This is a genomic window from Serratia sp. 4542, from assembly GCF_016805595.1.
GTDB lineage: Bacteria > Pseudomonadota > Gammaproteobacteria > Enterobacterales > Enterobacteriaceae > Serratia > Serratia nevei.
This window is the reverse complement of the sequence record NZ_RXKV01000011.1, coordinates 1-334,802: the sequence shown is the minus strand read 5'-3', so window position 1 is coordinate 334,802 and position 334,802 is coordinate 1. Positions and strand designations below refer to the sequence as shown.

Genomic DNA, 334,802 nt, shown 5'->3' with positions numbered 1-334,802 from the left:
CACTTCCTCCCCCCCTAGCACCGCCCCCGCCCTTTCCCTACAATAAGGGATCTGTTGAGGCATAACGCAAGGAAAGACGGTGTCGAAAGCCAATCCCAATGCCACTATCGTGGATATCGCCCGCCGCGCCAGGGTGACCAATATCACCGTTTCCCGCGCCTTCAATAAGCCCGAGCTGGTCAAGCCGGAAACCCGCGAGCGCATTCACGCCATCGCCAAAGAGCTGAACTATGTGCCCAACGCGTTCGCGCAGGGGCTGAAAAGCAGCAGCAGCCAGATTATCGGCATCGTCACCAGCAGCATGTACAACCCGTTCTATTCCGGCCTGATCAAGACCGTGTCGCGCATTGCGCGCCAGCAGGGCTACCAGATCATGCTGTTCGACACCGACGGCAGCGAAGAGGCGGAAATGCGCGCCATTCAGGCGCTGTTCGGCTACAAGGCGCGCGGCATCCTGCTGTCGGCGGTGCGCGACGACAAGCGCTACCGCCCCGCCTATCTCGAGCTGGCCGAGGTGTACGGCGTGCCACTGATCCTGATCGACCGCGATCTTTACGATCAGCAGCTGAGCGGCGTGTTCCTCGATAACCGCGAGATTGGCGTTTTGGCCGGCCGTTATCTGGCGGAGCAGCCGGAGCAGAAGCTTTTGATCATCGGCGGCCCGGCGGATTCGGAGATCACCTTAACGCGCACCGCCGGCATCGTCGCGGCGCTGCAGGGCAGCGGGCGTGAGATTCATATCATCAACGGCGACTACGATTTCACCTCGCAAGAGAGCGAGGTGCGCGCCTATCTGGCGCAGCCGGAGAACCGCCCGGATTACATCATCGGCCTGAACGGCATCATCACGCTGGGCGCCATCGCCATCTGCCACGAGATGGGGCTTTATGAGCAGGTGAAGTTCTTTTCGATAGACGAGCCGCCGCGCGCCGGCGCTTACGGCCTGCATATTCCGGGGGTGTATCACGATACGCAAAAACTGGGGGAGATCGCCGCGGAGCTGCTGTTCAGCGCCATTAACAGCCCGCGCGGCGAGTTGCCGGTGCGCAGGGAATTCTTCACCGGCTCGCTGTTGAATCGCTGACGGGCGCTATTGCCCGTAGTAGGCGTGTTTGCCGTGCTTGCGCAGGAAATGTTTGTCCAATAGCTCCGGCTGCATCGGGGCGATGGCCGGCGCCAGCTGGCGCGTCGCCATCGCCATGATCGCCACCTCTTCCAGCACCACCGCGTTGTGCACCGCGTCCGCCGCATCCTTGCCCCAGGCAAACGGGCCGTGGGAATAGACCAGCACTCCCGGCACCTGCTGCGGATCGCGCCCCGCCTGATTGAAGGTTTCGATAATCACCTTGCCGGTTTCCCCCTCGTAGTCGCCGGCGATCTCCGCCTCGCTCATCGGCCGGGTGCAGGGAATGTCGCCGTAAAAGTAGTCGGCGTGGGTGGTGCCCAGCGCCGGGATCGGCTGCCCGGCCTGCGCCCAGATGGTGGCGTTGCGGCTGTGGGTGTGCACCACGCCGCCGATATCGGCGAAGGCGCGGTACAGCGCCAGGTGGGTGGCGGTGTCGGACGAGGGTTTGCGGTGCCCTTGGCGCACCTTGCCCTCCAGATCCACCACCACCAAATCCTCCAGCGTCATCGCCTCGTAGGCGATGCCCGAAGGCTTGATCACCACCAGCCCGCGCTCGCGGTCGATCGCCGAGACGTTGCCCCAGGTAAAGGTCACCAGCCCGTATGCCGGCAGGCTGAGGTTGGCGGCCAGCACCTGCCGCTTGAGTTCGTTCAGCATGCGATGCCTCCCTCATTCATCTGTTGTTCGATCCAGGCCTTGGCCTGGGCGATACGTTGCTTATCCTGCCCGTCTTCGCGCGCCCACATCTCCAGCAGATAGGGGCCGCGATAGCCGAGCGCATTGAGCACGGAAAAAGCGTGAGCAAAATCCACGCAGCCCTCGCCGAACGGCACGTCGCGGAACTGCCCGGCGCTGCCCGGCCCCACCGCCACGGTGTCTTTGAGGTGTACGGCGGTGATGCTGCCGATGCCCAGCGCCAGCTCGGCGGCGACGTCGTTGCCCCAGGCGCTGAGGTTGCCGAGATCGGGATACACCGTGAACCACGGGCTGTTGACGTGGCGGGCGATGTCGCGCCATTTGCTGATGCTGTTGATGAACGGCGTGTCCATCACCTCCACCGACAGCATCACCTGCGCCCTGGCGGCCTGCGCCGCCGCCCACTGCATGCCCTCGATAAAGCGCTCGCGGCTGTGGCGATCGGCGGGTTCGTAATAGACGTCGTAACCCGCCAGCTGGATGTTGCGGATGCCGAGATCCGTCGCCAATTCCAGCGCCTTGCTCATCAGCCCCCGCGCCCGCTCGCGGGTGGCGGCGTCATGGCTACCGAACGGATCGCGCCGGTGCGCCGACAGGCACAGGCTCGGCACCGTCACCCCGCTGTCGAGCCGCGCCTGGATAAACGCCAGCCGCTGGCGGCGATCCCAGTCCAGCCGCTGCTGGCGCGCCGGCTGTTCGTCGATCGACATCTCCACGAACTCAAAGCCCAGCTCGGCGGCGGTGGCCAGCCGCTGCGGCCAGCTCAGTTCAGCGGGCAGCGCCTTTTCATACAGCCCCAGACAGGCGGCGTTAGTCGTTTGCATCAGTCACCTCACTCAAAGCCTGAGCGACCGCCAGATAGCGCGCCTGCTGGGCGCGCAGGCGCCGGTGGGCGGCGGTCGCGGGATAATAACAACGCAGCTTGGGCGGCGCGGCGGCGATCGCTTCGGCGAACCCGGCGTACTCCCCGGCGCCGACGGCGGCACACAGGGCGGCGGCGCGGCAGCCGCTTTGGCGCGTTTCCACCACCTCAAGCGGCAGGTTGCCGGCGTCGGCGTACATCTGCATCCAGACCTCGGACTGCGTCGGCCCGCCGGTCATGCGCACCCGCTCGATGCGCGGGTTCAGCTGCACCATGCGCTCCTGGTGGATCAGGTGCGAGAACACGATGCCCTGGTAGATCGCCTGCACCACGTCCGCCATCTCGTGGTGGGCGCTCAGGCCGATCAGCCCGCCCGGCGTGTTGCCACCGAGGTTGGAACCGTACAGATAAGGCAGGAACAGCAGCCCGCTGGGCTGCTCGCGGCGCTCGGCCACCCAGGCGTTGAACTGGGCATAGCGCTGCCGGTCGTCGGCGCAGAACTGGCGCAGGAACCAGGCCAAATTGCCGGCCGAGGTCGGGCTGCCTTCGTGCACGAAATAGCGGCCGTCGATGCAGTAGCGCCCCCAGGCGTAGGGGTAATCGGCGGGCATGATGCGCTCGGTCACGCAGGTGGCGATCGACCAGGTGCCCGCCACCGCGCTGAGCGTGCGATCGTCGGCCACGCCGGAGCTGAGCGCTGCGCCCACCACGTCGAACAGGCCGCCGTACACCGCGGTGCCTGCGCGCAGGCCGCATTGCGCCGCCGCCGTGGCCGTCACCCGCCCGGCCAGCTGCGCCGAGCCGATCACCGGCGCGGTTTTCTCCTGCGCCTCTTCGATGCCGAAGGCCGCCATCAGCGCCGGATCGTAAACGCCGCTGTGCTGGTTAAACAGGTTGCTGCCGGAGATGTTGGTCACCTCGGCCGCCGCCTCGCCGGTGAGGCGAAAGCGCAGGTAGTCGTGCGCCATCAGGATGCGATCGACGGCGGCGTACTGCGCCGGTTGCTGCTGCTTCAGCCAGCGCAGCAGCAGCGCCGGGTGGCTGGGCCACAGCGGCTGCAGGCTGCGCGGGTAGGTCTGCGCGTCCACCCCGGCGCGGCGCAGCTCAGCCGCCGTGGCCGCCGCGCGGTTGTCCGAAGAGAGGATGCCGTTGCCGACCGGTTTGCCGTGGCGATCGATGGCGTACAGCCCTTTGCCGTGCGCCGAGAAGCTGACCCCGCGCACCTGCCCGGCCTCCAGCCCCGCCGCGTGCAGCGTCTGGCGGATCGCCGCGCAAACGTCATCCCACAGCGCGTCCATATTGCGTTCGCTGAAGCCCGGCTGGGCGGCAATCGCCGCGCCGTCGCGCTCGGCGATTGCCAGCTCTTCGCCGCTTGCCCGGTACAGCCCGGCCTTGATCACCGTGCCGCCGACGTCTATGCCAAGAAAGACTGCCATCGCGCCCCCTATTTGCGCCGCACGGAGCTGAGGTAGATGGCGGCCAGGATGATGCCGCCCTTCACCACGTTCTGGATATATGGCGACACGTTCATCAGATTGAGGCCGTTGTTGAGCACCCCGAGCATCATCGCCCCCACCAGCGTGCCGACGATGGCGCCGCGCCCGCCGGAGATCGCCGCCCCGCCCAGCACCACCGCGGCGATGGCGTCCAGCTCGAAGCCTTCGCCGGCGTTGGGCTGCCCGCTCATCAGGCGCGAGGTCAGCACCAGCCCGGCCAACGCGGCGGTCAGGCCGCTAATCACGTACACCAGCATCTTGTAGCGCGGCACGCGGATGCCGCTCAGGCGCGCCGCCTCTTCGTTGCCGCCCATCGCATAGACGTAGCGGCCGAACGGCAGCTGATTGAGCATCAGCCAGGCCAGCACATACACGCCGAGCATGATCAGGATCGGCACCTGGATGCCCAGCACCGTGCCGCGGCCGAAGAACGAGAAGACGTCGGGCAGGCCGGAGATTGGGTAGCCGCCGGTATAGAGCAGCGCCAGGCCGCGGGCGATGCCCATCGACGCCAGGGTGACGATGATCGGCGGCATGCGCAGATAGGCGATGCAGGCGCCGTTGGCCAGGCCGAACAGCGCGCCGACCGCCAGCGCCGCTACCATCGCCAGCGGAATGGGCACCGCCGCCAGCATCAGCCCGGCGGCGACCGAACCGGCCAGCGCCATCACCGGCCCCACCGAGAGATCGATGCCGCCGGTCAGGATGGCGCAGGTCATGCCCACCGCGATGATGGCGTTGATCGACACCTGGCGCGCCACGTTGGTCAGGTTGTTGACGCTGAGGAAGCTGTCGTTCAGCAGGCTCATCAATACGAACAGGACAGCGAAGCCGATAAACGGCAAGACCGCCGGATGATGCAGCAGTTTTTCCCAGCGCTTGCCGAGGCTGGGGCCGGCGGCGCGGCGCGCCACGGCGGGTTGTTCAATTCCGATCATAAGGCACTCCCGGTCGCGTGAAGCATAATGTGGTTGGATTCGATGTCGTCGCCGGTCAGCTCGGCGACGATGTGGCCGCCGCGAAACACCAGCACGCGGTCACACACGCCGATGATCTCCGGCAGTTCGGAGGAAATCATGATGATGGAGATGCCCTGCTGGGTCAGTTGCTGCATCAGCTGGTAGATCTCGGCCTTGGCGCCCACGTCGATGCCGCGCGTCGGCTCGTCGAAGATCAGGATGTTGCAGTCGTTGTTGAGCCAGCGGGCGATCACCACCTTCTGCTGGTTGCCGCCGCTCAGGGTGCTGACGGCGGTCTCGGCGTCCGGGGTTTTCACCCCCACGGCGCGGATCAGCCGCTGCACCACGTCGCGATCCTTACGGGCGCTGACGAAGATCTTGCCGCGCCGGTGGTGCCGGTTGAGGGTGATGTTCTGCGCCACCGAGAACGGCAGCACCAGGCCCTCGGTTTTGCGGCTCTCCGGCAGCAGGCCGATCCCCTGTGCCAGCGCCTGCGCCGGGGAGCGCAGCGCCGCCGGTTGGCCGCCGAGGCTGACGCGTTTGCGGTGGCAGCGGCTGGCGCCGATCAGCGCCGAGACGGTCTCGGTGCGCCCGGAGCCCACCAGCCCGGCGAAGCCGAGGATCTCGCCCTTGTGCAGGTGGAAGCGGTCGGTCGCGCCGTGCTTCTCGCGCTGGATCTCCGCTTCCAGCAGCACCGTGGCGGTATCGACCGGGTGCTGTTTCACCGGGAAGGCGTTCTCGATTTTGCGCCCAACCATCAGCCGCACCAGCTCTTCCACGTTGGTGTCGCCGGTAGCCAGCGTTTCGATGTAGGCGCCGTCGCGCAGCACGGTAATGCGATCGCAGATGGTGAAGATCTCGTCCAGGTGGTGCGAGATAAACACCATGCCCACGCCCAGTAGCCGCAGATCGTTCATCACGCTGAACAGGTGCTCGGCCTCGCCCGGCGTCAGCGTGGCAGTCGGTTCGTCCAGCACCAGCACCCGCGCCTCCAGCGACAGCGCCTTGGCGATCTCAACGAACTGCTGCTGCGCTACGCTCAGCTGCTCCACCGGGCAATCGAGATCGATAGCCACCGTCAGCCGCTTGAAGATCGCCTCGGCCTTGCGCCGCATCGCCCGGCGATCCAGCAGGCCCCAGCGGTTCCTGATCTCCCGGTTGAGGAAGATGTTGTCGATGGCGCTCATATAGGGAATCAACGAGAATTCCTGAAAAATAATGCCGACCCCGGCCTCGATCGCCTGACGATAGTTGTTAAAGCGGCGCTGCTCGCCGTCGATAAAAATATCGCCCTCGTCAGGCTGATAGATGCCGCACATGATTTTCACCAGCGTCGATTTGCCGGCGCCGTTTTCGCCCAACAGGGCGTGCACTTCGCCGCGCTGAATGGCCAGATCGATGCCGTCCAGCGCCTTCACGCCGGGAAAGCTTTTCTTTATTCGCTTCAGTTCCAGTAAAGGTGTCACCGCATTACCCTCCGCGCCGAACGCCCCGCCGCAGCGGGGCGAACCCGGCCGCTGTTACCAGCTAAAGCCGGCCGCATTGCTGCGGTCGATCAGCTTCACTTTGACCGGCACGGTTTTCGGCACCGTGGCGCCCCAGTAGCGGGCCAGCGCAATGCCGAGCGCGATGCGCAGCTGGTCGCGCGGGAACTGCGCCGAGGTGGCGATGAACGGCGAGTTCGGCTTGAGGATCTCTTTGATGGCTTCCGGCTGACCGTCGACGCTCACCAGCTTGACCTTGGCGCCGTTGCTTTCGATCGCCGCCAGGGCGCCGAGCGCGCCGACGTCGTTGACGCTGAAGATGCCCGCCAGATCCGGCGCCGACTGCAGCATGTTTTCGGTCACGGTCAGCGCGGTGTCGCGCTCCTGCTTGCCGTTTTGCTTGGTGACGATCTTGATGTCGGGGTATTTCTTCATCGCCGCTTCAAAGCCGCGCACGCGCTCCAGGATCGGCACCACCGGGATGCCGTCGAGGATCGCCACCTTGCCTTTGCCGCCCAGCGCTTTCGCCAGGTACTCGCCCGCCTGGAAGCCGGCGTCGTAGTTTTCCGAGCCGACGAACGAATCCAGCGGCCCTTCCGCCTGGGCGTCGATCGCCACCACCACCGCGCCGGCCTTATGGGCGGAGATCACCGCCGACTGCACCCCCACCGAATCGGTCGGGTTGATCAGCAGGATATTCACCTTCTTCTGCAGCATGTCTTCCACGTCGCCGATCTGTTTGGCGACGTCATGGCGCGCATCGGCCACGTACACCTTGGCGCCGATATCCGCCGCCGCCTGATCCAGCGCCTGCTTCATGGTGACGAAGTAGTCGTTGTTCATTTCCTGGAACGACATACCGATAGTGATTTGCTTGGCCAGCGCCCCATGGCTGGCCGCCAACATTCCACCGGCGACGATAAAAGGCAGGGTCTTTTTGAATAATGAAAACATAGCCAATTCTCCTGTAGGGAAGCTTCTTGTTGTGGTTATCAGAGCAACAGCATGTCTTTACGTTTGGCCGACCGGCCGGCCCCTCATTGCGAGCGGGCCGGCGGTCGTGACTGCAACAGCGGTACAGCGGGAGGGTCAGGGAACCAGGATCACCTTGATGGAGTCGGTCGAGTCCGCCAGGGCGAAGGCTTCGTCCCAGTCGTTCAATGAATAGCTGTGGGTAATCACGCCATTGGAAGTCACCAGCCCGCGCTCGAACAGATCGATGGCGATTTCGTAGCTGTAGGGCGCCAGGTGCGCGCCGCGGATGTCCAGCTCTTTGCGATCGCCGATGATGGACCAGTCGACGGTGGTTTCCTTGCCGAACACGCTGAACTCCACGAAGCGGCCCAGCTTTCGGATCATCTGCAGCCCCTGGGTGACGCCGATCGGCGCGCCGGTGGCCTCGATGTAAACGTCGCAGCCGTAGCCGCCGGTCAGCGATTTGACGATCTGGTCGGCGTCTTCCTTCAGCGGGTTGATCACCACGTCGGCGCCAAATTCTTTCGCCAGCGCCAGCCGCTCGTCGATGGCGTCGATCACGATCAGTTTCTTCGGCGTCTTCAGGCGCGCCACCTGCACCATGCACAGCCCGAGCGGCCCGGCGCCGGCCAGCACCACCACGTCGTCCAGCTGGATGTCGCCGCGCGCCACGGTGTGGATGGCGCAGGCCATCGGTTCAATCAATACCGCGTCTTCATGGCTCAGGCTTTCCGGGATCTTGTGCACGATGGCGTTCTCGGAAAAGCGCATGTACTCCGCCATGCCGCCCTCCGCCACGTCTTTTTGAAAGCCGTAAATGTTATGCGTCTCACACATCCAGTAGCTGCCGGATTTGCAGTAGCGGCACTCCCAGCACGGCACGATCTGCTCGGCGATCACCCGCTCGCCGAGCCGATATTTGCCTTCCGCGCCCTCGCCCAGCGCGGCGATGCGGCCGTAGAACTCGTGGCCCGGCACCACCGGAGGTTTAACCCACGGGTTCTCCCCCCAAAACATCTGTGCGCCGTTCTTGCACTTGCAGTCGCCGGCGCAGATGCCGCAGCCTTCCACCTTGATCACCAGCTCGCGCGCCTTCGGCAGCGGCGTGGGCACCTGTTCGAAACGATAGTCCTGCGGGCCGTGGCAAACGACCGCACGCATTTTTTCCGGCAACTGGCTCATCTCTTCCTCCAATACACTCGTTAAACGCTTGAATTTTCTTAATGTTGACGTTGTCATTTTTATCCAACAAAAAACAACAAACGTTATAAAGTGATAAATTTCAATTGATTAATCATCAAACACCCAGGAAAACTCAAAATGACAACGTGAACATAGAGCGACATATAACCAAAGCTGCAAAAATAATTATTTGAGCAAAATCACATATCGTTAACATTGCGGCTAAAAATGCTACAAATGCGGATCGCGATCCCATTTACGGGATCGGCGATCCAGGGGGATCCGCTAAATCAGCAGGCGCACGCGATCGTAGATCTGGCGATCTTCCGGCCGCGACGATCGCGCCTGCTGGCGCAGGGTGCGCACCAGCGTGTCGATAAACGCATGGGCGGCGGCGCTCAGAATGCTGTTACGCCGGGTGACGATATTCAGCTGCGCCGGCTGGCAGCTCTCCCGCAGCGCCAGCGGCTGCACGCGGGAGGCGAACTGCGGCAGCGCGACGATCGGCCGCGGGCACCAGGTGCACATCTCGGCGGACTCCACCAGCGCCTGCAGCATGCCGAACGAATGCGCCTGGATAATGCGCTGGCGCGGCAGGCGCGCGCCGTGGCGGTGAAACACCTCGTCGAGCAGCGCATCGAAACTTTCCGGGGTATAGCTCATCACCCAATCCTGCTCCAGCAGCTGATGCAGCGAGGTACTGTGCGCCAGCGGGTGGCCGCGCCGCACCATGTACGCCGTTTCATACTCCAGCAGCGGCTCGCAGTGGAACTCCTGCGGCGCCGACGACGCCGGCAGCGGCGTAATGGCAAAGTCCATCGTGCCCTCGCGCAGCTGCGACTGGGCGTTGGCCATCAGGCTTTCCGACAGTTCCAGCCGCACCGCCGGCACCTTGCTGCGAAACGCCATCACCGCCGGCGGCAGCACCGTCAGCATCAACCAGGGGGTGATCGCCGCCTTGACCAGATCCGCCGCCCGCCCGCGCAGCGCCGCCATTTCTCCCTGCGCCTGCTCCAGCTGATTCAACACCAGCCGGGCGTGCGCCAGCAGGGTTTTGCCGTAGGGGGTAAAGCCCAGCCCGGTCGGGGTGCGGATCAGCAGCGGCAGCGCCTGTTCCTGCTCCAGTTCGCGCAGCGCGCGGGTCACCGCCGCCTGCGACAGCCCCAGATGCCGCGCCGCCGCGCGAATGCTGCCGCTGTCGGCGCTGGCCACCAGCGCCTGCAGTTGGTGCAGTTTCATGTTCACCTCCTGACAATCATTGGTTGTCAGCATAACCGAACGGCGGCTACCCGGCAAAAACGGAGTTTGCTAGTCTCGATGCCTATCCCTCTGCCCCGTTCCGTGCCCGTTGGTCGGGACTCTTTTGCCGGAGACCGTGATGAACCCTTCACTCGTACTGCCTGAGATCGCCGCCGTTCATGATGAGATGGTCGCGCTTCGCCGCCACATTCACGCCCACCCGGAGCTGGGCTTTCAGGAGTTCGCCACCTCGGATCTGGTGGCGCAGCGGTTGGCGGAATGGGGTTACCGCGTCACGCGTGGCGTAGGACAAACCGGCGTTGTCGCCACACTGCAGCGCGGGCCAGGAAAATCGCTCGGCATCCGCGCCGACATGGACGCCCTGCCGATTGCCGAAACGACCGGTTTGCCGCACGCCAGCACCCATTCCGGGGTGATGCACGCCTGCGGCCACGACGGGCACACCGCCATGCTGCTGGCGGCGGCGCGCTATCTGGCGCGGCAGCCGAACTTCAGCGGCACGCTGCACCTGATCTTTCAGCCGGCGGAAGAAGGCGGCGGCGGCGCCAAAGTGATGATTGAAGACGGCCTGTTTGAGCGCTTCCCCTGCGACGCGGTGTTCGCCATGCACAACGTGCCCGGCTTCCCCACCGGCCACCTGGGCTTCGCCAGCGGCTCCTTCATGTGCTCGGCCGATACGGTACACATTACCCTGCACGGCCACGGCGGCCACGGCGCGGTGCCGCAGAGCACCGTCGATCCGGTGGTGGCCTGCGCGGCCATCGTCATGAGCCTGCAAACCATCGTGGCGCGCAATATCGATCCGCAGGAAACGGCGATCGTCACCGTGGGGGCGATGCAGGCCGGCCAGGCCGCCAACGTGATCCCGGCGACCGCCACTCTGACGCTCAGCGTGCGCGCGCTGACGGCGGCGGTGCGTGAGCGGCTGGAGCAGCGCATCACCGAGCTGGTCACGGCGCAGGCCGCCAGCTTCGGCGCCCGCGCGGAGATCGACTATCAGCACGGCTACCCGGTGCTGGTGAACCATCCGGCAGAAACCGAGCTGGCGCGCGCGGTGGCGCTGGAATGGGCCGGAGAGAGCCAGGTTATCCCCACGCTGCGGCCGTTCACCGCCAGCGAAGATTTCGCCTTTATGCTGGAGAAGTGCCCGGGCAGCTACATCTCGATCGGCAACGGCCCCACCACGCCGGGCAATTCTCTGCACAACCCCGGTTATGACTTCAACGACGACAGTCTGTCGCTGGGTGCCACCTACTGGGTCAAATTGGTCGAGCGCTTTTTGGCTCGCCCTGCGGTTTAATCGCCAACGCTGAGGAAATGACATGAAAACCATCAAAGGGCTGTTGTTGTTGCTGCCGCTGGCCGCGAGCTTTCCCGCGCTGAGCGGTGAATTCAGCGGCAAAGTGATCAAGCTGGGCATCGATCCCACCTTTCCACCGCTGGAATATAAAACCCCGCAGGGCAAGCTGACCGGCTTCGGCGTCGATATCGCCCAGGCGCTGTGCGACCAGATGCAGGCCAAATGCGTGTGGGTAGAAAGCAGCTGGGACGGCATGATCCCCGGCCTGCAGGCGAAGAAGTTCGACGCCATCGCCTCGTCGATGACCATCACGCCGCAGCGCCGGCAGCAGATCGCCTTCTCCAGCAAAGTCTCGAACGCCCCGGCGCGGCTGGTGGCGCATAAGGGCAGCAACCTGCAGCCTACCGTCGCCGCCCTGAAGGGCAAATCGGTCGGCGTGCAGCAAGGCTCCAGCCAGGAGGCCTACGCCAACGCGCTGTGGCGCCCGGCCGGCGTCAACGTGGTGGCTTACCAAAGCCAACAGGAAGTGAACGAAGACCTGGCCAACGGCCGGCTGGATGCGTCGCTGCTGGCCAGCGTCAGCGCCAGCGAGTTCTTCAAAACGCCCGGCGGCAAAGATTTCGCCTTTATCGGCGCCGAGCTGACCGACAGCAAATACTTCGGCGTCGGCGACGGCATCGGGGTGCGCAAAGACGATACCGCGCTGCTGAACGCCTTCAACGGCGCGCTGCAGGCGATCCGCGCCAACGGCACGTACAAGAAAATCAACGACAGGTATTTCGACTTCGACATGTACGGCGCGGAGCAGTAACCAGCGTTCCCCGGCGGTCACCTGCAGATCCTGCAGGACGGGGAGGCGCCTTCGGCCGCCGGGGAACGCCCCAACGGAAACGGCAGTGTCGGCAAGAACGGAAAATCAGGCGGGATAAGGATGCGGGCCAGGCAGGACGCCCGGCCCGCTAAAGCGGGTTACTTCACTTCGCCCATCGCTTTCAGCTTTTTGGACAGCTCGCGGCGTTCTTTGGACAGATCGGCATTTTTGATGATGTAGTCATCAACGCGATCTTCGTAGTCGCTGCGCATATTGGCGATGATGCCCTGAATGTCTTCAATGCTCATGCCGGGCTTGATGTACTCACTCAGGTTGTCGAGCAGCAGCACGCGCTTCTGGTTATCACGAATTTTCTTTTCGTTGTCGACGATCTCGCGTTGCAGTTTGTTTTTGCGGCGGAACATACGCACAAACTCCAGCACGTCCTGGAAACTCGGCTTATTTGCATTATCCATCTTTATACCCTTGCTTTAGTAATACACAGATTCATTTGCTTACGGCCACATGGCACCAAGATACAGGTTTGTGGCGGTCCGGCACAACAGTGATTGCCTTATCTTACCCACTTTGCCCCGGCGGCCAAAACCCAAAGCGCCGCCTTCATGATCTGACCCCTTATTCGCGCCCGGCGGCGGTGCAGACCTGGAGCAGATCCCCCAGCTCTTCCAGCTGCTGCGCCAGCTCCATGCTGAGCCAGACATAGCCGTAAATCGGCGCTTCGCCGTGCTGGCCGAGGCTGACCTCTTGCATCAGCGTTTTCAGCTCGCCGGCGATCTCCGCCAGCTGCCCCGCCGCCGCCTGCCGCTGCGCCTGGGGCCCTTCACGCATCAGCACCGCCAGCGATTCCAGCGAGCTCAGCGTCAGCAGCTGGGTGCTGCGCAGCGTGCGGGCGTTCAACATGATGAAGTGCGTTTCGCGCGAGGCCCAGTAGGCGTCGGCCATCAGCTCCAGCGTGCACACCAGATTGCGGCTGAGGGTTTGCACCGCCTCGAACACCGCTTTGGGGATGCGGGTTTCCTTGCTGGCGGGCACGATCAGGCTGCGCAGCCTCACCACCTGATTCAACAGATCCTTGAGCTGCGGCTCCAGCCGCGGCCGCTCAATGACGTTCGGCGAAAAATACGCGCCGTAGAGGCGGGCGGCGGTTTGCAGGCAGTCCGCCATCTGCATACGCCACAGAATATAGGCGCGCTGTGGGTAGATGCTGGTGAACAACAGCGCCAGCAGCGAGCCGAAGATCACGTCGCCGCTGCGCCACAGCGCGGTATGCATGTCGCCGGCGCCCGCGCCGCACACCACCGCCAGCGTGATCCCCACCAGCAGCGCCATATACGGCCGTTTGCCCAGCGTCAGGTAACCGCAGACGAACATCACCACACCGCACCAGACCAGCATCAGCGGCAGCGAATAGAGTTCCAGATACAGGGCGATCAGGCCGGACGCGGCGCCGAACACCGTGCCGGCAATGCGTTGCAGCGCCCGCTGCAGCACGTTGCCCCAAAACGAGATCGGCCCCATCACCACCACCAGGGTGATCAGCGGCCAGGTGCCTTCGGGCACCGCCAGCAAGCGGATCAGCAGAAAGGTCAGGATAAACGCCAGCCCGATGCGCACGCCGTGGACGATGCGATAGTGGCGGTAGGTCAGCAATTCAAGGGAAGAGATTTTTCGATCGAGGCGCACGATGCCTCCGATAAAGACCAGCCAGGCCGCTATTTTAGCGGAGGAAGCCCGGCAAGGAAAAGGCGAATGAGGCGTCCCCCATTCGCGGTCAGGCTCAGGCGGCGTACTTGTCGACCAGCGCGCGCAGAACGGCGGCGGTTTCGACATCCATCACGCCGTCATACTTCTGCTGGCGGAAGTGCAGCTGGAACGCCCGCACCAGCTGGCGATAGCCTTCTGCGGTATTGGCCGCCGAGGTGTCATAGCCGTATTGGGTGAACAGCTTCAGCAGCTCGGCCTGCGCCGGCAGCCCCTGACGGCAGTATTCCTGCTGGCGCTGCTGCTTGGTCGCCTCGTCATACCAGGCGCCGACGCCGGCCTGATACAGCTGCTGCCACGGGAACTGCGGGCCCGGATCGCTCTTGCGGCCCGGCGCGATGTCGGAGTGCGCCACCACGTTCACCGGCGAGATGTCCGGGTAACGCTGCAGGATGTTCTGTGCCAGCTGGGTGACCGCCTCGATCTGCTGCGGGTTAAACGGCGGGAAGGTGATGTTTTCACCGTCGCCGCTCGCCAGGTTGACGATCTCGATGCCGATCGAGGTGTCGTTGATATTGCTACGGGTACCCCACTGGCTGGTACCGGCATGCCAGGCGCGCTCGTTCTCGTCCACCAGGTTGAAAATGCGCACGCCGCTAAAGCCGGCGGCCTGATAGGTGGCCTCGGTCGGATCCGGCACCAGATAGTGCGCGCTGACCGATTTTCCGGTCAACGACTTCACCGAGTCGGCAAAGTTTTGCGCCGTGTAGTGCAGCACCAGAAAGCGCACGCGGTGGCCGAAGCTGGCGACCGATCGGTAGCTATTGTAATCAATCTTGTACATCGTAAAGTCCCTCTCTCGTTTGATTTCACTGAGCGGCCTCTCATCATGACAGGCCGCTCCGCACAGGTGAACCTTTGGTTCACCCTTTTTGTTTTAGCTAATTGCTAAATTATGCGCAAGCGTTTTTTAGCAAAACCGTTATTTACCTTTTTGCTAAAGAGTGCGATCATCGAACAATGGAAACTAAAGAAATCAGGCGCAACAATCTGCGCGAATTGATGGCCCGCTACGCCCGGCAAGGCGTCAACCAGAATGAGTTCGCCACGCTGGTTGAGTCTTCCGCGCCGACGCTGAGCCAAATCATCGGGGAAAAATCCTCCCGCAATCTTGGCGACAATCTGGCCAGGCGGATCGAGGCCAGGCTGAATTTGCCCAAGGGCTGGTTCGACGTGTTTCACGAAAAGCAGCTGGTGCGCCCGTTTGACAACGTGGCGGCGGAGTCGGACTTCCAGCCCGCCCGTTTGAAACCGGTGGTATGGGAAGATACCGAACAGGACAAGGAAGAGTTTGTGGAGATCCCGCTGCTGGATATTGATTTTTCCGCCGGCGACGGCTGCTACGAAATCGTCGATCGCGAGGAGTTTTCGCTGATCTTCCGCCGTTACTACCTGCACAAGATGGGGGTGGCGGTCAACGCCGCGCGTATTATTCGCATCTCCGGCTCCAGCATGGAGCCGCGCCTGCAGGACGGCGACGTGGTCGGCATCAACACCGACGACACGCGCATCCGGGAAGGCAAGACCTACGCCATCCGCCACGGCAATTTGCTGCGGGTGAAGGTGCTGATCGAGCAGCCGGACGGCGGCGTCATCATCCGCTCCCTCAACCGGGAAGAGTACCAGGACGAGCACCTCAGCTATCAGCAGCGCAAAGAGCAACTGGTGGTGCTCGGCCGCGTCTTCTGGTCCTCTTCGTCCTGGTAGCGGAACAACCTCGGGCGCCCGCTGCGCCCGGCGGTTATTTGAAGTCCACCACCATCTGCTGCTGGATAGACAGCCCGCGGGTCGACTGTACGCAGCCGGCGATGTAGTCGGTGAAGCGAGGCGGCTTCGGCATGCCCAGCTTGAGGATCTTCTCGTTGCTGAAACGCACGTTGAGCATGGCGAACGATCCGTACAGGCGCATCGCTTTCAGCATCAGCCGCTCGTTGCACGGGCCGAAAATGTCTTTCAGCTGGCGGCGCATTTTCACCAGCGCGTCATACGTCACCTGCGCATACTCATCGCCCACCGGCGCTTTTTCCAGCGCGGCCGCCATGGCGTTGTCAATTTCGGCAAAGCTGACGCTGCTCTCCACGCCGGCGGAGATGTGATACACGTCGTTCTCCAGCGTTTCGCTGTTCATCAGCATCACCAGCGCATCCGCGCAGTAGTCCGCCGGGATCACGTCGATATTGTCCTGCAGCGAGCACATGAATTTGCGCAGCATCAGCGCCATGCCGAACACCCAGAAAATGCTGCTGGAAGGCTGGCAGCCCAGGCGGGTGTGCCCCACCACGATCGACGGACGAGCGATGGTCAGCGGCATTTGCGGGCAGCGTTGGCGCATCAGCTGTTCGATGGTGGATTTGGAACGCGTATATTCCACCAGGTGCTCGGCGTCTTCCTCAAACTCGCCGCTCTCCGCCACCAGCGAACCCGGCTCCGGCGAACAAGACATGGCGGTACCGACGTGCAGGAAACGTTTTAATCCCGGCACCTGCGCCATTCTTTCGGCAAAGGCCAGAGTGCCTTCTACGTTTACCTTCCAAATGAGCGGGTTATTACCAAATGAAGCAACGGCTGCACAGTTAATAACGTGCGTGACATTGTTAATACGTGCGTCAGTTAAAAAGTCGGCCGGCTCGGAAAGGTCGCCCAACAATATATTTTCTATCGTAATTTTAGACAGCAGGTTCGCATCGATATTAAACTTTTCCATATTCGCGCGAATACGGGCCAGCCCTTGCTGCGCATCATCGGCGCGCACCAGTAAAAGATAATTAATAGACTGATTTTCAATCAATAATTTTTCAAGAACTGCACCACCGAGAAAGCCGGTAGCGCCGGTCAACAGCAGCGTTTTCATAATTGTCACCCACATTGGCATTGAATGTGGAAGATTGTATCTGCGGATAATTAAACAAATATTAAATAGAATTACGGCGCCCCTACTCAATTTTCTTAATATTATCTTAAGGAATCTTTTGAAACATCCATCATGGATTTCGTAACAAAAGAGTCGGGCACGCATTGCGATTAATCCCTACTGTTTAAATACCATTGATGTAGCCCCTGATTTAATTTAACGGTCAATGTTATTTCTCTTCTCGTCCGTGGAGGACTTATGACCTATAACCAAAAAGCCTGGTTGGGGGTTTTGCTGCTGTGCACCCTGTTTTGGGTGGCGGTCATCGGCGGCGCCTGTTCGCTGTATAACCGGGCGGATCGCCTCAATGCACACCAGCCGCAGAGCGAGTTCGCCGCGCGCCACAGCCTGGCCCCCTGCTCGCAGCAAGGCGCTCAGGCGTCCACCGCCCCCCGGAATGGGTAGGGACAAGACCCGCTAACGATCCTATTATGCCCTAAGGTTAACAGGGAGATAACGATGGCTCGAAAGCTGGATAGCTTACCGCAGGCACAACGCGAAAAAATAGAAACCGATTTGCTGGCCATCAGCGTGATCTACAACGAGCGCTACGGCATCGCCTCGACCCAGGCGGAAACGGAACAACAGATCCCCGACCACCTGCTCCCCTACTTTCATCAACGGCTGGATTATTATCGCCGTGCGTAATTGCGCGCATTTCGCTAACCGCCGCTTGGCATCGCTCCCCACGCCGTTACAATAGGGGCATCTTGTATCCGCCACTGAAGAGACGCGATTTTGAGCAGCAAGGCAACGGCCACATTTTATATTCACGATTACGAAACCTTCGGCAAAAGCCCGTCGCTGGATCGCCCGGCGCAGTTCGCCGGCGTGCGCACCGATATGGATTTCAACATTATCGAAGAGCCGCTGGTCATCTACTGCGCCCCGGCCGACGACTACCTGCCGGAACCCGAGGCGGTGATGATCACCGGCATCACGCCGCAGGTGGCGCGCGCCAAAGGCGTTAACGAGGCCGAGTTCACCCGCCAAATCCATCAGGCCTTCAGCGTGGCCGGCACCTGCATTCTCGGTTACAACAACATCCGCTTCGATGACGAAGTGAGCCGCAATATCTTCTATCGCAATTTCTACGATCCCTATGCCTACAGCTGGCAAAACGGCAACTCGCGCTGGGATCTGCTGGATGTGATGCGCGCCTGCTATGCCCTGCGCCCCGACGGCATCGTCTGGCCGGAAAACGAAGACGGCTTCCCCAGCTTCCGCCTCGAACACCTGACGCGCGCCAACGGCGTCGAGCACACGCAGGCTCACGACGCGATGTCGGACGTTTACGCCACCATCGCGATGGCCAAACTGGTCAAGCAGGCGCAGCCCCGGCTGTTCGATTTCCTGCTGCAGCACCGCAACAAGCACAAGCTGAACGCCCTGATCGACGTCGCCGAAATGACGCCGCTGGTGCATGTCTCCGGTATGTTCGGCGCAGCGCGCGGCAACACCAGCTGGGTGTCGCCGTTGGCCTGGCACCCGGACAACAAGAACGCGGTGATCATGTGCGATCTCGCCGGCGATATGACGCCGCTGCTGACGCTGAGCGCCGAGCAGCTGCGTGAACGCCTGTATACCCGCCGCGACGACCTGGCGCCGGATCAGGCGCCGGTGCCGATCAAGCTGGTGCACATCAACAAATGCCCGGTGCTGGCGCCGGCCAAAACCCTGCTGCCGGAGAACGCCGAGCGGCTGGGCATCGATCGCCAGGCCTGCCTGCAGAACCTGCAGCTGCTGAAACAGCACCCGGAAGTGCGCGAGAAAGTGGTGGCGCTGTTCGCCGAAGCCGAGCCGTTCAAAGGCTCCGACGACGTCGACGCCCGGTTGTACGACGGTTTCTTCAGCGACGCCGACAAGGCGGCAATGAGGATTATTCAGCAGACCAAGCCGCAAAACCTGCCGGCGTTGGATCTGGCCTTCAGCGACGGCCGCATGAAAGAGCTGCTGTTCCGCTTCCGCGCGCGCAACTACCCGAATACGCTGGACGATGCCGAGCAGCGCCGCTGGCTGCAGCACCGCCAGGAAGCGTTGAGCGCGGAGCGCGTGCAGAGTTACCTGCTGCAGCTCGAATCGCTGTATAACCTGCACGAAGGCGACAAAGAGAAAACCGCCCTGCTGAAAGCGCTGTTCGATTACGGCAAAGAGTTGGTAGGGTAAAACCCGCTGCAAGCAGAAAAGGAAAAGGCCGCGAATGCGGCCTTGAGGTTTTGACAAACCTGATGGCGTTGCCGGGCTTACCGTCGGCAACCGGTCAAAATAAGGAAAATCAATTCATTGATTTTCGGCTGATAACCACAAGAGAGGAAAAACCCCGTTTTTTCCTCTCTTGTCAGCACAATAAAAAGGCCGCGAATGCGGCCTTTTTGATGGCAGAGGAGACGGCTCGCGCTTAGGCGGCGTCTTCGCTCGCTTGCGGCACCGGCAAACGGAAGCTGCGGGTGACGAAGGCCAGGTAGATCAGGCCGATAGCCGCCCAGACCAGGCCCAGCGTCATCGAGCTGGCTTCCAGGTTGACCCACAGCGCGCCGACGGTCAGTGCGCCCATCACCGGCAGGATCAGGTAGTTGAACGTGTCCTTCACGGTGCGGTTCATCTTGTCGCGGATATAGAACTGCGAGATCACCGACAGGTTGACGAAGGTGAAGGCCACCAGCGCACCGAAGTTGATCAGCGCGGTCGCGGTCACCAGGTCAAACGATACCGCGGACAGCGCGATGGCGCCCACCAGCAGCACGTTCAGCGCCGGGGTACGCCACTTCGGATGCACATAGCCGAAGAAGCGAGTCGGGAACACGCCGTCGCGGCCCATCACGTACATCAGACGCGAAACGCCCGCATGTGCCGCCATGCCAGACGCCAATACCGTCACGCAGGAGAACACCAGGATCACCGACTGGAAGAACTTGCCCGCCACGTACAGCATGATTTCAGGCTGCGACGCGTCAGGATCCTTGAAGCGCGAGATGTCCGGGAAGTACAGCTGCACGAAGTAAGACACCACGATAAAGATAATGCCGCCGATCAGCGCCGTCAGGAAGATGGCTTTCGGGATCACTTTCTCTGCGTCTTTGGTCTCTTCAGACAGCGAGCTGATGCCGTCGAAGCCCAGGAACGAGAAGCACAGGATGGTCGCGCCGGTAATCATCGGCACCACGTGGGCGTTATCGGACCAGAACGGACGGCTGCTGACCAGCGTACCGGCGCCTTCGCCATGGTAAATGCCGTTGATCACCAGGCCGAGGAACACGATCATGATCGCCACCTGCACCACCACGATGATGGAGTTCAGGTTAGCCACCAGCTTGATGCCGCGCAGGTTGAAAATCGTCATCAAGCCGACCAGCACCGCCACGAAGATCCAGGACGGGACGCCCGGGAAAATCGCTTCCAGGTAAATCTTGGCCAGCAAGATGTTGATCATCGGCATGAACAGGTAGTCCAGCAGCGATGACCAGCCCACCATAAAGCCGACGTGCGGGCTGATGGCTTTCTGGGCGTAAGTGTAGGCAGAACCGGCGGAAGGGAACTTCTTCACCAGCTTGCCGTAGCTCAGGGCGGTAAACAGGATCGCCAGCAGAGCGAAGGCGTACGCAGTCGCGACGTGACCATCGGTCAGGCCGGATACGATGCCGAAGGTATCGAAGATGGTCATTGGCTGCAGATAAGCCAGGCCCATCATCACTACCGGAACCAAAGTCAGGGTTTTGCGCAGCTGGGTGCGCTGAGCCGGAGCGGCGTTGAGGGTATTATCGGACATTGTTCAGCCCCCCCTTACCTTGAGCCTTGCGGATGGCGGACACGCCAAGACTTAAGGTTGCGGGGAAACTTCGCAACGAGCGACTTAATTCTAAAAGAAGGGGATTGTAAGCTGGATAACGGGTCGAGGAAACCTCGGCTGCTCCATAGTCGCTGCGGCCACAGCGGAAACCGGCGGGCACCGGTGCTAAAGTGAAAAATTGCCCCATCTTTCTAATCCTCATGAGTCACGACCATAAAGTTTTGTTTGATCGTGCACGAAACTATTTATCTATCCGGATCGGTGTCCGGCCTCGCTTGGTGTATGAAACGCTACGTTGGTAAAACTTAATGCAAAAAAAATAACCGACGCGTTAAAACGTCGGCTATCTGCATTTGAGATATTTTGCACCAGAATGCCTCCGGATGACAAGATCCGGAAGCCCTCAAATACAAATTCTTTTTGTCGATCGAACGGAAAACCAGCCCGGCAGGCGAATTAATCCGCTACCAGCAGGCCGGTCGCCCGCACATACCTCTTACTTTATACGCCCATTCAGGCATTTTTCAACATCCAGTCGATCTCGGTTTCCGTCACCCGCCGTTCAAACTGCAGCAGTTCGTCCGTCTTGCAGGCGTGATAAACCTGGGTAAAACGCTCGCCCAGATAATGGGTCAGCGCGTGCTGGTGTTCGAACTCGTACAATGCGTCGCTCTGGCGGATCGGCAACGGCAGCCCCTCCTGCTCCAGGCCGTTGCCGGTCACCGGCTCTGGCAGCGGCAGCGCGTTGTCCAGCCCGTACAGCATGCCGGCCAGGATCGCCGCCATCACCAGATAGGGATTGGCGTCGGCACCGGCCACGCGGTACTCCACCCGGTGGTTCTCCGGTTCGCCGCAGGGAATGCGCAGCGCCACGGTGCGGTTGTTGTGGCCCCAGGCGGCCTGGATCGGCACATACATCCCCGGCTGGAAGCGCCGGAAGGCGTTGACGTTCGGCGCCAGCAGCGCCATCGACGCCGGCATCAGGGTGATCATCCCGGCCAGCGCCTGTTTCAATAGCGGTGAATCCTCGCCTTCGGCGTCGGCGAACAGGTTGTTGCCCGCCCCGTCCTGCATACTGACATGCACGTGCATGCCGCTGCCGGCGTAATCCTCATAGGGTTTGGCCATAAAGGTGGCGTGCATGTCGTGGTTCTCGGCCACCAGCCGCACCAGCCGCTTCAGCGCCAGCGCGTGGTCGCAGGCCAGCAAGATATCGTCGGTATGACGCAGGTTGACCTCGAACTGCCCCGGCGACGCCTCCGCCACTGCGCCGTCCGCCGGCAGCCCCTGCAGCTTCGCCAGCGCGTCGATGTCGTTCAGCACCTCGGCGAAATGGTTCAGGTTATCGACGGAATACACCTGGCTTTGGGTGTTGCGCTCCTGGGTACCGGGCGCGCACGGCGGCTGCAGATCGCCCTCCGCGTCGCGCTGCCGATCGATGAGATAAAACTCCAGCTCTACCGCTGCCACCGGGAACAAGCCGCGCTGCCGCAGCGCCTGCCACACGCGGTTCAGCACATTGCGGGGTTCAACGTCAAAGGGAGTGCCATCTTCATCCAGCATGGTCAGCAGCACCTGGCCGATATGCTCCGGATCGGCGGCCGACGGCGTCAGCGAGCCGGGCACCGGCAGGCATACGCGGTCCGGTTCGCCGAGCTCCTGCCCAAGACCGGTTTCCTCCACCACGTTGCCGAGAATGTCCATGGCGAACACCGACGCGGGGAAATAGCTGCCTTTTTCCAGTTTTTTCAACCCTGATACGGGTATGCGTTTGCCGCGGAAGGAACCATTGAGATCGGTGAGAAGGATATCGACATACTGCGTGGCGGGATGGCGTTCCAAATAATGAGCAACCTCATTTTGGAACGCGCTACTTCGCCTCTCTTCATGATGCTGTGCAAAATGTTCAACTGCTGCGCTATTGGTTTGCATACGTCACCCGCCATTATGCTCTTAAGGCGCGTTGGCGCCCGTCCGCCGTTCGATTCAACACATGATTGGATTTCTCGCCAGGCCGCGCCGCTGCTGGGCGCTCAAAATAACATCCACAATATGAAACATAGCCTTAACAGAATAGGTTTGCAAATGTTACAATCCTGTTTGATTATTCGCCACCGGCTGCTAAATTGATAAAATATTGACCGAAAAGGCCTTGCCGTTCTTTTTACGTCAACTATTTCGTCCAACGCACCGAGAGTGAACATGGGCAATATATTTTCCAAACCTGCCCTAACTACCGATATCATGCAGCATCGTTATCGCCCAGACAGGCGCCCGATAGCGATATTCATGTCTGCCTGTCGCCCCTACCAGAAGGAAGTACCGCTATGAGCGAAGCCAGCTTGGCACCGGGCAAACGCCTGTCGCAAATCCGTCAGCAATTGGGTTTGTCGCAGCGCCGGGTCGCCGAACTGTCCGGGTTAACCCACAGTGCGATCAGCACCATCGAACAGGACAAAGTCAGCCCGGCCATCAGCACGCTGCAAAAGCTGCTGAAGGTGTATGGGCTGTCGCTGTCCGAATTCTTTGCCGAACCGGAAGCCGCCGACGAACCGCGCGTGGTGATCGACGCCGAGGACCTGATTGAGATCGGCAGCCAGGGGGTATCGATGAAGCTGGTGCACAACGGCAGCCCGACGCGCAACCTGGCGATGATGCTGGAAACCTACCAGCCCGGCACCACCACCGGCGAAAAGATCAAGCACCAGGGCGAAGAGATCGGCACCCTGCTGGAAGGCGAGATCGTGCTGACCATCAACGGCCAGAGCTACTGCCTGACCGCCGGCCAGAGTTACGCCATCAACACCGGCATCCCGCACAGCTTCAGCAATACCTCGGCGCGCATCTGCCGCATCGTCAGCGCACACACCCCCACCACCTTCTGACGCTTCTCGCACCGGCGCAGCCTGACGCGGGTTGCGCCCCTGCCCGCCAACGCGTTTTTCACCGCCGTTATACCATTTTGTTGGTTGCCAACGGCGCAATCTGTGTTACAACAGAGCAGAACAGCCATCTAAACATCTAAACGGCCTTATTGCTCTATGCCAACCGCAACGCCTTCACGCCTCGAGATGCGCAATATCTCGATCGCCTTCGCCGGCTTCAACGCGCTGCAGGACGTGGACTTCACGCTGCAGGGCGGTTCAATCCACGCGCTGGTCGGCGCCAACGGCGCGGGCAAGTCGACGCTGATGGCGATCCTCTCCGGCGCCCACGATCATTATCGCGGCGAGATCCTGATCGACGGCCAGGCGGTGGCGATCCACTCCCCGCTGCAGGCGCGCCGCCACGGTATTCACGTGGTGCAGCAAGAGGTCGACGTCGCGCTGATCCCCACGCTGTCGGTGGCGGAAAACATCATGCTGGACTGGCTGAACGAGCCGGGCCACTGGCTGAACTGGGCGGAGCTGCACCGCCGCGCCGCGCAGTTGCTGCAGCAATGGGCGCTGCCGCTCAACCCGCGCAGGCGGCTGGCGGACTGCACGCTGGCGGAAAAACAGCAGGTACTGCTGGCGCGTGCGCTGTCGCACCGCTGCCGTTTTCTGGTGCTCGACGAACCGACCGCGCCGCTCGATCGCGCCGAGAGCGAGCGCCTGTTTAACGTGGTGCGCCGCCTGCAATCCGAAGGCATCGGCATCGTGTTTATTTCCCACCGCATCCACGAACTGAGTGACATTTGCGATCGGCTGACGGTGCTGCGCGACGGCCGGCGCGTCAGTGAAGACCCCATGCGCGGGCTGAGCGGCGAGCAGATCGTCGAGAAGATGCTCGGCCATCGGCTGGACGACATTTTCCCGCCGCCGCGCCCACCGCACGCCGAGCGCACGCTGCTGCAGGTGCAAGGCTTGCGCGATCGCCACAAGCTGCGCGACGTTTCGCTGCGGCTGCATGAGGGCGAAATTCTCGGCATCGCCGGGCTGGCCGGAGCCGGCAAAACCGAGCTGTGCAAAGCGCTGTTCGGCGCCAGCGCCGTGCAGCTCGAGCGCGGCGAACTGCGCGGGCAACCCTGGGCGCCACGCGCGCCGCACCTCTCGGTCGAACAAGGATTGGCGCTGGTGCCGGAAGAGCGCCGCAAAGAAGGCATCTTCATCGATGAGGCGATCCCGATGAACCTGAGCGTCAGCGCCGACGACAGCTTCTCACGCTGGAGCCTGTTCAGCCGGCGGCAAGAGCTGCGCTGGGCGCGCGAGATCATGCAGCGCCTGAACATTCGCGCCTCGGGCCCGCAACAGCGGCTGGCGCGCCTGTCCGGCGGCAATCAACAAAAAGTGGCGATCGGCAAATGGCTGCGCGGCAACGCCGAGGTGCTGATCTTCGATGAACCGACCAAGGGCGTGGACATCAAGGCCAAGCAAGAGCTGTTTGGCCTGATCGACGGCCTGGCGCGCGCCGGCAAAGGCGTGATTTACGCCTCCGGCGAGTTCGCCGAGCTGGTTGGCCTGTGCGATCGCATCTGCGTGCTGTGGGACGGCCGCATCGTGGCGGAGTTGAACGCCGCCGACATCGACGAAGAAACCTTATTGCTCTATTCCACCGGAGGAACCCCTGCGTGAGTAAAGAATTAGCCCTGCGGCCTGCGCTGCCCTGGCGCCAACAGCTGTTCGATTTCCTCTACAAATGGGGCATGTTGCTGACCGTGGCGGCGCTGATCGCCCTGTTCGGCCTGGCGTCGGACAACTTTCTCGATGCCAACAACATCATCAATATCCTGCGTTCGATCGCCATCGTGACGGTGATCGCCATCGGCGTCTCTATCTCGCTGTCGGTCGGCGGTTTCGATCTGTCGGTCGGCTCAACCGCCTCGTTGGCCAACGCGCTGGTGATTTCGCTGTTCGTCTGGCACGGATTCGGCACCACCGGCGCCATCGTGGTAACGCTGCTGCTGTGCACGCTGGTCGGCCTGTTCAACGCCCTGCTGATCGTGGTGTTCAGAATTCCCGATATGCTGGCGACGCTGGCCAGCCTGTTCGTGATCCAGGGCGTGGCGATGACCTACAGCTACGGCGGATCCATCACCCAAAACATGGTGCTGCCGAATGGTGACATGGCGGAAGGCCTGATCCCGGAGGTGTTTTCCGCCCTCGGCCAGGTGCCGGTGATCGTGCTGATCATGCTGGCGGTCACCGTCGCGGTGCAGCTGTTCCTGTCGTTGACCAAGCATGGCCGCCGCATGTATGCCATCGGCGGCAACCCCGAAGCGGCACGTCTGTCGGGCATCCGCACCGTGCGTTACAGGGTTGCCGCTTACGTCATTTCCTCTTGGCTGGCGGCGCTTGGCGGCATCTTGCTGGCGTCACGTATCGGCTCTTCGCAGGTCAACGCCGGCGGCGGTTATCTGATGGACGCGGTGGCGGCGGCCTATATCGGCTTCTCGCTGGCCGGGGCCGGTAAACCCAATGCGCTCGGCACCCTGATCGGCGCGGTGATCCTCGGCGTGCTGCAAAACGGCCTGGTGATGCTGTCGGTGCCCTACTACGCCATGGACATTATCAAAGGCCTGGTGCTGGCGTTGGCGCTGGCCATCACCTACATCCAGAAGCGCTGATCCTCCCCGGCGCACGCCCGCTGCGCCGCTTTTCCCTTTAATTCATCCGGTTACCCTTTCCCGTCAGCAGAACAAGCATACAAATGATATGAATTATCATTAGCGTTTACATTCAGTAAAAAATCCTTACAATACCCTCACGCAACGCTGACGAAGCGAAGTATTTCTCAGCGAACGATGAATAATTTCATTAGAAATTCAATTGGTTAATTACTTTCACTTCAATCCAGGAAAGGTTTACCTCATGGAAACGCCACGTTACAGCAAGCTCGCCGCTCTGGTCGTCGCCTCACTCAGCGCCACCGCCGCGCTGGCCGCGCCGCAGGATGACACCCAGGACACCATGGTCGTCACCGCCTCCGGCTTCCAGCAAAAAATTCAGGACTCCGCCGCTTCCATCTCGGTGATCCCACGCCAGCAAATTGAAGACAAGGCCTATCGCGACGTGACCGACGCGCTGAAAGACGTGCCGGGCGTGGTGGTCACCGGCGGCGCCAGCAGCAGTGACATCAGCATCCGCGGCATGTCCTCCAAGTACACGCTGATCCTGGTGGACGGCAAGCGCGTTGACACCCGCGGTACCCGTCCGAACAGCGACAACGCCGGCATCGAACAGGGCTGGCTGCCGCCGATGGAAGCCATCGAGCGTATCGAAGTGGTGCGCGGGCCGATGTCTTCGCTGTACGGTTCCGACGCCATGGGCGGCGTGATCAACGTCATCACCCGCAAGACCTCCCGCACCGAGTGGAAAGGCTCGCTGCACGGCGACGCCACCCTTCAGGAAAACCGCGATTCCGGCGATCTGTTCCAGACCAACGCCTACGCCTCCGGCCCGCTGATTGAAGGCCTGCTCGGCGTGCGGGTCAACGGCTTGCTGTCGCGCCGCGCCGAAGATAAAATCGCCAACGGTTACAACGAACAGCGCATGCGCAGCGGCACCGCGGTGTTCACCCTGACGCCGGACGAGAAAAACGAATTCGACTTCGAAATCGGCCGCTCGCTGCAGGATCGCAACAGCACACCGGGCAAATCGGTGGTGGCAGAGCGTTGCAGCAAAGGCAAGTGCAAACCTACCTCTCGCAGCGAAGATCTCTACACGCGCACCAACTACTCGCTGACCCACAACGGTTATTACGACTTCGGCAACTCCACCAGCTACGTTCAGCGGGAAGAGACCAATAACCCGGGTCGCAAGATGAAGATGTATAACACCATCTTCAACACCCAGAACCAGTTCGAGCTGGGTTCCCATATGCTGAACCTCGGCGGCCAATACCGCTATGAGAAATTGGGCGACAGCGGCAACCAGCTGAGCTCGGCGAAAGACGTCAACCAGCTGACGCGCTGGAGCTGGGCGCTGTTCGCCGAAGACGAATGGGCGCTGACCAACGACTTCAGCCTGACCAGCGGCATCCGTATGGACCGCGATCAGAACTTCGGCAGCCACTGGTCGCCGCGCATGTACGGCGTCTGGCACCTGACCGAGCAGTGGACGATGAAAGGCGGCGTCTCCGCCGGCTACCGTTCGCCGGATCTGCGCCAATCCTCCGCCAGCTGGGGCCAGGTCACCGGCGGCGGCGTGCGTAACGGCATCATCGTCGGCAACCCGGATCTGCAGCCGGAGAAGAGCCTGAGCGAAGAGATCGGCCTGATGTGGGATAGCCTGAAAGGCGTCAACGCCGGCGTGACGGTCTTCAACACCGACTTCAAGAACAAGATCACCGAAGTACGCCGCTGCGAAGACACGCCGGACTGCAAGATCGGCAACGATGTCTATGACTTTATCAGCGATCGCGTCAACGTCGACAAAGCCAATATGCGCGGCGTAGAGGCCACCTTCGGCTGGCAGATCAACAAAGACTGGAAGTGGAACACCAACTACACCTACACCGCTTCCGAACAGAAGAGCGGCGACTTCCAGGGTAAGGCGCTCAACCAGATGCCGAAGCACATGCTCAACACCGTGCTGGACTGGCAGGCCACGCAGGACCTCAGCCTGTGGTCGCGCGTCAACTTCCGCAGCCGCACCTCTGACTACCTGAGCCGCACGTCGATGGAGACCAGCACCCCATCCTACACCTTTGTCGATGCGGGCCTGAGTTATCAGGCGGCGAAGAACCTGCAGCTGACCGGCGGGGTTTACAACATCCTCGACAAAACCGTGGATTACGACCACTACCGCACCACGCTGGACGGCCGCCGTTACACCGTCGGCATGACCTACAACTTCTGATGCCCCTGGGCGCGCGCTGCGCGCCCTTTTCATTCCATCACCGTGAGGAAGCCCCATGAGATTACGCCGCTCCCCCCTGATGATCGCCCTGCTGGCCGCGATGGCGCTGGCGGGTTGCCACAGCAAAACCGACGCGCCGGTGGCGCCGGCCACCGTCAACGTCCAGCACCTGAACGGCAGCACCGAGGTGAAAAAGCACCCGCAGCGCATCGTGGTGCTGGATTACGCCTCGCTTGAAGCGCTGCAGCTGTTGGGCGTCGAGCCGCTGGCGCTGCCCGGCAACCGCAAGAACTTGCCGGATAATCTGAAGCGTTATCAGGATGACAAATACCTCAATGCCGGCACCCTGTTCGAGCCGGATATGGCCGTGCTGCGCGCCGCCAAGCCGGATCTGATCCTGATCGCCGGCCGGGCGTCCAAAGCCTATGACGAGCTGAACGCGCTGGCGCCGACGCTGAACATGTCCGTCGATCCGCAGGATCAGCTGGGCAGCCTGAAACAGCGCACGCTGCAGCTGGGCGAGCTGTTCGATAAGCGGCAGCAGGCGCAGGCGGCGGTCGATAAGCTGGATGCGCAGATCGCGGCGGTCAAACCACAGGCCGCTCAGGCCGGGCGCGGGCTGGTGGTGCTGTTCTCCGGCGGCAAGATCAGCGCCTACGCCCCCAAGAGCCGTTTCAGCTTCGTCTATGACGCCCTCGGCTTCTCGTCTGCGCTGCAGTCCGACGAAAAAGACGTGCGCGGCAACAAGCTGACGCCTGAGCAGGTGGCCAAACTGAATCCGGACTGGCTGTTCGTTATCGACAGAGACGCCGCGACCGGACGGCCGAACGCGGTGGCACCGCAGAAAATCCTTACCGGTACCGCGCTGAAGAAAACCACGGCGGTGAAAAAAGGCCAGGTGGTTTACCTGCCGGCGGCCGAGGTGTATCTGTCCGGCGGCATCGTCACCGCCCAGCACGTCGTCGAACGCGTGAGCGAGGCGCTGAACCACACTGCGCGATAAAGAAAGCCCGGCGATGCCGGGCTTTTTCTTGGGTTAAATCGTCGGCTGGTTTACCAGGCCGTCTATCAGCACCTGCGGCGTGCCCTGCGAGCAGCGTTCGATGCGCCCGCGCACGCCGTAGACCCGTGCCAGGCTCTGCGGCGTAATCACCTGCTCCGGCGCACCGTCGGCGATCAGATCGCCATCCTGCAGCATCAGCACGTGGTCGCCGTGGCGCAGCGCGATGTTGATGTCATGCACTACCACCACCGTCACGATATTGCGCTTGCGGGTTTCGCGGCGCACCAAATCCATCACGTGGAACTGATAGTTGAGATCGAGCGCGCTCAGCGGCTCATCCAGCAGCAGCAGCGAGGGCTGACGGATCAGCGACTGCGCCAATCCCACCAGCTGTTTCTGGCCGCCGGACAGTTGATCGAGGTAGCTCAGCGCCAGGTGCGCGATGCCCAACTGCTCCAGCAGGGCCATCACTTCCGCTTCGCTGCCGGCGTTGCTGCGGCCGCCCGAGGCGCGCTGCGCCACGATGATCGACTCCAGCACGTGCAGATGCACCCCGGCGGGCAGCGACTGCGGCAGATAGACCACTTTCTCCGCCCGACGGGCGAACGGCATCTGCATCAGATCGCCGTCGTCCAGCCACAGCTTGCCCTGCGCCGGGTTCAGCCCGGCCAGCGAGCGCAGCAGCGTCGATTTGCCGCTGCCGTTCGGCCCCAGCAGCACGGTGATTTGCCCCCGTGGCAGCATCGGCACCGAGAGATCGTCGATCACCGGGCGCTTCGGGTAGCCCGCCGAGAAGTTTTCTATTCGTAAGCCCTGGATCATACGTTCCCCCGGTGGCGCAGAATAATGCTCAGGAAGAACGGCACCCCGACCAGCGACGTGACGATGCCCACCGGAATGATCACCCCGGGCACCAGATTTTTCGACGCCACCGAGGCCATCGACAGCACCAGCGCGCCAATCAGCGCGCTGGCCGGCAGATAGAAGCGGTGATCTTCGCCGAAGATCATGCGGGCGATGTGCGGCGCCACCAGGCCGATAAAGCCGATCGGCCCGACGAAGGCCACCGCCAGCGCCGAGAGAATGCTGATGCGCAGCAGCGTGGCCAGCCGCAGACGGCGCACATCGATACCGAAGCTCACCGCCCGATCTTCACCCAGACGCAGCGCGGTCAGTTTCCACGAGCTCATCATCGACAGCGGCAGCAGCACGGCGAATACGCCGAACAGGATGCCCAGCTTGTCCCACGAGGCGCGCGCCAGGCTGCCCATGGTCCAGAATACCAGCCCCTGCAGCGTGTCCTCGCTGGCGATGAACTGCATCATCGATACCAGCGCGTTGAAGGTAAACACCAGCGCGATGCCGAACAGCACCACGCCGGAGGTGGCGACCCGCGTCCAGCGCGTGATGCCGTCGAGCATCAGCGCGGCGAACAGCGCAAAGATAAAGGCGTTGGCGGAGATGAACCACTGATCGGGAATACCCGGAATGCCGATGCCGAGCACGATCGCCAGCGCGGCGCCAAAGGCCGCGGCGGAAGACACGCCGAGGGTAAAGGGGCTGGCCAGCGGGTTATTCAGGATGGTCTGCATTTCCGCCCCGGCCAGGCCGAGCGCAAAGCCCACCACCACCGCCATCAGCGCGTAAGGCAAGCGGATGTCCCAGACGATGACCCGCGTGCCGGCATCGGCCGCGGCGGGATCGAGCAACGTTTGCCATAAGGACGACAGCGACAGCCCGGACGGCCCCATGGTGAAATCCAGCAGCAGCGAGCCCAGGATTGCCAGTGCCAACGCGCCCATCATCAACAGGCGATGGCGAAGAATATGCTGATAACGCCCCATCACGCCGGCGTCGGGTTGCCCCTTGGCTTCAGTCATGGGATCGGTGGATACGCTCATTAGTTAGGATACCTGTTACAACCATCATGACAGCGGCGCGAAAGCGTCCGCCGTAAACCGGAAAGCGCGCGGCGACAGCCTGCGCGCAGCCGTTAACAATAAAGCAAACGATAATACTTATCAATCATATCAATAGGTGAAAACGGCGTTATGAAAATGTAATAAATTGTTTTCTATCGCCATTTTTCATCCCCTCGCCTTTACCCCGCCAACGGCCATTAGGTTCATTATTCTGAAAGTTATTCCTGATCCGACCAGACTCTGACAAATAACGAAAAAACCACTTAGAATCCAAAAGCACAGCACCGCGCGTGCAAAAAACCTTCAGGCCGCCGCAAGAGCGGCCTTTATTAACGAGGCTGTAATGAGAAGTCCATCTCCGGCGGTAACGCCCAAACGCCCGGCGCTGCTGAACTGGCTGTTGTACAGCCCGCTGCACGCCGACGACGAGCCGTTTCAACGCCAGCTGCGGCTCACGCTGACGCCCTCTCCCCTCACCCCCTGGCTGAATGCCGTGGGGCCGGCGGCGCTGTTGGTGGGGTACGCCTGGCTGAACCAGCGGCTGGTCGGCATCGGCTTGCTGCTGCTGCTGTTGCTGTTAACCGCCGGACGCGCCGGGTTGGCGCGGCGGCGCCAACCCGCCTGGCCGGACGCCATGCTGGTGACGGTGTTGCTGTGGATGCTGCTGGTCGGCGCCAGCGCCGCGCTGGCGATGCTGTCAGGCCGCTTCGTTTTAATCCTGTTCGCCGGGCTGACGATCACCGCCCTGGCCTGCTGGCTGATGCAGCGCCACGCCGCCGCGCCGCGCTTCGCACTGCTTGAGGTGATCGCGCTGACGCTGCCCTACCTGCTGGCGGCGCCGTTGTCGCGCGTGCAAAACCTGTTTGTCCTGGCGGACCTCGCGCCGCTGTGGCTGGTGCTGGCCCATGGCATGATCGCTCGCTACCACCGCCAACGGGTACAGCACGTCACGCTGGCTTGGGAGAAGCAGCAGGCGTCGCACCGCGATCGCCTGACCGGCTTCCTCAACCGAGCGGGCGGCGAGGTGGTGATGCGCAGCATCTGCCGCCCCGCAGCGGCGCAGACGATCTCCCACCTGTTCATTCTTGAGTTCGGTCCGCTGGCTGCGCTCTACCAAAGCCACGGCGTCCAGATTGGCGATGACGTGCTGCGCACCGTCGGCGAGCGCCTCAAGACGCTGATCCGCCCCAGCGACTACGTCTGCCGCTATACCGGCGGCCTGTTTTTGATACTGGTGCATGATCTGCCCTACGGCGCGGAAAGCGAGTTCCTCGCGCGTATCGTGCCGCCGCTGGAGGCGCCCTACGATTTTGGCGCGTTCGGCGAGGTGAACATGCAGCTCAACGCCGGCATTTTGGCGCTGACGCAGGATTATGCGACGGTGGAAGATTTGATGAGCTCGGCGCAGCAGGCGCTGGCGGAAGCCAAAGGCGGGAAAAAGTAAAACCACACGCGGCGGGAACCCCCGCCGCGTCTCACTCTCCGAAAATTACTTCACGTCCATCTTCGGGAATTCCATTTCGCTGTACTTCACGACGCGGGTGCCGCGCGACAGCTTGTAACCAAACCAGATCAGCAGGAACAGCGGAATGCCGATGTAGGTCGCGGTCACGCCGTACCAGTCGATCTTGTCTTGCAGGAAGGCCTGGTAGTTCTGGCCCAGGGTAATGATCAGGCACAGCACGAAGGCGAAGATCGGCCCCAGCGGGAAGAACCCGGAACGGTACGGCAAGTCGTTCAGATCGCGCCCCTGCAGCATGTAACCGCGACGGAAGCGATAGTGGCTGATAGCGATGCCCAACCAGGCGATGAAACCGGTCATACCCGAGGTATTCAGCAGCCACAGGTAAACCGACTGGTTGCCGAACATCGACGTCAGGAAGCACAGCCCGGCCACCACGCAGGTCGCGTACAGCGCGTTGCGCGGCACGCCGCCTTTCGACAGCTTGGCGAAGATGCGCGGCGCCTTGCCTTCCGACGCCAGGGTGAACAGCATGCGGGTAGAGGCGTACATGCCCGAGTTACCGGCCGACAGCACCGCCGTCAGGATCACCGCGTTCATCACCGCCGCCGCCGACAGCAGGCCGGCATGCTGGAACACCAGGGTGAACGGGCTGACGCTGATGTCCTTCACGTCGTTGCGCAGCAGGCTCGGATCGGTATACGGAATAATCAGGCTGATGATCAGAATGGCGAAGATATAGAACAGCAGGATACGCCAGAACACCTGACGCACCGCGCGCGGGATGTTTTTACCCGGGTTTTCCGATTCACCGGCCGCGATACCGATGAGCTCGGTGCCCTGGAACGAGAAGCCGACGATCATGGCCACGCCGATCATCGCCGAGAAGCCACCGGCGAACGGCGCGTCCCCTATCGTCCAGTTCTGCCAGCCGGCGTGCTCGCCGCCCTTCAGAATGCCGACGATCATCAGCACGCCGACGGCGATGAAGATAATCACGGTGCTGACCTTGATCAGCGCGAACCAGTATTCCGCCTCGCCGAACCCTTTCACCGAAATGTAGTTCAGCAGGAACATCAGGCCGAGGAACAGCGCGCTCCAGATCCAGCCGGGGGTGTCCGGGAACCAGTAGCTCATCACCAACTGCGAGGCCACCAGGTCAACGGCGATGGTCACCGCCCAGTTGTACCAGTAGTTCCAGCCCAGCGCGAAGCCGAAGCCTTCTTCCACGTATTTGGCGCCGTAAGTGGAGAATGAACCGGAGACCGGCATAAAGGCCGCCAGCTCGCCCAGGCTGGTCATCAGGAAGTACACCATCAAACCGATCAGCGCGTAAGACAACAGCGCCCCGCCGGGGCCTGCCTGAGAAACCGTGGCCCCCGAGGCGACGAACAGGCCGGTGCCGATGGAGCCGCCGATGGCGATCATGGTCAAATGCCGGGCTTTCAGCTCGCGGCGCAATCCGGGTGCTTGCTGCCCCGATGTTTTTATATCCTGCTGAGCCATTCGTACCCTATCTGCTCTTTGAAAAATGAGGGCGGATTGTAACAAATACCCGCCGGTGAACTAGCAACATTGCACTGATATAAGATAGCTTCATAATTCAGAGGCAATTATTAGCCGCGGCCCTTATGGCCTTACTTACTCTCATTAATGTGAGCGCGCGCAGGTTTTTATGCTTTTTCCGGCCTGCGCGGCAGCAGAGGGCGTGACGCGCTGCCGATTACAGCGCGCAATAGCTGAGAAAACGCTGTAATGCGTTGGAAATGTGCTTTTGCCGATGGCGGATCAGGTACAGGGTGCGCCGCAGCGGCGGCAGCGGTACCGGCAGTTCTACCAGCGCGCCGCTGGCCAGCTGTTCCGCCACCACCCGCCGCGACAGGCAGCTGATGCCGATGCCGTGCCGCACCGCGTGCTTGATAGCCTCCGAGTTGCCGAGCTCCATCACCAGCTGGAAGTGCGGCAGGTGCGCCAACAGCAGATGATCCAGCACCTCGCGGGTGCCCGAACCGCGCTCGCGCAAGATCCACGGCGCATTGGCCAACGCCTCGAGCGTCGGCGGTTGACGGGTCAGCGGGTTGTCCGGCGCAGCGAACACCACCAGCTCGTCCTCCAGCCACGGCTGCGTCACCAGCTCCGGCATATGGCAAGGCCCTTCGATCAGCCCCAGATCGACGCGGAAATCTGCCACCGCCACGATCACGTCCTGGCTGTTGCCGACGTTCAGCTCCAGCGGCGTGGCCGGAAAGTCCCGGCGGTAACGGGCGATCATCTCCGGCAGCATGTAGTTGCCGATGGTGCTGCTGGCGGCGATGCGCAGCGCCCCGCCGTCATGGCGAAACAGCTGCTCGATTTCCCCCGCCTGCTCCAGCAGCGCCAGCGCCTTGGGATACAGCAACCGGCCGTGCTCGTTGATCACCAGCCGTTTGCCGACGCGATCGAACAGCTGCACGCCCAGTTGCCCCTCCAGATCCGCCAGCGCCGCGCTGACCGCCGACTGCGACAGCGCCAGCACCACCGAGGCCTGAGTGGTCGAACCGCTTTTCAGCACTTCGGTGAAGACTTCCAGTTGACGCAACGTGATATGCATAGCCGTCCCGGTAGTGAAAAAGGGTTCTGCCAGAGAACCACAAAATGATGTCAACATGATGTGGGTAGCCCGGCGAGGCTACCCGGTTTACGGCCAATTCGGCGCGTTACTTGCCCAAGGCGACCAGCTGCACCGCCGCGGCCAGCACCGCCTCGCGCGGCGTGCCGGCTTCGTCCCGCTGTATTAATTGCAGCATCGCCACCAGGCGATCGCGATCGACCACCTTGTTTTCTTCAATCAACCGCCGCACCGCGCGCCCCACTTCCTGGTCTATCTGCTCTCTGCGTTGATCGTCGGTATCCATCGCCTGCTCCTGTTCAGTTGGAAAGTTGACGGCGGCTCGCCGCTCCTCCTCACCCTAGCCGCAATGCGGCTTTATGCCAATGCCTGACGCCATACCACTTATTCAGATAGGTTATAAATATATAATCAATTTCTCTTTTATTCAGCCCAAACGTACTCTTAGCAGCAAGAAACAGACTGAAGGACTGACTTTTATGGCGACTGATACCACTCACACTTATCCCGAGCGACGCTTTCCGCTGTTCGGCCTGCCGCGCCTGGTGCCGGGGCTGGCGCTCACCGGCGCGCTCACCGCGCTGGCCGTCTGGGCCGGCGACATTCCCTGGGTGGCGGAGCTGGGCCTGGGGGCGCTGACGCTGGCGATCCTGTTCGGCATTCTGGTGGGCAACACGCTGTATCCCCGCTGGCAAACCGTTTGTCACGGCGGCGTACAGCTGGCCAAACAACGCCTGCTGCGTCTGGGCATTATCCTTTACGGCTTCCGCCTGACCTTTCAGCAAATCGCCGACGTGGGCGCCAGCGGCATCATCATCGATGCGCTGACCCTGACCACCACCTTCCTGCTGGCCTGCTGGCTCGGCAAGAAAGTGTTTGGCATCGACAGCCAGACCGCGATGCTGATCGGCGCCGGCAGCAGCATTTGCGGCGCGGCGGCGGTGATGGCCACCGAGCCGGTGCTGAAGGCCGACTCCAGCAAAGTGGCGGTGGCGGTCTCGACCGTGGTGGTGTTCGGCACCCTGGCGATCTTCGCCTACCCATGGCTGTATCAGCTGAATGAACACTTCCAGTGGCTGCCGTTCAGCCAGGAAACCTTCGGCATCTACGCCGGCTCCACCATCCACGAAGTGGCTCAGGTGGTTGCGGCCGGGCACGCCATTGGGCCGGACGCCGAAAATGCGGCGGTGATCGCCAAGATGATCCGCGTGATGATGCTGGCGCCGTTCCTGCTGCTGCTGTCGGGCTACATCAGCCGCGGCAGCGCAGGCAAGGCGGAAAAATCCGCCATCACCATTCCGTGGTTTGCCGTGCTGTTTATCGCCGTCGCCGGGCTGAACTCCTTCAACCTGCTGCCGGCCACGCTGGTGCACCATCTGATCACCGCCGACACTTGGATGCTGGCGATGGCGATGGCGGCGTTGGGGCTGACCACCCACATCAGCGCCGTGCGCCAGGCCGGGATGAAACCGATTCTGTTGGCCACGCTGCTGTTCGTCTGGCTGCTGGTCGGCGGCGGCGCGATAAACCAGCTGGTGCAACACTGGCTCTAATCATCCCCTTCAGCGGCCCGCTTCGGCGGGCCGCCGCTTTTCATCATTCAATCCGCCCGCCATCAATGCCATAATGTCACCGATAACACAGGAGAATGAAGATGAAGTTTGTCGGTGCACATGTCAGCGCGTCAGGCGGCGTGGATCAGGCGGTTATCCGCGCGCACGAATTGGAGGCGACCGCGTTCGCCCTGTTCACCAAAAATCAGCGTCAATGGAAGGCCGCGCCGCTGGCCGCCGACGTGATCGATAAGTTCAAGAGCGCCTGCGCGCAGTACGGCTTCGGGCCGGGGCAAATCCTGCCGCACGACAGCTACCTGATCAACCTGGGCCACCCGGTGGCCGAGGCGTTGGAAAAATCGCGCGAGGCGTTTATCGACGAGTTGCAGCGCTGCGAACAGCTGGGGCTGACGCTGCTGAACTTCCACCCGGGCAGCCACCTGCTGCAAATCGATGAAGACAAGTGCCTGGCGCGCATCGCCGAATCGATCAACATCGCGCTGGACAAAACCGCCGGCGTGACGGCGGTGATCGAAAACACCGCCGGCCAGGGCAGCAACCTGGGCTTCAAATTCGAACATCTGGCGGCGATCATCGACGGCGTGGAAGACAAGAGCCGCGTCGGCGTTTGCATCGACACCTGCCACGCCTTCGCCGCCGGATACGATCTGCGTACCGAAGAAGAGTGCGAGCGCACTTTTAAGCAGCTTGGCGACATCGTCGGTTTCAACTACCTGCGCGGCATGCACCTGAACGATGCCAAGAGCGAGTTCAACAGCCGCGTCGACCGCCACCACAGCCTGGGAGAGGGCAACATCGGCAAAACGGTGTTCAGCTACATCATGCGCGATCCGCGTTTCGACAATATCCCGCTGATTCTGGAAACGGTAAATCCGGATATCTGGGCGGAAGAGATCGCCTGGCTGAAGGCGCAGCAGTAACCCACCTCTGGCCGCTCGCCTAGGCGCGAGCGGTTTCCCCCACCGCGTGCTCCGCCGCCAACATGGCGCTGAACTGGCGCAGCGTCTCTTCATCCAGGCCCGCAGCCCTGAACACGGCGGCGGTAAAGCTGACCGGTGCCGATCCCGGTGCCGTAATGACACGGTCATCCACGACGGCGGCGGCGCTCGCAACGAAATGGCTCTGCCCGGTGTAGCCCTCAGCATGGCGCGTCAAAAACCCGGCATCGTTGGAAGTATGCGCCCTGCCGTTCAACAGGCCGGCCCGCGCCAACGCCAACGTTCCACCGCAAATGCCCGCCAGGGTTGCGCCGCGTTGAAACTGCTCGTTGAGCAACGCGCTGATATCCGGTGCCCGTTCGGTTTCCCATAGAGTGCCACCGACCACCACCAGCACCTCGGGGCGCCAATCCGCCAATTCGGCCACGCCTTTTTCAACCTCTACCGTCAGCCCGCCCTGTGAGCGAAACTTTCCGACCTGCGGCGCAAAAAACGCTACCTCCAGCCCATAAAACGGGCCGCCAACGCCGGCAATCAGCGCGTATTCCCAATCGGCGAAACCGGATGCCAGTACGATCGCCACTTTTTTAGCCACGAATGAATCTCCTTGAGTCATTCCTTGTTCGCATGAACAAAGTCGCGCTGTCAGCTTAGAAAGCGTTGTGGCTTTTGGCCAGGGATAAATCGTGCTAACTGCCTCAACCACAAACAAAAACGCGCAACCCAGGGCTGCGCGTTTTGGCGATACCGACGTCAGTTACGCCGCGGCGGCGACCGACGTTTCAGCACGCTTCAGCAGGGCATAAGCCACGCCCGCCAGCAGGGTACCGGCGGCGATCGCCACCAGATACAGCAGCACCGGCGTGATTGCACCCGGGATCAGCAGCACGAACAGCCCGCCGTGCGGCGCCATCAGTTTGGCACCGAACGCCATCGACAGCGCACCGGTCAGCGCACCGCCGGCGATGCAGCAAGGCAGCACGCGCATCGGATCGCGGGCGGCGAACGGGATCGCCCCTTCAGAGATAAAGCACAGGCCCAGCACCAGCGCCGCTTTGCCGCCTTCCCGTTCGGATTTCTCGAACTTGTGGCGCGCCAGCAGCGTCGCCAGCCCCATCGCCAGCGGAGGCACCATGCCGGCGGCCATGATCGCCGCCATTGGCGCATACACCGAGGAGCTGAGCAGCGCCACGCCAAAGGCGTAGGCCGCTTTGTTCACCGGGCCGCCCATGTCGGTACACATCATCGCGCCGAGAATCGCCCCCAGCAGCACCGCGTTGGCGGTGCCCAGCGACTGCAGCCAATGGGTCAGGCCTTCCATGATTTTCGCCACCGGCGTGCCGACTACGTAAATCATGATGAGGCCGGTGATCAGGCTGGCGACCAGCGGAATGATCAGGATTGGCTTCAGCGCTTCCATACTTTGCGGCAGGCGCAGCTTGCTGCTGATCGCCTTGGCGACGTAACCCGCCAGGAAACCGGCGATGATGCCGCCGAGGAACCCGGCGCCGGTGCTCACGGCCAGCATGCCGCCGATCAGGCCCGGCGTCAGGCCCGGGCGATCCGCGATGGAGAAGGCGATGAAACCGGCCAATACCGGCACCATCAGCGCAAAGGCGGAGCCGCCGCCGATCTGCATCAGCGCCGCCGCCAATGTGCCTTTGACTTCAAACGCCTTGATGCCGAACACGAACGACAGCGCGATACACAGACCGCCGGCCACCACCATCGGCAGCATGTAGGACACGCCGGTCAGCAGGTGGCGATACGGGCCGTTGCCCTCTTTCTTTTTACCCGCCGGCGCCGCACTGCCGCGCTGCTGCGGCTGGAACACCTCGGCCTCGGCCAGCGCCTTGTCCAGTTCCTGGGCGGTTTTCTTCAGCGCCAGGCCGGTGGAAGTGCGGTACATCGGCTTACCGGCAAACTTATCCAGATCCACCTCGATATCCGCCGCGACGATCACCAGATCCGCCGCCGCCACTTCTTCCGGGGTGATGGCGTTGCCTGCGCCGACGGAGCCGCGCGTTTCCACCTTCACCCACCAGCCGCGTTTCTTCGCTTCGCTTTCAATGGCTTCGGCCGCCATAAAGGTGTGCGCCACGCCGGTTGGGCAAGCGGTGATCGCCACGATGCGTTTTTGCCCATCGGCTTTCACCGGCGCCGCCTGCGGTGCCTGATAGGTTTCAGCTTCGGCCTTGGCGCGCGCCAGAAAAGCCTCCGGCTCACGCACCGCCTGCTCTACGTCGCCCACATACACCAATTTGCCGTTCAGCCCGGCGTCAGCAGGGGCAGACTGCCCCGCCACCGCCACCAGTTCGGCGTCCTGCAGCGACTCGACCAGCGTCAGGCCGGTTTTGGCCGCGGCAGCCTCCAGCATGCGTTTCGCCAGGTGGCCTCGGGCCTGCCCCAGCGAACTGTCTACCATCAGCAGCGTTTTCATTCTGCCTCCTGCTATTGATTGAAAGGTTTCAGATCGACGCGCGCCATCATCGCGGCCAACTGGGGACGATCGGTCACGCCGACGTTGCTCTGGCTGACCGCCAGCGCCGCTACCGCCGTGGCCAGACGCAGGGTATGTTCACTGGATTCGCGCATCAGCAGGCCGTAAATCAGGCCCCCTACCATCGAATCGCCGGCGCCCACGGTGCTGACCACCTCACAGGACGGCGGTTTGGCGATCCAGGCGCCGGACGCGTTAACCCACAGCGCGCCTTCCGCGCCGAGGGAGATCACCACGTGGGCGATGCCCTGTTCGCGCAGCGCATGCGCGGCCTCGACCACGTCCGCCAGCGTCGGCAGCGGGCGGCCGGCCCAGATTTCCAGCTCGCGGCGGTTCGGCTTCACCAGCCACGGCGAGGCCTTCAGCCCGGCGACCAGCGCTTCGCGGCTGCTGTCGAAAATGATGCACGGGCACTTGGCGCGCAGCTGGGTCATCCAGTCGGTAAAGGCATCGGGATCGACGCCGGCCGGCAGGCTGCCGCTCACCGCCACCATGTCGAACTGGCCCAGCCAGCTCAGCGAGTCGCTGACGAAGCGATCCCAATCCTGCGGCGTCACTTCAAAACCGGAGAAGTTGAAGTCGGTCACTTCACCGTCTTTTTCCGTCAGCTTGACGTTGATGCGGGTGCGGCCCGGCACCACCTGGAAGCGGTTGGCGATCCCCAGATCGCTGAACAGCAGCTGGAAACCGTCCTGATTGTCTTTGCCCAGGAAACCGCCGACGGTGACGTCGATGCCCAAATCCTTCAACACTTTGGCGACGTTGATACCCTTACCGGCGGCGTGCAGGCCGGCGGTTTTTACCCGGTTGACTTCCCCGCGCTCGATCTGCGGGCAGAAACCCACCAGATCGTACGCCGGGTTCAAGGTGATCGTTGCTACTCTTCTGCTCATGCTGCGCCCTCGCCCAGTCCTTCATTAATCGCTTCGCCGATCGCCTTCAGCGCGGCTTCAGCATCTTCTCCATTGGCGGTAAAGCGCAGGTGATGCCCTTTCTTCACGCCCAGCGCCACCACCTTCATCAGGCTGCGCCCGTTGGCCGGCTTACCGCTGCCGTCCAGGTTGGTGACGGTGATGTCACTGTTGAAACTTTTGATCACGTTGACCAGCGCCGTGCCCGGCCGTGCGTGCAGGCCGTGCTCGTTGCGGATCACAAACTCGGCGCTCAGCACGCTGCTCTCCTCGGCCACTTCGCTGGTCAGCAGCGCCAGCACCCCGGCGGCATCCGCCTTCAGCAGGCGTTCAGCTTTGTTGGCCAGCAGCAGGTCGCTGAGGTAGTTGAGCACCGCCAGCGGCTGCGCATCGGCGACCGACACCGTCAGCAGCAGCGCCACCGGCTCGCCGTCTTCCACGAAAGCGTGCGCCGGACGGCTGACGGTGGCCGCGCTGGCCAGGTTGCCTTCGACGCTGTCGCTCAGCCAGATGCCCTGCCCCAGGTTCAGCGGCTTGCGGGTGATAGCATCGCTGACGAACTGCGCGTTGACCGCGCCGGCCTTTTGCAGCCGGCCGGCGTTCAGCGCCTGCAGCGTCATCAGGCTGTCGGCCGCGACGTCGAGCGCAATCAGCGAAACGTCAAACTGGAATTCGGCGCTCTGCTGTTCGCCCATCAGCAGGCTGCGCAGCTCTTCCGCGGAGGTGGTTTTCGCCAGCCGCTCCGCCACGCTGTCATCGCTCAGCACGTGCGTGAGCTGGCGCAGCAGCGCCAAATGCTCGTCGGAGCGGGCGGCGATGCCGATCGCCACATAGGCGGTCTGGCCTTCGCCCCAGGCGATGCCCTGCGGGAACTGGAATACCTGCACACCGGTTTTCAGCACCAGATCGCGGGTATCGGTGGTGCCGTGCGGAATGGCGATGCCGTTGCCCAGATAGGTGGACGTCTGCAGTTCGCGCTGCAGCATGCCGTCCACGTAACCGGCGCTGACGCAGCCCGCTTCGGTCAGGGCGGCGGCCACCTGGCGGATGGCCTCCTGCTTACCGTCGGCAGCGGCGCCCAGATGAATGTCTTGCGGTGACAACTGGAACATGATTCTCCTCTCCTGCTGAATTGAATCGTTTCAGCTTCATTGAGAAAAAGGAGCGTTACCCGCTCGCCACAAGCGGCCGGATAACGCTGAAACGTTTCAAGGAGTGTGTAAGCAGCGCAAGGTGAAAGCAAGCTTTCTCCCTTTTGCCATTGCAGATTTTTGAGCTTACGCACACTTTCGCCGGCGCATTGGTCAGCGCCGGGGCAAAATGACATACTGTGCTGAAACTTTGCTGACGGAGAAAAGCATGAACGTAGTGACGGGCGTCGGGGTGATCATCGTCAACCCGCAGGGCGAGATTTTGTTGGGCAAACGCTGCGGCCCGCACGCGCCCTTTTGGTCGATCCCCGGCGGGCATCTGGATACCGGCGAAACCTTCGAGCAGTGCGCCCAGCGCGAAATCGCCGAAGAGACCGGGTTGCTCATCGCTCCGCCGCGCTTCGTTGGCGTCAGCAACAATCTGCAAACCTGGCGCGCCGAAGGCAAACACACGGTGTCCATCTGCCTGCAAGTGGAACATCCCGGCGGCAGCGCCGAGTTGAAAGAACCCGAAAAGTGCGCCGAGTGGCGCTGGTGCGCGCCGGACGCCCTGCCGGAACCGCATTTCGAAGCCAGCCGCACCGCCATCCGCCTGTGGCTGAGCGGCCAGGCCTATGTGCCCACGGCCTGACCCATCGCGAGCGCGTGTTGCGCTCGCCTCCCCTGCCGCACTGCCCACCGCTATATAAATTAGAATATAACGCTATTTTTTGCGATATATGCCCTTTTTTTGACTACGGATAACCCTATGGGGTTAGCCCTCTTCTATTATTACCCCTGCAATCGACGTGGCATTCTGACCTCCGGTCGGCGGCCTTTTGGCAAGATTTTATTTTAAATTCATAATTATAAGCGGGTTTACCATGAGCAAAAAACTGACTGGCTTTGAAAAAAAGCGCCGGTGGGGGTGGCTATGGCTTTTGCTGCTGGGGATTATCCTCGGCGCGGCGCTGTTGGCCGGGACCGCCACCGTCTTCCATAAAACCAGCGATACCGCCTTCTGCGTTTCCTGCCACACCATGCAACAACCGCTGGCCGAATATCAGGGCAGCGTCCACTTCCAAAACACCAAGGGCATCCGCGCCGAGTGCGCCGACTGCCACGTGCCGCACCAGCCGATCGATTACCTGTGGACCAAAATCCGCGCGGTGAAAGACATTTATGGCGAGATGGTCGGCACCATCGATACGCCGGAAAAATACGAAGCGCACAAGCTGGCGATGGCGCAGTCGGTCTGGAAAACGCTGAAAGAGAACGACTCGGCCACCTGCCGCTCCTGCCACAGCTACGACGCCATGGACATCACCGCCCAGCGCCCTGAGGCGCGCCTGCAGCACCCGGTGGCGATCAAACAGGGCGAGACCTGCATCGACTGCCATAAGGGCGTGGCCCACATCCTGCCGGACATGAGCGGCGAAACCCAGGCCGGCGCCGCCGAGCTGGCTAAGGCCGCGGCGCTGACCGCACCGGACGCCGCCACCACCCTCTACACCATCGCCACCGAGCCGTTCTTCCTCGGCGCCAACGACAGCCATAACGCCGGCAACCTGATGCCGTCCACCGAAGTGCAGGTGGTTAAGCAGCAGGGCGACAAGGTGCTGGCCACCGTCAGCGGCTGGCAGCAGGACGGCGTCAGCGAAGTGTTCTACGCCGCGCAGGGCAAACGCATCCTCAGCGTGCTGCTGGGTGAAGACGCGCGCCAACAGCTGAAGACCGCCTCCACCCAGACCGATGCGGAAACCGGCCTGGTCTGGCATCAGGTTTCTCTGCAGGTGTGGCTGCCGCGTAAACAGTTGATCGACGATCAGCAAAAAATCTGGCGCTACGCCGCGGACATGATGTCAGCCAACTGCACCGGTTGCCACGGGCTGACCGCGCTCGATCGCTTCAACGCCAACCAATGGATCGGCGTCATCAAAGGCATGGCGCCGCGCACCTCGCTGACGCAGGAACAGCTGCGCGTGCTGACGCAATACGTACAAAAACACGCCAGCGACATGCCACCTGCCGCACCGGCCAAGCTTTAAGGGAGAAGCGCAATGAGCAACCAACAACCGTTAACAATGAGCCGCCGCCGCTTCCTGACCGGGGCCGCCGCGCTGGCCGCCGCCCCGCTGCTGGCTGGCTTATGGCCCAAAGCGGCGCTGGCGCAGGCCATCAGCGAAGCGCTGCCGCAGTTCATCGTCTTGCGTCAGGCGCAAAAAGGCATTCTGACCGGCGCCCACTGGGGTGCGTTCGAGGCCATCGTGCAGGACGGCAAGATGGTCGGCGTGCAGCCGGTGCAGGACGATCCGTATCCGAATGAGCTGATCACCATGGCGCCTTATCAGGTGCACGCCGAGAACCGCATCAAATACCCGATGGTGCGTAAAAGCTGGCTGGAGGGCGGCCCCGGCAGCCATACCGAGCTGCGCGGCCGCGACGAGTGGGTGCGCGTCAGCTGGGACAAAGCGACCGAGCTGGTGTGCAATGAGATCGTTCGCCTGCAAAAAGATCACGGGCCGCAGTCGATCTACGCCGGTTCCTACGGCTGGAAAAGCGTCGGCATGCTGCACAACAGCCGCACGCTGCTGCAGCGCCTGATGAACCTGACCGGCGGTTTCCTCGGCTACGCCGGCGACTACTCCACCGGCGCGGCGCAGGTGATCATGTCGCACGTGGTCGGTTCGATGGAGGTCTACGAACAGCAGACCGCCTGGCCGAACGTGATCGAGAACAGCGAGCTGGTGATCCTGTGGGGCTGCAACCCGATGGTCACGCTGAAAAACAGCTGGAACGTGCCGGATCACGTCGGCCAGACCGGCTTCGAGGCGCTGAAGAAGAAAGGCACCCGGGTGATCAGCATCGATCCGGTGCACAGCGACAGCGCCAAGTTCGTCAATGCGCAGTGGATCGCCCCGCGTCCTTATACCGACGGCGCCATGCTGATCGGCATCGCCCACACGCTGCTGACCGAGAAGCTGCATAACCCGGACTTCCTGAAAACCTACACCGTCGGCTTCGACAAGTTCCAGGCCTACCTGCTGGGCGAGAGCGACGGCGTGGCGAAAACCGCCGAATGGGCGGCCGACATCAGCGGCGTCGATGCCGACACGCTGCGCGGTCTGGCGCGCGAGATGGCGAAGCATCGCACCATGATCATGGGCGGCTGGGGCATTCAGCGCCAGCACCACGGCGAACAACAGCACTGGCTGCTGGTGACGGTGGCGGCGATGCTCGGCCAGATCGGCCTGCCGGGCGGCGGCTTCGGCTTCAGCTACCACTATTCCTCCGGCGGCAGCCCGACCGCCAAGGGCGGCATCATCGCCGGCATCTCCGCCGGCAACGCGCCGAAGAACTCCCCGGCGCCGATCCCGGTGGCGCGCATCGCCGAATGCCTGAGCAATCCGGGCAAAACCATCGACTTCAACGGTGCCAAGGTCACTTACCCTGAGGTGAAAATGGTGTATGTGGCGGGCGGCAACACCTTCCACCAGCATCAGGACACCAATAACCTGGTCAAAGCCTGGCAGCGGCCGGACACCATCGTGGTCAACGAGCCTTACTGGACCGCTACCGCCAAGCATGCCGACATCGTGCTACCGGCCACCACCAGCTACGAGCGCAACGATCTGGAAATGGGCGGCGACTATTCGCAGCTCTATGTGTTCCCGATGCATCAATGCGTGCCGCCGCAGCACGAGTCGCGCAGCGACTTCGACATCTTCTCGGCGATGGCGGCCAGGCTGGGCGTGCAGGAGGCCTTTACCGAGGGCAAAGACGAAACCCAGTGGCTGAAAGGCATGTACGACGACATGAAGAACCAGGCGCGCGCGGCCCGGGTGGCGCTGCCGCCGTTCGACATGTTCTGGCAATCCAACAACTACGTGCGCTTCCCGGTGCCGGAGGCCAACACGCAGTGGGTGCGCTTCGCCGACTATCGCGACAACCCGCTGTTGAACCCGCTGGGCACGCCGTCGGGCAAGATCGAGATCTACTCCGACGCCATCGCCAAAATGCATTACGAGGATTGCCCCGGCATCCCGACCTGGATGCCGCCGCACGAGTGGTATCGCGGGCCGGAAGCGGCCAAATATCCGCTGTCGCTCAATACCGCGCACCCGACCAACCGGCTGCACTCTCAGCTCGACAACACGCCGCTGCGCGAGAAATACGCGGTAGCGGATCGTGAAGCTATCCTGATCCATCCGCAGGACGCGCAGCCGCGCGGCATCAGCGGCGGCGATCTGGTGCGGGCGTTCAACGATCGTGGCCAGATCCTGGTGGGCGCGGTGGTCAGCGAAGACGTGCGACCGGGCGTGGTGCGCATCAGCGAAGGTGCCTGGTTCGATCCGGCCGATCCGGCGCAACCCGGCTCGCTGTGCAAGAACGGCAACGTCAACTGCCTGACCTTCGACATCGGCTCTTCCAGCCTGGCGCAGGGCAACTGCGGGCAGATGGCGCAGCTGCAGATCGAGAAGTATCGGGGGCCGGTATTGAAAAATACCGCGCACGCGGTGCCACAAGGCGCCTGATTTACCGGCAAGCAAAGGGGCGCGACGCGCCCCTGAGGTTGATGACAAACCTCATGTCATTGCCCGGTTTGCAGAAAGCAGCGGATAACAAACAGGGAAAATCAATGAATTGATTTTCGGCTGATGACCACAAAGGAGGAAAAACCACGTTTTTTCCTCCTTTGTCAACGGTCTGGGGGGCGCGACGCGCCCCTTTTTTCTCGTCGCCGCACGACATATCCGTTTACCCTTCGCCGCAAGGGAGCGGTTTGCGTTTCATTTCAACGGGCGTATGATGCGCGCGACCTTCCTTTTTCGACGAATTATCAACCACCATGCCGACTTCATCCGCAATAACGCGACGCGCGCCCGATCTCACTTCGCTGGCCTTTTTGGCGGTGGCGTTCCTGACCGGTATCGCCGGTGCGTTGCAAACCCCGACGCTGAGCCTGTTTCTGGAAACCGAGGTCAAGGTACGGCCGGCGCTGGTCGGGCTGTTCTTTACCGGCAGCGCGGTGATCGGCATTCTGGTCAGCCAGTTTCTCGCCGGCCGTTCGGATAAACAAGGCGACCGCAAATCGCTGATCTTCCTCTGCTGCATGCTGGGTGCGCTGGGGTTCACGCTGTTCGCCTGGAACCGCGACTATTACCTGCTGCTGATCGTCGGCGTGGTGCTCACCAGCTTCGGCTCCACCGCCAACCCGCAGATGTTTGCGCTGGCACGTGAGCATGCCGACCGTACCGGCCGCGAGGCGGTGATGTTCACCTCCATCATGCGCGCCCAGGTCTCCCTGGCCTGGGTCATTGGCCCGCCGATCGCCTTCGCGCTGGCGCTGGGCTTCGGCTTTAAGGCCATGTATCTGGCGGGCGCGGCGGCCTTTGTGCTGTGCGGCCTGCTGGTGTGGAAACGGCTGCCCTCGATGCCGAAAACCGCGGCGACGAACGCGCCCCTGGCCGCACCGCGGCAGCACCGCCGCGATTCGCTGCTGCTGTTCGTCGCCTGCACCCTGATGTGGACCGCCAACAGCATGTACCTGATCAACATGCCGCTGTACGTGGTGCACGAGCTGCGGCTACCGGAGCGGCTGGCCGGGATATTGATGGGCGCCGCCGCCGGGCTGGAGATCCCGGTCATGCTGCTCGCCGGACTGGCGGCGAAGCGCTGCGGCAAACGCCGCCTGATGCGCGGGGCGGTGGTCGCCGGCGTGCTGTTCTACTGCGGCCTGCTGTTTATCACCGGCAGCTGGCAGCTCATCGCCCTGCAGCTGCTGAATGCGGCGTTTATCGGCGTGCTGGCGGGGATCGGCATGCTCTATTTTCAGGATTTGATGCCCGGCCAGGCCGGCGCGGCCACCACGCTGTTCACCAACACCACCCGGGTGGGCTGGATCATCGCCGGCTCGATCGCCGGCGCGGTGGCGGAAATCTGGAACTACCATGCGGTGTTTTACGCCGCGCTGGCGATGACGGTGGGGGCCACGCTGTTCCTGTGGCGGTTGAAAGACGCTTAGGGCGCGGTGTCCGCTTCCAGCCTGGCGAGATAAATCAGCGCCTGATCGCGGTGATCGTGGCACATGTCGCGGCTCGGCTGCAGGCTGCCGCACACTTTCGGCCGCAGCGGCGAATGAAACAGACCGCAGCGCAGCTGCTCATCCAGGTGAATGCAGCGGGTATTGGCGGGCTTGCCGTTCGGCATGCCGGGGATCGGGCTGGATATTGACGGCGCGATACAGCAGGCGCCGCAGTCGCTGCGACAGTCCATCAGCGCTACTCCTGGTGGGCTGGGGAAAAGAAGCGCGACAATAGCAGCCGCGCGCGGCGGCCGCCAGCAGAATCCCTGCGCCCCGGCGATCTTTACACTCATCACCCTGCGCCGGCGTCATCGTATGGCGAATAAACGCCCAACACACCTTGATTTACAGATAAAAACGCGTGAAACGTGCAATTCCCCCGCTTTACATGCGCCATACACCCATGTACCATTGAGCTAGTACAAAAGAACCTCTTCCATCAGGAGCACGCATGTCTACGGACACCATCCAGAAGCTGGCCCGCCCTTCCGTCCTCGGCGGCGCGATGATCATTGCCGGAACCGCCGTTGGCGCCGGCATGTTTTCCATTCCGATCGTCACTTCCGGTGTCTGGTTCAGCGGCTCCGTCGCGCTGCTGGTGTATACCTGGGCCTGCATGTTGCTTTCCGGCCTGATGATCCTCGAAGCCACGCTGCACTATCCGAGCGGCGCCAGCTTCAACACCATGGTCAAGGATCTGCTGGGTAAAGGCTGGAACGCCGTGAACGGCCTGTCGGTAGCGTTCGTGCTGTACATCCTGACCTACGCCTATATCTCCGCCGGCGGCTCGATTATCGCGCATACGCTGGAGGGCATCGTCGGCGTCGGCCAGACCACCGCCGGCCTGGTGTTCGCGCTGGTCGTGGCGTTTATCGTCTGGCTCTCCACCCGCGCGGTCGATCGCCTGAGCACCATTCTGATCGGCGGTATGGTGATCACCTTCGTGATGTCGGTGGGCGACATGTTCACCCACGTGCAGCCTGCGGTGCTGTTCAACACCGGCGATGATCAGGCCAGCTATCTGCCTTACGCCCTGGCGGCGCTGCCTTACCTGCTGACCTCGTTCGGTTACCACGGCAACATTCCCGGGCTGGTGAAGTACTACCACAAGGACAGCGGCTCCGTGGTGCGCAGCCTGGTGTACGGCACCCTGCTGGCGCTGGCGATCTACATCCTGTGGCAGTATGTGATTCAGGGCAATATCGCGCGCGACGCCTTCAAGCAGGTGATCGCCGAGGGCGGCAATATCGGCAGCCTGCTCAAGCAAATGGGCAACGTCTCCAGCAGCCAGACCGTCAGCCAACTGCTGAACGCCTTCTCCTATATGGCGCTGGCCAGCTCGTTCCTCGGCGTGTCGCTGGGCCTGTTCGATTACCTGGCGGACTTCTGCAAGTTCAAGGACGACGCCGTCGGACGCAGCAAGACCGCGCTGGTGACCTTTGTGCCGCCGACCCTGGCCGCGCTGCTGTTCCCGAACGGTTTCCTGTACGCCATCGGCTTCGCCGGGCTGGCGGCCACCATTTGGGCAGTGATCGTGCCGGCGCTGATGGCGCGCGCCAGCCGCCGCCGCTATCCACAGGCGGGATACCGCGCACCGGGCGGCAACGGCGTGATCCTGTTCGTCATCCTGTTCGGGCTAATCAACGCCGCCGCGCATATTCTGTCGCTGTTCGGTCTGCTGCCGGTCTTCTACTAATCCCCGAAGGGAGAGCATCTGCTCTCCCTTTCCCGCACTGTTTTTACGCCGGGCTATTGCCTGAAATCAGCGGCACGAGTACCTTGTCGCAACTTCTCTAATACTCTTCATTGCGGATGAATTGAAATGGCAAGAGCTAACGAAATTAAGCGCGGCATGGCGATCAGCTACAACGGCAAATTGCTGCTGGTAAAAGATATCGACGTGCAGAGCCCGAGCGCCCGCGGCGCCAGCACCCTGTACAAAATGCGCTTCTCCGACGTGCGCACCGGCCTGAAAGTGGAAGAACGCTTCAAGGGCGACGATATCCTGGACACCATTTCCCTGTCGCGCCGCAAGGTGAACTTCTCCTATATCGACGGCGAAGAATACGTGTTCATGGATGACGAAGACTACACGCCGTACATCTTCAAGAAAGACCAGATCGAAGACGAGCTGCTGTTCATTCCGGAAGGCGGTTTGCCGGGCATGCAGGTGCTGACGCTGGACGGCCAGGTGCTGGCGCTGGAGCTGCCGCAGACCGTGGATATGGAAATCGTCGAGACCGCGCCGGGCATCAAAGGCGCTTCCGCCAGCGCCCGCAACAAACCGGCCACCATGGCGACCGGCCTGGTGATCCACGTGCCGGAATACCTCAGCGCCGGCGACAAGATTCGCATTCATATCGCCGAACGCCGCTACATGAGCCGCGCCGACTAGTCGGCGCCAGCGGGGCCGAGTCTCGGCCCCGTTTCCTTTTCCGCTACGGCAATTCCGGGAAAAAGCGCCGCTTGAGCGCCAGCTCGACGCCGCGCAGCTCCGCCAGCCCTTTCAACCGCCCGATGGCCGAATAGCCCGGATTGGTTTTCTTTTTCAAGTCGTCCAGCATCTGATGCCCATGATCGGGGCGCATCGGGATCGGCCGCCGATCGCCTGCCCGTTGCCGACGCAGCTCTTCGGTCAGGATCGCTTCGATCACCGCCACCATGTCCACATCGCCCTGCAGGTGCGCCCCTTCGTGGAAGCTTTTCGGGTTCTCCTCGCGGCAGGTGGCGCGCAGGTGGGTAAAGTGAATGCGATCGCCGAAGGTCTCAATCATCCGCACCAGATCGTTATCGGCGCGCACGCCGTATGAACCGGTGCATAGGGTGAAGCCGTTATAAATGCTGTCGACGGTCTGCTTCAGCCACTGCATGTCTTCAATCGTGGAGACGATGCGCGGCAGGCCGAGGATCGGCCGCGGCGGATCGTCGGGGTGCACCGCCAGCCGGATGCCGGCCTCTTCCGCCACCGGCACGATGGCACGCAGAAAGACCGCCATGTTTTCGCGCAGCCGCGCCTTGTCGATGCCGTCGTATTCCGCCAACCGGCGGCGGAACTGATCCAGCGTGTAGCCCTCTTCCGCCCCCGGCAGCCCGGCGATGATGTTACCGGTCAGCCGATTTTTTTCTTCCTCGCTCATGGCGGCGAAACGGGCCGCCGCCTGGCTGCGTTCCTGCGGCGTATAGTCGGCTTCGGCGCCGGCGCGCTGCAGGATATGCAGCTCGAACGCGGCGAAGGCTATCTGATCGAAACGCAACGCTTTGGAACCGTCCGGCAGCGGATAGGCCAGATCGGTGCGCGTCCAGTCGAGGATCGGCATGAAGTTGTAGCAGACGGTATCGATGCCGCAGGCCGCCAGGTTGCGCAGCGACTGCTGGTAATTGGCGATATACCGCCGCCAGTCGCCGCTGTGGGTTTTGATCTCCTCATGTACCGGCACGCTCTCCACCACCGACCACACCAGCCCCTTTTCCGCCAACAGCGCCTGCCGCGCGCGGATTTCGTCGATCGGCCAGACTTCACCGTTCGCGATATGATGCAGCGCCGTCACCACCCCGGTCGCCCCGGCCTGACGCACATCGTCCAAAGAAACCGGATCGTTCGGGCCATACCAACGCCATGTTTGTTCCATGTTTTGTCCTTATGCCTGTCTCGCACCGCAATGCTGTTATACCAGTTTAATTTAGATGTCAGTTATCTTTAACTTACTCTTTCGCCCTGCGCTGTCAAAACAGAACCCCTCATTGGTTGATCCACTTCACGATTCTGGCTTATTTTAGACTGACCAATTCCTTTAACTGGCCGACATCCTTACACTGGTCGCAGTTTTTTATCACCGGTGCCACCCTGCCTGCGCGGCGGAAAACTGGTCTGCTAACTTGGCGCAAGTGGCCCGCCAGCTGTCTTACCCGTTTTGGAGATGAGATGAAAACGATCGCCAACACCCCGCTGCCGAGCGCCGTCCGGCAGCCGGACTATGACCGCCGGGCCCTGCGCAGCCGCATCGTGCACCTTGGCTTCGGCGCGTTCCACCGCGCGCATCAGGCGCTGCTGACCGATCGGGTGCTGAACGCCCAAGGCGGCGATTGGGGCATTTGCGAAATCAGTCTTTCCGGCGGCGTGCCGCTGTTTGAGGCGCTGCGGCAACAGGATCATCTGTACAGCGTGCTGGAGAAAGGCGCGGACGGCCATCAGGCCATCGTGGTCGGTGCGGTGCATGAGAGCCTGCATCGCAAGCTGGAAGGCATCGCCGCGGTGCTGGAGAAGCTGGCCGAGCCGCAGGTGGCGATCGTTTCGATGACCATCACCGAAAAAGGCTATTGCATCGAGCCCGGCAGCGGGCGGCTGGATCGACAGCATTCGGGGATCGTCGCCGATCTGGCGTGGCCGCATCAGCCGCAGACCGTGCCGGGCATTTTGGTGGAAGCGCTGCGGCTGCGGCGCGAACGCGGCCTGCCCGCCTTCTCCCTGCTCTCCTGCGACAATATTCCGGAGAACGGCCACGTGCTGCGCCGGGCGGTGCTCGATCTGGCGCAGGCGCGGGATCCGGCACTCGCCGACTGGATCGCCACCGCTGCCACCTTCCCCTGCACCATGGTGGATCGCATCGTGCCGGCCGCCACGCCGGCCACGCTGGATGAGATCGCCGCCGCGCTGGGCGGCGTGCGCGACGAATGCGCCATCGCCTGCGAGCCCTTCATCCAATGGGTGGTGGAAGACAACTTTATCGCCGGACGCCCGGCGTGGGAGCAGGCCGGCGTCCAACTGGTCAGCGATGTACTGCCGTTTGAACACATGAAGCTGCGCATGCTGAACGGCAGCCACTCATTCCTGGCTTACCTCGGTTACCTGGGCGGCTACCGCTATATCAACGAGTGCATGGCGGATGAGCACTACCGCCGCGCCGCCCTGCGGTTGATGCTGGACGAACAGGCCCCGACGCTGAGCGTCACCGGCATCAGTCTGGCCGACTACGCCGCACAGCTTATCGCGCGCTTCAGCAATCCGGCACTGCAACACCTCACCTGGCAGATAGCCATGGACGGTTCGCAGAAGCTGCCGCAACGCCTGCTGGACGCGGTGCGCTGGCATCTGCGGCACGGCGGTGACTATAGCGGGCTGGCGCTGGGCGTGGCGGGCTGGATGCGTTACGTCGGCGGCGTCGATGACGCCGGTCAGCCGATCGACATTCGCGATCCGCTGGCAGACGTGTTGCAACAGACGATCGCCGCCACAACGGACGATCGGCGACGCGTAACGGCGTTGCTGGCGCTGAAATCAGTATTCGGCGAAACGCTGGCGGCGCATGCGGCGTTTACCGAAGCGGTAACGCAAGCCTATTTGTCCCTGCGCGATCGCGGGGCGCGTGAAACGGTGAAGGAGTGGGTGATGCGGTGAGGAGCCTGCAGGGCCGAGAATAACCATGCCGGCGTAACGTTACGCCGGCATGGCGGAACGACTTAACGATAAACGACCGTCATAACAGCAAGTTTTTTCTGTTGGTCTACCCACTTCATTTCGGTTGTGCCTAGATTTAGCGGAAGTTCTTTGCGTGTAGCATCAAAACCTGACAACGCTTGCTGGGCCTGATAACGCTGGCCGTTGCGGTAACATTGCGTATTCGCCTTAGAATCTGCAATATTGACCGTGCAAGGACTTTCAACGATAGAACCGACGAAGCGAATTACCCCGCCGGCCACTCCTGCATGACTCACTGCCGTCCATGAAAACAACATTCCTACGATCAAAAATAACCGAAAGGTATTCATGGCAACCTCATTTTTAGTTAAGCCAATTTAACCATAGAGGATCTTGTTAGGAATAATCGCAAGGAAAGGGACGCAATTTGATCGTTAATCGCGTCATTAACAATGTAAAAACAAGCTACTAACAAAAGTTAACCGCATCTAATACAGGGTTTTATCTAAGAATTTTCTTGATTTTAAAGGTGGCTTTTGCCGGTTGAAAAGCGCAGGGTGACGTGCAAAATTTGCGAGATAGAGCACAAATTAAATTGCGGCCGCTTCACCGACAAGGCAGCGTAACTCATTTATTAAGCAAGTTAATTTTTACGCCAGGAATTATTAATGACCAAAACCAATTTGATTACCGGCTTTCTCGGCAGCGGTAAAACCACCACCATCCGCCATTTGCTGGCTCATAAGCCCGAACAGGAACGCTGGGCGGTATTGGTCAATGAATTCGGCGAAATAGGCATCGACGGCGCGCTGCTGGCGGACAGCGGCGCGGTGCTCAAAGAGATCCCCGGCGGCTGCATGTGCTGCGTCAACGGCCTGCCGATGCAGGTGGGCTTGAATATGCTACTGCAGCAGGCCAAACCGGATCGGCTGCTGATTGAGCCGACCGGGCTCGGACACCCGAAGCAAATCCTGTCGCTGCTGACCCAGGAGAGCTATGCCGGCTGGATCGATCTGCAGGCCACGCTGTGCCTGCTGGATGCCCGCCAGCTCAGCCAACCCCGCTACCGCGACAACGAAAACTTCCGCGATCAGCTGGCCGCGGCCGATGTTATTCTGGCCAGCAAAAGCGATACCTATCAGCCGGAAGACAGGCGGGCGCTGGAAGCCTGGAGGGCGCAAGATCCGCTGCAGCGGCCCTGCTACGCCATAGCGCAAGGCCAAGCGGATGTCGCGCTGTTGTCCCTCCCGCGCACGAATCGTGCAGAATTACCGGACGCGCAGCATCATCATGGTCAGGCGAAAACGCAGGGGCTGGCGGCGCTGCGATTGCCGGAGCACGCCCGCTGGCGGCGAGCGCTGAACGAGGGGCAAGGCTTCACCAGCTGCGGCTGGATTTTTGACGCCGACACCCAGTTCGACACCGTCGGCTTTATGGAGTGGGTACGACTCGCGCCGGTCGAACGCGCTAAAGGCGTGGTGCGCATTCCCGAAGGCACATTGCTGATCAATCGGCAGGGGCAGGATCTCAACATCGAAACCCGCCCGCTCGTGCCGCTCGACAGCCGGATTGAACTGATCCACAGCGAAAATACCGACTGGAACGCCCTGCAATCCGCCTTGTTTAAGATTCGTTTAAGTTAAACCCCGTACCGTTGCCCCCCCGGTTGTCGCAGGGCGGCCGGGTTTTGTTTCATTTTCATTTTTTCAACAGGTTATGTCATGACACGCCGCAATTTACCCTTCATTCTCTTCTTTAACTTACTGGGCGTTGCGCTGTTTCTGTCCTGGTTCCTGCCGGCCAATCACGGCGGCTGGTTTACCCTGGATTCGGCGATTTTTTTCTTCTTTAACCGCCATCTGGCTACCGACCCGGCATTTTTGCATCTGGTCGCCATCACCAATAACCGCGCGTTTGATGTCATTTCGCTGCTCGCCATGGGTCTGCTGTATCTGTACTTCTACCTGAAGCAGGACGCCGCCGGCCGCCGCCGCCTGGTGATCACCGGCGTGGTGATGCTGCTGACCGCCGTGGTGCTGAATCAGCTTGGCCATCTGCTGCCGGTGAAACATCCGAGCCCTACCCTGACCTTCGACAATATCCATCGCGTCAGCGAGCTGACCGGCATCCCGACCAAGGACGCTTCCGGCGACAGCTTCCCCGGCGACCACGGCATGATGCTGATTATTTTTTCCTGCTTTATGCTGCGCTATTTCGGCCGCGGCGCCTTCGCCGTCGCCCTGCTGATTACGCTGGTCTTCTCATTGCCACGCGTGATGATTGGCGCCCACTGGTTTACCGATATCGCCGTCGGTTCGCTGTCCGTGGTGCTGGTTGGCGCCAGTTGGGTGCTGATGACGCCTTGCAGCGACTGGATTGTCGATCGGTTGAATCGCCTGTTGCCTGGCAAGCACCGCCCCGGCCAACCATAACGTGCGGCTATGACTCATACCGGGAGGCCCACGCCTCCCGTGCCCTACCCCCGCGCCGCGCGCAAAATTTCACCGCCGCCCGTTAACGCTTTTGCAACTTGATTTCACGCCAGATTCATACATCGGACAATTGGCGTTTTTTATATGAAGATTTACATTATGTTACATCACAAATTCATATAAAAAAGACGTGAAAAAGGCTCGCAATCCCCTATTTGTTCCGGTAATCTCAGATGCGTTTGTGCCTGGTTTAAGTCGAATCAGTATGGAATCCGATAAAAATGTGCGTTCTCGCACGTTTTCAACGGTAACTGGTTGTCGATGCAACAGGTGCGGACTAGGCTCGTTCCGTTTGGCATTTTTCAGGTAGCGACTTTCGTCGTTAAGGACTTCAAGGGAAAACAACAACAATGGTCAAATCTCAACCGTTTCTGAGATATTTTTTGCGGGTAGTCCCTGCAATTGCCGCGGCGGTTATGCTGTCAGCGTGCAGCTCGACTCAAACTTCGAACTTGAATAACGCACAAACTGAGATGCGTGCAGTTAATGACAAAGACGGTCTTTTACTGCAAGCCTCTCAGGATGAATTCGAAGCGATGGTCCGCAACGTTGACGTCAAGTCAAAGATTATGGATCAGTACGCGGACTGGAAAGGCGTTCGCTACCGCTTAGGCGGTGACACCAAGCGCGGCATCGATTGTTCGGCGTTTGTGCAGCGTACCTTCCGCGAACAGTTCGGCATGGATTTACCGCGCTCTACCTATGAACAGGAAGATCTCGGCAAGAAAATCCAGCGCACCAAGCTGCGCGCCGGCGATTTGGTGCTGTTCCGCGCCGGCTCTACCGGGCGCCATGTCGGCATCTATTTAGGCAACGATCAATTCGTTCACGCCTCCACCAGCAGTGGTGTCATGATTTCCAAGCTGACCGATAACTATTGGGACAAACGTTATCGAGAAGCGCGCCGGGTGCTGACCAGCGGCTGACGGCGCATCGCCTTGAAGATTCCGAATACCAAACGAGCGATAAGCGCCGCCTACGGGCGGCGTTTTTTTTGGCGGTTGAACAGGTGCCCTCGCGCTTGGTCCCTGGCTTATCGTCACCTCTCCCCGCTTAACGCCGCCGCACGCCATTATTTTGATAAACTGTTGGCAGGAAATCGCGCCGTCGAGGAAAAACTCGCCTATTATCGTCAGATGATGGCAACGGCGCCCCGGCGTTATTTAAAACGTTTCCGCTTAGAATAGGCGCATTATATTTCTGTCGGCGACGCCGCGTATTTAAACGGCGCCGCCGGTTGGTACGGGATAAAAAGGCAAAAATGAAAAAAAAGCCGTTGGTACAATCCATTAACTGGCTGTGCGACACCCCTGACGCCCTGTTGCAGAGGACTCGGTTATGGGCTTGAAAAGGGCTTTCGCCCGCAGCGTCTCTCACCGACAGCGCAGCCTGGCTAAAAGCGGCGTCGCCGCTCTGGTATTTTTTACGCTATTCACCGCGGTCACGCTTTCTTTGATCAACCACCAGCGCACGCAATATCAACATAAAGTCGAAGCGCGTACGCAAAAGTTCACGCTGGGTTATATCTCGCATCTGACGGCCGTGATGCAGCAAATGATGCCGCTGTTGGACAAGCCTTGCCTCTCCAGCCAGTCGGACATTACCTACCAGGCGGCCTTTACCAGCGGCGTGCGCACCTTTCTGTTGGTGAAAGACGGCTACGCCTATTGCTCCTCCGCCACCGGCGACATGATGCTGCCGATGAAAAACCTCTATCAGGACATCGACTGGGATCTGCCTTTGGATCTCAAGCTGCAGCAGGGCACGCCGATCGTGCCAAATAAGCCTGCGGTTGCGGTTTGGCTGCGGCATCCCGGCGAGCAGGCCACCGGCATCCTCGCTACGCTGGACATCGATCTGATGCCCTATCTGCTGTTCACCTCGCACGACGAACAGGCGCCGGGCATCGCCATCGTGATGGGCAATCGCGCGCTGACCACTTTCAGCCCGAACCTGATGCCGGTCGATCAACTGCCGAAAGGCAAGGCGGATAACCTGACGCTGCCCAATCTGCCGTTGACCATCATGTTCTACAACGAGAAGCTGACGCCCAACGACATTCGCCTGACGCTGTTGGGCAGCCTGGTGCTGTCATTGATGATCGGCGTACTCTGCTACTACATGCTGCTGCTGCGGCAAAGCCCGGAGCGCGCGCTGCTGCGCGGCATCAAGCGCAACGAGTTCTTTATCGAATACCAGCCGGTGTTCCACACCGACAGCAACAGCATCGGCGGGCTGGAAGCGCTGATTCGCTGGCAGCATCCGATCGAGGGCCGCATCCCGCCCGATGTCTTTATCCCCTACGCCGAAAGCAACGGGCTGATCGTGCCGCTTACCCGCCAGCTGTTCAGGCTGATCGCCGAAGATGCGCCGCAGCTTGCCAAAGCGCTGCCACGGGGAGGTAAAGTCGGCCTCAACATCTCCCCCGCCCACCTTAGCGCACCGTCCTTCCACCAGGACGTGTATGAACTGTTGGCGCAGCTGCCGGGTGATTACTTTACGCTGGTGTTTGAAATCACCGAGCGCGGCATGGTGGAAGAAGAGAGCGCGCTGGCGGAGTTTGACTGGCTGCACAAACAGGGCATCGAGATCGCGGTAGACGATTTTGGCACCGGGCACAGCGCGTTGATCTATCTTGAGCGCTTCACCATGGATTACCTGAAGATCGACCGTGGCTTCGTCAACACCATTGGCCAGGACACGGTCACCGCGCCGGTGCTGGATGCGGTGATCTCGCTGGCGAAAAAGCTGAAAATGCTGACGGTGGCCGAAGGCGTCGAAACCGCCGAGCAGATGCAGTTCCTGCAAGAACACGGCGTCAACTTCATGCAGGGATACTACTTCAGCAAGCCGCTGAGCATCGACAACTTCGTCGCCTACTGCAATGCTCATCAGGTCTTTGATTATCAGGCAAAAAAATAGTTAATCTTTAAGCATCTTTACCCTGCGCCCACCCGAAGAATGTTATGCTGGGCGCAGGTTGTACTTTATTCCACAGCAGGAGCTTACCGTCCGATGTCCGTGCGCATTTTCGCTGCTCTGGTGCTCTCGGCACTGAGCTTCGGTCTGCAGGCCGAAGCCCTCAACGAAAGCTACGCTTTCGCCCTTCTCGGTGAACCGAAATACGCCACCGACTTCAGCCATTTCGACTACGTCAACCCGGCGGCGCCCAAGGGCGGCGACGTACGGCTGGCGGCCATCGGCACCTACGACAACTTCAACCGCTTCGCCACCCGTGGCGTACCCGGTGAACGCACGATGGAGCTGTACGATACGCTGTTCACCAACTCCGACGACGAACCCGGCAGCTATTATCCGCTGATTGCCGAATCGGCCCGTTTCCCGGCCGACATGCGCTGGATGGAGTTGGATATCAACGCGCGCGCCCGCTTCCAAGACGGCAGCCCGATCACCGCCGCCGACGTGGCCTTCACCTTCAATAAATTCATGACCGAAGGCGTGCCGCAGTTTCGCTCCTATTACAAAGGCGTCACGGTCAAGGCCATTTCCCGGCTGACGGTGCGCATCGAGCTGCCTAAAGCCAACCGTGAGCAAATCCTCAGCCTGCTCAGCCTGCGCGTATTGCCGGAAAGCTTCTGGAAAAACCATAAGCTCAACGAACCGCTCAGCACCCCGCCGCTCGCCAGCGGCCCGTATAAAATCGGCGATTACCGCCTCGGCCAGTACATCACCTACCAGCGAGTGCGCGACTACTGGGCCGCCAACCTGCCGGTGAATCGCGGCCGCTATAACTTCGACAGCATTCGCTACGATTATTACCTGGACGATAAAGTGGCGCTGGAAGCCTTCAAGGCCGGGGCTTACGATTTCCGCATCGAGCCGTCGCCCAAAAGCTGGGCCACCCAGTACCAGGGCGGCAACTTCGCGCGCAACTACATCATCAAGCAGGACGAGACCAACCAGGCGGCGCAGAATACCCGCTGGCTGGCGTTCAACCTGCAAAAACCGCTGTTTGCCGATCGCCGGGTACGGGAAGCGATTGGCCTGGCTTTCGACTTCAACTGGATGAACAAGGCGCTGTATTACAACGCTTATCAGCGCGCCGACAGCTATTTCCAAAACACCGCCTACGCCGCCCGTAGCTACCCGGACGCCGCCGAACTGGCCTTGCTGGCACCGCTCAAAGGCCAGATACCGCCGGAGGTGTTTACCAGCATCTACCAGCCGCCCTCCTCCGACGGCAGCGGCAACGATCGGCAAAATCTGCTGAAAGCGACTCAACTACTGAAAGAAGCCGGTTGGGTGGTCAAAAATCAAAAGCTGGTCAACGCCAAAACCGGTCAGCCGTTCACCTTCGAACTGATGCTGCTGAGCGGCAGCAACTTCCAGTACGTATTACCGTTCCGCCACAACCTGCAGCGGTTGGGCATCGAGATGCAAATCCGCGAGGTCGACGCCTCGCAGTACACCCGTCGCATGCGCGAGCGCGATTTCGACATGATGTCGACGGTGTACATGGCGATGCCGTTCCCCAGCGCCGATCTGCAAATCCTGTGGGATTCGCAGTACATCGATTCCAGTTACAACACGGCCGGCGTCAAAGACCCGGCGGTCGACAGCCTGGTGAGACAAATCGCCGCCCATCAAGGCGACGAAAAAGCCCTGCTGCCGCTCGGCCGCGCGCTGGACCGGGTGCTGACCTGGAACAACTACATGCTGCCGATGTGGTACTCCAACCACGATCGCTACGCCTATTGGGACAAATTCTCCACGCCGCCAATCCGCCCGGCCTATGCGATTGGCTTCGACAACTGGTGGTACGACGTCAACAAGGCGGCGCGTTTACCGGCTCAGCGGCAATAAGGAGTCGGAATGGCGGCCTATCTGATACGCAGACTGTTATTGGTGATCCCCACGCTGTGGGCGATCATCACCATCAACTTTTTTATCGTGCAAATTGCGCCCGGCGGTCCGGTCGATCAAGCCATCGCCGCCATTGAGCTGGGGCACGGCAGCGGTTTTGGCAGCGGCGGCGCAGGTGAAGGCCTGGGTCATGCCCGGGCGGGCATCGCGGCTGGCGACGGCCAATACCGCGGTTCGCGCGGCCTGGATCCGGAGGTGATCGCCGAGATCACCCAACGTTACGGCTTCGACAAACCGCTGCACGAACGCTACTTCACCATGCTGTGGAACTATATGCGCTTCGACTTCGGCGACAGCCTGTTTCGCGGCGCTTCGGTGATGCAGCTGATCGGCCAGAGCCTGCCGGTCTCCATCACGCTGGGCCTTTGGAGCACGCTGATCATTTACCTGGTGTCGATCCCGCTCGGCATCCGCAAGGCCGTCCACAACGGCAGCGCCTTCGATACCTGGAGCAGCACGCTGATCATCATCGGCTACGCCATTCCGGCTTTCCTGTTCGCCATCCTGATGATCGTGCTGTTCGCCGGCGGCAGCTACCTCGACTGGTTCCCGCTGCGCGGCCTGGTGTCCAGCAACTTCGACACCCTCTCGTGGCCGGCAAAGATCGCCGACTACCTGTGGCACATCACCCTGCCGGTGCTGGCGACGGTGATCGGCGGCTTCGCCACCCTGACCATGCTGACCAAGAACTCGTTCCTCGACGAGATCCGCAAGCAGTACGTCACCACCGCCCGCGCCAAAGGGCTGGATGAGAAAAAAATCCTCTACCGCCACGTGTTCCGCAACGCCATGCTGCTGGTGATCGCCGGTTTTCCGGCCACCTTTATCAGCATGTTCTTCACCGGCTCGCTGCTGATTGAGGTGATGTTCTCGCTCAACGGCCTGGGGCTGCTGGGCTACGACGCCACGCTGCAGCGCGACTACCCGGTGATGTTCGGCACGCTGTATATCTTCACCCTGATCGGCCTGCTGTTGAATATCCTCAGCGATATCACCTACACCCTGGTCGATCCGCGCATTGACTTCGAGGCCCGCCAATGAGCCGCCTTAGCCCGATCAACCAGGCGCGCTGGGCGCGTTTTCGCCGCAACCGCCGCGGCTACTGGTCGCTGTGGATCTTCTTGGTGCTATTCACCCTGAGCCTGGCCGCCGATCTGATCGCCAATGACAAACCGCTGTTGGTGCGTTATGAAGGCCGGTTGTACCTGCCGTTTATGATTAACTACAGCGAAACCGCCTTCGGCGGCGAGCTGAACACCGAAGCCGACTATCAGGATCCGTTCGTACAGCGGCAGATCGAACGGCACGGCTGGGCGGTTTGGGCGCCGATCCGCTTCAGCTACGACACCATCAACTTCGCCACCGAGGTGCCCTTCCCCTCGCCGCCTTCGCGCCACAACCTGCTGGGCACCGACAGCAACGGCGGCGACGTGCTCGCTCGTGTTCTGTACGGTTTTCGCATCTCGATGCTGTTCGGCCTGGCGTTGACGCTGTTTTCCAGCCTGATCGGCGTGTGCGTCGGCGCGACCCAGGGGTATTACGGCGGGCGTTTCGATCTGTGGGGGCAGCGCTTTATCGAAGTGTGGTCGGGCATGCCGACGCTGTTTCTGATCATTCTGCTGTCGAGCATCGTCCAGCCCAATTTCTGGTGGCTGCTCGGCATCACCATCCTGTTCGGCTGGATGAGCCTGGTGGGGGTAGTGCGCGCCGAATTCCTGCGCACGCGCAATTTTGACTACATCCGCGCCGCGCGCGCCATGGGCGTACCGGATCGGGTGATCATGTCCCGCCATATGCTGCCCAACGCCATGGTGGCGACGCTGACCTTCCTGCCGTTTATCCTGTGCGGCTCGATCACCACCCTGACGTCGCTCGATTTCCTCGGTTTCGGTCTGCCGATAGGCTCGCCGTCGCTCGGCGAATTGCTGCTGCAGGGCAAAAACAATCTGCAGGCGCCGTGGCTCGGCATCACCGCCTTCCTGGTCTTGGCGGTGCTGCTGTCGTTATTAATCTTTATCGGCGAAGCGGTACGCGACGCCTTTGACCCCAGCAAGGCGCATTGATATGGCCACTCCTTTGCTCGCTATTCAGGATCTCAGCATCGCCTTTCGCCAGGGCGACACCGTCACGCCGGTGGTCAACGAACTCTCGCTGCAAATCGCGCCGGCGGAAACGCTGGCGCTGGTGGGGGAATCCGGCTCCGGCAAAAGCGTCACCGCCCTGTCGATACTGCGCCTGCTGCCCGCGCCGCCGGTGGTTTACCCTGCCGGTGATATCCTGTTCAACGGCGACTCGTTGCTGCATGCGCCGGAAGCGGCGCTGCGCAAGGTGCGCGGCAATCAGATCGCGATGATCTTTCAGGAACCGATGGTGTCGCTTAACCCGCTGCACACCATCGAAAAACAGCTCGCGGAAGTGCTGATGCTGCACCGCGGCCTGCGGCGCGAAGCCGCGCGCGCAGAGATCGTCGAATGCCTGGAGCGCGTCGGCATCCGTCAGGCCAAAAGCCGGCTGCAGGATTACCCGCATCAGCTGTCCGGCGGTGAACGCCAGCGGGTGATGATCGCCATGGCGGTGCTGACTCGCCCGAAACTGCTGATCGCCGACGAGCCCACCACCGCGCTCGACGTCACTATCCAGGCGCAGATCCTGACGCTGCTGCAAGAGCTGAAGCAGGAGATGGGCATGGGGCTGTTGTTCATCACCCATAACCTGAATATCGTGCGCCGCCTGGCGGACAACGTGGCGGTGATGCGTCAGGGACGCTGCGTGGAGCAAAACGGCCGTGCGCAACTGTTCAGCCAGCCGCAGCATCCTTACACGCAGCAGCTGCTGGCCGCCGAGGACGTCGGTGAACCGCTGCCGCTGCCTGCCGCGGCCAACGGGCGCCCCGGCGATGAGCGGCCGCTGCTCAGGGTGGAAGATCTGCAGGTACGCTTCCCCATCCGCCGCGGCCTGCTGCGCCGCACGGTGGATTATCACTATGCATTGAAATCATTGAGTTTCGAGCTGCGCGCCGGGGAAAGCGTGGGGCTGGTGGGGGAATCCGGCTCGGGTAAAAGCACCACCGGGCTGGCGCTGCTGCGCCTGTTGGCCTCGCAGGGCGCCATCTGGTTCGACGGCGAACCGCTGCACCCGCTCACGATAAAGCAGATGCTGCCCTACCGCAGCCGGATGCAAATCGTCTTCCAGGATCCCTACTCCGCCCTGAACCCGCGCCTGAACGTGCAGCAAATCATCGCCGAAGGGCTGGAAGTGCACCAGCGGCTTAGCGCAGAGCAGCGGGAACAGCGCGTGATCGAGGTGTTGCAGGAAGTCGGCCTGGATCCGCAGCTGCGCCATCGCTATCCCACCGAGTTTTCCGGCGGGCAGCGCCAGCGTATCGCCATCGCGCGCGCGCTGATCCTGCAGCCGCAGCTGCTGATCCTCGACGAGCCGACCTCTTCGCTGGATAAATCGGTGCAGGCGCAGATCCTGACGCTGCTGAAATCGCTGCAGCAACGCCACCGACTGGCTTATCTGTTCATCAGCCATGACCTGCAGGTGGTGCGTTCGCTATGCCACCAGGTCATCGTGTTGCGACAGGGAGAAGTGGTTGAACAGGGAGACTGCCGGGCGATTTTCGCGGCGCCCGCCGCCGACTATACCCGTCAACTGCTGCAGTTGGCGGATTAGCGGCGAATTCTAGAAGGGGTATTGCGCGCTGAGCGGTTCGGCGATCGCGGCGCCGACGTTTTTCAGGCGGCACATGGTGGCGCTCTCGTCGCTGCGCTGCACGAACAGGCAAGGCTCCCCTTCCCATTCGACGATCGCGCAGTCGACCTGAATCTCCTGCAGCGACAGATTAAGCTGTTGCATTACCTGCCAGGCCTCGGCCCCTTCATGGCTGAGTAACTTCAGCCCTATCAGGTTGTTATCTTCGTCTATTCCGTTAAACGGAATCGGTTCTACCTTCACGCCGGTGAAACCGGATAGCCAACGATAACTTTGCGGCAAGCGATGCACTACCGAAAGTTGGATATTCTCCACATGAAATCCCTAGATTGAAAAGGTGAAACACTTTTACCTGACAGGGTTACTAAGTTATAGCCGCTGACTCCCGACTCTGCCGCGCACAAATGTTATTTAAATGTAAATTTTGCCGCTAGCCATTAACCAGACCCCGTGCTTGCCGATGCCGTGCCATTTTTTGGCGCGCCGTGCGGTGTTATTTCACGGCATTTTGCGACTCAGCTCGCATTTTTGCGTTATATGTAACCCTTTCCCGCAGCGATCTCAACTCTTTTTTCTTGCAATGCGACTACTTTTCCGTCGCCATATTTTTACAATGAAGAAACATTTTCCCCACCACGTTAGCGCAGCCTTCCCTGCTAATGCCTTGATTTACATCAAACCTAATACAAACCCCCCGCCGCGCTCAGCCGGCAGAACGCCGCGCCTCCCGGGGAATATGGGGTGGTGCGGCGGCGGAATTTTTTAACAAAAAACACACAGAGGGGAAAATGGCCAATTGATTAGCTTGCGTATATTTAGCAACAAAATTTCAATTGCCAGTTGCACCCTGAAATGGCAGGGCGCAACCCTATGACGATGCGGGGCGACACGCCCCGCATTGGGAGAACGTCAGGCCGCGCGATCGCGTGGCCGGCTGGCGTAAAGATAAAACAGCACCGCCACGATGCTGCACAGCGCCATTGAGGTAACCATGGGCCACGCGCTTTTACCCGGCGCCATCGACAGGACCGCCCCCACCAGCGCGCCGATGCTGAAGCGCAATGTGCCGGCCAGCGAAGACGCAGTGCCCGCCATATGCGGGAAGTCATCCAGGATCACCGCCATGGCGTTGGAGGAGATCATCGCGATGCACCCCAGATAGACCGCAACGCCGATCACCAGCGCCCAGAAGCCCAGGCCGACGGCGCTCACCGCCACCAGCCACAGCCCCATCGCCAACTGTACCAACAGCCCCAGCTTGAACATCTTGACCGCGCCGAACCGCCGCACGTTGCGGCTGTTGATCAGCGTCGTCAGGAACAGGAAGACGATGTTCAGCGCAAAATAGTAGCCGAAATGCTGCGGCGAAACGTGGTTCAGTTCGATGTAGACGAACGGCCCGGCGCTGAGGAACGAGAACATGCCCGCAAACGAGAAGGCGCTGGCGAGCATGTAGCTGAGCACCCGCTTATGGCGGAACAGCGAACCGAAGTTGCCCAGCGTGGTGCGCAGGTGGAACCGTTGTCGGCGCTCTTTCGGCAGCGTCTCCTTGATGAACAGGGCCACCAGCAGTGAACCGATCAACGCCGCGGCGCCCATGGTCCAAAAGATGGCGTGCCAGCTGAACCACAGCAACAGCGCACCGCCGATCATCGGCGCCAGCAGCGGCGCGATGGTCATCACCAGAATGACGAACGACATCATGCGCGAGAACTCATCCTTGGTGAACATATCGCGCATCAGGGCATTGATCACCACGCTGGCGGCCGCCGCCGCCAGGCCGTGCAGGAAACGCAGCCCGATCAGCTGATCGATCGATTGCGCCATGGCGCAGGCGCAGCCGGCGATGGCGAAGATCAGCGTTCCCCACAGGATCACCGGCTTGCGGCCGAGGCTGTCCGACATCGGCCCATAGAACAGCTGCCCGAAGGCAAAGCCGAGCATATAGGCGCTGAGGGTCATCTGCACGCTGCCGGACTCGACGCCAAACTGGGCGGCGATCACCGGCATACTGGGCAGGTACATGTCGATGGCCAACGGCATCAACATGGACAACAGGCCCAAAATGAAAATCAAACCGAGATGAGAGGTTCGGTTCTGTTGCACGTTCCACGACTCCTTAATCAGCCGCAATCGATGATCGGTTTTCAGTCCTGCAGGTGCGGCGCGCCCACGCTGGCGATCTCTTCTTCGGTCAGTGGGCGGTATTCGCCCGGCGCCAGATCGTCATCCAGCACGATGGCGCCGATGCGCTCACGGTGCAACTCGATCACCCGGTTGCCGACGGCAGCGAACATCCGCTTCACCTGGTGGTAGCGCCCTTCGCTGAGGGTCAGGCGCACTACGCGCTCGTCAACCTGCTCCAGCGTCGCCGGGCGCGTCAGGTCTTTCTCGTTGTGCAGTTGCACCCCTTCGGCGAAACGCTGCGCGGTGTCTTCCGCCAACGGGTGCTCCAGCGTCACCAGATAGGTTTTCTCGCAGTGGTGGCGCGGCGACGTGACGCGGTGCGACCACTGCCCGTCGTCGGTCATCAACACCAGCCCGGTGGTGTCGATATCCAGCCGTCCGGCGGCGTGCAGCTTGTACGCGACCGGTTCATCGAGAAAATACAGCACCGTAGGATGATCGGGATCGTCGGTGGAGCAGACGTAGCCCTGCGGTTTATTGAGCATGAAATAGCGCGGGCCGTTCTGCTGCTGCAGCGGATTACCGTCGAACGCCACTTCTTGCTCCGGGGTCAGTTTGATCGCCCCGCTCTTCACTACCTCACCATCCACGGTGACGCGTTTAGCCCGAAGTTCGCGCGCAACCAGCGCACGGCTGATGCCTAACTGCTGAGATAAAAACTTGTCCAATCGCATGGGATCTGCTTTGCCTGTCGTTGTTATGATCGCATTGATCGTATTGCCAAAATATGACGCCCGCCGTTGCACCGGGTGCAAATGGCAGGTTCAGGGGGGGAATCGCGTGGGGGAACAGCGATTGCTGTCACACGAGTATAGCGGCACAACGCGTTGCCCGACAGAGGTAATTTTCACGCTCCTCGCACCGCGCGCGCGCAGAAGGCATAATAATAGAAATTTTCGGCTGTCCGGGGAGTAGAATGTCACGGTTTCTGTGGGAGCAGCGGTGACAAAGCCGCTTCCCGACGGCCCATCCCAACCCACGGCGTTCATTTATGGCCTTTACCCTACGCCCCTACCAACTGGAAGCGGTCGAAGCCACCATCAATCATTTCCGGCGGCATCCCGAACCGGCGCTGATCGTGCTGCCGACCGGCGCCGGCAAAAGCCTGGTGATCGCCGAGCTGGCGAAGCGCGCCCGCGGGCGGGTGCTGGTGTTGGCGCACGTCAAGGAACTGGTGGCGCAAAACCACGCCAAATACTGCGCCTACGGCCTGGAAGCGGACATCTTCGCCGCCGGCCTGCAGCAGAAAGAGAGCGCCGGCAAGGTGGTGTTCGGCAACGTGCAGTCGGTGGCGCGCAACCTGCCGCTGTTCGACGGCGCCTTTTCGCTGCTGATCGTCGATGAATGCCACCGCATCAGCGACGACGACGACAGCCAGTACCAGCAAATCATCCAGCATTTGCAGAAAACCAACCCGCAGCTGCGGCTGCTGGGGCTGACCGCCACGCCCTATCGCCTGGGCAAGGGCTGGATTTACCAGTATCACTACCACGGCTTCACCCGCGGCGACGGCGCCAGCCTGTTTCGCGACTGCATCTACGAGCTCCCGCTGCGCTATATGATTAAGAACGGCTTCCTGGTACCGCCTGAGCGGCTGGACATGCCGATCGTGCAGTACGATTTCAGCCGGCTGGAAGCCAGAAGCAACGGCCTGTTCAGCGAAGCGGATCTGAACCGCGAACTGAAGCGGCAAAACCGCGTCACGCCGCATATCATCAGCCAGATTGTGGAGTACGCCGAAGACCGCAAAGGGGTGATGATCTTCGCCGCCACCGTCGAGCACGCCCGCGAGATCCACGGCCTGCTGCCAACCGGCGAGGCCGCGCTGGTCAGCGCCGAAACACCGCCCGCCGAGCGCGATGCGCTGATCGAGGCGTTCAAACAGCAGCGGCTGCGCTATCTGGTCAACGTCGCGGTATTGACCACCGGCTTCGACGCGCCGCACGTCGATCTGATCGCGATCCTGCGCCCGACCGAGTCCGTCAGCCTGTATCAGCAGATCGTCGGCCGCGGGCTGCGGCTGGCGCCCGGCAAGGAGGATTGCCTGATCCTCGACTACGCCGGCAACCCGCACGACCTGTTCACGCCGGAGGTCGGCGTCAGCAAGCCGCACGGTGACAGCCAACCGGTGCAGGTGTTCTGCCCGGCCTGCGGCTTCGCCAACCTGTTCTGGGGCAAGTGCACCGAAAACGGCGACATCATCGAGCACTACGGCCGCCGCTGTCAGGGCTGGCTGGAGGACGACGACGGCCACCGCGAGCAGTGCGATTACCGCTTCCGATTCAAGAGCTGCCCGCACTGCGGCGCGGAGAACGACATCGCCGCGCGCCGCTGCCATCAGTGCCAGGAAGTGCTGGTCGATCCCGACGACATGCTGAAAGCGGCGCTGAAGCTGAAAGATGCGCTGGTGCTGCGCTGCGGCGGCATGGAGCTGCAAAGCGGCCGCGACGACAAGGGCGAATGGCTGAAGGCCACCTATTACGACGAGGACGGCACCAGCACCAGCGAGCGCTTCCGTCTGCAGACGCCGGCGCAGCGCAAAGCGTTCGAGATGCTGTTCCTGCGCCCGCATCAGCGCGCGCCGGGCGTGCCGTTCGCCTGGCACACCGCCGCCGACGTGCTGGCGCAACAGCAGGTGCTGCGCCATCCGGATTTCGTGGTGGCGCGCAAACGCGGGCAGTTTTGGCAGGTGCGCGAGAAAGTGTTCGATTATCAAGGCCGTTTCCGCCGCGCCAATCAATTGGCCTGAGCGAACTGCCGCCAACCCGGGCAGGTTTTCGTTGCCCTGCGGGCGGCTTTCCGTTAAAATGCCGCGCGCTTTACCTGGGCCTGCCCAGCGTTAAAGCGGGTTTCCGAACTTGCTACTTGGGTCGCCTGTAGCAGGGTAAATTTTCTTTTAAGAGAAAAAACAATGTTCACTATCAATGTAGAAGTACGTAAAGACCAGGGTAAAGGTGCGAGCCGCCGCCTGCGTGCAGCAAACAAATTCCCAGCTATCGTTTACGGTGGCAAAGAAGCTGCAGTTTCCATCGAATTGGACCATGATTCTGTTAAGAACATGGAAGCTAAACCAGAATTCTACAGCGAAGCAGTAACTCTGGTTATCGACGGTAAAGAAACCAAAGTTAAGGTTCAGGCTGTACAGCGTCACCCGTTCAAGCCAAAACTGGCTCACATCGACTTCGTTCGCGTTTAATCGCTACGTTTTCGAACCTTTCGGGACGCCGAAATAAAGAACGCCGCAATTGCGGCGTTTTTTATTGTCTGCGATTCGGCAAGCTTACTTGCCGCTGCCGGTCCGGCGCTGCAGCTGATCGCGCAGGTTCGGCGGCGTGCCTTTGATGGTCAGCGTGTCGGTGGCCGCATCCCAGAAAATGCGCTCGCCAAGCAGCATGGCGTCGAAGTTCAGGCTGATGCCGCCGCCGCTGCCGGCAAATTTGGTCAGCTGGCGCAGCGTGCCGCGATCCGCCGGGAAGCTCTCTTCCAGCTCATACCCTTGCTCGCTGGAGAACTGCATGAAGTCTTTCTCGCCGACCGGCGACAGCTCCTGCGACAGCGCCTGCAGTTCAATCTCTTCGCCCGCCTGCAGCTGTTCATTGCAATAGCTGTACACCTGCTGGCGCACCGACTGGCGCTCGTTCTTGTCCAGCTGCGCATCGGCGCAATAGTCGTCTACCGCCTGCAGCAGCCCGCGGTTTTGCGCCTTGGTGTCCAACCCTTCGGACGCCGCCAGGAAGTCCATGAAGAAGTCGGCGACCTTGCGGCCCACACGCCCGCGCAGGAAGGTCAGGTAGCGGGTCGATTCCGGGTTGGTTTCCCACTCGGTCAGATCGATGCGCGCAACGATATCGGCGTTGTTGATGTCCAGATAGTGCGTGGTGTTGATATCCAGCTCTTCGTTGACGCGCATGCTGTTACGGCTGTTCAACACCGCGATCAGCAGGTACTCCACCGCCAGATAGCGGTATTGGCCGAACAGTACCACGCCACCTTCGGCGAACGGATACTTCGCCAGTTCGTCGCGCAGGCGGCCGGTCGCCGCGCGGCTGAAGGCCAGAAAGTCTTTATCGTCCTTGCGGCAGGTGCGCAGCGCTTCCGCCAGTTCGCTGCCTTCGTTGAACAGGCCTAAGGCCTTGCTCTTGGCGCTGTAGACGCGATGCAATTCCGCCATCATTTCTTCTACCGCCGCGTTGGCGGGAAGCAAGGAATCGCGCAGCACCACGTCCAGCGTTTGCTCGTCGCGTTTCACCAACTGATGCAGAGCGATCTGGTCGATATCCAGACTCATGGTAAATCCTCCTGTTCTTTAGGCGCGTATTCAAACACTGAAGGCCCCGCCCTGCAATACTAAAAAACTGCGGCAAACCGGAAAGGCGCAGCGAGGGGCCGCCCCGGCGCGGGCGAACGATTTCCCGAATGACAGGAAGTGATAAAAGAGCGGAAAATCACTGTCCTATACGGTAAGATAGAGCACTTTGCAGATTACTAAGCGCAATTTTATGCCACAATCATCCCGTTACAGTGACGAACACGTTGAACAACTGCTCTCAGAGCTGGTCAATGTTCTGGAAAAACACCATACCCCCACCGATCTTTCCCTGATGGTGCTGGGCAACATGGTCACTAATTTGATCAACACCAGCGTTGCCCCCGCGCAGCGGAAAACCCTGGCGAGATCGTTCGCGGAAGCCCTGCAGGCTTCTGTCCGTGAAGATAAAGCGCATTAATATTGACTTATGGTGACAAACCGTCAGCGTTATCGTGAAAAAGTCTCCCAGATGATCAGCTGGGGGCACTGGTTCGCCTTATTCAACATTCTGCTCGCCCTTGGGCTGGGTAGCCGCTACCTGTTTGTCACCGACTGGCCCGCTTCCCTGCTGGGCCGCGTCTATGCTCTGGTCAGCCTGCTGGGGCATTTCAGCTTTATCGTGTTCGCCGGCTATTTGCTGGTGATCTTCCCGCTCACCTTCGTGGTGATGTCGCAGCGGCTGCTGCGATTTATTTCCGCCGCGCTGGCCACCGCCGGGCTCACGCTGTTGCTGGTCGACAGCGAAGTGTTCTCCCATTTCCACCTGCACCTCAATCCGGTGGTGTGGGATCTGGTGGTCAACCCGGACCAAAGCGAGCTTTCGCGCGACTGGCAGCTGATGTTTATCTGCGTGCCGGTGATCTTCCTGGTGGAGATGCTGTTCGGCACCTGGAGCTGGCAAAAGCTGCGCAGCCTGAATCGCCGCCGTTTCGGCAAGCCGCTGGCGGCGCTGTTTATCAGCGCCTTTTTCGCGTCGCACCTGATTTATATCTGGGCCGACGCCAACTTCTATCGCCCGATCACCATGCAGCGAGCCAACCTGCCGCTCTCGTACCCGATGACCGCGCGCAAGTTCCTCGAAAAACACGGCCTGCTCGACCAGCAAGAGTATGAGCGCCGCCTGGTGCAACAAGGCAATCCGGAAGCGGTGGCGGTGGAATATCCGCTCAGCGATCTCAGCTACGGCGATAAAGGCAGCGGCTATAACCTGCTGATGATCGTGGTAGACGGCATTCGCGCCAAAGACGTGGCGCAAGACATGCCGGCGCTGACGCGCTTCGCCCAGGAAAACGTGCGTTTCAGCGATCATTACAGTTCAGGCAACCATGCCGATACCGGGCTGTTCGGCCTGTTCTACGGCATTTCCCCGACCTATCTGGACAGCGTGCTCGCCGGGCGCAAGCCGTCGGCGCTGATCAATGCGCTCAGCGATCAAGGCTACCAGCTGGGGCTGTTCTCCTCCGACGGCTTCAACGCCAGCCTGTACCGTCAGGCCCTGTTGACCGACTTCTCGCTGCCGACGCCGGCGCCGCAAAGCGACGCGCAAACCACGCAGCAATGGCAGCGCTGGCTGACGGATCAGGGCGATAAAGAGCCGTGGTTCTCCTATATCAACTTCAGCGGCGCCGAGCCGGCCGAAGGTGCCAAAACCCCGGCGCCGGCCGACTTTATCCAGCGCTATCGTACCGGCGCGCAAGACGTGGACGCCCAGATAGCCCAGGTGCTGGACACCCTGAAACAGCGCGGCCTGCTGGACAAAACCGTGGTGGTGATCACCGCCGAGCACGGCGTCGAATTCAACGACAGCGGTAAAGGCCAATGGGGGGCCGGCAACGGCTTCAACCAGGCGCAGCTGCAGGTACCGTTGGTGATCCACTGGCCGGGCACCCCGGCCCAGACCATCAGCAAGCTGACCGGCCATAACGACGTGATGCGCACCCTGATGCAACGGTTGCTGCACGTGAAGACCGCGCCGAAAGACTATTCGCAGGGCGAAGATCTGTTCACCGCCCAGCGCCGCAACAACTGGATCGCCACCGGCGATGGCAATCAGCTGGTGATCACCACGCCGACGCAGACGCTGATGCTGGACAACAGCGGCAACTATCGCGTCTACGATCAGAACGGCGATGAAATAAAAGACGAGAAACCGCAGCTTGCTCTGCTGTTGCAGGTGCTGACCGATGTAAAACGCTTTATCGCCAACTAACTGCTTAAAACTAAAGCAATCAAGTAGCGAGGCGCTTGCATTAACATCGGGAATCGGTAGTATGAATTTTCATAGCGTCGGCATGTAGCGCAGCCTGGTAGCGCACCGTCATGGGGTGTCGGGGGTCGGAGGTTCGAATCCTCTCATGCCGACCAAGCTCAAGAAAACCTGCTGTTACAGCAGGTTTTTTTTCGTCTGCACGCTGAGAGGATGAGAATCTCCGAAGGAGGTTTGAGCCGAGCGCAGTGAGACCACGTTGCTTTAGCAACGGCCCGCAGGGCAAGCATCGAAGATGCGCATAATCCTCTCATGCCGACCAAGTTCAAGAAAACCTGCTGTTACAGCAGGTTTTTTTTCGTCTGCCGTTTACGCGGAAAGTTTGACGATCGCCGCAGGAATACCCTGGCGCACCGCCGCACCGGTTACCCAATCCAGCCAGGTGTTCGGCACTTCGCGCGTCGGATCGGCAAAGCCCAAATCGTTAAGGTTGATGCCGGCGGCGATGCGCTCATCCATCGCCAGCGGTTCGCCGTCCAGGTAGTGCTGGCTGGCCCCCATCTCCCGGTGGCCGTAACCGTGTTCCACCGCGATCACGCCTGGCATCACCCCCGCCAGCAAACTGATCTGCGCCTCCCGGCTGCCGCCCGGCGTACTGATGCTCACCCAGTCACCGTGTTGAATGCCGAAACGCACCCCGTCCGCCGGGTTCAGGGCCACCAGGTTCACCGGCTTCACGTCGTGCAAGCGCCGGATCACCGCGGTGGAGCTGCTCATCACATTGGATTTGAAGGACATCAGCCGCAGCGGCCACTGCCGCTCAGGGTAGAGCTCTTCCACCGCACGGCCGTCCGACAAACGCGCCGGGTAACAGGTGGGGCAGCCGCTGAAACGCTCGCCGGTGATCGCATGGCGGTGCTTTGCCACTTCCGCATTCCAGATCTGCAGCGGCTTCTCCCAACGGTTGCCCACGCTGCCGTCGCGGCGGCCGCTGTCATGATCGGCGAAGCGGCCGCCGCGGCTGTAGATAAACGCCACGCGGTCGATTTCATCGGCGCGCAGCGTCTGCGCAAGCTGCGGCAACAAGCGATCGACGCCGCACAGCGCCAGCTCTTCCGCCCTCGCGGCCGGCACCGGCGCCTTGCCGGCAAACGCCACGTTGGCGGCGGCGCGCAGATAATAATCCTCAGCGCGGTTGAGCGGCAGCAGCCCGCCCTGGCCGTCGCCGATAGCGCGATCGCCAAACCCCGGCAGCCCCAGGCGTTTGGCGACGGCGATGCAAAACGCCTCCATGGAAATCGGCTGCCCTTGCGCCGTTTTCGCGGTCGCCGGCGTCACTATCGGCCAGCGCGCGGTAGTGGCCTTGCTGGCGACGCCGCCCCAAGGGGCGCTGAATCCCCAGCTCTCAAAGTTATGGGTATCCGGGATGATATAGTCGGCCAGCGCCGTCGTTTCGTTGATAAACGCATCGATGGCGATAAACAGCGGCAAACGCGCCGGATCTTTCAATCGTTCCTCCGCCACGCCGCGCAACCCGGCGATACCGTACAAGGGGTTGGTCATGTTCGAGATCCAGACTTTCAGCCCGTACGGATACCCCGCCAGCGCCGACGTCAGCAGCTCGGTCAACTGCCCGGCGACGAACGGATACCAGGGCGCCCTGGCCGGCCAGGGTGAAATGCCCGCCGCCACTTTTTCGCGGTATTCGTCGGAGGTTTCATAAGCGGCCTTGCTGCGCGCGATATTCAGCCCCTTCGGTTTTACCAGGCCGGGAAACTCGACCAGGTTATAGCGCGGCCCCTCGGCGAAGCCGTTGAATTTACCGCCGCCGACGAACACTCCACCCTCCAGGCTAAGGTTACCGATCAACACATTGAGCATCATCACCGACCAGGTATTGTAAAACCCGTTTGCCGCCATCATCCCGCCATGGGCGATCACCGCCGCCTTGCGCCCATGGGCGGTAAAAGCCTCGGCCAGCGCCGCGATGCGCGCCACCGGCACGCCGCATTCCCGGCTGTACGCCTCCGGCGACAGTTTATCGGCGGCCTCTTTCAGACACTGGAAACCACTTTTCACCGCCACCTGCGCGCCGTCGTGCAGCGTCACCGTGCGGGTTACCCACAGCTCGGCACGGTCGCACGCCTCGGCCGGCACCAGCTCCCCCGCGCCGTTGACGACCAGCGGCGACGCCGACTCGGCGCCGTTCAGATGAGCAAGCGTCAGATGCTGCCCCGCCAGCGGGTGCTCGCTCTCGGCGATCACCAGATGCGTGGCGTTGGTCCAGCTCTTCTCGCCGGCACGCTGCATGGCGACCTCCGACGGGATGGCGAGATAGCCGGCCTGATAACGCCGGTTGTCGAGGATCCACTGGATCATCGCCATCGCCAGCGCGGAGTCGGTGCCCGGTAATATCGGGATCCAATGGCCATGATCGTCCGCCAGCGTGGTGGTCAGCGGCAACGCCGGCGCCACCACCGCATAGCGAAACTCGCTGCGCAATCTGGCGCTGGCCAGCTGCCGGGCCTGGCGCTTGAACGGGTTGCCGGACTGCGCCGGCGAGGTGCCCATAAACAGCGCGAATTTGACCTGTTCCCAGTCCGGTTTCACATGCGGGTTCTTGTCCAGATCGTTCATCAATGCACCGGAGCCGGCACGGTAGGCCAGCCCACAATAAGCGCCGTGCGCGCCGAAGTTTTTGCTGCCGAAGCTGTTCTGGGCGAAGCGCCGCAGGAAGCTGTCGCGCCCATCGTCACCGGCGTTGGTCACCAGCAGCTGGTTGGCTTTCGGCCCCAGCCCCGGCCGCCGGGCGTCGATCGGCGTTTCCAGATCGCGGATCGCCCGCAGGCCGTCCACATACCCCTCGCCGAACAGATCGCCGCCCTCCACCACTTCAGCGATCAGCTGTTCGAAGCTGATGCGTTGCCACTTGCCCTCGCCGCGCTTGCCGACGCGCTTCATCGGCTCCAGCACGCGCAGCGGGCTGTAAAGCCCCTCCAGCAGCGTGGCGCCGCGCGCGCAGGCGGTGGAACGGGCGTCGAGGCCGCTTTCGCCGCCCAGCTGCGCCAACGCCTCCTGCAACGGCAACGCCGAGTCGACGTGCCGTTCCTGAGACAGCGGATGATAAGGGTTGCCGGCAATGCGCAATACCCGATCGGTCTGTCTGTCCACCCGAACCCGCACGCCGCATTGCGTCCAGCAGCCGAAACACTGGGTCATTGAGATGGCCTGCTGCGGATTGCCTTGCCATTCCGGCATTGCCCGCCCTTCGGGCAGCAGAGAGTTGCCGTTGATGCGATCCAACGTCACCCGCCCTGAGGTGCCGTGAATCAAGCCGTCGATCGCCCGTTTGGCGACCTCACGATAGCTCAGGCCAAAAGCGGACAACCCGCCGAAGGCCAGGCCCACTTTCAACCACTGACGCCGGGTGAGTTTAGCCATGTTGTTTTCTCCGCAATAAAAACGCCTGTGCTTCACGCACCATGATCATTAACGCCAGCCACAGCCCGAAAGTACCGACGATCGCCAGCAAGCCGTCGGTACCCAGCGGCAGGCTATAGAGGGAATAAGACGCGTTGTATTTCGGGATGGTTTGTACCTCGATCAACAGCGTCCAGCGCATCAGCCAGCTCAGCCCCAGCGCGCCGGCCACCAGCAGCGGCGCGCCGCCGCGCGGCAAACGTCGATAGGTGGCCCAGGCGGCACACGCCAGCGCCAGTGCCCACAGCGCGATCCACCCGGCGGCATACTGACGCGCCGTCGCCTGCGTCTGCAGCCAGTGGCGTACCGCCGCACCGGATAGCGTATCGCCGCACACCCACAGCAGGATCGCCCCGCCGAGCAGCAACAGCGTCAGCAGCATCCCGCGCGCCAGCGGCGCTTGCAGGCCGGGCCGTTTGCGCATCGCCAGCAGCAACAGGGCCAAGAGCGCCTGCAGCGCGCTGAGGAACATCACGATCGGAAATCCGTAGCTGAACCAGATGGGGCGGGCGCGCACGACGGAAACCTCACGCCCGGTGTACAACAGCAGGCCGATAGCTACCAGCGCACAAGCGGGCGCTATCCCACGCAGCAGCGCCACCCGCCTGCCCGTCAGCCGCGTAAATTCGACCGCGATAAACCACAGGCCGATCAACAAGGTAAACAGCGGCAAGAACAGCGCCCCCCACGGCATCCACGACCAGGGCGTCGGATAAGCGTAGAAATGCCAGAAACGGGCGGTTTGATGCAGATCGGCGGTCAACGCCAGCGGCGCGGTGATGGCGCACGTCAGCCCGATAAACAGCGCCATGCGCTCCAGATGCGCGGCGTTATCTCCACCGCGCCAGCGCCACACGCAGGCCAGCAACGCGGCGCAGGCGGCGATGCCGATAAAGAAGAAATATTGCACGGCCCACGGCAGCCAGCTCACCGCCTGCGGCTGGCTCAGCACTTCTGCGATCATCAGTTGGCGGCTCATCGTCCCTCCCCCCATAAGGCGACCTGCGCCCGGCCCGGCAGCGGCGTGACGAAGGCGTCATCCAGCCCCAGATAAAAGACGTGGGGCGCGGTTTGATTCTCCGGCTTGAGGACTTTGATCTCGGCCTCATGGCGCCGCAGCAGCTTGCTCAGCGTGCTGTGCGGATCGCGCATGTCGCCGATGATCCGCGCCCCGCCCACGCACGACTCCACGCACGCCGGCAGCAATCCCGCTTCCAGCCGGTGCACGCAGAAGGTGCATTTGTCCGCCGTTTGGGTGGCGTGATTGATAAAGCGGGCATCGTACGGACAGGCCTGCACGCAATAGGCGCACCCCACGCAGCGTTTGTTGTCGACCACCACGATCCCGTCCTCGCGCTGGAAGGTGGCCTGCACCGGGCATACCGGCACGCAGGGCGGGTTGTCACAGTGGTTGCACAGCCTGGGCAGCAGCACGTTGGTCGCCACCGCTTCGCCTTCGAGGCTGACCTGGTACTGGTTTACCGTGGTGCGAAACTCCCCGTGCGGCGTCTGGTTTTCAATGGCGCAGCTCACGGTACAGGCCTGGCACCCGACGCAGCGCCGCAGGTCGATCAGCATCGCATAGCGTCGGCGAACATCCCCCTCGCGCCGCGTCGGCGCCCACGTCAGCCCGGCTTCCGCCATGGGGATCAGCGAGGCCCCCGCCGTCAACACGCCCAGCCGCTGCAAAAACTGCCGTTTACCGAAATCCATGCGCCTCTCCCACACCCTGGGCATCACCCCGATCACGCTATTGATGCCCGTTAGATGAATAAACAATGTCGATGATTTACAGTGTAAAAATGGCATTGGGCTCAGCTCTATTGTGGTTAACCACATACCGAACCTAACGTTGATCTAAAACAAGTGACGGCAGGCAGATTGCCCATCAGGAGGGGCCGTGAGGGTCGTGTTATTACTGCTGCTCAGTCTCGGCTGGGGGATGGCGGCACAGGCGGGCGAGTGGTCGGTCGGCGTGCTGGCGATGCGCGGCGATGCGGCGACCGCGCGTGACTGGCAGCCGCTGATCGACAGGCTCAACGGCAGCGTCGGCGGTGAACGCTTCCGCCTGCGGCCGCTCGATCTGGCGCAGATGCGCGAGGCGGTCAATCGGGGCAGCGTGCAGTTCGTGGTCACCAATCCGGCGCAGTTTGTGCAGCTGAACAGCCACTATCATCTGCGCTGGCTGGCGTCGTTACGCGCCGCCAACGGCGACCGGGCAACGGGCAACATCATCGGCAGCGTGATTCTGGTGCGGCGCGACAGCGGCATTACGACGCCACAGGCGCTGATGGGCAAAACGGTGGGCGCCATCGATCCGCAGGCCTTCGGCGGCTATCTGACCGGTTATAAGGCGCTCAGCGATGCCGGCATACGGCCCGAGCGCGATTTTCACCTGCGCTTTACCGGTTTCCCTGCCGACGCCCTGCTCTATCTGTTGCGCGAACGCGCCATTCAGGCCGCCATCGTCCCCGTTTGCCTGCTGGAGAAAATGGATCAGGAAGGCCTGATCAATCCGGCGGATTTTCGCCCGCTGTTGCAACAGGCCGCGTCGGTTCCCTGCGTTACCAGCACGCCGCTTTACCCCAACTGGTCGTTCGCCGCCCTGCCCGGCCTGGATAACTCACTGGTGGATGCGGTGGCAAGAGCCTTGCTGACCGCACCGCCGCAGTCACCCTTCCTGTGGGGCGCACCGGCCTCGACCAGCGAGGTGGAAGCGCTGCTGCGCGCCGTCAATCAGCACCCGGAACAGCGGCGGCTGTGGCTGGATATCAAAAGCTGGCTGATCCAGCATCAGACGGCCGTCGGCCTGTCGCTGGCGGTGCTGGCGCTGTTGATCGTCAACCACATCTGGATCGCGCTGCTGGTACGCCGGCGCGGGCGGCAGTTGCTCCATGCCGGAGAGCAACTGCGGCGGCAGGAGCAGGCGCTGGAGAACGCCAGGCAGCTGAACGTGCTGGGGGAAATGGCCTCCGGCTTCGCACACGAGCTCAATCAACCGCTGGCGGCTATTCGCCACTATGCGCAAGGATGCCTGATCCAACTGCGCAACACGGACGCCGGGCATCCGTTGCTGGGGCCGCTGGAAAATATCGACCGACAGGCGCAGCGCGGCGGCGAGACGATTCATAACCTGCGCCAGTGGGCACAGCCCACCGCTGAGGCGATAGATCAAACGCGCTGGCAGTCCGCTGCGGTAAGCGAAACCGCCGAGCGGGTGTGGGCGCTGCTGCGCCTGACGCAGCGCTATCCCGACCTGACGTTGTTCAACAACGTGGCGCCTTCGCTGACGCTAACCCTGCCGCCAGCGCTGCTGGAACAGCTGCTGGCGAACCTGCTGCTGAATGCGGCGCAGGCCGGGGCCAATGCCGTCTGGCTTTCCGCCACCCAGAGCGAACGGGCGATCGAGTTGCATCTGCAGGACAACGCGGGCGGCATGACAACGCCCGGGCTGGAACAGGCTTTTCGCCCCTTCAACACCACCAAAGCCGGCGGCATGGGGCTGGGGTTAGCCATTTGTCGACGCCTGGCCCGCTATGGCGGCGGCGAAATCCGCCTGGCTAACCGCCCCGCCCCCGACAGCCGCAATGGGCTGTGCGTAACGCTGCATTTCATATTGAACGATGAGGAAAACCATGTCGCTAATTCATCTGGTGGACGATGACGTCGCCGTCACCGACGCCTGCCATTTTTTGCTGACCAGCCTCGGCCACGACGTGCAGTGCTGGAATGACAGCACCGACTTTTTGGCGCAGGCCGACCTGTTTCAGACCGGGATCGTCTTGCTGGACATGAGGATGCCGAAACTCGATGGGCACCAGGCCTACGCTGAGCTGCGCCGCCTCGGCAGCACGCTGGCGGTGGTGTTCCTGTCCGGCCATGGCGACGTGCCGATGGCGGTGGAGCAGATGAAGTACGGCGCGGTGGACTTCCTGCAAAAACCGATCGCCGCTGAACCGCTGATCGCCGCCCTCGAACGCGCGCACCGGGTTTCGGCCGTAGCCTGGCAACGCCATGAAACTTACGGCCGCTACCGCACGCTCACGCCGAAAGAACGCGACATCGCGCAGCTGGTAGTGCGAGGCATGATGAATCGGGAAATGGCGGAGCGGCTGAATATCGCGCTGCGCACCGTGGAGGTTCACCGGGCGAAAGTGATGGAGAAAATGCAGGCCGCTAGCCTGGCGGAATTGGTGATTCAGCTGCAGGCTCTGCCGCCCACGCCCCGGGAGTGAACGTATAAAGCCCTCATCAAGCTAACGTCCCGTATTCCTCTTCCCATGATTGACACAGCGCAATCCAGGTAATATATTCATTAGAAATATTAATGAATTACGATAAAGTCATCTGTTCTCAACCAACAGGCCATCAGCATTCTTCGCATAACCCAGCGTAGCGCTTTCGCCTTCAGGAACCCCGTGAGGGAAAGGAGAGGCGTTGCCTTGAATAAAGAGAAACGATGGCCATGCGACATGGCTCAAGCATCATTGCGCCACTATCTGGCCGCTTGGTTGACGTTTTAAATAAGTATGGATTATGAATAACAGAAGAACACGGACTAAATAAGGAATAAAAATGCAAGGAAATCTCAAGCTCTATGGCCTTTTTGTTGGCCTGACGGTGACCATTATGATCACCTGCGACACGTTGGTTTATAAGGTCTTTGATATCTATGGTTTTAAAATAACGGCCAGCGGCATTGTATTCTCCCTGTGTTTCTTGATCTCCACATTGCTTACTGAGGTTTACGGCTATAAATTGTCGGTCAGAGCAATATGGATCATGGTCTTCTGTCAAAGCTTATATGTCATAATACTTAATCTCTCAGCCGTTATTCAGCCAGAAAACAACGATATCGCCACGCACTATTATTCTTTGTACCACGAATTCTGGCGAGTCATGATCGGTACCTGGGTGTCCGTTCCGGTCGCTTATTTCGTCAATGGCTTCATTATTTCAAAGATGAAGATTATCTTCTCCGGCAAATACTTCTTTATCCGATATATTGTGGGCTCCATGTCTACGCAGGCCGCCCTGTTGCTGACAGCCTATCCGATCAGTCTTTCAGGAAAATACACCTTCATGGAGTTGGTTAACATCATCAGCACAACCTGGTCTTATAAAGTTGTCGTCTCCATTGTCTTGCTGCCGCTCGCCATCGCCTTAGTCGAGTGGGTGAAGAAGATAGAAAACACCGATCACTATGATTGGGGCACCTCATACAATCCATTTAAGTAATATCAACAGGGTCTAGCATGAAAGTAATTCAGATTAGCGACATACATATTATGCCTAATGAAAGCGCGCTGGCTTCGAAGCATCTTGCTAATTTCGACAGGGCCATTGACTTCATTAATGCCAATGCAGATAAAATCAATGCCGACTTAATCATTGTGACGGGTGACATCTCTCATGATGGCGATATCCCCTCTTATGAGCGCTTCTTTAAGATAATGAACCGCACTTCCTTACCTTTCTATTTTTTCCCAGGCAACCATGACAACAAAAAGAACCTGGACGATGCAGCCCATAAACAGGGCGGCAACTATGATATAAACTCGTTTGAAGATGACGAATGGCGCATGCTCAGCATCGACTCGGTGGTTGATAACGAAGATTTCGGCAGGGTCTCGACGCATGCGCTCGACACGCTTGAAAAAGCCATCGCCGCAAGTGGCAATAAAAAGGTCGCCGTCTTCTTGCATCATCACCCTATTCCTGTAGGCACCCCGATTGTTGATAGCTGTATGTTAAACAATGCTGAGGAGCTATTGAGCCTCTGCCAACGATTAAACGTTAAGTTTATCGGCTCAGGCCATGCGCATACGTTATTCCAAAGAAAGCTGGGGGAAACCTTAATCTCTGTTTCCCCGGCAATTTGTTCGCAATGGAAAAACGGCACAAGCGATGTCAGCAGCATAGACAACTCGGCTTTCAGCGTAATTACGTTCGATGAGCATATTCACGTCGAACCCTGGTTTATTTAATCAACGTCAGTATTGTTTTTTTAGACTTGTCGCTTTTCTTTGCATTTTTCAAAGAGGCAGAGAGTGTTCTGCCTTCTTTTACCCCGGCATAAAAGGCTATTTTCGTCGCATCCAAGGACTCGGTTTTGTCGACAAGATCGCGATCCTTTAGGAAATCCGCCCCTGATATTGATATCGAGTCAACGTCGTTTTTCAACGTCCACATACAGTTTCTTTTTTCTTCATGAATCGACAGTTTGGCCGAGGCGATTTTTATTTTAGACTCGGTCTCGGCGATAAAAGCGATGTCTTTCGGGTTAACGTGCCTGAGAAAATCGCCCTCGATGAGTTGCGCCCAGTTTTTTTTCACGAAAGTATGGGTGCCAAACTCTTTGAAAAGCCAATATCCATCCGCCGTTCGGATCACACTGCGATCTAACGTATAGAGGTAACTGGGAGAGTATATTTTTCTTAGCCTTCTCATTATGTTAAATAAATCCATTTATTTCAGCCTCTTTATCGTTTTCAATAGAACACCGACGATCGCATAATCGCTATAGGACTTCACGCTGCTATCTGAATCTAATGAGATATTTGTAAACAACAAGTCGTCGTCAGAAACAAAAACTCGCCTTAAGCATATTGGGTAATTTTTCAGCTTAACCAGGACGATATCCCCATCACAAAATGGCTCCTTGAGGGAGATCACACAATACGTTCCACGGTCTAATTCAGGCGACAGTGAATTATTCGTTATCTCTGCCACAAACAGCGAATCGTCCGTCATGTCATCGACTTCTGTCGTATAGGTATCTGCCGTTCTGATCGTGTTGGCCAGAAAACGCTCTACATCGCTGTAGCTAATGAGCGGCAGCGATCTCACATTGTGTTTGGCCTCCCCTGTGACGCTTAAATCCTTGTCAGTCAGCTCCCCTACTTTTACGCTGAAAAATTCACCAATGGATGCAAGCGTGGCGATCGTGGGATTCCCCACCCCTTTCCTCAGATTATTGATGGTGGCAATACCTATCCCTGTTTCGCTGCTCAACCGACTGGCATCAATCCCGTGCATGCGCATGAGGTAAGTGAGGTTTTCGCCTATCATTTTCAATGACATACCATTTTCTTCTGATATTTTAATGTTGTTTGGTTGCATTATAATGTTTTAAACCTATACTTTAGCGTCATTAAAGTGAATTAAAAACATTAAACCACTTAAAAGGTGGCCATGACAATAATCCTGGGCGAGCGACGGACGAAAAACACAAAAAACCTATTGTAATAAAATGATTTTATTGCAAATCATCGTTCTTGATGAACGTGACTGGTTTTTATTGAAATGATTCATTTTACTTATAAAAAACTATCTAGGCAGGCTAACTCATATCACGTTCATCAAGCTTCAGAGGCGCTTGACAACGCCCGGGATATCTTCATCGCATTCACGCCATAGCTGCCGCGGGAGAAACCTAAAATACTGATCATTAACCTCGCAGCAATTTAGTGCAAGAAAGCCCACCTGGAGAGCAAACCGCATCCCGGTTTAATTTTAAACGAAATGAGATGAATGCCTTTTTCAGCGCTCATAGAGCGACTATTGCCCAACACTCAGGATTTTTTCTCCGTCAGAACGCGAAGACGCTGCATCAGCGCCCGTAGCGCCGAGTTCTGGCGCATACCTGCGTTGAGCAACATTTGCCAAGAACGGCGACCAGAAAGGTGGCGCCGGGCCTCCAACACCAGGGAGCCCCGGCCCGACGCCACCGCCTTACGTATTGATTTTTAAGGGTGAAAAATGCAGGCTGCGGGAATGATCACGCCCTTTGAAGATTCACGCGCGAAGTGAGCGGGGAAAATGCAGGCCAGTGGCCAGACGTAAGAAAATGATTCTGCGGCAGGCTTAGCCCCCGTAGCGCAAGCAAGAATGAACGCCTCATGCAAAATTGCTTTCCCACTCTTGCCAACCCGCCTTCCTCAGGCCAGAATACTGTACATTAAATCAGTATTTACAGGTGAGTCATGTTTGTAGAATTAGTGTACGACAAGCGCAACGTCGCTGGGCTACCCAACGCCGCCGAGATTATTCGCAACGAGCTGGAAAAACGCGTGCATGCGCTGTTTCCTGAAGCCGAAGTGCGCGTAAAACCGATGCAGGCCAACGGCCTGAACTCCGACGCCAGCAAAAGCGATCGTGAGAAGCTGAACCGAATGTTGGAAGATATGTTCGAAGAAGCGGATCAGTGGCTGGTCACGGATATTTTATAAGCGCTCTCAACCATAATCCCCGACTAATAACCAAACCTGAGCCTAGCGCCAGCAGGCTTTTTATACGAGCAAGGCAGTATGGTTACACCTCGTCTGCTGGTGCCACCGCCTTGCTCCCTCCGGGAAATAAAGACCTTTAAGATTCGCGGCTTACTGATGCGTATGCAATTCTCATATATGCCGCACGCCGACTTTTGCTCGCCTAATTAAATAATTTCGGAGCTTATGATATATCAAAAAACCTAGAGTCTATGCGGTTTACATTCAGAATTTGCCAACTAACCTCATAAGATATCCCATGCTATACTGTCGAGATATCATCAACCCATTGGAATAATTAATGAAAAATCACTTAGAGGTATCTCTTTATGCAACCCGCTAAAAAGTGGTCACAGGAACTTGAGGGGTTACGTGGCCTGGCGTCACTTTGGGTTGTTTTGGGTCATATCTGCATTTTAACCCGCTTCCGTCCCCCCATTCTTTCTGATCCTGCAATCGGTGTAGATCTTTTCATCCTGCTTTCTGGCTACTTAATGGCCAAAAATTATGTTGAGCGTAAGGAACAGGAACCCTGGACCGACGCGTCGACTTTCAAAAAATTTTGGACTCGGCGGTTCTTTCGCATCGCACCGCTTTACTATGTCTTATTGGCTGTGGCAATTGTATTTGGTAGCTACTTCGGTGAGGCCAGAGACATCATTGGCCACTTCTACAGCGAAACGCAAACCAACAGCTCACGCTATAGCGATCATTCATTCTTGAATGTATTTACGCACGTCACCTTTATGTTTGGCTTTCTGCCTGATTACTCCTTCAATACGGTGCTCCCCGACTGGAGCATCGGTTTGGAAATGCAGTTCTATTTACTTTTTCCATTCATCATGTTGACAGTCTTGAAACTGGGATTTGCCCGTGCATGCCTCGCGGTTGTCTTGCTGTGCGGACTCGCCAAATTTTTAGTACCGGACTACTTTGCTGCATTCCCCATGCCCTCCATGATCCTCATAAAGCTGAACTTATTTATTGGGGGTATGCTGATGGCTGAATCAATCCGCAGTAAGAGTGTTCGCTATGTCGTTTTTGCTTTATTAACCGTACTGGGTAGCGCGTATCTGCCAAACGAATTGAATAAATACCATTTGCTCGCTCAAATAGGTCTTATCTTAATGATGGTCACGATGCTTTGGGCCAGGAGTGAAGAGAGCAAGTGGTCGCGCGTGCTGCGCTTGCCGCGCTGGTGCCTGACAAACCGTTTCAGCGTATTTCTGGGAGATGTCTCATACTCAGTCTATTTGCTCCACCTATTGATAGTCCTACCGGTCGTTGCCTATTTGCTCTCAAACACATCATTTGCTGAACTTTCTTCAGTAATGCGGTTCATTGTTGCATCAGGAATCATTCTCCCGCTCACCTATGGTATCGCAACGTTGCTGTACCACTTTGTTGAAAAACCAGGTATCAAACTCGGCAAAATGCTTATTAGCCGCAACCAAACGAAAGCTGTGGCGCTACGGTAATTGCCTATCAACACTCAATCTGATGGCTGCTTATCGGTTAACTTCAGCGCCACCTGAGAAACTCCTTCTCGTGGCGCTTCCAGTAAAAAATCCATAACAAAAAGCCCCAGCATCGCTGCTGGGGCTTCTATCATGGTGCCGGCTACCGGAATCGAACTGGTGACCTACTGATTACAAGTCAGTTGCTCTACCTACTGAGCTAAGCCGGCTGAATTTGGCGGAAGGACAGAGATTCGAACTCTGGGAGCTGTTACACTCGACGGTTTTCAAGACCGTTGCCTTAAACCACTCGGCCATCCTTCCAATGGGCGCTGATATTAGCGATACCGTTATGAAATGTCTATCGTTTTCATGCAAAAAAATGGCACAACCGGTGCAGTTGCCTAAACTTCAGGCCTTAAACGCTTAAAAAATGAAAAGCCCCGCGCAAGCGAGGCTTTTTGTGTCGGCCGAAACGCGATTATTTCGGCTGAGAATCGTAGTCTGAACAGGTTTGATAGCCCTTGTTCATGACATGGCCCGTGTCGTTGTAGCTGACAAAGTACGTTTGCACTTTGCCGTCGCGCGGCGCCACCGCATAGGTGTCGCAAGTGCCCTGCGCATGAACCAGCGTGGCGGTGGTCGACGGCGGACCGGCGATAGCCCGCACCTGCTGCTTGGTCATCCCTACTTTGACATCGCTGACCACCGGCTCATTGACATAACTGGTTGCGCGGTCATAGGCGGTGCAGCCGGCAAGAATGGAAAATACCGCCGCAGTGCCGACGGCCAAAACCAACTTCTTCGTCATAGCTTGTCCTCTTGGAGTGCGTTTGTTGTCCCCTAAGTCTAGAAGTGGAAAGGCTTTTCTACAAATTCCCCTTTGTCGATCGGTGCGCTTTTCCTCACGAGCGGCCATCGCGGGCGCGACGTCAGATTCAAAAACCGAAATCGCTCAGGGCCGGGACATCGTCCGGCCGCCGGCCGAGCGGCCAGTGAAAACGCCGATCCTGTTCGCGGATCGGCATGTCGTTGATGCACGCATGGCGGTTGATCATCAGCCCCTCCTGATTGAACTCCCAGTTTTCGTTGCCGAAGCTGCGATACCAGTTGCCGGAATCGTCGCGCCATTCATAGGCGAAACGCACCGCGATGCGCGCGCCATCAAACGCCCACAGTTCCTTAATTAGCCGATACTCCAGTTCTTTCGCCCATTTGCGTTGTAAAAAACCGACTACCGCTGTGCGGCCTTCGACAAACTCCGCGCGGTTACGCCAATGGGTATCGAGGGAATATACCTGCGATACGCGTTCGGGATCGCGACTGTTCCAGGCATCCTCCGCCAGCCGCACCTTCTCGATGGCGGATTCGCGGGTAAAAGGCGGCAATGGGGGTTTAATGCTCATGTTCATCTCCTGAGTGAAGGTATGTAGACAACTCTGTCTACAACATTACGCTAGCGCATGTAGACAGAATTGTCTACAATCACTCGGAAATAGCCCAGGAGAAAATGATGACCGCCGATCTCAACGCCTTGCCCGCCCGCCAGCGCATCCTGCTGACGGCGCACGATCTGTTTTATCAGGAGGGGATACGCGCCACCGGCATCGATCGCATCATCAAGGAATCTGGCGTAACCAAGGTGACGTTTTACCGCCATTTTCCCAGCAAGAACGACTTGATTACGGCGTTTTTGGCCTATCGCCACCAGCAGTGGCTAGCCTGGTTCAGCACAGCGTTGGCCAGGCATGTGACGCAAACCGGCGGGTTGCTGGCGGCGCTGGCGCCCTGCCTGGCGGAATGGTTCGACGATCCGCGCTTTCGCGGCTGCGCGTTTATCAATACGGCGGTGGAACTTGCCGACCTGCTGCCGGAAAGCCTGCACATCGCCAGCCAGCATAAGCGGCAGATGGCGGACGAGCTGGCACGTCACCTGCCCGCCGGCCCACAGCGGGAACAGCACTCAGCGATGTTGGCGATGCTGATCGACGGCGCCATCGTCAGAGTGCAGATAGAGCGGCAACCGCAGGCCGCGCTGCAGGTGCTGAATGCTACGTTGGACATGTTGGCGCAAGGCGGGTTCGATCAGTAATTGGCCCAAATGCCCGGCGTCACCAGCTCCAGCAGATGAGCGTCGGGATCGCGAAAATAAATGCTCTCCCCGCCGTGTTCCCAGCGCATCCGCCCCTCTATCTCCACGCCGTTGGCCATCAGATGCCGTTCCCAATGCGGCAGTTGGTCTTTCGCTACCGCCAGCCCGATATGCGCCGGCCCCACGCCATCGTGCGCGGGAATAAACCCGGTCGGATAGTGCGCCCCACGCAGCGAGTCGCCCTCGATAAACAGCAACAATACGCTTCGATCGCCGACGTTATAGGCGCGAAACCGTTCGTTGGCAACCATCGCCGGCAGTTGCAGCACCTCTCGATAAAAGGCGTCCGCGCGTTCAATATCGCTGACGTACAGCACCGTTTCGATCACCTTGTCGATCTTGAGTTCCATATCACCTCCGCTCTGTTTGCTGTACTGACAGCGTAGGCCGAGCGAGGGCTAGCCGAAGCGCTTCCCGTGCCGACAACGGATCAATCCGTGCTTTACAGGCAAAAAAAAACGCGGCCCGAAGGCCGCGTGATGACGTTCACACTGAGGTGCTTAGAACTGGTAAACCAGGCCCACGGCAACCACGTTGTCGGTGTTGATACCGGCAGCTTGGGTGAAGTCGTTGTTGTCCAGCAGGTTGATTTTGTAGTCAACATAGGTGGACATGTTTTTGTTGAAGAAGTAGGTCGCGCCCAGGTCGACGAATTTGACCAGATCTTCATCACCGTAGTCCTTGCCGTTACCGGCGCGGCCCAGATCCTTACCTTTGGTCTGGTTATAGCCCACGAACGGACGCAGACCGAAGTCGAACTGGTAGTGCGCGTAGGCTTCGAAGCTCTGCGCCTTGTTGGCGTAACCGAAAGCATCGCTGGTAGAGCTACCGAAGCGCGCCGCGTTGTAAGACTGGGTGAACATCACGGCCAGGTAGGTGTCGTTGGCGTCATATTTCAGGCCACCGGAGTAACCTTCCGCCTTGTCGCCGCGGCCCATAATGTTCTGGTAGCCGCCACCGCCGTTCTGCTCGCTGGTACGACGAGAGTTGAAGAAGGCACCGGCGGCACTGATGCCGTAACCCATGTCATAGCTCATCGACATGCCGTAACCTTCACCGTTTTGGCCCAGGACATCACGGCCGTTGTTGGTCTCTTCAGCGCTGCCGTTCTTACCCTGGTACTGCAGGGCGAAGTTCAGGCCGTCAACCAAACCGAAGAAGCCGTTGTTACGGTAGGTCGCCAGACCGCTGGAGCGCTGGAACATGAACTGGTCAGCGCCGTAGGTCGAGCCGTCGAACTCAGGCTGCAAGTCGGTGTAAGCCGCGACGTCGTACAGCACGCCGGTGTTACGACCATAGTCGAAGGAACCGTAGTCGCCGAATTTCAGACCGGCGAAGCCGTAACGGGTGAAGTTCTTGTTGTCCTGGTTTTCAGCGTGGTTCAGGTTGGCCTGATATTCCCACTGGCCGTAACCGGTCAGCTGATCGCTGATTTGCGTTTCGCCACGTAGGCCAAAACGCATATAAGACTGATCGCCGTCCGCGCCATCATTGCTGGAGAAATAGTGAAGACCGTCGACTTTACCGTACAAATCCAGTTTATTACCGTCTTTGTTGTAGATTTCCGCCGCGCCTGCTGTGCCTGCAACCAGCAGTGCGGGTACCATCAGAGAGAGTACTCGAAGTTTCATCGTTATTATCCTCGTTAATTATGTCGAGCTACGGCCACTGCCCTTTTCGAGCATTATTAGCACGACTGTGCATTACCATTCTGGTAACAAGGGTTATATTAATCCAGAAAGAAAATGATACCAAGTATCCGATAGTGTTTCATTGTAATTAATAAAGGTTTCAAAATGTAAATACGCGCGAACTTTCACAAAACATTACAGACAAACAAAATAAAGCACTTAAAGACAAAGAATAGATTAATTGATAAAAAATCATGTAGTTATACATATCTTTAAGAAAAAAAAGGCAACCATACAATTGAATCGGGCAATAAGCACATTGTGCCAAAACGCTGTCCGCACGCAGCCGCTATAATCACCTCGCTATCATCATTATTTTCATTATTACCTTCATTATCCGAAGATAATTTCAGCATTCCTTTAACCGGCTTCTGGCCGGTTTTTTATTTTCCTCCACACTCTCCTCACAATTTCAGCTCGTACAAATAGCAAGCAAATAAATAACCTCATGATATAGTTTCACTAATTCACTTCCGCACTAATTGCTAATCTTTTCTGTTATTTTAGTCTACAAATTGAGCTTGCTTTTCATTTCGTGCTTTATCCCATCCTTTATTTCTCGCCGCAGGCATAATTAGCCGCGGAGTTTCACTTCTGATAGCCTGAAAAAAAGCTCACCCTCAGCGAGTAAAGTTATGATGCCCTTTCAACCCGACGTGCTGTGGCAGCGGCTGCAAAGCTCCCCCTTCCGCGCCCGTTTCCGTTTAAATGCCAAGGACCAAACCTACCTCGACGACAAGGGATTGCCGCTGATCCTCAGCCATGCCCGCGATTTCATCGACCGTCGCCTGGCCGCCGCCCATCCTAAAAATGACGGTAAGCAAACGCCGATGCGCGGCCACCCGGTGTTTGTCGCCCAACACGCCACCGCCACCTGCTGCCGCGGCTGCCTGGAAAAGTGGCACGGCATACCGCAGGGTATCGCGCTCGACCAACGGCAAAAGGCGTATATAGTCCAGGCGATCGCCCTGTGGCTGGTGCGCAGAGGCGGTGCCAGAGAGGAGCCAAACGCGAATCTTTTCGACCCGGATCGCGGATTGTGATAAAAACTGTCAGTAACTTTCGCCACTCTTTTGACCCAAGATCCTGACGCTTACATGACAGCCACCTTGTGCAATGAACAGCAAACGCCCGGCGTTCCTCAACAGATCGCCACCCGCCTGGCCTTTTTCGTCGCCGGTCTCGGCATGGCCGCCTGGGCGCCGCTGGTGCCCTTCGCCAAAACGCGCATCGGTATCGATGACGGCTCGCTCGGCCTGTTGCTGCTCTGTATCGGTGCCGGTTCCATGCTGGCGATGCCGCTGACCGGTTTCCTGACCGGCAAACTGGGCTGCCGCGCGGTGATCCTGATGGCGGGGCTCGGGTTATGCATCGATCTGCCGCTGCTGGCGCTGATGGATTCCCTCGGCGGCATGGCCGTGGCGCTGCTGCTGTTCGGGGCAGCGATCGGCATGATCGACGTGGCGATGAACGTTCAGGCGGTGATCGTCGAACGCGCCAGCGGCAAGGCGATGATGTCCGGTTTTCACGGTTTCTTCAGCATCGGCGGCATTGCCGGCGCCGGTGGCGTCAGCGCGCTGCTGTGGCTGGGCCTGACGCCGCTGCAATCCACCCTGCTTACCGTACTGGCAGTGGTAGCGCTGCTGGCGCTCGCCAGCCGCCATCTGCTGCGTGAGAGCGATGCCGACGACGGCGGGCCGATGTTCGTTTTGCCGCGCGGCTGGGTGATGTTCATCGGCATCCTGTGCTTTATCATGTTTCTGGCGGAAGGATCGATGCTCGACTGGAGCGCGCTGTTCCTCACCACGCTGCGCGGCGTCGAACATAGCCAGGCCGGCCTGGGCTATGCGCTGTTTTCCATCACCATGACGCTCGGCCGGCTCAATGGCGATCGGGTGGTGAACTCGCTGGGCCGCTACCGGGTGCTGCTGCTGGGCAGCCTGTGCGCCGCACTCGGTCTGAGCCTGGCCATCGCCTTCAATCACGCCACCGTGTCGCTGGTCGGTTTCATGCTGGTCGGCCTGGGCGCCTCGAACGTCGTGCCGATCCTGTTCAGCGCGGCGGGCAACCAGCGCGACATGCCGGCCAATTTGGCGATCGCCTCCGTCACCACCGTCGGCTATGCCGGTATTCTGGCCGGCCCGGCGCTGATCGGCTTTATCGCTCAGTTTTCCAGCCTGACGGTGGCTTTCGCCTGCGTAGCCGCCCTGCTGTTGGCGGTCACCGCCAGCGCCAAGGCCGTCACTCGCTGATTCAGGAATGCGCAGCCACTATGCAAAATAAACAACTGACCATCAGCTCCAGCAACATTACCCGCTGCTTCCTGCTGTTTATCGTGCTGCTGACGATCGGCATTGGCCTGTATGGTTACAACTACACCAACGCCTGGCTGGCGGAAAAGAAGTACACGCTGAACAGCATTGCCGGTTCGCTGCAAAAGCGTATCGATACCTACCGCTATATGACCTACCAGGTCTATGACAAATTCGGCAATGCGCCGGCACAGAACAGCGATCCCGGTTTGCAGGAAACCCGCCTGCGGCCCGACGTCTATTATGTCGAGAAGCCGCACAAGAAAACCGACGCGGTGATCTTCGGCAGCCATGACGAGAACACGCTGGCTATGATCGCCAACATCTCGGACTACCTGGACACTCGCTGGGGTGCCAAGACCGAAAACTACGCCATGTATTACCTCAATGGCCAGGACAACAGCCTCAGTCTGATCACCACCCAGCCGCTCAAAGAGCTGGCTTCGCGCTTTCGAGAGAGCTACCTGACCACCTCGGCGGACGAACGCCGCGCCGAGATGCTGCAACAGGCCAACATGCTCGACGAGCGCGAGAGCTTTTCCGATCTGCGCAAGCAGCGTTTCCAGAACGCCTATTCGTTCTCGATTCGCACCACCTTTAATCAGCCGGGACATCTGGCGACGGTGATCGCCTTCGACTTGCCGATCAACGACATCATTCCGGCCAATCTGGCCCGCGCCAATTTCCTGCTGCTGCCGGACGATGTCGATCTCGACGACAGCGCCATTCCGGCGGAAACGGCTCTCGGTACCCATGCGACGATGAGCGGCGGTTGGGTCGAGTTCAGCGCCGCCCTGCCCAATGCGCCGCTGAAGGTGGTGTATCGCGTTTCGGCCATCAATCTGGCCATCGATCTGCTGCGCAACAACATCTGGCTGATCGCGATCAACCTGCTGCTGCTGGCGCTGTCGATGCTGAGCATCTACTTTATCCGCCGCCAGTACATTCGCCCGAGCGAAAACATGGCGGTGGAGCTGGAAGCCGAGCGCGCGCTGAATCAGGAGATCGTCTCCAGCCTGCCTTCCGGCCTGCTGGTCTACAGCTTCGCCAACAATACGGTGATCGCCAGCAACAAAATCGCCGAACACCTGCTGCCGCACCTCAGCCTGCAAAAAATCGCCCATATGGCCGAACAGCATCACGGGGTGATCCAGGCGACGGTCAACAATGAAGTGTATGAAATCCGTATCTTCCGCAGCCAGCTGTCGCCGGACACCTACCTGTTCCTGATGCACGATCAGGATAAAGAGGTGATGGTGAACAAGCGGCTGCAGCAGGCGCGGCGCGAATATGACAAGAACGTTCAGGCACGCAAGCTGATGCTGCACAACCTGGGCATCGAGCTCAATCAACCGGTACGCCATATGCACGATCTGGTCGATCGTCTGCGTAACCGGCCGGATGAGGAGCAGCAGCAGGCACTGTTGGGCCAGTTAACCGCGGAGTCGGCTTCGGTGCTGGGTTTGATCGATAACATTACCCTGCTGACCCGGTTGGAAACCCAGGACTGGCAGCCTACGCGCGAACCGTTCAACCCGGCGGCGATGGTCGACGAGTTGCTGCTGGAGGCCCTGCCCGCCCTTAACCAGAAGGGGCTGGCGCTGTTCAAGCATTTCCAGCTGGACGTCGAGCAGAACTATATCGGCGACGCCAACGCGCTGCGCAAAGTGATTGCGCTGCTGGTGCATTACGCCATTATCACCACCGCCTGCGGCAAGATTTCGCTGGTTGTCGACCATGAGCCCGAGCACCCGGATCGCCTGATTTTCCAAATCAATGACACCGGCTCCGGCATCTCCAACGAAGAGATCAGCAACCTCAACTATCCCTTCCTCAGCCAGACGCTGGTGGACCGCTTCAACCACGGTTCCGGGCTCACCTTCTTCCTGTGCAACCAGCTGTGCAAAAAACTTAATGGCCAGTTGGACATTCGCAGCAAGGTGGATATCGGCACTCGCTATACCATTCGCGTCGCCATGGAGATGGAGAAAAAAGAGCCGCAGGAGCAGGAAAAGCTGCTCGACGGCGTCACCGCCCTGCTGGACGTCACGTCGGATGAGGTGCGCGGCATCGTGACCCGCCTGCTGCAGGCCTACGGCGCCGACTGTCTCGTCGCCGAAGATCGCGCGGTCAACCGCGATTATGACGTGCTGCTGACCGATAACCCACAACGCGCCGATGACTACACCCTGTTGTTGGCGACCGATGAGCCGGGCTGGCAAGCGCTGGATAAACGCTACATTCGGGTGAACTATAATCTGAACGGCGCATTAATCGACGCCGTGCTGATGCTGATCGAACAGCAAATGGCCGCGCTGGAACAGGAAGAAAGCCCGCTTTCATTGAGCTCAGAAGATATCCAACTCTATGAAAAACAATTGAAATCAAGTGATTACTATGGGCTGTTTGTCGATACAGTACCCGACGATGTCAAAAAACTGTATACTGAGGCGGGCAGCAGTGATTTCAATGCGCTGTCACAAACCGCACACCGCCTGAAAGGCGTGTTTGCCATGTTAAATCTGCTTCCCGGCAAGCAGCTGTGCGAATCGTTAGAACAGCGCATCGCAGAAGGTGATGCGCCCGAGATCGAGAATAACATCAGTCAGATTGATTTTTTCGTCAGCAGACTGCTGAAGCAAGGTAGCCAACAACATGAATAACCTGAACGTAATTATTGCTGATGACCATCCTATCGTACTGTTTGGCATCCGGAAGTCACTTGAGCAAATTGAATGGGTGAATGTCGTTGGGGAGTTCGAAGACTCAACCGCACTGATCAACAATCTGTCCAAGCTGGACGCCAACGTGCTGATCACCGATCTGTCGATGCCGGGTGACAAGTATGGCGACGGCATCACGCTGATTAAATACATCAAGCGCCACTATCCGCAGTTGTCGATCATCGTGCTGACCATGAACAACAACCCGGCGATCCTGAGCGCGGTATTGGATCTGGATATCGAAGGCATCGTGCTGAAACAAGGCGCGCCGACCGATCTGCCGAAGGCGCTGGCCGCCCTGCAGAAAGGCAAGAAATTCACGCCGGAAAGCGTCTCTAAACTGCTGGAGAAGATCAGCGCCAGCGGCTATGGCGACAAGCGCCTGTCGCCGAAAGAGAGCGAAGTGCTGCGCCTGTTCGCCGAAGGTTTCCTGGTGACCGAAATCGCCAAGAAACTCAACCGCAGCATCAAAACCATCAGCAGCCAGAAGAAATCGGCGATGATGAAGCTGGGCGTCGAGAACGACATCGCCCTGCTCAACTACCTCTCCTCCGTCAGCATGACGCCGTTGGACAAAGACTAAAGCCCGCCTCACGGCAGGTTAGCACCAAACAGGCACGGCATTCGCCGTGCCTGTTTGCTTTTCAAGCCTCGCTGCGGCTGTAGCGTACCCGTTGGCTGTAGTAAGCCAGCGTCTGTTCCAGCGTCTCCAGCGTGACCGGTTTCGACAGGCAGTTATCCATACCCGCCTCGAGGCAGCGCTGCTTCTCTTCCGCCAGCGCATTCGCCGTCACGCCGATCACCGGCGCGCTGAACTGCATCTGTCGCAGTTCCTGCGTCAGGCGATAGCCGTCCATGTTCGGCATATTGACGTCGGTCAGCACAATATCGACGTGGTGCTGTTTCAGCACGCCGAGCGCGTCGACGCCGTCGTTGGCAGTCACCACCTGATACCCCAGCGATCCCAGCTGATCGGACAGCAGGCGACGGTTGATCGGATGATCGTCAACCACCAGCAGATGAATATCGCCGTTGTCCGCCGCGCTGGCCTTGGCGGGCACCGGCAGCTGCACCAGCGCCTCTGCCGCGCCGCTGCCGACGCCGAACAACCGGTTGAGCAAGCTCAGCGTTTCTCGCGGCGTGGAGGTACTGTGCATCCAATAACCCGGCCGGGTTTCCAGCGATGGGCCGATATGTTCGGTAGAGAATTGGATCTGAGCCAGCAGCGGCGTGTCCAGCATCAGCGGATGATCGCTGAGCATCACCTCTCCGGCGGCGGTCTCTTGGCCGTCATAGCGCTGGATATCGGCGCCGTAGCCCCCCAGAATCGCCATCAGGTAACTTTCCAGCCGCTGATTGCGGATATCCAGCCACAGCCGACGGCCCTGCCAGGTATCGCTGGCCTGCGGGATGGGGAACTGAGCGTTGAACAGCGGAATGCGGATGCTGAACAAGCTGCCCAGACCCGGTTCGGACTCGACGGCAATATCGCCGTCCATCAAGTTGATCAGTTTCTCACAGATAGCCAACCCCAGGCCGGTTCCCTGGAAATGGCGCTGCACGCCGGTGCCCACCTGGAAGAACGGATCGAACAGGCGCGAAATTTCCTTTTCCGGAATACCGACGCCGGTATCGCGCACGCTGAACTCCAGATAGCTGCCGCGGGTGCAGACCTGCAGCACGATACAGCCGGTATCGGTGAACTTGATGGCGTTGTTCACCAGGTTGGAGAGCACCTGCTGCAGCCGCACCGGATCGCCAAAAATGCGCTCCGGCACGTTCTGTTCGATAAAGCAGTACAGCCCCAGACGTTTCTTCACCACCAGCGGCAAATAGTTACCGGCGATATGGGTGATCACCTCCAGGCAGGAGAACTCGCGCGGTTCTATCTTCAGCTGCTCGGACTCGATTTTGGAGAAATCGAGAATATCGCTGATGATTTTCAGCAGCAGGCCGGAAGAGTTGTTCATCGCATTGACCAGCCGATCGACCCCCTGCGGCAACGCCTTGGTTTGCAGCAAATCGAGGTTGCCGATAATGCCGTACAGCGGCGTGCGCAGCTCATGGCTGACGGTGGCCAGGAACATCGATTTGGACTGGCTGGCCTGTTCCGCCGCCGCCGCCATCTCCTGCAACGACTCTTCCATCTTCACGCGGGCGCTGACGTCCACCAGCACGCAAATCGCTACCTCTTCGTTACGGTAGCGCGAGTGGACAAAGCTGATCTGCAGGTTGTTGTTGTTGCTGGTCATCACATCGACGAAATTCGCCTGCTGTTCACAAATGATGCGCGTAATGCGATCGCGATCTTCGTGGGTCAACAGGTTGATGTAGTTGTGCGCCAGTTCGTTACTCAGGATATTGGTGCCGTCGCTGATGCGCAGGATACAGATGCCCACCGGCGCCGAAGCGACGATCTTGCGGTTGAACTGCTCGTGCTCTTCCAGGCGGAAGGCGTTGTCCTCCGCCGGCAGGAACATTTTACGTTCAAACAGCCACGCCAGCGTGAACAGCACGATGGCCGACAGCAGGTTCAGCAACAGCGCGTTGAGGATTAGCATTTTGAAGCGTTCTACTACGCTTTTCACCGGCAGCGCATAGACGATACTCAGCGAAGAAGGCGGCAGCGCTTTCTTCAGGATCAGATCGCGATAATTGTCGACATAGCCGAAGTAGGCGTGCTCTGCGGGATAGCTGTTGAGCGAAGCGGCATAGCGATCGCCGTCCGCCAGGCGCAGCACCGGCTCGTTGTTCTCATCCAGCAGCGTGACGCCGATCGGCAGGTTGCCGGCGGTAACGAAATCCTCCAGCCGAACGGTCTGTTCGATGCCCAGCAGCGCCTCCAGCTTGTTGCCGATATAAATCGGCGTCAGCACATACAGATAGCCGACGTCCGGCCGCTGCGCGCTAGGGCTGATCCAATACAGGTTGTTGTCTTTGTCCAGATTCTTGGCGTTGCGGTATTTCAGAATGCGCTCGTGCAGCGACTTCAGCACGTTTTCCCGATTGGCGCTCGCGTTGCCGCCGCCGAACTCCGCCATACACAGGCTGTCGCCGCCGATGAAGAACACCCGGTTGAGATCGTAGGCCGCCACGAAGTTCTCTTTCCAATACTGGATCAGGCCGCTCAGCGAATCGAGCGAACTGCGGTAGGTGGTGCTCAGCGTGCAGTTGGACTCCGGGTACAGCGGAAAGAATTGCGGCGGGCTGCCCTTGCCGGGAAACACGCCGCTGAACATGTCCAGGCTGCTGACCGACCCGTTGAGACGGTTCTCCGCCATATACTTGATGTCGCGGATGATGTCGGCGGAATGGCGGATGTAGCCCTGCGCCTGATCGAAGTTAAGGTTGTAATCCTGCCGGATATCCGACTCTTTCTGATGCAGGATATTCAGAATATAAAAGGTGGTGAGCAGCGCTCCCAACGACCACAGCAAAATCGCCAGCACCCGGAACAGATAGCGGGATATCTTCAGCGTAGTTCGAAAAGAGGCTAAGTATTTCAATCGGATACCATACGAAAGTCAGTGGCGGTGCACGCATTCGCCGGCGCGGCAGCCGGCGGCTCGGTGCGCCAATTAAACCATATAACTGAAAAAGGGCCTAGCATCGCTGCCAGGCCCTTCTGTCTCAGTGCATTAGGGTGTCGGCATGCCGACGCCCTCACCTTGCTTTAAACGTTGTCGTCGTCCATCGGCTCAGCCGCGTCGTCGCCATCGTCCAGCGGCGTGGTGTCTTCTTCCACCGCTTCCGCGCCCGGTTCCAGGCTGTCCAGCTCTTCGTCTTCCACCGGCTCGGCCACACGCTGCAGGCCGACGACGTTTTCGTCTTCCGCCGTGCGGATCAGCGTCACGCCCTGGGTGTTACGGCCCACCACGCTGACTTCCGAAACGCGGGTACGCACCAGCGTGCCGGCATCGGTGATCATCATGATCTGGTCGCTGGTTTCCACCTGTACGGCGCCGACCACCTGGCCATTACGCTCGCTCACCTTGATGGAGATAACCCCCTGGGTGGCGCGTGACTTGGTCGGATATTCGGTCACGGCGGTGCGTTTACCGAAGCCGTTTTGCGTCACGGTCAGGATGTCGCCTTCGCCGCGCGGCACGATCAGGGAGATCACGCTGTCGCCTTCGCCGAGGTTGATGCCGCGCACGCCGGTTGCGGTACGGCCCATCGAACGCACCTGCGTTTCCGGGAAGCGTACCACTTTACCGTTGGCGGAGAACAACATCACTTCGTTGCTGCCGTCGGTCAGATCGACACCGATCAGTTCGTCGCCCTCGTTGAGGTTGACGGCGATGATGCCGGCGCTGCGTGGGCGGCTGAACTCGGTCAGCGCAGTTTTCTTCACGGTACCGCTGGCGGTGGCCATGAACACGTGGCGCCCTTCTTCATACTCGCGCACCGGCAGGATGGCGGTGATACGCTCATCGGCTTCCAGCGGCAGCAGGTTGACGATTGGGCGACCGCGCGCGCCACGGCTGGCTTCAGGCAGTTGGTACACCTTCATCCAGTACAGGCGGCCACGGCTGGAGAAGCACAGGATCGTATCGTGGGTGTTGGCCACCAGCAGGCGATCGATAAAGTCTTCTTCTTTAATACGCGCCGCAGATTTGCCTTTGCCGCCGCGGCGTTGAGCTTCATAGTCGGACAGCGGCTGATACTTCACGTAGCCCTGATGAGACAGGGTCACCACCACGTCTTCCTGGTTGATCAGGTCTTCGATGTTGATGTCGGAAGTATTGGCGGTGATCTCGGTGCGGCGGCCGTCGTTGTACAGCTCTTTGACTGCCACCAGCTCTTCGCGGATCACTTCCATCAGGCGCTCTGGGCTTTCCAGAATAAAGATCAGCTCGGCGATAAAGTTGAGCAGTTCTTTATATTCGTCCAGCAGCTTCTCGTGCTCCAGGCCGGTCAGTTTCTGCAGGCGCAGATCCAGAATCGCCTGAGCCTGCTGCTCGGTCAGGTAGTATTTTCCGTCGCGGATGCCGAACTCCGGCTCCAGCCACTCAGGGCGGGCGGCGTCGTCACCGGCGCGCTCCAGCATGGCGCTGACGTTGCCCAGATCCCACGGTTGCGCCACCAGCGCAACTTTCGCTTCGGCCGGGGTCGGCGCACGGCGAATCAGCTCGATGATCGGATCGATGTTGGCCAGCGCGATGGCCAGCGCTTCCAGGATATGGGCGCGGTCGCGGGCCTTGCGCAGTTCGAAGATGGTGCGGCGGGTAACCACTTCGCGGCGGTGACGCACGAAGGCTTCGAGGATGTCTTTCAGGTTCAGCAACTTAGGCTGGCCCTGATGCAGCGCAACCATGTTGATGCCGAAGGTGACCTGCAGTTGCGTCAGCGCATACAGGTTGTTCAGTACCACTTCGCCGACCGCGTCGCGTTTGACTTCGATCACGATGCGCATGCCGTCTTTATCGGACTCGTCGCGCAGCGCGCTGATGCCTTCCACGCGTTTTTCTTTTACCAGCTCGGCGATCTTCTCGATCAGACGCGCCTTGTTCACCTGATACGGGATCTCGTGAACGATGATGGTTTCGCGCCCAGTCTTGGCGTCGGCTTCCACTTCCGCGCGCGCGCGCAGGTAGACTTTGCCGCGCCCGGTGCGGTAGGCCTCTTCAATGCCGCGGCGGCCATTGATGATCGCCGCCGTCGGGAAGTCCGGCCCAGGGATGTGTTCCATCAGCCCTTCGATGCTGATGTTTTCATCGTCGATATAGGCCAGGCAGCCGTTGACGACTTCCGCCAGGTTGTGCGGTGGAATATTGGTGGCCATGCCCACGGCGATACCCGACGAGCCGTTGACCAGCAGGTTCGGGATCTTGGTCGGCATGACGGCCGGGATCTGCTCGGTGCCATCATAGTTAGGCACGAAGTCGACGGTTTCTTTTTCCAGGTCCGCCAACAGTTCGTGAGCAATCTTGGACATGCGCACTTCGGTATAACGCATCGCCGCGGCGGAGTCGCCGTCGACGGAACCGAAGTTACCCTGGCCGTCCACCAGCATGTAGCGCAGTGAAAACGGCTGGGCCATACGCACGATAGTGTCGTAAACCGCGCTGTCACCGTGTGGGTGATATTTACCGATCACGTCCCCGACGACACGGGCCGATTTCTTGTATGGTTTATTCCAGTCGTTACCCAGTACGCTCATCGCGTACAGAACGCGGCGGTGAACCGGCTTCAGTCCATCACGAACATCTGGCAGCGCACGTCCGACAATAACGGACATCGCATAGTCCAGATACGAGTTTTTCAACTCGTCTTCGATGTTTACCGGTGTGATTTCTCTGGCAAGGTCGCTCATGGAGCTGCTATCCCTCTACTAATGATTCATCTGCCCGCTGCCATAGTGGCAAAGGTGTAAAACTATATCACAAAGCACGCTTTACGGGAAAATAACCGCCGCTGTTTCACGGAAATTGTGCAGATAAGTGCGCTAAAAACGCATCGGCGCAGACGATGCCGCGCCGGAACATGTATAATCCGCGCAACGAGAACAAGGAGCCAGACAAGCCCATGAACGCAGAATCATCCAGCCGAGTGCAAAACGTTGACCACCAGGAAATCGCCAAGTTCGAGGCCGTCGCCTCCCGCTGGTGGGATCTGGAAGGCGAGTTCAAACCGCTGCACCGCATCAACCCGCTGCGCCTGAACTACATCATGCAGCGCGCCGACGGCATTTTTGACAAGCAGGTGCTCGACGTGGGCTGCGGCGGCGGCATTCTGGCGGAAAGCATGGCGCGCGAAGGCGCCAAGGTCACCGGCTTGGACATGGGCGCGGAGCCGCTGCAGGTCGCGCGGCTGCACGCGCTGGAAAGCGGCATGAACGTCACTTACGTGCAGGAGACGGTGGAAAGCCACGCTCAGGCCAACCCGCAACGCTATGACGTCGTCACCTGCATGGAGATGCTGGAGCACGTGCCGGATCCGGCCTCGGTGGTGCGCGCCTGCGCCCAGTTGGTGAAACCGGGCGGCCATGTGTTCTTCTCCACCATCAACCGCAACACCAAAGCCTGGCTGATGGCGGTGATCGGCGCGGAGTACGTGCTGAAGATGGTGCCGCAGGGCACCCACGATCATAAGAAGTTCATTCGCCCTTCCGAACTGATCGGCTGGGTCGACGGCACGCCGCTGCGCGAAAAGCACATGATCGGCCTGCATTACAACCCGATCACCGATCATTTCAAGCTTGGACGCAACGTTGACGTGAACTACATGGTGCACACCCAGCACGAAGGCTAAGCGTTGTAAACCGCGCCGGCCCTGCATTACCGGGGGGCGGCGCCGGCGGAGCATTCGGAAAAATACCTAATTTCCGCGACTTCGATCAAAATAGCCGTTGTAAACAGTTTTTTAGAATATTAAATCAGATCAATATGCCGTTTTTTTCTAACGTTTAATAAAGCGCCAAACGATCGGTTTTTTCAGTTTTTCAGTAAAATCTGATCGCGCTTATTGACAAGCTTGTCGCGCCAGTCACGGCGCGCGCTTCGCGCGGCAAGTTACATTTCACCCCCAAGTTATCCACAAATTAGGCCGGTTTTGTTCACTTGCAAACGCCGTTTTTTCTCACTATCTTGTTACCTCACCGACATACAACCCCTATATATAGTGTTTACATACTGAGCAGAGCGACTACACTTCTGCTTAGGGGCACCATACGGACAGGTAAAACACCACATGAACCAAAGTCTGCTTGTAACTAAACGCGATGGCCGTAAAGAGCGCATCAATCTCGACAAAATCCACCGGGTCATCGATTGGGCCGCAGAGGGATTACACAACGTCTCGGTTTCTCAAGTAGAGTTGCGTTCACACATTCAGTTTTATGACGGCATCAAAACCGCCGACATTCATGAAACCATCATCAAAGCCGCAGCCGATCTGATCTCCCGCGATGCGCCGGACTATCAGTACCTGGCCGCTCGCCTGGCGATCTTCCACCTGCGCAAAAAGGCTTATGGCCAGTTCGAGCCGCCGAAGCTGCACGCCCACGTCACTCGCATGGTCGAGATGGGCAAATACGATAAGCATCTGCTGGAAGACTACAGCGCTGAAGAGTTCGAGCAGATGGATTCCTTTATCGATCACTGGCGCGACATGAACTTCTCCTATGCCGCCGTCAAGCAGCTGGAAGGCAAGTATCTGGTGCAGAACCGCGTCAGCGGCGAGATCTACGAAAGCGCCCAGTTCCTGTATATGCTGGTGTCCGCTTGCCTGTTCTCCAACTACCCGCGTGAAACTCGTCTGGATTACGTCAAACGTTTCTACGACGCGATTTCCACCTTCAAGATTTCGCTGCCTACGCCGATCATGTCCGGCGTGCGCACCCCAACCCGCCAGTTCAGCTCCTGCGTACTGATCGAGTGCGGCGACAGCCTGGACTCCATCAACGCCACCTCCAGCGCCATTGTGAAATACGTTTCGCAGCGCGCCGGCATCGGCATCAACGCCGGCCGCATCCGCGCGCTGGGCAGCCCAATCCGTGGCGGTGAAGCCTTCCATACCGGCTGTATTCCGTTCTACAAACACTTCCAGACCGCCGTTAAATCCTGCTCGCAGGGCGGCGTGCGCGGTGGCGCGGCAACGCTGTTCTACCCGATGTGGCACCTGGAAGTGGAAAGCCTGCTGGTGTTGAAAAACAACCGCGGCGTTGAAGGCAACCGCGTGCGTCACATGGACTACGGCGTGCAGCTGAACCGCCTGATGTACCAGCGTCTGATCAAGGGCGAAGACATCACCCTGTTCAGCCCGTCCGACGTGCCGGGGCTGTATGACGCGTTCTTCGCCGATCAGGACGAATTCGAACGCCTGTATACCCAGTACGAGAAAGACGACAGCATTCGCCAGAAGCGCGTGAAAGCGGTTGAGCTGTTCTCGCTGATGATGCAAGAGCGCGCCTCTACCGGCCGCATCTACATCCAGAACGTCGACCACTGCAACACCCACAGCCCGTTCGATCCGCAGATCGCGCCGGTGCGTCAGTCCAACCTGTGCCTGGAAATCGCCCTGCCGACCAAGCCGCTGGAAGACGTCAACGACGAAAACGGCGAGATTGCGCTGTGCACCCTGTCCGCCTTCAACCTGGGCGCGATCGACAGCCTGGACGACCTGGAAGAATTGGCAACCCTGGCGGTGCGCTCGCTCGACGCCCTGCTGGATTATCAGGATTATCCGATCAAGGCCGCACACCGTGGCGCGATGGGCCGCCGCACCTTGGGCATCGGCGTCATCAACTTCGCCTATTACCTGGCGAAGAACGGCGTGCGCTACTCCGACGGCAGCGCCAACAACCTGACGCACAAAACGTTCGAAGCCATTCAGTACTATCTGCTGAAAGCCTCCAACCGTCTGGCTCAGGAACAAGGCGCTTGCCCGTGGTTCAAAGAGACCACTTATTCGCAGGGTATCCTGCCGATCGACACCTACAAGAAAGATTTGGATGCGGTCTGCAACGAGCCGCTGCACTACGACTGGGAAACCCTGCGTAAAGAGATCCAGGAAACCGGCCTGCGCAACTCGACCCTGTCTGCGCTGATGCCGTCGGAAACCTCTTCGCAGATTTCCAACGCCACCAACGGCATCGAGCCGCCGCGCGGCCACATCAGCATCAAGGCGTCGAAAGACGGCATCCTGCGCCAGGTGGTGCCGGAGTATGAGCGTCTGAAAGACAACTACGAGCTGCTGTGGGAAATGCCGAGCAACGACGGCTATCTGCAGCTGGTGGGGCTGATGCAGAAATTCATCGACCAGTCGATTTCGGCCAACACCAACTACGATCCGACCCGCTTCCCGGGCGGCAAGGTGCCGATGAAGCAGCTGTTGAAAGACCTGCTCACCACCTACAAGTTCGGCGTGAAAACGCTGTACTACCAAAACACCCGCGACGGTGCGGAAGACGCCCAGGAAGATTTGCAGCCTGCCAAGGCCGGCGATGACGACTGCGAAAGCGGCGCCTGCAAGATCTAAAGTTTGACCTAGCGGGCCGGAATTTTCCGGCCCCTTCATTTAGCCACGTTACGATGGATTCAGGCTTATGGCTTACACCACTTTTTCTCAGACCAAAAACGACCAGCTGCAAGAGCCGATGTTCTTCGGCCAGTCGGTAAACGTTGCGCGTTTCGACCAGCAAAAGCATGAAATCTTCGAAAAACTGATCGAAAAGCAGCTCTCCTTCTTCTGGCGCCCGGAAGAAGTTGACGTCTCCCGCGATCGCATCGATTACCAGGCGCTGCCGGAGCACGAGAAGCACATCTTCATCAGCAACCTGAAGTATCAGACGCTGCTGGACTCCATCCAGGGCCGCAGCCCGAACGTCGCGCTGCTGCCGCTGATCTCGATCCCTGAGCTGGAAACCTGGGTGGAAACCTGGTCGTTCTCCGAGACTATCCACTCCCGTTCCTACACTCACATCATCCGCAACATCGTCAACGATCCGGCGCTGGTGTTCGACGACATCGTCACCAACGAAGAGATCAAGAAGCGCGCGAAAGACATCTCCGGCTACTACGACGATCTGATCGAGATGACCAGCTACTATCACCTGCTGGGTGAAGGCACCCACCAGGTGAACGGTAAAACCGTCACCGTCAATCTGCGCGCGCTGAAGAAGCAGCTGTACCTGTGCCTGATGAGCGTGAACGCGCTGGAAGCGATCCGCTTCTACGTCAGCTTCGCCTGCTCCTTCGCGTTCGCCGAGCGCGAACTGATGGAAGGCAACGCCAAAATCATCAAGCTGATCGCCCGCGACGAAGCGCTGCACCTGACCGGCACCCAGCACATGCTGAACCTGATGCGTTCCGGCGCCGACGATCCGGAAATGGCAGAGATCGCCGAAGAATGCCAGCAGCAGTGCTACGATCTGTTCGTGCTGGCCGCCCAGCAGGAAAAAGAGTGGGCGGAATACCTGTTCCGCGACGGTTCGATGATCGGCCTGAACAAAGACATCCTGTGCCAATATGTGGAGTACATCACCAATATCCGCATGCAGGCGGTCGGCCTCGGTCTGCCGTTCGAAACCCGCTCCAACCCGATCCCGTGGATCAACGCCTGGTTAGTGTCCGACAACGTACAGGTAGCGCCGCAGGAAGTTGAAGTGAGCTCCTACCTGGTTGGCCAGATCGACTCGGAGATCAACGCCGACGACCTGAGCGACTTCGAACTGTAAGCGATGGCGACGCCAATCGTAACGCTGCGCGCCGCCGGCACGCAGCTCTCCTGCCCCAACAGTGAAAACTGCCTGCTCGACGTGCTGGAACTGCACGACGTGCAGGTGGAGTACCAATGCCGCTCCGGCTATTGCGGCGCCTGCCGCCTGAAGCTGGTGAAAGGCGAAGTGGCCTACCGCCAACAGCCGTTGGCGTTTATCAATGCCGGCGAGATCCTGCCCTGCTGCTGTATGCCGCTGACGGACATCGAGCTGGAAATGTAAAGTCGGGTGCCGGAAACCGCGCCTGGAGACCAGAAGGCGGGGTTGCCCCCGCCCTATGATTACCGCTTCACCTCACACGCCAACCTGATCAGGATAGTGATATTTTCCTGGTAGATTTTCAGCTCGCACAGCGAGTCTCTTATCATCCAGATAAATAACAAAACCGTAATACATACAACGGTTAGCGAATGAAACACATGCCTTAAGCGCATGCTTGCCTCCTTGCTGTGAAGGGGCTACCATACGGGTGTCTAGGCGGTATGTGCAGCCCCATTCTGATTGAGAGTCAGTTTGGGGCTTTCATCTATCCGCCTTGTCACACAATGCCCAAGACGAACAGTCTCAAGCACCCGCCAAAAGAGTAACAGCATTCCCTCGCCGCGAATATCCCCTATAAGATTATGATTAATCAGGGATATATAACCATCCTCAAAGTATTTCGCTTAGCGCCCCTTTCCTGCCGATGCGGAAAAATAACGCGCCGGAGAATCGCCAAAGGCTTTGCGAAACATGGCGATAAAATTACTCGGCGAGGCATACCCCAGCGTTTCCGCGATCTGCAACACCGTTTCACCTTCGGCCAGCTTCGCCAATGCATATGACAACCGAGCCTGCTGGCGCCACTGGGCAAAACTCAGCCCCGTTTCGCCGACCATCAGCCGCCGCAGAGTACGCGGCGACATCGCCCCCCATTCGGCCCAGGCTTCCAGCGAACGCTCGCTCCCCGGCTGCGCCAGCAAGGCCTGCAGAACACCGGCCAGGCGCGGATGGGACGACATCGGCAAATGCAGCGGCTCCGTTGGCGCCAGACATATCTCGTCCCGCATCACCTGCGCCATGCGATCCTGCTCCAGGGTGAGCGCGCTGCGTTTATCCCAGCCTTCTGCTCGCAGAGCCAGCGCCTGCAGCACGGGGCTAATACCGATGACGCAGGGTGCATTCGACAGATCGTTGCAGGCTTCCGGCGCCAGCAGCAAACTCCAGCCGCTCAGCGCGCCGCAGACCTGCACCCGGTGCTGCGTCGCCGGCGGGATCCACCCCGCCCGCTGCGGCGGCAGCACCCAATCGCCGTGCGCCGTGCGTATATGCAGCAAACCGCTTTCGACGCACAGCAGCTGCCCGCGCACATGCTGATGCCAGTCGTATTCGCGCGTGCCCAACCGATACTCCCGGCCTGCCGCATCGCGGCCGCCAAGGGCGATCAGCCAGGGGCCCGCCCGCCATTCGCTGCAGTCAGCGTCGGCGAAGTGAGGGTTATCGTTCATATTGGCCACTTATCACTATTTTTAGTCCAGATACCGTTATATCAACCTTTTCCTGCGCCGACATAATGAAATGCTTCCGGCCGCTCCCGTTTGTGGCCACTGACTCACGAGGGAACATGATGACAACACTCAGCATTGGCATTATCGGCGCCGGGCCCGGCGGCCTGTGTCTGGCTCAGGGACTGCATCGCTTCGGCATCCACGCCACGGTGTTTGAACGTGACACCACGCCGCAAGCGCGCGATCAGGGCTACCGGCTGCGCATCGATCCGACGGGCCAGCAGGCACTGGCCGCCTGTCTGCCGCCGGCGCATTACCGGTTGCTCTGCGCCAGCAGCGCGCAAAACAGCGGCGAGAGCAATCTATGGGATCCGCAGCTTGCCCCGCTCAACGCCCGACGCCCCGAGCACTGGCTGCCCTCCAGCCCGCGGCAGGCGCAGGAACCGAGCGGCGATCTCGGCATTCATCGGCAAACGCTGCGCGAAATCCTGCTCACCGGTCTGCAAGACCGGGTGCGCTTCGGCTATACCCTGTGTGAATTTGCACAAACGCCGCAGGGCGTGGAGCTTCAGTTCGCCAACGGCGAACACGTGCGGGTCGATGTGCTGATCGCCGCCGACGGCGTCAACTCGCTGGTGCGGCGGCGCTGCCTGCCCGAGGCGGGGCCCGAAGACAGCGGCGCGGTCACCCTCTACGGCAAAACGCCGCTCGATGCGGCGACCTGTGCCCAATTGGCCCCCGAATTGCTGCGCGGCGTGTCGGTCGTCTTCGCCGACGGCTTGTCGCTGGTGATTGAACCGATGCGCTTTCAGGCGCCCATGGCGCAGCTGGCAGCCGACTATGCGCCGGACTGCCCCCTCACGCCGGTCGACGACTATCTCTATTGGGCCTGTATCGGAACGGCTGAACGGCTCGGCGGGCCGGCGCGGGCGGAGGGAAGCGCTGCGCTGCAGGCGCGCGTAAGGCATATCTCGCAGGGATGGGCCCCCGCTCTGCAAACGGCGTTAGCGCTGGCGGATCCCCTGTCGCTCAGCGTGCGGGCGGTGCAGGTCACGCAGACGATGCCGGTGTGGCACAGCGAACGTATCGCCTTTCTCGGCGACGCCGTGCACGCCATGAGCCCGGCGGGCGGGCTCGGCGCCAATACCGCGTTGGCGGACGCCGCCAGCCTGGCGATGCATCTGGCGCAGGCCGGCAGCGCCGCGCAGGCGCTCAAAGACTATGGTGCAGATCTGCAAACGCGGGGCGCGGCGGCGATACGCCTTTCACGCCTGGCGTCCGAACGGCTGCAGCAAAACCGTGACGCCGGCGACTCAGCGTCATGACCGTCACTCGATAATTTCCACCACCTCCAGCCAGGCGTTTTTACCGCACGCCTGGCCCCCATTCAGCCAGCGGCGCAGCATATCCAGCGCCAGCATCGCCACCGACTCCTGCCGCAGCCGCAGGCCGTGGCGCGACGCCCGATAACGCACCGTCTGGCCAATCCCGCCGCGCGGCGTATGCAGCGCAATGCTCACCTGCTCGTCGCGCATGGCGCTGACCGCCAACGCCAACGGCGCACCGGTCAATTCCGCCAGCGAACGGGCGCGCGCCAGCGTCGTTTCCAGCGTTTCGATGCAGTGCGCCGGCAGCAGCTCGCCCCCCGCCAGCGGCGCCCCTTCGCTCTGCAGCTGCAGATTGATCAACCCGGCGCTGAACTGCTCGCTCAACGCCAGCTTCAGCCCTTGCTGATTCAGACGCTGCGTCAGCGTCGCCGGTAACCCGGCGGTGCCTTCAAAGATGCAGTTGTCCCCCGCCACCTCGCGCACGCGCCGCCAGGCCTGCTCCATCTCCGCACGCCGGCTTTCAGGCCCGGTCAGCTTCAGCTCGATAATCGGGCTGGATGAGCGGTAGCCCAGCACCACTTCCGGCGGCAGCGGCATGCCATCCAGCTCGGCGGCCAGATCGCTCTCGGAGGTACCGAAGGTGGTCAGGCGCAGGCACAGCGGCGGCGCCGGCAAGGTGAAGCGCTGGCGCAGGCGCGGCACGATCTGCTGTTCGACCATCACTTTGAATTCCGACGGCACGCCGGGGGTGAAGAACATCTGACATTTGTTCAGCTGCAGCGCAAACCCACAGGCGGTACCTACCGGGTTATCCAGCATTTCCGCGTTGGCCGGGATCTGCGCCTGCTTGCGGTTGGAAGGGGCCATCGACCGCCCGCGCTCGGCGAAATAGGCTTCCATGCGCGCCAGCCAGTCGGCCCGTTCGACCAGTTCGACGCCACAGGCTTTCGCGGCGGCCAGCGCGCTGAGATCGTCGCTGGTCGGCCCCAGGCCGCCGTTGACGATCAGCACATCGGCGATATGGCTTCGTTCCTGCAGGATCTCGATCAACGCAGAGAGGCTGTCCCCGACCGTTTCACGCCCGCTCATCGGCACCCCCTGCTGGAACAGGTAGTCCGCCAGCCAGGCGGCGTTGGTATCAATAATTTGCCCGTGCAGCACCTCATCGCCGGTGCTGAGCATCTCCACCCTTAACATTGATCTCTCCCACATTTTTTGGTCATTCCACTATAGAAGCCCGTAAATAACTTTTCACTAGCCGCCTGCGGATAATTTCAGCCATGGGCCCGTTCCTCATGCGCCATGCAGCCCGCCGCAATGTAAACATTACTGTACGTCATGCGTAACGCCGGTTTGACACAAATTAGGGCTTCCACTATCCTGCCATCCTCATAAATCGTTACCTATAATTTTCAAAATCTTTCGGCTGGTAGAGAAAAAACGTGAAGAATCGCACTCTTGGCAGTGTTTTTATCGTGGCGGGCACCACCATTGGCGCCGGGATGCTGGCGATGCCGCTGGCGGCAGCCGGCGTCGGCTTCGGCGTCACGCTGGCCTTACTGATCGGGCTGTGGCTGTTGATGTGTTACACCGCGCTGCTGCTGGTGGAGGTTTACCAGCATGAGCAAGCGGATACCGGTCTGGGCACGCTCGCCAAACGTTATCTCGGCGGCGGCGGCCAGTGGCTGACCAGTTTTAGCATGATGTTCCTGATGTACGCCCTCACCGCCGCCTATATCAGCGGCGCCGGCGAATTGCTCGCCACCAGCATCAGCCAATGGACGTCGCAGGACTTCCCGGTGTCACTCGGCGTGCTGCTGTTCACCTTGGTGGCCGGCGGCGTGGTGTGCATCGGCACCCACTCGGTCGACTTGTTCAACCGCATCCTGTTCAGCGCCAAAGTGGTGTTTCTGGTGGTGATGCTCGGCCTGATGTTGCCGAATATCCACCAGACCAATCTGATGACGCTGCCGCTGGAGCAAGGCCTGGCGCTGTCGGCCATTCCGGTTATTTTCACCTCCTTCGGCTTCCACGGCAGCGTGCCGAGCATCGTCAACTACATGGGCGGCAACATTCGCAAACTGCGTTGGGTGTTTATCATCGGCAGCGCGATCCCGCTGATCGCCTATATTTTCTGGCAGCTGGCGACGCTGGGCAGCATCAGCTCCGACACCTTCGTCGGCATTCTGGCGCAGCAGGCCGGGCTGAACGGCCTGTTGCAGGCGGTGCGCGATGCGGTGGCTTCGCCGCACGTTGAACTGGCGGTGCACCTGTTCGCCGATCTGGCGCTGGCGACCTCGTTCCTCGGCGTGGCGCTCGGGCTGTTCGATTTCCTGGCCGACCTGTTCAAACGGCAAGACAACGTGCGTGGCCGCCTGCAAACCGGCGCCATCACCTTCCTGCCGCCGCTGGCCTTTGCGCTGTTCTACCCGCGCGGCTTCGTGCTGGCGTTGGGATTCGCCGCCATCGCCCTGTCGGTGCTGGCGCTGCTGTTGCCTTCACTGCTGGTGTGGAAAACGCGCCAAAAACATCAGGCGCAGTATCGCGTCTGGGGCGGTACGCCGGCGCTGGCGTTGGTGTTTGTCTGCGGGGTGACGGTCATCGCGATTCAACTGGGCATCGCCAGCGGCATGCTGCCGGCGGTGGGGTAACGCATTCGGGGGCCGTTTGGGCCCCCGAATCTGTTCAAGCGGGTGGATTAAGAATAGCGTCAATCTGCGCCGCAGTGAGCGACAGACCGAAAAAGTCCCGATAAAAACTTCTCGTCTCTTCCCGCATGTCAATGTCGGCAAAACGTGCCGGGTACAGCGTTTTCGCCAACCATAAAAACTGCAGCGCCTCTTCGCTGGTCTCGCGACACCACCAGAACATCCCCTTGGGATTGACCACGACCCGATGCCGCAAAACGGCATCGATGCCCTGCCATTGCGCGGACGTGCGTATCTCTTCGGCATCGCGCCTGTTCATCGCCACGATCACCTGCGGATTGGCGGCCACGATCTGCTCCAACGCCACTTCGCCCGCCCCCTCTTTTTTCAGACCAAACCACGTTTCCGCCACGTTGGCGGCGCCGGCCAGATCCATCCAATCCTGGTTAAGCGACGGTCGCCCTGAGGTGGTCAGCGGATTGCCCATGCTGTGATAAACGCGAATGCGCTGCCCTGGCGGTAAATCCTTCAGTCGCTCGGCGACGCGCGCCACATTACGAGAAAAATAGCGCTCGTAAGCCAACGCTTTTTCCTGTGCATCCGGCCCCAGCGCGGCCCCCGTTTTTAACACTCGCGCGCGCAGAGCCGCCATCGAATTGGCTTTAAACGCCAATACGCGCACCCCAGCCCGTTCGAGTAAATCCAATTGCGGCACTTTCATGCTGTCAGGCACAAACAGCAGCCGAGTGCCAAGCGCGATGATTTGTTCCGGATTCAACGCTTGCCCACTATTCACACTCACCACCGGAACGGCGTCAATGCGCGGCAGGCTTTGGCGAAACAGCGGGATCTGTTTCGCGACATTCGAGGTGCCGACGATGTTATCGCCATAACCCAGCATCGCGATGATGGCGTTTTGCGCGGGCCACGGCGAGGCAATACGCATTTCGCTCGCAGGTGATGCAGCCCACAAATCGCCGTGCAACAACACGCCAACCAACAGTGCCCATGCAGACAACGATGCGATCCTCATAGCGCCCTCAGAAGTCAAACGTGACAGATGCGCGCACTTCACGGCCGTTGCCGAGAAAGGCGCTCGACGAACCGCCATTACCATCCGTGCCCGAGGGGAAAATAGAGGCCCAGTAATGTTCGTTAGTGACGTTATTGACCGCCAGCCGCCAGGTCGCAGGCACGGAATGAATGCGGGTGACGTAGCGGGCCCCCAGGTCCAGCGTGGTGTAACTGTCAGCCCAGGCGCTGTTGGTGTCGTTCGCCGCTCGCTTGCCGGTATAGTGCACGTTGGCGCTATAGACCCATTGCGGCATCGACGGCAGGCTGTACTCCACCAGCATATTGGCCTGCACCTTCGGCACACCGACCACGCGTTTGCCGCGCGTGCTGTCGGAAACCGTCTCTTTCAGTTGCGGATCGAGCAGCGTGACGCCGCCAAACAGGCTCAGCCCGTCACCCACGCGCCCGGCGGCCGTCAGCTCAAGGCCATTGTTCACCTGTTCGCCTTGCTCCTTGTACACCCGGTCTTCGGCGTCAACATAAGCGAACGGCCGCTTGAGGCGGAACAGCGCGGCGCCGAGGTTCATCTCCCCGACGTCGGCTTTCAGGCCAATCTCATATTGCCGACTGCGATAGGGCTTGAGCGTCTGCCCTTCGTTCTTCACGCCTTCCCCCAACGGGGCCGTACCGCCTTGCTCCAGCGAGTCGGCATAGCTGACATAGGCCATCAGCGTCGGGGTGATTTTGTACATCAACGCCGCATTCGGGCTCAAACCCTGCTGATTGTCTTCTTCGATTTTCTTGCCGTCAGCGCTGTAATTCCGTGTTTGCAACCAGCTTTCGCTTAAATAGAGCATCGCCGACCACTGCGGATTGAAGGTCAGCGTATCGCCGAACGTCACGCTCTGCTGGCTGTTCTCGCTGGATTTATAGCGTGCGCCGTTCTTGGGGATTTTTCCGTCGCCCGGCTCATGCAGCGCCGACGGATGGTACATATTGTCGATGCCCAAATCGTAGCGCCGGCTGGCCCCCTTGCCGCTGTAGATAGACCAGACGTAGCCCGTCGTGGCGAGCGCCAACTCATGCCCCACCGAACCGGTATCGACATGGCCGTTCAGCGCCAGCGCGTTGCTCAACACCCGAAATCGCCCCGAGGCGCTGGAGTCGCTCATCGACCGTTTGATATCGCCGCTGCCGTTGAGCAGAGTGCTGGATACCGAACGCATGGCGCGATCCGCCTGTTGCCACCCTATGCCGCCCGTGACTGACCAATCGTCATTGAAGTAATGAACCAGGCGCGTGCTGAGGGTGTCGGTGGTTAAATCGTTGCCCGCCGTCTCGAGCGCCAGGTGTTTATTTTGCGGATTAGGGGCGGAGGGCAACGGAACATTCGGCCCATAGCTGAAGCCGCCGGGGTAGCCCTTTTGCAGGAATTCGTAATGGCTGGCGTCCAGCTGCAGCTGCGTGCCCGGCTTGATATTCCAGTCGAACGCCACGGCCAACAGCCGACGGCGCAAGGTACTGTCGTCAACGCTGCCTTCACCCTCTTCGTTGAGGGCATTAATGCGATAGCCAAACGTATTGTCGTCGTCGAGATGGCCGCCGAGATCGACGTGGCCGCTAAAGGCGCTGCGGCTCTGATACCCGAGCGTCACCTCGCGTAACGGTTGCGGCGTCGGGCGTTTAGCCACAAAGTTGAACTGCCCGGCCGGGCTCGCAGGGCCATACAACGCGCCGGTCAGGCTGTTGAGCACATCCAGCCGTTCCAGCATTTCAACGGGAAAGGCCGTGGTGGAGACAATGTTCAACCCATCCAGGCGGCTATTCGCCACTACGCTGCCCTGCATGCCGCGGCTTTGAGGCCGCCCGACGTCCATGCCGCCGCGAGCCTGCATCTGCGTGCTCGGTGAATATTTCAGCAATTCGGCGACGCTTTTCGCCTGCTGATTTTTGATCATCGGTTGGGTCACGGTGGTAGAAGAATAAGGCGTATCGATCCACGCCCTGGTGCCCAGCGGCCCAAGTTCAATCTCCAGCGTTTTAAAACCGGCGCCGGATGCGCTTTCCGTCGCGGGGGATAACGCGCTGCCGGTGACGGTCAACACCTCGTCACGATCGGCCTGCGCCGCAGCGGTATAAGAAAAGAGTGAGGCAAACAGCGGCATCAGCGCCGCCAGTGGATTTCGGTAAGTCATGACGTCCATATCGTTATATAAGTATTTATATTACGAATTTTACGGCATGTGCCCCCATATGGCGATGCCGATCGTCGAGTCTTTAAATTATTTAATCTTTTGCCATTCAGAGTCCGGATGGATTTCCCGTTGATGGCACAAATAAAAATCCCCCGGCCAATGACCGAGGGATTCGGAAAACGCGATGGGCCACAGCCCGTCAGCCGGCCTTAGAAGCTCAGGCCGACACCGACATAAGGGCCATCGGCCAGCGTATTGTCACGACGTCCGTCTTTGCCTTCCATTTGCATGTAACGGTAGCCCACGTCCACGCTCAGCGGACGGAACTTCCAGCGCAGGCCGCCGCTGGCTTCGTTATAGGCTTTCACGCCGCTGGTGAAGGATTCAGGCGCAAAGTACCCTTCGCCGTGCAGGCTGAAGTAACGGTTAATCTCCCACTCCAGGCCGCCGCCCAGCGCCACCGCCCCGCCGCTCTTCCCGTCTTTCGGGCTGAGGTACAGCGCTTTGGCACCCACGGTCGCCGTCAACGGCCCCAGCGGCACGCCGAAGTTCAGCCCCAGGCTGCCGACGTTGCCGTCGTGGTCGCTGCGCGCCCAGTTGCCGGTCAGGCCCAGGCCTGAAGAGCCGGTGCTCATGCCGACGCCCAGGTTGGTGTAGTGCTGCCCGGCTTCGCCCGACACGCTGATGGCGTTCGCCGCGCCGGTCACAAACAGCAATCCTGCCGCGCACGCGACCCAAGTCTTTTTCATCATCTTTCCCTCTGGTTTGTCATCCGTACCGAATGATCGAATCAACGCATAATAATAACGTCACGAGTCTATACCAAAGCGCAATGAGTATTTAAGGGATAAAAGCGAAAAAATTCTTCAATAATCAAATAAATGTAAATATTTGCAAACAAGATTCTATATTCGTCAAGGCGATGCCAACGATAACCGAGACCTATTTGCCGCCGCGCGCCAATAGGGCTACAACTAGTAGTGGCTTTGACCAAGGTCAGGGGAAGAAGCCCCGCCAAAGGACTATGCTGATGAACGCTTAAACCGCCCGAGTCTTTACTTAACTGCACTACGATAAGGAGCAAGTGATGAGCAAGAAAGGACTGACCACCGCAGCCGGCGCCCCGGTTGTCGATAACAATAACGTGATCACCGCAGGCAAACGCGGCCCGATGCTGTTGCAGGACGTGTGGTTCCTGGAAAAACTGGCCCACTTCGACCGTGAGGTTATCCCCGAGCGCCGCATGCACGCCAAAGGATCCGGTGCCTACGGCACCTTTACCGTTACCCACGACATCACCCGCTATACGCGCGCCAAGATCTTCTCCGAGGTCGGCAAACAGACCGACATGTTTATCCGCTTCTCCACCGTCGCCGGTGAGCGCGGCGCCGCCGACGCCGAGCGCGACATTCGCGGCTTCGCCATGAAGTTCTATACCGAAGAAGGCAACTGGGATTTGGTGGGCAACGATACGCCGGTGTTCTATCTGCGCGATCCGCTGAAGTTCCCCGATCTCAACCACGTGGTGAAACGCGATCCGCATACCAACCTGCGCAACCCCGTCTACAAGTGGGACTTCTTCTCCCACCTGCCGGAATCGCTGCACCAGCTGACCATTGACTTCAGCGATCGCGGCATTCCGAAATCCTACCGTCACATGCACGGTTTCGGCAGCCACACCTTCAGCTTTATCAATGCCGCCAACGAACGTTTCTGGGTGAAATTCCACTTCCGCTGCGAGCAAGGCATTGAAAACCTGATGGATGAAGAAGCAGAAGCGATCATCGCCAAGGATCGCGAAAGCTCACAGCGCGATCTGTTCGACGCGATCAAACGCGGCGACTTCCCGCGCTGGAAGCTGCAAATTCAGATCATGCCGGAACACGAAGCCTCGCAGACGCCATATAACCCGTTCGATCTGACCAAGGTGTGGCCGCACGGCGACTATCCGCTGATCGATGTCGGCTATTTCGAGCTGAACCGCAACCCCGACAACTACTTCTCAGAGGTTGAACAGGTGGCGATGAACCCCGCCAACGTGGTGCCGGGCATCAGTTTCTCACCGGATAAAATGCTGCAGGGCCGTCTGTTCTCCTATGGCGATGCGCACCGTTATCGCCTGGGCGTCAACCACCACCAGATCCCGGTGAACGGCGCCAAATGCCCGTTCCACAACTACCATCGCGACGGCGCGATGCGCGTAGACGGCAACAGCGGCAACGGCGCCACCTACGAACCGAACAGCTTCGGCCTGTTCCAGGAGCAGCCGGACTTCAGCGAGCCGCCGCTGAGCATTGAGGGCGCGGCCGACCACTGGAATCATCGTGAAGACGACGATTACTACAGCCAGCCGCGCGCGCTGTTCAACCTGCTGAGCGCCGAAGAGCACCAGCGCATGTTCACCCGCATCGCCGGCGAACTGTCGCAGGTGCCGGAACACATCCAGCGCCGTCAGGTCGAGCTATTCACCCAGGTGCACCCGGACTACGGCGCCGGCGTCGCCAAGGCGCTGGGGCTGAAATAACCCCCTGCTGCCATCCGCTCAGCCGCCCTGTCGGGCGGCTTTTTTATACCTGAGAGAGACACTGCGCCACCCACTGCTGCAACTGGCGGCGCGAAATCTTGATGCCGCCGTTTTTCAGTTCCTCAGGCAGCGGGAGCAACGCCGCCGGGCGTTGGAAATTGGCCAGCTTATCCTGCGACCAGGCGAGCAACGCCGCCAGCGACAGCGACGGTTCGCCGTCGATCACCGCCACCGGCCGCTGGCCGAACTCGGCGTCCGCCACCGGCACCACAAACACCTGCGTGATCTGCGGATGCGCCGCCAGCACGCGTTCGATATCCTCCGGCTGCACCCCTTCACCGCCGCTGAAAAACAGGTTGTCCAACCGGCCGAGAATACGCAGTTCCCCCTCGGCCATCGCGCCGCGATCGCGGGTCGCAAACCAGCCCTGTTCATCGGCCAGCGGCTGCAGATGCCCATGACGCCAGTAGCCGAGCGCCAGGCTGTCGGCGCGGATCCAGACTTCTTCGTCCACCAGTTTGATCTCGCGGCCGCCGAGCGGCAGGCCAACGCCCGGCCGCGCATCGGCGCGCTTGGCGCACACCGTGGAAGCCAGTTCGGTCAAGCCGTAGCCGCACCAGCAGCGGATCCCCGCCGCCTCCGCCCGTTCGGTCAGCGCCACCGGGATCATTGCGCCGCCGAGCAGCACCTCTTTCAGCGTCGTGTCCGTCAGCGGTTGCGCCAGCAGCCGCCAGAGCTGTGTCGGCACCAGCGAGGCGTGCGTGCAGCCAGCCAATGCCTCGGCCAGCGGATGCATTTCGCGCACTGCCAGCCGCGCACCCGCCGCCAGCCAGCGCCAGACGATGCCCTGGCCGGAGACGTGAAACAGCGGCAGTGACAGCAGCCAGCAATCCTCGCGCTGAAAATCCATCAACCGCAACACCCCGTCGGCGCTGGCCAGATGGTTGGCGTAGCTGTGTGCGGCCGCTTTCGGCATGCCGCTGGAGCCCGAGGTCAGCGTCAGCGTCGCCAGACGCCGCACATCCCACCTCGGCAGGTTCGGCCAGCGCGGCTCGGTCGAGGGCGGCGTCAATCGAATCACCTCTTCCGGCAGCGCCGGCAACGGATCCGGGCCGAAGGCAAAGGTGATGTCTAATTCGGGTAACAGCTGCGTCAGCAGCGGCGTCGGCAAGGCGGGATTGAGCGGCAACAGACGCGCGCCGCATTGCAGCAGCGCCAGATAGACCAACAGCAGCGGATAGCTGTTTTTACCGCACAGCGCCACGCCGCAGCCCGGCTCCACGCCCTGGTGCTGAAAATCCGCCGCCAGCTCATCCACCTGGCCTTGCAACGCCAGCCAACTCAGCGGCTGTTCGCCGAGCAACAGGGCCGTCGCCTGCGGCTGAAGGCGCGCCCAGTGTCGCCACGGCCAATCGCTTAACGGCGCCATAGGCACTCCAGCGCCGAAATATCCAGCAGCGGCAATGCGCTGCCCGGCCAAGGCCGCAGCACCTGCGCCTGCATCAGCCCCAGCGTATCCAGCCCCGGCACGGTGTCCGGCGTCAGCCAGCGGGCGATGCGCGCCAGTTGGGTTAACCCCAGGCTGGACTCGATGCTGGAACTGATCACCGCCGTCAGCCCCGCCGCATGCGCCTGCGCCACCAGCGCCTGGCAGCGCGCCAGGCTGCCGACCAGCGTCGGCTTGATCACGATGGCTGCCACGCCCGGCTCGGCCTGCACCACAAAGTCCGCCTCACGCACGCTCTCATCCCAGGCGATGGCAATGCCGGTCGCCCGGGCGAAATCGCGCGATTCATCACGAGTTTTGCAGGGCTCTTCCAAAAAGGCGATGCGATCGCGCCACGCCGGGTTGACGTATTTGGCGAAACCGTCGGCTTTGGCGCGGGTCCAGCTGCGGTTGGCATCCAGCCGCAGCCGCAGATCCGGCAGCGCCTCCAGCAGCACGTTGACGATCATGCCGTCGCGCACCGCCTCATACAGCCCCACCTTCACTTTCGCGACTTTCTCGCCCGGCAAGGCGCTCAATATCTCGAACAGCTCGTCCGGATCGCCGGTGCACAGCGGCGCCTTGCGAAAATCCGCCTGCGTCGGCAAACGCTGCTCCAGCTCGGCCTGCGCGCAGCTGAGCCCAAAGGCCACCGAGGGCAGCGTGCTGTCATCCGGTTCGTTGCCCGCCAACCAGGCCTGCAGCCAGTCCAACGCGGCCTGTTCGGCCTGCGCCAACGTTTCCTGGCTGAATTCCGGCAGCGGCGCGATCTCGCCCCAGCCTTCACGCTCGCCCTGACGCAGCTGCACCACCCATCCGTCACGCGTTTTCAACCGCTGATTGCGCAGCACCACGCCCGCCTCCATCGGCAGGCTGTAACGGTAAAGCGCCGCACTGCGGTTTACCCCGCTCATTACGGGTTACGCTTGAATTTGCTGAAGTCCGGCTGACGCTTCTCGTTGAACGCGTTGCGCCCTTCTTGCCCTTCGTCGGTCATGTAGAACAGCATGGTGGCGTTGCCCGCCAGCTCCTGCAAACCGGCCTGGCCGTCGCAGTCGGCGTTCAGCGCCGCCTTCAGGCAGCGCAGCGCCATCGGGCTGTTCTGCAGCATTTCTCGGCACCAGCGCACCGTCTCTTTTTCCAGATCGGCCAGCGGCACCACGGTATTGACCAAGCCCATGTCCAACGCGGCAGCGGCATCGTACTGGCGGCACAGGAACCAGATTTCGCGCGCCTTCTTCTGGCCGACGATGCGCGCCATGTAAGACGCACCCCAGCCGCCGTCGAACGAGCCCACTTTCGGGCCGGTCTGGCCGAAGATGGCGTTATCCGCCGCGATGGTCAGATCGCACATCATGTGCAGCACGTGTCCGCCGCCGATCGAATAACCGGCCACCATCGCCACCACCGGTTTTGGGCAGGTGCGGATCTGGCGCTGGAAGTCCAGCACGTTGAGGTGATGCACGCCGCTGTCGTCGCGATAGCCACCGTAGTCGCCGCGCACTTTCTGATCGCCGCCGGAGCAGAAGGCCTTATCGCCGGCTCCGGTCAGAATAATGACGCCGATGCCGTCGTCGTAACGGGCGTTGGCCAGCGCGTCGATCATCTCTTTAACCGTTTGCGGGCGAAACGCATTGCGCACCTGCGGCCGGTTAATGGTGATTTTGGCGATGCCGTCGGCGGACTTGTGATACAGAATGTCTTCGAAATCGCCGGTGCAATCCTGCCAGGCGATGGCGGCATACAGCTGTTCTTCATTCGGATAAAGCATATTCGGTTCCTTTAACCAGGGTTAACGAGAAAGGTCTGCAGCTCGGCGACGAAATCCTGCGGATTGGCCAGATGCGCGTTGTGCCCGGCCTGCGGCACGATGCGCAACGGCAACCCGGCGTCGCGCGCCAGCCGTTGAAATTTGGGGTCGTTCTCACCGCACAGCACCTGCAGCGGCACGCTCAGTTGGCGCAGCTGCGGCGCCAGATAGGGCTGCCGCCCGAGCGACGTGGCTTCGAGCATGTCGGCGATCGCCGGGCCGCTGTTGACCGAGCGCGCGGCGATCAGCGCCTGGCGGTGCACGTGGCTAAGCTCTTTGAACACCGGCTGCTGATACCAGTCCGCCAGGACCTCGGCGATCGGCTCACTGCGAAAACGCGCCGCCCACAGCGCATCCTGTTCGCAGCGCCGACGGCGCTGCTCTTCGTCCTCCAGCCCCGGGTTGCCGCCCTCGACGATCACCCCCTGCAGGCCGGCATGGCGGCCGTGGCAGGCGTGATACATGGCGATGCGCCCGCCGAGCGAGTAGCCCACCAGCCAATAGCGTTCGATATTGCGCAGCTGCAGCGTGGCGGCAATCTGCGCGCTGATGTCGTCGAAGCCGTGGCAGCTCACCGCCACGGAATCGCCGTGGCCGGGCAGATCGATGGCCAGCGACGGCCATTCCGGGCAGCGTGCGGCGATCACCCGCCATTCATTGTTGTTGCCGAGCAAGCCATGCAGCCACACCAGCCACGGGCGGCCCGCTTCGCCCTGTTGCAAAATTCGCGTCGCCAGCATCATTGCACCGCCATCTGTTGCACCAGGTATTGCAGGCTTTCGGCCCCCGCGCTCGGCGGCACCTGCAGTTCGATAAGCGTAGCGCCGCTGCGCCGCCAGCCTTGTTCAACCGCCTGTTGCAGCTGGCTCCAGTTCTCCGGCCGCGCGTAACCCAGCTGGAACATCGCCGCCGCGTGGCTAAACTCGACGTTCTGCGGCATGCAGTAAAAGCGCTGACGATCCTCTTCCGGCGTCGGCAGCAGCGAGAAAATTTGGCCGCCGTTGTTGTTGACGACGATCAACACCGTTGGCGCCGAGCTCTGGCGCAGCAGCGCCAGCGCATTGAGGTCATACAGAGCGGAAAGATCGCCCACCACCGCCAACGTCGGCCTGGCGGTTGCGCGCTGCACGCCGGCGGCGGTGGAGACCAGGCCGTCGATGCCGCTGGCGCCGCGGTTGCTGAATACCGGGTAGGCGACGGGCAATGGCGTTAACGCGTCAATCAGTCGCACCACCAGGCTGTTGCCGAGAAACAGCTGGCCGTTCTCCGGCAGCAGTTCCGGCAGGCGATGCGCCAGCTGCGCTTCGCCAAAGTTATCGTGCAGATGCGTGGATGCCGCCGTCAGCGCCTTATCCGCCAACGCGGCCAGCCCGGCGGCCCACGGCGCGCGCGGCTGTGCCGGGTGCTGCGCCAACCACTGCGCCACGCCGGCGCGCAGTCGCCGCCCCCGGTGCTGGGCCGGATCGAGCCGCCCCGGCAGCTCGTCGATGACCCAATACTCTTCCGGCCGGCACTGCGCCTGCCACTGCAGCAGGCGTTTGCCGGTCAGGCTGCCGCCGAACTGCACCACCAGTTGCGCATCTTGCAGTACGCGCTGCGCCTGCGGGTGAGCGAGCCACAAATCGGCGCAGGGCAGCGGTTGCCCGGTCTGCGACAGCACGTCGCCGATCAGCGGCCAGCCCAGCGTTGCGGCCCATTCGGCCACCTGAGCGCCCTCTTGCGCGCTCATGCGCCCGGCCAGCACCACGCCGCGTTTCTGCCGCCAGAAGAACCAGTCCGGCTGCGGCAATGGCGCCGCACGCGTCTCGCTTTCCTGCAGCCACGGACGATCGCTCTGCCACCAGTCGCCCAGCGCGGCGGACCAATCGGCATAGTGACGTTCGTCGCCGCCGTACAGCGGCTCGGCGAACGGGCAGTTGATATGCAAAGCGCCGTTTTGCAAGCGCGCCATCGCGCTGTCGACGCTGGAGGCCAGCCACGCGGCCGGAATATCCGGCGTAGGACGCGGCAGATCGATCGCCAGCGTCGGGTGGCTGCTGTAGAGGCCGCTTTGACGGATCGCCTGATTGGCGCCGCAGTCGATCAGTTCCGGCGGCCGATCGGCGGTAAGAAACACCAGCCGCTCACCGGTCAGGCCGGCTTCGATCAACGCGGGATAAAGGTTCGCCGCCGCGGTGCCGGACGTGACGATCACCGCCACCGGCTCACGCGCCGCCTTCGCCAGCCCAAGCGCCAGATGGCCGAGCCCGCGCTCATCAAAATGGGTATGACAGATAAACGATCGGTTGGCCGCAGCGGCCAGCGTCAGCGGCGTGGAGCGCGATCCCGGAGCGATACAAACATGCCGTACCCCATGGCGGGCCAGCGCCTCGAGCAGCACAGCCGCCCACCGGCGATTAAAAACACTTGTCGACATAGTTCGCTCACAAGTCAGTTAGCAGAGATCGTCTCCGGCGCAGCCGACGGACGCCGCGCCTGTAGTTACGCTCTGTATTATATGAGGTGTTATTTTCACGGCTTTTGCGCCAGCGCAAGAACGCCGTATATCCCTGGGTGTTTACACCAGATAATTATTTGATTTAGAACAAAAAATAAACAATAAAGACACAAATACTTTACACTTGCGGCGGCGCCGGCTCAATCCGTCCATACAAAAACAAGGGAAATAGAGGCGCTCCGACGACGGCTAGCGGGAAGTATAGGCGGGATAAGGGAAAGCCAGCGGGGAAACAGCGAGATGAACAACACAGTCTGCAGAAAAGCACGAGGCGGCCTGCGCCGCCCCGATGCCGTCATTATTTACGGGCCAGCAGCAGCCCCAGCACCAGCCCAACGGTGGCGCCGATACCTACGCTGTGCCAGGGTTTATCCCGCACGTAGTCGTCGGTGCGATGTACCGCTTCTTTGGCGCGCGCGTAGTAGGATTCACCGGTGTTCGCCCAGCGCGCCTTGACCTCACTCAGCGCCTGCTCGGCGTGCGACTTGATGTCGACGTAAGCCTGATCCGCGCGATCGCCGGTGTATTGCAGCACTTCTTCCAGCGTCTCGGTCAGCATTCTCAGATCGTCATCCAGCGTAGTTTGCTCAGCATCCGTATGTCTTGCCATCGTGAGATCTCCGTGGTTGAAAAATTAAGCGTTCCTACACTATAGACAAGGATCGCCGCCTGCGGCCATCGGACTTTTACCCTAAAACACCAATTGCACCTTGGCGGCCTGGCGCTTATCGCCGGCAAACTCCAGCGCCTGCGCCAGCTGCCCGCTGGCGAACTCCGCCGACAGCAACGGCAGCGGATCGACCACGCCGTCGGCCAGCCACGCCACCGCCAGCGCAAACTCCGCCACGAAGCGGAAGGATCCGAGCAGGTTCAACTCCTTGGCGATCAACAACATCAGCGGGAAATCGGGAAAGCTGCCACCCATGCCCACCTGCACCACGGTGCCTTTGGCGCGGGTGATCTCCAGACAGCGCTGCAGCGACTGCGGATGCCCCGCCACTTCGAAGGCGACGTCGAAATACCCCTTGCCCTGCTGATAATCGCTAACATCGTCGTCCGCGGCATGCAGGCACCGATCGGCCCCCATTTGCCTGGCGATCGCCAGGCAGCGCGGGCTGAGATCGGCACAGACAATCTCGGCGGCGCCCAGCGCTTTCAGCGCCGCCACCAACAGGCAGCCGATCGGGCCGACGCCGGACACGAAGACCTTTTTTCCCGTCACGTCGCCGGGCTGTTTCGCTGCGTGGATCGCCACCGCCAGCGGTTCGGCGAACACCATCACCCTGTCGTCGCGATCGGCGCCGTAAGGGACACACTGCGCGCTATCCACCACTTTGTATTGGGTAAAAGCGCCGTCAACGTGCGGAAAATACATCGCGCTGCCGAAAAAACGCATCTCGACGCATTGATTGCTTTGCTGCGCCAGACAGTATTTGCACTGCCCGCAGGGTTTGCTGGGATTGAGCGCCACCTTCTGCCCGACCGGCAGCCGCGGTGAATCGCTGGCGACCACCTCGCCGATCACCTCATGGCCCAGCACCATCGGCTGACGCACCTGAAAATTGCCGACCTTGCCTTCCTGAAAGTAATGCAGATCCGAGCCGCAGATACCGCCGCGGCTGATTTTCACCAGCGTTCCCTGCCCCCGGTAATCCACTTCTTGCGCGATCACCGCCACGTCTCGTTTGCCATTGACCACGCAGGACTGAGTTTGAATTTTCATCTCAAGACTCCACGAAAAAAAGTTACACCGCCGCCGACATGCCGCCATCGACAAACAGCAGCTGCCCGTTGACGAAAGCGGAGGCGTCGGCGGCCAGGAACACCGCCGCGCCGATCAGCTCCTGCGGATCGCCCCAGCGCGCGGCGGGTGTGCGTTGGGTCAGCCAGGCGGTGAAGGCCGGATCGTCGGCCAGCGTCTGCGTCATCTCGGTTTTGAAATAGCCGGGGGCAATGCCGTTGACCTGAATGTTGTAGCGTGCCAGCTCCACGCACATGCCGCGCGTCAGCATTTTCACCGCCCCCTTGGACGCCGCATAAGGGGTGATGGTGTCCCGCCCCAGCTCGCTTTGCATCGAGCCGATGTTGACTATCTTGCCGCGCCGGCGCGGCACCATGTAACGCGCCACGGTTTGCGACACGATGAAGACCGCCTTCTGGTTGACGGCGATGATGTCGTCCCAGTCTTGCTCCGGAAACTCGGTGAACGGGTGGCGGCGCTGGATGCCGGCGTTGTTGATCAAGACGTCAATCGCGCCGATATCCGCTTCGATACGGTCGATGGCGGCCTGCACCGCCTGGGAATCGGTGACGTCGAACGCCGCCGCATCGGCACGCAGGCCCTCTTCGCGCAGGCGCTCGGCGGCGTGCCGGGCATGTTCTTCGGTGGTGGCGTTGACCAGAATATGTGCGCCTTGCTGCGCCAGGCCGCGCGCCAGCAGAAAACCGATGCCGCGCGAGGCGCCGGTGATCAAGACGATTTTGTTATCCAGTGAAAACAGATTGTTCATGGTGATTCCCGGCCATTAGGCCTCCAATCGGACAGGCCTCTATCTCAGCCGATTGTTACCGGTAAAAACGTGATGGAAATCACTGAAAATCATGTTACGAAACCCTGTTACCCTTAACGTGATCTCACGCAGGCAGCACGCGGGTAAAAATCAGCTATCCGATTGAAAAATGGCTATTTTCAATAGAGGTGCATTCATTGTTATCGCCAAATCGATTTGTTAACATACCGCTATCCGCCCTTGCCGCGCCGCCCGTGAAGGCCACCGAATGAAACACCCCCGCGTTACGCTACAGGACATCGCACAATTGGCCGGCGTGACCAAAATGACCGTCAGCCGCTTCCTGCGCACGCCGGAAAAAGTGGCGGCCGGCACCGCCGAACGCATTGCGCAGGTCATGCGGGAGCTGAACGTCACCGGCGCCGATGCCGCACAGGCCGGCAGAAAACCGCGCCTCGGCGTGCTGATCCCCTCTTTCAACAACCAGATCTTCGCCGATCTGCTGGCCGGCATCGAATCCGTTACCCAAGCACGGGGTTACCAAACGCTGGTGATGAACTACGATTACAGCCCGCAACGGGAAGAAGAGCAGATCGCGCAGCTGTTGAGCTACCCGATCGCCGGGCTGATCCTCACCGATTCTGCGCATACCTTGCGCGCAGAGACCTACCTCGGCGCCGCCAAAATCCCCCTCGCGCAGGTGATGGATCTCGACGCGCCGCCGGGGCGGATTGCGGTGGGGTTCGATAATGAACAGGCGGGGTATGACATGACCGAAGCGCTGCTCGCCAGCGGCAAACGGCATATCGTTTACTTTGGCGCCATGTCGGACGCCCGCGACAATAAACGCTATCGGGGGTACTGCCGCGCCATGGCGGCTCAGGGGCAAACGCCGCGTCAGATCGCGCCGCATCGGGTCTCTTCGGTTTCGATCGGCGCCGACATGCTGGCGATGGCGCGCGAACGCTACCCGCAGCTCGACGGTATCCTGTGCACCAACGACGATCTGGCAGTGGGCGTGTTGCAGGCCTGTCTGCGTCTCGGCGTGCGCGTGCCGCAAGAGGTTGCGTTATCGGGATTTCACGGCCTGGATATTGGCCAGGCGACCACGCCGAGCATCGCCAGCGTGATCACGCCGCGCTTTGACATGGGGAAAACCGCCGCCGAAATGCTGCTGTTGCGGATCGCGGGCGAACCTTGCGCCGAGCGCCACGATCTGCATTACCGCCTCTCACTCGGCGGCACCGTTTGAGCCGGCATTCGGGCCCATCGGCGGCGTAGCGCGGGCTTTTTCGCTGCGCGCCGCCCACCACAGACCGCTATTTTTCATCGCATAGCCGAACAGCAGGCCCACCAGCAGGGAAAGCGTCACCAACGGCCAATCGCCGCCGCCGGCGAAGGTCGCGCAGGCGCCGATAAAGGTGCCGGGCACGAACCCCAGCCACTGCTGTTTAGCCTGAATGCACATCAGGAATGCCACGACGCCGGTCAGCAGATACCCCAGCAAATTCCACTGCGGCGCCAGTTCGCTGCCGTGGATGATCGCCATTGCCCAGAAGACGCCGCTGCAGCAGGTCAACGCGCCGATCACCAGCCCTTTCAACCCACCCTGCGGGCAGGCGAAATACGCCGTGCAGCCGAGAAAACCGGCCCAACCGATCAGCCCCAGGCTGACGGCAACCCAGCCCCACACGCCGGAGAGGATCCCGGTAGTAACGGCAATGGCGAAAAGAACGTTCATAAAGTGACCCGCGGCAAAAAGAAAGCGCGCAGTTTACCCGAAAGCCGGTCATTTCATGTGATTAAAATCACAATATAAATGCAATTAAAGAATAATTAATTAAATAAAAGAGACTTCAATCACAAAACTATTAACGTGGGAACCCAGCACGTACCGTCATCCATGCCAACAACAGGCATACCGTGGTGCTGCTCAGGAACAGCAGATGGGTTGCCTGCTGTAGATCGACACGGTCGACCACGATCCCCAGCAAGATAGGCACCCAGTTGGCGATATAAGCGATAACGTAAAACAGCGAAAGCAAACGTGCATGGCTGGCCGGCGGCGAAATCAGGTTTACCAGGGTCGCGCTGCCAACGAAAATGGCGCCGTAAGCATAGCCGGCCACCACCAGCCCCGCAGCCGCCAGCCACAGTGAATGCCACTGGATCGCCACGGCGAATACCACCGCCGCCAGCACCTGCGCCAGGCAACCGAACAACAGCGAATGGCGGGCGTTAAGGCGGCGGCTCAGGATCTGGCTGATACCGGCGATCAACAGATAAACCGCAATCGCATAGCCAAAGACGCCTCGAGCGTGCAGGCCTAACAGCGTTTCCGCCACGCTGGGGCCGATAGCCAAAATGCTGGCGGCCAGGGCCCAACAGATAAACAGCGCCCCGGCACAGACATAGAATTTACCGCCGGTGGCGCGCAGGCCATCGAGCAGCGAGCTTTTTTCTGTCGCAGCCGGCGCAGCATGGGTCGGCGCCGTAACCACGCCACGCGGCCACGAGAACATCACGCCCAACGCAGCCACGGCGGCAATGACCATGATGAAAACGAACGGCAGCGTCGTGGGATGAAAACCGGTCTGCAAAGCGATGCCGCTGAAGATCGGGCCCAGCGCCAATCCTGTGGTAAAGGACAACGTGGCGATCAGCGCGGCGTTTTTACCGCCGTCTCGTGGCCCAAAACGCACCAACGCGATGTTTGCCGCACCGGTCAATGCCCCGGTGCCCACCCCGGCTAACAGTCGCGCCATGAGCATCATGGCAAAGGTATCAGCCCGCGCGAACAGCAGCGCACCGCTCAACACCACCAGCAATGCCGGCACGATCATGCTGCGCAAATCCTTCACTTTGCCGGACAGATTGCCGACGCCGAACAAAGCGATCAGCACGCCGGCGGCGTAAGCGCCGTAAACAACGGTCAGGCTGACGGAGCTCAGCGCAAGCTGCTGCTGATACAGTGGATACAGCGGCGTCGGCGCACTGCTGTTCAGCAATGCTGACATCAGTGCCAATGCCAGGAACAATAGAATACCCATGCGCGATGCCTGCGCGTTTTTCGGCACCGTGTCCTGGATGGCGGTATTTTCTGACATGCTTTAACTCCCAAAGTCGGCAGGCGGCGGCCTGCCATCGACATCTTTTCTCACCCGGCCTGCCGGGAACGGCGCTTATCATAGCGTTGCGGCAAAGGGCGAAGTATCGTCAAGAATGAATCACCCTGATGCATTCTTGCATCACCGGAGAAATAACCGCCGATGAGCAGGCCGTTAACCGTCTTTCTCTCCCCCCGGGCGGAACAACGCTTTATGATAGAAACCGTTATCGTTCGCCCGCACCGGCCCGTGCCCCACGGCGCCGACAAATCTGCAGAGAGGAAATGGCATGATGAATTGGGACGACGCGCGCTTCTTTTTGGCCGTCGCACGCTGTGGCACGCTACGCAAAGCCGCCAGCCAGCTGCATGTCGATCAGGCGACCGTCGGTCGACGGCTGTCCGCTTTCGAAGATGCGCTCGGCTCCAAGCTGTTTATCCGCACGCCGAAATCCTTCGCCCTCAGCCCGCTGGGGGAGGAAATGCTGGCGGAAGTGATGAAGATGGAAAATGCGGTGCAGGCGATCAACCGTAAAGCCGCCAGCGGTGACGAAAGCCTGAACGGCAACGTGCGCATCGCCACCACCGACACCCTGGCCGAAGCCTTCGTGATGCCGGCGCTGCAAGATCTGCGGGAACGCTACCCCGCCATCACCGTCACGCTGTTAACGGCGCTGAACATCGCCGATATCTCTTACCACGGCGCAGATCTGGCGATCCGCGGCGCCCGCCCCGATGATGATGAGCTGATCATCAAACGCTTAGCCACCATCGAAATGGGTCTGTACGCCTCTCAGCACTACCTGGCGCGGCGCGGCATGCCGGTCAGGGGCGAGCAGCTGCGCGGCCACGATCTGCTGATGTTCCCGCGCGAGCTGGTGCCGCGCCACTGGAACAATTTCTGCGGCGAGGTTCTGCACGAGCCCAACGTCGTGCTGCAATGCAATTCACAGCTGCTGCTGCGCTCCGCCACCCGCAGCGGGCTGGGCATCGGCCTGCTCTCCGCGTTTTTGGCGGACAAAGACCCGGAGCTGGTGCGCCTGCTCCCGGAGAACAAAGACTGGGTGGATATCTGGCTGGTGCTGCATCCCGATTTGCAACGCGCCGCCCGCGTGCGCGCGGTGGTGCAGGCGCTGGAAACGTCGTTTAGCGCCCATTACGGCTGAATGCCGTTTCCCCATAAAAAAAGGTCGCCGAAGCGACCTTTTTACCGTCTGAAGCGTTATCAGAACGTCGGCTGAGCCATCTGCACCAGCGAAATCAGCGGCTGCGGATAGACGCCCAACAGCAGCACCAGCGCGGCTGAGATCAGCACCACGACGCCACCGGCGGTCAACGCCCAGTTGTTCGGGGTATCGCGCTGCAGCGATTCCGGCGCGCTGAGGAACAGGCTGACGGTCACGCGCAGGTAGTAGTACAGGCCGATGGCGCTGCCTACCACGACTGCGCCGGTCAGCCACCACAGGTGTGCGCTGACGCCCATCGCGATCACGAAGAACTTACCGATAAAGCCCAGCGTCATCGGGATACCGGCTAGCGACAGCATCATCACCGTCATCACCGCGGACAAGATTGGCTTGTGCCAGAACAGACCACGGTAAGAGAACAGCGAATCCGCATCCGGGCCGCGGTACGGGCTGGACATCAGGCTGACCACGCCGAAGGCGCCCAGGCTGCTGAACAGGTAACCGGCCAGGTAAACGCCGGCGGTTTCCAGCGACAGCTGATGGGTTTGCACCGCAATCAGCGCCACCAGCAGGTAGCCCAGGTGAGCGATCGACGAGTAGCCCAGCAGACGCTTGATGTTGGTCTGGCTGATGGCCATCAGGTTACCGAACAAGATAGAGCAGAACGCGATGATCGACAGCACCATGCGCAGCGCCTCGTTGTCGGCGGCCGGGGCATACAGGAACAGACGCATCACGACCGCGAAGATCGCGATCTTGCTGGCGGTCGCCAGGAAGGTCGAGACCGGCGCAGGCGCGCCCTGATACACGTCCGGCGTCCACAGTTGGAACGGCACCAGCGACAGCTTGAAGCCCAGACCGACGATCATCATGCCCATACCGGCCAGGATCAGCGGCTGGTGCATCATGTTTTCCTGCAGGCTCTTGCCGAGGCCGGCCAGCGACAGATCGCCGGACTCGGCATACAGCAGCGCCATGCCGAACAGCAGGAACGACGACGCGGCGGCGGACAGCAGCATGTACTTGATGGCGGCTTCCAGCGGGCGCTTCTGGCGGTAGGCGTAGCCCACCAGGCCGAACAGCGGCAGCGAGATCAGCTCGATACCGATGAACAGCGAAGCCAGATGGTTGGCGCTCGCCAGCAGGATGCCCCCCATGGCGGCGATCAGCACCAGCAGGTAGAACTCTTCGCGGTTATCCGGATAGCCGACCAGCCACGGATACGCGAAGGTGCAGGTCGCCAGACTCGCCAGCAGCACCAGCCCGGTGTAGAACATCGAGTAACCGTCAACCCGCAGCAGCGGGGTGACGTCCATTGGGCCTGCCTGACCGACAAAGTACAGCGAAAGCAGCGCCAGGTTGAGACCGATCACGGTCAGGGTGGCGTTGATAAAGTGGTCGCGTCGCCACGCAATGCCTAGCATCACAACCACCACCGTCAATCCGACGATCAACAGCGGCAGCAGTGCGATCAGTTGTTGAGGAGTTATTGTCATGGCGAATTACGGCCTTGTTGTTGAAATTGCTGAAACTGACGAACCAAACCAGTGTTGCACGTTGCTCATCGCCGCGTTGGAAGTATCCAGAATCGGCTGCGGGTAAACCCCCAGCAGAACCAGCAACACCACCAGCAGCAGAATGATGAACAGCTCGCGCGCGGTCATGCCCTGCAGCGGCTGGTCGGATTTAGGCGCACCGTAATAAGCGCGCTGCATCATGATCAGCGAGTAAACCGAAGCGAACACCAGACCGAAGGTAGAAATCACGGTGATCACCGGCACCACCTGGTAGCTGCCGAATAGAATCATGAATTCGCCGACGAAGTTACCGGTACCCGGCATCCCCAGCGTAGCCACGGCGAAGAACAGCGACAGCGCAGGGATGAACTTGATCCGCCCCCACAGGCCGCCCATCTGACGCATGTCGCGGGTATGCAGACGCTCATACAGCTGGCCGCAGATGATAAACATACCGGCGGCGGACAGACCGTGCGCGATCATCTGGATCACCGCGCCCTGGTAAGCCAGCTGGCTGCCGGTGTAGATGGCGATCAGCACGAAGCCCATGTGCGAAACCGAGGTGTAGGCGATAAGACGCTTGATGTCGGTCTGCGCGAACGCCATCCAGGCGCCGTAGAAGATGCCGATCACGCCCAGCCACATGGCGATTGGCGCAAACTCGTGCGAAGCCTCAGGGAACAGCGGCAGGCTGAAACGCAGCAGGCCGTAGGCCGCCGTTTTCAGCAAGATGCCCGCCAGGTCGACGGAACCTGCGGTCGGTGCCTGGCTGTGCGCGTCCGGCAACCAGCCGTGCAGCGGCACCACCGGCATTTTCACCGCGAAGGCGATGAAGAAGCCCAGCATCAACAGATATTGCACGTTGTGGGACATCGGCGTTTGCAGCAGGTCTTCGTAATCGAAGGTCCACACGCCGGTCGCGTTGTAGTGCACGAACACCAGGCCCAGGATCGCAATCAGCATCACCAGACCGCTGGCCTGGGTGTAGATGAAGAACTTGGTCGCCGCGGTGATACGGGTTTTACCGTCCGACGCCTTGTGGCCCCACAGCGCGATCAGGAAGTACATCGGCACCAACATCATTTCCCAGAAGAAGAAGAACAGGAACATGTCGATGGCGAGGAACACGCCGATAACGCCGCCCAGGATCCACAGCAGGTTGAGGTGGAAGAAGCCCTGATACTTCTGGATTTCACGCCAGGAACAGAGGATCGCCAGCACGCCCAGCAGACCGGTCAACACCACCATCAGCAGCGACAAGCCGTCCAGCGCCAGGTGGATGGAGATGCCGAAGCGCGGGATCCACGGCAGCAGGAATTCGCTCTGCCACTGCGGAATGCCTTTCGGCGTGGTCAAGGTATAGCCGCCCTGCATCCACAGCTGCAGAGAGAGCGCCAACGTCAGCCCCATTGCGATCAGCGCTATCCAGCGCGGCACCTTAGTACCGAAGCGCTCAAGCTGCCAGCACAGCAGACCGCCGATAAAGGGGATAAGAATTAGCCAAGGTAATAGCATGGCGTTTTGTGTCCCTTATACGAATAATTTCAAACTTTGTACGTAGCGCCTGCCCGGCGCTACGCCCGAAAAATGCGTCTGTTTAAATTATTCAATTAAACCAAAATCAACAGAGCCAATACGACCACTGCACCCACACCCATAGACGCTATATACCAACGCACCTGACCGTTCTCGCTCACCGTCAGACCGCGGTTCCCCCAGCGGGAGAAGACGGCCGGCAGGTTCATCAGCGAGTTCAGCGGATCGCGCTGCAGCAGCTTCGCAATGCCCAGGTACGGCTTGACGAACACTTTGTCATACAGCCAGTCGAAGCCCCAGGCATGGAACCACCAGGTCGAGAAGAAACGCCCCGGCGCGCTGTTGGCGATGCTGTTGACCAGGCTGCGTTTGCCCAGCCACAGCGCGGCCGCCAGCAGAATGCCAACGATAGCTACCACGCCGGAGGTGATTTCAAGCGTCAGCACGCTGCCGTGCGCCAGCTCGGTCGTATCCGGCAGCACGCCCTGCAACGGCGGCACGATCATCGCGCCGACGAAGGTGGACAGCACCAGCAGAACCAGCAGCGGCAGGTGGTGAGTGATGCCTTTACCGGCATGCGCTTTGATTTTCTCTTCGCCATGGAACACGATGAAAATCATACGGAAGGTGTACAGCGAGGTCATGAACGCGCCGACCAGGCCGGCCACCATCAGGTTGATGTGGCCGTTGGCCATCGCGCCCGCCAGGATCTCGTCCTTACTGAAGAAGCCGGCCGTGACCAGCGGCAACGCTGACAGCGCCGCGCCACCCACCAGGAAGCAGACGTACACCAGCGGGATGCTCTTGCGCAGGCCGCCCATCTTGAAGATGTTTTGCTCGTGGTGGCAAGCCAGGATCACCGAACCGGACGACAGGAACAGCAGCGCCTTGAAGAACGCGTGGGTCATCAGGTGGAAGATCGCCGCGTCCCATGCCTGCACGCCCAGCGCCAGGAACATGTAACCGATCTGGCTCATGGTGGAGTAAGCGAGCACGCGCTTGATGTCGGTCTGCACCAACGCGGCGAAGCCGGCCAGCAGCAGAGTGACCGCACCGACGATGCCCACCAGGTGCAGCACTTCCGGCGCCATCAGGAACAGGCCGTGCGTACGGGCGATCAGATAGACGCCCGCGGTCACCATGGTCGCCGCGTGGATCAGTGCGGAAACCGGGGTTGGGCCCGCCATCGCGTCCGCCAACCAGGTTTGCAACGGCAGCTGCGCCGATTTACCGACCGCGCCGCCCAGCAGCATCAGGGTCGCCCAGGTGATGGCCGTATCGCCCACCGCCAGTTTCTGCGGTGCCAGGATCATCAGCTCGCGGATATTCAGCGTGCCCAGCTCGTTGTAGAGGATGAACAGCGCGAACGCCAGGAACACGTCGCCCACGCGGGTCACGATGAAGGCTTTCATCGCCGCCGCGCCGTTGGCCGGATCTTTGTAGTAGAAGCCGATCAACAGGTAGCTGCACAGGCCCACGCCTTCCCAACCCAGATACATCAGCAGCAGGTTGTCCGCCAGCACCAAGACCACCATGCTGGCGATAAACAGGTTGGTGTAAGCGAAGAAGCGCGAGTAGCCCTCTTCACCGCGCATGTACCAGGAGGCGAACATGTGGATGAAGAAGCCGACGCCGGTGACCACCGACAACATGGTCAGCGACAGGCCGTCCAGCACCAGGGTCACGCCGATATTGAAGTTGCCGACGGCCATCCAGGTCCACAGGCTTTGCTCGAACAGCTGCACGCCGGCGGCTTTCTGGGCGAAGAAATCCATCGCCACATACACCGTGACCAGCGCAGCCAGGCCGATAGAGCCCACGCCGACGGTAGCCGCCGTGTTCTCAGACCAACGACCGCGGGAAAATGCCAGCAGCAGGAACCCGATCAGCGGTAGCAGAATTGTTAAATATAATAGGTTCATCCGCGCATCTCACTGACAGTATCAATATTCAGGGTATGACGACGACGGTAGAGCTGCAGCAGCAGCGCCAGGCCGATACTGGCCTCGGCTGCCGCCAGGCTGATCGCCAGGATGTACATCACCTGACCGTCCGCCTGGCCCCAGTAGCTTCCCGCCACGATAAACGCCAACGCCGCAGCGTTGATCATCACTTCCAGGCTGATCAGCATAAACAGCAGGTTGCGGCGCACCAGCAGCCCGGTCAGCCCGAGCACAAACAGGATAGCCGCCAGGATCAGGCCGTGTTGAAGAGGGATCATGCTTGCTCCTCCGATTTTCTTCTCGCCATTTCGCCACTCGCCGGCGCGTTGCTCAGCACCTCGCCAGGCTTGTGCTCGCGGCCGATATGGAAGGCGACAACCAGACCCGCCAACAGCAGCATTGAGGCCAGCTCAACCGCCAATACGTAAGGCCCGAACAGGCTGATGCCCACCGCCTTCGCGTCGACCATCTCGCCGCTGATACCCTGGTCGGATACGCTGCGAATAGCGACGATCAATACCACCAGCAGCGCCAGCGACAACAGGCCAGGCCCGATCCACACCGTCGGCTTCATCCAGTCGCGCTCTTGCTGCTGCACGTTGCCGAGGTTCAGCATCATCACCACGAACACGAACAGCACCATGATGGCGCCCGCATAGACGATGATTTCCAACGCGGCGGCAAAGTAGGCGCCGAGCGAGAAGAAGACTGCCGAGATCGCCAATAACGAGACGATCAGATACAGCAGCGCATGCACAGGGTTGGTATGGGTGATCACGCGAATCGTCGCGGCCACCGCAATCAAACCTGCCAGGTAAAATGCAATTTCCATGCTTGCTGGCTCCTTAGGGCAACAGACCTTTGACGTCGATCGGTTTGGCTTCGTTTTCGGCTTCGCCTTTGGCTTTGCCGTCAATCGCCATACCGGCCATCCGGTAGAAGTTATATTCCGGATATTTACCCGGCCCCGAGATCAACAGATCTTCTTTTTCGTACACCAGATCCTGACGCTTGTACTCACCCAGTTCAAAATCCGGCGTCAGCTGGATAGCGGTAGTCGGGCAAGCCTCTTCGCACAGGCCACAGAAAATGCAGCGCGAGAAGTTGATGCGGAAGAACTCCGGATACCAACGGCCGTCTTTCTGCTCCGCTTTTTGCAGCGAGATACAGCCGACCGGGCAGGCCACCGCACACAGGTTACAGGCGACGCAGCGCTCTTCGCCGTCCGGATCGCGCGTCAGCACGATGCGGCCACGGTAGCGCGGCGGCAGGTAAACCGGTTCTTCCGGATACATCTGGGTTTCGCGCTTGGCGAAGGCATGCATGCCAATCATCCAAATGCTGCGCACCTGGGTGCCGAAACCAACCACTAACTCTTTCAATGTCATGGTTTATTCACCCCTTATTGAGCGTTGTACAAAATGACCGCGGCGGTTGCCAGCAGGTTCAGCAGCGTCAGCGGCAGGCACACTTTCCAGCCGAAGGACATCACCTGGTCATAACGCGGACGCGGCAGCGCGGCACGGATCAGGATGAACATCATCATGAAGAAGGCCGTTTTCAACGCGAACCAGATGAATGGCGGCAGGAACGGACCCTGCCAGCCGCCGAAGAACAACGTCACAATCAGGGCGGACACGGTGACGATACCGATGTATTCCCCCACGAAGAACAGACCGAACTTCATGCCGGAATATTCGATGTGGTAACCGTCGGCCAGTTCCTGCTCGGCTTCCGGCTGGTCAAACGGGTGACGGTGGCACACCGCCACGCCGGCGATCGCGAAGGTCACGAAGCCGAAGAACTGCGGAATGACGTTCCAGACGTGCGCCTGGGATTCAACGATGGCCTGCATGTTGAACGAATCCGCCTGCATCACCACGCCCATCAGCGACAGGCCGATGAACACTTCGTAGCTCAGGGTTTGCGCGGAGGCGCGCATCGCGCCCAACAGCGAGTATTTGTTGTTGCTCGACCATCCGGCGAACAGCACGGCGTACACCGCCAGGCCGGCCATCATCAGGAAGAACAGAATACCGATGTTGAGATCGGACACCGCCCAGGTCGGGCTGACCGGAACGATGGCAAATGCCAGCAACAGGGAAGTAAAGGCGATCATCGGCGCCAGGGTGAAGATCACCCGGTCGGAGAATCTCGGTACCCAGTCTTCCTTGAAGAACATTTTGATCATGTCGGCGACCAGCTGCAGCGAGCCGCCCCAGCCTACGCGGTTCGGTCCGTAGCGGTTCTGGAACAGGCCGAGCAGACGGCGTTCGCCGAAGCTCATGAATGCCCCGCACGCCACGACCACCAACAGGATCACGACCGCTTTAAGAATGGCGATCAGAATGTCGATCACCTCAGGGGTAAACCAGCTCATCGTGCTGCCTCCCGCAGATTGTCTACCTTAGCACCCACCAAGATCGGCGGGATCCCTGGCAAGCCTAGCGGCAAACCAACCTGGCCCTGGGTCAGGGTTTCACTCAGACGCACCGGCAGACGCAGGGTCTGGCCCGCACAGCTGAACTCCACCAGGCTGCCCGCGTTGACGCCAAGCGTCGCCGCGTCGGCCGGGTTGACCATCACGTAGGCTTCCGGCATGCGCTGCTGGATCACGTGAGAGCGCTGCGACATTTCGTCGCTGCCGAACAGGTGGTAGTAAGGCGCGACACGCCAACCGTCGACCGGATTGAACGCGGCAGGCACGCGATCGAAGTAACCGAGGCTGCCCTCCCCCGCTTCGATCAGGCGCACGCCCGGATCGCCGTGGCGCAGTTTGCCGCCCACTTCGGCCTGGAACTTGTTCCATGCCTGCGGTGAGTTCCAGCCTGGCGCCCAGGCGAACGGGATCTGCTGACGATCGGCCTGCGGGCTGTTGTTCCCTTCCATCGAGAAGGCGAACATGGTGTCTTTATCCTGTGGCTGACGCGGCTCGTGCACGCTGATGTTGGCGCGCATGGCGGTACGGCCGCTGGAGCGGTGCGGCGAACGCGCCAGCTTCTGACCGCGAATGCGGAAAGTCGCGTCCGGCGCAGCGTCGACGATGCCCTGCAGCTGCGGCAACGCGGCAACGCAAGCGGCGATCACGTCATCGAGCTGGGTCCAGTCCACGTGGCGGCTGGTGTAGGTGGAGTGCAGCGAGTGCATCCAGCGCCAGCTTTCCAGCATCACGGTGAACTGATTCTTCTTGGCGTCGTCGTAGTAAGCCGGATCGTATACCTGGAAGAAGCGCTGCGCGCGGCCTTCCTGGTTGATCAGCGTACCGTCGCTCTCGGCGAAGCTGGCCGAGGAGAGGATCAGGTTGGCTTTGTCCATGATCGCAGTGCGCTGGTGGTCGGCGACGATCAGGTTGTTGACCTTGGCCAACGCCGCATCCACCTGCGCCGCCGGCGCATGGCGATAGAGATCGTTTTCCATCACGATGGCGGTGTCGGCTGCGCCGCTCGCCAGCTGTTCCAGCGCCTGATCGAGCGAACCGCCGCCGATCATCGCCAGGCCCATGCTGTTGGCTGCGCCCGCCACGAAGGTGATGCCGACATCGGAACCGCGGCCCTTCAACGCTTTGGCGATGTTGGCCGCCGCTTCGATGATGGCTTCGCTGCCGGCGTTGCTGCCGGTCACGATCAGCGGTTTGCGTGCGCCGGTCAGCGCCTGCACGATGATATCGACTTTCTTGTTCAGGCCTTCAGCCAGATCGTTCACCGCCGGCGCCGCGCTGTCCAGCGCGTGAGCGATGGCGAAGCCGAAGCGCGCCTGCTCGTCCACCGGCGCGCGGTAGTTCCAGGCGGCGATGTCGTCCAGACGGGTGTTGTCGACGTTGGTGGTGAACAGCGGGTACTTGGCGTGCTGACCGATGTTCTGCACCGCCGCGATCTGCCAGTCGGCCACGCGTTGCGCCGCCGCCATCGCGCGGGCTTTACCCTTGACGGCCTGGCGCACGGACAGCGCGATACGCGCACCGGTTTGCGTCAGGTCTTCGCCCAGCACCAGCACTGCGTCGTAATCTTCGATCTCACGCAGCGCCGGCGTATGGACGCCGCCGTTTTTCAGCACGTTCAGCATCAGCGCCAGGCGTGATTGCTCCGCCTGAGCGATACCGGTGTAGTAGTTCTCGGCGCCGACCAGCTCGCGCAGTGCGAAGTTGCTTTCCAGGCTGGCGCGCGGGGAGCCGATGCCGATGGTTTTCTTCGCCTGACGCAGGATGTCCGCCGCGCCCTGCATCGCCTGCTCGGCGTTCAGGGTGATCCAGTCATCGCCGCGCAGCTGCTGCGGTTGACGCGGACGATCTTTCTGGTTGACGTAGCCGTAACCGAAACGACCGCGGTCGCACAGGAAGTAGTGGTTCACGCTGCCGTTGTAACGGTTTTCGATACGGCGCAGCTCGCCATAGCGTTCGCCCGGGCTGGTGTTACAGCCGATGCTGCACTGCTGGCAAATGCTCGGTGCGAACTGCATGTCCCATTTACGGTTGTAGCGTTCGGAGTGCGTTTTGTCGGTGAATACGCCGGTCGGGCACACTTCCACCAGGTTGCCGGAGAACTCGCTTTCCAGCGTGCCGCTTTCCGGGCGACCGAAGTAGACGTTGTCGTGCGCGCCGTACACGCCGAAGTCGGTGCCGTCCGCATAGTCTTTGTAGTAACGCACGCAGCGGTAGCAGGCGATGCAGCGGTTCATCTCGTGCGAGATAAACGGCCCCAGCTCCTGGTTGTTGTGGGTACGCTTGGTGAAGCGGTAGCGGCGGAAGCTGTGGCCGGTCATTACCGTCATATCCTGCAGGTGACAGTTACCGCCTTCTTCACAGACCGGGCAATCGTGCGGGTGGTTGGTCATCAACCACTCGACCACGCTTTCACGGAACTGCTTCGCTTCACCGTCATCGATGGAGATGAAGGTGCCGTCGGATGCCGGGGTCATACAGGACATCACCAAACGGCCGCGCGTATCTTCCGCGTTTTGGTATTGCTTTACCGCACATTGGCGGCAAGCGCCGACGCTTCCCAGCGCCGGATGCCAGCAAAAGTAAGGAATATCAAGGCCGAGGGAAAGACAAGCCTGCAGCAGGTTGTCCGCTCCGTCTACCTCATACTCTTTGCCGTCTACATGAATCGTAGCCATAGTCAGCATGCTTCCAAGTGGCCTGCCTTGCGGCAGGCGTTAATCAAAAATTCTGGCCGTGTTCGGGCGAGTCGGCTTACCAGCGCTGCTTCAGCAGATTGTTCGGCTGAATGCCGCCAATCGCATGGGCGTTGCCGAAGTGCTGCACGGCGATGCCCGCCTCGAACTCTTCACGGAAATATTTAATCGCGCTTTGCAGTGGCTCTACGGCACCTGGCGCGTGGGCGCAGAAGGTTTTGCCCGGGCCGAGGGAACGGCACAGCTGTTCGAGGGTTTCGATATCCCCCGGCTGCCCTTCGCCGTTTTCCAACGCACGCAGGATCTTCACGCTCCACGGCAGGCCGTCGCGGCATGGCGTACACCAGCCGCAGGACTCGCGGGCGAAGAACTCTTCCAGGTTACGCACCAGCGGCACCATGCCGATCTCGTGGTCTACCGCCATCGCCAGCGCAGTGCCGAGACGGCTGCCGGCTTTGCCGATCGCGCCGTATTCCATCGGCAGATCGAGGTGATCGGCGGTCAGGAAGTCGGTCCCCGCACCGCCCGGCTGCCAGGCTTTGAAGCGCAGACCGTCGCGCATGCCGCCGGCGTAGTCTTCCAGGATCTCGCGCGCGGTGGTGCCGAACGGCAACTCCCAGACGCCCGGATTTTTCACCCGGCCGGAGAAGCCCATCAGCTTGGTGCCTTTGTCTTCACTGCCGGAGATGCCGGTGTACCACTCCACGCCGTTCGCCAAAATGGCCGGCACGTTGCACAGCGTTTCGACGTTGTTGACGCAGGTCGGCTTGCCCCATACGCCGGCGCTGGCCGGGAATGGCGGCTTGGAACGCGGGTTGGCGCGGCGGCCTTCCAGCGAGTTGATCAGCGCGGTTTCTTCGCCGCAGATGTAACGGCCGGCGCCGGTGTGCACGATCAGCTCGAAATCGAACCCGGTGCCGAGAATGTTCTTGCCCAGATAGCCGGCTTCGGTGGCTTCCGCGATGGCGCGACGCAGGTGCGCCGCCGCTTCGATGTACTCACCGCGCAGGAAGATGTACCCACGGTAGGCTTTCAGCGCGAACGCGGAGATCAACATGCCTTCCACCAGCAGATGCGGCAGCTGCTCCATCAGCAGGCGGTCTTTATAGGTGCCCGGCTCCATCTCATCGGCGTTACACAGCAGGTAACGGATGTTCATGGATTCGTCCTTCGGCATCAGGCTCCACTTCAAACCGGTGGAGAAGCCCGCGCCGCCGCGGCCCTTCAGCCCGGAGTCTTTCACCAGGCCGACGATCTCGTCCGGGGCCAGGCCTTTGAGGGCCTTTTCTGCGCCGGCATAGCCGTTTTTGCTGCGGTACTCGTCCAGCCACAGCGGCTGCTTGTCATCGCGCAGACGCCAGGTCAGCGGATGCGTTTCGGGAGTGCGTACAATGTGCTTGGTCATTGATACTGCTCCAGTAGCGTCTCGATATCTTCAGGCTTCAGCTGACTGTGAGTGTCGTCATCAATCATCATGGTCGGCCCTTTATCGCAGTTGCCCAGACAGCAGGTCGGCAACAGCGTGAAGCGGCCATCAAAGGTGGTTTGACCCGGCTTGATGTTCAGCTTCTTCTCGATAGCGGCCTGAATGCCCTGGTAACCGGTGATGTGACAAACAACGCTGTCACAATAACGGATCACGTGACGTCCTACTGGCTGACGGAAAATCTGGCTGTAGAACGTGGCCACGCCTTCTACGTCGCTGGCGGGGATGCCCAGCACTTCCGCGATGGCGTAAATCGCACCGTCCGGAACCCAGCCGCGCTGCTTCTGCACAATTTTCAGTGCTTCGATGGAAGCGGCGCGCGGATCCTCGTAATGGTGCTTTTCGTGCTCGATCGCATCACGTTCTTCCGCGCTCAGTACAAATGCATCAACGCCGCTCTGAGGAGCGGCTGCGTTGATGGGCTCGAGCGCATCATTGACTGCGTGATTGTCTTTTTGATCATGCATAGTTAGCGGTCCACATCTGACATTACAAAATCGATACTACCCAGATAGACGATCAGGTCGGAAACCAGGCTGCCACGGATGACCGATGGGATCTGCTGCAGGTGCGCAAAGCTCGGCGTACGTACCCGGGTGCGGTAGCTCATGGTGCTGCCGTCGCTGGTCAGGTAGTAGCTATTGATCCCTTTGGTGGCTTCAATCATCTGGAATGATTCGTTGGCTGGCATCACCGGACCCCAGGAAACCTGCAGGAAGTGGGTGATCAGCGTTTCAATATGCTGCAGCGTGCGCTCTTTCGGCGGCGGCGTGGTCAGCGGGTGATCGGCCTTGAACGGGCCTTCCGGCATGTTGTTCAGGCACTGTTCGAGAATGCGCAGGCTCTGGCGCAGCTCTTCCACCTTTAGCATCACGCGGGTGTAGCAGTCGCTGGTGCCGTCGCCGACCGGCACTTCGAAGTCGAAGTTCTCGTAGCCGGAGTACGGACGCCATTTACGCACGTCGAACTCGACGCCGGTGGCACGCAGGCCGGCGCCGGTCACGCCCCACTCCAGCGCTTCTTTGGCGTTGTAAGACGCTACGCCGATGGAACGGCCTTTCAGGATGCTGTTCTTCAGCGCCGCTTTCACGTAGGAGTCCAGACGCTTAGGCATCCAGTCGAGGAATTCACGCAGCAGGCGATCCCAGCCGCGCGGCAGATCGTGCGCGACGCCGCCGATGCGGAACCAGGCCGGGTGCATACGGAAACCGGTGATCGCTTCCACCAGATCGTAGATCTTCTGACGGTCGGTAAAGGCGAAGAACACCGGGGTCATCGCGCCGACGTCCTGAATGAAGGTGGAGATGTACAGCAGGTGGCTGTTGATGCGGAACAGCTCGGACAGCATCACGCGGATGGTGTCGACGCGCTCAGGCACCTTGATGCCGGCCAGCTTCTCGACCGCCAGCACATAAGGCATTTCGTTCACGCAGCCGCCGAGGTACTCGATACGGTCGGTGTACGGAATGTAGCTGTGCCAGGATTGACGCTCGCCCATCTTCTCGGCGCCGCGGTGGTGATAGCCGATATCCGGTACGCAGTCGACGATCTCTTCGCCGTCCAGCTGCAGAATGATGCGGAACGCACCGTGCGCGGACGGGTGGTTCGGGCCGAGGTTGAGGAACATGAAGTCTTCGTTCTCGGTACCGCGCTTCATGCCCCAGTCTTCCGGCTTGAAAGTCAGCGCTTCCATCTCCAGATCTTCTTTCTGCTTGGTCAGCACGAAAGGATCGAATTCGGTGGCGCGCGCCGGGTAGTCCTTGCGCAGCGGGTGCCCTTCCCAGGTCTGCGGCATCATGATGCGCGACAGGTGCGGGTGGCCGTCGAAGGTGATGCCGAACATTTCCCAGGTTTCGCGCTCGTACCAGTTGGCGTTCGGGAACACCTTGGTCGCCGTCGGCACGTGCAGGTCTTTTTCAGACAGCGCCACCTTCAGCATGATGTCGCGGTTGCGTTCGATGGAAATCAGATGGTAGAAAACGGAGAAATCCGCAGCGGGCAGGCCGTCGCGGTGGGTGCGAAGACGTTCGTCCACGCCATGCAGATCGAACAGCATGACATACGGCTTCGGCTGTTTTCTCAGGAACGTCATTACTTCCAGCAACTGGTCAGGTTTAACCCATACCACGGGCATGCCGGTACGGGTGGCCTGAACAGTAAAGGCTTCCGGCCCAAAACGGTTGCGCAGTTCGCCGATCACCGGGTCGTCAAGGTGATCTCGGGTCTGCCAGGCAGGCAAGGCGTCGTGCGTCGTCAAATCTGTCATAATTTTTTTTCACCACACTAAAGGGTTATTCGCCGCAAGTTTCACTTTTCGCTGTGTTAACCAATAGCGCACTAAGATGGACGTTAAATGAACGTCTTAAATCTCGTCAGGCGTCCGGAGGTTGGTCACCGCGATGCGTTCGCCGTGTTTACGCTCTCTTTCAGACTGCATATTGGCGCGGTAAACGCCCTGATCGCCGACAACCCACGACAGCGGGCGACGTTCTTTGCCGATGGATTCCTGCAGCAGCATCAGCGCTTGCATGTAGGCTTCCGGACGCGGCGGGCAGCCGGGAATGTACACGTCGACCGGCAGGAACTTGTCCACGCCCTGCACCACGGAATAGATGTCGTACATGCCGCCGGAGTTGGCGCAGGCGCCCATCGAGATCACCCACTTAGGCTCCAGCATCTGCTCGTACAGGCGTTGGATGACCGGGGCCATCTTGGTGAAACAGGTACCGGCCACCACCATCAGGTCAGCCTGACGCGGGGAGGCGCGCAGTACTTCCGCACCGAAACGCGCCACGTCGTGAACGGCGGTAAACGACGTCACCATCTCCACGTAACAGCACGAAAGGCCGAAGTTATACGGCCAAATAGAGTTTTTACGCCCCCAGTTCACCATGTCATGCAGCGCATGTTCGAGTTTACCCATGTAAACCGTGCGGTGGACCTGTTGTTCCAGGGGATCGGCGACGATCTCCTGTTTTTGCAGGGGATAACGGTCGTTCTCACCGTTCGGGTCTATGCGGGTGAGCGTATAGTCCATCTTAATGCCTCGCTGTTACTGCGGATGACTGTTGGTGTTAGTGATCGTGCTCGGTTTGCTGCGGCGTTGAGAACGCGCCGGAGTCCAATCCAACGCGCCGATGCGCACCAGATAAACCAGACCGGCCAATAGCACCAAAATGAAAATGGCGGCTTCGATAAAGCCTACCCAACCGCTCTCGCGAACCGAGACCGACCAGGCATACAGGTATAAGGCTTCAACGTCGAAAATAACGAAGAACATGGCCACCAGGTAGAACTTGGCGGACAAGCGCATGCGCGCCGTACCGACCGAGTCGATGCCTGATTCAAACGGGGTGTGTTTGGCGCGCGCCCGGGCTCTCCCGCCCAAGAAGAACGCACCCAGCAGCATTAAGCCGCAAAGCCCGATAGCCACGACGAGAAATACGGCGAGCGCCCAGTGATGAGCGATAACTTCAGTGGTTGTTGACATACTCTATGCTTACTCATCAAAAGTGGCGTCGATCGCGCTGCTCTTGTCACCGGCAGTTAGTGCGCCACATCGATTTAAGGGAAGGATAAATAACCACACAAACAAACTGCTTTTACAGCGAGTTAGGCAGCGTTTTTCTGTGGGCTTTTTACTCCTTTCTATAACCTTTTGTCAACTTTGACAAAAGTATCTACACACTAGTTTACATCCGTATCATTTGATTAACATTTGATGCGCCAGGGGCTGGCTAAATCGTGTCAGTTAATTTTTGTGTAGAAACAGATAGATATAAACCAACGTGCACATTTCAGTTTTACTATACCATTGTCTCAGGAATTCCCTGTTCTTCCACTCACTACCTAGGGGTATTTTTTTGATCCAGGACACGTTTTCAGCATAAATCCTCAAAAAAAGTGTGGCCCTTTAACAATTTTCCTCAAATTAAGCCGCAAAAACGGCCGCTATAAGCTAACAAAATAACCCTGCTATTACCATGCCTTTAACCCATTCAATCTTATTGCTCAAAAAACAAACTCAGCGTCTTAAAGCCGGCCAAACTCTCTTTTCAGTAACGCTTAAAAGTTAATAAAACAGCCAACTCATAACAAAATCGTCATTAAATCCCTATAACAGTAAAAATCGCCAAAAAAAGGGCAAAAAAAACCTCCGCCGAAGCAGAGGTTTTCATCAGATCTAACGCCGCGGCGTTATTCTTCTTCGTCCACCAGGCTGGCGTCATCCTGATCGCCCTGGAGACCGGCTTCCGCGCCGTTGAAGCCATAACCGTCATTGCCGCCCTGCATTGCGCTGAAGATGGCCATCGCCAGCTCATTGCTGCACTGCGCGTTTTTGCACAGCGCATACTGGGTATCCGGCAGCGGCGGCAAACCTTCCACCGCCCCCAGCACCCGCAGATCGGGGCTCATCATCTCGATCGGCCGCGCGGTCACGCCTAGGCCGGCCTTACAGGCCGCCCGCACCGCAGACAGCGTGGAAGCGACATAGGCGATGCGCCAAGGGATACCGGCTTCGTCCAGCTGCTTGATCGCCAGCGCGCGGAACGGGCTTGGCTCATCCATCACCACCAACGGGATCGGTTCGCCCGCCTGATAGTGGTAATCGGCGGCGCAGTACCACAGCGTCGGCGATGTGCGCAGCACGATATGCGGATGTCCGGCCGGATCGGCCGTGGTCACCGCCAGATCGATCTCGCCCTCTTCCAGCAGATCGACCATCGTCGTGCTGCGCTTTACGCGCACGTCAATGGCCAGCTTCGGATAGATGGCGGTCACGCGGTTCAACAGGAAAGGCAGAATGGTATCGGCGGTGTCGTCGGAAGCGCCGATGGTCAGAACACCTTTAATATTGTTGTACATCAGCGAGGTACAGGCTTCGTCGTTAAAGCGCAGGATCTTCCTGGCATAACCGAGAAGCTGAATACCATGCTCAGTCAGGAGTTTGTTACGCCCATGGCGGGCAAACAGTTCTTTGCCGACCAGTTGCTCTAATCGCTGCATTTGTTGACTGACGGCTGATTGAGTACGGCATACGGCAACCGCCGCCGCCGCAAAGGTATTCAAATCAGCAACCGCAACAAAGGTTCTTAGCAGATCGAGGTCGAGATTAAGTATCGGACGATTTGCAGTTGTCATAGTGTATTCTTCACTTTTTTAAATTCTAATTTACGAACTACTACCCTGGTGTGTTTCTCAGACGCCGTTGAAAAGGACGGAGCCTGTTATGACAGTACCCCACTCATAAGTGGAGGGCAAAAAAATTACTTATGATTCGTTACCTCTATCGCTTTTTAAAATGCGATCTATCGATGGTGCTTATAGAACGCGGGGGACTGAATACCGGTGAAAAGGGAAAACCCCCACCGAACCTGAGATTTTACTCATTCATACTGCCTAATTTCCACTCCATTCGTGCTACTGAGAACCCTTATCAACCGGCGTTCAGACTGCATTACAGAGCAAAAAAGATAAATAATTAACGCTACCGACTTCGTGTTACCACTCAATGAATTTAATAAATTCAATCAGTAAGATTTTTGCTTTAAATAATAATCCTATAACCACATAAACAATGCTTAAGGTAAAATATAAAGTAAAGCTAATGTAAATATGTCATTTTTCTTAGTGTGGTGCGCTAACTGACACCCCGCTATCAGACAACTCCGGTATTATCGTTCCTTTACAGTTTATTGAAGCCTATTCTCCCTTTCGGCTTATCAGTTTACTGCTGCCGGCCGCGCTCGCCGGCACGTCGCGTTTATCGAGGCGGGATTTTACAGAACAAAACCCTAGTAAAATTATAGTTCATGAAATTATGAACCACAAAATAACTTTACATTTGCTTATCATAACTAAAATCCCCCGTTACGACATGCATTTGCACCAAAGGCGTGCAAAACCCTTCAAAAGCAACTACGCCAGGAGTACATTGGGCGGGTTGCGGCGTCCCACGGTAGGAGCGCCCCTATCCCAGCAAAAGGCTCAACTTTTTATGTCCCCCATTGAGAAATCCAGCAAACTGGACAACGTCTGCTATGACATTCGCGGCCCGGTGCTTAAAGAAGCTAAACGTCTTGAAGAAGAAGGCAATAAAGTCCTGAAACTGAACATCGGCAACCCTGCCCCGTTCGGTTTCGACGCCCCGGACGAAATCCTGGTCGACGTGATCCGCAATCTGCCCACGGCGCAAGGCTACTCCGATTCCAAAGGCCTCTTCTCGGCGCGTAAAGCGATCATGCAGCACTACCAGGCGCGCAACATGCGTGACGTGACCGTTGAGGATATCTACATTGGCAACGGCGTCTCGGAGCTGATCGTCCAATCCATGCAGGCGCTGCTCAACAGCGGCGACGAAATGCTGGTGCCGGCGCCGGACTACCCGCTGTGGACCGCTGCGGTATCGCTTTCCGGCGGTAAGGCCGTGCACTACCTGTGCGATGAGCAGGCCGGCTGGTTCCCGGATCTGGACGACATCATCAGCAAGATCACCCCGCGCACCCGCGGCATCGTGATCATCAACCCGAACAACCCGACCGGCGCGGTTTACAGCAAAGCGCTGCTGGAACAGATCGTCGAGATCGCCCGTCAACACAACCTGATCATCTTCGCCGACGAGATCTACGACAAGATCCTGTATGACGAAGCCGAGCACCATTCGATCGCCGCGCTGGCGCCGGATCTGCTGACCGTGACCTTCAACGGCCTGTCGAAAACCTACCGCGTGGCGGGCTTCCGCCAGGGCTGGATGGTGCTGAACGGGCCGAAGAAACACGCCAAAGGCTATATCGAAGGGCTGGAGATGCTGGCTTCGATGCGCCTGTGCGCCAACGTGCCGATGCAACACGCCATTCAAACCGCGCTGGGCGGTTATCAGAGCATCAGCGAATTCATTCAGCCTGGCGGCCGCCTGTACGAACAACGCAATCGCACCTGGGAACTGCTCAACGACATCCCGGGCGTCTCTTGCGTGAAGCCACAGGGCGCGCTGTATATGTTCCCGCGCATCGACGCCAAGCGCTTCAACATCCACGACGACCAGAAGCTGGTGCTTGATCTGCTGCTGCAGGAAAAAGTGCTGCTGGTGCAGGGCACCGCGTTCAACTGGCCTTACCCGGATCACGTGCGTATCGTCACCCTGCCGCGCGTAGACGAACTGGAAATGGCGGTCGGCAAGCTGGGCCGCTTCCTGGAAGGTTACCACCAGTAATCGCCTGGGGCGCAGCGCCTTGCTGCGCCCTTCTCTCATTGCCCGGTTGCAAAATTCGCCGTCACTGCTTCACAATGGGGCCCTCACTTGCCGTTAAAGAGAGCACCATGAGCCAGAGCCATTTCTTCGCCCATCTGTCCCGCTTGAAACTGATCAACCGCTGGCCGCTGATGCGCAACGTGCGTACCGAGAACGTCTCCGAACACAGTCTGCAGGTGGCCTTTGTCGCCCACGCGTTGGCGGTGATCAAGAACCGCAAATTCAACGGCAACCTCAACGCCGACCGCGTTGCGCTGCTGGCGATGTACCACGACGCTAGCGAAGTGATCACCGGCGACATGCCGACGCCGATCAAGTACTACAATCCGCAGATCGCCCACGAGTACAAGAAGATCGAAAAGATCGCCCAGCAAAAGCTGCTGGACATGATCCCCGCGGAGCTGCGCAACGATTTCCGCACCATTCTCGATGAGCACTACTACAGCGAAGATGAAAAGCAGGTAGTGAAGCAGGCAGACGCGCTGTGCGCCTACCTGAAATGCCTGGAGGAACTCTCTGCCGGCAACAACGAATTCACCCTGGCCAAGGCGCGGCTGGATAAAACTCTGGAACAGCGCCGCAGCCCGGAAATGGACTACTTCATGGACGTGTTCATTCCCAGCTTCAGCCTGTCATTGGACGAAATCAGCCTCGACAGTTCGCTGTAACCCCGCCGGCGCAGCCTCGCTGCGCCGTTAAAAGCCGTAGAGCCACGGCACCACAATCACGCTGACCGCCATCACCAGCAGAGTGAACGGCACGCCGAGACGCACGAAATCGCCGAACTTGTAATTGCCCGGCCCCAGCACCAACGTGTTGACCGGTGAAGAGACCGGCGTCATAAAGGCGGCGGACGCGGCGATGGCGATAATCATCGCAAACGGGTATGGCGAGACGCCCATTTCGCGCGCGGCGGCGATGGCGATCGGCGCCATCAGCACCGCCGTCGCGGTGTTGGAAATAAACAGGCCGATGGTGGCGCACAAGACGAACAGGCACAGCAGCATCACGCGCGGCCCCGCGCCGCCGGCGACGTCCATCAGCCCGCTGACGATCAGATCCACCCCGCCGGTCTTTTGCAGCGCCTGCGCAAACGGCATCATCCCGACGATCAAAATGATGCTCGGCCAATGGATCGATTTATAGGCGCTCTCCATATCGATACAGCGAAACTTGCCCATCAGCAGGCAGGCGATCAGCGCCGCGATGGGGTTGGGGATTTCGTCGGTCAACATCATTGCCACCATCAGCGCCAGGCAAAACAGCGCGTGCGGCGCCTGCGTGATCGCCGGCGCCACTTCGTCCACCTCGGCCGGCAGGTTGAGCACGATAAAGTCGTGGGTTTTGGCCTGCAGCTGACGGATCGCCTTCCAGTCGCCGATCACCAGCAAAATGTCGCCCAGCTCCAGCGGCTCGTCCACCAGCTTCCCGCCCAGCGTCTCGCCGTGGCGGCGGATGCCCACCACGTTGAGATCGTAGCGGCTGCGGAACGCCGCTTCGCGCAGGCTTTTGCCCAGCAGCGCCGAGTCCGGGATCAGCGACACTTCCGCCATGCCGACGTTGCGCGACTGTTCAGAGAAGTAATCGCCGCGCAACACCATCGGCTCCAGCCGCTGCTCGCCGCAGAATTCGCGCAGATCGACCTGGCTGTCCGACATGTCGATCAAAAGAACGTCGCCCTCGCGCAGCTCGGTGCTGCCAGAGGCGCTGACCATCACCCGCCGGAAGCGTTTCCAGCGCTCGATACCCACCACGTTGGCGCCATAACGCGCACGCAGGTGCAGTTCATCCAGCGAACGCCCGATCAGCGGCGAAGCGCTGCGGACAGCCAGCCGCCGCGCGCGGCCGGTCAACTTGTAGTCGCGGATCAAATCGCGGAAGGTGCGGCGCTGCCAGTCATCCCCGGCCTTGCCCGTTTCACCGCTGCCCAGCCAACGCCGGGCGATCAGCATGTAACCGACGCCCAGCGCCAGCACCACCAGGCCAATGGGCGTCACGCTGAAGAAACCGAAACCATGGATGCCTTCTCGCACCAGCTCGCTGTTGACCACCATGTTGGGCGGCGTGGCCACCAGCGTCATCATGCCGCTGATAAGCCCGGCGAAGCTGAGCGGCATCATCAGCCGCCCCGGCGCGATCTTCATTCTGGCCGTCACGCTGAGCACCACCGGGATAAAGATCGCCACCACGCCGGTCGAGCTCATGAACGCCCCCAGCCCAGCGACCGTCACCATCAGCAGCATCAACATTTTGGTTTCGCTGCTGCCGGCCACTTTCACCAGCCAGTCCCCCACCTGATAGGCCACGCCGGTGCGCACCAGCCCTTCGCCGATCACGAACAGCGCCGCGATCAAAATCACGTTGGGATCGCTGAAACCGACCGTCGCCTCCTGCAGGCTGAGCGTGCCGCTCAGCACGAAGGCGATGATCACCAACAGGGCCACCACGTCCATGCGCAGCTTGTTGGTGGTAAACAGCACGATGGCAATCAGCAGTAAACTCAGCACCCACAGTAATTCGCTGTTCAAAACGGCCTCATCCGGCAAATGTCCAAGGGTCTAAAAAATAGCATAAAAAAAACCCGCCGAAGCGGGGTCTAATCAATTAGGGTGAAGATAATGCCGCTCAGGCCAGCCGGCGAACGATCGCGCCCTGCGCCGTTTTATCGACGGCGATCTGCGCCAGCGAATCCAGCCGCAGGTCGACCTGCTCCAGCTTCGGCGCATCCGCCGGCGCGTTGACCGCAATCACCTGGCAGCCCGCCGCCAGGCCGGAGAGAATGCCGGCCGGCGCGTCTTCAACCACCACGCACTCGTGCGGCGCAAGCCCCAGGCGCTCGGCGCCCAGCAGATAGGCGTCGGGCTGTGGCTTACCGTGTTTAACCTGCTCGGCGGTGATGAACACCTCCGGCTGCGGCAAACCGCCGGCCTGGCGGCGAGCGCCGGCCACCGGCACCGAACCGGAGGTGACGATCGCCCAAGGGATACCGAGCGCGTTCAGGCGCTCCAGCAGCGCAATCGCGCCCGGCAGCGCGCGAACGCCGTCGGTATCCTGCGCTTCGGCCTGCTCCAGCAACTCGAACTCGCGCTGAATTTCCGCTTCGCTTTCGCCCGGCATAAAGTGGCGCAGAGAAGTAATGGCCTGTTTACCGTGAATGAAATCCAGCACCGCTTGCGGGTTGACACCGCGGCGCTCGGCCCAGTGCGTCCAGGCGCGCTCTACCGCCGGCAATGAATCCACCAGGGTGCCATCAAGATCGAACAGAAAACCCTTACACTCCACAGAAAACCTCTTCTTAATCAAGCATTGATGATTTGCGCTATCTCAACGGCGCTCAGGTGATACTGGCGCGGACAGGCCAGCCAGATCGCCAGCATACGCTGGTATTTTTCCCACATTTTGGTCTGGGCGTTGAAACCGTGGCTGCCGGAATCGAAGTGAGTATAACGCCCCTCGGTGCTGACTAGGAAACGCACGTAGCTCAGGTAGCGCGCTTCGGTGGCGGCGTCGAAGCCGAGAAACGCCAGGCGGCGCTCGTCCAGATCCTGCTGCTCTTTCAGGTTGCCCCAGGAAACCTGCAGCGCATGGTGCATCTCCATCACGTTGATGATGGTGCGGCACACCTCTTCGCTCAGTTCGCCGAAGTCGCGATCCAGTTCGCGCATTTGCAACCCGAAGCCGCGTTCGACGATGGTTTGCAACCGGCGATAACGGTCGCCGTTGTCCGGGTCGAGCAGGGTCATCATCTTGTACTGGTTCGACAGGATCAGCCGCTGGGCGTTGGTCATTTCCATCAGGATTTCCTCATTTCTGTGTGATGGCGGGAGCATCGCACAGCGCAAGAACGCAGGAAATCACAACTCGACCGTTCTTTGATTTAAACCGGGGTTATTGGCGCTTTGACGAAAAAGGCCGCATCAACGCGGCCTTTTCTCAGTTACAGATCGTCGAGGAAGGTTTTGTCCAGCTGCTTAAAAGCACGTTTGAGCAGATCGGCCAACGTCTGATAGGTCGGCGTGCCTTCGAGCGGCGCGACCGCCTGCCCGGCTTCCGTCAGCTTGTTGCGCACCTCATGGAACCATTGCAGCAGCGTCGGCGGCAGCGGCGTGACCGAACGGCGCCCCAGCCACCACAGTCCCTGCATCGGCAGGCTGCAGGCGAACAGCGCGGTAGCGATCGCCGGGCCGAGCTGACCGCCAAGTGCGATCTGCCAGGTCAGCGTGAAAATCGCCAACGGCGGCATGAAACGGATAGCGAAACGGGTGGCACGCGCAACGCGGTTCTCCGGAAAGACCGGTGCCAGACGTTTGTCCGACGGCCAGGTTTTCATATAATGCTGCCCGCGCTGGAAGACCTGAAACCAGCTTACGGAACCGGACGGTTTGCTCGTCATTGCGTACCTCAACGTCACGTAAAGAAACTAAAAGCGTGCTGCCAGAGACCATACTAAAAAATTTGAAGCTTTAAATTTATTTTGTGTTTGCACCGGGCTATCGGTATCCTAAGCCGGCCTTGTGGCCGGTAGAAGATGACGCAAATTTTGTCAACTTTTAGCCCTATAAAAATCAAGATTATTTAAACCGCAGAGAAATCATCGGTTTTTCCATCATCCTGTGATTTGTGCACTTCACATGATGTTAATCATAAATGTCATCGGCACTATGCGCTACGCTTGTTGTCTGATTGACGATTAATTCACCACGTGTTTTCGATTTTCTTTTAACAACACGACTATTTAAGTAGGTACTTCCATGTCGAGTAAGCTAGTACTGGTTCTTAACTGCGGCAGTTCTTCTCTGAAATTCGCCATCATCGATGCCGTTAACGGCGACGAATTCCTCTCCGGTTTGGCCGAGTGTTTCCACCTGCCTGAAGCTCGCATCAAGTGGAAAATGGACGGCGCCAAACACGAAGCTGCCCTGGGGGCCGGCGCTGCACACAGCGAAGCGCTGAACTTCATTGTTAATACTATTCTGGCACAAAAACCAGAGCTTTCTGCGCAGCTGACCGCTATCGGCCACCGCATCGTGCACGGCGGCGAGAAGTTTACCGCTTCCGCCGTGATCAACGACGAAGTTCTGCAGGGTATCAAAGATTCCGTGCCGTTTGCACCACTGCACAACCCGGCTCACCTGATCGGCATCGCGGAAGCGCTGAAATCCTTCCCTAACCTGGCCGACAAGAACGTTGCCGTGTTCGACACCGCGTTCCACCAGACCATGCCGGAAGAATCTTACCTGTACGCCCTGCCGTACAGCCTGTACCGCGACCACGGCGTTCGCCGCTACGGCGCACACGGCACCAGCCACTTCTACGTGACTCAGGAAGCCGCGAAGATGCTGAACAAGCCGGTAGAAGAAGTGAACGTGATCACTTGCCACCTGGGCAACGGCGGTTCCGTTACCGCAGTGCGCAACGGCCAGTGCGTTGACACCTCCATGGGTCTGACCCCGCTGGAAGGCCTGGTGATGGGCACCCGCAGCGGTGACATCGATCCGGCTATCATCTTCCACCTGCACGATTCTCTGGGCATGAGCGTTGACCAGATCAACAAGATGCTGACCAAAGAATCCGGCCTGCTGGGCCTGACCGAAGTCACCAGCGACTGCCGTTACGTTGAAGACAACTACGACAGCAAAGCCGACGCCAAACGCGCCATGGACGTGTTCTGCCACCGTCTGGCCAAATACATCGGCGCATACAGCGCCCTGATGGAAGGCCGTCTGGACGCGGTGATCTTCACCGGCGGCATCGGCGAGAACGCCGGCATGGTGCGTGAGCTGACCCTGAACAAACTGGGCCTGCTGGGCTTCGAAATCGACCACGACCGCAACATGGCCGCTCGCTTCGGCAAATCCGGCGCCATCACCAAAGACGGCAGCCGCCTGGCGCTGGTGATCCCGACCAACGAAGAGTTGGTCATCGCGCAGGACGCATCCCGCCTGACCGCGTAATGCTCTCAAAACACCGTCAGCCCAGGCTGACGGTGTTGTTTTAGCCTCATGTTAATCGTGAAGAGGACTATTCTGTGTCACGTACTATTATGTTGATCCCCACCGGCACCAGCGTCGGCCTGACCAGCGTCAGCCTGGGTGTCATCCGCTCCATGGAGCAAAAAGGCGTTCGTCTGAGCGTGTTCAAGCCTATCGCTCAACCGCGCACCGGCGACAACGCGCTCGACCAGACCACCACCATCATCCGCAGCAGCAACTCCACCATTACGGCGGCCGAACCGCTGCGCATGGACTACGTTGAGGGCCTGCTGAGCTCCAACCAGCAAGACGTGCTGATGGAAGAGATCGTGGCGCGCTACCACGAGAACACCAAAGACGCGGAAGTGGTGCTGATCGAAGGCCTGGTGCCGACCCGCAAGCATCAGTTCGCCAACGCGCTGAACTACGAGATCGCCAAAACCCTGAACGCCGAGATCGTCTTCGTGCTGGCGCTGGGCAACGACTCCCCGGCGCAGCTGAAAGAGCGCATCGAACTGGCGCGCACCAGCTTCGGCGGCAGCAAGAACAAAAACATCACCGGCGTAATCATCAACAAGCTGAACGCACCGGTCGACGATCAGGGCCGCACCCGTCCTGACCTGTCCGAAATCTTCGACGACTCCACCAAAGCCAGCATCGCCCACGTCGATCCTGCGCAGCTGTTCGCCAACAGCCCGCTGCCGGTTCTGGGCTGCGTGCCGTGGAGCTTCGATCTGATCGCCACCCGCGCCATCGACATGGCTCGCCACCTGAAGGCCCGCGTGGTCAACGAAGGCGACATCATGACTCGCCGCGTGAAGTCCGTGACCTTCTGTGCGCGCAGCATCCCGCACATGCTGGAACACTTCCGCCCGGGCTCTCTGCTGGTGACCTCCGCAGACCGTCCTGACGTGCTGGTCTCCGCCTGCCTGGCGGCGATGAACGGCGTGGAAATCGGCGCCATCCTGCTGACCGGCGGCTACGCCATCGACGAGCCGATCAAGAAGCTGTGCGAACGCGCCTTCCAGACCGGCCTGCCGGTGTTCATGGTCGACACCAACACCTGGCAGACCTCGCTGAGCCTGCAGAGCTTCAACCTCGAAGTGCCGGCGGACGACCACCAGCGCATCGAGAAAGTGCAGAACTACGTGGCCAGCCACATCAACACCGAGTGGATCGACTCGCTGACCGCCACCTCCGAACGTTCACGCCGTCTGTCTCCACCGGCGTTCCGTTACGAGCTGACCGAGCTGGCGCGTAAAGCCGGCAAACGCATCGTGCTGCCGGAAGGCGACGAGCCGCGCACCGTGAAAGCGGCAGCCATCTGCGCCGAACGCGGCATCGCGGAATGCGTGTTGCTCGGCAACCCGGACGAGATCCAGCGCGTCGCGGCAGCGCAAGGCGTTGAGCTGGGCAAAGGCATCGAAATCGTCGATCCGGTCGCCGTACGTGAAAACTACGTGCCGCGTCTGGTTGAGCTGCGCAAGAGCAAAGGCATGACCGAAGTGGTCGCGCGCGAGCAGCTGGAAGACAACGTGGTGCTCGGCACCCTGATGCTGGAACAAGGCGAAGTCGACGGTCTGGTCTCCGGCGCGGTTCACACCACCGCCAACACCATCCGTCCGCCGTTGCAGCTGATCAAAACCGCGCCGGGCAGCTCGCTGGTGTCCTCCGTGTTCTTCATGCTGCTGCCTGACCAGGTACTGGTCTACGGCGACTGCGCGATCAACCCGGATCCGACCGCCGAGCAGCTGTCTGAGATCGCCATCCAGTCTGCGGATTCCGCCGCGGCCTTCGGCATCGAGCCTCGCGTAGCGATGATCTCCTACTCCACCGGCAACTCCGGTGCGGGCAGCGACGTCGAGAAAGTGCGCGAAGCGACCCGTCTGGCGCAGGAAAAACGCCCGGACCTGATCATCGACGGCCCGCTGCAGTACGACGCCGCCATCATGGCCGACGTTGCCAAGTCCAAGGCGCCGAACTCACCGGTAGCCGGCCAGGCGACCGTGTTCATCTTCCCGGATCTGAACACCGGCAACACCACCTACAAAGCGGTACAGCGTTCCGCTGACCTGGTCTCCATCGGGCCGATGCTGCAAGGCATGCGCAAGCCGGTGAACGACCTGTCGCGCGGCGCACTGGTTGACGATATCGTCTACACCGTTGCGCTGACGGCGATCCAGTCTTCCCAGGCTGATGCTGCCGCCAAGGCCTGATACCCTTCGGGGTAGGTGATAAAAAAACGCCGGTCATTGACCGGCGTTTTTCTTTTTACCCTCTCTAACGCGCCAGCAATTGCCCGGCAGCCTCCAGAATATGCTCGGCGGTCAGGCCGTACTCCTGCTGTAAAAACGCCTGGGTGCCCACCTGGCCGTAACGCTCCTTCACCCCCACGCGCCGCATTGGCGTCGGGCACTCTTCCGCCAGCACCTCCGCCACCGCCGATCCCAGCCCATTATGAATGCTGTGATTTTCACAGGTGACGATGCGCCCGGTTTTGGCCGCATAGGTTTTGATCAGTTCACGGTCGATAGGCTTGAGGGTGAACATATCGATCACCGCCGCGCTGACGCCCTGCTGCGCCAGCATCTGCGCCGCCTTCAGCGCCTCCGCCACCATGATGCCATTGGCAATCAGCGTAATGTCGTCGCCGTCGCGCAGCAGGTTGCCCTTGCCGATGGTAAAGCGCGAGCCCTCCTGGTAGATGCGCGTCGCCTGCTTGCGAATGGTGCGCACCCAGTAGAAGCCGCGCAGATCCATCAGCTGGCGCAGAATATCGGCGAACATGGTGGCGTCGGTTACCTCCAGCACCACCGAATGCGCCAGCCCGCGCACGATGCCCATATCCTCGAACGACATGTGGGTGCCGCCGTTGTGGCAGGCGCTCACCCCGGCGTCGGAGGCGATTACCTTGACGTTGTTGCGCTGATAATCCAGCGACATGAACAGCTGATCGAAACAGCGGCGGCTGGCGAAGGCGGTAAAGGTATGCACGAACGGCACCCGGCCGGTGAGCGACAGCCCGGCGGCGACGCCGATCACGTTGGCCTCCATGATGCCGCAGTTGATCACGTGCTGCGGGTGATCCTTGTGCACGCCATCCATCGCCATCGAGCTCATCAGATCCGCCTCCAGCGCGATGATCGGCGCGCCCGCCTCAATCTGCCGACGCACCGCGCCGGCGTAGACTTTGCGCATTTCGACGGCGTCGTTTTCCAACTGCGTCACTACGTTAAACATGGGCGGCCTCCAGTTCGGCGATGGCTTTTTCGATTTCCTGCTGCACGTCCGGCGTCAGGCGCAGGTGGTGAGAGTTCGACAGGTTTTCCAGATAGGCCACGCCCTGCCCTTTGATGCTGTCGAGCACGATCGCCAGCGGCCGCTGTTCGCCGCCGCGCGCCGGCGCCACCGCCGCCAGCAGCGCCGCGATGTCATCGCCCTTGATGGTCTGCACCTCAAAGCCGAAGGCGCGGAACTTGGCGGCCAGATCGAACGGTTGGATCACCTCGTCCAGCGCGCCGTCCAGCTGTTGCTTGTTGTAATCGATGAACAGCGTCAGGTTGTTCAGATTGTGGTGGGCGATAAACTGGAACGCCTCCCAGCACTGCCCTTCGTTCAGTTCCCCGTCACCGAGGATGCTGAACACCCGATTGCGGCGCCCCGCCAGCCGATGGGACAACGCCATGCCGGCGGCGATCGATACGCCCTGCCCCAGCGAGCCGGTGGTGGCGTCCACGCCGCGCGTGCGCAGCCGGTCCGGGTGGCTCGGCAGACGCGTGCCGTTCTGGTTGAGGGTCTTCAGCTCCGCCAGCGGGAAGTAGCCCTTGATCGCCAGCGTGCTGTACAGCGCCGGGCCGGCGTGCCCTTTCGACAGCACGAAGTCATCGCGCTCCGGCCAGTCCGGATCCGCCGGATCGATGCGCATCACGCTGCCATACAGCACCGCCAGCGTCTCCACCACCGACATGCAGCCGCCGTAGTGGCCGAAGCCCAGCCCGGTCAGCGCTTTCAGCGTTTCCAGGCGGATCGCCCGCGCCAGGGTATGCAGCTCTTCAATTTCCGTTTCGCTCGTTGTGTAGTTCATCAGTCTGCCCTCGTTATTTCTCGACGCGGTCAGCGGCCGGCGCGCCTTTGCGTTTTCCCAGGAAGTTATGCGCCACCAGCAGCGCGAACACGGCGACGATCGCCAGCATGATCATCTCCTTCGACATAAAGCGCGCCATATTGCCCAGCAGGATGCCGATCGCGCCGAAGTCGGCGTCGGAGAAGGTGGTGTTGGCAAAGCCCAGCGCCCCCAGCACCGGTAGCAGCAATACCGGCAGGAAGGTGATCAGCAGCCCGTTGGCGAAGGCGCCCAGCATCGCGCCGCGCCGCCCGCCGGTGGCGTTGCCGAACACCCCGGCGGTAGCGCCAGTGAAGAAGTGCGGCACCACGCCGGGCAGGATCAATACCATCTTCAGCTGCCCCAGCAGGAACAGCCCGGCCAATCCGCCAAGGAAGCTGAACAGGAAGCCGATCAGCACCGCGTTGGGGGCATAGGGATAGACCACCGGGCAATCCAGCGCCGGCCGCGCATTCGGCACCAGCTTTTCCGAGAAGCCGGTGAACGCCGGCACGATTTCCGCCAGAATCAAACGCACGCCCTGCAGGATGATGAACACCCCGGCGGCGAAGGTGATGGCCTGAATGATCGAATACACCAGGTAGTTCTGGCCGCCGCTGAGCTCGCTTTCCACATAGGCCCGCCCGGCGCAGATCGCCAGGATCAGGTAGATGACGATCATGGTCATCGAGATCGAAATGGAGCTGTCGCGCAGGAAGCTGAGGTTTTTCGGCAGGTTCATCTCCTCGGTCGAGCGCGAGTTTTTACCCACCTTCGAGCCGATCCAGCCGGACAGCACGTAGCCCAGGGTGCCGAAGTGGCCGAAGGCGATATCGTCATTGCCGGTGATGCGGCGCATATAGCGCTGGGCGATCGCCGGGAAGAACGCCATCACCAGCCCCAGGGTCAGCGCGCCGGTAAACACCAGCTGCACGCCCTCGAAGCCCGCCACCGTCAGGATGATGCCGATCATGCAGGCCATGTAGAAGGTGTGGTGGCCGGTCAGGAAGATGTATTTCAGCCGGGTGAAGCGCGCCACCACGATATTCGCCACCATGCCGAACGCCATGATCAGCGCGGTGGAGGCGCCGTATTTCTCCAGCGCGATGGAGACAATGGCTTCGTTATTCGGAATGATGCCCTGAATATTGAACGCGTGTTCGAACATGCCGCCCAGCGGATTGAGCGATCCGACCAATACCGTGGCGCCGCCGCCCAAAACGATAAAGCCGAGAATGGTTTTTACCGTGCCTTTTACCACGTCGGAAAACGATTTCTTTTGCGCCAGCAAACCGATCAGCGCAATAAGCCCGACCAATACCGAAGGCACCTTTAATATATCCACCACAAACTTAAGCGTTTCCTGGATAAACATATCCACCTCGCCAATCGTTTTATTCAGATGATTGAGTGGGCTTCGAAGTAAGCGCGCAGCTTGGCTTCCAGCTCATTAATGTCGATGATGTTGCTGATCACCACCAGCTGCTCGGCCGGTACGCTGGCGCTGTCGGCGATGTCTTTCGCCATCACGAACACGTCGGCGGCGCCGGGGGTGGCGGACGACAGATCGGAGTGTTCGACCTCGGCCTCCACGCCCATCTTTTTCAGCACCTTTTTAATGTTCATTTCCACCATAAAACTGCTGCCGAGACCGGAACCGCAAATCGCCATGATTTTCATAATATCCACCTGTTGAATTTAGTGTGTAGGGTAGCGCCGCCGGTCATATTCCCGGCGTTGTTAGCATTAATAGTGTTCCTGGTGATTAAGCATTAATAGCGGGCGATAATATCCTCGATTTGCCGTTTATCTTTGGCGTGAAATAACGCCTCCATGGCCTGATTGTCTGAAAATAATTCCGCCAGTTGCGAAATCAATTCGATGTGGCTGTCGCCGTCGGGCGCCGAAAGCATCACCACCACCTGAACCGGATCGTTATCCGCGGAATGAAAGTTCACCCCCTGATGGATCTTCAACAGCGATAATCCCAACGCGTTGGCGCCCTCTTCGGGCCGGGCGTGCGGCATGGCGATGCCCGGCGCCAGGACAAAGTAAGGCCCGAGCTTCTCCTGCTGATGAAAGATGGCCGTCAGGTAATTCGGCGTGATCACGCCGTCTTGCAGCAGCGGCTGCGCACTCAGCGTTACCGCCTGGCGCCAGTCCTCCACCCGTTCGCACAGCTGTATATGATCGGCGGTCAGCCACTCTTTCAGCACGTTACCCTCCTAAAGGTTGATGGTTTCGGCCGGTGATTAATTCACCGACGACGGTAAAACTTTAATCAACCCCACCCGGCCACACAGTGATGGATATCACAAAGATAGCGCTACCAAAGCGCTATCATGCAGATCTGTGATAGCGCTATCAAAACGCCGCGCCGCGGCATGGCGTTAACCACAATTTTTTCTCGCTCTTTCGGGTAACGGGGTAGAATGTGCCGCATACGGGGATCGTCGAAGCCGCGCCGTCGGCTTCCCACCCTCACCATTTTTATGCGCCGCGCGCGCATTTCAGTCGGGATTAGGCATGTCGATCGGTAAAAAACGACGCAGCACGGGCAGGGTGACGTTGGCTGACGTAGCGCAGCTGGCGGGCGTCGGCACCATGACGGTGTCGCGCGCGCTGCGCACGCCGGAGCAGGTTTCAGACAAACTGCGCGAGAAGATTGAAGCCGCGGTGAGCGAACTGGGGTATCTGCCCAACCTGGCCGCCAGTTCGCTGGCGTCGGCCTCGTCCTACACCATCGCCATGGTGGTGCCCAGCCTGTCCGAATCCGGCTGCGCCGAGATGTTCGCCGGCCTGCAGAAAGTGCTGCAGCCGGCCGGTTATCACATCATGCTGGCGGAGTCGCAGCACCATCTGGAGCGCGAAGAGAAATTGCTGGAGACCCTGCTCTCTTACAACCTGGCGGCGGCGGTGCTGCTCAGCGTCGAGCATTCGCAAAACGCCCGCAACGCGCTGATCGCCGCCAACATTCCGGTGGTGGAGATCGGCGCCGTGCGCGCCGATCCTATCGACATGAGCATCGGCATCGACTACGTGGCGGCCATGTATCAGCTGACGCAAACGGTGATCGCCAGCGGCTACCAGAACATCGGGCTGCTGTGCGCCAACCAGGAACAGTGGATCTTCCAGCAGCACCTGCAGGGCTGGCACAAGGCGCTGCTGCGCAACCATATGTCGCCGCATCGGGTGATCAACGCCGCGCAGCCCGCCAGCTTCAGCACCGGCGCGCAGCAGCTGCCGGAATTCCTGCTGGCCTGGCCGGAGCTGGACGCGCTGGTGTGCGCCTCCGACGAACTGGCCGGCGGCGCGCTGTATGAATGCCAGCGGCGGCGCATCAAGGTGCCGGACAATCTGGCGGTGGTGGGGTTCGGCAACAGCGAGTTCAGCCGGGTCTGCCAGCCGCCGCTGACCACCATGACCATTCCGCATCGCGACATCGGCATTCAGGCCGGCCAGGCGCTGCTGGCGCGCCTGAACGAGCAACCCTGGCAGCCGGCAGGCTCCCTGCCCGCCACGCTGTGCCGCCGCGACAGCTGCTGAATCCGCGCCATAAAAAAAGCCGGTCGATGACCGGCTTTCTCACGCGTTGGCGTCTCAGTGGTTGTCGAGCGGCTTACCGTAATCCTGTTCGTTGTTGCGCGTCAGCCACAGCGACAGCGCCTTCAGCGAATCCGGGGTAAACTCGTCGCAGCGCGCGGTGATCTCTTCCGGCGTCAGCCAGCACACCTCGGCCACTTCTTCTTCCTGCAGCGCGAACGGGCCGTGCGAAACACAGCTGAACAGCGCGCCCCACACCCGGCACTGCTCTTCTTCGAAGTAGAACAGACCGTGTTCGGCGAAAGGCACACCGGCGATGCCCAGCTCTTCTTCCGCCTCGCGGCGCGCCGAATCCAGCACGTTTTCACCGCTTTGCACTACGCCACCCGCCGTTGCGTCCAACCAGCCCGGGTAGAAGTCCTTGATCTCGGTGCGACGCTGCACCAGAATTTTTCCCATCCCATCATGCACCACAATATAGGTAGCACGATGACGCAGCCGCTCCGCCCGCATCTGTTGACGACTGGATTGCGCGATCACCTCGTTTTGCTCGTCGACGATATCAACCCATTCGGTATCTGCAGCCTGACCCTGTTCCGCCATCCTCTAAAACCTTCTATTTTGGCGCGATGCATCCCGCGCGCTGGTTAATCAATGAGTGTTTTTCAAAGATTTTTATTGTGTGTGTATAAATTAGTGCGTTTAGCGTGTTAACGCCACCTCCGCGACGACCTTGCCGTCGTCGAGCGTCAGCACGCTCAAAGTGCCCCGATCCAACATGCCGTAGCTGGCCGGAAAGCCCCCTTTGGGAATGCTGACCGAGCCCGGATTGAAGCAATAGATCTCACCCTGCCGCTCCGCCTGCGGCAGATGCGTATGGCCGTAGGCCAGGACGTCACCGCGGGATAACGGCGGCAGTGCCGAGGGATGATAAAGGTGACCATGGGTCAAAAACAATCGTCTTTTTTGCAGTAAAACCTGTTGCCAGGGCGCCTCGATGGGAAACGTCAGCAGCATCTGATCGACCTCGCTGTCGCAATTGCCGCGAACGGCGATGATCTTGTCGCTATAGCGATTCAATCGTTCGGCAACCTGAGCGGGTTGATACCCGGCCGGCAGCGCGTTGCGCGGGCCGTGATTCAGCAAATCACCCAGAAGAATCAACCAGTCGGCGCCGTTTTGTGCGAACAATTCCAGCACGCGTTCGGTGGCCGGCAGCGATCCGTGAATATCCGAGGCGAACATCAGCTTCATAACCTTGTCCTATAGAGGGAAATAAGCGCCATTTTACCGCGCCGGCGCCGTGCGGCAAACCGCCGCCCGCCCCGGTGGAGAATTGTGATCCAACCGCGCAGATAGCATCGGACGAATCCCACATAGCCTGCTATCCTTAGCTGCTATTGTTGGATCTCTGATATACCTTTGTGCGCGGCGAAGACCGCAGCAACGTGTAATGAATTACAGATCACCTTACCGCAGGAGGCAACATGATTGACCTGTATTACGCGCCTACTCCCAATGGTCACAAGATCACCTTGTTTTTGGAAGAGGTCGGCTTACCCTACCGTATCCATCGCGTAAACATCAGCGCCGGCGAGCAGTACAAACCGGACTTTCTGAGCATTTCTCCCAACAACAAAATCCCGGCGATCGTCGATCAGCAACCGGTGGACGGCGGCGCGCCAATCAGCCTGTTCGAGTCCGGGGAAATCCTGCTGTATCTGGCGGAGAAAACCGGCAAGCTGTTGAGCAAGGGCCTGCGCGAACGCGCCGCCACCCTGCAGTGGCTGTTCTGGCAGGTGGCCGGTTTCGGGCCGATGCTCGGGCAGAATCACCACTTCAACCACTACGCGCCGCAGCCGGTGCCTTACGCCATCGAGCGCTATCAGCTGGAGACCAAGCGGCTGTATGGCGTGCTGGAAGCCGAACTGCAAAAACACCCGTACCTGGGCGGCGACAACTACAGCATCGCCGATATCGCCACCTACCCGTGGGTGGTGTCGCATCCGCGCCAGCGCATCGATCTGGCGGATTACCCGGCGGTGCGCAACTGGTTCGAGCGCATCAGCAACCGCCCGGCGACCGAGCGCGCCTATAAGCTGGCTGAACAGGGCTAACCCCCGCTCCCCGACTCCCCGCCGCCGGGGAGTCACATCGCCCCTGCGTTATAATTTCCCTACTTTCCGTGTATTCTGAACGCCAATAATCAGACCTATGGAGAATCTCTGATGTCTTTCAGTCAACCCGACGCCGTTATTCGCATTAAAAATCTGCGGTTGCGCACGTTCATCGGTATCAAGGAAGAAGAAATCAACAACCGACAGGACGTCCTGATTAACGTGGTGATCCACTACCCGGCGGACAAAGCGCGCAACAGCGAAGACATCGCCGACGCGCTCAATTACCGCACCATCACCAAAGCGATCATCCGCCATGTGGAAGATAACCGTTTCGCGCTGCTGGAAAAATTAACGCAGGATGTGCTCGATATCGTAAAAGAACATGCCTGGGTGACCTATGCTGAAGTGGAGATAGATAAACTTCTGGCCCTGCGCTACGCCGATTCGGTCTCCATGACCATGAGCTACCGCCGGGACTAACTCAGGGAGGTCGACCATGCGGATCCTGATCACCGGCGCAACGGGATTGATAGGCAGCAGCCTGACGGCCAGGCTGCTGGCGCTTTCTCACCACATTACGGTGCTGACGCGAGACGAACGGCGAGCCCGGGCCAGGCTGGGCGACCAGCCGAGCTATTGGCAAACGCTGGACGACCGGCAGTCGCTGGATGACTTCGATGCGGTGATCAATTTGGCCGGCGAACCTATCGCCGACAAGCGCTGGAGCGCACAGCAGAAACAGCGGCTGTGCCATAGCCGCTGGGATCTGACCGAGCGGTTGGCGAAGCTTATCAAGGCCGGCAGCACGCCGCCCGGCGTGCTGATTTCCGGTTCCGCCGTCGGCTACTACGGCGACCAGGGGCAGGCGGTGGTCACCGAAGAGGAGCCGCCGCACGACGAATTCACCCACCAGCTGTGCCAACGCTGGGAAGCGCTGGCGCTGCAGGCGCAGAGCGACGCCACCCGGGTCTGCCTGCTGCGCACCGGCGTGGTGCTGGCGCCACAGGGCGGCGCGCTGGCTAAAATGCTGCCGCCGTTCCGCTTCGGGCTGGGCGGCCCGATCGGCGACGGTCGCCAATACCTGCCGTGGATCCATCTCGAAGACATGGTCAACGCCATTATTTATCTGCTGGATCACGCCACGCTGACCGGCCCGTTCAACATGGTCGCTCCCTACCCGGTGCATAACGAACAGTTCGCCGCCCAATTGGCCAACGTGCTCGATCGCCCGGCGTTTCTGCGGGTGCCGGCGTTCGTCATGCGTTTGTTGATGGGGGAAGCGGCGGTGCTGGTGCTCGGCGGCCAGCGGGCGGTGCCGAAGCGGCTGGAGGAGGCCGGCTTCCACTTCCGCTATCTGGAGCTGGAACAGGCGCTGGATGACGTGATTAATCAGCGGGCCGAAGCCCGCTGATCTGAAGTTACTTCAACGCGCCGGACAGGAACTGCTGCAGGCGCGGGCTTTTGGGGTTGCCGAACAGCTCGGCCGGCGGCCCCTGCTCTTCAATCAACCCTTTGTGCAGGAAAATCACGTGGTTGGAAACGTGGCGCGCAAACTCCATTTCGTGCGTCACCACCACCATGGTTTTCCCCTCCTCCGCCAGCTTCTGCATGATACGCAGCACCTCGCCCACCAGCTCGGGATCCAGCGCCGACGTCGGCTCGTCAAACAGCAGCACTTCCGGCTCCATCGCCAACGCGCGGGCGATAGAAACACGCTGCTGCTGGCCGCCCGACAGGTGCACCGGGTATTTGCCGCGCGCCCGCTCATCGATGCCCACCTTATCCAGATAGCGAACCGCGCGCTCATGCGCTTCGGCCTTGCTCAGCCCCAGCACCTGCACCGGCGCCTCCATCACGTTCTCGAGCACCGTCATGTGGCTCCACAGGTTGAAATGCTGGAACACCATGGTCAGGCGGGTGCGCAGCAGCTGCAGCTGCTTTTTGTCGAACACCTTCAGCTGGCCGTCTTTGTCGCGCACCATGCGAATGTCTTCGTTGTTCAGGCTGATCGAGCCTTCGCTCGGCTTCTCGAGGAAGTTGATGCAGCGCAGAAAGGTGCTTTTGCCGGAGCCGGAGGAGCCGATGATGCTGATCACATCCCCGGCGTTGGCCGCCAGCGAGACGCCCTTCAGCACTTCGTGATCGCCATAGCGTTTGTGCAGTTCGGTGACGGCTAATTTATTCTCAGACATGGTTTTTCTTCCCGTCATTTATCAGTGACTAACGTGTGCCATCCAGCGTTTTTCAGCTTTGCGGAACAGGCTGATTAACACGTAGGAGATGATCAGGTACAGCACCGCCGCGATGCCGAAGGCGTAGAACGGCTGATAGGTCGCGGCGTTGATGTCGCGCGCGATCTTCAGCAGATCCGGCACGGTGGCGGTAAACGCCAGCGCGGTGGAGTGCAGCATCAGGATCACTTCGTTGCTGTAAGCCGGCAGCGCGGTACGCAGCGCCGAAGGTAAAATGATGCAGCGATACATCTTGAAGCGCGAGAAACCGTAGGCGTTGGCGGCCTCGATTTCACCGTGCGGCACCGAGCGGATGGCCCCGGCGAAGATCTCGGTGGTATAGGCGCAGGTGTTGAGCGTCAGCGCCAGGATGGTGCAGTTGAGCCCGCTGCGGAAAAACGCGTTGAGAAACTCGCTGCCGCGCACGATCTCAAGGCTGTACATGCCGGAGTAGAACACCAGCAGCTGCACGTACAGCGGCGTACCGCGAAACACATAGGTGTAGAGCCACACCGGGAAACGCACCCAGCGGATGGAAGAGACGCGCGCCACCGCCATCGGGATCGCCAGCAGCCCGCCCATCACCACCGAGGCGATCAGCAGCCACAGCGTTACCGCCACGCCGGTGAAGCGGTAGCCGTCGCTCCACAGCAGCGACTGCCAATACTGTTGCAGGATCTCAATCATAGCTCGGCCCTCTTGACGCCCAGTGAGTAACGCCGTTCAAGCCACAGCAGCACGCCGTTGGAAACGGTAGTGAAGATCAGGTAAACCACGCCGGCCACGATGGCGAAGAAGAACGGCTGATAGGTGCCTTTCCCCGCCAGCTGCGTGGCTTTCACCACGTCGTTCAGGCCGAGGATCGACACCAGCGCCGTCGCCTTCAGGATCACCTGCCAGTTGTTGCCGATGCCCGGCAAGGCGAAACGCATCATCGCCGGGAACAGAATGCGCCGGAAGATCTGCGCGCCGCTGAAGCCGTAGGCCGTCGCCGCTTCGATCTGTCCTTTCGGCACCGCCAGATAGGCGCCGCGGAAGGTCTCGGTAAAATAAGCGCCGTAGATAAAGCCGAGGGTAATGATGCCGGCGCCGAGCGGATCGATATCGATCTGCGCGAAGCCCAGCAGCGTGGTGATGTTGTTCAGCGCGATCTGCAAACCGTAAAAGATCAGCAGCATCAGCACCAGATCGGGCACGCCGCGGATCAGCGTGGTATAGGCACCGAACAGGCCGGAGATAAAGGGGTTATGAGACAGTTTGCCACCGGCGCCGATCAGACCGATCACCACCGCCAGCACCACGGAACTGAGGGCCAGCTCCAACGTCACCAGAGCCCCCTCGAAAATCAGTTGGGAATAGCCTTGCAGCATCTACTTCACCCTGTGGTCTAGGATCCGAACCATCGGGGCCGGCGCACCGGCCCCGCAGTCACAGCATGGAACGGGAAGCGGATTACCCGCCGTAGACGTCAAAGTCGAAGTACTTTTTCGCGTATTTGTCGTAGGTGCCGTCTTTACGCATCTCGGCGAAGGCTTTGTCCAGCGCCGCTTTCAGCTCGGTATCGGTCTTGCGCAGCCCCATGCCGGTGCCGACGCCGAAGAACTTGTCATCCTTCACCGATTCGCCAGCGAACGCATAGTCTTTGCCCGGCGGCTGTTTCAGGAAGCCGTCGCTGCCCGCCACTTCATCCTGGAAGGCGGCATCGATACGGCCGGAGGCCAGGTCGGCATAAGCCAGATCCTGGTTCTGGTAAGGCACGACGGTCACCCCTTTCGGCTGCCACATGGCGTTGGCGTAGGCTTCCTGGGTGGTGCCCTGCAGCACGCCCACGCTCTTGCCTTTCAGCGCTTCGGCGGTTGGCAGCAGCTTGGAGCCCTTCGGCGCGATCAGACGCGCGTTGGCGGCATACAGCTTGTCGGTAAAGGCGATTTCCTGCTGGCGTTTTTCAGTGATGGACAGCGAAGAGATAATGGCGTCAATCTTCTTCGCCTTGAGGGATGGGATCAGCGCGTCGAAGTCGCTCTCCACGAAGATGCATTGGGTATTGATGCGTTTGCACAGCTCTTTGGCCAAATCGATGTCAAAGCCGACCAGCTCGCCTTTGGCGTTTTTGGATTCAAACGGCGCGTATGTCGGATCGGTGCCAATCTTCAGCGTGGAAGGAATGGCGGCAAAGGCGCTGCTGGCGGCGCTCAAAGCCAGAACTAACGGCAAAATCAAAACCCGCTTTTTCATAAATTACCCTCAAATTGATTTTTTTGATGCCACTACGGGCATTACTTTCCCCACCAAATCAATTTGCAGTAATCGTGCCACATTCGGTGCTACGGGCGGAGGGAACGGCTCCGGCCTTCACAATACTGTTTCCTGGGACGATAACTGCAAAATTAAATCGGCCGGTCGGGGCCGCGCCACTGGCAGCCGCGACAAGGCGGCGCCATGAAACAGTGAGCGTGATGAAGTGGGATCATTATGGTGCATACTCCGCCCCAATTCAGTGCGGTGTTGCACAAATGTACCAATTTAGGGATAAAACTGTTAATTAGCACCCTGCCAGCGGGTGAACAGGTCGGTCGGCAGTTCGATATCAAACTGATCGATCACCCGATTGACGGTCTGATCGATGATGTCTTCCACGCTTGTCGGCTGGTGGTAAAACGCCGGCACCGGCGGCATGATCACCGCCCCCATCTCCGCCGCCTGGGTCATCAACCGCAGGTGCCCCAAATGCAGCGGCGTTTCCCGCACGCACAGCACCAAACGGCGGCGCTCTTTGAGCACCACGTCGGCGGCACGGGTCAGCAGCCCGTCGCTGTAGCTGTTAACGATGCCGGACAGGGTTTTGATCGAGCAGGGCAGGATTGCCATGCCCAGGGTCTTGAAGGAGCCGGAGGAGATGCCGGCGGCGATGTCGCGCGCATCGTGCACCACATCGGCCAGCGCCTGCACTTCACGCAGGCTGTACGGCGTTTCCAGCGCCAGCGTCTGTCTTGCCGCGTTGCTCATCACCAAATGGGTTTCCACCTCTGCGACGTCGCGCAAAACCTGCAACAGGCGCACGCCGTAGACAGCGCCGCTGGCGCCGGAAATGCCGATGATGAGTCGTTTCATGGAAAATGGCCTCTGCCGTAAAAAGTAAGATCAGGCAGACTTTGCCGCAATGGCGAGGGATAAGCAAGTCAGAGGAGCAAGGTGCACCGCCGCAGACGCGGCGATGCACCCTGAGGGATCAACGCAGGCGGTTAGCCTTCGTTGTGCAGTTCCAGATTTTCCGCTTCGGTTTGCACCCGCAGCGCCTTGGCGTCGTCGCTGCGCAGCGACTCCAGGTATTCCAGATAGCTTTGGTCGACGTCTTTGGTCACGTAGATGCCGTTGAACACCGAGCATTCGAACTGGGTAATGTCCGGGTTCTCTTCGCGCACCGCTTCGATCAGATCGTCCAGGTCCTGGAAAATCAGCCCGTCGGCGCCGATGATCTGGCGGATTTCATCCACTTCACGCCCGTGGGCGATCAGTTCGTTGGCGCTCGGCATGTCGATGCCGTAGACGTTCGGGAAGCGCACTTCCGGCGCGGCGGAAGCCAGGTACACGCGCTTGGCGCCCGCTTCGCGCGCCATCTCGACGATCTGTTCCGACGTAGTGCCGCGCACGATGGAATCATCCACCAGCAGCACGTTCTTGTCGCGGAACTCGGCGCGGTTGGCGTTCAGCTTGCGGCGCACCGACTGGCGACGCGCCTGCTGGCCCGGCATGATGAAGGTGCGGCCGACGTAGCGGTTCTTCACGAAGCCCTGGCGGTATGGCTTCTCGAGAATGCGCGCGATCTCCAGCGCGATGTCGCAGGAGGTTTCCGGAATCGGGATCACCACGTCGATGTCCAGATCTTCCCACTCGCGGGCGATCTTCTCACCCAGCTTCTGGCCCATGCGCACGCGGGCGCTGTAGACCGAGATCTTGTCCATAAAGGAGTCCGGGCGCGCGAAATAAACGTATTCGAACAGGCACGGGTTGGTTTTTGGGTTCTCCGCGCACTGGCGGGTGAACAGCTGGCCCTTGGTGGTGATGTACACCGCTTCGCCCGGCGCCACGTCGCGCAGGAACTCAAAGCCCAGGGTATCCAGCGCCACGCTCTCGGAAGCCACCATGTACTCGCTGCGGCCATCCTCCAGCGTGCGCTTGCCGATCACCAGCGGGCGAATGCCGTTCGGGTCGCGGAACGCCAGCAGGCCGTGGCCGATGATCATCGCCACGCAGGCGTAAGCGCCGCGCAGTTGCTGATGCATGGCGGCGACCGCGGTAAAGATGTTGTCGGCCTCCAGCGGGTAGTGCGGGAAGCGGTCCAGCTCGCTGGCCAGCACGTTCAGCAGGATTTCCGAGTCGGAGGTGGTGTTGACATGGCGGCGGCCGCTTTCGAACAGATTTTGGCGCAGCTCATGGGCGTTGGTCAGGTTGCCGTTGTGGGCCAGCGTAATGCCGAACGGCGAGTTGACGTAGAAAGGCTGGGCCTCAGAGGCGCTCGAGCTGCCGGCCGTCGGGTAACGCACATGGCCAATGCCCATGTTGCCCTGCAAGCGTTGCATATGGCGCGCCTCAAACACATCCTTCACCAGGCCGTTGGCTTTACGCAAACGGAACCCGTTGTGGGCGTCAATGGTGACGATGCCTGCGGCATCCTGGCCACGATGCTGAAGCACCGTCAGCGCATCATAAATCGACTGGTTTACCGGCATGAAACCGGCGATACCGACAATACCGCACATGTTGTCTTTTCCTCATCAGCGCTACCGCCCCGGCAATTGGGTCGGCAAGAAACTCGACGTGCTCTGCAGGTAGTCAAAGAACCACCTGATGACGTAACTGAACTGGGGAATGAGCTGCGACTGTTTCCAGTCGGCGCTTTGTGAGAAGCCGGTAAAGGTGTCCAGGAAGAACAGGATCGCCGCGACGATCAACACTCCGCGCAGCGCGCCGAAGCAGATGCCCAACACGCGGTCGGTGCCCGACAACCCGGTTTTCTCTACCAGTGAGCTAATCACATAGTTAACAATAGCCCCTACGATCAAGGTCGCGATGAACAAAATCGCGATCGCGATGCCGTTTCGCACCAGTTCATCTTCAAAACGAGTGAAATAGACCGCAAGGTAAGAATAGAAATGGCTGGCAACAAAAAACGCACATCCCCATGTCACAAGTGACAATGCTTCGCGAACAAACCCTCGGATCAGGCTCACCAGAGCCGAAAATCCAATCACCGCTATAATGACGTAATCAATCCAGACCATGAACTATTCCAATGATGAATCGCCCCTGCATCCAATTCGCGGCGAATTCTAACAGAAAAAGAAAACGTTTGCGTAGGGGATTTCCTACCACGTTACAAATAAAAAGCGGCGATCAAAAAATTCCCAATCGCCGCGCCTACATAGGTGATTTCGCCTGTAAAAGGCGCGGTTTTTCTCGCTTTCTCTCCACCACTCCTTAATTCAGGGGCGCATCGTGCTGCGCCCCGCGGGGTTTAACGGCCGTACGGCTTCACCTGCCCGCTCAGCCCGCTGATCGAGTTCAGCGACGGCAGCGCCGCCTGCAGCTTCTGCTTGGAAGCGTCCGGGCCAACGTAGATGCGGGTGATCTGCCCCTGCACCGGCGTTGATGGCACGGTAAAGGCGCGATAGCCCGAGAGGCGCAGCGAGGCGACAATCTCGTTCGCCTTGGCGGCGTTTTTCAACGCCCCGAGCTGCACGACATAGGCTTGTCCAGCCGGCGCTTTTTCTTCCGCCGGTTTCGGCTGCGGTGCCGGTTCAGGCTTCGGCGTCGGTTCAGGTTTTGGTTCCGGCTTCGGCGCCGGCTTCACTTCCACCGGCTTCGGTTGCGGTGTCGGCTTCGGCTTCACTTCTACCGGTTTGGTTTCTACCGGTTTCGGCTTGGGCTGCGGCACCGGTTGAGGACGCGTTTCGACCGGCGGTGGTGCCACCTGCGTCGGCTGCTGAGCAGTCTGCCGCGCCGCCTGTTGCGCCGCCGCTTCGTTGGCCGCCTGCTGCTCGACCAGCGCGCCCGCCCCTTCCGGCGGCTGTGCCGGCAGCGGCTGCGTCACCGGCGGCAGCACGTCGTTCTCTTCGACATCGCCCGCCTTCGGCACCAACGGAATGGCCGCGAATTCATCCTCGTAATGCTTCTTTTTGCCGTCCAGCAGCCCTGGCAGGATGATTACCCCCAGCGCCACCAGAATCACGGTTCCGACCAGTCGGTTCTGAAATTTACTCGCCACTCACACTCCCCGCATCTCGTCTAACGCCGCCATCACCTGCGCCACGGTGTGGAACGATCCACAGACGATCACAATATCCTGTTTATCAGCATCCTGCATAGCCTGCCGCCAGGCAGTTTCGACATCATTAAAGCGGCGCGGTTCCGTCAGATGTTGCGCCAGCTGTTCGACGCTGGCGCCACGCGGCCCGTCGAGCGGTGCGCAGTACCATTCATCCACCTGCTCGCTGAGGCAGGCCAGCGTGCCAGCGATGTCTTTGTCCGACAGCATGCCCACCACCGCGCGCACCTTGCCGCCGCCGCGCGGCAGTTTGGCCAGGCGCCCGGCCAGATAGCCGGCGGCGTGCGGGTTGTGCGCCACGTCGAGGATCAGCGTCGGCTCCCGCCGCACGATCTGGAAACGCCCCGGCAGCGTCGCCTGTTGCAGCCCGGTGAAGATCGCGCGTTCGTCGATTTCCAGTGGGGAGCAGTTCAGCGCCGCCAGCGCGGTAGCGGCGTTGGCCAGCGGTACGTTCGGCGTCGGCAGATCGGTCAGCAGCGTGTCGCCGCCCTGCCACTGCCAGCGATCGCCCTGCTCGCTGAAGCTCCAGGCTTCGCCGCGGCGATACAGCGGCGCGCCCAGCGTTTCGGCAACCTGACGAATGCTGTCCGGCATGTCGGGTTCGCCCACCACCGCCGGCTTGCCGCTGCGGAAAATGCCGGCCTTCTCGCGGCCGATGCTTTCGCGATCGTTGCCCAGCCAGTCGGTGTGATCGAGCGCGATGCTGGTGATCACCGCCACGCTCGGATCGACGATGTTGGTGGCGTCGAGACGCCCGCCCAGCCCCACTTCCAGGATCACCACGTCGAGCCGCGCCTGTTTGAACAGCTGCAGCGCCGACAGGGTGCCGAATTCGAAATAGGTCAGCGACGTTTCGCCGCGGCCGGCTTCAATGGCGGCGAACGAGCGGCTGTGCTCCGCTTCGCTCAGCTCTTCCCCCTGAATGCGCACGCGTTCGGTATAGCGCACCAGATGCGGCGAACTGTAGACGCCGACGCGCAGGCCGGCGGCCAGCAGAATGGCTTCGAGGGTACGACAGGTGGTGCCTTTGCCGTTGGTGCCGGCAACGGTGAACACCGTGGGAGCGGGGGTCAGTAAATCCAGATGCGCCGCGACGCGCTGTACGCGCTCAAGGCCGAGTTCGATCGCCTGGCTGTGCAGACGTTCCAGATAATAAAGCCACGAGCTCAATGGCGACGTGGCTTGGGGAATTTGGTGGTTTTGCATGAGTCCCATCACTGAACTTGGGTTCATTAATCCATCAGGGCACCACCCTCACCGCGGTAAAGGCGATGCGCTTCGTGACTGCCGCCAGCCTGCAAACCGCAGCGAGATGGGCTGCGGCCGGCAGGGAACGGGCATCAGCCGTCACTTAGCCACAAAGTGGCGGCTGAACCCGGGCGGGATCTGTCTTTGCCTCAGGCGTCGGCCTGCTGCTCCGGCTCAATGACCGGCGCGGCCTCATCGAAATGCGGCTGCGGCTGGTTGGTCAGCTTGGACAGAATGCTCGCCAACGTCTGGCGCATTTCCGGACGGCGAACGATCATGTCGATCGCGCCTTTTTCGATCAGGAACTCGCTGCGCTGGAAGCCCGGCGGCAATTTCTCGCGCACGGTCTGCTCGATGACGCGCGGGCCGGCAAAGCCGATCAGCGCTTTCGGCTCGGCGATGTTGATGTCGCCCAGCATCGCCAGGCTGGCAGAAACGCCGCCCATGGTCGGGTCGGTCAGCACGGAGATGTACGGCAAGCCGCGCTCCTGCATTTTGGCCAACGCCGCGCTGGTTTTCGCCATCTGCATCAGCGACATCAGCGCTTCCTGCATGCGCGCGCCGCCGCTGGCGGAGAAGCACACCAGCGGACAGTTGTCCTCCAGCGCCTGCTCAACCGCACGCACGAAGCGCGCGCCGACCACGGAAGACATCGAGCCGCCGATGAAGGCGAATTCGAAGGAGGCCGCGACGATCGGCATGCCGTACAGCGTGCCCTTCATCACCACCAGCGCGTCTTTCTCGCCGGTCGCTTTCTGTGCGGCGACCAGGCGATCTTTATAGCGCTTGGAATCCTTGAATTTCAGAACGTCTTTCGGCTCCAGATCGCTGCCCAGCTCCACTTCGCTGCCTTCGTCCAGCAGGGTATGCAGACGCGCGCGCGCGCCCATACGCATGTGGTGGTCGCACTTCGGACACACTTCCAGATTACGCTCCAGCTCGGCGCGGTAGAGAACCTGGCCGCAGCTGTCGCATTTGGTCCAGACCCCTTCAGGAATGCTCGCCTTACGGGTTTGTGTGATATTGCTCTTGTTAAGAATTCGTTCAATCCAGCTCATCGATGACCTTTCTGTTTGAACCTGGCACACGCCAGTCCGCTGTTCATGCTTTAACAATCCCCCCGAAAACACCCCAATGAAAAAATGCCCGTTCGCGGCGCGGCAAGCGCGGCGACTGAGGCATCGGCTTCAGGGTTGTTCGCAGGAACAGACCATAATGTCGCTCATTAAACCATATCGGCCCGACGCTGTGGACAAAAAACTGGTCGAACCGACAGGTTAAACAATGTTTTTACTGTTTTTGCTGGCGGGCGGCCGCGCGCTTGTGGCGCCAAATTTCAATCACGCCCGGCAGAATCGAAACGATGATGATCCCGACGATCAGCAGTTTCAGGTTCTCCTGCACCACCGGCAGATCGCCGAACAGGTAGCCAGCATAAGTGAAGAGCAGCACCCAAACCAGTGCGCCAATCACGTTGTAGGCGGCGAAGTGGCGATAGGACATATGCCCCATACCGGCGACGAACGGCGCAAAAGTACGTACGATCGGCACGAATCGCGCCAGAATAATCGTTTTCCCACCGTGTTTCTCATAGAACTGGTGCGTCTTGTCCAGATAGCTGCGGCGGAAAATTTTCGAATTCGGGTTGCTGAACAGCTTCTCGCCGAACAACCGCCCGATAGTGTAGTTCACCGCATCGCCGAGGATCGCCGCCACCACCATCAACGCCACCATGGTGTGCACGTTCAGATCGTTGGTCGGCAACGCCGCCAGCGCACCGGCGACAAACAGCAAAGAATCCCCCGGCAGGAACGGCGTCACCACCAGACCGGTTTCGCAAAACAGGATCAGGAACAGAATAGCGTAGACCCACATGCCGTATTGTGCGACCAGTTCAGCCAGGTGCACATCAATATGCAGAATGAAATCAATAATAAACTTGATGATGTCCATAAATTCTCTCATTGATGCCGGGTGTTTCAGTCACCCGGCAGAAGCACAAGGGAGCGACGCTTTCAGGCGTGCCGGCGTTTAATCGTCGGGCAAAAACAGCGGCCCCATCGGCGGCCGCGGTAGACCAAAGTGGTCAGGGTAATCCACGGCAACCAGATACAGCCCCTCGGCTCGCGCCGTCGCCGCCGCCAGGTTGCGATCCTTCAGCGCCAGCAACTCGGCCATCCAGTTCTCATCCTGATTGCCGCAGCCGATCTCCATCAGGCTGCCGACGATGTTGCGAACCATGTGATGCACGAAGGCATTCGCCTTGATATCTACCACAATATATTCGCCGTAGCGCGTAACCTTAACGTGTTTTACGCAGCGCCACGGGGTGCGCGACTGACATTGCACCGCGCGGAACGAAGTGAAGTCGTTTTCGCCCAGCAGCGCCTGCGCCGCCCGATGCATGCGATCGGCGTCCAGCGGGTGATAAAAATGCGTCACCCCCTGTTGCAGCACCGCCGGCCGGTAGCGATGGTTGAAAATAATATAGCGGTAGCGGCGCGCGGTGGCGCTGAAACGCGCGTGAAAATCGTCGGCAACGGGGCTCACCCAACGCACCGCGATATCCGGCGGCAGATGGGTATTTACCCCCATCGTCCAGGCGGCGTCCTTGCGGCGCGCGGTGGTTTCGAAATGCACCACCTGCCCGGTGGCGTGCACCCCGGCGTCGGTACGCCCGGCGCACAGCACGCTAATCGGCGCATCCGCCACCTTGCTCAACGCCTGCTCCAGGCGTTGCTGCACGCTGGCCACTTCTTGCTGCCGCTGCCAGCCGTAGTACCGGCTGCCGTCATATTCGATGCCCAGCGCAATTCTCAGCGTTGGCTGAACGGGCGAGACCACCTCAGACATCAGTACATCTGCTCCTGCACCAAACGCTCGGCGGTTTCGATAGCCATCAATGCGCCGCCGAAGCGCACATTGTCCGCCACCGTCCAGAACTGCAACAGCTCGGGGATGCCGTAATCGTTACGCAGACAACCGATGCTGAGCGCATCGCTGCCGGAGGCGTCGGTGACCTGAGTCGGGTAATCGTCCTCTTCGCTCAGCTGAATGTCCTCGATCTCTTCGAGCTCGCTGCGCGCCTCTTCGGCGGACAGCGGGCGCAGCGCTTCCAGGTGCACCACCTGCGCGTGGCCGTAAAACACCGGCGACTGAACGCAGCTCACCGAAATCGGCAGCCCTTCATCCTGGAGCACCTTGCGCACCTGATCGACGATTAGGCGTTCTTCGCGCACGCTACCCTGCTCGTCGGCAATCAGCGGCAACAGGTTGAACGCCAGCTGCTTGCCGAAAACGCCTTCCTCGGCCGGAATGCCGTTCAGCAGGCGCGCGCTCTGGCCGGCCAAATCGTCCACCGCCACCTTGCCGCGCGACGATACCGACATCAGCGTGGTGACGTGCAGACGCGACAGCCCCGCCTGTTCGGTCAGCGGCTTGATCGCCGTCAGCAGCTGGCTGACCATGCTGTCGGCCACCGCCACGATATTGCGGTTGCGGTAATCCGCCAGCACCTGCGGGTTAACGCCCGGCACCACCAGCGGCACATCCGGCTCCATGGCGAACAGGCCGCTGGTGTCGATCACCAGGCAGCCCATGTTGCCAGCTTCTTCGGCATAGCGCGCGGACGCTTCGCTGCCGGCGACGAAGAAGGCCAGCTGCGCCTGTGACCAGTCGAACTCTTCGGCGTTTTGCACCAGAAGAGACTTGCCGTTGAAGCGCACATTGGCGCCCGCGCTGCGTTCGCTTGCCAGAGGATAGAGCTCACCCACCGGGAACTGGCGTTCCTGCAACAATTCCAGCAACGCTTCACCTACCGCGCCAGTGGCGCCGAGCAGCGCGATATTCCAGCCGTCAGACATCGGGTTTTCTCCAGAGTATTTCATTCATAAAAGCAGACGGGCAGTGCAATCACCGCCCGATAATCTTTGCCGCTCACTGTAGCGGCGTTGGCTTAAGACAACCTTACGCGCTATGCCACGCTGAAACCCAGCTTGCCGAGCAGCTCGGCGCTGGCGCTGTCATCGCATTGCACGGCCAGCGACGACCACTCGCGGCGTTCCTGATAGTGCTTGCGCAGGCGATCGAATTCGCCCGGTTGTCCGGCGACTTTGCGCAGCGGCGCATCATCGCGGCGCACATCATACACCAAGTGCATCAATCGTTTTAACCGCGCTTCATCCAGCGGCCCGTTGAGGCGGATCTGGCTGAACTCCGGCACCGGCAGCAGCGAGGCCAGCGCCACCTGCTGCGGCTGCCCCAGATGGCGGCTGAACGCTTCGAACACCTGAGTGGTGCCGCGCGCCTTGCCTTCCAGCGTATACCCGGCGATGTGCGCAGTGCCGATATCCACCCGCGCCAGCAGCGGCAAGGAGAGATCCGGCTCCGGTTCCCACACGTCCAGCACCGTGCTCAGCTTTTTGCCCTTTTCCAGCGCCTGCAACAACGCGGCGTTATCCACCACCGGCCCGCGGCAGGCGTTGATCAGAATGCGGTTGTCCGGCAGCGCCGCCAACAGATCGGCGTCCGCCAGATGCAGCGAATGGTATGGGCCGGATTTATTCAGCGGCGTATGGAAGGTCAGCACGTCGGCCTCGGCCACCAGCTTCTCCAGCGGCCAAAACTCCCCGGCGTCGCCGCGATCGGCACGCGGCGGATCGCACAGCAGCGTGCGCACGCCCAGCGCTTTGAGGCGCGCGTCCAGGCGGGAACCGACGTTGCCCACGCCGATGATGCCGACGGTTTTATCCCGCAGATGGAAGCCATCGCGTTCGGCCAGCAGCATCAAGGCAGAGAACACATACTCGACCACCGCAATGGCGTTGCAGCCCGGCGCGGCGGAAAAGCCGATGCCCTGCCGTTGCAGCCAGGCGTCATCGACGTGATCGGTGCCGGCGGTGGCGGTACCGACAAAGCCGATGCGGCTGCCGGCCAGCAACGCTTCATTGACCTTGGTGACCGAACGCACCATCAGCGCATCGGCATCCGCCAGCGCCTCACGCGGGATCGGGCGGCCCGGCACTGCCTGCACGTCGCCCAGGCGGCTGAACAGCTCGGCCGCGTACGGCATATTTTCATCAACCAGAATTTTCACTGCGTTCTCCGACGGTTTACGGCTATTTGTCTGCGAAATAGTGTGCCACTGAATCAGGCACGGCGAAAGCGCTCAGGGGTGGTGCCGGCGATCTGCTGGAACATGACGATAAACGCCGACGCGGAGCTGTAGCCGACGTCCAGCGCCACGTCCTGCACGGTCTTGCCCTGCTCGAGCAGCGACACGGCATGCAGGAAACGCAGGCGCTGGCGCCATTCGCTGAACGACATGCCCAGATCCTGCTGGCAGCGGCGCGACAGCGTGCGCTCGGTGGTGTAGACCCGAGCCGCCCACGCCGCCAGCGAGGTGTTGTCCGCCGGGCAGTGCTCCAGCGCTTCCAGCACCGGCGCCAAAAATTTGTCGTCCGACGACGGCAGATAGGTTTGCTGGCGCGGCGACAGGCGCAGCTGGTCGATCAGCACCTGGCACAGGCGCAAATCCTCTTCCGTTTGCGGAATGTACTGCTTACGCGCATAGAAATCCTCGGCGATGGCGCGGAATATCGGCGTCACGCTCACCAGGCAAGGGTCGGCCGGCATGCCGGCACACAGCGCCGGCGTAATGTCCACCATGCGGCACTGCGCCAGCCGCTGGTTATAGCAGGAGTGTTCGATGCCGGCCGGCGCCCACAGCACGAACTCCGGCGGCGCCAGAAAGCGCTGCCCGCCGATGCGCAGCACCATCACCCCGGCTTTGACCCACATCAACTGGCCCCAGGTGTGGCTGTGCGGCTGGAATTCGGTGCGCGCGTTGAACTCCTCGCAGCGGAACTGCACCGGCTTCGGTGCCGGGATCAGCGACTCGGGGAAATGGCGGATTTCTGGCATGGTTTCGTCCCGTGATTTGTCTTGTTTACGCCGATTTTTGTCTGGATATCGCTATATATGATAAACCGGACACGCGTAGACTAGCCAGCATGTTGGACGTTATTGAGAATAATTATCATGAATATGCTTTTCCCGCTGTTGGCCGTGCTGATTTGGTCGATTAACGCCGTCGTCAGCAAACTCTCCGCCACCGCCATCGATCCGGCGGCCATCTCGCTCTACCGCTGGCTGCTGGCGTTGATTGCCCTGACGCCGTTCGTGCTGCCGGGCGTGCTGCGCAACTGGGCGCAGGTGCGCGCCAACTGGTGGAAATTGATGATCCTCGGTTTGCTGGGCATGGTGCTGTACCAAAGCCTGGCGTATTACGCCGCACACAGCGTCAGCGCGCTGTTTATGGGCATCATCGTATCGCTGATCCCGCTGCTGACCATCCTGATCAGCATCGTACTGCTGCGCATTGCACCAACCGTCGGCGTGCTGCTCGGCAGCATACTCTCCTTCTGCGGCCTGATCTGGCTGGTCAGCGGCGGTCAGCCCGGCGTGCTGCTGCAGCACGGTATCGGCAAGGGGGAATTGATGATGCTGCTCGCCACCGCCTCTTACGCGCTGTATGGCGTGTTGACCAAACGCTGGGCCATCGCGCTGCCGAACTGGCAATCGCTGTATGTGCAGATCCTGTTCGGCGTGCTGTTGCTGCTGCCTAATTTCCTGATGGCGCAGGATGTCGGCTTGAACGGCCATAACCTGCCGCTGGTGCTGTTCGCCGGCATTCCGGCTTCGATCATCGCCCCGTTCCTGTGGATCCAGGGTGTGATGCGCCTGGGCGCCAATACCGCCTCGATCTTTATGAACCTGGCGCCGGTGTTTACCGCCGCTATCGCCGTGCTATTCCTGCATGAGCAACTGCACGGTTACCACCTGATCGGCGGCGGCATCACCCTGCTGGGCGTTATTCTGTCGCAGCGGCTGCGCACGCCGCTGACGCGTAAAGCCAAGGCCCCGGCGGCCGACGTCGAATCCTGCAAAGAACAGGCTTAAGGCAGCAGCCTGAAACGCACCCGCACCAACAGGCCGCCCAGAGCGGCGGAGCTCAGCAGCTCCGGGCGGGTGCCGTGATACGCGGTGATGTCCTTCACCAGCGCCAGCCCCAGGCCGGCGCCCGGCTGATCGCCCACGTTGTCCAGCCGATGAAACGGCTGCAGCGCCAGCGCCTTGTCCTGCAAGGCGATGCCGGGGCCGCTGTCTTCAATCTCCAGCACGCCTTCCCCTGCCGCCTGATCCTGAGTGAGGCGCGCGGTCACCACGCCCTGACGCGGCGTGTATTTCAGCGCGTTGTCCAGCAGGTTGGCGCACAGTTCGGCCAACAGCAGCGGTTCCCCCGCCACCTGGCACGCCGCCTCGCCTTCAAATCCGAGATCGATCTGTTTACTGCGCGCCTGCGGCAAGCGGGAAAAACAGGCGTCGCGCAGCACCTGCGCCAGATTGACCGGCTGCAGCTGGCGCTCGGCCCGGTGCTCGCTGGCCTTCAGGCGTGAGAGATGCAGCAGGCGGTCGGTCAGCGCCACGGTATTATCCAGCGTCGCGCTCATCGCCTGCAGGCTTTCGCGCCACTGCTGCGGCCGGTCGCTGGCCAGCGCTACCCCAACCTGAGTCTTCAACACCGCCAGCGGCGTGCGCAGTTGGTGCGAAGCATCGGCGCTGAAACGCTCCTGGCGCGCCACCATCAGCCGCAGCCGTTCGATATAGCGATTGAACGCCACCAGCAGCGGCTGCATCTCCGACCACGGCAATACCCGCGGCAGGGGCGTCAGCTCGCCCGGATCGCGCCGCAGCATGATGCCGGAGAGCTTGCGCATCGGCTTCAACACCCGCTTGAGCAGCGCGAACGCCAGAATCAGGGTCAACACCACCACCGTGCCCTGGCTCAACAGCGCCGCAATCATCATCTGGCGCGCCAGGTAACGGCGCGACTCCAGGGTTTCCGCCACCAGAATGGTCGCCATGCCGCTCACGCCCGACTCGTTGATCGGTTGAAACAGCGCCGCCACGCGGATCGCCCGGCCGAGGTATTCCGCATCGTAAAAATGCACCAGCGCCGGGTAGAGCGTGGAACGCGGGATATGGGGCGGCAACGGCGGCAAATCGTCATAGCCCGAAATGCTTTTCCCCTGCGGCGAGATCACCTCGTAATAGAGCTGGTCGTTCATGTTGCGCTCGAAGCTGTCGAGCACCACATAGGGCACATCGACCGCCAGCTTGCCGTCGCGCACCACCAGCCGCTCCGCCACGGTGCGCGCCGACGCCAGCAGCGTGCGATCGTAAGCCAGGGTGGCGGCGCTCATGGCGCTGAAATAGTGGGTGTAGATCGAGATGCCGCCCAACGCCACCAGCGGCAGGCCAAAAAACAGCAGCAGTTGATAGAACAACGAACGCGGCGCGTTAAACCACCGCATTGCACCGCTCCAGGCTGTAACCCAGACCGCGCAGCGTGATGATTGCCACGTCGCTGCCCTGCAGCTTTTTCCGCAAACGGTGTACGTAAAGCTCGATGCTCTCCGGATTAGCCTCGTCGGACAGCGTAAACACCTGCTCAAACAGCTGCTGCTTGGCCACCGGGCGGCCGCGGCGGTGCATCAACGCGGTCAACACCGCCAGTTCGCGCGGCGTCAGCGCCAGCGGCTTGCCTTCCAGCAGGAAATAGCCTTCGTCGTGATAGGTCAACGCGCCGTACTGCAACGCCGGCTGCGCGGCGCCGACGCTGCGGCGCAGCAGCGCCCGAATGCGCGCTTCCAGCTCGTCCAGTTCGAACGGCTTGGTGAGGTAATCGTCCGCTCCCAGATTCAGGCCCTTCACCCGATCGGCCACGTCGGTGCGCGCCGTCAGCAGCAGCACCGGCAGCTCCTGCCCGCGCTTGCGCAGGCGCGCCAGCAAATCCAGGCCGTTCAAACGCGGCAGCGCCACATCCAACACTGCCAGCGCATAGCGTTCGTTGAGCAACAGATGATCGGCCGCCACGCCGTCCGGGGCGACGTCGACGGCAAAGCCGGCGCCGGTCAGCGCCTTTTGCAACCAGTGAGACAGCTCGGGGTGATCTTCAACCAATAACAGTCGCATGTTTCCATTCCATTGATTTACCTGAACAACCTGACGCCGATAGCGCGCTTGTTAACAGATCGATAACAGAGAATGGCATGGAAAATAAGGGGATAAAAGAGCGCCGCGCCGCCAGTTTTGGGAGCTGGCACACAATTATGCATATGGAGCGCGATCGCAGGCCGGTATCAGATCAGCGGAATCGGGCTGTCGGCAACGGCAATGTCCAGCACCGGGCGCAGCTTGTCGGCGGTAAACGGTGAAGAAACCAGCACGGAGCGATTGTTGGCGGCAAACACCAGATCGATGCCGGTCACGCAGGCGGTCATCTGGCAGGCATACTTTTCACCGTCGGCATTGACGAAATGCAGCTCAAATACGCCAATATCGGCGCGCAGCCGCTTTAAACGACACTGCCCGGTTTCACCGGTCATCTCTGCATAGACCTCCGGCAGCCGTTTAATCGCGCACACTTTGGCGCTGTCCCTGCCACCAAACAATTTCCCTAACGAAAACATATTACTGCGTCTCTATTCATTTCATTGCTCATGATTCTATCGCGAAAGCAGAACCGCAAACCTGATATTACGCAGGATTTTGGCCGGTTTTGCCCCCTGTTCTTCTCTTCCTTTCTATGGTAGCGCACCCGCTCTCCGCTCGCGACAAGCGACCCCAATCACAGACTGGAAACTTTTCCGACCGCTGAAAGGTAAATGAAAGGTTGTTGTTTTAACAATCCTGCAACCGCACCCGGCGGGATTTCACAACCAGAACAATACCGAGGGCAAGTCACAATGAAAAAAATAATGACCCGTACCTTTACCGCCGCCGCCCTGCTGCTGGCGGCCAATCAGGCCTTTGCCGTGGAAGCGCCCAAACGCACCGAATGCATCGCGCCGGCCAAGCCCGGCGGCGGCTTCGATCTGACCTGCAAGCTGATTCAGGTGTCGCTGCAGGACACCAAGGCCATCGATAAACCGATGCGCGTCACCTATATGCCCGGCGGCGTCGGCGCAGTGGCCTACAACGCCATCGTCGCGCAGCGCCCGGCGGAGTTCGGCACCGTGGTGGCCTTCTCCGGCGGCTCGCTGCTCAATCTGGCCCAGGGCAAGTTCGGCCGCTATAACGTGGACGACGTGAAATGGCTGGCGGCGGTCGGTACCGACTACGGCATGATCGCGGTGCGCGCCGACTCGCCTTACAAAACCCTGAAAGACCTGATGGACGCCTTCCAAAAAGATCCCAACAGCGTGGTGTTCGGCGCCGGCGCCTCCATCGGCAGCCAGGACTGGATGAAAACCGCGCTGCTGGCGCGCGAAGTCGGCGTGGATCCGCGCAAGATGCGCTATGTGGCATTCGAAGGCGGCGGTGAGCCGGTCACCGCGCTGCTCGGCAACCATATCCAGGCGGTCTCCGGTGACCTGAGCGAGATGGTGCCTTATCTGCAGGGCGACAAGATCCGCGTGCTGGCGGTGTATGCCGAGCAACGTCTGCCGGGCCAGCTGGCCGACATTCCCACCGCCAAAGAGCAGGGATACAGCCTGGTGTGGCCGATCATTCGCGGCTTCTACGTCGGGCCGAAAGTCAGCGATGAAGAATATCAGTGGTGGATCGACACCTTCCAGAAAATGATGGCGACCGACGAATTCAAGCAACAGCGCGATCTGCGCGGCCTGTTCGAATTCAACATGACCGGCAAAGAGCTGGACGCCTACGTGAAGAATCAGGTTGCCCAATACCGTGAGCAGGCAAAAGTGTTCGGCCTGGCCAAATAACCGCAGGGGAAAACCATGAGCGATCGTATTTTTGCCGGCTTCTGGCTGCTGCTGTGTATCGGCGGGCTGTTCATCGGCTGGGGCATCCAAAGCGAATACAGCTATGAACCGCTGGGGCCGCGCCCGTTTCCGCTGGCGATCCTCAGCCTGATGGCGCTGTGCGCGGCCCTGCTGTTGCTGCGCCGCCCGCAGGCGGTGGAGTGGCCGCACAACAAGGTGCTGCAGCGGCTGCTGGTGCTGGTGATCACCCTGGTGCTGTATGCCTGGGGTTTTGAATGGCTGGGCTTCCCGCTGGCGACCGCGCTGCTGACGTTCAGCATCGGCCTGCTGTTTCAAGCCAGCCTGCCGGCGGCGGCTATCTCCGGCGTCGTCATGGGTGCAGCGCTGTATTACGCCTTTGACCAACTTCTCGATGTCACACTGCCGCTCGGCGCCTGGCTGAGCTAACGGGAGCGATGATGGATACCTGGATGTATTTGACCCAAGGGTTCGAAGTGGCGCTGGTGCCGCAGAACCTGATTATCGCCCTGATCGGCTGCTTCGTCGGCACCATCGTCGGCCTGCTGCCGGGCCTCGGGCCGATCAACGGCGTGGCGATCCTGCTGCCGCTGGCGTTTGCCCTCAAGCTGCCGGCCGAATCGGCGCTGATCCTGCTGGCGACGGTGTATATCGGCTGCGAGTACGGCGGGCGCATCTCGTCGATTCTGCTTAACGTACCGGGCGACGCGGCGGCGATCATGACCGCGCTGGACGGCTACCCGATGGCGCAGCAGGGGCGCGCCGGCGTGGCGTTGTCCATCTCGGCGGTCAGTTCGTTCGTTGGATCGATGATCGCCATCGGCGGTATCATCCTGTTCGCGCCGCTGCTGGCCCGCTGGTCACTGGCCTTCGGCCCGGCGGAGTATTTCGCTCTGATGGTGTTCGCCATCGCCTGCCTCGGCAGCATGATGAGCCAAAACCCGCTGAAATCGCTGCTGGCGGCGCTGATCGGCCTGGGGCTGGCGACGGTGGGCGTCGACGCCAACACCGGCGTTTACCGCTTTACCTTTGACAGCGTGCACCTCTCCGACGGCGTGCAGTTTATCGTGGTGGTGATCGGCCTGTTCTCGGTCAGCGAAATCCTGCTGATGCTGGAAAGCACCAGCGCCGGGCAAAAGCTGGTGCGTAAAACCGGCCGGTTGCTGTTCAACCGCAAAGAGGCGGCGCAGTGCGCAGGCCCTACCCTGCGCTCGTCGGTGATCGGCTTCTTCGTCGGCATTCTGCCAGGCGCCGGCGCCACTATCGCCAGTGCGCTGACCTACATGACCGAAAAGAAAATCAGCGGCAACAGCGACACCTTCGGCAAGGGCGACATCCGCGGCGTAGCGGCGCCGGAAGCGGCCAACAACGCCTCGGCCTGCGGTTCGTTCATTCCGATGCTGACGCTGGGGGTGCCGGGTTCCGGCACCACGGCGGTGATGATGGGTGCGCTGACGCTGTACAATATCACCCCCGGCCCGGCAATGTTCACCGAACAGCCGGACATCGTCTGGGGACTGATCGCCGCGCTGCTGATCGCCAACGTCATTTTGCTGATCATGAACCTGCCGCTGGTCGGCCTGTTCACCCGCATGCTGACCATCCCGCTGTGGTTCCTGGTGCCGGCGATCGCCGCGGTGTCGGCGGTGGGGGTTTATGCGGTGCACAGCACCACCTTCGACCTGCTGCTGATGGTCGGGTTGGGCGTGTTCGGCTACATCCTGCGCAAAATGCACTTCCCGATGTCGCCGCTGATTCTGGGCTTCGTACTAGGTGAGATGCTGGAGCAGAATCTGCGTCGCGCGCTGTCGATCAGCAACGGCGAGTTCGGCATTCTGTGGAGCAGCAGCATCGCGCAAACGCTGCTGGTGCTGGCGGTTGCGGTACTGGCGCTGCCGCCGCTGCTGCGCCTGATGCGCAAACGCCGCCAACCGGCGGCCGAGGCCAAAGCCGAGTAACGCGAAACGGGCGGGGATCCCCCGCCCGTTGTGTTTAACGGCGTAGGACCGCAATTCCCCTTTCCAACGCCTCGATATCGTCATCGGCGAGCAGGGGCTGAATCACCGCAAAGTCCGCCTCGGACAAGTCATAGAGGCGCAAGGCAAGCAACCGCGCGATGACCTCCGGCGCGAACCGCCAACGGATAAACCGCGCGGGGTTACCGCCGACGATGGCATAAGGCTCAACATCGCCGACCACCACGCTGCCGGCGGCGACGATCGCCCCTTCGCCTATCGATACCCCTGGCATCAACATCGCCCGCATGCCAATCCAGCAACCGTCCCCCAGCCGGGTGTCGCCTTTGGGGCGGTACGCCCGTTTGATGGTTGCCATAAACGGATACAGGCTCAGCCAGTCGATACGATGGGTGTGGTTGCCGCCCATCAGGATCACTGTTTCGGCCGCGATGCACACATAATCGCCGATCAGCAAGCGATCTATGTCACCCAGCGGCTGCCATTGCCGGCTGACCGCGTCGCCGTGCAGATAGCGCACCACCGAGCGCTCGAAGCCGTTATCCCAGCAGTCGCTGTAGTAGCTGTGGGTGCCTTTGATGATGATATTCGGGTTGGTCACCGTCTGATGCAGCAGCTCGGTTTTGGACCAGTGTTTTTCGGACATGGCGTATTCTCTTGTTACGGGAATAAAAGCCACGGAACGGAATGTCTGTGGCCGTGTTGTCGTTCACTCAACACGGCCATTCAAGCGATAAGCGCTCGTTTCAATCTCGGGTTATTCATCTTACGGCCTCTCTTGCGAGGCGTAATGGTAGCCGATCACGCCTCGGCGGTCTTGCTTTTCAGCAGCAGCACCCCGCCCATCACCAGCGCGCTGCCCAGCAGTTGCAGCTGATTCATGCTCTCCCCCAGCAGGAAATAGGCGATCACCGCGGTGAACACCAGTTCCAGCGACAGGATCAGGTTGGCCACCGCCAGCGGCAGCGTTTTCAGGCTGATATTGTACAGCCCGAAGCCCAGCAGCGTCGGCCCGGCGGCCAGCGCCAGCAGCAACAGCCAGCCGCTCCACTGGATGCCCTGTGCGCCGTGCGACAGGAACCACAGAGAGCCGGCCATGCCGTGGAACGCCGCCAGCGGGAACGCCGTCAGCGCCGCGTTGAACACCAGCTGGTACAGCGCCGAAAAACCGAACACGTACAGGATGGTGTTCCACACCGGATAGCCGCGCTCGCTGGCCACCCGCCCGCCGAGGGTATACAGGGTATAACCGATGCCCGACAGCATCCCGACCAGCAGCCCCAGCAGATCGAAGTGGCTGTTCCCCATGCTGTCGCCGTTGCTGACCAGGAAGCAACCGCCCAGGCTGATGGCGATCACCAGCAATTGGCGCAGCGTCAGGCGTTCGCTGTACATCACCCAGCCGAGGAACACGGTAAAGCCCACCGAGCAGTAGGTCAGAATGGTCGCCACCGACGCGCCGTTCAGCGCTACCGACAGCGTCCACAGGCTGTTGAACAGCGCCAGCAGCAGCCCGTAAAGTGCGTAGAACACCACCTGTTCACGGCGCAGGCGCGCCCACTTCGGTTTCACCAGCAACAAAAGCGGCAACAGCACCAGCGCCACCAGCGCCGCGCGCCAGAACGCCAGCACGAAGGTCGGCAGGTGATAGTACTCGGTCAGCGCGCGAATGATGATGGCGGTAAAGGCCAGCAGCATGGCGCTGATAATGGCGATGACGTAACCCTGGTGGCTGCCCTGAAAGAGGCGCGCGCCGGGCAGCGCCGGCCGGGCGGAAACGCCTGACGGTAATGACATGAGATCCTCGGAGAAATGGCGACGTAAATGCTCAGGCGGACAGTGTAACGCGGCCATTTTTTATCACTATAGCCACTTTACGGCGTTGTCATGCAGGCCACTTTTCTGCGCTTGAAGCCCTGTTGACATGGGGTATAGTAAAAATCACTCTCCATAACCGGGCCAATTTCGCATGCATATCCCGTTGGATCGCGAGCAGGACGTTCCGCTCTATTTACAGATCGAAGAAGCGCTGCGGCGCGCCATCCTCACCGGCGTGTTCGTCGATGGTGACAAACTGCCCTCGACGCGCACGCTGGCGGCCGAACTGGCGGTCAGCCGTTTAACGGTGGATAACGCCTACGCCGAACTGGCGGCCAAGGGCTTTTTACATCAGCGGCGCGGCAGCGGCGCCTATGTCGCGCACCCGCAGGCGCAGGCGCGCCCGGCCCGGCCGAGCAGCGATGCTCCATTCCCGCTGGAGAGCTTCACCACCCTCACCTCGCGGCTGGACGGCTACGCCGACGCCCCGCTGCCGGAGGGGCTGATCAACTTCGCCGCCGGCGTCGGCAGCCCTAAGGTGTTTCCGCTGGAGGCGTTTCGCAAAGTGCTGCTGTCGGTGCTCAGCCGCCATGCGGAAGAGGCCTTCAGCTACGGGGAATACTGCGGCTACTACCCGCTGCGCGATACGCTGAGCCGCATTCTCAGCGCGCAGGGCATCCCCACGCAGGCGGAACAGGTGCTAATCACCAACGGCTCGCAGCACGCCATCAGTCTGGTGGTGCAAAGCCTGCTGGCGCCGGGCGATACGGTGATCGTCGAAGAGCCGACCTACGCCGAAGCGCTGGGCCTGCTGCGCCAGCACCGCATCAATATCGTCACCGTACCGGGCGACCGCCACGGCATGCGGGTGGATTTGTTGCCGGAGTTGTTGGAACGCCACCGCCCCAAACTGATCTACACCATCCCCAATTTCCACAACCCGACCGGCCGCTGCCTGAGCGAGGCGCGGCGGCGACGCCTGCTGACTGTCGCCCAACAGGCCGGCGTGGTGATCCTGGAGGACGACTTCGTCGGCGATCTGCGTTATCAGGGCAAACAGCTGCCGTCGCTGCGCGCGCTGGCGCAGCCGGGCGCGGTGATCTACGTCAGCACCTTCTCCAAAATGCTGCTGCCCAGCATGCGCATCGGCTATCTGGTGGCGGACAGCGAACCCTATCAGCGTTTCGCCAGGCTGAAACACGTCGACAGCTTCACCAGTTCCAGCCTGATCCAGCGGGCGCTGGACGCGTTCGTCACCGTCGGCCGTTACGACAAGCAGCTGCGGCGCGCCGGGCGCGTCTACCGCCGCCATCTGGAGGTGATGATTGATGCCTTGCAACGGCGGCTGCCGCCGGGGTGCCGCTTCGAAACGCCGCAGGGGGGCTTATTTATCTGGCTGACGCTGCCGGCGACGGTGACCACCACCGAACTGATGCCGGTCGCCTGGCGGCACGGCGTAACCTTCGCACGCGGCGAATGCTTTTATGCGCAGGAACAGCTGGGCGCGCACGGCCTGCGGCTGAACTTCGCCGCCAACTCGCCGCCGCAGATTGAAGAAGGTATCGCCCGGCTGTGCCGGGCGATTGAGGAGGTGATAACGGAGAAAAACGCCGGTTAGACGGCGGCCCACCACAGCCGCAGCTTCATCCCCCAGTAGCTGGTCCAGCCGGTGGTGCTCTGCACCACCTTGCCCTGCGAGACCACCACGAAGGTCGGCGTCACGCCAATCTGCCACTGCGCCGAGAGCGTACCGGCCGGATCGTTGACCACCGGCAGCGCCAGCCGTTTGCGCGCCAGCCAGTGTTTCACCTGGGTATCGTCGCCCGAGCGCAGCGCGACGGTCAGCACGTTGCCGCCCGCCGCCTGCAAACGGGCGACGTCCGGCGTAGTGAAGCGGCAGACGCCACACCAGCTGGCCCAGAAGTAAACCAGCAGCGGCCGCTCATGGCTGAGCTGCGCCAACGACACGCGCTCGCCGTCCAGCGTGGTCAGCGTCTGAGCATCGAAGGCCGGCGGCGCCTGCGGCGCGTTCAGCCAATCCATCACCGTCACCACCGCCAGCGCGATCAGCGCCAGCAGCAACAACTCGCGCCCCCAACGCTTGAGCTTAGCCATGGTTGGCCTTCGCCAGCTGCTGCTTCACCATCGCTTCCAGCTCTTCATACGACACCGCCCCCGGCAGCATCCGATCGCCGATCAGCGTCGCCGGCGTCCCCTGCACGCCCAGCTGTTCCGCCAGCTCCATATTGGTGCGCAACGTGGTCATGCTCTGTTCGCTGGGCGCCACCGCCTTGACGCCGGTTTTCTCTTGCGCGGCGGCGATGCTGGCGTTGTCGTGGAAGCCCTTTTTCGCCATCAGCCGCTGGTGCAGGGCCCAGAATTGATCCGGGTGCTGTTGCCAGGTGGTGAGCGCCACGCGCGCCGAACTGACCGAGCTTTCGCCCTTGAACGGCAGCAGCTTCACCACCAGCGCCACGTCCGGGTATTGCTTGACGATCTTCTCCAGCATCGGATCAAAACGCTTGCAGTACGGGCAGTTATAGTCGGTAAAGGTCACCAGCGTCAGTTTGGCGTTGGCGGCGCCGAGGCGCGGGCTGGCCGGATCCTGGTACAGCGTTTTGGCGTTCTGCTTGATAGCCTGGCTGATTTGCTGGCCGGCGGTTTGCTGCTGCCAGGCGTCCACCGCCTGCGCCAGAATGTCCGGGTTGGACACCAGCGTTTCGCGGATCATCTCTTTGATACGCGCCTCTTGTGCCGGGGTGAAAGGCTCGGCGGCCCACACCGGGGCGGCGATGATCATCAGTAAAATCAGTAGCTTTTTCATTGTTCGGTTCCTTTGGCATGGGAAAGCGTTTGCAGCACGGCGTCACGGGTCAACAGCGGGGATAACACCTCGCCGTCCGGGCTGCCGGGGCCATAGATTTGGTTGAAAGGCACGGCGACGCTGCCGCGCTTTTGCAGGAAGGCGCTGATGTCGGCCGACGGGCGGCTCCAGTCGCCGCGCAGCGCAACCACGTCGTCGGCGCTCAGCGCGCGCTGTACGTCATCGCGCAGCAGCACATTGAATTTATTGGCTTTACAGGTCACGCACCAGTCTGCGGTCACGTCGACGAACACCCGCTTATGCTGGGCCAGCGCCTCGGTAATCGCTTGCTCGCTCAGCGGTTGCCACTGCACCCGATCCTGCAACGGCTGGCGCCACAGGCCGGCGGTCAGCGATCCGGCCAGCAAGGCCACGCCCGCCAGCACCAACGTGCCCGCCGCCAGCTTGGCCGCCAACCGTGCGCCCTGCTGACGCCACACCGCCAGCAGCAACGCCAGCAGCGCCAACGCCCCCAGCCACAGCGTGGCCTGCACGCCGATATGATTGCTCAGCAGGCTCAGCAGCCACAGCGACGACGCCAGCATCAGCAACCCCATCGCCAGCTTGACGGTATTCATCCAGCGGCCGGGGCGCGGCAAGCGCAGCGCCAGCGATGGCCAGGCGGCGATCAGCAGCCACGGCAGGCTCATGCCGATGCCGAGCGCGATGAACATGCCCCACAGCACCGGCAGCGACGCCGCCAGCGCGAAGGCCACCGCCGTGCCGAGAAACGGCGCCGAGCACGGCGTCGCCAGCAACGTGGCAAACGCGCCCTGCCAGAAATGGCCGCTCAGACCGTGCCCATTATGGGTCGCCAGCGACGTATTCAGATCGGACGAGAGGCGCAGATGGAACAGGCCAAACAGGTTGGCGCTGAACAGCAGCGTCACCAGCACCATAAAACCGATAAACCACGGATTCTGGAACTGAATACCCCAGCCGAGCGCATGGTTGCCGAGCCGCAGCAGCGTCATCAGCAAGGCCAACGCCATAAACGAGGCGACGATACCCAACGACGACGCCAGGAACTGCAAACGCACGCTGCGCCGATCGCGCCGTTCCACCTGCAGGATGGAGCCGAGCTTGATGCCCAGCACCGGCAGTACGCACGGCATCAGGTTGAGGATCAACCCGCCCGCCAGCGCCATCAATACCGCCTGCCATAGCGGGAATGCCGCACCGGCGGGCGCGGCCAGCGGATCGCCAATCGGCAGCGTAATCTGCTGCGCCATGCCGTCGTCGTCGATCACCAGCGTCAGCGTTTTGCCGCGCAGATCCGGCGCCGCATCGCCCCAGCCATCGCTGACCGGCACTCGCGCCAACAGCTGAGCGCCGTCGGTCTCAACCTGCGGCTTGCCGAGATCGGCATCCGCCAGCGTATCGAAGAACAGCGCGGGCTGCTGCCAACCGGCGGCGCGCTCGGCGGCGATCTGCAGCTCGCCGTTGCGGTAACCGGCCTTGACGCCCTCCGCCACCCCGGCGGCGATCGGCACCTGCCCCATCGCCTGCGCGAAGTCGTGGTTAAACTGCGGATCGTTCGGCGTCGTCAGATCCAGGCTGAACGGGTAGTCGGTCAGAATGCAGACGTTACTGCAGGTGGATAGCGTCAGGGTGCCCGCCAGCGGGCCGGATATCTGGCCTGACATCACGATCGGCAGCGTGACCCGATCGTGATAGCCCTGGGTGGAAATGCCGGCCACCTCGAAACGCTGCGGCGTCGGCCAGTGCCAGGTCGCCGGCGGCGGGTTGCCCTGCCAGACGATAGCCGGCGCGATGCCGCCTTCGCCTGGGGAACGCCAGTAGGTTTTCCAGCCCTTTTGCAGCTCGACCGACAGTAGCAGGCGGGTTTCCCCCGGCTGTGACGTGTCGGCACGCAGCCGCACCTTGGCATGATCGTTGGCCGGGTTTTGCAGCCAGCCGCTGTCCGCCGCCTGCAAGGCAGGCAGCCACAACATAAACAGGCAAGCGCAGGCCAGCCTGATAATTTTCAACATGTTAATTCTCCATAAATGATTAATTCACCGCGAAAAACGGGCGATTAACTCATTCATGGAAAACGCATAATCGAAGGTGCACCCTGAGGGTGGGCGGTGAAATGGCGCGAGGGGGAGGAATACGCAGGCGCGCGGCAATGGTCGGCGCCAACAGCGCCAGCAGCAGGCCCAGCCCGAACAGAACGGTTTCGAACATCACCGGCGGTGCGGCCAGCAATGACTTGGCGCTCAGTTCACAGGGCGTCGGCTGCGCTTCGGCGGCGGTGTCACTGGACTGAACGGCGGTGGCGGCCGGGATCCCCAGCGTTTGCTGCAGCGCATGCAGGCCCGCCATGCGCTGGGTCATGCACGTCAGCACCACCAGGCAAGCCAGGCATAAAAACCATTTTGCAATCCGCTGCCGTTTAACCATGCCATCCTCATGTTCGGGTCTGGGGTTATCTTAGCGACGCGGGCGCGATTAGCAACGTTTTGTCGGTAAAGAAATGTCTGAGCGGCGGTATTGATGGCGGCGATTTACAGGTATCATAGCGGGTAAGCCTGCGCTTTTCGCCGGGTACGATGATGATTCTCTCCTCCAGGCATTCTGCGGGGATACACAGCGAAGGACTGGTGATATGCAACCTTTGAGTGGGCCGGGCACCCCAATCGCCGGCGAACGCCCTCCCTCCCCGGGCAAAACGGCGGCCACTGACGATCAACCCCTTTCTCCGGCACAGCGCACGACGCTGGAAAAGCTGATCGTGAAAATCATGACGCTCAGCCCGGCAAAATCGGCGGAGATCTGGGCGACTCTGCGCCACGAGCTCGGCGCCGACAACGGCGGTGAACTGCTGGCGCGCCATTTTCAACCGGCGGAACAGCTGCTGCAAACGCGCCTGACGCAGGCGCAGCAAAACCACGCCGGGCGCCAGCTGTTGCAACAGCTGGCCGAATTGCTGCCGCAGGGCAACAACCGCCAGGCGGTCAGCGACTTTATTCGCCAGCAGTTCGGCCACACGGTACTGAGCCAGCTGAGCCCACCACAGCTGCAGCAGGTGCTGAATCTGTTGCAGACCGGCGGCCTGACCATTCCTCAGCCGCAGCAAACCGCCACCAGCGATCGCCCGCTGCTGCCCGCAGAGCATCAGAGCCTGCAGCAGCAGATCACCAAACTTAGCGCGGCCACCGGTGAAGCGCCGGCTAAAATCTGGCAAACGCTGTTTGATCTGGCGGGCGTGAAAACCAACGATCCGCTGCCGGCGCGCCACTTCCAGCTGTTAAACCAATTCTTGCAAGTGAAGGTGGCCCTCAGCCCGCAGAGCGCGCCGACGCTGAACAATCTGCTGGCGGCGCTCAAGCAGCCGGCGGACGAGCAAGAGCTGCAGCAGATGAACGACTACTGCCAGGCGCGCTTCAACTGCGGTGCCAATGCGCCGCTGACGCATCCGCAAATGAGCGACGCCATTCATCAACTGTTTGCCCGCCGCCTGGAAAAAGCCGGCCAGGCTCAGGCTATCGTCAGCCACCCTGTCGATCCGCAGCCGCTGCTCAACCCGCTGATCGCCGCCCTGCCGCTGCCGCTGCAAAAAGCGCTCAGCAAACCCGCCGTCGCGCTGATCCTGCTGCTGTTGGCGCTGGCCGTCGTGCTGGCTCTGGTGTTTTAACGCCTCAGGCGCAGCCGCAGTCCTCAACAGCCGCCCGATCGCGCAACGATCCCGGCTGTTCGCCGATGGCCAACGGATGGCCGTCGCGCAGCCAGAAGTCCAGCCCGCCGATCAGCTCCTTCACCCGGAATCCCAGCTTCGCCAGCTTGTAAGCGCCCTTGGTGGAACCGTTGCAGCCGATGCCGTCGCAGTAGGTCACATACACTTTTTCGCGATCCAGCTGCGCCGTGCTGGCTTCATCCATCAGACGATGCGGCAAACTGAGCGCACCGGGAATATGCCCGGCGGCGTACATCGCCTCCGCGCGGGTGTCGATCACTATCACCCCCTCCACGCCATTGCGCAGATCCTCCGCCACGTCCCAGGCATCCGCATAGCGGCTCAGTTTGGCCGCCAGGTAGGCCAGGCTCTCTTCCGGCGCCGCCGGAGGAAAAGCCAGCACTAATGATTCTTTCGACATACCATTCACTCCCGTGCATCAAGACAGATGACAATAGTGCCCCATTTTGGTCTTATGATTGATACCCATTTTCCAACCGTGATAAGACCCATTATGCGGCACTCGCTGGTCACGTTGTTTCAGCAATCGCCCCACACCGCCGGCACGCTGCGCGATCGCCTGTGCGGCGCATTACGGCAGGCCATCCACCAAGGGGCATTGAGCGTTGGGCAACGCCTGCCTTCCGGCCGGGTGCTGGCCAGCGATCTGGGCCTCTCGCGGGTGACCGTCGAAGCGGCCTACGGTCAGTTGGAGGCGGAGGGATACCTGCAGCGCCGCGTCGGCCAGGGCACCTTTGTGGCGATTATCATCGCCAAATCACCGCCGCCGGCGACCGCTGCCGGCATACCGCGCCTTTCGCAGCGCGGCCAACAGATCGTACAAACCGGCGGCTGCCGCGATCCGCAGCAGCCACGGGCGTTTGCCGCCGGCTCGCCGGATCTGCGCGCGTTTCCGCTGGCCTTGTGGAAGCAACTGACCGCACAGCGCCTGCGGCTACAGGGAGAAAGCCTGCTGCGCTACGGCGACCCTCAGGGCTATTTGCCGCTACGTGAAGCGATTGCCGCCCACGTCAATCAAACGCGCGGCGTGATCTGCGATGCACGGCAGGTTATCGTGCTGACCAGTTCGCAGCAGGCGCTGCAGCTGATCGCCACGCTGCTGCTGGACAGCGGCGACAGCGTCTGGATGGAAGAACCGGGTTACACCGGGGCAAGAAATGCTTTTATCAGCGCCGGCGCCGCCCTGACGCCGGTCGCGGTGGACGGCGACGGCCTGCGTGCTGACCCCTCCTTGCCTGACCCTCGTTTGATTTATCTGACGCCCTCGCACCAATACCCAACCGGCGCAGCGCTCAGCCTGGCACGCCGGTTGGCGCTGCTGGCGCTGGCGGACAGGCGGCAGGCCTGGATCGTCGAGGACGATTACGACAGCGAGTTTCATTACGACGGCCTGCCGATACCGGCGATGCAGGGCCTGGATCGCCGTGGCCGGGTGCTTTACCTCGGCACCTTCTCCAAATCGCTGTTCCCTTCGCTGCGGTTGGCGTACCTGATCGTCCCGCCCACGCTGGTTGACGCGTTCGTCACCGCGCGCACGGTGTATGACGGCCACAGCGCGCAGCTGATGCAGGCGGTCACCGCCGAATTCATCCATCAGGGGCACTTCGCCGCGCATATTCGCTATATGCGCCAGCTCTACCGCAGCCGGCGCGATGTGTTACTGGCGGAAGTACGCGAAAAACTCGGCCACTTCGCCACGCCAGCTCCCGCCGCCGGCGGCCTGCAGCTCAGCGTCTGGCTGCCGCCCGGCCAGGAGGCGGCGCTCAGCCGACAGGCGCAGCGGCTCGGCATCCTCACGCCCCGGCTGACGGCACAATACCAGACGGCTCAGGCGCAGCGCGACGGCTGGCTGCTGGGCTTTTCGGCCCTGACGCCGGGCGAGATCCGCAGCGCCGTCGAGCGGCTGGCGCAGATCGCCGTGGCTTAGCCCGGCCTCAACGGAATGCGACCGGCTTATTGCTCGGTCAGGCGCATTTCCGCCACCAGCGGCAGGTGGTCGCTCACCGCCGGCCAATGCACGCCGTTCCAGTCGCCGCTGGCGTTCGGTACCGTCAGGCTGTCCAGATGCCAGCGCTGCGCGTTGCCGGTGAAGATGTAATCCACCTTGATCTCGGCGTTTTCCGCCGGCCAGCTGCGGCCATCCTGCCCGTTAGGCATGATGTCGTTCCAATAGCGGCTCAATTCCAGCCAGGTCACGCTGCCCGGCACATCGTTCATGTCGCCGAACAGCAGCTTGATACCGCGCACTTCGATGGTGCGATCGTTCAGCTCCCGCACCTGATCCAGGCGCATTGTCGGGTCTTCCTTGGTATCGAGGTGGGTGTTGAACAGGGTGATCGGCGCCGGGAACTCCGGCACGTCGACCTTGGCGCTGAAGGCAATGCGCTGTTCGCGCTGGCCGGACGGCAGCGGATAGATCACGGCGTCGTGCAGCGGATACCTGGAGAGAAACGCCAGGCCATATTCACCGCCGTCGAAGTCGATCGCCCGGCCGAACACCGCTTGCATGCCGGTCAGCTTCGCCAGCTCCGCCGCCTGATCGACGCGGCCGCTGCGGGCGGTGAGCTTATCCACCTCTTGCAGCGCCACCACGTCGACGTTCATCGCGCGAATCGCCTTGGCGATGGCGGTCATGTCGCTGACCTTGCCGGCGGCGATATTGAAGCTGGCGACGCGGATCTTCGGCGCCTGTTCCAGTTCGTAGGTTTTGTTTTTCAGGCCGCCCAGCGCGCTAGCCACTTCGCGGCTGTTGGCGTTGCTGTTGGCATGTCCGGTGTCGGCAGAGGACCAGGCGCTGGGAGAAAGGCCAAGGGACAGTAAGGTGATAAGCAGAGCGTGAGCGGTGTGCATGAATTCTCCTTGAGGAACAGATAAGTGTTATGCGGGCGCTTCCCGGCCCACAGCTAACACCGATTTTGCCGCAGAAACCTGCGACGATTTCCTAGTTTCACCGCTATTTTTCGTTTCTGCGCGATGCTTCGCATTCTGGCGGTTTACGCATTGCACCGTTGGACAAACGGCTGATTTCGTTTTAAAACCGGTAGATTGCCAACCGCGAGGAGTTCCGATGACCAGCCCGATTGCCGAACAGCTCACCGAACGTTTCTTCCGCTACCTGGCGGTGACCAGCCAGAGCGACGCCGCCGCAACCACCCTGCCCAGCACGCCGGGGCAGCATGAGATGGCGCAGCTGCTGGCGGAAGAGCTGCGCCGGCTCGGCCTGGCCGACGTGCAGATAGACGACCACGCCACCGTCACCGCCCGCAAGCCCGGCACCCAACCCGGCGCGCCGCGCATCGGCTTCATCACCCATATCGACACCGTGGACGTCGGCCTGTCGCCCGAAATTCGCCCGCAGCGCCTGCGCTTCACCGGCGAAGATTTATGCCTGAACACCGAGCAAGATATCTGGCTGCGCACCGCCGAGCACCCGGAGATCCTGCCCTACCGGAACGAAGAGATCCTGTTCAGCGACGGCACCAGCGTACTGGGCGCCGACAACAAGGCGGCGGTCACCGTGGTGATGACGCTGCTGGCCAACCTGACCGCGGCCGATCGCCACGGCGATATCGTGGTGGCGTTCGTGCCGGATGAAGAGATCGGCCTGCGCGGCGCCAAGGCGCTGGATCTGCAGCGTTTCGCCGTCGATTTCGCCTACACCATCGACTGCTGCGAGCTGGGTGAAGTGGTGTACGAGAATTTCAACGCGGCGTCGGCGGAGATCCGCATCGAAGGGGTGACCGCGCACCCGATGTCGGCGAAAAACGTGTTAATCAACCCGATACGCATCGCCAACGACATCATCAACCGATTCGACGTGCAGGATACCCCGGAACACACCGACGGGCGCGAGGGCTATTTCTGGTTCACGGATCTGGCCGCCAATGCCAATCAGGCGACGCTGAAGGTGTCGATTCGCGACTTCGATCGCGCCACCTTCGAGGCGCGCAAAACCCGCCTTGAGGAGACGGTGCGTCAGGTGGCGGCCAACTATCCGCGCGCCAACGTCAGCTGCAGCATCAGCGACATCTACAGCAACATCAGCAACGCCATCGGCGAAGATCGGCGCGCCATCGATCTGATCTTTGGCGCCCTTGCCGCCCACGGCATCCCGCCGAAGGTGATCCCGATGCGCGGCGGCACCGACGGCGCGGCGCTCTCGAGCCGCGGCATCCTGACGCCCAATTACTTCACCGGCGCGCATAACTTCCACTCGCGCTTCGAGTTTTTACCCGTCAGCGCCTTTGTGAAATCCTACCAGGTAACCCGCAGCATTTGCCTGTTGGCCGCCCGGCAGAGCGGTAATCCGGGCTAGCTCAACAGCCAGCCGACCAGCGCGGCCCACGCCAGCAACGGCAGCGAGTAATAGTGGAAGCGCAACCAGATCTTGCGCTCCCCCGCCATGCGCAGCGCAATCAGGTTGGCGAGCGAGCCGACCGCCAACCCGAAGCCGCCGGCATTGACCGCATAGGCCAACTGCGCGCTGGAGGGCACATAGTTGAGCAGCAAAATGGTGGCCGGCACGTTGCTGACGATCTGCGACAGCCCGACGCCCAGCGCATACACCCCGCCGTCGCTCAGCCCGGCGATAGCGGCAAACGCCGGCTGAAGCGGCGGCAGGCGGGTAAACAGGCCAACATCGATAAACATGGCGGCGAACACGAAAATCAGGCTCCAGTCGATCTGCAACAGCACCCGGCGCGCCAGCAACAAAAAGCCGGCGAACACCGCCAGCAGCCCATACAGCGGCAGACCGATATCCAGGCACAGCAGGAAGATCGCATACAGCCCCACGCAGCTCAGCAACAGCGGCCGTTGATAGGGGTAGCCCTCGGTATTCGGCGTTTTCACGATGTCGCGCGCCGGGAAGCTGAACCAGGTCAACGCCAACAGGCTCAGCATCATCGCGGCGCCAAACGGCGCCATCTGGCCGATGAAGCCGAGGAAAGAAAGGCCGGAGCGGCTCCACAGCAGGATATTTTGCGGGTTGCCGATCGGCGTCAGCAGCGAACCGGCGTTCACCGCCAGCGCCTGAAAGATGATCAAACGGCCCACCGGCAGCGCCGATAGCTTTTTCAGCGTGATGGTGAGCGGAATGACGATAAACAGCGCCACGTCGTTGGTCAGAAACGACGACAGCAGCGCGGCGGAAAACACCAGGAACAGCGCCAGCCGCCGTTCGCTATGCAGCCGGTTGATAATCTTGCGGCCAACGACGTCGAAGTAGCCGCTGACCTCGACGCCTTTGGTCAGCAGCATCAGCCCCAACAGGGTAATGAGGGTGCGGCCGTCGATAAACCCGCCCAGCGCCGCCAGCGGCTGCGGATGAAAGGCGAACATCGCCACGCCGGCCAGCAACAGCGCATGCAGGAAACGGTCTTTGACAAAGGGATGGATAAGCCGGGAAATGGCGGTTGCACTCATGGTGGCAGCTTGAAACCTCAGCGAAAAGCATGAGCGAGACGTTAGCTCAGGCGCAGCCGCAACGCCAGCAAAATGCTATTTTACCTTTATCCGCTTTCCATTTGCCGCGCTTTACTTTATTTGTAGCGGCTTTCTCGTTTTCAAAGGACATGTTATGGCTTCCCTGTTCGCCAAAGGGGCGTTGCTCAGCGCCTTATGCGCCCTGCTCGCCGCCTGCGACGATGCCTCCTCCCGCCCGCAAATCGCTATCGACGGCAAGACCATGGGCACCTTCTACAGCGTTAAAGTCAGCGGTGACGTCGCGATCGGCAAGCAAGAACTGCAGCGGCAGATCGACGCGGTGCTCGAACGGGCCAACGACGATATCTCCACCTACCGCGCCGACTCGGTGCTGTCGCAATTTAACCGTAGCGCCAGCCTCGAACCGCAGCCGATCCCGCGCGGCATGGCGGACATCGTGCTGATGGCCCAGCGCATCGGCCGCGATACCGGCGGCGCCATGGACATTACCGTTGGCCCACTGGTGAACCTGTGGGGATTCGGCCCCGACAAGCATCCGGTCAAGGTGCCGGAACAGGCGCAGATCGACGCGGCGAAGCAGCGCATCGGCCTGCAGCACCTGAAGCTTATCAGCGACAATCGCGGGGAGTGGCTGCAAAAAGATCTGCCGGACATGTACGTCGATCTCTCGACGCTGGGCGAAGGCTACGGTGCCGATGAACTGGTGCGCCTGATGAACCGCAACGGCATTACCAACTACCTGGTATCGGTCGGCGGCGCGGTCTCTTCACGCGGCGTCAACGGCCAGGGCAAACCCTGGCGGGTGGCAATCCAAAAGCCAACCGACCGTGAAAACGCGGTGCAGGCGCTGGTGGATCTGCACGGTTACGGCATCAGCACCGCCGGCAGCTACCGCAACTACTTTGAACAAAACGGCCAGCGCTACTCTCATGTCATCGATCCGACCACCGGCAGGCCGATCAACCACCGGCTGGTTTCCGCCACGGTGATCGCCCCCACCGCGCTCGAGGCCGACGGCTGGGATACCGGCCTGATGGTGCTGGGCACGGAGAAAGCGTTGAAACTTGCCGAAGAGAAAGGGCTGGCGGTCTACCTGATCAGCAAAACCGACGACGGCTTTAGCGCCGTGATGACGCCGCAGTTCAAGGCGTTTTTGGTGCAGTGAAATAAAAAAGCCCGGCACGCAATGGCCGGGCTGGTTGCATGCGCCCGCAGGCGCCGCGCCGATCACTTGGTCAGCGCGATGATGCCGAGAGTCAGACCGGCCACTGCCGCCGCGCCGCCGGCGATCGCGCCCGCGGTTTCCCAGTTATCCTGAGTGGTGCCCTTCATGCAGGTGTTGGTGTGCACCAGACGCCCCTGGTCATCGTAGACCGGAACGCAGGGAGAATCAGTGGCGCATCCGGCCAACACGGCCGACAGTAACCCAACCGCAATTAACTTTTTCATACTTCTTGCCTCAATGTTCGATCACTTTAGAAAGCCACGCCGAGCGATAATCACGCTACCTGGCTATTGTATGCCCAACGCGTGTAATGGCGAGGTAATGATGTGTCAGGGGATGTGATTTGGGAAAACTCCGAGCGCTCGCCCGGCGGGCTTTGAACGGTAAAAAGCCCGCGAAAACGCGGGCTTGATGGCGAGATGAAGCTCAGGCGGAATTATTTCGCCAGTTTGCGCATCACCAGGGTGGCGTTGGTGCCGCCGAAGCCGAAGCTGTTGGACATCACCGTGGTCAGCTCGCGCTGAGTCGGCTGAGTCACGATGTTCATGCCGGCCGCCTGCTCATCCAGGGTTTCGATGTTGATGCTCGGCGCGATAAAGCCGTGCTCCAGCATCAGCAGGCTGTAGATCGCTTCCTGCACGCCTGCGGCGCCCAGCGAGTGACCGGTCATCGCCTTGGTGGAGGAGATAGCCGGGGTATTGTCGCCGAACACTTCGCGAATCGCGCCCAGCTCTTTCACGTCGCCTACCGGCGTGGAGGTGCCGTGCACGTTGATGTAGTCGATAGGCGCATCCAGATCCTGCATCGCCATCTTCATGCAGCGTACTGCGCCTTCGCCCGATGGCGCAACCATGTCGGCGCCGTCGGACGTTGCGCCGTAGCCAACGATTTCTGCGTAGATGTGCGCACCGCGCGCCAGCGCGTGCTCCAGTTCTTCAACCACGACCATACCGCCGCCGCCGGCGATGACGAAACCGTCACGATCGGCGTCGTAGGTGCGGGAGGCTTTTTCCGGCGTGTCGTTGTACTTGGTGGACAGCGCGCCCATAGCGTCGAACTCGCAGGCCATTTCCCAGCACAGCTCTTCGCCGCCGCCGGCGAACACGATGTCCTGTTTGCCCAGCTGGATTTGCTCAACCGCGTTACCGATGCAGTGTGCAGAGGTCGCGCAAGCGGAGCTGATGGAGTAGTTTACGCCGTGGATTTTGAACGGCGTCGCCAGGCAGGCGGAAACGCCGGAAGCCATGGCTTTGGTGACCACGTACGGGCCAACCGCTTTCAGGCCGCGCGGGCTGCGCATCGCATCGGCGCCGAACACCTGGAAGCGCGGAGAACCGCCGCCGGAACCGGCGATCAGGCCCACGCGCGGGTTGTTTTGATACTCTTCTTCCTTCAGGCCGGAAGAAGCGATCGCTTCTTGCATCGCCAGGAAGGCATAGATGGAAGCATCGCTCATGAAACGCACCGCCTTGCGGTCGATCAGGCCGGTCGTGTCGAGCTTAACTTGCCCCCATACGTGACTACGCATGCCGGAATCTTTCAGTTCCTGGGAGAAAGTGATCCCAGAACGTCCTTCCTGCAGGCTCGCCAGGACCTCCTGCTGGTTATTACCAATGCTGGAGACAACTCCCAGGCCAGTAATCACTGCACGTTTCATTCAATACCTCTTCCACTATTTACCTACGGGATTTTGCATCGCACTTTAGCGTACAGATGTAAGCCGAACAAGTCCGATCAGCGTTTTTCAGCTTTATTGTTGTCCAGTTTGCGCCAGGGCGCCAGCGCCGTTAGAATTCGCGGCATCCCTTGAATTTCGAGCTATTGACCGTGAACCACGCCCCCATCCAAACCGCAACGCTAACCTGGAACGAACAGGGTACACCTGTTTCGAAACAGTTTGATGACGTCTATTTTTCCAATCAGGATGGGCTGGAAGAAACCCGCTATGTCTTCCTGCACGGCAACCGGCTGCCGCAGCGTTTCGCCACTCACCCGCGCCCGCTGTTGGTGGTGGCGGAAACCGGATTCGGCACCGGGCTCAATTTCCTGACCCTGTGGCAGGCCTTCGCGGGCTTCCGCCAGGCCGAGCCGGACGCCGCACTGCAACGCCTGCACTTTATCAGCTTTGAAAAATTCCCCCTGCAGCAGGCCGATCTGGCGGCGGCGCATGCGCGCTGGCCGGAGCTGGCTCCCTATGCCGACGAGCTGCGCGCCCAATGGCCGCTGCCGCTGCCGGGCTGCCATCGCCTGCTGTTGGCCGAAGGCCGCATTACGCTCGATCTGTGGTTCGGTGACGTCAACGAATTGCTGCCTCAGTTCGACGCCAGCATGAATAACCAGGTCGACGCCTGGTTCCTCGACGGCTTCGCACCGGCCAAAAATCCCGACATGTGGACCGAGCAACTGTTCGCCGCCATGGCGCGTTTCGCCCGGCCGGAAGGCAGCTTCGCCACCTTTACCGCCGCCGGCTTCGTGCGCCGCGGCTTGCAGCAGGCCGGTTTTCAGGTCAACCGTTGCAAAGGCTTCGGCCAAAAACGTGAGATGCTCGCCGGCGGTCTGCCGGCCGATACGCAGCCTACACCCCACCCGGCGCCCTGGTATCGGCGTCCGGCGGCGGACAACACCGCCGACATCGCCCTGATCGGCGGCGGCGTCGCCAGCGCGCTCACCGCGTTGGCCTTATTGCGGCGCGGCGCCAGCGTCACGCTGTACTGCGCCGACGAGCAGGCGGCCGAGGGCGCTTCCGGCAACCGTCAGGGGGCGATTTATCCTCTGTTGAACGGCAGCGGCGACGCGCTGGAGAGTTTCTTCAGCGCCGCGTTTCCCTTCGCCCGTCGTCAATACGACACCCTCTTGCAACAAGGCGTCACCTTTGATCACCAGTGGTGCGGCGTCAGCCAGCTGGCCTACGACGAAAAGAGTGGGGCCAAGATCGCCAATATGCTGAAAACCGACTGGCCGCCGGCGCTGGCGATGGCGGCCGACCGCGAGACGCTCAGTGAACTGTGCGGCGTCGATACCGGCTTTGGCGGCATCACCTACCCGCAGGGCGGCTGGCTCTGCCCGGCCGAGCTGACGCGCGGCGCTATCGCGCTGGCGCAGCGGCAGGGTCTGGTCTGCCGCTACCGGCACGATGCGCAGGCGCTGGCGCGTGAAGAAAACGGCTGGCGTATCGACTTCACCCACGGCGAAAGCCACCGCCATGCGACAGTGATCCTGGCCAACGGGCACCGGTTGGCCGAGCTGGCGCCGACGCAAGCCCTGCCGCTGTACTCGGTGCGCGGGCAGGTGTCGCACATCCCAAGCTCGCCGGCCCTCGGTCAGTTGAAACAGGTCTTGTGCTACGACGGCTACCTGACGCCGGTCAACGCCAACAACGGCCAACACTGCATCGGCGCCAGCTACCAGCGTGGCGACACCGCCACCGACTACCGCGAGCAGGAGCAACAGGAAAACCGCGAGCGCCTGCTGCGCTGCCTGCCTGAGCAGGCCTGGCCGCAGCAGGTGGACGTCAGCGCTCATCAGGCGCGCTGCGGCGTGCGCAGCGCCACCCGCGATCATTTGCCGATGGTCGGCGCGCTGCCGGACTATCAGGCCACGGTGACGCAGTATCAGGATTTGCAGCGGCAGAACCAGCGCGGCGAAACCGTCGCCGATGCGCCGGTCTATCCCGGCCTGTTCGCTATCGGCGGGTTGGGATCGCGCGGGCTGTGCTCGGCGCCGCTGGCGGCGGAAATTCTGGCGGCGCAGCTGTTCGGCGAACCGTTGCCGGGCGATGCGCGCCTGCTGGCGGCGTTGAATCCGAATCGGATGTGGGTACGAAAGCTGCTGAAAGGGCGTGCGGTTTAATTCATAAATGAGGGGCGCGGTGATGCGCCCCGGCATGGCGGTCAGGCGGCAGGCGTGGCGGCCTGATAGAGGTTTTCCCACATGCCGCGCACCAGGATCTGATCCGGCGGCGAGAGTTCCCCGGCGGCGATCGCCTTGTGCAGGCTCTCTTCCACCCGCGCCTTCAGCGCTTCGGCAGTGTGCTCACCCTGCTCTTCCGCTTCGGCCACCGCCAGCGTCAGATGACCGCGCAGGTAGCCACCGGCAAACAGTTCATCATCGCTGGCGTGCTCTACCATGTCATCAATCAGCGCCAAAATGCGCGCTTCGAATTCTGCGATCATCAAATTTCCTCATTAAATAGCGGACTGTGGCGTCAGTTGAGATCTTCCGGGTACGGAAAATGCTCGGCCGCCAACGGTGGCGTATTGTAGAACGATTGCAACGCCTGAATAAAGCGCGCAGGCCGTGTGGGTATTCCCTGCTCCAGCAGCGCCAATACCCGGGCGCGCACCTTGCGCTGGAACGCGATGCGATCCGGCTCGCAGTCGCCGTTCAGGTTGTCGCAGCTGACGTTGAACGGGAAACCGGCCGCCACGCAGAACATCCATTCCAGCGCCTGCGGTTTGATCTCTACCGCTTCGAATTCACTCTGGGTTTGCGCGTCGCGCCCGTCCGGGCAATACCAGTAACCGAAGTCCACCAGCTGGCGGCGCGCTTCGCCGGCGATGCACCAGTGCGAGATTTCGTGCAGGCCGCTGGCGTAGAAGCCATGGGCGAACACGATGCGGTGATACGGCAGTTCGTCGTCGGCCGGCAGATAGATAGGCTCGTCGTCGCCCTTCACCAGGCGGGTGTTGTAATCATCGCTGAAGCACTGATTGAAGATCTCGATCAGCTGTTCATAGTGATAGCGGGTCTGCGTGTCTGACATAAAAACTCTATAACCACAAAAATAAAGAGGCCATTATACCCGATAAGACAGGGCGCGTAAGCAACGCCCCCTCTTCATCTTTAACCGTGCACCAAGGCGGTCAACCACTGCTGAATTTCCGCGCCGTGATTGTCGTACAGCAGCTTGAGGCTCATCACCAGTGAGACGATCACGATCATCGGCCGAATCAGCTTCTGCCCCCGGGTCAGCACCATGTGCGCCCCCAGACGCGCCCCCAGCACCTGCCCCACCAGCATCACCAAACCGATGCTCCACACCACCTTGCCGCCGATGATGAACAGCGCCAACCCGCCGACGTTGGAGGTGAAGTTCAGCACCTTGGCATGCGCCGTGGACTTGGCGAGGTTAAAACCGCACAGCGTCACATAGGCCAACGCGTAGAAAGACCCGGCGCCGGGGCCGAAGAAACCGTCGTAAAACCCGACGCAGCCACCGGCCACCAGCCCAAACGGCAAGGCGCCGAGGCGGCGTTGACGATCTTCCTCACCCAGCCGCGGCATCAGTAAGAAGTAGAGGCCGATGCCGATCACCAGCAGCGGCAACATCTGCCGCAGCAAATCGGCGCGCATATGCTGCACCAGAATGGCGCCGGCGATCGAACCGATCAGCGTCAGAAATATCGTCAGCTTTTGGTCATTGAGGTTCACCGCGCGCCGACGAATAAAGTACAGGCTGGCGGAGAAGGAGCCGCCGACCGACTGCAGCTTGTTGGTGGCCAGCGCCTGCGCCGGGGGAACCCCCACCGCCAGCAGGGCCGGTACCGTCAGCAACCCACCGCCGCCGGCGATGGAGTCGATAAACCCCGCCAGCAGCGCTACCGCAAACAACACCCCGAGCATCTCGGGGCCAATGACAAACCAGTCCATGTGTTATTCCGCTGAGAAATGGTGATCCAGCAATGCCTGACAGGTCGGCGGTAACGGCGGCGGCACGGATTTGCCCGGCTTGGCGTTAGGCTGATGCGGCACGAACCAGCTCGCCAGTTCGGCCCCGCAGCCGTCACCCGGCGGCGGCGTATCCTGCTCCTGGCACTCCAGGCTGCCGGCCGGGCAACGCAGGCGCACGTGCATGTGCGCACGATGGCCGAACCACGGGCGCACCTTGTGCAGCCAGGCGCGATCGGCGCCGGCATCCAGGCACAGGCGCTGCTTGATCGCCGGGTTGACGAAGATGCGCGTCACCTCCGCGTCCTGCGCCGCCAGCTTGATCAGCGACTCAATTTGCGGCTGCCATTGGCTGGCCACCACCTGTTTGCCGTCCCCTGATACCAGGTCGATCGGCTGTGGTTTCAGCAATTGCTGCGCGCTCCAGCGTTGGCGCGGCAGCTGCAGCCAGATGTCGACGTCGAGCCCCGACTGGTGGCTGGCGTGGCCGCTGCTGAAGCGGCCGCCGGCCGGCATCGCCATGTCGCCGATCAGCACCGTGCCCAGCGCTTTCTGGTTCGCCTGGCTGCTGAGGCGCTGAATAAACGCCAGCAGATCCGGGTGGCCGAAATAGCGGCGCTGGTCGGTACGCATCACCTGGTAGTTCGGTGAGTTCAGCGGCAACGGCTGCGCGCCGATGATGCAGCCGTTGGCGAAACCGCCCACCGCCTGCGGCGCGCCGGCCACCGGGTGATCGATTTTCTGCCACGGCGTCAGCGCCATGGCGGAGGCGGAGGCCGTCAGGGCCACCAGGCCCAACATCCAGTTTTTCATGGCGATTACCAGCGAGGCACGTCGGAAACCACATCACCGTTTTGCGCACGCTGACGCAGCAGGTGATCCATCAGCACGATCGCCATCATCGCTTCGGCGATCGGCACGGCGCGGATGCCCACGCACGGATCGTGGCGACCGCGGGTGACCATTTCCACCGCTTCGCCCTGGCGATTGATGGTGCGGCCCGGCACCATGATGCTGGAGGTCGGCTTCAGCGCCAGATGCGCCACCACCGGTTGGCCGCTGCTGATGCCGCCGAGAATGCCGCCGGCATGGTTGCTCTGGAAGCCTTCCGGGGTGATTTCATCGCGGTTTTCGCTGCCGCGTTTGGTCACCACGGCAAACCCGTCGCCGATCTCAACGCCTTTCACCGCGTTGATGCTCATCAGCGCATGCGCCAGATCGGCGTCGAGACGGTCAAATACCGGCTCGCCCAGGCCAACCGGCACGTTTTCTGCGATCACGCTGACCTTGGCGCCGATGGAGTCGCCCTCTTTTTTCAGCGCGCGCATCAGTTCGTCCAGCGCTTCCAGCTTGTCCGGATCCGGGCAGAAGAACGGGTTCTGCTCGACCTGATCCCAGTCTTTCAGCTCGCAGGTCACGTCGCCGATCTGCGCCAGATAGCCGCGTACCTGCACGCCGAACTTCTGCTGCAGGTATTTCTTGGCGATAGCGCCCGCCGCGACGCGCATGGCGGTTTCACGCGCCGAAGAACGGCCGCCGCCGCGATAGTCGCGCAGGCCGTATTTCTGTTCGTAGGTGTAGTCGGCATGCCCGGGACGGAACACGTCTTTGATGGCGCTGTAGTCTTGTGAGCGCTGATCGGTGTTCTCAATGATCAAACCGATGCTGGTGCCGGTGGTCACGCCTTCGAATACGCCGGAGAGAATGCGCACCTGATCCGGTTCGCGGCGCTGGGTGGTGTAACGCGAGGTGCCCGGACGACGGCGGTCCAGATCGTGTTGCAAATCGGCTTCGGTGAGCGGAATGCCGGGCGGCACGCCGTCGACGATACAACCCAGCGCCACCCCGTGAGATTCACCGAAGGTGGTGACGCGGAAAATCTGCCCAATACTGTTTCCTGCCATCACGGCTCCTTACCGTTAGTCTTTTATCGTTATGAGGCCCGCCGTGCGGGCCCTGGAAATGCGGTTTAGCTGCGGTAGAGGCTGAAGTGTTCCTTGCAATCCACCAGCTGCTGTTTGGTCAGCATGAACACGCCGTCGCCGCCGTTTTCGAACTCCAGCCAGGTGAACGGAATGTCCGGATATTGATCCATCAGGTGTACCATGCTGTTACCCACTTCACAAATCAGCACGCCGTCGTCGGTCAGGTAGTCCGGCGCGCAGGCCAGGATGCGGCGCACCAGCTTCAGGCCGTCGCTGCCCGCCGCCAGGCCCAGCTCCGGCTCAAAGCGGAACTCCTGCGGCAGATCGGACATGTCTTCCGCATCGACGTACGGCGGGTTGGTGACGATCAGATCGTATTGGATCGCGGGAACGTCGCGGAACAGATCGGAACGGATCGGGATCACCTGATGTTCGACGCCGTGCGCCTGAATGTTGCGCTCGGTCACCGCCAGCACCTCGCTGGAGATGTCCACCGCGTCCACTTCCGCCTCCGGGAAAGCGTAGCCGCAGGCGATGGCGATACAGCCGCTGCCGGTGCACATGTCGAGGATATGGCGTGGCGGGTGTGGGATCAGCGCGCTGAAGCGATCGTTGATCAGCTCGCCGATCGGCGAACGCGGCACCAGCACGCGCTCGTCGACGTAGAATTCCATGCCGCAGAACCAGGCCTTGTTGGTCAGGTAGGCGACCGGGATGCGCTCGTTGACGCGGCGGATCACGCGCTCAACGATGCGATGGCGCTCGCTGGAGGTCAGACGGGCGGTGTGCATGTCCTCCGGAATATCCAACGGCAGGAACAGGCTTGGCAGCACCAATTGCACCGCTTCGTCCCACGGATTATCGGTTCCGTGACCATAGTAGATATTGGCGGCGTTGAAACGGCTTACCGTCCAGCGCAGCATATCTTGAATGGTGTGCAGTTCGTTCACTGCTTCGTCGACGAAAATTTTGTCCAATTTGCCCTCCGGCAGGCGCTGTGTTTCATGATTTAGCCGCATAGTTTGCCATGAAGCCCGCGACAAATCACGCTTGCCCCTCGCGCTTTTCATTCTGGTCCGAGTTTTGCGTCGACAGCGCTCGTTCACAAGGTAAACTAGCGAAATAAACGATTTCCGGTGAATGAAGCATGAAGAACAAGCCCCCTCTGAGCAAAGACGAACAACAGCTCTTCAGAGAGTCGGTGGCGGGCGCGAAAAAGCTGCGCCAGGACACCATCGTCCACCGCCCGCCGAAACCCAAGGTCAAACAGATTGCCCCGCAGCGGCTGCTGCAGGAGCAGGTCGATGCCAGCTATTATTTTTCAGATGAATACCAGCCGCAGCTGGAAGAGGAAGGCCCGACGCGCTACGTGCGCCCCGGCAGCAGCCCGTATGAGCTGAAGAAGCTGCGACGCGGCGATTATTCGCCGGAGCTGTTTCTCGATTTGCACGGCCTGACCCAGTTGCAGGCCAAGCAGGAGCTGGGGGCGCTGATCGCCGCCTGCAAACGTGAACACGTGCACTGCGCCTGCGTGATGCACGGGCACGGCAAGCACATTCTCAAACAGCAAACGCCGCTGTGGCTGGCGCAGCATCCCGACGTGCTGGCGTTCCACCAGGCGCCGAAGGAATGGGGCGGCAACGCCGCCATCCTGCTGTTGGTGGAACTGGCCGAGTAGACCCGCAGAAACGACTCAGGGCGATGTCAGACATCGCCCTGAGTTTATTCCGCACCGCATCCGCGGCTCACACTTTGGCCATCACCTGCGACGGGCTGACCTGCCATTCAAACTTGCCGTAGCTGCCGTCCGCCGGCAGATCGACGTTGGCAATCGCCGAGGTCGCGAACATCGGAGGGCACTCACTCGGGCACAGTTCGGCCACCAGATAGCCCACCAGAGGCAGGTGCGACACGATCAGCACCGAGCTCACCCCTTGCATCGCCAGCGCTTGCAGGTAGCTGCCGACCTGTTCGGCGTTGCCGCCCGGCGTCAGCTCGGGCAGCACTTCTTCGCCCTCCGGCAGCGTCAAGGCTTCACGCACCGTCGCCAGCGTCTGTTCGGCCCGCAGATAGGGGCTGACCAGCACGCGTTCAATATCCACAGACTTGGTGTTCAACCAGGCCGCCATCTGACGGGACTCGTCGCGGCCGCATAGGGTAAGGGGCCTTACCGCATCGCTGGCTGCCTCGAGCGCCGCCTCTCCGTGACGCATAATCAAAACTTGCATATTGCACCGCTGTTGTTGACAAAGTAACGCTATACAGAAACGCCGTGCGTGCTGTACCGCCGAGTTTTACAACCCAAAGCCAAAGCTTTAAAACGATAACGCGCCGTCTCTTTATGGCGGCCGGGCATTTTGCCTGAAAGTTTACGTAAAGAAAACGCTGTTTTTTACAGCAATCCTCTCCGGGCAAACCTCGATTGCTCACAGAACAAGCAATTCAACGGGTTAAATTTTAACCTTGCCGCCATGAAATTTATTGATGGCGGTCAAGCTAACTTACCGCTGCCTGCGCCTCGCTGTACAGCCTCACCGGCTGACGCTGTTGCAAGGAGTGATGGCGATCACAACGCGGCCCTGTTGCAACTATAGTGCAAATCGGGCCGCCCTGCGTTCAGCTCCCCTGCGGGTAAAAGCGCTCGCCCTGCTGCGCCATGCGCTGCAGGCGTTCGCACGGGGCGAAGTGCTCGCCGTGCTGCTGACGCAGGTAGTCCAGCGTCTTCACCACTTTCTCGGCGCCGAGTTCGTCCATATAGCGGAACGGGCCGCCGAGGAACGGCGGGAAGCCGATGCCAAACACTGCGCCGATGTCGCCGTCGCGCGCGCTGCGGATCACGCCTTCGTCCAGGCAGCGCGCCGCTTCGTTCAGCATCATCATCACGCAGCGTTGAGCGACGGTCGCCGGCAGCATGTGCGCCTTCGGCGTGACGCCGAGCAGCGTATACAATGAGGTATCCGCATGTTTGCGCCGCTGCCGCTGCTGCCCTTCGCTCGGGTAGAGATAGAAGCCGCGGCCGTTCTTGCGCCCTTTGCGCCCGTCTTTCAGCACCGCATCGAACGCAGCCGGCGCGGCGAAGCGCGGCCCCAGCGCCTCGACCAGTACCGGGATGATCTTGGTACCGACGTCGATGCCCACTTCATCCAGCAGGGTGATGGGGCCGACCGGGAAACCGAAGTCCACCAGCGCCTTGTCCAGCGACTCCATCGGCTCGCCTTCCAGCAGGCAGCGCGCCGCTTCGTTGATGTACGGCGCCAGGATGCGGTTGACGTAAAAACCGGCGCTGTCGCCCACCACGATGGCGGTCTTGCCCTGCTTGTGCGCCAGCGCCACGGTGGTGGCGATGGTCTCTTCGCTGGTGCCGGCGTGCGGGATCACTTCCACCAGCGGCATCTTGTCCACCGGGCTGAAGTAGTGCAAGCCGATCACCTGCTGCGGCCGCTGGGCTTTTTCGGCGATGCGGCCGATAGGCAGCGAGGAGGTATTGGAGGCGAACACGGTATGCGGCGCGCAGTTTGCTTCGACCTCGGCCACCATCTGCTGCTTCAGCGCCAAATCTTCAAACACCGCCTCGACCACGACATCCACCTGTTCAAAGCCGGTGTAATCGGTAGAGCCGGAGATCAGCATCATCTGTTTTTGCCGCTCGGCCGGGCGCATGCGCTTGCTGCGCACCCGCTTGCCGAGCACGTCCCAGCTGTATTTCAGCGCGTGATTGATGCCGGTTTCATTGATGTCTTTGATGCGAACCGGCAAACCGCCGCGGGTGGCGGTGACGCAGGCGATGCCGCCGCCCATCAGACCGCCGCCGAGAATGCCGACGCGGTGCAGGGCGCGCGGCTGAGCATTGCCGCCCCGCTCTTTTTTCAGCGCGGTGGAGGCGAAGAACAGGCTGCGCAGCGCCGCCGACTGCGGCGTCATCGCCAGTTCGCCGAAGGCGCGCGCTTCGGCCTCATAACCGCTGGCGCTGCCGTGATCCAGCCCGGTGCGCACCACCTGAATGATGCGTTCCGCCGCCGGGTAGTTGCCGTGGGTTTTCGCCAACGTTTTCTTGCGCACGATGCTGAACAACAGATTTCTGCCCAGCGGGCCGTTGAGCAGGCGATCCTGCCACGGCAGCTCGCGCTGATGTTTCCAGCCCTGTTTCACCCGCTCGATAGCGGTCTGCAACAGAATCGACTGCGGCACGGCGTCGTCAACCAACCCCATGCGCAGCGCCTGGCGGGCACGAATGTGCTTGCCGGTCAAGATCATGTCCAGCGCCTTGGCAGCGCCGACCAGGCGCGGCAGGCGCTGCGTACCGCCGGAGCCCGGCAGCAGGCCCAGCTGCACTTCCGGCAGCCCAAGCGCGGTTTTGTCATCGAGCGAACAGACGCGGCCGTGGCAGGCCAGCGCCAGTTCCAGCCCACCGCCCAGGCAGGCGCCGTGAATGGCCGCCACCACCGGCACCGGGAACGCGGCGATCTGCGCCAGCGTGCTCTGCCCTTTCTTGGCCAGCGTTTCCGCCTCTTTGGCGCTGGTGCAGGCGGCAATCATGGTGATGTCGGCGCCGGCGATAAACGAGTCCGGCTTGCCGGAAACGATCACCAACCCTTCCAGCGCGGTATGCTGTTGCGCCCGGATCAGCACGTCGTTCACCTGTTCGACGAACTCGGCCTTGAGCGTATTCACCTTGTCGCCCGGTACGTCGATGGTGATCACGCCGATGTTGTCGGGGCGAATCGTCAGCTGAAAGGCCGACGGTTTGGCGCGCTGTTCATGCAATGCGTTTTCAAAGCTCATCATTCCACCTCCACGATCATCGCGGCCCCTAACCCGCCGGCGGCGCAGGCGGTGGTCAGGCCCAGCCCGCCGCCGCGACGTTTCAGCTCATGCAGCGTCTGGGTGATCATGCGCGCGCCGGTGGCGGCGAACGGGTGGCCATAGGCGATGGAACCGCCCAGAACGTTGAATTTGTCCATGTCCACTTCGCCGATCGCCTGGCTGCGGCCAAGCTTCTCGCGGGCGAACTCTTCGCTGGCGAACATCTTCAGGTTAGCCAGCGTTTGCGCGGCGAAGGCTTCATGCATGTCGATGAGCGTCAGATCGGCCAGGCCGATACCGGCGCGATCCAGCGCCAGCGGCGTGGCGTAGGAAGGCCCCAGCAGCATGTCTTCCCACACGTCGATGGCGGCGAAGGCAAAGCTGCGCAAATAGCCCAGCGGCTGCAGCCCCAGCTCTTTGGCGCGCGACTCGCTCATCATCAACACCGCCGCCGCGCCGTCGGTCAACGGTGTGCTGTTGGCCGCGGTGACGCTACCGTGCTTGCGATCGAACGCCGGTTTCAGCTTGGCGTAGGACGCCAGGCTGGAATCTTTGCGGATGTTGTTGTCTTCAGAAAGCTGCGCGCGGTAAGGCGGTACGTAGGCGGTCATCACCTCATCGCGCAGCCACCCCTGCTGCCAGGCTTTGGCCGCCAGCTCGTGGGAACGGTGCGCCAGCGCATCCTGCGCCTCGCGGGTGATGCCGTGGCTCTTCGCCATCTGCTCGGCGGTATCGCCCATGCGCAGTCCGGTGGAATACTCCGCCACCGCCGGTGGCACCGGCATCAGATCGCGGAATTTCAGCCGGCTGAACAGTTTGAGACGCTGCGACAGCGTACGCGCCTTGTTGACGTCCACCAGCGTGCGTGCCAGCGCCTTGCTGACGCCGATCGGCAAAACGGAAGAAGAGTCCGCCCCGCCGGCGATGCCGACGCTGATGCTGCCGGCCATGATGCTCTCCGCCACGTTGGCGATCGCCTGGAAGCTGGTGGCACAGGCGCGCGACACGCTGTAGGCGTCGGTATGGACGCTCATGCCGGTGCCCAGCACGATTTCACGCGCGATGTTCGGCGCCTCGGGCATTTGCACCACCTGGCCGAACACCAGCTGTTCGATAAGCTGCGGATCGATACCGCTGCGCGCCAACAGCTCGCTCACCGCCGTTTTCCCTAAATCCACCGCCGGAATGCCGTGATAGGCAGTCGCCTGTTTGGCAAAGGGGGTACGTAGTCCATTCACAATCGCAATGCGGTCACCATGACGGGTCACCAACGGCAGTGCCTTACTCATAAATGCTCCTGAAGAAAATAACGTCAGCGCAATGGGCAGAAAGAGGTCTGACCTGATGAGGTCATTGTTAACCAAACGGTTACATTTGGCAAACCGGCAGAGATCAAAACTGCGAGCAGGCGCACTTTCTATCGGGGGGCGATGTAGGGAAGGCAATCCCCGACGCACGGTAGGCGGCGCCGGGGGTAAAGCGGGGATTAACGCAGGCCGAGCTGGAAGATCAGGGTTTCCGCCTGGCAGGCGAAGGTGAAATCGGCCTCCAACTGCACGCCGCCGTCAACCGGTTTAATGCTACTGCTGATGTCACAAGGGTCGGATTCTACCGCGCGCGCCTTTTCGCTCAGGGCGGCCAGCATGGCTTCCGCATCTTGTTGATTGCTGAACACCTGGCTGTAGGACGCGGTGCAATCGGTGTTATCCATCACGGTGCCGACATCCACGCAGCAACACGCGGCGGTTTCCTGGGCGCTGCATTTATTAATTGCATCTGACATGATTGGTTCTCCTCAAGGGCCTCGGTTATCAGCCCAAATTGCCGTTTTACTCACCGGCACAAAGCCACAAAATTCTGCAGGTATTTTACGCTTCCGCGCCGGCAATCACTAGCACTTACTTTTACTGGGTGTTTTAAGTGATGGAAATCACAAATAAAAATGAGCGCCTGCTAAGGAATGGTAAGAATTTTGTTATTTACTGCTGGCTTTTTGTTAAGCAGATCTCTTTTTTGATATCAGGTTGGAAATATTTCAAAAACAAACTTGCAACATTTTCACAGGTCAGACCTATACTTCAGCCACTGGTCTGATTTGTCTGAACGATAACGGACCCTACAATCCCGCGCTCCTTGTTACTTCGTGTAACAATAGTTTAAATAATAAACACATAATGAGGTTTTGGTCATGAGCCAGAAAAACCTATTGACTAAATCAGCTCTCGCAGCTGCAGTGGCAATTATTTCTTCAAACGTGTCTGCCGCAGGATTCCAGCTGAACGAGTTCTCAGCAGCTGGTTTAGGACGTTCGTATTCTGGCGAAGGCGCCATGGCGGATACGGCGGCCTCCGCGAGCCGCAACCCGGCATTGTTGATGATGTATACCCGCCCGGAACTCTCCATCGGCGCGGTCTTCATCGATCCGGACGTAGACATCACCGGCAAATCCCCTTCTGGCGCCAGCCTGGATGCGAAAAACATCGCGCCAACCGCCTGGGTGCCGAACCTGCATTATGTTCACCCGATTAACGATCAATTCGCCGTAGGCGGATCGGTCACCAGCAACTACGGTCTGGCGACCGAATTCAACGACGGCTACACCGCAGGCGCTTATGGCGGCAAAACCGATCTGGAAACCCTGAACCTGAATCTGAGCGGGGCTTACCGCCTGGATCAACACTTCAGCTTCGGTCTGGGCTTCGACGCCGTATACGCCAGAGCCAAACTGGAACGCTACGCCGGCGAATTGCCGAAGCTGCTTGCCGGCCAAGGCCTGCAAACCGGTCAATTAACGCCTCAGCAAGCCGGGATGATCGCTCAAATCCCTGGCGATACCCAGATTTCTCACCTGAAAGGCGATAAGTGGGGCTTCGGCTGGAATGCCGGCCTGCTGTACGAAGTGGACGAAAACAACCGCTACGGCTTCACCTACCGTTCTGAAGTGAAAATCAAGTTCGACGGCGACTACAAAAGCAGCCTGCCGGCACAGTACAACCCAATTACCCAGGCGCTGGGCGTTGGTTTGCCGTGGGGCACTAGCGGCAGCACCATCCCGGGCTCTCTGGATCTGAACCTGCCGGAAATGTGGGAACTGTCCGGCTACAACAAAGTGGCGCCTCAGTGGGCCATCCACTACAGCCTGGCGTACACCAGCTGGAGCCAGTTCCAGGAGCTGAGAGCCACCGGCAGCAACGGCCAGACCCTGTTCCAGAAGCATGAAGGCTTCCGCGATGCCTACCGCATTGCGCTGGGTACCACCTACTTCTACGACGACAACTGGACCTTCCGCGGCGGCGTCGCCTTCGATGACAGCCCGGTGCCGGCACAGAACCGCTCTATCTCCATTCCGGATCAGGACCGCTTCTGGGTCAGCGCAGGTACCTCTTACGCGTTCAACAAAGACGCGTCGGTCGACGTCGGTGTGTCCTACATGCACGGCCAGAAAGTCACCATCAACGAAGGCCCATACACCTTCAACTCGGTGGGCAAGGCCTGGCTGTACGGTGCCAACTTCAACTACCGTTTCTAATCTCGCTTGAGAAAGAAGCCAAAGCGCCCCTCGGGGCGCTTTTTTTTTGCCCGCCGCTTGCCGCCGGCATAAAAAACCCGCCTGACGGCGGGTTTTCATTGGCGTAACGCCCGTGATTACTGCGAGTCGATCTCGTCCAGTTCGCCCTGAATCGCCTTGGCGTTCGGGTTCTCTTCCGGCTTGAGCGAACCGCCGTTGGCGATGAAATCGTGGCGCTGGAAGTAAGCTTCGCGCACCATGATGTAAGGATCGGAAGAGTTGCGCAGCAGACCATCGGAATCCAACAGCTGGGCGCGGGTTTCGATCCCCTCGACCACCCACTTGCCCGCCGACATCCAGAAGGTCAGGTAGCTCAGCATCGGATACAGCGTATCCGCAAAATCGCCGCCTTCGTCACGCAGCGTGAAGCTGCCGTAGCCCGGCAACATCACGTACGGGCCGTAACCCACATCGTAATGGCCCAGCGTGCTGCCGAAGCGGTTGGGTTCTTCGCGCGCCAGTTTCGGGTTGGCCATGCCGGCCACGTCGATCAGGCCGCCCATCCCGAGCAGGGTATTCAGGAAGAAACGGTTGAAGTGGATCATCCCGCGGTAAGGATCGCCCTTCAGGAAGGCGTTGACCATGCTGGCCGGCTCTTCCAGGTTAGAGGTGAAGTTGCTGATGCCGTTACGCGCCGGCATCGGCACGTAGTCGCGCCAGGCCACCGCGACCGGGCGCAGGATATAAGGATCCAGGACGTTGTAGTTGAAGTCGAACATCGTCCGGTTAAATCCTTCCAAAGGATCGGAACGCCCTTGCGGATCTTTGTCTGGCGCGCTGGCACAGCCCACCAGTAATACCGTTGCGAATGCCACCCCAGTCAGGCGAAAGTTCATATTTTTCTCCATAAAAACACGTTCGGTCTTATTTTTCATTGACCTGCTTGTTTATCTGAACGCTAACCTGCTCTTTACCGCTGAATGTCTGCAGCGAGCTTTCGCCGAACCAGTCTCCCGGCTGCGGCGTGGCCAATCCGTCCTGTGAGAGGCGCACACGCACCTGCACCTGATGCTGTGCCGAGAGTAGACGCTCGGGCATCATGGCGTTGCTGTCATCCAGAGAGAAAGACAGCGGAAAACGGCTCAGCGGCAATTGTTTTACCGCCACCGGCACCGGGCTGACGCCGTCGGTAACCGAGATGACCAGCGTCCCCTGCGTCGGCAGGGCTTTCGCCGCCTGCGGTGACAGCGAAACGGTCACATTCAGTTTAACAGTTTCTCCGCCGGCCTGGGCTTTTGCTTGTGCAATGCTGCGCTTTATCACTTCCGCGCGCGGATCGTTGGCCGGCAGCAGCTGCAGCATCACCTGCCAGGCGCCTATCGCCTGCTTGAAGTCGCCCTGTTCGAAGGCATTGAACGCCAGCAGGCTCAGCACCCGCGGATCGCCGTGATTTTCCGCGATCATGCGCCGCAACAGCTGTGTCGCCTGCTTGTTATCCTCCGGATCGTTGGAGCGCGTCAAGACCTCGGCATAGCCGAGCCGCACTTCCAGACTATTCGGATCCAATTGATAAGCATGGGCAAACGCCTGTGTAGCGGTGGTGGCGTTGTTCAGCGCCATGCCGACCCGCCCCAGCATCATCCAGTCGTTGATGTTGCGATCGTCCTGCTGCAGCGCGGTGCGCAGCCCCAGCCCAAGGCGGGCGATCTCTTCCATGCTCAGCGGTTTGGCGCGCTCATTGGCGACGCGCTCGCGCAATTCCGGCATTTGCGCCTGCACCAGGCGCCAGTCCAGCACCTGCGCCAGCCCGCCGGTTTTCAGATAAAAGCCAACGGTCACCGCCAGCAATAACAGCACGCCCGGCACCAGCGCCCAGCGATTGATCGGCTTCGCCTGCGCCGCCTGCTCGACGGGAATGTCGTTCAACAGGTTCTGTTGCAGCTCTTTCACCAGCTCCGGGCGCTCGGCCACCACGCCTTGCTGCTCATCCTGCTCCAGCTCGCTGAGGCGATCCTGATAAAAAGCCTTGTTCAACGCATCGCGCGTGGCGGCGCTCTGCTTGCCATGGCGCATCGCCGGCACCACCAGCAACGCGGCGGCGCCGGCCAGCAACACGCAAATAATCAGCCAAAAAGCCATTAGGGTTTCTTCCTGTCAGTCTCTTGCAACAGCGCCGCCAGGCGCTGCCGTTCCCGTTCGGAGAATTCATCGTCCACCGCCGCGCCAGGCCGGCGACGGGTGCGCAGGATCACCACCGCCCCGCCGATCAGCACGAACAGCAGCGGGCCGATCCACAAGATCAGCGTCGCCGGCGTTACCGGCGGCTCATAGGTAACGAAGTTACCGTAGCGCGCCACCATGTAATCGATGATCTGCTGCTTGCTTTGCCCCTGCATCATCAGCTCGTACACCTTGGTGCGCATGTCGGCGGCGATAATGGCATTGGAATCGGCAATGCTGTTGTTTTGGCATTTCGGGCAGCGCAGCTGTTCGGTCAACTCGCGATACTGCTGCTCCTGCTCGACGGAGTTGAAGCGATAGGTATCGATCGCCGCGGCGGCGCTCCAGCTCAGCAGCGCGGCGCACAGCAGGACAATCAGCCTCATGCCTCACCCCCGTACTTTTTATACAGCGGCAGCACTTCCTGCTGCCAAACGCGCTCGTTCATGTCGCCGGCGTGGCGGTAACGAATAATCCCCTGGCCGTCGATAAGGAAGGTCTCAGGCGCGCCGTAGACCCCGAGATCCAACCCCAGCATGCCGTCGCCGTCGTACAGGCTGAGGGCATAGGGATTGCCGAGGGAATTCAGCCAGGTCACCGCCTTGGCGCGATCGTCTTTATAGTTCAGGCCAACCACCCGCACGCCGCGCGCCGCCAGCGTATTGAGATACTGGTGTTCCGCGCGGCAGGTCGGGCACCAGGTGGCCCAGACGTTGAGCAAGATCGGCTTGCCGTCGCGCAGTACCGCCTGATCGTAGGTTTTGCCGGGCTGATCCAGCGATTCCAGCCTGAAGGTCGGCACCGGTTTGCCAATCAGCGCCGATTCCAGCATGGTCGGATCTTCGCCGCCGGCGTTACGCGTCAGTTGCACCATCAGCGCCGCCACCAGCAGCAGGAAGAGGACCAACGGGATAAACAGCAGCTTACGATTCATGGTTGCGCCTCCAGCTTGCCTTCGCGCTTGAGTTTTTTGCTCATGCGGTAACGCGGGTCGAGGATGCACAGCAGGCCGCCGATCGCCATAAAGACGCCGCCGAACCAAATCCAGCGCACGAAGGGTTTGTAATACAGGCGTACCGCCCAGGAGCCGTCCTCCAGCTCCTCGCCCAGCGCCGCGTACAGATCGCGGCTGAAACCGCCGTCGATCGCCGCTTCGGTCATCATGCTGCGCGCCACGCTGTAGTAGCGTTTCTCCGCGTGCAGCGTCGCCTCCGGCTTGCCGTTGCGCGTGACGTCGATGATGCCGACGCCGCCGCTGTAGTTCGGGCCGCGAATGTCGTGCACGTCGCGGAACACGAAGTGATAGTTGTGAATATCCACGCTGTCGCCGGCCTTCATCCGCACGTCGCGCTCCACGCTGTAGTTCTGGCTGAAGGCGATGCCGATCACCGTCACCGCCACGCCGAGGTGGCCGAGCACCATGCCCCAGTGGCTGCGGGACAGCTGGCGCAGGCCGCGCCAGAAACCGTGACGGTGGGTAGCACGCTCATGCAGCTCCATCAGCGTCAGGATGATCACCCACAGCGCCATGATCAGGCCCACCACCGTCATGCCGGCGATGCTGTCCTGCAGCAGCCACGGCAGCAGGATTGACAGCACCAGCGTCGCCAACAGCGCCACGCCGAGGCGGCGCCACAGCTTGCTCGGCTCATCGCGGCGCCAGCGCACCAAAGGCCCGATGCCCAACAGCAGCGCCAACGGCGCCATCAGCCAGGTGAACATGGTGTTGAAGAACGGCTCGCCGATCGAGATGCTGCCCAGCCCCAGCTGTTTGTGCACCAACGGCAGCAGCGTGCCCAACAGCACCACCAGCATGGCGGCGATCAGCAGCACGTTGTTGCCCAGCAGGAAGGTCTCGCGCGAGAAGGTCTCGTGCTGCACCCGGCTGCGCACCTGGCCGCCCTTGACCGCGTACAGCAGCAGCGAACCGCCGATCACGATCACCAGGTAGGCGAGGATAAACATGCCGCGCGCCGGATCGGAGGCGAAGGAGTGCACCGAGACCAGCACGCCGGAACGCACCAGAAAGGTGCCCAGCAGGCACAGCGAGAAGGCGGTGATCGCCAGCAACACCGTCCAGGCTTTGAACGTGCCGCGTTTTTCGGTCACCGCCAGCGAATGCATCAGCGCGGTGCCGGCCAACCACGGCATAAAGGAGGCGTTTTCCACCGGATCCCAGAACCACCAGCCGCCCCAGCCCAGCTCATAGTAGGCCCAGGCCGATCCGAGCACGATGCCGAGCGTGAGGAACACCCAGGCCGCGGTGGTCCACGGGCGTGACCAGCGTGCCCAGGCGGTGTCGAGCCGGCCGGCCATCAGCGAGGCGATGGCGAACGCAAAGGCGACCGAGAAGCCGACGTAGCCCATATACAGCAGCGGCGGGTGGAAGATCAGGCCGATATCCTGCAGCAGCGGGTTGAGATCGCTGCCGTCGATCGGGAAATTCGGCAGCGTGCGGGTGAACGGGTTGGAGGTCATGATAATGAACAGCAGGAAACCGGCGGTGATCATCCCCATCACCGACAGCACCCGCGCCACCGCGTCCTGCGGCATCGCCCGGCTGCACAACGCCACCGCCAGCGACCAACAGCTCAGCAGCAGCACCCACAGCAGCAGCGACCCCTCATGCGCCCCCCAGGTGGCGGCGATGCGGTAATACACCGGCAGTTGGGTATTGGAGTTGGTGGCCACGTAGGCGACGGTAAAATCGTTGACCACGAAGGCGTGCACCAGGCACAGGAACGCCAGCGCAATCGCGGCGAACATGCCGTAGCTCAGCGGGCGGGCGACCGCCATCATGCGGCTGTCTTGCCGCGCCGCGCCCCACTGCGGGTAAATGCTCAGCAACAGCGCAATCGCCAGCGCCAGGCACAGCAGAAAACTGCCCAGTTCCGGCATCATGACTTGGCGCCCTCCGCCTGCGGCGCGTTATACGCTTCCGCCGGGCCTTTGTGGTTCTCTTTCATCGCGTCGGCCACTTCCGGCGGCGTGTATTTCTCGTCGTGTTTGGCCAGCACTTCGCGCGCATTGACCACGTTGCCCTCGCCCAGCACGCCCTGCGCCACCACGCCCTGCCCTTCGCGGAACAGGTCCGGCAGAATGCCGGTGTAGGTCACGCCGATCGCGCCGCGCGCGTCGTAAATCTTGAAGCTGACCTGCAGCGTATTGGGATCGCGTTTTACCGAGCCCGGCATCACCATGCCGCCGATGCGCAGCCGCTGGCCGACCTCGGGCTTCTCATGATTTTCGCCCTTGCCCTGCAGGATTTCTCCCGGGGTATAGAACAGATCGATGTTGGAGCGCAGCGCGTACAGCATCAGGGTCGCGGTCAGCGCGATGCCGATCAGCACAACGATCGCCAGATAAAGGCGGCTTTTACGACGTGGATTCACAATGATTTCTCCCGCGGTGCGGCGGATTTTTGTTTTGATTGTTGCGCATGGCGAATGCGCCGCTCGCGCGCCTGACGGCGGCCGATCTCGACGAGCAACTGCCGCCGTTGCCAGACGGTGTGCGCCACCAGCCCCAACAGCGAAATCAGCGTGGCGGCGACCGCCAGCCAAACATAGAAGGCGTAACCGCCCATGGCGAAAAACGCCGACCAAGAATCGAACGCGGCATTCATGACTGACGCTCCTTATTCACCAGCCCGGCGACCCACGGGCGCTGGCGCTCCTGGAACAGGATCAGATTGCGCAGGCGCATCAGCGTCAGCGTGACGAACAGCAGCAGGTAACCGAGGATCGCCCAGCGCAGCGGGGTGCGCATGCTTGGCGCGATAGACTGCTGCATATTGGTCGAGCCCTGATGCAGCGTATTCCACCATTCGACCGAAAAATGGATGATAGGGATATTCACCACGCCCACCAGCACCAGAATCCCGGCGGCGCGGCCCGCCAGACGGCGGTCTTCAAAGGCGTTGTACAGCGCGATGACGCCCATATAAAGGAACAGCAGCACCAGCTCGGAGGTCAGACGCGCATCCCACACCCACCAGGTGCCCCACATCGGCTTGCCCCAGGCGGAGCCGGTCACCAGCGCGATAAAGGTGAACACCGCGCCGATCGGCGCCATCGCCGCCACCACGGTATCGGACATTTTCATCTGCCACACCAGGCCGATAAACGCCGCCACCGCCATCGAGGCGTAGATGCCCATCGACCACATGGCCGCCGGCACGTGAATATAAATGATGCGGAAGCTGTCGCCCTGCTGATAATCCTTCGGCGCGAAACCAAAGCCCCATGCCCAGCCCAGCAGCAGGCAGGCCGCCGCCGCCAGCCCCAGCCAGGGGATAAAGCGGCCGCAGACGTGATACAGCCGTTCAGGCCGCGCCAGTTGATGTAACCATTTCCACATTGTCGTCAGTGCTCACGGTAATTTTTATGCGTCGGCCGCCCCGAGCGATCGAAACGGCGAAAATCTTCTGCGGGGTACGCTCTTGTCGGCCTTGCCCCGTCTGTTCATTCAATACGTTAGCTAGTGCACGCTCACTCGCAGCGCCGCCGCGGTGGCAAACGGTGCCAATGTCACGCTGCCCGCCAGCATCGCGCCGAGTATCGCCAGGTAACCGTCGATCGGCATGCCCATCGAGGCGGCGTCGATCGCGCCGGTGGCGAAGATCAGCACCGGGATATACAGCGGCAGCACCAGCAGGCTGAGCAGCACGCCCCCTTTGCGCAGGCCGACGGTCAGCCCCACGCCGATAGCGCCGATCAGGCTCAGCGTCGGCGTGCCGAGCAGCAGCGTCCCCGCCACCGCCAGCCAGGTCTGCATATCGAGCGACAGCAGCAGCGCCACCAGCGGCGACAGAATCAGCAGCGGTAGACCCGTCACGACCCAGTGAGCACACACTTTGCCCAGCACCGTCATCGGCAGCGGCGTCGGCAGCAGCAACAGCTGCTCCAGCGAGCCGTCGAGGAAGTCGTCGCGAAACAGCCGCTCCAGCGACAGCAGCGAGGCCAGCAGCGCCGCCACCCACACGATGCCCGGCGCAATGCGCGCCAGCAGCTGCGGCTCCGGGCCAATCCCCAACGGAAACAGCGTGATCACAATCAGGAAAAACCACAGCGGGTTGACGATATCCGAACCTTTACGGCAGGCGATCTTCAGTTCGCGGCGCACCAGGGTCAAAAACATCACAGGCTCCCCGCGTCATGTTCCGCCAAACGAACTTTACCTACCGTTTGGCTGACGCCGGCCAAATCCTGATGGGTGGTCAACAATACCATGCCGCCCCGCTGTGCATGTTGTTCAAAAAGGCTAATCAACTCGGCTACGCCCTGTTTGTCGATCGCCGTCAGCGGCTCATCGAGGATCCACAGCGGCACCGCGCTGAGCCACAGCCGCGCCAGCGCCACGCGCCGCTGCTGCCCGGCGGACAGCTGCGCCACCGGCAGATCTTCGTAGCCCACCAGCCCCACCTGCTCCAGGGCGCGCCAGATGGCCGGATGATCGGTTGTGCCGCGCACCGCTTGATAAAACTGCAGATTTTCGAAGGGCGTCAATACGGCTTTGATGCCGGGCTGATGGCCGATAAACAGCAAATCTTGCTGGTAACCCGCACGATCGCGCAGCGTGCTGCGCCCACGCCAGCACACCTCGCCGCCGTCCGGCCGCGCCAGGCCAGCGAGAATGCGCAGCAAACTGGTTTTACCCGCGCCGTTCGGCCCTTCTACCTGAATGATATCGCCCGGCTGAACTGAAAAGCTTAGCTCGCTAAACAGGATGCGCTCATCGCGCACGCAACTCAGACTTTTGGCTTCCAGCATCGGGGAACTCATATTTTTCTTTGGGATAGCGAATCATAGCATAAGCCTTTCCCCGCACGCAGCCCGCGGCGGGCGCGCCGACGGACCAATATGGCGAGCAGGATCAAGAATGCGTGGAAAAAATCGGCGGATTTTAACTCTTGTTACTTTTTTCTGTATTTCGCCGCATTTGGGCCGGGCAACTACGCTTAATAACGTGAACTCACCTTTAATGAGCAGGAGCTACAGCATGAGCGAGCAGCAACGCCAGGATCACGAGCCGGATGAGACGATGCAGGTAGAGAGCGAGGAGCAGGAACAGGGCAAGCGCGAAATCGAAGTCAGGGAAGAGAATCTGCCGTCGCGCGCGGCGGCGGTGCATGAACAGATCCGGATGGAAGGCGAAAAAGAGCTGGAGCGCGACGGGCTGGCGCTGCTGTGGTCGGCGATCGCCGCCGGGCTGTCGATGGGCGCCTCGCTGGCGGCAAAAGGCATTTTCCACGCCCGCCTGCCGGACGATCCCAGCCGCTTTTTCATCGAGAACCTCGGCTATACCTTCGGTTTCATCATTGTCATCATGGCGCGCCAGCAGTTGTTTACCGAAAACACCGTCACGGCGGTATTACCAATCATGCATAAGCCCACGCCGCGCAACCTGCTGATCCTGCTGCGCCTGTGGGGCGTGGTGCTGCTCGGCAACCTGATCGGCACCGGGCTGGCGGCGCTGGCGTTTACCCATATGCCGCTGTTCGACACCGAAACGCGCGGCGCCTTCGTCAGCCTGGGCGAAGAGGTGATGCGCCATACGCCGCGGGAAATGTTCGCCAACGGCATCCTGGCCGGCTGGATCATCGCCACCATGGTGTGGATGTTCCCGGCCGCCGGCGCGGCGAAAATCTGGGTGATCGTGCTGATGACCTACCTGGTGGCGATTTGCGATTTGACCCATATCGTGGTCGGTTCGGTCGAGATCCTGTATCTGGTGTTCAACGGCGCGATTGGCTGGCAAGCATTCATTTACCCGTTCGCTCTGCCGACGCTGGCGGGTAACATCATCGGCGGCACCTTTATCTTTGCGCTGATAAGCCACGCGCAGATCCGCAACGATTTGAGCGCCAAAAACCAGGCCGCGCGTCGGCAAGAGAAAAAGCGGCGCCACGGCGGGGAAAAACCGTGATCGCGGTCGGTTAGCCGAGGAAATTTCGGCGTGAACTGGCGAGGTATTGAGCAAACGCGCCGCTAAGCGCTTATTCTGCGGGTAAAAAAAGGTATAATGCCCCGGCAGCGTCGGTTGCCGGCCCGCAACGTCCCCGTAGTTAAACGGATATAACAAGCCCCTCCTAAGGGCTAGTTACTGGTTCGATTCCAGTCGGGGACACCATTCTTTCTTATCACGCCATTCCCCATCATCTGCACCCGCAATTCCCCTTTTCCCCTGTTCAGGTCCGATTGTCGCCGAGCGTTATAATTGGCATCAATTAAAAAACTTAATATCCGTCGGCGTTGAGATCGTCGCCGCCTGCCCTCTGGCCTGCAACTCACCCTTTTCATCATCGAAATCGAACAGCGTCACGCTATTGGTGAATACATTCGTCACATAGAGATGGTTACCCCCGGCATCGAAAGCGAGCGCACGCGGCTCAATGCCGCCGGCCTCATAGCGCGTCGGCACGCCTGGCAGACCGTCCCTGCCTATTTTTAATACCAGCAGGTGGTTATCGGTGCCGCGATGGGTGGCAATAAGATATCTGCCGCTCGGGCTCAGGATAATGGCCCCACCGCTTTTCGCCTCCGCCGAATCGAGGCCGCCGTTCAGTTTCACTTTCCCTTGCCGCGTCAATCGATTGTCGTTAACGGCAAACGCCTCGATCTCGCCCGCCATTTCGGTGATGACATAGGCATAGTCGCCTGCCGGCGAGAACACCATGTGCCTTGGGCCGGCGCCGGGCGCAAAGGCGACATCGCGCGAAGCATCCGCCTGCAACGGCTGCGCGTTATCCGAACGATAGCGGTAGGCGTGCAGCTTATCGCCGCCGAGGTCCGCCGCGTACAGGTATTGGCCATCGCGGCTAAAGGTGGTGGAGTGCGCATGCCCGCCTTCCTGGCGCCCCTGCACGATGCCGGAGCCGGGCGTAAACGGATAATGCTGTACGCGTTCACCCAGCCTGCCGTCGCTGCCAATCGGCAATACCGTCACTCCCGCGCCGCCTTTGGCGACGGAATAGTTGGCGACCAACAGAAACTTGCCGTCCGGGCTGAGGGTGGCATGCGTCGGCTGCCGACCCGCGCTGCTCACCGTATTCAGCACCCGCAGGCTGCCAGCCTGGTCTATCGCCAAGGCGGTCACCGTTCCCGCGTCCTCCTCATTGGTGGCATAGGCGAAGCGGCCATCGCGGGATGTGACGATCCACGACGGGCTTTTCATTTTAAGGGCATCGAGCAGCGTTAACGTGCCGTCGCCATTAACCGCCAGACGATAGAGCCCTTCACTGGGGCGCGTCGGTTTCTGCACCGTTGGCGCATCCGGAATATGGGTCCAGGTGCCGACTAACGCTATTTGATGCTGTTCCCGATTATTTGCCATCGTATTTCCTGAAAACATGAAGAGCGTTAATGCCAGCGCTAATTGAATTGCCTGCCGGCCTAAACCTTTAACGTTCACTCTGCCAAAGGCAGGCAACGTTAAAGGTAGCATAAAGAGCGCGCGGCGGTGTTTATTAATCGAGCCAGAGGATTTTTCTATACTCATGATGCCTCCTTTCCTCAACACTACGCCACAGGAATAAGTATATCGACATTGATGATCTTACTGTTTAAATGCTCGTGTCTGTATAACTCGATGAAAAAGCTCTCCCTCATTTTGACATTAATAGCCGGCAGATGGGCGTCATAGATACCCTCAAAAAAGGCAATATACTCAGGTAGCTCCCCGATAAAGGGAATGACAATATATTTCCCCATGGGTATATAGAAGTTAAATATGGAATGAAAAACCTCTTGCTCCTTACCGTTGGCATGCGGCCGCCCCCCTTTTCTTTTTTCTACGCTATAAGCCCTCCCATTTTTACTTAGCCATTTATCATTCGTCTGGGTAATGTCACTGGCATCTCTGTACTTCCTGACGGAGTGGAAAATCAATGCCTTGTACTGCTTCAACATGTCGATGTCATCCGGCATGACCGTATGATAAAAATAGGGTTTATTGTCGCTGCCATACGGTGGAATCTGGGTGGAGAAATCCCATCCCCGGCTGTTCCTAAAGCTGTTGGGCGTTTCGCCAAAGAAACGTTTGAATGCCCGCGTGTAGCATTGCTGAGAAGCAAACCCGGATGCCAGGGCAACATCCAATATGTTACCTTGATGCTGTTTGAGCAGGACAGCGGACCGGCTCAGCTTTCTATTCCTGATATAAGTCCCTAACGTAATACCAAAATAATGTTTAAATAACCGCTGTAAATGCCATTTAGAGTAACCCGAGATAATGGAAACCTTCTCAACGGAAAGCCCCTCTATAATATTTTTCTCCATATACTCCAAGACCTGTACAAGAATATCCTTTCTATAATCCATGAGCGCTCCCTGCCTTTATAAAGATTGTGTCCTTTTTATTAAAATCGTTAACCTCTCAAATCAAGTCATTAAGATTAATCCTAAAAAAAATCACCCTGTCAATGCAATTTTTACGGCATAGGAAAAGTCATCATATAAATAACTGAAAATGATCATGTTATATAAATACGCTTGCGAAAAATCCGTGAATAAAAAATGCGCCACGCAAAGTGCATCCATTAAAGATGCATTTGCCCCGCCAGGGTGAATCACACTTTATGTTAATTGTTTTATCTTAAAGTGTTTTTTTACGCTCCACGGGCATGGCCGAATAGGAATTTCATCATCACAAATTAAATCGTGTTTTATTGTTTGGCCGGTTGATAAAACTATTGAGCCGAATACGAAAAAGTATGAACGGTGGCGAAGGAAGATGCGGCGGATAAGCGCAAGATCTTAACCTCGGGCCCGATAATCGCAGATCGTCATTGCGAGTTTCTTTTTTATCTTCTCCCGCACGGTGAAGAATCGACGTTTCAACACACCCTGTTCGATGCCCTATTTTCCCTCCATGTCAATGGGATCGCCACTGGTGCCCCGCTGAACCGCCTCCCCTTCCCTCGTAACAGTGCCGCGTCTGCTTGTGCCACGCTTTATTGACCAAGCGCAGCAAAAAGCCCGGCTCGCAAAGCCGGGCTTTTCATTCACGGGCTGCTCAATCAGCCAGGTTGTCGATCTCTGCGGACCTGTGCTTACGCAACAGATACAGCAGCAAAGACACCCGCCGCTCGGTGCGTTCCGGGGTATCCGGCGGCAGGTTGTAGCGCAGGGTATAGCGCTCGTTGTTCTCGTTGCAAAAATCGATGACGAGCACGGGCGCAGAGGCCCCGGCTACTTTTCGATAATTCAGCGAAATGCACGACAGGTTTTTTTTCATCTCAACTTACCGCGAGGGTGCGGCGAGTTGATTCGGCAATCCGCCCCACGCCAGCGCTCAGCGCGGCGCCCAACAGCAGCACCAACAGCGACCCCCATGCGGCGCGCGACAGCTGTTTAGCCGCTTCATCGGCCGCTTCACGCGCTTTCTGCTCGGCCTCAGCCTTGAGTTTCTCCACTTTCTGCACCGCCTGCTGGTAAGCCTGAGCGTAGTTATCGACGATTTGGCTTGCTTCATCACGGCTCTTGCCGGTGCGCGCCGCAACGATATTCACCAACGCATCCTTATCAGCCGCGCTCAACGTCGGCTCACCGGACTGCTTGACGCGGTCGAACCACTGTTTGAGCTCGGAGGCGGCCCGCGCCGGATCGGCCGCCGCGTCCATGGCCGATTGCTTGCCGTCGGCGGTCGCCCTATCGGCCTTCTGTTCCAACCGAGCCGGATCCAGTTCCGGCTTGCCGGTCTGCTTGAGCGTGGCGTTCAACTGGTTTTCCAGGCTTCCCCAGTCAAGGCTGATGCCTTTTTTATCCAGCTGTTGCTTGAGGCCTTCGCCCACGTTTGGCGCTGCCGCAGCCAGGCCGCTGCCCGCCAGCGAAAGCCCTTTGCCCACCGCGCTACCCGCCAGCCCCACCACGCCACTCGCCAATGAAACCACCAGCCAGGTGGTCAGCAAGGTGGTGATCGCCCAGCTCAGCAGGCCATGCAAGCCGCCGCGATTCGGTGCGGTGCGGCCGGCGACGAACGCGCCTGCGGCCAGCGAGGCCAGCGTTGAAACCAGCAGCCAGATCCCGGTGCCGGTGCCAAAGCCGCTCAGCGGGTTGCCCTTTTGCATCATATCCACGGCCTGGGCACCGACAGCCGTACCCAGCACGCTGAAGATCAGATAAGTCACCAGCGCCACGGCACTCCCGGCCAATATCGAGCCCCATGACACCTGAAACGCAAAGCGATTTGATTCATAGACAGTGGTCATCGTTGTTCCTTATATTTTCTGGACAAGTGATTGCACGCACGGCGGATAACCGCGCAGACAAATCCAGTCTGCCGCGCGGCATCGTCGGCCGTCCCGGTTCATTTGCGCCAGAATGACTAGTGCATTCACACCCTGCGAATACGCACGTTATGCACTAAGCTGCTCAGCGAGTAGCGTAACCCGCGGCCCCCGTCAGAGGCCGCTCCCCCTTCTGTCTAGCGGAGAGCACATGAACCCATCCGTCCTGGCCAGCGAAACCCACCGCGGCCACCTGCAGCAAATCATCTCCGGCTTGTCCGACGGCGTGATCCTGACGGATACCGATCAAACGCTGCTTTGGGCCAACGAAGCCGCGTTGGCCATGCATGGCGTGAGCCACCAGAAAGCCCTGGGGGCCAATGCCGACGAGTACGCGGTGCGGTTTGCCCTGCGCTATCGCAACAACCACCCGCTGGCGCTGGAACAGTACCCGCTGAACCGGGTTGCCGATGGCGAGACCTTCACCGATGTGGTGGTGGAAGTTCGGCAGGTCGACGATCCGGACAGCTTCTGGGTGCACCGCCTGCGGAGCCTGATTATCACCGATGCGCAGGGGCAGCCGGAGCTGCTGGCGCTGATCCTGAGCGACGCGACGGAATGGGCCAGCGCCGAACAGCGCTTTGAAAAAACCTTCAACGCCAATCCAGCGCCGGCGGTCATTTGTCGGCTAAGCGACCTGCGTTACGTCAAGGTCAATCAGGGGTTCCTCGATATGACCGGTTACCAGCGTGAACAGGTCATGGGGCGTTCGGTCTATGAACTCGACGTGTTGGAACAAGCTGAGCACAAAGAGCTGGCGATTCAGCGCCTGGGGGAAGGCGCAACCATTCCGCAAATGGAGGCCGAGCTGAAACTGCCCGGTGGCGGAAGCAAGCTGGTGGTGGTTGCCGGCCAACCGCTGGACATCAATGAAGACGACTGCATGCTGTTCACTTTTACCGATCTCGAACCCCGGCGTCAGGCGGAATCGGCGCTGCGGGAAAGTGAAGAGCGGTTCGCCAAGGCATTTCGCCTGAGCCCGGTGCCGACGTTGTTGTGTACGGCGCACGAGCGGCGCGTGCTGGACGTCAACGAAGCCTTCACCCGCACCACCGAGTACGACGCCGAAGCCTTGATCGGCAAAACGGTCGATGAGATCCAATTTATTGACGATCCCGAGGCGAACCGCCGTTTGTTTGCCGCGCTGGAAAAAAGCGGTAACGTCGAAGGGCTGGACATCCGGGTACGCAAGAAAGGGAGCGAGCCGATCGACTGCGTGGCCTCGGCGGATGCCGTCAGCATTCACAATGCGCCCTGCTACCTGCTGGTGCTCATGGACATTACCGAACGCAAACGCTCGGAGCTGGAGCTGGTGAGCGCCATCGAGGAAGTGATGCAGGACGCTTCCTGGTTCAGCCAAACCTTGATTGAAAAACTGGCCAACGTGAAAAGCATCAACCGGCCCGATCAGACCGGATTTAACGCCAGCGATCTCACGCCGCGCGAGCGCGATGTGCTGGAATTGATTTGCGAGGGGCTGCCGGACAAGAAAATCGCAGCGCGCCTCAATCTGGCGCTCAACACCATTCGCAATCATGTCGCGACGGTCTATTCCAAACTGGGTGTGCATAGCCGCAGCGAAGCCATCGTCTGGGCCAGGGAGCGCGGTCTGTTTACCGGCGGGCCGGCCACCAGGAACGGCAAGTAGCCTGCAAATGCACTATCCGTACCGATGCAAACGCCCCTTATAGGCACAACGTGAAGTGCATAACATGGAGGTGCAAATGCAGGCTTTCGCCCTGTGCGGAAGCCAAACGGATCGAACCTTAGGAGCGCATCATAATGAACAGCGAAAAAGCCAATGGCATGATGGAAAAAGTGGCGGGCAAAGCGCAGGAAATGACGGGCGACGTCACCGGAAACGAACGTTTGCAGGCCGAAGGCGTCACGCGCTATGCAGCGGGCGCGCTGCAAGAAAAATACGGCGACGCCCTGAGCTGCGCCGGCAGCATGATGAAGAAAAACCCCCTCGCCGCATTAGCCCTCATTGCCGGCGCTGGCCTGTTGGCCGGCCTGCTGCTGCGCCGCCGTTGATGCGCGCCGACCAGCACACCGTTTTTCCCTGAATGCCGCGCCCGGAGGGTCACCACCGGGCGCGGTTCCCCAGGTCAAAGAGCAAACGTAGCGAACATGCGGTCTTATCGATTTATTCGCCGGCAATGATGATTAACGGGTACTCCGCGTCGTCACAACGGCGGATTATTATGGTTAAGCCGTTATATCCCTTATTAAATACGGGCCTTTATCATTCAGGTTGTCGCATACCGCCTTTACTCGCCGTTTAACAACCCGCCATTTTATTATATTCGCCCTATTCCCGATTATCATCGCCCTCTCCATCAAAGCGTTCACCGGCTGTTATTTCCGGTTTTTATACGCTCCATCGGTTTACCCTCAACATAGTTAAAACCGCCAGTTTAAAAACCGACTCTATCGGTCAACCTGGGTTTATCCCTCTCTCCATTAGATGTTAACATTGGCGTATTATGCGCACGGAGAAATAGCATGTTCCCCAGTAAAAAACATTCACAGCGGGCCACCCCGCTGACCAGCTATCAATTTTCCCGGTTGCATACTTTCGAATGCGTCGCCCGTCATTTATCTTTTGCGCTGGCGGCGCAAGAATTGTCGATCACCCCCAGCGCCGTAAGCCACCGCATTAATCTGCTCGAAAAGGAGTTGGGCTTCCTGCTATTCCAGCGCTTTCATCGCAGAATTACCCTGACCCCGGAGGGCGAGCGCATGCAATGGGCGCTGGACAGCTCCTTCAACACGCTGAATCAGGAAATTCTGGACATCAAAAATCGCGAGCTGACGGGGACGTTGACCCTCTATTCGCACCCCTCTCTGGTGCAATGCCTGTTGCTGCCGCGCATCGGCGACTTTATCGCCCAGCACCCCACCATTCACCTCAACATTCTGACCGGGCAGGAGATCATCAACCTGGCCAACCGCGGCGTGGACTTGGCGATGTACTTCGGCAAACTGCCCTCGGGGCGGCATCTGGACGAGGCTTTTATGCAGGAATCGATGGTGCCGATCTGCACGCCGCAGTATGCCGCCGCACATAGCCTGTACGATGCGCCGGAAAACCTGGCCCACTGCACGCTGCTGCACGATCGCTACAACTCCGGCGAAGACGAGTGGCAAACCTGGTCGCAACACTTTGCGCTGGGGCTGGATACCGACAGCAAGAGCATGGAGTTCGACCGCTCCGATCTCGCGGTGCTGGCCGCCACGCGGCACCTTGGCGTCGCCATGGGGCGGCTCAATCTGGTGCAGGATTGGATCAAAAGCGGCGAGCTGATCATTCCGTTCACCGACATGACCGTGCCCTGCGAGCACTGCTATTTCACCTCGACCATCTCCGAGCGGCAGTGGCCGAAAATCCTCGCATTTAAGCAGTGGATCATGAAAATCGCCCCTCTGGTCTGATGGCCAGAGGGTTAGCGCTCTATTTTGGGGGAATAAGAAAAATGCAGCGCGCAGGCGTAGAGCCGGCCGGCCTTTGAATAAGAGATATATTTGCGGTTTTTATCCCAGGTAAGCAGGGAATTATTGGCGAAATAATAAACCTCCAATTGCATCCCATTAGCTAACCTCGACCAGCCTCGGTTTCTTATCACGGTAAAATCACCGTTATCGCTGAGCGTGATCAGCGGCACGCCCCAGGCATAGCGGGATATTTGCAGCTGGATAATGAATTGGCTTTCGCAGCTTATTTGGTAGTTCTGTACATCAACATCCATAATTTATATTTTGGGTGCCACTCTTCGGTCAAAATAAATAAGATAAGAACAACTCACCACGATTAATCCCAGCACGATCAGCATGGCTCCCAATACAAACTCAATTTGCAACGGCTCGCCGAGAATAACGCCCCCCGCCAGGATACCGAATACCGGCGTCATAAAGGTGAGAATGCCCAGTGAGGAGGCCTGATAGCGACGCAGCAGCGAAAACCAGATCAGGTAGCTGAAAAACGACACCACCACGGTCTGGAACAGCAGGCTGTACCAGGCCACCGGGCTCAGGGTGAAATGCAGGTTTCCCGTCGCCAGCGCCGGCAACGACAGCAGCACACAGGCGCCCGTCAGCTGGCACAGCAGCGTCTGTTTGGCCGGGCACTCCGCCAGGCGCGTGGTGCGGATCACCAGGGTAGAGGCTCCCCAGGCGATCCCCGCCAGCAGGCCGTAGAGATCGCCTTTCAGCCGTTCGGCTCCGCCGCTTCCCTCAGCCATGCCCGATATGGCCAGCACCACGCCGCCAAAGGCGATGAGCATGCCCAGCCACTGCACCGGCGACAGGCGCTCCTGAGGAAGGAGAAAATGCAGGCCAAGGGCGGAAAACAGCGGCGCGGTGTACAAAAACACCGCCATATGCGAGGCGCTGGTGTAACGCAGCCCTGCGGAGACAAAAAAGAACTCCAGCGCGAACAATGCCCCCACGCTCAAACCGGCGCACAGCGTGGCGCGATCCCAGGTGAAGCGCTCGCCGCGGCCGCGCGCCAGCAGGTAAACCGCCAACGCGGCGAGACCCGAGCGAATGGCGATTTGCAGCACCGCCGACACATCCGGCTCGGCGGCCTTGATTGCCACCTGTTGCATTCCCCAGATGGCGCATAGCATCACCATCGCGGCGGCAGCCCTGCCGTCGATTCCGATTCTCGCATTCATAATAGGGTTCTCGCCACCGTGAGAATAATAACGGGCAACCGTCGCGTTATTCTTTATAAACCACGATTTCCTGATAAAGCTTAATAACCTCACCATCGCTATCGACAGAGTCGGTATATTCCGTTTGCTGCGCCAGATGAATCACCCTCCATCCTTTACGCGCTAATTCAGGGATCGTCAGGCGCCCCACGCCGCGGCAGGTGAACAGGGTGTCATCCGACAGCCTAAGCTTACTAACCTCTGCATAATCATACGCTTGAGAATGACAAACGTGCGACTCCGCCGCCATCGCCGGCAGTGAAAACAGCCCCACTAACAACATTAACAGGTTTCTCATGGCGACCTCCCAATCGCTTATTCATGCCGGCCGATTACGCAGACAAAGGCTGACGTTAATACACCGGTAAAAGGCTCAAATTAATTACCTCTTGCACGGATGAAATTACAGGCTGGCGCCGGTGACTGACAAATGAAAAATATAAACCTTGGCGTTAAATGAATTCATCCGAATCGAGAAACATGAACAGCGGCCCTTTGCACCGCACGGAATGGTCAAAAACCGGCCAATAATTAGCAAGAAAAGTAATTATTTATGTCCCTGTTTATGTTACAAATGCCGCCCGCCGCTAAAACACCAAAAAAAACCGTCAAAATGCGCAAAAACGCAGCGTTCTGCGCAAAACATCGGCATGGCGGCGCTGATGGGGGCGGTCATACATAAAACAGGGATAACACATGGCAATGAAATTGCGCGTATTGACTCAAGCGGTGGCGCTGGGTCTGGCGATCGGCAGCGCGTCGTTCGCCGCTCAGGCGGAAATCACCCTGCTGAAGCAGGATCCACAGGCCGGCGATCCGCTCAGCCGCCTGAACTTCACCGTTGGCGGCAGCATCCGTCCGCAGTTCAACAACATGACGGGCGACGGCGACAAAGGTTCCTACAAGCGTAACGGCTTTGACGGCGGCACCCGCTTCCGTTTCGCGGCGGACTACTACCTGTTCGACGATATCAGCTGGATCAGCTACTACGAGCTGGGCGTAAACATTCCGGCGCTGTTCGACTGGGATCATCACTATGCCGACGGCGCGAGAAACACCAGCCGCCGCATGCTGTACACCGGCCTGAAAAGCAACACCTGGGGCCAGATGACCTTCGGCCAGCAGAACAGCGTTTACTATGATGTGGTTGGCGCCAAGACCGATATCTGGGACTACGACATGTTGGCCCAGGCGCCGGGCAACGGCATCAACGGCGACTACGACGGCTCTTACCGTTCACGCAAGATGCTGAAGTACAAGAACCGCTTCGGCGATGCGGACGTTTATGCGTCGTACCTGTTCAGCGACAGCGACTACCTGCCGGGCAACGGCCTGCGCTATAAGCGCAAAGGCGGCGGCTCACTGGGCGTGGATTACCACATCACGCAGGATCTGACCTGGGGCACCGCCTGGAACTACACCCGCGCCGAAATGCGCAACCCGTCCACCAGCGGCAGCAAGAGCTACGATCAGAACATCGTCGGCACCGCCCTCAGCTGGAAACCGGACAACTGGACCCTCACCTTCGGCGGCGGTTACTACCACGACTTCCTGACCACCAAGAAAGCCGACGTCAACAATTACTTCGCCGGCGATGCGTGGGGTATCGAATACCTGGCCGGTTATACCGTGCCGGTTGGCCAGTACGCGGTGAAATCGGTGATGCCGTACTTTATGGGCGATCGCCTGGAATACGTCACCGGGCGCAACTACCAGCGCATCGACAACGGCCTCGGGGTTACCGTGCAGTTTGACTACGGCTTCCGCGTTGACGTAGAGCACGTGCTGACATCGAGCACCGACAACCTCGGCGATATGACCGTGGTGCGTCTGCGCTACGATTTCTGATTGTTCAGAACGTAAAAAAGGCCGCGCAAGCGGCCTTTTTCGTTTATGGGCGCAGCGTCAGAAACCGCCGCGCGCCGAGCGCCCTACCGCTTCGCCCAGCTGCCATACCGCCATGGCGTAATGGGTGCTGTGGTTATAACGGGTGATGGTGTAGAAGTTCGGCAGGCCGTACCAATACTGGTAGCCGGTGCCGACGTCCAGCCGCAACAGGCTGGCTTCCTGGTTATCCCCGAGCGATCCCTGCGGGCTCAGGCCGGCTTCCGCCAGCGCGGTGACCGAGTAGCGGGTCTTGAAGCCGTTTTCCAACCCCGGCGCCTGGCCGTTGGCCTGAATCGCGACCGGCTCGCCTTTGGACCAACCGTGCGCCTTGAAGTAATTGGCCACGCTGCCAATGGCATCGACCGGATCCCACAGGTTGATATGGCCATCGCCGTTGAAGTCGACCGCATAGCTCTTGAAGGAAGAAGGCATGAACTGCCCATAGCCCATCGCGCCGGCGAAGGAGCCGCGCAGTTCGAGCGGATCGTCGCCTTCGGTGCGCGACATCAGCAGGAAGGTTTCCAGCTCACCGGCGAAGTAATCGGCGCGGCGCGGGTAGTCGAAGGCCAGCGTCGCCAGCGCATCGATAATGCGGGTTTTACCCATTACGCGGCCCCAGCGGGTCTCCACGCCGATAATCCCCACGATGATCTCCGGCGGCACGCCGTACACCTGCCAGGCACGCTGCAGCGCATCCTGATATTGATTCCAGAACACCACGCCGTTTTGCACGTTATCCGGCGTGATGAACTTGTTGCGGTAGCGCAGCCAGGAGCCATTCGGCCCGGTTGGCCCCTGGGTCGACGGCGTCGGCGCCTGCCTGTCCATCAGCCGCAGTACCGAATCCAGGCGCCGTGCCTGCGCCAGCACGTCGTGCAGCTGCTGCCGATCAAAGCCGTGTTCCTGCACCATCTTATCGATAAAGCGCGCGGTATTCGGGTTATTGGCGAAATCACCACCCAGCGGCGCGCCGCTGTGCGCCGGGCTCAGCAAAAAGCCGCCCTTTACCGGGGTGCCCTGCGGCGTAGCGGTGGGACTGGGTTTCGGCGTGCTGCTACAGGCAGCAAGCAAGGTAATCAGCGGTAAAAGCGCAACCAGGTGACGCATCGGATATCCATATAACCATGCAAGAGATAAGTGGGAGTTATGTTAATGCATTGTTCGGCGCGAACAAACTGGATTATGTCGCCAATTACCGCGTCAGGTAGCCAAACGTGCCAAATTGTGACGTTTTGCACGGTGAAAGGACGCCCGGTGCGGCCGCGCGGAATCTCAACCGCGACTAAATGAGAAAAATTATCACCTTGACGCCCCCTTTTACCCCGATAAAATGCCCGGCTGCTTGCCATCCGGCTATCGCCGCAATGATCACAACAATGGACTGTAATGGAATCTCTCGGACAACTCGCCAAAGATCTTTACCGTGGGCGCATCTCGCGCAAACCCTTTGTTTTCTCGCTGGCGATCTTCGCCGTTGGCATCGTGTTGCTGTCGTTTCTGTCGACCTACCTGGATAAAAACCATTTTCGCGCCCATGCGCACGGCGATACCGAGGAATTCGTCTCGGTATTGCTGTACCTGCTGTGCATTATGGTCTGGGCGCTGTTCTGTTTCGGCCTGGTGACGTGGTTTATGGCCAAAACCGCGTTTCGGCTCAACGATATCGGCCTGCCGGGTTGGGCGCTGGCCGTGGCGTGCTATGTTTGCTCGGTGCTCAACAACTACTCCCCCGGCCCGGTGGCGCGCTGGCTGCCGCTGTTCAGCCTGGCCGTCATGATCTGCGCCCTGCTGTTGCCGCCGGGCGGGCTGCGCCGCAAGCCGGACGGCAACGCTGACGACTAACGCAGCTGCACCACCTTGTTCGCTGCCGGTTCGGCCGCCGTCAGCCTGCCGCTGACCTGGCTGATGCCGCCGCCGCTGTTATGGGACACCACGGCGATCGGCAAATGCCGCAGCTGCCGGGTTAACTCCGGCGTGATATAGCCGATGTGGGTGTTCGGTTGCTGTTTCCGCCAGCGGCCGGCCGCCCTGCGGCGGGAGAAATACTGGTTGTATTTGGCCCAGGCGATCAACGTGACGGCATTGAACAACGCCACAATGATATACAGCGAGATCACCTCCAGCAGCGACAGGGCGGACCCCACCCCGTGCTGATCCATCACCGACATCAGGCCTCGGCTGAACAGATAAAGGAAGCCGCACCAGGCAAAAAGCGTCAACAGGCTGTCTACCACGCGCGGCAGCAGGCCGCGTTCGGAATAAATCAGGACGTCCGTCATTCTTTGATCCTCCCAATGCCCCGATCGGGGCTGATCCAGCGCGCACGCCCGCGCCGAGCTTTCAACATCACTTTGGAAAACGCCACCAGCGTGGTCAGCAGGCTGAGCAGCCAATACACCAGCGGATACCAGATGATCCAGAACAGCGAGCGGCCGAAGCCCTTCTCATAGCGCTTCTCCAGCAGCAGGCTGACGGTGAACTGCAGCAGGCACACCACGCCCAGCACCAGGCCGGTAAACGCCGGCGTCAGCAACGAGTGAATGCGAATGCCCTCCGGCAGCGGCACCGCCAGCCCGACCAGGAAAATCAGCACGCTGACCAGGTAAGTGAACGCCCACAACGTAGAGAGGCAATACTCGGCGAACAGCAGCCACATATGCCGGTGCTCCCAGGCCCACAGGTTGCGCAGATTCTTTAAAAACACCTCGGCGCCGCCCTGCGCCCAGCGCAGGCGCTGCTTCCACAGCCCGCGCAGGGTCTCCGGCATCAGGATCCAGCACAGCGCCCGCGGTTCGAAGAAGATAGCCCAGTGCTTGAGCTGCAGCTTCCAGCTGATGTCGATGTCTTCGGTGATCATGTCCTGGCTCCAGTAGCCGACATCGGTAAGCGCTTGCTTACGAAACGCGGCCACCACGCCGGAGATGGTGAACAGGCGGCCATAGACGCGCTGCGTGCGCTTGATAAGGCCGATGATCGACGAAAACTCACCGACCTGGATGCGGCCGATCAGCGTGGAGCGCGTGCGGATGCGCGGGTTGCCGGTCACGGCGCCGACGTGCGGATTGGCCAACAGCGGCGCCACCAAATAGGCCGCCGCATCGCGATCCAGCAGCGCATCGCCGTCGATGCACACCAGAAACTCGCTGCGCGCCGCCGCCGCGCCCGCCTGCAGCGCGATCGCTTTGCCCTGATTTTGCGCCAGATGGATCACCCGCAGGCGGGGGAACTCCAGCGTCAACTGATCCAGCACCTCAGCGGTGTCATCGCTGGAACCGTCGTTGATGGCGATCACTTCGATATTTTCATAGCGCTGCGCCATCGCCGCCGAAATGGTTTCACGCGCGTTCAACCCTTCGTTGAAACAGGGGATCAGCACGCTGATCAACGGGTTGCCCGGCAGCACCGGCGCGGGCATGTCCGGGCTCCAGCGCCAGTGGCGCTCGCGGTGCAGCCAGAAATAGATGCCGCCGGCGATCCAGATACCGGACATGAACAGCGGCCAGAAAAACACGAAGTTGAGCAGCACTTCGCCGGTAAACAGCAGGACGATGCCGAAAGGCACGCTCAACACCAGACACAGGATAAATAAGGCAATTAAACGATCGGTCATGGCAGTGGGAACCAGGCTGAGGACAACACCGGGCGAACGGCATCCAGCTTAGGCCGATCGTCGAGGAAGTTGTCGGGGTAATAACCAAAGCTCTGAGCGCCATTGCGCTGCAGGCGACGCATCCATTCGGCCAGCAGTTGACCGTCATCCAGGCTGATCCGGCGCTCCTTGCGCCAGTCGACGGCCTGCAACTCAAACACCGTTTTATCGAGCGCGCCGGGGTAAGCGGCCACTTTGCCCACCAGTTGATCCAGCCAGCGGCCGCTGTCGGCGCGCGACACGTTTTCCATCAGCGGCATCGCCATCGGCGCCACCCAGTCGTAGGCCTGCAGGAAATCCGCCAGATTCTGGCCGAACCAGGCTTCGCTGGCGGGATCGAGCACCGGCATCGCATAGATGTTGCGCGCGGTTTGCACCTGCGAGCCGCGGATCGCCCGCACCCGCTCGGTCAGCGACTGGGTAAACGCGATCAGCGCCCGGCTCTTGAAGCGCGTCCAGCGCACCATCTGCTGCGGATCCTGGCGTATCGCCGCCACCGAATCGGCGAAGCCGGCCTGGCGGTAGGCCGCAACGGCGTCGGGGCCGGCGTCCTCGAAGTCCGACAGCAGGGCATCGTCGTGGAACAGGATCCCTTTGAAGGTGGCGTGGGCCGCCAGATCCTCGTAGATCTCACTGATGCGCTGGCGCGCCACCGGGCTGAACGGCGACAGGCGGCGGTACTGCTTGTCGTCTACCGACAGCTGCCCGCTTTGCGGATCGAGGCGCTGTACGCGCGGCACGTCAGAGCCCAGTTCGAACGCCAGCACCGGCATCCAGGCATACACGGCCACGCCGGTGCGCGAAGAGAGCTGCCAGGAGACCCGGTTGAACAGGTCGGCCTTCATCGGCAGCCAGCGGTTGGGGAAATAGAGCTCGCGCACGTTGCCGTCGCCTTTTGGATCGGCGAACGCCTGCAGGAAAACGGTATTGATGCGCAGGTCATAGATGCGCTGGATCAGCTTGTCGAGGTTTTTGGCCTGCTGCTGCGGATCGGGATCGTAGAGGTAGTCGAGATCGACGTGCGCCACCCGCATGATCTGCCGGTTCTGTATCTGCGTCAGCTGCTGGGCGAAGCTCGTCAGCGACGGGTTACCGGCCACCAGCATGCGCGGCACGTTTTCAGGCGCGTTGACGTCTCCCAGCCCATTCTCCAGCGTCAGCGCCATGCGGTAACCGTGCTTGCGCGCGATGTCCAGCGCCACGCCGCCGGCCGCGCCGTACGGCCAGACCCACACGCGCGGCGCCTTACCGGTGGCGGCGGTGATGCGCTGGGTGATCAACGCCACGTCCTTCTCGATGCGTTGGCGATATTCCGCCTCGCTTTCGTAGCGGCCCTGTTTGGCGTCGTACAGCCGATTGGCGACCGCCGGTTCGGTATTGCCCTGCGGGTTGGCGATGCCGCCGTAATGCGACGCGTAGGTGTGCGCGCCGATCTCCACCAGCCCGGAGTCCGACACCTCCCGCACCTGCTGCCAGGTGAGGAAGCGATCGCGCGGCGTCATCAGGCCGCCGAAATCGACCGGCTTGCCGGCCGGCGCATCCAGCCAGACGCCGACCGGCGCCAGCACCGCCGGCCAGTTGTAGGCCTTCAGCAGCGGGAAGACCCGGCTGTAGAAGCTGCGGTAGCCGTCGTCGAAGGTCAGCAGTACCGCCTTGTTCGGCAACGCCGGGCCGCCGTTTTGCGCCTGCAGGATCTGCTCGACCGACACCGGTTGGTAGCCGTTTTGCTTCAGCCAGGCGAACTGTTCGTTGAGCGCGCTGGTGCGCACCGACATGTAGCGCTGGTCCGCCGCGCCGTCTTCCACGTCGTGATACGCCAGCACCGCGTAACGGTTGGCCGGCCAAGGGCGTTCCATCGGCCCCACGGGGCGCTCCGCCGGCGGCGTGAAGCGTGGCACGTCCGCCTGGCTGCAGGCGGTGGTCAGCAACGCGGCCAACACGAAAAGCGAGGATCGAATAAGCATGATTATTCCTTTAAAAACGATAATTCAGATCAAACGTCACGCCGATGTTCCGCTCGCGTTTGCCGTCGTACGGATGCTTCTCAAACTGCAGCATCGCGCCGGCGTCCAACACCCCGTTCCAGCTGATGCGCTGGCCGTAACCCAGCTGGGTGATCGGCTTGCGCGCATAGTCCCGCTGCCAATAGCTGCCGGCACCGACCTGGAACTGCTGGCTCCACTCGGTCTGATAATGGCGATACAGGGTGTGATCGAGCGTTAACGACGGCAGCAGCGTGAAGTCGCGCTTCGGGTTGTAATACGGCACGTTCTCCTGGCTGTTGCGGCTGCCGGACAGCGTCAGGTTCATGTCCAGCCGATAGCGGGCGCCGGCGAGCAGCCGTTGCCGCCCTTCCAGGCCGTATTCCAGCCGGTTGTTGCCGTCCGAGAAGTGCGAAGGCGCCACGCTGGCGCGCAGCTCGCGGCTTTCGTTCTGCTGCCAACGCAGCCACAGGTTGCCGCCGTTGGCGCTGATGCCGTTGGTCAACGCACGCAGCGGCGTCTCGGCCGACAGGCGCGCCACCGAACCGCCGAGGCGCCATTGATCATTCAGGTCATACCAGGATGAGAGGCGCAGGCCGAGCTCATTGCCGTGGCCGTAGTTGCGGTTGGCCACCTCGGCCTCCAGCCACAGATCGCGCGAGCGCCACTCGGCGCCGGCGCTGAGATCGCGGTTGATGCCCTTGCCCTCGTCGAACTGGCCGGTGTTGAATCCCCAGCCGGTGAACAGCCGCCAGTTGTCGTCGATCGGCGGTGAATAGAGCGCGGCGTGAATGCCAAAATCGTGGCTGCCGCTGACCGGCCCGTCGGAATCGATGCCCTGATTGCCGCTGATGCGCAGTTCAGACATGTGGTGAATGCGTCGCGAACGTTCAAGCTGCCGAGCGGCGACGCTTTCCGGCGCGCGCTGAATGACATCGTCGGCCAGCAAATCCAGCTGGCGCCACTCCTGCAACTCCTGCGCGACATAGCCCTGCTGGATCTCCAACGGCAGGCTGCGCGGCTCCAGCCCTTCCACCTGCTTGAGCTCATCCTCGGCGCGACGCGGCCAGCCGCGCGCCAAATAAACGCTGGCCAAGGAGATGCGCAGACCCTGATTGCCCGGCGCCGTGCGCGCCAGATGGGTCAGCTGCCGTTCGGCCTCGGCCAGATCGCGTTGATAAACCCGCGACTGCGCCAGCAGCGATTGGCCGACCAGCCAGTCATCGTTGTAGGCCAGCGTCGGCAGCTGGTACAGGCGGGTCGCGTAGGGATAGCGCTGGCTGACGCGCTGCGCCAGCAACGCCGCCTGATCGATGCGTTCGTTCTCCGCCTGCGCGTAAAACAGATCGGTTTCGTCTTCGGCGGTCACCGCCTGCGGTGCGGCGGCGTTCAGGCGGCCGAAAATGGCCTGCGCCTTGTCCGGCTGCTGCAGATAGAGGTAGGCGGACGCCGCCCAGCGCTGGGCATAATCCGGCACCGTGCGCCCTTCCGCCTGCAGGGTTTGATACTCGCTCACCACGTCGGCCATTCGATAACGCGCCAGCAGCGCACCCAGGCGATCGATACGCGCCTGTTGGTAGCTGTCCTGTGCCTCCGGCAGCGGCCGCCACTGCGTCAGCAGTTGGTCATAGCGCGCCAGCGCGCGGTCGGCGATGACGAAACGTTCCTGTTCGCCGCGAGCATCGATAAACGACAGCCGCACCAGTTCGGCGGCCTCATCCGCCTGCAGGCGGCGCTGCTGCGCGGGCGGCAATGCCAGCCCCTGGCTTTCACGCAGCGCCGGATCCGCAACCCGATTTGCCGCCAGCAGCGTCACGTAATAAGCCTGAATTCCGGTGTCGGACGGCGCCAGCGCACGGGCATGGGTGGCGTTTTCCAGCGCCGCCCAGCTGCGGCCGGCGGCCTGGTCCACATAGGCGCGCGTCAGATACCACGTCGCCGGCTCCAGCAGCTTCTCCGCTCTTGCCGCTTCCGTTTGCGCCTGCACATCCTGCCCGGCATCCGCCAGCGTCATCACATAGCCGCGCTGCAAACCGCCGTCGGCGGGAGCGAGCTGCAACGCCGCACGCCACAGGCGCAGCGACGGTTGCCACTGCTTCAGGTTGCGATAGGCGCGGGCCGCCGTCGCCAGACTGGCGCTATCCCGCTGCAGCGCAGCGCCGTCGGCACGCCAAAGCGCGACCACCTCTTCATCGTGGCCGGCCCAGCCGGCCACCTGGATATAATCGGCTCGCTGCTGCAGGCTCAACCCCTCCTGAGCGCGCCGCTGCGATAAATACGCCAGCACCGGCGCGGTATCACCCGACCTGGCCTGACGGATCAGCGCGTCATAGCGTTCATCCGCCAGCGCGGCGGCCGGCAGGGATAAACCGATAAACAGCAATGACGCCGCATATTTGGTGGCATGGCGTTCGGTAAAGCGTAATGAACGCGAGTTAACTTTAGGCACGAGGTATTCCTTTAATCCGTGAGCTGCTGTCCTGGCAAAGTGGAAATGCAAGCAGGCACCCGAAAAATCGGCTAAGGCCGTCGGGTAATAAGCATGGAGTAATGAATATTTCTGTCTGGCGCACGCTTAAATAGAATCGAATGCGCCTTTGCCTAAAAAGAGTATTTTATAAATCTGCCGATGAATACCGCAGCCAGGTGATATCTGAATGAAAATGGAATTTCACAATTGTTAAAAAGTGAAATAATAAAAATTAAAACCATAAAAATCATAAATATACATTTTTATCATGATCAATATTCTTATCTTCATCCCTTCGTGTGAAATTGTATAAAAACCGACGTGATATTTGATTTCAATTCTCATTATCAATCATTAATGGGGATGTTAATCCAAGCACCTAATTAAATAATCTTTCTTTCCGTAAAAAATAATAAGAATATTGCTAACAAGAAAATTAAATTTGCCTGCTAATAATTATTACTTTCAATTTAAATTCCCCCACGGCGACGTTCATGCTGGCTATCTCCCGGGCATGCCGTCACAATAGCGCCTCATTCAGGCTTCAATCAGGGATTGCCATGTACAGCCACTACCCCGCCCATTACACCTTCGATAGCGACAGCGACGCCTGGCAGATCGGTTTCCACGACTTCCCCGAGTGGCAATCGGCCTGCTATAAACGCGAAGACGTCGAGCTGGAAGCGCAGGAAAGCCTGCTGGCCGCCATCGCCGCCGCGATGGACGAAGGGCTGCCCCTGCCTGCTCCTTCCCCGCTGCAAACCGAGGACTTGAGGGTACACCTGCCGGCGCTGGTGGCGCTGAAGATCGAACTGCACAACGCCATGCTGCGCAAAAACACCGGCAAAGCGGAGCTGGCACGCAAGCTGGGATTCAACAGCGGGCAAATGGAGCGGTTGCTGGATCTCGGCTACGCCTCGAAGGTTGAGGCGTTGGAGCAGGCGCTGTATCTGCTGGGCTACGAAGTGCGCGTGACAATAAGCGAAGTTTGCCAATAAGTTAGCGGCAGGTAAGCGAAATATTATCCGATGGGGCTAAATTTTCCCCATTGTGCGCCGATATGATCGTTACCTAATCACTTGTCGCAACAACGAAGGCTAAAAATGGAGTGGAGTCGCCGTCATATTTGGGCCGTTATTCTGCTGTCTTGTCTCGTTTTTTGGGCCATTTTGGTGACCGGCATCAACGCCGTCGCTTGAACGCCTGCCACCGCATTGCAATACCCCGATTTTAAAACCCGCAGCGGCAGGCTACTTCCTGTCGCTTGCCCATAAAAAGCGTTATAAAACAGTCCACGCTGTGCAAAAAACAGCCGAAAATTGTGATCAAAAACACAGTATTGAAATCAGACCAGTATTGAGAGTACATTAGCGCCGATCCTGTCGCGGTTCGGATTTTACCTCACGGAGCATGAGGCGCGACAACCGGACAACCCGTACGTGGGGCCGTTGTTCTTTCGCTTGGAAGAACCCACCCGACAGGCAGGTTGCCCATAAAATACTCAGCACAACAATCGGGATCATTGCTGGCGAGGACTCCAGACAGGAGTTGTTCAGTGAAATATTTTTTGATGGGCGTGTCATTCATGCTGGTTGCCTGGGTTGGCACCTTCATGTTGATGGTTGCCTGACAGCAGCCAGACCAGGAACACAGCCAAAGGGACGCGCAAGCGTCCCTTTGTCGTTTCGGCTTGCGATCATTTGCCCGGCATCATGCGGCGCAGGGTGTCGTCTTTGCGCAGGTAGTGATGATACAGCGCCGCCAGCGCATGTGCGCCAATGATAAAGTAGCCGATGTTTGCCAGCGTCTCATGAACCGTTTTGACCAGCTTGCGCATCACCGGATCCGGCATCACCCACTGCGGCACCGGCCAGCCCAGCAAAGACCACGATTTCCCGCCGTAGGCCAGGGTTAACATGCCCAGCAGCGGCAACATCAGGAAAACCACGTACAGCAGCCAATGGAAGATCTTGGCACCAACCTCCTGCCATTCTTCCAGCGGTGGCGTGGTCGGCGGCGGCGTGTGGAAAGAACGCACCGCCAACCGAATCAGCATCAGGGCAAAGACCGAAGCCCCAAAATTAAAGTGCAGATTTTTGACCATCGGCACCCACGCCTCCGGCACCGAATCTTTCAGCAACATCGCCGCATAGGTGAGGATCACCATCAGCAACGTCAGCCAATGTAAAACGATTTGCGATCGCGCGTAGCGGTTGCTCATACACTCTATCCAAAAAATAAAATTCAGCGTAGATGAGCATAATGGGGAAATGATGAAGAAAACCTTGGGACGGAAAAAATAAGGCCGGGCGAACGCCCGGCCTGACAGCATTATTTGGCGCTGCCGGCCTTGCCCGGCTTCAGCAACCCGTCCGCGCGGAACATCGCCTTGATGCCGCGCACCGCCTGGCGGATACGGTCCTGATTCTCGATCAGCGCGAAGCGCACGTGGGTATCGCCGTAGTCGCCGAAGCCGATGCCCGGCGAGACGCAGACCTTGGCCTCGGCCAGCAGGCGTTTGGCGAACTCCAGCGAACCGAGGTGGGCATAAGGCTCGGGAATTTTCGCCCACACGTACATCGACGCCTTCGGATTTTCCACCATCCAGCCGGCCTCGTGCAGCCCCTTCACCAACACGTTGCGGCGCTGCCGATACTGCTCGGCGATATCGCGCACGCACTGCTGATCGCCTTCCAGCGCGGCGATGGCCGCCACCTGCAGCGGCGTAAAGGTGCCGTAATCGTGATAACTCTTGATGCGCGCCAGCGCGCTGACCAGTTCAGGGTTACCGACCATGAAACCGATGCGCCAGCCGGCCATGTTGTAGCTTTTCGACAGGGTGAAGAACTCCACCGCAATGTCTTTCGCCCCCGGCACCTGCATGATCGACGGCGCTTTCCAGCCGTCATAGACGATATCGGCATAGGCCAGATCGTGGATCACCAGCACGTTGTACTGCTTGGCCAGCGCCACCACTCGCTCGAAGAAATCCAGCTCCACGCACTGTGCGGTCGGGTTGGACGGGAAGCCGAGGATCATCATTTTCGGACGCGGGATGGTTTCCCGAATGGCGCGCTCCAGCTCACCGAAGAAATCCACGCCGTCCACCAGCGGCACCGAACGCACCTGGGCGCCGGCGATCACCGCGCCGTAAATGTGGATCGGGTAGCTGGGGTTCGGCACCAGCACGGTATCGCCGTGATCGAGGGTCGCCAGCATCAGATGCGCCAGCCCCTCTTTCGAACCGATGGTGACGATGGCTTCGCTTTCCGGATCGATATCCACCTGATAACGATCGGCATACCAGCGCGAAATGGCGCGGCGCAGGCGCGGAATGCCGCGCGAGGTAGAGTAACCATGGGTGTCGTCGCGCTGGGCGACGGCGCACAGTTTTTCCACGATGTGCGGCGGCGTCGGGCCGTCGGGGTTACCCATGCTGAAGTCGATAATATCCTCGCCGCGACGGCGTGCGGCCATCTTCAGTTCGGCGGTGATGTTGAATACGTAAGGGGGAAGGCGTTCAATGCGCGTGAAACGGCGCTGTGGACTGTTATCAGCCATAGGGGATTCCTCGATAGACGTTAGCGCCCGGACCGTCCGAGCGACGCAGGCCAGCGAACTGACCGAATATCGAACATAGCGCAGCGCCGACGAGCTTGTCGATACCCGGCGCGATATTTTTATTTGCCGCCCTGAAACTCCGCCGCCAGCAGCCCGAACAGCCAGTCGTCGCACCACTGCCCCGCCAGACGGTAGTTGTCGCGCAGCGTGCCTTCCAGCTGAAAGCCGCACGATTCCAGCAGGCCGCGCGAAGCGAGGTTGCCCGCGGTCACGGTGGCGGTCAGCTTGTGAAAGCCGCAGGCGTTCACCGCAAAATCCAGCACCGCCCGCAGCGACTCCTTGCCATAGCCCTTGCCCTGCCCGGCAGGCAAACTCCCGTATCCCACTTCCGCCTGCCGATACGGCACCCACTGCGGGCGAAAACCGGTAATGCCCACCGCCTCTGCGCTGTGCTTCTCACGCATCACCAGGCACAGCCACTGCTCGCCGTGTTTGTCCCAGGCCGGCAGCCGCTCCTCGAACCGGGCGCGGATCTCCGCTTCGCTGCGCGGATCTGAGATGTAACGGATCACCTCGGGATCTTGGTACAGGCGCAAAAACAGCGGCCAATCCTCGGCGGTTATCGACTGCAAGCTCAGACGTTCAGTGACCAGCTTCATAAAATCTCCGAAAAACGAAAAAGAGTAACTTACGAATGAAAGATATCTCTTTATTTTCCCCGATGGGTTGCCGATAATCATTCACGTTAAAACCACAAAACCATAACGTCTTGCCCGATTCCCTACAACCGCTCGCCGCAGTCACTCATGCGGCACGAGGAGAACACCATGGCCTCTTTAGTCATCGACGATATTCCGCAAACGATCGTTAACGTCAAACGCCAGCTGCGCCAGGCATTGCCGAACTACCGCGACGTGTTTCTGGCGCTGGAAGAGAACATCCGCGGCCAGGTCGAACAGATCCGCCGCGAGCTGGCCGCCGGCCACAATCCGGTGCCGCAGATCGACGCGGAAGATATCCTGCAGCAGCGCGTCAGCGAGCAGCAGATAGCGCTGATCAAACAGCGCGGCGCCTGCGCCATTCGCGGCGTGTTTCCCCGCGCCAAGGCCGAGGGCTGGAACCGGGAAATCGGCGACTACCTTGAGCGCAACAACTTCGTCGAGCGGTTGAAAAACGCCGCCGAAGACAACTATTTCGGCAAGCTGGCCGCCAGCAAACCGCAGATCTACGGCATCTATTGGTCGAAACCGCAGGTCGAGGCGCGGCAGGATGCGCGTATGCATGCGGTGCAGGTGTTCCTCAACAGCCTGTGGGCCACCGAGAGCAACGGCAAACAGCATTTCGATCCGACCCGCGTCGCCACTTACGCCGATCGCACCCGCCGCCGCCCGCCGAACTCCTCGTCGCTGGGCCTGTCGCCGCACGTCGACAGCGGCACCATCGAGCGCTGGCTGGACGAAAACTTCCGCTATGTGTATCGCCACGTTTTCTCCGGCGACTGGCAGCAGTACGATCCCTTCGCCGCCGACGGCCGCACCGAGGTGCGAGAGATAGCCTCCCCGGCGGTCTGCTCGATGTTCCGTACCTTCCAGGGCTGGACGGCGCTGACGCCGCAGCGCACCAACGCCGGCACGCTGAACCTGGTGCCGATCGCCAACGCCATGGCCTATGTGCTGCTGCGCGCACTGCAGGACGACGTCGCCGACGACGATCTGTGCGATGCGGCGCCGGGCCGCGCGCTGTCGATCTCGGAAAAGTGGCATCCCCTTTTATTAAGTGGGATTTCCCCTATTCCCGATCTGGAGCCGGGCGACACGGTCTTTTGGCACTGCGACGTGATCCACGCGGTGGAGAACGAGCATAACGGCGAGTTCGACAGCAACGTGATGTACATCGCCGCCGCGCCGGGCTGCGAGAAAAACGATGCCTATCTGCAGCGCCAGCTGCCGAGCTTTATCGACGGCAGAACGCCGCCGGACTTCGCCCCCGACGATTTCGAGGTGGATTTCGACGGCCGCGCCACCGCCGACCTGCTGACGCCGCTGGGCAAAACGCAGCTCGGCATGGGCTGATCCCCCCGCCCGTGGCGCGCGCCACGGGCCCCTTTCGCTGTGGTATACTGCCGCCATCCGTAGGCCGCAGCGAGAACCCGTCGTGCACCCTTTTTTTGAAATGCTGTTGGCGGTGTTTGATCGCGCCGCGCTGATGTTGATCTGTCTGTTTTTCCTGACCCGCACCCGGCTGTTCCGCCAACTGCTGCAAAAAGAAGACCATACGCCGCTCGAGCTCGGCATCGTCACGGCGATCTTCTCGCTGTTCGCGCTGTTCAGCACCTACTCCGGCATCAACGTCGAAGGATCGCTGGTTAACGTGCGCGTCATCGCCATTATGGCCGGCGGCATCCTGTTCGGCCCCTGGGTGGGGATCGTCACCGGCATCGTCGCCGGGGTGCACCGCTATCTGATCGATATCGGCGGCATCACGTCGGTGCCTTGTCTTATCACCAGCATCATCGCCGGCATCAGCGCCGGCTACATCAACCTCAAGGTGAAAAAAGAGCAGCGCTGGCGCGCCGGCATCGTCGGCGGCATGCTGTGCGAATCCCTCACCATGCTGCTAATCGTGCTGTGGGCCAAGCCGACCGAGCTTGGGTTGGACATCGTGTCGCAGATTGCCCTGCCGATGATCCTCGGCACGGTGTGCATCGGCCTGATCGTGCTGCTGGTGCAGAGCGTCGAGGATGAAAAAGAGGTGATCGCCGCGCGCCAGGCCAAGCTGGCGCTGGATATCGCCCACAAGACGCTGCCCTATTTCCGCAACATCAACAGCGAATCGCTGGCCACCATCTGCGATATCATCCGCCAGGACATCCGCGCCGATGCGGTAGCGATCACCGATACCCATCAGGTGCTGGCCTACGTCGGCGTAGGGCGCGAAGCCTACCCGATCGGCCGCGAAGGGCTGAGCCGCGTCACCCGCGAAAGCATTCGCCACGGCAAGATCATCATCAAGAACAACCTGGAAAACCCGGCGGCGCCGCAGATCCATTCGCAGCTGGTGGTGCCGCTGTGGGAAAAAGGCGAAGTGACCGGCGCGTTGAAAATCTACTACTGCCACGCTCACCAGATCACCAACACGCTGAAGGTGATGGCGGTCGGGCTGTCGCAAATCATCTCCACGCAGATGGAAGTGTCCCGCATCGAGCACCTGCGCCAGATGGCGGACAAGGCCGAAATGCGTGCGCTGCAGAGCAAGATTAACCCGCACTTCCTGTTCAACGCGCTGAACGCCATCTCTTCCTCTATCCGCCTGAATCCGGACACCGCGCGCCAACTGATCATTAACCTGTCGCGCTACCTGCGCTACAACCTGGAGCTGAACGACGAACTGATCGATATCCGCAAGGAGCTGCATCAGATTCAGGACTATATCGCCATCGAACAGGCGCGCTTCGGCGCCAAGCTGACGGTGATTTACGACATCGACGACGACGTCTCGGTGCGCATTCCGAGCCTGCTGATCCAGCCGCTGGTGGAGAACGCCATCGTGCACGGCATCCAGCCCTGCAAGGGTAAAGGGGTGGTGGTGATCGCGGTGAAAGATCAAGGCGATCGGGTGAAGATTTCGGTGAAAGATACCGGCCACGGCATCAATCAGGAAACCATCGATCGGGTGGCGCGCAACGAGATGCCGGGCCACAATATCGGCCTGCTCAACGTGCACCACCGCGTGTCGCTGCTGTACGGTGAAGGGCTGCATATTCGCCGCCTGGAGCCAGGCACCGAAATCGCGTTCTACATCAGCAAAAACGGCGGCAAGCTGCATCAGGAAGCGAGCGCGCCGCCGGTCGGGGAGGCCTCATGAAAGCCATCATCGTGGAAGACGAATTCCTCGCGCAGGAAGAACTCAGCTACCTGATCAAGAAACACAGCAATATCGATATCGTCGCCAGCTTCGAGGACGGCCTCGACGTCCTGAAATACCTGCAAACCCACCAGGTCGACGCCATTTTCCTCGACATCAACATCCCCTCGCTGGACGGCGTGCTGCTGGCGCAAAACATCAGCAAGTTCGCGCATCGCCCATCGATCGTGTTCATCACCGCCTATAAAGAGCACGCGGTGGAAGCGTTCGAGATCGAGGCGTTCGACTACATCCTCAAGCCCTATCACGAGGCGCGCATCGTCACCATGCTGCAAAAGCTGGAGGCGCTGCATCAGCGCCCCGCCGGTGGGGCGGAACCGACCAGCGCGCCGAGCCGCGGCAGCCACAGCATCAACCTGATCAAAGACGAGCGGATCATCGTTACCGACATCAACGACATCTACTACGCCGCCGCCGATGAAAAGGTGACGCGGGTCTATACCCGCCGGGAAGAGTTCGTGATGCCGATGAACATCACCGAGTTTTACGGCCGGCTGCCGGAAGCGCATTTCTTCCGCTGCCACCGCTCTTACTGCGTTAACCTGGCGAAGATCCGCGAGATCGTGCCCTGGTTCAACAATACCTACATTCTGCGGCTGAGCGATCTTGAGTTTGAAGTGCCGGTCAGCCGCAGCAAGGTGAAAGAGTTTCGCCAGCTGATGCGCCTGTAAGCGCTTACCAGCGCGGGCCCGGACGGTAGTAATAGCCGGGCGGCGGCGGTGGCGGCATGCGGTAATGCGGCCGGTCGCGCCAGTCGCGCGGCGGCGGCCCGTAGTAAATCACCCGTGGCGGCGGGCCATAATAGTACCCGCGCGGGCGTTCATACCGGTGGTGATCGGCCCACCAGCGCGGATCGCGCCAGCGATAGCCGTCCCAGTAGTGGCCGCGATTATCGCGATCGCCGATATGCAACGACAGGCCCGGCACGTTCACGCCGATGGACACGTCGGCCTGGCTCGCCAGCGGCAGCGCCAGCAGCGCGGCCAGTAACAACAGCGTTTTTTTCATTTCATGGACTCCTGCAGAGCGGACCTCGTCCGATCGCAGATAACATAGTCCCGCGCGCATCGCCGCTCTATAGGCGCAATGCCGATTTACGCCTTTCAGACGCATCCTTCACAATTTCACCACAATCGTTCACCGGCAGTTAACAATAAATCGTTGATATCTTTGATGTAGATCACGTGCCACCCACGGCATTTCACGCGCTTTTCGGTGCAAAAACGGCAGCTCACGCCGCATAACATGCATTTCATTCCTTCCGCCGTGCAACTCATTCCCGATCCGCCGCCCACCGGGGGGGCCGGCCATATAATAAGCCCATACCGCGGGAACCCAGCTTCACCCCGCAAATTTCAGCCAGCGGCTCACGCCCGGCAACGCACACACAGGAAGGAGACCGGCCATGAACACCAAACCGGCAAATCGCAGCTTAATCGTTCTCGGCACCATCATCTGTCAGATGGGCCTGGGCACCATCTACACCTGGAGCCTGTTCAACCAGCCGCTGGTCGACAAGTTCCATTGGGGACTGGCGGACGTCGCCACCACCTTCTCCATCACCAGCTTCTTCCTGGCCTTCGCCACGCTGTTCGCCGGCAAGCTGCAAGAACGCTTCGGCATCCGCAACCTGACGCTGTGTTCCGGCATCCTGGTCGGCCTGGGCCTTATCGCCAGCGCTCACGTCAGCTCGCTCGACATGATCTACCTGCTGGCCGGCGTGGTGGTGGGCTTTGCGGTCGGTATCGCCTACATCTCCACCCTGTCCAACCTGATTAAGTGGTTCCCGGCCAACAAAGGCCTGATTTCCGGCATCTCCGTCGGCGCCTTCGGCAGCGGCAGCCTGCTGTTCAAATACGTCAACGCCGCCCTGATCGCCGACGTCGGCGTTTCCGGTGCCTTCTTCTACTGGGGCGCCATCGTGATGAGCCTGATCGTCGTTGGTTCCCTGCTGCTGAAAGAGCCGGTGCTGGCGACCAACGCCGCGCAGCAAGGCGCCAACGGTCTGGGCAACGACTTCAGCGTGCGCCAGATGTTGGCCACCAAAGAAGCCTACCTGCTGTTCACCATCTTCTTCGCTGCCTGCATGAGCGGTCTGTACCTCATCGGCATCGTGAAAGACATGGGCGTTCAACTGGCCGGGATGGATTTGGCCACCGCCGCCAACACCGTGTCCGCCGTCGCCATCTTCAACACCGCCGGCCGCATCATCCTGGGTACGCTGTCCGATAAAGTTGGCCGTATGCGCGTCATCAGCTTCACCATGCTGGTTACCGTGCTGGCGATTGTCGCGCTGAGCTTCATGACCCTGAACCACACGCTGTTCTTTATCTGCGTCGGCGCGGTAGCCTTCTGTTTCGGCGGCAACATCACCGTGTTCCCGGCGATTGTCGGCGACTTCTTCGGCCTGAAGAACCACAGCAAAAACTACGGCATCATCTACCAGGGCTTCGGCCTGGGCGCGCTGGCCGGTTCGTTCGTCGCCAAATACTTCGGCGGCTTCCACGCCACCTTCATGGTGATTGGCGTTCTGTCCGCCGCCTCTCTGCTGATTACGCTGTTCATCAAAGCGCCGAAGGCGGTGGAAGCGGAAACGGCAGAAACCACCCAAACGGCGGAGCTGGCGAAAGCCTGATACCCCGCGCAAACGACAAGGGGCGCAACCTGTGGGTTGCGCCCCTTTTTTATTGCCCCGCCCCTGAGCTTACAGGTGCATGCCCAGCGTCTGGCGCAGATGCGCGCCGGCACCCAGCAGGCCCGGCTGGCCGTGCGTTATCATGAACACCGGGATTTCGCGCACATAGTCGCGGAAGCGCCCCTTGTCTTCAAAGGCGGCGCGGAAGCCAGAGGCCTTGAAGAATTCCATAAAGCGCGGCACGATGCCGCCGGCGATGTACACGCCGCCGAAGGTGCCCAGATTCAGCGCCAGGTTGCCACCGAAGCGCCCCATGATCACGCAAAACAGCGACAGCGCGCGGCGGCAGTCGATGCAGCTGTCTGCCAGCGCCCGCTCGGTGATGTCCTTCGGTTCCCATTTCTCCGGCAGGCGGTTGTCCGCCTTGACGATGGCGCGATACAGATTGACCAGGCCCGGCCCGGACAGCACGCGCTCGGCGGAAACATGCCCCACTTCCGCGCGCAGCACCTCCAGAATGATGTCCTCTTCTTCGCTGTTCGGCGCGAAATCGACATGGCCGCCCTCGCCCGGCAGGCTGACCCAACGGCGATCGACGTGCACCAGGTGGGCAACGCCCAGCCCGGTGCCGGCGCCATACACCGCGATCGGTTTGCCCGGCTGCGCATCGCCGCCGCCAAACTGCAGCACGTCGTCCGGCGAGAGCATCGGGATCGCCATCGAGACGGCAGTGAAATCGTTGATCACTTCCAGATGGCTCAGCCCCAGGCTGGCCTTCATTTCTTTGATCGAGAACGCCCAGCTGTGGTTGGTCATCGCCACCCAGTCTTCGGTCACCGGGCAGGCGATCGCGATACAGGCGTCCTGCACCTCGATATCGCACGCTTTCAGGTATTGGCGGATCACCGCCTCCAGGCTGTCGAACTCCAGGCCGGAATAGGTTTTCGCCTGGGTAATCTCACCCGTCGCAACAGTGCACAACGCCAGGCGGGCATTGGTGCCGCCAACATCACCTACGAGGGCATAGGTCATTGATTTCGTCTCCGCAAAATGAAAAATAAAAAGCTGCCCACACTGTAAAATCCTGCTGCAAAAACAACAATCACCCGCCTCGGATCTGCACCCCAATAGCGATCCGGATCACAAAAAACGTTTCAGCTGGCCTGCGGCGCCGCGTTTTGAAACAAATTGCGGCAAAAAACGCCCCCCGGCGACTGTTAACCGTCATCGACGCCGGGCAATATCAATGCGTGCCTGCGCGCCGATAGTCTGGCAAGCTGTGGCCACTGCTCAACCACCCGCTCTCCCTGCCCTGCCGGGAGGCATCGACAAGGGATTATCCATGCTGCATCCGCGCGCCAATGCCATGTTGGCCTTTGCTTTGCCTGCGCTGATTATCGGTTCCGCTTCCAGTCTGGTGCTGCTGTTGGTGATGAACATTGCCGCCGCACTGCAGCAATTACTGTGGGTGACGCTGCCCGGTGCGCTGAGCCTGGACGCCCAGTCGCCCTGGTGGCCGGTCACGATGCTGACGCTGACCGGCGTGGCGGTCGGCCTTATCGTGCGCTATATGCCGGGCCACGCCGGGCCGGACCCGGCGACGGAATCGTTGATCGGCATGCCCCTACCGCTCTCCGCCCTGCCGGGACTGGGGTTAGCGCTGATCGTCGGCCTGGCCGGCGGCGTCAGCCTGGGGCCGGAGAACCCGATCACCGCCATCAATATCGCGCTGGTAGCGGCCGCCGGAGCGCGCCTGCTGCCGAAGGTGCCGCGCATGGACTGGATCATCCTGGCGGCTGCGGGCACCATCGGCGCGATGTTCGGCACGCCGGTCGCCGCCGCGCTGATCTTCTCGCAAACCCTGGCGGGCAATAACGAAACGCCGCTGTGGGATCGGCTGTTCGCCCCGCTGGTTGCCGCCGCCGCCGGCGCGGTCACCACCCAGATGTTCTTCGTGCCCAATTTCGCCCTGCAGCTCGACGCCTACGATGTAACTCGGCTGCCGGACATCTTCAGCGGCGCCATCGTGGCGCTGATCGCCATCGCGCTCGGCATGGTGGCGCTGTGGTGCTTCCCGCACGTTCACCGCCTGTTCCATTCGATGAAAAATCCGGTGTTGATGTTAGGGCTGGGGGGCTTTGTGCTGGGCCTGCTGGCGCTGGTGGGCGGAGAGATTACCCTGTTCAAAGGGCTGGATGAAATGAAGCGCCTCGCGCAAGACGACGGCTATTCGGTGCCGGCGCTGTTGACCATTACCCTGACCAAGCTGGCGGCGCTGGTGATCGCCGCCGCCAGCGGCTTTCGCGGTGGGCGTATCTTCCCGGCGGTGTTCGTCGGCGTGGCGCTGGGGCTGATGCTGCATCAGCACGTTCCCGCAGTGCCGGCGGCGATCACCGTCTCCTGCGCCATCATGGGGCTGGTGCTGGTGGTCACGCGCGACGGCTGGCTCAGCCTGTTCATGGCGGTGGCGGTGGTGCCGGATCTGCACCTGCTGCCGGTGCTGTGCATCGTGATGCTGCCCGCCTGGCTGGCGCTGGCGGGCAAACCGCTGATGCTGGTGAATCGCCGGCAGCCGCCGCACGACGATTAGGCCAACGCGAACGCCGCGGCGGCGCGGGCGTGGATCGCGGTGGTGTCGAACACCGGCACCGACGCATCACGCTCGCTCACCAGCAAACCTATTTCGGTGCAGCCGAAAATAATCCCCTGCGCGCCCTGCTGCTCCAGATCGCTGATGATCCGGCGATACTCGTCGCGCGAGGCGTCGCGAATTTTACCCAGGCACAGTTCGTCATAGATGATGCGGTGTACGATGTCGCGATCGGCGCTGACCGGCGTCACCACGTCGATGCCGTGCAATTCCTGCAGGCGGCCGCGATAGAAGGTCTGCTCCATGGTAAAGCGCGTGCCCAGCAGCCCGACGCGGCGAATGTTTTTTTCCCGCACCTGCAGCGCCGTGGCGTCGGCGATGTGAATCAGCGGCAGGCCGCTGGCCTGCTCGACCGCCTCCGCCACCTTGTGCATGGTGTTGGTGCAGATCACGATAGCTTCGGCGCCGGCGGCGCGCAAAGCCACTGCGGCGGCGGCCAGCAGCCGGCCGGCGCCGTCCCAATCGCCCTGGTGCTGCAAGCGTTCAACCTCCTGAAAATCGACGCTGTAGAGCACGATTTTGGCCGAATGCAGCCCGCCGAGGCGCGCCTTTACCTGCTCGTTGATGGTGCGGTAATAAGGAATGGTGGATTCCCAGCTCATGCCACCCAGCAAGCCCAACACTTTCATCATTCGTTCCTCAGCATTTCCGACGATCCTCTGACCTTACCTGAGAATCGCCGGGCTGACGACGCCTTATTTGGCGCCGGAATTGATCGGCTGGCGCGCTTCGAACCAGCGCTGGCGCAGCGTGTCGTACAGCCAGTTATAGGCCATGGTGTACGGCAGGAAGAACAGGAAGAAACCGATTTCCAGCATAAACGCCTGCGCCCAGGAGATGCTCAGCATCCAGGCGGCGATCGGCACGCCGATCAGGATAAAACCGGCTTCAAAGCCGACGGCGTGCAGCGCACGCACTTTCAGGTTACGCACCACCCGGCTGACCGGCCACAGGCGGTCGAACACCGTGTTGTAAACCATGTTCCACAGCATCGCGACGGTGGAGAGCATCACCGCCAACGCACCGACCTGCACCATTGAGCGGTTCAGCAGCCACGCGCCCAGCGGGGCGCAAACCATCACGGCGATGGCCTCGAAACCGACGGCGTGGACGATACGTTCAATGAGAGACTTGTTTTGCAGTTGCATACATCACCTTTTTTCAACAGTTGTTGCGAAAGCCAGGTGATTATCATCGCTTTTTCGGGTAGGTTAAAAATAGATTCCATCGATAAAGTAGATAGGTTATGCACTATTCTCCGGAAGCGCTGCATGCGTTTGTCGAAGCCGCCGCCCTCGGCTCGTTTTCCGCCGCCGCGCGCAAGCTGCGCAAAAGCCAATCCACCGTCAGCACCGCCATCGCCAATCTGGAGGCCGATCTGGCGCTGACGCTGTTCGATCGCAGCGCGCGCCAACCGGTGCTCACCGCCGCCGGCCGCAAGGTACTGGGGCATGTGCAGGCGATCCTCGCGGCCAGCGAACGGCTCGACGCCCTGAGTATTCAGCTGGCGGGCGAGGTTGAACCGCGCCTGAGCATGGTATTTTCCGATACCTACCAGCCCAAGCATCACGATCGGTTGATGCAGCTGTTCGAACAGCGCTACCCGGAGATTGAGCTGGAATGGATGATCGCCGAAGAAGGCGACGTTATCGATCTGCTGCAAAGCGGCCGCGCGCACTTGGGCATGGTGGAAGTGCAAAAAAGTTATCCGCCGGATATCGCCTTCTCCCGGCTGCCTGAACAGACCGAAATGGGGCTGTTCGTCGCCCATCAGCACCCGCTGGCCCAGGTCGCCGCGCCAACGCCGGAGCAGCTGTCCAGCATCCGCCAGCTGATCCTGAATACCTACACCGGCGCCGAAGCGGCCAGACAGGGTGGCCTGGTCTGGTCGGCGCCCAGCTATCTGCTGTTGCTGGAGATGGCGGAACAGGGGTTCGGTTGGGCGGTACTGCCGCACTGGCTGGTGCAACAATACGGCCACGGCAAACTCACCCAGCTGCGGCCGCGCGGCTGGCCAAAACTGATTTCGGTGGATGCGGTCTGGTCCAAACTGACCCCGCCGGGCCCGGCGGGGTTCTGGATGCTGGATCGCCTGCTGGGCGATACCCTGCCTTAAGCGGCGACGTTGCGTGCCTGAATGGCGCGCGAGACGGTATCGAGCAGTTCCGGCATGTCCATCTTCGGCAGCATCACTTCGATGAAGGCCAGCCGATCGTCGTCCGCTACCTCGCGCAGCGCCTGGCGCAGTCCGTCCGGATCGCTGACCCGCAACGCCTTCACCGGCCGCTCGCCGGCCAGCGCCGGCGGCAGCTGCGTCCAGTTCCAGCGCGCGATGTCGTTATAACGTTGCTCCGGCCCGTGGATCGCACGCTCGATCGTGTAACCCTGATTATTCAGCACGAAGATCACCGGCTTAAGCCCGTCGCGCAGCATCGATCCCAGTTCCTGTACGGTCAGCTGCGCGGCGCCGTCGCCGATCAGCAATATTGCCCGCCGCTGCGGTTCGGCGGTCTGTACGCCGAACGTCGCCGGCAGGGTATAGCCGATCGATCCCCAGAGCGCCTGCACGATCAGGCGGCAGCCACGCGGCAACGTCAACGCCGCCGCGCCGAAACAGGCGGTGCCCTGATCGGCCAGCACGATATCCCCGGGCAGCAGGAAATCCTGTATCTGCCGCCAGAAGGCGTGCTGATCCAGCCCTTCCCCATCGGTTTCCGGCAGCGTCGGGCGGACGATCGGCGGCAACGGCCAGCGTGACGCCAGCGACAGGCTCAGGCGGTGCAGCGCCTGCACCGCCTCGCGCATCGGAATGCGGCTAAAGCGCTGCCGCCCGACCCAGGCTTCGAACGGTTGAATGTCGATGCATTTTTCCACCGGCAAATGATGCGTGAAACCGGCGGTAATGGTGTCGGTCAAACGCACGCCGACGTTGATCACCACATCGGCGTTTTCGATAAGCTGTTTCACCGCCGGATCGCTGGCGCCGCCGCAGTAGGTCCCGACAAACCCGGCTCGGTTCTCATCCAGCACGCCTTTGCCGAGCAGCAGCGTAGCGTGCGGAATGTCGACCGCCTGCAGCCACTCGTCCAGCGCCGCTTCGGCGCCGAAGCGATCGGCCAGGAAGTCCGCCAGCAGCGATACCCGCCGCGCCGGCAGCAGCTTTTCGCGCGCTGCGGCGATAAATGCCTGCAATGCGCTGCGCGATAGTTTGGCCTGACGCAGCATCAGCGGCGCCGGTTTGGCCGACAGCGGCGCTTGTGCGACGTCGCTGGGCAACATCAGGTAAACCGGGCGATGCTCCAGCAAGGCGACGCCGATCAGGCGGTCTATCTCCACGGCGGCGTTGTCGGCGGTCAGGTTAGCCTGCGCGACGGTCACCTCTTTGGCTATCCGCGCGAAGTGGGTAAAGTCGCCATCCCCCAGCGAATGGTGCAGCAAATCACCGGCGCGCTGGGCGCGCTGCGCCGGCGTGCCGACCACGTGGATCACCGGCAGGTATTCGGCGTAGCTGCCAGCCACCCCATTCAACGCGCTCAGCTCCCCCACGCCAAAGGTGGTGAGCAGCGCCGCCGCCGGTTTGCAGCGAGCGTAGCCGTCGGCGGCATAGGCGGCGTTCAGCTCGTTGGCGCAGCCTACCCAGGTGATTTGCGGATGAGCGAGAACGTGATCGAGGAATTGCAGGTTGTAATCCCCCGGCACGCCGAAGAAATGACGGATGCCGATTTGGGCCAGACGATCGAGCAGATAATCGGCCACCGTATAGGTCTGAGTCATGATCATCACCTGTCTGCAGCTGGAGCGATTATCTTAAGTATCGAAGATGCCGTTCAAATTTCGAACAAACGCGCCTGCCTCGATCGGCAACCTGGCGTTACATGCCGGCGCTGTGATCGCTCCCCCGGCAGCGCGGTGTGAAAGCGTATACACTCAAAGCACTTCACCTCCCGCCGACAAGGATAACTATGTCCTACCAAGCCTCCCCTACGCGTTATCAAGATATGGAATACCGGCGCTGCGGCCGCAGCGGGCTGAAGCTGCCCGCCGTCTCGCTCGGGCTGTGGCACAACTTCGGCGACGCCACGCTGTACGACAACGCCCGCGGCCTGATCCGCTGCGCCTTCGATCGCGGCATTACCCATTTCGATTTGGCCAACAACTACGGCCCGCCGCCCGGCGCCGCCGAGGAGAACTTTGGCCGCATACTCAACGCCGATCTGCGGGCCTGGCGCGACGAGCTGATCGTCTCGTCCAAAGCCGGTTATACCATGTGGCCCGGCCCCTACGGCGATTGGGGCTCGAAAAAGTACCTGGTCGCCAGCCTCGATCAGAGCCTGAAGCGCATGGGGCTGGAGTATGTGGATATCTTTTATCACCACCGGCCGGATCCGGACACGCCGCTGGAAGAAACCATGGCGGCGCTGGATCTGCTGGTGCGCCAGGGCAAAGCGCTGTATGTCGGCCTGTCTAACTACCCGGCCGAACGCGCGCGGCAGGCGTTCGACATTCTGCAGCGGCTCGGCACGCCGTGCGTGATCCACCAGCCGAAGTATTCGCTGTTGGAACGCACGCCGGAAGCGGGATTGCTGGATACATTGGCAGAGCATGGCGTCGGGTCGATCGCCTTCTCGCCGCTGGCGGGCGGCCTGCTGACCGACCGCTACCTGCACGGCATCCCGCAAGATTCCCGCGCCGCCAGCGGCAGCCGCTTCCTGCAGCCGGAGCAACTGACCGCCGAACGGCTGGACAAAGTGCGCCGCCTCGATGCGCTGGCGCGGCAACGCGGGCAAAAGCTGTCGCAAATGGCGCTGGCCTGGGTGCTGCGCGGCGATCGCGTCACCTCGGTGCTGATCGGCGCCAGCAAGAATGCGCAGATAGAAGACGCGGTAGGCATGCTGGCCAATCGTCATTTCAGTGAAGAAGAGCTCGTTCAGATCGAACAAATCCTACTGTAATCGCTTACAAATACCGCCGCTCCACCGAGCGGCGATCCCCCAGAAAAATCTCAAATCTCGGCCTGCGGCGCCGTTTTCAGAGTGGCTCTCAGATTCAACCCTATGCGCCGGCGCTATGATGCCGATATTGCAGCAAAAATAACGATAAGGCCGCTTTTTAAACTGATGAACGCGCTTCATAAAGTGATTAACGGCCAGGCCGCGCAAGCGGAAAGGAGAAGTCATGTTTAAACCTCTGCTCTTGGCCGCTATCTTGGCGGCGACGGTGTTGCCCGCCGTACAGCAGGCTCGCGCCGAAGGGCTCAGCATCGATCTGATGCCGGGCGTTTCATTGCGCATCGGCGATCAGGACAATCGCGGCCGTTACTGGGACGGTTACGACTGGCGCGATCGTGACTGGTGGCAAGGCCATCAGGGCCGCTATCTCGGCGACCGCAGCCCGCGTGGCTATTACTGGGACGGCTATCGCTGGCGCGATCGCGACTATTGGCGCAAATACTACTACTCTCGCGATGGCCGTTATTACAAGTGCGACCGCCGTTGCGACAAGCATTACTGGAAGAAAGAGAAAAAACACCATCACGATCACGATCGCGATCGCTGGCGCCGCCACGGCGATGACGACCGCGATTAACGACGACGGGCCGGCACCATGCCGGCCCGCGCTTTTTTTGCCTACAGCACGCTGCCGATCAGCAGATAGCCGTTCAATCCCACCACCACCAGTACGATCAGCTTACCCAGGTTTTGCACCACTGGGCCGTTGACCATCTCCCCCATCAGCGCCCGATTGCCGGTGAAAGCCAGCAGCGGCACCAGCGCCAGCGCAATGCCGAAGCTGAGCAGCACCTGGCTCAGCACCAGAATGCGCGTCGCGTCCATCCCCAGCATGATGACGATAAACGACGGCAGCATGGTCACCGCGCGCCGCAGCCACAGCGGGATATGGAAATGCACGAACCCTTGCATCACCACCTGCCCCGCCAGCGTGCCCACCACGGTAGAGGAGAGGCCGGCGGCCACCAGGCTCAGGCCAAACACGGTGGCAGCGGCTTGCCCGAGCAGCGGTTGCAGCGTCAGGTAAGCCACGTCGAGATCGGCGATGCCGCTGTGGCCGCTGAAATGAAACGCGGCGGCGGCGGTGGCCATCATCGCCAGGTTAACGAAACCGGCAATGGTCATGGCCACGGCGACATCGACTTTGGTGGCGGCATAGCGCTCCGCCTTGTCGTGCTCGCCGCCGATTTGGGTGAGCGAAGAATGCAGGTAGATCACATGCGGCATGATGGTGGCGCCCAATACCCCGGCGGCCAGAAATACCGCATCGCCGTTAGGCAGATCGGGCAGCGCCATGCCCTTCAGCAGCGGCGCGAGCTGCGGCTGGGAGAACGCCAGCTCGACGATATAAGCGGCGGCGACGAACAGCAGCAGGCCGCCAATCACCAGCTCCAGCGGTTTTTGCCCGCGCTTTTGCAGCATCAAGATTAAAAAGGTGGCGATGCCGGTCAGCACTGCGCCCTGCAACAGGGAAACGCCGAGCAGCAGCTTGAAGCCGATCGCCGCGCCGATAAACTCGGCCAGATCGGTCGCCATGGCGATGATCTCCGCCTGTACCCAATAAGCCCACACCGCCGGCCGCGGAAAGCGATCGCGAATATGCTCGGCCAGGTTTTTCCCGGTGGCGATGCCCAGCTTGGCGGACAACAGCTGGATCAGCATCGCCATCACGTTGGCCCAAACCACCACCCACAGCAGGCTGTAGCCGAACGAGGCGCCGGCCTGGATGTTGGTGGCGAAGTTACCGGGATCGATATAGCCGATAGCGGCGATGAAGGCGGGCCCCATCAGCGAGAGTTTGATTTTTCTGGCGGAGCGCCCGGAGGTGGTTTCAACCACGCGACTGTTCAGCATATGTTGAACCCTTACTGAAATTACGTTTATCTCCACTTTATATAAATGATAATAATTATCAAGCGCATTTAGAGCGGTAAAACTTATCTCTGTAATAGCCAACATTAACGGTTTTATCGAAGGGTTCAGCGCGGAGCTTGCCGATTTCCGTGCTTTTCTGATGGGATTTGGGCTGCAATACCCCTGAAAGACAGGTTAGCACAAGAATACGAATTTCCTATTGCTGCTTTAACATCTTGATTTTTTATGCTTTTGCGCAACACTTTAGGAGAACTCCCACTATGATTTTCCATATTTGCAATAGAAGTCTCGTTTTTAAACGTAGCGTTACATAAAATGACAGCCGAAATTCAGCCTGCCTCAAATTTGGAGCAAACATGTCCCATATTGCGCACTTTGCGTTGGCGATAGTGGTGGTGGCGATCCTGGCCCTGTTGGTGTGCCGCGATCGTAAAAGCATCCGCATTCGCTATGTTATTCAACTACTGGTTATCGAAGTACTGCTGGCCTACTTTTTCCTGCATTCGGAAGCGGGTTTGGGCTTCGTAAAAGGATTTGCCGCGCTGTTTGACAAACTGCTCGGATTTGCGGGACAAGGGACTGATTTCGTATTCGGCGGCATGGGCGACAAAGGCCTGGCGTTCTTCTTCCTGAAGGTGCTGTGCCCGATCGTCTTCATTTCGGCGCTGATCGGTATTCTGCAGTACATCAAGGTGCTGCCGTTCATCATCCGTATTATCGGTACCGTGCTGTCGAAAGTGAACGGCATGGGCAAGCTGGAGTCGTTCAACGCCGTCAGCTCGCTGATCCTGGGCCAATCCGAAAACTTCATCGCCTACAAGGATATCCTGGGCAAGATGTCGGAAAAGCGCATGTACACCATGGCGGCGACCGCGATGTCTACGGTGTCCATGTCCATCGTCGGTGCTTACATGACCATGCTGGACGCCAAGTTCGTGGTGGCGGCGCTGGTATTGAACATGTTCAGCACCTTTATCGTGCTGTCGCTGGTCAACCCGTACGACACCAATAAAGAAGAAGAGCTGCACCTCGGCAACCTGCACGAAGGCCAGAGCTTCTTCGAAATGCTGGGTGAGTATATCCTGGCCGGCTTCAAAGTAGCGATTATCGTTGCCGCGATGCTGATCGGCTTCATCGCCCTGATCGCCGCGCTCAACGGTGTGTTCAGCGCCATCTTCGGCCTGAGCTTCCAGGAAATCCTCGGCTACTTCTTCTATCCGTTCGCCTGGATCATGGGGATTCCTAAACACGAAGCCCTGCAGGTTGGCAGCATCATGGCCACCAAGCTGGTTTCCAACGAGTTCGTGGCAATGATGGAGCTGCAGAAAGTGTCTGCCGAACTGTCGCCGCGCAGCCTGGGGATCCTGTCGGTGTTCCTGGTGTCCTTCGCCAACTTCTCCTCCATCGGCATCGTGGCCGGTGCGATCAAGGGCCTGAACGAACACCAGGGCAACGTGGTGTCGCGCTTTGGCCTGAAGCTGGTGTACGGCTCTACGCTGGTCAGCATCCTGTCCGCTTCCATCGCGGGTCTGGTACTGGGCTAAGCCTCGAACCGACTGCGATAACAAGGCGCCTGCGGGCGCCTTTTCTATGCCTGTATCCTGGCCGTCTGCACTGGCGCATGCTGACAGAAAATAAGCATTCGTCGCTCGGCTAAACTTCCCCCAATAATAATGCTTCTGCATAAAATGGAATGGCTATGGCAACAATCTGCGTAGTCAGAACAGGTCGATTTTTGTCCTTACAACAGAACGCTTTTGATACGCCATACGGTGTTGCATTTAGCTGTGCGCACGCCATAAAACAAACAATCAGTTGATAATCAGCGTTAATAGCGTAGTGATCTCCTCCGCAACAGCAGGTGAGGCATTGTAGTAGGAGTCCACACTTTCAACGACGACTATCTTTTTATTGTCATCACTGACTGTCCAGCATGGAATCACTGACCTGGCATCTTCAGAAGAGACGCCACATGAGCTAATTGAAAATATCGAACTGGACATTATGTCAATTTTACTTCTTGATAAATAAGCATCAATGTTTAAATTCCGCACCAATACCTCTGCCGATTGGGGGAAGTGAACATCCATGCCAACCCTGATAACACGTCCATCGACAGAGGGTACGAGCGATATATTAAACTCATTTTCAGAAATCCATATGGGCTGTGTTAAATGACCGATGGTGTCTGACAGATAAAAGTCTTTAAAAATCGTTTTAGCCTCGACATCTACGGTCTCGAAAGAATTCATCTCATTGATTTTAAAATCATTTGTAAACTTAACCACGATATCATACAGATGTTTCTTTTCGTCAACAAAAATCACACCGCCTTCAATGCTACCTAATCCACCAATATTTTTATTTCTGAAAACATTCACACTCGTGAAAAATGCCAATTCATCACTAAAATATGAAAATATTTCAGCAACGTTAAGCAAAATAGAATCATAACTCACGAAGACAAATTTATTCTTACAATCAAGGAAAGGTGGCAATACAATTGATTCATCATCACCACAGTTTTTCACTTCATAGGGTAAATTATACAGCTCATACAATTTTATCAGTTGGTTGAGTTCCGCACGCTCAACCACGCGTACCATTCTTTCTTTTCGGCCAAACTCACCGCTAGAGGCCAGAATAAATTTTTCCCATATCCATTGAGACTGGGCCGCAAATCGACTCAGGCGCAGATTATCTTCATGAACGCTTCGCCATAGACAATGGCTACCCAAAGAGGTCTTGAACTCATCGTAATCCATCTCATCGAGAAAAAAATCAACGGAGATCCCTTTCCTCGCACAGGCTAAGGCCGTCATCACCGCCGTTACCCCGCCACCACCAACAATTGCGATATTTTTATTTTTTTTCATGGATAACCTCATCCAACGATGGTGAAACAATGACAATAGTTTCATCAAGAAAACAATATCAATGTCAACACATACCCATCACCAACATTAATTAGCACATTAACAATCACAAGATTAATCAGAGGATCAAACTATTAGGATTGCTTAAATTCAGGATACACACTCAAACAAATAGCATAAAAAACTATAAATATAGAATTTAACTCTGAAAATAGCGCTTTTTATGATCTTTACCACTGAATAAATTTTTTTCATATAGACTAAATTTCGTTAACAAATAGCGGCCGGAGAAAAATCATCTGACAGCATTAAAAACCAGTAAAAGTGATAATTGCAGCTTTCAAATTCAAACTAACACACATTTTCAAGCATCAATCACCTGAAAAAGGGAGTTTTATCGCGTATTCAAGAAGCATAGGGATTGATTTAAAAAACTATGATTTACATACAGTTATAAAAGGATAGAGAATATGAAATTACGCACCCAGATAACCATGCTGTTAGCAGGAGCCTCTCTAGTCATATCATCTGCATCATACGCCGCAGACGGTACTATAAACTTTACCGGCACGGTGACCGACCAAACCTGCACGGTTGAGGCGGGCAGTGCCAACCAGACAATCCCAATGGGCAATGTCAGCGCCAAAGCGTTTAGAAGCATTGGCGATACAGCGCTACCGACAAAATTCAATATCGCCTTAGTCAGTTGTCCGGACACGGTCAAAAAAGCGTCTATCAAGTTCGATGGTATTTACGCAGATGGCAACACAACTCTGCTGTCGCTCAATAAAGAAACTAACGCCGCTACAGGCATCGGCGTTGCGCTCTATGAGGCCGATGGCACAACGCAAATACCAGTGGCGTCATTCTCTAATGCGCAAAGCGTGCAAAAAGACATCAGGAACGTCTTTACTTATGTCGCAAAATATATGTCTACATCCGGCACGGTTACCGTCGGCCCGGCAAATGCCACGACACAATTCAGCATCTCATATAATTAATAAAGCCCTCTTATCTGGCCGGTAACAACGCCGGCCAGATAATTAAAACACCCACGGGAATAACGATGATTAAAAAAAGAATCTTTTACTTTCTGCTATTATTTTCTTTTAATACTGTCGCCAGCGTAACCTTGGGAGGAACGCGAGTTATTTATGAGGAAAATAAGAAAGAATCGAATATTTCAGTAAGCAATCAAGACAGCAGCTCACCGGTACTCATCCAAACCTGGGCAGAAAATTTCCGTCCCGAGGATAGCAGTGAAGTCCCATTCATTGTTACCCCGCCATTGTTCAGGTTGGAACCGGAACAGGATAATATTATTAGAATCATCCATGCCGGCAAGCTTTTGCCACAGCATGAAGAAACTGTATATTGGCTTAGCGTAAGATCGATACCATCAACGAAAAGAAACAAGGAAAATAAACTACTCATCACCGTACAAAACAGAATAAAAATAATCTACCGGCCCAGCGCCCTGTCAAAAAAAGAGGCAAGTGACGCATACAAAAAAATCAAATTCTCACGAGAAAAAAACATGTTGACTGTGAGTAATCCAACGCCGTTTTATGTCTCATTTTATTCTCTCGTTGTTGGCGGAAAAGAGCTTAAGGAAGCCGACATGGTCGCACCAAAAAGTAAAAAACAATGGGCCATACCAAACGGAATACGCAGCTCTGAAATAAAATGGCAAGCCATTAACGACTATGGAGGCGTAACCCAGGAAATAAAAGCATCGTTATAACAACATGTAAAGGGATGCAAAGATGATTATGCCAAGTATCGCCAACAACAAAAAGTCGGTGCTATTTTTCTGTTTTTTATCCTCACCGGTTGCACTGGCAGAGGACTACTTTGAGCCTTCTGCATTAAACAGAAATTATCAGAAAGTTGCTGACTTATCCCATTTCAACAATCCGAGCGATCAATTGCCTGGTGAGTATTGGGTGGATATCTATTTGAACAACGCTTTTTTTGTTAATCAAAAAGTGGAGTTTTTCCGCGTTGCCGGTGCTTTGCAACCTCGCATCCATCGAAACGATCTTGAAAATTTCGGCATCCAACTTGACACATTGAAAGTAACGACGAGCGAAAACAGCATAGCCGCTCACCCTATCAATGAGATGATTCCGGGTAGCTACGCAAAGTTTGACTTCAATCGCCAAAGATTAGACTTAAACATTCCTCAGGCTTATCTTAAAAATCAGCCGCGGGATTGGGTAAACCCGACGCTTTGGGATGATGGCATAAACGCCTTCCTGATGGATTACAGCTTCAGCGGCACCGAGTCTTGGCAACATGGGAATGCGAAAACGGGTGACAATCAATATTTGAACCTGCGCAGCGGTGCAAACTTCGGTGCCTGGCGATTGAGAAACTACTCCACCTACTCAAGCCAAAACAGCACCAAATGGAAAAGCATCAATTCCTATGCTGAGCGAGGGTTTAGAGACAGCAAAAGCACTTTGACCGTGGGTGATAGTTCAACCTCTGGCGACGTCTTTGACAGCTTTCAATTTCGCGGCCTGAAACTCGCGAGCGACCCCTCAATGATCCCTGACAGCCAACGGGGCTTCGCCCCCACGGTGCGAGGCGTCGCGCAAAGCAATGCCGAAGTCATTGTGAAGCAAAATGGCTACATCATTTATCAAACTCATGTTCCCGCAGGAAGTTTTGAAATAACAGATATTTACCCCACCACTTCCAGCGGTGGGCTGCAAGTAATCATCAAGGAGGCAGATGGTTCAGAACGCAGTTTCTTTCAACCCTTTTCCGCAGTGCCCATCATGCTGCGAGAAGGCATGAAAAAAAATGAATTAACGCTAGGCGAGTACCGCACTGCGCAACACGATAAATCTAAATATAAATTTCTTCAGCAGTCATTAATTTATGGTCTTAGAGACGATAAAACGCTCTATGGGGGCGCAATCATCTCAGAAAAACACCAGGGAATCTCTTCCGGCATCGGCAGCAGCTTGAAAAAGCTCGGATCATTTTCAGCCGATGTCACCCATACTAAAAGCCGGCTCATTACGGGCACTGCCCGTTCGGGGCAACAATATCGGCTCCAGTACGCAAAAAACCTTGAAACCACGGGCACGAACTTCACGCTTGCAGGATATCGATACTCGACATCGGGTTATTTAAACTTTTCTGAATTTAGCGAGATGAATACCAACCTTGAGAAAAAGTGGCTTGCGCGTGACATAAAAAGAAGCAAGCTGGTACTCAATATTAACCAACCCATTCGCGATTTCGGTAGTTTCTACCTCAACGGTTATCAACAGAACTACTGGCATAACAGCAGCGTTGAGAAGAATTTTCTGCTTGGGTTTTCAACCAGTCAGCGTGGCATTAGCTACAATCTTGCTTTGAGTTACAATAGCGGCCCTTATACGGATAAACCCGACAAAATTGCCACACTTAACGTTCAGATCCCGCTGAACAAATGGCAATCGAACAGCTGGGCTAACTATACCGCCAGCAAGAACAGCAAGGGCAAGTTCAATCAGCAATTGGGTCTAAGCGGAACGGCTCTTGAAAATAATCAGCTCAGTTATAACGTCTCGGCCTCACAAAGCAGCACCAGATCCAGCCCCTCCGGCAACGGCTCCGCTTACTATCGCGGCGGGTATGGTGAAGTCGGGGCCGGATACAGCTTTGATCAAAATATTCAGCGGGTTAATTACAGCCTACGCGGCGGCGCCATCGTCCATGGCAACGGCATTACATTATCGCAATCGCTGGGTGATACCGTTGCTTTAGTTAAAGTACCCAATGCCCATAATATTGAAGTGATTAACAGTGTCGGCGTCAAAACTGACTCTCGTGGCTATGCGGTAGTACCTTACATCAGCAGTTATCATAAGAATCGGATTGCCTTAAATCCGCAAAGCTTTGGCGATGACGTTGAAATAGCAAAGAACAGCAAGATTGTCATCCCGACCAAAGGCGCTGTTGTAGCTGCCCACTTTAAATCTAACATCGGCAATAGAATCATCTTAAAGCTGCAACACAATACCGACGCAATCCCATTCGGCGCCGTCGCTACGCTGCAGGGAGAAAACGAAACGACGGGGATCGTAGGAAATGATAATAGCGTTTATATGAGCGGCATGCCTGACTCAGGAACGGTGTTGGTTCATTGGGAGGGGAAGCAACGCTGCCAAGGCAGTTATGCTATTACAGCTAAAGAGTCTGAATCAAAAATAAAAATGCTCAATATGATATGTAAATAGCATTGAATTATCGATAAAAGCACATTGCGTTACATGCAGGATAAAATCGCAGAGTTTTTCCGGCCAATACCGCCATATAACATGGTAAAAATAACGCTATGCACAGTACGAGCAATATCTAATAGGAAAAGTGAATATGCCAACACTATTTAAAACAACAGCTATAGCCAGGATCGCTGGCATCCTGGCCTTATTATTTTCCTTTTCAGCCCAAAGTGAAGGCGATTGCTATGCGATATGGCATCATCCGCTAAAAATCGAGCAATCCGGCATTACCGTCCCGGCAGACGCTAAAGTCGGCGATCTTATCGGTCGTGGGGAATCTTACTTTTCCGTCAGGCTGTTGGCTAATGCCATACAGTTCTCCTTTGGCGAACCCGGCGATCTGGTGTTGCAAGCCTATACCCACTTGAGTGCGACAGCATTACAATACCACGGTATTCCCGTCTATCAGACTGGTTGGCAGGGGGTCGGCATTGCCATGTCGCTCAATGACCAACCGGGGCTTTGGGATATTTATGCGCCGCGTAATACACCCGTGAACTATGTTCTTGGCGGAAACTTCAAATATTATCTGGTCAAGACCGGCGACATACAATCTGGTGCCATGTCTGCACTTTCCCCTTTCTCCTTTAACTATACCTGCTTGAGAGCAACCAACGCCAGACGGCTGGGTGAGACCTATTTTCCTGCCGTCAATATCGCAGTGGAAGGTTGCCGCCTCAGCACGCCGTCGAAACAGGTTTTTCTGGGAAAAATCAACCGGCGGACGCTCTCTGGTATAGGGGCCACGGCGGGAAATACCCCTTTTAACATCGCGATGGAGTGCAATGTCAACACTAAAGTCGATCTGGAGATACGCGGTGACATGGTTAATGGCAATCGTCAGGTATTGGCCGTTATCCCATCAAAAGAGGCGGCCACCGGCGTTGGTCTGCAGATACTGCGTAACGGCATTCCCTTTGAGTTGGGGACGAAAACCGGCATGCTAAACCAGACGCTGGTAGGTATAAACGAAATCCCGCTCAGCGTGCAATATTATCAAACGGAAGAAAAAGTTACGCCGGGAGAAGTCAATGCCGTGGCGCAGTTCACCGTATCCTATCGCTAGTTTTGGTGAGCTGGCGGCATAACTCCGAGCTATCGAAAAGCCAGAGTCATTTTTCCAAGCGTCAGGCAAGCATTAGACGCACGCATAAAGCAAAAAGCCGACCCTAAGGTCGGCTTTTCAAATGGTGGTGGAGCTAGACGGGATCGAACCGTCGACCTCTTGCATGCCATGCAAGCGCTCTCCCAGCTGAGCTATAGCCCCACAAAAGTGGTACGCTTTGACCGGCGTTACGGTATTCCCCAACCTCTCTGATAAGAAGGTTGGTGGAGCTAGACGGGATCGAACCGTCGACCTCTTGCATGCCATGCAAGCGCTCTCCCAGCTGAGCTATAGCCCCGTTCCACAATCACTTTGTGCTGTGAACGGGGCGCATAATATGAAACCCACTCAAAGCTGTCAACGGCTAAATTGAATTCCTGAATCAAGCGTTGAAAAAGCCGCCAAATCAGCATGTTTGGCGCCAAAAAATCATCACTTTGTGCAGAGTTCATCCATTTTGCGCGCTACATCTCAGAATGGCAAAAGACCCTGCATATCACGTTGATTTTTAATTAACGGAATGTTAGTGAAATGCGCTTGAGTCGGACTCCCGAGCGGCATAGACTGCCCGCGCCATAAACTTCATTACTATAAACCGAGTCCGTCATGTCTTTGCATTCACCAAAAGAAATCGCCGCCCTCGCCGTTCAGGCCGGGGTAAACAAAAGCCGCGCCCCTCTCGCTAATCTGTTGATTCTGGGCTTTCTCGCCGGCGCTTTTATTGCCACCGGCTTTCTGCTGGATATTCACGTCATCGGCACCCTGCCGGCCGAATGGGGCTCTTTCGGCGCCCTGTTGGGTGCCGCGGTCTTTCCTATCGGTTTGATCCTGACCATTCTGGCCGGTGGCGAACTGCTGACCGGCAACATGATGACCTTGCCGATGGCCTGGTTTGCCCGCGAAATCCCCGCCATCGCCGTGCTGCGTAACTGGTTTTGGGTCACCCTGGCCAACCTGGCCGGCAGCCTGGCCGTCGCCTACTTCTTCGGTCATTTGCTGGGCCTGACCGAAGGTGCGTTCTTGCATAAAACGCTGGCGATCGCGCAGGCCAAAGTGGATGCGGACTTCCTGCACGCCTTCATTTCCGGCGTCGGCTGCAACTGGCTGGTGTGCCTGGCGGTATGGTTAGCCTTCGCCAGCAAGGATGTGCCGGGCAAAGTGATCGGCATGTGGTTCCCGGTCATGGCTTTTGTCGCCATCGGCTTCCAGCACGTGGTGGCGAATATGTTCATCATCCCGGCGGCCATCTTTGCCGGCGGCATGGGCTGGGAGCAGTATCTGCCCAATTTCATCGCGGTATTTCTCGGCAACGCGCTGGGAGGCGCCGGCTTTGTCGGGCTGATGTATTTCCTCGCCTACCGCCCGGGGCTGCCGGCTAGCGAGCAAGCCTGACGCATCGCCATAAAGAAAAAGCCCCGGGATCGCTCCACGGGGCTTTTTCTTTATGGCGTATCAGCGAATCAGGCTTGCGCTTCGCGCTCGGCGATGTAAGCCAGCGCCATGTCGATGCGCTGCAGCGAACGCTTCTGGCCGATCGCATGCACGGTCACGTCCATGCCCGGCGACTGGCCGGCGCCGGTCACCGCAACGCGCAGCGGCATGCCGACTTTACCCATGCCGACACCCAGCTCATCCGCCGTGCCCTGAATGGCGTCGTGCACGTTTTCCGGCGTCCAGACGGTGATGGCGGCCAGCTTGGCGCGCACCGCTTCCAGCGGCTGACGCGCCACCGGGCGCAGGTGCTTCTTGGCCGCGTCGGCGTCGAACTCGCTGAAGTCTTCGTAGAAGTAACGGCAAGACTCCGCCATCTCTTTCAGCGTTTTGCAACGCTCGCCCAGCAGTTTGACGATGTCTTTCAGCTCTGGGCCGTTGCGGGTTTCAATGCCCAGCTGCTCAACGTGCCATGCCAGATGCACCGCCACTTCTTCCGCCGGCATATGGTTAATGTAGTGGTGGTTCAGCCACTGCAGCTTCTCGGTGTTGAACGCGCTGGCGGATTTGTTGATCGCTTCCAGCGTGAAGAACTCTTTCATCTCATCGATGGAGAAGATCTCCTGATCGCCGTGGGACCAGCCCAGGCGCACCAGGTAGTTCAGCAGCGCCTGCGGCAGATAGCCGTCGTCGCGGTACTGCATGACGCCCACGGCGCCGTGACGCTTGGACAGTTTTTTACCGTCGTCGCCGAGGATCATCGACACGTGCGCGTATTCCGGCACCGGCGCGCCCAGCGCTTTGAGAATGTTGATCTGGCGCGGGGTGTTGTTGATGTGGTCTTCGCCGCGGATCACATGGGTGATTTCCATGTCCCAGTCATCGACGACGACGCAGAAGTTATAAGTTGGCGAACCGTCGGTGCGGCGGATGATCAGATCGTCCAGCTCCTGGTTGCTGAATTCGATCGGGCCGCGAATTTTGTCGTCGAAGATCACCGAGCCTTCCTGCGGGTTGCGGAAGCGCACCACGTGCGGCTCGTCGTCGGTGTGGCTGCACTGACTGTCGCGGCAGTGGCCGTCGTAACGCGGCTTCTCGCCGTTTTCCATCTGCTTCTCGCGCAGCGCTTCCAGACGTTCCTTGGAGCAATAGCATTTATAGGCCGTGCCCTGCTCCAGCATCTCGTCGATGACCGCGTTGTAACGATCGAAACGCTTGGTCTGGAAATACGGGCCTTCATCCCAATCCAGGTTCAACCAGTTCATGCCATCCATAATTGCGTCGATCGCGTCCTGGGTGGAGCGTTCCAGATCGGTATCTTCGATACGCAGAACGAACTCACCGCCCGCATGGCGGCTGAACAACCAGGAGTAAAGTGCGGTACGCGCGCCGCCGACGTGAAGATAGCCGGTCGGGCTCGGTGCAAAACGGGTTTTGATTTTCATTGGGTTCACTGCCTTATTACGCAACGCGTGTCGGCGGTTGCCGACGATTGCTCGGAATTGAAAAAAGAGTGGACGACATTGTATCACCACGCGCTAATTCCTCAACGCCGACACGATATTGCACCGGTCGATTTCGCGCGTTTTGCGGCGAGTTTCGCATAGCGTTGCGCAAAGAATCGGCGCCGTTGGCGATAATTATCGCGCCCTGCCTAAATTTGCGGCGAACGATTGAAATCATTTTAAAAACCGTTGACTCACTTTGAACTATCCCTATAATGCGACTCCAACAAGACGGGGCGATTAGCTCAGTTGGTAGAGCATCTCCTTTACACGGAGGGGGTCGGCGGTTCGAGCCCGTCATCGCCCACCATCTTGTTGAGTAAAAATGAGAACGAATGAGGGTGATTAGCTCAGTTGGTAGAGCATCTCCTTTACACGGAGGGGGTCGGCGGTTCGAGCCCGTCATCACCCACCATCATTCTCTCGTTTAGCAGCACCTGGAAGTCCCGAAGTGGGTGATTAGCTCAGTTGGTAGAGCATCTCCTTTACACGGAGGGGGTCGGCGGTTCGAGCCCGTCATCACCCACCACTTCTGCGGGTCGTTAGCTCAGTTGGTAGAGCAGTTGACTTTTAATCAATTGGTCGCAGGTTCGAATCCTGCACGACCCACCAATTCAGAAAAAAGCGCCTTTTGGCGCTTTTTTCGTTTCTGCGCCACCTAAACCCGACTTAATCTTCTTGCCGACAGAGTTCACCGAGTCGTGCAGGATAAGACAAAAGCATTTATGCTTTTGAACAGCGCTTGCGCTGGCCCGAAGGGGCCGGCTATGAAATAGGCGGATAGCCGTAGAGGTTCGAGCATCGCGCAGCGGTACGACAACGCGCAGCATTGCCCGCAGGGTGAGGCCACAGGCCGAATCAATCCTGCACGACCCACCCATTCAGGAAAAAAGCGCCTTTTGGCGCTTTTTTCGTTTCTGTCTCACCCCCTTCCCCTTTCTTCTTACTCTTTCTTTATTCACCACGCGCTGAGATACGAATGGTTATCATTTTGCCGGCTTGAATGGTAAATTAGCGGGCATCCACCACGCAGCCAATCCGCCGCCGGATTGATACGCCTTAGTTCAAGGAAAGAAAGAGCCCGCTCATGACCCTATCCTTACGCCAGCTGTTCATTGCATTTATCGCCACTTCCAGCCTATTGCTCAGCGGCTGCGGCCCGGACGACAAGAGCGACGAGCAGAAACCGTCCGCCCCCGCTGCCGACAGCAGTTGGCCGCGCACCATCGACAGCGCCAAAGGGAAGTTCACGCTGGAAAAACCGCCGCAGCGCATCGTGTCCACCAGCGTCACCATCACCGGCACGCTGCTGGCTATCGACGCCCCGGTGGTCGCCAGCGCCGCCACCAGCCCGAACCCTCTGGTGGCCGATAAGCAAGGCTTCTTTACCCAGTGGAGCGAGGTAGCCAAACAGCGCCACGTCGAACGATTGTATCAGGTGGAGCCCAATGCCGAAGCCGTCGCCGCCGCCGCGCCGGATTTGATCGTCGTCGCCGCCACCGGCGGGGATTCGGCGTTGAAACTGTATGACCAGCTGTCGGCCATTGCGCCGACGCTGGTGCTCGATTATGGCGACAAAAGCTGGCAACAGCTGGCCAGCGAGCTCGGCGAGATCACCGGCCATGAAGCCGGCGCCAAACAGGCGGAAGATCGTTTCGAACAGCGCGTGGAGCAAGTGAAGCAGGCGATCGCGCTGCCGCCGCAGCCGACCACCCCGCTGGTGTATGCCGACAACGGCCGCGAGGCCATGCTGTGGACGCCGGGCTCCGCCCAGGGCAAGCTGCTGACCCAGCTCGGCTTCCAACTGGCCACCCCGCCGGAAAGCGCCAAAGGCAATGCCAGCATGGGTAAACGCCATGACATCATCCAGATCTCCGGCGAAAAAATGGCCGAGGGCCTGAACGGCAAGACGCTGATCCTGTTCGCCACCAACGAGCGTAAAGTGCAAGAGGTGCTGACCAACCCGTTCCTCAAACATCTGGAGCCGGTGGAACAGCGGCACGTCTACGCCGTCGGCAACGACACTTTCCGTCTCGATTACTACAGCGCCACCAACATGCTGAACCAAATCGAACGGCTGTTCAAAAAGCCCTGAACCACGCCGTCGGCGGGTCAGCCTCCTGCCGACGTTTGCCATAAACAGGGCAACCGTTCACATTCAATCAATTGAAATATCAATAGTTATTAACATCGTCAACGCACCTGTGCCACCAACCGGCGGGTGCATGCGGGCGTAAACTCGTGCTACTATTGGCGCCCGCATGAACGCAAATAACAATGAGAATAAAAATCATACAGGAGTTACCGGTGTGAACGTACCCACTCCGACTGAGCGGACGCTTTCGTCCGCACCGCACGCAGCTTACGCCAGTGGCTTCAAACGCATCGCCGGGTTCGGTATCGGCTTGGCGCTGTTGCTGCTGTGCATCATTGCCAGCCTGATGCTGGGTTCCAAAGCCATCCCCTTCCATACCGTCTGGCTCAGCCTGCAGGGCGCAGCGAGCGGTTCCGACAGCACCATCATTCTCAACGCCCGGGTACCCCGCACGCTGGCGGGCATCTTGGCCGGTATGGCGCTCGGCGCCGCCGGCGCGCTGATTCAGGCGTTGACGCGCAATCCGCTGGCCGATCCCGGCGTGCTCGGCATCAACGCCGGCGCCAGCTTCGCCGTGGTCATCGGCATCATGTTTTTCGGCGCGGCCACCACCGAAAGCTATATGGCCTACGCCTTCGTCGGCGCCGCCCTCACCACCCTGCTGGTCTACCTGATCGGCACGTTGGCGGGCGGGCGCATCAACCCGGTGCGGCTGACGCTGGCCGGCGTGGCGATCGGCGCGGTGTTGCTCGGCATCACCACCGGGCTGTCGCTGATCGATCCGCAAACCTTCGACCAACTGCGCTTCTGGCAGGCCGGCACGCTGGATATCCGCACGCTGTCCACGCTGCCGGTTACCGCCCCCGCCATTTTGCTCGGCTGCCTGCTGACGCTGCTCATCGCCCGGCCGCTGAATACCATCGGCATGGGGGAAGACCTGGCTATCGCGCTCGGCGCGCGCGTGGTGCTGACTCAGGTCGTCGCGGTGATCGCCATCACGCTGCTGTGCGGTGCGGCGACCGCCACCGTCGGCCCAATCAGTTTCATCGGCCTGATGGTGCCGCATATCGCCCGCTGGTGGGTCGGCCCCGACCAGCGCTGGATCCTGCCCTACTCCATGCTGCTGGCGCCGATTTTACTGCTGTGCGCCGACGTGGTCGGCCGTTTGCTGGCGGCCGGTGAGCTGCGGGTTTCCATCGTGGCGGCCTTCATCGGCGCGCCGGTGCTGATCTGGCTGGTGCGCCGCAAGAAAACGCTGGGGGGTCTGTGATGAGTCTGCCCCACACGTTGCATATCGGCCGCCCGGACGGCGTCATCAACTGGCGTATGCCGCTGCGCCTGCTGCTGGTCAATCTTTCGCTGCTGGCGTTGTGCCTGACGATGGCGGTTGCCGCGCTGTGCTACGGCACGCTGCAGCTTTCGCTGGAACAGGTCTTTGCCGCGCTCAGCGGCGAGGCGCCGAAAAATCTGGTCACCGTGGTTACCCAATGGCGCTTGCCGCGTATCGCCATGGCGCTGCTGTTAGGCGGCGCACTCGGCATGAGCGGCGCCATCTTCCAGTCGATTATCCGCAACCCGCTCGGCAGCCCGGACGTGATTGGCTTTAACATGGGGGCTTACACCGGCGCACTGATCGCCATCACCCTGTTCAACGGCGGCTATTACTACATCGCCGGCGGTGCGCTGGCCGGCGGCATTCTCGCCGCGCTGGCCATCTATCTGCTGGCCTGGCGCCAAGGCATCGCCGGCTTCCGGCTGATCATCGTCGGCATCGCCATCAGCGCGGTGCTGGTCTCCACCAATACCTGGCTGATCATCACCGCCTCGCTGGAGCGCGCCATGGACGCCGCCATGTGGCAGGCCGGTTCGCTCAACGGCATGACCTGGCAGAAAGCCCAGCCCGCCACGGCGTTCATCGTGCTGGCGGCCGCGGCCGCGCTGCTGATGGGCAAACGGCTGCAGCTGCTGGAAATGGGCGACGACACGGCGCGCGCACTGGGCGTGAACGCCGAAGGCAGCCGGCTGTGGCTGATGCTGTTCGGCGTCACCCTCACCGCCGCCGTCACCGCCACCGCCGGGCCGATTTCCTTTATCGCGCTGGCGGCGCCGCAGATCGCCCGCCGCCTGGCTGGACAATCCTCGGTCACCCTGACGTCCTCGGCGCTGATGGGCGCGACGCTGCTGCTCGGCGCCGACGTGGTGTCCCAACATCTTTTTGCGCCGATCCAACTGCCGGTCGGGGTCGTGACCGTCTGCATCGGCGGCCTATACCTGATTTGGCTGCTCATCCGTGAGGCCCGCAGATAATGAAAAGTGATAACGCCATGAGCCACCGCCTGCACGCCTCGCACCTGAAGCTGGGCTACGACAATAAAATCATCGCTGACGATCTGAGCGTGGCGATCCCCGACGGCGCCTTCACGGTGATCGTCGGGCCGAACGCCTGCGGCAAATCGACGCTGCTGCGCGCCCTGTGCCGCCTGCTCAAACCCAGCGCCGGCGAGGTGATGCTGGACGGCAAGAACATCAGCAGCTTCGCCACCAAGGCGCTGGCGCGCGAGCTTGGGCTGCTGCCGCAAACTTCAATCGCACCGGACAGCATTACCGTGGCGGACCTGGTATCGCGCGGCCGCTATCCGCACCAGAGCCTGCTGAAACAGTGGACGCAGGCCGACAAACAGGCGGTGGAAGCCGCCATGGCGGCCACCAACGTCAGCCAGTTGGCGGACCGCAGCGTCGACGAGCTGTCCGGCGGGCAGCGCCAGCGCGTTTGGGTGGCGATGGCGTTGGCGCAGCAAACGCCGCTGCTGCTGCTGGATGAACCGACCACCTATCTGGACATCGCGCACCAAATCGAGCTGCTGGATCTGTTCCGCCAGCTCAACCGCGAGCACGGCCAAACCCTCATCGCGGTGTTGCACGATCTCAACCACGCCTGTCGCTATGCCGATCACATCATCGCCATGCGCGACGGCAAGATCGTGGCGGAGGGGAACCCGGCGGAAATCATCACCGCCGAGCTGGTGGAACGGGTGTTCGGCATGCCGTGCATGATCATCGACGATCCGCTGTCCCACACCCCGCTGGTGATCCCGCGCGGCCGCTACCACTGCGACGCGCCGCAGGCATGAAAAAGGCCGGGTTACCCCGGCCTTTTCGTTACTTCTCCAGCGACACCTGCTTGAAGATGTGTTTGCCGAACGGGTCTATCTCGTAGCCTTTCACTTCCTTGCGCACCGGTTCGAAGATGGTCGAGTGCGCGATCATCAGCGCCGGCATCTGATCGTGCATCATCACCTGCGCCTGCTGGTACATCGCCACCCGCTTGGCGTGATCGTTCTCCTCGCGCGCCTGCAGGATCAGCTGGTCGAACGGTTTGTAGCACCATTTCGCCGAGTTGGAGCCGCCGAGCGAAGCGCAGGTGAACAGCGGGCCGAAGAAGTTGTCCGGATCGCCGTTGGCGGTGGTCCAGCCCATCAGCGCCGTCTGGTGCTCGCCGTTTTTAATCCGCTGCAAATATTCGCCCCACTCGAAGGTGACGATTTTGGCGCGCACGCCGATCTTGGCCCAGTCGGCCTGGATCATCTCCGCCATGCGCTTGGCGTTGGGGTTATAGGGCCGCTGCACCGGCATCGCCCACAGATCGATGTCAAACCCCTGCCCCAGCCCGGCTTCCTGCAACAGCTGCTTCGCCCGCTCCGGCGAATACGGGTAGTCTTCAAGCTGCGCGTTGCTGCCCCACTGGGTCGGCGGCAGCAGGTTCTTGGCCGGCTGGCCGGCGCCGTGGAACACCGCCTCGATGATCGCCGGCTTGTTGACCGCCAGCGCCAACGCCTGGCGTACCTTGACGTTATCCAACGGTTTTTTCTGGGTATTAAACGCCAGGAAGCCGATATTCAAGCCGGATTTTTCCATCACCTGAAGGTTGCCGTCCTGCCGCATGCGCGCCAGATCCGCCGGGTTGGGGAACGGCATCACCTGGCACTCGTTCTTTTGCAGCTTGGCGTAACGCACCGTCGCATCCGGCGTGATCGAAAACACCAGCCGATCGATCTTCGGTTTGCCTTCCCAGTAGCGGTCGAACGCCTTGTACAGGATTTTCGCGTCCTTCTGGTACTGCACCAGCTGGAACGGCCCGGTGCCTATCGGATCGTTGTCCACCCGCTGCGGCGTACCGGCCTTCAGCATCGCGTCGGCATATTCCGCCGAAAAAATAGTGGCGAAGTACATGCCCAGATCGGCGACGAACGGCGCCTCGGCGCGGGAGAGCTCAAAGCGCACGGTGTGATCGTCCACCTTGACGATCCGGTCGATCAGCGTGCCGAACTCCATCGACTCGAAGTTGGTGTAGGCGCCGTTGGAGACCTTGTGATACGGGTTGTTGGCGTCCTTTTGTCGCATAAACGAGAAGATGACGTCATCGGCGTTGAAATCGCGGGTAGGCGTGAAATATTTATTGCTCTGGAATGCCACGCCCTTGCGCAGGTGGAAGGTATAGCGCTTGCCGTCCTCGCTCACTTCCCAGCTTTCCGCCAGGCTGGGTTGCAGCTCGACGGTACCGGGTTTGAAGTCCACCAGCCGGTTGTAGATCGCCGCCGAACTGGCGTCCACCGTGGTGCCGGAGGTGAACAGCTGCGGGTTGAAGCCTTCCGGCGAGCCTTCGGAACAGTAGACCAGCGTATTGGCCCGCGCGCCGCCGGCAATCGCCAACACCAGCAGCCCGATCGTTATTGCTTTTCTTTTCATTGCGCTATCCCCAGTGGTGAAAAAACAGCCCAACGGATAGCAATAAATCATGCAGTTAGCGAAGTAAAGGACAAATTCCGCGCATAAAAACGGGCAGGCGCGCAAGCGGCCTGCCCCGGTGAAACCGCCCGATGATGATGAAATTAAATCATCTGGCTGAAGTTCATCTGCGCCATCAGCTTATAGTTGTCGGCGTAGTCGACCGGAATGGCCACCACCACCGGCCCCTGGATCGCCATCGCCTTGCGCAGCATCGGCCGCAGATCGTCCACCGACTGCACGGCGAAACCGACCGCGCCGCAGGATTCCGCGTAGGCCTTGAAATCAATCGGCCCGAACTCCACGCCGGATTTGCGCTGGTATTTGTTCACTTCCTGCATCTCCACCATGTTGTAGGCGTTATCGACCCAGATGACATGCACGATGTTGTTTTTCAGCCGCACCGCGGTCTCCAGCTCCATGCTCGACTGCATGAACCCGCCGTCGCCGGAGATAGACACCACTTTATCGCCGGGGCGAACCAGCGCCGCGCCGATGGCCCACGGCAGCGCCACCCCCATGGTTTGCTGGCCGTTGGAGATCAACAGCTGGCGGGCGCGGAAGCTGTACAGGTAGCGGGCGATCCAGATATGGAAACTGCCCATGTCCACGCACAGGGTTACATCGTCGCTGACGATGTCCTGCAGCTCCTTGACGATGCGCAGCGGATGGATCGGCATGCCGCCGCGGCGGGCGGCGCGCTCCGCCAGTTCAGTGCGCTGGCGGCCGAGATCGGTGAGGATCAGCTCCACCTCCGGCGGCACACAGACCGCCTCAGTGAACGTTTCGGTCATCATGTTCAGCGTGGCGCTGATGTTGCCCACCAGCTCGACGTCCGGCCGATAGCAGGTATCGATATCCGCCGGCAGCACGTCGATGTGCACCAGTTTCAGCCGCCCGTGGCTGTTCCACATGCAGGGATCGTATTCGATCGGATCATAGCCGACGCTCACCACCAGATCGGCCTTCTGCAACAGCTGATCGGCCGGCTGGTTGTTGAACAGGCCGACGCGGCCGGCGAAACGGGCGAAGTGGTTGACGTCGATCACCCCCGCCGCCTGATAGGTGCCGACCACCGGCATATGGGTGCGATACAGCAGATGGCGCACCGCTTCGCTGTTCTCCGGCCGGCTGGCCTGCAGGCCGAGCAGCAATACCGGGCATTTGGCCTGGCGGATCAGTTTCACCGCCGCCTGAATGTCATCCGCCGCGGCGGCCCCCATGCGCGGCAAGCGGCAGCCGGCCAGCACCGGCGCGCTGACCGGTTCATTGACGATATCCATCGGCAGGCTGACGAACGATGCCCCCGGCCGGCCGAATTCGGCGCGGCGAAAGGCGTTGGCGATCACCTCGGAAATCGCCGAACCGGCATGCACTTCGGCGCAATACTTGGTCACCGGCCGGAACATGCTGACGGTATCCATACTCTGGTGCGTCTGCTTCAGGCTGTCGGCGCGCTTCACCGCCCCGCCGAAGGCCACCACCGCGTCCCCTTCCGAAGTGGCGGTGGCCAGCCCGGTGATCAGGTTGGAGCTGCCCGGTCCGGAGGTGACCAGCGCCACCCCGGCCTTACCGGTCAAGCGGCCGACCGCCGCCGCCATAAAGGCCGCGTTGGCCTCATGCCGTACCACCACCGTTTCAATCGATGGCGCGTCCTCCAGCGAGTCGAACACCCGGTCGATCTTGGCGCCCGGAATGCCGAAAACGTGTTTGACGCCCTGCGCTTCCAGGTTTTTCACCACCAAATCGGCGCCGCATTGCCAGTCATTGCCTGTTTTTTCCTGTGCCATGGTTCCACCTCCTAAGAAAACGATCGCCGGGGTTAGCCCTCGGCGGAACGAATCGCGCGATCCAAATCCTCTGGGCAGAGGTTGGCGCGCAAGAAATCCGCATCATGCGGTAACTGAAGATTGAGACGCGTGATGACGCCGAACTGCAGACGGCCATGATCGAGCTGGTAGTCCAGCACGTGGCCGCCGCCGCTGCGGTCGTCGGTAACGAAGTGTTCGTGATAGCCGGCCACGCCGATGCCCTGCATGTAATCCGGCGAACGGAAGCCGACCAGCGTGCCGCGCCGCTGATGGAACGAGAAGGTCGGCTGCTCTTCTATCGCCTCCAGCATCGGGCGGTAGGGCCGCTCCTGGCGCGGCACGGTACGGGTTTCCACGTGGCTGAACTCGCCGTCGACCCGCACCGCGCAAAACAGGTTCGGCGAGGCGACCTGCTCGTCGATGCACTGGTGCAGCTGCGCCTTGGTGATTGGCCGGTCGAATTGCTGGCTGACGCTGGGCTGGAAAAAGGTGACGACGGCGAAGGGGGTTTTCTGTTGCAGGCCGGCCGGCCGGGCGCTGCCGTCGGCGCGCAGCTGGTGTATTTCCTGATCGAAGGCGATCAGTTCGCCGTCCAGGTGATTGAAGGTGCCAAGGCCGAAATCGCCGTGCTTGAGCAGCTCGGCAATGGTGGTCTCCCCCTCGTAAACCCCGTCGATGAGCGCGCTCATCAGCGAGATTTGATAGATTTCGCCCTCCCCGGCGTTGATCGACTGCCTGGCAAAACCCTGCGCCAAATGGCGCGCACAGGAACACCCGTGTTTTTCGTTCATGACTGACTCCTCCACCAGCGCGGGATCGCGGTTCCGCGCGTTCAAAAGGCCCACCGACGGTAAGCCAAGATGTCCCCCAAGGCGCGTTCATCAGTTGGAACGATTCAGCCTAAGGCGACAAAAAAACCGGCACGGCTGGCCGGCCGATAACCAGGTATCAGATCAGAATGAGATAAAGTAAAGGCTTACTAATCATTGAGACTGAACCGGTTATCAAATTGAACGGTTAATCTGGTGTTGGAGCGACAATCAACTCCGCAGGCGGCTCGCGCAGCCTGGGAAAAACATCTGCTATTTAGTGCTAAGCGCCGCGAGGTTTATACGTTTTCTCTCTATACGGCCGGGATGGGACGGCCTTGAAGCCCGTCGTCAACCCGCAGCCAGAGTAGCCGCCGCGCCGTCGGCAGAGAAGCGGGTATTCATAAGAAACGCTTTTGCATATAATGCAAAAATGAATGACGCCCGCTATGTAGAACATCTGCCAATTTTTCTCGACGTGGCCCGCCTGGGCAGCTTTTCCGCCGCCGCGCGCCGGCTGGGCATGGTGCCCTCCTCGCTGGTGCGCCACATCGATGCCCTGGAAAGCGCGCTCGGCGCCGCGCTGTTCGTGCGCTCCACCCGCGGCCTGCTGCTGACCGACGCCGGCGAGCTGCTGCTGACGCGCGCCACCGCGCTGATGACGGACATTACCGGCCTTCGCGCCGAGCTGAGCGCGCTGAACGAAACGCCGCAGGGCACGCTGCGCATCAGCTGCCTGCCGACCTTCGGCAAAACCTATGTGCTGCCGCTGCTGCCGACGCTGGCGGAACGCTACCCGCAGCTGTCGGTCGACCTCGATCTGACCGAACGTCTGACCGATCCGACGCAGGAACGGCTCGACGCCGCCATCCGCATCGGCGAACAGAAGGACAGCGCGCTGTATGCCAGCCGCATCGCCACCCAACGCTGGGTGATGTGCGCCAGCCCCGCCTACGTCGCCCGCTATGGCCTGCCGGCCGATCTGGAGGCGCTGCCGCAGCATCGGCTGATCGCCCGCTACCACAAGCAGCAGCCGGCCTGCTGGGCGCAGATCCTCGACGCGGCGCTGATGAGCCGCTGCACCATGGCGCTGCGCTGCGACGACTTCACCGCGCAGCGCCAGGCCGCGCTGCTCGGGCTCGGCATCGCCTTCCTGCCCAACTGGGTGGTGGGGCCGGACGTGCAGCACGGGCAGCTGGTGCAAATGCTGGAAGATCCGCGCCATGAGCAGCAAGGCATCTATCTGCTGCGCCCGATGGCGAAGGTGTCCGCCCGGCTGGCGGCCTTCACCGCCCTGCTGCAGCAAACCATCGGTCAACCGCCCAGCTGGGGGTAAAGCGGCGTCACCCGGCCGTGCAAAGCCGGGTTGTCGCTCTCGTCCTTCAGCTCGATGCCGCTCAGCCGCCGCAGGAACGCCTGCTCCAGCAGCCAGGCCAGGCGGAACGCCGCCTGCGGATAATCCAACCCCTCGGGCCGCACATTGGAGATACAGTTGCGCTCGGCGTCCGTTCTGCGCGCGTTCGGCCCCCAGGTCAAATAGACGCCCAGGCTGTCCGGCGACGACAGCCCCGGCCGTTCGCCGATCAGAACCGCCACCGCCCGGGCCTGCAGGCATTCGCCGATCTCATCCCCCAGCGCCACCCGCGCCTGATGCGCCAGCACCACCGGCGCAACGGCCAGCCCCAGCGAATCGAGATAGGGCCGCAGCGCCTGCAGCAGCGGCAGCGCCTGGCGGTGCACCGCCTTGGAGGAGAGGCCGTCCGCCACTATCAGCAGCAGATCGACGCGGCGCGATGGCGAACCGAGCAACAGGCTGCGGCTGTCCGACGCCAACCGCCGCCCCAGATCCGGTCGGCGCAGATAGGCGGCGCGATCGGCGGCCTGGCTGTGCACCGCCAGCGTGGGCCAACCGGCATCGTGCAGATCCGCCGCCAGCCGTTCGCTGTCGAAAGGTTGATGCACCGCGTCGCGCGCCTGGGCATGGGCCAGCCCGAAGCGCAGCAGCTCATCGGTCGGCAGGCTGGCGCCGGTGCGCCCCAGCGCGATGCGCGCATCGGTAAAGGCGCGCAGCGCGTCCCAGCTGTTGGCGTGAACCGGTTTGCTCATGTGCGTTCTCCCTGCAGCGCCAGCAACAGCGGATGATTGGCGGCGGCGTCGCGCAGCCGTCCGCGTTCGTCGGTAATGTTCATCGCCGCCAGCCAGGCGGCGAACTCCGGCGCGTGCTTCAGCCCCAGCAGTTCGCGGATATAGAGCGCGTCATGGAACGATGTGCTTTGGTAGTTGAGCATGATGTCGTCCGCGCCCGGCACGCCGATCAGGAACGTTAACCCGGCGGCGGCCAACAGCGTCAGCAGCGTGTCCATGTCGTCCTGATCGGCTTCGGCATGGTTGGTGTAGCAGACGTCGCAGCCCAGCGGCAGGCCGAGCAGCTTGCCGCAGAAGTGGTCCTCCAGCCCGGCGCGGATAATTTGCTTGCCGTCATACAGGTATTCGGGGCCGATAAACCCTACCACGGTGTTGATCAGCAGCGGCGAGAAATGGCGCGCCACCGCATAGGCGCGCGCCTCGCAAGTTTGCTGATCGACGCCGTGATGGGCGTTGGCCGACAGGCAGCTGCCCTGCCCGGTTTCGAAATACATCACGTTGTCGCCCAGTGTGCCGCGCCTGAGGCTCAGCGCCGCCTGCTGCGCTTCCACCAGCAGCGCCAAACTGATGCCGAAGCCGCGATTGGCCGCTTCGGTACCGGCGATCGACTGAAACACCAGATCCACCGGCGCGCCGCGCTCTATCAGCCGCAGCGTGTTGGTCACGTGGGTCAGCACGCAGGATTGGGTGGGAATGGCGAAGCGCTGGATCACGTCGTCCAGCATGTAGTTGAGCTTTTCCAGCAGCGGCAGGCTGTCGCTGGCCGGATTGATGCCGACCACCGCATCGCCGCTGCCGTACAACAGGCCGTCCAGCATGCTGGCGGCGATGCCCTGCAGGCTGTCGGTCGGGTGATTGGGCTGCAGCCGCACGCTAAGGTGGCCCGGCAGGCCGATCGTATTGCGAAAGCGCGTCACCACCCGGCACTTCTTCGCCACCAGGATCAGATCCTGATTGCGCATGAGCTTGCTCACCGCCGCCGCCATCTCCGGCGTGATACCGGCCGCCACCTGCGCCAGCATGGCGCTGTCCGCCTGCTCGCTCAGCAACCAATCGCGAAAATCACCGACCGTGAGGTGCGAGATGGGCTCAAAGGCGGCGGCATCGTGGCCGTCGATAATCAGGCGCGTCACCTCGTCCTGTTCGTACGGCACCAGCGCCTGCTGCAGGAACGCCTTGAGCGGCAAGTCCGCCAGCGCAATGCGCGCCGCCATACGCTCTTCGGCGCTTTGCGCCGCCACCTCCGCCAGATAATCGCCGGAACGCGCCGGCGAAGCCTTCGCCATCAGCTGACGCAGATCGCCAAAGCGATAGCCGCGTTGGCCCACCGTTGCCTGATACATAGCCCCCTCCCTTGCCCCGAGTGACGAGATAACAGCCCTGCACCAAGTGTAGTCAGTGGGAAAAGAAAATTATTTTGCACGCGATCGCCGCCGTCGCGCTTTCCCCCATTTCACCCGCCGCCGCTTCGGGTTACAGTAGCCGCGAAAAAAGGAGGGGTGATGGATCCGCAACGGCAAATTATCGACTGGCTGCAACAAGATGACGCTCGCATGGCCGCCCTGCGCACCGCGCGCCGGCTCGGCCTGAATGACTGGTGCCTGGGCGCCGGCTTCGTACGCAATCTGGTGTGGGATCGGCGCCACGGCTACCTGGACGCCACGCCGCTCAACGATATCGACGTGATCCACTTCGATGCGGAGCGTGCGGACGCCGAGCGCGATCGCATGCTGGAGACGCGCCTGCACCAATGGCTGCCGCGGCCTTGGTCGGTCAAGAATCAGGCGCGCATGCACCTGCGCGGCGGGCGGGCGCCTTACCGCGACAGCGAAGAGGCCATCAGCTTTTGGACCGAAGTGGAAACGGCGATCGGCGCGCGCCTGAACGCCGACGACAGCATCACGCTGGTGGCCCCCTTCGGGCTCACGGCGCTGTTCGACGACACCATCACCTTCAACGTGAAAAACGGCGATCGCGCGGCCTATGCCCAGCGCGTGCTCAACAAAGGCTGGCTGCAGCGCTGGCCGCACCTGCGGCAGGTAAAGATTTAATCGCCGCTGCCGATACCCTGAACAGCGATAGCCAGACTCAGGGAGAGCACCCATGTCGACCACCATCACCATGATCGTACCGATCAAAAATACCATTCCCGGCGTCAGCCACGTCTTCAGCGCGCCGGGCCATCAGGGCGAATTGCTGATGGCCAAACCGGTCAACAACCAGCCGGAAGGCGGCAAGGCGAAGAAAAGCGAAGGCGCCAGCGGCAATGACGAACCGGAAAATCTCAACGAAAGCCGCGCCTCGGCACGCATCAAGGCGCTGAACCGGCAGATTCAGGCTCTGCAGCAAAAGCTGGTGGAGCTGAAGGACTCCAGCGCCGATCCCAAAGAGATCGAGAAGCAAAAGCAGCTGATTGAAGCACAGATCAAGATGTTGCAGGCCGAGATCGCGCGCATCCAGAAAGAAGAAATGGAAAAGCAGCAACAGGAGCAAATGGAAAAAGCCGCGGCGCAATCCGGCGACGGCGTAAACCGCCCGACGCCGCTCAACGCGGTGGACGTCTATATCTGAATCAATATTCGGCGTTTTCCTGCCGGCGCTGGTGCAGCAGCGCCGCCTGCTGACGCGCCACCTGCCAGATGGCCTCCGCCGCTGGCGTCAGCGAGCGGTTCTTGCGCCGCACCAGCATCAACGCGCGATTGATCTCCGGCACCAGCCGCCGTACCCGGAGCCGCCCCCCTTCCGGCAGCGGCAGCGCCAACGCCGGGAAGATACTGATGCCAATCCCTTCCGCCACCATCGGGAACAGCGTAGCCGGATGACCGATTTCCTGCACCACCTGCGCCTCGACGCCCTGCTGCCTCAGCGCGCTGTCGATCAACGGCCGGCTGCCCGACGCGTAATCCTGCAACACCAGGCGGCAGCCGTTTAACGCCGACCAACGCACCTCTTGACGCGCAGCAAACGGGTGATCGTCGCGGCACAGCAGCAGGAACGGTTCATGCAGCACCGCTTCGCACTCCAAATCCACCGCCTGCACCGGATCGACCACGATGCCGAAATCCACCTCGGCATTGCGCACGCTGTGCAGCACCTGCTGCTGCGCCTGATCGCGCAGCATGATGCGTATCTCCGGATATTCGCGCTCGCCGGCGGCGATGCACTGCGGCATCAGATGGGCGGAAATGGTCTGGCTGGTCGCCACCCGCACCGTGCCGCTGCGCTGTACGCCAAAGCTGCGCGCATCCAGCAACGCGGCCTGCAGTTCGTCCAGCAGCCGTTCGACCCGGTTGGCCAGCCGCAGGCCGGCGTCGGTCAACACCACTTCACGCGTGGTGCGATCCAGCAGGCGCACGCCGACCTCCGCCTCCAGCTCTTTCACGCTGTGGCTGACCGCCGATTGCGTCAGGCCGATCGCCTCACCGGCGCGGCTGAAGCTGCCGTGGCGGGCGACAGCGACGAACACCCGCAGCTGTTTGAGTGAGTAATTCATGTGTTTTATTCATAGATGAATTAAATAAATCAATTTAATTATTATATACCCACGCGGGAGAATAGCCCCATCGATTTTCTACCCGAGCGCATCGCCATGAGATTCCTACCCGATCGTTTTACCCTGACGCTGATCGCCACCGTGCTGCTGGCTTCTTTCCTGCCGGCGCGCGGCGAGTTCGTCGGCTGGCTCAACGCCCTGACCATCGCCGCCATCGCCCTGCTGTTCTTCATGCACGGCGCCAAGCTGTCGCGCGAGGCCATCCTGGCCGGCAGCAATAACTGGCGGCTGCATCTGTGGGTGATGTTCAGCACCTTCATCATTTTTCCGGCGCTGGGGATGCTGTTCGCCTGGTGGGCGCCGATCGACGTCAGCCCCGAGCTGTACGCCGGTTTCATCTACCTGTGCATCCTGCCCGCCACCGTGCAGTCGGCCATCGCCTTCACCTCGCTGGCGGGCGGTAACGTGGCGGCGGCGGTGTGCAGCGCCTCCGCCTCCAGCCTGCTGGGGATCTTCGTATCGCCGCTGTTGGTCGGCCTGCTGATGAACGTGCACGGCGATACCGGCAGCCTGCGGCAGGTGGGCTCGATCGTGCTGCAGCTGCTGGTGCCGTTCGTCGCCGGCCACCTGCTGCGGCCGCTGATCGGCGGCTGGATCGAGCGCCATCGCCCGCTGATCGGCAAAACCGACCAGACCTCGATTCTGCTGGTGGTGTACGCCGCCTTCAGCGAGGCGGTCACGCACGGCATCTGGCATCAGGTGGGGATCGGTTCGCTGGCGTTTATCGTCGGCGGCAGCATCGTGCTGCTGGCGATCGTGCTGGTGGTGAACACCTACATGGCGCGCTGGCTCGGGTTCAGCAAGGCGGACGAGATCACCATCGTGTTCTGCGGTTCGAAGAAAAGCCTGGCGAACGGCATTCCAATGGCCAATATCCTGTTCCCGGCGGCGACGGTGGGGATCATGGTGCTGCCGCTGATGGTGTTCCATCAGGTGCAGTTGATGACCTGTGCGGTGCTGGCGAAAAGGTATCAGCGCAAGCAGCGGGCGCAACAGGCGGTGCCCAACGCCAACGTGCAGGCATCGCGCGGGTAAAAAAAGACGGGCCGAGGCCCGTCAGATCAGCTTTTTTTCAGCGGCTTGACCAGGTGGTCAAGCCCTTCGATTTTAATCGCCAACGTCATCTCCATCAGCATGCCGAGCTTGCCTTTGGGGAATTCGCCCTTGCGGGCGAACCACAGCAGGTACTCTTCGGGCAGGTCGATCAGCACCCGCCCCTGGTACTTGCCGAACGGCATCACGGTATTGGCGATCTCCAGCAGGTTTTCCTTTTCCATCAGTCACCCAGCAGGCGGATCATTTCCGCTTCGTCGATCACGGCGATACCCAGCTCCTGCGCCTTCGCCAGCTTGGAGCCGGCCGCTTCGCCGGCGATCACCAAATCGGTTTTCTTCGACACGCTGCCGCTGACCTTGGCGCCCAGCGCCGTCAGGCGATCTTTGGCCTCGTCGCGCGACAGCTGGCTCAGCGAGCCGGTCAGTACCACGGTTTTGCCGGCGAACGGGCTGTCTATCTCTTCCGCGACCACCACCACCGGCGCCGGCCAGTGGATGCCGATCTCGGCGCCCACCAGCTCGTCGATCACCTGCTGATTGAGCGCTTCATCGAGGAAATTGCGGGTGTGTTTGGCCACCACTTCGCCGACGTCCGGCACCTCTTTCAGCGCCTCGATATCGGCGGCGAACAGCTTCTCGAGCGATCCGAAATGCGCCGCCAGGTTGGCGGCGGTCGCCTCGCCGACCTCGCGAATGCCCAGCGCATACAGGAAGCGAGCGAAGGTGGTCTGTTTGGATTTCTCCAGCGCATTGACCAGGTTCTGCGCCGATTTCGGCCCCATGCGATCCAGGCCGGTCAGAATGCCGGCGGACAGACGGAACAGATCGGCCGGGTTCTTCACGTACTCTTTGTCCACCAGCTGCTCGATGATCTTGTCGCCCATGCCTTCAACGTCCAGCGCGCGGCGGGAAACGAAGTGCTTCAACGCCTCTTTGCGCTGCGCGCCGCAGATAAGACCGCCGGTGCAGCGCGCTACCGCCTCGCCTTCCACGCGCTCAACGTCGGAGCCGCACACCGGGCAGTGCAGCGGGAACACCACTTCGCGCGCATCCTGTGGCCGACGGTCTTCCAGCACCCCCACCACCTGCGGGATGACGTCGCCGGCACGGCGCACGATCACCGTATCGCCGATGCGCAGCCCCAGACGCTCAATTTCATCGGCGTTGTGCAAGGTGGCGTTGCTGACGGTCACCCCGGCCACCAGCACCGGCTCAAGGCGCGCCACCGGCGTAATCGCGCCGGTGCGGCCAACCTGAAACTCCACTTCGCGCACCACGGTGATCTGCTCCTGCGCCGGGAATTTGAACGCCGTCGCCCAGCGCGGCGCACGCGCCACAAAGCCCAGCGTTTCCTGCAGATCGATATCGTCAATCTTGATCACCACGCCGTCGATGTCGAAACCGAGCTGCGCGCGGTCCTGCTCGACCTGGCGATAAAACGCCAGCACTTCCTCGCTGCCGGTGCGGCGTTGGGCGCGATCGCTGACCGGCAGACCCCAGGCCTTGAACTGCATCAGGCGCTCAAAATGGCTGCGCGGCAGCTCGCCGCCTTCCAGCAGGCCGACGCCGTAGCAGAAGAAGGTCAGCGGGCGTTTGGCGGTAATGCGCGGATCGAGCTGGCGCAGCGAACCGGCGGCGGCGTTGCGCGGGTTGGCGAACACCTTGCCGTCTTTGCGGCGGGCTTCTTCGTTCATCTGTTCAAAACCGGCCTGCGGCATGAACACTTCGCCGCGCACTTCCAGCCGGCGCGGAATGTTGTCGCCGGTCAGGCGCAGCGGGATGGCGCGGATGGTGCGAACGTTAGTGGTGATGTTCTCGCCGGTGGTGCCGTCGCCGCGCGTCGCCGCGCGCACCAGCTCACCGTCTTCGTACAGCAGGCTGACCGCCAGGCCGTCCAGCTTCAGCTCGCAGCAGAAGGTCAGCGGATCGCTGCTTTTGAGCCTATCCTGCACGCGCTTGTAAAACGCCAGGAAGCTTTCTTCGTCGAACACGTTGTCCAGCGACAGCATCGGCACTTCGTGACGCACCTGGTCGAACGCCGCCAGCGGCGCGGCGCCCACGCGCTGGGTCGGTGAATCGGCGGTGACCAACTCAGGATGCTCGCTCTCCAGTTCGCGCAGTTCGCGCATCAGGCGGTCATATTCCGCATCCGGCACTTCCGGCGCATCCAGCACATGATACTGGTATTCATGATGGCGCAGTGTGGCTCGTAGTTGATTGATTTGTTGGATTATCGATTCCATGGCTCACCATCAAAGATAAAAAACCCCCGGCTAGCGGGGGCTTTGTTGTTACGGATGTTCAGTGCGCGCGGCAACCCGGTCAGGCGTTGTTTTCCAACACTTCACGGATACGCGCTTTGTAGGTTTCCAGCTTCTGCGGCGTCATCATGCGGCGCTCGTCGTCCAGCACCACGCCGCCCACGTCGTCGGCGATGCGCTGTGCCGACTGCAGCATCAGCTTGAAGTTCTGATTGGCGTCGCCGTAAGACGGCACCATCATGAACATCGACACACCCGGTGTGGAAAAGTCGGACATCATGTCAGGATCGAACGACCCCGGCTTGACCATGTTCGCCAGGCTGAACAGCACCGGGCCGCTGCCGGCCGGGCTGATATGGCGGTGGAAGATGCCCATCTCGCCAAACTGGAAGCCCGCCTGCAACACGCTCTGCAGCAGCACTTCGCCGCCGATTACGCCGCCCTGATGGGCCGCGACGTGCAGCACCAGCACGGTCTCTTTCAGCTTGGCCTGAATGGGCGCAGCCGCCGGCTGTTGTGGCTGTGGCGCAGGCTCCTGCGCCGGCTTCACTTCCGGCGCCTGCTGCACAGGGGCCGGCTCGGCGTGGAATGCCGGTTCCGCCCCCTGCGGCGCCTCATGTTCATGCGGCAGATCGTCGACGCGCGGCTCACGGCGCGCGGCCGGTTGCGGTTGCTGCGGCTCGGCCTGTTCTTCGTCCGGCGCGTAGTTGTTCAGCAGGATGTCATCATACTCCGGCCGCTGAGACAGCGGAGGCGGCGTCTGATGGGCAGCCGGCTGAACGGCGCGGGGCGCAGCCGCCGGAGCGGGCTTCGGCGCGGCCACGGGTTCTTCGCGTGCGGCATCGAAATGGCCAAATGACGGCTCGTCTTGCGGGTGAGCGGCGCGTACGCGCACTTCACCGACGCCTTCTTCGAGATCGTCGATCGGAGTTTGTTCACGTTCCTTTTGGGAACGTTTGGCTGGGCGATCGCGGAAGAGCGCTGACCGTTCTTTGCGACTGGTCCACAGACCGTGCAATAACAGCGCTATTATGGCGATCGCGCCAACAACGATTAATATCAGACGCAAATCCTGCATCATTGCTATCTCTGTTGTTCCAATACATTGCCACCGCGGCAAACATTCACTCTTTAACTCTATTTGCCCGCGCACACAAGTGCAAGTCCGTGCTGAACTTTATGCCAATAAAGATGATTATACTGCCTTTTTCTGCTGGTTTTTCAGCCAACCCTACCCTAGCCAGTGGAAAATCATCCCTATATGATAATGATGCCTGTTCAGACAACGAGATAACTTAAGATATGTCCTATACGCAGCCCCCTGCCCGCTCAACCAGCGGCATTCACTATTTCGCCGAAGGCTGGCGCCTGATTTCGCGCCCGGGGATTAAACGCTATGTGGTCCTGCCGTTGCTGGTCAACGTGCTGCTGATGGGCTCCGCTTTCTGGTGGCTGTTCAGCCGGCTCGGCGACTGGATCCCGGCGATGATGAGCCACGTTCCCGACTGGCTGCAATGGTTGAGCTACCTGCTGTGGCCGCTGGCGGTCATTTCGGTGCTGCTGGTGTTCAGCTATCTGTTCAGCACCATCACCAATCTGATTGCGGCGCCGTTCTGCGGCCTGCTGGCCGAGCAGCTCGAAGGCAGCCTGACCGGCAAACCGCTGCCGGACACCGGCCTGCTCGGCATCGCCAAAGATCTGCCACGCATCATGGCGCGCGAATGGCGCAAGCTGATGTATTACCTGCCGCGCGCGCTGCTGCTGCTGGCGTTGTACTTCGTGCCCGGCATCGGCCAGACGGTGGCGCCGGTGCTATGGTTCCTGTTCAGCGCCTGGATGCTGGCGATCCAGTATTGCGACTATCCGTTTGACAACCACAAGGTGAGCTTTGCCGACATGCGCCGCGCCTTACGCCAGCACAAAACCGACAACCTGCAGTTCGGCGCGCTGGTCAGCCTGTTCACCATGATCCCGATCCTCAACCTGGTGATCCTGCCGGTCGCCGTCTGCGGCGCCACCGCGATGTGGGTCGATCGCTACCGCTCGCAATTCGTCCGATAACCGCCGCTTTTTACCGCCGTTAGCGCGGGAATTTTCGACAGGGCGCGCATTTCGCGCCCTTATCATTGTGCTTAAAACTTATTTCCTAATAACATATAGATATACCAATTCTTTACTTCCCTGCCGGTACTGTTAGCGTATGCTTTCGATGTTCCCCACATTTTCATAGAGTTAAAGGACGGGCTATGAGCAAGATATATGAAGACAACTCATTAACAATCGGCCATACGCCGCTGGTTCGTCTGAACCGTATCGGCAACGGACGCATTCTGGCCAAGGTTGAATCACGCAACCCGAGCTTCAGCGTCAAATGCCGCATCGGTGCCAATATGATTTGGGATGCGGAACAACGTGGTGTGCTGACCGCCGGTAAAGAGCTGGTGGAGCCGACCAGCGGCAACACCGGCATCGCGCTGGCCTTCGTGGCCGCCGCGCGCGGTTACAAGCTGACGCTGACCATGCCGGAAACCATGAGCATCGAGCGCCGCAAGCTGCTCAAGGCACTCGGCGCCAATCTGGTGCTGACCGAAGGGGCGAAAGGCATGAAAGGCGCTATCGCCAAGGCCGAAGAGATCGTCGCCACCGATCCGAACCGTTACCTGATCCTGCAACAGTTCAGCAACCCGGCCAACCCGGCCATCCATGAAAAAACCACCGGCCCGGAAATCTGGGAAGACACCGACGGTGAAGTCGACGTGTTCATCTCCGGCGTCGGCACCGGCGGCACGCTGACCGGCGTCAGCCGCTACATCAAGAACACTAAAGGCAAGGCCATCACTACCGTGGCGGTCGAGCCGACCGACTCGCCGGTCATCAGCCAGGCGCTGGCCGGTGAAGAGCTGAAACCGGGCCCGCACAAGATCCAGGGCATCGGCGCCGGCTTCATTCCAGGCAACCTCGATCTGGACCTGGTGGATCGCGTCGAGAAGGTCTCCAACGACGAAGCCATCAGCATGGCGCGTCGCCTGATGGACGAAGAAGGCATCCTGGCGGGCATCTCCTCCGGCGCAGCGGTCGTGGCGGCGGTGAAACTGGCCGAAGAACCGGCGTTCGCCGACAAGACCATCGTGGTGATCCTGCCCTCTTCCGGCGAACGTTATCTGAGCACCGCGCTGTTTGCCGATCTGTTCACCGAGCAGGAATTGCAGCAGTAATTCCACCACTGCACAAATCGCTAAAAAAGCACCCTGCGGGGTGCTTTTTTGTGGACTGGATCAAACTTTATAGCAGTCCAAGATTGCTTTTGCCCGTCGGCTTTAGTATTTAACGGTGCATTATTTCGATGCGCAAAATTAATCACCCCCCGAGCCCGGTCAAGGCTGAATCGATTTACTCATCTGTCGCCGACGCGTCGAATCGGGCATAATGGGGAGCGGATTGGAACGACGTCTAAAGCCGAGTTTTTTGATCTGAAGTGCCTAACGCGTCGTTTTCTGTTGCATCAACGTTCGCCCCTGTCCATAGTCAGGCGCTATAACCAGACAAGCTAAAGTCAGGCCCCTGGGCTAAACTTTAGCTCCACAACATTAATCCAATAAGTTGGGGAAACATCAATGTTCCAGCAAGAAGTTACTATTACCGCTCCGAATGGTCTGCATACTCGCCCTGCCGCTCAGTTCGTTAAAGAAGCCAAAGGCTTCACGTCTGACATCACCGTGACCTCCAACGGCAAAAGCGCCAGCGCTAAAAGCCTGTTCAAACTGCAAACTCTGGGGCTGACTCAAGGGACCGTAGTGACCATCTCCGCTGAAGGTGAAGACGAGCAGAAAGCCGTTGAGCACTTGGTAAAACTGATGGCAGAGCTTGAGTAATCGGCCCGTCTTTTTAGTTAACACCAGTCAAGAGTAAGGTAGGGTTATGATTTCAGGCATTTTAGTATCACCGGGCATCGCTTTTGGTAAGGCTCTCTTGCTGAAAGAAGACGACATTGTCATCAACCGGAAAAAAATCTCTGCTGATCAAGTAGAGCAGGAAGTCTCGCGTTTTCTGGCCGGCCGCGCGAAAGCGTCCGAACAGCTGGAAGCGATCAAGACCAAAGCTGGCGAAACCTTCGGCGAAGAGAAGGAAGCTATCTTCGAAGGCCACATCATGTTGCTGGAAGACGAAGAGCTTGAGCAGGAAATCATAGCCCTAATCAAAGACGATCTGGCCTCCGCAGACGCCGCCGCCTACACCGTGATCGAAGGTCAGGCGAAAGCGCTGGAAGAGCTGGACGACGAATACCTCAAAGAGCGCGCCGCCGACGTGCGCGACATCGGTAAGCGCCTGCTGCAGAACATTCTGGGCATGCCGATCGTCGATCTGGGCTCCATTCAGGACGAAGTGATCCTGGTGGCCACCGATCTGACCCCGTCAGAGACCGCGCAGCTGAACCTGGACAAAGTGCTGGGCTTCATTACCGATCTCGGCGGCCGGACTTCCCACACCTCTATCATGGCGCGCTCCCTGGAGCTGCCGGCGATCGTCGGTACCAGCGACGTGACCAAGCAGGTGAAAAACGACGACTACCTGATTCTGGATGCGGTTAACAACAAAATTTACGTTAACCCGACCGCTGACGTTATCGATCAGCTGAAAGCCGCCCAGAACCAATACATCACCGAGAAAAACGATCTGGCCAAGCTGAAGGACCTGCCGGCGATTACGCTGGACGGCCATCAGGTTGAAGTCTGCGCCAACATCGGCACCGTGCGCGACGTCGCGGGTGCAGAGCGCAACGGCGCGGAAGGCGTCGGCCTGTATCGTACCGAGTTCCTGTTCATGGACCGCGACTCGCTGCCGACCGAAGACGAGCAGTTCCAGGCTTATAAAGCCGTGGCGGAAGCCATGGGCTCGCAGGCCGTGATCGTCCGTACCATGGACATCGGCGGCGACAAAGACCTGCCGTACATGAACCTGCCGAAGGAAGAGAACCCGTTCCTCGGCTGGCGCGCCATCCGCATCGCGATGGACCGCCGTGAAATCCTGCACGCCCAGCTGCGCGCCATCCTGCGCGCCTCGGCGTTCGGCAAACTGCGCATCATGTTCCCGATGATCATCTCCGTGGAAGAAGTGCGCGATCTGAAAGGCGAAATCGAGACGCTGAAAGCGCAGCTGCGCGAAGAAGGCAAGGCGTTTGACGAGAGCATCGAAGTGGGCGTGATGGTGGAAACACCGGCTGCGGCGGTCATTGCTCACCACCTGGCGAAAGAAGTCGACTTCTTTAGTATTGGGACAAACGATCTAACCCAGTATACTCTGGCGGTAGATCGCGGCAACGAGCTGATTTCTCATCTCTATAACCCGATGTCCCCATCAGTGCTTGGCCTGATCAAACAGGTTATTGATGCATCTCACGCGGAAGGCAAGTGGACCGGCATGTGCGGCGAACTGGCTGGCGATGAGCGTGCTACACTGTTGTTATTGGGCATGGGGCTGGATGAGTTCAGCATGAGTGCGATTTCAATCCCGCGCATCAAGAAAATTATTCGTAACACGAATTTCGAAGATGTGAAGGCGTTGGCAGCGCAGGCCTTGGCACAGCCAACGGCACAAGACCTGATGAATTGCGTCAATAAATTCATCGAAGAAAAAACGCTCTGCTAAACTTCCACGACACTGGAACGCCGCCCAATTTAATGCTTAGGAGAAGATCATGGGTTTGTTCGATAAACTGAAATCTCTGGTTTCTGATGACAAGAAAGACACGGGCACTATCGAGATCGTCGCTCCCCTTTCTGGCGAAATCGTCAATATCGAAGATGTGCCGGACGTAGTGTTCGCTGAAAAAATCGTTGGCGACGGTATCGCCATCAAACCGGCCGGCAACAAAATGGTTGCTCCGGTTGACGGCACCATCGGTAAGATTTTCGAAACCAACCATGCATTCTCTATCGAATCCGACAGCGGCATTGAGCTGTTCGTCCACTTCGGCATCGATACCGTAGAACTGAAAGGCGAAGGCTTCAAACGCATCGCCGAAGAAGGCCAGCGCGTCAAGAAAGGTGACGTGGTTATCGAGTTCAACCTGCCTCTGCTGGAAGAGAAAGCCAAGTCTACCCTGACGCCGGTCGTTATCTCCAACATGGACGAGATCAAAGAGCTGATCAAACTTTCCGGCAGCGTGACCGTTGGCGAAACCCCGATCATCCGCATCAAGAAGTAATCGCGAATGAGCAAGAAAAACGGCGCCCTCGGCGCCGTTTTTTTTTATCTCCTTCGTCGTATCCCGATTTCGCTACGTTATGACGGCCAGCGCGGGATACGCAGGGTAATGACCAGCCCCTCTTTATCGCCGTTGCGCGCCTCAACCTGGCCGCCGTGCGCCAGCACCACCTTGCGGGTGATCGCCAGCCCCAGGCCGTACCCCTTGCCCGACAGCGCTGACTTCACGCGCACGAACGGATCGAAAATGCTCGACAGCTTCGCCTCCTCGACTCCCGGCCCCTGATCGCTGACCGCGATCTGGAACTGGTTATCAACGCGCGTCAGCGCCACCGTCACCCGCTGGCCGTGGCTGGAAAAGCGCAGCGCATTACGCACGATGTTATCCACCGCTCGCCGCATCAGCTCCGCATTGCCCTTGACGGTGTACTCCACGTCCGACTCGGCCTGCAGCACGATATCCACGCCGGGCACCTGCGCCTCGTAGCGTGCATCGCTCACCACCGCATCCACCAGGCCGTACAGATCGAAATACTCCTCGTCCGGCAGGCTGCTGTGTTCGGCGCGCGACAGCGCCAGCAGCTCGCCGATCATCTTATCCAGCCGCCCCGACTCGTGTTCGATGCGCTTGAGCGAGGTTTCGACGTTGCCGGCATTCTGCCGCGCCAGGCCGATCGCCAGCTGCAGGCGCGCCAGCGGCGAACGCAGCTCGTGCGAAACGTCATGAAGTAACTGCTCGCGGGCGCTGACCAGCAGCTCCAGCCGCTCAGCCATGGTGTCGAAATCGCGCGCCACGTCGGACAGCTCGTCATGACGGCGGCGCATTTTCGGGAACAGCCGCACCGACAGATCGCCCTGCGCCACCCGATCCAGGCCACCGCGCAGCTGACGCATCGGCCGGGTCAGGTTCCAGGCCAGCACGGCGCTGAACAGCAAACCGCCCAGCCCGCCGACCCACAGCATCGGCGCAGGAATGTTGAAGAAATGGGAACGCCGCTCCGGCCGATACTCTTCCCGCAGCCCGCGCACGTTATAGCTCAGCCAGTATCCCTGCCCTTCCCCGGTCTGCACCCAGGCAGAGATTTCCTTCGGCATCCGCCGCCCTTCAAATACCGGTTCTTCCGGCGCGGGCGGCGGCGGTTGGGTCATCGGCGTCACCGACAGCAAACGCCTGTCGTCCTCGGGCCAATCGCGCATCAGGGCTTCCAGCGCCGGCATGCCGCCGCTGCGCAACTGGGTAGCCGCCGAGGTCAGCTGCAGGCCGATGACCCGCCGCGCCATAGCGTTCTCCGGCGGCACATAGCGGTCGCCATACAAAGAAAACGCCACCCACAGGGCCTGCGTCATGATGAGGAAGGTCAGCCAAAAGCCGAGCAAAATTTTCCAGAACAGTCTTCCGCGCATGTCAGGTTACCGAATGCGATAGCCGATGCTGCGCACCGTCTCGATGCTCAGCGTATTACCGGCCAGCGCGCTCAGCTTCTGGCGGATATTGCTGATATGCACGTCCACGCTGCGATCATAGGCCTCGCGCGGGCGCCCCAGCCCCTTCTCGGACAATTCATCCTTCGACACCACGCGATCCGGCGCGCGCAGCAACAGCTCCAGCAGATTGAATTCCGAAGCGGTCAGATCAAACGCCTTACCGCGCCATTCGCTGCTGCGGGTTGAAGGGTTCAGCGTCAGCTCGCCGAAGCTGATGGCGGCTTCGTCGTCCGCCTCCTGCGGCCGCTCTTCGAAACGGCGCAGCACCGCGCGCAGACGCGCCACCAATTCGCGCGGGTAGCAAGGTTTGGGCATGTAATCGTCGGCGCCCATCTCCAGGCCAATCACCCGATCGATGTTGTCGCCTTTGGCGGTCAGCATGATGATCGGCAGCCGGCTCTTTTTACGCACGTCGCGCAGCACGTCGATGCCGCTCATGTCCGGCAGCATGATATCGAGGATCATCGCGGTATAGTCGCCCGACAGCGCGCCCTCTACCCCCGCCTTGCCGGTCAGCACCAGCGTGGCGTCGAAGCCTTCGCCCGTCAGGTATTCGCTCAGCATGGTGCCAAGCTCCAGGTCATCGTCGACCAGTAAAATTTTCATGCCTTGCTCCTTCACCGATTTTCGTTATTTTCCCGCCAATTCCGCCGGCCCGCAGCCGGTTTTACTCAATCCTTACACATCGCGGTTCGCGTCTCGCCACCGTTATTGTGGCTGCTGTCGCGCGATTTCTCTACTTCTGTCAGGGTATTGGCGTACAGACAGGCTCCGGCCACCGCCCAGGCGGGCCGGCTATGCCGTCGGTCAAAAGGAAAGTGAGAAGGGTTTTCCCGGCGGAACACACCGCCGGGAGGGCACATTCAGTCGAACACGCCGGTGGAGAGGTAACGGTCACCGCGATCGCAGACGATCGCCACCACGACGCTGCCGGGGTGGGCCGCCGCGACGCGCAGGGCGCCGGCTACCGCGCCGCCGGAGCTGACGCCGCAGAAGATGCCTTCACGCTGCGCCAGCTGGCGCATGGTCTGCTCGGCATCGCGCTGCTCGATATCCAGCACCTGATCCACCAGCTCCGGGCGGAAAATGCCCGGCAGGTAAGCAGGCGCCCAACGGCGAATGCCGGGGATGCTGCTGCCTTCGGCCGGCTGCAGGCCGATGATCTGCACCTGCGGATTCTGGCTCTTCAGGTAACCGCCCACGCCGGTAATGGTACCGGTGGTGCCCATGCTGGAAACGAAGTGCGTGATGCGTCCTTCGGTCTGGCGCCAAATCTCCGGGCCGGTGGTGGTGAAGTGGGCGTAGGGATTGTCGAGATTGTTGAACTGATCCAGCACCTTGCCCTGCCCCTGACGCTGCATCTCCAGCGCCAGATCGCGCGCCCCTTCCATCCCCTGCTCACGGCTGACCAGGATCAGCTCGGCGCCGTACGCGCGCATCGCCGCCTGCCGCTCCAGGCTCATGTTCTCCGGCATCAACAGCTTCAGCGTATAGCCTTTGAGCGCGGCGATCATCGCCAGCGCAATGCCGGTATTGCCGCTGGTGGCCTCGATCAGCACGTCGCCGGGCTTGATCTCGCCGCGCAGCTCCGCCTGCTGGATCATCGCCAACGCAGCGCGATCCTTCACCGATCCCGCCGGGTTATTGCCTTCCAGTTTGACCCATATCTCGCTGCCCGCCTGGGCGGCCAGCCGTTGCAGTTGTACCAGCGGGGTGTTCCCGATGCATTGTTCGAGCGTTGTCACGATCTTTGCCTGTGTTGATGTGCGTAAAGTAAAAAGGCAACCCGGGGGTTGCCTTGAAGAAAAGGGCAGCTAAAACCTATCAGGCGCTTTTGGCTAACGCAACAGGTTGCAGCAGTTGATCGCCGGCATACAGCCGCGCATTGAGGCTGCCGACGTAATAACGGCCGCCGCGCACCGGGGTTGGATTGCCTTCCGGCAACACCACGCCGATCGGCTCCTGATGCCAGCCGATCGGCTGCACCGTCAGCTGCCAGAAGTGGCCACGCGGGTTGACTTCCAGCACCTGCACCGGCAGCGGGCAACGCTCGCTGCTTTCGGTCGCCACTTCCATTTCCCACGGGCGCAGGAACAGATCGACGCTGCCCTGGTGCATCGGCTGGAACGACAGCGGCCACTGGTGCGCGCCGACGAACAGCTGGGATCCGCGAATTTCGCCGTTCAGGCGGTTCACTTCACCCATGAACTCCAGCACGAAGCGGCTGGCCGGTTCGCGCATAATCTCTTCCGGCGACCCGACCTGTTCGATATTGCCCTGGCTCATCACCACGATGCGGTCGGCCACTTCCATCGCCTCTTCCTGATCGTGGGTGACGAACACGCTGGTGAACTTCAGCTCTTCGTGCAGCTGACGCAGCCAGCGGCGCAGCTCTTTGCGCACCTGCGCATCCAGCGCGCCGAACGGTTCGTCCAGCAGCAAAATTTGCGGTTCCACCGCCAGCGCGCGCGCCAACGCCACGCGCTGTTTCTGGCCGCCGGACAGCTGAGACGGATAGCGGTTGGCCAGGTGGCCCAGCTGTACCATTTCCAGCAGCTGGGTGACTTTCTGTTTGATCGCCGCGGCGTTTGGCCGCTCGCGGCGCGGCAGCACGGTCAGGCCGAAGGCGATGTTGTCGAACACCGTCATGTGGCGGAACAGCGCATAGTGCTGAAACACGAAGCCTACGCGCCTGTCGCGCGCATGCATGTGGCTGACGTCGGTGCCGTGGAAGCCCAGCTTGCCGCCGCTCTGGCTTTCCAGCCCGGCGATGATCCGCAGCAGCGTGGTCTTGCCGGAACCGGACGGCCCGAGCAGCGCCACCATCTCGCCGGAAGCAATATCGAGCGAGATATCGTTCAATACCTTGGTGCGACCGAAGTACTTGTTGATGCCGTTAATCTCAATGCTCATGATTTTCCTCCCGCTCGAGACGCGCGTTTTGACGTTCCAGACGCCACTGCAGCGCACTCTTCAAAAATAGGGTAACGATCGCCATCAGGGTCAACAGGGCGGCGGCGGTAAAGGAGCCGACGGTGTTGTAATCCTGCTGCAACAGCTCGACCTGCAGCGGCAGGCTGTAGGTTTCGCCGCGAATCGAACCGGACACCACCGACACTGCGCCGAACTCGCCGATGGCGCGCGCGTTGGTCAGCACCACGCCGTACAGCAGCGCCCAGCGAATGTTGGGCAGCGTCACGCGGCGGAACATTTGCCAGCCGGACGCCCCCAGCAGAATCGCGGCCTCGTCTTCCTGGCTGCCCTGGCTGAGCATCATCGGCACCAGCTCGCGCACCACGAAGGGGCAGGTAACGAAAATGGTCACCAGCACCATGCCCGGCCAGGAGAACATGATCTGGATGTTATGCGCATCCAGCCAGCCGCCCAGCAGGCCGTTGCTGCCGTAAAACAGCAGGTAAATCAGCCCCGCCACCACCGGTGAAACAGCGAACGGGATATCGATCAGCGTCAGCAACAGCTGGCGGCCGGGGAAGGTGAAGCGCGTCACCAGCCACGCCAGCAACGTGCCGAACACCAGGTTGAACGGCACGGTGATCAGCGCGATCAAGACCGTCAGCCAAATGGCGTGCAGCATGTCCGGATCGAGCAAGTTGCTCCACATCGCGCCGAACCCTTTGGAAAAGGCCTCGGCGAAAATCGACATCATCGGCACCACCAGCAGCAGCACCGAGAACAGCGCGCCGATGGCGATCAGCGTCCACTTGCCCCAGTTGACGCGCGGGCGCTCGGCGCCGTTGAAGGCGGAAACATCGGCCATCAGTGCCCTCCTCCCAAACGTCTGCCGAAGCGGCTTTGCAATACGTTAATGCTGAACAGCAGCAGCAGCGACGCCGCCAGGATCACCGAGGCGATGGCGCTGGCCGCCGGATAATCGAACTCCTGCAAACGCACGAAAATCATCAGCGAGGTCACTTCCGTCTTCCAGGCGATGTTGCCGGCGATGAAAATCACCGCGCCGAACTCGCCCAGGCTGCGGGTAAAGGAGATGGCGGTGCCGGCCAGCAATGCCGGTGCCACCTCGGGCAACACCACGCGGCGGAAACTCTGCCAGCGCGTAGCGCCCAGCGTCTCGGCCGCCTCTTCGTATTCCGGCCCCAGCTCTTCCAGAACCGGCTGCACGGTGCGCACCACAAACGGCAGGCTGGTGAACGCCATCGCTACCGCGATCCCAAGCCAGGTAAAGGTGACCTTGATGTCGAAGTGCGCCAGCCACTGACCGTACCAGCCAGTGGTGGAAAACAGCCCCGCCAGCGTCAGGCCGGCCACTGCGGTCGGCAGTGCGAACGGCAGATCGATCAGGCCGTCCAGCAGCGAACGGCCGGGAAAACGGTAGCGCGTCAGGATCCAGGCCATCAGCATGCCGAACACCGCGTTGAACAGGCTGGCGACGCCGGCCGCCAGCAGCGTCACTTTATACGCCGCCACCACCTGCGGGTTGGAAATCACTTCCCAGTATTGCGCCAGGCTCATCTGTGCCAGCTGCATCACCAGCGCGGTGAGCGGCAACAGCAGGATCAAACAGGTATAAAACAGGCTGCTGCCGAGGCTGAGGCCAAATCCGGGCAGCACCCGCTTACTGGACGACAACGCCAACATTTACTTGCGCCCTGCCGCTAACAGCTGATCCAGCTCGCCGCCGGTGGCGAAGTGGGTTTTCATCACCTGCGGCCAGCCGCCGAACTGGTCTTCCACGCGGAACAGTTGGGTGTCCGGGAATTGCCCCTTCGCCGCCGCCATCGCTTTCTGGTCATACACGCGGTAGTAGAAGCTGGTGATCACCTGCTGCGCCGCCGGGCTGTAGAGATAGTTCAGATAGGCTTTGGCCGCCTGTTCGGTACCGTTGCGCTCGACGTTTTTGTCGACCCAGGCCACCGGGAACTCCGCCAGAATATCGACCGGCGGCACGATCACTTCGTACTTGTCCTCACCGTACTGCTTGCGGATGTTGTTCACTTCGGACTCGAAGCTGATCAGCACGTCGCCCAAGCCGCGCTCGACGAAGGTGGTGGTCGCGCCGCGGCCGCCGGTATCAAACACCAGCACGTTCTTCAGGAAGCGGGTCATGAAGGCGCGGGTCTTGGCCGGATCGTTGCCGTCGGCCTGATTGGCGGCTCCCCAGGCGGCCAGATAGGTGTAACGGCCGTTACCGGAGGTTTTCGGGTTAGGGAACACCAGCTTCACGTCGTCGCGCACCAGATCGTTCCAGGTATGGATGCCCTTCGGGTTGTCCTTGCGCACCAGAAACGCCATGGTGGAATAGAACGGCGAGCTGTTGTTCGGCAGGCGCGCCTGCCAGTCCGCCGGGATCAGCTGCCCGCGATCGTGCAGGATCTGCACGTCGGTCACCTGGTTGTACGTCACCACGTCGGCGCGCAGGCCTTGCAGGATCGCCAGCGCCTGCTTGGAGGAACCGGCGTGCGATTGTTTGATGGTCAGCTTGTCGTTCGGATGCTGTTGATTCCACTGCTGTTCAAAGCCGGGATTCAGCGCGACGAACAATTCACGGGAAACGTCATAAGAGCTGTTCAGCAATTCCGCCGCCGACGCGGTGCCGCTCGCCAACAGCGCAGCCGCCAGCCAACCTTTCAGCACGAGATTTTTAACCCGGTTTTGTTTCATTCTGCACCTTATCACTGAGTCATTCCTTCAGGCTTTCGCCTTATTGACGACCAGTGTATTTATAACTCGGTGCGGAGCTGTAACGCTTTTATATACCGTTTAGTGATTTACAAGCATCAAACGCTATAAGGCAGGGAATGCGAGGCGTTTTCGGGGCGGGAAAACGGGCCGAAGCCGGGCGCGCCGGCTTCGGCAACGGCGTCAAAGTGACAGCAGGCGCGTCAGCGATGGCGCAAAGTAGTAGCTGCCGGTAACCGCACGGCTGAAACGCAGCATCGCGTCGCGTTTGCCGTCCAGATCGCCGAACATGCTCAGCAGCTGCTGCTCGATATTGTGCAGGCGTGCGCAATAGGCGATGAAGAACAGGCCATGCTTGCCGCTGGCGGTGCCATAAGGCAGGCTCTGGCGCAAAATTTTCAGGCCCTTGCCGTTCTCTTTCAGATCGACGCGGCTAACGTGCGAGGTATCCGGGCGCTGATCGGCCGGCAGCTCTTCGCTGTCGCGCTTGGTGCGACCGATGATCTGCTCCTGCTGTTCGGTGGTAAAACGCTGCCACTGGCGCAGGTTGTGCTCGTAACGTTGCACCAGCACGTAGCTGCCACCTGCGTCCTCTTCGCCTTCGGCAATCGTCGCCACTGCCGGGCGCTGCTCGCCCTGCGGGTTTTCGGTACCGTCGATGAAACCGCTCAGATCGCGCTCTTCCACCCAGCGGAAACCGTGGGTTTCTTCTTCAATCTTGATGGCGTTGCCGAACGCCGCCAGCGCCGCCTGCGCCAGCGTGAAGTTGACGTCGTGACGCAGCGACTGAATGTGGATCAGCATATCGCGCTGGGTGGCCGGTGCCAGCCCTTTGCCGAGCGGCGTGAACGGCTTCAGCTCTTTCGCGCCCTGGCCGTTGGAAAGATCGTGCCAAACGTCATAGCCGAAAGCGATCACCGCGCCGAGGCGCGCATCGGGAAACTGCTGCTGCAGCTCGCTCAGCGTCTGACAAAACTGTTTGCAGCCCTGGCGCAAGTCGGCGAATTCGCCCTGCACGGTGGCTTCCATAAAAATGGCGAAACGGCAGTGCTCCAGCAGAATGCCGCTCTGAACCTGTGTCATGTTGTTATCCTCAATACCAGAATCCGGCAACAGGTAAGGTATGGCGGTTGACGCGCGGGTTCCCTGTTACAAACGCGCGCTATCATACCGCAAGCACGGGCGATTGCCTTGCAGCAGCGCAAAGAAAATAGGGGTAATGGCTTGAAAAGGCAGGCGCCGCGAACCGGCGCCCGTTGAACACATTACTGCTGCGGCTTGGCGTGCCAGATGATTTTGCTGACCGTCCAGCTTTTCAGGGTGTCGTCCGGCGGAATGATATCCTGTGCCCCGGCCCACTTGCCGCTGAAGATATAGGTAACGTACTTGCTCTGCTCCGCCACGCACTCCACTTTGCCGGCGTCTTCGCCGCTGCCCGGTTTACAGGAGCCAAACGCCTTGCTGTACATATCGCCGAACGGCGTGCCGAGCTTGTTGCCCCACTCCGTCGCCACTTTCTGATCCATTACGTCTACCCGCTGCACGTGCCCTTTCGGCTCCCCGGTGATCACCAGCTTCACTTCGTCGCCGGACAGCGCCTGGTAATAAGAGACGATCTGGCCGTTGCTGGTCGCCATGCCGCCGCGCAGGCGGTAGTTGCCGTCCAGCCCGTCGTTGATGGCGCTTTCCGACATCGGCGTGCCGGCGTTGAGCTTGCCGACGCCCTTGGCGCCGACCTCCAGGCTGCTGCCGAACCAGTTGAACGGCGACAGGCTGGACCAGGAGAAATTGGACATGCTCGAACAGCCGGTCAGTAACAGCGGAAGCCCTAACAACAGGGGGCGAATATTCATCTCTAGCTCCTTAAACATCAATGGCACGGGGCGGTGACCCGCCCCTGCCGCACTCGGCGTTTTGCTGCGTGCCAGCCTCTCACAACGGCCCGCACTACGCCAACGGTTGCCAGCTTGGAGTGCGGAAAATGCGAAAAGTGCCGCACTTCTCGGCAATTAGTCGACGTGCTCCACCGGCGCAAAACAGGCTTTCAGGCGCGCATTCAACAGCAGATAGCTCAGCGCCAGCGCATCGAGCAGCGCCAACGCCAGCTCCAGCCCCGGCGCATCGCCGTCCTGGCGCCACAGGCTGAACAGCGAGCCGCCGAGCGACGCCAGCACGGAGATAATCAGCCCCCAACGCCAGCCGCGCCACAGCCGCGGCCATTGGTGGCGGCGGCCGCTCAGCAAAAACGCCAGCGCCGCCGGCAGGCCGAGCAGCATGCCGTACCAAAAGCGTTGGGTATCCGGATAAAACAGCGCCAGCAAGCTTTCACCCTGCTCACGCGAAGCGCCGGCCATCACGAACAGCAGCCAGGTGCGCGCCTGCAAAATCAGCACGGCCCAAAATCCCAGCGGCAGCCGCAGCGCGCCGTGCTGGTCGTAATCGTCCGGGGAAAACCGGGGTGAGAATGGCTTCAACGATCGTTCCTTGCCAACAGAAAAAAGACTATGGCTACAGATGGGCGCCGGCGATGGGAATTTCAATGCGTCGGCTTAAGAAGCTCTTAAGATCGGCGTGTTTTAATCCTTATCACTGAGCAAGCAACCCGATATCAGCGGGATGTGATTTTCGATAACGATAAGGAAGCGCAACATGAAAAAACTGACTCTGGCCGCTCTGATCGCGCTGTGCAGCGCACCGGTACTGGCGCAACAAGGCGGGTTCCTCGATCCGGCCGCGCCGCAGGCCCAAACGCAAACCACCGCACAAGGCGGTTTCTCCGGCCCCAGCGCGGCGCTGACCACCGTGGACAAGGTGAAATCGATGAGCGACGACACCTGGGTGATGCTGCAGGGCAACATCGAGCAGCGCATCGGCGACGAAACCTATACCTTCCGCGACGCCACCGGCACCCTGACGGTCGATATCGACCGCAAACGCTGGAACGGCCAAACCGTTACGCCGAAAGACAAGGTGCAGTTGGAAGGCAAAGTGGATAAAGACTGGAGCAGCGTCGAAGTGGACGTGAAAACCGTCAAAAAGCTGCCGTAATGCACTGCGGCGGGCGGTGCAACGCCGCCGCCCGCCGCTCGATCAATATTCCTGATCTTCGATCAGCCGCTTGCCCAGGCTGGTGATGCCCTGAATCTCGTAGCCGAGCTTCTCGTACATCTCGACCACCGTGTCGTTGTCTTCGCGCACCATAATCTGGATCTTCGGGCAGCCGCGGGCGATCAACTTCTTCTCCAGACGATTGATCAACGCATTGGCGATGCCGCGCCCGCGATAGTCGGGATGCACCCCGAGGTAATACGCCGAGCCGCGGTGGCCGTCATAACCGCCCATCACCGAACCGACCACTTCGCCGCCGACTTCCGCCACCAGGAACAGCTCCGGATCGTGGTTCAGCTTGCGCTCGATGTCCATTTCCGGATCGTTCCAGGGCCGCAGCAAATCGCAGCGCTCCCACAGGGTAATGACCTCTTCAAAGTCGTCTTGTCGAAATACGCGAATTTCCATCGATGTTGGCCGCTGTTAATTAAGGTGTTTATCTGATTATCGCGTGATTATTCACTTACGCAATATCAAACTGCGATTTACCGCGCTATTTGCCCAGAAATCGCCGGTAACAGGCGTAATAAATGGAAATAGTTATCGGGTCGATTAATGATTATCAATACGATATAACGTCGCAAAATAGAAACGTCGATGGAGCGTTGCGTAATGAAAAAGCAGGGTAAACAATTCCTCAATTTTAAGCCGCTTGCCGTTTCCCCGACGCGACGCCAACTTTTGCTTTCCGGCCTGGCGGTAGCGCTGTTCGGCGTGAAAAACCGCAGCGCCAGGGCGGAAGGCCTGCTGCGCAATCAGCACAGCAAACCGGCGGCGAAACCGGCCGGCGGCAAAAAGCTGGTGATGATCGATCCCGGCCACGGCGGCATCGACTCCGGCGCGGTCGGCCACGAAGGCTCGCAGGAAAAACACATCGTGCTGGAAATCGCCAACCACGTGCGCCGTTTTCTGCATGAGCATGATCACGTCGAGGCGCGCCTGACGCGCGAAGAAGACGAATTCATTCCGCTGTTCCAGCGGGTGGAGATCGCCCACCAGCACCAGGCCGACCTGTTCATTTCGATTCACGCCGACGGCTTTACCAGCCCATCGGCCTCCGGCGCTTCGGTGTTCGCCCTGTCCAACCGCGGCGCCAGCAGCGCCATGGCGCGCTACCTGTCCAACCGTGAAAACGCCGCCGACGACGTGGCGGGCGGCAAATACAAGGATCAGGACAACTACCTGCAGCAGGTGCTGTTCGATCTGGTGCAAACCGACACCATCAACAACAGCCTGACGCTCGGCCGCCACGTGCTCGGCCAGATCCGCCCGGTCCACCACCTGCACAGCGACAGCACCGAACAGGCGGCATTCGCGGTGTTAAAATCCCCGTCCATTCCCTCGGTGCTGGTGGAAACCTCGTTCATCACCAACCCGAACGAAGAGCGGCTGCTGGGCACCACCGCGTTTCGCGAGAAAATAGCCCGCGCCATCGCGGACGGCATCGTCAACTTCTTCGACTACTTCGACGCCCACCAGCGCAAACCCCGCTGATGCCGCGGGCGGCGAATAAGAGTATACTCAGCGCCTTGTTCAGCCAGACGCTATAAAGACCCCGCATGAGTTTACCTAACATCGCTGAAGTAAAATCCTTCCTGCTGGCGCTGCAGGATCATATCTGCGCGCAGCTCGCCCAGGCCGACGGCGGCGCCGTGTTCACCGAAGACCAATGGACGCGTGAAGAAGGCGGCGGTGGCCGCAGCCGCGTGCTGACCAACGGCGCGGTGTTTGAACAGGCGGGGGTCAACTTCTCGCACGTCTCCGGCGCCACCCTGCCGGCCTCGGCCACCGCGCACCGTCCGGAACTGGCCGGGCGCAGCTTCCAGGCGATGGGCGTCTCGTTGGTTATCCATCCGCTCAGCCCTTATGTGCCCACCAGCCACGCCAACGTGCGTTTCTTCATCGCCGAAAAGCCGGGCGAAGCGCCGGTGTGGTGGTTCGGCGGCGGCTTTGATCTGACGCCGTTCTACGGCTTCGAAGAGGATGCCGTGCACTGGCACCGCACCGCGGCCGAACTGTGTGCGCCGTTCGGCGACGAGGTCTACCCGAAATACAAGCAATGGTGCGACGATTACTTCTTCATCAAGCATCGCAACGAAGCACGCGGCATCGGCGGCCTGTTCTACGACGATCTGAACACCCCGGACTTCGACCACTGCTTCGCTTTCACCCGCGCGGTGGGCCAGGGCTTCCTCGACGCCTATCTGCCGATCGTCGAAAAACGCAAGGCCTTGAGCTGGGGCGAGCGCGAGCGCCAGTTCCAGCTGTACCGTCGCGGCCGCTACGTGGAGTTCAACCTGGTGTGGGATCGCGGCACGCTGTTCGGGCTGCAAACCGGCGGGCGCACCGAGTCCATTCTGATGTCGATGCCGCCGCTGGTGCGTTGGGAATATAACTACCAGCCGGAAGGCGACAGCCCGGAAGCGGCGCTGGCGCGCGATTTCCTGCCGGTGCGCGACTGGCTGCAGGAGCCGAAATGATGCAGATTTGGGTCGATGCGGACGCCTGTCCGAACGTGATCAAAGAGGTGCTGTTCCGCGCCGCCGATCGTACCGCCATCACCGTGACGCTGGTGGCGAACCAGCCATTGCGCACACCGCCGTCGAAGTACATTCGTTCATTGCAAGTCGCGGCCGGCTTCGACGTGGCCGACAACGAGATCGTGCGCCGCTGCGAAGCGGGCGATCTGGTGATCACCGCCGATATCCCGCTGGCGGCGGAGGTGATAGAGAAAGGCGCGGTGGCGCTGAACCCGCGCGGCGAACGCTATACGCCGGACACCATCCGCGAGCGCCTCAACATGCGCGATTTTATGGATACCCTGCGCGCCAGCGGCATTCAGACCGGCGGCCCGAACGCCCTGAACCAGCGCGACCGCCAACAGTTCGCCAACGAGCTGGACAAATGGCTGCTGCAGGCGAAACGGGCGCAGTGACTGCGCCCTGCTCCGCTGCGGTTTAGAAGCGCACCTCCCCGCCGAAGATATAGGTGCGTCCACGGGCAGTGTTGGTCGGCGTCTCATACTGCGACTGCGACGGCAGCGAGTTCATCTTGTTCAGCGCGTCCGAGTAGTCTTTGTCCATCAGGTTTTGCACGCTGAGCTTCAACAGCAGATTGCGATTCACCTGATAGGTGCCGTACAGATCGATAATGGTCGGAATATGCGGCGCCGGCTCTTTCAGCAACTGCTCATTCTCATCGTAATCAGAGTCCGGCGACAGGCGCACCGATTTGCCGGTGTATTTCACTACCCCGCCCAGCGTCAGTTTCTCGTCCAGCAAGCGTACCCCGCTGTCCAGCGTGAAGTAGAATTCCGGCAGTTCGCTGACATCGCCCGCGCCGAACACGTTGCTAGCCTGGTTGGTCGGCTGGGAGGTATGCTCCTTGCTTAACGACAGCTTGGTGAAGGCGAAACCGGCGTCGTACAGCGCTTCGAGCTCCACCCCGCGCATTTTGACCGGTTCGGGGGCGTTACTGTACATGGTCATGCTTACGTTGACGTCCGCGTTATCCCACTCTTCCTGCGTCGTCTGCGAGCGGTTGCACTTCTGGCGGTTTTTACACACCAGGTAGGTTTGGCTGGATATGTAGTTTTTGATTCTGGTTTCGAAATAGACCGCTTTCAGCTGGAAACTGTCCTGCTTGAACAACAGATCGTGGGCATTGGCATTGAAACCGCCCTGCCAGGTCTCCGCTTTTTCGCCCTTCAGGAACGGGTTCATCGACTGGCCGCCGCTGTTGGCGAAGAACACCTCCTGGATATTCGGCCCGCGCATCGACTTGCTGTAGCTGACGAACGGTTGCAGCCACGGCGTTACCTGCGCCGACAGCATGACCGACGGGTTGAAGCCGTGTTCGTTGCGGTTGATATTGCCGGCGCCCTGCGGGAAGCACTCCACGCGCTCGTCACAGGCTGGCTTATAGCCGGAGAGGCGATAGGCGGTGTAGTTCAGATCGAAATTCCCCTGCCAGATGCCGTAGTTGGCCTGCAACCCGCTATACAGGCTGGAAATATCTTGCTTGCCCGACATTCCCACCGGCATGCTTTCCGCCTGATTGTCATCCGTCACCAAACCGGAGGCCTTTTTCTTATACTCGTTGCGCACCAGTTTACCGCCGTAGCTGAAGGCGAAATCGACATCCTGCAGGCTGAAACGGCTGGTGTTGTTGATATCCAGCGCATCAGAGATGTTTTTCGCCGTGCTGTCGCTAAAGCCCGCCATGTTGTTGGACATGAATTTCTGCTCACCCCGGCTGGTGCTGGCGGTCAGGTTGAAATCGATCAGTTCCGAGAACGGCGCGTAGTGATACTTAAGGTAAAAATCGTCGCTGTCGATGTGGCGGCGGGTGATTTTATTCTGGTAGCTGCGCGCCGACAGTTCGATGCTGTTAAAGGCATCCGGCTTGATGTCCACCTTGAACAGCTGGGATTTCGGGTTCTGGCGGTAGGTTTTATCGACGTTGAACACCTCGCTGTCGAAACCGGCGCCGTTTTTGTAGTTGGAGGTGATGGAACTGCCGCTGATCGCCGCCATCGCCCCCAGGCTGCCGCCGTCGGCAAAGGCGGCGGTTTTGGCGCCCACGGCGATCATGCCGCTGCGGCCGATGCCGTTATTTCCCACCGAGAATTTGGTGCGCACGCCGAACGGGTTATCGGAAAACACCACGTCGTCCACGCCGATAGTGCGGAAGTTGGCGCTGCCCGCCAGGGCGTTCACCCCAGCGGAGCCGGTGGCATTGCCGCGCGCCACGTCGACGCCGACGATAAAGTTAGGATCGATCAGCGCCCCGAACTGGCTGGTGGGCAATCCCCCGTGCGCTGCGTCGCTCGGCGAGTTGCCGTAGTAGTTTTGCGTGATGCCGTCGACCATGGTGTTGACCCGGCCAAAGCCGCTCAGGCCGCGAATATTGACGCTGACCGATCCCTGGCCGGGATCGATCTGGGTATAGGTGCCCGGCATGCTGCGCAGAATGCTGTCCACCGACTCCAGATTCTTGTTTTCATCGCGCGAGCTGAACGCGCCCGGCCTCGCCAACGCGTCTTTTTCGCTGCTTTTGCCGCTGTCGGCGGCCGAGACGTTGAGCGGGCTGAACGCCACGCTGCCTTTATTATTTTCCGCCTGTTCCTGCGCGGCCGCAGCCGGCCCGTACAGCGCCAGTCCCGCGCCGATCAGGCTCGCTATCATTTTGATTTTCATATATCCCCAGAAATAGCCAATAAGGTTTGATGGCCGACAATGCCCAGCAAAAAGCCCGCCGAAAGCGCGGTAAAAGTTGTTATTGTTTTATTGCGCCGCAGCGTGCCGCGGCGCTGAAGGTTATTTCTGCGCCTGCCGATCCGCCGCCAGAATAAAGGCGTACTCCAGCGCGCCGTTTTCCAGCCGCGCCAGGCGGCCCGACTTGCCGCCGTGGCCGGCGGTCATGTCGGTGGAGAGCAGCAGCAGCGAATCGCCCTGCTTGAAGCGCCGCAGCTTCGCCACCCATTTGGCTGGCTCCCAATACTGCACCTGGGAGTCGTACAAGCCGCTGGTAACCAGCAGGTTCGGGTAACGCTGCTTGCGCACGTTGTCGTACGGGCTGTAGGACTTCATCAGCGCATAGGCGGCCGGCTGGTGCGGGTTGCCCCACTCCTCGTATTCCCCGGTGGTCAGCGGAATGCTGTCGTCCAGCATGGTGGTCACCACGTCGACGAACGGCACCTGCGCCACCACCGCGTTGTACAGCTGCGGCGCCTGATTGATCACCGCCCCCATCAGCAAGCCGCCGGCGCTGCCGCCCATGGCGTAGATGCGCCCCGGCTGGCCGTAGCCGTCTTTGATCAGCGCCTGGGTGGCATCGATGAAGTCGTTGAAGCTGTTCGGTTTATGCGTCAGCTTGCCCTGTTTGTACCAGCTCTGCCCCAGCTCGCCGCCGCCGCGCACGTGGATCAGCGCATAGACGAAGCCGCGATCCAGCAGGCTGATGCGGTTGGCGCTGAACGCCGGATCCATGCTCATGCCGTAAGCGCCGTAGCCGTACACCAGCAGCGGGTTATGCCCGTTTTTGAACAGCGATGTGCGGTACACCAGCGAGACCGGCACCTTCACGCCGTCGCGCGCCGTGACCCAGATGCGCTCGCTGTGATACAGGCTCGGATCGACGCCTTTCACCTCCTGCTGCTTCAGCAGGGTGCGCTCGCCCTTGTTCAAATCCCATTCATAGGTGCGGGTCGGCGTGGTCATCGCCGAATAGCCGTAGCGCAACCGATCGCTGTCCGGCTCGGGGTTATAGCCCAGCCAGGCCATGTAGCTGGCGTCATCGAACGGGATGGCGCGCTCGGTTTTGCCGTCCCAGCTGATTTGCCGCAGCTGCACCAGCCCGTTGGCGCGCTCCTGCACCACCAGCCAGTCGCGGAACAGGCTGAAGCTCTCCACCTCGTGCTGCGCCTGCGGCGCGATCAGCGTCTGCCAGGGTTTGCCCGCCGCCGCCGTGCGGTACAGGCCAAAGTTCGGATCCTGATGGTTAGAACGCAGGTAGAACTCGCCGCGGTAGTGATCGAGGTAATACTCGCGGCCGTTCTGCCGGGCGGCGAACAGCTGCGGCTCGCGCTGCGGCTGGTTGGCGTCGATCAGGCGCACCTCGGAGGTGGTGTTACCGCTGATGGTCAGAATCAGGTAATCGCGCGAGGACGAGCGGCCGAGGCTGAGGTAGAACGCCGGATCGTTTTCCTGGTACACCAGCTTATCTTCCGCCGTCGGCGTACCGTACTGATGGCGATAAACCTGGTATGGCAACAGCGTTTGCGGGTGGTTGCGCACGTAGAACAGGGTTTGGTTGTCGTTGGCCCACACCATGTTGCCGGAGGTGTTTTCCAGCGTTTCCGGCGACCAGCGTTCGCTGCCTATCTCACGCAGGGAGATGCGGTATTGGCGGCGGCCCTGCAGATCTTCGGCCACCGCCAGCCGGCGGTTGTCCTGGCTGACGTCCATCGCCCCCAGGCGATAGTAGGCGTGGCCGGCCGCGCGCTGATTGGCGTCCAGCAAGGTTTGCCACGGCGCGTCGGCGGTGAGCGCCTGGCGCTGATACAGCGCGAAATCTTTACCGGCGGCGTAGCTTTCCTGATAGCGATAGCCGTTGAGCTGATACGGCACCGAACGATCATCAGGGTTCATGCGGCCCAGCATCTCCTGATACAGCGTGGCGCGCAGCTTCTGGTACGGCGCCATCATCTGCTCGGTGTAGCGGTTCTCCGCCTTCAGGTAGTCCAGCACCTTCGGCTCTTTTCGGCTGTCGTCGCGCAGCCAGTAGTAATCGTCGGTGCGCGTCTCGCCGTGCGCCGTCAGCGCTTTCGGCGCGCGTTCCGCCAACGGCGGCTGCGGTTGCGCCAGCGCGGCGCCGGCGATGCCTAAAGAAAGCCAGAGCGCGGCCGCGATGCGACGGCGCGGGGTGAATAACAGCGGATTCATAATCCCTCACGAAGTTTGAAGAGGCGCACGACGGCGATGCGGCGCCTGCGGGCATTAACGGCGGGCATTCAGCTCCGCCAGATTGAAATCGATCGGCATCGTCACCTTGACGGCTCCCTGCTGCAGCATCTCCGGCGGCGGCGGCGGCAACGGCTGGGCGCGTGACACCACCGCCACCGCTTCCCGATCCAGCGACGCGGTGCCGGAACGCACCTGCAGCATGACGTTCGAGACCCGCCCCTGCGCGTCGACGCTGAAGCTGACCTGCGGCATGCCGCTGCGCCGGCGGCTGCGGGCATCCAAAGGGTAATCCTTGATGCGGTTCAGTTTGCCTTTCACCAGGCTCTCCCACGACAGTTTGGCCTGCGCGTTGCTGTTGGCGTCGCTGTTGATCGGTGCGGCGGTCTGATGGGAAAGCGTCTGCGCCTGCGGCGCGGCGGCGCTGGACGCGGCGGCATTGCGCGTCTCTTTGGCCTGTTCCTGCGGCTTCGGCTGCGATTTTTGCGGGGGGCGGTGTTCGGCGCGCTTCTTCTGCGCCGTCACGATTTTCGCATTCTCGGCGCGCGCCAACTTGGGCAGATCCGGCTGTTGCTGCTGCTCCGCAGGCTGCGCCGCGGCGGATTCCGCCTGCTGCACGCCCAGCGGCAGCGGCTTGCTTTCCGGCGCTTCAATCTGCGCCGCCCAGCTCATCATCACCGCCGGCGGTGGCAGTACCACCGGCTCCAGCGCCGTCTGCGGCCAGTAAAACAGCAGCACCAACGCCGCGTGCGCCGCCAGGGCGAGCAGCAGGCCGCGCGCCCAGCGCGGCTGCGGCAGTTCAAAGGCCGGGAGGGAGTAAGACTGACTTAACATAGGGGCATTAGCTTGCTTAATTGCGAATGATTGCAGATCACATTTACTAATGATAATCATTTGCAACTATAATTAACACCCCTTTTCACTGTCTTAACGTATTCATTTCACTGATGGTGTGATCCACAGGTAGTCTGCGGTGTTCGCATCGACCTGTACGCCCGGCTCCGCCAACATCAGCACCGTCGGCGCCGCCGCCGGTTGCAGATCCCGCACGTGCAGCGGCACCCCCACCGATTTGGCGGCGTGATAGCCACCGGCGATCAGCAGCGCGGGCGTCGGCGCCGCCAGCAGACGTTCCGCCATGCGCCGGTCGCGCTGCTGCTGGATCGCCAACATCGCCTGCAGCTGGTCGGCCTCAATCTGGCCGCCGTGCGAAGTGCGGATGGTCTCTTCCAGCGCCTTGCGCACCGCCGGCTGCGCCGATAGCTGCCCCGCCGGGAACTGTGGCTGCTGATAGAACGCCGTAATCTCGCTGCGATCCAGGTTGGCCGACCACAGCGGGTAAGGCGCACGCATCGCCGCCATCGTCACCCCGCCATACAGCTCCCACTTCCAGCCCGGCTGCCAGGCGATCAGCTCCGCTACGCGGCCGTCACGCACCGTGGGATCGCTCTGCAACCACTGCTTGACCTTGTCGACCTGCGCCTGTTGGTTCGGGTTGATCATCTCCATCAGCACGCTGCCCTGCGGCCGCCGCAGCGGCAGCTGCTGCACCAGCCATTGCTCAATCTGATGGTGGTAAGGATTATCATGCTTCTCCCCCAGGATCACCCGCGGCTGCTGCGCCAGTCGCGTCAACAGCTGCTCAGGCGTCAGGGTCGCGCCGCTGTGCAGATCGGTGATGCTCCCCAAACTCGCGACGTCGTTGGCCGGCGCCTTCACCGGCGCCTGGCTGCAGGCGCCGAGCGCCAACGCCGCCAATAAAATCAGGTATCTCATCATGTTGCCCCATTATCGAAAATGGCGACATTATAGATAATAATTATCATTTTCATATAGATTCGACTTAACGATTTTTTTACGCGCCGATCGCCGGCTGCGCATTGCGTTGAAAAAGCATTGCGGGTATAACCAATAGCCATTCAGATATTTAGACGTCTATACGGATAGATTATTATGCAACCATCGGCACCCGCCGCAGGACAGTTCAAACGCAGCATGAAGGCCCGACACCTGGTGATGCTGTCGCTGGGCGGCGTGATCGGCACCGGACTGTTTTTCAACACCGGCTACATCATCTCCACCACCGGGGCGCTCGGCACGCTGCTGGCCTACCTGATCGGTGCGCTGGTGGTGTATCTGGTGATGCTGTGCCTGGGCGAGCTGTCGGTGGCGATGCCGGAAACCGGCGCTTTTCACGTCTATGCTTCGCGCTATCTGGGGCCGGCTACCGGCTATGCCGTCGCCTGGCTGTATTGGCTCACCTGGACGGTGGCGCTCGGCTCCAGCCTGACCGCCGCCGGATTCTGCATGCAGTACTGGTTCCCGCAGTCGCCGGTGTGGCTGTGGTGCCTGATCTTCTGCGCGGCCATTTTCCTGCTCAACGTGGTGACCACCCGCTTTTTCGCCGAAAGCGAATTCTGGTTTTCGCTGATCAAAGTGGTGACCATTCTGGCGTTTATCATTCTGGGCGGCGCCGCCATGTTCGGCCTGCTGCCGATGAAAGACGGCACGCCGGCGCCGTTCCTGCATAACCTGACCGCTTCCGGCTGGCTGCCGCACGGCACGCTGCCGATCCTGATGACCATGGTGGCGGTGAACTTCGCCTTCTCCGGCACGGAGCTGATCGGCATCGCCGCCGGTGAAACCGAGAACCCGGAAAAAGTCGTGCCGCTGGCGATCCGCACTACGGTGATCCGCCTGATGCTATTCTTTATCGGCACGGTCTTCGTGCTGGCGGCGTTGATCCCGATGGATCAGGCGGGGATCGTCAAAAGCCCGTTTGTGCTGGTGTTTGAACGCATCGGCGTGCCTTACGCCGCCGATATCTTCAACTTCGTGATCCTGACCGCCATCCTGTCGGCGGCCAACTCCGGCCTGTACGCCTCGGGGCGCATGCTGTGGTCGCTGGCCCACCAGCGCACCCTGCCGGCCTACTTTGCGCGCGTCAATACACGCGGCATTCCGATCAACGCCCTGACCTTCAGCATGCTCGGTGGCGTGCTGGCGCTGCTGACCAGCGTGATCGCGCCGGACACGGTGTTCGTCGCCCTGTCGGCGATCTCCGGTTTTGCGGTGGTGGCGGTGTGGCTGAGCATCTGCGCGGCCCACTTTGCTTTCCGCCGCGCCTACCTGCGCAGCGGCCAGCCGATAAGCGGCCTGAAATACCGCGCGCCCGGCTACCCGCTGACGCCGATCCTCGGCTTTGCGCTGTGCCTGCTGGCCTGCATCGGGCTGGCGTTCGATCCGGAGCAGCGCATTGCGCTCTACTGCGGGCTACCGTTCGTCGCCCTGTGCTACCTCACCTATTTCCTGACCCGGCGCGCCGGGCAAAAAACCGCTTTGGGAGAACAACATGTCGGTTAATAACCCCGTCGCCCGCCTGCTGGCCGAACACCCCACGCTGATCCTGGACGGCGCGCTGGCCACCGAGCTGGAAGCGCGCGGCTGCGATCTGACCGATCCGCTGTGGTCGGCCAAGGTGCTGATTGAAAATCCCGAGCTTATCTATCAGGTGCATCTCGATTATTTCAACGCCGGCGCCCACTGCGCCATCACCGCCAGCTATCAGGCCACGCCGCAGGGCTTCTTGCGCCGCGGCCTGGATCAGGAGCAATCGCTGGCGCTGATCGCCAAAAGCGTGCAGCTGGCGCAACGCGCGCGCCGCGATTATCTGGCCGCGCACCCGCAGGCCGCACCGCTGCTGATCGCCGGTTCGGTGGGCCCGTACGGCGCCTATCTGGCCGACGGCTCGGAATACCGCGGCGACTACCGGCTGGCGCAGGATGACATGATCGCCTTCCACCGCCCGCGCCTCGCCGCACTGGCCGCCGCCGGCGTCGATCTGCTGGCCTGCGAAACGCTGCCGTCGTTCGCCGAACTGCAGGCGCTGCTGACGCTGCTGCAGGAATTCCCGATGCTCGGCGCCTGGTTCGCCTTCACCCTGCGCGACAGCCAACACCTCAGCGACGGCACGCCGCTGCCGGAGGTCCTGTCCGCGCTGCGCGGCAACCCGCAGGTGCTGGCCATCGGCATCAACTGCATCGCGCTGGACAAGGTCGCCCCGGCGCTGAGCCAGCTGGGCGCGCTGGCCGACAAACCGCTGCTGGTTTACCCGAACTCCGGCGAGCACTACGATGCGGTGAGCAAAACCTGGCACGCCTGCGGCGGCGAGCACGGCAGCCTGGCCGATCAGGTGACGGAGTGGCGCACGCTCGGCGCGCAATTGATCGGCGGCTGTTGCCGCACCACCCCGCAGGATATCCGCGCCATCGCCGCACGCTGCAAGGCATAAAAAAGCCCCCGGCGCCAACGGCGCAGGGGGCCAGTCACTCAACCCGGGCTTACAGTGGTTCGGTCTGGGCTTCCACCACCGCCAGCGCCACCATGTTGACGATGCGGCGCACCGAGGCGATCGGCGTCAGGATGTGCACCGGCTTGGCGACCCCCATCAGCACCGGCCCGACGGTCACCCCTTCCGAGCAGGAGACGCGCAGCAGGTTGTAGCTGATGCGCGCCGCTTCCATGTTCGGCATGATCAGCAGGTTGGCCGAGCCTTTCAGCGGGCTGTCCGGCATCAGATCGTGACGGATGCTTTCCACCAATGCGGCGTCACCGTGCATTTCGCCGTCGATCTCCAGCTCCGGCGCCAGCTCGTTCACCAGCTCCAGCGTTTTGCGCATCTTGCGCGCCGCCGGGCAGTCGGAAGAGCCGAAGCTGGAGTGAGACAGCAGCGCCACCTTCGGCTCGATGCCGAAGCGGCGCACGGTTTCCGCCGCCATCAGGGTGATCTCCGCCAGCTGCTCCGGCGTCGGATCGTCGTTGACGTAGGTGTCGGCGATAAAGGTGTTGCCGCTCGGCAGCAGCAGCGCGTTCATCGCGCCGGCGACGTGCGCGCCTTCACGGAAGCCGAACACGTTCTTCACCACGTCGTAATGCTCGTGATAGCTGCCGATGGTGCCGCAGATCATCGCATCCGCTTCGCCGCGGTGCAGCATGATGGCGGCGATCAGCGTCGGGTTACCGATCACCGCACGGCGCGCCTGTTCCTGCGAGACGCCGCGACGCTTCATAATCTGGTAGTACTCGCCCCAGTATTCGTTAAAGCGCGGATCCGACTCGTTGTTTACCACTTCGAAATCTTTGCCCGGCGTCAGCTGCAGGCCCAGCTTTTTCAGGCGCATCTCGATCACGCTCGGGCGGCCGACCAGGATCGGGAAGGCCAACCCCTGCGACACCAGCTCCTGCGTGGCGTGCAGAACGCGCTCTTCCTCGCCTTCCGCCAGCACCACCCGCTTCACCTCTTTGCGCGCCTGCGAGAAGATCGGCTTCATGAACAGGTTGGTTTTGTAGACGAACTCCGCCAGCTTCTCGACGTAGGCGTCGAAGTCTTCGATCGGGCGCGTCGCCACGCCGGACTCCATCGCCGCCTTGGCTACCGCCGGCGCAATCTTGACGATCAGGCGCGGATCGAACGGTTTCGGAATGATGTATTCCGGCCCGAAGGAGAGATCCTGGTCGTCATAGGCGGAAGCCACCACGTCGCTCTGCTCCGCCAGCGCCAGATCGGCGATGGCATGCACGCAGGCCAGCTTCATCTCTTCGTTGATGGTGGTGGCGCCCACGTCCAGCGCGCCGCGGAAAATGAACGGGAAGCACAGGACGTTGTTCACCTGGTTCGGGTAATCGGAGCGGCCGGTGCAGATGATGGCGTCCGGGCGCACCGCTTTGGCCAGCGGCGGTAAAATTTCCGGTTCCGGGTTGGCCAGCGCCATGATCAGCGGATCGCGCGCCATGGTTTTCACCATATCCTGCGTCAGAACGCCCGGGCCGGAGCAGCCGAGGAAGATGTCGGCATTCGGGATGGCGTCGCCCAGCGTGCGCTGGCCGTTATCCTCGATGGCGTAGGCGGCTTTGGTCTGCTCCATATTGGCGTCGCGGCCTTTATAGATGACGCCCTTGGAGTCACAAACGGTGATGTTCTGTTGCCGCAGCCCCAGCGCCACCAGCAGGTTCAGGCAGGCGATGGAGGCCGCGCCGGCGCCGGACACCACCAGGCGTACGTCGGAGATATTCTTCTTCACCACGCGCAGGCCGTTGAGCACCGCCGCAGTGGTGATGATCGCCGTGCCGTGCTGGTCGTCGTGGAACACCGGGATCTTCATGCGCTCGCGCAGTTTCTGTTCGATGTAGAAACACTCCGGCGCCTTAATGTCTTCCAGGTTGATGCCGCCGAAGGTCGGTTCCAGCGCGGCGATAATGTCGATTAACTTGTCAGGGTTATGCTCATCCACTTCGATATCAAACACATCAATACCGGAAAACTTCTTGAACAAAACGCCCTTGCCTTCCATCACCGGCTTACCGGCCAACGCGCCGATATTGCCCAGACCCAGTACCGCCGTGCCGTTGGAAATCACCGCCACCAGGTTGCCGCGCGCGGTGTATTTGTAGGCCGCCAGCGGATCTTCGGCGATCTCGAGGCAAGGCGCGGCGACGCCCGGCGAATAGGCCAGCGCCAGATCGCGCTGGGTCGCCAACGGTTTGGTGGGGGAAACCTGGATCTTCCCTGGGACAGGAAACTGATGGAAATCAAGGGCACTCTGTTTGAGCTGTTCGTCCATTATGGATTCCTTTGTTTTTTGCTTTTATGTTGAGGTAAGGCTTTGAGGCTGCGCCCTGCCGTGGGCCGTGGCGCCCAAGTACAATGACAGGGCGCAGCCTTGAAGTATAGTGAGAGAAACATCACAAACTTTGAAGCGGGCCATAACCTTGGCCGAAAGACCGTTTTAAAAGTAAAAAAAGAAGGTCTGCGGGACGCGCACAGAAACGCCGCCGTCAGCGTGGCGGCAGCGTGGTGCGCCAGGCGTTGAGCGTCTCCACCTGGCCGGCGCAAATGTGTAACGAGGTTTGTAACGCCAGGGTATAGCTTACCGCGTCGCCCCAGGTCTCCCCTTGCAGCTGCGGTTGCTCACAGGGCGCGAATACCGACTCAGGGGGCAACAGCGGCACGGCCTGCGGCGCCGGCGGCCGGGCGCAGGAGCTCAAGCACAGCGCCAGGCAGAGGCTGAGCGGCGCAGGGATCGTTTTTAATCGCTTCACGGTATTTCCTCTGATAGGCCTCGTGTTGTTGGCGCAGCTGCCGTTCCTGCCGCTGCTGCGCCGCCATCAGCGCACGGTTTTGCGCATCCTGGGTCTGCAGGGTGGCGATCAGCCCGGCCTGCTGCGCCAGGCTTCTCTGCAGCTCTGCCGCCTGTTGCCGCGCAGACGCCAACTGGTGCGACAGCAGCGAGCTGTAGCCGCCGAGGCAGATGGCCGCCAGCAACAGCAGCAGCAACCCGCCCTGCATCAGTTTTTGCAGCCAGCCACTCATGCCGGGTAATCCCGGAACGCCAGCTGGAAATGCGGGCCATCCTTGAGGGTTTTCCACTCGCCGCCCCATTCGACGTTAACCCCGCATTCACGCGCCGCGCGCCGCACCGCCACCGCAATCTGCGCGTAGTAATCCCACTCCCAGGAGACCACGCCCGCCGGCATCGCCACCACGTCCACCGCGTGGCCGGTCAAATGGCGGCTGCGTAATGTCTGGCTGCTGCCGGCGCGCACCATTTCCCGCTGGCGCGCCATGCTGCGCAGCCCCTCACTGACGGAGAACGGCACCAGCGAATAACGCAGCGCCAAACGAATAACGCGCACCAGATCCGGGTGTACGCCGCGCAGGTTCTCTTCGCTGCGGGCGGTAAAACGAATATCTTCGATGTCATTTAACATTTTTAAACCCCGTTTTTTTGCCAATGAATTTCTTAATTAAGGCATTGATGTAATCCGCCCCCATAAAGCCAATCAGCACGCTGGCTAAATTCGCCCACTTTAATTCCAGGCCCATCAGCGCCAGCGCATCGCGCACCGTCCAGGCCAATAACGCGCACATCGCCGCATTCAATAAACGCCGCCGAATACCCACGTTGCGATAGGCGCCGTGCAATAACGCCATTACGCCGGCCAAAATGGCGTTTAATACCGGCTGAAGATATTCACATACTCGCTGGACTATTAAGCCAACAGCGTCAGGCTCTATGCTGGACATAGCTCATCTCCTTTTTTATTTTTAATTAAATGCCAATCACGGCCGGTGGGACATCGGATAATCAGAATCTAGTTAAGGATGCTATGACAAAGCAAATGAATAAATACAGACCCTATGGTCGAATTCATTCATGCTGAGCGCTGGCACAACGCATAACCGCCAATGTGTACGGCAGTGAATAAAAATTCATTGTTATCGTGATTTATTTCGACTTTTGTTTTCATCAAAAATAAACATTAATGGCTACGGGAAATAGTTCCCCATCATAAAAACATCCACTCTGGAGAAATATCATGTCCACACGCAAAGCCGTTATTGGGTATTATTTTATTCCAACCAACCAAATCAATAATTACACCGAGTCCGATACGTCCGTCGTGCCGTTCCCGGTTTCCAACATCACGCCGGCCAAAGCCAAACAGCTGACGCACATCAACTTCTCGTTCCTGGACATCAACAGCAATCTGGAATGCGCCTGGGATCCGGCCACCAACGACGCCAAGGCGCGTGATGTGGTCAATCGCCTGACCGCGCTCAAAGCGCACAACCCCAGCCTGCGCATCATGTTCTCCATCGGCGGCTGGTACTACTCCAACGATCTGGGCGTGTCGCACGCCAACTACGTCAACGCGGTGAAAACCCCGGCGTCGCGCACCAAGTTTGCCCAATCCTGCGTGCGCATCATGAAAGATTACGGCTTCGACGGCGTGGACATCGACTGGGAGTACCCGCAGGCCTCAGAAGTGGAGGGTTTCATCGCCGCGCTGCAAGAGATCCGCACCCTGCTGAATCAGCAAACCGTCGCCGACGGCCGCCAGGCGCTGCCGTATCAGTTGACCATCGCCGGCGCCGGCGGCGCCTTCTTCCTGTCGCGCTATTACAGCAAGCTGGCGCAGATCGTCGCGCCGCTCGATTACATCAACCTGATGACCTACGATCTGGCCGGCCCCTGGGAGAAGATCACCAACCACCAGGCGGCGCTGTTCGGCGACGCGGCCGGGCCGACCTTCTACAACGCGCTGCGCGAAGCCAATCTGGGCTGGAGCTGGGAAGAGCTGACCCGCGCCTTCCCCAGCCCGTTCAGCCTGACGGTCGACGCCGCGGTGCAGCAACACCTGATGATGGAAGGCGTGCCGAGCGCCAAGATCGTGATGGGCGTCCCCTTCTACGGCCGCGCCTTCAAAGGCGTCAGCGGCAGCAACGGCGGCCAGTACAGCAGCCACAGCACGCCGGGCGAAGATCCGTATCCGAGCACCGACTACTGGCTGGTGGGCTGCGAAGAGTGCGTGCGCGACAAAGATCCGCGCATCGCCTCCTATCGCCAGCTGGAGCAGATGCTGCAGGGCAACTACGGCTATCAGCGGTTGTGGAACGACAAGACCAAAACCCCTTACCTGTATCATGCGCAGAACGGGCTGTTCGTCACCTATGACGATGCCGAAAGCTTCAAATACAAAGCGAAGTACATCAAGCAGCAGCAGCTGGGCGGCGTGATGTTCTGGCATCTGGGGCAGGACAACCGCAACGGCGATCTGCTGGCCGCGCTGGATCGCTATTTCAACGCCGCGGACTACGACGACAGCCAGCTGGATATGGGCACCGGCCTGCGCTACACCGGCGTCGGCCCCGGCAACCTGCCGATCATGACCGCACCGGCCTACGTGCCGGGCACCATTTACGCGCAGGGCGCGCTGGTGTCCTATCAGGGTTACGTCTGGCAGACCAAGTGGGGCTATATCACCTCGGCGCCCGGCTCCGACAGCGCCTGGCTGAAGGTAGGCCGCGTGGCGTAAGCCATAAAAAAACCCCGTAGCCGAACGCTGCGGGGTTTTCATTGAGTTAACCGTTTGATTTTCGCGTCCCTTCGTCTCTATTCCTTCAGTTGTGGCACCAAGGATAGCCGCCATCCCGCACCACTTCCCGACCCATCAGGCTGTAAACATCGCTTTTGCGCGTCAGCCGCTCATGCCACCAGCTAAACCCGGCGCCCTTGCTGGCCGGATGCCACGCCAGCCAAATCATTTCGTCGCCCTTTTGCATCTCCACCGGCACCGTCACCAGTTCGCCGCTGGCCAATTCCTTTTCGATCAGCGCAGGCGGCAGAAAAGCGTGGCCGATGCCGCGTTTGAGCAGCGCCAGGTTGCTTTCCACGTCGCACACCACCAGCTGGCGCTGCAGAGGCAGCGTGCCGTGATTGCGTTTTGGCAGCTCATGGCTGCTGTCGGCGATCACCACCACGATGTCGTTCAAGCGCTGCTTCTTGCACACCGGCTTTCTCTGCGCCGCGAACGGGTGCGAAGGCGACACACACAGCACGAAGTTGAGCTTGCCGAGCATCAGGGTTTTGGCCTGTACGCTGTCGGGAATTTGGCCGATGGCGATGATCAGGTCCGCCCGGTTGTTCTTCAGCGCATCCCAGGTGCCGTTCAGCGCTTCCCGCTGCACCGAGATATTGGCGTTCGGGCAATGCTGAATATAGTCGCGGATATCCTGCGTCAGAGTCTCCAGCGGGAAGAAGGTGTCCACCGCCAGGCGGATATTATTGTCCAGCTTGGGGATGTTTCTTACCCGACTTTCCAAATCCTGCACCGCATTTAATATCCAGCTGCCCTCCTGCAGGAGAAATTCCCCTTCATCCGTCAGGGTAATCATGGGGCCATTGCGATGAAAAAGTTTCACGCAGAGTTTGCTTTCAATATTGGAAACCCGATAAGAGATCGCCGAAGGCGTTTTATGCAGCGCCTCCGCCGCCATAGAGAAAGAGCCGGTGCTCTTGATGGTGCTGATTATTTTAATCGCGTCCAGGGATAATCTAGTCATACAAATTCCTCTTTAAAATAAAATAAGAAAAATGACACTAAATTCCCGAGGTGGTGGCGCACAAAAATCGATCAAGTCGAACAAGGTTACTCAAGGCAACAAGCAATATACTTCATAAATGAGAGCGCTATCTTAAATACTATTCATCACTACATGATATAAATTTCATCATAGCGCCGTGATTTTACACTGTGACAGTTAAATAAATTCAGCCTAACGATCAAAGATCGTCATCATAATAATTTTCGTTAATAGCCGCTAAAACATTCCGCTCTGCTGCACAACCAGAATGATAAAAATAAAACAAGCCGACAAACAGGGTTATTTCTAATTGCGTTATTAGCCTCTCATTTTGTCGGTGAAATACGCTCAACTTACAACATAATTTCAATCAGGAGTGACTTATGAACAAAACTTCCCGTACCCTGCTTTCTCTGAGCCTGCTGAGCGCGGCCATGTTCGGCGTTTCGCAACAGGCGAATGCCCACGGTTACGTCGAATCGCCGGCCAGCCGTGCCTATCAGTGCAAACTGCAGCTCAACACCCAGTGCGGCAGCGTGCAGTATGAACCGCAGAGCGTCGAAGGCCTGAAAGGCTTCCCGCAGGCCGGCCCGGCTGACGGCCATATCGCCAGCGCCGACAAGTCCACCTTCTTCGAACTGGATCAGCAAACGCCGACGCGCTGGAACAAGCTCAACCTGAAAACCGGCCCAAACTCCTTTACCTGGAAGCTGACCGCGCGTCACAGCACCACCAGCTGGCGCTATTTCATCACCAAGCCGAACTGGGACGCTTCCCAGCCGCTGACCCGCGCCTCCTTTGACCTGACGCCGTTCTGCCAGTTCAACGACGGCGGCGCCATCCCTGCCGCACAGGTGACCCACCAGTGCAATATACCGGCAGACCGCAGCGGCTCGCACGTGATCCTTGCCGTGTGGGATATAGCCGACACCGCCAACGCCTTCTACCAGGCGATCGATGTCAACCTGAGCAAATAATCGGCCAAATGAGACGATCTTTGAGGGTTCAGCCTGGCGCTGAACCCTTCTTTTTTGGCTCTTGCGCTACCGCCCCCTTCGCCTGCCACCGCCGCAAGCCGCGCCCCGCCTGGGTTTATTCGGCATTCATTGTTATTATCCATCGCAACAATCAGAAAAAGCGCATTTTCATTCCCGACCCGATGATGCAGTGTGTTCCCCCTATGATGAAAAAGGTTCTCATTTCCCTACGTTGAGCTTGGTCAAGGAGCTTATTAATGAATCAATTAGACGCACTCAAGCAGCTGACCACGGTGGTCGCCGACAGCGGCGATATCGAATCCATCCGCCAGTTCGAACCCCAGGACGCCACCACCAACCCTTCGCTGATCCTGAAAGCCGCCGCGCTGCCGCAGTACAAGGCGCTGATCGCCGAAGCGCTGGATTACGCCCGTCGTCAGGGCGGCAGCAAGGAAACCCAGCTGATCAACGCCAGCGATAAGCTGGCGGTCAATATCGGCGTCGAGATCCTCAAAAGCGTGCCGGGCCGCATCTCCACCGAAGTGGACGCCCGCCTGTCGTTCGATCGCGGCATGTGCGTCGCCAAAGCGCGCAAGCTGATCGCCATGTATCAGGAACAGGGCATCGACAAATCGCGCATCCTGATCAAACTGGCTTCCACCTGGGAAGGCATCAAAGCCGCCGAAGAGCTGGAAAAAGAAGGCATCAACACCAACCTGACGCTGCTGTTCTCCTTCGCCCAGGCCCGCGCCTGCGCCGAAGCCGGCGTGTATCTGATCTCGCCGTTCGTCGGCCGCATCTATGACTGGTACCAGGCCAAACAGCCTGCCGCCGACTACGATGCCGATCAGGATCCGGGCGTGAAGTCGGTGCGTACCATCTATGAATACTACAAGCGTCATCGTTACCAGACGGTGATCATGGGCGCCAGCTTCCGTAAGGTTGAGCAGATTTTGGCGCTGGCCGGCTGCGATCGCCTGACCATCGCGCCGAACCTGCTTGAACAGCTGAAAAACAGCGACCAGCCGGTCGAGCGCAAGCTGACCCCGTCTACCGAGGGCTTCCACCAACCTGCCCCGCTGGCCGAAGCGGAATTCCGCTGGCTGCACAATCAGGACGCCATGGCGGTGGAAAAACTCGCCGAAGGCATTCGCCTGTTCGCCGTCGACCAGCAGAAGCTGGAAGACATGTTGGTCGCTCAACTGTAACCGTACTGGAGTTTCGTTATGTCTTCTCGTAAAGAGCTTGCCAACGCCATCCGCGCACTCAGCATGGACGCCGTACAAAAAGCAAATTCCGGCCACCCGGGTGCCCCTATGGGCATGGCGGACATCGCCGAAGTCCTGTGGCGTGACTACCTCAACCACAACCCGACTAACCCGCACTGGGCTGACCGCGACCGTTTCGTGCTCTCCAACGGCCACGGCTCCATGTTGATTTACAGCCTCCTGCACCTCACCGGCTATGACCTGCCGATGCGCGAGCTGGAAAACTTCCGTCAGCTGCACTCCAAAACCCCAGGGCACCCGGAGTACGGCTACACCCCAGGCGTTGAAACCACCACCGGCCCGCTGGGCCAGGGCATCGCCAACGCCGTCGGCTTCGCCATCGCCGAACGCACCCTGGCGGCGCAGTTCAACCGCCCGGGCCACGACATCGTTGACCACCACACCTACGCCTTCATGGGCGACGGCTGCATGATGGAAGGCATCTCGCACGAAGTTTGCTCTCTGGCCGGCACCCTCAAGCTCGGCAAGCTGACCGCTTTCTACGATGACAACGGCATCTCCATCGACGGCCACGTCGACGGCTGGTTCACCGACGACACCGCCCTGCGTTTCGAAGCCTACGGCTGGCACGTGGTGCGCAACGTCGACGGCCACAACCCGGACGCCATCAAGGCCGCGATTGAAGAAGCCCGCAAGGTGACCGACAAGCCGTCGCTGCTGATGTGCAAGACCGTTATCGGCTTCGGCTCGCCGAACAAGGCCGGCACCCATGACGTGCACGGCGCTGCGCTGGGCGCCGCCGAAGTGGCCGCCACCCGCGAAGCGCTGGGCTGGAAATACGCCGCCTTTGAAATCCCGCAGGACATCTACGCCCAGTGGGACGCCAAAGAAGCCGGTCAGGCCAAAGAAGCGGCCTGGAACGACAAGTTCGCCGCCTACGCCAAGGCCTTCCCGGAGCAGGCTGCCGAGTTCAAGCGCCGCATGAACGGCGAGCTGCCGGCCGACTGGAAAGCCGACGCCAAGGCGTTCGTGGAAAAACTGCAGGCCAACCCGGCCAACATCGCCAGCCGCAAGGCGTCGCAGAACGCGCTGGAAGCGTTCGGCAAGGTGCTGCCGGAGTTCCTGGGCGGCTCTGCCGACCTGGCGCCGAGCAACCTGACGATGTGGTCCGGCTCGAAAGCG

General features: G+C 60.3%; 304 protein-coding genes, 10 tRNA genes and 1 other RNA gene. 127 read left to right on the top strand and 188 right to left on the bottom strand.

Annotation, left to right across the window (positions count from 1 at the left end):
• The first annotated feature begins 79 nt into the window (after positions 1-79).
• The gene (locus EKL15_RS18720; protein ID WP_043147707.1) at positions 80-1,084 is read left to right on the top strand and encodes a LacI family DNA-binding transcriptional regulator; all 1,005 of its coding nucleotides are present in this window, start codon (positions 80-82) and stop codon (positions 1,082-1,084) included.
• A gap of 6 nt (positions 1,085-1,090) precedes the next feature.
• Here the strand turns inward: EKL15_RS18720 and araD are convergent, their stop codons facing one another.
• The 8 genes from araD to EKL15_RS18680 all read right to left on the bottom strand — a co-directional run bounded on the left by araD (position 1,091) and on the right by EKL15_RS18680 (position 10,019).
• Positions 1,091-1,783, bottom strand: coding sequence for an L-ribulose-5-phosphate 4-epimerase (gene araD / locus EKL15_RS18715; RefSeq protein ID WP_238423732.1), 693 nt, complete (start codon positions 1,781-1,783; stop codon positions 1,091-1,093).
• A complete protein-coding gene (locus EKL15_RS18710; RefSeq protein ID WP_203090202.1) occupies positions 1,777-2,646 on the bottom strand; it encodes an L-ribulose-5-phosphate 3-epimerase in 870 nt (289 codons plus the stop codon). Before EKL15_RS18710 ends, araD begins: the two co-directional genes overlap by 7 nt.
• Entirely contained in the window at positions 2,633-4,120 is a 1,488-nt protein-coding gene (locus EKL15_RS18705; protein WP_203090199.1) for an FGGY-family carbohydrate kinase, read from the bottom strand. The genes EKL15_RS18710 and EKL15_RS18705 overlap by 14 nt, the downstream gene beginning before the upstream one ends.
• Before the next feature lie 8 nt (positions 4,121-4,128).
• Positions 4,129-5,118 (bottom strand): ABC transporter permease, encoded by a 990-nt coding sequence (locus EKL15_RS18700; RefSeq protein WP_038877882.1) that lies wholly within the window; start codon positions 5,116-5,118, stop codon positions 4,129-4,131.
• The gene (locus EKL15_RS18695) at positions 5,115-6,605 is read right to left on the bottom strand and encodes a sugar ABC transporter ATP-binding protein (RefSeq protein ID WP_033655112.1); all 1,491 of its coding nucleotides are present in this window, start codon (positions 6,603-6,605) and stop codon (positions 5,115-5,117) included. The genes EKL15_RS18700 and EKL15_RS18695 overlap by 4 nt, the downstream gene beginning before the upstream one ends.
• A 54-nt stretch (positions 6,606-6,659) precedes the next feature.
• A complete protein-coding gene (locus EKL15_RS18690; protein ID WP_060420268.1) occupies positions 6,660-7,577 on the bottom strand; it encodes an ABC transporter substrate-binding protein in 918 nt (305 codons plus the stop codon).
• Positions 7,578-7,712: 135 nt separating this feature from the next.
• Positions 7,713-8,780, bottom strand: coding sequence for an alcohol dehydrogenase catalytic domain-containing protein (locus tag EKL15_RS18685; RefSeq protein WP_060420265.1), 1,068 nt, complete (start codon positions 8,778-8,780; stop codon positions 7,713-7,715).
• A 285-nt stretch (positions 8,781-9,065) separates the two neighbouring features.
• Positions 9,066-10,019 (bottom strand): LysR family transcriptional regulator, encoded by a 954-nt coding sequence (locus EKL15_RS18680; RefSeq protein WP_060420262.1) that lies wholly within the window; start codon positions 10,017-10,019, stop codon positions 9,066-9,068.
• A 139-nt stretch (positions 10,020-10,158) separates the two neighbouring features.
• On the opposite strand from EKL15_RS18680, the gene EKL15_RS18675 reads away from it, so the two are divergent.
• Positions 10,159-11,340, top strand: a complete 1,182-nt coding sequence (locus tag EKL15_RS18675) for a M20 aminoacylase family protein (RefSeq protein WP_203090196.1) — start codon at positions 10,159-10,161, stop codon at positions 11,338-11,340.
• Between the two features lie 22 nt (positions 11,341-11,362).
• Positions 11,363-12,151, top strand: a complete 789-nt coding sequence (locus EKL15_RS18670; RefSeq protein WP_197848041.1) for an ABC transporter substrate-binding protein — start codon at positions 11,363-11,365, stop codon at positions 12,149-12,151.
• Between the two features lie 158 nt (positions 12,152-12,309).
• Here the strand turns inward: EKL15_RS18670 and tmaR are convergent, their stop codons facing one another.
• The 3 genes from tmaR to EKL15_RS18655 form a co-directional block, all read right to left on the bottom strand.
• A complete protein-coding gene (gene tmaR / locus EKL15_RS18665) occupies positions 12,310-12,627 on the bottom strand; it encodes a PTS system regulator TmaR (RefSeq protein ID WP_004935612.1) in 318 nt (105 codons plus the stop codon).
• A 160-nt stretch (positions 12,628-12,787) separates the two neighbouring features.
• Positions 12,788-13,855, bottom strand: a complete 1,068-nt coding sequence (locus tag EKL15_RS18660; protein WP_102984372.1) for an FUSC family protein — start codon at positions 13,853-13,855, stop codon at positions 12,788-12,790.
• Between the two features lie 94 nt (positions 13,856-13,949).
• On the bottom strand, positions 13,950-14,717 hold the full coding sequence (locus tag EKL15_RS18655; RefSeq protein WP_102984371.1) for an N-acetylmuramoyl-L-alanine amidase: 768 nt from the start codon (positions 14,715-14,717) through the stop codon (positions 13,950-13,952).
• A 176-nt stretch (positions 14,718-14,893) separates the two neighbouring features.
• On the opposite strand from EKL15_RS18655, the gene EKL15_RS18650 reads away from it, so the two are divergent.
• Positions 14,894-15,640: a helix-turn-helix transcriptional regulator gene (locus tag EKL15_RS18650; RefSeq protein WP_019453597.1), complete on the top strand. Its 747-nt coding sequence runs from the start codon at positions 14,894-14,896 to the stop codon at positions 15,638-15,640.
• Between the two features lie 34 nt (positions 15,641-15,674).
• Here the strand turns inward: EKL15_RS18650 and EKL15_RS18645 are convergent, their stop codons facing one another.
• Entirely contained in the window at positions 15,675-16,784 is a 1,110-nt protein-coding gene (locus EKL15_RS18645; RefSeq protein ID WP_049200545.1) for an SDR family oxidoreductase, read from the bottom strand.
• A 258-nt stretch (positions 16,785-17,042) separates the two neighbouring features.
• Here EKL15_RS18645 and EKL15_RS18640 point away from each other — a divergent pair, with 258 nt between their 5' ends.
• The 3 genes from EKL15_RS18640 (at position 17,043) to sbcB (ending at position 19,010) form a co-directional block, all read left to right on the top strand.
• Entirely contained in the window at positions 17,043-17,249 is a 207-nt protein-coding gene (locus tag EKL15_RS18640; protein ID WP_038877873.1) for a hypothetical protein, read from the top strand.
• A gap of 54 nt (positions 17,250-17,303) precedes the next feature.
• Positions 17,304-17,492 (top strand): DNA polymerase III subunit theta, encoded by a 189-nt coding sequence (locus EKL15_RS18635; RefSeq protein WP_049200522.1) that lies wholly within the window; start codon positions 17,304-17,306, stop codon positions 17,490-17,492.
• A 90-nt stretch (positions 17,493-17,582) separates the two neighbouring features.
• On the top strand, positions 17,583-19,010 hold the full coding sequence (gene sbcB / locus EKL15_RS18630) for an exodeoxyribonuclease I (RefSeq protein WP_033635248.1): 1,428 nt from the start codon (positions 17,583-17,585) through the stop codon (positions 19,008-19,010).
• Between the two features lie 232 nt (positions 19,011-19,242).
• Here sbcB and EKL15_RS18625 read toward each other — a convergent pair whose 3' ends face one another.
• A complete protein-coding gene (locus tag EKL15_RS18625) occupies positions 19,243-20,610 on the bottom strand; it encodes an APC family permease (protein WP_038877871.1) in 1,368 nt (455 codons plus the stop codon).
• Positions 20,611-21,144: 534 nt separating this feature from the next.
• Positions 21,145-22,563 carry a glutamine synthetase family protein gene (locus EKL15_RS18620; RefSeq protein WP_060439436.1) on the bottom strand — a complete coding sequence of 473 codons (1,419 nt, stop codon included), beginning with the start codon at positions 22,561-22,563 and terminating at the stop codon, positions 21,145-21,147.
• Between EKL15_RS18620 and EKL15_RS18615 the strand changes: the two genes are divergently transcribed.
• From EKL15_RS18615 to EKL15_RS18590, 6 genes are all read left to right on the top strand, one after another.
• Complete coding sequence (locus tag EKL15_RS18615; protein ID WP_162215439.1) at positions 22,477-22,761, top strand: hypothetical protein; 285 nt, start codon at positions 22,477-22,479, stop codon at positions 22,759-22,761. The two genes, EKL15_RS18620 and EKL15_RS18615, sit on opposite strands and share 87 nt — an antisense overlap.
• 197 nt (positions 22,762-22,958) lie before the next feature.
• A complete protein-coding gene (puuR, locus tag EKL15_RS18610; RefSeq protein ID WP_038877865.1) occupies positions 22,959-23,516 on the top strand; it encodes an HTH-type transcriptional regulator PuuR in 558 nt (185 codons plus the stop codon).
• A gap of 156 nt (positions 23,517-23,672) precedes the next feature.
• On the top strand, positions 23,673-25,184 hold the full coding sequence (locus EKL15_RS18605) for a sugar ABC transporter ATP-binding protein (protein ID WP_159318260.1): 1,512 nt from the start codon (positions 23,673-23,675) through the stop codon (positions 25,182-25,184).
• Positions 25,181-26,176 carry an ABC transporter permease gene (locus EKL15_RS18600; RefSeq protein WP_033648150.1) on the top strand — a complete coding sequence of 332 codons (996 nt, stop codon included), beginning with the start codon at positions 25,181-25,183 and terminating at the stop codon, positions 26,174-26,176. The genes EKL15_RS18605 and EKL15_RS18600 overlap by 4 nt, the downstream gene beginning before the upstream one ends.
• A gap of 244 nt (positions 26,177-26,420) precedes the next feature.
• The gene (locus tag EKL15_RS18595) at positions 26,421-28,409 is read left to right on the top strand and encodes a ligand-gated channel protein (protein ID WP_060420232.1); all 1,989 of its coding nucleotides are present in this window, start codon (positions 26,421-26,423) and stop codon (positions 28,407-28,409) included.
• 55 nt (positions 28,410-28,464) lie between these two features.
• Positions 28,465-29,412 (top strand): siderophore ABC transporter substrate-binding protein, encoded by a 948-nt coding sequence (locus EKL15_RS18590; protein WP_187322608.1) that lies wholly within the window; start codon positions 28,465-28,467, stop codon positions 29,410-29,412.
• 33 nt (positions 29,413-29,445) lie between these two features.
• Here the strand turns inward: EKL15_RS18590 and EKL15_RS18585 are convergent, their stop codons facing one another.
• Together EKL15_RS18585 and EKL15_RS18580 are read right to left on the bottom strand one after the other, a co-directional pair.
• Positions 29,446-30,234 (bottom strand): ABC transporter ATP-binding protein, encoded by a 789-nt coding sequence (locus EKL15_RS18585; RefSeq protein WP_038877856.1) that lies wholly within the window; start codon positions 30,232-30,234, stop codon positions 29,446-29,448.
• Positions 30,231-31,313 (bottom strand): iron ABC transporter permease, encoded by a 1,083-nt coding sequence (locus EKL15_RS18580; protein ID WP_060420227.1) that lies wholly within the window; start codon positions 31,311-31,313, stop codon positions 30,231-30,233. The genes EKL15_RS18585 and EKL15_RS18580 overlap by 4 nt, the downstream gene beginning before the upstream one ends.
• Positions 31,314-31,677: 364 nt before the next feature.
• Here EKL15_RS18580 and EKL15_RS18575 point away from each other — a divergent pair, with 364 nt between their 5' ends.
• Complete coding sequence (locus EKL15_RS18575; RefSeq protein WP_060420225.1) at positions 31,678-32,778, top strand: diguanylate cyclase domain-containing protein; 1,101 nt, start codon at positions 31,678-31,680, stop codon at positions 32,776-32,778.
• Between the two features lie 45 nt (positions 32,779-32,823).
• Here EKL15_RS18575 and EKL15_RS18570 read toward each other — a convergent pair whose 3' ends face one another.
• The 3 genes from EKL15_RS18570 to EKL15_RS18560 all read right to left on the bottom strand — a co-directional run bounded on the left by EKL15_RS18570 (position 32,824) and on the right by EKL15_RS18560 (position 35,690).
• On the bottom strand, positions 32,824-34,302 hold the full coding sequence (locus EKL15_RS18570) for an amino acid permease (protein WP_025160186.1): 1,479 nt from the start codon (positions 34,300-34,302) through the stop codon (positions 32,824-32,826).
• Between the two features lie 217 nt (positions 34,303-34,519).
• A complete protein-coding gene (yieE, locus tag EKL15_RS18565) occupies positions 34,520-35,386 on the bottom strand; it encodes a DNA-binding transcriptional regulator YeiE (protein WP_016926991.1) in 867 nt (288 codons plus the stop codon).
• A gap of 106 nt (positions 35,387-35,492) precedes the next feature.
• Positions 35,493-35,690, bottom strand: coding sequence for a hypothetical protein (locus EKL15_RS18560; protein ID WP_102984365.1), 198 nt, complete (start codon positions 35,688-35,690; stop codon positions 35,493-35,495).
• Between the two features lie 193 nt (positions 35,691-35,883).
• On the opposite strand from EKL15_RS18560, the gene EKL15_RS18555 reads away from it, so the two are divergent.
• Both EKL15_RS18555 and nfo read left to right on the top strand, forming a co-directional pair.
• Positions 35,884-36,957, top strand: a complete 1,074-nt coding sequence (locus tag EKL15_RS18555) for a YeiH family protein (protein ID WP_060420222.1) — start codon at positions 35,884-35,886, stop codon at positions 36,955-36,957.
• 101 nt (positions 36,958-37,058) lie between these two features.
• Positions 37,059-37,898: a deoxyribonuclease IV gene (gene nfo / locus EKL15_RS18550; protein WP_016926988.1), complete on the top strand. Its 840-nt coding sequence runs from the start codon at positions 37,059-37,061 to the stop codon at positions 37,896-37,898.
• Positions 37,899-37,917: 19 nt separating this feature from the next.
• Here nfo and EKL15_RS18545 read toward each other — a convergent pair whose 3' ends face one another.
• From EKL15_RS18545 to fruB, 4 genes are all read right to left on the bottom strand, one after another.
• Positions 37,918-38,511 carry a DJ-1/PfpI family protein gene (locus tag EKL15_RS18545; protein ID WP_102984363.1) on the bottom strand — a complete coding sequence of 198 codons (594 nt, stop codon included), beginning with the start codon at positions 38,509-38,511 and terminating at the stop codon, positions 37,918-37,920.
• A gap of 162 nt (positions 38,512-38,673) precedes the next feature.
• Complete coding sequence (gene fruA, locus EKL15_RS18540) at positions 38,674-40,356, bottom strand: PTS fructose transporter subunit IIBC (protein WP_060420216.1); 1,683 nt, start codon at positions 40,354-40,356, stop codon at positions 38,674-38,676.
• Positions 40,357-40,367: 11 nt separating this feature from the next.
• Positions 40,368-41,309 carry a 1-phosphofructokinase gene (fruK, locus tag EKL15_RS18535; RefSeq protein ID WP_015378523.1) on the bottom strand — a complete coding sequence of 314 codons (942 nt, stop codon included), beginning with the start codon at positions 41,307-41,309 and terminating at the stop codon, positions 40,368-40,370.
• Positions 41,306-42,439 carry a fused PTS fructose transporter subunit IIA/HPr protein gene (gene fruB / locus EKL15_RS18530; protein ID WP_203090193.1) on the bottom strand — a complete coding sequence of 378 codons (1,134 nt, stop codon included), beginning with the start codon at positions 42,437-42,439 and terminating at the stop codon, positions 41,306-41,308. The genes fruK and fruB overlap by 4 nt, the downstream gene beginning before the upstream one ends.
• 247 nt (positions 42,440-42,686) lie before the next feature.
• Between fruB and EKL15_RS18525 the strand changes: the two genes are divergently transcribed.
• The 4 genes from EKL15_RS18525 (at position 42,687) to EKL15_RS18510 (ending at position 48,482) form a co-directional block, all read left to right on the top strand.
• Positions 42,687-43,109 carry an NUDIX hydrolase gene (locus EKL15_RS18525; RefSeq protein ID WP_060439421.1) on the top strand — a complete coding sequence of 141 codons (423 nt, stop codon included), beginning with the start codon at positions 42,687-42,689 and terminating at the stop codon, positions 43,107-43,109.
• Positions 43,110-43,341: 232 nt separating this feature from the next.
• Entirely contained in the window at positions 43,342-44,505 is a 1,164-nt protein-coding gene (locus tag EKL15_RS18520; protein ID WP_203090190.1) for a NapC/NirT family cytochrome c, read from the top strand.
• A 12-nt stretch (positions 44,506-44,517) separates the two neighbouring features.
• Positions 44,518-46,992: a trimethylamine-N-oxide reductase TorA gene (gene torA / locus EKL15_RS18515; RefSeq protein WP_070914531.1), complete on the top strand. Its 2,475-nt coding sequence runs from the start codon at positions 44,518-44,520 to the stop codon at positions 46,990-46,992.
• 314 nt (positions 46,993-47,306) lie between these two features.
• A complete protein-coding gene (locus tag EKL15_RS18510; RefSeq protein WP_203090175.1) occupies positions 47,307-48,482 on the top strand; it encodes a sugar efflux transporter in 1,176 nt (391 codons plus the stop codon).
• Here EKL15_RS18510 and EKL15_RS18505 read toward each other — a convergent pair.
• Positions 48,479-48,733 (bottom strand): YkgJ family cysteine cluster protein, encoded by a 255-nt coding sequence (locus EKL15_RS18505; protein ID WP_019453627.1) that lies wholly within the window; start codon positions 48,731-48,733, stop codon positions 48,479-48,481. The two genes, EKL15_RS18510 and EKL15_RS18505, sit on opposite strands and share 4 nt — an antisense overlap.
• Positions 48,734-48,993: 260 nt before the next feature.
• On the opposite strand from EKL15_RS18505, the gene mtr reads away from it, so the two are divergent.
• Positions 48,994-50,238 (top strand): tryptophan permease, encoded by a 1,245-nt coding sequence (gene mtr / locus EKL15_RS18500; protein ID WP_203090172.1) that lies wholly within the window; start codon positions 48,994-48,996, stop codon positions 50,236-50,238.
• Between the two features lie 126 nt (positions 50,239-50,364).
• Positions 50,365-50,937 (top strand): elongation factor P-like protein YeiP, encoded by a 573-nt coding sequence (gene yeiP, locus EKL15_RS18495; protein WP_004935725.1) that lies wholly within the window; start codon positions 50,365-50,367, stop codon positions 50,935-50,937.
• Positions 50,938-50,980: 43 nt separating this feature from the next.
• Here the strand turns inward: yeiP and uxuA are convergent, their stop codons facing one another.
• On the bottom strand, positions 50,981-52,171 hold the full coding sequence (gene uxuA / locus EKL15_RS18490; protein WP_084827381.1) for a mannonate dehydratase: 1,191 nt from the start codon (positions 52,169-52,171) through the stop codon (positions 50,981-50,983).
• A 293-nt stretch (positions 52,172-52,464) separates the two neighbouring features.
• Here uxuA and EKL15_RS18485 point away from each other — a divergent pair, with 293 nt between their 5' ends.
• Positions 52,465-53,937 (top strand): mannitol dehydrogenase family protein, encoded by a 1,473-nt coding sequence (locus EKL15_RS18485; RefSeq protein WP_100396393.1) that lies wholly within the window; start codon positions 52,465-52,467, stop codon positions 53,935-53,937.
• 62 nt (positions 53,938-53,999) lie between these two features.
• On the opposite strand, the gene EKL15_RS18480 is transcribed toward EKL15_RS18485, so the two are convergent.
• A complete protein-coding gene (locus EKL15_RS18480) occupies positions 54,000-54,308 on the bottom strand; it encodes a type 1 fimbrial protein (protein WP_060420188.1) in 309 nt (102 codons plus the stop codon).
• A 318-nt stretch (positions 54,309-54,626) separates the two neighbouring features.
• On the opposite strand from EKL15_RS18480, the gene EKL15_RS18475 reads away from it, so the two are divergent.
• The 8 genes from EKL15_RS18475 (at position 54,627) to yejF (ending at position 65,009) form a co-directional block, all read left to right on the top strand.
• Positions 54,627-55,601 (top strand): GTP-binding protein, encoded by a 975-nt coding sequence (locus EKL15_RS18475; protein WP_203090169.1) that lies wholly within the window; start codon positions 54,627-54,629, stop codon positions 55,599-55,601.
• A gap of 78 nt (positions 55,602-55,679) precedes the next feature.
• Entirely contained in the window at positions 55,680-56,390 is a 711-nt protein-coding gene (locus EKL15_RS18470; RefSeq protein WP_038876299.1) for a phosphatase PAP2 family protein, read from the top strand.
• 410 nt (positions 56,391-56,800) lie between these two features.
• On the top strand, positions 56,801-57,376 hold the full coding sequence (gene mepS, locus EKL15_RS18465; RefSeq protein ID WP_100396396.1) for a bifunctional murein DD-endopeptidase/murein LD-carboxypeptidase: 576 nt from the start codon (positions 56,801-56,803) through the stop codon (positions 57,374-57,376).
• Positions 57,377-57,788: 412 nt separating this feature from the next.
• Positions 57,789-59,372, top strand: coding sequence for a cyclic di-GMP phosphodiesterase (locus tag EKL15_RS18460; protein ID WP_060420184.1), 1,584 nt, complete (start codon positions 57,789-57,791; stop codon positions 59,370-59,372).
• 93 nt (positions 59,373-59,465) lie between these two features.
• A complete protein-coding gene (locus tag EKL15_RS18455) occupies positions 59,466-61,274 on the top strand; it encodes an extracellular solute-binding protein (protein WP_060420182.1) in 1,809 nt (602 codons plus the stop codon).
• A gap of 9 nt (positions 61,275-61,283) precedes the next feature.
• Positions 61,284-62,375, top strand: a complete 1,092-nt coding sequence (locus EKL15_RS18450) for a microcin C ABC transporter permease YejB (RefSeq protein WP_060420179.1) — start codon at positions 61,284-61,286, stop codon at positions 62,373-62,375.
• Positions 62,372-63,397, top strand: coding sequence for an ABC transporter permease (locus tag EKL15_RS18445; protein WP_060420176.1), 1,026 nt, complete (start codon positions 62,372-62,374; stop codon positions 63,395-63,397). Before EKL15_RS18450 ends, EKL15_RS18445 begins: the two co-directional genes overlap by 4 nt.
• A 1-nt stretch (position 63,398) precedes the next feature.
• Complete coding sequence (gene yejF / locus EKL15_RS18440; RefSeq protein WP_203090167.1) at positions 63,399-65,009, top strand: microcin C ABC transporter ATP-binding protein YejF; 1,611 nt, start codon at positions 63,399-63,401, stop codon at positions 65,007-65,009.
• A gap of 9 nt (positions 65,010-65,018) precedes the next feature.
• On the opposite strand, the gene EKL15_RS18435 is transcribed toward yejF, so the two are convergent.
• The 3 genes from EKL15_RS18435 to rsuA all read right to left on the bottom strand — a co-directional run bounded on the left by EKL15_RS18435 (position 65,019) and on the right by rsuA (position 67,909).
• Positions 65,019-65,363: a YejG family protein gene (locus tag EKL15_RS18435; RefSeq protein WP_047730237.1), complete on the bottom strand. Its 345-nt coding sequence runs from the start codon at positions 65,361-65,363 to the stop codon at positions 65,019-65,021.
• A gap of 594 nt (positions 65,364-65,957) precedes the next feature.
• The gene (locus EKL15_RS18430) at positions 65,958-67,154 is read right to left on the bottom strand and encodes a Bcr/CflA family multidrug efflux MFS transporter (RefSeq protein WP_047730236.1); all 1,197 of its coding nucleotides are present in this window, start codon (positions 67,152-67,154) and stop codon (positions 65,958-65,960) included.
• A gap of 41 nt (positions 67,155-67,195) precedes the next feature.
• Positions 67,196-67,909 carry a 16S rRNA pseudouridine(516) synthase RsuA gene (rsuA, locus tag EKL15_RS18425; RefSeq protein WP_060420171.1) on the bottom strand — a complete coding sequence of 238 codons (714 nt, stop codon included), beginning with the start codon at positions 67,907-67,909 and terminating at the stop codon, positions 67,196-67,198.
• A gap of 317 nt (positions 67,910-68,226) precedes the next feature.
• Here rsuA and EKL15_RS18420 point away from each other — a divergent pair, with 317 nt between their 5' ends.
• Together EKL15_RS18420 and rplY are read left to right on the top strand one after the other, a co-directional pair.
• Entirely contained in the window at positions 68,227-69,984 is a 1,758-nt protein-coding gene (locus EKL15_RS18420; RefSeq protein ID WP_203090165.1) for a DEAD/DEAH box helicase, read from the top strand.
• Positions 69,985-70,146: 162 nt separating this feature from the next.
• On the top strand, positions 70,147-70,431 hold the full coding sequence (gene rplY / locus EKL15_RS18415) for a 50S ribosomal protein L25 (RefSeq protein ID WP_019453645.1): 285 nt from the start codon (positions 70,147-70,149) through the stop codon (positions 70,429-70,431).
• 84 nt (positions 70,432-70,515) lie between these two features.
• Here rplY and yejK read toward each other — a convergent pair whose 3' ends face one another.
• The gene (gene yejK / locus EKL15_RS18410; RefSeq protein WP_060420164.1) at positions 70,516-71,523 is read right to left on the bottom strand and encodes a nucleoid-associated protein YejK; all 1,008 of its coding nucleotides are present in this window, start codon (positions 71,521-71,523) and stop codon (positions 70,516-70,518) included.
• 211 nt (positions 71,524-71,734) lie between these two features.
• On the opposite strand from yejK, the gene EKL15_RS18405 reads away from it, so the two are divergent.
• From EKL15_RS18405 to EKL15_RS18390, 4 genes are all read left to right on the top strand, one after another.
• On the top strand, positions 71,735-71,962 hold the full coding sequence (locus EKL15_RS18405) for a YejL family protein (protein ID WP_004935782.1): 228 nt from the start codon (positions 71,735-71,737) through the stop codon (positions 71,960-71,962).
• Positions 71,963-71,971: 9 nt separating this feature from the next.
• Positions 71,972-73,753 carry an LPS biosynthesis-modulating metalloenzyme YejM gene (gene yejM / locus EKL15_RS18400; protein ID WP_084827374.1) on the top strand — a complete coding sequence of 594 codons (1,782 nt, stop codon included), beginning with the start codon at positions 71,972-71,974 and terminating at the stop codon, positions 73,751-73,753.
• A 78-nt stretch (positions 73,754-73,831) separates the two neighbouring features.
• Positions 73,832-73,908 (top strand) — tRNA-Pro (locus EKL15_RS18395).
• Between the two features lie 34 nt (positions 73,909-73,942).
• Positions 73,943-74,072: non-coding RNA, RtT sRNA (locus EKL15_RS18390), on the top strand.
• Between the two features lie 47 nt (positions 74,073-74,119).
• Here the strand turns inward: EKL15_RS18390 and ttrA are convergent.
• Genes ttrA through ttrB form a run of 3 tightly spaced genes read right to left on the bottom strand, consistent with a single transcriptional unit; the run spans position 74,120 to position 78,943 of the window.
• Positions 74,120-77,191 carry a tetrathionate reductase subunit TtrA gene (ttrA, locus tag EKL15_RS18385; RefSeq protein ID WP_100396399.1) on the bottom strand — a complete coding sequence of 1,024 codons (3,072 nt, stop codon included), beginning with the start codon at positions 77,189-77,191 and terminating at the stop codon, positions 74,120-74,122.
• The gene (ttrC, locus tag EKL15_RS18380) at positions 77,184-78,209 is read right to left on the bottom strand and encodes a tetrathionate reductase subunit TtrC (protein ID WP_100396400.1); all 1,026 of its coding nucleotides are present in this window, start codon (positions 78,207-78,209) and stop codon (positions 77,184-77,186) included. Before ttrC ends, ttrA begins: the two co-directional genes overlap by 8 nt.
• Positions 78,206-78,943 carry a tetrathionate reductase subunit TtrB gene (gene ttrB, locus EKL15_RS18375; RefSeq protein WP_060420154.1) on the bottom strand — a complete coding sequence of 246 codons (738 nt, stop codon included), beginning with the start codon at positions 78,941-78,943 and terminating at the stop codon, positions 78,206-78,208. The genes ttrC and ttrB overlap by 4 nt, the downstream gene beginning before the upstream one ends.
• A 229-nt stretch (positions 78,944-79,172) precedes the next feature.
• On the opposite strand from ttrB, the gene ttrS reads away from it, so the two are divergent.
• The 4 genes from ttrS to EKL15_RS18355 all read left to right on the top strand — a co-directional run bounded on the left by ttrS (position 79,173) and on the right by EKL15_RS18355 (position 83,217).
• Entirely contained in the window at positions 79,173-80,894 is a 1,722-nt protein-coding gene (ttrS, locus tag EKL15_RS18370; protein WP_238423736.1) for a tetrathionate respiration histidine kinase TtrS, read from the top strand.
• Positions 80,866-81,465 (top strand): tetrathionate respiration response regulator TtrR, encoded by a 600-nt coding sequence (gene ttrR / locus EKL15_RS18365; RefSeq protein ID WP_089186224.1) that lies wholly within the window; start codon positions 80,866-80,868, stop codon positions 81,463-81,465. The genes ttrS and ttrR overlap by 29 nt, the downstream gene beginning before the upstream one ends.
• Before the next feature lie 340 nt (positions 81,466-81,805).
• Complete coding sequence (locus EKL15_RS18360) at positions 81,806-82,468, top strand: VUT family protein (RefSeq protein ID WP_025303625.1); 663 nt, start codon at positions 81,806-81,808, stop codon at positions 82,466-82,468.
• A 17-nt stretch (positions 82,469-82,485) separates the two neighbouring features.
• A complete protein-coding gene (locus EKL15_RS18355; protein WP_141959785.1) occupies positions 82,486-83,217 on the top strand; it encodes a metallophosphoesterase in 732 nt (243 codons plus the stop codon).
• Here EKL15_RS18355 and EKL15_RS18350 read toward each other — a convergent pair.
• Both EKL15_RS18350 and EKL15_RS18345 read right to left on the bottom strand, forming a co-directional pair.
• Positions 83,210-83,698 (bottom strand): hypothetical protein, encoded by a 489-nt coding sequence (locus tag EKL15_RS18350; protein WP_203090163.1) that lies wholly within the window; start codon positions 83,696-83,698, stop codon positions 83,210-83,212. The genes EKL15_RS18355 and EKL15_RS18350 overlap by 8 nt on opposite strands.
• Positions 83,699-84,352, bottom strand: coding sequence for a helix-turn-helix domain-containing protein (locus EKL15_RS18345; RefSeq protein ID WP_070914523.1), 654 nt, complete (start codon positions 84,350-84,352; stop codon positions 83,699-83,701). It abuts the gene before it with no gap.
• A gap of 863 nt (positions 84,353-85,215) precedes the next feature.
• On the opposite strand from EKL15_RS18345, the gene EKL15_RS18340 reads away from it, so the two are divergent.
• Both EKL15_RS18340 and EKL15_RS18335 read left to right on the top strand, forming a co-directional pair.
• Entirely contained in the window at positions 85,216-85,461 is a 246-nt protein-coding gene (locus tag EKL15_RS18340) for a DinI family protein (protein ID WP_100396404.1), read from the top strand.
• Between the two features lie 368 nt (positions 85,462-85,829).
• Positions 85,830-86,978, top strand: a complete 1,149-nt coding sequence (locus tag EKL15_RS18335) for an acyltransferase (RefSeq protein ID WP_089186227.1) — start codon at positions 85,830-85,832, stop codon at positions 86,976-86,978.
• Positions 86,979-87,111: 133 nt separating this feature from the next.
• Here EKL15_RS18335 and EKL15_RS18330 read toward each other — a convergent pair.
• From EKL15_RS18330 to EKL15_RS18315, 4 genes are all read right to left on the bottom strand, one after another.
• Positions 87,112-87,187, bottom strand: a tRNA-Thr gene (locus tag EKL15_RS18330).
• Positions 87,188-87,193: 6 nt separating this feature from the next.
• A tRNA-Ser gene (locus tag EKL15_RS18325) sits at positions 87,194-87,281 on the bottom strand.
• 157 nt (positions 87,282-87,438) lie between these two features.
• Entirely contained in the window at positions 87,439-87,768 is a 330-nt protein-coding gene (gene osmE, locus EKL15_RS18320; RefSeq protein ID WP_019453681.1) for an osmotically-inducible lipoprotein OsmE, read from the bottom strand.
• Between the two features lie 127 nt (positions 87,769-87,895).
• Complete coding sequence (locus EKL15_RS18315) at positions 87,896-88,363, bottom strand: nuclear transport factor 2 family protein (protein WP_070915333.1); 468 nt, start codon at positions 88,361-88,363, stop codon at positions 87,896-87,898.
• Positions 88,364-88,470: 107 nt separating this feature from the next.
• Here EKL15_RS18315 and EKL15_RS18310 point away from each other — a divergent pair, with 107 nt between their 5' ends.
• Complete coding sequence (locus EKL15_RS18310) at positions 88,471-89,049, top strand: TetR/AcrR family transcriptional regulator (RefSeq protein ID WP_060439390.1); 579 nt, start codon at positions 88,471-88,473, stop codon at positions 89,047-89,049.
• Here EKL15_RS18310 and EKL15_RS18305 read toward each other — a convergent pair.
• The gene (locus EKL15_RS18305; protein ID WP_047730203.1) at positions 89,043-89,459 is read right to left on the bottom strand and encodes a VOC family protein; all 417 of its coding nucleotides are present in this window, start codon (positions 89,457-89,459) and stop codon (positions 89,043-89,045) included. The two genes, EKL15_RS18310 and EKL15_RS18305, sit on opposite strands and share 7 nt — an antisense overlap.
• 150 nt (positions 89,460-89,609) lie before the next feature.
• Positions 89,610-90,740, bottom strand: a complete 1,131-nt coding sequence (gene ompC, locus EKL15_RS18300) for a porin OmpC (protein ID WP_038876356.1) — start codon at positions 90,738-90,740, stop codon at positions 89,610-89,612.
• A 698-nt stretch (positions 90,741-91,438) separates the two neighbouring features.
• On the opposite strand from ompC, the gene EKL15_RS18295 reads away from it, so the two are divergent.
• The 4 genes from EKL15_RS18295 to rcsB are packed head-to-tail and all read left to right on the top strand — an operon-like array spanning position 91,439 to position 96,418.
• Positions 91,439-91,843: a DUF4186 domain-containing protein gene (locus tag EKL15_RS18295; protein WP_047730872.1), complete on the top strand. Its 405-nt coding sequence runs from the start codon at positions 91,439-91,441 to the stop codon at positions 91,841-91,843.
• Positions 91,844-91,897: 54 nt separating this feature from the next.
• Positions 91,898-93,052: an MFS transporter gene (locus EKL15_RS18290; RefSeq protein WP_197826847.1), complete on the top strand. Its 1,155-nt coding sequence runs from the start codon at positions 91,898-91,900 to the stop codon at positions 93,050-93,052.
• Between the two features lie 20 nt (positions 93,053-93,072).
• A complete protein-coding gene (rcsD, locus tag EKL15_RS18285; protein ID WP_060420091.1) occupies positions 93,073-95,775 on the top strand; it encodes a phosphotransferase RcsD in 2,703 nt (900 codons plus the stop codon).
• Positions 95,768-96,418 (top strand): response regulator transcription factor RcsB, encoded by a 651-nt coding sequence (rcsB, locus tag EKL15_RS18280; RefSeq protein ID WP_004935900.1) that lies wholly within the window; start codon positions 95,768-95,770, stop codon positions 96,416-96,418. Before rcsD ends, rcsB begins: the two co-directional genes overlap by 8 nt.
• A 61-nt stretch (positions 96,419-96,479) precedes the next feature.
• Here the strand turns inward: rcsB and rcsC are convergent, their stop codons facing one another.
• On the bottom strand, positions 96,480-99,341 hold the full coding sequence (gene rcsC / locus EKL15_RS18275) for a two-component system sensor histidine kinase RcsC (protein ID WP_060420089.1): 2,862 nt from the start codon (positions 99,339-99,341) through the stop codon (positions 96,480-96,482).
• A gap of 167 nt (positions 99,342-99,508) precedes the next feature.
• Positions 99,509-102,151 carry a DNA topoisomerase (ATP-hydrolyzing) subunit A gene (gene gyrA, locus EKL15_RS18270; RefSeq protein ID WP_004935906.1) on the bottom strand — a complete coding sequence of 881 codons (2,643 nt, stop codon included), beginning with the start codon at positions 102,149-102,151 and terminating at the stop codon, positions 99,509-99,511.
• 212 nt (positions 102,152-102,363) lie between these two features.
• Between gyrA and ubiG the strand changes: the two genes are divergently transcribed.
• From ubiG to yfaE, 4 genes are all read left to right on the top strand, one after another.
• Complete coding sequence (gene ubiG / locus EKL15_RS18265) at positions 102,364-103,089, top strand: bifunctional 2-polyprenyl-6-hydroxyphenol methylase/3-demethylubiquinol 3-O-methyltransferase UbiG (protein ID WP_047730871.1); 726 nt, start codon at positions 102,364-102,366, stop codon at positions 103,087-103,089.
• Between the two features lie 438 nt (positions 103,090-103,527).
• A complete protein-coding gene (gene nrdA / locus EKL15_RS18260) occupies positions 103,528-105,816 on the top strand; it encodes a class 1a ribonucleoside-diphosphate reductase subunit alpha (RefSeq protein WP_033648028.1) in 2,289 nt (762 codons plus the stop codon).
• A 67-nt stretch (positions 105,817-105,883) separates the two neighbouring features.
• Positions 105,884-107,014, top strand: coding sequence for a class Ia ribonucleoside-diphosphate reductase subunit beta (gene nrdB, locus EKL15_RS18255; RefSeq protein WP_019453694.1), 1,131 nt, complete (start codon positions 105,884-105,886; stop codon positions 107,012-107,014).
• Between the two features lie 3 nt (positions 107,015-107,017).
• Positions 107,018-107,278, top strand: a complete 261-nt coding sequence (yfaE, locus tag EKL15_RS18250) for a class I ribonucleotide reductase maintenance protein YfaE (protein ID WP_033653779.1) — start codon at positions 107,018-107,020, stop codon at positions 107,276-107,278.
• 59 nt (positions 107,279-107,337) lie between these two features.
• Here yfaE and EKL15_RS24775 read toward each other — a convergent pair whose 3' ends face one another.
• A complete protein-coding gene (locus EKL15_RS24775; RefSeq protein WP_004935921.1) occupies positions 107,338-107,490 on the bottom strand; it encodes a Hok/Gef family protein in 153 nt (50 codons plus the stop codon).
• Positions 107,491-107,721: 231 nt separating this feature from the next.
• Complete coding sequence (locus tag EKL15_RS18240; RefSeq protein WP_100396410.1) at positions 107,722-108,543, bottom strand: helix-turn-helix domain-containing protein; 822 nt, start codon at positions 108,541-108,543, stop codon at positions 107,722-107,724.
• Between the two features lie 116 nt (positions 108,544-108,659).
• Here EKL15_RS18240 and EKL15_RS18235 point away from each other — a divergent pair, with 116 nt between their 5' ends.
• On the top strand, positions 108,660-109,868 hold the full coding sequence (locus EKL15_RS18235) for an NAD(P)/FAD-dependent oxidoreductase (RefSeq protein WP_232734420.1): 1,209 nt from the start codon (positions 108,660-108,662) through the stop codon (positions 109,866-109,868).
• 3 nt (positions 109,869-109,871) lie between these two features.
• On the opposite strand, the gene EKL15_RS18230 is transcribed toward EKL15_RS18235, so the two are convergent.
• A complete protein-coding gene (locus EKL15_RS18230) occupies positions 109,872-111,068 on the bottom strand; it encodes a nicotinamide mononucleotide deamidase-related protein YfaY (protein WP_100396412.1) in 1,197 nt (398 codons plus the stop codon).
• 245 nt (positions 111,069-111,313) lie between these two features.
• On the opposite strand from EKL15_RS18230, the gene tyrP reads away from it, so the two are divergent.
• On the top strand, positions 111,314-112,522 hold the full coding sequence (tyrP, locus tag EKL15_RS18225; protein WP_060420079.1) for a tyrosine transporter TyrP: 1,209 nt from the start codon (positions 111,314-111,316) through the stop codon (positions 112,520-112,522).
• A gap of 34 nt (positions 112,523-112,556) precedes the next feature.
• On the opposite strand, the gene EKL15_RS18220 is transcribed toward tyrP, so the two are convergent.
• The 3 genes from EKL15_RS18220 to EKL15_RS18210 all read right to left on the bottom strand — a co-directional run bounded on the left by EKL15_RS18220 (position 112,557) and on the right by EKL15_RS18210 (position 116,477).
• Positions 112,557-113,552 carry an ABC transporter substrate-binding protein gene (locus EKL15_RS18220; RefSeq protein ID WP_060439380.1) on the bottom strand — a complete coding sequence of 332 codons (996 nt, stop codon included), beginning with the start codon at positions 113,550-113,552 and terminating at the stop codon, positions 112,557-112,559.
• 7 nt (positions 113,553-113,559) lie between these two features.
• Positions 113,560-115,737, bottom strand: a complete 2,178-nt coding sequence (locus EKL15_RS18215) for a TonB-dependent siderophore receptor (protein ID WP_100396413.1) — start codon at positions 115,735-115,737, stop codon at positions 113,560-113,562.
• 200 nt (positions 115,738-115,937) lie between these two features.
• On the bottom strand, positions 115,938-116,477 hold the full coding sequence (locus tag EKL15_RS18210) for a YfaZ family outer membrane protein (RefSeq protein ID WP_049200187.1): 540 nt from the start codon (positions 116,475-116,477) through the stop codon (positions 115,938-115,940).
• Between the two features lie 338 nt (positions 116,478-116,815).
• On the opposite strand from EKL15_RS18210, the gene katA reads away from it, so the two are divergent.
• Entirely contained in the window at positions 116,816-118,252 is a 1,437-nt protein-coding gene (katA, locus tag EKL15_RS18205) for a catalase KatA (protein WP_100396414.1), read from the top strand.
• Between the two features lie 43 nt (positions 118,253-118,295).
• On the opposite strand, the gene menE is transcribed toward katA, so the two are convergent.
• From menE to idnO, 8 genes are all read right to left on the bottom strand, one after another.
• Positions 118,296-119,681 carry an o-succinylbenzoate--CoA ligase gene (gene menE, locus EKL15_RS18200; RefSeq protein ID WP_100396415.1) on the bottom strand — a complete coding sequence of 462 codons (1,386 nt, stop codon included), beginning with the start codon at positions 119,679-119,681 and terminating at the stop codon, positions 118,296-118,298.
• Complete coding sequence (gene menC, locus EKL15_RS18195) at positions 119,669-120,652, bottom strand: o-succinylbenzoate synthase (protein ID WP_064289773.1); 984 nt, start codon at positions 120,650-120,652, stop codon at positions 119,669-119,671. Before menC ends, menE begins: the two co-directional genes overlap by 13 nt.
• Complete coding sequence (gene menB, locus EKL15_RS18190; protein WP_033635308.1) at positions 120,652-121,509, bottom strand: 1,4-dihydroxy-2-naphthoyl-CoA synthase; 858 nt, start codon at positions 121,507-121,509, stop codon at positions 120,652-120,654. Before menB ends, menC begins: the two co-directional genes overlap by 1 nt.
• A gap of 11 nt (positions 121,510-121,520) precedes the next feature.
• Positions 121,521-122,291: a 2-succinyl-6-hydroxy-2,4-cyclohexadiene-1-carboxylate synthase gene (menH, locus tag EKL15_RS18185; protein ID WP_060420066.1), complete on the bottom strand. Its 771-nt coding sequence runs from the start codon at positions 122,289-122,291 to the stop codon at positions 121,521-121,523.
• Entirely contained in the window at positions 122,288-123,964 is a 1,677-nt protein-coding gene (gene menD / locus EKL15_RS18180; RefSeq protein WP_100396417.1) for a 2-succinyl-5-enolpyruvyl-6-hydroxy-3-cyclohexene-1-carboxylic-acid synthase, read from the bottom strand. The genes menH and menD overlap by 4 nt, the downstream gene beginning before the upstream one ends.
• Before the next feature lie 379 nt (positions 123,965-124,343).
• A complete protein-coding gene (gene elaB, locus EKL15_RS18175) occupies positions 124,344-124,655 on the bottom strand; it encodes a stress response protein ElaB (RefSeq protein WP_025160172.1) in 312 nt (103 codons plus the stop codon).
• Positions 124,656-124,736: 81 nt separating this feature from the next.
• A complete protein-coding gene (idnD, locus tag EKL15_RS18170) occupies positions 124,737-125,768 on the bottom strand; it encodes an L-idonate 5-dehydrogenase (RefSeq protein ID WP_060420060.1) in 1,032 nt (343 codons plus the stop codon).
• 22 nt (positions 125,769-125,790) lie between these two features.
• Complete coding sequence (gene idnO / locus EKL15_RS18165; protein ID WP_100396419.1) at positions 125,791-126,555, bottom strand: gluconate 5-dehydrogenase; 765 nt, start codon at positions 126,553-126,555, stop codon at positions 125,791-125,793.
• A gap of 268 nt (positions 126,556-126,823) precedes the next feature.
• On the opposite strand from idnO, the gene EKL15_RS18160 reads away from it, so the two are divergent.
• Complete coding sequence (locus EKL15_RS18160; RefSeq protein WP_100396420.1) at positions 126,824-127,807, top strand: LacI family DNA-binding transcriptional regulator; 984 nt, start codon at positions 126,824-126,826, stop codon at positions 127,805-127,807.
• Here EKL15_RS18160 and EKL15_RS18155 read toward each other — a convergent pair.
• Positions 127,787-128,296, bottom strand: coding sequence for a DUF1097 domain-containing protein (locus tag EKL15_RS18155; RefSeq protein WP_070915304.1), 510 nt, complete (start codon positions 128,294-128,296; stop codon positions 127,787-127,789). The genes EKL15_RS18160 and EKL15_RS18155 overlap by 21 nt on opposite strands.
• A 130-nt stretch (positions 128,297-128,426) precedes the next feature.
• The gene (locus EKL15_RS18150; protein WP_100396421.1) at positions 128,427-129,662 is read right to left on the bottom strand and encodes an MFS transporter; all 1,236 of its coding nucleotides are present in this window, start codon (positions 129,660-129,662) and stop codon (positions 128,427-128,429) included.
• Between the two features lie 289 nt (positions 129,663-129,951).
• Here EKL15_RS18150 and EKL15_RS18145 point away from each other — a divergent pair, with 289 nt between their 5' ends.
• A complete protein-coding gene (locus EKL15_RS18145) occupies positions 129,952-130,827 on the top strand; it encodes a LysR family transcriptional regulator (protein ID WP_203090161.1) in 876 nt (291 codons plus the stop codon).
• A gap of 59 nt (positions 130,828-130,886) precedes the next feature.
• Here EKL15_RS18145 and nuoN read toward each other — a convergent pair whose 3' ends face one another.
• From nuoN to lrhA, 14 genes are all read right to left on the bottom strand, one after another.
• Positions 130,887-132,344 (bottom strand): NADH-quinone oxidoreductase subunit NuoN, encoded by a 1,458-nt coding sequence (nuoN, locus tag EKL15_RS18140; RefSeq protein ID WP_033635324.1) that lies wholly within the window; start codon positions 132,342-132,344, stop codon positions 130,887-130,889.
• Between the two features lie 6 nt (positions 132,345-132,350).
• Complete coding sequence (gene nuoM, locus EKL15_RS18135) at positions 132,351-133,880, bottom strand: NADH-quinone oxidoreductase subunit M (RefSeq protein WP_025303660.1); 1,530 nt, start codon at positions 133,878-133,880, stop codon at positions 132,351-132,353.
• 95 nt (positions 133,881-133,975) lie between these two features.
• Positions 133,976-135,823 carry an NADH-quinone oxidoreductase subunit L gene (gene nuoL, locus EKL15_RS18130; RefSeq protein WP_019453716.1) on the bottom strand — a complete coding sequence of 616 codons (1,848 nt, stop codon included), beginning with the start codon at positions 135,821-135,823 and terminating at the stop codon, positions 133,976-133,978.
• Positions 135,820-136,122, bottom strand: coding sequence for an NADH-quinone oxidoreductase subunit NuoK (nuoK, locus tag EKL15_RS18125; protein WP_004936014.1), 303 nt, complete (start codon positions 136,120-136,122; stop codon positions 135,820-135,822). Before nuoK ends, nuoL begins: the two co-directional genes overlap by 4 nt.
• On the bottom strand, positions 136,119-136,676 hold the full coding sequence (nuoJ, locus tag EKL15_RS18120) for an NADH-quinone oxidoreductase subunit J (protein ID WP_019453717.1): 558 nt from the start codon (positions 136,674-136,676) through the stop codon (positions 136,119-136,121). The genes nuoK and nuoJ overlap by 4 nt, the downstream gene beginning before the upstream one ends.
• A gap of 13 nt (positions 136,677-136,689) precedes the next feature.
• Positions 136,690-137,232, bottom strand: a complete 543-nt coding sequence (nuoI, locus tag EKL15_RS18115) for an NADH-quinone oxidoreductase subunit NuoI (RefSeq protein WP_025160170.1) — start codon at positions 137,230-137,232, stop codon at positions 136,690-136,692.
• 14 nt (positions 137,233-137,246) lie between these two features.
• Positions 137,247-138,224, bottom strand: a complete 978-nt coding sequence (gene nuoH / locus EKL15_RS18110; protein WP_004936022.1) for an NADH-quinone oxidoreductase subunit NuoH — start codon at positions 138,222-138,224, stop codon at positions 137,247-137,249.
• Complete coding sequence (nuoG, locus tag EKL15_RS18105) at positions 138,221-140,959, bottom strand: NADH-quinone oxidoreductase subunit NuoG (RefSeq protein WP_203090159.1); 2,739 nt, start codon at positions 140,957-140,959, stop codon at positions 138,221-138,223. Before nuoG ends, nuoH begins: the two co-directional genes overlap by 4 nt.
• A 76-nt stretch (positions 140,960-141,035) precedes the next feature.
• Positions 141,036-142,382, bottom strand: coding sequence for an NADH-quinone oxidoreductase subunit NuoF (gene nuoF / locus EKL15_RS18100; protein WP_015378579.1), 1,347 nt, complete (start codon positions 142,380-142,382; stop codon positions 141,036-141,038).
• Positions 142,379-142,930: an NADH-quinone oxidoreductase subunit NuoE gene (gene nuoE, locus EKL15_RS18095; RefSeq protein ID WP_015378580.1), complete on the bottom strand. Its 552-nt coding sequence runs from the start codon at positions 142,928-142,930 to the stop codon at positions 142,379-142,381. The genes nuoF and nuoE overlap by 4 nt, the downstream gene beginning before the upstream one ends.
• A gap of 2 nt (positions 142,931-142,932) precedes the next feature.
• Positions 142,933-144,729, bottom strand: a complete 1,797-nt coding sequence (nuoC, locus tag EKL15_RS18090) for an NADH-quinone oxidoreductase subunit C/D (protein WP_004936036.1) — start codon at positions 144,727-144,729, stop codon at positions 142,933-142,935.
• Positions 144,730-144,825: 96 nt separating this feature from the next.
• Positions 144,826-145,500, bottom strand: a complete 675-nt coding sequence (locus EKL15_RS18085; protein WP_004936039.1) for an NADH-quinone oxidoreductase subunit B family protein — start codon at positions 145,498-145,500, stop codon at positions 144,826-144,828.
• Between the two features lie 15 nt (positions 145,501-145,515).
• The gene (gene nuoA, locus EKL15_RS18080; RefSeq protein ID WP_025303663.1) at positions 145,516-145,953 is read right to left on the bottom strand and encodes an NADH-quinone oxidoreductase subunit NuoA; all 438 of its coding nucleotides are present in this window, start codon (positions 145,951-145,953) and stop codon (positions 145,516-145,518) included.
• 707 nt (positions 145,954-146,660) lie between these two features.
• Positions 146,661-147,605, bottom strand: coding sequence for a transcriptional regulator LrhA (gene lrhA / locus EKL15_RS18075; protein ID WP_004936045.1), 945 nt, complete (start codon positions 147,603-147,605; stop codon positions 146,661-146,663).
• A gap of 856 nt (positions 147,606-148,461) precedes the next feature.
• Between lrhA and EKL15_RS18070 the strand changes: the two genes are divergently transcribed.
• Entirely contained in the window at positions 148,462-149,676 is a 1,215-nt protein-coding gene (locus EKL15_RS18070; protein WP_004936047.1) for a pyridoxal phosphate-dependent aminotransferase, read from the top strand.
• Between the two features lie 107 nt (positions 149,677-149,783).
• Complete coding sequence (gene yfbR / locus EKL15_RS18065) at positions 149,784-150,383, top strand: 5'-deoxynucleotidase (protein ID WP_025303666.1); 600 nt, start codon at positions 149,784-149,786, stop codon at positions 150,381-150,383.
• A gap of 27 nt (positions 150,384-150,410) precedes the next feature.
• Here the strand turns inward: yfbR and EKL15_RS18060 are convergent, their stop codons facing one another.
• From EKL15_RS18060 to yfbV, 4 genes are all read right to left on the bottom strand, one after another.
• On the bottom strand, positions 150,411-152,261 hold the full coding sequence (locus tag EKL15_RS18060; RefSeq protein WP_072270997.1) for an SLC13 family permease: 1,851 nt from the start codon (positions 152,259-152,261) through the stop codon (positions 150,411-150,413).
• 79 nt (positions 152,262-152,340) lie between these two features.
• On the bottom strand, positions 152,341-152,997 hold the full coding sequence (locus EKL15_RS18055) for a sugar phosphatase (protein ID WP_060420045.1): 657 nt from the start codon (positions 152,995-152,997) through the stop codon (positions 152,341-152,343).
• Positions 152,998-153,014: 17 nt separating this feature from the next.
• Complete coding sequence (locus EKL15_RS18050) at positions 153,015-153,509, bottom strand: YfbU family protein (protein ID WP_100396423.1); 495 nt, start codon at positions 153,507-153,509, stop codon at positions 153,015-153,017.
• Positions 153,510-153,652: 143 nt separating this feature from the next.
• Positions 153,653-154,108 (bottom strand): terminus macrodomain insulation protein YfbV, encoded by a 456-nt coding sequence (gene yfbV / locus EKL15_RS18045; RefSeq protein ID WP_004936061.1) that lies wholly within the window; start codon positions 154,106-154,108, stop codon positions 153,653-153,655.
• A 358-nt stretch (positions 154,109-154,466) separates the two neighbouring features.
• Between yfbV and ackA the strand changes: the two genes are divergently transcribed.
• Both ackA and pta read left to right on the top strand, forming a co-directional pair.
• Positions 154,467-155,669, top strand: a complete 1,203-nt coding sequence (gene ackA, locus EKL15_RS18040; protein ID WP_055312511.1) for an acetate kinase — start codon at positions 154,467-154,469, stop codon at positions 155,667-155,669.
• Positions 155,670-155,743: 74 nt separating this feature from the next.
• Positions 155,744-157,903 (top strand): phosphate acetyltransferase, encoded by a 2,160-nt coding sequence (gene pta / locus EKL15_RS18035; protein ID WP_049203683.1) that lies wholly within the window; start codon positions 155,744-155,746, stop codon positions 157,901-157,903.
• Positions 157,904-157,967: 64 nt separating this feature from the next.
• On the opposite strand, the gene EKL15_RS18030 is transcribed toward pta, so the two are convergent.
• The 5 genes from EKL15_RS18030 to EKL15_RS18010 all read right to left on the bottom strand — a co-directional run bounded on the left by EKL15_RS18030 (position 157,968) and on the right by EKL15_RS18010 (position 162,005).
• Positions 157,968-158,927 carry a transketolase family protein gene (locus EKL15_RS18030; protein ID WP_049207313.1) on the bottom strand — a complete coding sequence of 320 codons (960 nt, stop codon included), beginning with the start codon at positions 158,925-158,927 and terminating at the stop codon, positions 157,968-157,970.
• Positions 158,920-159,771, bottom strand: coding sequence for a transketolase (locus tag EKL15_RS18025; RefSeq protein ID WP_049270484.1), 852 nt, complete (start codon positions 159,769-159,771; stop codon positions 158,920-158,922). Before EKL15_RS18025 ends, EKL15_RS18030 begins: the two co-directional genes overlap by 8 nt.
• 13 nt (positions 159,772-159,784) lie before the next feature.
• Positions 159,785-161,164, bottom strand: coding sequence for a PTS ascorbate transporter subunit IIC (locus tag EKL15_RS18020; RefSeq protein WP_004936074.1), 1,380 nt, complete (start codon positions 161,162-161,164; stop codon positions 159,785-159,787).
• Positions 161,165-161,187: 23 nt separating this feature from the next.
• Positions 161,188-161,469 (bottom strand): PTS sugar transporter subunit IIB, encoded by a 282-nt coding sequence (locus tag EKL15_RS18015; RefSeq protein ID WP_025303676.1) that lies wholly within the window; start codon positions 161,467-161,469, stop codon positions 161,188-161,190.
• A 92-nt stretch (positions 161,470-161,561) separates the two neighbouring features.
• Positions 161,562-162,005 carry a PTS sugar transporter subunit IIA gene (locus tag EKL15_RS18010; protein WP_038876423.1) on the bottom strand — a complete coding sequence of 148 codons (444 nt, stop codon included), beginning with the start codon at positions 162,003-162,005 and terminating at the stop codon, positions 161,562-161,564.
• 310 nt (positions 162,006-162,315) lie between these two features.
• Between EKL15_RS18010 and EKL15_RS18005 the strand changes: the two genes are divergently transcribed.
• Complete coding sequence (locus tag EKL15_RS18005; protein WP_004936083.1) at positions 162,316-163,335, top strand: LacI family DNA-binding transcriptional regulator; 1,020 nt, start codon at positions 162,316-162,318, stop codon at positions 163,333-163,335.
• Positions 163,336-163,389: 54 nt separating this feature from the next.
• Here the strand turns inward: EKL15_RS18005 and yfcD are convergent, their stop codons facing one another.
• Both yfcD and yfcE read right to left on the bottom strand, forming a co-directional pair.
• Positions 163,390-163,935 carry an NUDIX hydrolase YfcD gene (yfcD, locus tag EKL15_RS18000; protein ID WP_004936086.1) on the bottom strand — a complete coding sequence of 182 codons (546 nt, stop codon included), beginning with the start codon at positions 163,933-163,935 and terminating at the stop codon, positions 163,390-163,392.
• A 99-nt stretch (positions 163,936-164,034) separates the two neighbouring features.
• The gene (gene yfcE, locus EKL15_RS17995; protein ID WP_033653755.1) at positions 164,035-164,586 is read right to left on the bottom strand and encodes a phosphodiesterase; all 552 of its coding nucleotides are present in this window, start codon (positions 164,584-164,586) and stop codon (positions 164,035-164,037) included.
• Positions 164,587-164,819: 233 nt separating this feature from the next.
• On the opposite strand from yfcE, the gene yfcG reads away from it, so the two are divergent.
• The 3 genes from yfcG (at position 164,820) to EKL15_RS17980 (ending at position 166,863) form a co-directional block, all read left to right on the top strand.
• The gene (gene yfcG / locus EKL15_RS17990) at positions 164,820-165,449 is read left to right on the top strand and encodes a GSH-dependent disulfide bond oxidoreductase (protein WP_055317045.1); all 630 of its coding nucleotides are present in this window, start codon (positions 164,820-164,822) and stop codon (positions 165,447-165,449) included.
• Positions 165,450-165,560: 111 nt separating this feature from the next.
• Complete coding sequence (gene folX / locus EKL15_RS17985; protein WP_025303682.1) at positions 165,561-165,932, top strand: dihydroneopterin triphosphate 2'-epimerase; 372 nt, start codon at positions 165,561-165,563, stop codon at positions 165,930-165,932.
• Between the two features lie 16 nt (positions 165,933-165,948).
• Complete coding sequence (locus EKL15_RS17980) at positions 165,949-166,863, top strand: TIGR01777 family oxidoreductase (RefSeq protein WP_060420031.1); 915 nt, start codon at positions 165,949-165,951, stop codon at positions 166,861-166,863.
• A gap of 7 nt (positions 166,864-166,870) precedes the next feature.
• On the opposite strand, the gene hisP is transcribed toward EKL15_RS17980, so the two are convergent.
• From hisP to EKL15_RS17905, 15 genes are all read right to left on the bottom strand, one after another.
• On the bottom strand, positions 166,871-167,644 hold the full coding sequence (gene hisP / locus EKL15_RS17975; RefSeq protein WP_038876434.1) for a histidine ABC transporter ATP-binding protein HisP: 774 nt from the start codon (positions 167,642-167,644) through the stop codon (positions 166,871-166,873).
• 21 nt (positions 167,645-167,665) lie between these two features.
• Entirely contained in the window at positions 167,666-168,370 is a 705-nt protein-coding gene (locus EKL15_RS17970) for an ABC transporter permease (protein WP_033635343.1), read from the bottom strand.
• Positions 168,367-169,053, bottom strand: coding sequence for a histidine ABC transporter permease HisQ (locus tag EKL15_RS17965; protein ID WP_049200166.1), 687 nt, complete (start codon positions 169,051-169,053; stop codon positions 168,367-168,369). The genes EKL15_RS17970 and EKL15_RS17965 overlap by 4 nt, the downstream gene beginning before the upstream one ends.
• 82 nt (positions 169,054-169,135) lie before the next feature.
• Positions 169,136-169,918 (bottom strand): histidine ABC transporter substrate-binding protein HisJ, encoded by a 783-nt coding sequence (hisJ, locus tag EKL15_RS17960; RefSeq protein WP_203090157.1) that lies wholly within the window; start codon positions 169,916-169,918, stop codon positions 169,136-169,138.
• Between the two features lie 303 nt (positions 169,919-170,221).
• Positions 170,222-170,794, bottom strand: a complete 573-nt coding sequence (locus tag EKL15_RS17955; protein ID WP_070915290.1) for a UbiX family flavin prenyltransferase — start codon at positions 170,792-170,794, stop codon at positions 170,222-170,224.
• A 131-nt stretch (positions 170,795-170,925) separates the two neighbouring features.
• Positions 170,926-172,443, bottom strand: a complete 1,518-nt coding sequence (gene purF, locus EKL15_RS17950) for an amidophosphoribosyltransferase (RefSeq protein ID WP_049200165.1) — start codon at positions 172,441-172,443, stop codon at positions 170,926-170,928.
• 21 nt (positions 172,444-172,464) lie between these two features.
• Positions 172,465-172,965 (bottom strand): colicin V production protein, encoded by a 501-nt coding sequence (gene cvpA, locus EKL15_RS17945; protein WP_004936119.1) that lies wholly within the window; start codon positions 172,963-172,965, stop codon positions 172,465-172,467.
• A 233-nt stretch (positions 172,966-173,198) separates the two neighbouring features.
• Complete coding sequence (dedD, locus tag EKL15_RS17940) at positions 173,199-173,948, bottom strand: cell division protein DedD (protein WP_038876445.1); 750 nt, start codon at positions 173,946-173,948, stop codon at positions 173,199-173,201.
• Positions 173,949-175,214, bottom strand: a complete 1,266-nt coding sequence (folC, locus tag EKL15_RS17935; RefSeq protein ID WP_100396424.1) for a bifunctional tetrahydrofolate synthase/dihydrofolate synthase — start codon at positions 175,212-175,214, stop codon at positions 173,949-173,951.
• Positions 175,215-175,405: 191 nt separating this feature from the next.
• Positions 175,406-176,314: an acetyl-CoA carboxylase, carboxyltransferase subunit beta gene (accD, locus tag EKL15_RS17930; RefSeq protein ID WP_004936126.1), complete on the bottom strand. Its 909-nt coding sequence runs from the start codon at positions 176,312-176,314 to the stop codon at positions 175,406-175,408.
• Between the two features lie 232 nt (positions 176,315-176,546).
• Positions 176,547-177,209 (bottom strand): DedA family protein, encoded by a 663-nt coding sequence (locus EKL15_RS17925; RefSeq protein ID WP_019453745.1) that lies wholly within the window; start codon positions 177,207-177,209, stop codon positions 176,547-176,549.
• A 78-nt stretch (positions 177,210-177,287) separates the two neighbouring features.
• Positions 177,288-178,109 (bottom strand): tRNA pseudouridine(38-40) synthase TruA, encoded by an 822-nt coding sequence (gene truA, locus EKL15_RS17920; RefSeq protein WP_100396425.1) that lies wholly within the window; start codon positions 178,107-178,109, stop codon positions 177,288-177,290.
• A complete protein-coding gene (locus EKL15_RS17915; RefSeq protein WP_060420019.1) occupies positions 178,109-179,119 on the bottom strand; it encodes an aspartate-semialdehyde dehydrogenase in 1,011 nt (336 codons plus the stop codon). The genes truA and EKL15_RS17915 overlap by 1 nt, the downstream gene beginning before the upstream one ends.
• Positions 179,120-179,229: 110 nt before the next feature.
• Complete coding sequence (gene pdxB / locus EKL15_RS17910) at positions 179,230-180,351, bottom strand: 4-phosphoerythronate dehydrogenase PdxB (RefSeq protein ID WP_060420017.1); 1,122 nt, start codon at positions 180,349-180,351, stop codon at positions 179,230-179,232.
• A gap of 53 nt (positions 180,352-180,404) precedes the next feature.
• Positions 180,405-181,178 carry a helix-turn-helix domain-containing protein gene (locus EKL15_RS17905; RefSeq protein WP_038876456.1) on the bottom strand — a complete coding sequence of 258 codons (774 nt, stop codon included), beginning with the start codon at positions 181,176-181,178 and terminating at the stop codon, positions 180,405-180,407.
• Positions 181,179-181,295: 117 nt separating this feature from the next.
• Here EKL15_RS17905 and EKL15_RS17900 point away from each other — a divergent pair, with 117 nt between their 5' ends.
• Positions 181,296-182,216: a DMT family transporter gene (locus EKL15_RS17900; RefSeq protein ID WP_055311859.1), complete on the top strand. Its 921-nt coding sequence runs from the start codon at positions 181,296-181,298 to the stop codon at positions 182,214-182,216.
• Here EKL15_RS17900 and EKL15_RS17895 read toward each other — a convergent pair.
• The 3 genes from EKL15_RS17895 to EKL15_RS17885 all read right to left on the bottom strand — a co-directional run bounded on the left by EKL15_RS17895 (position 182,213) and on the right by EKL15_RS17885 (position 184,705).
• The gene (locus tag EKL15_RS17895) at positions 182,213-183,631 is read right to left on the bottom strand and encodes a sensor histidine kinase (protein WP_187322633.1); all 1,419 of its coding nucleotides are present in this window, start codon (positions 183,629-183,631) and stop codon (positions 182,213-182,215) included. The two genes, EKL15_RS17900 and EKL15_RS17895, sit on opposite strands and share 4 nt — an antisense overlap.
• Entirely contained in the window at positions 183,618-184,292 is a 675-nt protein-coding gene (gene tctD / locus EKL15_RS17890) for a transcriptional regulator TctD (RefSeq protein ID WP_164113517.1), read from the bottom strand. The genes EKL15_RS17895 and tctD overlap by 14 nt, the downstream gene beginning before the upstream one ends.
• A gap of 167 nt (positions 184,293-184,459) precedes the next feature.
• Positions 184,460-184,705 (bottom strand): hypothetical protein, encoded by a 246-nt coding sequence (locus tag EKL15_RS17885; RefSeq protein WP_226908273.1) that lies wholly within the window; start codon positions 184,703-184,705, stop codon positions 184,460-184,462.
• Between the two features lie 360 nt (positions 184,706-185,065).
• Here EKL15_RS17885 and EKL15_RS17880 point away from each other — a divergent pair, with 360 nt between their 5' ends.
• The 3 genes from EKL15_RS17880 to EKL15_RS17870 are packed head-to-tail and all read left to right on the top strand — an operon-like array spanning position 185,066 to position 188,022.
• Positions 185,066-186,046, top strand: coding sequence for a tripartite tricarboxylate transporter substrate binding protein (locus EKL15_RS17880; protein WP_033635359.1), 981 nt, complete (start codon positions 185,066-185,068; stop codon positions 186,044-186,046).
• Between the two features lie 15 nt (positions 186,047-186,061).
• A complete protein-coding gene (locus EKL15_RS17875) occupies positions 186,062-186,493 on the top strand; it encodes a tripartite tricarboxylate transporter TctB family protein (protein WP_019453755.1) in 432 nt (143 codons plus the stop codon).
• Positions 186,494-186,504: 11 nt separating this feature from the next.
• On the top strand, positions 186,505-188,022 hold the full coding sequence (locus EKL15_RS17870; protein WP_016926872.1) for a tripartite tricarboxylate transporter permease: 1,518 nt from the start codon (positions 186,505-186,507) through the stop codon (positions 188,020-188,022).
• A gap of 34 nt (positions 188,023-188,056) precedes the next feature.
• On the opposite strand, the gene EKL15_RS17865 is transcribed toward EKL15_RS17870, so the two are convergent.
• Positions 188,057-188,686: a CatB-related O-acetyltransferase gene (locus EKL15_RS17865; protein ID WP_180547525.1), complete on the bottom strand. Its 630-nt coding sequence runs from the start codon at positions 188,684-188,686 to the stop codon at positions 188,057-188,059.
• 155 nt (positions 188,687-188,841) lie between these two features.
• A complete protein-coding gene (locus tag EKL15_RS17860; protein ID WP_203090155.1) occupies positions 188,842-189,837 on the bottom strand; it encodes a DMT family transporter in 996 nt (331 codons plus the stop codon).
• A gap of 172 nt (positions 189,838-190,009) precedes the next feature.
• On the opposite strand from EKL15_RS17860, the gene EKL15_RS17855 reads away from it, so the two are divergent.
• Positions 190,010-191,476, top strand: a complete 1,467-nt coding sequence (locus EKL15_RS17855) for a PLP-dependent aminotransferase family protein (protein WP_203090152.1) — start codon at positions 190,010-190,012, stop codon at positions 191,474-191,476.
• Here EKL15_RS17855 and EKL15_RS17850 read toward each other — a convergent pair.
• The 4 genes from EKL15_RS17850 to EKL15_RS17835 are packed head-to-tail and all read right to left on the bottom strand — an operon-like array spanning position 191,473 to position 195,127.
• Positions 191,473-191,973 carry a protein disulfide oxidoreductase gene (locus EKL15_RS17850; RefSeq protein ID WP_047730177.1) on the bottom strand — a complete coding sequence of 167 codons (501 nt, stop codon included), beginning with the start codon at positions 191,971-191,973 and terminating at the stop codon, positions 191,473-191,475. The genes EKL15_RS17855 and EKL15_RS17850 overlap by 4 nt on opposite strands.
• On the bottom strand, positions 191,966-192,682 hold the full coding sequence (locus tag EKL15_RS17845) for a DsbA family protein (RefSeq protein WP_038876482.1): 717 nt from the start codon (positions 192,680-192,682) through the stop codon (positions 191,966-191,968). The genes EKL15_RS17850 and EKL15_RS17845 overlap by 8 nt, the downstream gene beginning before the upstream one ends.
• Positions 192,679-194,715: a protein-disulfide reductase DsbD gene (locus EKL15_RS17840; RefSeq protein WP_203090150.1), complete on the bottom strand. Its 2,037-nt coding sequence runs from the start codon at positions 194,713-194,715 to the stop codon at positions 192,679-192,681. Before EKL15_RS17840 ends, EKL15_RS17845 begins: the two co-directional genes overlap by 4 nt.
• A 49-nt stretch (positions 194,716-194,764) precedes the next feature.
• A complete protein-coding gene (locus EKL15_RS17835) occupies positions 194,765-195,127 on the bottom strand; it encodes a hypothetical protein (protein ID WP_060439335.1) in 363 nt (120 codons plus the stop codon).
• A gap of 205 nt (positions 195,128-195,332) precedes the next feature.
• Between EKL15_RS17835 and flk the strand changes: the two genes are divergently transcribed.
• Complete coding sequence (gene flk, locus EKL15_RS17830; RefSeq protein ID WP_060420006.1) at positions 195,333-196,361, top strand: flagella biosynthesis regulator Flk; 1,029 nt, start codon at positions 195,333-195,335, stop codon at positions 196,359-196,361.
• A gap of 4 nt (positions 196,362-196,365) precedes the next feature.
• Here flk and EKL15_RS17825 read toward each other — a convergent pair whose 3' ends face one another.
• A complete protein-coding gene (locus EKL15_RS17825; protein ID WP_197782866.1) occupies positions 196,366-196,821 on the bottom strand; it encodes a rhodanese-like domain-containing protein in 456 nt (151 codons plus the stop codon).
• 93 nt (positions 196,822-196,914) lie between these two features.
• On the opposite strand from EKL15_RS17825, the gene EKL15_RS17820 reads away from it, so the two are divergent.
• Positions 196,915-198,348, top strand: coding sequence for a PLP-dependent aminotransferase family protein (locus EKL15_RS17820; RefSeq protein WP_203090147.1), 1,434 nt, complete (start codon positions 196,915-196,917; stop codon positions 198,346-198,348).
• A gap of 26 nt (positions 198,349-198,374) precedes the next feature.
• Here the strand turns inward: EKL15_RS17820 and EKL15_RS17815 are convergent, their stop codons facing one another.
• The gene (locus tag EKL15_RS17815; protein WP_141959834.1) at positions 198,375-199,271 is read right to left on the bottom strand and encodes an endonuclease/exonuclease/phosphatase family protein; all 897 of its coding nucleotides are present in this window, start codon (positions 199,269-199,271) and stop codon (positions 198,375-198,377) included.
• Between the two features lie 217 nt (positions 199,272-199,488).
• Here EKL15_RS17815 and pepT point away from each other — a divergent pair, with 217 nt between their 5' ends.
• The gene (gene pepT, locus EKL15_RS17810; protein WP_141959836.1) at positions 199,489-200,736 is read left to right on the top strand and encodes a peptidase T; all 1,248 of its coding nucleotides are present in this window, start codon (positions 199,489-199,491) and stop codon (positions 200,734-200,736) included.
• Here the strand turns inward: pepT and EKL15_RS17805 are convergent.
• On the bottom strand, positions 200,733-201,845 hold the full coding sequence (locus EKL15_RS17805) for an SLC13 family permease (protein ID WP_060419991.1): 1,113 nt from the start codon (positions 201,843-201,845) through the stop codon (positions 200,733-200,735). The two genes, pepT and EKL15_RS17805, sit on opposite strands and share 4 nt — an antisense overlap.
• A 154-nt stretch (positions 201,846-201,999) precedes the next feature.
• On the opposite strand from EKL15_RS17805, the gene apbE reads away from it, so the two are divergent.
• Positions 202,000-203,031, top strand: a complete 1,032-nt coding sequence (gene apbE, locus EKL15_RS17800) for an FAD:protein FMN transferase ApbE (protein ID WP_070915272.1) — start codon at positions 202,000-202,002, stop codon at positions 203,029-203,031.
• Between the two features lie 62 nt (positions 203,032-203,093).
• On the opposite strand, the gene EKL15_RS17795 is transcribed toward apbE, so the two are convergent.
• Entirely contained in the window at positions 203,094-203,315 is a 222-nt protein-coding gene (locus EKL15_RS17795) for a hypothetical protein (RefSeq protein ID WP_004936201.1), read from the bottom strand.
• Between the two features lie 212 nt (positions 203,316-203,527).
• Complete coding sequence (gene fabB / locus EKL15_RS17790; protein WP_016926857.1) at positions 203,528-204,748, bottom strand: beta-ketoacyl-ACP synthase I; 1,221 nt, start codon at positions 204,746-204,748, stop codon at positions 203,528-203,530.
• Between the two features lie 170 nt (positions 204,749-204,918).
• Here fabB and mnmC point away from each other — a divergent pair, with 170 nt between their 5' ends.
• A complete protein-coding gene (gene mnmC / locus EKL15_RS17785; protein ID WP_060420845.1) occupies positions 204,919-206,940 on the top strand; it encodes a bifunctional tRNA (5-methylaminomethyl-2-thiouridine)(34)-methyltransferase MnmD/FAD-dependent 5-carboxymethylaminomethyl-2-thiouridine(34) oxidoreductase MnmC in 2,022 nt (673 codons plus the stop codon).
• Between the two features lie 41 nt (positions 206,941-206,981).
• Here the strand turns inward: mnmC and EKL15_RS17780 are convergent, their stop codons facing one another.
• From EKL15_RS17780 to prmB, 6 genes are all read right to left on the bottom strand, one after another.
• On the bottom strand, positions 206,982-207,263 hold the full coding sequence (locus EKL15_RS17780; RefSeq protein ID WP_016926855.1) for a YfcL family protein: 282 nt from the start codon (positions 207,261-207,263) through the stop codon (positions 206,982-206,984).
• Between the two features lie 32 nt (positions 207,264-207,295).
• On the bottom strand, positions 207,296-207,853 hold the full coding sequence (locus EKL15_RS17775) for an elongation factor P hydroxylase (RefSeq protein ID WP_084827332.1): 558 nt from the start codon (positions 207,851-207,853) through the stop codon (positions 207,296-207,298).
• 80 nt (positions 207,854-207,933) lie between these two features.
• Positions 207,934-208,740 carry a sulfite exporter TauE/SafE family protein gene (locus EKL15_RS17770; protein WP_025303718.1) on the bottom strand — a complete coding sequence of 269 codons (807 nt, stop codon included), beginning with the start codon at positions 208,738-208,740 and terminating at the stop codon, positions 207,934-207,936.
• Positions 208,741-208,743: 3 nt separating this feature from the next.
• Positions 208,744-209,571 (bottom strand): penicillin-insensitive murein endopeptidase, encoded by an 828-nt coding sequence (gene mepA, locus EKL15_RS17765; protein WP_038876512.1) that lies wholly within the window; start codon positions 209,569-209,571, stop codon positions 208,744-208,746.
• 5 nt (positions 209,572-209,576) lie between these two features.
• Positions 209,577-210,662 carry a chorismate synthase gene (aroC, locus tag EKL15_RS17760; protein ID WP_033635387.1) on the bottom strand — a complete coding sequence of 362 codons (1,086 nt, stop codon included), beginning with the start codon at positions 210,660-210,662 and terminating at the stop codon, positions 209,577-209,579.
• Positions 210,663-210,727: 65 nt separating this feature from the next.
• Positions 210,728-211,660 (bottom strand): 50S ribosomal protein L3 N(5)-glutamine methyltransferase, encoded by a 933-nt coding sequence (prmB, locus tag EKL15_RS17755; protein WP_033648158.1) that lies wholly within the window; start codon positions 211,658-211,660, stop codon positions 210,728-210,730.
• Positions 211,661-211,830: 170 nt separating this feature from the next.
• On the opposite strand from prmB, the gene smrB reads away from it, so the two are divergent.
• Positions 211,831-212,361 carry an endonuclease SmrB gene (gene smrB, locus EKL15_RS17750; protein ID WP_004936226.1) on the top strand — a complete coding sequence of 177 codons (531 nt, stop codon included), beginning with the start codon at positions 211,831-211,833 and terminating at the stop codon, positions 212,359-212,361.
• A 67-nt stretch (positions 212,362-212,428) separates the two neighbouring features.
• On the opposite strand, the gene sixA is transcribed toward smrB, so the two are convergent.
• The 4 genes from sixA to EKL15_RS17730 all read right to left on the bottom strand — a co-directional run bounded on the left by sixA (position 212,429) and on the right by EKL15_RS17730 (position 217,269).
• Positions 212,429-212,911: a phosphohistidine phosphatase SixA gene (sixA, locus tag EKL15_RS17745; RefSeq protein ID WP_203090144.1), complete on the bottom strand. Its 483-nt coding sequence runs from the start codon at positions 212,909-212,911 to the stop codon at positions 212,429-212,431.
• Positions 212,912-213,299: 388 nt separating this feature from the next.
• Complete coding sequence (fadJ, locus tag EKL15_RS17740; protein ID WP_203090204.1) at positions 213,300-215,465, bottom strand: fatty acid oxidation complex subunit alpha FadJ; 2,166 nt, start codon at positions 215,463-215,465, stop codon at positions 213,300-213,302.
• Positions 215,465-216,775 (bottom strand): acetyl-CoA C-acyltransferase FadI, encoded by a 1,311-nt coding sequence (gene fadI / locus EKL15_RS17735; protein ID WP_033653729.1) that lies wholly within the window; start codon positions 216,773-216,775, stop codon positions 215,465-215,467. Before fadI ends, fadJ begins: the two co-directional genes overlap by 1 nt.
• Positions 216,776-216,972: 197 nt before the next feature.
• A complete protein-coding gene (locus tag EKL15_RS17730) occupies positions 216,973-217,269 on the bottom strand; it encodes a YfcZ/YiiS family protein (RefSeq protein ID WP_072145088.1) in 297 nt (98 codons plus the stop codon).
• A gap of 405 nt (positions 217,270-217,674) precedes the next feature.
• Here EKL15_RS17730 and fadL point away from each other — a divergent pair, with 405 nt between their 5' ends.
• On the top strand, positions 217,675-219,015 hold the full coding sequence (gene fadL, locus EKL15_RS17725; protein ID WP_087763423.1) for a long-chain fatty acid transporter FadL: 1,341 nt from the start codon (positions 217,675-217,677) through the stop codon (positions 219,013-219,015).
• Between the two features lie 116 nt (positions 219,016-219,131).
• Here the strand turns inward: fadL and mlaA are convergent, their stop codons facing one another.
• From mlaA to ccmA, 10 genes are all read right to left on the bottom strand, one after another.
• Positions 219,132-219,890, bottom strand: a complete 759-nt coding sequence (mlaA, locus tag EKL15_RS17720) for a phospholipid-binding lipoprotein MlaA (RefSeq protein WP_049200138.1) — start codon at positions 219,888-219,890, stop codon at positions 219,132-219,134.
• 28 nt (positions 219,891-219,918) lie between these two features.
• Complete coding sequence (gene ccmI / locus EKL15_RS17715; RefSeq protein WP_049270556.1) at positions 219,919-221,133, bottom strand: c-type cytochrome biogenesis protein CcmI; 1,215 nt, start codon at positions 221,131-221,133, stop codon at positions 219,919-219,921.
• Complete coding sequence (locus EKL15_RS17710; RefSeq protein ID WP_038876524.1) at positions 221,133-221,600, bottom strand: cytochrome c-type biogenesis protein; 468 nt, start codon at positions 221,598-221,600, stop codon at positions 221,133-221,135. Before EKL15_RS17710 ends, ccmI begins: the two co-directional genes overlap by 1 nt.
• Positions 221,597-222,148, bottom strand: coding sequence for a DsbE family thiol:disulfide interchange protein (locus EKL15_RS17705; protein ID WP_033653726.1), 552 nt, complete (start codon positions 222,146-222,148; stop codon positions 221,597-221,599). Before EKL15_RS17705 ends, EKL15_RS17710 begins: the two co-directional genes overlap by 4 nt.
• Positions 222,145-224,115, bottom strand: coding sequence for a heme lyase CcmF/NrfE family subunit (locus EKL15_RS17700; RefSeq protein ID WP_203090141.1), 1,971 nt, complete (start codon positions 224,113-224,115; stop codon positions 222,145-222,147). The genes EKL15_RS17705 and EKL15_RS17700 overlap by 4 nt, the downstream gene beginning before the upstream one ends.
• Positions 224,112-224,606: a cytochrome c maturation protein CcmE gene (gene ccmE / locus EKL15_RS17695; protein ID WP_004936264.1), complete on the bottom strand. Its 495-nt coding sequence runs from the start codon at positions 224,604-224,606 to the stop codon at positions 224,112-224,114. Before ccmE ends, EKL15_RS17700 begins: the two co-directional genes overlap by 4 nt.
• Complete coding sequence (gene ccmD / locus EKL15_RS17690; RefSeq protein WP_063919800.1) at positions 224,603-224,839, bottom strand: heme exporter protein CcmD; 237 nt, start codon at positions 224,837-224,839, stop codon at positions 224,603-224,605. The genes ccmE and ccmD overlap by 4 nt, the downstream gene beginning before the upstream one ends.
• The gene (locus tag EKL15_RS17685; protein ID WP_004936270.1) at positions 224,836-225,573 is read right to left on the bottom strand and encodes a heme ABC transporter permease; all 738 of its coding nucleotides are present in this window, start codon (positions 225,571-225,573) and stop codon (positions 224,836-224,838) included. The genes ccmD and EKL15_RS17685 overlap by 4 nt, the downstream gene beginning before the upstream one ends.
• 120 nt (positions 225,574-225,693) lie before the next feature.
• A complete protein-coding gene (gene ccmB / locus EKL15_RS17680; protein WP_197757789.1) occupies positions 225,694-226,353 on the bottom strand; it encodes a heme exporter protein CcmB in 660 nt (219 codons plus the stop codon).
• Complete coding sequence (ccmA, locus tag EKL15_RS17675) at positions 226,353-226,985, bottom strand: cytochrome c biogenesis heme-transporting ATPase CcmA (protein ID WP_100396441.1); 633 nt, start codon at positions 226,983-226,985, stop codon at positions 226,353-226,355. The genes ccmB and ccmA overlap by 1 nt, the downstream gene beginning before the upstream one ends.
• A gap of 229 nt (positions 226,986-227,214) precedes the next feature.
• Here ccmA and EKL15_RS17670 point away from each other — a divergent pair, with 229 nt between their 5' ends.
• Positions 227,215-228,141 (top strand): formate/nitrite transporter family protein, encoded by a 927-nt coding sequence (locus tag EKL15_RS17670; RefSeq protein WP_203090126.1) that lies wholly within the window; start codon positions 227,215-227,217, stop codon positions 228,139-228,141.
• Positions 228,142-228,270: 129 nt separating this feature from the next.
• A tRNA-Arg gene (locus EKL15_RS17665) sits at positions 228,271-228,345 on the top strand.
• 93 nt (positions 228,346-228,438) lie between these two features.
• Here the strand turns inward: EKL15_RS17665 and EKL15_RS17660 are convergent.
• The 4 genes from EKL15_RS17660 to EKL15_RS17645 all read right to left on the bottom strand — a co-directional run bounded on the left by EKL15_RS17660 (position 228,439) and on the right by EKL15_RS17645 (position 232,423).
• Positions 228,439-229,713: a lactonase family protein gene (locus tag EKL15_RS17660; protein WP_238423730.1), complete on the bottom strand. Its 1,275-nt coding sequence runs from the start codon at positions 229,711-229,713 to the stop codon at positions 228,439-228,441.
• A gap of 20 nt (positions 229,714-229,733) precedes the next feature.
• On the bottom strand, positions 229,734-230,534 hold the full coding sequence (locus EKL15_RS17655) for a helix-turn-helix domain-containing protein (RefSeq protein ID WP_060419953.1): 801 nt from the start codon (positions 230,532-230,534) through the stop codon (positions 229,734-229,736).
• A 694-nt stretch (positions 230,535-231,228) separates the two neighbouring features.
• Positions 231,229-231,450, bottom strand: coding sequence for a hypothetical protein (locus tag EKL15_RS17650; RefSeq protein ID WP_004936288.1), 222 nt, complete (start codon positions 231,448-231,450; stop codon positions 231,229-231,231).
• Position 231,451: 1 nt separating this feature from the next.
• Complete coding sequence (locus EKL15_RS17645) at positions 231,452-232,423, bottom strand: YrzE family protein (protein WP_038876539.1); 972 nt, start codon at positions 232,421-232,423, stop codon at positions 231,452-231,454.
• Between the two features lie 229 nt (positions 232,424-232,652).
• Here EKL15_RS17645 and EKL15_RS17640 point away from each other — a divergent pair, with 229 nt between their 5' ends.
• The 3 genes from EKL15_RS17640 (at position 232,653) to dsdC (ending at position 235,936) form a co-directional block, all read left to right on the top strand.
• Positions 232,653-234,149 (top strand): helix-turn-helix transcriptional regulator, encoded by a 1,497-nt coding sequence (locus tag EKL15_RS17640; protein ID WP_197813122.1) that lies wholly within the window; start codon positions 232,653-232,655, stop codon positions 234,147-234,149.
• A 134-nt stretch (positions 234,150-234,283) separates the two neighbouring features.
• The gene (locus tag EKL15_RS17635; RefSeq protein WP_203090123.1) at positions 234,284-234,535 is read left to right on the top strand and encodes a CsbD family protein; all 252 of its coding nucleotides are present in this window, start codon (positions 234,284-234,286) and stop codon (positions 234,533-234,535) included.
• Positions 234,536-235,006: 471 nt separating this feature from the next.
• A complete protein-coding gene (gene dsdC / locus EKL15_RS17630; protein WP_033648097.1) occupies positions 235,007-235,936 on the top strand; it encodes a DNA-binding transcriptional regulator DsdC in 930 nt (309 codons plus the stop codon).
• Positions 235,937-235,947: 11 nt separating this feature from the next.
• Here dsdC and EKL15_RS17625 read toward each other — a convergent pair whose 3' ends face one another.
• Genes EKL15_RS17625 through EKL15_RS17615 form a run of 3 tightly spaced genes read right to left on the bottom strand, consistent with a single transcriptional unit; the run spans position 235,948 to position 237,514 of the window.
• Complete coding sequence (locus EKL15_RS17625) at positions 235,948-236,250, bottom strand: hypothetical protein (RefSeq protein ID WP_087763433.1); 303 nt, start codon at positions 236,248-236,250, stop codon at positions 235,948-235,950.
• A gap of 3 nt (positions 236,251-236,253) precedes the next feature.
• Complete coding sequence (locus EKL15_RS17620) at positions 236,254-237,177, bottom strand: DMT family transporter (RefSeq protein WP_087763434.1); 924 nt, start codon at positions 237,175-237,177, stop codon at positions 236,254-236,256.
• 46 nt (positions 237,178-237,223) lie between these two features.
• On the bottom strand, positions 237,224-237,514 hold the full coding sequence (locus tag EKL15_RS17615; protein WP_049200124.1) for a hypothetical protein: 291 nt from the start codon (positions 237,512-237,514) through the stop codon (positions 237,224-237,226).
• Positions 237,515-237,912: 398 nt separating this feature from the next.
• Between EKL15_RS17615 and EKL15_RS17610 the strand changes: the two genes are divergently transcribed.
• On the top strand, positions 237,913-239,064 hold the full coding sequence (locus EKL15_RS17610) for a porin (protein ID WP_038876548.1): 1,152 nt from the start codon (positions 237,913-237,915) through the stop codon (positions 239,062-239,064).
• Positions 239,065-239,121: 57 nt separating this feature from the next.
• On the opposite strand, the gene mltB is transcribed toward EKL15_RS17610, so the two are convergent.
• Complete coding sequence (mltB, locus tag EKL15_RS17605; protein WP_038876549.1) at positions 239,122-240,210, bottom strand: lytic murein transglycosylase B; 1,089 nt, start codon at positions 240,208-240,210, stop codon at positions 239,122-239,124.
• A gap of 279 nt (positions 240,211-240,489) precedes the next feature.
• Between mltB and EKL15_RS17600 the strand changes: the two genes are divergently transcribed.
• A complete protein-coding gene (locus EKL15_RS17600) occupies positions 240,490-240,945 on the top strand; it encodes a DUF805 domain-containing protein (RefSeq protein WP_038876550.1) in 456 nt (151 codons plus the stop codon).
• On the opposite strand, the gene pgaD is transcribed toward EKL15_RS17600, so the two are convergent.
• From pgaD to pgaA, 4 genes are read right to left on the bottom strand one after another with little or no spacing between them, the layout of a single operon-like run.
• Complete coding sequence (pgaD, locus tag EKL15_RS17595) at positions 240,942-241,382, bottom strand: poly-beta-1,6-N-acetyl-D-glucosamine biosynthesis protein PgaD (RefSeq protein ID WP_060419934.1); 441 nt, start codon at positions 241,380-241,382, stop codon at positions 240,942-240,944. The two genes, EKL15_RS17600 and pgaD, sit on opposite strands and share 4 nt — an antisense overlap.
• Complete coding sequence (gene pgaC, locus EKL15_RS17590) at positions 241,379-242,713, bottom strand: poly-beta-1,6-N-acetyl-D-glucosamine synthase (protein WP_087763436.1); 1,335 nt, start codon at positions 242,711-242,713, stop codon at positions 241,379-241,381. Before pgaC ends, pgaD begins: the two co-directional genes overlap by 4 nt.
• A complete protein-coding gene (gene pgaB, locus EKL15_RS17585; protein ID WP_203090120.1) occupies positions 242,710-244,716 on the bottom strand; it encodes a poly-beta-1,6-N-acetyl-D-glucosamine N-deacetylase PgaB in 2,007 nt (668 codons plus the stop codon). The genes pgaC and pgaB overlap by 4 nt, the downstream gene beginning before the upstream one ends.
• A gap of 10 nt (positions 244,717-244,726) precedes the next feature.
• Positions 244,727-247,183, bottom strand: coding sequence for a poly-beta-1,6 N-acetyl-D-glucosamine export porin PgaA (gene pgaA / locus EKL15_RS17580; protein WP_147840058.1), 2,457 nt, complete (start codon positions 247,181-247,183; stop codon positions 244,727-244,729).
• A 581-nt stretch (positions 247,184-247,764) separates the two neighbouring features.
• On the opposite strand from pgaA, the gene EKL15_RS17575 reads away from it, so the two are divergent.
• Both EKL15_RS17575 and ypdK read left to right on the top strand, forming a co-directional pair.
• Positions 247,765-248,202 (top strand): hypothetical protein, encoded by a 438-nt coding sequence (locus EKL15_RS17575; RefSeq protein ID WP_197757795.1) that lies wholly within the window; start codon positions 247,765-247,767, stop codon positions 248,200-248,202.
• Between the two features lie 557 nt (positions 248,203-248,759).
• Entirely contained in the window at positions 248,760-248,834 is a 75-nt protein-coding gene (gene ypdK, locus EKL15_RS17570) for a membrane protein YpdK (protein WP_099782600.1), read from the top strand.
• A 66-nt stretch (positions 248,835-248,900) separates the two neighbouring features.
• Here ypdK and EKL15_RS17565 read toward each other — a convergent pair whose 3' ends face one another.
• The 3 genes from EKL15_RS17565 to EKL15_RS17555 all read right to left on the bottom strand — a co-directional run bounded on the left by EKL15_RS17565 (position 248,901) and on the right by EKL15_RS17555 (position 251,424).
• Positions 248,901-249,425, bottom strand: coding sequence for a cytochrome b (locus EKL15_RS17565; protein ID WP_060419922.1), 525 nt, complete (start codon positions 249,423-249,425; stop codon positions 248,901-248,903).
• Between the two features lie 110 nt (positions 249,426-249,535).
• Positions 249,536-250,765 carry an alanine transaminase gene (gene alaC, locus EKL15_RS17560; RefSeq protein ID WP_016926818.1) on the bottom strand — a complete coding sequence of 410 codons (1,230 nt, stop codon included), beginning with the start codon at positions 250,763-250,765 and terminating at the stop codon, positions 249,536-249,538.
• A gap of 119 nt (positions 250,766-250,884) precedes the next feature.
• A complete protein-coding gene (locus EKL15_RS17555) occupies positions 250,885-251,424 on the bottom strand; it encodes a GNAT family N-acetyltransferase (protein ID WP_060419919.1) in 540 nt (179 codons plus the stop codon).
• 168 nt (positions 251,425-251,592) lie between these two features.
• Between EKL15_RS17555 and EKL15_RS17550 the strand changes: the two genes are divergently transcribed.
• The 3 genes from EKL15_RS17550 to EKL15_RS17540 all read left to right on the top strand — a co-directional run bounded on the left by EKL15_RS17550 (position 251,593) and on the right by EKL15_RS17540 (position 255,360).
• On the top strand, positions 251,593-252,837 hold the full coding sequence (locus EKL15_RS17550) for a DUF1479 domain-containing protein (RefSeq protein ID WP_060419917.1): 1,245 nt from the start codon (positions 251,593-251,595) through the stop codon (positions 252,835-252,837).
• Positions 252,838-252,937: 100 nt separating this feature from the next.
• Complete coding sequence (locus EKL15_RS17545) at positions 252,938-254,629, top strand: sensor histidine kinase (RefSeq protein ID WP_060419914.1); 1,692 nt, start codon at positions 252,938-252,940, stop codon at positions 254,627-254,629.
• Entirely contained in the window at positions 254,626-255,360 is a 735-nt protein-coding gene (locus tag EKL15_RS17540) for a LytTR family DNA-binding domain-containing protein (protein ID WP_060419911.1), read from the top strand. Before EKL15_RS17545 ends, EKL15_RS17540 begins: the two co-directional genes overlap by 4 nt.
• A 4-nt stretch (positions 255,361-255,364) precedes the next feature.
• Here EKL15_RS17540 and EKL15_RS17535 read toward each other — a convergent pair whose 3' ends face one another.
• Positions 255,365-255,697, bottom strand: a complete 333-nt coding sequence (locus tag EKL15_RS17535) for a DUF2502 domain-containing protein (protein WP_019453817.1) — start codon at positions 255,695-255,697, stop codon at positions 255,365-255,367.
• 397 nt (positions 255,698-256,094) lie between these two features.
• Between EKL15_RS17535 and EKL15_RS17530 the strand changes: the two genes are divergently transcribed.
• The gene (locus EKL15_RS17530) at positions 256,095-257,324 is read left to right on the top strand and encodes an OFA family MFS transporter (RefSeq protein WP_203090117.1); all 1,230 of its coding nucleotides are present in this window, start codon (positions 256,095-256,097) and stop codon (positions 257,322-257,324) included.
• Positions 257,325-257,393: 69 nt separating this feature from the next.
• Here EKL15_RS17530 and glk read toward each other — a convergent pair whose 3' ends face one another.
• Positions 257,394-258,356: a glucokinase gene (gene glk / locus EKL15_RS17525; RefSeq protein ID WP_060419908.1), complete on the bottom strand. Its 963-nt coding sequence runs from the start codon at positions 258,354-258,356 to the stop codon at positions 257,394-257,396.
• A gap of 310 nt (positions 258,357-258,666) precedes the next feature.
• Between glk and EKL15_RS17520 the strand changes: the two genes are divergently transcribed.
• Complete coding sequence (locus EKL15_RS17520) at positions 258,667-259,914, top strand: ion channel protein (RefSeq protein ID WP_100396451.1); 1,248 nt, start codon at positions 258,667-258,669, stop codon at positions 259,912-259,914.
• Here EKL15_RS17520 and EKL15_RS17515 read toward each other — a convergent pair.
• Both EKL15_RS17515 and EKL15_RS17510 read right to left on the bottom strand, forming a co-directional pair.
• Positions 259,911-260,603: an aspartate/glutamate racemase family protein gene (locus EKL15_RS17515; protein ID WP_019453821.1), complete on the bottom strand. Its 693-nt coding sequence runs from the start codon at positions 260,601-260,603 to the stop codon at positions 259,911-259,913. The two genes, EKL15_RS17520 and EKL15_RS17515, sit on opposite strands and share 4 nt — an antisense overlap.
• 66 nt (positions 260,604-260,669) lie before the next feature.
• Entirely contained in the window at positions 260,670-261,122 is a 453-nt protein-coding gene (locus EKL15_RS17510; RefSeq protein ID WP_016926809.1) for a multidrug/biocide efflux PACE transporter, read from the bottom strand.
• Positions 261,123-261,220: 98 nt separating this feature from the next.
• On the opposite strand from EKL15_RS17510, the gene EKL15_RS17505 reads away from it, so the two are divergent.
• Positions 261,221-262,090, top strand: a complete 870-nt coding sequence (locus tag EKL15_RS17505; protein ID WP_060419900.1) for a LysR family transcriptional regulator — start codon at positions 261,221-261,223, stop codon at positions 262,088-262,090.
• Here the strand turns inward: EKL15_RS17505 and EKL15_RS17500 are convergent.
• On the bottom strand, positions 262,087-263,748 hold the full coding sequence (locus EKL15_RS17500) for an alpha-keto acid decarboxylase family protein (RefSeq protein WP_197808914.1): 1,662 nt from the start codon (positions 263,746-263,748) through the stop codon (positions 262,087-262,089). The genes EKL15_RS17505 and EKL15_RS17500 overlap by 4 nt on opposite strands.
• A gap of 188 nt (positions 263,749-263,936) precedes the next feature.
• On the opposite strand from EKL15_RS17500, the gene mgrA reads away from it, so the two are divergent.
• Both mgrA and EKL15_RS17490 read left to right on the top strand, forming a co-directional pair.
• On the top strand, positions 263,937-264,926 hold the full coding sequence (gene mgrA, locus EKL15_RS17495) for an L-glyceraldehyde 3-phosphate reductase (RefSeq protein WP_100396453.1): 990 nt from the start codon (positions 263,937-263,939) through the stop codon (positions 264,924-264,926).
• A gap of 223 nt (positions 264,927-265,149) precedes the next feature.
• The gene (locus tag EKL15_RS17490) at positions 265,150-265,560 is read left to right on the top strand and encodes a DUF2502 domain-containing protein (protein ID WP_084827318.1); all 411 of its coding nucleotides are present in this window, start codon (positions 265,150-265,152) and stop codon (positions 265,558-265,560) included.
• 41 nt (positions 265,561-265,601) lie between these two features.
• Here EKL15_RS17490 and EKL15_RS17485 read toward each other — a convergent pair whose 3' ends face one another.
• Entirely contained in the window at positions 265,602-266,837 is a 1,236-nt protein-coding gene (locus tag EKL15_RS17485; protein ID WP_033635427.1) for an Nramp family divalent metal transporter, read from the bottom strand.
• Between the two features lie 377 nt (positions 266,838-267,214).
• Here EKL15_RS17485 and EKL15_RS17480 point away from each other — a divergent pair, with 377 nt between their 5' ends.
• Positions 267,215-268,402 carry a NupC/NupG family nucleoside CNT transporter gene (locus EKL15_RS17480; protein ID WP_004936373.1) on the top strand — a complete coding sequence of 396 codons (1,188 nt, stop codon included), beginning with the start codon at positions 267,215-267,217 and terminating at the stop codon, positions 268,400-268,402.
• Positions 268,403-268,669: 267 nt separating this feature from the next.
• On the opposite strand, the gene EKL15_RS17475 is transcribed toward EKL15_RS17480, so the two are convergent.
• The gene (locus EKL15_RS17475) at positions 268,670-269,734 is read right to left on the bottom strand and encodes an FAD-dependent oxidoreductase (protein WP_100396455.1); all 1,065 of its coding nucleotides are present in this window, start codon (positions 269,732-269,734) and stop codon (positions 268,670-268,672) included.
• A gap of 470 nt (positions 269,735-270,204) precedes the next feature.
• Here EKL15_RS17475 and EKL15_RS17470 point away from each other — a divergent pair, with 470 nt between their 5' ends.
• From EKL15_RS17470 to EKL15_RS17455, 4 genes are all read left to right on the top strand, one after another.
• On the top strand, positions 270,205-270,735 hold the full coding sequence (locus EKL15_RS17470) for a fimbrial protein (RefSeq protein WP_060419889.1): 531 nt from the start codon (positions 270,205-270,207) through the stop codon (positions 270,733-270,735).
• A 65-nt stretch (positions 270,736-270,800) separates the two neighbouring features.
• Positions 270,801-271,478, top strand: coding sequence for a molecular chaperone (locus EKL15_RS17465; protein WP_060419886.1), 678 nt, complete (start codon positions 270,801-270,803; stop codon positions 271,476-271,478).
• A 28-nt stretch (positions 271,479-271,506) separates the two neighbouring features.
• A complete protein-coding gene (locus EKL15_RS17460; RefSeq protein ID WP_198509095.1) occupies positions 271,507-273,972 on the top strand; it encodes a fimbria/pilus outer membrane usher protein in 2,466 nt (821 codons plus the stop codon).
• Between the two features lie 136 nt (positions 273,973-274,108).
• On the top strand, positions 274,109-275,083 hold the full coding sequence (locus EKL15_RS17455; RefSeq protein ID WP_060419880.1) for a fimbrial protein: 975 nt from the start codon (positions 274,109-274,111) through the stop codon (positions 275,081-275,083).
• Between the two features lie 125 nt (positions 275,084-275,208).
• Here EKL15_RS17455 and EKL15_RS17450 read toward each other — a convergent pair.
• Positions 275,209-275,284 (bottom strand) — tRNA-Ala (locus tag EKL15_RS17450).
• 60 nt (positions 275,285-275,344) lie between these two features.
• Positions 275,345-275,420 (bottom strand) — tRNA-Ala (locus EKL15_RS17445).
• A 308-nt stretch (positions 275,421-275,728) separates the two neighbouring features.
• Between EKL15_RS17445 and EKL15_RS17440 the strand changes: the two genes are divergently transcribed.
• Positions 275,729-276,514, top strand: coding sequence for a formate/nitrite transporter family protein (locus EKL15_RS17440; protein ID WP_087763448.1), 786 nt, complete (start codon positions 275,729-275,731; stop codon positions 276,512-276,514).
• Between the two features lie 68 nt (positions 276,515-276,582).
• Here EKL15_RS17440 and gltX read toward each other — a convergent pair whose 3' ends face one another.
• Positions 276,583-277,998 carry a glutamate--tRNA ligase gene (gene gltX / locus EKL15_RS17435; protein WP_033643946.1) on the bottom strand — a complete coding sequence of 472 codons (1,416 nt, stop codon included), beginning with the start codon at positions 277,996-277,998 and terminating at the stop codon, positions 276,583-276,585.
• Positions 277,999-278,292: 294 nt separating this feature from the next.
• Here gltX and EKL15_RS17430 point away from each other — a divergent pair.
• The 8 genes from EKL15_RS17430 (at position 278,293) to EKL15_RS17395 (ending at position 283,284) form a co-directional block, all read left to right on the top strand.
• Positions 278,293-278,368 (top strand) — tRNA-Val (locus tag EKL15_RS17430).
• A gap of 29 nt (positions 278,369-278,397) precedes the next feature.
• A tRNA-Val gene (locus tag EKL15_RS17425) sits at positions 278,398-278,473 on the top strand.
• 38 nt (positions 278,474-278,511) lie between these two features.
• A tRNA-Val gene (locus tag EKL15_RS17420) sits at positions 278,512-278,587 on the top strand.
• A 7-nt stretch (positions 278,588-278,594) separates the two neighbouring features.
• Positions 278,595-278,670: transfer RNA gene (locus EKL15_RS17415), tRNA-Lys, on the top strand.
• A 475-nt stretch (positions 278,671-279,145) separates the two neighbouring features.
• On the top strand, positions 279,146-280,153 hold the full coding sequence (gene fepB, locus EKL15_RS17410) for a Fe2+-enterobactin ABC transporter substrate-binding protein (RefSeq protein ID WP_203090113.1): 1,008 nt from the start codon (positions 279,146-279,148) through the stop codon (positions 280,151-280,153).
• A 214-nt stretch (positions 280,154-280,367) separates the two neighbouring features.
• Positions 280,368-281,423, top strand: a complete 1,056-nt coding sequence (fepD, locus tag EKL15_RS17405; protein ID WP_060419872.1) for a Fe(3+)-siderophore ABC transporter permease — start codon at positions 280,368-280,370, stop codon at positions 281,421-281,423.
• Positions 281,423-282,460, top strand: a complete 1,038-nt coding sequence (gene fepG, locus EKL15_RS17400) for an iron-enterobactin ABC transporter permease (protein WP_070915235.1) — start codon at positions 281,423-281,425, stop codon at positions 282,458-282,460. The genes fepD and fepG overlap by 1 nt, the downstream gene beginning before the upstream one ends.
• Positions 282,461-282,477: 17 nt before the next feature.
• Positions 282,478-283,284, top strand: a complete 807-nt coding sequence (locus tag EKL15_RS17395) for an ABC transporter ATP-binding protein (protein WP_049272132.1) — start codon at positions 282,478-282,480, stop codon at positions 283,282-283,284.
• Positions 283,285-283,312: 28 nt separating this feature from the next.
• Here EKL15_RS17395 and EKL15_RS17390 read toward each other — a convergent pair whose 3' ends face one another.
• From EKL15_RS17390 to budA, 3 genes are all read right to left on the bottom strand, one after another.
• The gene (locus EKL15_RS17390) at positions 283,313-284,899 is read right to left on the bottom strand and encodes an ABC transporter substrate-binding protein (protein WP_203090110.1); all 1,587 of its coding nucleotides are present in this window, start codon (positions 284,897-284,899) and stop codon (positions 283,313-283,315) included.
• 143 nt (positions 284,900-285,042) lie between these two features.
• Positions 285,043-286,728: an acetolactate synthase AlsS gene (gene alsS, locus EKL15_RS17385; protein WP_033635442.1), complete on the bottom strand. Its 1,686-nt coding sequence runs from the start codon at positions 286,726-286,728 to the stop codon at positions 285,043-285,045.
• Positions 286,729-286,760: 32 nt separating this feature from the next.
• Positions 286,761-287,540: an acetolactate decarboxylase gene (gene budA, locus EKL15_RS17380; RefSeq protein ID WP_033643951.1), complete on the bottom strand. Its 780-nt coding sequence runs from the start codon at positions 287,538-287,540 to the stop codon at positions 286,761-286,763.
• A 451-nt stretch (positions 287,541-287,991) separates the two neighbouring features.
• On the opposite strand from budA, the gene EKL15_RS17375 reads away from it, so the two are divergent.
• Positions 287,992-288,894 carry a LysR family transcriptional regulator gene (locus tag EKL15_RS17375; protein ID WP_060439281.1) on the top strand — a complete coding sequence of 301 codons (903 nt, stop codon included), beginning with the start codon at positions 287,992-287,994 and terminating at the stop codon, positions 288,892-288,894.
• On the opposite strand, the gene eutC is transcribed toward EKL15_RS17375, so the two are convergent.
• Entirely contained in the window at positions 288,873-289,664 is a 792-nt protein-coding gene (gene eutC / locus EKL15_RS17370) for an ethanolamine ammonia-lyase subunit EutC (RefSeq protein WP_070915231.1), read from the bottom strand. The genes EKL15_RS17375 and eutC overlap by 22 nt on opposite strands.
• On the bottom strand, positions 289,661-291,046 hold the full coding sequence (locus EKL15_RS17365) for an ethanolamine ammonia-lyase subunit EutB (RefSeq protein ID WP_203090107.1): 1,386 nt from the start codon (positions 291,044-291,046) through the stop codon (positions 289,661-289,663). Before EKL15_RS17365 ends, eutC begins: the two co-directional genes overlap by 4 nt.
• Before the next feature lie 159 nt (positions 291,047-291,205).
• Here EKL15_RS17365 and EKL15_RS17360 point away from each other — a divergent pair, with 159 nt between their 5' ends.
• Both EKL15_RS17360 and EKL15_RS17355 read left to right on the top strand, forming a co-directional pair.
• Positions 291,206-291,754 carry a nucleotidyltransferase family protein gene (locus EKL15_RS17360; RefSeq protein ID WP_060419854.1) on the top strand — a complete coding sequence of 183 codons (549 nt, stop codon included), beginning with the start codon at positions 291,206-291,208 and terminating at the stop codon, positions 291,752-291,754.
• A 52-nt stretch (positions 291,755-291,806) separates the two neighbouring features.
• A complete protein-coding gene (locus EKL15_RS17355; protein WP_203090104.1) occupies positions 291,807-292,274 on the top strand; it encodes a FlxA-like family protein in 468 nt (155 codons plus the stop codon).
• 1 nt (position 292,275) lies between these two features.
• On the opposite strand, the gene EKL15_RS17350 is transcribed toward EKL15_RS17355, so the two are convergent.
• Entirely contained in the window at positions 292,276-293,196 is a 921-nt protein-coding gene (locus EKL15_RS17350; protein ID WP_086580266.1) for a LysR family transcriptional regulator, read from the bottom strand.
• A 96-nt stretch (positions 293,197-293,292) separates the two neighbouring features.
• On the opposite strand from EKL15_RS17350, the gene EKL15_RS17345 reads away from it, so the two are divergent.
• Entirely contained in the window at positions 293,293-294,291 is a 999-nt protein-coding gene (locus EKL15_RS17345; RefSeq protein WP_147840453.1) for a bile acid:sodium symporter family protein, read from the top strand.
• A 26-nt stretch (positions 294,292-294,317) separates the two neighbouring features.
• Here EKL15_RS17345 and EKL15_RS17340 read toward each other — a convergent pair whose 3' ends face one another.
• From EKL15_RS17340 to zipA, 3 genes are all read right to left on the bottom strand, one after another.
• On the bottom strand, positions 294,318-294,533 hold the full coding sequence (locus EKL15_RS17340) for a DUF3820 family protein (protein ID WP_004936441.1): 216 nt from the start codon (positions 294,531-294,533) through the stop codon (positions 294,318-294,320).
• Positions 294,533-296,554, bottom strand: coding sequence for an NAD-dependent DNA ligase LigA (gene ligA / locus EKL15_RS17335; RefSeq protein ID WP_169318658.1), 2,022 nt, complete (start codon positions 296,552-296,554; stop codon positions 294,533-294,535). The genes EKL15_RS17340 and ligA overlap by 1 nt, the downstream gene beginning before the upstream one ends.
• A gap of 79 nt (positions 296,555-296,633) precedes the next feature.
• Positions 296,634-297,653, bottom strand: a complete 1,020-nt coding sequence (gene zipA / locus EKL15_RS17330; protein WP_203090101.1) for a cell division protein ZipA — start codon at positions 297,651-297,653, stop codon at positions 296,634-296,636.
• Positions 297,654-297,874: 221 nt separating this feature from the next.
• On the opposite strand from zipA, the gene cysZ reads away from it, so the two are divergent.
• From cysZ to crr, 5 genes are all read left to right on the top strand, one after another.
• On the top strand, positions 297,875-298,633 hold the full coding sequence (cysZ, locus tag EKL15_RS17325; RefSeq protein ID WP_049198406.1) for a sulfate transporter CysZ: 759 nt from the start codon (positions 297,875-297,877) through the stop codon (positions 298,631-298,633).
• A gap of 185 nt (positions 298,634-298,818) precedes the next feature.
• Positions 298,819-299,787, top strand: coding sequence for a cysteine synthase A (gene cysK / locus EKL15_RS17320; RefSeq protein ID WP_038881303.1), 969 nt, complete (start codon positions 298,819-298,821; stop codon positions 299,785-299,787).
• 399 nt (positions 299,788-300,186) lie between these two features.
• The gene (ptsH, locus tag EKL15_RS17315) at positions 300,187-300,444 is read left to right on the top strand and encodes a phosphocarrier protein Hpr (protein ID WP_004936458.1); all 258 of its coding nucleotides are present in this window, start codon (positions 300,187-300,189) and stop codon (positions 300,442-300,444) included.
• Between the two features lie 46 nt (positions 300,445-300,490).
• Complete coding sequence (gene ptsI, locus EKL15_RS17310; RefSeq protein WP_015378671.1) at positions 300,491-302,218, top strand: phosphoenolpyruvate-protein phosphotransferase PtsI; 1,728 nt, start codon at positions 300,491-300,493, stop codon at positions 302,216-302,218.
• 49 nt (positions 302,219-302,267) lie between these two features.
• On the top strand, positions 302,268-302,777 hold the full coding sequence (gene crr / locus EKL15_RS17305; RefSeq protein ID WP_004936467.1) for a PTS glucose transporter subunit IIA: 510 nt from the start codon (positions 302,268-302,270) through the stop codon (positions 302,775-302,777).
• A 77-nt stretch (positions 302,778-302,854) separates the two neighbouring features.
• Here crr and EKL15_RS17300 read toward each other — a convergent pair whose 3' ends face one another.
• The 10 genes from EKL15_RS17300 to EKL15_RS17255 form a co-directional block, all read right to left on the bottom strand.
• Entirely contained in the window at positions 302,855-304,180 is a 1,326-nt protein-coding gene (locus tag EKL15_RS17300; RefSeq protein ID WP_060419835.1) for an ATP-binding protein, read from the bottom strand.
• Between the two features lie 6 nt (positions 304,181-304,186).
• Complete coding sequence (locus EKL15_RS17295) at positions 304,187-304,867, bottom strand: response regulator transcription factor (protein ID WP_038881296.1); 681 nt, start codon at positions 304,865-304,867, stop codon at positions 304,187-304,189.
• A gap of 257 nt (positions 304,868-305,124) precedes the next feature.
• Positions 305,125-306,006, bottom strand: coding sequence for a cysteine synthase CysM (gene cysM, locus EKL15_RS17290; protein ID WP_203090099.1), 882 nt, complete (start codon positions 306,004-306,006; stop codon positions 305,125-305,127).
• 79 nt (positions 306,007-306,085) lie between these two features.
• The gene (gene cysA, locus EKL15_RS17285) at positions 306,086-307,174 is read right to left on the bottom strand and encodes a sulfate/thiosulfate ABC transporter ATP-binding protein CysA (RefSeq protein WP_100396461.1); all 1,089 of its coding nucleotides are present in this window, start codon (positions 307,172-307,174) and stop codon (positions 306,086-306,088) included.
• On the bottom strand, positions 307,164-308,039 hold the full coding sequence (gene cysW, locus EKL15_RS17280; RefSeq protein ID WP_019453851.1) for a sulfate/thiosulfate ABC transporter permease CysW: 876 nt from the start codon (positions 308,037-308,039) through the stop codon (positions 307,164-307,166). The genes cysA and cysW overlap by 11 nt, the downstream gene beginning before the upstream one ends.
• Positions 308,039-308,878 (bottom strand): sulfate/thiosulfate ABC transporter permease CysT, encoded by an 840-nt coding sequence (gene cysT / locus EKL15_RS17275; protein ID WP_019453852.1) that lies wholly within the window; start codon positions 308,876-308,878, stop codon positions 308,039-308,041. Before cysT ends, cysW begins: the two co-directional genes overlap by 1 nt.
• Entirely contained in the window at positions 308,879-309,901 is a 1,023-nt protein-coding gene (locus tag EKL15_RS17270; protein ID WP_203090096.1) for a sulfate ABC transporter substrate-binding protein, read from the bottom strand.
• 201 nt (positions 309,902-310,102) lie between these two features.
• Positions 310,103-311,002, bottom strand: coding sequence for a Dyp-type peroxidase (locus EKL15_RS17265; RefSeq protein WP_038881282.1), 900 nt, complete (start codon positions 311,000-311,002; stop codon positions 310,103-310,105).
• A gap of 182 nt (positions 311,003-311,184) precedes the next feature.
• Positions 311,185-311,772, bottom strand: coding sequence for an RpoE-regulated lipoprotein (locus tag EKL15_RS17260; RefSeq protein ID WP_038881279.1), 588 nt, complete (start codon positions 311,770-311,772; stop codon positions 311,185-311,187).
• A 156-nt stretch (positions 311,773-311,928) separates the two neighbouring features.
• On the bottom strand, positions 311,929-312,393 hold the full coding sequence (locus EKL15_RS17255; protein ID WP_100396463.1) for a DUF2919 domain-containing protein: 465 nt from the start codon (positions 312,391-312,393) through the stop codon (positions 311,929-311,931).
• Between the two features lie 175 nt (positions 312,394-312,568).
• On the opposite strand from EKL15_RS17255, the gene EKL15_RS17250 reads away from it, so the two are divergent.
• Positions 312,569-312,967, top strand: coding sequence for a YgiW/YdeI family stress tolerance OB fold protein (locus tag EKL15_RS17250; RefSeq protein WP_049198414.1), 399 nt, complete (start codon positions 312,569-312,571; stop codon positions 312,965-312,967).
• Positions 312,968-313,009: 42 nt separating this feature from the next.
• Here the strand turns inward: EKL15_RS17250 and EKL15_RS17245 are convergent, their stop codons facing one another.
• Positions 313,010-313,435 (bottom strand): GNAT family acetyltransferase, encoded by a 426-nt coding sequence (locus EKL15_RS17245; RefSeq protein WP_004936504.1) that lies wholly within the window; start codon positions 313,433-313,435, stop codon positions 313,010-313,012.
• A 204-nt stretch (positions 313,436-313,639) separates the two neighbouring features.
• On the opposite strand from EKL15_RS17245, the gene amiA reads away from it, so the two are divergent.
• The 3 genes from amiA to EKL15_RS17230 all read left to right on the top strand — a co-directional run bounded on the left by amiA (position 313,640) and on the right by EKL15_RS17230 (position 315,962).
• The gene (gene amiA, locus EKL15_RS17240; protein ID WP_047730137.1) at positions 313,640-314,521 is read left to right on the top strand and encodes an N-acetylmuramoyl-L-alanine amidase AmiA; all 882 of its coding nucleotides are present in this window, start codon (positions 313,640-313,642) and stop codon (positions 314,519-314,521) included.
• 65 nt (positions 314,522-314,586) lie between these two features.
• On the top strand, positions 314,587-315,507 hold the full coding sequence (gene hemF / locus EKL15_RS17235) for an oxygen-dependent coproporphyrinogen oxidase (RefSeq protein WP_060419818.1): 921 nt from the start codon (positions 314,587-314,589) through the stop codon (positions 315,505-315,507).
• Positions 315,507-315,962, top strand: a complete 456-nt coding sequence (locus EKL15_RS17230; RefSeq protein WP_004936514.1) for a YaiI/YqxD family protein — start codon at positions 315,507-315,509, stop codon at positions 315,960-315,962. The genes hemF and EKL15_RS17230 overlap by 1 nt, the downstream gene beginning before the upstream one ends.
• Positions 315,963-315,984: 22 nt before the next feature.
• Here the strand turns inward: EKL15_RS17230 and EKL15_RS17225 are convergent, their stop codons facing one another.
• The 4 genes from EKL15_RS17225 to EKL15_RS17210 all read right to left on the bottom strand — a co-directional run bounded on the left by EKL15_RS17225 (position 315,985) and on the right by EKL15_RS17210 (position 322,266).
• The gene (locus EKL15_RS17225) at positions 315,985-318,225 is read right to left on the bottom strand and encodes a TonB-dependent receptor domain-containing protein (RefSeq protein WP_100396464.1); all 2,241 of its coding nucleotides are present in this window, start codon (positions 318,223-318,225) and stop codon (positions 315,985-315,987) included.
• A 120-nt stretch (positions 318,226-318,345) separates the two neighbouring features.
• A complete protein-coding gene (locus tag EKL15_RS17220; protein ID WP_080435372.1) occupies positions 318,346-320,472 on the bottom strand; it encodes a S9 family peptidase in 2,127 nt (708 codons plus the stop codon).
• Positions 320,473-320,526: 54 nt separating this feature from the next.
• Positions 320,527-321,324: an energy transducer TonB gene (locus EKL15_RS17215; protein ID WP_070914519.1), complete on the bottom strand. Its 798-nt coding sequence runs from the start codon at positions 321,322-321,324 to the stop codon at positions 320,527-320,529.
• A gap of 102 nt (positions 321,325-321,426) precedes the next feature.
• Complete coding sequence (locus EKL15_RS17210; protein WP_047571061.1) at positions 321,427-322,266, bottom strand: ChaN family lipoprotein; 840 nt, start codon at positions 322,264-322,266, stop codon at positions 321,427-321,429.
• Between the two features lie 177 nt (positions 322,267-322,443).
• Between EKL15_RS17210 and mmuP the strand changes: the two genes are divergently transcribed.
• Entirely contained in the window at positions 322,444-323,853 is a 1,410-nt protein-coding gene (gene mmuP / locus EKL15_RS17205) for an S-methylmethionine permease (RefSeq protein WP_038881254.1), read from the top strand.
• The gene (mmuM, locus tag EKL15_RS17200; RefSeq protein WP_100396466.1) at positions 323,843-324,781 is read left to right on the top strand and encodes a homocysteine S-methyltransferase; all 939 of its coding nucleotides are present in this window, start codon (positions 323,843-323,845) and stop codon (positions 324,779-324,781) included. The genes mmuP and mmuM overlap by 11 nt, the downstream gene beginning before the upstream one ends.
• Before the next feature lie 49 nt (positions 324,782-324,830).
• On the opposite strand, the gene maeB is transcribed toward mmuM, so the two are convergent.
• From maeB to EKL15_RS17175, 5 genes are all read right to left on the bottom strand, one after another.
• The gene (gene maeB / locus EKL15_RS17195; RefSeq protein ID WP_038881248.1) at positions 324,831-327,110 is read right to left on the bottom strand and encodes an NADP-dependent oxaloacetate-decarboxylating malate dehydrogenase; all 2,280 of its coding nucleotides are present in this window, start codon (positions 327,108-327,110) and stop codon (positions 324,831-324,833) included.
• A 214-nt stretch (positions 327,111-327,324) separates the two neighbouring features.
• Positions 327,325-327,498, bottom strand: a complete 174-nt coding sequence (locus EKL15_RS17190; protein ID WP_038881246.1) for a hypothetical protein — start codon at positions 327,496-327,498, stop codon at positions 327,325-327,327.
• On the bottom strand, positions 327,479-327,859 hold the full coding sequence (locus EKL15_RS17185; RefSeq protein ID WP_060439257.1) for a DUF2570 family protein: 381 nt from the start codon (positions 327,857-327,859) through the stop codon (positions 327,479-327,481). The genes EKL15_RS17190 and EKL15_RS17185 overlap by 20 nt, the downstream gene beginning before the upstream one ends.
• Positions 327,856-328,257 carry a M15 family metallopeptidase gene (locus EKL15_RS17180; protein WP_038881240.1) on the bottom strand — a complete coding sequence of 134 codons (402 nt, stop codon included), beginning with the start codon at positions 328,255-328,257 and terminating at the stop codon, positions 327,856-327,858. Before EKL15_RS17180 ends, EKL15_RS17185 begins: the two co-directional genes overlap by 4 nt.
• Complete coding sequence (locus EKL15_RS17175) at positions 328,247-328,573, bottom strand: phage holin, lambda family (RefSeq protein ID WP_004936551.1); 327 nt, start codon at positions 328,571-328,573, stop codon at positions 328,247-328,249. The genes EKL15_RS17180 and EKL15_RS17175 overlap by 11 nt, the downstream gene beginning before the upstream one ends.
• 293 nt (positions 328,574-328,866) lie before the next feature.
• Between EKL15_RS17175 and EKL15_RS17170 the strand changes: the two genes are divergently transcribed.
• On the top strand, positions 328,867-330,366 hold the full coding sequence (locus tag EKL15_RS17170; RefSeq protein ID WP_060439255.1) for a glycosyl hydrolase family 18 protein: 1,500 nt from the start codon (positions 328,867-328,869) through the stop codon (positions 330,364-330,366).
• A gap of 85 nt (positions 330,367-330,451) precedes the next feature.
• Here EKL15_RS17170 and EKL15_RS17165 read toward each other — a convergent pair whose 3' ends face one another.
• Positions 330,452-331,393, bottom strand: a complete 942-nt coding sequence (locus tag EKL15_RS17165; RefSeq protein ID WP_038881234.1) for a LysR family transcriptional regulator — start codon at positions 331,391-331,393, stop codon at positions 330,452-330,454.
• A gap of 404 nt (positions 331,394-331,797) precedes the next feature.
• Between EKL15_RS17165 and EKL15_RS17160 the strand changes: the two genes are divergently transcribed.
• From EKL15_RS17160 to EKL15_RS17150, 3 genes are all read left to right on the top strand, one after another.
• Complete coding sequence (locus tag EKL15_RS17160; protein ID WP_100396467.1) at positions 331,798-332,391, top strand: lytic polysaccharide monooxygenase; 594 nt, start codon at positions 331,798-331,800, stop codon at positions 332,389-332,391.
• 257 nt (positions 332,392-332,648) lie between these two features.
• Positions 332,649-333,599: a transaldolase gene (gene tal, locus EKL15_RS17155; RefSeq protein WP_060419797.1), complete on the top strand. Its 951-nt coding sequence runs from the start codon at positions 332,649-332,651 to the stop codon at positions 333,597-333,599.
• 18 nt (positions 333,600-333,617) lie between these two features.
• The coding region (locus tag EKL15_RS17150; protein ID WP_304621794.1) for a transketolase at positions 333,618-334,802 on the top strand (1,185 nt) is incomplete at its 3' end.

Excerpts from the sequence above, each read along its gene's own strand:
- araD (WP_238423732.1), bottom strand. The coding sequence starts at position 1,783 with ATGCTGAACGAACTCAAGCGGCAGGTGCTGGCCGCCAACCTCAGCCTG.
- EKL15_RS18710 (WP_203090202.1), bottom strand. The coding sequence starts at position 2,646 with ATGCAAACGACTAACGCCGCCTGTCTGGGGCTGTATGAAAAGGCGCTG.
- EKL15_RS18705 (WP_203090199.1), bottom strand. The coding sequence starts at position 4,120 with ATGGCAGTCTTTCTTGGCATAGACGTCGGCGGCACGGTGATCAAGGCC.
- EKL15_RS18700 (WP_038877882.1), bottom strand. The coding sequence starts at position 5,118 with ATGATCGGAATTGAACAACCCGCCGTGGCGCGCCGCGCCGCCGGCCCC.
- EKL15_RS18690 (WP_060420268.1), bottom strand. The coding sequence starts at position 7,577 with ATGTTTTCATTATTCAAAAAGACCCTGCCTTTTATCGTCGCCGGTGGA.
- EKL15_RS18685 (WP_060420265.1), bottom strand. The coding sequence starts at position 8,780 with ATGAGCCAGTTGCCGGAAAAAATGCGTGCGGTCGTTTGCCACGGCCCG.
- EKL15_RS18680 (WP_060420262.1), bottom strand. The coding sequence starts at position 10,019 with ATGAAACTGCACCAACTGCAGGCGCTGGTGGCCAGCGCCGACAGCGGC.
- EKL15_RS18675 (WP_203090196.1), top strand. The coding sequence starts at position 10,159 with ATGAACCCTTCACTCGTACTGCCTGAGATCGCCGCCGTTCATGATGAG.
- EKL15_RS18670 (WP_197848041.1), top strand. The coding sequence starts at position 11,363 with ATGAAAACCATCAAAGGGCTGTTGTTGTTGCTGCCGCTGGCCGCGAGC.
- tmaR (WP_004935612.1), bottom strand. The coding sequence starts at position 12,627 with ATGGATAATGCAAATAAGCCGAGTTTCCAGGACGTGCTGGAGTTTGTG.
- EKL15_RS18655 (WP_102984371.1), bottom strand. The coding sequence starts at position 14,717 with ATGTACAAGATTGATTACAATAGCTACCGATCGGTCGCCAGCTTCGGC.
- EKL15_RS18650 (WP_019453597.1), top strand. The coding sequence starts at position 14,894 with ATGGAAACTAAAGAAATCAGGCGCAACAATCTGCGCGAATTGATGGCC.
- EKL15_RS18645 (WP_049200545.1), bottom strand. The coding sequence starts at position 16,784 with ATGAAAACGCTGCTGTTGACCGGCGCTACCGGCTTTCTCGGTGGTGCA.
- EKL15_RS18640 (WP_038877873.1), top strand. The coding sequence starts at position 17,043 with ATGACCTATAACCAAAAAGCCTGGTTGGGGGTTTTGCTGCTGTGCACC.
- EKL15_RS18635 (WP_049200522.1), top strand. The coding sequence starts at position 17,304 with ATGGCTCGAAAGCTGGATAGCTTACCGCAGGCACAACGCGAAAAAATA.
- EKL15_RS18625 (WP_038877871.1), bottom strand. The coding sequence starts at position 20,610 with ATGTCCGATAATACCCTCAACGCCGCTCCGGCTCAGCGCACCCAGCTG.
- EKL15_RS18615 (WP_162215439.1), top strand. The coding sequence starts at position 22,477 with ATGAGCAACCTCATTTTGGAACGCGCTACTTCGCCTCTCTTCATGATG.
- EKL15_RS18620 (WP_060439436.1), bottom strand. The coding sequence starts at position 22,563 with ATGCAAACCAATAGCGCAGCAGTTGAACATTTTGCACAGCATCATGAA.
- puuR (WP_038877865.1), top strand. The coding sequence starts at position 22,959 with ATGAGCGAAGCCAGCTTGGCACCGGGCAAACGCCTGTCGCAAATCCGT.
- EKL15_RS18605 (WP_159318260.1), top strand. The coding sequence starts at position 23,673 with ATGCCAACCGCAACGCCTTCACGCCTCGAGATGCGCAATATCTCGATC.
- EKL15_RS18595 (WP_060420232.1), top strand. The coding sequence starts at position 26,421 with ATGGAAACGCCACGTTACAGCAAGCTCGCCGCTCTGGTCGTCGCCTCA.
- EKL15_RS18590 (WP_187322608.1), top strand. The coding sequence starts at position 28,465 with ATGAGATTACGCCGCTCCCCCCTGATGATCGCCCTGCTGGCCGCGATG.
- EKL15_RS18585 (WP_038877856.1), bottom strand. The coding sequence starts at position 30,234 with ATGATCCAGGGCTTACGAATAGAAAACTTCTCGGCGGGCTACCCGAAG.
- EKL15_RS18580 (WP_060420227.1), bottom strand. The coding sequence starts at position 31,313 with ATGAGCGTATCCACCGATCCCATGACTGAAGCCAAGGGGCAACCCGAC.
- EKL15_RS18575 (WP_060420225.1), top strand. The coding sequence starts at position 31,678 with ATGAGAAGTCCATCTCCGGCGGTAACGCCCAAACGCCCGGCGCTGCTG.
- EKL15_RS18570 (WP_025160186.1), bottom strand. The coding sequence starts at position 34,302 with ATGGCTCAGCAGGATATAAAAACATCGGGGCAGCAAGCACCCGGATTG.
- yieE (WP_016926991.1), bottom strand. The coding sequence starts at position 35,386 with ATGCATATCACGTTGCGTCAACTGGAAGTCTTCACCGAAGTGCTGAAA.
- EKL15_RS18560 (WP_102984365.1), bottom strand. The coding sequence starts at position 35,690 with ATGGATACCGACGATCAACGCAGAGAGCAGATAGACCAGGAAGTGGGG.
- EKL15_RS18555 (WP_060420222.1), top strand. The coding sequence starts at position 35,884 with ATGGCGACTGATACCACTCACACTTATCCCGAGCGACGCTTTCCGCTG.
- nfo (WP_016926988.1), top strand. The coding sequence starts at position 37,059 with ATGAAGTTTGTCGGTGCACATGTCAGCGCGTCAGGCGGCGTGGATCAG.
- fruA (WP_060420216.1), bottom strand. The coding sequence starts at position 40,356 with ATGAAAACGCTGCTGATGGTAGACAGTTCGCTGGGGCAGGCCCGAGGC.
- fruK (WP_015378523.1), bottom strand. The coding sequence starts at position 41,309 with ATGAGCAGAAGAGTAGCAACGATCACCTTGAACCCGGCGTACGATCTG.
- fruB (WP_203090193.1), bottom strand. The coding sequence starts at position 42,439 with ATGTTCCAGTTGTCACCGCAAGACATTCATCTGGGCGCCGCTGCCGAC.
- EKL15_RS18525 (WP_060439421.1), top strand. The coding sequence starts at position 42,687 with ATGAACGTAGTGACGGGCGTCGGGGTGATCATCGTCAACCCGCAGGGC.
- EKL15_RS18520 (WP_203090190.1), top strand. The coding sequence starts at position 43,342 with ATGAGCAAAAAACTGACTGGCTTTGAAAAAAAGCGCCGGTGGGGGTGG.
- torA (WP_070914531.1), top strand. The coding sequence starts at position 44,518 with ATGAGCAACCAACAACCGTTAACAATGAGCCGCCGCCGCTTCCTGACC.
- EKL15_RS18510 (WP_203090175.1), top strand. The coding sequence starts at position 47,307 with ATGCCGACTTCATCCGCAATAACGCGACGCGCGCCCGATCTCACTTCG.
- EKL15_RS18505 (WP_019453627.1), bottom strand. The coding sequence starts at position 48,733 with ATGGACTGTCGCAGCGACTGCGGCGCCTGCTGTATCGCGCCGTCAATA.
- mtr (WP_203090172.1), top strand. The coding sequence starts at position 48,994 with ATGTCTACGGACACCATCCAGAAGCTGGCCCGCCCTTCCGTCCTCGGC.
- yeiP (WP_004935725.1), top strand. The coding sequence starts at position 50,365 with ATGGCAAGAGCTAACGAAATTAAGCGCGGCATGGCGATCAGCTACAAC.
- uxuA (WP_084827381.1), bottom strand. The coding sequence starts at position 52,171 with ATGGAACAAACATGGCGTTGGTATGGCCCGAACGATCCGGTTTCTTTG.
- EKL15_RS18485 (WP_100396393.1), top strand. The coding sequence starts at position 52,465 with ATGAAAACGATCGCCAACACCCCGCTGCCGAGCGCCGTCCGGCAGCCG.
- EKL15_RS18480 (WP_060420188.1), bottom strand. The coding sequence starts at position 54,308 with ATGAATACCTTTCGGTTATTTTTGATCGTAGGAATGTTGTTTTCATGG.
- EKL15_RS18475 (WP_203090169.1), top strand. The coding sequence starts at position 54,627 with ATGACCAAAACCAATTTGATTACCGGCTTTCTCGGCAGCGGTAAAACC.
- EKL15_RS18470 (WP_038876299.1), top strand. The coding sequence starts at position 55,680 with ATGACACGCCGCAATTTACCCTTCATTCTCTTCTTTAACTTACTGGGC.
- mepS (WP_100396396.1), top strand. The coding sequence starts at position 56,801 with ATGGTCAAATCTCAACCGTTTCTGAGATATTTTTTGCGGGTAGTCCCT.
- EKL15_RS18460 (WP_060420184.1), top strand. The coding sequence starts at position 57,789 with ATGGGCTTGAAAAGGGCTTTCGCCCGCAGCGTCTCTCACCGACAGCGC.
- EKL15_RS18455 (WP_060420182.1), top strand. The coding sequence starts at position 59,466 with ATGTCCGTGCGCATTTTCGCTGCTCTGGTGCTCTCGGCACTGAGCTTC.
- EKL15_RS18450 (WP_060420179.1), top strand. The coding sequence starts at position 61,284 with ATGGCGGCCTATCTGATACGCAGACTGTTATTGGTGATCCCCACGCTG.
- EKL15_RS18445 (WP_060420176.1), top strand. The coding sequence starts at position 62,372 with ATGAGCCGCCTTAGCCCGATCAACCAGGCGCGCTGGGCGCGTTTTCGC.
- yejF (WP_203090167.1), top strand. The coding sequence starts at position 63,399 with ATGGCCACTCCTTTGCTCGCTATTCAGGATCTCAGCATCGCCTTTCGC.
- rsuA (WP_060420171.1), bottom strand. The coding sequence starts at position 67,909 with ATGCGATTGGACAAGTTTTTATCTCAGCAGTTAGGCATCAGCCGTGCG.
- EKL15_RS18420 (WP_203090165.1), top strand. The coding sequence starts at position 68,227 with ATGGCCTTTACCCTACGCCCCTACCAACTGGAAGCGGTCGAAGCCACC.
- rplY (WP_019453645.1), top strand. The coding sequence starts at position 70,147 with ATGTTCACTATCAATGTAGAAGTACGTAAAGACCAGGGTAAAGGTGCG.
- yejK (WP_060420164.1), bottom strand. The coding sequence starts at position 71,523 with ATGAGTCTGGATATCGACCAGATCGCTCTGCATCAGTTGGTGAAACGC.
- EKL15_RS18405 (WP_004935782.1), top strand. The coding sequence starts at position 71,735 with ATGCCACAATCATCCCGTTACAGTGACGAACACGTTGAACAACTGCTC.
- yejM (WP_084827374.1), top strand. The coding sequence starts at position 71,972 with ATGGTGACAAACCGTCAGCGTTATCGTGAAAAAGTCTCCCAGATGATC.
- ttrA (WP_100396399.1), bottom strand. The coding sequence starts at position 77,191 with ATGGCTAAACTCACCCGGCGTCAGTGGTTGAAAGTGGGCCTGGCCTTC.
- ttrC (WP_100396400.1), bottom strand. The coding sequence starts at position 78,209 with ATGAGCCGCCAACTGATGATCGCAGAAGTGCTGAGCCAGCCGCAGGCG.
- ttrB (WP_060420154.1), bottom strand. The coding sequence starts at position 78,943 with ATGGATTTCGGTAAACGGCAGTTTTTGCAGCGGCTGGGCGTGTTGACG.
- ttrS (WP_238423736.1), top strand. The coding sequence starts at position 79,173 with ATGGCGGCACAGGCGGGCGAGTGGTCGGTCGGCGTGCTGGCGATGCGC.
- ttrR (WP_089186224.1), top strand. The coding sequence starts at position 80,866 with ATGTCGCTAATTCATCTGGTGGACGATGACGTCGCCGTCACCGACGCC.
- EKL15_RS18360 (WP_025303625.1), top strand. The coding sequence starts at position 81,806 with ATGCAAGGAAATCTCAAGCTCTATGGCCTTTTTGTTGGCCTGACGGTG.
- EKL15_RS18355 (WP_141959785.1), top strand. The coding sequence starts at position 82,486 with ATGAAAGTAATTCAGATTAGCGACATACATATTATGCCTAATGAAAGC.
- EKL15_RS18350 (WP_203090163.1), bottom strand. The coding sequence starts at position 83,698 with ATGGATTTATTTAACATAATGAGAAGGCTAAGAAAAATATACTCTCCC.
- EKL15_RS18345 (WP_070914523.1), bottom strand. The coding sequence starts at position 84,352 with ATGCAACCAAACAACATTAAAATATCAGAAGAAAATGGTATGTCATTG.
- EKL15_RS18340 (WP_100396404.1), top strand. The coding sequence starts at position 85,216 with ATGTTTGTAGAATTAGTGTACGACAAGCGCAACGTCGCTGGGCTACCC.
- EKL15_RS18335 (WP_089186227.1), top strand. The coding sequence starts at position 85,830 with ATGCAACCCGCTAAAAAGTGGTCACAGGAACTTGAGGGGTTACGTGGC.
- osmE (WP_019453681.1), bottom strand. The coding sequence starts at position 87,768 with ATGACGAAGAAGTTGGTTTTGGCCGTCGGCACTGCGGCGGTATTTTCC.
- EKL15_RS18315 (WP_070915333.1), bottom strand. The coding sequence starts at position 88,363 with ATGAGCATTAAACCCCCATTGCCGCCTTTTACCCGCGAATCCGCCATC.
- EKL15_RS18310 (WP_060439390.1), top strand. The coding sequence starts at position 88,471 with ATGACCGCCGATCTCAACGCCTTGCCCGCCCGCCAGCGCATCCTGCTG.
- EKL15_RS18305 (WP_047730203.1), bottom strand. The coding sequence starts at position 89,459 with ATGGAACTCAAGATCGACAAGGTGATCGAAACGGTGCTGTACGTCAGC.
- ompC (WP_038876356.1), bottom strand. The coding sequence starts at position 90,740 with ATGAAACTTCGAGTACTCTCTCTGATGGTACCCGCACTGCTGGTTGCA.
- EKL15_RS18295 (WP_047730872.1), top strand. The coding sequence starts at position 91,439 with ATGCCCTTTCAACCCGACGTGCTGTGGCAGCGGCTGCAAAGCTCCCCC.
- EKL15_RS18290 (WP_197826847.1), top strand. The coding sequence starts at position 91,898 with ATGACAGCCACCTTGTGCAATGAACAGCAAACGCCCGGCGTTCCTCAA.
- rcsD (WP_060420091.1), top strand. The coding sequence starts at position 93,073 with ATGCAAAATAAACAACTGACCATCAGCTCCAGCAACATTACCCGCTGC.
- rcsB (WP_004935900.1), top strand. The coding sequence starts at position 95,768 with ATGAATAACCTGAACGTAATTATTGCTGATGACCATCCTATCGTACTG.
- gyrA (WP_004935906.1), bottom strand. The coding sequence starts at position 102,151 with ATGAGCGACCTTGCCAGAGAAATCACACCGGTAAACATCGAAGACGAG.
- ubiG (WP_047730871.1), top strand. The coding sequence starts at position 102,364 with ATGAACGCAGAATCATCCAGCCGAGTGCAAAACGTTGACCACCAGGAA.
- nrdA (WP_033648028.1), top strand. The coding sequence starts at position 103,528 with ATGAACCAAAGTCTGCTTGTAACTAAACGCGATGGCCGTAAAGAGCGC.
- nrdB (WP_019453694.1), top strand. The coding sequence starts at position 105,884 with ATGGCTTACACCACTTTTTCTCAGACCAAAAACGACCAGCTGCAAGAG.
- yfaE (WP_033653779.1), top strand. The coding sequence starts at position 107,018 with ATGGCGACGCCAATCGTAACGCTGCGCGCCGCCGGCACGCAGCTCTCC.
- EKL15_RS24775 (WP_004935921.1), bottom strand. The coding sequence starts at position 107,490 with ATGCGCTTAAGGCATGTGTTTCATTCGCTAACCGTTGTATGTATTACG.
- EKL15_RS18240 (WP_100396410.1), bottom strand. The coding sequence starts at position 108,543 with ATGAACGATAACCCTCACTTCGCCGACGCTGACTGCAGCGAATGGCGG.
- EKL15_RS18235 (WP_232734420.1), top strand. The coding sequence starts at position 108,660 with ATGATGACAACACTCAGCATTGGCATTATCGGCGCCGGGCCCGGCGGC.
- EKL15_RS18230 (WP_100396412.1), bottom strand. The coding sequence starts at position 111,068 with ATGTTAAGGGTGGAGATGCTCAGCACCGGCGATGAGGTGCTGCACGGG.
- EKL15_RS18220 (WP_060439380.1), bottom strand. The coding sequence starts at position 113,552 with ATGAGGATCGCATCGTTGTCTGCATGGGCACTGTTGGTTGGCGTGTTG.
- EKL15_RS18215 (WP_100396413.1), bottom strand. The coding sequence starts at position 115,737 with ATGGACGTCATGACTTACCGAAATCCACTGGCGGCGCTGATGCCGCTG.
- EKL15_RS18210 (WP_049200187.1), bottom strand. The coding sequence starts at position 116,477 with ATGAAAAAGACTTGGGTCGCGTGCGCGGCAGGATTGCTGTTTGTGACC.
- katA (WP_100396414.1), top strand. The coding sequence starts at position 116,816 with ATGAGCAAGAAAGGACTGACCACCGCAGCCGGCGCCCCGGTTGTCGAT.
- menE (WP_100396415.1), bottom strand. The coding sequence starts at position 119,681 with ATGGCGCCGTTAAGCGATTGGCCGTGGCGACACTGGGCGCGCCTTCAG.
- menC (WP_064289773.1), bottom strand. The coding sequence starts at position 120,652 with ATGAGCGGGGTAAACCGCAGTGCGGCGCTTTACCGTTACAGCCTGCCG.
- menB (WP_033635308.1), bottom strand. The coding sequence starts at position 121,509 with ATGCTTTATCCGAATGAAGAACAGCTGTATGCCGCCATCGCCTGGCAG.
- menH (WP_060420066.1), bottom strand. The coding sequence starts at position 122,291 with ATGATGCTGGCGACGCGAATTTTGCAACAGGGCGAAGCGGGCCGCCCG.
- menD (WP_100396417.1), bottom strand. The coding sequence starts at position 123,964 with ATGTCGACAAGTGTTTTTAATCGCCGGTGGGCGGCTGTGCTGCTCGAG.
- elaB (WP_025160172.1), bottom strand. The coding sequence starts at position 124,655 with ATGGCAAGACATACGGATGCTGAGCAAACTACGCTGGATGACGATCTG.
- idnD (WP_060420060.1), bottom strand. The coding sequence starts at position 125,768 with ATGAAAATTCAAACTCAGTCCTGCGTGGTCAATGGCAAACGAGACGTG.
- idnO (WP_100396419.1), bottom strand. The coding sequence starts at position 126,555 with ATGAACAATCTGTTTTCACTGGATAACAAAATCGTCTTGATCACCGGC.
- EKL15_RS18160 (WP_100396420.1), top strand. The coding sequence starts at position 126,824 with ATGAAACACCCCCGCGTTACGCTACAGGACATCGCACAATTGGCCGGC.
- EKL15_RS18155 (WP_070915304.1), bottom strand. The coding sequence starts at position 128,296 with ATGAACGTTCTTTTCGCCATTGCCGTTACTACCGGGATCCTCTCCGGC.
- EKL15_RS18150 (WP_100396421.1), bottom strand. The coding sequence starts at position 129,662 with ATGTCAGAAAATACCGCCATCCAGGACACGGTGCCGAAAAACGCGCAG.
- EKL15_RS18145 (WP_203090161.1), top strand. The coding sequence starts at position 129,952 with ATGATGAATTGGGACGACGCGCGCTTCTTTTTGGCCGTCGCACGCTGT.
- nuoN (WP_033635324.1), bottom strand. The coding sequence starts at position 132,344 with ATGACAATAACTCCTCAACAACTGATCGCACTGCTGCCGCTGTTGATC.
- nuoM (WP_025303660.1), bottom strand. The coding sequence starts at position 133,880 with ATGCTATTACCTTGGCTAATTCTTATCCCCTTTATCGGCGGTCTGCTG.
- nuoL (WP_019453716.1), bottom strand. The coding sequence starts at position 135,823 with ATGAACCTATTATATTTAACAATTCTGCTACCGCTGATCGGGTTCCTG.
- nuoK (WP_004936014.1), bottom strand. The coding sequence starts at position 136,122 with ATGATCCCTCTTCAACACGGCCTGATCCTGGCGGCTATCCTGTTTGTG.
- nuoJ (WP_019453717.1), bottom strand. The coding sequence starts at position 136,676 with ATGGAAATTGCATTTTACCTGGCAGGTTTGATTGCGGTGGCCGCGACG.
- nuoI (WP_025160170.1), bottom strand. The coding sequence starts at position 137,232 with ATGACATTGAAAGAGTTAGTGGTTGGTTTCGGCACCCAGGTGCGCAGC.
- nuoH (WP_004936022.1), bottom strand. The coding sequence starts at position 138,224 with ATGAGCTGGTTTACCCCTGAGGTGATCGACATTCTGATCGCCATTCTT.
- nuoG (WP_203090159.1), bottom strand. The coding sequence starts at position 140,959 with ATGGCTACGATTCATGTAGACGGCAAAGAGTATGAGGTAGACGGAGCG.
- nuoF (WP_015378579.1), bottom strand. The coding sequence starts at position 142,382 with ATGACCAAGCACATTGTACGCACTCCCGAAACGCATCCGCTGACCTGG.
- nuoE (WP_015378580.1), bottom strand. The coding sequence starts at position 142,930 with ATGCATGATCAAAAAGACAATCACGCAGTCAATGATGCGCTCGAGCCC.
- nuoC (WP_004936036.1), bottom strand. The coding sequence starts at position 144,729 with ATGACAGATTTGACGACGCACGACGCCTTGCCTGCCTGGCAGACCCGA.
- EKL15_RS18085 (WP_004936039.1), bottom strand. The coding sequence starts at position 145,500 with ATGGACTATACGCTCACCCGCATAGACCCGAACGGTGAGAACGACCGT.
- nuoA (WP_025303663.1), bottom strand. The coding sequence starts at position 145,953 with ATGTCAACAACCACTGAAGTTATCGCTCATCACTGGGCGCTCGCCGTA.
- lrhA (WP_004936045.1), bottom strand. The coding sequence starts at position 147,605 with ATGACAACTGCAAATCGTCCGATACTTAATCTCGACCTCGATCTGCTA.
- EKL15_RS18070 (WP_004936047.1), top strand. The coding sequence starts at position 148,462 with ATGTCCCCCATTGAGAAATCCAGCAAACTGGACAACGTCTGCTATGAC.
- yfbR (WP_025303666.1), top strand. The coding sequence starts at position 149,784 with ATGAGCCAGAGCCATTTCTTCGCCCATCTGTCCCGCTTGAAACTGATC.
- EKL15_RS18050 (WP_100396423.1), bottom strand. The coding sequence starts at position 153,509 with ATGGAAATGACCAACGCCCAGCGGCTGATCCTGTCGAACCAGTACAAG.
- yfbV (WP_004936061.1), bottom strand. The coding sequence starts at position 154,108 with ATGACGAGCAAACCGTCCGGTTCCGTAAGCTGGTTTCAGGTCTTCCAG.
- ackA (WP_055312511.1), top strand. The coding sequence starts at position 154,467 with ATGTCGAGTAAGCTAGTACTGGTTCTTAACTGCGGCAGTTCTTCTCTG.
- EKL15_RS18030 (WP_049207313.1), bottom strand. The coding sequence starts at position 158,927 with ATGTTTAACGTAGTGACGCAGTTGGAAAACGACGCCGTCGAAATGCGC.
- EKL15_RS18025 (WP_049270484.1), bottom strand. The coding sequence starts at position 159,771 with ATGAACTACACAACGAGCGAAACGGAAATTGAAGAGCTGCATACCCTG.
- EKL15_RS18020 (WP_004936074.1), bottom strand. The coding sequence starts at position 161,164 with ATGTTTATCCAGGAAACGCTTAAGTTTGTGGTGGATATATTAAAGGTG.
- EKL15_RS18015 (WP_025303676.1), bottom strand. The coding sequence starts at position 161,469 with ATGAAAATCATGGCGATTTGCGGTTCCGGTCTCGGCAGCAGTTTTATG.
- EKL15_RS18005 (WP_004936083.1), top strand. The coding sequence starts at position 162,316 with ATGTCGATCGGTAAAAAACGACGCAGCACGGGCAGGGTGACGTTGGCT.
- yfcD (WP_004936086.1), bottom strand. The coding sequence starts at position 163,935 with ATGGCGGAACAGGGTCAGGCTGCAGATACCGAATGGGTTGATATCGTC.
- yfcE (WP_033653755.1), bottom strand. The coding sequence starts at position 164,586 with ATGAAGCTGATGTTCGCCTCGGATATTCACGGATCGCTGCCGGCCACC.
- yfcG (WP_055317045.1), top strand. The coding sequence starts at position 164,820 with ATGATTGACCTGTATTACGCGCCTACTCCCAATGGTCACAAGATCACC.
- folX (WP_025303682.1), top strand. The coding sequence starts at position 165,561 with ATGTCTTTCAGTCAACCCGACGCCGTTATTCGCATTAAAAATCTGCGG.
- EKL15_RS17980 (WP_060420031.1), top strand. The coding sequence starts at position 165,949 with ATGCGGATCCTGATCACCGGCGCAACGGGATTGATAGGCAGCAGCCTG.
- hisP (WP_038876434.1), bottom strand. The coding sequence starts at position 167,644 with ATGTCTGAGAATAAATTAGCCGTCACCGAACTGCACAAACGCTATGGC.
- EKL15_RS17970 (WP_033635343.1), bottom strand. The coding sequence starts at position 168,370 with ATGATTGAGATCCTGCAACAGTATTGGCAGTCGCTGCTGTGGAGCGAC.
- EKL15_RS17965 (WP_049200166.1), bottom strand. The coding sequence starts at position 169,053 with ATGCTGCAAGGCTATTCCCAACTGATTTTCGAGGGGGCTCTGGTGACG.
- hisJ (WP_203090157.1), bottom strand. The coding sequence starts at position 169,918 with ATGAAAAAGCGGGTTTTGATTTTGCCGTTAGTTCTGGCTTTGAGCGCC.
- EKL15_RS17955 (WP_070915290.1), bottom strand. The coding sequence starts at position 170,794 with ATGAAACGACTCATCATCGGCATTTCCGGCGCCAGCGGCGCTGTCTAC.
- purF (WP_049200165.1), bottom strand. The coding sequence starts at position 172,443 with ATGTGCGGTATTGTCGGTATCGCCGGTTTCATGCCGGTAAACCAGTCG.
- cvpA (WP_004936119.1), bottom strand. The coding sequence starts at position 172,965 with ATGGTCTGGATTGATTACGTCATTATAGCGGTGATTGGATTTTCGGCT.
- folC (WP_100396424.1), bottom strand. The coding sequence starts at position 175,214 with ATGCAAAACCACCAAATTCCCCAAGCCACGTCGCCATTGAGCTCGTGG.
- accD (WP_004936126.1), bottom strand. The coding sequence starts at position 176,314 with ATGAGCTGGATTGAACGAATTCTTAACAAGAGCAATATCACACAAACC.
- EKL15_RS17925 (WP_019453745.1), bottom strand. The coding sequence starts at position 177,209 with ATGGACATCATCAAGTTTATTATTGATTTCATTCTGCATATTGATGTG.
- truA (WP_100396425.1), bottom strand. The coding sequence starts at position 178,109 with ATGTCTGAGGTGGTCTCGCCCGTTCAGCCAACGCTGAGAATTGCGCTG.
- EKL15_RS17915 (WP_060420019.1), bottom strand. The coding sequence starts at position 179,119 with ATGTCTGACGGCTGGAATATCGCGCTGCTCGGCGCCACTGGCGCGGTA.
- EKL15_RS17905 (WP_038876456.1), bottom strand. The coding sequence starts at position 181,178 with ATGCCAGAAATCCGCCATTTCCCCGAGTCGCTGATCCCGGCACCGAAG.
- EKL15_RS17900 (WP_055311859.1), top strand. The coding sequence starts at position 181,296 with ATGAATATGCTTTTCCCGCTGTTGGCCGTGCTGATTTGGTCGATTAAC.
- EKL15_RS17895 (WP_187322633.1), bottom strand. The coding sequence starts at position 183,631 with ATGCGGTGGTTTAACGCGCCGCGTTCGTTGTTCTATCAACTGCTGCTG.
- tctD (WP_164113517.1), bottom strand. The coding sequence starts at position 184,292 with ATGCGACTGTTATTGGTTGAAGATCACCCCGAGCTGTCTCACTGGTTG.
- EKL15_RS17885 (WP_226908273.1), bottom strand. The coding sequence starts at position 184,705 with ATGACCGGTGAAACCGGGCAGTGTCGTTTAAAGCGGCTGCGCGCCGAT.
- EKL15_RS17880 (WP_033635359.1), top strand. The coding sequence starts at position 185,066 with ATGAAAAAAATAATGACCCGTACCTTTACCGCCGCCGCCCTGCTGCTG.
- EKL15_RS17875 (WP_019453755.1), top strand. The coding sequence starts at position 186,062 with ATGAGCGATCGTATTTTTGCCGGCTTCTGGCTGCTGCTGTGTATCGGC.
- EKL15_RS17870 (WP_016926872.1), top strand. The coding sequence starts at position 186,505 with ATGGATACCTGGATGTATTTGACCCAAGGGTTCGAAGTGGCGCTGGTG.
- EKL15_RS17865 (WP_180547525.1), bottom strand. The coding sequence starts at position 188,686 with ATGTCCGAAAAACACTGGTCCAAAACCGAGCTGCTGCATCAGACGGTG.
- EKL15_RS17860 (WP_203090155.1), bottom strand. The coding sequence starts at position 189,837 with ATGTCATTACCGTCAGGCGTTTCCGCCCGGCCGGCGCTGCCCGGCGCG.
- EKL15_RS17855 (WP_203090152.1), top strand. The coding sequence starts at position 190,010 with ATGCATATCCCGTTGGATCGCGAGCAGGACGTTCCGCTCTATTTACAG.
- EKL15_RS17850 (WP_047730177.1), bottom strand. The coding sequence starts at position 191,973 with ATGGCTAAGCTCAAGCGTTGGGGGCGCGAGTTGTTGCTGCTGGCGCTG.
- EKL15_RS17845 (WP_038876482.1), bottom strand. The coding sequence starts at position 192,682 with ATGAAAAAGCTACTGATTTTACTGATGATCATCGCCGCCCCGGTGTGG.
- EKL15_RS17840 (WP_203090150.1), bottom strand. The coding sequence starts at position 194,715 with ATGTTGAAAATTATCAGGCTGGCCTGCGCTTGCCTGTTTATGTTGTGG.
- EKL15_RS17835 (WP_060439335.1), bottom strand. The coding sequence starts at position 195,127 with ATGGTTAAACGGCAGCGGATTGCAAAATGGTTTTTATGCCTGGCTTGC.
- flk (WP_060420006.1), top strand. The coding sequence starts at position 195,333 with ATGCAACCTTTGAGTGGGCCGGGCACCCCAATCGCCGGCGAACGCCCT.
- EKL15_RS17825 (WP_197782866.1), bottom strand. The coding sequence starts at position 196,821 with ATGTCGAAAGAATCATTAGTGCTGGCTTTTCCTCCGGCGGCGCCGGAA.
- EKL15_RS17820 (WP_203090147.1), top strand. The coding sequence starts at position 196,915 with ATGCGGCACTCGCTGGTCACGTTGTTTCAGCAATCGCCCCACACCGCC.
- EKL15_RS17815 (WP_141959834.1), bottom strand. The coding sequence starts at position 199,271 with ATGCACACCGCTCACGCTCTGCTTATCACCTTACTGTCCCTTGGCCTT.
- pepT (WP_141959836.1), top strand. The coding sequence starts at position 199,489 with ATGACCAGCCCGATTGCCGAACAGCTCACCGAACGTTTCTTCCGCTAC.
- EKL15_RS17805 (WP_060419991.1), bottom strand. The coding sequence starts at position 201,845 with ATGAGTGCAACCGCCATTTCCCGGCTTATCCATCCCTTTGTCAAAGAC.
- apbE (WP_070915272.1), top strand. The coding sequence starts at position 202,000 with ATGGCTTCCCTGTTCGCCAAAGGGGCGTTGCTCAGCGCCTTATGCGCC.
- EKL15_RS17795 (WP_004936201.1), bottom strand. The coding sequence starts at position 203,315 with ATGAAAAAGTTAATTGCGGTTGGGTTACTGTCGGCCGTGTTGGCCGGA.
- fabB (WP_016926857.1), bottom strand. The coding sequence starts at position 204,748 with ATGAAACGTGCAGTGATTACTGGCCTGGGAGTTGTCTCCAGCATTGGT.
- EKL15_RS17780 (WP_016926855.1), bottom strand. The coding sequence starts at position 207,263 with ATGATCGCAGAATTCGAAGCGCGCATTTTGGCGCTGATTGATGACATG.
- EKL15_RS17775 (WP_084827332.1), bottom strand. The coding sequence starts at position 207,853 with ATGTCAGACACGCAGACCCGCTATCACTATGAACAGCTGATCGAGATC.
- EKL15_RS17770 (WP_025303718.1), bottom strand. The coding sequence starts at position 208,740 with ATGGACTGGTTTGTCATTGGCCCCGAGATGCTCGGGGTGTTGTTTGCG.
- mepA (WP_038876512.1), bottom strand. The coding sequence starts at position 209,571 with ATGAAAAACTGGATGTTGGGCCTGGTGGCCCTGACGGCCTCCGCCTCC.
- aroC (WP_033635387.1), bottom strand. The coding sequence starts at position 210,662 with ATGGCAGGAAACAGTATTGGGCAGATTTTCCGCGTCACCACCTTCGGT.
- smrB (WP_004936226.1), top strand. The coding sequence starts at position 211,831 with ATGAAGAACAAGCCCCCTCTGAGCAAAGACGAACAACAGCTCTTCAGA.
- sixA (WP_203090144.1), bottom strand. The coding sequence starts at position 212,911 with ATGCAAGTTTTGATTATGCGTCACGGAGAGGCGGCGCTCGAGGCAGCC.
- fadJ (WP_203090204.1), bottom strand. The coding sequence starts at position 215,465 with ATGAGCTTTGAAAACGCATTGCATGAACAGCGCGCCAAACCGTCGGCC.
- fadI (WP_033653729.1), bottom strand. The coding sequence starts at position 216,775 with ATGAGTAAGGCACTGCCGTTGGTGACCCGTCATGGTGACCGCATTGCG.
- EKL15_RS17730 (WP_072145088.1), bottom strand. The coding sequence starts at position 217,269 with ATGTCAGATGCAATTAATAAATGCAGCGCCCAGGAAACCGCCGCGTGT.
- fadL (WP_087763423.1), top strand. The coding sequence starts at position 217,675 with ATGAGCCAGAAAAACCTATTGACTAAATCAGCTCTCGCAGCTGCAGTG.
- mlaA (WP_049200138.1), bottom strand. The coding sequence starts at position 219,890 with ATGAACTTTCGCCTGACTGGGGTGGCATTCGCAACGGTATTACTGGTG.
- ccmI (WP_049270556.1), bottom strand. The coding sequence starts at position 221,133 with ATGGCTTTTTGGCTGATTATTTGCGTGTTGCTGGCCGGCGCCGCCGCG.
- EKL15_RS17710 (WP_038876524.1), bottom strand. The coding sequence starts at position 221,600 with ATGAGGCTGATTGTCCTGCTGTGCGCCGCGCTGCTGAGCTGGAGCGCC.
- EKL15_RS17705 (WP_033653726.1), bottom strand. The coding sequence starts at position 222,148 with ATGAATCGTAAGCTGCTGTTTATCCCGTTGGTCCTCTTCCTGCTGCTG.
- EKL15_RS17700 (WP_203090141.1), bottom strand. The coding sequence starts at position 224,115 with ATGATGCCGGAACTGGGCAGTTTTCTGCTGTGCCTGGCGCTGGCGATT.
- ccmD (WP_063919800.1), bottom strand. The coding sequence starts at position 224,839 with ATGAATGCCGCGTTCGATTCTTGGTCGGCGTTTTTCGCCATGGGCGGT.
- EKL15_RS17685 (WP_004936270.1), bottom strand. The coding sequence starts at position 225,573 with ATGTGGAAATGGTTACATCAACTGGCGCGGCCTGAACGGCTGTATCAC.
- ccmB (WP_197757789.1), bottom strand. The coding sequence starts at position 226,353 with ATGTTTTTGACCCTGGTGCGCCGCGAACTGAAGATCGCCTGCCGTAAA.
- ccmA (WP_100396441.1), bottom strand. The coding sequence starts at position 226,985 with ATGCTGGAAGCCAAAAGTCTGAGTTGCGTGCGCGATGAGCGCATCCTG.
- EKL15_RS17670 (WP_203090126.1), top strand. The coding sequence starts at position 227,215 with ATGAGCGAGCAGCAACGCCAGGATCACGAGCCGGATGAGACGATGCAG.
- EKL15_RS17660 (WP_238423730.1), bottom strand. The coding sequence starts at position 229,713 with ATGAGTATAGAAAAATCCTCTGGCTCGATTAATAAACACCGCCGCGCG.
- EKL15_RS17655 (WP_060419953.1), bottom strand. The coding sequence starts at position 230,534 with ATGGATTATAGAAAGGATATTCTTGTACAGGTCTTGGAGTATATGGAG.
- EKL15_RS17650 (WP_004936288.1), bottom strand. The coding sequence starts at position 231,450 with ATGAAAAAAAACCTGTCGTGCATTTCGCTGAATTATCGAAAAGTAGCC.
- EKL15_RS17645 (WP_038876539.1), bottom strand. The coding sequence starts at position 232,423 with ATGACCACTGTCTATGAATCAAATCGCTTTGCGTTTCAGGTGTCATGG.
- EKL15_RS17640 (WP_197813122.1), top strand. The coding sequence starts at position 232,653 with ATGAACCCATCCGTCCTGGCCAGCGAAACCCACCGCGGCCACCTGCAG.
- EKL15_RS17635 (WP_203090123.1), top strand. The coding sequence starts at position 234,284 with ATGAACAGCGAAAAAGCCAATGGCATGATGGAAAAAGTGGCGGGCAAA.
- dsdC (WP_033648097.1), top strand. The coding sequence starts at position 235,007 with ATGTTCCCCAGTAAAAAACATTCACAGCGGGCCACCCCGCTGACCAGC.
- EKL15_RS17625 (WP_087763433.1), bottom strand. The coding sequence starts at position 236,250 with ATGGATGTTGATGTACAGAACTACCAAATAAGCTGCGAAAGCCAATTC.
- EKL15_RS17620 (WP_087763434.1), bottom strand. The coding sequence starts at position 237,177 with ATGAATGCGAGAATCGGAATCGACGGCAGGGCTGCCGCCGCGATGGTG.
- EKL15_RS17615 (WP_049200124.1), bottom strand. The coding sequence starts at position 237,514 with ATGAGAAACCTGTTAATGTTGTTAGTGGGGCTGTTTTCACTGCCGGCG.
- EKL15_RS17610 (WP_038876548.1), top strand. The coding sequence starts at position 237,913 with ATGGCAATGAAATTGCGCGTATTGACTCAAGCGGTGGCGCTGGGTCTG.
- mltB (WP_038876549.1), bottom strand. The coding sequence starts at position 240,210 with ATGCGTCACCTGGTTGCGCTTTTACCGCTGATTACCTTGCTTGCTGCC.
- EKL15_RS17600 (WP_038876550.1), top strand. The coding sequence starts at position 240,490 with ATGGAATCTCTCGGACAACTCGCCAAAGATCTTTACCGTGGGCGCATC.
- pgaD (WP_060419934.1), bottom strand. The coding sequence starts at position 241,382 with ATGACGGACGTCCTGATTTATTCCGAACGCGGCCTGCTGCCGCGCGTG.
- pgaC (WP_087763436.1), bottom strand. The coding sequence starts at position 242,713 with ATGACCGATCGTTTAATTGCCTTATTTATCCTGTGTCTGGTGTTGAGC.
- pgaB (WP_203090120.1), bottom strand. The coding sequence starts at position 244,716 with ATGCTTATTCGATCCTCGCTTTTCGTGTTGGCCGCGTTGCTGACCACC.
- EKL15_RS17575 (WP_197757795.1), top strand. The coding sequence starts at position 247,765 with ATGTACAGCCACTACCCCGCCCATTACACCTTCGATAGCGACAGCGAC.
- EKL15_RS17565 (WP_060419922.1), bottom strand. The coding sequence starts at position 249,425 with ATGAGCAACCGCTACGCGCGATCGCAAATCGTTTTACATTGGCTGACG.
- alaC (WP_016926818.1), bottom strand. The coding sequence starts at position 250,765 with ATGGCTGATAACAGTCCACAGCGCCGTTTCACGCGCATTGAACGCCTT.
- EKL15_RS17555 (WP_060419919.1), bottom strand. The coding sequence starts at position 251,424 with ATGAAGCTGGTCACTGAACGTCTGAGCTTGCAGTCGATAACCGCCGAG.
- EKL15_RS17550 (WP_060419917.1), top strand. The coding sequence starts at position 251,593 with ATGGCCTCTTTAGTCATCGACGATATTCCGCAAACGATCGTTAACGTC.
- EKL15_RS17545 (WP_060419914.1), top strand. The coding sequence starts at position 252,938 with ATGCTGTTGGCGGTGTTTGATCGCGCCGCGCTGATGTTGATCTGTCTG.
- EKL15_RS17540 (WP_060419911.1), top strand. The coding sequence starts at position 254,626 with ATGAAAGCCATCATCGTGGAAGACGAATTCCTCGCGCAGGAAGAACTC.
- EKL15_RS17535 (WP_019453817.1), bottom strand. The coding sequence starts at position 255,697 with ATGAAAAAAACGCTGTTGTTACTGGCCGCGCTGCTGGCGCTGCCGCTG.
- EKL15_RS17530 (WP_203090117.1), top strand. The coding sequence starts at position 256,095 with ATGAACACCAAACCGGCAAATCGCAGCTTAATCGTTCTCGGCACCATC.
- glk (WP_060419908.1), bottom strand. The coding sequence starts at position 258,356 with ATGACCTATGCCCTCGTAGGTGATGTTGGCGGCACCAATGCCCGCCTG.
- EKL15_RS17520 (WP_100396451.1), top strand. The coding sequence starts at position 258,667 with ATGCTGCATCCGCGCGCCAATGCCATGTTGGCCTTTGCTTTGCCTGCG.
- EKL15_RS17515 (WP_019453821.1), bottom strand. The coding sequence starts at position 260,603 with ATGAAAGTGTTGGGCTTGCTGGGTGGCATGAGCTGGGAATCCACCATT.
- EKL15_RS17510 (WP_016926809.1), bottom strand. The coding sequence starts at position 261,122 with ATGCAACTGCAAAACAAGTCTCTCATTGAACGTATCGTCCACGCCGTC.
- EKL15_RS17505 (WP_060419900.1), top strand. The coding sequence starts at position 261,221 with ATGCACTATTCTCCGGAAGCGCTGCATGCGTTTGTCGAAGCCGCCGCC.
- EKL15_RS17500 (WP_197808914.1), bottom strand. The coding sequence starts at position 263,748 with ATGACTCAGACCTATACGGTGGCCGATTATCTGCTCGATCGTCTGGCC.
- mgrA (WP_100396453.1), top strand. The coding sequence starts at position 263,937 with ATGTCCTACCAAGCCTCCCCTACGCGTTATCAAGATATGGAATACCGG.
- EKL15_RS17490 (WP_084827318.1), top strand. The coding sequence starts at position 265,150 with ATGTTTAAACCTCTGCTCTTGGCCGCTATCTTGGCGGCGACGGTGTTG.
- EKL15_RS17485 (WP_033635427.1), bottom strand. The coding sequence starts at position 266,837 with ATGCTGAACAGTCGCGTGGTTGAAACCACCTCCGGGCGCTCCGCCAGA.
- EKL15_RS17480 (WP_004936373.1), top strand. The coding sequence starts at position 267,215 with ATGTCCCATATTGCGCACTTTGCGTTGGCGATAGTGGTGGTGGCGATC.
- EKL15_RS17475 (WP_100396455.1), bottom strand. The coding sequence starts at position 269,734 with ATGAAAAAAAATAAAAATATCGCAATTGTTGGTGGTGGCGGGGTAACG.
- EKL15_RS17470 (WP_060419889.1), top strand. The coding sequence starts at position 270,205 with ATGAAATTACGCACCCAGATAACCATGCTGTTAGCAGGAGCCTCTCTA.
- EKL15_RS17465 (WP_060419886.1), top strand. The coding sequence starts at position 270,801 with ATGATTAAAAAAAGAATCTTTTACTTTCTGCTATTATTTTCTTTTAAT.
- EKL15_RS17460 (WP_198509095.1), top strand. The coding sequence starts at position 271,507 with ATGCCAAGTATCGCCAACAACAAAAAGTCGGTGCTATTTTTCTGTTTT.
- EKL15_RS17455 (WP_060419880.1), top strand. The coding sequence starts at position 274,109 with ATGCCAACACTATTTAAAACAACAGCTATAGCCAGGATCGCTGGCATC.
- EKL15_RS17440 (WP_087763448.1), top strand. The coding sequence starts at position 275,729 with ATGTCTTTGCATTCACCAAAAGAAATCGCCGCCCTCGCCGTTCAGGCC.
- gltX (WP_033643946.1), bottom strand. The coding sequence starts at position 277,998 with ATGAAAATCAAAACCCGTTTTGCACCGAGCCCGACCGGCTATCTTCAC.
- fepB (WP_203090113.1), top strand. The coding sequence starts at position 279,146 with ATGACCCTATCCTTACGCCAGCTGTTCATTGCATTTATCGCCACTTCC.
- fepG (WP_070915235.1), top strand. The coding sequence starts at position 281,423 with ATGAGTCTGCCCCACACGTTGCATATCGGCCGCCCGGACGGCGTCATC.
- EKL15_RS17395 (WP_049272132.1), top strand. The coding sequence starts at position 282,478 with ATGAGCCACCGCCTGCACGCCTCGCACCTGAAGCTGGGCTACGACAAT.
- EKL15_RS17390 (WP_203090110.1), bottom strand. The coding sequence starts at position 284,899 with ATGAAAAGAAAAGCAATAACGATCGGGCTGCTGGTGTTGGCGATTGCC.
- alsS (WP_033635442.1), bottom strand. The coding sequence starts at position 286,728 with ATGGCACAGGAAAAAACAGGCAATGACTGGCAATGCGGCGCCGATTTG.
- budA (WP_033643951.1), bottom strand. The coding sequence starts at position 287,540 with ATGAACGAAAAACACGGGTGTTCCTGTGCGCGCCATTTGGCGCAGGGT.
- EKL15_RS17375 (WP_060439281.1), top strand. The coding sequence starts at position 287,992 with ATGAATGACGCCCGCTATGTAGAACATCTGCCAATTTTTCTCGACGTG.
- eutC (WP_070915231.1), bottom strand. The coding sequence starts at position 289,664 with ATGAGCAAACCGGTTCACGCCAACAGCTGGGACGCGCTGCGCGCCTTT.
- EKL15_RS17365 (WP_203090107.1), bottom strand. The coding sequence starts at position 291,046 with ATGTATCAGGCAACGGTGGGCCAACGCGGCTATCGCTTTGGCGATCTG.
- EKL15_RS17360 (WP_060419854.1), top strand. The coding sequence starts at position 291,206 with ATGGATCCGCAACGGCAAATTATCGACTGGCTGCAACAAGATGACGCT.
- EKL15_RS17355 (WP_203090104.1), top strand. The coding sequence starts at position 291,807 with ATGTCGACCACCATCACCATGATCGTACCGATCAAAAATACCATTCCC.
- EKL15_RS17350 (WP_086580266.1), bottom strand. The coding sequence starts at position 293,196 with ATGAATTACTCACTCAAACAGCTGCGGGTGTTCGTCGCTGTCGCCCGC.
- EKL15_RS17345 (WP_147840453.1), top strand. The coding sequence starts at position 293,293 with ATGAGATTCCTACCCGATCGTTTTACCCTGACGCTGATCGCCACCGTG.
- EKL15_RS17340 (WP_004936441.1), bottom strand. The coding sequence starts at position 294,533 with ATGGAAAAGGAAAACCTGCTGGAGATCGCCAATACCGTGATGCCGTTC.
- ligA (WP_169318658.1), bottom strand. The coding sequence starts at position 296,554 with ATGGAATCGATAATCCAACAAATCAATCAACTACGAGCCACACTGCGC.
- zipA (WP_203090101.1), bottom strand. The coding sequence starts at position 297,653 with ATGATGCAGGATTTGCGTCTGATATTAATCGTTGTTGGCGCGATCGCC.
- cysZ (WP_049198406.1), top strand. The coding sequence starts at position 297,875 with ATGTCCTATACGCAGCCCCCTGCCCGCTCAACCAGCGGCATTCACTAT.
- cysK (WP_038881303.1), top strand. The coding sequence starts at position 298,819 with ATGAGCAAGATATATGAAGACAACTCATTAACAATCGGCCATACGCCG.
- ptsH (WP_004936458.1), top strand. The coding sequence starts at position 300,187 with ATGTTCCAGCAAGAAGTTACTATTACCGCTCCGAATGGTCTGCATACT.
- ptsI (WP_015378671.1), top strand. The coding sequence starts at position 300,491 with ATGATTTCAGGCATTTTAGTATCACCGGGCATCGCTTTTGGTAAGGCT.
- crr (WP_004936467.1), top strand. The coding sequence starts at position 302,268 with ATGGGTTTGTTCGATAAACTGAAATCTCTGGTTTCTGATGACAAGAAA.
- EKL15_RS17300 (WP_060419835.1), bottom strand. The coding sequence starts at position 304,180 with ATGCGCGGAAGACTGTTCTGGAAAATTTTGCTCGGCTTTTGGCTGACC.
- EKL15_RS17295 (WP_038881296.1), bottom strand. The coding sequence starts at position 304,867 with ATGAAAATTTTACTGGTCGACGATGACCTGGAGCTTGGCACCATGCTG.
- cysA (WP_100396461.1), bottom strand. The coding sequence starts at position 307,174 with ATGAGCATTGAGATTAACGGCATCAACAAGTACTTCGGTCGCACCAAG.
- cysW (WP_019453851.1), bottom strand. The coding sequence starts at position 308,039 with ATGGCCGATGTTTCCGCCTTCAACGGCGCCGAGCGCCCGCGCGTCAAC.
- cysT (WP_019453852.1), bottom strand. The coding sequence starts at position 308,878 with ATGTTGGCGTTGTCGTCCAGTAAGCGGGTGCTGCCCGGATTTGGCCTC.
- EKL15_RS17270 (WP_203090096.1), bottom strand. The coding sequence starts at position 309,901 with ATGAAACAAAACCGGGTTAAAAATCTCGTGCTGAAAGGTTGGCTGGCG.
- EKL15_RS17265 (WP_038881282.1), bottom strand. The coding sequence starts at position 311,002 with ATGACACAGGTTCAGAGCGGCATTCTGCTGGAGCACTGCCGTTTCGCC.
- EKL15_RS17260 (WP_038881279.1), bottom strand. The coding sequence starts at position 311,772 with ATGAATATTCGCCCCCTGTTGTTAGGGCTTCCGCTGTTACTGACCGGC.
- EKL15_RS17250 (WP_049198414.1), top strand. The coding sequence starts at position 312,569 with ATGAAAAAACTGACTCTGGCCGCTCTGATCGCGCTGTGCAGCGCACCG.
- EKL15_RS17245 (WP_004936504.1), bottom strand. The coding sequence starts at position 313,435 with ATGGAAATTCGCGTATTTCGACAAGACGACTTTGAAGAGGTCATTACC.
- amiA (WP_047730137.1), top strand. The coding sequence starts at position 313,640 with ATGAAAAAGCAGGGTAAACAATTCCTCAATTTTAAGCCGCTTGCCGTT.
- hemF (WP_060419818.1), top strand. The coding sequence starts at position 314,587 with ATGAGTTTACCTAACATCGCTGAAGTAAAATCCTTCCTGCTGGCGCTG.
- EKL15_RS17230 (WP_004936514.1), top strand. The coding sequence starts at position 315,507 with ATGCAGATTTGGGTCGATGCGGACGCCTGTCCGAACGTGATCAAAGAG.
- EKL15_RS17225 (WP_100396464.1), bottom strand. The coding sequence starts at position 318,225 with ATGAAAATCAAAATGATAGCGAGCCTGATCGGCGCGGGACTGGCGCTG.
- EKL15_RS17220 (WP_080435372.1), bottom strand. The coding sequence starts at position 320,472 with ATGAATCCGCTGTTATTCACCCCGCGCCGTCGCATCGCGGCCGCGCTC.
- EKL15_RS17215 (WP_070914519.1), bottom strand. The coding sequence starts at position 321,324 with ATGTTAAGTCAGTCTTACTCCCTCCCGGCCTTTGAACTGCCGCAGCCG.
- EKL15_RS17210 (WP_047571061.1), bottom strand. The coding sequence starts at position 322,266 with ATGAGATACCTGATTTTATTGGCGGCGTTGGCGCTCGGCGCCTGCAGC.
- mmuP (WP_038881254.1), top strand. The coding sequence starts at position 322,444 with ATGCAACCATCGGCACCCGCCGCAGGACAGTTCAAACGCAGCATGAAG.
- mmuM (WP_100396466.1), top strand. The coding sequence starts at position 323,843 with ATGTCGGTTAATAACCCCGTCGCCCGCCTGCTGGCCGAACACCCCACG.
- maeB (WP_038881248.1), bottom strand. The coding sequence starts at position 327,110 with ATGGACGAACAGCTCAAACAGAGTGCCCTTGATTTCCATCAGTTTCCT.
- EKL15_RS17185 (WP_060439257.1), bottom strand. The coding sequence starts at position 327,859 with ATGAGTGGCTGGCTGCAAAAACTGATGCAGGGCGGGTTGCTGCTGCTG.
- EKL15_RS17180 (WP_038881240.1), bottom strand. The coding sequence starts at position 328,257 with ATGTTAAATGACATCGAAGATATTCGTTTTACCGCCCGCAGCGAAGAG.
- EKL15_RS17175 (WP_004936551.1), bottom strand. The coding sequence starts at position 328,573 with ATGTCCAGCATAGAGCCTGACGCTGTTGGCTTAATAGTCCAGCGAGTA.
- EKL15_RS17170 (WP_060439255.1), top strand. The coding sequence starts at position 328,867 with ATGTCCACACGCAAAGCCGTTATTGGGTATTATTTTATTCCAACCAAC.
- EKL15_RS17165 (WP_038881234.1), bottom strand. The coding sequence starts at position 331,393 with ATGACTAGATTATCCCTGGACGCGATTAAAATAATCAGCACCATCAAG.
- EKL15_RS17160 (WP_100396467.1), top strand. The coding sequence starts at position 331,798 with ATGAACAAAACTTCCCGTACCCTGCTTTCTCTGAGCCTGCTGAGCGCG.
- tal (WP_060419797.1), top strand. The coding sequence starts at position 332,649 with ATGAATCAATTAGACGCACTCAAGCAGCTGACCACGGTGGTCGCCGAC.